Source organism: Paenibacillus sp. FSL H7-0323, from assembly GCF_038002725.1.
Classification (GTDB): Bacteria; Bacillota; Bacilli; order Paenibacillales; family Paenibacillaceae; genus Paenibacillus_AQ; species Paenibacillus_AQ odorifer.
Genome location: NZ_JBBODB010000001.1, coordinates 287,926 through 749,298 on the forward strand (window position 1 = coordinate 287,926; position 461,373 = coordinate 749,298).

Annotated in this window: 422 protein-coding genes, 3 tRNA genes, 1 other RNA gene, 2 pseudogenes and 2 riboswitches (1 of these 430 only partly in view); of the genes and pseudogenes, 307 read left to right on the top strand and 121 right to left on the bottom strand. The window is 44.0% G+C overall.

Going from position 1 to position 461,373, the window contains the following annotated elements; genetic code table 11:
- The first annotated feature begins 37 nt into the window (after positions 1-37).
- From MHH89_RS01385 to MHH89_RS01405, 5 genes are all read left to right on the top strand, one after another.
- On the top strand, positions 38-481 hold the full coding sequence (locus MHH89_RS01385; protein WP_341086122.1) for an AraC family transcriptional regulator: 444 nt from the start codon (positions 38-40) through the stop codon (positions 479-481).
- Positions 478-978 carry an AraC family transcriptional regulator gene (locus MHH89_RS01390; RefSeq protein ID WP_341086124.1) on the top strand — a complete coding sequence of 167 codons (501 nt, stop codon included), beginning with the start codon at positions 478-480 and terminating at the stop codon, positions 976-978. The genes MHH89_RS01385 and MHH89_RS01390 overlap by 4 nt, the downstream gene beginning before the upstream one ends.
- Before the next feature lie 402 nt (positions 979-1,380).
- Complete coding sequence (locus MHH89_RS01395; RefSeq protein ID WP_038569765.1) at positions 1,381-2,334, top strand: radical SAM protein; 954 nt, start codon at positions 1,381-1,383, stop codon at positions 2,332-2,334.
- 121 nt (positions 2,335-2,455) lie between these two features.
- The gene (locus tag MHH89_RS01400; RefSeq protein WP_341086126.1) at positions 2,456-3,502 is read left to right on the top strand and encodes a bile acid:sodium symporter family protein; all 1,047 of its coding nucleotides are present in this window, start codon (positions 2,456-2,458) and stop codon (positions 3,500-3,502) included.
- A gap of 196 nt (positions 3,503-3,698) precedes the next feature.
- Positions 3,699-5,732 (top strand): methyl-accepting chemotaxis protein, encoded by a 2,034-nt coding sequence (locus MHH89_RS01405; RefSeq protein ID WP_076125037.1) that lies wholly within the window; start codon positions 3,699-3,701, stop codon positions 5,730-5,732.
- 165 nt (positions 5,733-5,897) lie between these two features.
- Here MHH89_RS01405 and MHH89_RS01410 read toward each other — a convergent pair whose 3' ends face one another.
- Complete coding sequence (locus MHH89_RS01410) at positions 5,898-7,175, bottom strand: histidine--tRNA ligase (RefSeq protein WP_076125039.1); 1,278 nt, start codon at positions 7,173-7,175, stop codon at positions 5,898-5,900.
- A gap of 354 nt (positions 7,176-7,529) precedes the next feature.
- On the opposite strand from MHH89_RS01410, the gene MHH89_RS01415 reads away from it, so the two are divergent.
- The 3 genes from MHH89_RS01415 (at position 7,530) to MHH89_RS01425 (ending at position 10,321) form a co-directional block, all read left to right on the top strand.
- Positions 7,530-8,183: an HD domain-containing protein gene (locus tag MHH89_RS01415; protein ID WP_076125041.1), complete on the top strand. Its 654-nt coding sequence runs from the start codon at positions 7,530-7,532 to the stop codon at positions 8,181-8,183.
- Positions 8,184-8,269: 86 nt separating this feature from the next.
- Positions 8,270-9,715 carry a DEAD/DEAH box helicase gene (locus tag MHH89_RS01420; protein ID WP_341086129.1) on the top strand — a complete coding sequence of 482 codons (1,446 nt, stop codon included), beginning with the start codon at positions 8,270-8,272 and terminating at the stop codon, positions 9,713-9,715.
- Positions 9,716-9,970: 255 nt separating this feature from the next.
- The gene (locus tag MHH89_RS01425; protein ID WP_341086131.1) at positions 9,971-10,321 is read left to right on the top strand and encodes a hypothetical protein; all 351 of its coding nucleotides are present in this window, start codon (positions 9,971-9,973) and stop codon (positions 10,319-10,321) included.
- On the opposite strand, the gene MHH89_RS01430 is transcribed toward MHH89_RS01425, so the two are convergent.
- Entirely contained in the window at positions 10,307-10,735 is a 429-nt protein-coding gene (locus tag MHH89_RS01430) for a hypothetical protein (protein WP_341086132.1), read from the bottom strand. The two genes, MHH89_RS01425 and MHH89_RS01430, sit on opposite strands and share 15 nt — an antisense overlap.
- 385 nt (positions 10,736-11,120) lie before the next feature.
- Here MHH89_RS01430 and MHH89_RS01435 point away from each other — a divergent pair, with 385 nt between their 5' ends.
- On the top strand, positions 11,121-13,436 hold the full coding sequence (locus MHH89_RS01435) for an endo-1,4-beta-xylanase (RefSeq protein ID WP_341086133.1): 2,316 nt from the start codon (positions 11,121-11,123) through the stop codon (positions 13,434-13,436).
- Positions 13,437-13,774: 338 nt separating this feature from the next.
- On the opposite strand, the gene MHH89_RS01440 is transcribed toward MHH89_RS01435, so the two are convergent.
- Positions 13,775-15,490 (bottom strand): ABC transporter ATP-binding protein, encoded by a 1,716-nt coding sequence (locus MHH89_RS01440; protein WP_076125049.1) that lies wholly within the window; start codon positions 15,488-15,490, stop codon positions 13,775-13,777.
- 286 nt (positions 15,491-15,776) lie between these two features.
- Between MHH89_RS01440 and MHH89_RS01445 the strand changes: the two genes are divergently transcribed.
- The gene (locus MHH89_RS01445) at positions 15,777-16,955 is read left to right on the top strand and encodes a CynX/NimT family MFS transporter (RefSeq protein ID WP_248549329.1); all 1,179 of its coding nucleotides are present in this window, start codon (positions 15,777-15,779) and stop codon (positions 16,953-16,955) included.
- A 91-nt stretch (positions 16,956-17,046) separates the two neighbouring features.
- On the opposite strand, the gene MHH89_RS01450 is transcribed toward MHH89_RS01445, so the two are convergent.
- Positions 17,047-17,808: a methyltransferase domain-containing protein gene (locus MHH89_RS01450; RefSeq protein WP_341086135.1), complete on the bottom strand. Its 762-nt coding sequence runs from the start codon at positions 17,806-17,808 to the stop codon at positions 17,047-17,049.
- A 237-nt stretch (positions 17,809-18,045) separates the two neighbouring features.
- Between MHH89_RS01450 and MHH89_RS01455 the strand changes: the two genes are divergently transcribed.
- From MHH89_RS01455 to MHH89_RS01490, 8 genes are all read left to right on the top strand, one after another.
- A tRNA-Leu gene (locus MHH89_RS01455) sits at positions 18,046-18,129 on the top strand.
- Positions 18,130-18,302: 173 nt separating this feature from the next.
- Positions 18,303-18,743, top strand: coding sequence for an OsmC family protein (locus MHH89_RS01460; protein ID WP_076125055.1), 441 nt, complete (start codon positions 18,303-18,305; stop codon positions 18,741-18,743).
- 57 nt (positions 18,744-18,800) lie between these two features.
- Positions 18,801-20,489: a dihydrolipoyl dehydrogenase gene (gene lpdA, locus MHH89_RS01465; RefSeq protein ID WP_341086138.1), complete on the top strand. Its 1,689-nt coding sequence runs from the start codon at positions 18,801-18,803 to the stop codon at positions 20,487-20,489.
- 167 nt (positions 20,490-20,656) lie between these two features.
- Positions 20,657-21,091, top strand: a complete 435-nt coding sequence (locus MHH89_RS01470) for a MarR family winged helix-turn-helix transcriptional regulator (protein ID WP_076125059.1) — start codon at positions 20,657-20,659, stop codon at positions 21,089-21,091.
- A 531-nt stretch (positions 21,092-21,622) separates the two neighbouring features.
- Positions 21,623-21,952, top strand: coding sequence for a PadR family transcriptional regulator (locus MHH89_RS01475; RefSeq protein WP_076133666.1), 330 nt, complete (start codon positions 21,623-21,625; stop codon positions 21,950-21,952).
- Positions 21,949-22,506 (top strand): DUF2812 domain-containing protein, encoded by a 558-nt coding sequence (locus MHH89_RS01480; protein WP_076309853.1) that lies wholly within the window; start codon positions 21,949-21,951, stop codon positions 22,504-22,506. The genes MHH89_RS01475 and MHH89_RS01480 overlap by 4 nt, the downstream gene beginning before the upstream one ends.
- A 205-nt stretch (positions 22,507-22,711) precedes the next feature.
- A complete protein-coding gene (locus MHH89_RS01485; protein WP_076309854.1) occupies positions 22,712-25,816 on the top strand; it encodes a PAS domain-containing hybrid sensor histidine kinase/response regulator in 3,105 nt (1,034 codons plus the stop codon).
- A gap of 86 nt (positions 25,817-25,902) precedes the next feature.
- Positions 25,903-26,298, top strand: coding sequence for a NusG domain II-containing protein (locus MHH89_RS01490; RefSeq protein WP_076219890.1), 396 nt, complete (start codon positions 25,903-25,905; stop codon positions 26,296-26,298).
- Here the strand turns inward: MHH89_RS01490 and MHH89_RS01495 are convergent.
- Genes MHH89_RS01495 through MHH89_RS01505 form a run of 3 tightly spaced genes read right to left on the bottom strand, consistent with a single transcriptional unit; the run spans position 26,291 to position 29,231 of the window.
- Positions 26,291-27,166 (bottom strand): TIGR03943 family putative permease subunit, encoded by an 876-nt coding sequence (locus tag MHH89_RS01495; protein ID WP_076125067.1) that lies wholly within the window; start codon positions 27,164-27,166, stop codon positions 26,291-26,293. The genes MHH89_RS01490 and MHH89_RS01495 overlap by 8 nt on opposite strands.
- A gap of 50 nt (positions 27,167-27,216) precedes the next feature.
- Positions 27,217-28,206, bottom strand: a complete 990-nt coding sequence (locus MHH89_RS01500) for a permease (RefSeq protein WP_076191311.1) — start codon at positions 28,204-28,206, stop codon at positions 27,217-27,219.
- Positions 28,203-29,231 (bottom strand): CobW family GTP-binding protein, encoded by a 1,029-nt coding sequence (locus MHH89_RS01505; protein WP_036679372.1) that lies wholly within the window; start codon positions 29,229-29,231, stop codon positions 28,203-28,205. Before MHH89_RS01505 ends, MHH89_RS01500 begins: the two co-directional genes overlap by 4 nt.
- Positions 29,232-29,434: 203 nt before the next feature.
- Here MHH89_RS01505 and rpmG point away from each other — a divergent pair, with 203 nt between their 5' ends.
- The 10 genes from rpmG (at position 29,435) to MHH89_RS01555 (ending at position 36,276) form a co-directional block, all read left to right on the top strand.
- On the top strand, positions 29,435-29,584 hold the full coding sequence (gene rpmG / locus MHH89_RS01510; RefSeq protein ID WP_076098468.1) for a 50S ribosomal protein L33: 150 nt from the start codon (positions 29,435-29,437) through the stop codon (positions 29,582-29,584).
- Between the two features lie 48 nt (positions 29,585-29,632).
- Entirely contained in the window at positions 29,633-30,841 is a 1,209-nt protein-coding gene (locus MHH89_RS01515) for a GTP-binding protein (RefSeq protein ID WP_076125069.1), read from the top strand.
- Positions 30,842-31,059: 218 nt separating this feature from the next.
- Entirely contained in the window at positions 31,060-31,767 is a 708-nt protein-coding gene (locus tag MHH89_RS01520; protein ID WP_076125071.1) for a metal ABC transporter ATP-binding protein, read from the top strand.
- Positions 31,713-32,579 (top strand): metal ABC transporter permease, encoded by an 867-nt coding sequence (locus tag MHH89_RS01525; protein WP_076125073.1) that lies wholly within the window; start codon positions 31,713-31,715, stop codon positions 32,577-32,579. Before MHH89_RS01520 ends, MHH89_RS01525 begins: the two co-directional genes overlap by 55 nt.
- A complete protein-coding gene (locus MHH89_RS01530; RefSeq protein ID WP_341086139.1) occupies positions 32,569-33,627 on the top strand; it encodes a metal ABC transporter substrate-binding protein in 1,059 nt (352 codons plus the stop codon). The genes MHH89_RS01525 and MHH89_RS01530 overlap by 11 nt, the downstream gene beginning before the upstream one ends.
- Positions 33,628-33,653: 26 nt before the next feature.
- Positions 33,654-33,923 (top strand): 30S ribosomal protein S14, encoded by a 270-nt coding sequence (gene rpsN / locus MHH89_RS01535; protein WP_038569786.1) that lies wholly within the window; start codon positions 33,654-33,656, stop codon positions 33,921-33,923.
- A gap of 149 nt (positions 33,924-34,072) precedes the next feature.
- Positions 34,073-34,507 carry a DUF6157 family protein gene (locus tag MHH89_RS01540; protein ID WP_081386199.1) on the top strand — a complete coding sequence of 145 codons (435 nt, stop codon included), beginning with the start codon at positions 34,073-34,075 and terminating at the stop codon, positions 34,505-34,507.
- The gene (locus MHH89_RS01545) at positions 34,485-35,255 is read left to right on the top strand and encodes a GNAT family N-acetyltransferase (RefSeq protein WP_081386198.1); all 771 of its coding nucleotides are present in this window, start codon (positions 34,485-34,487) and stop codon (positions 35,253-35,255) included. The genes MHH89_RS01540 and MHH89_RS01545 overlap by 23 nt, the downstream gene beginning before the upstream one ends.
- A 16-nt stretch (positions 35,256-35,271) precedes the next feature.
- Positions 35,272-35,637, top strand: a complete 366-nt coding sequence (locus tag MHH89_RS01550; RefSeq protein WP_076125079.1) for a hypothetical protein — start codon at positions 35,272-35,274, stop codon at positions 35,635-35,637.
- 3 nt (positions 35,638-35,640) lie between these two features.
- Positions 35,641-36,276 carry a class I SAM-dependent methyltransferase gene (locus MHH89_RS01555; protein ID WP_076125081.1) on the top strand — a complete coding sequence of 212 codons (636 nt, stop codon included), beginning with the start codon at positions 35,641-35,643 and terminating at the stop codon, positions 36,274-36,276.
- 112 nt (positions 36,277-36,388) lie between these two features.
- Here MHH89_RS01555 and MHH89_RS01560 read toward each other — a convergent pair whose 3' ends face one another.
- The gene (locus MHH89_RS01560; RefSeq protein WP_076125083.1) at positions 36,389-37,192 is read right to left on the bottom strand and encodes an MBL fold metallo-hydrolase; all 804 of its coding nucleotides are present in this window, start codon (positions 37,190-37,192) and stop codon (positions 36,389-36,391) included.
- Positions 37,193-37,343: 151 nt separating this feature from the next.
- Positions 37,344-37,928 carry a helix-turn-helix domain-containing protein gene (locus MHH89_RS01565; RefSeq protein WP_036679391.1) on the bottom strand — a complete coding sequence of 195 codons (585 nt, stop codon included), beginning with the start codon at positions 37,926-37,928 and terminating at the stop codon, positions 37,344-37,346.
- Positions 37,929-38,092: 164 nt separating this feature from the next.
- On the opposite strand from MHH89_RS01565, the gene MHH89_RS01570 reads away from it, so the two are divergent.
- The 9 genes from MHH89_RS01570 (at position 38,093) to MHH89_RS01610 (ending at position 43,977) form a co-directional block, all read left to right on the top strand.
- The gene (locus tag MHH89_RS01570; protein WP_036689213.1) at positions 38,093-38,380 is read left to right on the top strand and encodes a Dabb family protein; all 288 of its coding nucleotides are present in this window, start codon (positions 38,093-38,095) and stop codon (positions 38,378-38,380) included.
- A 207-nt stretch (positions 38,381-38,587) separates the two neighbouring features.
- Complete coding sequence (locus tag MHH89_RS01575) at positions 38,588-39,028, top strand: DUF86 domain-containing protein (RefSeq protein WP_076125085.1); 441 nt, start codon at positions 38,588-38,590, stop codon at positions 39,026-39,028.
- 58 nt (positions 39,029-39,086) lie between these two features.
- Positions 39,087-39,752: a helix-turn-helix transcriptional regulator gene (locus MHH89_RS01580; RefSeq protein ID WP_076184345.1), complete on the top strand. Its 666-nt coding sequence runs from the start codon at positions 39,087-39,089 to the stop codon at positions 39,750-39,752.
- A 100-nt stretch (positions 39,753-39,852) separates the two neighbouring features.
- Positions 39,853-40,332, top strand: coding sequence for a YtxH domain-containing protein (locus MHH89_RS01585; RefSeq protein ID WP_341086143.1), 480 nt, complete (start codon positions 39,853-39,855; stop codon positions 40,330-40,332).
- A gap of 255 nt (positions 40,333-40,587) precedes the next feature.
- The gene (gene racE / locus MHH89_RS01590; protein ID WP_036689641.1) at positions 40,588-41,394 is read left to right on the top strand and encodes a glutamate racemase; all 807 of its coding nucleotides are present in this window, start codon (positions 40,588-40,590) and stop codon (positions 41,392-41,394) included.
- A gap of 304 nt (positions 41,395-41,698) precedes the next feature.
- Positions 41,699-42,907: a M14 family metallopeptidase gene (locus tag MHH89_RS01595; protein WP_076219389.1), complete on the top strand. Its 1,209-nt coding sequence runs from the start codon at positions 41,699-41,701 to the stop codon at positions 42,905-42,907.
- Between the two features lie 110 nt (positions 42,908-43,017).
- Positions 43,018-43,272: a hypothetical protein gene (locus MHH89_RS01600; protein ID WP_341086146.1), complete on the top strand. Its 255-nt coding sequence runs from the start codon at positions 43,018-43,020 to the stop codon at positions 43,270-43,272.
- Positions 43,273-43,393: 121 nt separating this feature from the next.
- Positions 43,394-43,696 carry a HesB/IscA family protein gene (locus tag MHH89_RS01605; protein ID WP_036689223.1) on the top strand — a complete coding sequence of 101 codons (303 nt, stop codon included), beginning with the start codon at positions 43,394-43,396 and terminating at the stop codon, positions 43,694-43,696.
- 41 nt (positions 43,697-43,737) lie between these two features.
- A complete protein-coding gene (locus MHH89_RS01610; RefSeq protein ID WP_036689224.1) occupies positions 43,738-43,977 on the top strand; it encodes a DUF1450 domain-containing protein in 240 nt (79 codons plus the stop codon).
- Between the two features lie 608 nt (positions 43,978-44,585).
- On the opposite strand, the gene MHH89_RS01615 is transcribed toward MHH89_RS01610, so the two are convergent.
- A complete protein-coding gene (locus MHH89_RS01615; protein WP_341086148.1) occupies positions 44,586-46,625 on the bottom strand; it encodes an LTA synthase family protein in 2,040 nt (679 codons plus the stop codon).
- Positions 46,626-46,830: 205 nt separating this feature from the next.
- Positions 46,831-47,970: a THUMP domain-containing class I SAM-dependent RNA methyltransferase gene (locus MHH89_RS01620; RefSeq protein WP_036689227.1), complete on the bottom strand. Its 1,140-nt coding sequence runs from the start codon at positions 47,968-47,970 to the stop codon at positions 46,831-46,833.
- A gap of 202 nt (positions 47,971-48,172) precedes the next feature.
- Between MHH89_RS01620 and MHH89_RS01625 the strand changes: the two genes are divergently transcribed.
- Positions 48,173-48,802, top strand: coding sequence for an O-methyltransferase (locus MHH89_RS01625; RefSeq protein WP_076191324.1), 630 nt, complete (start codon positions 48,173-48,175; stop codon positions 48,800-48,802).
- Positions 48,803-48,806: 4 nt separating this feature from the next.
- On the opposite strand, the gene MHH89_RS01630 is transcribed toward MHH89_RS01625, so the two are convergent.
- Positions 48,807-50,027, bottom strand: coding sequence for an MFS transporter (locus tag MHH89_RS01630; RefSeq protein WP_038569803.1), 1,221 nt, complete (start codon positions 50,025-50,027; stop codon positions 48,807-48,809).
- A gap of 232 nt (positions 50,028-50,259) precedes the next feature.
- On the opposite strand from MHH89_RS01630, the gene hemE reads away from it, so the two are divergent.
- The 10 genes from hemE to MHH89_RS01680 all read left to right on the top strand — a co-directional run bounded on the left by hemE (position 50,260) and on the right by MHH89_RS01680 (position 60,716).
- Positions 50,260-51,321: a uroporphyrinogen decarboxylase gene (gene hemE / locus MHH89_RS01635; protein ID WP_076125097.1), complete on the top strand. Its 1,062-nt coding sequence runs from the start codon at positions 50,260-50,262 to the stop codon at positions 51,319-51,321.
- A gap of 54 nt (positions 51,322-51,375) precedes the next feature.
- Entirely contained in the window at positions 51,376-52,332 is a 957-nt protein-coding gene (gene hemH, locus MHH89_RS01640) for a ferrochelatase (RefSeq protein WP_076125099.1), read from the top strand.
- The gene (hemG, locus tag MHH89_RS01645) at positions 52,329-53,753 is read left to right on the top strand and encodes a protoporphyrinogen oxidase (protein WP_341086151.1); all 1,425 of its coding nucleotides are present in this window, start codon (positions 52,329-52,331) and stop codon (positions 53,751-53,753) included. The genes hemH and hemG overlap by 4 nt, the downstream gene beginning before the upstream one ends.
- A 162-nt stretch (positions 53,754-53,915) precedes the next feature.
- The gene (locus MHH89_RS01650; RefSeq protein WP_076125103.1) at positions 53,916-55,313 is read left to right on the top strand and encodes a CapA family protein; all 1,398 of its coding nucleotides are present in this window, start codon (positions 53,916-53,918) and stop codon (positions 55,311-55,313) included.
- Between the two features lie 21 nt (positions 55,314-55,334).
- Positions 55,335-56,066 carry a glycerophosphodiester phosphodiesterase gene (locus MHH89_RS01655; protein WP_445739137.1) on the top strand — a complete coding sequence of 244 codons (732 nt, stop codon included), beginning with the start codon at positions 55,335-55,337 and terminating at the stop codon, positions 56,064-56,066.
- A 36-nt stretch (positions 56,067-56,102) separates the two neighbouring features.
- A complete protein-coding gene (locus tag MHH89_RS01660) occupies positions 56,103-56,726 on the top strand; it encodes a fumarylacetoacetate hydrolase family protein (protein WP_036689251.1) in 624 nt (207 codons plus the stop codon).
- 22 nt (positions 56,727-56,748) lie between these two features.
- Entirely contained in the window at positions 56,749-57,552 is an 804-nt protein-coding gene (locus MHH89_RS01665) for a DUF92 domain-containing protein (RefSeq protein WP_076218389.1), read from the top strand.
- A gap of 44 nt (positions 57,553-57,596) precedes the next feature.
- Positions 57,597-58,166, top strand: coding sequence for a TetR/AcrR family transcriptional regulator (locus tag MHH89_RS01670; protein ID WP_076098408.1), 570 nt, complete (start codon positions 57,597-57,599; stop codon positions 58,164-58,166).
- Between the two features lie 87 nt (positions 58,167-58,253).
- Positions 58,254-60,188 (top strand): ABC-F family ATP-binding cassette domain-containing protein, encoded by a 1,935-nt coding sequence (locus MHH89_RS01675; protein ID WP_076125106.1) that lies wholly within the window; start codon positions 58,254-58,256, stop codon positions 60,186-60,188.
- A 42-nt stretch (positions 60,189-60,230) separates the two neighbouring features.
- On the top strand, positions 60,231-60,716 hold the full coding sequence (locus MHH89_RS01680) for a tetratricopeptide repeat protein (protein ID WP_254848719.1): 486 nt from the start codon (positions 60,231-60,233) through the stop codon (positions 60,714-60,716).
- 354 nt (positions 60,717-61,070) lie between these two features.
- Here the strand turns inward: MHH89_RS01680 and MHH89_RS01685 are convergent, their stop codons facing one another.
- From MHH89_RS01685 to MHH89_RS01710, 6 genes are all read right to left on the bottom strand, one after another.
- Positions 61,071-61,901, bottom strand: a complete 831-nt coding sequence (locus MHH89_RS01685) for a hypothetical protein (protein ID WP_076184353.1) — start codon at positions 61,899-61,901, stop codon at positions 61,071-61,073.
- Positions 61,885-62,925 carry a M42 family metallopeptidase gene (locus tag MHH89_RS01690; RefSeq protein ID WP_076184364.1) on the bottom strand — a complete coding sequence of 347 codons (1,041 nt, stop codon included), beginning with the start codon at positions 62,923-62,925 and terminating at the stop codon, positions 61,885-61,887. Before MHH89_RS01690 ends, MHH89_RS01685 begins: the two co-directional genes overlap by 17 nt.
- Before the next feature lie 2 nt (positions 62,926-62,927).
- Complete coding sequence (locus tag MHH89_RS01695) at positions 62,928-63,239, bottom strand: LapA family protein (protein ID WP_042126298.1); 312 nt, start codon at positions 63,237-63,239, stop codon at positions 62,928-62,930.
- Between the two features lie 88 nt (positions 63,240-63,327).
- Positions 63,328-65,118, bottom strand: a complete 1,791-nt coding sequence (gene pepF, locus MHH89_RS01700) for an oligoendopeptidase F (protein ID WP_076125113.1) — start codon at positions 65,116-65,118, stop codon at positions 63,328-63,330.
- A gap of 212 nt (positions 65,119-65,330) precedes the next feature.
- On the bottom strand, positions 65,331-65,501 hold the full coding sequence (locus MHH89_RS01705) for a hypothetical protein (protein WP_036689267.1): 171 nt from the start codon (positions 65,499-65,501) through the stop codon (positions 65,331-65,333).
- Positions 65,502-65,507: 6 nt separating this feature from the next.
- A complete protein-coding gene (locus MHH89_RS01710) occupies positions 65,508-65,741 on the bottom strand; it encodes a hypothetical protein (RefSeq protein WP_036689271.1) in 234 nt (77 codons plus the stop codon).
- A 173-nt stretch (positions 65,742-65,914) separates the two neighbouring features.
- On the opposite strand from MHH89_RS01710, the gene MHH89_RS01715 reads away from it, so the two are divergent.
- Complete coding sequence (locus tag MHH89_RS01715) at positions 65,915-66,112, top strand: cold shock domain-containing protein (protein ID WP_036689272.1); 198 nt, start codon at positions 65,915-65,917, stop codon at positions 66,110-66,112.
- 214 nt (positions 66,113-66,326) lie between these two features.
- On the opposite strand, the gene MHH89_RS01720 is transcribed toward MHH89_RS01715, so the two are convergent.
- The gene (locus MHH89_RS01720) at positions 66,327-67,577 is read right to left on the bottom strand and encodes an MFS transporter (protein WP_076125115.1); all 1,251 of its coding nucleotides are present in this window, start codon (positions 67,575-67,577) and stop codon (positions 66,327-66,329) included.
- A 193-nt stretch (positions 67,578-67,770) separates the two neighbouring features.
- Between MHH89_RS01720 and MHH89_RS01725 the strand changes: the two genes are divergently transcribed.
- Both MHH89_RS01725 and pfkA read left to right on the top strand, forming a co-directional pair.
- On the top strand, positions 67,771-68,853 hold the full coding sequence (locus MHH89_RS01725; RefSeq protein WP_036689648.1) for a tetraprenyl-beta-curcumene synthase family protein: 1,083 nt from the start codon (positions 67,771-67,773) through the stop codon (positions 68,851-68,853).
- Between the two features lie 66 nt (positions 68,854-68,919).
- Complete coding sequence (gene pfkA, locus MHH89_RS01730) at positions 68,920-69,891, top strand: 6-phosphofructokinase (protein ID WP_036689277.1); 972 nt, start codon at positions 68,920-68,922, stop codon at positions 69,889-69,891.
- Positions 69,892-69,962: 71 nt separating this feature from the next.
- Here the strand turns inward: pfkA and MHH89_RS01735 are convergent, their stop codons facing one another.
- From MHH89_RS01735 to MHH89_RS01750, 4 genes are all read right to left on the bottom strand, one after another.
- Positions 69,963-71,336, bottom strand: coding sequence for an MATE family efflux transporter (locus tag MHH89_RS01735; protein ID WP_076125117.1), 1,374 nt, complete (start codon positions 71,334-71,336; stop codon positions 69,963-69,965).
- A 135-nt stretch (positions 71,337-71,471) separates the two neighbouring features.
- The gene (locus MHH89_RS01740) at positions 71,472-72,683 is read right to left on the bottom strand and encodes a putative glycoside hydrolase (protein WP_076309860.1); all 1,212 of its coding nucleotides are present in this window, start codon (positions 72,681-72,683) and stop codon (positions 71,472-71,474) included.
- A gap of 231 nt (positions 72,684-72,914) precedes the next feature.
- Positions 72,915-73,103: a hypothetical protein gene (locus MHH89_RS01745; protein ID WP_036689649.1), complete on the bottom strand. Its 189-nt coding sequence runs from the start codon at positions 73,101-73,103 to the stop codon at positions 72,915-72,917.
- 180 nt (positions 73,104-73,283) lie between these two features.
- Positions 73,284-74,117 (bottom strand): YitT family protein, encoded by an 834-nt coding sequence (locus MHH89_RS01750; protein WP_036689285.1) that lies wholly within the window; start codon positions 74,115-74,117, stop codon positions 73,284-73,286.
- Positions 74,118-74,452: 335 nt separating this feature from the next.
- Between MHH89_RS01750 and MHH89_RS01755 the strand changes: the two genes are divergently transcribed.
- A complete protein-coding gene (locus tag MHH89_RS01755; RefSeq protein WP_076308293.1) occupies positions 74,453-76,105 on the top strand; it encodes a DEAD/DEAH box helicase in 1,653 nt (550 codons plus the stop codon).
- A 127-nt stretch (positions 76,106-76,232) separates the two neighbouring features.
- Here MHH89_RS01755 and MHH89_RS01760 read toward each other — a convergent pair whose 3' ends face one another.
- Positions 76,233-76,331: a hypothetical protein gene (locus MHH89_RS01760; protein WP_036689290.1), complete on the bottom strand. Its 99-nt coding sequence runs from the start codon at positions 76,329-76,331 to the stop codon at positions 76,233-76,235.
- 186 nt (positions 76,332-76,517) lie between these two features.
- Between MHH89_RS01760 and MHH89_RS01765 the strand changes: the two genes are divergently transcribed.
- From MHH89_RS01765 to MHH89_RS01775, 3 genes are all read left to right on the top strand, one after another.
- Positions 76,518-77,354, top strand: coding sequence for a YesL family protein (locus tag MHH89_RS01765; RefSeq protein ID WP_076125120.1), 837 nt, complete (start codon positions 76,518-76,520; stop codon positions 77,352-77,354).
- A gap of 104 nt (positions 77,355-77,458) precedes the next feature.
- A non-coding RNA gene (gene ssrS, locus MHH89_RS01770) (6S RNA) lies at positions 77,459-77,650 on the top strand.
- 159 nt (positions 77,651-77,809) lie between these two features.
- Positions 77,810-78,199, top strand: coding sequence for a DUF1499 domain-containing protein (locus MHH89_RS01775; protein WP_036689295.1), 390 nt, complete (start codon positions 77,810-77,812; stop codon positions 78,197-78,199).
- A 189-nt stretch (positions 78,200-78,388) separates the two neighbouring features.
- Here MHH89_RS01775 and tpx read toward each other — a convergent pair whose 3' ends face one another.
- On the bottom strand, positions 78,389-78,907 hold the full coding sequence (gene tpx / locus MHH89_RS01780) for a thiol peroxidase (protein ID WP_076125122.1): 519 nt from the start codon (positions 78,905-78,907) through the stop codon (positions 78,389-78,391).
- Between the two features lie 117 nt (positions 78,908-79,024).
- On the opposite strand from tpx, the gene MHH89_RS01785 reads away from it, so the two are divergent.
- Positions 79,025-79,660 carry a rhomboid family intramembrane serine protease gene (locus MHH89_RS01785; RefSeq protein WP_341086161.1) on the top strand — a complete coding sequence of 212 codons (636 nt, stop codon included), beginning with the start codon at positions 79,025-79,027 and terminating at the stop codon, positions 79,658-79,660.
- A gap of 4 nt (positions 79,661-79,664) precedes the next feature.
- On the top strand, positions 79,665-80,579 hold the full coding sequence (locus MHH89_RS01790) for a LysR family transcriptional regulator (protein ID WP_076125124.1): 915 nt from the start codon (positions 79,665-79,667) through the stop codon (positions 80,577-80,579).
- A 36-nt stretch (positions 80,580-80,615) separates the two neighbouring features.
- On the opposite strand, the gene MHH89_RS01795 is transcribed toward MHH89_RS01790, so the two are convergent.
- Both MHH89_RS01795 and MHH89_RS01800 read right to left on the bottom strand, forming a co-directional pair.
- Complete coding sequence (locus MHH89_RS01795) at positions 80,616-81,287, bottom strand: zinc metallopeptidase (protein ID WP_076125126.1); 672 nt, start codon at positions 81,285-81,287, stop codon at positions 80,616-80,618.
- 35 nt (positions 81,288-81,322) lie between these two features.
- Entirely contained in the window at positions 81,323-81,754 is a 432-nt protein-coding gene (locus tag MHH89_RS01800; RefSeq protein WP_036689305.1) for a MerR family transcriptional regulator, read from the bottom strand.
- A gap of 548 nt (positions 81,755-82,302) precedes the next feature.
- On the opposite strand from MHH89_RS01800, the gene MHH89_RS01805 reads away from it, so the two are divergent.
- From MHH89_RS01805 to MHH89_RS01815, 3 genes are read left to right on the top strand one after another with little or no spacing between them, the layout of a single operon-like run.
- A complete protein-coding gene (locus tag MHH89_RS01805) occupies positions 82,303-83,697 on the top strand; it encodes an ammonium transporter (protein ID WP_036689307.1) in 1,395 nt (464 codons plus the stop codon).
- A gap of 39 nt (positions 83,698-83,736) precedes the next feature.
- On the top strand, positions 83,737-84,810 hold the full coding sequence (locus tag MHH89_RS01810) for a DUF294 nucleotidyltransferase-like domain-containing protein (RefSeq protein WP_341088780.1): 1,074 nt from the start codon (positions 83,737-83,739) through the stop codon (positions 84,808-84,810).
- A complete protein-coding gene (locus MHH89_RS01815; RefSeq protein ID WP_076133631.1) occupies positions 84,807-85,556 on the top strand; it encodes an exonuclease domain-containing protein in 750 nt (249 codons plus the stop codon). The genes MHH89_RS01810 and MHH89_RS01815 overlap by 4 nt, the downstream gene beginning before the upstream one ends.
- Here MHH89_RS01815 and MHH89_RS01820 read toward each other — a convergent pair.
- Positions 85,538-86,014, bottom strand: a complete 477-nt coding sequence (locus tag MHH89_RS01820; RefSeq protein WP_341086164.1) for a M67 family metallopeptidase — start codon at positions 86,012-86,014, stop codon at positions 85,538-85,540. The genes MHH89_RS01815 and MHH89_RS01820 overlap by 19 nt on opposite strands.
- A 160-nt stretch (positions 86,015-86,174) precedes the next feature.
- Between MHH89_RS01820 and MHH89_RS01825 the strand changes: the two genes are divergently transcribed.
- The gene (locus tag MHH89_RS01825; RefSeq protein ID WP_076191350.1) at positions 86,175-86,738 is read left to right on the top strand and encodes a TlpA family protein disulfide reductase; all 564 of its coding nucleotides are present in this window, start codon (positions 86,175-86,177) and stop codon (positions 86,736-86,738) included.
- Between the two features lie 582 nt (positions 86,739-87,320).
- Here the strand turns inward: MHH89_RS01825 and cimA are convergent.
- A complete protein-coding gene (gene cimA / locus MHH89_RS01830) occupies positions 87,321-88,940 on the bottom strand; it encodes a citramalate synthase (RefSeq protein WP_076191352.1) in 1,620 nt (539 codons plus the stop codon).
- A 117-nt stretch (positions 88,941-89,057) separates the two neighbouring features.
- Here cimA and MHH89_RS01835 point away from each other — a divergent pair, with 117 nt between their 5' ends.
- The 3 genes from MHH89_RS01835 (at position 89,058) to MHH89_RS01845 (ending at position 92,361) form a co-directional block, all read left to right on the top strand.
- Positions 89,058-90,389 carry a DNA polymerase IV gene (locus tag MHH89_RS01835; protein WP_282579938.1) on the top strand — a complete coding sequence of 444 codons (1,332 nt, stop codon included), beginning with the start codon at positions 89,058-89,060 and terminating at the stop codon, positions 90,387-90,389.
- Positions 90,390-90,550: 161 nt separating this feature from the next.
- Positions 90,551-90,793 (top strand): ferredoxin, encoded by a 243-nt coding sequence (locus tag MHH89_RS01840; protein WP_036689316.1) that lies wholly within the window; start codon positions 90,551-90,553, stop codon positions 90,791-90,793.
- Between the two features lie 134 nt (positions 90,794-90,927).
- Positions 90,928-92,361: a L,D-transpeptidase gene (locus MHH89_RS01845; protein WP_076280960.1), complete on the top strand. Its 1,434-nt coding sequence runs from the start codon at positions 90,928-90,930 to the stop codon at positions 92,359-92,361.
- Here MHH89_RS01845 and MHH89_RS01850 read toward each other — a convergent pair.
- Positions 92,358-92,495, bottom strand: coding sequence for a hypothetical protein (locus tag MHH89_RS01850; RefSeq protein WP_167348489.1), 138 nt, complete (start codon positions 92,493-92,495; stop codon positions 92,358-92,360). The two genes, MHH89_RS01845 and MHH89_RS01850, sit on opposite strands and share 4 nt — an antisense overlap.
- 209 nt (positions 92,496-92,704) lie before the next feature.
- On the opposite strand from MHH89_RS01850, the gene MHH89_RS01855 reads away from it, so the two are divergent.
- From MHH89_RS01855 to MHH89_RS01880, 6 genes are all read left to right on the top strand, one after another.
- Positions 92,705-93,799, top strand: coding sequence for a quinone-dependent dihydroorotate dehydrogenase (locus tag MHH89_RS01855; RefSeq protein WP_036689322.1), 1,095 nt, complete (start codon positions 92,705-92,707; stop codon positions 93,797-93,799).
- 34 nt (positions 93,800-93,833) lie between these two features.
- Entirely contained in the window at positions 93,834-94,646 is an 813-nt protein-coding gene (locus MHH89_RS01860) for a GTP pyrophosphokinase (protein ID WP_036689325.1), read from the top strand.
- Complete coding sequence (locus MHH89_RS01865; protein WP_076130116.1) at positions 94,636-95,088, top strand: DUF309 domain-containing protein; 453 nt, start codon at positions 94,636-94,638, stop codon at positions 95,086-95,088. The genes MHH89_RS01860 and MHH89_RS01865 overlap by 11 nt, the downstream gene beginning before the upstream one ends.
- Before the next feature lie 101 nt (positions 95,089-95,189).
- On the top strand, positions 95,190-96,710 hold the full coding sequence (locus tag MHH89_RS01870) for an RsmB/NOP family class I SAM-dependent RNA methyltransferase (RefSeq protein ID WP_076305904.1): 1,521 nt from the start codon (positions 95,190-95,192) through the stop codon (positions 96,708-96,710).
- Between the two features lie 2 nt (positions 96,711-96,712).
- Positions 96,713-97,477, top strand: a complete 765-nt coding sequence (locus MHH89_RS01875; protein ID WP_076186699.1) for a pseudouridine synthase — start codon at positions 96,713-96,715, stop codon at positions 97,475-97,477.
- Positions 97,478-97,738: 261 nt separating this feature from the next.
- Entirely contained in the window at positions 97,739-98,539 is an 801-nt protein-coding gene (locus MHH89_RS01880; RefSeq protein ID WP_036689337.1) for a Cof-type HAD-IIB family hydrolase, read from the top strand.
- A 152-nt stretch (positions 98,540-98,691) separates the two neighbouring features.
- On the opposite strand, the gene MHH89_RS01885 is transcribed toward MHH89_RS01880, so the two are convergent.
- Both MHH89_RS01885 and MHH89_RS01890 read right to left on the bottom strand, forming a co-directional pair.
- Entirely contained in the window at positions 98,692-100,305 is a 1,614-nt protein-coding gene (locus MHH89_RS01885; protein WP_341086169.1) for a DUF4179 domain-containing protein, read from the bottom strand.
- On the bottom strand, positions 100,289-100,807 hold the full coding sequence (locus MHH89_RS01890) for an RNA polymerase sigma factor (protein ID WP_076309862.1): 519 nt from the start codon (positions 100,805-100,807) through the stop codon (positions 100,289-100,291). Before MHH89_RS01890 ends, MHH89_RS01885 begins: the two co-directional genes overlap by 17 nt.
- Positions 100,808-101,010: 203 nt before the next feature.
- Positions 101,011-101,102, top strand: a riboswitch (cyclic di-GMP riboswitch).
- 117 nt (positions 101,103-101,219) lie between these two features.
- On the opposite strand from MHH89_RS01890, the gene MHH89_RS01895 reads away from it, so the two are divergent.
- Together MHH89_RS01895 and MHH89_RS01900 are read left to right on the top strand one after the other, a co-directional pair.
- The gene (locus tag MHH89_RS01895) at positions 101,220-102,068 is read left to right on the top strand and encodes a DUF6612 family protein (protein ID WP_076186691.1); all 849 of its coding nucleotides are present in this window, start codon (positions 101,220-101,222) and stop codon (positions 102,066-102,068) included.
- 172 nt (positions 102,069-102,240) lie between these two features.
- Positions 102,241-103,344 carry an NADH-dependent flavin oxidoreductase gene (locus MHH89_RS01900; protein WP_076301374.1) on the top strand — a complete coding sequence of 368 codons (1,104 nt, stop codon included), beginning with the start codon at positions 102,241-102,243 and terminating at the stop codon, positions 103,342-103,344.
- 78 nt (positions 103,345-103,422) lie between these two features.
- Here MHH89_RS01900 and MHH89_RS01905 read toward each other — a convergent pair whose 3' ends face one another.
- Positions 103,423-104,439, bottom strand: coding sequence for a CapA family protein (locus MHH89_RS01905; RefSeq protein ID WP_076130122.1), 1,017 nt, complete (start codon positions 104,437-104,439; stop codon positions 103,423-103,425).
- Positions 104,440-104,708: 269 nt separating this feature from the next.
- Here MHH89_RS01905 and MHH89_RS01910 point away from each other — a divergent pair, with 269 nt between their 5' ends.
- The 22 genes from MHH89_RS01910 to MHH89_RS02015 all read left to right on the top strand — a co-directional run bounded on the left by MHH89_RS01910 (position 104,709) and on the right by MHH89_RS02015 (position 133,317).
- On the top strand, positions 104,709-105,947 hold the full coding sequence (locus tag MHH89_RS01910; protein ID WP_076309864.1) for an FprA family A-type flavoprotein: 1,239 nt from the start codon (positions 104,709-104,711) through the stop codon (positions 105,945-105,947).
- A 16-nt stretch (positions 105,948-105,963) separates the two neighbouring features.
- Positions 105,964-107,178: an NAD(P)/FAD-dependent oxidoreductase gene (locus MHH89_RS01915; protein WP_076309865.1), complete on the top strand. Its 1,215-nt coding sequence runs from the start codon at positions 105,964-105,966 to the stop codon at positions 107,176-107,178.
- A 28-nt stretch (positions 107,179-107,206) separates the two neighbouring features.
- Positions 107,207-107,389, top strand: a complete 183-nt coding sequence (rd, locus tag MHH89_RS01920; protein WP_076130123.1) for a rubredoxin — start codon at positions 107,207-107,209, stop codon at positions 107,387-107,389.
- A 47-nt stretch (positions 107,390-107,436) separates the two neighbouring features.
- Entirely contained in the window at positions 107,437-108,147 is a 711-nt protein-coding gene (locus MHH89_RS01925) for a Crp/Fnr family transcriptional regulator (RefSeq protein WP_051491610.1), read from the top strand.
- A gap of 167 nt (positions 108,148-108,314) precedes the next feature.
- A complete protein-coding gene (locus MHH89_RS01930) occupies positions 108,315-109,724 on the top strand; it encodes an extracellular solute-binding protein (protein ID WP_076133614.1) in 1,410 nt (469 codons plus the stop codon).
- 222 nt (positions 109,725-109,946) lie between these two features.
- Complete coding sequence (locus MHH89_RS01935) at positions 109,947-111,011, top strand: SGNH/GDSL hydrolase family protein (RefSeq protein ID WP_341086177.1); 1,065 nt, start codon at positions 109,947-109,949, stop codon at positions 111,009-111,011.
- A 16-nt stretch (positions 111,012-111,027) separates the two neighbouring features.
- Positions 111,028-112,581, top strand: a complete 1,554-nt coding sequence (locus MHH89_RS01940; protein ID WP_076309867.1) for an extracellular solute-binding protein — start codon at positions 111,028-111,030, stop codon at positions 112,579-112,581.
- Positions 112,582-112,655: 74 nt separating this feature from the next.
- The gene (locus tag MHH89_RS01945) at positions 112,656-116,909 is read left to right on the top strand and encodes an alpha/beta hydrolase fold domain-containing protein (protein WP_312150991.1); all 4,254 of its coding nucleotides are present in this window, start codon (positions 112,656-112,658) and stop codon (positions 116,907-116,909) included.
- Positions 116,910-117,012: 103 nt separating this feature from the next.
- Positions 117,013-117,219 (top strand): tautomerase family protein, encoded by a 207-nt coding sequence (locus tag MHH89_RS01950; protein ID WP_076218078.1) that lies wholly within the window; start codon positions 117,013-117,015, stop codon positions 117,217-117,219.
- Complete coding sequence (locus MHH89_RS01955; RefSeq protein WP_076309869.1) at positions 117,209-118,165, top strand: ABC transporter permease; 957 nt, start codon at positions 117,209-117,211, stop codon at positions 118,163-118,165. The genes MHH89_RS01950 and MHH89_RS01955 overlap by 11 nt, the downstream gene beginning before the upstream one ends.
- 21 nt (positions 118,166-118,186) lie before the next feature.
- A complete protein-coding gene (locus MHH89_RS01960; RefSeq protein ID WP_139329962.1) occupies positions 118,187-119,071 on the top strand; it encodes a carbohydrate ABC transporter permease in 885 nt (294 codons plus the stop codon).
- Positions 119,072-119,135: 64 nt separating this feature from the next.
- Positions 119,136-120,167: a response regulator transcription factor gene (locus MHH89_RS01965; protein ID WP_341086181.1), complete on the top strand. Its 1,032-nt coding sequence runs from the start codon at positions 119,136-119,138 to the stop codon at positions 120,165-120,167.
- Positions 120,167-121,963: a sensor histidine kinase gene (locus tag MHH89_RS01970; protein WP_076130133.1), complete on the top strand. Its 1,797-nt coding sequence runs from the start codon at positions 120,167-120,169 to the stop codon at positions 121,961-121,963. Before MHH89_RS01965 ends, MHH89_RS01970 begins: the two co-directional genes overlap by 1 nt.
- A gap of 47 nt (positions 121,964-122,010) precedes the next feature.
- Positions 122,011-122,772, top strand: a complete 762-nt coding sequence (locus MHH89_RS01975) for an SDR family NAD(P)-dependent oxidoreductase (protein ID WP_076186672.1) — start codon at positions 122,011-122,013, stop codon at positions 122,770-122,772.
- Positions 122,769-124,847, top strand: a complete 2,079-nt coding sequence (locus MHH89_RS01980; RefSeq protein WP_076309870.1) for a heparinase II/III domain-containing protein — start codon at positions 122,769-122,771, stop codon at positions 124,845-124,847. Before MHH89_RS01975 ends, MHH89_RS01980 begins: the two co-directional genes overlap by 4 nt.
- 2 nt (positions 124,848-124,849) lie before the next feature.
- On the top strand, positions 124,850-127,144 hold the full coding sequence (locus MHH89_RS01985) for a DUF4962 domain-containing protein (protein ID WP_341086183.1): 2,295 nt from the start codon (positions 124,850-124,852) through the stop codon (positions 127,142-127,144).
- Positions 127,145-127,201: 57 nt separating this feature from the next.
- A complete protein-coding gene (locus tag MHH89_RS01990; RefSeq protein WP_076309872.1) occupies positions 127,202-128,758 on the top strand; it encodes an extracellular solute-binding protein in 1,557 nt (518 codons plus the stop codon).
- 161 nt (positions 128,759-128,919) lie between these two features.
- On the top strand, positions 128,920-129,318 hold the full coding sequence (locus MHH89_RS01995) for a hypothetical protein (RefSeq protein WP_076218084.1): 399 nt from the start codon (positions 128,920-128,922) through the stop codon (positions 129,316-129,318).
- A gap of 143 nt (positions 129,319-129,461) precedes the next feature.
- Complete coding sequence (locus MHH89_RS02000) at positions 129,462-130,634, top strand: serine hydrolase domain-containing protein (RefSeq protein ID WP_076280250.1); 1,173 nt, start codon at positions 129,462-129,464, stop codon at positions 130,632-130,634.
- Positions 130,635-130,683: 49 nt separating this feature from the next.
- Positions 130,684-131,505: an ABC transporter permease gene (locus MHH89_RS02005; protein WP_076191374.1), complete on the top strand. Its 822-nt coding sequence runs from the start codon at positions 130,684-130,686 to the stop codon at positions 131,503-131,505.
- Positions 131,502-132,284: an ABC transporter permease gene (locus MHH89_RS02010; protein ID WP_036689373.1), complete on the top strand. Its 783-nt coding sequence runs from the start codon at positions 131,502-131,504 to the stop codon at positions 132,282-132,284. Before MHH89_RS02005 ends, MHH89_RS02010 begins: the two co-directional genes overlap by 4 nt.
- 34 nt (positions 132,285-132,318) lie before the next feature.
- Complete coding sequence (locus MHH89_RS02015; RefSeq protein ID WP_248549246.1) at positions 132,319-133,317, top strand: ABC transporter ATP-binding protein; 999 nt, start codon at positions 132,319-132,321, stop codon at positions 133,315-133,317.
- On the opposite strand, the gene MHH89_RS02020 is transcribed toward MHH89_RS02015, so the two are convergent.
- Positions 133,308-133,877, bottom strand: coding sequence for a TetR/AcrR family transcriptional regulator (locus tag MHH89_RS02020; RefSeq protein ID WP_076309873.1), 570 nt, complete (start codon positions 133,875-133,877; stop codon positions 133,308-133,310). The genes MHH89_RS02015 and MHH89_RS02020 overlap by 10 nt on opposite strands.
- Positions 133,878-134,040: 163 nt before the next feature.
- Here MHH89_RS02020 and MHH89_RS02025 point away from each other — a divergent pair, with 163 nt between their 5' ends.
- Genes MHH89_RS02025 through MHH89_RS31275 form a run of 4 tightly spaced genes read left to right on the top strand, consistent with a single transcriptional unit; the run spans position 134,041 to position 136,030 of the window.
- Positions 134,041-134,979, top strand: coding sequence for a ketopantoate reductase family protein (locus MHH89_RS02025; RefSeq protein ID WP_076309874.1), 939 nt, complete (start codon positions 134,041-134,043; stop codon positions 134,977-134,979).
- Positions 134,980-135,006: 27 nt separating this feature from the next.
- Complete coding sequence (locus MHH89_RS02030; protein ID WP_076191382.1) at positions 135,007-135,648, top strand: histidine phosphatase family protein; 642 nt, start codon at positions 135,007-135,009, stop codon at positions 135,646-135,648.
- A gap of 15 nt (positions 135,649-135,663) precedes the next feature.
- Positions 135,664-135,846 carry a hypothetical protein gene (locus tag MHH89_RS31270; protein ID WP_076191385.1) on the top strand — a complete coding sequence of 61 codons (183 nt, stop codon included), beginning with the start codon at positions 135,664-135,666 and terminating at the stop codon, positions 135,844-135,846.
- Positions 135,800-136,030 (top strand): hypothetical protein, encoded by a 231-nt coding sequence (locus tag MHH89_RS31275; RefSeq protein WP_405132626.1) that lies wholly within the window; start codon positions 135,800-135,802, stop codon positions 136,028-136,030. Before MHH89_RS31270 ends, MHH89_RS31275 begins: the two co-directional genes overlap by 47 nt.
- A gap of 71 nt (positions 136,031-136,101) precedes the next feature.
- Here the strand turns inward: MHH89_RS31275 and MHH89_RS02040 are convergent, their stop codons facing one another.
- A complete protein-coding gene (locus tag MHH89_RS02040; RefSeq protein ID WP_081383126.1) occupies positions 136,102-136,197 on the bottom strand; it encodes a sporulation protein YjcZ in 96 nt (31 codons plus the stop codon).
- A gap of 112 nt (positions 136,198-136,309) precedes the next feature.
- A complete protein-coding gene (locus MHH89_RS02045) occupies positions 136,310-137,710 on the bottom strand; it encodes an RsmB/NOP family class I SAM-dependent RNA methyltransferase (RefSeq protein ID WP_076309875.1) in 1,401 nt (466 codons plus the stop codon).
- A 157-nt stretch (positions 137,711-137,867) separates the two neighbouring features.
- Between MHH89_RS02045 and MHH89_RS02050 the strand changes: the two genes are divergently transcribed.
- Genes MHH89_RS02050 through MHH89_RS02060 form a run of 3 tightly spaced genes read left to right on the top strand, consistent with a single transcriptional unit; the run spans position 137,868 to position 142,131 of the window.
- Positions 137,868-139,004 (top strand): glycosyltransferase family 4 protein, encoded by a 1,137-nt coding sequence (locus MHH89_RS02050; protein WP_076309876.1) that lies wholly within the window; start codon positions 137,868-137,870, stop codon positions 139,002-139,004.
- A gap of 6 nt (positions 139,005-139,010) precedes the next feature.
- The gene (locus MHH89_RS02055) at positions 139,011-140,363 is read left to right on the top strand and encodes a metallophosphoesterase family protein (protein WP_076280941.1); all 1,353 of its coding nucleotides are present in this window, start codon (positions 139,011-139,013) and stop codon (positions 140,361-140,363) included.
- Positions 140,353-142,131: an AAA family ATPase gene (locus tag MHH89_RS02060; RefSeq protein WP_341086193.1), complete on the top strand. Its 1,779-nt coding sequence runs from the start codon at positions 140,353-140,355 to the stop codon at positions 142,129-142,131. The genes MHH89_RS02055 and MHH89_RS02060 overlap by 11 nt, the downstream gene beginning before the upstream one ends.
- Before the next feature lie 1,445 nt (positions 142,132-143,576).
- On the opposite strand, the gene MHH89_RS02065 is transcribed toward MHH89_RS02060, so the two are convergent.
- Positions 143,577-144,698 (bottom strand): YkvI family membrane protein, encoded by a 1,122-nt coding sequence (locus MHH89_RS02065; protein ID WP_076191400.1) that lies wholly within the window; start codon positions 144,696-144,698, stop codon positions 143,577-143,579.
- A gap of 196 nt (positions 144,699-144,894) precedes the next feature.
- Between MHH89_RS02065 and MHH89_RS02070 the strand changes: the two genes are divergently transcribed.
- The 3 genes from MHH89_RS02070 (at position 144,895) to MHH89_RS02080 (ending at position 146,220) form a co-directional block, all read left to right on the top strand.
- Entirely contained in the window at positions 144,895-145,467 is a 573-nt protein-coding gene (locus tag MHH89_RS02070; RefSeq protein ID WP_038569895.1) for a xanthine phosphoribosyltransferase, read from the top strand.
- Between the two features lie 101 nt (positions 145,468-145,568).
- Positions 145,569-145,886, top strand: coding sequence for a hypothetical protein (locus tag MHH89_RS02075; protein ID WP_036689410.1), 318 nt, complete (start codon positions 145,569-145,571; stop codon positions 145,884-145,886).
- Between the two features lie 115 nt (positions 145,887-146,001).
- Entirely contained in the window at positions 146,002-146,220 is a 219-nt protein-coding gene (locus tag MHH89_RS02080; protein ID WP_076186635.1) for a hypothetical protein, read from the top strand.
- 95 nt (positions 146,221-146,315) lie between these two features.
- Here MHH89_RS02080 and MHH89_RS02085 read toward each other — a convergent pair whose 3' ends face one another.
- Positions 146,316-146,762, bottom strand: coding sequence for a hypothetical protein (locus tag MHH89_RS02085; protein ID WP_051491615.1), 447 nt, complete (start codon positions 146,760-146,762; stop codon positions 146,316-146,318).
- Positions 146,763-146,944: 182 nt separating this feature from the next.
- On the opposite strand from MHH89_RS02085, the gene MHH89_RS02090 reads away from it, so the two are divergent.
- Positions 146,945-147,028: transfer RNA gene (locus MHH89_RS02090), tRNA-Leu, on the top strand.
- Between the two features lie 1,699 nt (positions 147,029-148,727).
- Here MHH89_RS02090 and MHH89_RS02095 read toward each other — a convergent pair.
- From MHH89_RS02095 to MHH89_RS02105, 3 genes are read right to left on the bottom strand one after another with little or no spacing between them, the layout of a single operon-like run.
- On the bottom strand, positions 148,728-149,411 hold the full coding sequence (locus MHH89_RS02095) for a hypothetical protein (RefSeq protein ID WP_076219465.1): 684 nt from the start codon (positions 149,409-149,411) through the stop codon (positions 148,728-148,730).
- The gene (locus MHH89_RS02100) at positions 149,411-150,301 is read right to left on the bottom strand and encodes an ABC transporter ATP-binding protein (protein WP_076280938.1); all 891 of its coding nucleotides are present in this window, start codon (positions 150,299-150,301) and stop codon (positions 149,411-149,413) included. The genes MHH89_RS02095 and MHH89_RS02100 overlap by 1 nt, the downstream gene beginning before the upstream one ends.
- Positions 150,298-150,669 carry a GntR family transcriptional regulator gene (locus MHH89_RS02105; RefSeq protein ID WP_076219467.1) on the bottom strand — a complete coding sequence of 124 codons (372 nt, stop codon included), beginning with the start codon at positions 150,667-150,669 and terminating at the stop codon, positions 150,298-150,300. The genes MHH89_RS02100 and MHH89_RS02105 overlap by 4 nt, the downstream gene beginning before the upstream one ends.
- 200 nt (positions 150,670-150,869) lie before the next feature.
- Between MHH89_RS02105 and MHH89_RS02110 the strand changes: the two genes are divergently transcribed.
- The gene (locus MHH89_RS02110; protein ID WP_076129969.1) at positions 150,870-151,679 is read left to right on the top strand and encodes a class I SAM-dependent methyltransferase; all 810 of its coding nucleotides are present in this window, start codon (positions 150,870-150,872) and stop codon (positions 151,677-151,679) included.
- Here MHH89_RS02110 and MHH89_RS02115 read toward each other — a convergent pair.
- Positions 151,671-152,918 (bottom strand): S8 family peptidase, encoded by a 1,248-nt coding sequence (locus MHH89_RS02115; RefSeq protein WP_076309877.1) that lies wholly within the window; start codon positions 152,916-152,918, stop codon positions 151,671-151,673. The two genes, MHH89_RS02110 and MHH89_RS02115, sit on opposite strands and share 9 nt — an antisense overlap.
- 166 nt (positions 152,919-153,084) lie before the next feature.
- Here MHH89_RS02115 and MHH89_RS02120 point away from each other — a divergent pair, with 166 nt between their 5' ends.
- The 11 genes from MHH89_RS02120 to MHH89_RS02170 all read left to right on the top strand — a co-directional run bounded on the left by MHH89_RS02120 (position 153,085) and on the right by MHH89_RS02170 (position 161,628).
- Entirely contained in the window at positions 153,085-153,456 is a 372-nt protein-coding gene (locus MHH89_RS02120) for a hypothetical protein (protein WP_076129971.1), read from the top strand.
- 196 nt (positions 153,457-153,652) lie between these two features.
- Positions 153,653-154,354, top strand: coding sequence for a hypothetical protein (locus tag MHH89_RS02125; RefSeq protein ID WP_076129972.1), 702 nt, complete (start codon positions 153,653-153,655; stop codon positions 154,352-154,354).
- Positions 154,355-154,379: 25 nt separating this feature from the next.
- Positions 154,380-154,931 (top strand): GNAT family N-acetyltransferase, encoded by a 552-nt coding sequence (locus MHH89_RS02130; protein WP_076309878.1) that lies wholly within the window; start codon positions 154,380-154,382, stop codon positions 154,929-154,931.
- A 232-nt stretch (positions 154,932-155,163) separates the two neighbouring features.
- Positions 155,164-156,201, top strand: a complete 1,038-nt coding sequence (locus MHH89_RS02135; RefSeq protein WP_081390516.1) for an ABC transporter substrate-binding protein — start codon at positions 155,164-155,166, stop codon at positions 156,199-156,201.
- Between the two features lie 16 nt (positions 156,202-156,217).
- Positions 156,218-157,207, top strand: a complete 990-nt coding sequence (locus tag MHH89_RS02140) for a FecCD family ABC transporter permease (protein WP_081390517.1) — start codon at positions 156,218-156,220, stop codon at positions 157,205-157,207.
- A gap of 1 nt (position 157,208) precedes the next feature.
- On the top strand, positions 157,209-157,988 hold the full coding sequence (locus MHH89_RS02145) for an ABC transporter ATP-binding protein (protein ID WP_076129974.1): 780 nt from the start codon (positions 157,209-157,211) through the stop codon (positions 157,986-157,988).
- 44 nt (positions 157,989-158,032) lie between these two features.
- A complete protein-coding gene (locus MHH89_RS02150) occupies positions 158,033-158,560 on the top strand; it encodes a HugZ family pyridoxamine 5'-phosphate oxidase (protein ID WP_076309879.1) in 528 nt (175 codons plus the stop codon).
- Positions 158,561-158,563: 3 nt separating this feature from the next.
- Positions 158,564-158,989 (top strand): DinB family protein, encoded by a 426-nt coding sequence (locus MHH89_RS02155; protein WP_076280933.1) that lies wholly within the window; start codon positions 158,564-158,566, stop codon positions 158,987-158,989.
- Positions 158,990-159,177: 188 nt separating this feature from the next.
- Complete coding sequence (locus MHH89_RS02160) at positions 159,178-159,585, top strand: MerR family DNA-binding transcriptional regulator (protein WP_076309880.1); 408 nt, start codon at positions 159,178-159,180, stop codon at positions 159,583-159,585.
- A gap of 68 nt (positions 159,586-159,653) precedes the next feature.
- A complete protein-coding gene (locus tag MHH89_RS02165; protein ID WP_076309881.1) occupies positions 159,654-160,583 on the top strand; it encodes an alpha/beta hydrolase in 930 nt (309 codons plus the stop codon).
- Between the two features lie 454 nt (positions 160,584-161,037).
- Complete coding sequence (locus tag MHH89_RS02170; protein WP_076186459.1) at positions 161,038-161,628, top strand: TetR family transcriptional regulator; 591 nt, start codon at positions 161,038-161,040, stop codon at positions 161,626-161,628.
- A gap of 24 nt (positions 161,629-161,652) precedes the next feature.
- Here the strand turns inward: MHH89_RS02170 and MHH89_RS02175 are convergent, their stop codons facing one another.
- Complete coding sequence (locus MHH89_RS02175; protein ID WP_143759898.1) at positions 161,653-161,922, bottom strand: hypothetical protein; 270 nt, start codon at positions 161,920-161,922, stop codon at positions 161,653-161,655.
- Positions 161,923-162,007: 85 nt separating this feature from the next.
- Here MHH89_RS02175 and MHH89_RS02180 point away from each other — a divergent pair, with 85 nt between their 5' ends.
- The 3 genes from MHH89_RS02180 to MHH89_RS02190 all read left to right on the top strand — a co-directional run bounded on the left by MHH89_RS02180 (position 162,008) and on the right by MHH89_RS02190 (position 164,884).
- Entirely contained in the window at positions 162,008-162,751 is a 744-nt protein-coding gene (locus tag MHH89_RS02180) for an SDR family oxidoreductase (protein ID WP_076301191.1), read from the top strand.
- A gap of 82 nt (positions 162,752-162,833) precedes the next feature.
- Positions 162,834-163,919 carry a glycerol dehydrogenase gene (locus MHH89_RS02185; protein WP_076309882.1) on the top strand — a complete coding sequence of 362 codons (1,086 nt, stop codon included), beginning with the start codon at positions 162,834-162,836 and terminating at the stop codon, positions 163,917-163,919.
- Between the two features lie 104 nt (positions 163,920-164,023).
- Positions 164,024-164,884 (top strand): divergent polysaccharide deacetylase family protein, encoded by an 861-nt coding sequence (locus MHH89_RS02190; protein WP_081390518.1) that lies wholly within the window; start codon positions 164,024-164,026, stop codon positions 164,882-164,884.
- Here MHH89_RS02190 and MHH89_RS02195 read toward each other — a convergent pair.
- On the bottom strand, positions 164,871-165,623 hold the full coding sequence (locus tag MHH89_RS02195; protein WP_254847629.1) for an N-acetylmuramoyl-L-alanine amidase: 753 nt from the start codon (positions 165,621-165,623) through the stop codon (positions 164,871-164,873). The two genes, MHH89_RS02190 and MHH89_RS02195, sit on opposite strands and share 14 nt — an antisense overlap.
- 183 nt (positions 165,624-165,806) lie before the next feature.
- Here MHH89_RS02195 and MHH89_RS02200 point away from each other — a divergent pair, with 183 nt between their 5' ends.
- Entirely contained in the window at positions 165,807-165,995 is a 189-nt protein-coding gene (locus tag MHH89_RS02200) for a YqzE family protein (RefSeq protein ID WP_036689445.1), read from the top strand.
- 75 nt (positions 165,996-166,070) lie between these two features.
- Here MHH89_RS02200 and MHH89_RS02205 read toward each other — a convergent pair whose 3' ends face one another.
- The 3 genes from MHH89_RS02205 to MHH89_RS02215 all read right to left on the bottom strand — a co-directional run bounded on the left by MHH89_RS02205 (position 166,071) and on the right by MHH89_RS02215 (position 170,057).
- Positions 166,071-167,093 carry a hypothetical protein gene (locus MHH89_RS02205; RefSeq protein WP_076220063.1) on the bottom strand — a complete coding sequence of 341 codons (1,023 nt, stop codon included), beginning with the start codon at positions 167,091-167,093 and terminating at the stop codon, positions 166,071-166,073.
- 157 nt (positions 167,094-167,250) lie between these two features.
- On the bottom strand, positions 167,251-168,315 hold the full coding sequence (locus tag MHH89_RS02210) for a YqhG family protein (RefSeq protein WP_076280308.1): 1,065 nt from the start codon (positions 168,313-168,315) through the stop codon (positions 167,251-167,253).
- Positions 168,312-170,057: a DEAD/DEAH box helicase gene (locus MHH89_RS02215; RefSeq protein ID WP_076129985.1), complete on the bottom strand. Its 1,746-nt coding sequence runs from the start codon at positions 170,055-170,057 to the stop codon at positions 168,312-168,314. The genes MHH89_RS02210 and MHH89_RS02215 overlap by 4 nt, the downstream gene beginning before the upstream one ends.
- Positions 170,058-170,443: 386 nt before the next feature.
- Between MHH89_RS02215 and MHH89_RS02220 the strand changes: the two genes are divergently transcribed.
- On the top strand, positions 170,444-173,080 hold the full coding sequence (locus tag MHH89_RS02220; protein WP_341086203.1) for an adenosylcobalamin-dependent ribonucleoside-diphosphate reductase: 2,637 nt from the start codon (positions 170,444-170,446) through the stop codon (positions 173,078-173,080).
- A 422-nt stretch (positions 173,081-173,502) separates the two neighbouring features.
- Here MHH89_RS02220 and MHH89_RS02225 read toward each other — a convergent pair whose 3' ends face one another.
- Entirely contained in the window at positions 173,503-173,901 is a 399-nt protein-coding gene (locus MHH89_RS02225; protein ID WP_076186474.1) for a cytidine deaminase, read from the bottom strand.
- Positions 173,902-174,140: 239 nt separating this feature from the next.
- Here MHH89_RS02225 and MHH89_RS02230 point away from each other — a divergent pair, with 239 nt between their 5' ends.
- A complete protein-coding gene (locus MHH89_RS02230; RefSeq protein WP_340034300.1) occupies positions 174,141-175,118 on the top strand; it encodes a methylenetetrahydrofolate reductase in 978 nt (325 codons plus the stop codon).
- 145 nt (positions 175,119-175,263) lie between these two features.
- On the opposite strand, the gene MHH89_RS02235 is transcribed toward MHH89_RS02230, so the two are convergent.
- Positions 175,264-176,142, bottom strand: a complete 879-nt coding sequence (locus MHH89_RS02235) for a LysR family transcriptional regulator (protein WP_076280926.1) — start codon at positions 176,140-176,142, stop codon at positions 175,264-175,266.
- 153 nt (positions 176,143-176,295) lie between these two features.
- Here MHH89_RS02235 and MHH89_RS02240 point away from each other — a divergent pair, with 153 nt between their 5' ends.
- Positions 176,296-177,660 carry an MATE family efflux transporter gene (locus MHH89_RS02240; RefSeq protein WP_341086204.1) on the top strand — a complete coding sequence of 455 codons (1,365 nt, stop codon included), beginning with the start codon at positions 176,296-176,298 and terminating at the stop codon, positions 177,658-177,660.
- Positions 177,661-177,713: 53 nt separating this feature from the next.
- Here the strand turns inward: MHH89_RS02240 and MHH89_RS02245 are convergent, their stop codons facing one another.
- Positions 177,714-179,456: an SGNH/GDSL hydrolase family protein gene (locus tag MHH89_RS02245; protein WP_341086205.1), complete on the bottom strand. Its 1,743-nt coding sequence runs from the start codon at positions 179,454-179,456 to the stop codon at positions 177,714-177,716.
- Between the two features lie 241 nt (positions 179,457-179,697).
- On the opposite strand from MHH89_RS02245, the gene MHH89_RS02250 reads away from it, so the two are divergent.
- Positions 179,698-182,565, top strand: a complete 2,868-nt coding sequence (locus MHH89_RS02250; RefSeq protein ID WP_341086207.1) for a glycosyl hydrolase 115 family protein — start codon at positions 179,698-179,700, stop codon at positions 182,563-182,565.
- A gap of 47 nt (positions 182,566-182,612) precedes the next feature.
- Here MHH89_RS02250 and MHH89_RS02255 read toward each other — a convergent pair whose 3' ends face one another.
- The gene (locus tag MHH89_RS02255; protein WP_341086208.1) at positions 182,613-183,392 is read right to left on the bottom strand and encodes an AraC family transcriptional regulator; all 780 of its coding nucleotides are present in this window, start codon (positions 183,390-183,392) and stop codon (positions 182,613-182,615) included.
- A gap of 129 nt (positions 183,393-183,521) precedes the next feature.
- On the opposite strand from MHH89_RS02255, the gene MHH89_RS02260 reads away from it, so the two are divergent.
- A complete protein-coding gene (locus MHH89_RS02260) occupies positions 183,522-183,818 on the top strand; it encodes an ArsR/SmtB family transcription factor (RefSeq protein WP_038569940.1) in 297 nt (98 codons plus the stop codon).
- Positions 183,819-183,945: 127 nt separating this feature from the next.
- The gene (locus MHH89_RS02265) at positions 183,946-184,968 is read left to right on the top strand and encodes an NADP-dependent oxidoreductase (RefSeq protein WP_076186483.1); all 1,023 of its coding nucleotides are present in this window, start codon (positions 183,946-183,948) and stop codon (positions 184,966-184,968) included.
- Between the two features lie 71 nt (positions 184,969-185,039).
- Here MHH89_RS02265 and MHH89_RS02270 read toward each other — a convergent pair whose 3' ends face one another.
- The gene (locus MHH89_RS02270; protein WP_076309888.1) at positions 185,040-185,849 is read right to left on the bottom strand and encodes a YheC/YheD family protein; all 810 of its coding nucleotides are present in this window, start codon (positions 185,847-185,849) and stop codon (positions 185,040-185,042) included.
- A 162-nt stretch (positions 185,850-186,011) separates the two neighbouring features.
- On the opposite strand from MHH89_RS02270, the gene sbnA reads away from it, so the two are divergent.
- The 5 genes from sbnA (at position 186,012) to MHH89_RS02295 (ending at position 193,470) form a co-directional block, all read left to right on the top strand.
- Positions 186,012-188,219 (top strand): 2,3-diaminopropionate biosynthesis protein SbnA, encoded by a 2,208-nt coding sequence (sbnA, locus tag MHH89_RS02275; RefSeq protein ID WP_305954084.1) that lies wholly within the window; start codon positions 186,012-186,014, stop codon positions 188,217-188,219.
- A gap of 24 nt (positions 188,220-188,243) precedes the next feature.
- Positions 188,244-189,209, top strand: a complete 966-nt coding sequence (locus MHH89_RS02280) for a 2,3-diaminopropionate biosynthesis protein SbnB (RefSeq protein ID WP_076186487.1) — start codon at positions 188,244-188,246, stop codon at positions 189,207-189,209.
- Between the two features lie 201 nt (positions 189,210-189,410).
- Entirely contained in the window at positions 189,411-191,384 is a 1,974-nt protein-coding gene (locus MHH89_RS02285) for a serine hydrolase domain-containing protein (protein ID WP_256716553.1), read from the top strand.
- Between the two features lie 59 nt (positions 191,385-191,443).
- Positions 191,444-192,121, top strand: a complete 678-nt coding sequence (locus MHH89_RS02290) for a response regulator transcription factor (protein WP_076100805.1) — start codon at positions 191,444-191,446, stop codon at positions 192,119-192,121.
- The gene (locus MHH89_RS02295; RefSeq protein WP_076129993.1) at positions 192,118-193,470 is read left to right on the top strand and encodes a HAMP domain-containing sensor histidine kinase; all 1,353 of its coding nucleotides are present in this window, start codon (positions 192,118-192,120) and stop codon (positions 193,468-193,470) included. Before MHH89_RS02290 ends, MHH89_RS02295 begins: the two co-directional genes overlap by 4 nt.
- Before the next feature lie 2 nt (positions 193,471-193,472).
- Here MHH89_RS02295 and MHH89_RS02300 read toward each other — a convergent pair whose 3' ends face one another.
- From MHH89_RS02300 to MHH89_RS02310, 3 genes are all read right to left on the bottom strand, one after another.
- A complete protein-coding gene (locus MHH89_RS02300) occupies positions 193,473-194,108 on the bottom strand; it encodes a TetR/AcrR family transcriptional regulator (RefSeq protein WP_312149675.1) in 636 nt (211 codons plus the stop codon).
- Positions 194,109-194,154: 46 nt separating this feature from the next.
- Positions 194,155-195,354 carry a pectin acetylesterase-family hydrolase gene (locus tag MHH89_RS02305; protein ID WP_341086209.1) on the bottom strand — a complete coding sequence of 400 codons (1,200 nt, stop codon included), beginning with the start codon at positions 195,352-195,354 and terminating at the stop codon, positions 194,155-194,157.
- A gap of 150 nt (positions 195,355-195,504) precedes the next feature.
- Complete coding sequence (locus MHH89_RS02310) at positions 195,505-198,651, bottom strand: alpha-mannosidase (RefSeq protein WP_341086210.1); 3,147 nt, start codon at positions 198,649-198,651, stop codon at positions 195,505-195,507.
- Between the two features lie 250 nt (positions 198,652-198,901).
- On the opposite strand from MHH89_RS02310, the gene MHH89_RS02315 reads away from it, so the two are divergent.
- From MHH89_RS02315 to MHH89_RS02350, 8 genes are all read left to right on the top strand, one after another.
- Positions 198,902-200,740, top strand: coding sequence for a cache domain-containing sensor histidine kinase (locus MHH89_RS02315; RefSeq protein WP_175617386.1), 1,839 nt, complete (start codon positions 198,902-198,904; stop codon positions 200,738-200,740).
- Positions 200,715-202,289, top strand: a complete 1,575-nt coding sequence (locus MHH89_RS02320) for a response regulator transcription factor (protein WP_076129997.1) — start codon at positions 200,715-200,717, stop codon at positions 202,287-202,289. The genes MHH89_RS02315 and MHH89_RS02320 overlap by 26 nt, the downstream gene beginning before the upstream one ends.
- 281 nt (positions 202,290-202,570) lie before the next feature.
- Positions 202,571-203,500, top strand: coding sequence for an ABC transporter permease (locus MHH89_RS02325; RefSeq protein ID WP_076129998.1), 930 nt, complete (start codon positions 202,571-202,573; stop codon positions 203,498-203,500).
- An 18-nt stretch (positions 203,501-203,518) separates the two neighbouring features.
- The gene (locus MHH89_RS02330) at positions 203,519-204,442 is read left to right on the top strand and encodes a carbohydrate ABC transporter permease (protein WP_036689623.1); all 924 of its coding nucleotides are present in this window, start codon (positions 203,519-203,521) and stop codon (positions 204,440-204,442) included.
- Between the two features lie 85 nt (positions 204,443-204,527).
- Positions 204,528-206,045, top strand: a complete 1,518-nt coding sequence (locus MHH89_RS02335; RefSeq protein WP_076129999.1) for an ABC transporter substrate-binding protein — start codon at positions 204,528-204,530, stop codon at positions 206,043-206,045.
- A gap of 122 nt (positions 206,046-206,167) precedes the next feature.
- Positions 206,168-207,487 carry a glycoside hydrolase family 125 protein gene (locus MHH89_RS02340; RefSeq protein ID WP_076280298.1) on the top strand — a complete coding sequence of 440 codons (1,320 nt, stop codon included), beginning with the start codon at positions 206,168-206,170 and terminating at the stop codon, positions 207,485-207,487.
- Positions 207,484-210,636: a beta-galactosidase gene (locus tag MHH89_RS02345; protein WP_341086213.1), complete on the top strand. Its 3,153-nt coding sequence runs from the start codon at positions 207,484-207,486 to the stop codon at positions 210,634-210,636. Before MHH89_RS02340 ends, MHH89_RS02345 begins: the two co-directional genes overlap by 4 nt.
- A 45-nt stretch (positions 210,637-210,681) precedes the next feature.
- Positions 210,682-213,435, top strand: coding sequence for an alpha-mannosidase (locus tag MHH89_RS02350; protein ID WP_254848843.1), 2,754 nt, complete (start codon positions 210,682-210,684; stop codon positions 213,433-213,435).
- A gap of 69 nt (positions 213,436-213,504) precedes the next feature.
- On the opposite strand, the gene MHH89_RS02355 is transcribed toward MHH89_RS02350, so the two are convergent.
- Entirely contained in the window at positions 213,505-213,942 is a 438-nt protein-coding gene (locus tag MHH89_RS02355; RefSeq protein ID WP_076277474.1) for a MarR family transcriptional regulator, read from the bottom strand.
- Between the two features lie 257 nt (positions 213,943-214,199).
- On the opposite strand from MHH89_RS02355, the gene uvrA reads away from it, so the two are divergent.
- The 3 genes from uvrA (at position 214,200) to MHH89_RS02370 (ending at position 218,194) form a co-directional block, all read left to right on the top strand.
- Positions 214,200-216,704, top strand: coding sequence for an excinuclease ABC subunit UvrA (uvrA, locus tag MHH89_RS02360; protein ID WP_076280296.1), 2,505 nt, complete (start codon positions 214,200-214,202; stop codon positions 216,702-216,704).
- 548 nt (positions 216,705-217,252) lie between these two features.
- Positions 217,253-217,456, top strand: coding sequence for a hypothetical protein (locus MHH89_RS02365; protein ID WP_341086215.1), 204 nt, complete (start codon positions 217,253-217,255; stop codon positions 217,454-217,456).
- Between the two features lie 447 nt (positions 217,457-217,903).
- On the top strand, positions 217,904-218,194 hold the full coding sequence (locus MHH89_RS02370) for a hypothetical protein (protein WP_341086216.1): 291 nt from the start codon (positions 217,904-217,906) through the stop codon (positions 218,192-218,194).
- A 236-nt stretch (positions 218,195-218,430) separates the two neighbouring features.
- Here the strand turns inward: MHH89_RS02370 and MHH89_RS02375 are convergent, their stop codons facing one another.
- The 6 genes from MHH89_RS02375 to MHH89_RS02400 form a co-directional block, all read right to left on the bottom strand.
- Complete coding sequence (locus MHH89_RS02375; RefSeq protein WP_341086219.1) at positions 218,431-219,000, bottom strand: YdeI/OmpD-associated family protein; 570 nt, start codon at positions 218,998-219,000, stop codon at positions 218,431-218,433.
- A 56-nt stretch (positions 219,001-219,056) separates the two neighbouring features.
- Complete coding sequence (locus tag MHH89_RS02380; RefSeq protein WP_341086221.1) at positions 219,057-219,572, bottom strand: DinB family protein; 516 nt, start codon at positions 219,570-219,572, stop codon at positions 219,057-219,059.
- Positions 219,573-219,654: 82 nt separating this feature from the next.
- On the bottom strand, positions 219,655-220,566 hold the full coding sequence (locus MHH89_RS02385) for a helix-turn-helix transcriptional regulator (RefSeq protein WP_076309897.1): 912 nt from the start codon (positions 220,564-220,566) through the stop codon (positions 219,655-219,657).
- A 133-nt stretch (positions 220,567-220,699) separates the two neighbouring features.
- On the bottom strand, positions 220,700-221,875 hold the full coding sequence (locus tag MHH89_RS02390) for a KamA family radical SAM protein (protein ID WP_445739121.1): 1,176 nt from the start codon (positions 221,873-221,875) through the stop codon (positions 220,700-220,702).
- Between the two features lie 131 nt (positions 221,876-222,006).
- Positions 222,007-222,150: riboswitch (cyclic di-AMP (ydaO/yuaA leader) on the bottom strand.
- 48 nt (positions 222,151-222,198) lie between these two features.
- Positions 222,199-223,866 carry an AraC family transcriptional regulator gene (locus tag MHH89_RS02395; protein ID WP_341086225.1) on the bottom strand — a complete coding sequence of 556 codons (1,668 nt, stop codon included), beginning with the start codon at positions 223,864-223,866 and terminating at the stop codon, positions 222,199-222,201.
- A 139-nt stretch (positions 223,867-224,005) separates the two neighbouring features.
- On the bottom strand, positions 224,006-225,031 hold the full coding sequence (locus tag MHH89_RS02400) for an ABC transporter substrate-binding protein (RefSeq protein WP_076280446.1): 1,026 nt from the start codon (positions 225,029-225,031) through the stop codon (positions 224,006-224,008).
- Positions 225,032-225,558: 527 nt separating this feature from the next.
- Here MHH89_RS02400 and MHH89_RS02405 point away from each other — a divergent pair.
- Positions 225,559-226,221: an HAD family hydrolase gene (locus MHH89_RS02405; RefSeq protein WP_076130591.1), complete on the top strand. Its 663-nt coding sequence runs from the start codon at positions 225,559-225,561 to the stop codon at positions 226,219-226,221.
- Between the two features lie 42 nt (positions 226,222-226,263).
- Positions 226,264-227,469: a mannitol-1-phosphate 5-dehydrogenase gene (locus tag MHH89_RS02410; protein WP_076193797.1), complete on the top strand. Its 1,206-nt coding sequence runs from the start codon at positions 226,264-226,266 to the stop codon at positions 227,467-227,469.
- Positions 227,470-227,562: 93 nt separating this feature from the next.
- Here the strand turns inward: MHH89_RS02410 and MHH89_RS02415 are convergent, their stop codons facing one another.
- The gene (locus MHH89_RS02415) at positions 227,563-229,023 is read right to left on the bottom strand and encodes an alpha-L-fucosidase (protein ID WP_341086228.1); all 1,461 of its coding nucleotides are present in this window, start codon (positions 229,021-229,023) and stop codon (positions 227,563-227,565) included.
- Positions 229,024-229,143: 120 nt separating this feature from the next.
- On the opposite strand from MHH89_RS02415, the gene MHH89_RS02420 reads away from it, so the two are divergent.
- Positions 229,144-229,974, top strand: a complete 831-nt coding sequence (locus MHH89_RS02420) for an AraC family transcriptional regulator (RefSeq protein ID WP_076280449.1) — start codon at positions 229,144-229,146, stop codon at positions 229,972-229,974.
- A 66-nt stretch (positions 229,975-230,040) separates the two neighbouring features.
- On the opposite strand, the gene MHH89_RS02425 is transcribed toward MHH89_RS02420, so the two are convergent.
- Complete coding sequence (locus MHH89_RS02425; protein ID WP_341086230.1) at positions 230,041-233,151, bottom strand: glycoside hydrolase family 2 TIM barrel-domain containing protein; 3,111 nt, start codon at positions 233,149-233,151, stop codon at positions 230,041-230,043.
- A 120-nt stretch (positions 233,152-233,271) separates the two neighbouring features.
- Here MHH89_RS02425 and MHH89_RS02430 point away from each other — a divergent pair, with 120 nt between their 5' ends.
- Together MHH89_RS02430 and MHH89_RS02435 are read left to right on the top strand one after the other, a co-directional pair.
- Entirely contained in the window at positions 233,272-234,096 is an 825-nt protein-coding gene (locus tag MHH89_RS02430) for an AraC family transcriptional regulator (protein ID WP_076143215.1), read from the top strand.
- A 167-nt stretch (positions 234,097-234,263) separates the two neighbouring features.
- Positions 234,264-235,169, top strand: coding sequence for a hypothetical protein (locus tag MHH89_RS02435; RefSeq protein ID WP_076130585.1), 906 nt, complete (start codon positions 234,264-234,266; stop codon positions 235,167-235,169).
- A gap of 47 nt (positions 235,170-235,216) precedes the next feature.
- Here MHH89_RS02435 and MHH89_RS02440 read toward each other — a convergent pair whose 3' ends face one another.
- Positions 235,217-236,086, bottom strand: coding sequence for an AraC family transcriptional regulator (locus tag MHH89_RS02440; RefSeq protein ID WP_076130584.1), 870 nt, complete (start codon positions 236,084-236,086; stop codon positions 235,217-235,219).
- Between the two features lie 137 nt (positions 236,087-236,223).
- Between MHH89_RS02440 and MHH89_RS02445 the strand changes: the two genes are divergently transcribed.
- Entirely contained in the window at positions 236,224-238,890 is a 2,667-nt protein-coding gene (locus tag MHH89_RS02445; RefSeq protein ID WP_341086231.1) for a family 78 glycoside hydrolase catalytic domain, read from the top strand.
- Between the two features lie 170 nt (positions 238,891-239,060).
- Positions 239,061-241,442 carry an alpha-L-arabinofuranosidase C-terminal domain-containing protein gene (locus MHH89_RS02450; RefSeq protein WP_341086233.1) on the top strand — a complete coding sequence of 794 codons (2,382 nt, stop codon included), beginning with the start codon at positions 239,061-239,063 and terminating at the stop codon, positions 241,440-241,442.
- 72 nt (positions 241,443-241,514) lie between these two features.
- Here the strand turns inward: MHH89_RS02450 and arfA are convergent, their stop codons facing one another.
- Entirely contained in the window at positions 241,515-243,020 is a 1,506-nt protein-coding gene (gene arfA / locus MHH89_RS02455; RefSeq protein ID WP_076100772.1) for an arabinosylfuranosidase ArfA, read from the bottom strand.
- Positions 243,021-243,170: 150 nt separating this feature from the next.
- On the opposite strand from arfA, the gene MHH89_RS02460 reads away from it, so the two are divergent.
- From MHH89_RS02460 to MHH89_RS02485, 6 genes are all read left to right on the top strand, one after another.
- Positions 243,171-244,073, top strand: coding sequence for an ArsR/SmtB family transcription factor (locus MHH89_RS02460; RefSeq protein WP_341086235.1), 903 nt, complete (start codon positions 243,171-243,173; stop codon positions 244,071-244,073).
- Positions 244,074-244,244: 171 nt separating this feature from the next.
- The gene (locus MHH89_RS02465) at positions 244,245-245,252 is read left to right on the top strand and encodes a LacI family DNA-binding transcriptional regulator (protein WP_036689737.1); all 1,008 of its coding nucleotides are present in this window, start codon (positions 244,245-244,247) and stop codon (positions 245,250-245,252) included.
- A gap of 180 nt (positions 245,253-245,432) precedes the next feature.
- Positions 245,433-246,374, top strand: a complete 942-nt coding sequence (locus MHH89_RS02470; protein WP_036689816.1) for an ABC transporter permease — start codon at positions 245,433-245,435, stop codon at positions 246,372-246,374.
- Positions 246,375-246,388: 14 nt separating this feature from the next.
- Complete coding sequence (locus MHH89_RS02475) at positions 246,389-247,276, top strand: carbohydrate ABC transporter permease (RefSeq protein ID WP_036689738.1); 888 nt, start codon at positions 246,389-246,391, stop codon at positions 247,274-247,276.
- Positions 247,277-247,331: 55 nt separating this feature from the next.
- On the top strand, positions 247,332-248,969 hold the full coding sequence (locus MHH89_RS02480; RefSeq protein ID WP_038569996.1) for a sugar ABC transporter substrate-binding protein: 1,638 nt from the start codon (positions 247,332-247,334) through the stop codon (positions 248,967-248,969).
- A 63-nt stretch (positions 248,970-249,032) separates the two neighbouring features.
- Entirely contained in the window at positions 249,033-250,376 is a 1,344-nt protein-coding gene (locus tag MHH89_RS02485; protein WP_036689741.1) for a glycoside hydrolase family 30 protein, read from the top strand.
- Positions 250,377-250,575: 199 nt separating this feature from the next.
- On the opposite strand, the gene thiD is transcribed toward MHH89_RS02485, so the two are convergent.
- Both thiD and MHH89_RS02495 read right to left on the bottom strand, forming a co-directional pair.
- Positions 250,576-251,388: a bifunctional hydroxymethylpyrimidine kinase/phosphomethylpyrimidine kinase gene (thiD, locus tag MHH89_RS02490; protein WP_038570000.1), complete on the bottom strand. Its 813-nt coding sequence runs from the start codon at positions 251,386-251,388 to the stop codon at positions 250,576-250,578.
- Positions 251,389-251,519: 131 nt separating this feature from the next.
- A complete protein-coding gene (locus tag MHH89_RS02495; protein WP_076280903.1) occupies positions 251,520-252,401 on the bottom strand; it encodes a DUF4850 domain-containing protein in 882 nt (293 codons plus the stop codon).
- Positions 252,402-252,582: 181 nt separating this feature from the next.
- Between MHH89_RS02495 and MHH89_RS02500 the strand changes: the two genes are divergently transcribed.
- Both MHH89_RS02500 and MHH89_RS02505 read left to right on the top strand, forming a co-directional pair.
- Complete coding sequence (locus MHH89_RS02500; RefSeq protein WP_341086238.1) at positions 252,583-253,677, top strand: glycosyltransferase family 2 protein; 1,095 nt, start codon at positions 252,583-252,585, stop codon at positions 253,675-253,677.
- 1,845 nt (positions 253,678-255,522) lie between these two features.
- The gene (locus MHH89_RS02505; protein ID WP_340395444.1) at positions 255,523-255,651 is read left to right on the top strand and encodes a hypothetical protein; all 129 of its coding nucleotides are present in this window, start codon (positions 255,523-255,525) and stop codon (positions 255,649-255,651) included.
- Positions 255,652-255,739: 88 nt separating this feature from the next.
- On the opposite strand, the gene MHH89_RS02510 is transcribed toward MHH89_RS02505, so the two are convergent.
- A complete protein-coding gene (locus tag MHH89_RS02510) occupies positions 255,740-257,350 on the bottom strand; it encodes a response regulator transcription factor (RefSeq protein ID WP_340034331.1) in 1,611 nt (536 codons plus the stop codon).
- 14 nt (positions 257,351-257,364) lie between these two features.
- The gene (locus tag MHH89_RS02515; RefSeq protein ID WP_340034332.1) at positions 257,365-259,089 is read right to left on the bottom strand and encodes a cache domain-containing sensor histidine kinase; all 1,725 of its coding nucleotides are present in this window, start codon (positions 259,087-259,089) and stop codon (positions 257,365-257,367) included.
- Between the two features lie 256 nt (positions 259,090-259,345).
- Between MHH89_RS02515 and MHH89_RS02520 the strand changes: the two genes are divergently transcribed.
- The 5 genes from MHH89_RS02520 to MHH89_RS02540 all read left to right on the top strand — a co-directional run bounded on the left by MHH89_RS02520 (position 259,346) and on the right by MHH89_RS02540 (position 266,990).
- Positions 259,346-260,950 carry an extracellular solute-binding protein gene (locus MHH89_RS02520; protein ID WP_341086242.1) on the top strand — a complete coding sequence of 535 codons (1,605 nt, stop codon included), beginning with the start codon at positions 259,346-259,348 and terminating at the stop codon, positions 260,948-260,950.
- A gap of 82 nt (positions 260,951-261,032) precedes the next feature.
- The gene (locus tag MHH89_RS02525; protein ID WP_341086244.1) at positions 261,033-261,956 is read left to right on the top strand and encodes an ABC transporter permease; all 924 of its coding nucleotides are present in this window, start codon (positions 261,033-261,035) and stop codon (positions 261,954-261,956) included.
- 17 nt (positions 261,957-261,973) lie between these two features.
- Entirely contained in the window at positions 261,974-262,897 is a 924-nt protein-coding gene (locus tag MHH89_RS02530; RefSeq protein WP_076130365.1) for a carbohydrate ABC transporter permease, read from the top strand.
- A gap of 48 nt (positions 262,898-262,945) precedes the next feature.
- Complete coding sequence (locus MHH89_RS02535) at positions 262,946-264,550, top strand: extracellular solute-binding protein (RefSeq protein ID WP_341086246.1); 1,605 nt, start codon at positions 262,946-262,948, stop codon at positions 264,548-264,550.
- 22 nt (positions 264,551-264,572) lie between these two features.
- The gene (locus tag MHH89_RS02540; RefSeq protein WP_341086248.1) at positions 264,573-266,990 is read left to right on the top strand and encodes a glycoside hydrolase family 31 protein; all 2,418 of its coding nucleotides are present in this window, start codon (positions 264,573-264,575) and stop codon (positions 266,988-266,990) included.
- Positions 266,991-267,079: 89 nt separating this feature from the next.
- Here MHH89_RS02540 and MHH89_RS02545 read toward each other — a convergent pair whose 3' ends face one another.
- A complete protein-coding gene (locus tag MHH89_RS02545) occupies positions 267,080-268,423 on the bottom strand; it encodes a glycoside hydrolase family 30 protein (protein WP_076130363.1) in 1,344 nt (447 codons plus the stop codon).
- A 133-nt stretch (positions 268,424-268,556) separates the two neighbouring features.
- On the opposite strand from MHH89_RS02545, the gene MHH89_RS02550 reads away from it, so the two are divergent.
- A complete protein-coding gene (locus MHH89_RS02550) occupies positions 268,557-269,351 on the top strand; it encodes an AraC family transcriptional regulator (RefSeq protein WP_076130362.1) in 795 nt (264 codons plus the stop codon).
- Between the two features lie 73 nt (positions 269,352-269,424).
- On the opposite strand, the gene MHH89_RS02555 is transcribed toward MHH89_RS02550, so the two are convergent.
- Both MHH89_RS02555 and MHH89_RS02560 read right to left on the bottom strand, forming a co-directional pair.
- A complete protein-coding gene (locus MHH89_RS02555; protein ID WP_076130361.1) occupies positions 269,425-270,393 on the bottom strand; it encodes a glycoside hydrolase family 43 protein in 969 nt (322 codons plus the stop codon).
- A 157-nt stretch (positions 270,394-270,550) separates the two neighbouring features.
- Positions 270,551-271,579, bottom strand: a complete 1,029-nt coding sequence (locus tag MHH89_RS02560; protein WP_076280331.1) for a glycosyltransferase family 4 protein — start codon at positions 271,577-271,579, stop codon at positions 270,551-270,553.
- A gap of 141 nt (positions 271,580-271,720) precedes the next feature.
- Here MHH89_RS02560 and MHH89_RS02565 point away from each other — a divergent pair, with 141 nt between their 5' ends.
- Positions 271,721-272,230 (top strand): DinB family protein, encoded by a 510-nt coding sequence (locus MHH89_RS02565; protein WP_076280330.1) that lies wholly within the window; start codon positions 271,721-271,723, stop codon positions 272,228-272,230.
- Positions 272,231-272,293: 63 nt separating this feature from the next.
- Here MHH89_RS02565 and MHH89_RS02570 read toward each other — a convergent pair whose 3' ends face one another.
- On the bottom strand, positions 272,294-273,160 hold the full coding sequence (locus MHH89_RS02570; RefSeq protein WP_341088781.1) for a sugar phosphate isomerase/epimerase family protein: 867 nt from the start codon (positions 273,158-273,160) through the stop codon (positions 272,294-272,296).
- A gap of 29 nt (positions 273,161-273,189) precedes the next feature.
- The gene (locus tag MHH89_RS02575; RefSeq protein WP_341086249.1) at positions 273,190-274,098 is read right to left on the bottom strand and encodes an alpha/beta fold hydrolase; all 909 of its coding nucleotides are present in this window, start codon (positions 274,096-274,098) and stop codon (positions 273,190-273,192) included.
- A gap of 381 nt (positions 274,099-274,479) precedes the next feature.
- Between MHH89_RS02575 and MHH89_RS02580 the strand changes: the two genes are divergently transcribed.
- The 10 genes from MHH89_RS02580 to MHH89_RS02625 all read left to right on the top strand — a co-directional run bounded on the left by MHH89_RS02580 (position 274,480) and on the right by MHH89_RS02625 (position 285,504).
- Positions 274,480-274,980, top strand: a complete 501-nt coding sequence (locus tag MHH89_RS02580) for a GNAT family N-acetyltransferase (RefSeq protein ID WP_076280896.1) — start codon at positions 274,480-274,482, stop codon at positions 274,978-274,980.
- A 215-nt stretch (positions 274,981-275,195) separates the two neighbouring features.
- Positions 275,196-277,265, top strand: a complete 2,070-nt coding sequence (locus MHH89_RS02585) for a bifunctional aldolase/short-chain dehydrogenase (RefSeq protein WP_340034336.1) — start codon at positions 275,196-275,198, stop codon at positions 277,263-277,265.
- A gap of 40 nt (positions 277,266-277,305) precedes the next feature.
- Entirely contained in the window at positions 277,306-278,064 is a 759-nt protein-coding gene (locus tag MHH89_RS02590; RefSeq protein WP_312151219.1) for a DeoR/GlpR family DNA-binding transcription regulator, read from the top strand.
- Positions 278,065-278,090: 26 nt separating this feature from the next.
- Positions 278,091-278,819 carry a (Fe-S)-binding protein gene (locus tag MHH89_RS02595; protein ID WP_036689769.1) on the top strand — a complete coding sequence of 243 codons (729 nt, stop codon included), beginning with the start codon at positions 278,091-278,093 and terminating at the stop codon, positions 278,817-278,819.
- Positions 278,816-280,369: a LutB/LldF family L-lactate oxidation iron-sulfur protein gene (locus MHH89_RS02600; RefSeq protein ID WP_076277958.1), complete on the top strand. Its 1,554-nt coding sequence runs from the start codon at positions 278,816-278,818 to the stop codon at positions 280,367-280,369. The genes MHH89_RS02595 and MHH89_RS02600 overlap by 4 nt, the downstream gene beginning before the upstream one ends.
- A complete protein-coding gene (locus MHH89_RS02605; RefSeq protein WP_076218753.1) occupies positions 280,362-281,090 on the top strand; it encodes a LutC/YkgG family protein in 729 nt (242 codons plus the stop codon). The genes MHH89_RS02600 and MHH89_RS02605 overlap by 8 nt, the downstream gene beginning before the upstream one ends.
- Before the next feature lie 26 nt (positions 281,091-281,116).
- Entirely contained in the window at positions 281,117-282,607 is a 1,491-nt protein-coding gene (rhaB, locus tag MHH89_RS02610; protein ID WP_254847624.1) for a rhamnulokinase, read from the top strand.
- A gap of 341 nt (positions 282,608-282,948) precedes the next feature.
- A complete protein-coding gene (rhaA, locus tag MHH89_RS02615; protein WP_076280893.1) occupies positions 282,949-284,223 on the top strand; it encodes an L-rhamnose isomerase in 1,275 nt (424 codons plus the stop codon).
- A 154-nt stretch (positions 284,224-284,377) separates the two neighbouring features.
- The gene (locus MHH89_RS02620; RefSeq protein WP_076130349.1) at positions 284,378-285,016 is read left to right on the top strand and encodes a Vat family streptogramin A O-acetyltransferase; all 639 of its coding nucleotides are present in this window, start codon (positions 284,378-284,380) and stop codon (positions 285,014-285,016) included.
- A gap of 110 nt (positions 285,017-285,126) precedes the next feature.
- Entirely contained in the window at positions 285,127-285,504 is a 378-nt protein-coding gene (locus tag MHH89_RS02625) for a YkvA family protein (RefSeq protein ID WP_081383451.1), read from the top strand.
- Positions 285,505-285,520: 16 nt separating this feature from the next.
- Here MHH89_RS02625 and MHH89_RS02630 read toward each other — a convergent pair whose 3' ends face one another.
- A complete protein-coding gene (locus MHH89_RS02630; protein WP_076130348.1) occupies positions 285,521-285,913 on the bottom strand; it encodes a winged helix-turn-helix transcriptional regulator in 393 nt (130 codons plus the stop codon).
- Positions 285,914-286,063: 150 nt separating this feature from the next.
- Between MHH89_RS02630 and MHH89_RS02635 the strand changes: the two genes are divergently transcribed.
- The 14 genes from MHH89_RS02635 to MHH89_RS02700 all read left to right on the top strand — a co-directional run bounded on the left by MHH89_RS02635 (position 286,064) and on the right by MHH89_RS02700 (position 293,577).
- Positions 286,064-286,738, top strand: coding sequence for an NAD(P)H-dependent oxidoreductase (locus MHH89_RS02635; protein ID WP_341086251.1), 675 nt, complete (start codon positions 286,064-286,066; stop codon positions 286,736-286,738).
- A 187-nt stretch (positions 286,739-286,925) separates the two neighbouring features.
- On the top strand, positions 286,926-287,336 hold the full coding sequence (locus tag MHH89_RS02640) for a CidA/LrgA family holin-like protein (RefSeq protein ID WP_036689778.1): 411 nt from the start codon (positions 286,926-286,928) through the stop codon (positions 287,334-287,336).
- On the top strand, positions 287,336-288,022 hold the full coding sequence (locus tag MHH89_RS02645; protein WP_076280892.1) for an LrgB family protein: 687 nt from the start codon (positions 287,336-287,338) through the stop codon (positions 288,020-288,022). The genes MHH89_RS02640 and MHH89_RS02645 overlap by 1 nt, the downstream gene beginning before the upstream one ends.
- 94 nt (positions 288,023-288,116) lie before the next feature.
- Positions 288,117-288,296, top strand: coding sequence for a hypothetical protein (locus MHH89_RS02650; protein ID WP_036689781.1), 180 nt, complete (start codon positions 288,117-288,119; stop codon positions 288,294-288,296).
- 166 nt (positions 288,297-288,462) lie between these two features.
- Entirely contained in the window at positions 288,463-288,642 is a 180-nt protein-coding gene (locus MHH89_RS02655; protein ID WP_076280322.1) for a hypothetical protein, read from the top strand.
- A 165-nt stretch (positions 288,643-288,807) separates the two neighbouring features.
- A complete protein-coding gene (locus tag MHH89_RS02660; protein WP_036689784.1) occupies positions 288,808-289,374 on the top strand; it encodes a putative ABC transporter permease in 567 nt (188 codons plus the stop codon).
- A gap of 146 nt (positions 289,375-289,520) precedes the next feature.
- Positions 289,521-289,997 (top strand): DUF523 domain-containing protein, encoded by a 477-nt coding sequence (locus MHH89_RS02665; protein ID WP_076218746.1) that lies wholly within the window; start codon positions 289,521-289,523, stop codon positions 289,995-289,997.
- Positions 289,998-290,046: 49 nt separating this feature from the next.
- The gene (locus MHH89_RS02670; protein ID WP_155288116.1) at positions 290,047-290,193 is read left to right on the top strand and encodes a hypothetical protein; all 147 of its coding nucleotides are present in this window, start codon (positions 290,047-290,049) and stop codon (positions 290,191-290,193) included.
- A 168-nt stretch (positions 290,194-290,361) separates the two neighbouring features.
- On the top strand, positions 290,362-290,811 hold the full coding sequence (locus tag MHH89_RS02675; RefSeq protein ID WP_341086256.1) for a hypothetical protein: 450 nt from the start codon (positions 290,362-290,364) through the stop codon (positions 290,809-290,811).
- Between the two features lie 30 nt (positions 290,812-290,841).
- Complete coding sequence (locus tag MHH89_RS02680) at positions 290,842-291,315, top strand: NUDIX domain-containing protein (RefSeq protein WP_076130372.1); 474 nt, start codon at positions 290,842-290,844, stop codon at positions 291,313-291,315.
- A gap of 16 nt (positions 291,316-291,331) precedes the next feature.
- Positions 291,332-291,919 carry a histidine phosphatase family protein gene (locus MHH89_RS02685; RefSeq protein WP_076130342.1) on the top strand — a complete coding sequence of 196 codons (588 nt, stop codon included), beginning with the start codon at positions 291,332-291,334 and terminating at the stop codon, positions 291,917-291,919.
- Positions 291,916-292,341, top strand: coding sequence for a hypothetical protein (locus MHH89_RS02690; protein ID WP_076309128.1), 426 nt, complete (start codon positions 291,916-291,918; stop codon positions 292,339-292,341). The genes MHH89_RS02685 and MHH89_RS02690 overlap by 4 nt, the downstream gene beginning before the upstream one ends.
- A gap of 9 nt (positions 292,342-292,350) precedes the next feature.
- Positions 292,351-292,761 carry a ribosomal maturation YjgA family protein gene (locus tag MHH89_RS02695; protein WP_341086258.1) on the top strand — a complete coding sequence of 137 codons (411 nt, stop codon included), beginning with the start codon at positions 292,351-292,353 and terminating at the stop codon, positions 292,759-292,761.
- A 24-nt stretch (positions 292,762-292,785) separates the two neighbouring features.
- A complete protein-coding gene (locus tag MHH89_RS02700) occupies positions 292,786-293,577 on the top strand; it encodes a lipid II flippase Amj family protein (protein ID WP_036689792.1) in 792 nt (263 codons plus the stop codon).
- A gap of 24 nt (positions 293,578-293,601) precedes the next feature.
- Here MHH89_RS02700 and MHH89_RS02705 read toward each other — a convergent pair whose 3' ends face one another.
- Positions 293,602-294,411, bottom strand: a complete 810-nt coding sequence (locus MHH89_RS02705; RefSeq protein WP_143765074.1) for a hypothetical protein — start codon at positions 294,409-294,411, stop codon at positions 293,602-293,604.
- 204 nt (positions 294,412-294,615) lie between these two features.
- Between MHH89_RS02705 and MHH89_RS02710 the strand changes: the two genes are divergently transcribed.
- Together MHH89_RS02710 and MHH89_RS02715 are read left to right on the top strand one after the other, a co-directional pair.
- Entirely contained in the window at positions 294,616-295,473 is an 858-nt protein-coding gene (locus tag MHH89_RS02710; RefSeq protein ID WP_076193852.1) for an SDR family oxidoreductase, read from the top strand.
- 369 nt (positions 295,474-295,842) lie between these two features.
- The gene (locus tag MHH89_RS02715) at positions 295,843-296,244 is read left to right on the top strand and encodes a DUF4265 domain-containing protein (protein WP_076130337.1); all 402 of its coding nucleotides are present in this window, start codon (positions 295,843-295,845) and stop codon (positions 296,242-296,244) included.
- A gap of 84 nt (positions 296,245-296,328) precedes the next feature.
- Here the strand turns inward: MHH89_RS02715 and MHH89_RS02720 are convergent, their stop codons facing one another.
- Positions 296,329-297,306 carry an alpha/beta hydrolase gene (locus MHH89_RS02720; RefSeq protein ID WP_076193854.1) on the bottom strand — a complete coding sequence of 326 codons (978 nt, stop codon included), beginning with the start codon at positions 297,304-297,306 and terminating at the stop codon, positions 296,329-296,331.
- Positions 297,307-297,462: 156 nt separating this feature from the next.
- Between MHH89_RS02720 and lepB the strand changes: the two genes are divergently transcribed.
- The 3 genes from lepB to MHH89_RS02735 all read left to right on the top strand — a co-directional run bounded on the left by lepB (position 297,463) and on the right by MHH89_RS02735 (position 300,306).
- Positions 297,463-297,960 (top strand): signal peptidase I, encoded by a 498-nt coding sequence (gene lepB, locus MHH89_RS02725; RefSeq protein WP_341086262.1) that lies wholly within the window; start codon positions 297,463-297,465, stop codon positions 297,958-297,960.
- Positions 297,961-298,144: 184 nt separating this feature from the next.
- Positions 298,145-299,182 (top strand): HD-GYP domain-containing protein, encoded by a 1,038-nt coding sequence (locus tag MHH89_RS02730; RefSeq protein WP_076130334.1) that lies wholly within the window; start codon positions 298,145-298,147, stop codon positions 299,180-299,182.
- A gap of 263 nt (positions 299,183-299,445) precedes the next feature.
- Positions 299,446-300,306 (top strand): alpha/beta fold hydrolase, encoded by an 861-nt coding sequence (locus MHH89_RS02735; RefSeq protein ID WP_341086265.1) that lies wholly within the window; start codon positions 299,446-299,448, stop codon positions 300,304-300,306.
- Positions 300,307-300,389: 83 nt separating this feature from the next.
- Here the strand turns inward: MHH89_RS02735 and MHH89_RS02740 are convergent, their stop codons facing one another.
- The gene (locus MHH89_RS02740) at positions 300,390-300,707 is read right to left on the bottom strand and encodes a MazG nucleotide pyrophosphohydrolase domain-containing protein (RefSeq protein WP_036689803.1); all 318 of its coding nucleotides are present in this window, start codon (positions 300,705-300,707) and stop codon (positions 300,390-300,392) included.
- Between the two features lie 97 nt (positions 300,708-300,804).
- Between MHH89_RS02740 and MHH89_RS02745 the strand changes: the two genes are divergently transcribed.
- The 5 genes from MHH89_RS02745 (at position 300,805) to MHH89_RS02765 (ending at position 306,209) form a co-directional block, all read left to right on the top strand.
- Positions 300,805-301,383 (top strand): LOG family protein, encoded by a 579-nt coding sequence (locus MHH89_RS02745; protein WP_341086268.1) that lies wholly within the window; start codon positions 300,805-300,807, stop codon positions 301,381-301,383.
- A 664-nt stretch (positions 301,384-302,047) separates the two neighbouring features.
- On the top strand, positions 302,048-302,797 hold the full coding sequence (locus MHH89_RS02750; RefSeq protein WP_076130330.1) for a GTP pyrophosphokinase: 750 nt from the start codon (positions 302,048-302,050) through the stop codon (positions 302,795-302,797).
- A 156-nt stretch (positions 302,798-302,953) separates the two neighbouring features.
- The gene (locus MHH89_RS02755; protein WP_076280887.1) at positions 302,954-304,579 is read left to right on the top strand and encodes a glycoside hydrolase family 9 protein; all 1,626 of its coding nucleotides are present in this window, start codon (positions 302,954-302,956) and stop codon (positions 304,577-304,579) included.
- Positions 304,580-304,701: 122 nt separating this feature from the next.
- Positions 304,702-305,451 (top strand): ABC transporter ATP-binding protein, encoded by a 750-nt coding sequence (locus MHH89_RS02760; protein ID WP_254847623.1) that lies wholly within the window; start codon positions 304,702-304,704, stop codon positions 305,449-305,451.
- On the top strand, positions 305,448-306,209 hold the full coding sequence (locus MHH89_RS02765) for an ABC transporter permease (protein ID WP_076193865.1): 762 nt from the start codon (positions 305,448-305,450) through the stop codon (positions 306,207-306,209). The genes MHH89_RS02760 and MHH89_RS02765 overlap by 4 nt, the downstream gene beginning before the upstream one ends.
- Before the next feature lie 2 nt (positions 306,210-306,211).
- Here MHH89_RS02765 and MHH89_RS02770 read toward each other — a convergent pair whose 3' ends face one another.
- A complete protein-coding gene (locus MHH89_RS02770; protein WP_076280886.1) occupies positions 306,212-306,481 on the bottom strand; it encodes an excalibur calcium-binding domain-containing protein in 270 nt (89 codons plus the stop codon).
- Between the two features lie 201 nt (positions 306,482-306,682).
- Between MHH89_RS02770 and MHH89_RS02775 the strand changes: the two genes are divergently transcribed.
- Positions 306,683-307,189, top strand: a complete 507-nt coding sequence (locus MHH89_RS02775) for a hypothetical protein (protein WP_036689814.1) — start codon at positions 306,683-306,685, stop codon at positions 307,187-307,189.
- 641 nt (positions 307,190-307,830) lie between these two features.
- Here MHH89_RS02775 and MHH89_RS02780 read toward each other — a convergent pair.
- The gene (locus tag MHH89_RS02780; protein WP_081392461.1) at positions 307,831-308,688 is read right to left on the bottom strand and encodes an alpha/beta hydrolase; all 858 of its coding nucleotides are present in this window, start codon (positions 308,686-308,688) and stop codon (positions 307,831-307,833) included.
- A 171-nt stretch (positions 308,689-308,859) separates the two neighbouring features.
- On the opposite strand from MHH89_RS02780, the pseudogene MHH89_RS02785 reads away from it, so the two are divergent.
- A pseudogene (locus MHH89_RS02785) lies at positions 308,860-309,447 on the top strand (cupin domain-containing protein); the annotation flags it as partial.
- Positions 309,448-309,746: 299 nt separating this feature from the next.
- Here the strand turns inward: MHH89_RS02785 and MHH89_RS02790 are convergent.
- Entirely contained in the window at positions 309,747-310,742 is a 996-nt protein-coding gene (locus MHH89_RS02790; protein ID WP_341086276.1) for an acrylyl-CoA reductase family protein, read from the bottom strand.
- 139 nt (positions 310,743-310,881) lie between these two features.
- On the opposite strand from MHH89_RS02790, the gene MHH89_RS02795 reads away from it, so the two are divergent.
- The 7 genes from MHH89_RS02795 (at position 310,882) to MHH89_RS02825 (ending at position 317,523) form a co-directional block, all read left to right on the top strand.
- Positions 310,882-311,457: a hypothetical protein gene (locus MHH89_RS02795; RefSeq protein WP_341086277.1), complete on the top strand. Its 576-nt coding sequence runs from the start codon at positions 310,882-310,884 to the stop codon at positions 311,455-311,457.
- A gap of 323 nt (positions 311,458-311,780) precedes the next feature.
- The gene (locus MHH89_RS02800) at positions 311,781-313,199 is read left to right on the top strand and encodes an NAD-dependent malic enzyme (RefSeq protein ID WP_076130640.1); all 1,419 of its coding nucleotides are present in this window, start codon (positions 311,781-311,783) and stop codon (positions 313,197-313,199) included.
- A gap of 116 nt (positions 313,200-313,315) precedes the next feature.
- Positions 313,316-313,861 (top strand): AAA family ATPase, encoded by a 546-nt coding sequence (locus MHH89_RS02805; protein WP_341086278.1) that lies wholly within the window; start codon positions 313,316-313,318, stop codon positions 313,859-313,861.
- Between the two features lie 46 nt (positions 313,862-313,907).
- The gene (locus tag MHH89_RS02810; RefSeq protein ID WP_312150893.1) at positions 313,908-314,453 is read left to right on the top strand and encodes a histidine phosphatase family protein; all 546 of its coding nucleotides are present in this window, start codon (positions 313,908-313,910) and stop codon (positions 314,451-314,453) included.
- 26 nt (positions 314,454-314,479) lie between these two features.
- Positions 314,480-314,923: a GNAT family N-acetyltransferase gene (locus tag MHH89_RS02815; RefSeq protein ID WP_076193873.1), complete on the top strand. Its 444-nt coding sequence runs from the start codon at positions 314,480-314,482 to the stop codon at positions 314,921-314,923.
- Positions 314,924-314,954: 31 nt separating this feature from the next.
- A complete protein-coding gene (locus MHH89_RS02820; RefSeq protein WP_312150926.1) occupies positions 314,955-315,446 on the top strand; it encodes a DinB family protein in 492 nt (163 codons plus the stop codon).
- A gap of 88 nt (positions 315,447-315,534) precedes the next feature.
- On the top strand, positions 315,535-317,523 hold the full coding sequence (locus tag MHH89_RS02825) for a CotH kinase family protein (protein ID WP_076130645.1): 1,989 nt from the start codon (positions 315,535-315,537) through the stop codon (positions 317,521-317,523).
- A gap of 71 nt (positions 317,524-317,594) precedes the next feature.
- Here the strand turns inward: MHH89_RS02825 and MHH89_RS02830 are convergent, their stop codons facing one another.
- Positions 317,595-319,289 carry an ABC transporter substrate-binding protein gene (locus MHH89_RS02830; RefSeq protein ID WP_076306245.1) on the bottom strand — a complete coding sequence of 565 codons (1,695 nt, stop codon included), beginning with the start codon at positions 319,287-319,289 and terminating at the stop codon, positions 317,595-317,597.
- A 112-nt stretch (positions 319,290-319,401) separates the two neighbouring features.
- Between MHH89_RS02830 and MHH89_RS02835 the strand changes: the two genes are divergently transcribed.
- The 10 genes from MHH89_RS02835 (at position 319,402) to MHH89_RS02880 (ending at position 332,659) form a co-directional block, all read left to right on the top strand.
- The gene (locus MHH89_RS02835) at positions 319,402-320,913 is read left to right on the top strand and encodes a DUF4153 domain-containing protein (RefSeq protein WP_076280880.1); all 1,512 of its coding nucleotides are present in this window, start codon (positions 319,402-319,404) and stop codon (positions 320,911-320,913) included.
- Between the two features lie 24 nt (positions 320,914-320,937).
- Positions 320,938-321,462 carry a hypothetical protein gene (locus MHH89_RS02840; RefSeq protein ID WP_341086281.1) on the top strand — a complete coding sequence of 175 codons (525 nt, stop codon included), beginning with the start codon at positions 320,938-320,940 and terminating at the stop codon, positions 321,460-321,462.
- A gap of 94 nt (positions 321,463-321,556) precedes the next feature.
- Positions 321,557-322,255, top strand: coding sequence for a Crp/Fnr family transcriptional regulator (locus MHH89_RS02845; RefSeq protein ID WP_036683474.1), 699 nt, complete (start codon positions 321,557-321,559; stop codon positions 322,253-322,255).
- Between the two features lie 161 nt (positions 322,256-322,416).
- Positions 322,417-324,111, top strand: a complete 1,695-nt coding sequence (locus MHH89_RS02850; protein ID WP_341086285.1) for a methyl-accepting chemotaxis protein — start codon at positions 322,417-322,419, stop codon at positions 324,109-324,111.
- A gap of 267 nt (positions 324,112-324,378) precedes the next feature.
- Positions 324,379-328,257, top strand: coding sequence for a discoidin domain-containing protein (locus tag MHH89_RS02855; protein WP_341086287.1), 3,879 nt, complete (start codon positions 324,379-324,381; stop codon positions 328,255-328,257).
- A gap of 147 nt (positions 328,258-328,404) precedes the next feature.
- Entirely contained in the window at positions 328,405-329,325 is a 921-nt protein-coding gene (gene cysK / locus MHH89_RS02860) for a cysteine synthase A (RefSeq protein WP_036683481.1), read from the top strand.
- A 20-nt stretch (positions 329,326-329,345) separates the two neighbouring features.
- A complete protein-coding gene (locus MHH89_RS02865; protein ID WP_076278103.1) occupies positions 329,346-330,239 on the top strand; it encodes a hypothetical protein in 894 nt (297 codons plus the stop codon).
- 285 nt (positions 330,240-330,524) lie between these two features.
- Positions 330,525-331,298, top strand: a complete 774-nt coding sequence (locus tag MHH89_RS02870) for a sensor histidine kinase (RefSeq protein WP_254857126.1) — start codon at positions 330,525-330,527, stop codon at positions 331,296-331,298.
- On the top strand, positions 331,295-331,954 hold the full coding sequence (locus MHH89_RS02875) for a response regulator (protein ID WP_076130654.1): 660 nt from the start codon (positions 331,295-331,297) through the stop codon (positions 331,952-331,954). The genes MHH89_RS02870 and MHH89_RS02875 overlap by 4 nt, the downstream gene beginning before the upstream one ends.
- A 63-nt stretch (positions 331,955-332,017) precedes the next feature.
- Positions 332,018-332,659 carry a DUF1775 domain-containing protein gene (locus MHH89_RS02880; protein ID WP_076130655.1) on the top strand — a complete coding sequence of 214 codons (642 nt, stop codon included), beginning with the start codon at positions 332,018-332,020 and terminating at the stop codon, positions 332,657-332,659.
- A 112-nt stretch (positions 332,660-332,771) separates the two neighbouring features.
- On the opposite strand, the gene MHH89_RS02885 is transcribed toward MHH89_RS02880, so the two are convergent.
- Genes MHH89_RS02885 through MHH89_RS02895 form a run of 3 tightly spaced genes read right to left on the bottom strand, consistent with a single transcriptional unit; the run spans position 332,772 to position 336,180 of the window.
- On the bottom strand, positions 332,772-334,706 hold the full coding sequence (locus tag MHH89_RS02885) for a CotH kinase family protein (protein WP_341086292.1): 1,935 nt from the start codon (positions 334,704-334,706) through the stop codon (positions 332,772-332,774).
- A gap of 29 nt (positions 334,707-334,735) precedes the next feature.
- Positions 334,736-335,464, bottom strand: a complete 729-nt coding sequence (locus MHH89_RS02890; RefSeq protein WP_036683492.1) for a DUF4956 domain-containing protein — start codon at positions 335,462-335,464, stop codon at positions 334,736-334,738.
- A gap of 2 nt (positions 335,465-335,466) precedes the next feature.
- Complete coding sequence (locus MHH89_RS02895) at positions 335,467-336,180, bottom strand: polyphosphate polymerase domain-containing protein (protein ID WP_076193893.1); 714 nt, start codon at positions 336,178-336,180, stop codon at positions 335,467-335,469.
- A gap of 226 nt (positions 336,181-336,406) precedes the next feature.
- Between MHH89_RS02895 and MHH89_RS02900 the strand changes: the two genes are divergently transcribed.
- The 3 genes from MHH89_RS02900 (at position 336,407) to MHH89_RS02910 (ending at position 342,886) form a co-directional block, all read left to right on the top strand.
- A complete protein-coding gene (locus MHH89_RS02900) occupies positions 336,407-337,648 on the top strand; it encodes a purple acid phosphatase family protein (RefSeq protein ID WP_341002165.1) in 1,242 nt (413 codons plus the stop codon).
- A gap of 220 nt (positions 337,649-337,868) precedes the next feature.
- Positions 337,869-338,627 carry a DUF6612 family protein gene (locus tag MHH89_RS02905; protein WP_340012377.1) on the top strand — a complete coding sequence of 253 codons (759 nt, stop codon included), beginning with the start codon at positions 337,869-337,871 and terminating at the stop codon, positions 338,625-338,627.
- Between the two features lie 350 nt (positions 338,628-338,977).
- Positions 338,978-342,886 (top strand): X2-like carbohydrate binding domain-containing protein, encoded by a 3,909-nt coding sequence (locus MHH89_RS02910; RefSeq protein ID WP_445739138.1) that lies wholly within the window; start codon positions 338,978-338,980, stop codon positions 342,884-342,886.
- A gap of 467 nt (positions 342,887-343,353) precedes the next feature.
- Here the strand turns inward: MHH89_RS02910 and MHH89_RS02920 are convergent, their stop codons facing one another.
- On the bottom strand, positions 343,354-344,094 hold the full coding sequence (locus tag MHH89_RS02920; RefSeq protein WP_076220260.1) for an SDR family NAD(P)-dependent oxidoreductase: 741 nt from the start codon (positions 344,092-344,094) through the stop codon (positions 343,354-343,356).
- 131 nt (positions 344,095-344,225) lie between these two features.
- On the opposite strand from MHH89_RS02920, the gene MHH89_RS02925 reads away from it, so the two are divergent.
- Together MHH89_RS02925 and MHH89_RS02930 are read left to right on the top strand one after the other, a co-directional pair.
- Positions 344,226-345,119 carry a LysR family transcriptional regulator gene (locus MHH89_RS02925; protein WP_312150922.1) on the top strand — a complete coding sequence of 298 codons (894 nt, stop codon included), beginning with the start codon at positions 344,226-344,228 and terminating at the stop codon, positions 345,117-345,119.
- 388 nt (positions 345,120-345,507) lie between these two features.
- Entirely contained in the window at positions 345,508-346,218 is a 711-nt protein-coding gene (locus tag MHH89_RS02930) for an SAM-dependent methyltransferase (protein WP_076279853.1), read from the top strand.
- Positions 346,219-346,295: 77 nt separating this feature from the next.
- Here the strand turns inward: MHH89_RS02930 and MHH89_RS02935 are convergent, their stop codons facing one another.
- Positions 346,296-347,510, bottom strand: coding sequence for an MFS transporter (locus MHH89_RS02935; protein ID WP_076190144.1), 1,215 nt, complete (start codon positions 347,508-347,510; stop codon positions 346,296-346,298).
- Between the two features lie 174 nt (positions 347,511-347,684).
- On the opposite strand from MHH89_RS02935, the gene MHH89_RS02940 reads away from it, so the two are divergent.
- The 7 genes from MHH89_RS02940 (at position 347,685) to MHH89_RS02970 (ending at position 353,844) form a co-directional block, all read left to right on the top strand.
- Positions 347,685-347,846, top strand: coding sequence for a hypothetical protein (locus tag MHH89_RS02940; RefSeq protein WP_175618940.1), 162 nt, complete (start codon positions 347,685-347,687; stop codon positions 347,844-347,846).
- Entirely contained in the window at positions 347,843-348,805 is a 963-nt protein-coding gene (locus tag MHH89_RS02945) for a phosphotransferase enzyme family protein (RefSeq protein ID WP_076309150.1), read from the top strand. The genes MHH89_RS02940 and MHH89_RS02945 overlap by 4 nt, the downstream gene beginning before the upstream one ends.
- A 60-nt stretch (positions 348,806-348,865) precedes the next feature.
- Positions 348,866-349,351: a DUF3888 domain-containing protein gene (locus MHH89_RS02950; protein WP_256715141.1), complete on the top strand. Its 486-nt coding sequence runs from the start codon at positions 348,866-348,868 to the stop codon at positions 349,349-349,351.
- 812 nt (positions 349,352-350,163) lie between these two features.
- The gene (locus tag MHH89_RS02955) at positions 350,164-350,499 is read left to right on the top strand and encodes a hypothetical protein (RefSeq protein ID WP_254847621.1); all 336 of its coding nucleotides are present in this window, start codon (positions 350,164-350,166) and stop codon (positions 350,497-350,499) included.
- A complete protein-coding gene (gene dnaN, locus MHH89_RS02960) occupies positions 350,500-351,642 on the top strand; it encodes a DNA polymerase III subunit beta (RefSeq protein ID WP_340034352.1) in 1,143 nt (380 codons plus the stop codon).
- A gap of 693 nt (positions 351,643-352,335) precedes the next feature.
- Positions 352,336-353,220, top strand: a complete 885-nt coding sequence (locus tag MHH89_RS02965; protein ID WP_076189790.1) for an EFR1 family ferrodoxin — start codon at positions 352,336-352,338, stop codon at positions 353,218-353,220.
- A 3-nt stretch (positions 353,221-353,223) separates the two neighbouring features.
- The gene (locus MHH89_RS02970) at positions 353,224-353,844 is read left to right on the top strand and encodes a hypothetical protein (RefSeq protein WP_341086298.1); all 621 of its coding nucleotides are present in this window, start codon (positions 353,224-353,226) and stop codon (positions 353,842-353,844) included.
- Between the two features lie 110 nt (positions 353,845-353,954).
- Here MHH89_RS02970 and MHH89_RS02975 read toward each other — a convergent pair whose 3' ends face one another.
- Positions 353,955-354,572, bottom strand: coding sequence for a nitroreductase family protein (locus tag MHH89_RS02975; RefSeq protein WP_076129923.1), 618 nt, complete (start codon positions 354,570-354,572; stop codon positions 353,955-353,957).
- A 221-nt stretch (positions 354,573-354,793) separates the two neighbouring features.
- On the opposite strand from MHH89_RS02975, the gene MHH89_RS02980 reads away from it, so the two are divergent.
- The 18 genes from MHH89_RS02980 to MHH89_RS03065 all read left to right on the top strand — a co-directional run bounded on the left by MHH89_RS02980 (position 354,794) and on the right by MHH89_RS03065 (position 369,379).
- A complete protein-coding gene (locus tag MHH89_RS02980) occupies positions 354,794-355,636 on the top strand; it encodes a DUF2785 domain-containing protein (RefSeq protein WP_341086299.1) in 843 nt (280 codons plus the stop codon).
- Positions 355,637-355,836: 200 nt separating this feature from the next.
- Positions 355,837-356,280, top strand: coding sequence for a DUF1641 domain-containing protein (locus tag MHH89_RS02985; protein WP_036685888.1), 444 nt, complete (start codon positions 355,837-355,839; stop codon positions 356,278-356,280).
- 40 nt (positions 356,281-356,320) lie between these two features.
- Complete coding sequence (locus tag MHH89_RS02990) at positions 356,321-357,499, top strand: NAD(P)/FAD-dependent oxidoreductase (RefSeq protein ID WP_036685891.1); 1,179 nt, start codon at positions 356,321-356,323, stop codon at positions 357,497-357,499.
- A gap of 164 nt (positions 357,500-357,663) precedes the next feature.
- Entirely contained in the window at positions 357,664-358,290 is a 627-nt protein-coding gene (locus MHH89_RS02995) for an SGNH/GDSL hydrolase family protein (RefSeq protein ID WP_341086301.1), read from the top strand.
- A 168-nt stretch (positions 358,291-358,458) separates the two neighbouring features.
- Complete coding sequence (locus tag MHH89_RS03000) at positions 358,459-359,445, top strand: hypothetical protein (RefSeq protein ID WP_143761996.1); 987 nt, start codon at positions 358,459-358,461, stop codon at positions 359,443-359,445.
- A 32-nt stretch (positions 359,446-359,477) separates the two neighbouring features.
- Entirely contained in the window at positions 359,478-360,224 is a 747-nt protein-coding gene (gene map, locus MHH89_RS03005) for a type I methionyl aminopeptidase (protein WP_076218952.1), read from the top strand.
- A gap of 101 nt (positions 360,225-360,325) precedes the next feature.
- Positions 360,326-361,144, top strand: a complete 819-nt coding sequence (locus MHH89_RS03010) for a hypothetical protein (protein WP_341086303.1) — start codon at positions 360,326-360,328, stop codon at positions 361,142-361,144.
- Positions 361,145-361,613: 469 nt separating this feature from the next.
- Entirely contained in the window at positions 361,614-362,036 is a 423-nt protein-coding gene (locus MHH89_RS03015) for an Rrf2 family transcriptional regulator (protein ID WP_076100677.1), read from the top strand.
- Between the two features lie 175 nt (positions 362,037-362,211).
- Complete coding sequence (locus MHH89_RS03020; protein ID WP_076129947.1) at positions 362,212-362,736, top strand: hypothetical protein; 525 nt, start codon at positions 362,212-362,214, stop codon at positions 362,734-362,736.
- A gap of 547 nt (positions 362,737-363,283) precedes the next feature.
- Entirely contained in the window at positions 363,284-364,018 is a 735-nt protein-coding gene (locus MHH89_RS03025) for a metallophosphoesterase family protein (RefSeq protein WP_076279843.1), read from the top strand.
- 79 nt (positions 364,019-364,097) lie between these two features.
- Complete coding sequence (locus tag MHH89_RS03030; RefSeq protein ID WP_051491425.1) at positions 364,098-364,700, top strand: GNAT family N-acetyltransferase; 603 nt, start codon at positions 364,098-364,100, stop codon at positions 364,698-364,700.
- 5 nt (positions 364,701-364,705) lie between these two features.
- Positions 364,706-365,464, top strand: a complete 759-nt coding sequence (locus MHH89_RS03035; RefSeq protein WP_143759908.1) for a Type 1 glutamine amidotransferase-like domain-containing protein — start codon at positions 364,706-364,708, stop codon at positions 365,462-365,464.
- Complete coding sequence (locus MHH89_RS03040; RefSeq protein ID WP_076129949.1) at positions 365,461-366,012, top strand: GNAT family N-acetyltransferase; 552 nt, start codon at positions 365,461-365,463, stop codon at positions 366,010-366,012. Before MHH89_RS03035 ends, MHH89_RS03040 begins: the two co-directional genes overlap by 4 nt.
- A gap of 36 nt (positions 366,013-366,048) precedes the next feature.
- Entirely contained in the window at positions 366,049-366,393 is a 345-nt protein-coding gene (locus MHH89_RS03045) for a low molecular weight protein tyrosine phosphatase family protein (protein ID WP_076129950.1), read from the top strand.
- A 68-nt stretch (positions 366,394-366,461) separates the two neighbouring features.
- Positions 366,462-366,743 carry a GNAT family N-acetyltransferase gene (locus tag MHH89_RS03050; protein ID WP_256715847.1) on the top strand — a complete coding sequence of 94 codons (282 nt, stop codon included), beginning with the start codon at positions 366,462-366,464 and terminating at the stop codon, positions 366,741-366,743.
- A 154-nt stretch (positions 366,744-366,897) separates the two neighbouring features.
- Positions 366,898-367,764: a VOC family protein gene (locus MHH89_RS03055; protein WP_341086304.1), complete on the top strand. Its 867-nt coding sequence runs from the start codon at positions 366,898-366,900 to the stop codon at positions 367,762-367,764.
- 67 nt (positions 367,765-367,831) lie between these two features.
- Positions 367,832-368,725, top strand: a complete 894-nt coding sequence (locus MHH89_RS03060) for a beta-1,6-N-acetylglucosaminyltransferase (RefSeq protein ID WP_341086306.1) — start codon at positions 367,832-367,834, stop codon at positions 368,723-368,725.
- Positions 368,726-368,743: 18 nt separating this feature from the next.
- Positions 368,744-369,379, top strand: coding sequence for an NAD(P)-dependent oxidoreductase (locus MHH89_RS03065; protein WP_076129952.1), 636 nt, complete (start codon positions 368,744-368,746; stop codon positions 369,377-369,379).
- 77 nt (positions 369,380-369,456) lie between these two features.
- On the opposite strand, the gene MHH89_RS03070 is transcribed toward MHH89_RS03065, so the two are convergent.
- On the bottom strand, positions 369,457-370,218 hold the full coding sequence (locus MHH89_RS03070) for an MBL fold metallo-hydrolase (protein WP_341086309.1): 762 nt from the start codon (positions 370,216-370,218) through the stop codon (positions 369,457-369,459).
- 250 nt (positions 370,219-370,468) lie between these two features.
- Between MHH89_RS03070 and MHH89_RS03075 the strand changes: the two genes are divergently transcribed.
- From MHH89_RS03075 to MHH89_RS03090, 4 genes are all read left to right on the top strand, one after another.
- Positions 370,469-372,487: a Na+/H+ antiporter gene (locus tag MHH89_RS03075; RefSeq protein WP_341086311.1), complete on the top strand. Its 2,019-nt coding sequence runs from the start codon at positions 370,469-370,471 to the stop codon at positions 372,485-372,487.
- A gap of 2 nt (positions 372,488-372,489) precedes the next feature.
- Positions 372,490-373,014, top strand: a complete 525-nt coding sequence (locus tag MHH89_RS03080) for a GNAT family N-acetyltransferase (RefSeq protein ID WP_254848823.1) — start codon at positions 372,490-372,492, stop codon at positions 373,012-373,014.
- A 2-nt stretch (positions 373,015-373,016) separates the two neighbouring features.
- On the top strand, positions 373,017-373,478 hold the full coding sequence (locus MHH89_RS03085) for a DIP1984 family protein (protein ID WP_076183284.1): 462 nt from the start codon (positions 373,017-373,019) through the stop codon (positions 373,476-373,478).
- A 528-nt stretch (positions 373,479-374,006) separates the two neighbouring features.
- On the top strand, positions 374,007-374,891 hold the full coding sequence (locus MHH89_RS03090; RefSeq protein WP_076129966.1) for a DegV family protein: 885 nt from the start codon (positions 374,007-374,009) through the stop codon (positions 374,889-374,891).
- 110 nt (positions 374,892-375,001) lie between these two features.
- Here the strand turns inward: MHH89_RS03090 and MHH89_RS03095 are convergent, their stop codons facing one another.
- The 5 genes from MHH89_RS03095 to MHH89_RS03115 all read right to left on the bottom strand — a co-directional run bounded on the left by MHH89_RS03095 (position 375,002) and on the right by MHH89_RS03115 (position 382,008).
- Complete coding sequence (locus MHH89_RS03095; protein WP_036685970.1) at positions 375,002-375,430, bottom strand: threonine/serine exporter family protein; 429 nt, start codon at positions 375,428-375,430, stop codon at positions 375,002-375,004.
- Positions 375,431-375,458: 28 nt separating this feature from the next.
- On the bottom strand, positions 375,459-376,223 hold the full coding sequence (locus MHH89_RS03100; RefSeq protein ID WP_076129956.1) for a threonine/serine exporter family protein: 765 nt from the start codon (positions 376,221-376,223) through the stop codon (positions 375,459-375,461).
- 157 nt (positions 376,224-376,380) lie between these two features.
- Entirely contained in the window at positions 376,381-377,643 is a 1,263-nt protein-coding gene (locus MHH89_RS03105) for a DNA polymerase IV (protein WP_076218940.1), read from the bottom strand.
- 81 nt (positions 377,644-377,724) lie between these two features.
- On the bottom strand, positions 377,725-378,327 hold the full coding sequence (locus MHH89_RS03110; protein WP_038570150.1) for a YitT family protein: 603 nt from the start codon (positions 378,325-378,327) through the stop codon (positions 377,725-377,727).
- Positions 378,328-381,141: 2,814 nt separating this feature from the next.
- A complete protein-coding gene (locus tag MHH89_RS03115; RefSeq protein ID WP_076183289.1) occupies positions 381,142-382,008 on the bottom strand; it encodes a helix-turn-helix transcriptional regulator in 867 nt (288 codons plus the stop codon).
- Positions 382,009-382,170: 162 nt separating this feature from the next.
- Here MHH89_RS03115 and MHH89_RS03120 point away from each other — a divergent pair, with 162 nt between their 5' ends.
- The 3 genes from MHH89_RS03120 (at position 382,171) to MHH89_RS03130 (ending at position 385,511) form a co-directional block, all read left to right on the top strand.
- Complete coding sequence (locus tag MHH89_RS03120; protein ID WP_438357074.1) at positions 382,171-384,138, top strand: glycoside hydrolase family 127 protein; 1,968 nt, start codon at positions 382,171-382,173, stop codon at positions 384,136-384,138.
- 324 nt (positions 384,139-384,462) lie between these two features.
- A complete protein-coding gene (locus tag MHH89_RS03125) occupies positions 384,463-385,098 on the top strand; it encodes a pyridoxamine 5'-phosphate oxidase family protein (RefSeq protein ID WP_076212728.1) in 636 nt (211 codons plus the stop codon).
- Positions 385,099-385,202: 104 nt separating this feature from the next.
- The gene (locus MHH89_RS03130) at positions 385,203-385,511 is read left to right on the top strand and encodes a hypothetical protein (protein ID WP_076130570.1); all 309 of its coding nucleotides are present in this window, start codon (positions 385,203-385,205) and stop codon (positions 385,509-385,511) included.
- 99 nt (positions 385,512-385,610) lie between these two features.
- Here the strand turns inward: MHH89_RS03130 and MHH89_RS03135 are convergent, their stop codons facing one another.
- Both MHH89_RS03135 and MHH89_RS03140 read right to left on the bottom strand, forming a co-directional pair.
- Positions 385,611-388,046 carry a GH36-type glycosyl hydrolase domain-containing protein gene (locus MHH89_RS03135; RefSeq protein ID WP_036685988.1) on the bottom strand — a complete coding sequence of 812 codons (2,436 nt, stop codon included), beginning with the start codon at positions 388,044-388,046 and terminating at the stop codon, positions 385,611-385,613.
- Positions 388,047-388,222: 176 nt separating this feature from the next.
- Positions 388,223-389,278, bottom strand: a complete 1,056-nt coding sequence (locus MHH89_RS03140; RefSeq protein ID WP_036685989.1) for a LacI family DNA-binding transcriptional regulator — start codon at positions 389,276-389,278, stop codon at positions 388,223-388,225.
- A gap of 288 nt (positions 389,279-389,566) precedes the next feature.
- On the opposite strand from MHH89_RS03140, the gene MHH89_RS03145 reads away from it, so the two are divergent.
- Together MHH89_RS03145 and MHH89_RS03150 are read left to right on the top strand one after the other, a co-directional pair.
- Complete coding sequence (locus MHH89_RS03145; RefSeq protein ID WP_076279835.1) at positions 389,567-390,589, top strand: ABC transporter substrate-binding protein; 1,023 nt, start codon at positions 389,567-389,569, stop codon at positions 390,587-390,589.
- Between the two features lie 121 nt (positions 390,590-390,710).
- Positions 390,711-392,306, top strand: coding sequence for a helix-turn-helix domain-containing protein (locus tag MHH89_RS03150; RefSeq protein ID WP_076279834.1), 1,596 nt, complete (start codon positions 390,711-390,713; stop codon positions 392,304-392,306).
- Position 392,307: 1 nt separating this feature from the next.
- Here MHH89_RS03150 and MHH89_RS03155 read toward each other — a convergent pair whose 3' ends face one another.
- Entirely contained in the window at positions 392,308-392,499 is a 192-nt protein-coding gene (locus MHH89_RS03155; protein WP_076130567.1) for a DUF6199 family natural product biosynthesis protein, read from the bottom strand.
- A gap of 256 nt (positions 392,500-392,755) precedes the next feature.
- Between MHH89_RS03155 and MHH89_RS03160 the strand changes: the two genes are divergently transcribed.
- Both MHH89_RS03160 and MHH89_RS03165 read left to right on the top strand, forming a co-directional pair.
- Positions 392,756-393,652 (top strand): SDR family oxidoreductase, encoded by an 897-nt coding sequence (locus MHH89_RS03160; RefSeq protein ID WP_076141729.1) that lies wholly within the window; start codon positions 392,756-392,758, stop codon positions 393,650-393,652.
- A 260-nt stretch (positions 393,653-393,912) separates the two neighbouring features.
- The gene (locus tag MHH89_RS03165; protein WP_076279833.1) at positions 393,913-394,230 is read left to right on the top strand and encodes a hypothetical protein; all 318 of its coding nucleotides are present in this window, start codon (positions 393,913-393,915) and stop codon (positions 394,228-394,230) included.
- Here MHH89_RS03165 and MHH89_RS03170 read toward each other — a convergent pair.
- Together MHH89_RS03170 and MHH89_RS03175 are read right to left on the bottom strand one after the other, a co-directional pair.
- Complete coding sequence (locus MHH89_RS03170) at positions 394,220-394,897, bottom strand: DUF1796 family putative cysteine peptidase (RefSeq protein ID WP_076279832.1); 678 nt, start codon at positions 394,895-394,897, stop codon at positions 394,220-394,222. The two genes, MHH89_RS03165 and MHH89_RS03170, sit on opposite strands and share 11 nt — an antisense overlap.
- A gap of 132 nt (positions 394,898-395,029) precedes the next feature.
- Positions 395,030-395,278, bottom strand: a complete 249-nt coding sequence (locus tag MHH89_RS03175; RefSeq protein ID WP_076130563.1) for a hypothetical protein — start codon at positions 395,276-395,278, stop codon at positions 395,030-395,032.
- A 118-nt stretch (positions 395,279-395,396) separates the two neighbouring features.
- Between MHH89_RS03175 and MHH89_RS03180 the strand changes: the two genes are divergently transcribed.
- Together MHH89_RS03180 and MHH89_RS03185 are read left to right on the top strand one after the other, a co-directional pair.
- Positions 395,397-396,038: a uridine kinase family protein gene (locus MHH89_RS03180; RefSeq protein WP_076279831.1), complete on the top strand. Its 642-nt coding sequence runs from the start codon at positions 395,397-395,399 to the stop codon at positions 396,036-396,038.
- Positions 396,039-396,050: 12 nt separating this feature from the next.
- Entirely contained in the window at positions 396,051-396,476 is a 426-nt protein-coding gene (locus MHH89_RS03185) for a GNAT family N-acetyltransferase (protein WP_076219632.1), read from the top strand.
- Positions 396,477-396,593: 117 nt separating this feature from the next.
- Here the strand turns inward: MHH89_RS03185 and MHH89_RS03190 are convergent, their stop codons facing one another.
- On the bottom strand, positions 396,594-399,155 hold the full coding sequence (locus tag MHH89_RS03190; protein WP_341086314.1) for an Ig-like domain-containing protein: 2,562 nt from the start codon (positions 399,153-399,155) through the stop codon (positions 396,594-396,596).
- A gap of 247 nt (positions 399,156-399,402) precedes the next feature.
- On the opposite strand from MHH89_RS03190, the gene MHH89_RS03195 reads away from it, so the two are divergent.
- From MHH89_RS03195 to MHH89_RS03210, 4 genes are all read left to right on the top strand, one after another.
- On the top strand, positions 399,403-400,194 hold the full coding sequence (locus MHH89_RS03195; RefSeq protein ID WP_076141723.1) for an AraC family transcriptional regulator: 792 nt from the start codon (positions 399,403-399,405) through the stop codon (positions 400,192-400,194).
- 5 nt (positions 400,195-400,199) lie between these two features.
- Positions 400,200-400,790: a DJ-1/PfpI family protein gene (locus tag MHH89_RS03200; protein ID WP_341088783.1), complete on the top strand. Its 591-nt coding sequence runs from the start codon at positions 400,200-400,202 to the stop codon at positions 400,788-400,790.
- 79 nt (positions 400,791-400,869) lie between these two features.
- Positions 400,870-401,145: a hypothetical protein gene (locus tag MHH89_RS03205; protein WP_076130559.1), complete on the top strand. Its 276-nt coding sequence runs from the start codon at positions 400,870-400,872 to the stop codon at positions 401,143-401,145.
- A gap of 53 nt (positions 401,146-401,198) precedes the next feature.
- Complete coding sequence (locus MHH89_RS03210; protein ID WP_081388263.1) at positions 401,199-401,633, top strand: hypothetical protein; 435 nt, start codon at positions 401,199-401,201, stop codon at positions 401,631-401,633.
- A gap of 33 nt (positions 401,634-401,666) precedes the next feature.
- Here the strand turns inward: MHH89_RS03210 and MHH89_RS03215 are convergent, their stop codons facing one another.
- Entirely contained in the window at positions 401,667-402,626 is a 960-nt protein-coding gene (locus MHH89_RS03215) for a hypothetical protein (protein ID WP_341086316.1), read from the bottom strand.
- Positions 402,627-402,760: 134 nt separating this feature from the next.
- On the opposite strand from MHH89_RS03215, the gene MHH89_RS03220 reads away from it, so the two are divergent.
- From MHH89_RS03220 to MHH89_RS03230, 3 genes are all read left to right on the top strand, one after another.
- Positions 402,761-403,000 carry a hypothetical protein gene (locus MHH89_RS03220; RefSeq protein WP_341086317.1) on the top strand — a complete coding sequence of 80 codons (240 nt, stop codon included), beginning with the start codon at positions 402,761-402,763 and terminating at the stop codon, positions 402,998-403,000.
- Between the two features lie 419 nt (positions 403,001-403,419).
- Positions 403,420-403,617, top strand: a complete 198-nt coding sequence (locus tag MHH89_RS03225; RefSeq protein WP_282579736.1) for a hypothetical protein — start codon at positions 403,420-403,422, stop codon at positions 403,615-403,617.
- Between the two features lie 313 nt (positions 403,618-403,930).
- On the top strand, positions 403,931-404,257 hold the full coding sequence (locus MHH89_RS03230; RefSeq protein ID WP_076279830.1) for a YolD-like family protein: 327 nt from the start codon (positions 403,931-403,933) through the stop codon (positions 404,255-404,257).
- Between the two features lie 162 nt (positions 404,258-404,419).
- On the opposite strand, the gene MHH89_RS03235 is transcribed toward MHH89_RS03230, so the two are convergent.
- From MHH89_RS03235 to MHH89_RS03250, 4 genes are all read right to left on the bottom strand, one after another.
- Positions 404,420-405,247: a hypothetical protein gene (locus MHH89_RS03235; RefSeq protein ID WP_076189826.1), complete on the bottom strand. Its 828-nt coding sequence runs from the start codon at positions 405,245-405,247 to the stop codon at positions 404,420-404,422.
- A 515-nt stretch (positions 405,248-405,762) separates the two neighbouring features.
- Positions 405,763-406,293, bottom strand: coding sequence for a GNAT family N-acetyltransferase (locus MHH89_RS03240; protein WP_076183325.1), 531 nt, complete (start codon positions 406,291-406,293; stop codon positions 405,763-405,765).
- Positions 406,294-406,865: 572 nt separating this feature from the next.
- Positions 406,866-407,117: a DUF3951 domain-containing protein gene (locus MHH89_RS03245; RefSeq protein WP_036686019.1), complete on the bottom strand. Its 252-nt coding sequence runs from the start codon at positions 407,115-407,117 to the stop codon at positions 406,866-406,868.
- A gap of 596 nt (positions 407,118-407,713) precedes the next feature.
- A complete protein-coding gene (locus MHH89_RS03250) occupies positions 407,714-408,799 on the bottom strand; it encodes a hypothetical protein (RefSeq protein ID WP_081392457.1) in 1,086 nt (361 codons plus the stop codon).
- A 408-nt stretch (positions 408,800-409,207) separates the two neighbouring features.
- On the opposite strand from MHH89_RS03250, the gene MHH89_RS03255 reads away from it, so the two are divergent.
- Positions 409,208-409,513: a hypothetical protein gene (locus tag MHH89_RS03255; protein WP_076219146.1), complete on the top strand. Its 306-nt coding sequence runs from the start codon at positions 409,208-409,210 to the stop codon at positions 409,511-409,513.
- A 356-nt stretch (positions 409,514-409,869) separates the two neighbouring features.
- Here the strand turns inward: MHH89_RS03255 and MHH89_RS03260 are convergent.
- Positions 409,870-410,615: pseudogene (locus MHH89_RS03260) on the bottom strand (dihydrodipicolinate synthase family protein); the annotation flags it as partial.
- A 438-nt stretch (positions 410,616-411,053) separates the two neighbouring features.
- Positions 411,054-411,221: a hypothetical protein gene (locus tag MHH89_RS03265; protein WP_254847617.1), complete on the bottom strand. Its 168-nt coding sequence runs from the start codon at positions 411,219-411,221 to the stop codon at positions 411,054-411,056.
- A gap of 469 nt (positions 411,222-411,690) precedes the next feature.
- Here MHH89_RS03265 and MHH89_RS03270 point away from each other — a divergent pair, with 469 nt between their 5' ends.
- The 4 genes from MHH89_RS03270 (at position 411,691) to MHH89_RS03285 (ending at position 412,450) form a co-directional block, all read left to right on the top strand.
- Positions 411,691-411,825 (top strand): hypothetical protein, encoded by a 135-nt coding sequence (locus MHH89_RS03270; protein WP_256716060.1) that lies wholly within the window; start codon positions 411,691-411,693, stop codon positions 411,823-411,825.
- Positions 411,826-411,944: 119 nt separating this feature from the next.
- A complete protein-coding gene (locus tag MHH89_RS03275; protein ID WP_175618939.1) occupies positions 411,945-412,085 on the top strand; it encodes a hypothetical protein in 141 nt (46 codons plus the stop codon).
- A gap of 55 nt (positions 412,086-412,140) precedes the next feature.
- Positions 412,141-412,266, top strand: coding sequence for a hypothetical protein (locus tag MHH89_RS03280; RefSeq protein ID WP_256716059.1), 126 nt, complete (start codon positions 412,141-412,143; stop codon positions 412,264-412,266).
- Positions 412,259-412,450, top strand: coding sequence for a helix-turn-helix domain-containing protein (locus MHH89_RS03285; protein WP_076280846.1), 192 nt, complete (start codon positions 412,259-412,261; stop codon positions 412,448-412,450). Before MHH89_RS03280 ends, MHH89_RS03285 begins: the two co-directional genes overlap by 8 nt.
- 139 nt (positions 412,451-412,589) lie before the next feature.
- Here the strand turns inward: MHH89_RS03285 and MHH89_RS03290 are convergent.
- The 3 genes from MHH89_RS03290 to MHH89_RS03300 form a co-directional block, all read right to left on the bottom strand.
- Positions 412,590-412,661, bottom strand: a tRNA-Val gene (locus tag MHH89_RS03290).
- Positions 412,662-412,813: 152 nt separating this feature from the next.
- The gene (locus MHH89_RS03295; protein ID WP_036686108.1) at positions 412,814-413,116 is read right to left on the bottom strand and encodes a hypothetical protein; all 303 of its coding nucleotides are present in this window, start codon (positions 413,114-413,116) and stop codon (positions 412,814-412,816) included.
- 162 nt (positions 413,117-413,278) lie between these two features.
- Entirely contained in the window at positions 413,279-414,493 is a 1,215-nt protein-coding gene (locus MHH89_RS03300; RefSeq protein ID WP_341086325.1) for a copper amine oxidase N-terminal domain-containing protein, read from the bottom strand.
- A gap of 202 nt (positions 414,494-414,695) precedes the next feature.
- On the opposite strand from MHH89_RS03300, the gene MHH89_RS03305 reads away from it, so the two are divergent.
- From MHH89_RS03305 to MHH89_RS03320, 4 genes are all read left to right on the top strand, one after another.
- Complete coding sequence (locus tag MHH89_RS03305) at positions 414,696-415,769, top strand: site-2 protease family protein (RefSeq protein WP_076219152.1); 1,074 nt, start codon at positions 414,696-414,698, stop codon at positions 415,767-415,769.
- A gap of 99 nt (positions 415,770-415,868) precedes the next feature.
- Positions 415,869-416,081: a hypothetical protein gene (locus MHH89_RS03310; protein ID WP_076219148.1), complete on the top strand. Its 213-nt coding sequence runs from the start codon at positions 415,869-415,871 to the stop codon at positions 416,079-416,081.
- 107 nt (positions 416,082-416,188) lie between these two features.
- Positions 416,189-416,632: a GNAT family N-acetyltransferase gene (locus MHH89_RS03315; RefSeq protein ID WP_341086327.1), complete on the top strand. Its 444-nt coding sequence runs from the start codon at positions 416,189-416,191 to the stop codon at positions 416,630-416,632.
- A gap of 86 nt (positions 416,633-416,718) precedes the next feature.
- Positions 416,719-416,958 (top strand): DUF3892 domain-containing protein, encoded by a 240-nt coding sequence (locus MHH89_RS03320; protein ID WP_036686113.1) that lies wholly within the window; start codon positions 416,719-416,721, stop codon positions 416,956-416,958.
- A 62-nt stretch (positions 416,959-417,020) separates the two neighbouring features.
- On the opposite strand, the gene MHH89_RS03325 is transcribed toward MHH89_RS03320, so the two are convergent.
- The gene (locus tag MHH89_RS03325; protein ID WP_076129115.1) at positions 417,021-417,758 is read right to left on the bottom strand and encodes an MBL fold metallo-hydrolase; all 738 of its coding nucleotides are present in this window, start codon (positions 417,756-417,758) and stop codon (positions 417,021-417,023) included.
- A gap of 164 nt (positions 417,759-417,922) precedes the next feature.
- Between MHH89_RS03325 and MHH89_RS03330 the strand changes: the two genes are divergently transcribed.
- Positions 417,923-418,477, top strand: a complete 555-nt coding sequence (locus MHH89_RS03330; protein ID WP_036686116.1) for a copper amine oxidase — start codon at positions 417,923-417,925, stop codon at positions 418,475-418,477.
- A gap of 80 nt (positions 418,478-418,557) precedes the next feature.
- Complete coding sequence (locus tag MHH89_RS03335; RefSeq protein ID WP_036686118.1) at positions 418,558-418,869, top strand: DUF1292 domain-containing protein; 312 nt, start codon at positions 418,558-418,560, stop codon at positions 418,867-418,869.
- A gap of 130 nt (positions 418,870-418,999) precedes the next feature.
- Here MHH89_RS03335 and MHH89_RS03340 read toward each other — a convergent pair whose 3' ends face one another.
- The gene (locus tag MHH89_RS03340; protein ID WP_036686120.1) at positions 419,000-420,475 is read right to left on the bottom strand and encodes an aminotransferase class I/II-fold pyridoxal phosphate-dependent enzyme; all 1,476 of its coding nucleotides are present in this window, start codon (positions 420,473-420,475) and stop codon (positions 419,000-419,002) included.
- Between the two features lie 97 nt (positions 420,476-420,572).
- On the opposite strand from MHH89_RS03340, the gene MHH89_RS03345 reads away from it, so the two are divergent.
- The 4 genes from MHH89_RS03345 to MHH89_RS03360 all read left to right on the top strand — a co-directional run bounded on the left by MHH89_RS03345 (position 420,573) and on the right by MHH89_RS03360 (position 425,204).
- The gene (locus tag MHH89_RS03345) at positions 420,573-421,862 is read left to right on the top strand and encodes an MFS transporter (protein WP_076219150.1); all 1,290 of its coding nucleotides are present in this window, start codon (positions 420,573-420,575) and stop codon (positions 421,860-421,862) included.
- Between the two features lie 377 nt (positions 421,863-422,239).
- Entirely contained in the window at positions 422,240-422,836 is a 597-nt protein-coding gene (locus MHH89_RS03350; RefSeq protein ID WP_036686566.1) for a hypothetical protein, read from the top strand.
- Positions 422,837-423,095: 259 nt separating this feature from the next.
- Positions 423,096-424,511: an NADP-dependent phosphogluconate dehydrogenase gene (gndA, locus tag MHH89_RS03355; RefSeq protein WP_038570246.1), complete on the top strand. Its 1,416-nt coding sequence runs from the start codon at positions 423,096-423,098 to the stop codon at positions 424,509-424,511.
- A 144-nt stretch (positions 424,512-424,655) separates the two neighbouring features.
- Positions 424,656-425,204, top strand: coding sequence for a shikimate kinase (locus tag MHH89_RS03360; protein WP_254847616.1), 549 nt, complete (start codon positions 424,656-424,658; stop codon positions 425,202-425,204).
- A 4-nt stretch (positions 425,205-425,208) separates the two neighbouring features.
- Here the strand turns inward: MHH89_RS03360 and MHH89_RS03365 are convergent, their stop codons facing one another.
- Positions 425,209-425,514: a rhodanese-like domain-containing protein gene (locus MHH89_RS03365; RefSeq protein WP_036686126.1), complete on the bottom strand. Its 306-nt coding sequence runs from the start codon at positions 425,512-425,514 to the stop codon at positions 425,209-425,211.
- 110 nt (positions 425,515-425,624) lie between these two features.
- Between MHH89_RS03365 and aroA the strand changes: the two genes are divergently transcribed.
- The 7 genes from aroA (at position 425,625) to MHH89_RS03400 (ending at position 435,847) form a co-directional block, all read left to right on the top strand.
- Positions 425,625-426,917, top strand: coding sequence for a 3-phosphoshikimate 1-carboxyvinyltransferase (aroA, locus tag MHH89_RS03370; protein WP_076279824.1), 1,293 nt, complete (start codon positions 425,625-425,627; stop codon positions 426,915-426,917).
- A gap of 87 nt (positions 426,918-427,004) precedes the next feature.
- Entirely contained in the window at positions 427,005-427,439 is a 435-nt protein-coding gene (locus MHH89_RS03375; protein WP_076104783.1) for a CoA-binding protein, read from the top strand.
- Positions 427,440-428,199: 760 nt separating this feature from the next.
- On the top strand, positions 428,200-428,868 hold the full coding sequence (locus tag MHH89_RS03380; protein ID WP_341086334.1) for a hypothetical protein: 669 nt from the start codon (positions 428,200-428,202) through the stop codon (positions 428,866-428,868).
- Positions 428,869-430,090: 1,222 nt separating this feature from the next.
- Positions 430,091-431,977 carry a glucose PTS transporter subunit IIA gene (locus MHH89_RS03385; protein ID WP_341086335.1) on the top strand — a complete coding sequence of 629 codons (1,887 nt, stop codon included), beginning with the start codon at positions 430,091-430,093 and terminating at the stop codon, positions 431,975-431,977.
- Positions 431,974-433,743, top strand: coding sequence for a phosphoenolpyruvate--protein phosphotransferase (gene ptsP, locus MHH89_RS03390; RefSeq protein ID WP_076279821.1), 1,770 nt, complete (start codon positions 431,974-431,976; stop codon positions 433,741-433,743). Before MHH89_RS03385 ends, ptsP begins: the two co-directional genes overlap by 4 nt.
- Before the next feature lie 180 nt (positions 433,744-433,923).
- Positions 433,924-434,454 carry a sigma-70 family RNA polymerase sigma factor gene (locus tag MHH89_RS03395; protein ID WP_094902125.1) on the top strand — a complete coding sequence of 177 codons (531 nt, stop codon included), beginning with the start codon at positions 433,924-433,926 and terminating at the stop codon, positions 434,452-434,454.
- Positions 434,447-435,847: a DUF4179 domain-containing protein gene (locus MHH89_RS03400; protein ID WP_341086337.1), complete on the top strand. Its 1,401-nt coding sequence runs from the start codon at positions 434,447-434,449 to the stop codon at positions 435,845-435,847. The genes MHH89_RS03395 and MHH89_RS03400 overlap by 8 nt, the downstream gene beginning before the upstream one ends.
- 92 nt (positions 435,848-435,939) lie before the next feature.
- Here the strand turns inward: MHH89_RS03400 and MHH89_RS03405 are convergent, their stop codons facing one another.
- On the bottom strand, positions 435,940-436,464 hold the full coding sequence (locus MHH89_RS03405) for a type 1 glutamine amidotransferase domain-containing protein (RefSeq protein ID WP_341086338.1): 525 nt from the start codon (positions 436,462-436,464) through the stop codon (positions 435,940-435,942).
- Between the two features lie 209 nt (positions 436,465-436,673).
- Here MHH89_RS03405 and MHH89_RS03410 point away from each other — a divergent pair, with 209 nt between their 5' ends.
- The 3 genes from MHH89_RS03410 (at position 436,674) to MHH89_RS03420 (ending at position 439,189) form a co-directional block, all read left to right on the top strand.
- Positions 436,674-437,138, top strand: a complete 465-nt coding sequence (locus MHH89_RS03410; protein WP_076279819.1) for a hypothetical protein — start codon at positions 436,674-436,676, stop codon at positions 437,136-437,138.
- A 252-nt stretch (positions 437,139-437,390) separates the two neighbouring features.
- Positions 437,391-438,401, top strand: a complete 1,011-nt coding sequence (gene ccpA, locus MHH89_RS03415) for a catabolite control protein A (protein ID WP_036686140.1) — start codon at positions 437,391-437,393, stop codon at positions 438,399-438,401.
- 92 nt (positions 438,402-438,493) lie between these two features.
- The gene (locus MHH89_RS03420) at positions 438,494-439,189 is read left to right on the top strand and encodes a 5'-methylthioadenosine/adenosylhomocysteine nucleosidase (RefSeq protein ID WP_341086339.1); all 696 of its coding nucleotides are present in this window, start codon (positions 438,494-438,496) and stop codon (positions 439,187-439,189) included.
- A 3-nt stretch (positions 439,190-439,192) separates the two neighbouring features.
- On the opposite strand, the gene MHH89_RS03425 is transcribed toward MHH89_RS03420, so the two are convergent.
- A complete protein-coding gene (locus tag MHH89_RS03425) occupies positions 439,193-439,825 on the bottom strand; it encodes a GNAT family N-acetyltransferase (protein WP_076305210.1) in 633 nt (210 codons plus the stop codon).
- Positions 439,826-439,984: 159 nt separating this feature from the next.
- Between MHH89_RS03425 and acsA the strand changes: the two genes are divergently transcribed.
- Complete coding sequence (gene acsA / locus MHH89_RS03430) at positions 439,985-441,709, top strand: acetate--CoA ligase (RefSeq protein WP_076129125.1); 1,725 nt, start codon at positions 439,985-439,987, stop codon at positions 441,707-441,709.
- An 83-nt stretch (positions 441,710-441,792) separates the two neighbouring features.
- Here the strand turns inward: acsA and MHH89_RS03435 are convergent, their stop codons facing one another.
- On the bottom strand, positions 441,793-444,708 hold the full coding sequence (locus MHH89_RS03435; protein WP_076189866.1) for a transglycosylase domain-containing protein: 2,916 nt from the start codon (positions 444,706-444,708) through the stop codon (positions 441,793-441,795).
- Positions 444,709-444,952: 244 nt separating this feature from the next.
- The gene (rpsD, locus tag MHH89_RS03440) at positions 444,953-445,552 is read right to left on the bottom strand and encodes a 30S ribosomal protein S4 (RefSeq protein WP_036686147.1); all 600 of its coding nucleotides are present in this window, start codon (positions 445,550-445,552) and stop codon (positions 444,953-444,955) included.
- 400 nt (positions 445,553-445,952) lie between these two features.
- Here rpsD and MHH89_RS03445 point away from each other — a divergent pair, with 400 nt between their 5' ends.
- From MHH89_RS03445 to MHH89_RS03475, 7 genes are all read left to right on the top strand, one after another.
- Positions 445,953-447,956: a sensor domain-containing diguanylate cyclase gene (locus tag MHH89_RS03445; protein WP_076317090.1), complete on the top strand. Its 2,004-nt coding sequence runs from the start codon at positions 445,953-445,955 to the stop codon at positions 447,954-447,956.
- A gap of 278 nt (positions 447,957-448,234) precedes the next feature.
- Positions 448,235-448,552: a hypothetical protein gene (locus MHH89_RS03450; RefSeq protein WP_341086341.1), complete on the top strand. Its 318-nt coding sequence runs from the start codon at positions 448,235-448,237 to the stop codon at positions 448,550-448,552.
- Between the two features lie 334 nt (positions 448,553-448,886).
- Entirely contained in the window at positions 448,887-449,039 is a 153-nt protein-coding gene (locus tag MHH89_RS03455; RefSeq protein WP_179087520.1) for a hypothetical protein, read from the top strand.
- A 104-nt stretch (positions 449,040-449,143) separates the two neighbouring features.
- Positions 449,144-449,971, top strand: coding sequence for a hypothetical protein (locus MHH89_RS03460; RefSeq protein ID WP_341086342.1), 828 nt, complete (start codon positions 449,144-449,146; stop codon positions 449,969-449,971).
- Between the two features lie 94 nt (positions 449,972-450,065).
- Positions 450,066-451,181, top strand: a complete 1,116-nt coding sequence (locus MHH89_RS03465) for an aminopeptidase (protein ID WP_036686152.1) — start codon at positions 450,066-450,068, stop codon at positions 451,179-451,181.
- Positions 451,182-451,287: 106 nt separating this feature from the next.
- Complete coding sequence (locus MHH89_RS03470; RefSeq protein ID WP_036686154.1) at positions 451,288-451,533, top strand: HPr family phosphocarrier protein; 246 nt, start codon at positions 451,288-451,290, stop codon at positions 451,531-451,533.
- 202 nt (positions 451,534-451,735) lie between these two features.
- Positions 451,736-452,032 (top strand): YlaN family protein, encoded by a 297-nt coding sequence (locus MHH89_RS03475; protein WP_036686156.1) that lies wholly within the window; start codon positions 451,736-451,738, stop codon positions 452,030-452,032.
- An 87-nt stretch (positions 452,033-452,119) separates the two neighbouring features.
- Here MHH89_RS03475 and cax read toward each other — a convergent pair whose 3' ends face one another.
- A complete protein-coding gene (cax, locus tag MHH89_RS03480; RefSeq protein WP_036686157.1) occupies positions 452,120-453,190 on the bottom strand; it encodes a calcium/proton exchanger in 1,071 nt (356 codons plus the stop codon).
- A gap of 154 nt (positions 453,191-453,344) precedes the next feature.
- Here cax and MHH89_RS03485 point away from each other — a divergent pair, with 154 nt between their 5' ends.
- Positions 453,345-453,710, top strand: a complete 366-nt coding sequence (locus MHH89_RS03485) for an Asp23/Gls24 family envelope stress response protein (protein ID WP_019911482.1) — start codon at positions 453,345-453,347, stop codon at positions 453,708-453,710.
- Between the two features lie 88 nt (positions 453,711-453,798).
- Here MHH89_RS03485 and ftsW read toward each other — a convergent pair whose 3' ends face one another.
- Complete coding sequence (ftsW, locus tag MHH89_RS03490) at positions 453,799-455,040, bottom strand: putative lipid II flippase FtsW (RefSeq protein ID WP_081392454.1); 1,242 nt, start codon at positions 455,038-455,040, stop codon at positions 453,799-453,801.
- The gene (locus tag MHH89_RS03495) at positions 455,037-455,384 is read right to left on the bottom strand and encodes a YugN family protein (RefSeq protein ID WP_036686159.1); all 348 of its coding nucleotides are present in this window, start codon (positions 455,382-455,384) and stop codon (positions 455,037-455,039) included. Before MHH89_RS03495 ends, ftsW begins: the two co-directional genes overlap by 4 nt.
- 239 nt (positions 455,385-455,623) lie before the next feature.
- Between MHH89_RS03495 and MHH89_RS03500 the strand changes: the two genes are divergently transcribed.
- The 5 genes from MHH89_RS03500 to MHH89_RS03520 form a co-directional block, all read left to right on the top strand.
- Complete coding sequence (locus tag MHH89_RS03500; RefSeq protein WP_076099565.1) at positions 455,624-456,805, top strand: M20 family metallopeptidase; 1,182 nt, start codon at positions 455,624-455,626, stop codon at positions 456,803-456,805.
- A gap of 63 nt (positions 456,806-456,868) precedes the next feature.
- Positions 456,869-457,300: a CBS domain-containing protein gene (locus MHH89_RS03505; protein ID WP_341086345.1), complete on the top strand. Its 432-nt coding sequence runs from the start codon at positions 456,869-456,871 to the stop codon at positions 457,298-457,300.
- A gap of 119 nt (positions 457,301-457,419) precedes the next feature.
- Positions 457,420-459,132 carry a DNA repair helicase XPB gene (locus tag MHH89_RS03510; protein ID WP_076280364.1) on the top strand — a complete coding sequence of 571 codons (1,713 nt, stop codon included), beginning with the start codon at positions 457,420-457,422 and terminating at the stop codon, positions 459,130-459,132.
- A complete protein-coding gene (locus MHH89_RS03515) occupies positions 459,129-461,054 on the top strand; it encodes a helicase-associated domain-containing protein (RefSeq protein WP_076280825.1) in 1,926 nt (641 codons plus the stop codon). Before MHH89_RS03510 ends, MHH89_RS03515 begins: the two co-directional genes overlap by 4 nt.
- 20 nt (positions 461,055-461,074) lie before the next feature.
- Positions 461,075-461,373: the 5' portion of a YlbF family regulator gene (locus MHH89_RS03520; RefSeq protein ID WP_076129134.1), read on the top strand. 139 nt of this gene lie beyond the right edge of the window; the window shows 299 of its 438 coding nt (coding positions 1-299); the start codon lies at positions 461,075-461,077; its stop codon lies off the right edge, out of view.

The window sequence follows — 461,373 nt, forward strand, 5'->3', positions numbered from 1 at the left end:
AAAATCATTTAATCATCACGGGATTGAGGTAGGTCTAGTGAACAATGATTACAGGGTGCGTATTCAGACGGTTCTTCATTTTATTGAGGACAACTTAGATCAAGAAATAAATCTAGAAACGCTAGCTGAAGTTTCTAATTTTTCTAAGTATCATTTTTCTAGAGTTTTTTCTGCAATTACAAATAAAACACCAATGACCTATCTGACGGAAAGACGTCTACATCACGCGATAACCTATCTTGAAACAACCCATAAAACCATGCTAGATATCTCAACTCTATGCGGTTTTAGTTCCATCTCAAGTTTTAATTCATCCTTTAGGAAACTGTTTAAGACAACCCCAAGCGAGATGAGAAGGTCAAGGCAAGAACATAGCAATTATCAGTTAATGTCCAGCAATAATCAGGAAGAATTGTCTCCTTCTAAAAATTATGATATGAGTATCAACATAAATAATTTTTTAAGGAGGTATGGGAAATGAACATTGAGGTAAAAAAACTTCCAAGTTATCAAGTGGCATACGTAAGGCATGTTGGCAGCTATCTTGAAACGTATAAGGCATGGGGAACACTCAGCAAGTGGGTTGAGAAAAATGATTTACCTTCAACAGAATACTTCATTGGTATTTCTTTAGATGATCCCAGCGTGACTGACGAATACTCTTGTAGATATGATGCCTGCATAACCATTCCAGAAGAGTTTGTTAAAGAGGGTGATTCGAGCGTAGAGTTCAAAACTTTATCTGGTGGTCTTTATGCCTTATATTCGTTTTATGATACGATCGACAAATTGGCTATTGCCTATCAAAGTGTGTACGGTCAATGGCTACCTAACAGTGATTATGAACCGGATGATCGGTATGCGCTCGAATTTTGTATGAATGATCCATATACAGACCCTGAAGGTAAAGCAAAAGTTGATCTTTATATCCCTATAAAAAGTGTCGGTGGACATCACCAGTTTGAAGATAACCTGTAATATACAAGCCTGAATGCGTATCGGTTTATCCATCACTCCACGAGGCTTTCGGACTCGGATGACGTTATTTGTATGTTATCAGCTATCAAAACATGATTTCGGACTCCGCTGACGCTATTCATTGGCAAAAGGCTCATATTGGGCGTTTTTCCGGTCAATAGGTGCACTGGAGTCCGTTGGCATTCTTAAAATAGGATAATTTTAGGTTTAGGGTCAGCTGAGTCCGTTACAGGTTACTATGCGTATCTGAAAGTGATTACGCATGCGCTTCCGACTAATTCGTTAATTAAACCGTACACTTGAATGTTATAAAACTCACATTAACCTAAGCCATAAACCTATATAATCTCTAAGGTTGAACTTTTGAACTAAATTCATTATTTTTCAGGAGGACTTTAGAGTATGAGATATAAAGCATTAGAGCTCGACAAACCGCTTACTTATGAGCTGGAAGGGTTAGAAATAGGGGTAACTTCGAACTGTAATTTCCGCTGCGATTATTGCTGTGCATATAATAGAAATGATGGACAAAGCATCAAAGCCAAAGAGGTCATCCGCATTCTGGACGAACTTCCAGGCCTTAAAAGAGTACGCTTATCAGGTGGAGAAGTGACGCTGAAATTCGATGACTGTGTGGAAATTGTAACCTACTGCGCATCCAGAGGGATTCAGACACAGTTAAATTCCAACGGCAGTCTTTTAAATGCTGAACGAATTGGCCAATTGGTCTCCGCAGGATTAACGACTATACATATTTCCTTCAATTTTACTACTGCGGAAGCTTTCTCAAAATATTATAATATTCATCCAAGCATCTATGAAAAAATAAGAGAAAATATTACCCTATTCGCTGCAACAAGTGTGGATACCGTACTGGAGACGCTGCTGTTCAGTGAAACCCAGGATAATATGAAGGAGATCAGCGATCATGTCTACGCAATGGGCGTGCGCACACATGAAATTCAGAACAGTATTATCATGGATCATACGGGTTGGAAGTCTATAGCTGCACGGGAACAATTAAAGAATGCAGTGAGCGAGCTGATCGCACGGAAGAAAGAAGATACGATTCTGTATTTCACCTGTATGGACCGCTTTATGGACGCCCTTGGGTTCGAAGAGCAGCCGGGTGTGTATTTTCCTCACTGTATTGAGGGGAAGAAGCAGCTTCATCTGCATGGAAATGGCGACATTTTGATTTCAGAGCTTTGCCATCCGGTGATTATCGGCAACATTTATCAAGGAACTTCACTAAAAGATTTATACAATAATATGCCGGCGCCATTGGCACAGTTTTTGGATAAGCAACCCTGCCCAGCACTGGATGCATTGTTTCCACAGGGCATAGAAGTTTAACACTCTATATAGATTACTTCGAGGGACCAATTTAAGAATTGGTTCCTATTTTTTTATGGTAGACTTAATAAAAAACAAAGATAAGGGATGTATGAGCTTCATACATAAGGTGTACTGCCAAGTGTTTGCTAATATAAGAAATGGACTCATCAAATCTAATGTTGTTCTAGAAAAGATTATGCCGTTATTAACACCCACGGCCATCGTGGTCGGCGTACTTAACGAAAGCAGACTGCTGCCGTTCACAGGTCTCGTGCCCTGGATTTTTGCTGTAATGACGCTGATCGGTAGCTTGAAGTCCAACCTAAAGGATCTGTTGGGGGTACTTCTGAAACCTCAGAAGCTGATTATTCTTTTGGTAATTTTACATATTGTAATGCCGCTGATCGGCTGGCTTGCAGCCATGGCTTTTTTTCCGGGAGATCCATATACAGTAACTGGTTATGTATTGTTGTTCGCGATTCCTACAGGTGTTGTAAGTGTGGTATGGGTGTCGATGTACGGAGGGAATATTGCGCTGACATTGGCGCTTATTCTGATTGATACGCTCTTGTCGCCAATTGTTGTCCCGGGTACCTTATATTTGCTGATGGGAGCGAGTGTTGAAATTCAGCTAGGCGATATGATGAAAGGGCTGCTATGGATGGTAGTCATTCCTTCTGTAGTTGGGATGCTGCTGAATCAATGGACAAAAGGGAAAGTAAATACGGTATGTGGACCGCCGCTTGCTCCGTTTGTTAAAGTCGGATTGTTTGTAGTTGTTTCTATTAATGGGGCCAGCATTGCCCGTTATCTGAAACATCCGGATGGCAAATTAGCGATCATAATTGGAGTGACCTTCATAACCGTTGTGCTTGGCTATGTAATCGGAGCTTTGGTGTCACGCCGCTTCCGCTTTAGTTATGAAGATTCCGTGGCTGTACAGTTTAATTCGGGTATGCGGAATTTAAGTGCGGGAGCTGTATTAGCGGTGAAATATTTTCCTCCTGCTGTTGCGCTTCCAGTAATTTCGGGGATGTTGTTCCAACAAATACTCGCTGCGATGTCTGGTCTATTTTTACGTAGTAGAACTAAACGACTGTTAAGTGAGGGTGCATTAATGCAAGCGAATACGGTCTCTCAGCTAGAACCACATAGTTCATCTAGGACAGATGACAGGCCTTGTTAAACATCTTGTGAAGGATATATGACCTAAAAGCTGTGATATTTTATTCATTTACATGAAAAATTTCGACATTTTATGATATATTTCTTATTTTTGCGCGATTTATATTCACTATTCAACTTTGCCACCCGATAGTAATTGTATTATTTACAATTTCATTGTTCGCAAATGAACAAGCAGTCGGAAGGATGAAAAGAATATGAAGATTCGTCTAAAGTTATCACTTGTTATGATAGGTGTGACCCTTTTATGTATTTCTGTAATGGGGATATTTACGTATTTGAAATCAACTCAGGCGATTGTGAATCTTACTGAGAATTCTATGAAGCAGGTCAATACGAACAAAGCTCAGACTATATCAGCCATGATAGCAAAAGAGCAGAGAAGTACAGAGCTTATTGCGAGCCGTTCGGAAATTGTTGATCTACTGCTGCAAGCTGGGAATGGTGGAGTTAACAAAGGCGATAAGCTTCAGAATGAGGTGAACGCCAGTCTACAAAGCATTGTGGAGGAAGCGGGAAACCTTGAGCACATTCTAGTCAGTGATATGAAAGGTATTAGTGTGGCTGACAGTGATACTAAGCTTATAGGGACAGATTTTAGTGAAAGAGATTATACGAAAAGAGTAATGGAGACGGCTGAGCCTGTGATCAGTGAAACGCTGAAATCAAAATCTACAGGAGCTTATGTAGTGGCTTTTGTACAGCCCGTAAAGAGTAATGGAAAGATGATTGGATTTATTGCATCAGCTGTTTCCGCAGATAGTATGATTAAGTATTTGGCCGATACCAAAGTGGTAAACACGACGAGCTCCTACGCTTATTTACTGGATGAGAACGGCAATAAATTATATTATCCGGATAAAACACAAATTGGTCAGCCTATTGAGAATACGCAGATCGCAGCTGTTATGGAGCGTGTGAAATCTGGTGAGAAGGTAGCGGATGGCCTGCTCAATAATACATATAATGGTGTGGAAAAAAAATCAACCTATACAGTTTTACCTGAGACGCACTGGTTGCTTGTATTAACCGCAGACCTCGATGAAATCGTGAAACCTGTCACTGATATGAGAAATTTCAACTTATTTCTTGGTGTGGGAAGTTTGATTATTGCCTTGCTGATTGCTCTTTATTTTGCTAAAAAAATCTCTTCTCCGATTGTTAAACTAACGGACATGATTAATAAAACGGCAGAATTGAATTTGACGCATGACTCAGAGTATGAGTATTTGACTAAAAACAAAGATGAGACAGGGACGATCGCCAAAGCGATGTTCAGCACTCGGGCTACACTTCGTGAGATGGCTGGAAGCTTAATTACGATCTCGTCCAAAGTGCTTGAAAATGCAGAAACGCTGGAGAAGCTGTCTATAGATGTGCGGGAAAATGCCCACGATAATTCAGCGACTACGCAGCAGCTATCGGCAGGTATGGAAGAGACCGCAGCCTCTACAGAGGAAATGACAGCAGCAATTACAGAAATTGATAACAATGTATCCGGGATCACCAATAATGTGAAGGAAGGCGCTGCCGTTTCTAGACAAATTAGTGAGCGGGCGCTGACTCTCCAAGATGAGGCAACAGAATCTACGACGAATGCTAAACAAATTTATGAATCCGTGCGAATGGATATGGAAAAAGCGATTGAGCAGTCGAGCGCGATTGCAGAGATTAATGTACTGACGGATACGATTCTATCCATTGCCAGTCAGACCAATCTGCTGGCCCTGAATGCAGCTATAGAAGCGGCAAGAGCGGGTGAGGCAGGTAAAGGTTTTGCGGTTGTAGCTGGTGAGATTCGGAAGTTGGCTGAGAAGTCGTCTAAGATTGCGGCCGGAATTCAAGGTGTGGTAACAGGTGTTTATTCCTCTGTTGAATCCATGAAGGAGAATTCTGAGGCATTACTTTCTTTTATTGATCAGAATGTTCTAGCAGATTATGAACGATTAACTGAGGTAAGTCAGCAATACAACAGTGATGCTGCCACCGTAAATACGCTGTTAAAACAATTCGAGAGCGCAGCTGATCATTTGAGTATGGCTATATCAAGTATTAATATTGCCGTTAATGAGGTAGCTGCTACAGTAAACGAGGGAGCTATAGGGATTCAGGATATCGCGGTAAAAACGGCGGATATCGTGGAAAAAACATTCCTAGAGGTTACTATGGCTGATGAAAATACTCAAAGTGCCAAAGAGCTTCAGGGGTTAGTAGATAAGTTTAAGATCTAAGGGTTTGAAATGAATTAAGGGAATCCTTATCTCTTTTTCATAAAATATTAAGCTTGCAGGGTTATAGTACATGTATAACCTCCCTTATATATAGACTTTACCCCGCCGGTCGCCGGCGGGGTCTTTTTTTATGCAGATCTTTTTAGGAGGATATCAGGCAGCAGTTTAGCCAGTAATAAGGTAGATAGCTTCATCTAATGGAACTATAACCTCTGTTTGTTCCTTCATATCCTTCAGACGCACCTTATCCACACTGGATTCACTCTCGCCGATCAGAATAACGTAACGTATATTTTGGGATGAGGCTGTGGCGAGTTGCTTTTTAAGTTTTCTTTTACCGGATACCAGACTGGTCCGGATAGAACAGGCACGGAGCTCGGCGGCTGCAATTAAAGCCTGTGGGAGCGTCTCGCCAATCGGAATGACCATAACCTCTGCTGTCTTGCGCTCTTGGATAGGACGTTCTGCAAGGAGCGCCATGATAGACTCCATACCAAAAGATAAGCCAACCGTAGGATATTGAATATCCTCTCTGCCCACTAGCTGTCCGATGATAGCGTCATATCTGCCTCCACCACCCAAGCTTGAGGTAAAGGAACCGGATGCATCAAAGATCTCGTAGACGGTTCCAGTGTAGAAAGAAAGCCCGCGGGATAAGAAGGGATCGAAACGGCAAGTCTGCTGCAGCTGAATGTCTTGGAGCAGCTTTTGCAGGACAAGAACCTCCATTGCTCCCGGTTGTCCGGTAAGACTATATTTTTCGCATAACTGCTCAAAGCTTGGATTGTCCATTTCAATAAGCTCTAGAATAGCAGCGATGGTTGCAGATTCGATTTCCTTGCTGATCAATTCATTTTTCACGCCGACGAGGTTGATTTTTTCTAATTTATCCAAGGTTAGCATAACGGACAGTTGGTCCTCGGCAGGTACACCAATCGATTCCAGGATCTCACCGAGAAAACGTCTGTTGTTCCATTTTAGGATGATCGGGATGTCCAGCTTACGAAAAGCCTCTGTGGCCAGCTGCATCAATTCAGCTTCCGCCTCAGATCCTGAAATACCAACAACATCAACATCGCATTGCAGAAATTCACGCAGGCGCCCACGTTTCACGGGACCATCACGGAATACTTTTCCGATCTCATAACGCTTGAAGGGAAACACTATTCCAGGATTTAAGGCGATCACTTTGGCAAAAGGGATGGTCAGATCATATCGTAAGCCCAGCTTGCGGTTGCCTTGATCGGTGAGTTGGTACATCTCCTTGAGAATTTCATCCCCACCTGCATATTTCGAGGTTAATAACTCCAGTTCATTTAATAATGTGGTGTCCATGGATTCAAAATCATAGAGTTCGAACAAATCCTGCAGCGTATTTTGAATGTTCTTTCTGAGCGCCTGCTCTTTTCCGAAGTAATCATAAGTTCCTTTAATGTTTTGCATCGTTAGTAGCTCCTTTGAATTGGCATAGTTTAGAAATAAAAAAACGCGCAGGACCTCATGGTCCTGCGCGTGATCTATGCCGCAGGGAGGCCAACGCGAGTAGCGTTAGCCTCCCTGAGAATTTCAGGGTTGCTAACGCTGTTTGTGATAATAATGAAGTTGATTCAGCATGATTGTTATGGTGTTCATCAGAATCAATTCCCTTCGACATTTTGATTACTGCCGATTATAGCGGATCATTTGGAGTCGTGCAAGTAAGAATTTGTTATAACAAAGATTTTTAGTAGGCGAATGGACAGGCAATCAGCTATAATAGGGCTTCGATATTTCATAGGTGAGGGGAGCTTGTTGACGATGAATCAACCTTTAATAATAGCCCGGGCGGAAGAATTTGTGAAAGAACAACTAGGACAAGATACTACGGGGCATGACTGGTGGCACACCCATCGGGTCCGCAGCACGGCATGTGAAATTGCTGAGATCGAGCGTGCGGATATTTTTATCTGTACGATGGCAGCCTTGCTGCATGATGTTGCAGACGAGAAGCTTAATCCGTCAAAAGAAGCAGGTCTGCTTAAAGTCCACACTTGGCTTACGGCAAACCTTACAGAGGAGGAGCAAATTCGTCATATCATGCTGATCGTTGAAACGATGTCTTTTAGTGGTGGTGGAGGAGAACCTATGCAGACTCTGGAAGGTCAAGTGGTGCAGGATGCAGATCGACTAGATGCACTTGGCGCGATTGGCATTGCCAGAACCTTTATTTTCTCAGGCGCAAAGGGACGTCCGGCTTATGATCCGGAAGTTTCTCCACGCGAGGAGTCGCTGCAGAAGGAATACAGGGATTATAGCAAAGGGACGGCTGTGAATCATTTTTATGAGAAGCTGTTGAAACTAAAATTCTTAATGAATACGGCTTATGGACGCAAGTTAGCGGAAGAACGGCATGATTTCATGTTGAATTTTCTGGACCAGTTCTATAAGGAATGGAATCAAGGACGCCAATAACTGTTATAATGATAAGTATGCACAAGATGGAAGGATCGCGGAGTTTCCGCTTTAACCAGAACAATCGGCATAGAAGAGGTTGAACGATGAGTGAATTGCAATTTAGAGATTATGAGTTAGACGAAGAGATAATTAAAGCACTGGATGTTCTGAAATTTATGACACCTACGGAGGTACAGAGCAAGGTAATTCCTGTAGCTTTGCAGCAAAAGGATCTGATTGTGAAATCGCAAACAGGCAGTGGCAAGACGGGAGCTTATGGTATTCCGCTTTGCGATCTGGTGGATTGGGTGGAGAATAAGCCGCAGGCTTTGATTCTTACGCCAACTCGGGAGCTTGCGATGCAGGTGAAAGAGGATATTACGAACATCGGACGTTTTAAACGGATTAAAGCAGTTGCTCTTTTCGGCAAGCAGCCCTTTGCCCCCCAAAAGATAGAGCTTACGCAAAAAACACATGTTGTCGTAGGTACGCCTGGACGCGTATTTGACCATATTGAAAGAGGCACACTTCCGCTAAATCGAATCAAATATTTGATCATCGATGAAGCTGACGAAATGCTGAGCATGGGCTTTATTGAGCAGATCGAGAAGATCATTAAGCAGCTGCCCAAAGAGCGAGTAACGATGTTATTCTCAGCTACCTTACCCGAAGTCATTAAGAATTTGTGCCTAAAATATATGAGCGATCCAACGGATATCGAGATTCAGGCAAGTGGAATTACGACGGCTACGATTGAACATGCGTTGATTGAAGTGAGACAAGCTGCCAAATTCTCTTTGCTAAGCGATATCATAACGGTGGAGAATCCGGATAGCTGTATTGTTTTTTGCCGTACGCAGGAGCAGGTGAATGCTGTATTCAGAGGACTGGCGGATCTGGAATATCCTTGTGATAAGATCCACGGGGGTATGGAGCAGGATGAGCGCTTTGAGGTCATGAATGCTTTTAAAAGAGGGCAATTCCGCTATTTAATCGCTACCGATGTGGCGGCTAGAGGGATTGATATCGAGAATATCACCCATGTGATTAATTACGATATTCCACTGGAAAAAGAAAGCTACGTGCATCGTACAGGCAGAACCGCGCGTGCAGGCAAGACAGGTAAAGCGATCACTTTTGTCACTCCGAATGAGCAGAAGTGGGTAACTGAAATCGAAAGCTATATTGGCTTCAGCATTCCGCATATGAAAGCTCCTTCGGACGACGCAGTGGCCTACGCAAAGGAAGCGTTCGAGCAGAAGATCAATAAGCAGCCTGTCCGCAAGAAGGACAAAAGCGAAAGCTTAAACAAAGAGATTATGAAGCTATACTTCAACGGCGGCAAGAAAAAGAAGCTAAGAGCCGTCGATTTTGTCGGCACAATAGCAAAGCTTGAAGGTATTTCCGCCGAAGATATCGGGATTATCTCGATTCAGGACAATGTGACCTATGTGGATATTTTGAACGGTAAAGGCGCAATGGTGCTGCAAGCGATGAGAGAGACCACCGTGAAGGGCAAGCAGCTGAAGGTTCATATTGCGAAAAAATAAGTCAAGGATGACAGCTTATTGCTGAGCTCCTTGCAAATATGCCGCTACTGATGCGGTTTATATGAAGAGGGAGTCGTGTTCACAACACGGCTCTCTTTTTATTTGTTGTTGTATCTCAGTATCTCCATTATTTCATTGTAAAATTATAGAAACTAGAATATAACTTGTGAGAGGTGATAGATTGAAAGGTGAATCTAGAAGCACAAGGATGAAAGCACTCCTACAAGTCACCATTTGGGAATGAAAACGGGGAAGTTGGAAGTAGAAGTAGTAAAAAAAATGTTTATAATGTATGCAGCACCAATAATTCTTCTGAATGTGTCTTGCAAGATAGCTTTAAAGACGGAAAAGCTTAGATACAACATTTCTTGGTTAGTTATTAGTATTGTTCCTAGCATGAGAATTCTATTTTATTTAAAAGAATTACAAGGAAAAGAGTCTAGAGGTTCAGGGGTTGTTGATTTAAGTTTTTTTGATATTAAGCCTGACTTTGATCAGATAAGTCTTATCTATTTTTTTCCTATAATATATTTAGGTATTCAACTAGTTTTGATTTTTTTACTACTGATCATGATAGTAACGAAAGAAAAATCAATATCTGACTAGCATAATGTTCTTGTACATACTAGGAATGCCGAAATGAACGGTAAAAATCCCGTACAATGCGCTGATCCTGCTGGAAACGCCGAAATGTACGGTAAAAATCCCGTACAATGCGCTGATCCTGCTGGAAACGCCGAAATGAACGGTAAAAATCCCGTACAATGCGTTGATCCCGCTGGAAACGTCCAAATGAACGGTATAAATCCCGTACAATGCGCTGATCCAGCTGGAAGTGGCGAAATGTACGGTAGAACTCCCGTACAATGTGCTGATCCTGCTGGAAACGTCCAAATGAACGGTATAAATCCCGTACAATGCGCTGATCCAGCTGGAAGTGGCGAAATGAACGGTAGAACTCCCGTACAATGCGCTGATCCTGCTGGAAACGCCGAAATGTACGGTAGAACTCCCGTACAATGCGCTGATCCTGCTGGAAACGCCGAATTGTACGGTAAAATTCCCGTACATTCAGTCAGCATGTTATGTAATCCAAGGAACAACACCATAATGGTGTCGTCTCTTGGGTTTTTTCGGCGCTAAATGGAGCTGATAACGCAGATCCGTTCAGCTTAAGTAAAATAAGATCGAAAATAATTTATTTTCGTTCCATAAATGGAAACAAATGTGATATTATGGCGATATAGAGCCCATACTTCACGGATGACCTGCCTAGCTTGGTTCCTCCTGAGGATAGGCTCTGATTTTTTTTATGAGGAAGGTGGTGTGGCCCGAGCGGTATCGGGGAACAGGAAGAAACGAAGCCATAAGGTTCGAACCTAATTCAGAAGGGAGAATCGAAGCGATGAAAAAAGGAACTTTTTTGAAAGCGCTTAATTTTGTTTTGGTTTTATGTTTGCTTGTACCTGTGTATTGGGCTGCACCCGCACATGCGGAGAACACGCTTATTCAGCAAAGTGATTTTGAAGATGGCACTGTTCAAGGCTGGAGTGGGCGTGGGGAAGTTGAGGTGCTTACAGCTAAAACAGATGCGGCACGCAGCGGCACATATGGCCTGGAGGTAAGCGGCCGAACAAAAACGTGGCATGGACCTTCACTGGATGTGACTAGCCAGCTGGAAGTAGGACAAACTTATGTGTTTATTGGATGGGTGAAGCTGCCTGCCGGATCATCTAACGCGAATATCTATATGTCACTGCAGCGGACATTACCTTCTACCATTCATTATGACAATTTGACCTTTGGTGCAGTGACAGCGAACGGTTGGGTGAAGCTTCAGGCGCAGTACAAGCTATTGGAGCCGGCAGATCAACTTTCTATTTATTTTGAAGTGCCGGCTAGCGCGACAACTTCTTTTTATTTGGATGATTTTCGATTGGAAAAGCTACCCGATCTCGGTCCAATTGTCATCGAGGATGCGATTCCTTCGCTGAAGGATGTGTTTGCAAACAAATTTCTGATCGGCTCGGCGTTTACGAATAGTGAGCTGCTGACAGCTCCGGATCGGCAATTGTTGGCCAAGCATTTTGATAGTGTGACGCCAGGAAATGTTCTGAAATGGGACAGCACGGAGCCGCAGGAAGGTGTGTTTAATTTCGCTGAAGCTGACACGGCAGTAGCTTTTGCCACCGCAAATGGACAGCAGGTACGTGGACATACCCTAGTCTGGCATTCGCAGACACCGGATTGGGTGTTCCGTGACGTCAGCGGTAATTTGGTCTCCAAAACGGTGTTATATGAGCGAATGAAGAGTCATATTAAGACTGTTATGGAACGTTATAAAGGTGAAATCTATGCTTGGGATGTCGTCAACGAAGTGATTGACACTTCACAATCGGATGGCATGCGCCGCAGCCTATGGTACCAGATCGCGGGTGAAGAGTATATTGAGAAGGCGTTCCAGTTCGCTCATGAAGCTGATCCTAATGCAAAACTGTTCATCAATGATTACAATACGCATGAGCCAGCCAAAAGCCAGGCGCTATACAATCTGATTGTACGACTTCAGGCCAAAGGGGTTCCTATTGACGGAGTAGGGCATCAAACGCACATCAGCTTGTATTATCCATCGCTCTCTGAAATCGAGAATTCGATTATCAAATTCAAGGCTTTAGGGCTGGAAACCCATATTACTGAGCTGGATATTAGTGTGTATTCTGATAATTCTCAAGCCTATGAGATCTTCCCTGATAATTTGAAGCAGCGCCAAGCGGCTTTATACAAATCATTATTTGAGATCTTCCTGCGGCACACGGATACGGTCACGAATGTCACTCTCTGGGGGAAGGATGACAGTAATACTTGGTTGCGCACTTATCCGGTAGCCCGTAACAATTGGCCTTTATTATTTGATGAGCGCCTCCAATCTAAGCTAGCCTACTGGTCTGTATTGGAGACAGTGGCAGCTCCCGTAGTTCCAGCAGCTCCTGCTAACTTGAATGCAGCTGCAGGCAATGGGCTCGTGAATCTTAGCTGGAGCAACTCGGCGGGCGCAACTTCCTATACGGTGAAACGGTCACTTACGAGTGGTGGCCCTTATACCACTCTGACTACGGCTACCGGGACGAGCTATAGCGATGCGGCGGTTAGCAACGGAACGACTTATTATTATGTTGTGAATGCTGTCAATAGTGCGGGTACGAGCAGCAATTCTGTACAAGCGATGGCTACACCGCAAGGCTCGGGGCCTGTCGAACCGGTCACCGGGCTTGCAGTGGCGTATCGGACAGCGGATACTAACCCAAATGACAACCAGATGAAGCCCTATTTTAATATTAAAAATAACGGCACAACTGCAGTCGATCTTAGCGAGCTGAGCATCCGTTACTGGTATACGATCGATGGAGACAAGCCGCAATCCTTTTTCTGCGATTATGCCCAGATCGGCAACAGCAAGGTAGCAGGCAGTTTTGTAAAGCTGGACACGCCTCGAACGGGAGCGGATTACTATTTGGAAGTGAAATTCAACGCAGGTGCGGGCATGCTTGCCGCTGGAGGAACTTCCGGGGATATTCAGACCCGGATACACAAGACAGATTGGAGCAATTTTAACGAGGCCAATGATTATTCGTTTAATTCACTTCAGACCGCTTATGCGGATTGGAACAAGGTGACCCTTTATCGGAACGGAGTGCTGGTATGGGGAACAGAGCCGCAATAGCGAAACTAGGGGAACTGAGCTTTAATTGTGCCGTTTTTAATTTTTAGGGAAAACCTCCCTGAAAATAGCTAATTTTTGCTGGTTACTTAGCTTTTCAGGGAAATCCTTCCTAAATATTGCCTGAATTCCACTATTAAGAGCAAATTGGGGTGAATTGCGGGAGGTTTTCCCTGATTGCAAGGGTTAGAGCAATAAACCAAAGAAAATCAGGGAGGAATTCCTTAATCAAGCATCACGTTTGCTGCAAACAGAGGAGTTACGTGAAAAAGTAAGCCTAGTCGCCAAAAACATGGTGACTAGGCTTGCTTCATTTTTGCCCAGCTGTGGCAAATTACTTTTTAAAAGTTATATTGTGCCTGATGCAGACGGCTGTAAATTCCACCAGCATGGACTAATTCCTCATGTCTGCCTTGTTCAGCGATTCCTTCTTCATTCACGACCATAATCCGGTCGGCATTTTTGATCGTCGTCAAACGGTGAGCGATGACGAGTGTGGTTCTGCCTACGGACAGATCAGCCAGGGATTGCTGAATCGCGGCTTCGGTCTCTGTGTCCAGCGCGGAAGTAGCTTCATCCAGAATCAGAATCGGCGGATTCTTGAGGAACATGCGAGCGATAGCCAGGCGCTGCTTTTGTCCACCGGACAATTTCACACCGCGCTCCCCGATGACTGTCTCCATTCCATCTGGCAGATTCTGAATGAGCTCCTCCAGATGAGCACGTCGCGCAGCTTCCCAGATTTCAGGCAGCTTTGCATCCAGTTTCCCATAGGCGATATTCTCGCGAATTGTCCCGGAGAACAGGAAAACATCCTGCTGCACGATCCCGATTTGTTTGCGCAGCGATTCCAGCTTCATGTCACGGATATCGATGCCATCAATCGTGATGGCCCCGGCTGTGACATCATAGAAGCGCGGAAGCAGGCTGCAGATTGTTGTTTTGCCTGCGCCGGACGGCCCAACAAAGGCAATGGTTTCGCCAGCCTTTACGTTAAGGCTTATATTTTGCAGAACCGGACGATTCTCTTCGTATCCAAAAGATACATCCTGGAATGTAATATCACCGCGCAAAGCGTTAATCTCCACGGCATCCGGTTTGTCACTGATGTCAGGTTCCGTGTCAATGATCTCCAGATAACGTCTGAAGCCGGCAATTCCTTTAGGATAACTTTCGATCACGGCATTGATTTTCTCGATAGGACGGAAGAAGATATTCGACAACAAGATAAACGCCACAAATTCACCGATTTGCAGCTCACCATTGATGAAGAACCATGCGCCGCAGATCATCACCAGGATGGTAATGAGGCGGGTCATCATATAGCTGACGGACAAGCTTCTAGCCATGATTTTATAAGCCATAAGTTTTGTTTTGCGGAACATTTGATTGTCTACTGCGAATAGCTCTTGTTCATGCTGCTCATTGGCAAAAGATTGCACGACCCGAATCCCGCCGACATTATCTTCGATACGGGCATTGAAACTGCCTACATTTCCAAATAGCTGGCGATAAGTTGAAGTCATATTGCGGCCGAAGTAGATGATTACCCAAGCCATAATTGGAACGATAATAAAAGTAATAATCGCCAGCTTCAGATTAATATCAGCCATTAGGAGAAAGGCTCCGACAAGGGTCATGATTGCAATAAATACATCCTCAGGACCGTGATGCGCCACTTCGCCGATATCATTTAAGTCATTGGTGATTCTTCCGATTAGATGGCCTGTTTTATTATTATCAAAGAATCGGAACGATAGTTTCTGAATATGGTCAAACATTTTTTTGCGCATATCAGTTTCGATATTTATGCCCAGCATATGACCCCAGTAAGTGACAATATACTGCATCACCGTATTTAAGGCGTAAATCGCCAGCAGCGCAACACAAGCGATAAGAATAAGCGGCCAATCTTGACCAGGAAGCAAATCATCAATAAATTTATTGACGGCTACCGGAAAAGCCAGTTCTAGCAGTCCCGCAAAAACAGCGCAGGAGAAATCCAATATAAATAATTTTCTATACGGACGATAGTAGGAAAAAAACCTTCGAAGCATTCTGTTCACTCTTTTCTGTGGTTTAAATATGAGTTCAAATGAAATTGATTCTCAACTACCCGATGATATGGATACTAAAGATGGTCAGCGGTTTTGTCAATAATTCGGGTATAAAATTACTTAAGGGTTGTAACTTCTAATAGAATAGTAGATGATGGTTCATAGTGTTTAAAATATTTCAAATCCTTGACAAGCTCTGTGCTTGGCGGGGTTATTTGTTTGTAATTTAGGAGGATACACGATGAAAGCTTCACAAAGCGAAGGACACATTCAGAATAATAGCTTAATGGACAGCAAGTATGATCGCTGGTTACTTGTGCTGGGAATTATTTTTATCGCTGCAGCGCTGCGGGCTCCATTTACTTCTGTGGGTCCATTAATACAATTGATTCAGGATGACCTCGGCTTATCCAATACTCTAGCAGGAGCTATTACTACTTTACCATTATTGGCTTTTGCCATCTTGTCCCCGTTTGCTCCAAAGCTGGCCCGCCGTTTTGGTTTAGCTAATGTGTTATTAGTTGCCATGGTCATGCTGGCTATGGGGATTCTAATTCGCTCGGGATCTGGAGCAGGTCTGTTGTTCACAGGTACTGCTATACTTGGATTATCTATTGCCGTGTGTAATGTACTGCTTCCAGGTCTTATTAAGGGGAAGTTTCCTCACAAAATCGGGCTAATGACAGGTATCTACACGGTTTCTATGAATTTATGCGCAGCTATTGCCTCAGGAATTAGTGTACCGCTGGCAACGAATGCTGGATTCGGTTGGAGAGGGACCTTGGCCATCTGGTTTATGATCGCAGCTCTAGCAACAGTGTTCTGGATTCCGCAAATGCGTAAGCTTAATCAAGGAACCGGCTCTAAGAGTGCAGCCTCAAGCAAAAATATGTGGCGTTCATCTCTTGCTTGGAAAGTCACGATCTTTATGGGCTTACAGTCACTGCTTTATTACGTCTTTATTGCCTGGTTTTCGGTTCTTCTCGGTGAACGGGGAATGTCGTCGAGTAATGCGGGTTGGTTTCTCTCGCTCATGCAATTGGCACAGCTACCCTTTACTTTCTTCGTACCGCTGTGGGCAGGCCGGATGAAGAACCAACGTATTCTAGTTATAATCACTGCTGTTCTTTATTTCATCGCATTAGGTGGCATCTGGCAAGGCAGCGGCGCTTTAATGGCTGTCTGGGCGGTATGCTTTGGTATTGCCGGAGGATTTGCCTTCGGTCTTGCGATGATGTTCTTCAGTCTAAGAACAAGAAGCACGCAAGAAGCGGCGGAGCTGTCAGGAATGGCCCAATCTGTGGGTTATGTACTGGCAGCAATGGGACCGGCATTATTCGGCTGGCTGCATGATGTAACGAACAGCTGGACGGTGCCATTGATTTTACTGCTGGGTGCAAGTGTGCTCTTGATGGTTGTGGGACTTGGCGCTGGCAGTGATCGGTACGTTGGAGATAGAAAATAGGATCCCGTGTAAAAAGAGTGTACTAGCGCGTGTTAAGCGCCAGTGCACTCTTTTTTTGGCTATTGAACATGAGAAGTATTTCTTATCTATTCTAGCTTCGTTTGTAAGCAACAATCCGGATTCTGCGATAATCCATTACCCAGCGGCCGTCCTGATATAGCTTGGGTTTCAATTTCTGTTCCATAGAAGAGAGAACTTCTGCGCGTTCGGTGGGTGTGAGCACACTTAAGATTCCATCGGCAAAAGTATTCAGCCACCGCTGAAATCCTTGCTCCAAGCCTTCCAGTGGTGTTGGCCGGTCAAAACAAAGAACGAGGTCCACGGTCAGTCCGTGCTTCTCTAGTAGAGTTGCATACTCGCCAACGCTTGGAAAGTACCAGGGCAAATGCAGCTTATGACTACAGCCAATGGCTGCAAAAGCTTGTGGAAGGCCAGCGACGATGGAAGCAATATTACCCAGTCCACCGAACTCGGCCACGAAACGGCCGCCTACCCGCAGGCTGGCCACGATGGACGCCGCCGCTCCGTTTGCGTCTGTTAGCCAGTGAAGGGCAGCGTTGCTGAACACAGCATCGACTGGCTGTTCCGCGACATAAGTTTGCCCATCAGCTAAGACAAAGCTTAGATGGGGATGTTTGTCACTGGCTGTCTGAATCATTTCGGCAGAGGCATCAATACCTGTCACAGTGGCGCCCCTAGCAGCAATGGCTGCCGCCAAATCCCCGGTTCCACAGCCCCAATCGATAATCTGTTCGCCTGGCTGTGGGTGAAGCAGCTCAATTAATGATTCTCCAAACTGAGACACAAAGGCCATATCAGTATCATAGGTTTGGGTATTCCACTGCTGGTTCATAAGTATTCATCCTTTCTATTGATCGATTATTCCGACATCTCCGTCATAGCGCCTTACTTTATCTATGTTGTACCATAGGAGGCTTTATAATAGAAATATATAAACTGAATAATATTGATTGGTTGTGCCTATGAGTCTATATGAAGCCTATTTCAAAAACACAAAAACCTTGCGTTTTAAGTGCAGAGGGAGTATAGTATTATGTACAGGCGGTTTTGGTCGCCAGTTACATAATATGCGGTCATGGCGGAATTGGCAGACGCGCTGGCTTCAGGTGCCAGTGGTAGCAATATCGTGGAGGTTCGAGTCCTCTTGACCGCATCCTATCAACAAAAACAGGTTTCTGATTTACCTATTCAGGTAGATTGGAAACCTGTTTTTTTTATTGAATCAGGTTCGAGTTCTTCTTCGAAAAAATACTTACTTAGCTAAGTATTGATATTCACCGATTACTATGTTATTATTTTCACAATCTTAAGGAGGAGGTAATACATATGTTAACTACTTTTAAAGCGACAGCTAAAAAACTGCCTAATGGAATGCAAGTTGAAACCAATTCTAGAGGTTTTAAGATTATTATGGACGAACCAGAGGATTTGGGGGGGACCGATGTTGGTTTGAATCCCGTCGAGGCGTTATTGTGTGCCTTTGGTGCATGTCAGTCCATTGTCGCTAGTGCCTTTGCAGACGCTAACGATTTTAGCTTCGAAGAATTTTATGTTGAACTTGAAGGAGACTTAGATCCGGATGGTTTCATGGGTCTTGCAGATGTGAGAAATGGTTTCCAAGAAATTCGTTTTGTTATGCATTTTAAAACCAACGAAAGCCAAGAAAAGGCAGATGCTTTTGCTGACTTTATCGAGAAGACATGTCCTGTTGGAGATTGTCTTGCTAACGGTGTGAAGCTGGTAAAAGCAGGCGTAGTCATTCACTAATACATTCGCTTGAGGGGGCTCTTTATGAGTCCCCTCAAGGATATGAGGAGCATAACGATGGAAATAAAAATGTCTATGATTCCAGGTGGTAAAAAGGGGAAAGCAGGCAAGATAAATGTAAATATCGGAGACAAGATATCTGCAGGAGATACCTTGGTACAGATTGAAACTGGAAAAGGCAACAGATCGATTGAAGCGGCAGAAGAGGGTATTATTATCAATATATTATTTGAAGAGGGGAGCGAGATTGCCTCAAATCAAGTCTTATTTGAAGTAAATCCGATCCAGGTGGAGGCTCCGGTCCAATCATCTGTCCCACAACCTGCAGTCGCCGTGCAACAAACTCATGCTATAAACCCTGACTTGCTTATCATTGGAGCAGGACCAGGAGGTTACGTTGCCGCTATTTATGCAGCAAAAAAAGGACTTCAGGTAGCGATGATTGAGAAAGAAGAATTAGGAGGTACCTGCTTAAATGTTGGCTGTATCCCTACAAAATCTTTAGTCAAATCATCTGAAATCTGTCATGAAATAAAAAACTCCTCTTTGTTTGGTATAACAACAGGATCTGATCTTCAAGTGGATATGAAGCAGGTTATTCGTCGTAAAAATGAAGTCAAAGAGAAATTGGTCTCCGGCGTTGGTTATTTAATGGAAAAAAACGGTGTTCAGGTTGTTCGCGGCCACGCTTCGTTCCTATCGGCGCATGAAGTGAAGGTAACCGGCGAAAATAGTTACCGTATTTCAGCAAAAAATATCATTGTGGCAACAGGCTCGAGGATTTCCAAGGTGAATATCCCAGGAATTGATCTGCCATTTGTAATGACCAGTACTGAAGCGCTCGCCTGCGAAGAGTTACCAAAGGTAATAACTATCATCGGTGGCGGGGTTATCGGCATGGAATTCGCCTTCATTTACCGTAACCTAGGAGTTGAAGTTCATGTTGTAGAATTTATGGACCGTCTGCTAACGATGCTGGACAGTGATATTTCGGTAGAAATTATGTGTTTAGCTCAGCGGGCTGGGATTCATATTCATACCAACTCCAAAGTTTCCAAAATCCAACGTGCGGATGATGGTCAGGCGATTGTAACCTATGAGAATAGTGAGGGTGAGCATCTGCTAGTTAGTGAAAAAGTATTGGTCGCTATTGGACGCGAGCCTAACCTAGAGGGTCTGGATATCGAAAAAGCAGGTATTCAACTAAATGAACGTGGTAAAGGTATTGCCGTTGATAAACAAATGCGTACGAATGTAGAAAATGTGTATGCGATTGGCGATGTAACTAACATTATTCAGCTTGCTCATGTTGCTTCACATCAGGGCATTACGGCTGTAAACACCTTACTCGGTGAATCCCAAGATATGCATTATTCCGCGGTACCGAATGTAATTTTCACCTCTCCAGAGATTGCCAGCGTCGGGCTGTTGGAAGATGAATGTAAGGAGAATGGGCTGGACTATCGTGTGAGTAAGGTATCTTTTGCAAGTAACGGAAAAGCATTGACAATGAATGAACCGGAAGGTTTTATCAAATTAATCAAAGATAATGGCTCCGGACAGATTGTGGGAGGGTCTATCATTGGTCCCGATGCGTCTTCTCTGATTAGTAGTCTTACACTTGCGATTGCCAATGGGCTTACGGAACAACAGATTACACAGACAATCTTTGCCCATCCAACTACTGGGGAAGTAATTCATGAAGCTGCATTCGGTTTAGGAATTGGGGCGTTGCATCAAGGATAAGTTGTTCTATGTATCTCAGGAGACGGATCCCCTACTGCAGCCTAAATAAATGAACTATGTGATCACTTGAAAAGTATGTTCAGCTTCCTTAATATATTTTGCTATAATAAATTAGAAAAGAGTTGATTATTTTAAGATAAAACAGTTGGGATTGGTTGGTGTAAACAGTGTTTAATTTAGATGACTGTATGGCCTTTATTGCAAACCGTAGTGCAAAAATATTCGCGGAAGCCTTGGAAAAGGAATTTCGGCCGTATAATATGACCCGGAGCCAATGGATTGCGATGTATTACATCTATACCAGTGAATCCATTACCCAGAGAGAACTAGCAGATAAAATGTCTATAAAAGAGCCCAGTGTAGTCAGGCTGCTTCAAAAATTAGAATCTGAGGGTTTCTTGCATCGCTCTGGCACCCATGCGGATAAGCGAGTCAAGCAGTTGGAATTGTCAGATAAGGGAGTACAGATCTATCTCGATTTACTGCCGGTTGCCGAAAAGTTTAAAGATGATACGATCACCAATATTTCCGAACAGGATCTTCAAACGTTTAAAAATGTACTAGGTGTCATGGTTAAAAATGCCTCAAAAGAGAGACCATAAAAAACTATGCAGAACAAAATAAAGAATAGGTCAGGTTGGGTATGTTCCTTTTTTTACATATCTTATCTGGCCTATTTTTTTGTATAGACTTTTGTAGTTTTAGAATCTGTACGAACAATGTCTGCTAACGGACCGTATGGCCGTTATTATTGATTTTTGGCACATTTTACAGAGGTTTCGGACTGCATAGCGCTTATTGCTAAGGAATCGTGTGAAAAGCGAGTGTTTGGAGACGAATAGCTGCATCTGAGTCCGAACGTAATCTGAAACACGCTATTTTTCGGAAATAGCGGCATCTCAGTCCGATACTTCATAATGAAGAAGGAATAGGTGCCACGGTGGGAGTATCTAGCTGCTGAGTAGCCCCCCAACAAATCCGTCCTAGCTAAGTGCTAGGCATTTTTTTGTTGCGCTCATAATCGCTGCGATGAAAAAATGGGTGTTTTTGTATTGACAATTATATCGGCTTCCGTAATAATGGTATTACGGAAGCCGATATATCGACAACAGTAATAGAATGGGGATGAAATGATGCCTGAAAGCACAGAAAGAGGCGCATTAACTGAAGCTGTATTTTATATCTTATTGTCTCTATATACAGCAATGCACGGATACGCAATTATGCAGAATGTGAAGGACTTAAGTAACGGTCGGGTTGATCTGGGCGCGGGCACTTTATACGGAGCACTTAACACTTTACTGGAAAAAGGCTGGATAAAAGCAGTGGAAGGGGAGCAAGGTTCTCGTAGAAAAGAATACGAAATTACCGGCTTAGGAAAGTCAGTGATTCAGGGAGAGATCATCCGTCTGGAAGAATTGATAGCCAATGGTAAGAGAATAGCTGGAGGTGAGTCCAAATGAAACATGTGGTTCGCAAGCTGATTTGGGATTATGAGAAGGAAGAACAGTGGCTTAATGAAATGTCTGCGAAGGGGATGGCTCTATCAGAATTATCTTGGTGCAAATATGTGTTTACAGAGACCCCCAATAATGAGTACACGTATAGAATTGAGCTTTTAGATAACTTGCCGGATCATCCGGATAGCATCAAATATCTCAAGTTTTTAGAGGAAAACGGTATAGATTGTGTAAGTACTTACATGCGCTGGGTTTACCTTAGAAAGAAGTCAGTGGAAGGTCCGTTTGATATTTACACAGATCTGGAATCCAGAATAAAACACTATAAGCGAATCAACAGGTTATGGAAATCTGTAATGTGGTTAGAGTTGATTTTAGGCCTATTTAATGTGATGATTGGTGTAATAAATTATTCTTTTTCATCACAGAATCTCAGCATGGTAAACGTAATAATGGGCGGAATGTTGATTTTGTTAGGTCTTGTTTTTTTAATTATTGGTGCACCTATCCGGAAGAAAATTAAGAAGCTTCAACTGGAAAATTTGATAATAGAATAGGACTTTAGAGTTGTAACATGCACACACGGCAAGTTTCCTTATCAGAGGGAGACTTGCTGTTTATTTTTGCGGAGTTTTACTGCGAAAGTTACCAGTCTATCATTTAGGACTCAACTATCAAGCTTATTTACCGAAAAAAAGGTATACTGAAATTATTACAAGTTTGTTAATATAGTCCCCCATTTTCAAAAGAGGAGGCTTACAGGTGTCTGATTTTCTTTTTAAACAGCTATACTTACGGTCTTCTATCGGGATTGCGGTAGTCTCTCCGAAGGACGGGACGTTATTACAATCGAATCCTGCGCTATGCCAAATGTTTGGTTATGCAGAAGAAGATCTTTTGAATATAAATTATCTGGATCTTGTGTATCCGGAAGATAAAACTAATAACGATCATTCCGTTATCCTGAACGATTTGCTAGCTGAGCCTGGGACTGCATTGGAGAAAGAACGGCGGTTCTTGCGTAAGGATGGAGAAATCATCTGGGTAGCCCAACATATATTTTTAATCTATCAGGAGAATTCCAGTGAACCCTATGTCCTGATTTCTGAGTTAACGGATATCACTGACCGAAAACTTGCTGAACAAAAGATTCATGAAGATGAGCAGTTATATAATTTGATTACGAAAAATACACCGGATATGATTTCTTTTGGCGATCCTGACGGGACACTGCACTACGTATCTCCCTCAGTGGAGCTGCTATTAGGTTATTCTGCACAAGAAATGATAGGTACTAAAAGACCCGAGTATTATCACGTAGATGATGCTCTAGAGATGATTGAACAAGGTAAGATATATTCCGATACGGACGTATTTACTCGTAGAGCCCGTCATAAAGATGGACATTATTTGTGGATAGAGAGTTCTTCCCAAGTGGTACGTGATGAGCAGGGGAACGTTAAACAGATATTAACCATTGGTCGCGATATTACTCAGCGCAAGAAATACGAGGATATGCTGGCTAAAGCGCAACACCTTGCGAAGATGGGATCCTGGGAATGGGACATGACAAAATCACGGCTGACGGTTTCCAGAGAGATGCGTAATATTTTTGGCTTTTTGGAAGATGAGAGCAATCATTCTTATTTTGATTACAGACGTGTTTTTGCTTGCATTGATCCTGACGATTTCATCAGGCTTGAACGGTTAGTACATCAATCCATGGAGAATGGGACTAATGGCGAAGTAACGGTCCGTATTCATAGTGCGGATGGAGAGCTGAAATATCTGGATGCGCACTGGGAAGTGATTACGGATGAAGAAGGAAGACTGCTGCAGATCAGCGGGATAGCCCAGGATGTCACCGAACGTCAACGAATGGAAGAACAACTGCGGGAAAGTGAGCAGAACTATCGTCTGATCTCAGAAAATTCTATGGACTTCATTTCACGTAATGCAGCGGACGGGAGCTTTACCTATCTGTATGCCTCACCCATCTGCCAGACTATGTTTGGCTATGCACCAGAAGAAATGTGCGGAACTAGAGGGATTGATTACATACATCCGGAGGACAGAATCAAATTAACTTCATATCTCAGCAATTGTATGGAGGGGAAGAAGCTTGAGCCTGTTATTCTCCGGTTTATTTGCAAAGACGGAACCTGTATTTGGACAGAAACGACACTGCGGTATATTTACTCTGAGACCTGCGGGAATCAGGAGCTTGTCTGTGTAACCCGCGACATTGGGGAACGTACGCGTCATTTTGAAGAAATACAGAAATTAAGTAACGAGTATGCGCTGATCTTGAATTCGGTCTCTGAGGGCATATTTGGGATGAACCTTGAAGGCAACACGATGTTCATTAATCCAGCAGCCATTACTATGTTGGGTTTCGATCCTACTGAGTGGGGAAACAGCAAATTTCATGCGATTCACCAAACCTGGCTGGATAACGAGTCTTTTACAGGAATTCAGAAGACGCTGCTTCCTTCGCGCTCCAATAATCTCACTATTGAAGATAGGGAGGGTGTGTTTTGGAGGCAGGATGGTTCAAGCTTTTTAGTCAGATATCGAATGACCCCACTGTTTGATGGTGATGAACGGATTGGGGCGGTTGTCGTCTTTCGTGATATCACGGAGGAGAAGGAGATTGTGCGGGCGAAGGAGTCTGCCGAGGAAGCCGACCGGGCAAAATCGGAGTTCCTAGCGATCATGAGCCATGAGCTGCGTACGCCTATGAACGGTATTATTGGGATGGCTGATCTTTTATCTGGGACGGAGCTGGATGAAGAGCAAAGCTACTACACACAGATCATTAACAAAAGCGGAGAGGCATTGCTTCATATTCTGAATGAAGTGCTGGATTTCAGCAAAATTGAAGCAGGCATGATGACGCTTGAACTGCAAATGGTGGATTTGCATGAAGTGATACAGAACGTTTGTGAACTGTTTTATCCGAAGGTTAAGGAAAAAGGGCTTTTACTTACTAGCGAGTTATCTCCTGAGCTTCCAGCCGTCATCATGACTGATGGGGCGAGATTGCGTCAAATTCTCGTAAATCTGGTTGGGAACGCAGTGAAATTTACGGAGACAGGTGAAATCAGTATCTCTGTTATGCTAGAAGCCTCAGAGGCATCCGGAAATCTTATCGTGAAATTTGTCGTAAAAGATACTGGGTTGGGGATTCCAGTTTCCAGCCAAGGTCTATTATTTCAATCCTTCTCGCAATTGCATCCGTCGATCAATCGTAAATATGGCGGAACAGGGCTTGGCCTTGCCATTAGTAAAAAGCTGGCCGAGCTTCTTGGCGGATCTATCGGTGTAAATAGCTGTGAGAATGAAGGCTCGGAGTTTTATTTTACAGTGGAGGTTTCTCTACCCAAAGAGGAATGGGATCAGAAATTGACCGTCAACGCCTCAACGGATGTGGTCAGAAATGATAAATCCACTGTTAAAGAGTTAACTACCGGTGAATATGGACCGATGTCCATTCTTATTGCTGAAGATCATCCTGTGAATCAGCAGCTTATGCAGGCGTATCTGAAAAAGAGGGGATATGTTCCTGACATCGCCTTAAATGGTGAGGAAGCAGTTCGGGCTGTGCTTTCCAATCATTATGATCTGGTATTTATGGATATTCAGATGCCTATTATGGATGGAATAGAAGCAACAGGAATCATACGTGAGAAGCTTGGGCTGAATCCAATCATCATTGCGGCTACAGCCTTTGCCAGAGATGAAGATAAGATGATGTGTCTTAGTGCTGGAATGCAGGATTTCATTTCTAAACCCATCTCGATAAAAGAGCTCGACCGGGTATTAAGAGAGTGGTCTGCCCAAATTCGTTTAGGTGAGCATCATTGACAAATAAGGTTATGATTAATATATTGATATTAATCGTAATCATTACGTATATTATTTGTCATGAAAGGATTCTTATCTTGCTAACAATGAAGCGCGGGGATATTTTAATTATTGTGATAGCCTTGTTAGCTGCGGGCTTGATTTATGGCATGAAGTGGTGGGACAGCAGCAATGAGCAGTATCAGCAAGGGGATTTGAAAGCTATAATTACGGTGGACGGTCAAGAGTACAAAACCGTTTCTTTGACTAAAGAAGAACAAATTATAGATATTCAAACGAAATTCGGTCACAATACGCTAAAGGTGTTTGATTATGGAATCCAAATGACCTATTCTGATGCTCCCTTAAGAATTGCTTTGGAAATGGGGTTCATCTCAAGACCCAAACAGCAAATTATCTGTATTCCAGCTCGTATTATGGTAGAAGTATTTAATCCTAATAAGTCTGAGAATGATGAGGATGAGCTAGATGCGATTATTTAGTAATCTTAGTTGAGCCTTCTAGCTCCTTCCATGCGGTGATAGAGTCAGGACTGGTGTAGATGTAAGGTGTTACGGGTTGTTTGATAGGTGTAATAGACTCTGCACTAATTTGCATAATTTCTTGACCTTTATAGGGAACAACTTGAAGCTTGCCCCGGACCTCTATCCAGGTATCGGTAGGCAGGCTTTTTAGCTTGCCGGAATCCACTAATATCCCAAAAGGTGTAGCATCGGCAGTACAGCATTGGACCAGAAATCTACCTATGGCAAAAGAATTCTCTGAATGTTCACCTTGATCACGATATAAAAAGCCGGTAATAGTAATTTCTTTGCCTGCAAATTGTTGTTTGTACAGCTCAAGCGCACCTAAAGTTTCGGAGAAAATCGCCGAATAAACTGGGACCACAGGTTGTGCATAAAGGATCTTGGCCAGCTCGGTAAGCTCTTCATGGTAAGGATCAATGGACTCGAATCTCGCGGAATTTTTAGCTTCAGTGGGCAAGGAGGATAGGGAGATTCCTTTTTTAGCAGCAGCCATACTTCCCAATGCGCGATCAGGAAGAAGAAATCCGAGCAGCAGTGGAAAAAGGAATAATCCATATAGCGCTGTACTTTTGAAAAAAGAATGTGGGAGCCGATGCTCGCAGTCACAGAGAACACTACCTTTGCCAAATAAAGCCTGTATGGTCAGACTGAGCGCCATAAGTGTCAGCGGGATTGGGCATAATTGAACCCAGCGTGCCAGTTTAGGAGCTACATAATAATGCAAAGCGTCCTGCTGTACCAGATGCCCGATATAGAGGGCGAAAGCGAGCAGAATGACCGCCCTTAACAAATAGTGAAACCGGATGCTACGAGAGTCATTCATGCTCTATCCTCCTACCCATGTTGTAAGCAACAGCTTACCACCTCTATGAATTACAGCCACAAGGACATGAATACCGCCCCAACAAACACGCTTGCGAAGATCAGAAAGAACAAATAAAGAGCGAATTTGGTCTTAAACAGTGAGAGCAACATCAATGAATTTTTGAAATCCAGCATGGGTCCGAATACCATAAAAGCGAGCAGAGCCCCAGATGGAAAAGAATGTACGAAGGTGGAAGCTACAAAGGCATCTGAGGTGGAGCAGAGCGAGAGCACAAATGCCAGTCCCATCATGAAGAAATATGACCCCAGCGGCTTAGCTCCGATCGCGGCCAGACTGTCTTGAACCATAAATGTCTGAATACCAGCGGTTAACAAGCAGCCGATCATTAAATATTTCCCCATCTCAAAAAACTCATCTGAGGTATGGACGAAGACAGCGGCTATTTTTCCCCCGCGAGAATTATTCTGATGAGCTTCCCCCGTTTCACGCTGAACATTTAGGCGGATGGGAGATTTTTTGACCGTTGCGTAGATTATCAAGCCTATGAGACAGGCTACAACAAACGCCAGACCCATACGGGCATAGGCCAGCTCCGAGTGGCTGCGAAATGCTGTCATGGTCGCCCCATAGACGACAGGATTTAGGATCGGTCCGGACAAAATAAAGACGATAGCCACGTAAACAGGCATACCTTTATGGATAAGCCGGCGGACGAGCGGGATCATTCCACATTCGCAGACCGGGAAAATAATTCCGAGCAGACATGCGAACAGAATGGCCGGAAGAGGTCGCCGCGGAATCCACCGGGAAATCATTTCATCCGGGATAAAGACGCGAAGCAGTGAAGATAACAATGCTCCTGCTAATACAAACGGCAAGGCTTCCAGCAATATGCCGATAAAAGCGGTTTTGAAGGTGTCGATGTACGCATTATCCAGCAGTTCCAGATGATTCGGCAGCCATACAAAACCAATGATAATCAGGAACGAGATCGGGAGGAGCAACGGCAGTATTTTTAATGGTGAAAAGGTAGTCAAAACTCGAATAAGGCGGACCACCGATCTGCCAGCTGTTCTTCATCTATATTCATCCCGATGAACACTACATAAGGCATACCAGGATAACGAGAGGCTTCCCAGGTAGTACGCATCCCCGCATATTGAACAAGCTGAACCGGCTCCTGTTCGGACAAAAGAATATGCCCCTTGGCACGTAATAGGTTGTCACCCCATTCTTGGAAGAAGGCCTCTAGGCGTTCTTTAGAAGGCATAGTTGTCCTTACCTGCGGAATGGTTAACGTGATGGCTGTTACCTGCGAGAAAGAAGCATGCTGCTCCTCATGCAGCTCTTTTACAGCGGTTCCCCCATGCTCTGAATGCATTTGTTTCAGTGATGCTCCTTTGAAGGTTTGAGGCGCTCGCTGCGGAGCCGGAGCTATGATTTTACGTGGGATAATTCCTGACAATATCGGAGACAGGTTGATTTCACTGTAATGGGTGTACACAATTTCAGCCTCTGTATTTTGTTTACGAACTCCCTTTTCAATTCGCCATAAGGTTTCCGGTTCTACGAGATCACTTTTATTAACGACAATAAGATCAGCTGTGGAAAGCTGCTTACGCAGGGTCCGAACGAGCTGTTTGTCAGAGGAGAGTCTGCTGTTATATTCCAGAGCATTTTCCGCATCTAACAGAGTGATGGTATAGTGCAGCTCCACCAGATCCTGTAGAGGAGTTTCCTGCAACGTTTTGGCGATTTCTTCAGGATCGGCGACGCCGGTCAACTCCATATAAATGGCATCTGGACGTCCTCTCAGCAGCACCATCAGGCTATCTGCCAAATCCTCTTTACGGCTACAACATACGCATCCGTCCAGCAGTTTAGTTACAGCTGTACCGGTATGCTCCTGCAAAATATACCCGTCCACATCTCGTTTGCCCAGTTCATTCATTACTACTCCTGGATTCAGCCCCCTTACCTTGCTCTCTTTCAGCAGGGACAACAGCAGAGTTGTCTTCCCGCTCCCCAGAAACCCGCTCAAAATAATTACTGGTATCTTCATGATCTCCACTCCTGCCTGATTCTCTAGGAATTACAAGAATCATATTTTTTATAATTCCATCTATACGTAATTTGTCCACCAGAAAGACCACAAAATTAAGAGAGTTGAAATTTTTACAAGATCATAGTTGACAGATTGTGAATAAACCGTGTACGATGTGTTAATCGTAATTATTACGATTTAATCAAAAGGAGATGGAAATGATGAGAGTAATCATTACTCTGGCATGTACGGAGACAGGAGATCGCAACTATACCACTACCAAGAATAAACGAAATCATCCAGGGCGTATGGAAATGAAAAAATATTGTCCACGCCTAAAGAGAGTAACCTTACATCGCGAAACCCGTTAAGGGCGGATGTTTTTAATCTTGATTTTATAAACGATAGGAGTGGTATAGTTGAAAAAGCTCCCTGTTACCGTGCTCAGTGGATATTTGGGCTCTGGGAAAACAACATTGTTGAATCATATTCTGCACAACCGTGACGGTCTTAAAGTAGCTGTTATTGTAAATGACATGAGTGAAGTGAATGTGGATGCGAATCTGGTGAAGTCCGGAAATACGCTTTCCAGGACTGAAGAGAAATTGGTTGAGATGTCCAATGGTTGCATCTGTTGTACACTTCGTGATGATTTGATTGTCGAAGTACAAAAACTGGCTGCGGAAGGGCGATTTGATTACATCCTGATTGAATCCTCAGGCATTAGCGAACCTGTACCAGTAGCACAGACCTTTACCTATGCCAATCCCGAGTTGGATATTGATCTGACTTCGCTTGCTCAATTAGACACGATGGTGACTGTTGTGGATGCTGGGCGTTTCTGGCATGACTTCTCCTCAGGTGATAGTCTGATGGACCGCAACCAAACGGCTGGAGAAGGGGATTTCCGCGATATTGTGGATCTGCTTATTGATCAGATCGAAACTTGTGATGTCTTGCTGCTTAATAAGTGCGATCTGTTGAAAGAAGATGAACTCAATAAGCTTGAAGCTGTGCTGCGTAAGCTTCAGCCGTCTGCTAAGCTGATCCGTACAATTAACGGCGTAGTAGATCCAAAGGAAATTCTAAATACCGGATTGTTTGATTTTGAGAAAACAAGCTTATCCTCTGGTTGGATCGCCGAGCTGAATAAAGAGACCCATACCCCTGAGACGGAGGAATACGGGATTTCTTCTTTCGTCTATCGCCGGAGAACACCGTTCCACCCGCAAAGATTAAGTTTTTTCTTTAGCAACTGGCCGGAAGAGGTCGTTCGGGCAAAAGGGGTGGCATGGGTAGCGGCAAAAGGTGATCTTGCAGCTACTGTAAGTCAGGCAGGACCTTCCATTCAGTTCGGACCTGCTGGTTACTGGTTGGCTACAATGCCTAAGGATCAGCAGCTGGAGGTGCTGGAAAGCGAACCTGAGCTGCGGGCAAAATGGGACGAGCAGTGGGGCGATAGAATAAATGAAATCGTATTTATCGGTGTAAATATAGATCAGGCACAACTCGAAGCCAGATTGGACAGATGTCTGCTGACAGCGGAGGAGCTGAAGCAGGATTGGACAAAGTTCAACAATCCACTTCCGTGGCCTGTTGAAGAACTCCTTGCGGCTGCTGAGGAATAGATACTTAGTAAATTAACGGTGGAAATCCGGAATCCAGAAGGTGGGATTCCGGATTTTTGTTGTATTCGAAAAAGGACTAATAGTTATTATTACGATTAATTTTCAGTTTTGGGTTTACAAATCGTAATGATTACGATATTATCAAATTTGTTAAATCGTAAAATTTACGATTTAATCTGGGATGGACATAATATCAGTCAGAAGGGAGGCGAGGCATGATGATCCTATCATCCATGCGGAATGTAGTGTTCGGGTATGGGGATGAACCTGTTCTTGATGATATCTCATTAGATATTCATACCGGACAGTTTATTGGTATAACGGGACCCAATGGTGCTGCTAAAACCACCCTGCTGAAGCTAATGCTCGGCCTGCTTCGTCCATGGAGTGGAACGGTTCAGTTGAATAAAGAGTTATCAGATAACGGAAAGATGGTTATCGGCTACGTTCCACAGCAGGTAGCTTCTTTTAACGCAGGGTTCCCAAGTAAGGTGATCGAACTGGTTCGCTCGGGTTGTTATCCAAGGCTTGGATTATTTAGACGCTTTACACCTGAGCAGGACGAGATCGTTGAGCGAAGTTTAAAGCAGGTGGAGATGTGGCATTTGCGAGACCGGAAGATAGGAGAACTGTCAGGCGGCCAGAAGCAGCGGATTTGCATCGCTCGAGCATTGGCACAACAGCCGCAGATATTGGTTCTCGATGAACCTACTACGGGGATGGATCTGGACAGTCGTATTGGGTTCTATAAGCTGATGCGCCATGATGTCAGTGAACACGGCCGGACCGTAATCATGGTGACGCATGGCCTGGAAGAGACCAGCTCCTATCTGGATACGTTGATCAGCCTGGAACGAAAGGAGAATGAGGGTTGGCAATGTTTAGTTACGAATTCATGCAACGTGCATTTTGGGCCGGTGGATTAATTGGCATTATCGGTCCGCTACTCGGGGTATATCTCATGCTTCGCCGTCAGGTCCTAATGGCGGATACCCTCTCTCATGTTTCGCTTGCAGGAGTAGCACTAGGCTCAATACTACAGCTTAATCCGGCACTAAGTGGCTTCATGGTAGCGATTCTCGGTGGTATTGTCATCGAACAGCTTCGACGTTCTTATCGTACATATAGCGAGCTTCCGGTAGCGATTATTATGACCTCTGGATTAGCATTGGCAGTTGTACTTATGAGCTTAAAGCAGAATTTAAGTAAAAGCTTCAGTTCCTATCTGTTTGGTTCCATCGTTGCGGTCAGCGACACTCAACTAAAGATTATCGCTGTGGTTGCTGTAATCGGTCTGATCTATTTTATTGTGTTACGCAGATCCTTATATAATCTGACCTTTGATGAAGAGACCGCTAGTATCAGTGGAGTTCATGTGGGCTGGTTATCATTTTCGTTTGCTGTACTAACTGGAATGACAGTCGCTGCTGCGATGCCAGTTGTTGGAGTGCTGTTAGTCTCAGCGCTTATTGTTTTGCCAGCTTCGATTGCTTTGCGTATAGCGTCTGGTTTTACGACAGCTATATTGATCTCAATTGGCGTAGGATTACTCGGCGTTTTTAGTGGCCTAAGTGCCTCGTATTACATCAATACACCGCCTGGTGGGACGATTGCTCTTATACTGCTATCGTTCTTATTAATCGCAATTTTGGTACAGAAGCTGATCCGACTAAGAAATCGTCGGCGAATTCATAAAACTATTTCCAGTAAAGGAGTTACACCTCTCAATGAAATTTAGAATCCATCATTTAGCCATTTTGTCCCTGTCCGCGTTACTTATTACCGCCGGTTGCGGTAATAATGCTGTTAATTCTTCTACTACTACGAATGCTTCTGGAGCCGCAGAAGCTACAGCCCTTCCGGAGTCATCTAAATTAAATATTAAAGTCAGTTTCTATCCTATTTACGAGTTTACCAAAAATGTGGCAGGAGATCTGGCGGACGTGGAAGCACTCATACCAGGAGGAATCGAACCCCATGATTGGGAACCGACAGCAAAAGATATGGCAGAAATCTCAGATGCGGATATGCTGATCTATAATGGCGCAGGAATGGAAGGTTGGGTAGATCAGGTGCTGGAAAGTGTATCTGGCACTCCGTTAATTACTGTAGAAGCGAGTAAGGGTCTGGACATCATGGAAGGCACGGAAGAGGAAGAGGCTGACCACCACCATGAAGAAGGGGAGCATGTTCATGAAGAAGGGGAACATGTTCATGAAGAAGGAGAGCATGCTCATGAAGAGCATTCGCATGATCACGGTGGATTAGATCCGCATGTGTGGCTCAATCCTACATTAGCCATTCAAGAAGTGCGTAACATTGAAGCAGCTTTAGCTGCTGCCGCACCTGAACATGCCGAGGATTTTAAGACAAATGCAGATGCTTATGTAGCTAAGCTGGAGCAACTGGATCAAGAATTTAAGGACGGTCTTAAGGATACTAAACGCAAGGATTTTATTACTCAGCATGCGGCTTTTGGATACCTTGCCAAGCAGTATGGATTAACTCAGGTCCCGATTGCCGGACTATCTCCGGAGCAGGAGCCTTCTGCCGCAAATATGAGTAAGATTGTGGAGTTTGCGAAAGAGCATAAAGTGAAAACGATTTTCTTCGAGACACTTGTATCCTCCAGTGTGGCAGACACAATAGCAAAAGAGATTGGTGCCAAAGCAGCCGTTCTAAACCCAATTGAAGGATTAACAGAGGAAGATCGCAGTCAAAACCTGGATTATTTAGGAATCATGCGTCAGAACCTGGAAGCCTTGAAGAGTGCATTGAACGAGTAGATTTAAAGGATGGAAGGAGAACGAACATGGCCAAGAAATCTAAAGTTGTGAAAGAATTGAAGAGACAAGCACTAGTCGCCAAATACGCTGTTAAAAGAAAAGAACTAAAGGAACAGGGGGACTATATGGCTTTGCAAAAGCTGCCACGTGATTCCTCCGCAACTCGTCAAAAAAATAGATGCCAAGTGTCTGGCAGACCTCGAGGCTATTTGCGGAAATTTAATGTTTCCCGAATTGTATTCCGCGAATTGGCGCATAAAGGTCAGATTCCGGGCATTACCAAGTCGAGTTGGTAAATGAGAACGGCTAATCCTCCGTAGTTTAGAGGATTGGCCGTTTTTGCTGTTCATCCATCATGGGCTTTAGAAAATTCGGCTATGCTTAGAATAGGAAAATGATTTATCATAGAAGGAATATATTTCTATTTAAGATGGAGGTGATGCAAATGAGCTATACCAATACTTTTATTCGTGTAGCAGAGGACTGTCCTGAGGAAATAGGAGTTCCTCCGATGTCTTGCCGAACGCTCCCGCCTGCACATGTGATTCAATATGAACTGTTAATCAATGAGCCCTACAAATACAATCATGAAGAACTTCTGTACGAGGTTCATGTGCGCCATAAACAAATTCCACAGGAAGAACGTTTGGCCCGTAAGGAAGAAATATGGAACGAACTATTTTCCAAAAATCATCCTTGTCTAAGGGCTTCACTGTTGCCGAAGCGTTTTGGTTGGGGTGTTCATTATAACGGTGAGGGGAAAATAGCTCTCTATGGCAAAGAGTCTCCCGAATATGACTATTTCACCTCCCAAGGGGAGGGAGCTGTGAAATTACTGCCTGCGATGCGTAACAAACGTGCTTCAAAAGGAGCGGATTAAGCTGTATAAATTCATAGAAGAAATCACACTTAATACTTGGCCGGCGGAGCAAAGCGTTCTCCTGCAGGGCTGGATTCTACGTTCGGCAGCTGGTTATACAAAAAGGGCCAATTCGGTCAATCCATTATACGGGGCTGACAGCTCTCAGGCTGAACTCACAGAACAAATCAAGCTTGCGGAGCGGTATTATGAGCATGCTGGACTACAGTCTGTGTTCAAAATAACCCCCTACATCCTGCCGCCAAAGCTTGATGAGATTCTTGCAGAGCGTGGCTATACAATTGCCGAGCCTTCATCTGTAAGGCTTCTTGATCTGGGGGACTTAGCGAGCCCCGATCTGCGTTATACGGTTCAGATACAGGAGAGCTTGACTGAAGAGTGGCTGCACACCTTCAGTGAGCTTACCGGCTTGTCTGATAAGAACCGGGAAACCTTAACTAGAATGTTGTCTGCATCACATTTGCAGCAGGGTTATGTCCTGTTGTTTAATCATGGTGTTCCTGTCGCCTGCGGTCTTGGTGTGATTCAGAACGGGTACTTGGGTCTGTATGATATTGTCACTTCCCCTGCTCATCGTAGAAAGAGAATGGCGGAACAACTGCTGCTAGCGTTGCTTAATTGGGGGAGAGCAAAGGGAGCAACGACTTCCTTTCTGCAAGTTGTGCAAGCGAATACGGGGGCTTCAGCCTTGTATGACAAGCTGGGTTTTAAGGAGATCTATCAGTATTGGTATAGAGTGAAAAACTAGCTGAGGAGGGGATGCGGTGAGAAAATTAGGATTGAATCTCCTGATCATTATTGTGTACTGTTTTCCATTTGTATATTTCGCGATGGATAAAGATTTCAATAATGGTTCAATGGTTGGTTATTTAATGATGATCGTCATAACATCACTAATAGCTTTTTTGGGAAAATGGTCTAATAATATAATTGCTATAGTCATTGGGAATATTGCTTCTGCATTTGTCTCTTATTATTTTATTAGCAACTTGTCAGGGGAAGGCGGTTGGGACGGGACGTTTTTCAAACCACTTGGACCTACAGGATCGTTTATATTTTTTAGTATGCTAAACCTGATCCCTCAGTTCCTTGCGATGAAATTAGCGAATAAATTTAAAAAGAAGGTCTAATCTATGTCCGAATACTGGAGTCGAAGATTTGCTCAGGAAGGCATGATCTGGGGGAGTGAACCTAGTCCTACAGCTCAGGCAGCAAGGGATATATTCCGGCAACATAACGTGAAATCAGTTTTAGTCCCGGGTGCGGGATACGGAAGAAATACGAAGGTGTTCTCAGATGAGTTTAAGACCTTAGGCATTGAGTTGAGCGAGGACGCGTTAAAGATGGCGGCAGAATGGGATCCCAAGAGCCATTTTATCTCAGGTTCCGTATTAGATCCTATTTCTGAAGTACAGGTTGATGCTGTCTACTGCTATGACGTATTGCATTTATTTCTCGAAGAGGATCGCCGCAGGCTCGTAGCTAATTGTCTGGAACAGCTGCGGCCGGATGGCTTGCTCTATTTTACCAGTTTTTCCGATGAGGATGCGAACAACGGCTGTGGAACACTTTTGGAACCGGGAACCTACGAATACAAAGAGGGAAAATACGCCCATTTTTTTAGTGAAGAAGATTTAAGACAACATTTTGCAGGTACGAAAATAATTACGACCGGCTCATGTGTGGAGACTTTATGTGGGCCGCTTGGAAAAAAACATCAATACATACTGAGATATATCGTCGCACGTAAATCTGCACTAAGCAAGTAATTTAGGGAGGAACTCCCTATAATTTCGTTGAATATCCGTAGAATCGGCTATATCAAATGAATTATAGGGACTTTTTCCCTAGACCTCTGTGCGCTGATCAGGAGTACCTTTTTTACACAAATTTACCTTGACCCGGTAGCGCCATTTCTTTGAAATTTTTGCACAAATGAGCAAGCTGAGTAGACAGCTCCTCACCTTCCATGGGTACTCCATGTCCCGAAAGAACAAGATGTGGATTCAGCAAGGCAAGGGTACGGACCGATTTCTCAGCAGCTTCCCAGTCTGTCGTGAAATAAGAGGGTGGGCCATGCACCACCTGATGCTGCGTAGCCACTGCAAATACAGATTCCTGTTTGACCGTAAGGAACGTATCACCTGCGATCAGAACTCTATCCTCAGGCCTGAACAGGGAGATATGTCCGGGACTATGTCCAGGGGTATGGATCCATTCCCAGCCCTTCGCACCAGGAACAGTCCTGTCTTCCGGCAAGGGATGAACGGCTGAACCAAGGTCAATGCCATGATGTGAAAATAAAGGGGAAATCATGCTCATAAGCCCGCCGCCTACGGCCGGATCGGCTGGAGGGTAGTCTTCTTTACCTGTCAGAAAAGGTAGTTCTAGCGGATGAGCATATACAGGCACATTCCATTCCTCAACAAGCCTTTTTACACCCCCAATATGGTCAAAATGCCCATGCGTCAGGATAATTGCCACCGGAGGTTTATCATAATGCTCCGTAGCAAAATCAATAATATTGCCTGTATATGAGCTAAGACCGGTATCTACAAGAACCCAATCCGAAGAGGGCTGGCCAATTAATGCGACATTTACAAACATAGTGCGAAGTCCAATGACACCAGGGGCCACTTTCCAAGTATCGGTATAGCCCTTTGACAGAATTCCGTTAAGTTTCATCTTGCGCCTCCTGACCCGTTCTTTAGTACTACACAATATATTTACACACAGTAGTATGACCTCTTTTTAAGAAAAAAAGGTATGGCAAATAACCCTTCTCATGATTTCTTGAAGAAGGGCTGTGTTAGACGTGTTTTGTGAGAGGATTGTATTAGAGCGTTCCGCAGTCTGCAAATAGAATATGGCGTGGAATCCGAAAGAAAGCCTCGGCTTTTTCCTGCAGAGCAGGGGTCGGCAGATGGCTGTTGTGGAGCCATTTTCGAAATGTTCCAGGATGGACGCCTATCCAGATACTTACATCCGTTACTGAGAAATCGTAAACCATACAAAGTCCGGTCAGGATAACATTGCTGCGCGGTGAACTGGTAATACTTCTTTTCATAAAACGTGAAGGTGTAGGCTGACATACAATGGGGCTTTGACGAATCAATGCTTCATTGAACAGAATGTGGGGTGGGTACCCCAATAGGCGGCAGGTCTTGTCAATGTTATTGTTGGAAGGGATACGACCTTCGTATACCCAAGCGCTTACACTGCGTGAGGATATACCAAGCTCTTCTGCGAGTCGTGACAGCTTGATATCCTTAGCCATCAATACAGCAAGCAGCACACGGTTTCTAATCTGGCTGCGCTTTGGACGGCGAAATCTTTTGACTCGAACGCCTTGTCCAAGGTATTTGCGATTGATCAGAGACCACGCCTGGATATTATGAGTTTCTTGTTGGTTATTAGGCATAATTCCTCCGATTTTTTAAAAATATACTACAACACTTTCTGGTATATCGGCAATGGTTAATGCTGCTATTTCTGACAACACCGTTTAAGTTTCTTTCAGAACAGCTACGCTTATGATATATTTTTAATATCTAATTACAATATTACATTAGGGAGCGATATAGAATGATCAAACATATTGTGTTTTTCAAATTAAAAGATCGGTCCGAAGAAAGTGTAGCGGCAACGGTAGCGGTACTGCGTAATATGGAAGGTAAGATCCCGCAGCTTCTCTCCATCGAGGTGGGTGCTGACATCATTCATTCCGATCGTTCCTTTGATATTGCTCTAGTCACAGAAGTGGCTTCTCTAGAGGATTTACAGGCGTATCAGGTTCATCCGGCGCATAAAGAAGTTATTGCTCACATTAATGAAGTCAAAGAGCTCTCGATTGCTGTAGATTACGAAATTTAAGCTGCTGCTTGAATATAGTATCATCATTTTATACCGGAAGCGGTGACAGGAATGCGTGAGCTTGAGTATCCAATGGAAGCGTTAACTTATTTAGTCGTTTTTCTCGGAGCATGTTTCGTAATGTTCTTCTGGCTGAAACGCCGTGGCAAACGCGGTAAGTAGAGATTAGGACGATTCTCTAACAATTATCGACATGGGGGTATTGCTGTGTATTATGTCAACCGCAATCAAATCGAAACTATTCTTGCTCAAATCCCTGATATTACCGCTGGTCTTCGGACTGTAGCAGCTTCCTGGGATGGTACAACATTAACTGGACTAATACAGGAACGCTGCCTCCATCTGGCAATAGAGGTTGTAACAGACGTTGGTAGCTGTCTCATTGACGGGTTTATTATGCGTGATGCTGGAAGTTATGAGGATATAATTTCTATTATTCATGAAGAGAAAGTGCTAGGTCAAAGTGTGATTTATGAGAGATTGATAGAATTAGTTGCTCTGCGTAAGCCACTCGTTCAGGATTATTATGCCTGGGAGAGAGGTGATCTGCATCCACTTACCCCCATTCTTTCGGAAGTACTTGAGCAGTTTGCCGTTGAGGTACGGAAATATTTGGACCAGGAGCTTGGAGCCAGTGTACCGCTATAATAGCATAGGATAGAATCACATAGAATAGGCGATAGCCGTGAAAGAGAGGGGTTCCTTTATGATGAAGATGGGGCAGGAAAACGGATCGACAAGACAAATGATTATGACGCTCCTGAAGACGAAAGGAACACTGACCATCGGCGCGCTGGCAGAAGAATTGGGAATTACAGAGATGGGTGTCCGTCGTCATGTGCTTCAGCTGGAGCAAGAAGGGCTTGCAAAGACAAAAGTGGTCCGGCAAGCGATGGGGCGGCCTTTACATATGTACTCATTAACGGAGAGAGCCGAAGAATATTTTCCAAAAAGTTATCACAACTTGGCTTTGGAGCTTCTGCGTGAATTGGATTACGGCAGTGGACTGGATGCTGTTAATACATTATTTGAAGGACGCCGCCGCCGGATGCTCGCTCAGTATGCTCCGATGATGGAACGGCGGAATTTGGAAGAACGCGTCGCCGAATTATCTTCCATCCAAAATGCCGGTGGATATATGGCAGAATGGAACCGCGAAGAGGATGGCTCATATGTCATAAAGGAGTACAATTGCCCGATTCGCCAAGTGGCTACCCAGTATCGTAAGGCTTGCCAATGTGAGCATAGTCTTTTCGAAGAATTGCTGGATGCTAAGGTCACACGTAATGAATGTATGGCAGAGGGCGGCCATTGCTGCCGCTACGCTATCGTACCCAAAAATGTTACAGACAAAACTTCTGAAAAGTTATAATAATTAGTCACAAGACAATCCCCTGCTGCTTATGATATAGCAGATATAGGCATTAGCCCGGTAGAGCGGGGAGCAATGAATTTAAAGGAGAGATGAAACGATGAAAAAGGACACCAAAGGCTTATTATGGGGCGCTTTAGTCGGCAGTGTGGTTGGATCGGTGACAGCATTGCTGTTCGCACCTAAACCAGGTAAAGAGCTGCGCAAGGATATTGCGGAAGGAACTGCCGCTGGTATTGAGAAGGTTCAAGAAATTGCCGTTCAAGCCGGAGACAAGAGCATTGAGATTTATGACAAAGCAAAAGATTCGATTGGGCATGTAGTGCATGAAGTTCGGGAATGGAGCAAATCATGTGCGAATGCTGTTGATGAAGAAGAAAAAATCACAGTAACTGTAAGCGGTATTGCTACAGAAGATGCTGTAGAAGCAGTTGACGCTGTAGAAGCTGTTGAAGAGGCTGCTGCCACTTTGGAAGTGGTAACTGAGTGGGTTGAGGCCACTATAAGTGAAGATGTAAGCGAAGAAGTTAGCCTGGAAGAAGTCGTTCAAGATGACAAGGTTGATAAAGAAATTCTATAATGGGACCGTGGTTTAAATCCTCTGTTTCAGTGGTAAAAGAGTACTCATTCTCTTATAATAGAGCCGCTTCTTCGCATTGGGCGGAGGGTGGCTTTTTTAATTAGTTTGCCCCCGCTTGTTAAATGATGGAAGAAGACTAGTCTTGAACTAAGAGGGCAAAAGGAGTAATATCTGCAATTGGGGCTGAAAGCCAGGTACATTTTGTTTTCACCTTACATAAGCTACACAAAACAAGTAGAAGGAAGCGGTGTGTTCGTGCAGCAAGCTATAGCAATATTAGACTCAGGTGTGGGAGGGTTAACAGTTGTCAAAGAAGTGATGAGGCAACTCCCGCGGGAGAAGATCATTTATTTCGGAGATACTGCCCGAGCTCCGTACGGACCCCGTTCGACCGAGGAAGTACAACTGTTTACTGAACAAATTGTAGATTATTTGATCCAGTTTAATCCTAAAATGATCGTTATCGCTTGTAATACCGCAACAGCTGCGGCACTCGATTATATCTCAGCCAAGGTCTCCATCCCTGTAATTGGGGTGATTCATCCCGGAGCCCGCGCAGCAATTAGCGCAACCAAAAGCGGACATGTCGGCGTGATCGGTACGGTAGGAACCATCAACAGCGGAGCTTATACTAACGCATTAAAGCAGTTGTCCCCTTTTGTTGAGGTTGTAAGTCAAGCCTGTCCAGCGCTTGTCCCACTTGTCGAGCAAGGCAAGTTCCGCTCAGAGAAAAGTTACGATATCGTAGAAGAGGCACTCGAAGGCATTAAAGACACTAACATCGATACTTTAATTTTAGGATGCACTCATTATCCATTTCTTGTAGAACCCATTGGTGAGACTATGGGATCAGGAGTCAAGCTGATCAGTTCTGCAGATGAGACCGCTCGTGAGATCAGCACAATTTTATATGACAAAGGCAAGCTGTCCATCGGCGATGAAAGTCCAATTCATCAGTTCTTCTGCAGCGGTGATGCTGAGATGTTTCAAAGCATCGCGCGAGACTGGCTTGGAGAACAAATTAGACGTACTCCAGTAGTGTGGCAAGTATCCACGTTATAAGCAGGAGCAATGTTGAATTGAATAGGGACAAACTCCATGGGAGTGTAAAAAGAAAAACAGACTGGGAAAGCACATTTCCCAGTCTGTTTTTTTGAAATATAAGCATTTATACGCTGCGGATCTGTAATATCCTTATTTTCATGAGAAATGGTTGCCATCTATAGGGCGATGACGTTGTTTTTTCTTGTGATTCATTTCTCCTTCATGCCGGGTAGTGGCGCTTGCATACAATAGAGTTAAGTGCTGTATGCCGCTGTTTTTGTATTGCTGTATCAGCAATTTAAGGCCGAGAGGATGAGACCTAATGCGACAATATATTGCAAACAGGGGAGATACCGTAAGCCGAATTGCCGCTCTACATGGATTAACTCCTGAGCATGTTATTCAAGGTAATCCATGGGTTGGGAGGCAGTCTTATTTATACCCAGGCCAGGTTTTATTTCTGCCATCTTCGCCGCGTAAAAGGTATGCTGTGCAGGAAGGGGACACTCCAGAACGGATAACCTCATTATTTAATGTGAATTTAGAGGATTTGGAGAAGCTTAATCCTGGTGTGACCTCAGGGCGCTGCTGTACACCTGGAAAAATACTTGTCATTCCACCCCCGATTCCAGACCGCGTGGTGTTTCTGCGCGGGGAGTACGGTCCGGCTGATGTTGAGAGTGACATTGACAGCTTGCTTGTCCAATACCCGTTTATACAAGCAGCCACAATAGGCACGAGCGTACTCGGCAAGCCACTCCATGTACTCAAGATCGGGAACGGCACTCGTCATCTGCATGTTAACGCCGCTTTGCATGCCAATGAATGGCTGACTTCGCCATGCTTGATGTCCTTCATAGAGGAGTATGCAGCAGCTTATGCTGAAGGCTTGGAATGGAATGGACATAACCCTGAGGTTTGGTTCCAAAACTGGACATTATGGGTCGTGCCTATGGCTAATCCAGATGGTGTGGAGCTGGTTCAGGAAGGGGTTTTGCCTGACCATCCGTTTTATGATGACCTCATGAGATGGAATGGTGGACGAAGCAGCTTCCGGCATTGGAAAGCTAACATCCGCGGTGTGGATCTTGGGGATCAATTTCCCGCTCATTGGGAAGAGGAGCGGGAACGTCGGGGAGTAAGGCAGCCCTCACCTCGGGATTACAGCGGCCCTGAGCCGCTGAGTGAGCCTGAAGCAGCTGCTCTGGCAGCCCTGGCTGAGGAAGCGCCTGGCGAAGCTGCAGTGTCTCTGCATAGCCAAGGAGGAGAGATTTATTGGAACTACCGGGGGTATGAGCCTCCCGAGAGCCGCGAATTAGCCGCGCAGCTGGCAGTTGCGAGCAGTTACCGGGCAGTGGAGCTGACGGGAAGTGATGCCGGATATAAGGATTGGTTTATTCAGACCTTCCGCAAACCTGGATTTACTGTGGAGCTTGGGATTGGCAAAAATCCGCTGCCACTAGCAGATTTTGAAGATATGGCCCTGGAAACAGGACTTATATTAGCGACGCTCCTTTCCAATGTGAAATAATTATGAAACATTTGCAGTAAACTTGCGTAAAATAAACCATAGGGTATGGCCGCTGTCGTCACTACACGTTATCCGCGGCTGTATCCTTTTTACTTGGGAGGAGGGTCACCATGAAACTGAAAAAAATACTGTCACTAAAACAATGGTCCCATATCTTCAGTAGCTCCTGGCAATACATCCGCTCCCCTAAAGTAGCAATGGGGGACAAGCTGTTATTTACAATTCCAGTACTGCTCTATTGGGTCTTGCCGGACTTCATGCCATTTATTCCGATCGATGATATTGGAGTGAACATGCTGCTAATGGGCTGGTTCGTGTCACGAATGGGCCGGAAATATCCTACCCTTCAGCAGGGTGAAGGATAGCACCGCACATTTTCGACAAGAACTTCAGAGCTAATTAGCCAATATAGTTGCTTTTAGATGTCATTTACCTTTAAAATAAGTAATTGAGTATTTAATTTTCGGACTAGGAGATGGAATATAGATGAAGGTCAAAATTACCCGTAATGCGGCTAAAGTGATAAAGAAACAAATGGAGCTGGAAGGAAACAGTGAGTTGAAGCTGCGCGTAGCAATTACACATGCACACGGTGATCATGCTCACTACGGACTGGACTTGGACACGCCTAAAGAGAACGATGTTGTAGTATCGACAGATAAGGAAATCGATGTTATTCTTGATCCGAGCCAACCACTCCTTGATGGCGTGGTCGTTGATTATTTGTATCTTCCACAAGAAGGTTTTGTCATTACGAATCCCTCTAAAGGTAATCACGGCGATCACTAAACACTCGCCTGTAAATTTCGAACACAAAGAAGGGTTGCTCCATGGCTAACGAAATACAAGTGTGCGATGAATGTAATTTCATGAAGTTGAAAAGTATTATCCCTAAGCTGCAAAAAATGGCACCTGATGCCGAGATCAAGGTCGGCTGCAAGTCGTACTGCGGTCCATGTGGCAAACGGGCTTTTGTTTATGTGAATGGTCGTTATGTGAGTGCTCCAACGGAGGATGAAGTGTTGAAGAAAGCGGAAGCTTTTATCAAACAGCCCTCCGTTCAGAAATAATACTGAGTTCTTATCAACTAAGATAATAGGGTCGATCCCTCTTCATTCTCAGAATAAGTAAAAGTAAACAGAGCAGCGATTCTCCTGTTATTTGGAGGATCGCTGCTCTGCGTTTTCTGGCCATTGACGGCTTACTTCAATCGTGTCCATCATCCCATCATTTCTCCGTCTCATCATCTCATCGTCCCACCATCTCACCGTCTCATCGAGCCCACCATCCCATCATCCACCATCCACCATCCTATCATTCCACCATCCCATCATCTCCTCATCCCACAGGCGTTACGGACTCAGATGACGTTATTTGCCTGTTTTTAGCCTTTAAAGCAAGATTTCGGACCCCAGTGACGCTATTCCTTAAAAAGAGGCTCATATCGGCGTTTTCTAGGCTAATAGCTGCTCTGGAGTCCGTTAGCATTCCAAATCTCGGATAATGCTGCGTTTAGGGTCAGCTGTGTCCGTTAGTGAGATACTTCGCGGATCCAAGTCGGAAAACTAAACGTGCTTCCAACAACAATCAAGTGGTAAATGTCCAACATAGAGAGGATATCGCAGCAGCCCTTTTCGATAGTTTTTTGGACAGTCTCTTCGTTTACCCGGATGTAAGCTTAAGGTGCAGATTGTGTGTTCTTGAGCTTCTTGATTCCATCATATTTCATGATATCGTCGGAGATCTGTAGCCGGAGCTTACTGGTCTCATACCCGATGCTGCACTCCCCTACGTCAACGGCTTCGCGGCTTTCGAGACTATAACAGGTTCCGCTGGCAAATTGCCCATTTTCGCTGGGGAGATAAGACAGCTTTGCATCGGCATAGGCGCCGGATCGCAGCGTTACAAGACGCTCATGCCCGCTAAACAGATTATTGCCCATGAGATAATAAGGATCACGTGAGATCCCCAGCAAATGGAGCAAGGAAGGTGTAAGATCCAACTGACCAGCTGGAGCTGAATCTAGGACAGAGGCGTTAGAGCCTGGCAGATGAATGAGCAAGGGAACCTGATGCATTATTTGCTGCATATCGAGTGCGCTAAGGCTTTTGCCGAGAAATTGTTCGTAATAAGAGGTCTCCTGGATCGAATTATCATGATCTCCATAGAAAGCAACAATGGTATTATCCCACAGCCCACGCTGCTTCATCTCTTTGACCATTTCCCCTAAAGCTTCATCCGTATAGTGAACAGCCTGCAAATAATCTCCGAAGATCGTGCCCTTGAACTCTCCAGTATCAAGCCCTTGTTTATCTGCAGGGAGAGAATAAGGATGATGGCTGGATAGTGTAGTCAAAAATGAATAAAAAGGCTGCTGTATCGTTTCTGAAGTGTCCATAATATCGAGGGATTGCCGCAAAAAGGATTTGTCACCCAGAGACCAGCCTAGAGGTTCGTCTATTGTATAGTCTTTTTTGTTATAAAAATGGTCATAACCCATCGCGTTATACATAATCTGCCGATTCCAGAAGCTGCCTTCATACGCATGAAAAGCATTGGTACTGTAGCCCTTTGATTTCAAAATAGCAGGTAGCGTGTCAAACTGATGATCCGGGTAACGGACAAATACCGAGCCGGAGACCAGCGGGTACAGGGAAGCGTTGGACGTGAAATCCGCATCGGAAGTTCGTCCTTGTGAGGTCTGATGGTAGTAATTGCTGAAATAGGTGTTTTCTTTGATTAGAGCGTTCAGATTAGGCGTGATCTCCTGGCCGGATATTGAGCGTCCAACTACAAAGTTCATAAAAGCTTCAGCTTGAATAACAACGATGTTGCTTCCGCTGTATTTTCCAAAGCTGTCATTATTGGCATTTTGCTCAGTGTTTTGTTTATTGAACCAGAGCTGCATTGAGGTGGCTTCTTCTTGCGAAAGCTCGGGCTGCGGACCTAGATGATCTTTAGCATATAAGTAAATATCATAACCGTGAAAACCGATTAGTCCGGTTACGTTATACATCGCCAGACTCCACCAGTTGCCAGTGAATAGATCTTTAGCCCAGGTAGTAGCGTAGGTGTGGATAGGGCCAAAGGTCAGCACGCAACCTAGCGCCAGAGCAACGATGCCATTCACGCTTCTTTTTAGCATCCTGCTCAGGCGTGAAGAGCGGCGGGAATAACCGGTTTGAGAATAAGAGTGAGATTGCCCATAACGGCGAGGGGCGGCATTAGACAAGTATGTATGGGTTTTCTGGTGGTAGAACCCTGTTCCGATTCCATAGGCAATAAACAGAAGCCAGTCAGCGAACAAATAAAGATCGGAAGGACGCAGTAGGGCGAAGATACTTCCACCAAGCGCATCCATCTGTCCAGCCTGAAACAATACAGGTACCGTGATAAAATCCTGAAAATAACGATAGTAGACGATATCCGAATAAATAAGCAGTGTCAGAAGCAAGTTTATACTTAACAACGCTATCGTCTGTCCCCGGCGGGGAAGCCACAGAGTCCAAAAAGACAATAACATGACTGAACCTACAGCAATCCATTTGTCCTGCCGGTTCATATCTATATTGGGAGCATGCAGCCCACTATGCAGAAATAATAACTTGGCCAGCATGATGCCAAGAAAAAGGAGATAACCGATATATCGGGAGCGAATCACAGCAACTACTGTACTTGTTACGGTTGTGCTGCTCCGATTTGATGGAAAGTCAGACATTATAAAACCTCCTAACACAGAAAATAATTAAAACCAGAATAAACAATGTTGTTGTCTTTTTCAGATGATAAACGTTTCTCATAGAAATATATGAGCGAAAAGTTATAGGCGCTAAACTAAAACAGTCTTATACTCGGAGAAAAACGGACATCCTCCTCATACGAGGTAGATGTCCGTTCTGCATTCAAAGCAATGGTGATCCTAATTATTTCGGATTTCTAGGTGGAAGTGGACCCAAGTATTGATAATATTGACACTCGATACGTCCGTTATACAGTTTGCGGCGTTTGTCTGCCTTACGACCGTAAAATTGTTCGAATTCCTTGTATGGGCTGATCGCAAAAAATGACCATGTTGGCAGATATATCATCATTTCACCAAACTGGCGGGTCAGCTTTTCCACTTCTTTGTCATTACTGATCCGTTCTCCATAGGGAGGGTTGGTAATGATACAACCATATTCTCCTTCAGGTCTTGCTTTGGCAGCAGCCATCACTTTGAAGGTGATTTCTCCGGACAGTCCAGCACTCTTGGCGGCAGCTTCAGCAATTTCAATCGCTTCTGGATCGATGTCCGTACCTGTTAATTGCAAAGGATAATCATCGCGCACAGCATCGAAAGCTTCTTCGCGAGCCTCTTCCCAAAGATGTTTGGGGATGACTGGCCAATGTTCAGATGGAAATGAGCGGCGTAGTCCTGGAGCAATATTCCAAGCGATCATGGCAGCTTCAATTAACAGTGTTCCCGAACCACAACATGGATCGAACAGCGGCCGATGGCCATTCCAGCGGCTAAGCTGGATTAGTGCAGCAGCCATTGTTTCCTTCAGCGGAGCCTCTGTTGCATGTCTGCGGTAACCCCGTTTGTGAAGCGCGGGTCCTGTGGTATCTAATGTGATCAAAGCGATATCATTTAATAAAATCACCTCGATCACATATCGAGGACCGTTCTCCGGGAACCAGTCTGTATGATACGAAAGCTTCAGCTTCTCGACGATGGCTTTTTTGACAATCCCTTGGCAAGCGGGTACACTCGTTAGTTGTGATTTATGGGACCGTCCTTCAACCGGGAATTCTCCATTCTCTGGAATCCAGTCTTCCCAAGGCAGCGCTTTAACCCCTTCGAATAACTCGTCAAAGGTTTTAGCAGGGAATTGGCCCATTTTAACCAATACGCGGTCAGATGTACGCAGCCACAAGTTACAGCGACAGATATCGATGTAATCACCGCTGAATAATACTCGTCCGTTCTCGACCTTGGTCTCATAACCCAGTTCGTTTAATTCGCGCGCTACCACAGCTTCTAAACCCATAGGGGCAGTAGCGATTAATTGTAATTTGCTCAAATACTCTCAACTCCGTTTAACTTGTAGATAAATACTAAAAGCCAGTACAATAAGAAGAGACGACATTGTCGTCCTTTAAAGCATCCATACAAGTATAGGGGAATGTGGGACACTTCACAATGCCCGGCATTCCATAAATCATAAAATGTTCCCCGTCATCCCTTACTATGAGCAAACGGGGGATCCTCAAAGGAGAATCTTTATGCTTACGCAAGAAGAATACAGTGAACAACTTTATACAGAGGACGAAATTCTGCTTCGAGTAAAAGAAGCAATCGTTCAAGCAGGCATGCCGCCGGTGTCTGTCGAGCCGGGGTACGGAAGACTGCTCACCATGCTAGTTAGACTGTCTCGCTCTAAGCGTATTTTGGAAATTGGCGCACTTGGCGGTTACAGCGGAATTTGCTTATCCCGCGGTTTCTCTGAAAGTGGCACACTGACTTCGCTAGAGCTGAGAGCCGACTATGCCGAGCTTGCCCGCCGTAATTTAGAGCTGGCAGGCTTCGGGGATACTACGGAGTATAGAATAGGACCCGCAATGGACAGCCTGAAGGCACTGGAAGCAGAGGGCGCTAGGTTCGATTTCTTTTTCATTGACGCAGATAAGTTGAACTACACTAACTACTTGGAATATGCCATCAAGCTGGCCAATCCAGGAGCGATCATTGCGGGTGATAATATTTTTCTCCGTGGACGGACCTTAAATACAGATAGAAATGGTCCTGCCATCCTGGCTGTGCGCCACTTCAATGAGATGATCGCTACGGATGAACGTCTTATCAGTACATGTCTGCCTGCCTATGATGGACTGGCACTAGCGATGGTCAAATAGCTGATTAGCGAAATAACCGCGGTGTTGTTACTTTGTACAGCTTCAATCGAACCCAAATCGTATTAACCAGCAGCAAGCAGCCGGATATAATGAAAAGCCCCTCAATTCCGATGTAACCTGATAGAAAGCCGCCCAAGATAGCTCCCAGCATATTGCCTAGCGCCAATGTACTGCTGTTGAAGCCGAATGCGCGGCTTTCTTTTCCGTCAGGGGTATAGGAGCGGATAAGCGCATTAACGCTGGGCAACAGTCCGCCCATGAAGACTCCCATTAGGAAACGGACTATAATCAGCTGCCAGACACTAGTTACGAATGCCTGCGGAATTAGGAAGAGTGAAGCGCCAATTAACGCATAGGTCAGAATACGATGTGCGCCGACTTTGTCACTTAGCTTCCCAAGCAAGGGCGAAGCCAGCATATTGGAGATCCCTGTAACCGCACTGACCATCCCGGCCAAGAAGGCTATATTCTCAGCGGGTCCATTTAATTTTTCTACATAAAGTGGCAACAAGGCCATAGGACTAATCATTGCAAATTGCAGCAGAAAGGTTACACCGAATAGAGCTGGAAGCTGAGGGATTTTGATTAATTCCTTCAAGCCTGCGAGTACAGAAACCTGTGGCTCTTGTGCGGCTTCAGCGCGGTCGAATTTTTCTTTAACAAGAAATAATGCCAGCAGAGAGGCGATAAAGAGCAAGGCTCCAACGACATAAAAAATCGGCCGAAATCCGATTAAATCGGCAAGTAAGCCACCAATCAGTGGCCCTAGAATTGTCCCTGCAACAGATCCTGATTGCATCAATCCCATGGAGAAGCCCATACGTTCTTTGGGGGTAGTACCTGACACCAGTGCGATGGAGGCGGGATTGAAGCCAGAGATTGTACCGTTTAAGAGACGGAGCAGGAGCAGCTGTAAAGGGGATTGTGCGAAGCCCATTAATACCATGACAATAGCCATCCCAAAGCTGGAACGCAGCAACATGATTTTGCGTCCATATTTGTCTGCAAGCTTGCCCCATAATGGCTGGAATATGAAAGAGGTTAAGAAGTTTGCGGCAAAAATAAGTCCCGCCCAGATTCCAATTTCATGTTCACCCTGGACACCAAGATCCTTCGCAAGGTACAAGGTCAGGAAGGGTGTAATCATTGTCATTCCAGCATTCACCAAAAATTGCCCGAACCAAAGCACTAAGAGGTTGACCTTCCAGGTCTCCCATTTCTTCATAGTGCTTTCACATCCTTTCAAAGAATTTCAGAGAATATATGATTCACGGAAAAAATGCCATTTTATCAGTATATCATTTTTTGCAGCTTCATGTGTGCAACACATGTCATAGTAATGTCATAGGATTGTCATTCCAAACTCTTCGTATTAGTTGTTACAAGCTTTTAAAAAGGGCATAATAGTAGATATGCCGATTAAAAAAAATCTAATAAAATATAATGGAGATCTTATCATGACCTACAATGACACTTTTATCCGCGCCTGCAGAAAGCAGGACACGGAGCACGTTCCCGTATGGTACATGCGGCAGGCCGGCCGTTATGATCCCGAGTACCGTAAAATTAAGGAAAAGTATTCGTTGCTTGAAATCTGCAAGCAGCCTGAGCTGGCGGCAGAAGTAACCATGATGCCCGTTCGCAAGCTGGGTGTGGATGCGGCCATTTTGTATTCCGACATTATGAATCCAGTTGCTTCAATCGGAGTGAAATTCGATATCGTTAAGGATATCGGTCCAGTGATTGAGAATCCGATCCGTAGTGCAGCTGATGTGGAGAGACTAAAACCCATTGATGTGGAGGGTGATCTGAGCCACATTTTGGAAACGATTGCTATTCTGGATAAGGAACTGGACGTTCCTTTGATCACTTTTGCAGGCGCGCCGTTTACAATTGCCAGCTATTTGATCGAAGGTAGACCTTCCAAAGGATATATCCGTACGAAAGAGCTAATGTACAGTGAACCCCGTGTCTGGGAAATGCTGATGGACAAGCTAGGCGATATGATTATCACTTACCTCCGAAGTCATGTGCGGAGTGGAGGCAAAGCCTTCCAATTGTTCGACAGTTGGGTTGGTGCGCTTGCTCCACGCGATTTTGAAACGTACGTGCTGCCGACGGTTTCTCGTATTTTTTCCGAATTATCTGATCTTGATGTACCTAAAATATACTTTCCTGGCGTAAGCTCTGGAGAATTGCTGCCAAGCCTTACGAAGCTTCAAGCAGACGTAATCGGGCTGGATTGGCGAGTTAGCTTGACTGAAGGCCGACGCAGAATAGGCAATAAATTTGCGATTCAAGGAAATCTTGATCCATATTTGCTTACAGCTCCGATGGACCTCTTGAAAGAACGCGCGAAAGCACTGATCGATGAAGGGGTGCTTGAGCCAGGTTATATCTTCAATCTGGGCCATGGATTATTCCCGGAGGCCTCATTAGACAAACTTAGAGAATTGACGGAGTATATTCACGCTTATTCTCAGGAAGTATTACAAGAAACGGCTAAGCAACGTTCGTAAAAATATAAGAATTTATTTGTTCCACGCTATTAAATTGTAAAGGGGACGGAATCCGTGACAGTAAAAATAGGTGTTCTCGTCATGTCGTATGGCACTCCTAAGAGCCTAGAAGATGTTAAAGCTTATTACACGCATATTAGACGGGGGAACCCGCCAACAGCAGAGCAGCTTAAAGAGTTAACCGACCGTTATGAAGCAATCGTCGGGGGGGTATTCCCACTGCGGGAGAATACAGACCGGCAAGTAGAAGCTTTACAAGCAGCATTAAATGCGGATAAAGCGGGAGCAGATGTTGAATTTGTCTGCTATCAAGGCTTGAAGCATGCCAGTCCCTTTATTGAGGACGGCGTGGAGGCTATGGCGAAGGATGGCATTACTCAAGCAGTGGGTATTGTTTTGGCGCCACACTATTCCAGTATGAGTGTAGGGAGCTACATCAAGCGTGCGCAGGAAAAGGCTGATGCATGCAAGATTGACATGGGTTTTGTGGAGAGTTACCATATGCATCCTGAATTGATCGATGTGTTAAGCCAAAGAGTGTCGGCGAAGCTGGATCAATATATTGAAGCAGGTGCGACCCGTGATGAGATTCGCGTATTATTCAGCGCTCATAGTCTTCCAGAACGTATTCTGGCTATGGGTGATCCATATCGGGATCAGCTGCTGGAAACTTCGCAGGCAATTGCAGCTCAAGCAGGCGTAACCAACTGGCAGTTTACTTGGCAAAGTGCTGGCCGCACAGCTGAACCGTGGCTTGGTCCAGATATTCTGGACACGCTGCAACAGCTTAGTAAAGAACAGGTGGAATACGTATTGGTGGCCCCTATCGGATTCGTATCCGATCATTTAGAGGTACTGTACGATCTCGATATTGAGGCAACAGCCGTAGCTGCAGAGCTTGATATGCGTCTTATGCGGATTGACTCACTGAATAGTGATCCCGCATATATGTCTGTATTGAGCGATGTAATTCGTAAACGACTGGAGCAGATGAAGGCCGCTCAATCATGATTGGCCCCACAAGAAAAATTGTTATCATAGGCGGAGGGCTGAGCGGACTCAGCGCCGCCTTTTATATTCGTAAATTTTATAAAGAAGCGGGTATTAAGCCTGATATTGTCTTGCTTGAGAAAGAGAAAAACCTCGGTGGAAAGATTGAAACCTTACATCGCGATGGTTTTGTGATTGAAAAGGGACCGGATTCATTTCTGGCGGAAAGGGCGGAGATGTGCGAGCTGGCTAAGGAACTGGAATTGGATCACGAGCTGGTATCCACTAACCCTCTTGCTAAGAAGCGATATATCTTGCAGCGGGACAAGCTTAATCCTTTGCCAAACGGTCTTGTACTCGGTATCCCTACCGAACTGAAACCTTTTTTATCAAGTGGGTTAGTTTCGTTTGGGGGTAAAATACGTGCGATGATGGATTTTATTCTTCCTCCGCGGCGTAATGATGAAGACGAATCGCTTGGTGAGCTTATTGAGCGCCGTCTAGGGTCTGAAGTGCTGGAGAACTTAACCGAGCCGCTCCTCTCTGGCATGTACGCCGGAGATATACAAAAAATTAGCCTGCATGCTACTTTTCCGCAATTTGGACAATTAGAACAACAGTATGGCAGCCTTATTCGTGGAATGCGCACAGGGCGAAAGAATAAAAAGGTACAGGAAGGTACTACACAGAGTACCTTCTTGACGTTCCGCAAAGGGCTGCAAAGCCTCGTGCATAGTCTGATTTATGAGCTACATGATGTAGAACAACGGACGGAATCTAACGTAGTTTCTATTCAGGCTGTTGGGAGTCCTTCTATTTATGAGGTAGAGCTGGAGAATGGCGAACGGTTGCTTGCAGATGATGTATATATCACTACACCTAATTTTTCGGCTGCTGACTTACTTCGTCCCCATATGGAGGTTACGGCGCTGGAAGCGGTGGATTATGTTTCAGTAGCGAATCTAGTCATGGCTTTTAACAAAAAGGATATTGTTAACGAATATGATGGATCAGGTTTTTTTGTGCCTCGTAAAGAAGGGCGAAATATTACTGCCTGCACATGGACATCTACGAAATGGCCGCATACGGCTCCTGATGGTAAGGTGCTTTTGCGCTGTTATGTGGGTCGTTCTGGTGATGAACAGAATGTTCAGCTGCCTGATGAGGCTTTGACGGAGCTTGTGCTTAAAGATTTACGAGAGATCATGGGCATTACTGCGAAACCAATATTTACGGAAATCACCCGCTTAGAGCATTCCATGCCGCAGTATCCTATAGGACATCTTGATAATATTACCGAATTCCGCAAAGATTTAGCGGCTTCGCTTCCTGGTGTGTATGTCATTGGCGCCGGATTTAATGGCATAGCAATGCCAGATTGCATCAAGCAGTCCAAGCTTATTGCGGAAAGCGTTGCTAAACAGCTAATGAATGAAATGTGAGTACGATGACTAAATAAAACAGTGAAGCGAAGCATGAGGCGCTTCACTGTTTTTCTTTAGTTAGTAAAATTTTCTATTTCTATCGACTCTCTTATTTGTAGGGTGCTGTGATAGATATGCTATAATAAAAACAATTTGAGAGTAGAGGAGATCACAGAAACCATGTATCCGCCGCGATCGCGTTCTAGACAAAAGAACAAACATAAGAGCAAACGCAAGCGCAGAACGGCCTGGGCTTGGATCAATGCAGGTCTTCTTTTGATGATTACCGTGTTATTGACTTATAGCTTTACGAATGACCCTGACAAGAAAAGCGCCTCACCGCCTCCGGTAGCAGAAGCGACAGCTACGCCTATACCAGAGAGTAGTGATCAGCCTCAGACAGCACCTCCGGTGGTTGCAGTTGCAACGCCTGAAGCTACAGAGACGCCAAGCCCTTCTCCTACGGCAACTCCAGAGCCAACGCCTACACCGCAGGAGGAGCCCGAAGAGATTATTGAAACACAAGCTCCTGAAGCGACAGCGACCCCTGCGAAGGATGAGGACAGCTCGGAAGCAGCAAATAATGATGCAGTGTCTGGTCTGCCGTCAGATGATAACGCGTCTGGTAAGACGGTAACTTTGAATTTTGGTGGAGATGTTATATTTTCCGGGAAAGCTGGAGAACTGCTGGAGAAGAAAGGTTATGATTATTCGTATGCCGCATTGGAGGGTCTGTTCAAGAAAGATGATCTTACGATCTTGAATCTGGAAACTCCAGTGACCACAGGTGGCGTAAGTGCCACTAATAAGCAATTTGTATTCAAAGGATCACCACTCGCTCTGGATGCGCTTAAGTCAGCGGGTGTGGACGCAGTAAATATGGCGAATAATCACACGCTTGATCAAGGAGAGCAAGGCTTGCGGGATACCCTTAACCACCTTGCTGAAAGAGGAATTCCTTATGTGGGTGCGGGGCTTAACAGCAAAGAAGCATATTCGGCGCAATATTTTGAACGTAAGGGCATTAAGATCGCTTTGCTGGGATTCACCCGGGTGATTCCTGCGTCGGATTGGATGGCAGGAAAAAATAAGCCGGGGCTTGCCTCCGTATACGATAGTGCAGAGGGATTGAAGGCAATTGCTGCAGCCAAAAAGAAAGCCGATTTGGTGGTCGTAGTGGTCCATTGGGGTAAAGAACGGGTAGAACAATATGATAAAACGCAACAGTCGCTGGGCCATAGCTTTATCGATGCAGGAGCCGATCTTGTCATTGGCGGCCATCCACATGTGTTGCAAGGCGTGGAGCCATACAAGGGCAAATGGATTGCCTACAGCACCGGGAATTTTATTTTTACGAGATCTACAGTGCCTGCCACTTGGGAAACTGCGGTTTTTCAGGCGGAATGTAGTGTAAAAGGTCAATGCTCCTTAAAGCTGAAGCCTATGAAAGCCGAGCTAGCACAGCCTGTACCAATGAACGAAGTGGATGGAAAGCTTTTGTTAAAAAGAGTAGAAGCTCTATCCGCAGGACGGGTAAAGATCGGCAGCGACGGTAAAGTCACTCAAGTTACCAAATAGGGTTCCTGGGAGGTCCTTATGATGAACAATTTGTGTGTAGCCCATCGAGGGTTTTCCGGTAAAGCTCCAGAGAATACATTGGCAGCCATTCGGATGGCGATTGCCATGCCCTTTGTGCACTGGATGGAAATTGATGTCCAGCTCTCCAAAGACGGCGTTCCTGTTGTCATTCATGATTATACGTTGGACCGGACGACCAATGGTCATGGCAAGGTAAAGAACATGGACTGGGAATATATCCGGCGTCTGGATGCGGGGAGCTGGAAAGGGCGTGTTTTTCAGGGCGAGCGGGTGCCTTCTTTGGAAGAGGTGTTGTCACTAGCCTCTGGAAGATTGCGTCTGAATATTGAACTGAAAACAGTGGGAGATATGTATCCTGGCATTGAGAAGGCGGTGACGGATCTTATTTCTGCAAAAGGTATGCGGGACGACGTGATCTTGACCTCTTTTGATACTGGAGCATTAAAAAAAGTCAAGGAAATTGATCCCCGTTTTCGTACCGGATTGATCTTTGATTCCAGATTTGGCAATCCTGCACGCAGGCTGCATGAACTGGATTGCTCTTTACTTTCGATTAGCTTCTCGCGTCTGAATCCTAGACTGGCTAAGCTTTTGTCCGAGCGTGGGGTGGAAATTATGGCTTGGACTGTGAACAAAGCGAAAGAGATGCGTCGCTTAGCCGACATGCATTCTGATATAATGATCTGTACAAACCGCCCGGATATATGGGGCGACACCTTTCTGAAGGTATAAATAATCCAAATCGATGGGAAAGAGAGCTGACTGTTTATGTGCGCTGCTGTTAATAATCTATATTGTGTTGGACGCAACTACAAGCTACACGCGGAGGAATTGGGTAACAATGTGCCCGTGGAGCCGCTCATCTTCATGAAGCCCTCACATGCGGCTGTTTCCCTCGATAAAGCAGTAATTAAGCTGCCAAAGGATGCGGGTCAGATTCATTATGAAGGTGAACTTGTACTGCGTATTGCACGTGATTATACACCAGGCATGAGCGTGGAGGATCTGGTAGATGTTATGGCACTGGGACTGGATTTCACGCTGCGTGATGTGCATAATGATCTGCAGAAGAAAGGTTTGCCGTGGACGCCAGCTAAAGGCTTTAAAAATGCCGCACCACTCACCCCTTACATAGCGTTTCCAGATAAGGAAGAGCTGGAGGGAACTGATTTTACAGTGGTGAAAAATGGGGTGGAAGTACAACGCGGCAATGTTAAAAACATGATTTTTTCACTTCAAAAAATTGTTGATTTTATCGCGGAGCGCTACGGGTTAGGGAAAGACGATGTGATATTTACAGGTACTCCGGCAGGCGTGGGTCCTACTGTAGCTGGCGACGCTTTCGAGCTGTACTGGGGCGACAAGCTGATGGGGACTTGCCTGATCGGTTAATAGATCTGTTGGAGATGAATCTATGCAGTGGGTTATTGGCGCTTTAGGCGCTTTGATTGTTGCGGGAGCGGCATATTGGAAGCAGTCTTTAAGTCTCTCTGGCATGATTGCCGCGGTAGTGATGGGCACTATTTATTTTGGTGCCGGAAATGCTTTTTGGTTTGGGATATTGCTGATCTTCTTCATCACTTCAAGCCTGCTGTCCAAACTTCATCATGATAATAAAGCAGAATTAGAGCTGACGTATGCTAAGACGGGCCGCCGCGATGCCGGGCAGGTCTTTGCTAACGGTGGACTTGGCATGGTTCTGGTTTTTCTGAATGCGATCTTCCCGCATGAGCTATGGGGGTTCCTATTTATTGGTGTAATGGCTACAGTAACCTCGGATACATGGGCTACGGAGATCGGAACACTGAGCAAGAAACCGCCTCGTTCTGTCCTTACGGGTAAAGTTCTTCCTGCCGGAGCTTCGGGTGGTGTATCCAGCTTGGGTACGCTGGCGGCGGCGGCAGGAGGCGCACTCATCGGTGCGTCAGCTTGGCTGCTGCGTATGATATCCGGCATGCCGGATCACTCTTTCGTGCTGCTTACCCTAGCAGGACTTGCCGGAGGATTAGTCGGCGCCTTTGCCGACTCTATCCTTGGTGCAACCGTGCAGCAGATGAACCGCTGTACCGTATGCGGCCGCGAAGTGGAAGGTTCACAGCATTGTGGGGCTCCAGCTGTACACGCAAGAGGCTGGAAGTGGATGAGCAATGACGCAGTCAATGCCATCAGCTCTATCCTCGGCGGTGCAGCTGCCTTACTGCTGAGCATGATCATTTAGCATTTGAATTTAAGCTTTGAACGGCACAGTTTAGGGAGGGACCGATGAGTAGCGCATCCAATCAAAAACATACTGCTATTCTGGATGCCGCATACGAGCTCTTCGGTTCAGGTGGATTTTACGAAACGAAGATGTCGGAAGTGGCGGAGCAAGCCGGGATAGCAAAGGGCACCGTTTATTTATACTTCAAGAGCAAGGAAGAATTATTCATGGCAGTGACGCGCCGCGATTGTGAGGGGTTTCTCCTGCAATTACAGGAAAGGCTGAAGGCTAGTGATACTTTGGCCGGTAAACTTTCGATCATTGCTAAACATCACTTGAATTATTATTATGAACGCAAGCGGCATACGAAGCTCTTTTTCCGTGCCCCTAACAATAATCCTGAATTAGTGGCGTATATGACTCAATTTATGGAGCAATACATGCAAGATGTGGTCAAGGTATTATTAGAAGGTGGAGCATCCGAGCCTGAGCTTATGGCACAGTCCTACATAGGGATGCTGGATCGTTTGAAGATGGATATTTTATTTGATCCGTCTTTTACGGAGGAGGACGCGTATAAACGCGCTGATTTCGCTGCTGGTCTTTTTATTAGAGGGGCCATGATCACCTGAATTTTGGATAGGATGATAGACCGGATAAATAGCATTGGTTAGATGCGGGCCGGTTTTATGAAAATATAAGGCAAGCGAGGAAATAGCATGAATATTATGACCGTGGAACATCTTTCCAAGAGTTATGGCGAGAAAGTACTCTTTAGCGACGCTTCATTTGGTATGGACGATCGGGATAAAATTGGCTTGATCGGTGTGAATGGAACGGGTAAATCAACCTTTTTACGGATTATTGCCGGTCTGGATACTCCGGATGGTGGACAAATTGCCATCGGGAATAATGTAAGAGTACAATATTTGGCGCAGAATCCTCCTTATGATCCTATGAATACAGTTTTGCAGCAAGTGTTCGCCGGGGATGATCCAGACCTTGCTACCATGCGTGAGTATATGGAGACTATGTCCCAGCTTGAACAGCAGCCTGGTAATGCTGAACTGGAAGGAAAACTAGTAAAGATTGGGCAGGCGATCGACGCTGCGGGAACATGGCATTTGGAGAGTGAAGCCAAAAGCGTGCTTACCAAGCTAGGCATCTTAAAGTTTGATGCGTTAATGGACACACTTTCTGGTGGACAACGTAAACGTGTGGCTCTGGCAGCTGCACTGATTACCCCCTCTGAACTGCTGATTCTTGATGAGCCTACCAACCATATTGATACGGATTCCGTGGCTTGGTTGGAGCAATATTTGCAGAAACGGCGCGGCGCTCTTTTGATGGTGACGCATGATCGTTACTTCCTGGAGCGTGTGGCTAGTGTCATGCTAGAGCTAGATGGTGGCCAGCTTTATCGTTATGAAGCTAACTATTCACGGTTTCTAGAGCTTAAAGCCGATCGAGAAGAACGAGAAGCCTCTGCCGAACAGAAGCGTAAGAATCTGTTGCGTACAGAGCTGGCTTGGATTCGTCGCGGTGCCAAAGCCCGTTCAACAAAACAGAAGGCAAGAATCGACCGCTTCGAGAAGCTGAAAGAGAGTACGGGAAGCAGCTCGAACGGTTCATTGGATATCTCTGTGGCTTCTACACGTTTAGGTCGCAAGATCATTGAAATTAATGACCTGTCGAAAGCGTTGGATGGTCGTCAGCTAATCAAAGATCTCAGCTATATCGCTGTACCCCAGGATAGAGTGGGCATCGTCGGCCCGAACGGCAGCGGCAAATCCACACTCTTAAATATGATTGCAGGTCAGCTGCAACCCGATAAAGGTGAAGTTCAGCTTGGCGCTACGGTTAAGCTTGGTTACTTTACACAAGAGCATCAGGATATGGATGACAGTATGCGTGCCATTGAATACGTGAAGGAAGAAGCAGAAGTGATACGGACAGCAGACGGCAGTGTGATTACGGCTGGTCAAATGCTGGAACGCTTCTTGTTCCCTCCTGCGATGCAGTGGACACCGATCTCCAAGCTGTCTGGTGGCGAAAAAAGGCGCTTGTATCTGCTTCGTGTATTGATGGGAGCACCTAACGTATTGCTTTTGGATGAACCTACGAACGATTTGGATATCGGCACATTGGCTGTTTTGGAAGATTATCTGGATGAATTTCCGGGTGTCGTCTTTACCGTATCCCATGACCGTTATTTCTTGGACCGTACGATAGATAAGCTGATTGCTTTTGAAAATGGCGATATCCGGATTCATGTTGGCGATTATACGGAATATGAAGAATGGCTGGCCAAAAATGTACCGTCACGCATTGGAGAACCGAACAAAGAAGGAAGCTCAAAGCAAAAAGAGGCCGCGGACACTGCCAGCAACCCTGCAGCTTCAACGACTCCCAAAACAAAACTCAAATTCAGCTTCAAGGAACAGCGTGAATATGAGGGCATTGATGAGCAAATTGAGCTTGCAGAGCAACGTTTGACGGATATTAGTGTACAGATGGAGGCGGCTTTTGCTGACTCTGGAAGGCTGCAGGAGCTAGTAGAGGAGCAACGCCTAGCCGAAGCAGAGCTGGAGCGTCTTATGGAACGCTGGACCTATCTGAACGAGCTTGCGGAGAAAATCGCTGGTAAGGCTTAAACCCGTTGGATGGCTTTGAATGAAAATAGGGGAGGGCTCTGTGTGGAAGATAAACTTAAAGCTGCCGTAGCCCTACGCAACGCTGGTAAAGCGGAAGAAGCCAAAATGATGCTGTTTGAGCTATATGAGCAGAATGCTGGGGACGCTGAACTTCTATATCAATTGGCCTGGACGCATGATGTGCTGGGTTTGGAGCGGGCGGCAGTACCCTTTTATGAGAAAAGCTTGGCGTTAGGATTACCTTCTGAGCAGAGAGTTGGCGCTCTATTGGGACTGGGCAGCACCTACCGGACACTCAGAGAATACGAGAAGTCAAAAGGTCTTCTGATGCAGGCTGTTCAGGAGTACCCGGAGAATAAGGAATTTCCGGCGTTCCTAGCCATGACCTTGCACAATCTTGGAGAGCATAGTCAAGCGATGGAACTGCTGCTTAAGCTGTTGGCAGAAACCTCTGCGGATGAAGGGATAAGAAGTTACAGTAAGGCCATTTCTTATTATTCAGATAAACTGGAGCAAGTCTGGGATTGAGGCTGGCTTTTAAATCACAGTGATTCTTACAAATCACTACCCGGACACAGCTAACCTTAAACGCAGCATTATAACCCATTTGGAATGTTAACGGACACCACAGTCGCTATTGACACTAAAAGCACCCAATACGTTCCTTTTTTGCGTGAATAACGTCGCTTGGGTCCGAAAGAATGCTCCAAAGGCTAATAATTTGCGAATAACGCCTTCTGGGTCCGTAAGCACCAGCCGAAAGTGATGACCACCGGAAATTCCGGCAGTGTCTGTTGAAGAACAAGTGAACCACCAATAAACAAAAAAAGAGTAGGATCCTCCACTAATTGGAGAATTCTACTCTTTTATTTTTCTACTTATTTATTTCGTTCCGTCCACAGCAATCATTTGTACTACAGACCGAGAATCGCCGGGTACAATGATTTCCTTCGCATTCATCTGGGAAGAGCCATCTCCGTCCAAGAAGATGCCCTCCAGACCCTTAGCAGGAACTGTCTGGAGGATCGCTGAGCGGAACTCTGCCGCTGTTGAGAGCGTTGGGGTAACAATCAGCCAGAGCTTTCCTGTGTTGTCATACACCATGCCTGAGCGCAGGCGTTTCTCATCAGCGTAAGGAAGATGCTCTTCAGCTACTGCCGCTTCCCATAAGTCTTCGTGTCCCAGATTCATACTAATGCCACCTTGCGCAAAATAATGCTGGCGATCAGTAATCTTCAATTCTTCTCCAGAAGAGACAACCTGTACGGAGAAGCTACGGCTGGCACCATCCCAGACAAGGGTTCCACGTGCGTATTTAGCATTGAACCAGCCAGACCCATAACCCTTCTGGGCTCCGTTGACTGGAGTATCATTCATGATTGCCATGGATAAAAGCGCATCTTGATAGAAAAAACCACCGTTAATCCCATATGCATTAACTTGCCGTAAAGGGACACCCGCGGCCCTGAGCTTAATATCTTCAGGTGAAAGTGACATCATATAGAGCTGCACGTTATCTGTACTCACTGTTTCCAAAAAGCTATAGGCGTGAGGAAGACCTTTAAAGGGATCTTCCTTGTGATTTCTAAATACCAGAAACAACGATAGCGCTAACCCCACTATCAATAACACCAGAAGTGAGACGATAAGTCCCTGTCTGCGCCTCCAGAGCTGGTTCAGCTTGCCAGAGCTACCCTCAGTTTGTCCCCACATAAGCAGCGAGAAGCTTAGCAGTGTTCACTACAGCTTGCTTATGCGTACGTTCCATGGAGTGGGAGGCATGTACACCTGGGCCAATCAATGCTGCACGGATATTGTTTCCGCCTCTGAGCGCTGCGGAAGCATCGGAGCCGTACATAGGATAAATATCAACGGCATAAGGAATTGCGAGTGCTTCTGCCAGTTCAATCAAACGACCTGTCATAACATAATCGTAAGGGCCGGAAGAGTCTTTTGCACAGATGGATACATCGGTTTCTTTACAGCTGAGATCATCACCCATGGCGCCCATATCGACGGCAATCATTTCATTGATTTCACCAGGAATCCAAGCTGTACCATGTCCCACTTCCTCGTAGTTAGAGATGAGGAAAGAAAGGTTGTGGAGAGGTTTCCAGCCTTCACGTTTAATACTTTCCAGCAATCCGAGAAGGGCAGCCACGCTTGCTTTGTCATCTAAATGACGGGATTTAATGTAGCCGCTAGGCGTAATCACTGCACGTGCATCGAAAGAAATGAAATCTCCGACGGAAATGCCAAGCTTGAGTACGTCTTCTTTAGAAGATACCAGCTCATCAATACGTACTTCCATGTTCTCCTCTGATCGTTTGAAGTCACGAGCGTCTGGATATACGTGAACAGATGGATGGCTGGTTAAGATGGTTCCTGTATAAGTTTTGCCGCTACGGGTATGGATCGTGCAGTATTCATTCTCAATGCTGTGCATGGCGAAGCCACCCACAGAGGTCAGACGCAGTGTACCATTAGCTTTAATCGAGCGGACCATGGCACCAAGTGTATCCACGTGAGCGCTGATGCCAATAGTACGAGAGGGATCTAAGCCAGGGACGTTAAGAATTACGCCGCCTTTTTCATTCCAGCTTAAAGGTACGTTCAGCGCAGCTGCTTCTTCAGCAACTAGTGTCATTACCTGTGCGGTGAAACCGCTTGGGCTGGGGGTGTCGAGTAATTTTTTTAGGATGGAAAGTATGTAGTCTTCATTAGGTTGAATGGTAATCATTAGTTAAGCCCTCCTGTTAAGCCATCATTGTCTGTGTTAAAAGAATCCAGTGAAGTGTCGGCATCACGAAGCTTGGTAAGCTCAGCAGTTAAGCTTTTAATTTGCTTTTGTAGTTTGTATTGACGAAAAATGCCGTAAGAGCCCACGATGATTCCGCCAATTAACGCGCAGCCAAGAATAACGAGTATAAGTGGTATATTAACCACATCAAAACCGAAATTGACTTGAACGGGATCAACGTTGATGACTGCGAATATGGCGGTTAGCAGCGCGAAGATTAGACCCGCAATTAGTGACCATTGAATTCTCATTGAATTCTTCCTCCTCAGGGGGATATAACAATATAAAATCCCCTGCCCAGATAGGGCAAGGGATTAATGTAATACTAAGCTCTCTGCCTTATTTGGTCAACTGTTCCATTTGCTCGATAACACTTTCGAACACACTCATCGCTTCGCGAATCGGCTCAGGAGACGACATATCAACGCCTGCTTTTGACAAAATATTGATGGAGTAATCACTGCCACCGCTCTTCAGGAAGCCGAGGTAACGATCTACCGCCGGTTTACCTTCTTCAAGGATTTGTTTGGCAAAGCTAGTCGCTGCCGAGAAGCCTGTTGCATATTTGTAAACATAGAAGCTGTTATAGAAATGCGGAATTCGTGCCCATTCCATCTCGATATCCTGATCTACAACCATTTCTTTGCCGTAGTATTTGACATTCAGGTCGTAGTAGATACTTGAAAGATCTTGAGGGGTAAGCGAATCGCCCTCTTCAACACGCTGATGAATGATCTTTTCGAATTCTGCGAACATTGTTTGCCGGAAAATCGTTGTCCGGAACTGATCGGCATAGTAGGTGAGCAGATACATTTTTTCCTTAGGATCTGTAGACTTTTTGAGTAGATAATCCATAAGCAAAGCTTCATTGGTAGTCGAAGCAACCTCTGCAAGGAAAATAGTATACTGTGCATCCCGATAGTTCAGAGCGTTGTCTGAAAAATAAGAGTGTAGAGCATGACCCATCTCATGTGCCAGAGTAAACATACTGTTCAGATTATCGTTATGGTTCAGCAGGACGTATGGGTGTGTGCCATAAGGGCCCCAGCTGTAAGCGCCAGAGCGTTTATTCTCGTTCTCATAGACATCAATCCAGCCATTGTCGTAGCCTTTTTGCAGCACATTCAGATAATCTTCACCCAGCGGTTTGAGGCCTTCTTTGGTAATTTTCTTCGCTTCTTCGTACGTGATATCCAGCTTATATTCATCTACTAGTGGTGCAAATAGGTCATACATATGTAACTCATCCACACCAAGCAGCTTTTGACGCAACTTCATGTAACGGTGCATTAAAGGAAGACTTTCATGAATCGTATCAATCAGGTTGGTGTATACCTCTTTTGGAATGTTATCACCGTAAAGAGACATTTCCATTACAGATGGATACTTGCGGACGTGTGAGAAAAAGACGTTTTTGTTCACATTGGCGCTAAGCGTTGCTGCGATGGTGTTTTTTTGCTTACGATAGGTGTCATAGACTGCTTTAAAAGCATTTCGGCGAACCTCGCGATCGGAACTTTCCAAGAACTTGATATAGTTGCCGTGAGTCAGCTCGACCTCTTTGCCATCTTCATCTTTAATCTTAGGGAATTTCAGATCTGCGTTGTTCAGCATACTAAAAATATTCTGAGGCGCTTGTGCTAGGTTTCCAACTTGGGCAAGCAGAGCTTCCTCAGCCTTGGACAATACATGCGCTTTCTCACGTTTCATCTCTTTTAAAGTGAAGGTGTAAGCGGACAGTTCAGGATCAGCAATAAATTGATCCAACTTCTCAATAGGCAGTGCCAAGATTTCTGGGGTTACAAAAGAAAAGGCTTCGCCTGCTTCGATCCCAAGCTTCTTCGCTTTGGAGGACAAAGCTTGATATTCAGGATTAGCAGTGTCTTCATCCTGACGCATATGAGCATAGACAAAAAGTCGCTCAGTGGAGACGGACAGCTTGTCATCCAGCTCAAAACATTGTTTCACAGCTTCTGCGGAATCAAGTTTACCTTGGAAATCAGCAGCTTTTTTGATCAGTGATTTAGCTTCAGCATATTCTGCATCCCAATCCTTCTGAGAGGCAAATATATCTTCAAGCTTCCAACGATTCTCAGCAGGTACTTCACTTCTCTTCAATAATTGTTCCATAGAAACCCTCCTAGAATGATGAGATGTAGTAGGCATAATCTCCCTCGGCAATACTGTGGATGATATTTCACCCGGTAGCAAGCTGAGCACAAGTAGAAGAGGGATGGACTTGAGTGTAATAGGCATGACGTCCTCCTCTTTGAAAAGTAGAGTCAGCTTATTATGTCCTGCTAAGTCCTGATTATTAATATTTAGTCTTCTTTATATGGTAGTTATGCCAACAAGCTATAAATAACAAAGATGAAAGCAAACAGAATCATTACGACCGCAGCCATGGCCATGCCCCGCTTTAGTTTCGGCGGGACACGATCCTTGGTCATAATTAATACTGCGCCTAGACAGAGGACTAGGACAACATAAATCGTGAGATTTTCGTTATTCATTTCCTGTTATACCTGTTTGAAAGCTGCAATGATGTTTTTGTACTCTTCTTCATTGTCTTTATAAGATTCTTTGTTGAAGCGGTTATTCACCCATTGCATCATCGCTGGACGACTAAGGAAGGTATGTGTTTCTTCTCCCCATTGATCGGAAATTTCGCGGAGTACAATGTAGCGGCCTTGAACTTCTACCGTCATCATATTCCATTTGTCTGTTTTGTATATTTCATGTTTTTTGATCATTATCATTACCACCCTGGCGATTTTTGGCTTTTGGCTCAATGATAACGCACTGGAGAAGGGAAAAGCAAATTAAATCATATATTAAGGGTTGGGTTTGATTGATTTGAACAGAAGATTGCAGTATACTATAGTTATACGCCATATATGGCGGTTATTTTTAGGAGGTTGTTCAATTGAAAGGTACAGTAAAATGGTTTAACGCAGAAAAAGGTTATGGTTTTCTTCAAGTAGAAGGCGGCGAAGATGTATTCGTACACTTCTCAGCAATTCAAGGTGAAGGATTCAAGACTTTGGACGAAGGTCAAGAAGTAGAATTCGACATCACTGATGGTAGTCGCGGACCGCAAGCTGAAAACGTAGTAAAATTATAAGAAACAGCAGGACAGTTAAGCTGTCTGCTACAAATATATAATTTACTTGGCAAGCCCTTGCAAGAGTGGTTACCAACTTACAGAACACAGTTCTTTCGGGAACTGTGTTTTTTTACGCTCACTATAGAAGTTATCCAAAATGAAAAAGGTCGTTTCACTCCAGTGAAGGGGAGTGAAACGACCTTTTTGTATTATGGAATAACACTAACCCTAATTATAGGGAGGCTTTTTTGTTCTTTTTTCTGAAATAATTGATCGGCTCCAGGTTGGATTTCAATAAATGCTGTCCCAAAAACCCTGCAAAAGCAAGTAAGCTGAAACCCGTAGCCACTATATAAAAAATATAACGCCCCGCCTCTTGATAAATAATGCCGCCAAAGGTACCGCTAAGCAGCCCAGAGGCACTTGACCAAACGACGGTGAAAATGGCAAGACCTGTTGCCCGAAGGCGATCCGGGATAATCCGGGTGATATAACGGACAGATGTTACATAAAAAACACCAAATGATATACTGTGCATGGCTTGAATGGCAATCATTGAGCCTGGATGATCCGCCAGGGACATCAAAAGAAAACGCAGAGCATACATCAGACTCCCCAAGGCCAGCAAGGGCAATTCTTTGAATTTGTCGCCGTATCTGCTGAGGATAAATAATACAGGGATCTCACTAAGAGCTGACGCGAGCAATGCCCAGCCAATGATTTCCTCACCAGCGCCTAGTTGTTTTAGACTGATCGTCAGAAAGGCTTCGTTCATTCTATGGCCTAACGCGAGTACAAACACACAGCCGAAGAACCACAGCACCTCTTTTTGCAACAATATATCTTTAAGTCCATTTTTGCTATTATCAGCTTCAGCTGTGTCCTTATCTTGATTCGTTGTTTCTATAACAGCAGGTCTCTTAACATCCTTAAGACCTAGGGTAATTAAAAGTGCAGCAATAATGATGATGATACATAGGGTCAAGCTCCAAGTAGAGCCCAATGCTCTTAATGCATAGCCAACGGTTAGAGCAAAGAAAGAATAGCCTAAGGAGCCAAAAACGCGAATGGTAATGAAGTTCCGTCCGTGTCTTTCGGCAACTTTGATAGCCATTGTATCGGCAAGCGGAAAAACTGGGTAATAGAAGAAGTAGAAGAAGGACAAAATAAGCATGACAGATGAAAATTCGGCCGCTCTGGCTAATAGAAGACCAGTTACTAATTGACCCGCAAGTAGTATGAACATGATCTTTCGAACGGTGCCTAACTTATCGCTTATCATACTCCAGAATAGATTGGATAGGATGGAGATAAGGGGGCCGAGGGAATACAAGTAGCCTATCTGAGAACTGCTAAACCCTAAATGTGTGTAGAATAAAGGAAAGTAGGATACTACAAGGACGCTGGTACCATATATGGTAAAGAGAAAGGAACGCAGCCAGTTTTGATCACTGTAAAGGCTGCCGGTCCGTTTTGAAAACATGGATTGCACTCCTCCGAAATTGAAATATGCCTAGTATAGCATAAAGCAATGGGGAGATGTTTTTAAAAACTGCTGTATTTCTGAATCTTTCATGATTTTACGAAAGTGATTTTGTTGTTTGTACAAATACGCCTGATCATATTATAATAAGTGGTGATTTGGATAAGGAGACAACAATGTGGAGGCACTGTCATTGAGTGAATTAGAGCAAGGCCGTTACCTTAGCCCGCGTGGTCCACTGGGACTTATGAACAGGGTCTATAAGTACGTGCTGCCGGAAGTGAGAGAATGTCTCCATTTCTGGCGCCAAGATGCGAACGGGATTCCCGATCCCGAGCTCCGGAAGCAAGCACTTGCCAGCATTGAAACTAAAGAGTTTCATTGCATAGGCGGTGGTATTTATGCCGCCGGCAATTTATCGATGAAACATATACTGATTCCGCTAATTGTTGCTTATCAAACTATCAGTGATTATCTGGACAACTTATGTGATCGCAGTACTTCGCTTGATCCTGCAGATTTCAGGCTGCTGCATCAATCTATGCTGGATGCTATTGATCCAAATGCTGAGCCAGGTAATTATTATGCGCTTCGAAGTGAACAGAATGACGGCGGATATTTGTACAGGCTGGTTCGTAAATGCCAAGAAATGATTTCTTTGTTGCCAGGTTATTCCGCTGCTGCAGCGGAGATTCGAGAACTGGCTGTGCTCTATACAGATTTACAAGTGTATAAGCACATCCGTCCGGAACTCAGGGAAACAGCCCTGAAGGAGTGGTGGGAGGAACAGGGCAGTCGAGCGCCGCATCTGCAATGGAATGAGTTTTCGGCTGCAACGGGATCAACACTAGGTGTATTTATGTTATTTCTTTCCGCATGTGATCCGAAGCTGAACCAAGCTTCTGCGGCTTCGATTCGAGCCGCGTATTTTCCGCATGTATGTGGTCTGCACATTATGCTGGATTATCTGATTGATCAGGAAGAGGACCGAGCAGGCGGTGATCTTAATTTCTGCAATTATTATGATGACACGGATACCATGCTGAGTCGGATCGCTGCAATGGTTGAGTGGGCCCGTAAGGATGTTCGTAATCTTCCAGAGTCTTCGATGCATCGTATGGTGATTGAGGGATTGCTGGCACTTTATTTATCTGATCCCAAAGTTAGCGAACAGCGGGAAGTTCGCTCTGTATCTAAAAGCCTGATGAAAGGCAGTCCGCTTACAAGACTGTTCTTCTTCGCTAACAGCCGTTGGATACGCAAACGCTTTTTGTAACCATGTCGCGAAGTTGTTTTTATAAGATGTATCAGACTTCGCACAATTTTAAGGAGGAACAACAGAATGTCTAAAATTCAAAAAATCGCAGTATTGACTAGTGGTGGAGATTCACAGGGAATGAACGCCGCTGTTCGTGCGGTTGTAAGAAGCGCACTTTATTTCGGTATTGAGGTATTTGGGGTGCAACGTGGTTATCAAGGTCTGCTGAATCGCGATATTTTCCCAATGGATCTTCGCAGTGTAGGGGATATTATTCAACGTGGCGGTACTGTTCTGCAGTCTGCAAGATGTCTGGAGTTCACGAAACCGGAAGGACAACAAAAAGGCGCGGATATCCTTAATGAACTGGGTATCGATGGTCTAGTAGTTATCGGTGGAGATGGTTCTTATAAAGGAGCTAACAAATTAAGTAAACTTGGTATCAAGACTATGGCTTTGCCAGGTACGATTGATAACGATATCTCCTTCACAGACTACACTATCGGGTTTGATACAGCGGTTGGCGTTGTTGTAGACGCTATTAACAAGTTGCGTGACACTATGTCCTCCCATGAACGTTCTTCGATTGTAGAGGTTATGGGACGCCACTGTGGCGATATCGCGCTGCATGCTGGACTGGCCTCCGGAGCAGAAACAATTCTTGTGCCGGAAATGCCGTATGATTTGAATGAAGTTGCTGACCGGATGCGCGATAACTTTATCAGAGGTAAACGTCACAGTATCGTAATTGTTGCCGAAGGCGTTGGCAAAGGTGAAGATGTGGCTCAAGCTCTGAAAGACCGTCATGCTTCTCTGGATGCACGTGTTACTGTACTCGGACATATCCAACGTGGTGGAACACCAACTCCTGGAGACCGGAATCTGGCTAGCCGTCTTGGCGATTTTGCCGTACGTAAGCTAATCGAAGGTGAATCCGACAAGGCTTGTGGTATCATCAAAGGTGAATTAACTCTTACAGATATTGATCTCGTTGTAAATACGAAAAAGGGCTTTGACCTGGAGCTGTACGAGCTGGCTTCCCGTCTTTCCCAATAATTAGCGACGCTATATATAAAAAGGAACAGCTGCGAGATGCGCACTGTTCCTTTTTTGTGTAATATGGATCGTTAACTCTGTGGTTGTTCCTGTGTGTATTGTGCGGCATAACGCCGTTGAACTTTGATAAGCCGAGACAATAGCAGGGTCGCACCGATGGCAAGACCGGTAATAAGACCAATCCAGTAGCCGAATGCTCCTAGATCTGTATAAGTTGCAAGTACATAACCTGTAGGTAAGCCAATTACCCAATAGGCAATAAAACAAATGATAAAGGCTGGGTTAACATCCTTATATCCGCGAAGCGCCCCTTGAGTAGGTGTAGCAATTGCATCTGAGATTTGAAAAAAGATTGCATAGATCAGGAAATGCTGAATCAACGAGATGACATCGGGTTCATCTGAATATAGACCAGCTACATGATTTCCGGCAAACAAGAGTAATAAAGCTGTGGCCAGCGAAAGGATTGCCGCCAGCCCGATACCCATTATGGCATATTGGCGTGCATCCTTTTGTCTGCCAGACCCGGTCTCGAAGCCGACGAGGATGGTAAGGCTGATGCAAATACTGAGCGGAATCATATAAAGTGTTGTTGCAAAATTGATTGCTGCCTGATGCGCGGCAATTGTTACGGTATCAAATCGGCTCATTAACAAGGTTACAGCGGAAAAGACAGCCGTTTCGAAAAAAATCGAGAAACCGATGGGTACTCCGATTTTAAGCAAATCTTTAATGCTGTTTAACGATATGAAGTAGAAATTACGGAATAATCTGAGATTTACAAAGGCCTGAGAACGATATATGAACAGTAGAGCAACGGCAAATATAACCCAATAGGTAATGGCTGAAGCTACCCCTGCACCAACACCCCCGAGACGAGGGAATCCGAAGTTCCCGAAGATGAGCAAATAGTTCAAACCTACATTTACAGGCAAAGCTATTAGTGTAATACACATGGATACGCGTGTTTGCCCTAAAGCGTCTATACAGCTACGAAGTACCGTATATCCAAACAGGGGGATAATTCCGAACGAAATAGCACTGAGGAAGCGGAAAGCAACATCTCTTACACCAGGCTCCAAGTTCATAAAATTAAGAATAGGTGACAAGGCAAAGCTGCCAATCAGCAAGACGATGATCGAAACAATCAGTGACAGCCAAATACCTTGTGTGACTTGAAAGGCAACATCCTTATCTTTTTTGCTCCCGATGAGCTGTGAAACAATAGGTGTGATCCCCATAAGAATACCGCTGAGACCGGTTTGGATTGGAATCCAAAGACTAGTTCCTATCGCAACTCCTGCCAGATCGACGGTTCCGAATTTACCGGACATATTAGTATCAAAGAAGGTGATCGCGGATAAAGCAATTTGTGTAACAAGGATTGGGAATAAAATATGAAAAAATTGTCCTGCCTTTTGTTTTAAAGAGGTGGTCTGTATCATAATTCTGTGCCTCATTCTTTATGATTTTTCATGGAATAGGTTAAATAGTTCAATAAGTTTCCGTTAAAAGACCCGGCAGACGCCGGGTCTTTAGCATACGTATATCAGATCAGCTATAAATAATAAGGGCTGGATTCATTGTTTTTTGTAATCAACATCGGCTGTATAGCGATTATTGGCGTTCCAGAGAAGGAACTCATCCACATTCTCATCTTTTAAAGCGCGGATTTGATCTTCCACCTGTTTTTTACCATATTTCACATAATGACCACTTCCGAGCCAGCTTGCTGTAAAGTCTTGAATCCAAGGCCGAATAACGGGTTTGTAGCTGCCCAGTGGATCAAGCTTCTTATGTGTATCAACCATGGAGCCTTTGATTGTAGCGTAAGGATCTAAGTCGGGCTCTTTCACGCCAAACCATCCCGTTGAATAGTGACTTGGATAAACCATTGGACTGATAACATCCACATTCTTGGATATTTTAACAAAGTCTTGGCCGATACCCTCAGCAGGGGCAGATGCGGCATATCCAAAAATATCTACGGACACACGGACACCAAGTGGAGCTAGCTCTGCTTTGGCATATTTAACAAAATTAGATACAATTTCTACGCGTGAATCACTGGTTTTAGTGTATTTAAGGGTTTCAGCACGTTTTTCGAATCCTTCCGGAAAACGAACATAGTCGAACTGAATTTCTTTGAAGCCGAGCTTGACAGCTTCCTTGGCGATATCCACATTGTATTTCCAAACATCTTCATTATAAGGATTAACAAAGCTGTCGCCGCCTTTATTCTTCCATACAGTGCCATCAGAATTAACAAAAGACATCTGCGGGTTCTTCTTGGCAAGAATGGAATCTTTAAAAACAACAATCCGGGCGATAGGATAAACATCATGTTTCTTCAAACGTTCCATTAACTTGCTGATATCTCCAATAAAAGGCTGAGGGTTACCAAGCTTCTGAAGGTCGGCATTATCGGTCTTATACGTGATATAACCCGCATCGTCCTTAATGTCTATAACCATTGAGTTAAGTTCGGTTTGGTCAAGCAATGTAAGCAGCTTTTCCATTCGTTCCCCACCAGCACTGTAGGCGGTAACATAAATGCCTTTTACTTTGGGTGCGTCTGGCTGTGGATCGGTGTGTAACATACTTTCTGAGTTTGTTGCTTCAGGTGAAGCGCTTGGAGCTGGAGTTGCTACATTCGAATTGTTGTTTTGTTGTGCAATGATGGGGGGATTCATGGCGGACTTCAAAGCGATCGCCACTTCAGCGTCATGTTGGTTCTGTTGTACGCCTACGCTTCCCAAGGCCATCATCAGTAGAGCCCAGGTGATGTTCATTCGTTTTTCTCTCCCTTTATGTACTTTCCCCTAAATTATATAGGAACGGTTGCTCCCAAAAAGAACAGTGTTGTAACAATATTAGCTCAGATTGGGAATAAAAAACCGCCTTTGTTGTTTATAAACGAGATGTATGGATTCGAAACGGTATGAAAAAAGTAAATGCCGCCTTAAATCGGCAACAGGGCCGAACCCAAGGCGGCAACTATCAAGACTTCTCTTGCGGCTTGCTCATTGAAGATACGCAGAATTCTGATGTTCACAGATGCTGTAATGGATAATATCCATGGCATCTGCAGGTTCCAGAATACTTAGCCCGTCTCGCAGAACGATTACTGAATTTAATTCGTCCTGTTTGAGAAACGGCATCATATCAGGATACCACCTCATGACGATTGCTGACAGTTTTACCGTTTCCATTTCCACAAAAATCACCCTTTCCTTTTTCGATAGTTCTGAATAGATTCAGTGTTCATCGGAAAACGAAGTGCTTTGGAAAAAAGAGGGGTAAATCTCAATCTTTATGAAATTGTTAGGGTTCTGCGTGTGTATAATATATCATAATTCTGAGTTTGGTGCATTTTCCAATACTAGGAATTTTTATTTCCTCATTTTGTCTTTCCGGAAGGAGCCCATGACACCCACTGTTTCAACAATATTTACAAAAGCTTGAGGATCTGTCGTGCGGATGATACGTTGCAGCTCTGCAAGTTCGTAGCGGGTTGTTACCGTCATTAGCATGTCCTTTTCAACGTGAGAATAAGCGCCTTCTGTTTTAATCTTTGTGACACCTCGTTGAAGGCCTATTAGATGTTGCAGTAATTCATCTGTACGGTTTGTTACAATATATACGGTTACCTTTAAGTGGCTGATATGAATCATATCCAACACTTTACCTGTTACATATATAGATACCATTGATGAAAGTGCTAAATTCCAGTTCTGGTCAAGATAAGCGGCCGCCAGGATAACTAGTCCATTTAAACTTACCACTACATTACCGACCGGGAAATCACGGTATTTAGTGATGATTGAACCCAAGATGTCAAAACCTCCGGAAGAACCTCCTGCACGGAAAGAGATACCGCAGCCAATCCCAACGAGAACTCCGCCAAATACAGAGGACAGCAGCATATCTGTAGCCACCAGATGCTCAGGAATCACCGTTAAGAACCAGGTTGTAAACACAACGGACAACATGCTCATAATAATAAATCTCCGGCCTAACTGGAACCAGCCAGCAGCCAGCAGAGGAATATTAAAGAGCAAGTATAGGAGGCTTATGTTTAATGGAGTGAAATAACCCACTAACATGGAAAGCCCAGATACGCCACCACTTAGTAAACGGTGTGGAATTAAAAATAGATTAAATCCACTGGCGATCAGTGCTGCCCCTAAAAAAACAACCAAACAATTCAAAATCTGTCTTAACAAGTAAATCCACCCTTATATATATATTTAAAAAAATAAAACATGAAAGCAATGAAAAGAAAGGAACCCACTGGTATTCTCACATGTGTTTGTGATATAATGTATAGGATATTCTTGAGTAGAACGTTACAATGGTATTTTTGCATTGCATCGGATGTAAAGCTACAGTTGCTCAGGTACAACAAGGTACCTGATGATTAGGGAGGCTTTTCGTCCCAAAAGCGCTATATCATGCAGAAAATAGAGCATGATTGGACAGCCTATAAATGTGTTTACCGCTACTTAAGAATACAGACAAGCATGTGGAATGTCCACTGTATAGAAGGAGCATGAATAATTTGAAAACATTCGCAGAATTTGGCTTGGAGCCAAAAGTGCTACAAGCAATCACAGAGTTAGGATTTGAGGAGGCAACACCGATACAGGAACAGTCGATCCCATTAGCATTGACTGGGTCGGATCTGATCGGTCAAGCTCAGACTGGTACAGGTAAGACTGCTGCTTTTGGTATCCCCCTCATTTCGAAGATTAACCGTGAAGACGAAAAAATCTTGGCCCTTATTATGGCACCAACTCGTGAGTTGGCCATCCAAGTGTCAGAAGAAATTGGCAAGCTAAGCCGTTTCAAAGGTCTTCGCTCGTTGGCGATTTATGGCGGACAGGATATTGGACGTCAAATCCGTGGATTGAAAAAGAAACCACAAATCATTATTGGTACACCTGGTCGTTTGCTCGATCACATCAACCGTAAAACGATCCGTTTGGATGATGTTCAAACCGTTGTATTGGATGAAGCAGATGAAATGCTGGATATGGGCTTTATGGAAGATATTCAGACGATCTTGAAGCTCGTTCCTGTAGAACGTCAAACCATGTTGTTCTCTGCTACAATGCCACCAAACATTCAACGCCTAGCTCAACAATTTCTTAACAACCCGCAACATGTCTCCGTTATTCCGAAACAAATCAGTGCCCCACTGATTGATCAAGCTTATGTGGAAGTGCCTGAGCGTCAAAAGTTTGAAGCTCTTAGTCGTTTGATTGATATGGAATCACCTGAATTAGCTATCGTATTCGGACGTACTAAGCGCCGGGTTGATGAGCTTGCTGAAGCTTTGCAAAAACGCGGATATTCTGCTGATGGATTGCATGGTGACTTGTCACAGAACCAACGTGATGCTGTAATGCGTAAATTCCGTGATGGCAGCATTGACGTGCTGGTAGCTACTGACGTAGCGGCACGTGGTCTGGACGTATCCGGCGTAACTCACGTAATTAACTTTGACTTGCCACAAGATCCTGAAAGCTATGTACACCGTATTGGTCGTACAGGACGCGCAGGTAAAGAAGGTACGGCTTGGTCATTCGTTACTCCACGCGAAATCGATCACCTGCATTTGATCGAACGTGTTACTCGTCACCGGATTACTCGTAAACCTTTGCCAACAATGGCTGAAGCTATTGAAGGTAAACAACGCGTTACTGCTGAGCGTTTGCTTGAAGTGGTAGAAAGCGGAGAGTTGAACGAGTACAAAGGAATTTCTATTCAATTGCTTGAGCAATATGATTCCGTACAATTGTTGTCCGCAGCTATGAAGCTTCTCACTGGCGACAAGAAGGATTCTGCAATTGAATTGACTCCTGAAGATCCAATTCGTGCTAAACGTCGTGGTGGCAAAAACGATATCCGCAGTGGCCGTAAACCTAATGGTGGTTATGGCGGAAACCGTGGCACTTCCGGTGGCAGCAGTAGCGGTGGTGGATACCGTGGTAACCGTGATAATAACGGTGGCGGTAGTCGTGGTGGCTATAGCAGCGGTGGCAGTAACTACGGTAGCGGCAGTGGCGGCTATGGCGGTGGCTATAAAGGCAACCGTGATGGTGCACCAGCTCGTGACGGTGGTGCAAACCGCAGCGCAGAGCGTAAACCATACACTCGTCCAAGCAGCACGAGCACTCGTCCTGCAAAACGTGAAGATTTCGATAATTAATACTTCGTCAAGATACCAAAGAAGACGAGATGCCGCATTGCGGTTCTCGTCTTCTTTTTGCTGAAATATAAGGATGTTTGGTGAATTGTTGTGTCCTTAGTAGGGCGCGAATTTGTTTTGTGAGATATTAGTATCCGAATGTACGAGTGATGATAACGAGCAAGATAAACAATACGAGGATCGTGCCTGTAGAAGTCCAACCGCCGAAGCCAACAGGTGTAGACATGAGATAACCTCCTTTAGAATGTGGGGATTTTGGTATTTCTTATGGTTACAATCCTAATATATGGACTATAAAGGCTTTACGTATAGACGATAGTCTATAATTCAGAAAGTTGGGCTATGGAAATGAGGAGGTCAAATGAGGTATAGTTAAGATATGTAGTATGTAAGAGACAGAGGAGGAAGGGAATTGGAGTTTAAAGGAGCAATGGGCGGCTTATACCGCGTGACAGAATGGATTTCACGTATCGCAGGAAGTAATATCTTATGGGCACTATGTTCCGCCCCGTTTTTGTTTTTTGGTGTTTTAAAGATGATTATGTTAGGGACAGGCGCAGGTGGAGCGAACGAGCAAATTACATTGAACTGGGCAATGGGGATTCTAGCGCCCTTTACGGTGTTTCCAGCTTCAGCCGCTTTATTTACTGTAGTACGTAAGTGGGTAATGGGGAATACGGATGTAGGAACTTTTCGTACATTTTTCCAGGGGTATAAAGAGAACTATGTAAAAAGCATGCTCGGAGGAGTTATCTATACATTGATGTTCGTTGTTATGTACGTTGATGTAACAGTTTACATGACACAAATGCCTAACTTCAGAATTGTTGGTATTTTGATGTTGGTGCTGATGATACTTTTGTCGGTATCCATGTTTAACTTCTTTTCCATTGTGGTTCATTACCAAATGGGCTTCAAGCAAGTGATGACCAATTCTATATTGCTGACTATAGCACGCCCAATTCGTGTGTTCTCTACATTGATTGCAGCCGCGGTTCTTGTTTATATCGGTCTTAGATATCCGGCTCTGTATTTCATTTGTATTCCAACGTTGATTGCAATGGCGGCCTTCTTTAACTTCTACGCTACTTATAATAAGCTACAGCTGCAAGTAGAAAAGAAGAAACTAAAAGAGCAGGAAGAAGCAGAAGCAGCAGCATTGAACAATCGGGCGGATGAATACGACGACGATGACGATGACGATGACTACGAGGATGAAATTGATGAAAAGGACACCAAACGCATTTAACAAAATGCTGGATTAAGCGTTGGATATTTCCAGGTAATTAATTCCTGTGTAAAAATAAAGCGCATACAGGTTTACTTTTTCGTTAAAACGCAATATAATAATAACAAATCCTGCGATGTACGTTACGGTTACTCGTTGTTTTGAACCAATGATAATGTCTTGGGAGATCTACACGAAGCGCAGCTGAACCGCCCTGTCTATATGACTTGGGGAATTCAAAAACGTTTTCTGCGATCACCCACCTGCTCTAGCAGGTTCAGAAGACACTGTAGCCGGACGGCATAAGCGGGTTTTCTCTTGTTTAAGCCAAGGCGCCCTGTTTCCCGTGAATAATGGGAGCGGGCGCTTTTTTGTATGTCTGGAATAAAGGGAAAGTGAGTTATACCCTTTTGTTCCTGAGACAAGAGTGTTACACTTATAATAATGAACTTGGGATTTGTAGAGGGGGAAGAATTTTGTCGTTAAAAAGAACCTTGGTTGGCTTATTCCGCAGTCATGATGGAACAAGCGACCGCGCCAAAGATCCGACATTAAAAACGCGTTATTACAATCTAACTAAAGACAAAGCATGGGAAGAAGTTTCATCAACTTTAAAGAAAGTTCCTGGATTTAAGGTGCTTCACGAAGTGGAGTCTGTAGGTGAGATTACTCTTGAGAAAAGAACGGCATTTGGCCGTACGCTGGACATTACGGTATCGGTGCTAAATACGACGCCTGTTCGTTGTGGTGTAGACATGTATTCTGCATCTAGAGGTTCACTTGGTGATCTCGGGGCGAATTACCGTGTGATTCAACGCTTGTATGCATCTTTGGACAAAAAATTAGGAAAATACAAAGCAGACTGATTTTTAGAGGCCCGTCAAACCCTTCTTGCTTAGGGGTAGTATGAATGCGTTTACGTAAACGGTGAGCTGCTCAGTGTGTTATCGATAAATCTTTCTATTACAAAAAAAGCGGGAGAAGGATGGACCTTCTGCCGCTTTTTTAACAGAGATAATTAAGTATTGTTGGAATAACCGCTACTGATTAAAGAATTAGAGCAGCTTCTTCACAGCAGCAATAGCATCTTCATAGTTAGGGTGCTCGGTCATTTCACTCAAATATTCAACATACACGATCTTGTCGTTCTTATCCAGAACAAAGATGGAGCGCATATCTAAGCGGAATTCTTTAATCAGCACACCATAGGCTTGTCCAAATGAGGTTGCTTTGTGGTCGGATAGAGTAATTACTCGATCGATGCCGGCAGCACCGCACCAGCGAGCTTGGGCAAACGGCAGGTCCGTGCTTACCGTGAGAATTACCACATCGTCACCAAGCTCTGCGGCTTCACTGTTGAACCGGCGGGTCTGTGCGTCACATACCCCGGTATCAAGAGAAGGGACAACACTGATTAGCTTGATTTTACCGGCATAATCACTTAGAGACACGTCTTCTAGAAGATTCTTGCTCAGAACAAAATCGGGTGCAGGATCACCAGCTGTTAGCTTAGGTCCTACGAGAGTGATGGGGTTGCCTTTAAAAGTAGCTACGCCTGTTTTTTCTTGCGTCATATCCTTGTTTTCCTCCTCGAATTATAATATTGGATTCTTACTGCCACAATAAATTATAATCTTAATAGCAGGAAGATGTCCAACCGGACAAGATATATATGTAAAGGGATGGGTGTTATGATATTTATTCGATACGAAAATTGGAAAAGTTATGTCCGGTATTATCCGGTAACCTGTCTGCTCATACTGGCCAATGTGATCATGTTTATCCTGACGGTAATTAACGGAGGATCAACTAATATTCAAACGCTTATTGATTTTGGTGCTATAGTTGATGTGAGTCCGTACAAAGAGGCACTGTGGCGCTATCTGGCCGCTATTTTTTTACATAATGGGTTTTCCCATCTGTTCTTTAATTGCTTCGCTCTCCTGGTGTTTGCACCGCCTCTGGAGCGATTGCTGGGCTGGTGGCGTTATGCGCTGCTCTATGTGGCGGGTGGTTTTCTGGCAAATCTGCTTACAATTGCGATTAGTGCCCGCTCAGTTGTGGAGGTTGGTACGGTTTCGGTTGGCGCTTCTGGAGCAATCTACGCCATTTATGGTGCATTTTTATACATTGCCGTTATTCAACGGGCGATGATGGATGAGGGCTCGCGTAAGACTTTATACGGATTGCTAATGATCGGGATCATTATGTCGTTTGCTACACCGAATGTGAATTGGGTTGCACATCTCGGAGGTTTGGTTTCTGGCTTTTTCGTATATGGGCTAATTATTCGTATATTCAAAAAAAGCCTAAGACAGGGGCGATGATGGAGTGGAGCTAAGACAGCTGCAATATTTTTTAAAGGTAGCTCAAAAAGAACACGTAACAAGAGCGGCAGAAGAGCTTCATGTAGCGCAGTCTGCGGTAAGCCGTCAGATTCATCAGCTGGAGCAAGAGCTTGGGGTTGATCTATTCATGCAAAAAGGGCGCAATCTGCAGCTTACCCCTGTTGGGCAGCTCTTTTGCAAGAAGGTTGAGAGTATCCTTAAGGAGTTGGAGCATTCAGTAAATGAGGTGCATGAATTTCTGGATCCCGAGCGTGGTGAGATTCGGATTGGATTCCCGCATAGCCTTGGCACACATCTAATCCCGACTATCGTTGCAGATTTTCGTAAGTATTATCCTCATGTCAAATTTCGTTTTAAACAAGGATCTTACCCTTCTTTGATAAAAGACGTATTGTCTGGAGAAGTGGATTTAACTTTCATTTCGCCTTTTCCGGAGAATGATGAGCATGTTTCGGGGGATATTGTAATGACTGAAGAGTTGTTTGCGATTCTTCCTCAGAATCACCGGCTGGCAGGAGAATCTGAAATTCGGTTGGAACAGCTGCAAAAAGAGAAGTTTGTTCTATTCAGCCAAGGCTATTCGTTGAGACCTATCGTTTGGCAAGCTTGCTTGCAGGCGGGATTCCAACCACAGATTGCTTTTGAAGGCGGAGAGACCGATACCATTCGTGGTTTGGTGGCCGCAGGGATGGGTGTAAGCCTGCTTCCGGAGATGGCGTTCTATCAGACGAATCCTCTCCAACCAGCCCAGGTGAAGGTTGTGGAGCCTGCGGTGACGAGAACGGTTGGCTTGATCTACCGTACAGATAGTAAATTACCGCTGGTGGCACGTTCCTTTCGGACTTTTTTAATCTCCTACTTTAAAGCTAGGCAAAATAATACCCCGGTCGGCTCTTAGCCTTCCGGGGTTTTTGTTGTTTAGAGGTATGCGATATTAGTCGCGGTTGCCTAAAAAGACGGTGATCAAGCGAAGCAATTCAAGCAAGGATACTAGAGCGGCAGCAACATAAGTTAATGCAGCGGCGTTGAGAACCTTTGCTACTCCGCGTTCTTCTTCGTTGCGGATGAAACCTTGTTCTACCATGACCTGACGAGCCCGGTTACTGGCGTTGAATTCTACAGGCAGCGTTACGAGCTGGAATGCAACAGCTGCTGAGAAGAAAATGATACCCAAGCCTATAAGATTAAAGTAACCGAAGATGAAACCTGCCATCAGCATGAAAGGCGCGATGCCTGATGCGAAATTAACTACCGGGAACATCCGGTGACGAAGTGTCAACATAGGATAACTTACTTTATGCTGAATCGCGTGGCCTACTTCGTGACAAGCGACAGAAATTGCAGAGATGGAACTTTCATAATACACAGGCTCTGATAAGCGTACAACTCTGTGGATGGGGTCATAATGGTCTGAGAGTGTGCCTCTTACAGGTTCAATCGGAACATCGTGTAAGCCATTAGCATCGAGCATACGTCTCGCGGCTTCATATCCAGTCAGGCCGTTCGAATTAGCTACCTTTGACCACTTGCTAAAGGTTCCTTTGACTCTAAACTGTGCCCACAATGAGAAAAGAAAAGCAATAATTACTAATAGGTACATAAACATAGATGCATTCCTCCACTGTATTGTAAATATGGTATTTACATTGGCGGTCCTTGCGTAAGCAATAGCCGGATCGCTTCCATGCAGGCTAATCCCTGAGGGAGCAGATTTGAAAGTACGCGACTGGCCTGTCCTGGCTTCAAACCACTAATAAGAGGTTCAAGGGCTTTTACTTCCCGTTCTAGCCGCTGCATTTGCTGCTCTAACTCAACTAATTTATCAGAGACGTCAGTTTCTGGTGTTGCCTCGTTCCATTTGCCTAGCATAGATTTGATTTCTTCCAATGAATACTTGTCATGCTTTAATTGAGTAATACGTTCTAAAGCAGCCAAGGTTTCATGGCTGTATAGCCGATAATTTTTGGTGCTTCTAGATTCCGGGGAGATTAATCCCAGTTTCGTGTAATAATCAATAGTTCGTTCACTAATGTGAGCAGCCTTAGCTAATTCTCCAATTCGATACAAAATCATATCCCCATTTAATCTCGCCTCACTAATTGAATACGACTGCCCATAAGTGGCGGTCATCTCCTAAATTGATGGTTTCTTATGCTATCTGTAATGATAACAAACTGGAAACCATACAGTCAAACGTCATACTTTCATAAAGTATATGCAGTAAAGAAGGGTTAATTCATGAACGGTGATCTGTAGTTTCTATACAATATACTCAAACTCAAAGGGATATCAAATTTGAAGAATGATTGGGGTTGAAAACTATAAGTTACCCCAATACATAACATTAAATGTTATGTATTTTGTGATTTTGATAAAAGATGCGTTCAATTATCAGGTAATATAAATGAGGTTGTGCGCGTAGTTATTTTAATGAAAATGCAGCTAGAATCAGGCCTTTAGGACCTCTAGTCCATTAGTACTGTGAAAATTTCGTGTGCTCAAATAAAATAAAATAAAAACATTCCCAAAATAGTCTTGTCAATTTACCTGACTTCTGATTATAATGACATTAAGAGTTTCACGCTTTGTTAGAAAATATAACATTGGGGAGTGGGGTAAAAATGAAAAAGAAATGGTTGATGATGTTACTGGCCATGATTACACTGATGATTTATCCGGTAAGTGCTTTTGCAGCGGACGGTCCGACGAACGTTGACTTACAAGTCGGATTGGACACAGCGTTTACCTTCCTGGCATTCATTTTAGTATTCTTTATGCAAGCAGGGTTTGCAATGCTCGAAGCGGGTTCGGTTCGGATGAAGAATGCAGGGCACGTAGCAGGTAAGACAGTACTTACCCTGGCTATCGCAAGTCTTTGCTTCTGGGCTATCGGCTTTGGACTTGGTTTCGGTAACGGCAATGGCTTCTTCGGTACTACAGGCTTCTTGTACGGAGGAGATTCAACCGCAGCTTCTTTTGAATCACTTGCATTTTCTGATGTTACTTTAAATGTTAAATTCTTATTCCAAATGGCCTTTGCAGCAGTTTCCTTGGCTATCGTATCTGGTGGTATGGCAGAACGTGCGAAGCTAAGTGTGTATATCATTTTCGGAATTTTGTTCTCCGTCGTAATTTATCCAGTTGTAGCTCACTGGGTATGGGGCGGTGGCTGGTTGGCTGAGCTGGGTATGCAAGATTATGCAGGTTCCACGGTTGTCCATCTTACAGGTGCAACGGCAGCAGTGGTAGCAACCATATTGCTTAAGCCTCGGCTTGGTAAGTTTAATAAAGAAGGTAAACCCGTGATCATTCCAGGTCATAACCAAGTATTTACTGTACTCGGTGTTATTATCCTCTGGTTTGGTTGGTTCGGATTCAATCCAGGTAGTGCTTTGTCCCCAATGGGCGGTTTCTTCGGTCACGTAGCCCTAACAACGAACATCGCAGCAGCAGCAGGTGGTTTGGCAGCATTGATTGCTTCTTGGTTGTACTTTGGTAAATCTGATATTCCAGCAATGCTGAATGGTGTTCTGGCTGCATTGGTTGCAATCACAGGAGCGTGTGCTTTCGTTGATCCATGGGCAGCAATCATTATTGGTTTTGTAGCTGGCGCTTTTACATTCATGACTTCCCAATGGCTGGAACGTGCAGGGCTTGATGATCCAATCTATGCTTTCTCGGTGCATGGTATTGCGGGGATGTGGGGTGCAGTTTCAACGGGTCTGTTCGCTGTACCTGAGCTTATCACTAAAGGCGGCTTGGTAGGTGAAGCTGGGTTGTTCTACGGTGGTGGTTTCCATCAACTAGGCGTTCAAGTGCTTGGTGTGGTTGGAACATTTGTTTTCGTAGCCGTTCTTTCTTTCATCATCTTGTATGTAATGAAGGTAACTATCGGACTTCGTGTTACAGAAGAAGAAGAATTGATGGGCCTGGATATCAGTGAACATGGTACTTACGGATACCCTGAGCAAATGAAATTGATCGCAGATTCGGAATCCAAAACCCTTAAACAATAACATTTCAACTCGGACAGGGAGGCGGACCGTGTGGCATCGATGGAGTTAACAGATGAGTATAATGAAGAAAGCTTTAGGACCATCGTATTGGCCGGTTCGTCAGAGGAGCTTAGGGAGAGGCGTGTTGCCTGTCAAAAAGTACTTCTCGAACGGTTGAATGTTATTCCTATAGAGGAATGGATGTTCCGTGTGAATACTATGCATGATCTTATTGCCCAAACCGCAGTACTCATATGTGAGGCGCAGATGAAAGAGGCGGGCTATGGCCCGCCTCCCTGTGCTTATTCCTTTATTGTGTTTGGCAGCAGTGGGAGGCAGGAGGCAACGCTTTGGAGCGATCAGGATAATGGCCTGATAGTCGAAGGAGAGCCTGATGGGGAAAAAAATCGCTATTTCGAATTTTTCGGAACTTTGTTATCCGATATGCTTGAAGAAGTAGGATATGAGAAATGTGCGGGGAAGGTAATGTGCTCCCAAGTCATGTGGCGTAAGACATTATCTGAATGGATAGTGCAGCTTGATAGCTGGAGAAATCAGTTGGAATGGGAGCCGATCCGGTATCTTATTATCTCTTCGGATATGCGTCATGTGGCAGGAAGCGTGGAGTTATCAGCGAAGTGGCAAGAAGCTTTCTATGAAGGCTTTGCGGAAAATGAGCAGCTGTCTAATGCTGTTCTTCGCAATACAGTACGCCACAAAGCGACGTTGAATTTACTGGGACAGGTGTTAACAGAACGGTTTGGTGATTATGCAGGCGGATTTGATGTTAAGTATGGGGTCTATATTCCGTTAGTGAACATTGTTAGACGGTTGTCATTACTACATGACATTAGAGCTGGCTCGACATTAGAGCGGATTGAAGCGCTTGATAGGCTTGGGAAATATCAACATTTAGAGGATATTCGCAGAGCTTTCTTATTAGCAATGCGGTTGCGAGTGAACACGCCATATAGTGTTCAGGATGGATTGTTAATCAGCAGTGATTATGTAGCTGAGAGTGAATTGAAGAATAAGCAGCTGCTGTCTGAGCTGCGTGAAAGCCTGCTGCTTGTCAGACGCCTTCATCGGGCGCTGCAGCGTCAGCTCCGCTCAGCGGAAAGGTGGCGGTCATGAGGGAGCCGAACAAAAGCGGAGGATTCTGGAGTAATCTAAGACAAGGTGGAATGCCCTCGGCAATTGCTTCGATGAGAGGTGGGGAAACTGCGCAACAGACTGCGCAGCAAATGGCCTTTATTCGATCTTTGATGCGAGAGAAGCGGCGGCCTGAGGTGCTGCATACCCCATTATCTGAATTAGAGACAGTGATCTTTGATCTAGAGACTACAGGCTTTTCCCATCAGCATGGGGATGAGATTATGTCTTTCGGAGCCGTCAAGGTTGTTGGAGAGCAGATCAAAGAAGAGGAATGCTTTTATACACTGGTGAACTGTCAGACGGCTATTCCGGAGGATATTACAAGGCTGACTGGGATTACGGAAGAAATGACACAATCCGCTCCCTCCTTAATCGATGGCCTTCATAATTTTATGTCCTTTGTAGGTCAGAATGTGCTGGTGGCACATGCAAGCTCACATGATAAGGCTTTTCTTAATGCTGCTTTATGGAAAACCTCTAAAGTTCAGCTAACACACCGTGTGCTGGACACGATGATGTTAGCGCGATGGCTTGAGCCACAGCGAAGTAATTATTCGCTGGATGAGCTGCTATATGTACATGAAATTCCGATTCATGGCCGTCATCATGCCTTGGAAGACGCAAAGATGACAGCACAGCTGTGGGTGATCTACCTGCGGGAAATTTCGGAGCGCGGCCAAGTGGATACCTTGGGAGATCTATATGCTTATTTAAGTAGAACGTGAAGCGGGGCTTGGGATAAACCGCGGGACAAATTACCGCGGTTATCAGGCAAACGCTCAATATAAAATCCGTTCAGAATGGGATTGCAGCTGTCTTTGATGTTGGGAGAACCTATAAGATAGAGCGCAAACTCAGGTCCTAGTGCTGTTAGTCCTTTATAATCGGCAACTGAAGGGATAGGTGCTGAATGTGGGTGGGAATGAAATAGGCCGATGATTGTCGGTTCGTTGTAAAGAACATCAATCCACTCTTCAGGGTGAGGAGTAAAGGTGTGCAGCGGGTCTGGCGCTACGTTGCGCAAGGGTACGTAAGTATCTATGAGCATGCCACCCGCTGCGGCAGCACCCAGCAGGACTCCGCATGCTTCATGCGGATAACAGGACAGCAGGTGCTTCCCCAGTGCTTGCTGTACGGAATGTTTCAGTCTAATAGGCTGGACATTTCCCTGGAATGCTGCCATTTGTTCACCCCTCTCTCTTCATTAGGGTTTCGTCGCAGACGAAACCCTCTTTTTTATTATAAAAGTATATATTATTGTGTAAAAAATGGATGGTTTGAAATTTAACCTATTGAGGGTACAATAGTAGAAAACTATTCCAATCGTAAAGGAACAGATGACTATGAAAGCAAGTAATAAATTAAATATAACAGTATTACTCATAGTTGTATGTGTTGCTGTGTTTGCGGTGTGGTATAATCGTGAGCCAAAAGCAGAAGCTGTGCTTGCGCAACAAAATGAGCTGCCGATGAAGAGCGGACCTAAGGCTGGACTGCGTGCACCTTCGTTTTCACTTCAGGGAACAGATGGGACTACCTATGTTGTTGATGGCCCCAGAGATAAAGCGGTAATCCTTAATTTCTGGGCTTCATGGTGTGATCCCTGCCAGCAGGAAGCTCCTGAACTTAATACCATGGCCACTAAGTATAAGGATGTTCTAGATATCTACGGTATTAATGTGAGCAGTCAGGATTATAAACCCAATGCTGAACGTTTTATCAAGAAATACGGTCTTGTGTTTCCGGTTATGTTTGATGTAAAAGATGAGGTGTACAGCAAATATAATGGAGCTGTTTTTCCCACCAATGTGCTCATTGATAAGAATGGAGTGATCTCTGAGATTATTCTAGGTATTCTTAGCCCTGAAGAGTTGGAGGAGAAAATAATCAAGCTTACCGAATCATGAAGCAGGCTGTCCCATGTGGAGACAGATCTGCTTTTTTCTCCAAACAGCAAAAGTCTACAGATCAGCGATTCTTCTTTTTGGAGGATCGCTGATCTGCGTTTTTGGTCAGCCACGATTTGCTTTAGTTGACCCCAAGCATTAATTTCACTATACAGTGGAGCAGAAATAGCTGGAACCCCGAAGGAAGCCTCGTTGTACAATTGGGGAGTTTTTCCCTATTATTTCGAGATCTCGGGTCATTCAACGAATAATTAGGGAAAATATCCCTCTGATCTAGCTGTTTTGGTGGAAAATAATGAAATCACCCTGATTTTTAGGGAGGAATTCCCTGGTTCTGTTCATTTATAGCGAATATCGGCTATTTTCAGGGAGTTTTCCCCTAATTACTCTACCGCACCCGCACTCGCCCCCGCGCATCCCGCACCGCACACTGCCCATTGCTCACCACCCACCACCCAAAGTCTATGGGCTAAAGCAATAGTCCGTTACACAGACTATTTAATAAAAAGAAGCTGCCCTAAAAGTAGAATTCTACTTTTGGGAAGCTTCTTTTTTGTCTTACAAAATTCTATAAGTGATCAATTAATGATTGACCAGGCCTCTAGGTTCACTGCTGGTCGTCTTCTCATTCTCCAAAGAGAGCTCATTGAGAAGCGCGTAGCGCATACTGTCAACAAGTGCCTCCCAGCTGGCTTCAATTACGTTACTGGAGACACCAACCGTACTCCAGGTGTCTGTGAAGTTCTTGGATTCAATCAATACCCTTACCTTCGCTGCAGTCTGATCCTGTTCATCTATTACACGGACTTTATAGTCGGATAGATGCATTTCCTTTAATTGTGGGAAATAGGTCTGTAATGCTTTACGAAGCGCGTTATCGAGTGCGTTGACTGGACCGTTACCTTCAGCAGCGGTATAAAGATTCTCACTGCCAACTTTCAGCTTCACGAACGCTTCAGATACTACTGGATGTTCTGCGGTTTTCTCAACTAACATCTTGAAGGATTCAAAGGTAAAGGTTTCATTCATCTCGCCAGTAGCTTCCCGAAGGAGTAGCTCCAGTGAGGCATCGGCACCTTCAAACTGATAGCCTTGATGTTCCATCGTTTTGATTTTCTCGATCACCCGGCGAGCCTGCTCGCTGCTTGGATCCAGATTTAAACCCATGTCCTGCGCTTTGGAAAGTACATTGCTCTGTCCGGCAAGTTCGGAGACCAGCACACGCTGCTTGTTCCCGACAAGCTCAGGAGCGATATGCTCATAGGTCCGTGAATCACGCATGATGGCGGAGACATGGATTCCACCTTTGTGTGCGAAAGCTGCATTTCCGACATAAGGCTGATTTACGGGCAGATTAACATTGGCAACTTCACTAATGTAGCGGGCAGTGTTGGTAAGCTGTGACAATGAATCGCCTGGAATACAGTGATAACCCATTTTGATCTGTAGTGTAGGAATAATAGAACATAGGTTGGCGTTGCCACACCGTTCACCGTAACCATTAATGGTACCTTGTACTTGCCGTGCTCCAGCTCCGATGGCGCTAAGTGCATTGGCAACCGCTAGCTCACAGTCATTGTGAGTGTGAATTCCGAGATTGGCTCCGGGCAATTGTTGATTTAGAGCGGTAACAATCTCATGAATTTCGTAAGGTAAGGTCCCACCGTTGGTATCGCACATTACAAGCCAATCTGCTCCGGCTTCCCGGGCTTTGGACAGAACAGCTGCTGCATATTCAGGATTATTCTTGTATCCGTCGAAGAAATGCTCGGCATCAAAAATCACTTCAAGGCCTTGGCGTTTCAAGTAGGATATGGAGTCGCCGATCATGGCGAGATTCTCCTCAAGCGTAGTCTGTAATGCAGTGTGTACATGGAAATCCCAAGATTTTCCGACGAGTGTAGCAGCAGGAACCCCTGCGTCAATCATACGTTTTAAATTGTCATCGTTTTCGGCCAAGGAATTCTTCCGCCGAGTGCTGCCGAACGCTGTGATTTTGGCGTTCAGATGAAGCTCCTTGACTCTTTTGAAAAATTCAATGTCTTTATTGTTGCTTCCCGGGATGCCACCTTCAATATAGTGCACACCCAGATCATCGAGTTTCTTGGCAATCTTCAGCTTGTCGTCAGCCGACAGACTGATGCCTTCACCTTGGGTGCCGTCGCGTAATGTAGTATCGAAGATGGAGATGGACTTAGACATGAGAGTCCTCCTTATAGGGAAATGAATTTATATATTATAGCATTTTTACGCGGGAATGTAACAAAGAACTTTACAGCCTCTTAAGTTGACCTAACCGCAGCGGAGAGTTATTCTAAATTGGACAATAGAAAACCTGAGGATAAGAAGGTAGATATTGTGCAGAATGTTGATCAGTATTATCCAACGAGTGGCAGGGTTATCCTGCATGTCGATATGAATGCTTTTTACTGCTCTGTGCATGAGGCAGAGGACCCTGACCAATATAGAGGCAAAGCTACTGCGGTTGCGGGTAGTGTTGAATTGCGGAAAGGGATCATAGTGACTTGTTCCTACGTCGCCCGCAGAATGGGGATTTCGACGGGAATGCAGGTTCAGAAGGCGCTTCGTATTTGTCCATCGCTTATCGTTATTAAACCGGACTTCCATTTATACCGCAAATATTCTAATGCTTTTATGCAGATTGCATATAGCTATACTCCGTTACTGGAAGCAGTGTCCATCGATGAATGTTACCTTGATATAACTGGCTCCAGACAATTCGGTACACCCATGGAAATAGCGGAGACGATTCAGCGCCGTATAATGGAAGAATTGGGCTTGCCATGCTCAGTGGGGATCGCTCCCAATAAGCTGCTTGCGAAGATGGCTTCCGATTTAAAAAAGCCAAACGGCATTTCGGTGCTGCGGCTGCGGGATGTGCCTAAGATTTTATGGGACAAGCCTTGTAACGAAATGTTCGGCATTGGTGGAAAAACAGCAGAAAAGCTCCGCAAACTGGGCATTTACAGTATTGGTCAATTAGCAGCGGCTGATGAAAATATGCTGGTTGAGAATTTCGGAGTTATGGGCTCATGGCTAAAGCGTGCTGGCAACGGTATTGATCATGGGATCGTTAATCCTGAGCGGGAGCAGAGTAAGTCGATTGGACACACCACAACATTGCCGCGGGATGTCATAGGTCTTGCTGAGGTACGACCGATTTTGTTGAATTTAAGTGATCAGGTAGCCCGGCGCTTGCGTAAGCAAGGTCTTGTTGCCTCAGGGGTGCAGCTGACCATTCGGACACCCGATATGAAGACCATAACCCGTTCGCGTCAGCTAGAGGCTCCTTCGGAGAGTGGGGAGGATATCTACAAGTCCGTCTGCGATCTATATGTTCGTCATTGGAATGGGGAGAAGCCTGTGCGGCTGCTGGGTGTGACCCTGCAGGGCTTGATTGCTAAAGAGGATTCTGCCATTCAGCTTGATTTGTTCGATTACGAACGTCAGCCTAAGAAAGAGTCTCTTAACAAGACTATGGACATGCTACGTAATAAATTCGGTGAAAATGCAGTGTTGACCGCCGGGATGTTAAGCGATTCTCACTCTGCAAGGCTCCGCAATCATAAAGAACGTGGCACTTCGTTGCAAAAGGATAATCTTCTATCTGTCGAGTCTGATAAAGAGTAACAAGAACATTCTATGACATGTCAAAATAGATGCCGTAGAATGCGTCAGAAATGCAAACGTATTGAAAATCGATTGAAATTGTATTCTTTTTATATTAATATGAGAAAATATAAGACGCTGGTACAACAGCGCTGTATTGTTCAACGGGAGGCAGAGATAAAATGGCTAAGTACACTTGGGTCGAAAAAGACACTTGTATCGCTTGCGGTGCATGTGGCGCAACGGCTCCTGATATTTTTGATTACGATGACGAAGGTTTGGCAGAAGTTATTTATGAAAATGACGGAAACCACGGCATCACAGCGATTCCGGATGATTTGTTTGATGATCTCCAGGATTCTTGTGATGGATGCCCAACCGACTCTATTAAAATTGCGGATGAGCCTTTTAACAAAGAGGGCTAATTAGCCGGGATTTTGTAACTTCTAGCACAACATAAAGACATCTCTCGCGAACTTTTGTTCAGCTAGGGATGTCTTTTTTGCGATGTCTGACCGATATTAATGTAGGAAGGAATTATAAAATTTCGGAGGTTCCGATGAAAAATTCTCAGCACCTCAAAGCATATGTACAGATGCATCCAGACAATAAGATGGCATGGTACTTGCTGGGTAAGGAATACTATAAGAACGGTCAACAGGGGAAAGCTAACTATTGCTTCAATCAGGCTGGAGAAGTATATGAAGCTTTCGAGCATAGTAAGGTGCCTGCGGAAACGCTACGGGAATATGAGGAAGGGCTGCTTCAGGCAAGCCGCCAGCGGGACCGAAGGCAGCAAAGATTCCGCTACATTATGCTTGGGCTGATGCTTCTATTACTGGTTATGGTGCCATCGGCTGTGGCTCCGGGTCTAGATATTGCGGGAGATCAGGATACGGTCCAAGACACGGTTACTTCTGAAGTTAAAGATCCGCTTGATCAAAAAGATGTTGAGAAGGAACCCGTTCTAGAGGCACGAAAAATGATGTATACAGCGCAAGAGAGTGGAGCTTCGGCTTCGTCAGGGAAGCTGATGGCAACTATGCTAATGCGCGAGGAACCGTTTCAAGCTGCTATTTTGGGCATGGAGCGGGAAGGGAAGTGGCTGCTGTGGAAAGAGAAGCTTCCGCTTAATTCCACACTGCAGAAGAATGGGAACGGACGGTTGGTATACCAATCCTATGATCCAGCGGCATGTGCATGCGAACCGCCAGAGCAAGGGGAACTTGCGGTGGATGCAGCTAAGTGGCAGGGGGATCAAGAGGAGCTAGCTACATTATGGAGTGCAATGAGGTCTTATCAGAATCATAAAGGCAAGCTTCCGGCTTCTCTGGCGGAATTGACCAGACCTTTTCCGGAAAATTGGATTGGCGGGACGACACCAGTTATGAAACGTGAGTTCAAATCTCTTAAGGAAATAGCAACTGCTAAGGCACTGGGTACACCGGAAGTTGCGGGTGAGCCTCCAAGCTCAACTGCTGAGGCGGGAATGGGCATACCGACGGCGTTAAGCGAGAGTGGAAGTAGTGGAAAGGGCGTTCCTTTTTTTGACCAGCCGCTTAGAGTGATTGTGGATAAACAAAAACACCGCTTGGCAGTAGTCAGCGGCTCTGTTATTCTACGAAATTATGAGGTAGGGCTTGGGGGAGACAAGACTCCGGAAGGCAATTTCATCATTACAGATAAAGTGGTCAATCCAAACGGTCATGATAATGGGGAGTTCGGAAGCCGCGGACTACAACTTTCAGATAGTAATTATGCTATTCATGGCACCAATGAGCCAGAAAGTGTCGGCAAGGATGAATCCCTTGGCTGTATTCGGATGAGTCGAGAAGATGTGGAAGAACTATTCGCTATGATTCCAAAAGGAACAAAAGTGGTGATTAGTAAAGGGGTTCTGCCTGACAAGCAGCTGCTGCCGGCGAAACGCTTCAACCCTGCTGCTCCATATGATCAGACCAACCCCCACAAAGTATACCACTGGCTGAATTAGTTCCCGGCAACTATAAACAGAACGATGATGAGAAGAATTAGTAAAGTTAAACTTACGCCGATCCACATTAGCGCTTTACGATTAACTTCTTCTTTCTTTTGCTGCAAAGTTGGTGGTTTACGTTTAGTTGACATCCAGCATACCTTCTTTCTCTCTTAATCGCTGATTACCCCTATATTGTAATGCGTTTACAAGAAAATTACTATACTTTGGGTTAAGCTCTCTGCACACTTACAGGGTAAAATGCTTTTCTTTTGTTCAAGAAAAGGCTAAAATTAAGAAGAAACCTACAGAATCGGGTAGACACGTGGATTAGTGAAGTACCCCTTAAGGAGCGAGAACGGTGTTGTATCGTAATTTTGGTAAACCAATTTTCTTTAAGCTGGACCCTGAGAAGGCTCACCATCTCGTCATAGGTGGATTGGATAAATCATCATCAGTTCCAGGGGGAAGCGCGGCATTGCGTTTAATGTATGGCGTTCCTGAAACGGCAGATTTAGCAGTTGATCTGTTTGGCATACATTTTCCGACTCCAGTTGGACTGGCAGCAGGCTTGGATAAGAATGCCGAGGCCGTTTCTGGATTCTCTTCGATCGGATTCGGATTTATGGAAGTGGGGACGGTTACCCCTAAGGGTCAACCGGGTAATGATAGCCCGCGTTTGTTCCGTCTTCCCTCTGATGAAGCTCTGATCAATCGTATGGGCTTCAATAACGAAGGGGCTGACGCTATGGCAGAGCGTCTAAAAAAATTAAAAAATCGCAGAGTTCCAATAGCAGTAAATATTGGACGGAATAAAATAACTAGTAATGAAGCGGCTCATGAAGATTATCGTCAGTGTATCCGTACGCTTTATCCGTACGGTGATTTTTTTGTGGTCAATATCAGCTCACCAAATACACCGGGGCTGCGCAGTCTCCAGCATGGCAGCGAATTAGCGTTCCTGCTGGCACAAGTAAAGGAAGAAATGGAGATTCAGCGTAAAGCCACAGGCATGAATAAGAGCTTGTTGGTTAAGATTGCTCCAGATGTAAGTGACTCTGAGTTGGAGTATATGGTTCAATCACTGACAGAAGCTGGTATGGATGGTATTATTGCTACGAATACTACATTGAACCGGGATGGACTTAGTCATGAAAAGGCTAATGAGACAGGTGGATTAAGCGGTAAGCCACTTCGTGACCGGTCAACGGAAATCATTCGTAGGATTTATCGCCAGACTGAAGGGAAGATGCCGATCATAGGTTCAGGGGGCATATTCACCAGTCAGGATGCGTATGACAAGATAAGAGCAGGCGCAAGTCTGGTCGAAATTTATACAGCACTCATCTACGAAGGACCTGAGGTTAACCGCAGGCTGCATGCCGGATTACGGCAGCTCTTACGGCGGGACGGATTCAGTCATATCTCTGAAGCAGTGGGTGCTGATCATCACTGATTGAAGGAGTCGAAAGGACAGGAGGACGAAGGCGATGGACGGCAGGGACTGGGGAACTTTTTTGCTTCCATATGAACAGACTGTGGAAGAATTGAAAGTTAAATTCAAAACAATGCGTTCGGAGTTGAAGAAAAGAGAGGAATACACGCCGATTGAATTCGTAACTGGTCGTGTAAAGCGGCTGTCAAGCATTTTGGAGAAGGCTAAGCGCCTGAATGTGAAGATGGAGGATCTGGAGACAGGCATTGAAGATATAGCCGGGATCCGGATTATGTGCCAGTTTGTGGAGGATATCCGCAGAGTGGCCGAATATATCCGGGCTCGTAAGGATCTTGAAGTCCTGTATGAGAAGGATTACATCACCAATTATAAAGAGAGCGGGTATCGCAGCTTTCATATGATTATTAAATATCCTGTGCAGACAGCTCTGGGACAAAAAATAGTGCTCGCAGAGATCCAAATTCGTACACTAGCTATGAATTTCTGGGCAACCATAGAGCACTCTCTGAATTATAAATATCGGGAAAGCTTGCCGGATGAAATGCGAGTGCGCCTGAAAACCGCAGCTGAAGCAGCCTCCATCTTGGACAGCGAAATGTCCAGTATTCGTGATGAAATCCTGGAAGCGCAAAAGACCTTCGAGGAAAACTCGAATATGACGACTCAAATTCTCAAATCTATTCATCAATTGTATTTCTATCATTTGGTGAATGAGGCTATAGATACTCAGGCTCGATTTAACGAAATATGGCAGGCTCAGGACATGGAAGCGATGAAGGAGCTTCTGGATCATGTACGGGGACTTCTCTCCGCAGCTAAAAAGGATAGTTTGCCGGATGGCTTATGATCCGTTGTACTTGGCGTATCTAGTGTACTTTAATCGTGACCGGGATTATTTCGAATGTCACGAGGTGCTCGAAGAGCTATGGCTTGCCAAGCAACGCGACCCATTGTACAAAGCACTTCTCCAAGTAGCTGTTGGGTTGTACCATTGCCGTAATAATAATATGCGTGGTGCAACGATTATGCTAAGCGGGGCTGCTGCCAAGCTGGAAGAATATTCAGCAGTGACACTCGGCATTAATTTGGCTAAGCTAGTGGTGGAAGTGAAGGATTATGTTCGCCGCATGGAGTCGTGTGAGCAGCAGCCATTTTCTTATTATGATCTGACTATAGAAATCATTGATCAAGGTCTAGCGGATGAAGTGAACTCTGCGGCTGAGGTGATCACACCGAATAATCCTCAACGACGAGGTCCTCAAAGACCGACCTCTTCTCATCGTAAATAATGATCCTCTATAAATGAGTATTGCCAAAGGAACACCCGTAAGGGTGTTCCTTGAATCTTTAAACACCTAAATTTTAGCAGTACTATCAGGAGGACGGCATCATGGCGGCACAACTGCCCAGTTCTTTCAGCGAGCGTATGATGGACTTGCTGGGAACGGATTATAATCAATTTGCGGATTCGTACAAGGAGACCCCTAACGGAGGCGTTCGTGTTAATACCTTGAAAATTTCAGTGGAAAAATTGCAAGCTCTTTCCACTTTAGAGCTGGAACCCATTCCGTGGTGTCCAACCGGATTCTATACAGAGGATGGGGCCAGACCAGGTAAACATCCACATTATCACGCGGGATTGTATTACATTCAAGAGCCAAGCGCTATGGCACCTGTGGAACTGCTTGATGTACAGCCAGGAGATCGTGTCCTTGATTTATGCGCTGCACCTGGGGGCAAATCCACACAGATTTCTGCCAAGCTCTCAGGAGAAGGCTTGTTGATTACCAATGATCTTCATCCAGAACGCACGAAAGCCTTAGCCAAAAATCTAGAGCTATATGGGGTGCGCAACGGTATCGTACTAAACGAAAGTCCAGATCATATTGCAGCGGCATTCCCGCTTTATTTTGACAAAATCTTGATTGATGCTCCATGCTCAGGTGAAGGGATGTTCCGTAAAGACGAAGACATGGTGAAGCAGTGGGATTCAGGTACACCTGCCAAATATGCTGCCATGCAGCGGGATATTTTACGTTCTGCTGCAACAGCGTTGGCACCGGGAGGTACACTTGTCTATTCAACCTGTACATTTGCTACAGAAGAAAATGAAGAAATTATAGCGGAGTTTATTTCTGAACATCCACAGTTTTCGGTGATTACAGTTGGAGGCACTGGCTCATTTGCTCCTGGTTTTGGAGAACTATCAGGGACAGCAAGACTATGGCCGCATAAAGTAAAAGGTGAAGGACATTTCATGGCTGTGCTGCAACATGTGGGGCCAAAGGTATCTGCAGAGGAACGTGATCAAGCCGAAGTTAAGTTGAGTGCAGTTACACGGAATACGAATAAAAAAGGCACTGCTCATATTAAATCCGCAAACAAACCAGAAGCCAGACGAGGGAAAGAAGGTAAGTTCTCTAATAAATCTGCTGCTGGCGCTGAACGTGGCCGTCAAGGTTCAGGAGAAGAGCAAGCCTTGGCTGCATATGGAGATTTTATAAAAGACCAGCTTGGCTGGGAGCCAAAAGGGTATCCGATTTTCTTCGGTGATCATCTGTACATCTCCCCACTACCTAAGGAAAGATTAAATGGATTAAAGGCGATTCGTCCAGGATGGTATGTAGGACATGTCCGTAACGGCAGATTTATCCCAGGACATCCAATGGCTACCGCGTTACACCCTGAAGAGAGCTGCCGAAGTGTCTCACTTTCCAGTACGAGTAATGAAGCTATTTCCTATCTTAAAGGAGAGACATTGTTGATTAGTCAAGAACGTCTCTCTATTAAAATAGGAACTACCCAAAAAGGATACGTACTGGTCTGCATAGATGGTTATAGTGCAGGCTGGGGGAAGTGGCAGGACGGTGTGCTCAAGAATGAATATCCCGCAGGCTGGAGGTGGATGTAAGAATGAGCCTATCAGGGAAAACTGCAAAAAAGCAGCGTTTAGATAAAGTATTGTCCCATATGGGGGTAGGATCACGCAGCGATATTCGTAAACAAGCCAAGCAAGGTTTAATTACCGTGAATGGTGCAGTCGTCAAGGATAGTGGATTTCATGTAGACCCTTATCACGATAAAATTGTGGTTGGCGGCGAGCTTGTTACCTATCGTGAATTTATTTATCTTATGATGAATAAGCCACCGGGAGTTCTGTCGGCAACAGAGGACAAGCGGGATCGGACCGTTCTGGATCTTTTAAAGCAGGAATATGTACAGTTTGAACCTTTTCCTGTAGGAAGGTTAGATAAGGACACAGTAGGGCTGCTTCTGCTCACCAATGATGGAAAGCTTGCTCACGAGCTATTATCGCCACGCAAGCATGTCCCTAAGACGTATGAAGCAACAGTTGAGGGAGACGTAGACGCAGACGATGTAGCGGCTTTTGCGGCAGGTGTCGAGCTGGAAGATGGATATGTTACTTTACCTGCACAGCTAACTATATTGGGAAGAGAACGCGGCAGTAAAGTAATCTCACATATTTCGCTGATCATCACAGAAGGAAAGTTTCACCAGGTTAAGCGAATGTTCCAAGCTGTCGGCAAAAAAGTCACTTTTCTGAAACGAGTATCTATGGGAGAATTGAAGCTGGACGAAAGCCTGCCACTGGGAGCTAGTCGTGAACTTACGCTAGAGGAACTGGCACTCTTAAGTACAGAAGCATTAGAACAATAATATAGAGAAAAAATGGTATGTAAATTGAATTTGGAAACTTGGGATAAGGGGATGGAGTGGCGGAGGGGAAGTTTGGAACTGTAAGAGCGATAGCGACCGCCTTTGTTTCCGGATTTCAACCACTAGTAAACGGTATAAATCAAGAAATCTGGAAACAACAGCGGCTGGAAGTCCAAATATTCACCGCAGTTGCGACTGAAACTTAACTCAGATAGCCAGGTTCAATATATATAGAAAAAGAAAGACAAGGATGGTGGGAGTATGAGATACAAACTGATTGCACTAGATGTAGATGGTACACTGTTGAATGATGATCACCACTTGAGCACTGAGAATAAAGAAGCCATTGCTGAGGTTACGCGTCTTGGCGGGCAGATCGTGTTATGTACCGGCCGCAGTCCGCAGAACTCGATTCCTTTTATGGAGGAAATGGGGCTGTCTGGTTATGTGCTGGGTCATAATGGAGCTGCTACGGTTCGTGTGAAAGATCGGGAAGTGCTGCATCAATACGGTATGGATGCTCGTGGTCTTGACCCTTATATTGATTATTGTAGAAAGCATGATATTCATTATGATGTGAATACGGCTTTTGATATGTATGTAGATAATGTAGAAAACCTGACCAAAGAAGCCAATTATATGTATGAACACTTCCGTATCGTGCCGGCTACACTGCCAGCATGGGAAGATTTCCGTGAACCGGTTGTTAAGTTTACTGTATTTACACAACCAGAAATCCTTGACGAAGCTGAACGTGAATGGCGTACTTGGACACATGAGTACAATATTTTGCGCAGTGGTGAATTTTTCGTTGACTTGATGCATCCGGAAGCCTCCAAGGGCAACGCCTTAAAGAATCTGGCTGTGAAGCTGGGAATTCCGCAAGAGGAAGTTCTTTCGATCGGTAATTATTTTAATGATATTTCTATGCTTACATACGCGGGTATGGGCGTTGCGATGGATAATTCTCCGGTTGAGGTCAAAGCGGCAGCGAATGCTGTCACGGGGTCTAACAACGAGCATGGTGTGCGAGATGCGCTGGTTAAATATTGTTTATCTTAATAATGGAAAGCATAAAGCGGACTTGAGTCCGTTCTATGCTTTTTTTGTTGTGAAGGAAATAAAAGAGATACATAAACAGAAATGATTTTATCCATAAATAACCCGCCCTTAGGATTAACTAGAAAGGGCGGGACATAGATTAACTTCCTGCATTAAAGTTTAATTTCCTCGTTCCGGCTAGGATCGCTATATTTATAGATTCCAGGGTTCAGTTCGATTTTTTCGTCGAAAGGGATATCTTTGTAGCTATCAATATTAGTTCCTGTAGATATCATGCCCTTAGGTGTAATTTCAGGCACCACTTCTTTGCCATTAATCCGTAACGTAGTTTGGTTAACGCTTTTGAAGCCAGAAGATTTGGATGTTGATTCGACAATCAAATTTTCGCCCTCAGTATAGTAAGTGAATTCAATTTTTAACCCATCGACATCAAGTGAAGTGAACTGCTTTTCTTCTTTAGGTTTGTTTATAGTGATCCAATTCTTAGTAGTATCACGTTTCTCAATGACAGCATCCTTTAATATAAGTTTCATTGGAACATCGGACCAGTCGTTATACCATTCCGGAGATTCGAATTGAAATAAATGCTGGTAGCTTTCGGAATGATCTCCTTTCAAATTCCAACCCCCAGTGATTGTTTGATCACCTATAACCAACTGAGCGGTATTATAGTGGACAATTCCTTTTTTAAGCGAATCATTTTCATCTATTAGAATTTGGATATCTAAAGGGGTAACCACTAGCTGATCTAAGGTTATGCCGGTCTTTTCTTGAAATTCAGGACTGTTATACAGTTTCTTAGTGTAAATCGCCTCACTTGCTTTTTGTCCATCTGCTTTAAAATCGAACTTCCACGTACCTGAAAATCGTTTCGCTTCTTCAATGTAACTAAAATGAAGACTAGCTTCCTTCCAATCTGATTCAGTTATATTGAAAACCTGTTCAATAAATAAATCCGATCCTTCGTTAGGCATGATGGTTGGAATTGCTTCATTCTCTTGACTACCAGTACTAACTACCAAATGTGGGTTACCCCGTCCTAAGTCAGATGGTGATGCAGCGACTTTGTAACGGATAATGGTTTGATTGGAAACATATCGAACGGATTCGATTTGAATGCTTGGATATTGCTTAACTCCAGTATTGATAGTATCCCCTGCTTGATGATTAGATTGTAAGGGAATATTCCGATCACTGTAAAAAATGAGATTCCGTGCTTCAAACCTGTAGTCCTTTTTATCATCCTTTAATGTATCGGGTGTCTCATATACTCCAATGAGTTTCTGGCTTTCAGGATCGTATTCTAAATAACCGTATACCTTTGCCTTGGCACCGGATTCACTAGTCATGATGTTTTCCTCTGTAGCAAATCCAGTATATTTGGATAGATCAGATTTAGTATCAAGTGATAACAGCATTTTCATTTTTTCTCCATCAGTTACAACACCGTTCAAATTCATTGTTACTCCTGAACTGGAAGTTTGAAGATTATACTGTTGACCGATGCCGTTATTTAATGCATTGCTCACACTTCGACCACCAATTTTATCCCAATTAATCGTCATACTAGCGAATACAGGAATGGCTACAAGTAAGAGGCAAGAGAAGACAATACTGATAGGAATAACCTTTTTATTAGACCTAGGAGTATTCTGGGAGGCATGCAGATTTCTTTGACGTTTATAAGCTTCTTGTTCTATGGCAGTCCACATCAAATCATAATCCGGTCGGGGAATATGTTTATCTTTTTCAATATAGAGACTCATTACTATTCAGCTCCTTTAGTTGGGTTCCACCCATTCTATTTAGTATTTTAAGTCCCTTGTTCAGTCTGGATTTTACAGTTCCTTCGGGTATGCTCATAACTTTAGAGATCTCGGGTACAGTCAATTCGTTTATAAAACGAAGGACTACTACCATTCTGATTTTGTCAGGAAGCTGACTGTATAACCCTTGTAATTCTTTTTTAGTTTCCTGTCGATCCAAACGTTTTTCTACAGGGTTTGATTCCTCAGACCTGGATAATAAATAATTACGTACTTCTTTCATCCACCCCGTCTTACGCCTTTTGATCACACTGTTGCACTCATTCGAAGCAATTCGTAAAATCCAAGCTTTCAAGTTTCTTACCTTCGACTTATCCGCTAAGATAACTTTTACAAATACCTCTTGGGTAATATCCTCCGCATCTGCCTGATTTTTCATTAAGTAGTAACAAAAATAATATACTTGTTCTTTATAGAGCTCGAAAATTTCCCGGTCACTCATTTTGCTGCACCCCCTGTCTTTGCTGTTCTCATTAATAAGACTTATAAGCGTATGTAATCGTTCATTTTTCATTTTGATTGTAGTATTTCTTCTGAGTATCATAGCGAATTCGAATGGAAGATAAGTCGTTTACAGGTAATTATAACCATGATAAAATTAGCGGTGGGACATGCGTCCGTAATCTATTAAAACTAATTGAATGTCCGCGTTAAAGGTAAAATCATCGAAAGATGATGACACAAAGCCATGGGTCTAAAACCTTTCGACAGAAGGAAATGATCGCCAGGCCGCCATAGGGATGTCTTATGAAGCATAAAGGATAGCTCTAAGAATATGTAGTCTATTTTGAGCTCTTTTATTATTTCGACCTATACGGCGTTACATTATCGCAAGGGGCCGAAAGGGGAAGTACATGAACAGTTTTTTCAAAACAATAGGTACTAGTTTGGCAGTAGGTGCTTTATTGCTGTCCGGAACGATCGGATGGATGTCTAATCCAGGAGTAGTGTCTGCAGCTACCTCAACAGTAGTAACCGCGGATCAGATGATCAGCAAAGTAACGGCAGCCTCCAAAGCAATAAAGAATTTCCATCTGGATGTGACCAAAAAACAGGATATTCAAAGCGGCGGGGTGCGTATCAGCAACACCAACACTCTGAAGCTGGATATCAACCGTCTGCCGAATTTTGCCGCAGCAGGCACTGTCGCTAGTAGTCTTTTAGAAACATCGTACAGTCTATATGCCAATGACAAGGAGTTTTACTATCTTGTAGACGGAAGTGAACTGATCGATGAATCTGAAGATGAAGGTTACGACGATGACGGGGAGCCAATCGATCCTGATGCACAATATTGGCTTGGACTGGAGAAAACGGAATGGGATGCCTTTTACTCTAAAGGCCAATACGATCCTGTTTCCATGCTTGATTCGGTCAAAAGTTATAAAAAATCCATGAAAGTCAGCACTGCTGGCGCACAAACAGTCTTACAATTCACGGTAACCGATCCGACAGCAGCTAAGGGGATAATCAAACTCTATGACCAGGAGAACCTTTGGGATGGAGAGACAGTTCAACCCAAAAGCGTAACGTGGAAATTATTCGTCAATACTAAGACCTGGCAAACGGAAAAGCTGACAGTCGATCTGAGTTATGTACTGGTAAGTGATGGAGCCAAAGATACATACACCACGAAAATCGAAGCTAAATATTCCAAAAATAATAAAGGTGCAGCCATTGTAAAACCGGCCGAACTAGAATAATAAGGACCATTCATATCGAGCAAAAAGCGCTGTTCCAATGAACAGCGCTTTTTGTTGTATCCAACAGCAGTTCTTTATTAGTTGACAAGAATAAATCATTGCTGTAATTTATATGTATGCGCATGTATATAATAATTTATCTAAATATAATTTAATGAAAGTTGGGAAAAAGATGATAGCACTAGACACAGCATTAACTTTTCGCAGAGGGCTGACATTAAAAAACCGAGTGGTTATGGCTCCAATGACCACGCGAATGAGCTTTTATGACGGTGTAGTAACACAAGATGAATTGAAATACTATTCGCTAAGAACGGGCGAAGTAGGTGCGGTCATCACTGCGGCAGCAAATGTACAAGAGGGTGGAAAAGGATGGGAAGGTGAACTTAGTGTTTCCTCCGATGAATTTATTCCTAGCCTCAGCCGATTAGCATCTACTATTAAACGAAATGGAACAAAGGCTATTTTACAGCTATTCCATGCAGGAAGAATGACAGATTCAAAAATATTGCGTGGCGTACAACCCGTTTCCTCCAGCGCCATTGCTGCCGAACGCCCGAATGCAGAAATTCCAAGAGCATTAACAGAAGATGAAATTTTCGGTGTAATTGAGGATTTTAAAAAAGCGACTCAACGTGCTATTCAAGCTGGATTTGACGGGGTAGAAATTCATGGAGCAAACACATATTTAATCCAACAATTCTTCTCTCCACACTCCAACCGTCGTGAAGATCAATGGGGCGGAAGCTTAGAGAAAAGATTTAATTTCATTAACCAATTAGTGGATGCAGTTATTGCTGTCGTTGACAATTCAAAGGTTAAGGATTTTATTGTCGGGTATCGTTTTTCTCCAGAAGAATATGAAGAGCCTGGAATTAAAATCACCGATACCTTTTATCTTATTGATAAATTAGCTGATAAAAAGCTGGATTATCTGCATATTTCATTAGGGGATTTTAAGAAAGTATCTGCATCAGAAGATTTTAAAGAAAAATCAATCCTGCAATATGTACATGAGAAAATCAATGGCCGTGTACCTTTAATTGGGGTAGGAGATATCCGTACCAAACAGGACGCAGAGGACACGTTGACAAATGCTGAATTAGTAGCAGTAGGACGATCTCTTATCATTGATCCTCATTGGACAAGTAAAGTGCTGGAGGGTAAAGAAGATCTCATCAGAAGAGTACTTGCTGATCAAGATAGAGAAGAACTTGTAGTAGAGAATGGTATTCTAGAATTCCTTAAATTAATGATGCCTGATCGTTTACGCTAAACCCAAACACAGTTTTGAGGTCTAAATCTATAACGTTCCGCGGTAAATTCCGCGGAACGTTATTTTTCTGTAACGACTCTATTCCCTCTTTAAGATTGTTGTCGTATGTTTCAACATTCGATTCATGAGATTTCGCCGTTCTGTTTTTATGTCGGTGTCGCTTCTCTTTAATGCGTCGCGGATGGGGATGATCTCTGTAATTTTCCTGCCGCTTTTTATTCTTCGATCTACACAAGTCGGGATGTAACCTACGTTAGTTATACTCGTGTGTCCTTTTTCATCCTTCTTTATTTTAAGCGTAAGAATGATACCGCTTTGTGTATAAGGAATATTCATTAGTTTAGTCGAAACAAAATTCCCCAATGAGTAAATAACGAATTGTTTTTTTCCACGAAGCGCTAACGGTTGAAGAACATGTGGGTGAGACCCCAGTATGATGTCGGCGCCATTTTTAAAGAAGAGATTGACCAGCTCTTTTTGCCTCTTGTTTGGAGTGTAACGATATTCGCTTCCGAAATGCAGATAAAGCAAGACTAGATCGACTTTCTTTTTTAAATCTCGAATCTCCCGAATGATCTTGGGCGTAGATATCCGGTTAACCAGCCATGGCTTACTCACTGGTACAGGAATTCGGTTGGTTCCTGCTGTGTAGGAGAGGATGCCAATCGTAATTCCTTTGACGTTTTTAATAAGCGTTCTCTTGGATTCTTCTAATGATTTAGCTGTTCCCGTGTGGTCGATTCCATTACGGTCCAGAACTCGTAACGTCCGAACCAGACCCGGGGCACCATAATCCATGCAATGATTGTTGGCCGTTACTAATACGTCGAATCCGGCTTCCTTAAGTGCAGGGGCCAGTTCGTCTGGACATTTGAATATCGGACCGCCTGATCGGGGACTTTTCCGGCATTCGGGGCCACTTCCAGCAAAGGTGGTTTCGAGATTGCCAATCGTTAAATCAGCCTGTTTCAGATAAGGAGCTACTTTTGCAAACAGGGGGCTGAACGAATAGGTTCCGTCAGGCTGTTTAGCATCCGAAATAATATAACGTTTGACCATTAGATCTCCCACAGCAGCTATTTGTATTTCAGTCATGGATATCCACCTTTTTATTATTTTCATTAGGATATGGCATAAAGTTGTTATGGGTTATTCTTTCTTTAAGGCGAAGTGCAAACATTTGTGTGGCTTTTTATTTAAAATGTGACTCAACGCATAATCACTTTATTTAGATCGTCTAAATTTAAGGTATTCATTTTTTTCAAACTTTTATAATTTGATTCAAATCCTCTTTTTTGTTTGGCAGCCATAATAAAATAAGGTTGTTGATAAACATTATCAATCAAACATTGGAGGTTAAAGAAATGAGTACACAATTCAAAAAAATCGCCGAGGATACTTACTGGATAGGCAAAATCGATAACCGCCCGGTTCCATTTCACCGCCTGATTCTGGCAAAAGGAACTACCTATAATTCTTATTTATTAAAAACAGGTAAGCCAACTGTCATTGATACCGTAGATATGGAATTCGGACGTGAATATGCCGAGTGTCTGGGTGAAATGATTGATCTTCTAGATATCCATTACATTGTAATTAATCATACAGAGCCTGATCACTCTGGTGGACTGGCAGCTCTCGCTGCCAAGGCTGCAAATGCCACGATCGTATGCACCGAGATTGCTGTTCCCGAATTGCAGGAAATGTACAAGCTTCATAGCCGGAACTTCCTGGTGGTTAAAGACGGAGATAAGCTGGATATTGGCGGGAAAACGCTGCTGTTTAAAGAAACACCGTATCTCCATACCGCAGAAACGATGATCACCTATTGTATCGAAGATCAAATCTTATTTCCTTGTGATATTTTCAGCACGCATGTTGCGGTGGAGAATCTATTCAGCGATGAAGCCGGGTTTGATATTACGGAAGATTTCGAGGGCTATTACGCAGCAATTATTCATCCTCACAGAAGATATGTAAGAACCCTGTTAGAGGCTGTTAAGGATCTTGAGATCCGGATGATCGCTCCTTCCCATGGATTTGTGATCCGGAAGGACATACGTAAATATATCGGGATGTACGCCACATTGAGCCGTGAAACGACGCAAGGAAAAAAGGCAACCATCGTATATACCACCATCAAAAACAGTACCAAGAAGATGGCCAAAATCATACAGGATTGCTTGCAGGAAAATAATATAGAGACAGAGGTCTGGGATGCAGATAAAAGTAGTGCCACTGATATTCTGAACAGCATAACGTCAGCGGACGCGGTCTTTATTGGCAGCTCCACTAAATACGCGGACATGATTGGGAACCTGGAGAACATTCTGAAAGAATTGCACAATATGAATCTGGAAGGTAAACTTGCTGCAGCCTTTGGCTCCTACGGCTGGAGTGGTGAAGCCATTGAAGTCATTCAGGATTATCTGAATGGAACAAACATGACGGTGCAAAGCACATCTGAGGTTATTAAAACCACGGGGATGACACATGTAGAGTTCCCTGTACGAATCAGATTTTCCCCGAAAGAGCCTGAGAAAGTTCAAAAAATTAAAAATGCGGCTGAATTTGTTTCGGATTTGCTGCTGAGTTCATTTTAGGGAGGAGGAACATAGGATGACAAAACATTACGTTATTGTTGGCGGAGGAGTAGCCGCCGTCCATGCCGCCAAAGCCATCCGTGATCAAGACGCAGAATCGGAAATTTCGATCCTCGGGGAGGAAAGTCAACTGCCCTATAACCGGATTAAGCTGACCAAAGGGCTGTTTACCGACCTGCACAGTGAGAAGGTGCTGATTAAAAAGGAAAAATGGTACCGCGATAACCGTATCTCCGTAAAAACCTCGACCCGAATCCGTTCTGTCCACCCGGACCGGCAAATAGTTGTGACAGAAGATGGGCAGAGTGTTTCTTATCATAAGCTTTTATTGTGTATGGGAGCGAAGAATCGTGCACTCTCCCTTGAGGGCTTCGCCCTGAACAATGTTCATACCCTCCGGGATATGAACGACGCGGACAGATTGAAAGAAAACCTGCAGGATGGCAGCCATGTAGCCGTAATCGGTGGGGGAGTGCAGGGAATCGAAACCGCTTGGGCGCTGCATGAAGCGGGATATCAGGTAACGGTGATCGAAGCTTTTCACCGGTTGATGGGCAGACAGCTTGATGAGAAATCCTCACAGCTCCTTAAAGAGAACCTTGAACAAGCAGGTGTGAAGGTTATTCTTCGAGCTGATGTAGCGTCTATAACAGGAACTGAGTATGTTACCGGAATTACGCTGCACGACCAATCTCATTTTTCCTGTGACCATGTAGTCTACTCTATTGGTATTGTACCGAATACGAAACTGGTAAGTGGCTCGAATATTCAAGTCCGGCAGGGCATTATCGTAAATGAACAAATGCAAACAAATGATCCGCATGTGTATGCAGCCGGAGATGTGGCTGAAATTAACGGGCATGTGGAAGGACTGTGGGGCGGAGCGATTGAGCAGGGCAGGATTGCCGGCAGTAATATGGTCGCCAATCTGACGGCGTATCGTAGAGCTGTTCCGGTTACCTTGTTTACCGCCTTTGGTATCTCTTTATTTTCGATAGGCAACGTGGATGAACAGTGTTGCGATACGGCGGTAAGCGGAGATGACAATGGGGCGTTTACGCGTATCTATGTGAAAGATAACACAATGATCGGTGCGATATCCTGGCAAGGTGCAGCTGCTTCTCTTGGGTATAAAACCGCTGTAGAGTATGGCATCTCCCTTGAGGGGATCGATGTTAACAGGAGTAGCATCGAGGAGATTATGGCTGAAGTACAAACCAGGTTGAACTAAACTATTAACTTTTTAGGAGATGATAAAGATGAAAAAATACATTTGTCTACCCTGTGGTTATATCTATGATCCGGCATTAGGCGATCCCGATGAGGATGTTGTTGCAGGCACTGCATTTGAAGATTTGCCTGAAGATTGGGTCTGTCCGGTATGCGGTGAAGATACCAGTCATTTTGCGCCGGTTGAAGATAAAAAAACTTCTGTATCCTAAAGGAAAGTAGGAGTTGTACAAAAAAATGAACAACAGGGGGGACAGTTATGAAGGAGTATTCTTGCCAATACGCTGCTGAACCTTGTACCCGCAAGGTGCCTATTTTTGCTGCGTTAAGCGATGACGATCTCTCCCGGATCAGCGCTATGATCAAGCATCGTAAGTTTACTAAAGGTCAACCTTTAATTCTGGAAGGGGCGCCGTCAGATACGCTGTACATTATTCAGCGAGGGCATGTTAAATTATCCAAAACAACTCCTGAGGGCAAGGAACAAATTTTGCACATCTTGACGAATGGAGACTTTTTCGGGGAACTGAGCATTTTTAACAGCGATGAGCTGAGTAACTTCAGTGCTTATGCTCTGAAAGACACTAACATTTGCATGCTGACCCGAACGGATATGGAGCAGCTGATGAGGGATAATCCGGATATTTCGCTCAGACTACTGAAGAGTGTGACCAAAAGACTAGCCCATACGGAAAATCTGGCGCAAAGCCTGGCGACCAAAGATCCCGAAATACGAATTGCTTATATGATCATGGAACTCAGCGACAAATATGGTAAGCAGCGTGGCACTCATATTCATATTGACCTTCCGTTGTCTCGTGAAGAGCTGGCCAGTTATGTTGGGGTCACCCGCGAAACTATTAGCAGAAAATTCTCAAGGTTTGAAGATTCAGGTCTTATTGAGCTAATCGGAAACAAGCAAATGCTCATTATAGATCCAGCCGGTTTGGAGAGTTATATGGGGTATTAAGAGGATTACGGTGTATTGACCGCTCTGTATGACACCGTGGGTGCAGAACATACGCTATATGGGGCCAGACTCCGATACTTGTCGTTCCCAAAGGATTTCAGTATGATGAATACTATATAAACTTGTCCCTATGGGCTCGATTAATCGGAAGATGGCGAGGAAACCCAATGCAGAAAAGGAATAGCAGAAAATTTTTCCGTATCAGGCTAGAGGAAATGATTCAAACCTTGCGACATGAAATTCATTCGGGAAGTATAGCGATCGGCAGTTATCTTCCTTCAGAAAGCGACTTAGAGGTGCGCTTCGGACTTAGCAACGCTTCTGTGCGCAACGGGCTCAAGGTGCTGGTGGATGAAGGCTTAATTGAGAAAATTCCGCGTGTTGGCAATCGGGTAATTCCCCCCGTAGAGGAAGGCAGAACGACGATCAAGTTCGGATATGTGAACACCATCCCCAAGCTTGTAGAGATGCAAGAGCTACTGAATGAGTTCGGCAAACGCTATCCGCATATCGACGTTCAGCCGCTCGAGTTGTCTTCAGGAAACTACTCGACATCTTTGAAGGAATATTTGCAGTCGGAAATCATGGATGTCGTACTGATGAATAATAACAATTATCAGGATTTTTTGGAGCAAGGCTGTACGGAGCTGCTGGAGCCGATGGAGGAACAGCCGGACACGTATCGTTTTCTTTCCGACCCGTTCCGGTATGGTGACCGTAATCGCGTTCGCCCCTTCATTTATTCTCCAGTCGTGCTTTGTTATAATAAACAGCACTTTAAGGAAGCCGGCGTATCACCACCAGACAGTAGCTGGACCTGGGACGATTTGTTCGCTAATGGTCGAAAGGTAGCTGAAGGTCATGACTGGTATGGTTTTTATTTTTATTTGCCTTCTCGTAACCGGTGGCCGTTGTTCCTGCTTCAGAGCGGTACGACGTTTGCGGCAGAACAGGATGACGAAGGCAAATTCCGGTTCAGTGGCTCAAAGCTACTCGACAGTTTAGGAACCATTCGTAAGCTGATAGGCATGAAGGATGTATTTCCAGCCGTATTGTCCGAGAGCGATGCGGATGCGGAAGCCTTGTTCTTGCAAGGCAAAGTGTCCATGATTATGACGACCTATTACTTCTTGAATCAATTGCGTCAATCCGATTTGGCATTCGATATTGCTCCATTGCCGCGGCTGCAAAATGCTGATACGCTGCTGATTATAAATGGACTGGCGGTTAACAGCAAATCACAGAACAAGGATGCATCCATGCTGCTCGTTGATTTTCTCACCTCACACGAGGCGCAACTGATCATTAGGCGCAAAACGCTGAATATTGCAGCCAACCGTTTGGTGATGGATTGGGAAGGTGAGGAAGTGGGGTATCGTCCGGCCCGTTTTCAGCTTTACCGTGAGATCTTCCCTACCTATCGTCTGGTTACAGAGCTGGGTTTGAGCAACCTCCAGTTGAAAGAGATTCAACGTGATATCATGATGTTTGTTTCAGGTCTACTGGACAACGACGAGTTATGCCGCAGGCTTGAGGAAATATTGAATGCGGTAAATCAGGAGACTCAGCACTCTTGAGGACTGAAAGTTTATGTGAAAATCCCGGCACAGGTTCAATTCTGAATCTGTGCTTTTTGGTATGTTGAAGTATTTGTTTGTTGCACAAGAATTGACTCATATATGACTCATAATAAACATAAAAACTTGTTGACTATGCTTTTGTTGTTATTATATGATGCAATAGAAGTCAGATATGAGTTAACGCGAACTCGATTTTATTAAGGTGGTGTAGCTGCAAAGATGGAAAAGGAAGGCGTTTATTTTCACAATGTTTCGGAGCTGGTTCATAAACCCTATCAATCTGGATTGCATCTCCAGCGTTTTCCACAGCATGTGCGCAATGGCTTGTCAGAGAAAGGAAGAACCAAAGCTATACAATCGAACGGCTGCGAATTGCGGTTTGTCACCGAATCCAAGCATGTTAGGGTCACTGTCGGATCGAATGATAGTAACGGCCGCGTTGTGGTATGCAGAGGGGATTTTTTTCATTCTCAGCATTTTCTGCAGGCGGGTACGGTAACCACTCTGCACTTGGAGGAGCCGGAACGTTTTACAGAGGTATCAAGTAAGCGGCTGAATCAGTCTGGATTTTCCTCTAACGTATGGCGTTTGCATTTTGATCGTTTCGGAGCTGTTTTCTACGATGTGGATGCTTTTGGTTGTGAAGTACGTGCGCCTAGACCGGAAGAGGTACCGAAGCTTACGATGCTCGCCTATGGATCTTCCATCAGCCAGAGCGCGGGATCCACGCATCATTTCAATGGTTACTTACAGCAGACAGCGCGCAGACTTGGTGTGGATGTGCTAAATCTTGCGCTTAGCGGATCTTGTTATTGCGAGGACGTAGTTGCCGATCATCTGGCTGAACGTGAGGATTGGGATTTTCTGTTTCTGGAACTTGGTGTCAATATGCGTGCTGTAGTGTCTCCAGAGGAATTCAAGCGTAGAGTGTCTTACATGCTGGACCGGGTTATCAAAAATCATCCTGACAAACCTGTGTTCGTTACTACGATTTATCCGAATCGTGCAACGTATTTTCTTGATACAGGCCATCTTCTTCATGTCCAAGAGGCGGTTTTTAACGAAGTGCTGCTTCGTTACTATGAGAGCAATAAACATCCACAACTACATCTGCTGGATGGCGCATCAGTCATGCGCGATCTAACCTCGCTGACCTCCGATCTTATTCATCCTTCCGATTATGGACACACGCTAATGAGCGAGCATTTAGCAAAGCTGTTGCGGCCCATGACCGAACCCCTCCGAACTTCTAGTCATTCTACCGAAGTGTCCCCAATTTTATAATAGGGAGTTGATGGAAATGAAGCGTTGGATGCTTACCATGGTGGGAGTTTCATTATTAGCCGCCTCTATGAATGGATGTTCCTCTTCTAATAAGGGAGGAGAAGAACAAGCAGGGGAGAGTCCGGAAAAAACCACTGCTTTCTCCATATCGTTCCGGAGCGGAAACATTTCGTATGCAGACAATCATCCGAATATCAATGATGACAAATGGGTCAAAAAGCTGGAGGAACTTACAAATACAGATCTTAACATCCGTTTGATGCAGCAGAAAAATTTTGATTCGCAAATGATTCAAATGTTCGCGATCAACGACATTCCGGATGTCGTGCAAGCAAGCTCTGGGCTGACGAACCCTCAGTTGGCAGGTTCCGTGGAGGCCGGAGTATTCATGCCCCTAAATGAATTGCTTGAGCAGTATGGGCAGGATCTTCTCAAGAAAGTCCCGAAGGAGGCATGGGAGAAGGAGACCGATGCGAAAGGTAATATCTATGCGATTCCGGAATGGCTGTCCAATCCGTCACGCCGGGCAACTTGGATTCGTGCGGATCTTTTGGAACAAACAGGGCTGCCAGAGCCTAAAACAGTAGATGACTTCCTGAATGTCATGCGTGCTTTTAAGAAGCTGGGTGTGGAGAATCCTTATATGGGCCGGGAGGACTTTGTATATTCGGATATGTTCTTCGGATCTTACGATACCTTTGCTAATTTCTTTATGAAACAAGGGGATCAAATTGTCCCGAAATTTATGAATATCGAAAATATGCAAAAGACGATCCAAACGTACAAGACAATGTTCGACGAAGGACTGATCAACAAGGAATTCGTCACAATTAATCCCACGAAATTTAAGAACGATATTCTTGCAGGCAAGGCGGGCATCTGGAACATGAATGCGAACCTGTTGATCCAATGGGATCAGCAGCTAAGAGAACAGGTGCCTACTGGTAAAATGAAGCTGATCGCCTCGCCCACAGGGCCAGACGGTAAGGGGGGACTTCGTCTTGTCGGTACGGTGCCGCGAGCGTATTTAATTAACAAGAATGCGAAAGACCCTGCCGGGATCGTCAAGTTTTTCAACTGGATGGTTAGTGACGAAGCGGAGAAGTTTTTTACCTTCGGAATTGAAGGGGAAAACTACACTGTAGAGAACGGAAATATTAACTATAACAGACCGAAAACAGCTGATGAAGTTGATGAAGAAACGTTCCGTCAAATCCTGCTGTGGTTCGTACAGGATACTACCTACAATAAAGGTGCGCTTAGTCTCACACCCGAAGGAAAAGATTTGATGAAGCTCTACGACACAGTACTTGCGAATGAGGGACGCGACGGGATTCAATTTGAACCGCAAGTAAAAGGCTATCAGAAAAACCCGGACATCACCCCAGGTGGAGATAAATTGCCACCAGTTATATTGACGCATGTGATCAATATGGTATACGGAAAAAAGCCGATTTCCGACTATCCGAAGGTGGTGGAGGAATGGCTGCAGAAAGGGGGAAGTGACGTCGTCAAGGAAGCAACAGAACGTTATAACAATAACGACGGTGTGATTTTGTCCCGACATTAATAAGCTGCATCTCACAAGAGGTTTGAACTCCATAATGCTTGTGATTACCTATACCATGTCAGGGAGGAATTCATTTGAGAAACGGACTATATAGGAAAGCTTTTCGAGTGGGCATTAGAGTACTGTTGGCTTTGGCTTTGTTATATTCGCCTTTGGAAATGCAAGCGCTTACTGTAGTTTATGCAGACGGAATAACCGATGACTATGTTACGCTCTACGAGGAAAACTTCGATGACCCTGACAATTTTGGATCTACCGGTGGTATTGCCATTCCGGGGCCTTGGCTGCAGGAAGGCGAAGGAAACAGTATGGCGAAAACTTCGGTTTCGTCCACGGCCCCGTCCGTACCGAATCTGGTGAAAATCGATGGCAAGGATGCATTGGCGCTGCCAGTGAATTCGACGGGGTACCGCAATCTTCAATTGAGTTATTATACACGGGCATCCTCCTACATCGGAGGAAGCGTCATTCTAGAATGGTCAAGTGACGGAGGGATAAATTGGACAACGCTGGAGGAATTTAAGCTGCCCCCAGGAACGCTGGAACAAAAGAACAGTGAGCCGAACCAACTCAAAGTCCAAAACTTGGGCAGCGGAGCTGACAACAACCCGAACGTCAAAATCCGGGTTCGTGTGGGGGAGCTTATGAGCGCGAATATGTACATCGATAGTGTCGCCCTCAAAGCTCAAGCGATTCCCGGAATACCACCCGCAGAGACACCGGTGCCAATCCCTACACCGGCTGAACCTAAGCCGTTTGTGGTTCCTGAAGGCGTTAAGCTGTATGAAGATGTGCGGATTGGGAATGCTGGAACGCGGCCGATTTATACTTCGATTGCCGTACCCAAGATCCTGCCTCAAGCACCCGTGCCAGTGATGGTATACATTCATGGCGGAGGTTGGAATCACGGAGACCGGAAGCAAGCCCTTGCCAGTATCTGCAACTATGTAACCAAGCGAGGATATATCGGAGTATCGCTGGATTACCGCTTAACCCCGGAAGCGCCATTCCCGGCGCAAATTCAGGATGTGAAGCTTGCTATTCGTTACTTGCGCGCGCATGCGGCAGAATACCATCTGGACCCGAGTCGGATCGGTGTATGGGGTTCGTCGTCAGGGGGGCATCTGGCCTCACTGCTCGGTACGACTGGGAAAATTAAGTCAGGCGAGACAATCACATTGGATACAGGACATACCGTAAATGTTCCGGATTTGGCAGGGAATGGCGGTTGGCAGCAATATTCTGATCAAGTGCAAGCCGTTGTCGATCTCTACGGTCCAGCGGATTTTACAACAAACTTCGCTAATAGCTATAAATCAGTGAAAGCGCTTTTAGGCGGGAACGACGCGTTCTCTGTGCCAGACCAGGCAAGGTTGGCCATGCCTGGCACTTATGCGTCACCGGACGATCCGCCTTTTTTCATCCGCCATGGGGATGTGGATGCAACGATCCCATACACGGACAGCATTACGTTCTCCAATCAATTGAAGGATGCAGGCGTGAAAGTGGTCGATGTAAAAATTGTACCTAAACAAGGTCACGGTTTTATAGGCGAAGCGGCTGAGCAAGCAAGCGCCGAGGCTTGGGCTTTTATGGATCAATATGTAAAGAATCGAATGGCAACAACACCTGATGATGAGGTTGTATATCGCGATCTAGCCAGTCTGGCACCGAGCGACGATGCAGTCATCGACAGCAGCAAGCCCACTGTAAACTTCAATAGCGCGACGGGCAGCAGCAATGGATTGTTCAGTATTTCTTCTGGCGCCGAGAACAAGAAATATGTGTATTTTAAATTTGATGTCTCTTCATATAGCAATCCTGTAAACAGGTACATTTTTAATGTTGCTGCCAAAAAGGGTTCATCCAATGCGGACCTCGAACTTTCGTTATTCGGCCTAAAGGATATAAATTGGACTGAATCGGAGCTGACTTGGAGCAATGCGCCTGTCACAGATCTGACCATTGCTTCGTTAAGTGGGAAATTTACCGTAACGGCAGACAAATCAGGAGCTCCACAGGTTTACAGCATCGATGTGTCCGAGTTTGTCAGAGAAAGATTGTCCGCATCGGGCGGTAATATCGCTTTTCTGCTTGGTGATGCGGCAAGCACTGGAATTTCCCTCAATGTCTATTCGAAAGAAGCTAATGGCAACAGCAACCCCCGTCCACAGCTTGTTGTTCAAGAAGCGGTTGCACCTTCAAGCGACCATGAGAAACCTTCCTGGCCGGATGGAAGTTCTCTGAAAGCTGTCAATATAGGTACAGAGTTCATTCAACTTTCATGGCCGGCCGCCAGCGATAATCAAGGTATCGGCTCCTATCGCGTATACCGGGATAACACCCTGTTATCCAATGTTACCGGTGCAATGTATACAGCCGTTGGGCTTAGCCCTAGCACGGCGTACAGCTTTAAGGTTGAAGCGGTGGATCAGTCGGGCAATACATCCGTACCGCTTTCTTTTACGTGGTCAACGCTTACAGAACCCATCATTCCTTACGCGATTGCAAACGTGACAGCCAGCGACAGCGATGGCAATATCGCAACGAATACCATCGATAATAACTTGTTCACCCGTTGGTCCGCCGCAGGTAACAGCCCGTGGGTCCAATACGATTTAGGCGAACGGAAGCAGATCAGTTATTTAGGTATTGCCGTTTATAAAGGTGACACGCGTACGGCTCAATTGAGTATCGAAACTTCAAATGACGGTTTGGCTTGGACTACCATATGGACTGGTGCAAGCATGTACAGAACCATAGAGATGCAACCTTTTGATCTTCCTGACACAGAAGCCAGATATGTGCGGATCGTGGGTCTTGGAAATTCTGATGGCAGCGCGTTTACAAGTTTATCGGAGGTAAACATCTATGCGCCGTTCGCAAATGGCGATACACCTGTAGCCAGCATCCCGAACTACACACCTAATCCCCCCCGGGAACCGATCCCATTCACAGCTCCCGGATTAACCGAACCTGAGGGTACGGTGCATCCGGTTCATTCCTCACCTACTACCACTGGGCGCATCTTGAACGTGCTGGACTATAATGCTGATCTCGCCGATAACGACACAGATGACGGTATTGCTATTCAAGCTGCCATAAACAGTGCTGAGCCCGGCGATGAGGTCTATTTGCCGTCTGGGGTTTATAATTTGAACTCAACATTGGATACTCTTGTCAATTTGAAGCTCAAGTCAGGAGTAAACCTTCGCGGTGAGGATCAATCAACAACCATCCTCAAGACATCTCTCAATAAGGTAAAAAACAGCGCCCTGATGAAAGTATCCGGACAGCATGATCTGTCCATAACTAATCTCACATTGACTTCTACATGGAACGGTGTCTACACGACGGATCACAAAGTGAACAACCCGGACGCCGGTGGTCCCGACAGCATGATTACCATCGCAAATTTTGGTGAGGTTCCGTCATACAACGTCACGGTTGATGGAGTTACTGTAGAGAAGTATTCACGTATGGGTGTGCGTATCGACAACAGCCGTGATATCGTCGTACGCCGCAGCACGTTCCGAAATGCGACAGATGTAGGTCCGGGCGGTGCTGGCTATGGTGTGTCGATTCAGGGCATGGCCAAGCAGGATCGCAACGGGTATGAGAACGACACGGTTTGGAATGTTGTGGAGGACTCCCATTTCGAAGGCCCTTATTTGCGGCATGGGGCGCTGATCCAATTTGTTGCCCATAACAATGTCCTGCGAAACAATCAGTTTATGAATACAAAGCTGGATGCCATCGATCTGCACGGAGAACTCGAATATTTGAACGAGATATACGGCAATGTGATTAGCGATATTCCCTACGGCGCGGCGATCGGACTGGGAAACACCGGGGGTACAGCACCCAGCAATCACAGTAAGTCAGGACCGCGTAACTATATCCATGACAATACGATTCGTAATACAAGAGAAGGAATCAATGTAACTATGGGCACCCCGGATACAGTCATTGAGCGAAATGTGATTGAGAATACAACGCATATAGAGAACGCCAAGGGCATTCAGATTTTGAACGGGCCAGGTACTATCATTAAGGAGAATATCATTCGCAACAACACCGCGTCGAATTATTGGGCTGTATCCCTTGAGCATGATCCCGGCGACAGCAAAGCAAATGATATCGGAGCGGGCGACCCGCAGGACGTTCAATTGATCGCAAATTCGCTGATTGGCAATACGAACGGTATTCGACTTCTTGCTGGAAAAGGGATCATCCTGCAGGGGAATCTTATTGACAGTATAAGTTGCAATTATTTCAAAAATGATCATGTAGTAGTAGAGGGTTGGCCGTTACCGATTATACCCTAAAGAAAACACAAGCTCACTCATAGAAACTCCATATTGCAAGCGCTTTATTGTAGGTAGAATGAGGTTAGATTCATTCACTATTTAAGGAAATGGAGGAAAGCCGATGCCACATATTGAGATTAGGATGTACGAAGGCCGAACGAGTGAGCAGAAGGAGGAGATAGTCACCGTATTCACGCGGGAGTTATCCCGAATTATTGAACGGGAGGAACGATTTATTACCGTCGAATTTCTAGAAATTCCCCTGGATGAGAATGCTCCGGCGAACCTGCTGAAAACAGGACCTATAGGAAACGGTTATGAAAGCTAAGTTAACTGGGGTTGACCTTATTAACTACAAAGCCGACACGAAAAGGTCCTTGCTTTTAAACATGTGGAAATTCAGAGCACTCTATGTGATTGCGATTCCCGGGATCTTGTATTTTATTATTTTCAAGTACTTGCCGTTGGCTGGTTCAGTTATTGCGTTTCAGAACTACAATATTTTTAAAGGCTTTACAGGCAGTGAATGGGTGGGACTCGAGCACTTTAGGACGATGTTCCAATACCAGGATTTCGGAAGAATCTTGAGCAATACAATTCTGCTAGGCTTGTATGATCTTATATTCGCCTTTCCGGCTCCAATATTGCTTGCGCTTCTGCTGAATGAAATTCGGCTTGTGTTTTACAAACGGTTTTTGCAAACGGTGGTTTATATGCCCCATTTCCTATCTTGGGTAATTGTCAGCGGTATCGCCTTGGGTATCCTCTCCCCAGGAACAGGGATTGTGAATCAGGCTTTACAAGCTTTCGGCTTTGAATCGATTTATTTTCTTGGTGAAAATTCATACATTCGCACGATTTTGATCAGTTCCGGTATCTGGAGGGATTCCGGGTACGGTACGATCATTTATCTGGCCGCGTTGGCAGGAATAAACCCAGATCTTTATGAGGCTGCTGAAGTAGACGGAGCCGGGCGCTGGAAACAAACCTTAGCCATTACACTGCCGTCTCTTATACCGACGATTATGATTTTGTTCCTTCTCCATATCGGGAGATTTCTTGATCTTGGCTTCGAGCGGGTATGGGTATTCCTGAACGCGCTTAATACCGGGAACGGGGAGATTCTGGACACTTATATCTATAAGGCGGGGCTGCTGTCTCAGCAATACAGCTATACAACAGCAGTGGGGCTATTCAAGTCGGTAGTTGGACTCATTCTGGTGCTCATCGGCAACATTTTGAGCAAAAAAACAACCGGTGAATCGCTGTATTAATCGCTCTTTATGGAGGTAGGGATGATGAGAGTACGCTATACTCGCGGCCAGAATCTATTTAATGTGTTCAATCTTTTGTTTCTGACCGCTCTCGCTTTGGCTATGTTTCTGCCGTTTCTGAATGTGATTGCCCAGTCCTTTAGCAGCTCTGAAGCAATTATTAATGGCAGGGTAGGCTTGCTGCCAAAGGAATTTACCGCGATCAATTATCAGTACGTTTTCAGCGATCATTCCATTTGGCGGGCGTTCGGTGTTTCCGTCTATATTACGGTACTGGGCACCGCCATTAATCTGATTGCGACAGCTTCTCTCGCTTATCCGGTGTCGCGGCCGGAATTCGTAGGACGTAAATACATCGTCATGATGGTATTGTTCACTATGGTATTCAGTGCCCCTCTTATTCCAAACTTTATCCTGATCAAAAATTTGGGGCTTATGAACTCCTTATGGGCACTTATGATTCCGGGGGCCATCAGCGCATTTAACTTTTTCGTGATGAGAAGCTTCTTTATGCAGCTGCCTCAGGAGCTGATAGATTCCTCCAGAATCGATGGGTGTGGCGAGCTGCGGATCATAGTCAATATGGTACTGCCGTTGTCCAAACCGGTAATGGCCTCATTGGGGATTTTTTACGCCGTCGGGCACTGGAATACGTACATGAGCGCTCTGTATTATATCAACAAGCCGTCATTATGGCCTCTGCAAGTGATGTTGAAGAAGCTCTTCGAGACGGACGATATCAGCATTGATCCGGCTTCCTCAGTTTATAGCTCTTTGGCCCACACCTCACCTGAGGGCATCAAAATGGCTGTTATCATTGTCGCTACTATTCCGATTATCATGATTTATCCGTTTCTTCAACGCCATTTCGTTAAAGGAATGATGGTCGGATCCGTCAAATCCTGATCTATCATAGTGTGGTAGAATAGGAACGCGTTAAGCGAGACGAATCGGAAGGTGGTATCCATGGATGAGATGTGTATTAATCGTAGACGACGAGCCCATGATTCGAAAGGGACTTTCTATCATGATCCAGCAATGCGGCGAGCATCTGTATAACATTAAGCTGGCCCAGAATGGCGAGGAGGCCATCCAGCTCATTATGGAGGAGCAGCCGGATTTTCTTTTTACAGATATCCGTATGCCCAAGGTAGACGGACTGGAGCTGTGCCGGCGGCTGTCGGAGATGGAGACGGATATTCAGACTGTTGTCATCTCGGGTTATGGGGATTTTGAATACGCCCGCCAATGCGTGTCCTATGGAGTGAAAGAATATCTCCTGAAACCCGTGAGCAAAGGGAACCTTCAAAATGTGATCGCCAAACTGGAAGCGCATAGAGAGAAGTTAGAGAGTTTTGTCTCTGTCGCTAAGCTCGATGAATGGGTCGTGCGTATGGATGATGCCATCTGGACCTTGGATAAAGAAAGGCTGTACCTTGTACTGAAGGAATGGGAAACTGACTTCCTCCAGCGTAAGATGAGCCGGATTCAGCAAAAAGAGCTTCTGGAAGAGGGCTATGCTTTACTCGTGAAGAAGCTGCTTGTCAATTCAGTTACACCCGGTAAAAGCCTGTTAGACTTGTCCGCAGCAGCTGGACCTGAGCAGTTATTTCACTGCTTCGCAGAAGCGTCAGCAGCTATATTGGAAGAGCTTCGTAGAAAGCGCAAGGGTAAAGCGAAGGATCCGATAGAGGAAGCTAAAGCATTTATTGAAAAGCATCTCGCCCAGGAAGTATCGCTGGAAGAAGTGGCGGAAGTGCTTGGGCTAAATGCCTCTTATTTCAGCCAGATGTTTAAGCACTCAACAGGAGAGACCTTTGTACATTACCGCATAAAACGCAGGATGGAGAAGGCCAAAAGATTACTTGCCGATGCAAGCTATCGGATCACCGATATTTCCTATGAAGTCGGGTATGCAGACCATCCTCATTTTACGAAGACGTTCAAAAAGTTCACCGGGCTGGCTCCTTCTGAGTACCGCAACCAGCTGGGGATCGATTGATGAGAAAGAGTCTGTCGAACAAGCTGTTTGCCTCCTTTCTGACCGTCATTCTTCTATCCTTGTCCATGGTTGGATTTATCTCTTATTTTCAGGCTTCGGCTGAGCTGGATAAGTCTTCTGAGAAGTCCATTGCTCAAGTCATCAGAAGTGCGTCTTATCAAACGGATCTGTATTTGCAAAATTATGAAAAGGCTAGCGATTCCATCCTGTCCTACAATCAAGTCAAGGAGTTCTTGGATATGGACCCGGAGGATAGCTTCTCCTACTATCAATATACGAATGACATTCAGAAGTATTTGTTTCGTTCTTTGTTTATTCTGTATCCCCAGATTAATCTGATGTACGTCATCGGTGAACACGGCAAGGCCATTAGCGATGATAACTCCTATCAGGCACATAGCCTGCAGTTTCATCCTCAGGAACGCTACCGTTTCTTAAGCGAACATACGCCGGAGAGCGGCCGCATCACCATTCTCAACACGAATGTGATGAATGAAGGGGATAAGAACATTATTACGATGGTCCGCCGAATCAGAGGGGTCTCTTCCTATCGTCCCAAAGGTATAGTCGCCATTGAATTCAAGGCTGAGGATCTGGCCCGTATATGGGAACCTCTTGATCTGGGACAGGGCGGGTCCTATTTTATCATGGACGAATTCGGCAAGCTCCTTTACCGGGCGGAAGGGAATAATAACCACCCTGGGTTATCTGCTGAGCACATTCAGAACGTATTTCAACACCCAAATGACTCTGTGGTGGAAAAAGTAGACGGGAAAGAGTATTTGTTCGTGTCGAGAAAATCCGAATATTCCAAATGGCAGCTTGTAGTATCCATACCCGTTGGTGAGCTGCGCAAGCCTATTTCTACCATTCGTACGACCACGCTGGTGGTGGGAGTTCTCACGCTTGTCGGCACACTGCTCCTTGCAGCCTGGTTCGGACGATCCATCACGAAGCCCATCCTGATTCTTAAGGAGGGCATGAGGGAGACGGAAAAAGGCAAGTGGCGCAGGCTTGAGATGAACGGCCGTCAGGATGAACTGGGGGGATTGATGCGCAGCTACAATCTCATGGTGACCCGGCTGTCCGAAATGATTGAGCGGGTATACGAAGCGGAGCTTACCACCCAGAAGGAGGCTCTGGAACGTCATCAAGCTGAATTCCAGGCACTCCAGCTGCAGATTAATCCGCACTATCTATATAACACATTAGAGACTATCAAATGTTATGCGGTCGTTCAGGATTCGGATGAAATCACAGAAATAGTGGAGGCCATGGCATTCATGCTTCGCTACTCCATCCAAACTAATCTGGAGGAAATTACGATTGCCAATGAGCTTAATCATGTACTGAGCTACATGACGATTCTCAAGCACCGGATCGGCAGGGAGTTCGAAATTGACGTAGTGATTCCGCCGACGCTGCTACTGGCTAAGATGGTCAGGCTTACACTTCAGCCCTTGATCGAAAATATTTTTCAGCATGCGTTTCCCGAGGGAATTGAAGACAAGCACTATATTAGAATCGACGCCAGAAAAGAGGGAGATCGTTTTCTAGTTCTTGTAGAGGATAACGGCGCAGGGATGTCCCGCGAACGGCTTGATAAGCTTCGTGAGAAGCTGAATCTGAATCAGCTGGCGGATACGGAAGGAGACTCCCTCTATCATAGAGGTGGAATCGGGCTCATGAACGTGCACCGGAGAATTCAAATGGTGTTCGGTGAACAATACGGATTAAGTGTCGAAAGCGTGGAGAATGAGGGAACCCGGTTGATCTTATCCATGCCTGCGGAGTGAGGAAAAAGATGTTTTCAGAAAAAATTACTATTAGGAGGAAATAGGCAATGAAAATTGATTTGACTGGTAAAATTGCGCTTGTTACAGGGTCCAATGCAGGGATAGGCCGACAAATCTTGGAGACTTTGGCTGCTTCCGGCGCCAAAGTGGCGGTAAACTATTTGTTCGGTTCTGCGGAGGAGACGGTGGAAGCGATCCGTCAGGCCGGAGGAGAAGCTTATGCTTTTCAGGCAGACGCAACAAGTCCTGCCCAATTGGAAAATATGGTAAAGGAAATAGAGGAGCATTTCGGCGGAACCATCGATATTCTCGTCAACAATGCAGGCGGCATGATCAATCGGGTTCCCAATACTGAAATGAACGAAGAGCATTACAACAAGGTGATGGACGTCAATTTTAAATCATGCGTGTTTGCCTGCAAAGCCGTATCCGCAGGGATGATTGCCAAGAAAAGCGGTAAAATCATCAATGTATCTTCCCTTGCGGCCCATGACGGCGGCGGACCGGGGGCTTCCATTTATGCAGCGGGCAAAGCTGCGGTATGGTCTTATACCAAGGGACTTGCCAAGGAGCTGAGTCCTCACGGGATTAATGTAAACGCTATCTCTCCTGGATTTATCGGTCAGACCGCTTTCCATGCTACCTTTACTGCGGATGCGGCAAGACAGGCAACGATTGCGAAGATTCCGCTGGGCCGGGAAGGTGCTCCACAGGATGTGAGCAATGTGGCACTCTTCCTCGCTTCAGAGCTGTCGGATTATCTGACAGGCGAAATTATTGAAATTAACGGAGGCTTGTTCATGCGATGATGAACCTTAAGGAGAAAGCAGATACTTTTTCCTGGGTTGGTCTTGAGGTGGATAAATTGAAAATGGAGCTGGATCCCTTCCGGAGAGAAGAGATTCTGCTCCCGACAGAACCTGGTGGCTGGTGGCACCAATATGTATGTCCCCAGCATCATACTGAGCTAATCTTCGATGTTATGGAGCAAGATGCGGTTGTCTTTTCTTGCCCGAAGGGCTGCAAGCTGGAAGGTGAACCCTACCGGGGAGCATGGCTGGTATACCGGCATCAGGCAATGGCGCGATACGCCCTGCAATCTGCCGTGGTATTCGCCGCAGACGGAGAAGAATTCTACAGCAGCTTAGCCCGGAAGATTCTTGTAGGTTATGCGGAGCAGTTTCCTTTGTATCCGGTTCATCCCGATGCTCAACCCTGGATGCTTAGTGGCCGTGCCTTTCATCAGGCGCTGACAGAGGCTATCTGGTCCACTACGCTTATTCGGGCCTATCTGCTGCTTGTGGATCATGGAGTAACGTTCACTGGGGAGGAAGAGGTAAAGCTGCAAGTGTTCTTCACGATGCTGGAGGAGAGTATGGAGCAATACCGCCACATCCTCATTTACGAGAAGAAGAATGCAGAGAACAATTATACCGCATGGCTGAATGCTAGCCTGGCTTGTGTATATGCCGCCAAAGGTACCAGAGAAAAGCTTGCTTCTTTGCTGGAGGGAGAAGGCGGATTCTATCATCATCTGTCCATTGGCGTGAAGCCAGATGGTTTTGAATTTGAAGGCAGCACGTACTACCATATTTTTGTATTGCGGGCTTATCTCATAGCAGCCGAGATGTACGGGCGCTTCGGGATTGACCTCTATGCTGCCAAAGGAGAACAGGGACAATCCATCCGTGGCATGTTTCAGTTGCTGGCAGAGCTTAGCGGCGATAACGGGGAGCTTCCAGCCGTGCATGATGGTCCTTATGCGCGCGTTCCTTTCGCCCGAGAAATTGCTGAAGTATTTGAAATAGGTATTGCGGTTTACCAAGACCCGAGTCTCCAGCCAATACTGGCGAATGCTTATAGATATCTATACGGGCAGGAATTAAGGACTGGTCTGGAGGCAGTGCTGTATGGAGCAGGTGAGAGTAAGGAGCTTCAGACCAGTTACAGGGTGAGAGACTCTGTCCTACTGCCGGATTCCGGATTCGCCGTGCTCCGCCACCCGGGCAATCCGCTGTCCGTGCTGGCGGATTTCGGAGAGCATGGCGGATCACATGGACATTTCGACAAGCTTCATATCACGATTATGCACCGATGGGGCGAGGTTGCTCCCGAACTGGGTATGGTTCCTTATGGATCTGTTTTGCGCAAGGAATGGTATTCCGAAACTGCGAGCCATAACACGGTCACCATCGGAGGTCGTTCCCAAGCTCCACATACCGGAAGCTGCTGTCAATTTCGCCAGGAAGGCAACGCTACGTACTTATGGATTCGTTCAGACGGCGCCTATGAAGGAGCTGTTCTAGAGCGGCATCTTGTATTGGCCGACGGTTGGCTGCTGGATTGGTTTCATGTTGAGCAAGTAACGGAGCGGAGTCAGGAAGTAGACTTATGGTTTCATCCGACGGGACATTTGCTGTTACCGTTCGACCCTCACCGTGTCCAGACGGACTCTCCGACAGTCCTTGGTCTGGAAGCTGGTTATGGCTCAGTAGAAGTACTGTCCGCAATGAAAAATGAGACGGATTGTCCGTTAAATACGGAGTGGAATATCCGTTATGATGGAGTGAGCACCTGCCGGGAGTATGAAGTATCCACGAGTACTCTACTGGCGCCCGGCTCCACTATGTATGAAATCCGCACACCGGGTAATGCCGAAGACCCGAGTAGATTGCTACGAGGTATTATGCTTCGGCACAAAGGCCCGTCGGTTGATTTTATTACGGTTTATCGGGACGGTCACGAACCTGCTGTACTGAAGCTAGTGAGTCAGGTGGGCGAACCGCCCCAAATCCAAATAGCAACAACTGGGCAAGCAGTGGTGTATTGCCTTGACCCTAAAGCGGGACTGATTCAGGAAAAGTCCCGGAATACGGAGGAGTAGAGATGTTAGAACCTTTATTTCAACCTACCAGCGGCGTACTCGACCTGTCGTATGGGCCAGATGAACATATAGATGTTGGAGAGAATCCTCCGCGGTTTACTTGGATGCCTGCTTGTCTGGAAGAGAGCATGTATGAGCTGCAGATCTCCTCAAAAACTGAATTTGAGTCTGAAGATACGTTGACCTACAGTAGAATTCCCTATAATTTGTTTACCCCGGATAAGCCGTTGGCGCCCGGCTCGTATTATTGGCGATACAGTCTTATCGGGGAGAATGATATCCGTTCCGAGTGGAGTAAAGTAAGAGCTTTTGTGGTGGAGGATGAATTGCCGCTAACGCCACTGCCTTCCCGTACAGAACGATATTCAGCTGTTTCCGCCAACCATCCGCGGCTTTGGCTTCAATCGGAGCAACTTCCGTCTTACCGGGAAGTTGTCCGCCAAGACCCGATTTCAACTGGCTGGGAAGACTTCCTGAAGCATTCCGTTCTACCCTGGACAAAGCGCGAGCTTATTCCCGAGCCTGCACCGTATCCAGATAATAAGCGTGTCGCCACACTATGGCGGCAGATGTATATGGACTGCCAGGAAGTCTTCTATGCTATCCGGCATCTTGCTATAGCTGGAGTTGTGTTAGAGGACGAGGCGCTTATCGCCAAAGCTAAAGAGTGGCTGCTTCATGCTGCAAGCTGGAACACAGATGGTACCACCAGCCGGGATTACAACGATGAATGCTCCTTTCGCATAGCCGGAGCGTTGGCATGGGGCTATGATTGGCTTCACGGCTCTCTGACGGAAGAAGAACGCCTTAAGGTAAGGCAGGCGCTACTGCGAAGAACCGGGCAGATCGCATTCCATGTCATCGAACGTTCCCGCATCCATCAAGTTCCTTATGACAGCCATGCGATCCGCTCTTTATCCTCTGTACTCGTACCCTGTTGTATTTCCATGTTGGGTGAGGAGGAGAAGGCGCAGGAATGGCTTGATTATACGCTGGAGTACTTCTCCGCCATGTATACCCCATGGGGTGGCAAAGATGGCGGGTGGGCAGAAGGTCCGATGTATTGGACCACTCAGATGGCATTCGTTACGGAGGCGCTCAATCTAATTCGCAAATACATGGCAATCAATTTCTATGACCGTCCTTTCTTTCGCAAAACAGGTGACTTTCCGCTCTATTGCTTCAGTCCGGATACCATGAGGGCCAGCTTCGGCGATCAATCGTCACTGGGAGATCCGGTCAATCTCAAAACGGGCTTCAATATCCGCCAATTCGCCGGTTTAACCGGGAATGGCCAGTACCAATGGTATTTTGAGCAAACTAAGGAACTGAACCCTGACACCCAGATGATCTTCTATAACTACGGCTGGTGGGATTTCCGGTTCGATGAGATGGTTTATCGCACAGATTATCCGCAGATTTCTTCAGAGCCACCGGTGGCTGCAGAACCTTTGAAGTGGTTTCAGGATGTGGGATGGGTGGCCATGCATCATCGGATGGAGGATCCGCAGGAACATATCATGCTGTTGACCAAGAGCAGCCGTTACGGCTCTGTGAGCCATAGCCATGGGGATCAAAACGCCTTCCTGCTGCATGCCTTCGGCGAGCCCTTGGCTATTGAAAGCGGCTATTACGTTGCATTCAACAGTACGATGCATATGCAGTGGCGCAGGCAGACCCGCTCCAAGAACGCAATTCTTATTGACGGCAAAGGCCAATATGCTGGCACGGACAAGTCGAAGAACATGGCAGCCTACGGCAAGGTGTTGAAGGCGTATAGTACGCCCGGAATCAACTACACGCAAATGGATGCCACCGAAGCCTACCGCGAGAATGTGCCCTATATCAAGCGGTATATGCGGGAAATATTTTTCTTTAATAGCGCTTACTTTGTTGTCGCAGACAGTGTCGAGCTGGAACGTCCGGGAAAATTGGATTGGCTGTTTCATACGCTGTATCCCATGAAGCTGAAGGATCAATCTTTTAAAGTACATGGTAAAAAAGCTCAGTTGGAGGGCAGATTTGTCTATAGTTCCTCGGGAGAAATGACACTCAGCCAAAGCAATCAATTTACAGATGTAGATCCGAAAGAATGGGAAGGGCTGCCCGAGCATTGGCATTTGACTGCCTCTACTCAAGAGGCCGTAAGCCATCGGATCGTTACTCTTCTGATTCCCCAAAAAGCAGGAAGCCGGGATTACGTATCGTACTTTATGGACGATCAGGACCATGGGGTTCATGTCTACTTTACGAATCAGGGAATTACCCACCGGGTTGAGATCCCAAAAGCTTATTAGTCTTAAGATATCTTCATTTTACGTATACACCCCATTGTACAAGGAGAGGGTTATATTATGAAAAAATGGATTGGCATCTGTCTGGCTATCGTAATGGGTGCTACCGTTATTGCAGGTTGCTCGAACAAGGACAAAGAAGAGACTGCCGGAGGCGCGTCAAATACGCCGCAGAAAACTGAATTCTCGATCTCGATGCGGACGCTGGCTTTTAACTATGTTGAGAAATCACCCGACTTGAATAAGGACAAATGGGTGAAAAAGCTGGAGGAGATGACAAACACAGACTTGGATATAGTGTTGGTTCCTCATAAAGAGTTCGAGCAGAAAATGGTGCAGATGTTCGCCACTAATGATATTCCGGATGTCGTTCAAGGTTCGGGCGGCGTAAATGGCAAGGAGATGGCTGGTTCTGTTGAAGCTGGTGTGTTCATGCCCTTGGATGATCTGCTGCAGCAAAACGGCCAGAACCTTTTGAAAGTAATCCCAAAGGAAGCTTGGGAGAACGTCACCTATCAAGGAAAAATTTATGCAATACCAGAGTTTCTGTCCAATCCCTCCCGCCGGGCGACTTGGATTCGCAAGGACCTGCTGGAACAAACCGGCTTGCAGGTTCCAAAAACGGTCGATGAGTACTTGACTGTGTTGCGTGCCTTCAAAAAGCTGGGGATAGAGAACCCGTACATGGGCCGCCAAGACTTCAAATATGCGGATGCTTTCTTTGGCGCTTATGATGTTTTTCCGTATCTGACTATGTTCGAGGAAGTAAACGGCCAGGTTCAGCCGAAGTTTATGGATAGCGAAAATATGATGAAGGCGTTGCAAACCTACAACACCATGTATACAGAGGGGTTGATCAACAAGGAATTTGCCACCATTAACCCGACCAACTACAAAAATGCGATTCTCTCAGGCAAAGCGGGCATGTGGACGATGAATGCCAACGAGCTTCTGCAGTGGGAGCAGCAACTGAAGGCTACGACGCCATCCGCCAAGCTGGAGATTATTCCTTCGCCAGTGGGACCTGATGGAAAAGGAGGCTCCTACTTGTACGGCTCCGCCACGCGCACTTATTTTATTAAGGAAGGTACGAAGAATGCTGCGGATATTGTGAAATTTTTTGACTGGATGCTGAGCGAAGAGGCAGAAACCTTCTTTACCTTTGGGATTAAGGACGAAACCTATAAGGAAGAGAACGGCAAAATCGTATACACTCCTCCTGCGGATTCCGCCGCTATAGATGAGGAGCGCTACCGCCAGTCATTCCTCTGGATGGTGCAGGATACTACTTATAATAAGGGTGTCCTTAACATGACAGAAGAAGGTAGAGGCTTGATCAATGTATACGATACTATTCTGGCTAACGAAGGCCGTGACGGAATTCAGTTCGATCCGCGGCTAGATGCCTTGGTGAAGAATCCAGACATTGCACCTAACTCGGACACGGCTCCTCCGGTACTGCTGACGCACATGGTAAAGATGGTATATGGCAAGGAACCTATCAGCGACTGGCCGAAGGTTGTGGAAGAGTGGCTTTCTAAGGGCGGCAACGATGTCATCAAGGAAGCTACGGAAAAATATAATAACAAAGCTGGCGTCACCATGCCTCGCAGATAAACTTATCCTCCAGGGGAGTTGGAATTCAATTAAGGGCTGCCGAGAGGTAGCCTTTTTAGTTAGGGCCAGTTTACTTTAATGTAATATCCAAAGTATGGATTATATGGTAAGTTAAATGGAGACATTCTAATGAACTATATAAAAAGAAATGGAGTGATTTCATGAAGATGCGGAATTCAAAAATTTTATATTATCTTGTCTGGATCATAGTGGGGGCGCTCTTATTACATTATGGAAACTCGCTAATTAGTCATTACACTGAAGAGGCACAAAAGAACTATCAATTAGAAAATACTGTATGGATCACGGCTATTGTTCCGTTTGTCTATGGGATCTATCTGGCGTTATTAGAAGGATTACCTAAAGCTTTTGTTGTTAATTGGCTTCTGTTGTTTATTGTGTTTCTTCCAAGTTTTCTTCTGCTTATGTATCCAACTTTAGTAATGTATTTTAACATTTCGAATATGGAGATATTCAAATTCGCAACCATACATGATGGAATAGTATTTGGTCTAGTTAGTGGAATGGCACTAGTTAAATCTCTAACGACAAACCGTTAACGAGATTACAGCATTGCTGTTACAGAATTATTGGAGCAGTATAAAATAGTTATATGTAAAATCACCCTTTCAATTATTTGGGTTTTATTGCAAGATATTTATGCATCATGTATTTTATTGAATAATAAGGGGGAGTGCGAATAATGTTATCATCCACAGAGCTTAGCAAGCTGAACGAAGTGAATTACAGGGAGGACCGTTTAGAGGTAGTTAATCATTTTTATGAGGATCTCTGTGATAAAAAAGTAGTCGATGGTTATATTTATTCTCTTAGTCGTTACGGGAAAATCTTTGCTAGTGCTGCCGGAGGTCGTTTCAGTTACGAAGAAGAAAGCACCCAGGAAATGAAAACGGATACAATTTTTCGTGTTGCTTCAATTACGAAGCTATTTACGGCGACAGCGATTTGGCAGCTTGCGGATGATGGTAAGATTTTTATGGGGCAGCCTGTGAGTTCTATTCTTCCAGAGTTTGATGCCGACCCTTTTAAGCCGATTACCATTGCACATTTACTGACTCATACCTCTGGCATCGCTCCCGATCCTGGCACTATAAGTGATACTTACTATAAAAGTGCATGGTGGTATATTTTTGAATCAGAGCTTGGAAAAGAAAACTGGATTAAAGCCGGTCTATCTAAAGGGATTCATTTTCCGGTAGGGACTCAATGGATGTATTCATCGTTTGGATACGCGATCTTGGGTGCAATTATCGAGAAAATAACGGGTGTTTTTGCAGAAAAATACATAATGGACCACATTGTAAAACCGTTAGGCATGAAAGATACCTTCTTTGATATACCAGCAGAAAAAGCTGGTAGGATCGCCATTCGTTCGGAAAGGGCTAAGGAATATCTTCAGAAGCTGCAAAACGGGGAAATTACGGACGCGGGACATAGGTCTGAGGAAGAAATCAACGTTCCCGAAACTGGTGGTGGTTTATATTCCACAGTTGCTGATCTGCAAAAGTTCGGAATTATGCTGCTTAATCAAGGGGAATACGAAGGGGGTCATATCTTAAGCCGTATGGCGGTACAAAGAATGACCAAGCGGTTTAATTCTGAGAAAATCCCAAACTATGCATGGGGAGATGCAGGAGCGGATCGACCATACGGACTTGGACCAGACCTTCGCTATAATGTGAGTACTTCTTACTCTGAAGGCACTTTTTTTCACGAAGGGGCTGGGGCCTGTGCCTTATTCGTTGACCCGGTTGAAAAGCTGATTGCCGTTTGGTATCTTCCTTTTCACAAAGGGGTATGGGACGGTAGAGCGGTATTTGGCACCCACAATGTGATCTGGTCCGGACTCGAATAAGAAAAAGACTTTTTTTATGTGATATCTATAGATAGGCAGGATGTGACTTATGTTTGAGATGATAAAGCACCGCTTTCGCATTATGAGGGCGGTTGCTTTTGTTACTTATAAGGAATGGAGTGCGTACAGGACGCATTCGATGGTTTCTATTTTTGTAGGCCCAGTGTACTTTTTAGTGCAGTATTATATATGGAGTGCTGTTTATAGCGGGGAATCTTACATCAACGGGATGTCTCTCTCCCAAATGCTTTCCTATTTTTGTGCTACGATGTTGATCAACTATTTGACGATGGATTTTGCCGATTGGAATTTACAAATGCTTATTCGTACCGGGAAATTCATTACGTTTTCGTTAAGACCGCTAAATCATATGTTCTTTGCTTTGTCTCAGAAGGCAGGGCATAGGGTACTTGGGCTTTTATTTGAATTTTTACCCTGCTTTATGATCTTTTTCTTTATTTTTCATATTGATGTCTTACCCGCAAATTTACTATACGCGATTCTTTCGATAGCTATGGCGTTTATGATGAATTTTTTCATTCATTATAGTATTGGAATGGTCGCCTTTTGGATGGTGCAATCCTCTAGTATTCGTAATTTTTTTAATCTTTGCGAAGGGATATTTTCAGGATCGCTGATTCCATTAGTATTTTTCCCAAAATCCTTACAAATGGCGTCCTTTTTCTTACCCTTTCAATACACGGCCTTTCTTCCTGCAATGGTCTATACAGGTAGCTATACTTTAGCGGATATAACCTTACCTATTCCTCAAGTGTTATTGCTGCAGCTCATAGCGGTAATTATTGCCGGAGTTGTCTGCCGGGTGCTGTATGCGGTGTCGCTTAAGCATTTTACGGGGGTGGGCGCATGAAACGTATGTATCAAATATATAAAACCTGCATGAAGGCGAATATTGCTTCTGCTATCACTTATCGTGTTAATTTTATTCTTAATAGTCTTATCATGCTCATAGGGAATGTGCTGTTTCCTCTAGTAACGGTATTCATTTATAATTCGAATGCTTCATTTGCAGGTTGGACCTTTAAAGAGGCGCTGTTGATTCAATCCGTTTTTATTCTGTCTACGGCTTGTGCCGGGATTTTTTTTAACGGAATTATGTGGAATACGATGTCTCATGTTGTAGAAGGGACTTTGGAAGTGGTATTAATTAAACCGACCTCGAGCCTTTTTCTGCTGTTGGCCAGATCTTTTGAGTTCGAAAGTATCGGGCTTTTAGGCGGAGGAGTAATCATGTTCGTATACGCACTTAGCGGAATCGATGGGATGACCATCGGCTCTTGGTTATTGTTCCTGTTGTTGTTTGGCGCAGGGCTGCTTGTTATGTTCGGCGTGGCGCTTATTGTGGCAGCGATTTCCTTCAAATGGGTAGCGAATTCCCGCTTGCCGGAGATGTTTGAGAGCATTAAGTCTTTTGGACGTTATCCAGGGACGATTTTTCCTAAAGCAGTCGTAGCCGTGAGTTCTTTTCTGTTTCCGGTTTCCATGATTGCTTACTTTCCAGCATCTACACTGATTGGCCGATGGGAACCCTATTTTTTTATAGCGATTATCCCTTGTGTGTTATTTGCTGCCTTCGGAATTTGGCTCTATACATACATGCTTCGCAGTTACAAAAGCGCTGGAGGATAAAAGATTAGTTTAGCTCTAAGAAGGAGAATTTCACTTGGACATTATTACCGTCAAGAACTTAACCAAGCAATATGAAACCTATCACCGTGGACAAGATGCAAAAAGCGTATTTAAAAGTCTGTTTCACCGTGAAAAATCGATCATTACCTCTGTAGAAGATCTTTCGTTCAGTGTTGGAAAAGGAGAAATCATTGGCATTCTGGGTCCAAACGGTGCGGGGAAATCTACGACTATTAAAATGCTGACAGGCGTTCTCTATCCTACCTCGGGCGAAATAAATGTTCTAGGGTACAACCCTCATAAGCAGAAAAATCAATATGTAAAACAAATCGGGGTATTGTTCGGACAGAAATCGCAGTTAATATGGGACATACCCCCTTTGGATAGCTTTTATATGAACAAGGAAATCTATGATATTCCTACGAACGACTTTCGTACAAGACTAGACCGATTTGTAAACATGTTTGAGATTGGCGATATTATCACTAAACCCACACGAACCCTTTCCCTGGGAGAACGAATGAAATGCGAGTTTATTATGGCGATGCTTCATTCACCACCTGTGGTTTTTTTGGATGAGCCGACGATCGGGCTGGATGTGATAGCTAAACAAAGAATCAGAGAATTCATTAAGCAAATGAATCAGGAAGGCACCACATTTATTCTGACAACACATGACTTGGAAGATGTAGAGCGTTTGGTTCAAAGAGTACTTATAATTCATCAAGGGAAAAAAGTATATGACGACAAGTTTTCTGAACTTCGACTGCATCTGGGCGCCAAAAAAGTAGTTAGGCTTTCAGCCGCCACAACTATTGGAGATATTGATCTGCCTGGGACTCTGATATCGGAAAGAATATCGGATTACGAAGTGGAGCTGCTGATCGATACCGAGCAATGTAAAATGGGCGAGTTTCTGCATATTCTTAGCGAAAAGGTAGAGATCCTTGATATATCTATTAAGGAGATTCCCATTGAAAAAATCATCAGCTCCATTTATGAGATGGATACGGGAGAGCATATTCAAGCTTGAGAACGGATCATCTGCAGATTTAGATCGACCATGGACCATAACTTTTCAGTGATCTCTTTTGCAGAGCAAGGATTACTATGAGTAAACCACCATTCAATCACTCCGACAGTCGCCGAACTCAAAAATTGCACAGATATATCTTTACTCAGCTCATCCAGGTTAAAATTGTTTTCTAAAAATTGTACCTTAATCTGCTCATTTATCATTTCTTGTAATTGGTTTCTAAAGGAGAGTAAAGCTTTGTTTCTTAATAAAGTCTTATAAAAGAGAGCATTCTCCTCCAATTGTTCCAGCGTGCGGAGCAATGACGCCTTCGAGGGATTAGGTTCGGTTTCATCCTCCACTGCGGAGCAGCTTTCGATTAGTTGCCGGAGCTGAGCCTCCAGACATTTATCCATCAGATCGTATTTATCCGCATAATGGGAATAAATCGTTCCGCGGTTTACATCAGCGCGCTCTGCGATTTCGTTGATCGTTATTTTTTCAAAATCTTTTTCAGCCATCAGTTGAATTAATGCATTCATGATGGCTGTTTGGTTTTTTTTAATTCTTCTGTCCATGGTAAGACTCCCTTTTTATTAAACAATGTATTGTATTCTGTTGAAAAATCAACAAACCCGATCAAACTAACGATTGAACCCTACCCGAGATGTGATAATCTGATTTTATCGAACAGTTGATCAAAATTCAACAAATGTCTAAAAAGGGATAGAGGAGTTAAATATGAGAGTTTTAGTTTTTGGAGCGGGAGTATTAGGCAGCTATCTTGCACATGTTCTAGTGCGTGGGGGAAATGATGTCACCATGCTTGCCAGAGGAAAGCGAGCAGAGCAATTGACGAAAGACGGACTTGTGCTTCGCCATTATTTTCAAATTAAAAACACTGTGGATACAGTAAAGGTCATCTCTACGCTTCGATCCGATGATCTCTATGATCTTATTTTTGTTGTTATGAAATATAATGATTTTCCATCTGTGCTACCTATTCTAGCTGAGAATCAGAGTCAGAATATAATTCTTGTGGGGAACAATGGCGATGCTCTTGGCATGCAAAAGGCTCTCCAGGAAATGAGCAATGTGAGGAAAAATATACTCTTCGGATTTCAGCTTAGTGCAGGAATTCGGGAAACGAGCGGTCGTGTTATCAAAATACACGCAGGAGGGCAAATGGTACTTGGCAGTTTAGACGGTGAGATCTCAATAAAACACTTACTGGAAAAAGCGTTTGAGAACGCTAAGTATAAGCTAACTTATCATGAGGATATGGATGCTTGGCTCAAAAGTCATATCGTGCCTATAGTGGCTTTGAACTCCCTTAGTTATCTGCATGACGGGGATTTGAAAAAGGTATCCAAAGATAAGAAGCTATTAAAACAAGCCATTTCAGTAATGGACGAGGGGTTTCAAATCATGGAGCAATTAGGTTATACTGTCACTCCAGCAGGGCAAGTTAACTTTGTTCGAAAGCACAAGCAGGCTGTATATTATGGTCTGACAATAATTCATAAATTACCGTTTATGAAATTAGTGGACGGTTCTTTCAGCGAAATAGCAGCTTTGTTTGATTCATTTGATATTTTGAAGCAACAAGCAAACATCGCAACGCCCAATTGGGATCAACTTAAAAAACAAGCGTTTTCGAAGTTTAATGCAAATGTATAACAATCTTGTTCAGGAGGTATACAATCGATGGCTATATATTTTATAAGGCATGGAATAGATGAAGAAGGCTTTCGTGGGGGTTGGAGTCAACGTGGACTTGTAGTAGAGGGATATAGACAAGCCGAACGTCTTGGATATTATCTTAAGGAAAATCAATCTAGCTTTAACATAACCCGTATTCTTTGTAGTGATTTGCAACGTGCGTTAGATACAGCAAATGAGATCGCCAGAGAGCTTAATTTGCCTGTTGAAAGCAGCCAGTATTGGAGAGAAACGAACAATGGTGTAATCGCTGGAATGCCCCATGAAATCGCAAATGAACGATACCCGGGTCTTTATTTCTCGGCTTTAAGAATGGATGAGAGATTTCCAGGAGGAGAAAGTCCCCAGGAATTTTTTACGCGAATAAGTTCAAGTTTCTCAAAACTATGTAATGAACTGGAGAGTACTGATCCAAATGAAAATGTAATTATGGTCACTCATGGTGGCGTAATTAATGTTATATACCATATTTTAAAAGGGCTAACGTGGACGAATAAGAATGCTCATTTCCCGACTTCATATACTAGTATTCATAAAATAGAGTATCAAGCAGATAAGTGGGCAGTTACAGCAGAAAATCTTACGGAACATATATCAAGGGATCAGGCTGCTGGTATGGCCAATTGATTGGGAGGTACAAATATGGGTTTATTGAATGCGCTGATTGAGCAAGCCAAGAATCCTAGAGGGTTCGTAGGAAATATCATGATCAAAATCATGAATCAGGCACATACCAGCATCACCGTTCAACGATGGATTTTTTGGGACGATCACAGCGATTCAGACGCATTATTTCTGGCCGGACCTCGAACAAGATATAAGTGAAGCATTTAGGGTGCTGATAGCAGGCGGTACATTTGTTATTATTTCTGAGATCTATAAAATCAATTATCATATGAAGCAATTCACTAAGAACGAAGAGATGGAGCAGTTATTACGGAAATCGGGCTTTCAGACGGTAAATATTCACGAGAATAACAAATGGAGATGTTATGTCGGAAAGAAATAAAGCGGCCGCACCGCCCCAAAAAAGGACGACACAGCCGCTTCGTTTCACCAGCTAATTAAGCCGGGAAGGTTTTAAACAAACAACGAACGGGAAATGATGACCAGCAAGATGAAAAGTACCAAAATCGCTCCGGTCGAAGTGAAAGCTCCTCCTTGAAATTCACCCATGATTTATTCCTCCTCAACTTATGTCTTCTTCTCAATTGCTGTGACTGGTGTCGCAGCTTTCTGAGATAATGACATCATATGCCGAAGAGGGCCTGTTGCACTGGTCTATGGCCTATTGCTCGTCAATATGGGCTTTTAGGATACGTAATCCTTTAGGGAGATGATTTTTAAGCTGGCCTAAACTCGCCTTGCCCCAACTAATTGGCAAACCATCTAAAGTTACAAGCGTCCATCCATGTAATTCGCTGGGGACAGGCAGGCTTTCACCGCGGAGCCAAGCATGTATTTCCGGGCCCTCACTGCTGAGATCAAAGCTTCGTGATGCTTGGATGGGCTGAAGTGCCATAGCTAATGCATGAGCAGGTTCAATCCGATTTTTCTTCAAATGGGCAATATGTAGTCCAGCTCGTGGAATACGCAGTCCGTCCAGCAGCCCGGTATGGAGGTTGCCATTAAAGGATTCTGGCAGCAAATAAAGAGATTCGCCGAAGAGCAGGGGTACACCTTGGCATGAAAGACCAGGCAGTTCTACCGCAGCCCAGTCTTGAAAAAGCTGGTAGGCATCACGCACAGAAGAATTAGTTTTTGGGTTGTTTTTGCTTCGGCGTTTTTTGGCGTTGCGGTTGGCATCGTCATTCACGGATACAGTGTCAATTTGCTTACGCAGGAGTGCAACAAAGTGACCTTCGCCCTTTTCTAAATGCGGCCAAAGGCGTTTGCAGGTGAGAAGTTCCATATCGGGGTAACTAGCCGTCAATCGAGCAATGGTTTCTTCATTCTCTTGACGGTTAAAGGTGCAGGTAGAGTAAGCTAAAGTACCCCCTGGTTTAAGCATAATGTAGGCGTCTTGCAGGATATCCCATTGTCTCGCTGCGCACATAACTACATGAGCAGGAGACCATTCTTGAATGGCTTTTGGATCTTTTCGGAACATGCCTTCTCCAGAACAAGGAGCATCCAGCATAATTCGGTCAAAAGCTTGCGGGAAACGCGCAGATAGCTGTTCTGGTGTTGCACAGGTTACGAGGGTATTCTTAATGCCCAGACGTTCAACGTTCTCTGCTAGAATTTTTGCGCGTTCCGGATGGATTTCATTAGAGATTAAGAGGCCTTGTCCCTGCATTAAACCAGCGATATGCGTAGTTTTACCTCCAGGGGCTGCTGCAAGATCGAGGACGGTTTCACCGGGTTCAGGTGCCAGCAGTTCAGCTGCGGACATTGCGGAAGGCTCCTGAATATAATATAGTCCAGCGGCATGGTAAGGATGTCTGCCTGGTCGAGCGGGCTCATCATAATAAAACCCGCCCTGGCACCATGGGATAGGCTTCAAATTAAATTGTGAGACTGTACGGTCCACCGCAACTTGGCCTATGGCTGAGGTGCTTTTTAGCGGATTAAAGCGCAGTCCTTGAGTTCGTGGCGCTGAATAACTTTCTAGAAAAGCATCTGCCTCTTGCCCCAGCATTTCTTTAATAGATGCGGTGTAAGAGGCAGGCAGCTGTTCTTCCTTCATAGATCATTCTCCTTTTTCTTAGTTGCTGTTTCATGTTTATACCGATAAAATCAAAGTATGGGGAACGTAATCGTACCTGAAATTCTACATATATTCAACTATATCATAATTGCCAAGTCTTACAGTACACAGGGCAATTGTAAAGGGGATGTACCATATGAATTTGCTGCAAGCGCTCTTCTTCCCGCCGGAGCAACCCGGTGGTGTATCATCTATGATCCCTTATCTTCAGGAAAGATTCCGTTCAAGCCGTTGGGAGATGGATTTGTTTTGGCTGCCTAAGCGGATTCGCAATAAGGGGCATGAGGAAGTAATATTCGAGACGTTTGATTGGACGCAGTATGGAGAAAGTCCGATCGTTCAAAAATATATTCAGACCTATCGTGATTATTTATGGTGGACAAAACTGCGGATGAGTAAGCCTTATGATCTTATTCATTCTCATCATCCGATTGCTGGCTTAGCGATGAAAAAAGTGTTCCCCGATACTCCGTTAATTCATACCCTGCATTCCAGTTACGAGCGGGAATTGATTCTAAATGGAGCGATTTCCGAGGATGGCTTGGAGCATCGTTTTCTAGTCTCACTTTATCGTGAACTTGAGCATGTTAGTGATCGATTAATGACGGTGTCGCGATCTTTTGCAGAGTATGTGGCCCCTTATATTATTGATCCTTCTAATATAGGTGTTATACCGAATGGTTTTGATGAAAAAAGATTTAAGCCTGTTCCGCATGATAACGCTATTCCGCAGCTAGTGACCGTGACACGTCTGGTTCCGGCTAAAGGAATAGATATATTACTCAAAGCTTGCGCGGAGCTTAAAAATCGCGGCTATGAGTATGTACTGCATATTATTGGCGATGGTCCTTCACGTGCGGATCTGGAAAAGATGGCCCAGCATTTAGGGATCTATAATGAAACGATCTTTTACGGATATACGCTGCACCCTGAAGAATTCATGCCATTCTTTGATATTTTCGTATTGCCCTCTCGGGCGGAGGCGTTCGGTTCAGTGTTTGCGGAAGCGGCACTTAGCTGCCTGGCTCTAGTGGGGACAAATGTGGGCGGAATACCGGAGCAGATTGAAGATGGTGTGAATGGTTTATTGGTCAGTCCTGACGATGAGATTGCTCTTGCTGATGCATTAGAGAAGGTGATATCTGATCCGGCTTATCGTTATGAGCTTTCGCGCTCCGCATGGGATAAAGCCAAAAGCCTATATTCGTTGACACGAGTTGCTAATGAACTTAAAAAAACCTATTTACAGTATCCTTCAGGAACGAAAGGGTGAGCACCTATGATTCCATTTCGCTTTCTGCATACTGCTGATTTACATCTGGATAGCCGTTTTGCCGGGCTGGCGCATATTTCGCCAGCCATTCGTGCTTATTTACGTGAGTCTACCTTTGCCGCCCTCGGGCGGCTTGTCCGCGTTGCGATCCAAGAGAATGTTGATTTTATTGTCATTAGTGGAGATGTGTATGATGTTTCAGATGCATCATTACAGGGACAGCTGCGATTTCAGGAAGCGCTCAAAGAACTCGGTGAGCACGGGATTCACGTGTTCCTGATTCATGGCAACCACGATCCGCTTGACGGACTGCGTCTGACAACGGAAATGCCAAAGCATGTTACCGTATTTGGCGGAGAGAAGCCAGATCACGCTACAGCTTGCCGCCGTATAGATGGCCAAGAAGTTGCCATCGTTAGTGGAATCTCTTACCCAACGGCGAAAGTGACGAACAACACAGCAGTAACCTTTTCTCGTAAACCTGGCAGCCGCCTGTTTCATATTGCGATGCTGCATGGCAATGTAGACGGTGATTTGCTGCATGAGACCTATTCTCCTTGCAGTCGCAGGGACCTTATCGAACGGGGGTTTGATTATTGGGCGCTTGGACATATTCATAAACGTAGTGTACTGCATGAGAAGCCTGTGATTGTATATCCAGGCAATATACAAGGGCGCAGCATTAAGGAAACCGGAGCTAAAGGTTGTTATATTGTGGATGTAGATGAGGCTGGAAGATCCACTCTGCAATTTCATGAACTGGATTTCGTCCGCTGGCAGGTTAGAGACTTATCTATAGAAGGATTAAGCAATGAAGCAGAATGGATACAGAAAGTGGAGCAGGTTATTGAAGACATCCGCGCGGAGCTCCCGGAGCTCATGTCGGTGGTCAGATTTCGTCTGATTGGGCGAGGGGACGTACATAAAGTATTGGCTGAAAAAGGGGCAGCAGAGGATTTGCTGTCTGAACTCCAGCGCCGTGAGGCGATTAGGGCTGAGCGTAAAGATTACAAAGGGCTTGTCTGGACGGAAGGGTTCGCTATAGAGTCCGGTTTAGCTATTGATCGCCAACGCTTATTGGAAGAGGATAGTTTTCTTGGAGAAATGCTGCGCATTGCAGAGCATACGGAACATTCCCCGGAAGCGCTCGAAGAACTATTAAATAGTGCGCTTAAACCGCTATTGGAGAATCAGGAGCTGCGAAAGCTGTTGTCTATGACTAGTCAAGAAGAGAAATTGAGCTGGCTACGTGGTGCAGCAGAGCAGGGAATCACGATGCTTGGCGGGATGGATGATACTGTTGAAGCGGCGGAAAGTCTTTCGTATCAACAAGCCGGAGGGCAAAACGATGAGAATTGAACATTTGCATATCAATGGCTTTGGGCGTCTTCACAATCGAGAGATTCATTTAACGCAGGGAGTGACCGTACTTTATGGGCGTAATGAAGCAGGAAAAAGTACGACACTGCAATTCATACGCTCTATGCTGTTTGGAATTCCAAGCCGTGGAAATCCCTTGGAAAGGTATGAACCTTTGCAAGGCGGATTGCATGGGGGAACCTTGAAGATACGTGACAGTAATGATGGTTTGTGGACCATTCGCCGTTTTGCTTCAGGTGCTGAGGGATCAGGAAGAAATGAAAAGCTTAACATTACAGTAAATCATCCAAATGAAATGACTCAAGAGCTGGGACAAGCTGAAATGGAACGACATTTACTTGGGGGGATCTCTAGGAGTATGTTCCAGCAATTGTTCGCAGTTTCACTGGACGAGCTGCAGGAGCTTGCTGCCCTTCAATCTGAGGAGATGAGCAGCTTTCTTTTTCATGCAGGTATGGGCGGTGGCGGTGCAATCATGCGCGCGGAACGCCGTTTGGTGCAGGAAGCTGAGAAGCTGTACAAACCTCGTGGCAAGCTGCAAGAAGCAGCAAAAGTTGTGCAAGCCATTGAAAAGCTTGAGCGACAAATGGTTGAGAGCCGTTCTTATCTTCCCCGATATAATGATAATATAGTGGCATTGAGGGTAACGGAGTCGGAGCTAGATAAATTGGAGCAACAGCGCAAGCTGACTGGAGAGCAGCTAGTGATGTTTCGAAAAGCACAGGAAGTCCGTGAGCTGTGGTTAAAGTGGAGCGAGGCTCAGCTAGAGCTGCAAGGATTGCCATTGATTTCAGCCTTTCCTGAAGAAGGGGCAACTCGCTTTCAGGCGGTTGAAGGAGAAATTCGGAATGCACAGGGATCAGTAGTACGTTATGAACGTCTTCTAAGCGAGCTTACTATTGAACTGGCAAAGAACCCTCCAGATGAAGTATTAGCAGCGCAGGGGCCTGTTTTAGAGCGGCTGGACCGGCATCGGAGCAGTTACGAGAACCGTAGAACGGAAAGACAGCGGCTTGAGGGAGAATTAACGGCGCTGAATGAGCATTTGCGGCGAATTCTGCGCGGCATTGATGTGAGCTGGGGCCCTGCAGAGCTGACTTCGTTCTCTGGGACAGCGGCGGATCGTGAAGCTGCACGGAAGTTTGCGGCGGCGTTCGCTAGTTATGACCGCCGCATGGAGGCGGAGGGTGCAACGCGGCAGTCGTTGCGCTCCCGTTTGGCCGCTGCCTCAGCGTCGCTCCAAGCAGCAGAACGGGCGCTGGCGCGTGAGCACGCTACCGGCGCGGAAGCTTTTGCGCAGCTGGCTCCGCGCAGCGCCCGTGAAGTGCTGCAGCTGTGGGACGAGCTGCAGCAGGCGGCCGAACGCTGGCGCGAAGCGCAGCTCAGCGAAGGGCCAGCGCGCGGCGCCGGAAGTGACGGCCTTGGCGCGAAGCGCATGGCCGCGCGCTCGGCGCCTGCTGTGGGCCGGGGCAGCACTAACCGTGCTGCTGCCCGCAGCGCTGTGGCTGACCGGTGCTCCTCCGCTCTACCAGCGCCGTGCTTGCGATCGGCCTGCTGGGCGCGGCCGATCTGGCCCTTTGGGGCTTGCGCGGAGCGCGCCGGCTGGAAGCGTCCCCGCCAGAGCATGGCGGGGACGTCAGCGCAGCCGCAGCCGAGATGCTGCGGCTGCGGGGCAGCTGCTCTCCGGGGCGGAGCCGGAGAGCGTTGTGCCGGGGCGGCGGACGGCCGCCCCGGGGTCCAGCCCTGACGCAGGCGGGCTGGAGGCCTCCATGAGGGAGCTTCGCAGGCTCATGGAGGCTTGGTCAGCTTGGCGGCAGCGCATCGAACGCTATGCCGCCGAGCGTGATGCCTGCCACACGGAGCTGGAGACGCTGGCAGGCCAAGAGAAGCTGCTCGCTGAAGAAATGCACCGGGCGGAGGCGGCATTCACGGAAACTGCTGAGCAATATGAAGAATGGCTTCGCCAACGCAGGTTGCCTGAAGGATTATCTCCTGAAGGGCTGCCGGATATTTTTGCTATGGTTGAACAAGGGAATGAGCTGCTGCGCCAAGAGAATAAACTCTCCTTACGATTGAAGGAGCTGGAAGCAGAATGTAACGTGTTTGAGGAGGAGCTGCTCGCTCTTATTTATGAGTCGGGTGCTGATCTTGGCGACGAGTCTGGTGTAGCGGCAGCTGGCTTTGAAATAGATCCGCAAGAGGGGAAACGAGTATCTGCATTAACCTTACTAAGCTGGCTGGAACTGCGAAAAAGAGCATGGGATGATCTGAAAAAGGACTTGATTCGCCGGGAAACTATGCAGTCAAGATTGCAGGATGTGGATGAAGAACTCAAGGAGAGCCACAGGATATTAGGTGAGCTGAGAGAACAGCGTGAGCTTCTGATACAGGAAGGCGGGGCGACTGGTGGAGAGGATTTCTTACGCAGGTCAGCAGCTGTGCAGCGGCGCAGTGATCTGAATAAATTGATTCGCCAGTGGGAGCTTGCTATGTTCGGTGGTTGGGAGGAGGAGCGGGTTGCTGCTCTGCTGGAATTATTAAATCATCATGATGTGGAAGCATTGCAGCTGAAGCGGTCATTGGCTGAAGAATTGATGGAACGGCAGGAAGAGGGTTGGAACACCCTGCTGGAGCAACGAGGCAAGCTGCTTCAGGAAAGGGAGTATTTGAAGGAGCGCTGCGTGGAGGATTCCGTTATTCAGCAACTGGAAGAGCAGAGAGCAGCCTTGCGGATCGTGGCTGATAAATATGCAGTGGCAGCGATAACTGCCGAACTAATCGGGCGAACTCGCCGTGTGTATGAGCAGGAGAAGCAGCCACAGGTATTACTGCTTGCCTCAGATTATTTCTCCAAGCTGACGGAAGGGGAATACAAAAGGGTTGTTATGACACTAGGGCATAAAGAGCTGAAAGCTGAACACAAGGACGGGGGACTGCTGGACAGTGGACTGCTCAGCCGAGGGACGGCAGAACAGCTGTATCTTGCCATCCGGCTGGCATTGGCAGAGACCATGTCACGGCAAGTATCGCTGCCGCTGTTATTCGATGATCTCTTCGTTAACTTTGATGAGTCTCGTCTTCATGCTGCACTTGGACTTCTTGGAGAACTGTCGATCTCCCGCCAGATTGTGATGATGACCTGTCACAAGCATGTGGCGGAAGCGGCAGCACGTATGATTCCTACAGCAGCGGTTATTTCCGTGTAGTTCGGGTGATTGGTTTTACGGATACGATACTGTTCCCCTTCTCCTTTGAGTTCGATGAAGTATTACTACCTGGTGGAGAGGACCATGGTGTTCGTAGCAGTTTGACAGCCCAGACCAGTGATAAACCTCCGAAGATTGGGTAGAACACGGAGAGCAGTGAACTAAAGCCGAACTGGCTCAGTAAATAGCAGACCAACATCAGAAGTGGTGTAATCAATGCGGTTGATAGGGGAAGCCGTTGCTTAAGCTGTACAGCTACTCCATAAATATCGGCGACAAAAGTGCTGAAGATCTCCAAAAAGATCAGCAGCAGATATATAGTTTGCACTACAGTACCCAACCGGACGGCGATGCTGCCCATCGGAATTTCAAACTTGAGAATCCCTGGCATCTGTGAGCTCATTGCGAAATGTGCGGCAATCAACATAAAACCAATCCCGGTACCCCCAATAATACCGCCCCATACAAGGGATTTTTCTTCCTCTGTGTGACGAGCCATAGGGACTAAAACAGCTTGTGCCATCCCTAAATTAAAGGCGGTGTAGAGCAGCGGTGACATCCATGCCCCAAAGAGAGAGCGATCGTTATCAAGGAACAGGAACCGTCCAGCTCCCGGAATTTGAAAAGTATTAAAAATAATGATAAGTGACAGAGTAAGCATTAAAGGAACTACAATACTGTTCATTTGCAGAATACCGGAAATTCCTCGTTTTAGCAGAAAGTATGAACCAAGCAATGTGATAATTAGTCCAGTCTGATAATGAAGTCCGAGATGCTCCTGAAAAATAGCGCCGGCCCCTGCAAGCATAATACTGTTTACTCCGATCAGGACGACCATCGTGAACAAACTGATGGTGCTTCCGACCTGTTCCCCGAAGAGGTGACGGTTAAAGTCCTCATAGGATTCCGCTTCTATTCGCCGAGCAATGACCATCATTTTTGTACCCAGCCATATGAACAATATAGTTGAGAGCAGGATGGTCAGGACTGCCCAGTGCCCGTAACGTGTGAAGAATTTTAATATTTCCTGCCCGGTGGCGAATCCGGCTCCTACAATGGTGCCAATATAAGTGAAAGCGATCTGTAATGTTCGGACATGTGATTTCATGGCTCCCCTCCTAATAGTTTTACGAAGCTAAAGAAAAATCATAATGAGTGCTATGCAGGATAACCTTGTGTACTCTGTATAGTACAGGTTATGATGAGGATCAGTAGGACATGACTTCCGTCGTAATTGCTTTATGATCAGTGATTAATTTGTACGGAATGTCTGCGATTATAAAGGGTATTGGAGGTTCAAAGTCATGGAAGTGTTGAAACAGCGGATTTTGGAAGAAGGTGTCGTCGTTTCGGATGAGGTGCTGAAGCTGGATGCACTGCTAAATCATCAGGTTGATCCACAGCTTACGATGGAAATGGGACGGGAGTTTGCCGGGAGGTTTGCGGACTCAGGAATTACACGTATTGTGACCGTAGAATCCTCGGGCATTGCCGTGGCATTTGCCACCGCGTATGAATTAAAGGTGCCGCTAGTTTTTGCACGCCGCAAAAAAACACTGTTAGCTGATCCGGATGCGCTTTGCGAAAGAGTTCCGTCTTTTACAAAAGGTATCGTTACAGATATTATGCTGTCTCGCCAGTTCATCTCTCCAGAGGATAAAATCCTCTTTATTGATGATATTATTGCCAATGGTGATGCAGCGCGTGGCTTGATTAAGATCATTCAACGTTCTGGCGCTGAGCTAGTTGGTCTTGGTGTTGTAGTAGAAAAAAGCTTTCAGGCAGGGGCTCGGACGATCAGAGAGCAAGGCATTCGTCTGGAGTCACTCGTAAGAATCACCTCTCTAAATGGAGGCACCATCGAATTTGGGGAATAACCTAATTGGCAATAAGAACAGGCCTATTTTTTAAACAACTGCTTTTCACCCTATGGATTTTCCTTTATAATAAAAATTAGACATAGGGAGGAGGCGTCACAATGGGGAAAGAACCGGTGACTGAACAATTTTTTATTGATAAATTAACCGAGGCCAAGGATCATTTCGAGCGTGCGCTGGATTGCAAACACACGGAATTCGACGATCTGTATCCCTATATGATTGAACATCCTCAGTTTTTTTGGTACAAACGCTATGTAGCCTGGTCAGAGCTTCTGACAATCAAAGGTTTGTGCGAAGAGTTATCCTTCCCGTGGAGGGAGAAATTCACAACTAACCAAGTGGAGTATCTGGAGCAACGTGTGATGTCCGCTAAAGTTCTTGACTTCTGGTTTGAGAAGAATGAAGCGCTGATATAAGAATGCTTTAGTAGACATGCAAGTCGTTAATTGCCTACATGAGACCCAGATGATTTATCATTTGGGTCTTTTTTCTGAGACTAAATAGGACAAGCTATGACAGGAGGGATTAATGATGATTAGCGATGAGCAATTGGATGCCTACCGGATTTCCGGTGAGAAAATTCGTGTAGTGCGTGATGGCTTGGAAAGTAACGATGTAAAAGGGATAGTTCTTGCTTGGGATGATTCTCAGGTGATGATACGTCGTCAGAATAGACGAGTAGTGAAGCTGGATCGCAATTATATATTCCAGCCATTTAGTGAACCAAGACAAGATCCGGATAATATATAATCTTCACAGTAATAATTTCCGCAGTAATAATCTTCATAATACAAAACAGCTCTCGCCCTACTGGGCGGGAGCTGTTTCTGTAATATCATTTGGGATTATATAGTTAGAGCTAGTTCAGACGCATTCTCTTCTCTGGAGAGTATGGAGAGTTCTGTGGACAGTCCAAGATACGCGCGCATGCGCAGCATCATTTCTCTACGGAAGCCTGGCCATAATATATTCATCTCTCCTTGAAATCCTCTGCAGGAATATAAGGCTTCGACTCCTCGCTGATCTTGGCGAACGGTAGTAATCTTCAAATCATGGGAGCTCAGCTCGCGCGTAACCTCTTGAAGCATTAGTGACGTCTTCTTTGTGGCACCAGATACGAGCTCCATATATAGCTGAGGGGTCTTAAACAGGCCGCTTCTACTGATTACACGGCAGTCACGTTCGAACACTTTATGAATAAACGTTAGCAGCAAATAGCTTCTGACCAGGGACAGTTCTTCTTTAGTTACTTCTTCATCAATAATGGATGTGTTTAGCTTTGTAGTCGCCATTATAAATCACCTCATTTATATTATGCGAACTTTTGTTCTCATTATACCTTATATTCGGCAACAAAAGCAATAATTATCCATAAATTAATGAATGATAAGAAAACGGCGAAAATATATTGACGTTGGATTCTCAGCGTGGTATGATCTATCTTGTGACCGCAATAAGCGAGTCATTATAATACGCGGTCATGGCGGAATTGGCAGACGCGCTGGCTTCAGGTGCCAGTGGTAGCAATATCGTGGAGGTTCGAGTCCTCTTGACCGCATAGCTAAAAGGATTATAGAACTGCTCTAGTAGCAGGTTTATAATCCTTTTTTTATGTTTTTCAGCAGACGGTAGTGCGAAAGAGGAAGGTATCCTTAAGAACCATCACCTGAGGCTAACGGACCCAGATGAAGCTATTTGCTCATTTATCGCCTTTTGAGCGTAGTATCGGACCCCAGTGCAGCTATTGCATGGAAAAAGGATCACAATTGGCGTTTTTTATGCCAATAGCGACTGTGGGGTCTGATAGGAATCCAAATCTGCTTTAAAGCTGCGAATAAGGTCAATGGGGTCCGACAAGAATTCAAAGTGCTCTAATGCTACAAATAAGGTCAGTTGGCCCGATAGAATCCAAATGTACTCTAAAGCTGCGAACAAGGTCAGTTAGTCCGATAGAAATCCAAGTTTGCTCTAAAGCCACGAATAAGATTAGCTGGGTCCGATAGAAAACCAAATGTGCTCTAAGCTGTGAATAAGGTCCGCGGAGTCCGATAGCGTCTCTCCACGCGCAGATTGGATAAAAACTAATTTGTATTTTTGCTTCTAAGCTACTCGCCCTGCGGAGTCGTCATCATCACCTGAGGCTAACGGACCCAGATGAAGCTATTTGCTCATTTATCGCCTTTTGAGCGTAGTATCGGACCCCAGCGCAGCTATTACATGGAAAAAGGAACGAATAAGGCATTTTTTATGCCAATAGCGACTGTGTGGTCCGAAAGGAATCTAAATGTGCTCTAAAGCTGCAAATAAGGTCAGTTGGGTCCGATAGAATCCAAATGTGCTCTAAGCTACGTATAAGGTCAGCGGAGTCCGATAGCGTCTCTCCACGCGCAGATGGATAAAAACTAATTTGTATTTTGCTTCTATGCTACTCGTACCACCGAGTCATCATCACCTGAGGCTAACGGACCCGGATGAAGCTATTTGCTCATTTATCACCTTTTGAGCATAGTATCGGACCCCAGTGCAGCTATTGCATGGAAAAAGGATCACAATTGGCGTTTTTTATACCAATAGCGACTGTAGGGTCCGATAGGAATCTAAAAGTGCTCTAAAGCTGCAAATAAGGTCAGCTGGGTCCAATAGAAAACCACATGTGCTCTAAGTTACGAATAAGGTCAGCGGAGTCCGATAGCGTCTTTACACGCGCAGATTGGAGAAATACTAATTTGTGTTTTGCTTCTACGCTACTCGCCCCGCGGAGTCGTCATCATCACCAGAGGCTAACGGACCCGGATGAAGCTATTTGCTCATTTATCACCTTTTGAGCGTAGTATCGGACCCCAGTGCAGCTATTGCATGGAAAAAGGATCACAATTGGCGTTTTTTATGCCAATAGCGACTGTGGGGTCCGATAGGAATCCAAATGTGCTCTAAAGCCACGAATAAGGTCAGCTGGGTCCGTTAGGAATCCAAATGTGCTCTAAAGCCACGAATAAGATTAGCTGGGTCCGATAGAGCCTTCGCACGCGCTGATTAGCGAAATACTAATCTGTGTTTCGACCCGTCGTTACCTGCAATAGCGAACTGCGTTTGCTTTTAAGCTACTCACCCCGCTGGGTCCGATAGCACCATCGCACGCGCAACTATGCTCGAATCCAATAAAGTTTGTTGTCTAGATCAAAGTCTAAGACACGAAAGAAAACAGGTGCACCCGGCATGGCTTTTGGGACACACCTGTTTTTTTACAGGATAATGAATTACACTGTTGCTCTACGCAGCATCAAAAACGATAAAAGAGCGTACACAACTGTCAAAGGCATGGACCACAAAGCAAGTTCAAATGCGGTATATCCAGCAAACCAGTTGAAGAGGTCTACCCACCACTGATTATAGGTCATTAATAATACACCGAGACTGCACAGGATAAACATAGCCCCTGAGAAAATGAACAAACCGCTTCGGCCAAATCTCCGGAAGATACTGGATATCATTAGCCCCAGAAAAAACATATTAAGAAAGAGCACAAAATACATCCACAGCTGTTCTATGGCATTACCATCATTTAAATAGGGCAAATGAAAATAATGTAGTTCCAAACCCCAGCCACCCGTGAGCTTGCTTTCAATGATTGCGAGCAGGTAGAGGAGAATTGAGTAGGTGGCGCTAGTTATAATAGCCATTAAGGAAGTGCCTATGAAATAATCCGTTCTGCGTTGGCTTAGGCCCAGAGCAAAAGGGAAGGTCTGCACCAAAATGAGTATACCGGTGATTAACATATAAATGAAGATGGAGACGAGACCGCCGGTATAGATTGGTTCTTGGATGAAAGAAGCGACGATGACATTTACCAAGAAGCTGGATAACAAGATTACCCAAGGCATATACAACCATAACCACTTATCTCTGAAATGCATTTTTATCATGCCTGCCGTAGGATTCATTACACGGTCACTTCCTTTCCTAGAGATTTTTTATTTGTGAGATGAACGATTAATTGCTGTAAAGATACAGGTGAGATCTCTAAGCCTAACTTTTCAGCATGTGCGTGATCTTTCGCGTTGAAACCGATAATGGTGGCCGTAAGCAATCCGCCAAAAGACTCGCGGGAAATGACTTGTTTGCCGGCGATAAAATCTTCGATCTTCGCTGTCGCGCCGATTACCGTAACAGCTTGCCCGCGAAGGGCTTCAGCATCTTCGTTAATAATTAGCTTGCCGTTGTCGATGACGATAACATGCTCTAAAAGCTGACTTACCTCATCGATCAAATGGGTGGACAAAACAACTGTGCGTGGATATTCAGCATAATCTTCAATTAGGCGATCGTAAAACAGGCTTCTAGCTACAGCATCAAGTCCTAAATAGGGTTCGTCAAAAATGGTAAGCGGAGCACGGCTGGCTAGACCTACTACAATTCCTACAGCCGAGAGCATACCTCGGGATAGCTTTTTTATTCTTCTTTTTAATGGCAGATTGAAATCCTTGATTAAAGAGTGGGCATATTCCCGATCAAAGTTTGGAAAAAATAATTCGGATACCTCCAGTACATCGATAATTCGGTACGTGTCCGGATACCTTTGGCTTTCCTTAATGAAGCAAATCTGCCTGAGAACCCGATTATTCTCGTATGGATGTTCACCAAATACGTTCAGGACACCACTTGTGGGGAAAAGCTGAGCTGTGATCATATGCATTATTGTGGTTTTTCCTGCACCGTTTCTGCCGAGAAGCCCGTATATCTTGTTTTTCTCCAAAGAAAAACTGAGTTCATGAATGGCAGTGACATTTCCGTATGACTTAGTCAATCCTTTGATTTCAACAACTTCATTCATGACTTGTTGTCTCCCCTCTGAATCATAATTGTTAATTGATCCAACGTAATTCCTAATTTTTCAGCTTCACGGACCATGGTTACTACATACTGTTCATAAAATTGTTCTTTTCTCTTCTCCATCAATACTGCACGCGCTCCAGATGCCACAAACATACCGATTCCTCGTTTTTTGTACAATATCCCTTGATCCACAAGCAAATTCACACCTTTCGCAGCCGTAGCCGGATTGATCTGGTAGAAAACAGCAAACTGATTTGTCGAAGGAACTTGTGACTCCTCCAGCAGTGTTTCTTCGATGATGTCATTTTCTATTCGTTCGGCGATCTGCATAAATATCGGTCGTGTATCATCCATTAAGTTTCCCATGTATTCACCGCCAACTTCATTGGTTAGTTAGTTATGTAATTAACCATATATGCAACGAAGTTAATTGTCAATATTTTTAATTATTTTGGGCTATATCCCCATAAATAAAAGGCTGCCCGGAATGCTCTGGATAGCCTTTTATTTGCACAACATATCTGCTATGATTTTGTCCTTGGTAAAAAAGAAGGGGGAGTTCAGCTATGAATGATTATGGTCCGGATCTGTTCAAAGATACTGCAAGCTATTACACCAGATATCGCCCGCTATATCCGTCCTCACTGATTCGATATCTAGTGGACAAATTCTCACTTCACGGAGAGGGCCGGTTGCTGGACTTAGGTTGTGGTACTGGGCAGTTAGCGCTAAGGTTTACGGATTGGTTCGAAGAAATCATTGGCGTAGATACTGAACTAGAGATGCTAGATGAAGCAAAGCTGTTATCACAGTACAACAGGGTTGAGAATGTTAGCTGGCAACAGGGGAGAGCGGAAGAACTATTCAATGACTGGGGTTCCTTTCGTCTCATCATGATGGCTAAGGCGTTTCACTGGATGGACCGAGAATCCATACTTGAAGTTCTCTATCATAGTTTAGATGATAACGGTGGTATTGCTGTAATTGATACTTTTAATGAACAACAAGAACCGTTACCTTGGCAACAAAAGGTAGAGGAAGTAGTGAAACGCTGGTTGGGTGACGAAAGAATAGCCGGAAAAAGTACATATAAACATCCCCAAGAAAGACATGAGGATGTTGTAAAGCGATCCAGTTTTAAAGACGTTAAAAGACAGGTATTACCGAGTTATTCCATCACTTGGACTGTTGATTCGATACTAGGAAATTTGTATTCTACGTCTTATGCTTCTAAGCGATTATTTAGAGATAACTTAGAACGTTTTGAAGATGATATGAAATCAGCTTTATTAGAAATAGAACCTACAGGTGTATTTACAGAGGACTTGTCGGTTTCCGTCATTACTGCCTTTAAAAAAGAAGCGGATTTACGATAAAAACCGCGCATTGATCTCACCGCATCCTGCTGTGTTAGGACTTAGTTTAAGGCGATACGTGTTCTTTTTTAGTATGGATTTTACTTGCTTAGGCGTAAGAGAAGGGTTCTTCTGGAGTAATTGCGCGATCACACCCGAGACGATAGGTGTTGAGACACTGGTACCGGACAGCACAAAGTAATCTTTAGCTATCCGCAAATAAGGAAGCTCGCGATCCAGCTTGGATCGTGGAGCACGAAGGGAGATGATCGTCTCGCCTGGAGCAACGAGATCTGGTTTCTTCCTTCCTCCCGGTGCGGGTCCGCGACTGGAGAACCAAGTGATTCGGTCGTCCGCTTGTGTGAGCGTGCGACGGTCATCCACTGCACCGACAGTAATTGCTGAAGGACTAATCCCTGGAGATTCGATCGTACTGCGTCCCGGGCCGCTGTTTCCAGCAGCTATTACAACGTTAAGTCCGGCTTTAATTGCTTTTTCTACAGCTTGGCAGAGTGGATCATCTGAACAAGGAAGATTCACCTTATCCCCGAATGACATCGAAAGAATACGAAGATTAAGTCTTCTCCGATTCGCAATACACCATTCAATTCCTTTAATGATTGTGGAGTCATATCCATCGCCATTTTTATCTAGTACTTTGACACCTACTATCCCTGCCTCTGGAGCAGGGCTTTTGTATTTTCCTTTACTCATCCATCCGTTGCCTGCTGCATCCCCTGCGATATGAGTTCCATGGCCGTTATCGTCATAGGGCTGTTTTCTATGATTGATAAAATCTTTAAAAGCAACTATACGGTTAACAGGGCGAAACAGGTCAGGGTGCCGATACACCCCTGTATCAAGAATAGCAATATTGATGCCTTTTCCGGTAAGCCCCTTTTTCTTTTGGGCGGTTGTAGAACCAATGGATGGTGTCGCTATATTAAGGGATGTTTTTTTGACTTGATCCAAATAAATTTTTTCGATTCCATCCCAGCGGCACATCCGGTTCAGGCAGTTCTTTGAAACTTTGGATGATATCGAATTGAGCAGGTGAAGATGATGTCTGATCGGAAGGTCGTGGGATTTTAAATGCTTTTGTAAAGACTGTAGCTGGGCTGTAGTTATTTTTTGTTTGAATTTAATGATAACTGGAATGGTATTCGCTTTATGCCCTGGAAGATAGGAACGTTGAACTCTTTTTCTCAAGGAATGGTGCATTTTCGAATGATATTGCTCTAGCCATTTTTGACCGTTCATTAGTAATGAATCACCTCTTGAAGGCATTATATGCACTGCAGAGCTAGTGGACACGAAACTATGAAACTAGGGTTTAACATATTTTCAGATTTGTAGGTGAAAGAGAGGTCAAACCTTACGATTCTTGCATTTACTAACGTATCCTAAAAAGAAAGTGGTGAAGTAAATGGCAATTATTAAAAAACCAGTTAACAAGAAAGCAGTTATGGCTAGCAAAGTTCTCGCGGCTAAAAAAGCGAAAGCAGCTCCTACAAGAAAGAAACGTAGAATTAGACAGACTCTGGATAGATTTATTGTTGTTGCTATTGGTACAAATGCAACGGGTACACCTAAAGATACTACGGGGTGGACAGCTTCATTGAGAGCTGGAACTACAACGGTTACTGCAGATTTTGACGAATTTGGTGTAGTTAGATTTCCAACAATTAGCACCTTAACATCGGTACCTTATCTTCTCACTTTAAGAGATGAGAGTGGAGCTACTATAAGAAGTTTTAACGTTCCCGCAGACCGCGAATTTTTTGTGGCTAGATTCTAGTTTGGACAAGTCCTGATAGTAAACAGCATGTGTCGATTTTATATCGATGCGTGCTGTTTTTTTTATTTTTCTAACTTTGATTCAAGTGAGTGATTTGTTACAGACAAACAGATTGAGGGGATGCCATACTTTCAGCATCATAATTTTGGGAATATAGTACAAAAATGGACAATATATAAGGCGGGTGAGAGGTTTCGTGAAAGAAAAAGGGAATATATCAGGTATTCAATATTTTTTATTAGGACTGCTTATATTTTTAATGTTAGGAATGGATATGTTCATCATGGGATTAGATCAATGGTTATGGGGGGATTTGTTTAATATAGACGACTTTTTTGTCAGCCCTTGGTACGTACTAGTTGTTCATTGGAGCATAGTTACCCTATTGTGGGCAGTAGGAGCTATGATGTTTCTACTTTGGTTCAGGAAGAGGAAGTTGATTGGACCGGTTATATCTTTGTGTTGGAGCTCTAAGGTCATTCCTTTGTTAATTGTAGCTTTTATATCAAGCTTTTTGTTCGCTGTGTTGGAATTTTGGATTAATGGGGAGAGCATTCCACAGATTTATAGGGAATATGAAAACTTCAAGTTAGAACATGGTTTTATGGGCATATGGGTTGCCTTGGTTCAAAACATATATTACATTGTGGAAGCTGTACTAGTTGTACTATTGGTTGCGCTAATGCAGCGTGCAGGAGAAGTATGGTTTAAGAATCCTTCTCTTCCTTATGGGGGAATAGGTTTAATGCTGACTTGGGGATTAGGTCATTTGACGCATGGTCTGCAAAGCGGCTTGTATATTACTGCTTTTTCTTTGGTATTTGGCTGGCTGTTTGTGAAAGCGGGCAAGCAGTGGTGGCCAAGTTTTCTGTTTATCTGGCTTGTATTTGTATTATAATATTTAGTTTAACGGGGGGACACCATTGTACAATTCAGAGAAGAGAACAATTACTACGGAAAGATTGATTTTAAGACCTTTTGCATTGTCTGATGCACAGCGTGTCAGTGAGCTCTGCAATAATTATAATGTTTACAAAAGTACATTAACTCTACCTTATCCATACCCTATTGATTGTGCATTATCATGGATTGAAACACATGAAGTTGAGTTCAATAATGATAATTCATATGAATTCGCTATTACTGATAAAAATACAAACGAACTGTATGGTGCTATAGGTTTGAGAAATAACCGGACACACAGAAATGGCGAGCTTGGATATTGGATAGGCGAGGAACAATGGGGTAATGGATATGCTACAGAAGCAACAAAAGCGGTCATTAATTTTGCTTTTACAGAAAAACATTATCACAAAGTGTACGCCAGATTCTTTGCTTCAAATCCTGGTTCGGGACGAGTTATGCAAAAATCTGGCATGCTGAAAGAAGGCGTTTTGTTACAGCATATTTATAAAGAGAATGAGTTTGTAGACCTTATTCATTATGGGATATTAAATACGGGAGCTACTAACTAACGCTTGGATTTCATACACCACTATTTGAAGTCACGCCTATAGGGCGTGGCTTTTTTATTAGAAATGCTAGTTGGCTTCAACGGACAATAATGAAATTCCTTCTTATTTAAAATTAAAATAAAATTCTTGACACTTCTCATTGATAACGATTATCATAGGAATCGATGAGTGAAAATGAAAATCATTATCACTACATGAAACGTATAAATATACATATTTGGAGGGATAGATTTTGAAAAAAATATTAGTACTACTGGTTATTGCAGCGCTTATGGCAATGACTGCATGTTCGTCTACAAATACAGCGGACAATCCAAAAAATGAAGCGGTAACGAATACAACTGCTAATGAATCGAAAGAAGCAAATGCAGCAAAAACAACAGAAGTAGCAAATACAGCGGAAGCTGCCGGCAAGGTGTACAGTCTGGAGAATGATGGTGTGGATGAAGCGTTGTTCAACGAAGCGTTAAGCCAATTCCCAGCCAAAGTACCGGAGCGTATTGTAACAACTTCTGTACCGTTAACAGAAATGCTTTATTTGCTCGGCATAACACCGGTAGGTGTACCAACTTCAACGAATCCAATCCCTGCTGATTTCGAAACAATTGATCGTATTGGATCACCTATGGCGCCGGATCTGGAGGTAGTAACCAAACTCGAACCGGACTTGCTGCTGGGAGCGGAATCTCTTCGCAGCACGTTGGACAAATCGCTAGAAGGAATCGACCTACAAAAAGCATATTTGAGAACAGAATCATTTGAGGATCTAAAGCTTAGTCTCAAAGTATTAGGCACTTATTTTAATAAAAAAGATGAAATGAATGCTGCTTTAACTAAGATTTTGAACAAAGAAAATGAGCTGAGTCAATTAGCCGAAGGCAAAGAACTGCCAAGCGTGCTGCTAGTAATCGGAACCGCAGATTCCTTTATGGTCATGAGTGAGAAATCTTATTTAGGTAGCTTGGTTAAAAAGCTTGGTGCTGATAACATCGCAACTTCTGTATTGCAAGTTACTGACACTTACTCACCTATCAATATGGAGAACATTGTAGCTGCTGATCCAGACATCATTCTCGTACTCGCTTCAGGCGATCACGGAGCGACTGAGGATAAGTTCAAAAAAGAAATAGAGAAAAATGAAACTTGGACAAAGCTTTCGGCTTATGCAAATAACAAAATCAACATTCTAGATTACAGCGTATTCGGTGTCACTTCGATTATTAACGCGGAGACAGCCTTAACCGAAATTGCAAAATACTTCTATGAATAATTAAAGGAGACAGCAAGTGATAAATACATCTCGTAGCAGAATTATTGTTATTGTAACGTTAGCACTTGCGCTCGTTGCCGCTATAATTGCGATTGGACTAGGCTCAGTATACATTCCTATACCAGACATCCTAAGCACGATCTTTGGTTCAGCGGCAAAAGCGGTGAATGCGACCATCATATGGGATATTCGTTTGCCGCGTGTATTACTGGCGATGATCATTGGGGCAAATATCGCGGTTTCGGGTGCTCTTCTGCAAGCCGTGATGGGCAACCCACTTGCTGATCCAGGATTGACCGGTGTAACGAGTGGAGCGGCTGCATGTGTGCTTGTCATTATGCTTGCAGCTCCACAATATACGGAGTTCATTCCAATTGCGGCTTTTGTGGGTGGACTAATTGCTGCAGGGATTGTATATGCATTAGCGTGGAGAAGAACCGGTATTTCGCCCATCACTATTATTTTATCAGGAGTTGCTGTGAATGCTCTTTGCGGGGGATTAATAGGACTCCTGACCATCATGTACAGCGACAGACTTCCGGCAGCGGTCCAATGGTTAAACGGCAGTCTGGCTGCTAAAGGGAACAATGCCTTGATGATGGTTTTCCCGTATGCCATAGCAGGCTGGATATTATCCTTTTTCGCGATCCGCAAGGCGAATATTATACGTTTAGGGGATCAGATAGCTTCGAATTTAGGTGAAAATGTGGACCGAATTCGTATTCTACTTTCCTTGCTGGCAGTATTTCTAGCGGCTATCTCTGTAGCGGCTATTGGGATGATTGGCTTTGTAGGGCTTGTTGTGCCACATATGGCTCGATTGTTGGTGGGTTCAGACTATAAATTTCTTTTGCCGATGAGTATGGGACTTGGTGCATTGGTATTGTTGATAGCAGATACAGGTGGACGTACCCTATTTGCACCTTTAGATATTCCTGCGGGTATCCTTATGGCGGTGATCGGTGGACCTTATTTTCTATACCTGATGAGAAAGAAGGCGTTCTAACATGTTTACTGTCGATTCTATTTCGATCCGGTATGAGCAGAAAAACATTATTAACAACTTCTCTTTTTCCGTAAAAAAGGGTGAAATCGTCTCGATTATAGGACCAAACGGCTCAGGTAAATCTACATTGCTTAAGGCGGTATCACGGCTAATTCCATATCATACGGGTGCGGTCACACTCGAGGGTACGGATCTAAAGTCTATGACTGCCAAACAAGTCGCTCGAAAAATGTGTATGCTGAGCCAGAAGAACCAAGCACCTAATGATATGACTGTGATCGATCTCGTCTCCTATGGAAGGTATCCACATAAAAAATGGTTCGAAAAATTAAATCATGAGGATATGGACATTGTCGACTGGGCACTGGAGAAGACACATTTAAAGGATTATAAGGATCGAGCCGTTTCCTCGTTATCCGGTGGTGAATCACAGCGTGCTTGGATTGCTATGGCCTTGGCGCAGCGTCCTTTGGTTATGTTGCTTGACGAACCGACCACTTACTTGGATATTTCGCATCAGCATGAAGTTCTTGAGTTAGTACGTGAGCTAAATCAAGACATGGGAATGACTGTCGTGATGGTGTTGCATGACCTCAATCAAGCCTCTACCTATAGTGATAGTATTGTTGTGGTGCAGGCGGGTGAAAAAGCGATGTATGGGACACCAAATGAAGTTATGACCACCGATATGATCCGGGATATATACCGAATGGATGCCGAAGTTCAATATGTTCCTACAGAGACGAAACCTCGTATTCATTTGCTAAGTACCGTTCGCTAGATTCGTGGCTAGATTACATAACCTATTAATGGAGGGATTTTATAATGAAGAAGCCTGTAGATGTTGAAAAAAATAAAGAAAACTATTTGCAATTTATTGCGAATCGTAAAAATCTGATTTTGAGCTTGATTGATGACGAAGGAAAACCTTTTATCAGCTATGCTCCTTTTGTTAAGCATGAAGGCAAGCTGTATATCTACATTAGTAAGATCGCCGAGCATTACAGATATATGGAAAATAACGATTTTGTAGATGCGCTTCTAATTGCAGATGAGTCTGCGACGAATAATAAATTTGCAACGGAACGTGTGCGGTGGAATTGCACATCAAGCAATATCGGGAATTACGGGCATGAGGAGATCTTTGAATTGTTTAATGCTGATCATGGGGTTGCAATGGTGAATTTGCTGCGTGGATTGGATTTTTCATTGTTTGAATTGACCCCTCTCCAAGGGCGTTATGTTGTTGGTTTTGGCTTGGCCTTTGACATCGACGTAGATGCGAACCTGTTCAACCATGTGGTGATCGACAAGAAAAAAGACGAAGAAGCCACTGTACAAGGGAGCAAATAATCTATGACTTTCACTTCAGTGTTGCCAATCTGGCAAGCGGTGCAAACGCGATTTCATAAAATCGTGAAGGCTTTGCCGGAAGAAGATCTTAACCTTAAGCTAGGGAACTCTACAATTGGGGGATTAATTCAGCATAATGCAGAAGTTGAGTTTATGTTCGCAGAGTGGTTTTTTGGAAAACCTAATCCTCAAGGCGACAAGGCGGCATATTCTACATTGAATGAACTCGTTGATCTGCTGACTGTTTCCAATGAGAATCTAACTGCTGCGATGCAGGAGCTTCCGGAAGAAGCATGGCATGTGAGTGTGGAGTCGGCTTTTGGCACATCTACACCGCTTGAAGCGATAGGCAGACTTATGTATCATACAGGTATTCATGCCGGACAGATTTCGCTTATACAGAAAAATGCAGTTCGAAGTGAAGTATAGTGAATTGGGAAAAGATTGATGAGAAAACGGCAGAAATGTCGTTTTTTTTTTGTGCGTGAATAAGGAGTTTTTAAAAGGGAGTTTGGGTAGTTTTTGACGTTCTTTTGATGTCCCTTTGATGTCCTTTTGATGTCCTCTGCAGCCTCTGGATTTGGTATAATGTAGGGGATTCTAAGGGGGCGCTGATTATGACAGAGTACTTGCGAGGCCAAATTGCCAAAATGGCGAATGTGAATATGGAGACGTTAAGGTATTATGAAGAGCTCGGATTAATTAGCACTCCCTTACGTTCGGAAGCTGGTTATCGTCTTTATTCGGATGAGGTGTTTAGCCGCCTTGTTTTTATACATAATGCTAAACTGTGTGGTTTCACTTTAAAGGAAATTAAGAAGGCACTCACTAAATCTGAAAGCAGCGGCATTAGCATAGATGATTTTGTAAATGTTGTGGATAAGAAAATGGATCGAGTTCGTGGCGAAATTGCAAAACAGGAAATAAAACTAACAGCCCTCGCAGATTTGAGAAAAAATTTGTTAGCCACAGATAAACATCCAGGCGTACAGTCCACGCTCGAAATCCTAAAAATGGATTCTTAACTTGACCTTGTAGTCTCCTACAGCCTTTACAATCTGAGTTGAAAAGAATTGTAGGAGGGATTTACGAGATGGAAAAGACAAGTACAGAGCAGCTTGCAGCGATCAAAGTTTATTTGCGACAAAGCAACCGATGGGATAGCAAGTCTATCGGGCAAATACGGCAGGAGATGGATGGGACGGCTGCGAACATGCCCAGTCCTACGGATGTTATCATCGAGCGGGTCATGATTGGACCCTTAAGCGGAGAGTGGATTATTCCTGTGAAATCTGCTTCACTCGCTGATGAAGTGATCCTTTATTTCCACGGTGGGGGTTTTATTTCGGGGACTTGTGAATTTTATCGGGATCTGGTTACACGAATTGCAAAATCTAGTGGCACGAAGATCCTAATCATTGAATATCGCTTGGCACCAGAGTTTACTTATCCGGCTGCTAATGAAGATTGTATAGACGCTTATCTGTGGCTGCTCGCGAATGGATATTCTGCCGGGAATGTCGTGCTTGGAGGGGATTCTGTTGGAGCCAGCCTTGCGCTGATGACGTTGATTACTTTACGGGATGCGGGTGGAGAATTGCCGGTGGGTGCTTTTTTAATCTCGCCGCATACAGATCTCGTCCATTTGGATGGTGAATCGTATCTGAGCCGAGCGGAGTTTGATCCAACAGGCAGCATAGACGGAAATAAACGAATAATTGATGTTTATTTAGGTGCTCGAACAGAACTGGCTCCTATATTATCTCCTTTAAGGTTGGATTTGCAGGGATTACCTGATTTACTTGTTCAAGTAGGCGACCACGAGGTATTGTTAAGCGATGCAACGAGGTTGGCTGAACGAGCACAGGCTGCGGATGTTCATGTAGAACTGGAAATATGGGAGAACATGTGGAGTGTCTTTCACTTTTTAGCTTATATGCTGCCAGAGGCGCAGCAAGCGATTGCGAATGTCGGTAAGTTTGTTAGGACGAGGTTAGATCGGATTGAGCAAAAAAGCAGCTGATATTCCCCGCCTTCTTGAGAGATCAAGGAGGTTTTTTGGTGAAATCGTAGGTTAGCAGAAGGTGGATTGCTAGATACTAGGCTTCTTCATCGTAACGGACCGTATTGCAGCTATTTGCTCAATTTAGCGTGTTTGGCTAACTTTTCGGACTGCATAGCTCTTATTAGCACATTAGAATGCCGAAAAGGTGGGGAATTGGGTGAATAGCTGCATTGGAGTCCGATAGCATGGCGAATTACGGTGATTTCTGAAAATAAGGGCTCCTCAGTCCGAATTCATGTAGTACGGGGGCTACAGAGAATAAGATACTAAACTGGGACTTAAGTTTAATAATTGGGTGCGAGTATATACTGATAATGATTTAACGAATGACAAAGTGGTAATATTGTCAGTTCGTTTTTGAACATAATATGCTATGATAATTACCACCAGAGATAGAGCGAGGGGAATACATATGTCGAATGATCTTCCATTATCAAAAGAAAACATTTTGGACGCGGCTGAACAAGTGCTCCGGCGTTTTGGCCCGGACAAGACTTCTGTTGTAGATGTAGCGAAGGTGCTTAAAGTAAGTCATGGTACGTTGTATAGACATTTTTCCAGTAAATCTGCTTTGCGAGAAGCCGTAACCGAAAGATGGTTGCAGTATAATATTTCAGAGCCTTTAAAGAATATTTCAGAGCATTTTGATGGGAATGCCAAAGAGCAGCTCCGATTATGGATGGATACGCTGATTCGTAGTAAACGCACCTATGCTGTGGATGATGCCGAAATGTTTGCTATGTACGCAGCTGTAACTTTAGAAGCGGTGGATATGATTACCCTACACGTAGATCAATTAATTGGGCAAATCGCAGGCATTATTGAAAAAGGCATACAATCCAAAGAGTATAGAGTGGTTGAACCAGTGGTAACGGCTAGAGCAATTTTTAATGCTACTTCGCGGTATCATCATCCAGCACATGCTATAGAGTGGCAGTCGGCTACGATTGATCAGGATTTCGCCTCCGTTTGGGATTTGATTATTTCCGGGATTTCTTTGTAACATCTACTTAAAACCTTCTGAGACTCAGGAGGTTTTTTTGTGTCTTAAAGAGGTATAAATCCCGTAGATTAGGCTGAATCGTGCGAGTTGCTGCGAATGAACGGTATAAATCCCGTAGATTAGGCTGAATTGAGCGACTAGCGGCAGATGAACGGTATAAATCCCGTAGATTTGATTAATTAAGCGATTTGCTAGCAGATGAACGGTATAAATCCCGTAGATCAGGCTGAGTGGAGCGACTAGCAGCAGATGAACGGTATAAATCCCGTGTGCAAAACCAATTTTAAATGACAAATATTAAAAAATGTCAATTGTAATTTGTAATTGATCGATTTATAATCAGACCAACAAGAAGGACAAAGTGATAGGAGGAGTAATTATGAATCAGAATTTAGCTGGAAAAGTAGCATTAGTAACAGGTGCATCGAGAGGCATGGGCCGGGAGATTGCGGAGAACTTGGCACAACAGGGTGCGAAGGTGGTCGTTAACTATTCGAGTAACCCCGGCAAAGCCGAGGAAGTCGTAACCGGTATTAAACAAAAGGGTGGAGAGGCCGTCGCTATTCGCGCAGACATCAGCCAGGTGGCAGAACTTGAACAATTATTCCAAACCACATTAGAAGCCTATGGACAACTCGACATTCTCGTCAACAACGCCGGGATTATGATTACGAAGCCGATACTAAATATGACGGAAGAAGATTTCGACAAGCAGTTTGCGATAAATGTAAAAGGCACCTTTTTTGCTTGCCAGCAAGCAGCTAAATATATGAATGATAACGGACGGATTATCAATTTTTCTACTTCCGTTACGGGTCAAATGTTCCCGACCTACAGCGTCTATGCAGGAACTAAGGGAGCAGTGGAACAAATCACTCGTCAGCTGGCCAAAGAATTTGGACGAAAAGGAATCACTATCAATGCTGTTTCACCTGGACCTGTGAATACGGAGTTATTTACCGTAGGGAAATCAGCGGAAGAGATTGCGACCGTGGGGAATATGAATTCCTTTGGACGTTTAGGCGAGCCTGAGGATATCTCAAGCATTGTGTTGTTCTTAGCCAGTAAAGAATCACAGTGGGTTACAGGGCAAACGATCCGTGTGAATGGTGGATTCATTTAAGCTGGTGGTTAAAGGGATCTTTTTAATAGCTGAATGTGGTTAATCCTTCTAATATGAATGTAAATAAAAGGAGGAGTGAACCATGACGCAGATCATCTGCTCACCGACTAAATATATACAAGGACATGGTGAAATTCGTAAGCTGGGAGATTATTGTTTGCAGCTTGGAGCGACAAGAGCTTATGCCATTATTGATCCTTATATTTTCTCTGTGTACAAAAATGAGATCACATACAGTTTTGAAATGAACGAAATGCCGCTAGTGATGTGTGAATTCAAGGGCGAGTGTAGTCGTAATCAGGTTAATGAGATAGTTGCAGCACTTGGCTTGAAGGATGCGGAAGTCATTATAGGGATTGGTGGTGGCAAAACTTTAGATACGGCAAAAGCAGTAAGCCACATGAGTAACCTCCCGGTAGTTATTGTACCCACAGTGGCTTCAACGGATGCACCTTGCAGTGCTTTATCAGTGTTGTATACGGATGAGGGAGACTTTGACTGTTATCTTCCACTAAAAAGAAATCCCGATCTGGTTATCGTAGACGTCGATATCATTGCTAAAGCTCCTGCAAGATTGCTTGTTGCTGGAATGGGTGATGCTTTGTCCACTTTTTACGAAGCAAGAGCTTGTCGAGAATCTGGGGCTATTACACATGCAGGTGGGACTAGCACAATTGCAGCCCTTTCACTAGCTCGTGCCTGTCTGGATACGCTTCTTGCAGAGGGTGAAACGGCATTAAAAGATGTTAAGCAAGGCATCACCTCTCCTGCGGTGGAACATATCATTGAAGCCAATATTTACTTGAGTGGCATTGGGTTTGAAAGTGGAGGACTTGCTGCGGCGCATGCGATTCATAATGGATTGACGCTGCATGAGGAATGCAGGAATACTCTTCATGGTGAAAAGGTTGCTTTTGCTACGATCATTCAGCTTGTACTGGAGAAAGCACCATATGAAGAGATTGATCAGGTGATTGGTTTCTGCAAAAAAATCGGTCTTCCCGTTACTCTCAACGATCTTGGAATTACCAGTAAGGATATTGATCCATTGATGATGGTGGCGGAAGCTAGCTGTTCTGAGGATAGCCCCATCTGGAATATGCCCTTTGAAGTTCAAGCTGTGGATGTGCTGGAAGCAATTCTTGCCGCAGACGCGCGGGGACAATAGAAAAGCCCGATTGTAAATTATTGCGAACCCTCCCCGTACATATTTAACCTTCGTGAACCAAACAATGAGAATAATTGTTTAAGACGAAGGAGGCGTTCCTCTTGATGAAGGACAGTCGAAAGTTTAATCGTTATTTACTAATTTGGATTGCTGTTGCTGCTCTAATGGTTACTTTAATCGCTCCCATGGCACCGTCTGTTTCAGCTGCCGAGTCCAGAGACAACCCTACAAACACACCAAGTGAAGAGAAGACATCTCAACGTAATAAGGTCGTAATTATTATTGACGATTTCGGCAATGGCATGAAGGGGACGGATGAAATGTTTTCGCTGCCAATAAAGCTTACTGTGGCGGTTATGCCCTTTTTGCCTACATCTGTGAAGGACGCCACACGTGCGCATGAACGCGGAGATGATGTTCTGGTCCATTTGCCGATGGAGCCCCGCCAAGGGAATCCTAAATGGCTTGGACCCGGAGCTATTCTGGCTAAGATGTCTGATGAGGAAGTGCGTCTAAAGGTGGAGGCAGCGCTCGATAATGTGCCCTATGCTATCGGTATAAACAACCACATGGGCTCTAAAATTACTGGGGACGAACGGATTATGGGTGTGATCTTATCCGTGTGCAAAGAGCGGGGATTGTTTTTTGTGGACAGTAAAACCAACTACCGTTCTGTTGCTGGCAATATGGCTTATCGAATGGGACTGCCGCGCGTAGAGAACCATATCTTTTTGGATGATACACATACAGCTAATCATGTGCTGAAACAAATGGGTCTCGTAAATAATCTGGCGAAGGATCAACGATTCTGCGTAACCATTGGTCATGTTGGTGTATATGGAAAAGAAACCGCCGCAGGCATCCGCAGCGGTGTGGAGCAAATAAAAGATGATGTTGAATTTATAGGCATATCTGATCTCGTTAAAAACGAAATGAAATGGAACTCGAATCCTACACTTCCATAAGATAAGCTACTATGCCGCCAGCAATTGCTTCAGCAATTTCTTGTTGCCCTTTAGGGGTGCATAGCTTTTCGCGATCTGTCGGACTGCTTACAAAACCCGCCTCAACAATTACGGTTGTGGCGGTTATTTTGTTGAGTAAATAAAAAGGTTTACCTGGTCTTGTCTCAGCCTGGATATTATAGAGACTGTTTAATTGTTGCTGAATGGTCTGGGCAAGAATAAAGCTGCGGCCTTCTTGGCGATATAATACAAGTGGTCCATGCTTGGATGGTGAAGGTGCCCAGTTAACATGGATGCTGACCACTACAGTAGCTGGTAATGTCTCAGCCAGCTCTTTACGCTGAGCAAGGTCGCGCAGATGCCGGGATTTACTGCGCAGCCAGCGGTTCTCATCGCTTGGGGCGTAATCTCCATTACGATTTAAGGCAACGTCAAATCCATCGCTGCGCAGCAGCAGAAATAATCGGCGTGAGATATCTAATGTAATATCCTTCTCAAGAATGTTGCCGTAGGAAGTTCCTCCGTCGATCCCCCCATGTCCTGCATCAATTAAGATCATCCGGTGGCCGTGGCTTAAGAGATGCTGACGTTCATCATTCACTACGGGTTTGGATGGAGTTGCAGTAGCATATGCACTCCCCATAAACAGCATTAGAAGTCCAACTGTGGTTAAAGTAATACGCAAGCCGCATATTGCAGCTGCTGTCTTGGAATAAGCTTTATTTCTCCCAATGTTCAAATGAACTCCTCCTTGCATGTGAATAACCTCGTGCCCTAGATTCTTTGTTATATTGTGCTTTAATAGGTAAACCTATTCGAACAATTCGAGACAAGAGTTTAGATATATGCTCGGTGGTGCACACTAAGAGCATGGAACGACGCTGGCTATCTTAAATCACTTACAATGTAGGAGGTGTTACAAATGGCTTCCGGCGGCGATGAGCTTGTAAAGTATATCACTGAGAAGGTAGTTGTTTATATCGAGGATCCGCGTGCCATTCATGCTCGTAGAGCGGCTACAAAGCAGCCGTGGTCACAGAAATGGTTCGGTATGCTTCCGCTTGGTTGGTCGATCTGGCGAAGCAAATGGAGCCACAGTGACAAGGATTGAATTTCACAAATAACAAATAACAAATAACCTTCCAGTGCCTTGTTGAGGGTGGCAGCGGAAGGTTATTTGTTATGTTTAGTTATAGATATTTCTGTCGGGCAGCTTGTGCAGTGTTCCTATAGCCTGCAAGGCAGTGAGTGGCAAATACCGTCTTCCTTCTGGCCCTGATGCTGCGTAAACGGTAGGCATGTTGTTTATTGCTTTTGTTTTATTCGAAGCAGGCAACCAGTTTTGATAACCTGTAATCATAAAAGGTGCCCCTACGATATCATTTCGGCCAGCGGCTTGATAAGCAATACTTTCCTTGGGACGAATCAGTGTGGCGATATTGTCACCGCCTACAGCAAGCAGTTTTGGGGAGGTCAACCACATGATATCTTTATAAGGATCATCTGTTCCCCCGCTTTGATAGGCCGAAAGCGGAGACAAATCAGTAGTTAGGTTAGTGATTACATCCGTTTCTGTCTGCTGTCCTTTAAGCACTTCTTCCGCTTTACTTAGCGTCCACGGTAAAACTTGCGGCACGGAAGCATTGATAAATATTGTCTTATTGTCAATGACGATTTTCCATACGGGTAGAAGTGGTGCATATAAGGCTGTGAGTTTTATTTTTCCTGTATAAGATGAAGGTATAAGTCCTTCCTGCACCAAAAATTGGCGCAGTTCTAATAAACTATAGGGGAGTCCGTAAGTGCCAGCTCCATATTCGCTAAGCATATAACCACCTTGATCCGTAGCGGAAATGATCATGTAGCCGATCCGCTGTTCACCTTTCATAACGTTGACAAGCCAGCTATGAGTACCTGGACCCAGAGGATAATATTCTATTCCTGCGTCCTTCCAGGCTGTAAATGGAGCTTCTGCTGCGAGCTTGTTCAGTGTACTCTTGGCAAATTCTTGGACCGTACCGGGTGAAGGTAAGATATCCATCTGCAGTACAGGTATCAAATCCTGTGTGACTGAATCAACTACACTTACTCTGGAAGCGGCAAGCGCAGAAGAGGAACCGGAGCTCGTTGCGATGAGTCCGATGCATAGAAGCAGGAGGAAGCAGCTTTGACCTGCAAGAAGCAGCCTCCGCCGTACACTTATTTTCATGGCGTCGTTCACCTTTCTTTGTTATGAAATATCAGAAAGTAAAAAGCTTCCTTTTTATTGTAGAGGACAAGCTATAAAAAGGCTGTTGCTTGCTGTCGCGCCGGAAGGCGGAAGTTCTCTTGTTTTTTTGCCTGCTTTTAGCGAGTAGGGTCGCATTCTATAGGCTCCGCAGATGAAACAGTCCATAGGTTACCGCAGAAACTGCGATTTGCGGCTCATATTGCCAAATGGTCTCTTGTCGACGCCGATTATACTGCTCTTGAGTCACTAGGCGTTTTTCTTCGTCAGGCTCCTTCAGCAGCTCTCCATAATAGACATCAATGATGTCCAGTTCAACCCTTAGCCGCTCACGTGCCTGTTCTGCCCAAGTGTAGTCCAGTTCGGCTAACTGAGCGGTAAGATGAGTTTCCAATAAGTCGGTAGCGGCTGCTACTGTCATTTCATAAGGCTGGATATGCACATTTTCCGGCAAGCGTGGCATCATCTCTTTTGTGGAAACTTTTGCATTAAAGTCATCAATGATGGTTCCCTTTGTTAGGGAGATGCCAAGATAATGGAGTTCTTCACGTTTCAAATCGCAGCTCATCTCCACTTTATAGCAGACACTAAGCCATGGCTCGTAAGCGGCAGAGAACAGCGTGTTTCGCTGCCTGCTGCCCGGGTCCTCAAATAAGTAAAGGCATTTCCCTTCGTCCCGAGCGGCGTTCCAAATCTGTTGCAATCGCTTGCTTCCGTAAATAATATCCTCTCTGCGGATCATTCCTGGCCCAATTCGTGGGAGTGCCGGCACAATGCCGAAGTAGCGGGCTAGGATACTTTCCTCCGGGTCAGTAGATGGAGCATTCACTGCTTCTGAGCCCGGGGAGGCGGATTCGAGTAAGTCAGTGCTGGCCTCTGCATCGTTTGTTACACCTGTATTTAGGCTTCCGGTGACAACTTGATTCAAAATGCCAGCACTACGATTTGCAATGGGGGTAACCTCTACTGCAGCTTGACTGTCGTATTTTTCCGGATCAAAAACAAAGGTGAAAGAAAGGGTCTCAGGATCTACACCTGTGCGCTCCACGAATCCCCAATAATACGGTCGGTCGGTGAGCATTTTGTCAGCTCTAGGTGATAATTTCACAGTTACGTGAAGGGGCGAAGCCTCAATGATGGAGCATTCAGTGGCTTCAAGATAGTCCATCACATGCTTGCGTACTTCCTGTGCGGTGAGGGTCATGTCGCAGTCCCACTTTCTTTTTTAATACCCTGTGTCAATTCACTGAGGGATTCACCAATATGGTCCAGCTCATGCCGCAATTCTTCGTCGGAGCGGGATTCGAGCATGATTTTGTATAAACTTTTCTCCAGCGATTCCTTCTTTTCAAAACGTTCCAGGATTACATCCAGCCCGCCAATCACCATTTCAAACATATTGATTTTTTCATGCAGCAGATGCAGGATATGTTCTTCAATCGTGCCTTGCGTAGACAAGTTGTAGATCACTACGTCATTTTCTTGCCCTAACCGATGGACACGTCCGATACGTTGCTCCACGCGCATGGGATTCCAGGGCAGATCAAAGTTGATCATATGGTGGCAAAATTGCAGGTTAATTCCTTCACCACCGGCTTCCGTTGCAATCATAACTTGAGCGCGGCCGCGGAAAAGATCCATCATCCAATCTTTTTTCCCACGGTTCATTCCGCCGGAATAAGAGACACACATCAGCCCATGTTCACGGAAATATTGTAGTAAATACTCTTGAGTTGCGCGATATTCCGTGAAAACGATGACCTTTTCATTCATTTCTTGAATGAGGGCTAAGGTTGTTTCAGCTTTAGTGTTTGTTTTAACGGTACGGAGGGTCTGTAGCAGCTCCATCATCCGGTCTCTTTTTGGGGAATCCGCAGGCAGCTTTTTGATCAAATTAACTAAAGTGATAAAGACGGCATCCCGGCTGCTGCACACCTCACGTTGAAGGGTTACCAGAGAAAGCATACTGCTAAGATTGCCGCCGGATTCCTGATACTGGTCTTTGACAAAGGAAGTAACACTGTTATACAAATCTTTCTCTTCTTGGGAGAGAACTAAGGGAATATTACGGACTTTTCGTTTCGTGAAATTAACAGGACCTTCACCACGGCGATTGCGGATCATGACCTTCGAAAGCTCGTCCCGCAGTTGACCTTCATTCTTGGGCTGGCGTTTATCAACCACGAAATTCGAGGCAAAATCGCCCTGATTTCCAAGTTGCCCCGGCTTCAGTATAGTGATCAGATTAAAGAGTTCGCCCAGATCATTCTGAACGGGAGTTGCGGTGAGCAGCAGGCAATATTTTTTGCGTAATTGCTGTACAAATAGATAATTGGTCGATTTTTTATTCTTCAGCTTGTGAGCTTCATCAATGATCAACATATCGTATTCATTTTCCAGCAAGATTTCCTTATGCGGATCTCGTTTGGCGGTATCCATCGATGCGACGACTATGGCGTTGCCCCACGAATAGGCTTTTTTCTGAGCGACAGCAGTGATGCCAAATTTCGCATTCAGCTCACGAACCCATTGCAATACTAGAGAAGCAGGTACGAGAATAAGCACTTTGGAGACAAGACCGCGTACGAGATATTCTTTGAGCACCAGTCCTGCTTCAATGGTCTTGCCCAGTCCAACCTCATCTGCAAGAATCGCGCGGCCTGACATTTCGAACAGAACCTTATGCGCTGTATCCAGCTGATGGGGAAGAGGGGACAAGCCGGATAAATGCTTCATACATTGCAGCTCATCGAAGCTCGTTACTAGACCTGTTTCCTCTCCTTGTACGGCAAGCTTAGATAAACGGTAGTCTCCCCATGGGCCGCCCTTTTCCAATTTGAGCTCCAGATCTTGCAACCAATTCCGGTCAAAAGAAAGAGGAACAGGCAGTATCGGCGCGGGTGTTCCCCCTTGCTGGGGTAGAGAATTACGGAATAATTGCGTCATAATGCAGCCTCCTCAAGCTCGGATTTATATCACCATTCGTAAGAGTAGTATGCTCGTAAACGAGAGAATTCATAACCTCCTATTTTTCACGATAGCCTTTAAAAAAGAGAGCAAGAGCGAGAAAAAGCAGCAACGTTTGCGATAATTCGGCAACTTGACTCTATTTTCGAATAAGACCTTCGATACAATATGTGGTATAGTTTAAAAGCTGACGCACACAATATATTGTGACAAAAGCTTGAAAATGTATTTTTTATAGAGTGCTTAGCTGGTATTTGTTATTGACAAGATGAGCTTCCTACATACACCTGTTAAGCAGTGGAGGATGGTAAGGGAGTTTTTGTTGTGGGCCCATACCTTGGACCGGAAACTAATATCTACTACACATGCGGGAGGTTTTTTTATTGAGTAAAGTGGAACGTAAGCAACGCCTTGAAGGGCTAAGTGAAAAAATATTTTTGGATCGTTATGCTTGGAAGGATGCAGACAGCAACAATGCTAAAGTAGGCGACGTTGTATTGGTGCTGACCAAAGATGATCCGAAGTTTCCAACTAAGGAAGTCGGAGAAATTGTGGAGCGCAGTGGTCGAATCGTAACTGTAAAGACACGCAGCGGTGAGTTTGTGAAATCGGATGTTGAAAAGTTGACCCTTAATATAGAAAAAACTCCTGAGGAAATGTGGGACCGTCTATCCACAGCGATGGCTTCTGTAGAGAAGACACCTGAGCTTCAAGCAGAATGGGCGGGCAAATTCCGTTCAATTCTAGATGATTGGAAGCTTGTGCCGGGTGGACGTATTGCGGCTGGTGCAGGTGCTAGTGAAGAATTAACATTGTTCAACTGTTATGTAATCCCTTCTCCAAAAGACAGCCGTGGCGGCATCATGCAGACATTGTCTGAAATGACGGAGATTATGGCCCGTGGTGGCGGTGTGGGCATTAACCTGTCTTCATTGCGTCCTCGTCGTGCGATTGTTAGAGGGGTTAATGGTTCATCCAGTGGTTCCGTATCTTGGGGCGGTTTGTTTAGTTATACTACGGGGCTTATTGAGCAAGGCGGCAGCCGTCGTGGCGCGCTCATGCTGATGATTAATGACTGGCATCCCGATGTTGAGGACTTCATTACCGTGAAGCAAACGATGGGCCAAGTCACTAATGCTAACCTTTCGGTATGTGTGAGCAATGGTTTTATGAAGGCTGTAAAAGAAGATCTGGACTGGGATCTCGTATTCCCGGATACAACCGATCCTGAATATAACGAAATATGGGATGGCGATCTCGACAAGTGGAAAGCTGCCGGCAAAAACGTTATCCATTATCGCACCGTAAAAGCGCGTGACGTGTGGCGTACGATCATTGAATCGGCATGGAAATCTGCTGAGCCAGGCGTCGTGTTCATGGAATACTATAACCAGATGTCTAACAGCTGGTATTTCAACCCGATTATTTGTACGAATCCTTGTGGAGAGCAAGGCCTGCCAGGCTGGGGAGTCTGCAATCTGTCTGCGGTGAACCTGTCCAAGTTCTACGATGAGAAAAATCATGATGTAGATTGGGAAGATCTTGCGACTACAACCCGTTATTCGGTCCGTTTTCTGGACAATGTAATTGATAAAACACCTTATCATTTCCCGGAAAATGAAGCGAATCAGAAAAAGGAACGCCGCGTGGGTCTCGGAACCATGGGATTGGCGGAGCTGATGATTAAATTGAACATCCGTTACGGCAGCCCGGAATCGTTGGAGTTTCTGGACAAGCTATACGGCTTTATGGCTCGTGAAGCCTACCTTGCTTCGGCAGAAATTGCTGGAGAGAAGGGTTCCTTCCTAGCTTTTGATACTGAGAAATATCTAATGAGCGGCTTTATGAAAAATATAGTCGAAGCGTATCCAGAGGTTGGCGAAGCGATTCGTGAACATGGTATGCGTAACGTTACAGTGATTACACAAGCACCTACAGGTAGTACAGGTACAATGGTAGGTACTTCTACGGGAATTGAGCCTTATTTTGCCTTTAAATATTTCCGTCAAAGTCGTCTTGGCTATGATGAACAGTTTGTTCCAATCGCTCAAGAGTGGCTGGAAGCTCATCCGGGTGAAGAGCTACCGGACTACTTTGTAACTTCGATGGATCTGTCAGCTAAAGATCATATTCGTGCGCAAGCAGCGATCCAACGCTGGGTAGATAGCTCTATTTCCAAAACAGCGAACTGCCCGTCTGACTTTACGGTTGAGGAGACGGCTGAGCTATATGAAATGGCCTTTGATCTAGGATGTAAGGGTGTTACGATCTACCGCGATGGAAGTCGTGACGTTCAAGTTCTGGAAACCACGAAGAAGGAAGACAAAAAAGAAGCCGCTCCGGTTGCGGCAGAGGAAGCTACAACTACTGTAGCAGCAAGTCCAGCGCCTCAAGTGACTACAAAAGAGGCGGATAAACAATACAAAAAACGTCCGCAGGTTCTGCGCGGCGCTACCTATAAAATCAACACACCATTTGGGATGGCATATATTACGATCAATGACCTTGATGGAATACCGGCTGAAATCTTCCTGAATGTAGGTAAAGCGGGTTCTGACGTCTTTGCTATGGCTGAAGCATTAGGCCGTGTCTGCTCCTTGTTCCTCCGTTACGGAGATCATGGTGAGAAAGTGGAGCTGTTGATCAAACATCTGAAAGGCATTGGCGGATCAGGAGCTATCGGCTTCGGCGCAAACCGGGTTGAATCCATTGCTGATGCTGTAGCTAAGGCACTGGAATCACATGTGCTGAACAATGCTCATGATGATCATGTACCCGCTCCGATTGCAGCAACTTTGGAGCTGGAGGATTTCAATGAAGCATTAAATGCGGAGTTGAAATCGAGCGTTCCGTCAGCTACGGAAGATGGACATGGTGGTCATCATGGACATAACCATGCTACGGCTTCCCGTGACCTTTGCCCATCCTGCGGCAGCGCCTCGCTGATTAATATTGAGGGCTGTAAGACTTGTGGCAATTGCGGGTATAGTCGTTGCGGGTAAACGGTAGAGCCAATAGGTGTTTTATGGGAAAACTAGAAATGTGACTATGCATAGCTACTAAAAGCAAGCGATCCTCGAGAGGAAGTGTTTATCCTTTTATCTCAATGGATCGCTTGTTTTTTATTATTGATGATGTTCATTGAGAGGTTTTAACTATATGAGTTTTAGATACTATAGAACTACATACAGACTATGATAAAGAATTTATTGAATTTAGGGTAAGAAATGCTTTGGAAATGATAAAGGTAGTATTTAAAGAAAAAGATAAGGTTGGAATTGCGATTTGGTAAGTAACAACGTATTTACGCGGTGTGTCTGGTCTGTGAACTCTGGTTCTGCTAAGCTTTTTAACACAAAAACACGCGTACTTGTCTAACACAGGTACGCGTGTTTTTGTTATTCCACTACGAGAGGAATTATTTTTACATATCTAAATTTTTGAATGCATAAGGCAATAAATCCTTTAAACTCAATTCTAAGATCTCTTTTTTCTCATTGGTTAAATAGACAGGCATGTCGGGCAAACAGAATTCCGATAATACTTGTCTGCAGATACTGCATGGCGGCAGAAAATCCATTGTGTCACCTGCTACAGCTATAGCCTGAAAATCACCTTTAGTATAGCCCTTTGTAATAGCCGTGAAGATTGCTGTTCTCTCTGCACAATTAGTAGCGCCAAAAGATACATTTTCTACGTTTACTCCATTAATAACATTTCCATCTTTAAGCAATAAGGCTGCTCCAACTGGAAATTTAGAATAAGGGGCATAAGCAGCTTTCTTTGTGTTACGTGCGCTTTCCATTAATTCTTCTTTATTCATAATACTCACCCTTTTTAAATAAGAATGAACCTTTCGGTCCCCTTATCGCCAACTTTAAGGTTGGCAGGACTTCTAATATTATAGTCACATCAAATGGTTGTCAACATGTACTACTCGATAAGTATCATTAAGGAATCATAGCTTTAAAATATAACTAGATATAGTAAATAGAAGTTACACATATTAAGCCCGCCATGGTAACCTTATCTTAAAAGCGACGAGTAGAGGGGTTTTGTAATGTGGGAGCGGCAGAGAATACATTTAAACAAAAAATATTGAGCAAAAAACCGGGTATTATAACATATGGGATGACACCACCGAAGGCAAGCCACGCACCAGAAAAGGTCTCGGAAATCGCCCAGAAACAGGTTGAGAGACTTAAAAACCTTGATTTAGATGCGTTAATTCTGTACGACGTTCAGGAAGAAGTAGACAGAGTGGATCATGAAAGACCTTATCCCTATTTACCAACGATTGATCCGGCTGTCTATGGTGATAAATATCTAAGACAGGTGGAGGTCCCGAAAATAATTTACCGGTGCGTCGGTAATGATACTAGAGCTCAGTTCGAGGATTGGGTTAAAACTGACGAAAATGAAGATAGATTTTCCGTGTATGTGGGCGCTTCGTCAAGTAAACAAGAGGTGAAATTGAATTTACCAGAGGCTTATAAGCTAAGTAAACAGCTAAATAACAATTTAACTTTTGGCGGAGTTGTCATTCCGGAAAGACATATAAAAAAGAATGATGAGCATATACGGGTTGTCGAAAAGACCAACAATGGGTGCAACTTTTTTATTACACAGGCAACTTATAATGTAGAGGCATCTAAGAATTTATTGTCTGATTTATATTATTACTATACAAATAACGGTTTTGAGATGGTTCCTATTTTATTTAATCTTGCACCATGCGGCACGGCGAAAACATTACAATTTATGAAGTGGTTAGGGATCAGTATCCCGGGATGGTTAGAAAACGAGTTGAAATACTCGAATGATATTTTGGATAAATCAATCCAGCTATCGCAAAAAATCTTTGAAGAATTACTAGATTTCGGGCTGGAGAAGGGAATTCCTATTGGTTGCAGTATTGAAAGTGTTTCAACAAGTAAGTTGGAGATTGAAGCGTCCGTACAGCTTGTTAAAGATGTGAAGGCTATTTTGGATAAGAAGCTGCCGAGTCATGAATCCAACATAAAGCAATCAATCATGTAACATATTGCAAAGAACTAGGAAGTAGCGGATGGATTTTGCTAAGCCACCCTACTGCTCAGGATTACCTATTATGTTGGGCTATAAGCTGCTTCCGGTACACGATCGGAGGCAGCTTTTTTAGCTATATGCTTACAGATTCGCGAGTTTAATGATAGGTATCTTTTATAAATTGAATAAAACGTGCTGTTGCGGAACTAAATAGATTGTTCTTTTTCCAAGCTAATACATGACCTGTCGTACGTTCAGGTTCAAATGGAACAAAACAAGTTTGCTCGCTTTCTCGGATGGTATATGAACCACTCACACAAATGGCATACCCAAGCTTTTGTTCTACCAGCAGCATGGCATTTGTCAGCAGATTGTGTGAGGCAAAGATACATAAGCTGCCATTTTCAACTCCAAGCCAGCTCGTAATTTCATTTTGTACAAGAGTACGGCGGGGGAGGATTAGAGGTAAAGAAAGAATATCCTCAATTCCAATAGAGATTTTCTGGGCTAGAGGGTCATCCCGTCGCATCAGAATTCCCCACTTTTCCTGATAAGGCAGACGAATGTAGTCATATTTGGCGGCTTCAATGGGTTCCAATAATATACCTATATCAATATATCCCCGGTCTAGCTTTTCTCGAATATCATCACCATCCGCACTATATATTTCATATTGTACTTTCGGATGCCGATTGGAGAACTCTTCTAGTAACTTTGGTAATGCCTTGGATACAGAGGATTCAACACAACCTATCGAAACTACTCCGCCAACTAGCTCTTTTTGCTCTGCCAGATCCCGTTCTGTTTTATCCAAAAGCGCAACAATTTCTTTTGCCCGCTGCTGAAAGAGAAGTCCACTATCTGTTAATGTAATCTGTCTTTTTCCCCGAATAAACAAGCCGGTTCCCAATTCTTTTTCTAGATCCATAAGCTGTCTACTTAATGTTGGCTGGGTAATGTGGAGAATTTCTGCTGCTTTTGTTATATTACCAACCTTAGCCACGGTTAAAAAATATCTGAGAACACGCACATCCATTATTTTTAACATCCTTTCAAATTACAGCTGATATATTAGCATTGTCATATATATGCATTTTAGGCATGGTACGTAATCCAACATAGGTATTAGATATTTATCGCTTTTGAATTTACCATAGATTTAATACCAATACAAAACGGAGCTAATCCTATGAGTAAACTGGAAAGTGCGATTACGAAACCAAGATTATTTTCAGACAAAGAACTAATGAAATTATTCCTGCCATTAATTATTGAACAATTATTAGAAGCATTGGTAGGGTTGGTGAATTCTATCATGGTAGCTTCTGTTGGAGAATCAGCAGTATCGGGTGTATCTTTAGTTGAAATGGTCATGTTACTGTTGATTAGCTTATTTGCAGCATTAGCTACTGGAGGAACGGTAATTGTCGGTCAATATCTTGGAAAAAAGCAAGCGCATCAGGCTAGAGAAGCAGCGAATCAATTAGTTTGGTTTACGGGTGCAGCTGGGTTAGTGATTATGATATTGATTTATTTGCTGAAGGGTTTTATTTTAAATGGGCTTTTTGGAACGATTACAGAAGAGGTATATGGGCATGCCAATACTTATTTATTAATTGTTGGGGCTTCCGTTCCTTTCTTGGCTCTATATAATGCAGGTGCAGCCGTATTCAGAACGATGGGAAACTCCAAGCTGCCTATGCAAATTATGTTGGTTGTGAATCTTGTGAATATAGCAGGGAATGCGCTATTGGTTTATGGTTTTGACATGGGGACAGCCGGCATCGCGATTCCAACTTTAATTTCCAGAACGGGCGTTGCTATTTGTATTCTTGTGTTAATCTCTAACCCTAAGAATCTCCTCTATCTGAAAAAGACCTTGCGGCATAAATTTGATACTAAGATGATCAAACAGATTATGAGAATTGGTGTCCCTTATGGGCTGGAAAATGGCATGTTTTATATTGGAAGGTTATTGATATTGAGTTTGGTGTCCACATTTGGAACGGCGGCAATAGCAGCAAATTCAGTAGGAAGTACTATTGCTTCCTTGCAGGCATTACCTGGGATGGCGATTGGTTTAGGGTTGTCTGTTGTTATTTCTCGATGTGTGGGGGCTGGGGATTATGCTCAAGCTAGATATTATACGAGAAGGATTATTGGTTTTATTTATATGGCACAGGTAGTCAGTTCTATTGTGAGTTTAGCTTTATTTCCAAGCATATTGAGCATCTATCATTTTTCAGCAGAAGCGGAACTCTGGGCAACAAAGATTGTGTGGAGTCATGCGATCGTTATGATGTTGATCTGGCCTTTTGGAAATACGCTGCCCACGGTTTTTCGAGCTGCTGGAGACGCCAAATTTCCTATGGTCATCAGTATGATTACTATGATTTGTTGTAGAATTATGTTTGCTTATATATTGGTATATTGGCTGCATATGGATATGTTTGCAACGTGGATCGCAGTTTATTGCGACTGGCTGATCAAAGGGGTTCTGTTTATTTGGCGGTACGTTAGAGGGAAATGGACAAAATTCCATGCGATACAATAAGGATAACCCCGATGTAGTTTACATCGGGGTTATCATCTCTCTAGGTCAACTCACTAAGCATTATAGCCGAAGCCCAGTATAGTAAAAGACTTGTCCTGATCTTCCGGCACCATTCTGATTTCTACCTGATGCTCCCCACTAACCTCATTTTGATAAAGAATTACCGGATTGCAATGTGTCCAGTTATTCTCATGTGGATCAGCGGTGACTACAAGACAACCATCGACGTAAATGTTCGCCTTGCCGAATTCGCTGCTGCCAGAATCCTTGTATACGAGGATGAGATTTTTGCTTGTTATCGTCAGCTTGAAGCTGTGTTCCCCAGAAGACGCTGAATGCATCCAATTATGAGGGAATTCCGGAGTTCCGAAAGGATTGGCATCCATTTCTACCCGCTGCAAATCGGTATCGATCCCCGAAAATCCGCCCACCTCGATCCTGCCTGCGTCAATATGGCTTTTGCGGTCCAGCAGAAGGGTTCCCGCAAAATCATTCCCGATGACCGGATGTTGATCCAATAGGAGATCATCTTCGTCCATTAGCGTTTTGTGGGTTTCGGAGAATAAATAAGCAAGACAATCAGCCATCACCCGGTGACCATCATTAGTAGGATGATAGATATCATAGAAAAATTGCCGTTTCGAGAGGATGTTCCCCTCATTTTTGCTTAGGCGGAACTGCCCGGATACGGCATCCTTTACACTAACCATAGGAAGATTATAACGCCGGCCAATGGGGGAGAGCCGTTCCTGCAGGTTCCAGTCATTCATAAACACGCTGAACAGGAGAACTACAGCCGGTCTATTATCGGCGGAAAGTATTTTTAGGCATAAGCTTTCAAAACAGTTGCCTTTTGTTTCATCCCCTTCGTCGTTTACCGCAAATTCTACCACCACGATATCAGGTGTTACAGAACCTTCCCGGAGAATATCCCTTTCATAACGGATGACCCCAAGCTCGGATGGTGTTCCACCTACCCCAGCCTTCACAAAATGGATGTTCTCGCCACCATTCGTACCGAATAATTCCTTAAATCTCAGATACGATTGGTAGGCATAACATTCTGTATGGATCGGTTTAGCGCCTGCTCCCTGAGTAATGGAACCCCCAATATAAGCAATCGTGATATCCTCACCTTTTATAGCCTTATGGATGGCCGTTTTTAATCTTTTATTATTGCCCGGATGAAGCAAGGATTGGGTAATGATCTCCCGGTATTCGTTAGAATCAAACGCTACAGGCGGTTCAATGATTAGCTCTGGTACAGAATAACCGTCATGCAAATAAAAAATTATACTCGCGATGGCCAGTTCGCCTTCATGTTTAAATTCAAAAGCGAATTTGCCGAGCACTGCATCCTCTTCAGACCATTCCAAATCCTCTAACTTTAAGAGGACTTCTGAACCGTCGGAGGGACAGGGCACACGTATGCTGCTGCCTGTTTCGTATTTGCTGGTTTTGCCCCAGTTCTGCAATAGAAAAGAGATAGGCTCGTTCTGCTCATGATCCCTTCTCACAGACACTCCGATACTATGGACTAATTTGCGAAATCCAACACAGTTTCCTAGCAGCTCCAGTATTGTCTCATCAGTGACGCCGCCAATATATCTGGCCTTGTCGATTAGATAGTTACCTTCCAGATAAACTTCCTGTGAAGATGGACCTTCGGCCCGGGCTGTCGCCTCAATCGCTGTTTCGTAGAGCACAAAAAAACCGTTCCTGCGTTCAGCCGGGTCCTTGGGCGCCTTTGGACCTTCAATCTTGCCACCTGTAATGACCCCGTTATTGTTTTTCATATTGATCATCCTCGCTTTTTGTATAAGCTTTTCTTGTTATGGATGCGTTTGCAAAAAACATGCTTCTGTTAGAAGGAATACCTGTTAACAGTAACACCAAATATCCAGATTGTTCAACCGATAAACAAAGTTTCATTTAATAATTACAAAAAGTTGCTAGTTTACACATGGATGTTGAAATCGCTTACTTATATAATGTGCCTAGTCATACGAAAATAGGATGCTTAAGGGGAGAATTATCATGCCTACGAAGGAATTGCACCTTGTGAAGCAGGGCAGTGCTGCCAAGATTTACGTAGACCCCAAGGGGAAAGATTATGAGGGATTACGCCGGGTGGCACAGTCTTTTGCAGTAGATGTTAAACAGGTAACAGAGGTTGAGCCTGAGATATATACACAATTGAACGAATTGGATGGAACAGTCATAATCACTGGATCGATAGGGAGTAATGATTTTATCGATAATTTAATCGCGGAGGGAACCGTTGATGTATCGGTCATCCAAGGTAAAAGAGAATGTTATAAAATTCAGGTGGTTGAACAACCCACAGCGGGAGTGGACAAGGCGCTCGTCATTGTAGGAAGTGATAAACGGGGGACGATTTACGGGTTGTATTCGATCTCCGAAAAGATTGGAGTTAGTCCTTGGGTGTACTGGGCGGATATTGTGCCGGAGAAGAAGCCGGCATTGTCCATTCCTGATAACAAGCTTCATGTGATCTCCAAGGAGCCTTCGGTTAAATATAGAGGTATTTTTTTGAATGACGACTGGCCGTCTTTAGGTTCTTGGGTAACTCAAAGATTTGGTGACTTTAATGAAGATTTCTATGACAAGGTATTTGAACTCATTCTTCGCTTGAAGGGGAATTATTTATGGCCGGCGATGTGGAGCGCCGAATTCAGCCTGAATGGTAAAAGCAGCCCGATTGCCAACGCCAAGCATGCACAAGAATACGGAATTATTATGGGGACCTCCCATCATGAACCCTTATTCCGGGCAGGCAGTGAATGGCAGAAGGTATACAGCCAATACGGAACAAGTAACCTATGGGATTTCGCCCGTAATAAACAGGCGATTACAGATTTCTGGGAAGACGGAATCAAGCGCAATCAGGACTTTGATAACTTGATTACTCTAGGCATGCGGGGGGAAAGTGACTCTGCGCTGGAGGGCTCCGACCAGGAGAATATTGATCTGCTGAAGGACATTATACTTACGCAAAAAGAACTATTGAAGAAATACAATCTTGAACATGCGCCGCAAATTTTGGCCGTTTATAAGGAAGTTGAGAAGTACTGGTATGGCACTGCCGGGGTGGAAGGGTTGAAGGACTGGGATGTTCTGAATGACGTTACGATCCTGCTTGCTGACGATAACTTTGGCAATCTCCGCAAAATCCCGACGAAAAACGAACGTAACCGCAGCGCAGGATGGGGGATGTATTATCATTTTGACTACCATGGTGGTCCGCATTCCTATGAATGGTTAAATACGACCCCGCTTGAAAAAGTCTGGGAGCAAATGTGTATGGCATTTGACTATGGCATCCGTGATGTATGGATTGTGAACGTCGGGGATTTGAAGCCTATGGAATTGCCCATTTCCTACTTTCTGGATTTGGCCTACGATTTTGAGGCTTGGGGGACAGGTGCAATCAATCGGACTGTGGAATACACCAACCGTTGGGTAGAGCAGCAATTCGGATATGTGCTGGAACAAGAGACATGTCTGGGAATCGCACAATTGTTAGGGGATTATATCCGGATGAACGGTCGGCGCAAGCCTGAAATTATTTATCCGTCCACCTTCAGTCCTATCCATTACAATGAGGCGCACAGAGTTCTGGAGCAAGCGGTGATGATCGAGAAGGCTGCCGGCAAATACGATGAGCTAATCCCGGAACAACTAAAGGATGCTTACTTCCAGCTCGTATATTTCCCTGCTGTTGCCTCGGCCAATGTGGTCAAAATGCAAATTTATGCTGGACTGAACCATCTATACGCTGAACGAAATAGTATGTTGGCAAATACTTACGCTGCTCTGACCCGCGAAACCATCGAACGGGATAAGTATCTGGAGCTGGTTTATAATAGCGGAATTTCGGATGGGAAATGGCAGGGAATGATGAGTTCCCCTCATGTAGGGTATATACATTGGAATGCAGAAGGGTGGAAATATCCGGATGTAAACACCTTGACGCCCGCCAGAGGTTCTTTAATGATTGTCGATGTGGAAGGAACGGAACAAGCGTATGTTTCCGGCACAGCTAATCTTCCGGTATTTACAAATCTCCAAAAAGAAAACTATCGCATCACAATCAGTAACGGTGGAGAAGCGGGTTTTGAATATCAGGTGCGGAGCAGCGTAGATTGGATCAAGCTTGAGAAAATACGCGGCTGGATTGAGGCAGGGGAGACGCTTCAGGTTTCCGTAGATTGGGAGAAGGTCAAAGAAACATCGACGGGCGAAATTACGATCTCCGGTGCCGGGAATATAATTAAGGTGAAGGCAGCCGTGGATTGGATAGACATTCCGGATATGCCACCGATGACATTCATCGAGACCCATAATATCGTGTCCATTGAAGCGGAGCATACCATAACTCGTGTTTCGAAATCAGGGGTGGTATGGAAGACCATTGACAGCTATGGACGTTCTTTATCCTCGGTTAAAATGTTTCCGGATGCTGTATCTTTTGAACAACCGGAGGATGCACCTTGTCTGGAATATCGGATTCTAGTGCAGCAGGACACAGATTATAGCTTAACCGCGTATATTGCGCCGACAAACAATCTGTCACAAACTAGCCGGTTAAAATATGCGATAGGTTTCGATGATCAGGCACCCGTGATTAAGGATGCTTTACCAACGAACTTTGAAGGCGGCAATCATGATAATGAACCGTGGTGCCGTGCGGTTATGGACAATATTCATGCTGTAACCACCAGCCATGCTTTAACGAAGGGTCTTCATACCCTCCGCTTTTACGGATTGGATGCGGGTCTGGTTCTACAAAAGCTTGTATTGTCCGCTGCCCAGCTTCCTTATTCCTATTTAGGGCCGGAGGAGAGCTTTTATACTAGCGGGACGGCGTCCATTCTTAGTTAGGCTGAATTAAAAGGGCGAACAACTAGGTTGTTGCTTCGAATCCTCCGTTATTTCAGGGCAGATGACGGAGGATAACCCTTTATATTTTTGAAAACGTTGCTGAAGTAGGCGACATCTTGATAACCACAGTGCGCTGCCACTTCGGACACATTAAAACCACCTGCCGATAGAATCATCTCAGCATTGTTCACCCGCACCTTGTTTATAAATTCTTTACAGGTGGAGCCAGTGTTCTGCTTAAACAGCTTACCAAGATATACGGGATTTAGGGCAACCCAATCTGCCAGCTCCTTGATCGTAACTTCCTCCGAATAATGATCCATGATATAGGCCATCACTTTTTGGATTCTTAGATCTATCAGAGGTGTTTCTTGATGGTGGGCGATACTTAATAAGCGGTACACAATCAGTTGAAAGATGGCCCGGGCCTTCATTTTGTAGAAAGGTTGTTTGCCCATCCAGATATGTGAGAATTCTTTAATATCCTCTAGAATCTCTTTAGTTCTCCAATTCCTAGTTACAGTCTCAAAAGGGAGCTGCACATGATTGTCCTCACCCTCCCAGAAGAAATTGAAGGCAAAAGAACGCATGGGTGCCTCCTTGAAAGTCTGAGCTTCCCGAATGCTGCCAGAAGGGGCATAGAGCATATCCCCGGCTTCAACCGTGAATTTCTCTCCATTAATAAAATAGTCAGACTTTCCTTCTACGATGAAGGTAAGATCATGGAAATCAATTTTACTCCTCGTAATCTCCCAATCCGGGAAGGATCGGCGATCAACGAACAAAAAAACACGGGGAACAAGATTTTCGTATTTGGTAATGTCCATTTCTACCACCCCTCTTTCCTTATAAATAGATCCGCGCTAATGCCGATTGGTATATTATACAAAAATGAATCCAATTAAGAAATGGGATTGTAAATTGACTTTGCGCAATCAGAAGAATACAATAGTTTTATGACTATCGAACAATATTCCTTAAAAGATGATGAAAAGCGAGTGAAGATTTTTAAAGCATTAGCAGAAGTGAAACGAATTGAAATGATTCGTTATCTTCATCTCCATAAGGAGAACAATACATGTGGGTCCATTGGTGAATCTATGGGAATGGATAAATCCAATGTGTCGTACCATCTGAAGATTTTGTATGAAGCTGATTTAGTAAGTGTCACACGTATGGGGCAGAATAAGATTAGCCAGCTTCGAGAGGATACGTTTAGCGAATTATTACCGGGTTTCTTGGACAGTTTATAATATGTCCGGAAACCTATAATTTTTTCTTGATAGTTTGATAGTTTTATAACTATTTGATAATCACGTACAGGGTTTGGTTAATAGTTATAGGTAGCAGCAAAAATAAATATTAATGGAGTAGTGATCTATGAATCAGTTGAAAAATAAACAGGTCCTGTTAATTTCACGTCCTGTAGGCATGCCAACCCAGCAAAATTTCGAGTTCAAAGATATTCCTGTAGTTGAAGCAAAAGAAGGACAAGTTGTTGTACGTACGTTGTATTTGTCAGTGGATCCTTATATGCGCGGAAGAATGAATGATTCTAAATCGTATATTCCTCCGTATCAGCTTAATGAAGTCATCGCTGGAGGACTTGTGGGAGAGATCGTAGAATCCAAATCGGAGCGATTCAAAGCTGGAGATAAAGTCATCGGTATGCTGGGCTGGCAGTTATATAATACTGTAGATGCTAAAGCAGTAACCAAAATCGATGATTCGATTGCACCTGTATCGGCTTACTTAAGTGTTCTAGGTTTAACAGGGCTCACTGCATATTTCGGTTTACTTGATATCGGGCAGCCGAAAGAAGGAGAGACTGTCGTAGTGTCTGGAGCAGCGGGTTCAGTGGGGATGTTTGTTGGACAGATTGCCAAAATCAAAGGCGCTCGTGTCGTTGGGATCGCAGGTAGCGATGATAAATGCGACTATTTGAAAAAAGAACTTGGCTTTGATGCAACCATTAATTATAAAACAACGGAAAATTTAGGCCAGGCTTTGGAAGAAGCATGTCCAAAGGGTGTGGATGTTTATTTTGACAACGTGGGTGGATCGATTTCAGATGCTGTGATGAGCTTGCTTAATGATTATGCACGTATTCCCCTATGTGGCGCTATTTCTTCCTATAATAGTACAGATGGAGATATGGGTCCACGTATTCAGAGCAGATTGATCAAAACCCGCTCCCTTATCAAAGGATTCGTTCTTAGTGATTACGCAGCTCGCCAGTCAGAAGGACTTCAAGAGCTTGGAAAATGGCTAACAGAAGGTAAATTAAAATATGAAGAAACAGTTGTTGAAGGATTCGACAATGTGGTTGAAGCATTCCTGCAATTGTTCCAAGGTGCGAACCTCGGGAAGATGCTTGTTAAGGTGAGCGACTCCGAATTCTAAAACAACACAAACAGCTCTGGTAGAGATTTTTATATATCAGGGCTGTTTGTATTATTACCAATCAAATCCGTTCAGACCATACCCTGTTTGGACTTCATGCATTTAAGATTGTATGTGCGGCCATAGGCTTTTGCATATTTGACGATTCGCTCAATCATGCTGGTGTCATTCAGTTTGGTAAACGGGCACGGATCGGGGGCAGTATTTACTTCCAAGATCCATGGTTTAAGGCGTCGATCCAAAGCAATATCCACACCGATTTCCTGCAGGCCGGGATAGGCTGTGCTCAGCTGTCTGGCGGAGTTCACTCCGATTTGTTGCATGGACCGGATCAACGCGCTACTATTCTCTACGTTTGTGTAGGATTCTAATAATGCCTCTACCGGATAAATCGTTCCCCCTTGGCTCCCATTCGTAACCACTTTGCGAGGATGAGCTACGCGACCCGCAATGCCTGTAGCTTCCCACCCACCCTTAAGATTTCTTTGCACCATAACCCGGATATCAAATGGCCTTCCCTCATAAACCAAAAGCCAAATCCCTTTTTGCGCCAAATAGGACTTTCCTTGGGTCTCGCTAGAGATTGCCCGATAAGCCATCTCGTAATCAGAAAATGTATGTTTATGCGTACCGGACTGATAGCTGTAGGCTGGTCGTTTTTTGGAGGAATGATCTTGCGATCTTTCAATCCGGATTACACCCTGTCCCAAAGATCCACAGCAGGGCTTAATGTACACCATTTTATGTTTTTGCAACATCTCATAGAGTACGTTTTTATTCATTTTTTTCGTTATCGGGATATACTTCCTTAGCTCTTGTTTTCTAAGCAGTACCCTTGTTTTCGTCAGCTTATTGGATATCCGCTGTATTGGCTCCTTCATTTTGTTCCTCCGTTCTATATATCTATAGGCTATATTACGGGAATACGCAGTTTTTGCTTGGGCAAACACAGAATAATAGAACACATGCAAAGAATTCTACATATGAATATTGGAGGCATTTATTAAACTTGGGCTGCAGCATGCGGTCAACGGGAGGCGGCTATGATGCTGCTCGGGAAATTGCAGAATAAGGTGCAAGAAGTAATGGACGAATACCCTTGGTACAAGGGGCTGATCGATGGGGAGAAAACGAATTATAACCTGCAGAACTTACCTCTTATGTCTTCGAAAATACTTGAAACCTTCTATTATAACCAACCCATCGATCCTTCTTGGACTGTTTATAGGACGTCTGGTACAAGCTCAGGCCGTAGAAAAGCAATCCTCTACTCTGAGGAAGATGACAAACACTATGTGGATATTAAAACGAAGCTATTCGGCGAGCTTATTGCGGGAAGCGGATGTAACAGAGCGTTGGCGGATATGGGCACTGGACATGCAGCAAATACTGCGCTGACCATTTTTGAAAGGTTAGGATTGGAGAAAAGTTCAATGCCCTTTGAACTGCCAATCGAACAGCATATTGAACAGCTTAAAGCTTTTAAACCTGACTTGCTCTATACGATGCCGTCCATCCTTGACCATATCGTATATGCTGCCGGAAACCCGCGTGAATTCGGAATTCGCAAGATTATTTTGGTAGGGGAAATTGCTCCGCCTGAGTGGCAGCGGAATATGGCTGGCTTGTTTGGTATTGATCCTAGAGATATCATCGATACTTACGGCTCCATTGAAATCGGTACGATCGCTTATTACTCCCATGATCATGGCAGGTACATTTTTGCCGACGGAATTTTTGCGGAAGGAATCGGGGTTCAGGAGTTAGACGAAGAAGTAAGGCCGCTTCGGAACAATGAAAGTATTCTGGTGCTTACCTCAACTGTCCGCAAGATGCTGCCAGCTCTTCGTTTTGTTACTTATGACGTTGTAAGGGATTTTAGGCCTGTGATGATAGACGGGGTTGAACAACAAAGCTTTGAGTCCATTGTAAAAAGAGTGGGTCAAGAACTGAAGCACGGTGAGAAGATCAGCCTGTACGATATCGAGCAGGTCGTATACCGTCATATTGAAGATGCGATCATTCGGGTCAAGGTAAAAAACAATGCGCTCTCTATTTATATCAAGAGTAAATCTGTGAAGCCCTCTATTATTCCGGTAATCAAAGAGGAAATCAGGGAGTGTATTCCGGAAATCGGGATGATGATTCGCAACCATCTGCTTGATGATATTGAGATCATTATAGTAGCTAAAGGGGAGTCGCTGGCCAGCGGGCAGGTCAAGAACAAGAAGTTATATTATCAGAAGGACAAAGCTAAGGTGGACATAAATATCCAAGGCGGTATCTTGTCGACTATCGGAAAAACGCCATTAATCAAGCTGAATAATTTGTTCCAGAACAATGAGTTCGAAGTCTACGCAAAAATGGAACTGCTAAATCCGGGAGGAAGTGCGAAAGACCGTCCAGCTCTGCGGATGATCCATGAGGCATGGAAGGAAGGGAAAATCGGGCCGGGAACTACTATTATTGAGTCAAGTTCGGGAAATATGGCGATTAGCTTGGCGATGATTTGCCAATATTTAGGGCTGCGGTTTATTAGCGTGGTTGATCCAAGAACTACCACAACAAATCTGCAGATTCTGAAAACATTAACTGCAAAAATTGACTTTGTTAGCGATCCCGACCCCGAGACCGGTGAATATCTGCCTGCTAGACTGAATCGAGTGCAGCGACTCTTGGAGGAAATACCGGGCAGCTACTGGCCGAATCAATATGCAAACGCAAATAACTATTTGTCCCACTACCATACGACCATGAAAGAAATCGTGACTGAGCTTGGGGAAGTAGATTATTTGTTTTGCAGCGTAAGTACATGCGGCACGATTCGAGGTCTCGCGGAATATGTAAGGGATCATGGTCTGAAGACTAAGATTGTTGCCGTCGATGCGGAGGGAAGTACTATTTTTGGTGGCAACAAAGAGAAACGGCGGTTCCCGGGACTCGGTGCTGGCATCGTACCCCCTTTCTGCAGAACGGATTTAATCGACCGTATCGTGCATGTCTCAGACTTGGATATCGTAAAAGGATGCCGAGCACTCGCTCAGAATGAATCGATTCTGGCCGGTGCATCCTCAGGGGCTAACCTTGCCGCTGTTAGGCGTATGGAGCAAGAATTGGCTCCAGGATCTGTCTGTGCGGTGATCCTGCATGACAAAGGGGAGCGTTACCTCGATACGGTATACTCTGACCCATGGATTCAGAATGAATTTGGGCAGGAGTTCTCGGCTGACGGTGGAGATGTCCTTGCTTAACGAGCGGCAAAAGGAGGTTGTGGAATGCTGTATTTAAACGATCGGGACATCCGGGAGGTGGGGCTTGATTGGCCTTCTCTCGTGGAATCGATAGAAACTACGGTGCGCATACTTGATTCTGGAGATTACGCGCAGCCCGTAAAACCTTATCTAAGGTATAAAAATCCTCAAAATCGTATTATTGCAATGCCCGCATACGTAGGGGGGAACGTGAACGCAGCAGGGATCAAATGGATTTCCAGCTTCCCGGATAATATCCAGGTTGGTCTTCCCCGCGCGCATAGCATCATTGTCTTGAATGATCCCATTACGGGCGAGCCTATATCCGTCCTAAGCTCTCCGCTCCCCAGCATCGTAAGGACAGCTTCCATCAGTGGACTGATGATTGGCTACTTTTTGCAGGCACGTTCACTTGAACGGATTTATCTTGGCATTATCGGCTGGGGACCAATCGGGCAATATCATTTTCAAATGGTTATGGCATTGTACGGAGATCGAGTTGAACGTGTCCGCATCTTTGATATAAGGGAAGTAGATTTGTCAGACATCTCATCTATATATAAGGATAGGATAGAAGTGGAGGAGACGTGGGCGGACGTTTATCGAAAGTCCAATATCTTTATCACCTGTACCGTATCCAATCATAGATATATCGATATGCTTCCGGCGGAAGGTAGTCTTCTACTGAATATTTCACTGCGTGATTATAAACCTGAGGCATTAGCTTCGGTGAAGTCCATAATCGTCGACGACTGGGATGAGGTGTGCCGCGAAAACACTGACATACAGCAGCTCCATCTGAAACATGGGTTAACTCGTGCCGATACCCGAATGATTACCGATGTCGTCTCGCGCCATTGCCTGAATGAACTCAGAGCCGATGAGCCGATTTTCTTTTGTCCGATGGGGATGGCGGTTTTTGATATCGCAACAGCGGTATACTTCGTGAAGAAGGCTAGAGAAAAAGGGATCGGGACTGAGCTACAGTAAGGTTGTAGGCATACGTTCGCTATGGGATTTTTTATAGATTTTTCTGATGTAACTAGACTATGATCCGTCACTTTTAAGGGTGGATTGCTGTCTAGTTTTTTTATTGTCTTGTTAACGTTCCATTCATAATACTCTGATAATCTCTATAAGTGTTAGGCGGATGATCATCCACCCCAATAAATGATGACTCGGAGGATAATAATGTTGACACCTATGAAAAAAAGGCTGATCGCTGGTCTGACCCTATTGGCTGTGATTAGTGCCGGCTTTGGCGCAAGCTTGGTATTTCCCGGGAAACAGGCCTCGGCTGAGAACCAAACGGGTCAAACCGCGCTGCCGGCAGCGCAAATTGAAGCATTTGCCAATCTCGATGATACCGCGGGACTGACTAGCTTCGTTGATGGAATTATGGAAAAAGATATGAACCGGCTGCAAATTCCGGGAGCGGTTATCTCCATTGTAAAAGACGGCAAGATTATTTTGACCAAAGGTTATGGCAGTTCCAATCTGGAAGAAGCGGCACCGGTTAATCCGACAACCAGCATGTTTCGAATCGCTTCAACAACAAAGCTGTTCACCTGGACAGCGGTGATGCAAATGGTCGAACAAGGTAAGATAGATCTGGACACTGATATTAACACCTACCTGAAATCAGTGGAGATCCCTGCTACATATCCTGAGCCGATCACGATGCGCCATTTGATGACACATACAGCGGGGTTTGAAGAGGGTGGAGTGGGTTATCAAATCACTACCGACCCTGCCAAATTGCCGGGATCAATCTCGGAAACACTCAATAAGCATATGCTGGCACGGGTAAGACCCCCCGGAGAGATGAGTTCTTATTCGAACTTCGGGGCTACTCTCGCGGGTCTGATTGTGGAGGAAGTCAGCGGTGTTCCTTACAATGACTATATACAAAAGTATATTTTCGATCCGCTCGACATGAAATATTCGACGGTGGTAGAGCCTTTGCCGGAGTCATTCATACCCAATCAAGTTGTAGGGTACACGAGTGAGAACGGCAGCTTTATTCCTGGCACACCTACCTTCGAGGGCGGCTTTCGTCCTGCCGGCTCGGGTACAGTATCAGCAGTAGACATGGCGCACTTTATGATTGCCCATCTGCAGAACGGGAAATATGGTGACCAGCAGATTCTTAGAACGGAGACTGCAGAACTAATGCATTCAACGGCGTACCAATTCGATAAACGTATGCCGGGAGTAGATCTGGGGTTCTCTGAGAAACGCATCAATGGTCTTAGACTAATCACTCATGGTGGTTCCGACCCCATGTTTAATACAGAGTTTTATCTTGTGCCTGCCAAGCATGTAGGTATCTTTGTTTCCTATAACGGCGGTCAGGGCGGTGATTCCGCGGCAGGCCTAGTCCATGCCTTTTTTGAGCGCTATTATCCCGATCCTGAAGCGAAGCAGCCTGAATTCTCCACTTCTGCAGAATCTGTTCAGAAATATGCGGGAACCTATCAATTCACACGCCGTAACCACAGTGATATTGATAAATTTTTCAATTTTTTTGCCCAGCTAAATGTTAAGGTAAAGGATAATAAGCTATCTTTGGGAAGTGGTAGTGAACAACAGTTGTATAGAGAAATCGCTCCGAATCTGTTCCAGCTCGAGGGAGGCACCGAACAAATCGGCTTCCGCACAAATGATACCGGTAAGGTTACACATATGCTCTTAGGTATGGCACCGGAAATGCCACTGGAGCGTACGCCACTCTTGAATCAGAATAAGTTTTGGCTTATCGTACTTGGCGGCTCGGGGTTGATTTTCATCACTGCATTGCTTGGACTAATCTTCTCCAGACGCAAGATCAAGGCGATGACGCCTCCGGAAAAGTGGGCCATCCGCTTATCTGCGGGAACTGCTGGGTGGGCGCTGCTATCTTTCGTTACGATATTTATGGTGGTTATGTCCATGGATACGATGCAGAAGTTCAGCGGTATCAGTCTTTCGCTTTCTCTCAGTTTAGTTATGCCAATCCTTTTGGTTGGACTGACTTTAGCTTTGCTAATCTCGGCTATACTGGTTTGGAAGAATAAATACTGGACAGCTTTCAAGCGTGTGCATTATACACTAGTGGCACTTTCGGCTGTAGTGATGACTCTGTTTTTCTACTATTGGAACCTGTTGGGTTGGCAGTTCGGATAACTTCGTTTCTTGTCAAGAATATATCATATATAATGTAAGCTTAAGAGAGGAGGACAATCGTGGCTACTATACTTATTGCTGATGATGATGATAACATCCGAAAGCTAATGTCTTTGTTTTTGCGAAAAGAAGGTTTTGACCTCAAAGAAGCCAGGGATGGCACCAAAGCGCTGTCCATTATAGAGAACTCGCGAGTCGATCTCGTCATCCTAGATATTATGATGCCAGGATTGGATGGTTGGGATCTGTGCAGAGAAATCAGGCGCTCTGATGCCAACATTCCCCTCCTCATGGTGACGGCTAAAGGAGAATCTGCACATAAAGTGAAAGGTTTTCAACTCGGCACGGATGACTATTTGACCAAACCGTTTGATCCGCTTGAACTGGTGATGCGAGTAAAAGCTTTGCTTAAACGCTCGCTGGTTGTTTCTTCCCAGTCTGTGCAGTTGGGCAATGTGGTGCTTAACCGCCGCACTTTCCAGGTTACGCGTGATGAAGAACCGGTAACGATTCCTTTGAAGGAATTTGAGCTACTGTTTCTGCTGGCTAGTCACCCTAGGCAAATCTTCACAAGAGAACAGTTGATTTCTCAAATCTGGGGATTGAACTATGAAGGAGACGGCCGGACTGTAGATGTGCATATAAGCCGGTTGAGGGAGAAATTCTGCGGTAACGACGAGCAATTTCAAATCGAAACGGCCCGCGGCCTAGGATACCGGCTGATCCCTGCGCTATGATCAAGACATTGTATGTACGCGTCGTTCTCACGTTTCTAGGCATCATTATCTTTAGTCTGATCTGTTCCTTTTTCATTGGTTTGTATGTCTTTCAGAAACAAATAAGTTACGAGGGACAGAATGAAATGATCACAGTGGGGAAGGAGATCATTCACCGTTATGATGACGCCAAGCCTGAGGATACAGACGAGTTCTTGAATAGTATGGTTAAGGTATCTGCATACCCTATCCACTTGTATAATCATTCCGGGGAATATACCTTTTATGGGCTCAAGGATAGTCCGGCCGTCACTATCACCCCCGAGGCTGTGAAACAAGTGCTGCAAGGAAAACTCTATCGTTCCTCCGCAAAAGATAAGGATACCTTTATCGGGATGCCCTTTATGTTTAACGGGGAGTGGCAAGCAATGTTCTTGCAGTATTCTGCCGAGAACGAAAATATCGTCAATCGGATGCTGCTCTTTGTGCTTTTACTCGTGCTTTTACTGGGTAGTCTATGCATTCTTATTGCCGCCAGATATTTGGTGGAGCCGATCAAAGCTTTGACGAATGCGACAAGAAGGCTGGCCAAGGGTGATTTCGAGGTAGAGCTTAAAGTAAACCGAGTAGACGAAATAGGGGAACTGACACAAAGCTATGTAGAGATGGCCGGGGAGCTGAAGCAGCTGGAACAGATGAGGCAGGATTTCGTATCCAACGTTTCTCATGAAATTCAGACACCGCTTACGTCTATTTCCGGCTTTGCCAAGGCATTGCAGAACAATGATCTAATCGTGGAAGAGGAACGTTCTGAATATCTTGATATCATCATTGCAGAGAGTGAACGTCTGTCGAGGTTAAGTGATAATTTGCTGAAGCTCGCTTCCCTGGATTCTGAACATCATCCCTTTAATGCAGGTTCCTTCAATCTTGACGAGCAGATTAGAACCATCGTTGTGACCTGTGAGCCACAATGGTCAGCCAAAGGCATCGTTATCGATCTTGAGCTGCCGGAAGCTGTCAAAATTAAGGGTGATGAAGATCAGCTGAAGCAAGTATGGATGAATTTGCTGAGCAACAGCATCAAGTTCACACCTGAAGGCGGGAACATCCGCATTAGTATAGATGACAGTGCAGCAGATGTATCGGTCACCATCAGTGATAACGGGATCGGGATTTCCCCGGAAGAGTTCAACGCCGTATTCCAAAGATTTTATAAAATAGACAAGTCACGGAATGGAAACAACAATGGCAATGGCTTGGGACTTGCAATCGTTAAAAAAATTGTCTCCCTGCATCAGGGAAACATAGAAGTGGACGGTGCGGTTGGAGCGGGAACGACGATTATCGTCAGGTTGCCCCATAAGTGAAATTAAGGGTTTGTCTGATTCTTGGATTGCCGTACGCCAAACATAATGAAATCCTTGAATTGCCGGTCCATAACCCGATCTTCCTCCGTAACCACACCCCCCCGCTGATGAGTAATAATGACGGCTTTTTGTAAATACATGAAATACAGGTGGGTGGACTTGTGCAGAATGTCCAGCCACTTATTTTTTTCCTCCGGAGCTACTGATATGGACTCAAGGAGAATTAACCGTGAATACCAGCCTTCCATAGCCTGCTTAAAGTCAGGAAGTTCCGCGGGATTTTTGGAAAGCGTGCTGTAGTAAACTCCAAAAATGGCATCATAGTAGATCAGGGCTTCCTGCTGATCTCTTAATGCCAGATATTTATCGAGAATGTTCTCCAATGACTGTATAGGGTGTTCAAAATCAAAATCAAACAGCAGCTGTCCAAACATCCGCTCCAGATTAAGGACATAGATTTGAGCGGCTAACTCTTCCTTGTCTTTATAATGATGATACAAAGTACGCCGGGAGATGCCGGCTTGTTCCGCAATCTGTGCCATATCCGTGCGCTCAATACCTTGAGCACAGAATAAGCTAAGCGCTGTATCCTTAATGATCTCCCTTGTCATTTGCATTTGCTTTTCCCGCAAATTCATTGATTTTCTCTCCTGTCTTGTTGCAACTCTTCCGCTGCTTCTAGCACTATTTCTGAGCTGGCTTCGAATTCATGAGGAATTTGCTGCCCACTGAATAGGGGTTCTGCCGGTTGATCGCATCACCTAACCAATTCAGAAGCTTCGCACCATCCTGTTCAGCCTGAAAGAAGGTCTCTCTGGTGGCAAAAGTGTGCGGAGTTGTACCCGTCTTAGCGTTCAGTCCATAGTCGGTGAGATAGTAATAATAATTAGGTAAAGTGGCTGCCAAAGAAGAAACAGATTGCCGCATTTCCTGTGACCACTCATTAATGATGCTTTGATCTCTTGGCCCCTTGTAATCGTTGATGTTGTTCTGAAAGTGGATTAGAATCTCGTCAAATACCGAGTAGGATTGCAATATTATCGCATTCGCAGGAAGTAGATGGCCGTTCGCTTTAAAAGCTGCCCCGATGATATCCGCTTCAGGGGCATATCCGAAGTTCTTCACGAAGTCTGCCTGCCATTCCTGCTTCACAACATTTGGCCACTTGTCTGATTTCAAGAAGGAACTGTCTGAATATTGGAAAATCTCGGAGTTCTTGTAATGAGAGGCGATCTCGGGAGCCCAAAAAGCGGACCCGAAGCCACCAGCACTTTCGCCAGCAATCAGTAGTTTGCCGGGTTTATCCACGTTGGCATATATCCAATCGAGGCTGCTTCGCACATTATTGCTGCCGTTATAACGCATAGTAAAGGGGCTGCCGTCATCTTTTTTATATTCAACTGTGCGGTTGCCGATATGGAAGTCACCGGTTGAATAGGGAAGGTAGACCACATTCCAGCCATGAAAAGGATTGGCAGGGTTATCCGTATCCATCATGCCTCTCAGCAATGTCAACATATAGAAGGGGATGTTCTGGAAATAGTTGCCTGTATCTCCACCTTTAATAAAGTTCATAAGCTTGATGGGGTGTGCGGCACTTTGGGCATCCCAGCTGGCTCCGCCACCGGAAAAAAAGATGATCCAGTTATTATTTTCACCCTTTTTATTCCACAAAAAATACTCTGATCCATCACTTGATATGACATTTCCGTCTAGCGTGACTTTATTCCACTTGTAAGGCTTCACTTCCGCGATTAAAGGGGTGGTAGTCGCCGGTCTTTTGATTACAAAAGCGCTGATTGCAAACATGGCAATCAAAACAAGGCTGAATAATCCAATACCTGTGAATATTGTGATTTTCCTCATTTTCCTCATTTTTCTCATATCCATCTCTCCCTTACTCGGAGTATACGTCAAGATCACTCATTACACAAGGTGTATACCTAAAATCATAAAACAATCGTGAGAAAATATATAAAGAGGTGTCCTCGTAGCCTTTGATCCATGGCTACAGGGACACCTCGATTGTGTATGTTACTTTATTAATTTTGCTGCTTTGATTTCAAATGTTTTTAGTTCGTAAGGTTCAAGTATAAAAGTAATGACAGGTTCAGTGTGGACTTCCCCTTCAGGACGCTCCATTAGATTACACTCTTGCCACGAAATAATATTCAAGTCGCTAGTCATATCAATTTGCTGGCGGCTTCCGGAATAGTCGTGCACACGTACGATTAATTTTTGACCATCCTCAGACTTCTTGATCGCAGAAACCATAACCTTTTGAGTAGAAAGGCGAATAAGCGACTTGGATGCTCCTTCTGCTTGACCCATGGTGCTCCGTAGAGGGTTGTTGACGGACCAAGCTTGACGGACGGTGTCACCCTGTAGCCAATCCCCAGTATGAGGCAGGATAGAGTAGGTGAAAGTATGTTCACCTTGATCCGCTTCAGGGTCAGGGTGCGTTGCCGATTTGATTAAGGATAGACGCATCACATTATCCTTGATGTCATAACCGTATTTGCAGTCGTTCAGCAAGCTAACGCCATAACCACGATCTGATAAATCTGCCCACTGATGCCCCACAGTCTCGAATCTAGCATAATCCCAGCTAGTGTTCCAATGTGTTGGACGCGTAACATTACCGAACTGGATATCATAAGTGGCTTCGGTAGCTCGTATTGCAACAGGGAAAGCTACTTTCATTAGCTGTTGTCGCTCATGCCAGTCTACCTTTGTCACGAAATCGATACGACGATGGTGTGCATGTAAGATCATTTGCTGCTTAATCGTGGAATCCATATAACTCCATGTGAATTGTACAACACATCGCAATGAACCCTTTTCTATGACTTCAATGCTGCGGCAGTCGGTGACTTCACGTTTCTTTTGCTGATAGTAGATGTCAATGTCCCAAGCTTCATGGGCTAGGGGTTTATCTTCAAACACTTGGAACACGTTACCGTGACTTCCGTTTGCTAATACTTGTCTTTGTTCATTTATATCATAGATGGATACTAATTGACCTTGTTCGTTCCATTCAATTTCGAAGTGAGGCGTTGAGATTCCTGATTCATTTAGCTTGAATGGAGCGCTTAGTGACTTAGAATTCACATCTTCTACAAAGGAGATCGTTGTGTATCCAAGCGAAGGAATGTTAGATACTTCAACGATCCAGCGCTCACCTTCACGCTGAGCTTGTAGTTGTTTTCCTTCTGAGCTTATCCAATGTCCTGTTTCCATCCCGGCTTCAACAGTAATTTCTACGAGTTCTGTCAGCTCCCAAGCAGCATTGTTCCAGATCGTATATTTACCGGCTTCATTTCCGCTCACAAGTGCCTTACTGGATTGCTCCCAGACAGACTGACCTATTGCTTCTGCTTGTGCATATTCAATCGTACTGTCTTCATATACTTCACGAATCGAAGAGCCCGGAATAATATCATGGAATTGGTTGCGCAAAATAATTCTCCAGCCCTCGTCTAAATCGGTCTGACGATAGTTCGACCAGTCACCTGTCATTACACTTTGCAGTGTATTTAGCCATTCCGCCTCACGGTATAGCAGTTCAAGCTTACGGTTCATCCGCTTATTGTAGGCTTGGCTTGTGTAGGTGCCGCGGTGATATTCTAAGTAAAGCTCGCCATCCCATACATGGACATAACGATCCGTATTTGCAACAGTTTCTTGCAGGGTACGGAAGTAGTCTCCCGCTGTTCCTGTTTCAATCTTCGGCAGACCGGGAAGATCGTTTAGCCTGCGGCGCATCTCTAGCATTTCACGGTTCACACCCCCGCCACCATCGCCATATCCGTAAGAAAGTAACAGATTGCGATTCACTTCTTTATCCCGGTAAGTATCCCAAATTCCTTTCACAGTCTTAGGAATAATCCGGCCATTATAAGTGTAGAACCAAGAATCTTCTTCGGACCAAGGCTCAGGCGTTGTAATAAAGTGTGTTAACACCTCTGTGCCATCAATCCCACGCCATTGAAAGGTATCATGGGGCATCCGGTTATATTGATTCCAGCTAATTTTTGTGGTCATGAAGGTATTAATTCCTGATTTTTTTAGAATTTGTGGCAAGGACCAGCTGTAGCCAAATACGTCCGGCAGCCATAAATAGTCACATTCAACCCCAAATTCATTACGTAAGAAGCGAGTTCCATAGAGTAATTGACGGACTAGAGACTCCCCTGAGGTCAAGTTGCAATCTGCCTCAAGCCACATACCTCCGCCAGCTTCCCAGCGTCCTTCAGCCACACGTTCACGAATATTTTCATAGATTTCTGGATAGTCATTTTTGATATATTCATAGAGTTGCGGCTGAGTCTGTAAAAAGGTATAGTCCGGGAACATTTCCATCAGACGTAGTACGGTTGAGAAGGAACGCGCACATTTCTCACGGGTGTGTTTCAATTGCCACAACCAAGCTACATCAATATGGGTATGGCCAATACAGGTAACTGTGACGGGTGAGGACTTCTCCATTTTGTTAATTTCATCACGCAAATAATTGCGGGCTTCCCCGATCGAAGCGTAGAAGTTGTCTGAACCTGGACGAGACCAGTCGATCAGAAGAAAGGAGCGGTCTACTGCACTCATAAGTTGTGTATATTCTGGTGTTTTGGCATCGAGTACGTTCAGCGTCTCAACTACAGCAAGCGCGGTAAAATAGAAATCATCCGTTGGTTCATCCAGCCAACAAATTTCAGCCATGCGAATCCCATGTGTCTGATCCTTTTTTGGGCCGCCACCTTCGAGTCCCGACCATAACCGGAAGGTCAGTGGAAGCTGAGTGCCTGCCGTTTCATTTGGCAAGAACACTTCGGTATGATTGGAATCCACACCTTGATAGGGTTTGCCGTTGAAAAAGAATAAGGATTCAAATCCGGAGTTATTTCCAGCACCCGTCTCGCCAAAATCAAATCGACCCAGTACTCTACGGCCTGCCCAAGTAGCGGGTACTTCTATATTTGTTGTTAGCCATAAATACAAATCGCGGCCTTTCCAAGTATCTCCAACTCGTAGCTTAGACCATTCTCCATCCACGGGCGGTTCGGCTGCAATTTCACCTTGTTCGTCAATCATAGAGTTGAAAAAAGGAATGTGTATACGATCCCTGTAACGATATTCGGAAATTTCGTTTAGTTGGGAGTTGAGTTTGCGTTTGGTTAGAAACATGAGTAATAGCCCCTCCAATATGTTGATGGGGGACGAGGAAATTAAGATCTATTTGGGTTATTATAGGTTTGTTTGGGGGGTAGAAATCAACTATAGACGATTTTGTGTGAGTTGTAAACTCTCGGTGGAGAGAAAAGTTGGAGCGCTAGAATATATAATTAAAAAAATGCATGCGCTTCCATTGCAGAAAAAGAAGTGTGATGTTAAGCTTCTAATCCTAAAGGTGATATTCAGAAAGAAGGTGGCTTTGTTGAATGTAAAGAAATTTTATCAAAACCATTTGCAGAAAAAACTGTTCAATAAAATTTTAGCTATATACTCTTCGATCATCATAATTACGTTAATTGCCTCTTCCATTACCGTATATAAATACTATGAGCAGACGATCACTCGCCAACATGTAGATGCCAATCGGGAGGTGCTGGATTATGTAAGTTTGTATATGAATCAGCAGTACGAAAGCATCCAGGTAGCCATCCAGCAAATTTATAGCGATGCCTCTGTTAGTGAGGATTTGTCCTACTTTTTGCAAAATGATTATGGGGATTATCTTAAATACCGTTTAGATCAATATGCAGACATAGGGAGCTCCGTTCCTCATACGTTCGATACTTATTTCAAAACCTATTTGAATCAGAAAAACGGGATTTATGACGTTATTTTATACAGTACAGAGAAAGAATTTTATTATTTATATAAAAATAATACCCGACAATTCTACTTGAGCGACATGGACGGTTCTAAGCAAAAGTTATCCTTACCGAAGAATGGCTGGGTCTCGCATGAAACCAAATTAGTGCTTAAGGAAATAAGAGAAGACAATAACAATTTGTATACAATGACTAGGGAAATTAAAGATCCGATTACACTGAAAACGATCGGTATGCTCATAGTAGATTTTGACGCAGAACTTATTTCAAAATGGCTTGGCACAAAAGTTGCAGAAAATAATGGTCAATTGTTGGTCTTAACCCCAAGCGGTGACGTTATATATGATTCATTGGGAAGGTATATGGGACAGCGATATCCACATCTCGATGCGCTTCATGCGGATGGTTGGACAACACTGGATGGGATCTCCAAGGTTAACTTAAATACAACGAATAGCTCAGGTCTTATTATGGCAGGGATCATTCAGAAGTCACAGGTCAACAACGAAATGAAAACGGTTCGAACTTGGATTATCGGGATTACCACAGCGCTTATTATTACTGCAATGTCTTTTACATACGGAATTATTTTACGTTTTTCTAAAAAAGTGAAGATCATTATCAAATCTATGAAGCGCTTACAGGAAGGTGATTTAAGCACACGTATTCACCTAAATCGAGAAGATGAATTGCAGCTAATTGCCAACAACTTTAACTATATGTGTGAAAGGTTAGAACTCTATATTAATAAAGTGTACATTTCGGAGCTTACGCAGAAAAATGCAGAGCTAGTTGCACTTCAATCGCAGATTAATCCACACTTTTTATATAACACACTTGAGGCGATTAGGATGCGGGCAATTACGCAAGGAGCGAAGGATGTAGGTCAGATGATTTACATTTTATCGACATTATTTCGAACGATGATTAAGAAAAGCATGGTCGTTACAATATCTGATGAGATTGAATACTGCAATTTGTATCTGGAGTTGTTTCAGATTAGACATAAAGATAGGCTCCAAATCATATCACAAATAAGTCCAGTTGCCATGAATTGTTCTATCGTTAAATTGCTCATCCAACCGGTCATTGAAAATTATATTGTTCACGGATTTAGACCTGACCGTTTTGGCAATCTCATCCGTATTGAAGTTACTGAATCTGGCGGGGAAATTCAAATTGCTATAAGTGATAACGGGAATGGAATTACTGCCAGCAAGCTGACAGAGCTACAGCAAATGCTTCAAGTCAGTATGAGAATGGATGAACCTCCTTCTTCGGTAGGCCTATGTAATGTGAATGAACGAATTAAACTTTATTATGGGACTGAATATGGATTAACGATCGCTAGTGAAGTAAATAAAGGAACAATAGTCATCATGAATATACCAGTAGTAAGGGAGAGTACTAATAATGCACAATATACTTATCGTGGATGATGAACCTCTTATTCTTGAAGGATTACGTTCAGTGATTGAATGGGAAAAATATGGATTGAGAATCGCGGGACAAGCGTCTAATGGGGAAGAAGCTTTAGAATTTCTACGCAATCATAATGAAGGGATCGACATATTAATTACTGACATTACGATGCCAAAACTTACGGGACTTGAACTGATTCAGCAAATAAAGGTTTTTGATTCAAAAATGAGGTTTATAATCTTGAGCGGGTATGAGCAATTTGAGTATTTAAAAGCTGGAATGAGTCTAGGCATTGAAAATTATATTCTCAAACCCATTAATATACATGAGTTGGAATCAACCATTGAACAAATTGTTGAAGTGCTGAATCAAGAGGATGTTGAACAATTTCATGCTAAAGAGGATTGGCAAGTTCTACGCAATAATATTCTAAACCGCTGGGTAACTGGCAATATAGGCCGGCAGGAGCTACAGCACCGTTCAAAAGTCTTAAATATCTCACTGGACTGTTCATTTTTTACGGTGGCTGCGATTCGGCTTATCACCGAACAGGATGACGATGAGGGCCAGGATAAACTCCATAGGAATCAGCTTATGGATGAATGTTATCGTATCGCTGTGAAATCATTAGAGCAACTTGGAACCGTTATTGTATTTATAGATATGGAAGGTGATCTTGTTCTTATTATTGCTGAGCGGGCTGAAGCTGAGAACAAAGAAGAGCTTTATTGTGTACTGGAGCAAGTGCAATGTGAGATTATGCATGAGTTAGAAAAGTCTGTCTGGATAACGATAGGAAGTAAGGAGCATGCTTTTCAGGAAGTCCCAAATAGTTATAAAAAGGCGAAGAGTTTATATGTTGATCATCTTATGCTACCGGGTTACCCGATTATAGATGTGGAACAACTATCAAAGATGGTTCTGCATGAGGAGAAGCTCGAAATTGATTATGAGGAATTCACCAAATTATTATTATCTGGAGACCGGGAGGCTACGAACCAATTTATCGCAGAAACGTTCGAAAAGCTGTTTGGCTGTGGCATGATTACCCGCATTGATAATTACAACGTAGCGATTGAGTTAATGTTGATTGCTAAGAAAATGGAGAAAAACTCTAATTTTAGTGCCGTGTTTAATCCATTGCTGCGCATACATACTATTGAGCAATTGGTGCACCATGTGCAGGAAAGTGTGAAAGAAACACTAGACCAATTATCATTAGTAAATGATGAGCTCAGTCCGAATATGAGATATATGGTTGATCAAGTAAGCAAACACTATAGAGAAGAGCTATCCCTGAAAACGCTCAGTCAGCGTATGGAAATGCATCCTAATTATTTGGGCCAGCTATTTCAGAAGGAAATGGGCCGTAGTTTCTCTGATTATGTTAATCAATTTCGAATTGAAAAGGCAAGACAATTGCTGCTTCAAACTACGTTACTAACCAACGAAATTGCAGCTGAAGTAGGATATCCGGATCCAGCATATTTCTATCGCCAGTTTAAAAAATCAGTAGGTGTATCGCCGACAGAGCTTCGGAATATGTACAAAAAAGCAAGATCCTAAAATAAAGGAAATGTTCCTGAGTATCACGTTCAAGTACGGGCTTCATGGACGTTGATAACGAGAATGTTTCCTTTTTTTTTGCTCAAATTTAAGGGGAAATAGACTTTTTAAATGTCCTTTCTGCTGTGGATCTTTAATTTTTACATCTGATTCTGGAGTTTTTCAACTTTATGAAACCGCTTTTATAGCGCAGAATTAAGGGTAGTTAAAGGGGCGAGGGAAAAAGATCGAAGGGATATATAGGGGTTGTTTGGGGATAGAGAGAAGGGGGATGTGGAATAATGCCTGCATTTTTCAAAAGTTTAATTAAGGATAAAGTACTCTGGTTTATGGTATTACCAGGGACATTATGGTTCCTGATCTTTTGCTACTTACCGATGTTTGGAACAGTAATTGCATTCAAGGATTTCAAGATTCATCGGGATGGATTCTTTGCAAGCGTTTTAAATAGTAAGTGGGTTGGCCTTGAAAATTTTAACTTTTTGTTCTCGACGGAGGACGCCTATATCATTACAAGAAATACGATTCTTTATAACTTGGCGTTGATCTCTCTCGGTTTAGTTCTTGCGGTGGGCATTGCGATCACCTTAAATGAACTTGTGAACAAACGGATGGCTAAAGTTTATCAAACGGCGATGTTTATGCCTTACTTCCTTTCTTGGGTCATTATTAGTTTCTTTACCTTCAGCTTTCTGAGTGTAGATAAAGGAATATTGAATCAAGTGGTTGTTTACTTCGGAGGCGATCCTATTTCCTGGTATGGGGATACTCGCTTTTGGCCATATATCCTAATTTTCATGGGGATTTGGAAATCAATTGGTTATTCAAGTGTTGTTTACTTAGCGGCTATAGCGGGTATCGACAAGTCCTACTATGAAGCAGCTATGATTGATGGGGCCAGCAAATGGCAGCAGATTAAGTTTATTACACTTCCTTTGCTTAAACCTTTAATGGTAACGCTAACGATTTTAGCGATTGGTGGTATTTTTAGATCGGACTTCGGTTTATTCTATCAAATCCCTCGGGATTCAGGTGTTCTATACTCCGTAACGAATGTTATCGATACTTATATTTATCGCAGCATGAGTACGACAGGTAATCTAGGGATGAGTACAGCAGCGGGTCTATATCAATCGATTGTTGGATTTATCATGGTGCTTGTAACGAATTCTATTGTGAAAAAGATCAGCAAAGAGAATGCGATATTCTAGAAAGGAGTTAGTGACGTTATGGCAGTATTCAAACGTAAGCCAAAAGAAATCGACAACAACGCCATTACTCCTTTATGGAATGTGGTACTCAATATTATAATTGGCATCTTCGCTTTTACTTGTGTGTTTCCGTTCTTGTTTGTCATAGCCATTTCTTTTACAGATGAGAAAGTACTTGCTCTAAATGGATTTAGCTTGTTACCCGAAAAATATAGTTTAGCAGCTTATCAGTTTGTTTTTAACACAGGTGATCAATTGCTTCGTTCCTTTGGAGTTACTTTGATGGTTACTGTACTAGGTACGCTCATTAGTTTATTTTTAATAACAACTTATGCGTATGTTCTCTCTCGAAGATCATTTCGCTATCGTAATTATTTCAGCTTCTTCGCCTTCTTCACGATGTTATTCTCAGGCGGAATGGTTCCCAACTATATCGTGGCTACGCAGTTTTTACATTTGTACAATACGATATGGGCTTTGATATTGCCCATCGCGATGAATGCATTCTTTATTCTAGTAATGCGGACCTTCTTCCAGACTAGTGTACCTGATGCACTCGTTGAGGCTGCCAAAATTGATGGGTCTGGTGAGTTTCGGACCTTCCTGCAAATTGTACTTCCAATCTCTTTACCGGGGATTGCAACGATTGGATTGTTCTGTACGCTGGGCTATTGGAATGATTGGTTTAATGCCCTGCTGTATATAGATGATGCGAGTCTTGTTCCACTCCAAGCGATGCTGATGCGAATTCAGAATAATATGGAGTTTGTCATTCAGAACAGTATGCAGATGGGATCAAGCTTTGAGATTGCTGCAACCTTGCCAACAGAAACCGTTCGTATGGCGATGGTTGTACTGGCGACCTTGCCTATAGCACTAGCGTATCCGTTCTTCCAAAAGTATTTTGTACAAGGCTTAACTGTGGGCTCTTTAAAGGAGTAACACTACTAAGATGTATTTATTCGAATCGCTAGGACAGGAATCGATATAAATAAAGCGTTCATTAATCTAAAGGGGGAAAATAGAAATGAAAATGAAAAAAGGCTTAACACTCGCTCTTGCAGGGACAATGCTTTTTTCTGGCCTTCTAGCTGGATGTGGTTCGAATAATAATACAAATGCTGCTAAAGAAACAAACAATTCAGCGGCAGCAGGGAATTCAGCAGGGAACACATCAGAATTAAAGCCATATGAGTTGAAGATGTATTTAATTGGTGGGCCTCAAAAGGATTTAGATCTTGTCTTAAAAGAAGTTAACAAATATACCCAAGAAAAAATTAACGCGACGTTGAACATTACGATGTTCGATTGGGGCGATTACGATAAGAAGATGCAAGTCATCACCGCTTCTGGTGAGCCTTATGATATTGCCTTTACCTCTTCTTGGACAAATGACTTCCGCCGTAACGCAGCTAATGGTACGTTCTTGGGTCTGAATGATCTGCTAGATAAGTATGGTAAGGAAACGAAAGAAGTTTTGGACCCTCGTTTCTTAGAAGGAACTAAGATTAAAGGTGAGATCTATGGTGTTCCTGTAAATAAGGAGCTTGGACAGCAATGGGTATGGCGCTTCAATAAGAAATATGTTGATAAATACAACATGGACATTTCCAATATCCGTACATTGGATGATCTAGAGCCACTTCTTAAAACGATTAAAGAGAACGAGCCGGCTGATATTACACCGCTAGCTGTTCCTAAAGGCTTTAAACCATTTATGCCATTTGACTATGTACTAGGTGATGAGCTACCTATCGGGGTCTATATGGATTCCACAGATGGCAAGGTTGTTAATATTCTGGAGACACCTGAACTTGCAACATCGTTAGATACGATGCGTAGACTTTACACAGCAGGTTACTTACGCCCAGACGTTGCAACACTTGAAGGTATTGATAACATTAAGACCGGTAAATGGTTTGCCGATCGCGAAATTACACAGCCTTATGCAGAAAAAGGTTGGTCTCGTTCAGCAGGTTATGAAATTGTAACTTCGCCTATGCATGAGCCTTATGTATATACACAGTCCGCCGCTGGTTCGATGCACGCGATTTCCGTAACCTCAGGTGATCCTGAGCGCGCGATGATGTTCTTGAATCTTTTGAATACAGATAAGTACTTACGCAATTTGCTCAACTATGGTATTGAAGGAACACATTATAAGAAAATCTCTGACAATGTCATTGAAGATCTGCCAGCTATGCAAGATAGCTATGCAATGCCAGGCTTCACACTTGGAAACATGTTACTGACTTATCTGCATGCTGATGACCCTGCTGATAAATGGGATGCTTTCAAGAAGTTTAATGATTCTTCAAAAGAAGCCCCTACCTTCGGTTTTGCATTTGATCCTACACCTGTAAAAACAGAAGTAGCGGCTATCAACAACGTAACTAAAGAATTTATGCCAGCGCTATACACAGGTTCTGTTGATCCTAAAACATATCTGCCAAAAGCAGCGAAGAAATTTAAAGAAGCTGGACTTGATAAAGTCATTGCAGAAGTTCAAAAGCAACTTGATGAGTGGAACCAGACAAAGAAATAAGCTAATGAACGTAACACGCCTAAGATTAATCACTAAAGGTAACACAAATAGGATTAGTGGAGACGGGCAGCTATGCTGCCCGTCTCTCTATCTATCCCCATTTATTATGAAGGAGTGAGAATATGGAACAATTCCGACTTCCCGCCATCTCTATGCCGAAGCTGCCGCTTCCTCAAGCGGTTCAAGAAGTATTGAACGAAGCAGAGGAGAAGTTAGCTCATCGGCCGAAGCTGTTGCAGCTTTTTAAGAACTGTTTTCCCAATACGCTTGAGACAACGACTAAGCTTATGGATGATGGGACAACGTTTGTAATTACAGGAGATATCCCAGCTTCTTGGTTGCGAGACTCTGTGGAGCAGGTTATGCACTACGTGCCCTTTGCTAAAAAAGATCCCGATCTTCAGCGGATTATTGGCGGGTTAATTAAACGTCATATCGAGTATATTCATATCGATCCGTACGCCAATGCGTTTAATGAGACAGCGAATGATTGGCATTGGAGCACTAGCGATATTACGGAAATGTCCCCCTGGGTGTGGGAGCGTAAATTCGAGATCGATTCTCTTTGTTTTTCCATGCGTCTGGCTTATGCCTATTGGAAAGAAACCGGAAAGGCTGATATATTCGACGCCGGATTTAAGGCAGCAATGTTCAAAATATTCAACCTGTTCAAAACTGAACAACGCCATAGTGAATTATCTCCATACCGCTTTACGCGTAACAATGGGATTCCTGAAGATACACTGCGTAATAACGGTCTAGGTATGCCTGTTAATTACACGGGTATGGTTTGGTCCGGATTCCGCTCGAGTGATGATGCATGCGACTTTCATTACAACATCCCGGGGAATATGTTCGCTGTTGTTGCATTACGTCATATGCAGGAATTTGCTGAATGGGTATTCCGTGATCTTGAATTTCTGGAACAGCTTAAAGCATTAGAAGCTGAGATTGATCACGGAATTCAATTGTATGGTATTTATCGTCATCCGAAATTCGGCCCAATCTACGCCTACGAGACCGATGGTTATGGCAACTACTGCTTGATGGATGATGCGGGAACACCAGGACTCCTGTCGATTCCTTATCTCGGCTATGTTACCGCAGAGGATGAAATTTATCAGAATACGAGACGATTTGCTCTGAGCAAGGAGAATCCTTTTTATTTTGAAGGAACCGCAGCGAAGGGAATCGGCAGTCCGCATACTCCCAAAGACTACATCTGGCATATGGCATTATCCATGCAAGGTTTGACGGCATCAACTAAGGAAGAAAAGCTGGAGATGCTTGCGATGTTAGAAGCTACAGATGCGGATACTGGCTTTATGCATGAGGGATTCCATGTTGATGATCCGAATACGTTCACTAGAAAATGGTTCGCCTGGTCCAATAGCCTGTTCTCCCAACTTGTCTATAAAACGATGAAGGAAGGACTACTATGACCAGCCCGAGCAGAACTGTCATCATATTTTATGATTCTGATTTTCCAATTTCCAGTCCCATTCCTAGCGATGCGATTACATCCATGAGTGAGTTCGGATCTATTGTAAATGAGAATCAGCTTGCACAAACGCTATGCGAAACGGAAGGCGGCTGTTTCATCAATCTGCATGCCCCTTATTTCCCGAAAGCGGCCTGGATAGCCATTCTTGAATACCTGCAAAGAGGAGGCGGGCTGATTAGCATTGGAGGCGCACCCTTCAAACAACCTGTTCGTTGGGAAAATGGCCGATGGCATGTGGAAGCGGAACAGACTTCCTATCATCAGGAACTGAATATTCATGAGGCACTTCGTGTTGAATGCTCACGCAACCATTCATTGCTTGCCTTGGATGTCATTCCTCTGCTTAAGGGTCAAGAATCTCTTTTTCTAACGAGTGCAGACACATGGAACCTCGTGCCACATACGACAAAGTCGAGTGATTTACCACATCAAATGGGCTCGGCAGGTCCGATGAGCACACGGATTTATCCGCTACTAAAAGGAGTTACGCCCGAAGGTCGGGAAATTTCTGCCCCAGTAGTTCTTTGGGAGAATACGAGCGGTTTGTATGCAGGTTCACGCTGGCTGTTCGTAAATACACCTGCAACAGCTTCTTTTTGGAAGCAAAAAGGTCCTTCCGCGATATCCAATTGGGCGCGTTTCTGCAGCAAGGGTGTTACGGAAATGTGGGTTAAGCCCAATTACGCGTCTTATGAATCAGGAGAACGAGCTTCCCTAACCCTTCAGATTCAGCAGCTTGAACGAGTGAGACCTTCTATGCGAAATGAAGATACATGGAATTTCACAATTTATGTAGAGCATGAATCAGATACCTCTTTGAAGTGGTCTCAGAGTTTGGAAATGAAGGCGAATGCTGAACTAAACATGGTGCGTCTGCCCATTCCTCTGGAGATAAGTAGGGGCCTCTACCATATTGTCTGTGAAGCAGAAGCCAGTGATGGTGAGGTTCGTATTCTGCGCCAAGGGTTCTGGGGTCATGCTCCTGAGCTGCTGGCAGCAGGCCATCCGGTAACGAGCGGCAGAGATTATTTTATAAAAGATGGGCGTCCGCTACCAGTGGTCGGCATGACTTATATGGCGAGTGATGTGGCGCGAAAATTTCTTTTTCTGCCGAACGTCGGAGTTTGGGATCGTGATATGGGCCAGATGCGGAAGGCCGGGATTAACTGGATCCGTACAGGGATCTGGACAGCTTATCGCAATGTGATGCAAGACGATGGACATGTCTCGGAAGAAGTATTGCGGGCGATCGACGCCTTCATCATGACGGCGAAAAAGCATGATCTTCAGGTGACGTTCACGTTTTTCTCCTTCACCCCGGAAACGTGGGGTGGGGTAAATCCTTATCTGGACCCACAAAGTGTGGAGGCTCAGAAGCGGTTCATTCGGTCTATTGTATCTCGTCATAAAGATTCTTCGAATGTAGACTGGGATCTTATTAATGAACCGTCGATGTTTGATCCGGACCGTATTTTCTCGGACGGCCCGAGTTCATGCCATGATCGCTTTGAGCGACAAGCTTTCATAGAATGGCTTCGACATAGACATGTGGAAATTGAAGTACTACAGGAACGTTGGAATATGACACCCGCACAGCTTCCGGACTTTGCATCGGCAGGGCTGCCTGAAGCAAGAGAGATGAACTTCGACGTACAAGATATGCACAGTGCCAAGAGGGGAACACGCTGGTTGGATTATTGTCTGTTTTCTATGGAGATGCATAACCGTTGGGTGAAGCAATTATACGACACCATTAAGGAGCAATGTCCAGCTCAGATGGTTACGGTTGGCCAGGATGAGGGACTTGGAGCGCAGCGTCCTTCGCCATTTTTCTATGAGGAGGCGGTAGATTACACTACTGTGCATTCCTGGTGGTTTAACGACTATTTGATATGGGATGGCATTTTTGCCAAAACCCCCAATAAGCCAAACCTAATTCAGGAGACAGGCGTCATGTATGTAGAAACTCCAGATGGCCGAGCCAAACGTTCAGAACAAGAGCTGAGGAATTTGCTGGAACGCAAGTATGCTTACGCTTTTGGAACGGCAGGTGCGGGAGCTATTCACTGGATCTGGAATACAAATTTCTATATGGATAATGCGAATGAGTCCCATATCGGAGCACTGAGAGCAGATGGAACCGAGAAGCCTGAGGCAGACGTATCTTATGATTTCGGGAAGTTTATAGAAGGTATCCGTGATATATTTGGTGATCGGAAATTGGAAGAGATTGCGGTGGTGTTCCCTTATTCGAATGATTTCTCTAATCGAAAGTTGGCTTTTGCGTCTACAACAGAGCTTACCCGCATTCTGTCTTATGAGCTCAAGATGTCTTTTCGGGGGGCATCCGAATACCATCTAGATGATTTGGAAAAGAACCCTGCGAAGCTGATTATACTGCCAAGCGCGCATAACTTCGCTGATGCAGCGATGGAACGGTTGTTACACATTGTTGAAGAGACAGGAGCGGTGTTGCTTGCCACTGGCCCGCTCGGAATTGATGCTTATTGGCGTTCATCAGACCGCTTGAATGATATTCTTGGCAAACGTGAATTACGTAATGTTCGCCGCGAAGAAGTGCTTAGCCTTCAAGGCCAAGAACTCCCCGTCTCCTTCGGTCACCGACGGATTGCTGAGGTGACGAAGGAAACGATCATTCAAAAAAATGGTGGAAGTTCTACTATAGACACTGTCGTGAACCTTCCGCTGGGCAAGGGTCGACTCCTATGGAGTCCACTGCCAGTTGAATTGAGTGAGCGTAGGGATACTACGGCTGCACTTTACCGCTACGCGGTTAATGCTGCTTTTGTGGAACGTGATTTTGAATGGATTAGTGGTGGGGACTTAGCGGGTATCTACGGACGGAAACTGAGCTTTGCTACGGGTGCACTTTTTACCTTCGTGTCGGAATATGCCCAGGATGCAAAGATCGAGGTGAAGGATTCGGCCACTGGCCGAACTTATTCGTTCGTGTTGGAACAGGAACGTTCTGTTCTTTTTGCCACGGATAGTAAAGGAGATTTGCTTGGTGTTTATCGCCCGCAGGAAGTCGAGATTCATGTCAATTATCCACATCTTCTACATTAAGCAACTTGGTAGATAGAACGCATTGCATATAAGGAGGTCTTCACTTTGGAAAGCTCAAAACAATCAATTAGCCCTCAGACAGCCCATATCATTTCCCATACACACTGGGACCGGGAATGGTATCTTCCCTATGAGAAGCATCATGTACGCTTAGTGAAACTGGTTGATGAATTACTGAACCGGTTGGATGAGGATAACGAATTTAAGAGTTTCTATCTGGATGGACAGACGATTATTCTGGAAGATTATCTTCAGGTACGTCCCGAAAATCAAGAGCGGCTACAGAAATATATTGCGGAAGGTCGCCTTCTAATAGGACCTTGGTATATTTTGCAGGATGCGTTCCTTACCAGTGGGGAGGCCAATGTTCGTAATATGCAGATTGGCCATCAGGATTCGAAGCGTTACGGGGAACCCTCCAAAATCGGTTATTTTCCGGACACCTTTGGTCTAGTCGGCCAGACTCCACAATTAATGCTGCAATCCGGCATCAATAATACCTTTTTTGGAAGAGGTGTGAAGCCCACTGGATTCAATAATACGGTGTCGGATGGAGGTTACGAATCCTCATTCTCGGAGCTGATTTGGGAAGGTCCTGATGGATCAAAAGTGCTCGGCATCCTATTTGCCAATTGGTATTCTAACGGAAACGAAGTGCCTGTAAATGAAGCAGAAGCCAAAGTGTTCTGGGAGAAAAAGCTGGCAGATGCGCGGAAGTTTGCCTCTACTGGTGAGCTGCTGTTCATGAATGGTTGTGATCATCAGCCGGCTCAACTGGATTTGCCAGAGGCTATCGAAACTGCGAAGCGGTTGTATCCAGATATGGAGTTCATTCATTCGAACTTTCCTGATTACCTTAAGGCCGTAGAGGGTGTAATGGATCGCAGCAATCTGTCGACTGTAAAGGGCGAACTGCGGAGCCAGCACACCGATGGATGGGGTACGTTAGTGAATACCGCGTCTGCTCGTGTCTATTTGAAACAGAGGAATCAGGAAGGGCAAATCTTGCTTGAAAAGTTGGCCGAGCCACTTGCTTCGTTCGCACATTTACTGGGGAAAGAGTACCCCCATCATCTGTTCACCTATGCATGGAAGACATTAATGCAGAATCATCCGCATGATAGTATTTGTGGATGCAGCGTGGATGAGGTACACCGTGAGATGGTCACCCGTTTTGACAAAAGCCGTCATGTGGCAGAGACCATTGTTGAGGATAGCAAACGAGTGATTGCAGAAGCTGTGGATACGTCCGGGTTTACAGCATATGGTGAAGACGTGCTTCCACTAGTAGCGATGAATATGACGGGTTGGAGTCGCACGGGTACTGTGAGCGTAGAACTTGATGTGGCGCGTCTATATTTGCGAGAAGGGTTCTCTCTGGAAGAAACGGCTAGGCGTATGACTGGAATTGACTTGCACGGTCGTGTGTTAGTAGACGATCAAGGGAATAACATTGCCTGCCAGCTGGAGGACTTGGGGCTTCAGTTTGGTTATGATTTGCCAGATGATAAGTTCCGTCAGCCGTATATGTGCCGCCGGGTAAGACTTACCTTTGAAGCCGTAGAAGTTCCTGCGTTAGGTCTTCGATCATATGCTTGGGTTCGCCGAGCAGATGCAAAACTGCCAATAGCCGCTGAATCTTTGCTATATGGAGATCGGGTACTGGAAAATGACGTTATCAAGGTAGTCATTAATGATGATGGTTCGTTTATGCTAAGTGACAAAACTAGTGGAGTGACCTATCAAGATCTTGGTGTATATGAAAACACCGGGGATATCGGCAATGAATATATGTACAAACAGCCAGAGGCTGAACAAGCTTTGACGACTAAGGGACTGAAGGCTAACATTTGTGTACTGGAAAATACATCGTTTCGCGCCGCTATAGAAATTAACCATAACTGGGAGATTCCAGCCTCGGCAGATGATAAGCTGGATGAGGAGCAGCGTGCACTGGTTTATTATCCGGAGCGCAAAGCTCAGCGCAGTAGTGACACAGTCATTCTGAAACTTCGTACTGTAATCTCCTTGGAGCGGGGCGGAAAGGGATTGCATATCGAAACGACAATAGATAACCAGGCCAAAGATCACCGGATTCGTATACTGTTTCCAACAGATTTGAACGCTGCCACGCATCGTGTAGATTCGATGTTCGAGGTTGCTGAGCGGAATATTGAACCAGCCACAGAATGGAAGAATCCGAGTAACACGCAACATCAGCAAGCCTTTGTTGATGTTAGTGATGGGAAAGCGGGTCTAACCGTCGCTAATTTTGGATTAAATGAATATGAAGTGCTGCGAGATGGGCGTAACACTATTGCGATTACGCTGCTACGTTCTGTTGGCGAACTTGGTGACTGGGGGCTATTCCCAACTCCAGAAGCGCAGTGTCTGGGAGAGCATGTTGTTCGTATGGAGCTAATCCCGCACACAGGTGAGGGTATAACTTCCGGTGCTTATGCTGAAGCTTACCAATTCCAGGTTCCGTGGATTGTATGTCAGACAGATGTACATGCAGGTGTGGTTGCGCCGGTGTATACTCCATTCGATTGGGAGAGTAAGGAACTCGCATTTTCTTCACTAAAAATGAACGAGCAGACTGGAGATATACTGATGCGTTGGTACAACATGAGTCAGCAGAACACCAACCTGGCCTTCCATTCGTCTATTCCACAGCAGTATTTCTATAAAACGACGATTCTAGAAGAGGAGAGCCACCCAGTCTCTAGGGATGAGAAAGGTAGCTTGGACTTACTGATCGGTCCATGCGAAATTGTAACGATTGGTATTAGAAAATAAATGAAAAGGGACGGTATCCAGAGAGTCGTATGACTTTGGGATATCGTCCTTTTTGTATAAATACGTATCTTAGGAAGAAGATTTGCCGCGCGCAGTGGATCCAAGATGATCAATCTGCTCTTCCAGAACCGCACTTGCTTGGCCTAAAAACTGCGAAATAAGGGCGAGCTCTTCATCCGTATAAGAAGCTGCGAGCTTAACCATGGCGGTATGGAGCGGTTGGTACGTATTAATGACATCATCTTTATTCTCATATAATGGCACGATAATCACTTTACGGCGGTCATTCGGGTCATTTTGTCTGCGGACATAGCCATTTTTTTCGAGCCGGTCTATTAATGCCGTAACACTGCCTGTGGTCAGACCCGTTAATTTGGACAGTTCTCCGGCAGTGATCGGACCTTTCTCCCGTAGAATATCTATAGATAAGAAATCATTATTGTATAACCCAAGTGAGGCGGCTACATTTTGTTGGTACAATACCGTTCGGTTTCCCAAACTGCGCATAAGCAAGGTGAATTGTTCCTGCTCTGTTGTAGGTTGTTCGTGGCTTGACAAAAGATAACGCTCCTTTTAAAATAATTATATCTTGATAGTCAAGATATTAGATTATAAAGTTATTCGAAAATTTTGTGATTCATCAAATACATTCTATAGAAATTAGAAATGTTTTGCAAAATAATTGCAATCCAACAACTTTGGGCAACCATGTGGATAGAAGATATAACTACGAACCAGTGGGTTGAATTGAGAGGGGAATAGATGTGAAAGAGACTATTGTTATTAAAGGTGCAAGAGAGAATAATCTGAAAAATGTCTCGCTCACGATTCCTAAGTATAAGCTAGTTGTCCTGACAGGACCTTCGGGATCAGGGAAATCGACCTTAGCTATGGATACACTTCAGCGGGAATGCCAAAGACAGTATTTGGATTCCATGGGCATGACGTCAGATACGATCAGCAAACCAAAGGTGGAATCTATTATTGGACTGTCTCCGTCCATTAGTGTTGGACAACATGTCACCAATCGTAATCCCCGTTCGACAGTTGGGACAGTTACCGACATCTATACGTTTGTCCGGTTTATCTTTTCCAGATTAGGCGAGCGGGTTTGTCCTTCCTGTAGTGGCAGCATCCCACCTTCTTTTGAAGCGAGGGGAATGCTGATCGAGGAAGACGAGGAAATGGATGGTCAAACGATGGGTTGTCCGCATTGCGGAGCTGAGCTTGAGAGGCTGGGCATGTCCCACTTTTCTTTTAATAAACCGGAGGGAGCTTGTGAAGCCTGCGGTGGTGTTGGATCTGTGGCAACTATAAATGAAGCGGCGGTGTTTAATCCAGAACTTAGTATGCGTGAGGGTGGGGTGGCCTCGCTGAATGGTGTTCATCGTGATATACAGATGCGTATATTAGTGGCCGCTGGCAAGCATTTTGGCTTTGAGTTTGACCCGGATCAGCCCTTAAAAGATTACGGTGAAATTCAGCGCGACTTGTTGTATTACGGAGTGGAAAGTGAGGCGTTTAAGCGCCATTTTCCCAATGTTAAGCCGATTCAAGGCACCAAATTTGAAGGCGTCATTCCTGGTTTGTGGCGGCGTTACAAGGAGAAGGAAGGAGAAGCTGGTACACAGGAAAAAGACGGCGGATATTTTCATGAGCAGCAATGCCCGGAATGCCTTGGCGCTCGCCTAAAAAAAGAAGTTCGTCTCGTTCGGGTAGCTGGCGCATCGATTACGGAGGTATCGGATTGGCCATTAAGCGATGTTTACGAGTGGACGAAAGGCTTGGAGGCGGCTTTGCCAACCGAGGGACTTCATCTGCTTGAACCCATCCTTCACGATATGCCTACCCGACTAAAACGGATTATCGATGTTGGTCTTGGTTATCTTTCCATGAACCGTCAGACGGTCTCCCTCTCTGGTGGAGAGGCACAGCGGCTGCGCCTTGCCTCATTGCTGGGGTCAGGTCTGACTGGAGTGTTATACATTCTAGATGAACCGACGACCGGGCTTCATCCGCGGGATACTGTTGGCCTCATTCGTGTGCTTCAGGAGCTGCGCGATTTGGGTAATACGGTGCTCGTTATCGAGCATGATATTGAGATGATGCGCGCTGCCGATCATATTATTGATATGGGTCCGGGTGCTGGTCTGGACGGAGGGCAAGTTGTTGGCGAGGGCAGCATTGAGGATTTGATGGCAAGCGAGGCTTCTGTTACGGGAGCCTATCTTAGAGAAGAGCGTCATAAGACTGCTGCATATGTTCGCCGGAAAGGTGACGGAAAACAAATCACCATCCGACAGGCACAGTACCGGAATATTGATATCCCGGAAGTTTCTTTACCTCTAGGTTGTCTGGTCTCTGTAACTGGAGTTTCGGGTTCAGGCAAGTCGACCCTAGTCTTTGATATTCTTGCGCAAGGCAGTACGAAAGGACATGAGCAAATAGGCTGTGCGGAGATTGCGGGCTTAGATCAGGTTGGAAATATAGTGATCTTTGACCAATCGCCCATGGGTAGAATGCTGCGTTCTAATGTAGCGACGTATACAGATGTATTCACACATCTGCGCCAGCTGTTTGCTGCTTTGCCGGAGGCGAAAAAAAGAAAACTGACCTCCAAGCATTTTTCCTTCAACACACCGGGTGGACGCTGCGAAACCTGTCAGGGTCTTGGGGTGCTGACTGTAGACATGAATTTCTTACCCGATCTGGAGGTTAAATGCCACGCATGCAAGGGGAGAAGATTTACGGATGAGGTTCTCCAGGTGAAATATGATGGATATTCCATCTCGGATCTGCTGGACATGTCCGTACAGGAAAGCTTGCCGATTCTTAAGTCGGAAGCCAAAATGGCGGGGATTATCGAGACATTGTGTGAGGTGGGTCTCGGTTACCTTAAATGGGGACAATCTGTCAAAACCTTATCCGGTGGTGAAGGGCAACGGATTAGACTGGCTAAAGAGCTGAGCAAACCTTCCAAAAACCATACGCTCTATCTGCTTGACGAACCAACAACAGGCCTTCATCCGTCAGACATCAAGCAGCTCCATACCTTGTTGAGCAAATTGGTTGATACGGGAAATACCGTCGTGGTTGTGGAGCACAGCTTAGAGTTGATTCGGGAGTCCGACTGGGTGATTGACATCGGCCCTGAAGGTGGCGTTGTGGGCGGTAAGCTTGTAGCTGAAGGTACACCGGAGCAGGTTGCTGAAGTACGGGAATCCTACACGGGGATGTTCCTGAAACGGATTCTGGCTGAAGGGCTGTAATCCAATAAAAAGAGGTGCCCAAAAGCCATGAAAATGGCTGGGGCACCTCTCTTTTTTTGAACTTAAACCAAACCTCTGCTCTCAACTCTAAACTTTGCCTGAACGTCTGAACCAATCCCATTCGCGCGTACATAGCACTTTGGGATTAACTGATGAATTATACTTACGTAGAACTGTAGGATTAACAGATGATCATGAGTCAATGGTGTTTGATCCGCAGATGATTAGGATACGGTAGCAACAGACAGCGAAAGACTATGCTTCGGCGGTATCGGACTCAGCAGACCAGCGAATGATTATTCTTCGGCGTGTCGGACTCAGGAGTCCAGCGAATGATCATTCTTCGGCGTATCGGACTCAGCAGACTTTATAAGCAGGAAAATCCGCCAATTGGAGTATTATCGGACCGCATAGCTCCTAATGGCGGAAAAATCACCGTATAAGAGCCTGATTCTAAGAAATAGCTGCGCTGGAGTCCGATGAGTTGCTGAAAAGGCGATAAATTAGTAAATAGCGTCATTGGAGTCCGAAAGCCTCAGCAGGAGATCATGGTAGCTGTAGCAGTAGCAGTAGCAGTAGCAGTAGCAGTAGCAGTAGCAGTAGCAGTAGCAGTAGCAGTAGTAGCAGTAGGAGTAGTAGTAGTAGTAGTAGTAGCGGTAGACCCAGCGAAAGACTATGCTTCGGCGGTATCGGACTCAGGAGTCCAGCGAATGACTATGCTTCAGCGGTATCGGACTCAGCAGACCTTATAAGCAGGAAAATCCGCCATTTGGAGTATTATCGGACCGCATAGCTCCTATTGGCGGAAAAATCACCGTATAAGAGCCCATTTCTAAGGAATAGCTGCATTGGAGTCCGATGAGTTGCTGAAAAGGCGATTAATTAGTAAATAGCATCATTGGAGTCCGGAATCCTCAGCAGGAGATCATGGTGTCAGTAGCAGCAGTATCAATATCAGTAGCAGTAGCAGTAGAGCCAGCGAATGATCATACTTCGGCGGTATCGGACTCAGCACACCTTAAATGCAGGAAAATCCGCCATTTGGAGTATTATCGGACCGCATAGCTCCTAATGGCGGAAAAATCACCGTATAAGAGCCTGTTTCTAAGGAATAGCTGCACTGGAGTCCGATGAGTTGCTGAAAAGGTGATAAATTAGTAAATAGCGTCATTGGAGTCCGAAAGCCTCAGCAGGAGATCATGGTAGCAGTAGCAGTAGCAGTATCAGTAGCAGTAGCAGTAGCAGTAGCAGTATCAGTAGCAGTATCAGTAGCAGTAGCAGTAGCAGTAGCAGTAGCAGTAACAGTAGCAGTAACAGTAGCAGTAACAGTAACAGTAACAGTAGCAGTAACAGTAACAGTAACAGTAACAGTAACAGTAACAGTAGCAGTAACAGTAACAGTAACAGTAACAGTAACAGTAACAGTAACAGTAACAGTAACAGTAGAGCCAGCGAATGATCATTCTTCGGCGTATTGGACTCAGAAGTAGAGCGAATGATCATACTTGGCGGTATCGGACTCAGCGGACCTTAATGCAGGAAAATCCGCCATTTGGAGTATTATCGGACCGCATAGCTCCTAATGGCGGAAAAATCACCGTATAAGAGCCCATTTCTAAGGAATAGCTGCGCTGGAGTCCGATGAGTTGCTGAAAAGGCGATAAATTAGTAAATAGCGTCATTGGAGTCCGAAAGCCTCAGCAGGAGATCATGCATCTAGCGCAGCTTAATAATCTAGCAGACGTCCATTATCATGCCATTGCCCGTACATTTTATTTTCTTTAGTGTTTGCTATGAATTTGTCTAATTTACTCTTAAATAAATCTGGCTGATGTTTATTGCTTTGGATCGTGTCGATCCGAACTCTCTTATAAAGGGCTGGAAAGGCCGTGAAATTCTCATATACTTGCCTGTCCTCTTTTAGCCGTTGCTCTATAATCTTATCTACTATAAAAGAATCAGGGTTCATATCAGGAAGTACCCGTTTTCCTTCAGCACTCATTAACCCCAGCTTTTCGAGGCGGCGGCCCCGTTCTTTATTCAATTCAGTCCAAGAGCTTTTGTTGCTTCGGGGAGAGAGTCTTTGCGCCAGCTCCGTTTCCGAAATTTTCTTTTTCACTCCATCGATCCATCCAAAACACAAACATTCCTCAACTACGTCCAAATATAGCAACGTTTCTGAGTTTGGCGTCATACTAACGAGTACCCAACAAGATTGTTCAGTCTTACAATTCTCCTGCAGCCAAACTCTTAAATCTTCTCTCGTTTTCACTGTAATTAGATTTTCAATCTCCATAATTAAAATACAATTTCCTTTCTAGGTATGGAGTGGAGCGTCTTGCCCATCCGAGATTAAATAGCTTCCGCAGGTACCTGATACCAAAAAAGAGCATAGTCATTCATGGTGGAAGCATGGCCTAACTGCCGTAACATAGTAGATACATTGCCTCTATGATAAGTCCCGTGATTGGCGACTTGCAACACAATTTCTGATAGGCGTGTTTGGCGGATTCCGGCGAATGGATTGTCAAGCAGAATGGTTTGCTCCAAATCGGATTGGTTGTGTAACCATGCTTTGTATTGTTCTGATAGCTGGGCAAAGATATTTACGTATTCATCCACAGAATCTAGAATGCTCAAATTTAGCGGGATACTTTGTTGAAAAGCCTCTGGCATGGCAGTGCCTGTTAATACAAGATTCCACATCGTATCAACCGCATAGATATGGCTAAGGGCATGAGCGATGGTGGGAAATGAGCTGTTCACTTCTTGACTTAGCACAGAAGGCGGGAGTTCCTTGATTCTCCCCAGGATAGTTTGGTTTGCCCATGTGTGGTATTTAAACATTTCTACTGGATAATTTGTCATTCGTACATTCTCCTTTTGAATGGTCATGGATTTGTTTTTGTTACTGTAGTTAATATAAAAGAAGAAGTATGACATCAGACTGTCATACTTCTTCATAAAGTTTGAGTGTGTTTTGAAGCTGCTCTTTTAAAATACCTCGCAATGCAGGGGGTTCGAGGACTTCGGCGCCGCTGCCAAAACTCAGCAGAATGGACCAAAGCCAACGTGCTTCCAATGGCTTATACACAGGAATTCGCATCGTCATGCTTTTATCGGAATGAAATTCCTTGTCGACTTGATGAAACTGATCCAAAGCTTCTGCCAAAGCCTCAGGGCCTACCCGGATCACTATTTCCTCCACCTGATCTGCCCTGTTTGAACAGCCGGCCTCTTTGGGTACCTCATGTTGCGAATGAAAGGTATCCTGCGTCAGGAACAAATTCAGCATCCGGGAAAGTCGGAACTCCCGATAGTCCTGCCGTGTCCGGCAATAACCATAGATGTACCAGTTGCTATATTTAAAATGAAGCTTTACTGGTTCCATTTCACGGGTTGTACGTTCATTTTTTACACTGATGTAATCAAAACGGACAACATTTCGTTCCGATATAGCCGCACGTAAAAGAGGAAGTGCGTCAGGATCCGTACGCCGGGTTTCAAGATCCACCGCGAGACTAGAGGTCTGTGGCTCCGTTCCAATCGTTTGCAGCCGTTCAATGGTTCCTTGCGTATGCTCATCTTCAAACACGGAAGAAAGACTGTTAAGTACAGTAATCAGAGAAGTGACATCATACGAACGGAGCAGGCTTTTATCCATTTTATATCCGTCCATGATGCCATATCCACCTTTAGTACCCTGATACGATACGACCGGGATGCCAGCGGCACAAATCACATCGATATCCCTATAGATTGTTCGCTGGGAAACCTGAAACTCTTCAGCCAGCTTGGAGGCAGATAAAACTTCGTGGTTCAATAGCTTGTAGATCATAGAAATCAATCGTTCCAATTTCATGTGTGCATTCCCACCCATTAGTCCATTTCGTGTTACAGCGTGATTATATCATAGATTTTTTCGGGCTAATTTTGGGCGGGAGGAGTTTTGTTGTTGGCGATGAAGAAATATCCTATGACAGAGTCGATTAAATCTATTTACAGATTAAATCCGCAGGCTCGCCTGATAAATCATTAACAGAAATAATAGCATCGTTTTTTTTCACAGGTGGGGTCCAATATTGCTCATTCCCAGGCAGGTCATCGAACCATTCGGCGTCCTTTGGACAATCTAGAATCATAAATTTTCCGTATTCCTGATCTCTGGATTGATGGTATTTGAGATAGGCTTTTCCGTTATCAATGGCGAGAATTTCTATTTTTCCTGAGGTGTGGCTCATGGATAAGCGTACTCTTTTGCCAAGTCCTGAGGTTCTGGCTTTGGCTTCTTCTACAATTTGATAGACTTGCTCGAGCGGTAATACGAAATCTCGGTTTCCGGCTACGGGCCGGTTCACAAAGAAGTAGTAGGGTGTAACGCCAGCCCATGAAAGCCGGTCCAGTAGTTCCCCTAAAATAACGGGATCATCGTTGATGCCTTTGAGGATGGGGGTCTGATTTACGACAATTGCCCCTGCGTTGTGGAGAGCTTTAAATGCTTTTTTGGCTTCAGGTGTGATTTCACGAGGATGATTGATGTGCGCCATAACATAGATTCGTTTGTCTTCGGTAGAGTAAGTACGAATCAGCTCCAGCAGTTCTTCGTCTTCAGAGATCCGCATCGGATTAAATACGGGAATTTTGGAACCCAGTCTAATGATCTTAACATGCTCAATGCTTCTTAGATTTTCAATAATGGATCTTAGCTTCGGTGTGGAGAGAATTAAACTGTCCCCGCCCGTAAGAAGTACGTTGTTAATCTCCGGATTATTTGCGATATACTCCAAGCCCGGAGAGACATCAGCCATCGCCTCTTTCACGTCATTTCGGAACAGACGCTTACGGAAACAGTAGCGGCAATAAGCCCCGCAGACCTCGGATACAATCAGTAGTGCAGTTGTTCTATACTTGTGCTGACAACCAGGTACCACATAATTCGTGTCCTCATCGGAGGCGTCCCAGCACCCATACTCCAGCAGTTCACCTTCGTTAGGAATAACCAGCTTACGGATGGGATCATCTGGATCATCCCAGTTAATCAAAGACAGATAGTAGTCATTTACACGAAAAACAAACTTGTCCGTAATTTCTTTCAGATTCTCTTTTTCCAGCTCAGACAACATAGCTATTTTGTTAATATCCGTGAAGTACTTTACCTTTTGCACGTACATCTCTCCTTTGTCTCGTAGTGTGAGAAATGAGGGAGCCTTAGTGTCAAAGGCCAATCTACTGCCAGCAGGGTCCAAAAAAGCACAAAAAGAGACCCTTAGCAAGGGTCTCTGGTTATGTAAATAACATGAAAAGCAGACCCATCCACTGCTGACGAGGTTAGCTGACGGACTCGGGTAAGATGGTACCCTACATTCTAATGCTCAATGATTCGCCCCAATTAACTGGTTCCCCCGCTTTTCAACTGTAAAAGTTGGAAATTAAGCGTAGATAAAGTATACCCTATCAAGTTTTGAAAAGTCAAAAGAGAATCCTAGATTCACTTTCAATTGCTAGCGCTACTTCCGCCGAGTAGTTTAGGCAACAGCGTTAGCAGCTTCTCCCGGGTTAACGCATCACTAGAGTTCCATTTGCTTCCGTCGAGCAGATAAACATGTCCCTGACGTACTGCCGGGAGATTGTTCCAAAGTGAACTGTCTAGTAATCGTTCCATCGCAGCTCGCGAGTCTTTGCGTTCCGGAATGAGCATGAAGATATGATCTCCGGCGTAGGCAGGCAGTCGCGTTGGATCAACTTCGGCGAACCCTAACTCTTCGTCCAAAATGGCCTGGATCTCTTCGGTCGGTTGTAAACCACATGGGGCATAAAGCGCAGTGGAGAATCCGGACATTCCCATAGCATACAGATGATCTCCATGATCATAGACCAAAGCAGAGGCGGTTTCTCCAACTTGGAGGGTTGTCGTGTAAAGATGCTGCCACATGGCAGCGTTTTTGATTGTGAATGACTCCAGCCATGCTTCGGCTTCGCGCTGTTTACCTAGCCAACTGCCTAATGTCCGCATTCGGTTGTCGAGAGATGCAAATGAATCAAAGGTGAGTGTCGGAGCGATACCAGAAACTGCTCTGTAGGCTCTTTCATCACTATTAGCCAAAATGATCAAATCTGGGTTTAGGGAAGCGGTCAACTGCGGGTCCAGTGGAAACCCGACGTTGGCGAGCTTCTTAAGCCGATGTTTATAGACGCTGTTCCGGGCGAATGCTTCATCTCCACCGATAGGCTTTACGCCTAACGCGAGAAGGTCGCCAAGTGTTTCGCCATGATAGACAATCCGTTTCGCTCGCTCTGGAATCTCCACCTCATGACCCGTCCAATCCTTGACGGTAAGCTTACGACCTTTCTGATGTGCATATTGTCCGGGTGTAACTCCGGTTTTTTGCCGAAAGCGGCGGCTGAAATAGTATTCGTCCGAGAAGCCGACCAGTCTGGCGATTTCCCGCAGTGGTTCAGTCGATTCCTGCAGGAATCGTTTGGAATGATTAATGCGCAGATCCGTCAGGTATTCAAGCGGCTTTTTACCCGTAAGCTGCTGAAAGATCGGTGTATATTGCCAGATTGATATTCCCGCCAGTTCAGCTAACTGCTTCACGGTGATACTCTCTGTATAATGCTCCTGAATGAATGTTATGGTCTTTTCTACGGATTCCGTAGGACTTGGCAGGTGTTTGGAAGGGTAATTATGCTCAAAAAGTAGCAGCAGCAATTCTTGGAATTTTAATTGTCGCTTGAATTGTTGTACATCATCGGTGTTATTCCTGTTCATGAGCAGGTCTTCGACTAGTCGGATTACCTTGGTGAACGGGTGCACAATTAACTCCCGTCTGCCGGAAAGCAGCTCTCCAGAATATCGTTTAGGATGCTCGGTTGTATAAATTGCTGTAAAGGTGATGAGGTAATAATACAACGTCAGCTCCTGGTTGTCCGTACTATAGGAGATTCCAGGAGATAGTAGATAACATTTATCCGTACTTAGTATCACGCTTTGATCATCGAGGTTCAATTGTCCGTTCCCTCCAGTAAATATGAGAAGGGTATAGTCCTGGGTTGTACGCGTTATAGAGCTTGAATCGGCAGCTTGAATCATCAGTTCGGCCTCGTTTAGCTGAAATAGCAGAGAGTGGAGTGGGGGGCAGGACGATGATGTATGCAGCATGGGTTCAGCCTCCGTTCATTTGGTGAGAATGATTATCAATGAATTCATTGTATATAAAAAAAAGAAGCATATCAACAGCTGTTGACATGCTTCTTGCAGTTTTTTATCAGCCTTGTGTTAAACTCTTCATCACAGAAGGTTATTTCATATTCAATAGCTGTGGAATTTCGCCAAGCAGCCATTCTCTTGTTGTCGCATCACTTGAAGTCTTCATGATGTCTTGTGTATAGACATATCCGTTCTTGACGGCAGGAAGGCTCTTCCAGATAGGGCTCTTTAATAGATTCTCTGTGGATTGTTTTGCTTCTTCTGCCACTGGAGTCAAGAGGAATATCCGGTCCCCGGCATATTCTTTCAGGACTTCCATGGATACTTCCTGGAACCCTTTACCTTCATCAAGGATCTTCTGAATAGCTGGAGTTGCCTTGAAGCCATTCTCCCCATAGAGTACCTGGGAAAGTCCGGTTGCTGCCATTATAAACAGTCTGTCTCCTGGATAATAAGTGAAGACCGCAGCCGTTTCGCCTTCTTTCATGCCTGCGGATTTCAATTGCTTCCACATGTTCTCTTCAGCGGTTTTATACTGCGCAAGCCATGCTTCTGCTTCAGTCGTTTTCCCAACAATTCCACCAATGTCCAGCATACGTTCCTGGAGTGGGGCAAAGGTATCAAATATTATAGTGGGTGCAATTTTGGAGAGCTGTTCGAAATCAGCTTCATCTGTGCCCGCATAGATGATGAGGTCAGGCTGAAGCTCCAATGTTTTTTCCAGATTGATAGGGAAGCCTACATCCTCCACACCTTGTAATTGATCTTCAAAAACCTGGCCTTCACCCATAGAAAGAGGATAACCTACCGCCTGCACACCAAGTGCGAGCAAATCGCCATAAGTTTCTCCAGAATAGATAATTCGCTGTGGATTCACCGGAATCTCTACAGTATGCCCTATGTAATCTGTATAGGAGCGGGTAGTCGCTGCTGCTTCATCTGTACTGCTATCTGAGGGTTCTGCTGAAGGTACCGCGGTTGCAGCGGAAGAGTTCCCGGTTGCGTTCACCGTACTATTGGCAGAGGATTGTTCCTTTGAGTTTCCGCACGCCAGTAGCAATGTACTCAGCAAAAATAGTACACATACCACAGCGAAGGACTGTCGTACCTTGTTCATATCTTATTGCCTCCCTATTATATGTAACGACCACCAATAATGATAATCATTCTCGATTAAAATATATCATAAATTAAAGCCTCTTTTTACTCAATGGACAAAAAATAACCCCGTAATTTGATTTGTACAATCAAGTAAAAAGGATGTGTTTAAAATTATTTTGAATTATTTTTAGCTGCTTGGAAAAATACTCTAAATAACAGCAATCGAGAGAAAGAGAGGGAGCTTGTCTTGATAACAAACTTGGCAGAAGGAATCCCTTGAAGCACATAGGATTGTGGTGTTTTTTTGAATCTGATTACTGTTATGTATTTAGATGTTCAGGTGATGCAAAAATCCAGGTTTGTCCACATTGATTGTAATCGTTATCATTACGTGGCATGTTATCTACCGTGCTTGACGTCAGTAGAAGGGCTTTGTTATGGTTTTTATAGTCAAACGCAAGCCGAAATAGCTTTTTGTAGAATATGCAGAAGGTTTTGCGTAAGATATTCTAACCAAACATAATACGAGGGAGATGGTTGATTGTGATCAAAGGAATTATTTTTGATTTTGACGGAACGATTATCGACACGGAGACTGCTTGGTACACCGCATTTAACGAGGCTTATGCAGAATATGGAGTGGATCTGACGCTTGAACAATATTCCACCTGCATCGGCACGAGCTTGAACAGTTTTAATCCTTATGAATATTTAATGACTGATCTTAAGCTAGCGATTGACAAAGAAGAGTTCAGTAAGGCTGTTAAACAGAGACACAGTAAACTTATGGAGCTTGAAACAATACGACCAGGCATTCAGCATTATCTTGATTCCGCCAAAGCAGCTGGACTGCGCGTAGGGCTGGCCTCAAGTTCTTCACTGGAATGGGTGGAAAAATATCTGAATCAATTGGGTATTCGCGAGTATTTCGAATGTGTTCGGACTGCCGACCATGTGGCAAAAGTGAAACCAGATCCCGAGCTATATAACCAAACGTTAGCTTGTCTTGGAATCACAGCTGATGAGGCGGTTGCTATCGAGGATTCACCGAATGGATCTAAGGCAGCGGCAGCAGCTGGCATCCGTTGCATTGTGACGCCTAACGAAATTACTAATTTTCTTGAATTCGATAAGCAGCACCATAAAATTGATAATCTAAGTCTTCTTGAATTTGATCATGTAGTTACTCAACGTTGCTTCGTATAGAGAAACCGAGAAACTAAGTTCAAATTAAAGGGGGATACCAAATTGAGAGCCGTACATTTTGGAGCAGGTAATATTGGCAGAGGTTTTATTGGGCCTATGTTGTCGGACTCCGGTTACAATGTTTGTTTCGTCGGAAGAAATAAGAGTAAAATTGCCCAATTGCAAAAACGTGGGCAATATCCTGTCACCCTAGCTAACAAGAACCGGGACAGCTTTATTGTTGATAATGTTACTGCAATCAATCTGAATGATACTGAGGACGTTACTAGAGCTATAGCAGAAGCTGAAATTGTGACAACTGCCGTCGGAATATCCGCTTTAAAAGATATTGCTGAGACCATTGCGCAGGGCATCGAACGAAGGCTTGAAAATAGCAGAAATCTCAACCCTCTTCATATCATTGCCTGTGAGAATGGGATTGGAAGCAGTCAGAAGTTGAAAAAATCAGTTTATCGGCATATGAAGCAATCCTTCAAGGAACTTGCCGACCGCAATGTCGCTTTTCCCAATGCGATGGTGGACCGGATTGTACCTATGCAGAAAAATACAGATTCACTTGAAATCCTCGTTGAACCCTTCAGTGAGTGGGTTATTCCCCGCAGTGGAATGATTGGTAATTACAATGAAATTAAAGGCGTCCATTATGTGGATTCGCTGGCGCCATACCTCGAACGGAAGCTATATACTGTGAATACAGGTCATTGCAGTGCAGCCTATTTTGGATACCTGGAAGGTTATACTAGCATTCAAGAAGCGATGTCTGATCCCGAAATCAGAGTTCGTGTTCACGGGGTGCTTAAGGAAACAGGGGCCTTATTGGTGCATTTATATGGCTTCAAGCCCATAGAACATGACCGGTATATAGAAAAGATGATGGAGAGATTCACTAACCCCAACTTTAACGATAAAATTACACGTGTCGCCCGCTCGCCGCTTCGCAAGCTTTCACCTAATGATCGGCTCGTAAAACCGGCAATGCTTGCTCATGAACTTGGTTTTGAGACCTCACATTTAGTCTCAGCTATTGCTTCTGCACTTTATTTTGATCATGAAAAAGATCCAGAAGCCTTACAGCTTCAAGCGGACATCCGAAACCACGGGCTAAGTGAAGTCATTGCTGCACAACTAAAAATCCCCACGGAGCATCCGCTTCATGGTCGCATTATTTTGGAGTCCAACAAATTACGCGCGAGATATCCTCATAGGACTAGAATGAAGACAGTAAACGTCAGGGTACCCTACTTTTAATATAAAACGATGGTTATAAAACTATAAAAGAGTGTTCTCTGCTGGATGGGCAAGAGCACTCTTTTTATAGGTTACGAAGTTCTGTAAGTGTCCCTAATCCAATTCAATCCGCAGAACAACCGGAGTATCACTGCGAACCGAGGTCGTTTTTATAACCAAGGCTTCATCGGTTTTTTCCCATGCAGGTTGTTCCTCAAAACCTAAGATTTTGATCTGTTTAATCATCCCATGGAAGTGCGCAGCGTTTTCTTTAAGGGATTTGATTTGCACTATACCGTTGTTTGGATAGACAAGAACAGTAGCGTAAAGATAACTGCCTTTTACCGTAAAGCGGATATCTTCATTAGTGAAAATTTTCGTGATCCCATCTGTAAACTGACCTTCAACGATCTCTGTAGGGCCTTCCCCGAAGGTGCGCCAGTAGGTCGTATCATAGATTGCTTCACCATTCACCTTTAGCCATTCTCCGATGCCAAGCAGAATTTCCTGATCCTGAGCTGGTATGCTGCCGTCCGCTTTAGGACCTATATTCAGCAGCAAGTTGCCGTTTTTGCTTACGATATCTATTAGATCTCTGATAATTTCTACGGCAGATTTATAATCATTTTCCGGAGTATAACACCATGAATTTTTAGCAACTGCTGTATCCGTTTGCCAGAAATAAGGTTTAAGCCCGGAGAAATGACCTCTCTCAATATCTGGGATTGCTGAGCCAAACATGAAGGCATCATGCTTATAATTGATTGCAACCGGAGTTCCCCATTCCTCTCCCTTATTGTAATAGTAAGCGGCGAACTTTTTGAGATAGGGTTTGAAGGCAGCTGTATGAATCCACCAGTCAAAGTAAAAGATTTTCGGCTGATAATTGTCTACCAGCTCGCAGCAGCGAATCAACCAATCCTCCAGAAATTCTTGATTAGGTGGGGAGCCGAATAAATCGTGATGATCGGGTTCGGGCATAGATGGCCAATAGAAATCTCCACATACAAGCGGTTCATGGATATCGGAATCAAATTCCTTGCCATGAGACAGGAAGAACCAGTGCTCAGCTCTATGGGAAGATACACAAAACTCTAATCCCTGCTGCTCAAAAGCGTCTTTCATTTCCCCGACTAAATCCCGCTTAGGACCCATCTCATATGTGTTATAGTGAGAGTAAGCGCTCTTATACATTTGAAAGCCGTCATGGTGCTCTGCAACAGGCATCACGTATTTGGCACCAGATAATTTGAAGAGACTGGCCCATTCCTCAGCATTGAAATGCTCAGCCTTGAACAAGGGGATGAAGTCTTTATAACCAAAGGTTTTATGCTCACCATAAGTAGCAAGATGATGTTCATATTCCTGCGAACCCTGGATATACATATTTCGGGGATACCACTCATTGGCGAAAGCCGGAATAGAATAAAGGCCCCAATGAATGAAAATACCAAACTTAGCGTTCTCATACCACGTAGGCACTTGAAATTGACTTAGTGAATCCCAATTGGCTTTGAATCTTCCAGTTGCGATCGTATCTTCGATTACTTTTAAATATTTGCTTTTATCCACCATTTTGCAATCATCCTTTCAAACGTTTATTTCTACTTCATTGTAGTGATTGGAGGTGGAAATCAAAATGTAGGACATTAACTTTTAGATGTACAAAACTAACCTGATAAGGCGGAGTAAGGGATGGATAACCATGTTTTGCTTACAAATTATTTATCCAATTTAAAGGTTGATTTATTTATGGCTGATTACAATCTTTGTGGCCGTGACTGGAGAGATCTTGACTACACACCTGACTATAGTAAATTTTATTTTATTTGCGATGGGGAGGGTTGGTTAAAGATTGGCGATCGAGAATATTATCCGAAGCCTGGTCAGCTTTTTTTGATGCCTGAGGGAGTTAAGCAATCTTATTCTTGCATAAGTGATCAACCCTTTGAGAAGTATTGGTGCCATTTCAGCGCAAAAGTCGGAGACATTAATCTATTCAAAATGTTAGAGCTAAGTCATGTATGCAGAGAAGTAGATCCTCATGTAATCCAAGAGATATTCAGCAGCCTAACGAGTCATATGAAATCTGATGCGGTGTATGCTCATTTATTAGCCAAAAGTAAGTTAATGGAGTTATTTTCTTATTTTATTATGAACATAGATGTAGACGAAATCACTTTTAAGAATCTAAGCTCGATCGAAAAATTAACGAAAATATTAACGTACATAGACACCCATATCGAGCGTAATATCACCATACACGAGCTTGCCGAGATTGCGTACATGCATCCCAACTATTTTATCCGGCTATTTAAACAGCAAATCGGAGTTCCACCCATACAGTATATCACCAGAAAAAAGATAACTAAGGCCAAGGAGCTATTGAGGGGGACGCAAAGTTCTGTCGGTGAGATTGCCCATGATCTTGGTTTTAGTGATCTTTATTATTTCTCCAAACAGTTCAAGAAAAATGTGGGTTTAAGCCCTTCGGAATTCAGACAAGGAACAGTAGCAGTGAAATAAATAAAAGAAGACCGTCCTGTGTGGTAGAAACCAACCAGAGACGGCCTTTTTTATAAGTGGAAGAGATTAGAGCAGTGAGACAGTGAAACGGAAGATGTACGGGCGATTAGCCGGCAGAGTGAACTCTTCGTGGGTTGGTGCGCCCCAGCTGTCGTCCCCGCCAACACCCATTTGCTTGTAGTTAACTCTTAGTACGCTTTTGTTCGAGACTGGCAATTTATAGACGTGGTCATGGGCTTCCAGTTCCTCAGGCTTCCAAGGCAGGGCATTAATTTCGATAGGCGTTGCACTTTCAAAATAGAATCCTGTTCCATCGTTGCCCTCTGTAATCGAAGCGAATCTGACATCAGTCTTGTTGCCGCACTCTTGAGGTTTGAGATAAGGTGTGAATTGATCACTGACCTTACCAGTGTAACGTCCAAGTGGGGCTCCGGTTTGTCTATCCCAATAATTCTCATGAGGTCCGCGGCCGTACCATGACAGGGTATCAAGACTTCCATCTAGAACGAACATCATTCCGAACTCAGGGATTTCTGGCAGAACGCTGCTGCCCGGACTCAATTCTTGCGTGATCTCTAAAGTCCCGTCAGCACGAATCATGTACTGGACCCGAAGCGTGGAATCCGGACTTGTAGCCAGAAGGTAGCTGGCAGAGACGAAACAGAGAGAGCCTTCGGTTCTAAATGTAAAGCTGATTAAGTGTTGTTTATGCGATGCCTGCTTCCATACTGCACACCGCTGTGGCAATTTATTACCACAATCATTATCAGTGACTGCTCTCCAGAAGTTAGTTCTTACAGGTTCAAGCAGACGTTCTTTGCCTGAGGAACGATAAGAGTTCAGAGCACCCGTAGTGGTACTAAAGCTCAGTTCGAAATTATCACCTTGTACATTCAAAACATTCTCAAGCTCGCTGACACGCAGTGGTTCTGCGATTGTCTTTGAGGTATTGGTTACAAAACGGGGTGACAGAATGAACTGTTCCCAAGCGATTTCGTGATTAGCTTCTGCCCATATAGTTGCTGAAGGCTGAATAAAGGAAAGATTCAGAACTGCTTCATGATTGCCACGCAGTGAATCCAGCTCGTAAGGAACTTTGCATGAAATGTTCTCACCTGGTGCACATGAGATCTTCAGCAAGCCTTCTTGTGCAGTTACTCCGTCTAAACGAACTTCCCATTTGAGATCGTATTCCTTTAAGTTGGTAAATAAGAAGGAATTGCGAATCTGGAAGAGTCCTTCTAGGATATTTTCAGCCGTTACTTTAATATTTTGATAACATTTTTTGACCTCAAAGAGCTTAGGAGTAACCGTACGATCAGCAAAAAGCAATCCGTTGCCACTAAAGTTGCCATCATGAGGCGATTCACCAAAGTCCCCGCCATAAGCGAGATATTCAATTCCCTCGGAGGTGTGGGTCCGAATGGCTTGATCTACCCAATCCCAAATGAATGCACCTTGAACAATATCATATTTGTCGAACAAGTCACAGTATAAGTGCAGCCCACCGCATGAATTGCCCATGGCATGACTGTATTCGCAGAGGATATAAGGCTTTTTCGGATTATTAAGCGCATATTTTTCAACATCCTGCGGTTTAATGTACATAGTAGATTCTATGTCACTTGCTGCTTCCGATTCTCTACAGTGGAAGATTCCCTCATAATGAACCGGCCGCGAAGGATCGATTTCTCTCAGGTAGTCGTGCATAGCGATAAAATTGTCGCCTCCGAAAGATTCATTGCCGAGAGACCAAATGATGACTGAAGGGTGGTTTTTATCCCTTTGCATCATGGAGTTGCAGCGGTCAATGACATTGGCCCGCCATTCCGGTTTGCTTCCAGGGACATTCCCGTCATTCAACCCTTCTTGGCTGTATGCCCAGGTGCCGTGAGTTTCCAGATTAGTTTCGTCAATCACATATAATCCGTATTCATCACATAACTCGTACCAGACAGACTGATTCGGGTAATGGGAGGTTCGAACAGCATTAATATTATGTGTTTTCATTAATTGGATGTCGCGCAGCATATCTTCTTTGGCTAAAGCACGACCTGTGTCGCAAGAGAATTCGTGGCGATTGACACCTTTGAGTACGATTCTTTTGCCATTGATCTTCATAAGTCCGTCTTTAATCTCGAACTTGCGGAATCCAACCTTACAGCTGACCGTTTCTTGTGTATGCCCGTTGCTGTCATTTATAGACAGAACTAAGGTATAAAGATAAGGGGTTTCAGCACTCCATTTAAAAGGCTGCTCAACCGGGGCAGAAAGCTTGAGTTGTTGAACGCCTTCTTGCTCAAAGGAACCAGTAGCGGAGATAGGAGTCTCCCAAACAGGCTGGCCCTCTTTATTGTAAAGCTGCATTTGCAGTGTATATGGGCTTTGCTCGTTAAAGTAATTTTCCACCTTGATATCTACATTTAAATCCGCATGTACGAAGTTTTCATCCAGATCTGTGTGGACGAAATAATCAGTAATATGAACGGAAGGAGCCGAATAAAGATAGACTTCCCGAAAAATACCGCTCAGGCGCCAGAAATCCTGATCCTCTAGCCAGCTGGCATCACACCAACGATAAACCTCGACAGCTAGTTTGTTGTCCCCTGCCACTAAATATGGGGTGATATCGAATTCTGATGGAGTAAATGTATCTTCACAGTACCCGACAAGTTCACCGTTTACCCAGACGTAGAAAGCGGATTCAACACCCTGAAAGCTTAGGTACACCGGTTGACCGTTCCAAGACTCAGGTACAGTAAAGGTTCGTAGATAAGAGCCTACTGGATTATATTTTGTTGGGGCAAAGGGGGCTTTAAGCTCTGGCTCGGATTCCGCCCAAGGATACCGGAGATTTGTATATTGTGGGTAGTCGTAACCTTGGAACTGCCAGTGGGACGGTACAGGAATTGTATCCCAAGTACTGCAATCAAAATCGGTTTTATAGAAATCCACAATTCGTTGATCCGGTGTTTCGGAAAAAGCGAATTTCCAAAGCCCATTGAGGGTTTGGTAGAAAGGTGAGGTTTCTTTATCGTTAGTTAGCGCTTGGGATAAGCTACGGTAAGGGATCATGGAGGCATGTGCATCCAATCGATTTAATTCAAAAGTCTCTGGGTTGTTATTCCATTCCGGATAACCGTTAGCAGGTGGCTGGTAGACAAACTTTGCTCGCATGAGTTGATCTCCTTTATAATCATTGTAATGTTATTATATTCATATTATAAGTTGAAGTAATGTTAGGATAAATAAAAGAATTTTAGTCCCAGATAACAAAATATGAAACGAGGTCTTTTTATGGAGAGCAAAATTATTTTTTGCCAAACAGAAGATGTAATCATGCTGCCGCTTTATGCTACAACCCTTGGATTTTGGGAGCATCAGCCAGAAACTATACGTCCTGCAGGCTTTCCAGACTATCAAATACATCAGATTCACGAAGGCAAGGGTGAGCTTATCATTCATGAGAACCGATATCTCGTGGGTCCAGGGGATGTGTTCTTTTTGTTCCCGGATATTCCTCATTCGTATGCCCCTATCAGTGGGAAGGAATGGAAGGTATCATGGGTCTCGTTCAATGGCAGAGAGGTTGGTCAAATGCTGCTCTATGCGGGCATCCGCGAGTCTGGTCCTGCTAGATTAAAAGAAGATCAATGGCTCAATCCTCTAAAGCAAATCCTTATGCTGCCAGATAGCAATGAGCTGGAGACTAATTTGGCACGATCTAAACATCTTTATGCATTGCTTCTGGATTTAAAAAGAAAGCTAGTATCGCCTCTGAATGAGGCACATGAATTGGAGCGAATTAAGCCGGTGCTGCGTTATATTGAGAGCAATCTGCATAGGACGCTTCCTTTAAAGGAGCTGGCGGAGATTATTTCTGTATCGCCACAGTATTTATGCAGGCTTTTTCAAAAAACAATTCATGATCGACCTGTAACCTATATCAATAAGCAACGTATCAATTTGAGTAAACAGCTTATGTTTAATGGACGCGATAAAAAAATGTATGAAATTGCCCAGTTAGTGGGTTTTGATAATGCTAGTTACTTTTGTTTGGTGTTTAAAAGATTGACAGGGATGAGTCCTGAGCAATTTAAGCAGCTGCATGGTTTGGATTAGATAAACGCTTACTTGTTACCGTCTAGCACAACATGATATAGTTTACTTGAGTTCCTGCGATGTTTTTTTTGCGGCTTAGCCCATACTTTTACTGCCACAAGAATTCAATACATAGAACCAAATTAACAATCTGAAATGACGAAAAGCATCAGGAAGGAGACATCATTTTGAATGAGAAGCTAAAGCAAGCCTATGAGCGTTTGAACTTGCCTGAAGACGTTACCCGGGAGGAATTGAACAAAAGGTTAGATATGCATTTGAAACGCCGTCGATCGAATTCGACTGAAGATGAGGTTGCAGCTTATGAAGAGGAATTCCGCGCTTACAAAACCATCCTAGATGGCTTGGATCAGAAGGAGATTCAGGAAGCAGAGGACAAGCGGCTGGAGAAGTGGGGAGCCATGTCCGGCGTAGCACGTAAATCGGAGAATTTCTTTCGACTCTACAAAACGCACACTATTATTTCTATTATCGTGCTGCTGGTAGTTATCTTTGGAGGGAAAGCGCTCTATGATCAATGGCAGGAAAGAAAATATGAAGCTACGCTCCCACCGGTAGATGTTCGAATCATGTTCCTAGGCAACTATGAATCTCAGGACTCGTCAGGTAAGAATGAAGAGCTAAAACAAGAAATTATCAAACGTTACCCGGCTTGGAAGAGAGTGGAGGCAGAAATCGTTTATCTACCCTCAACAGGTGGGACGGACGGTGGAGCCTTGGATATGAGCTATATGCAGCGGGCTATGGCGATGCTGGCAGCCGATCATCCGGATATCCTGATTATGGATGATGCTACTTTTGAATGGATTGGCCAGCAGTCGGGACTGCAAAATCTGGAGTCGTTTATTAAATCCGCAGGACTTCCTCTTGATGATAACCGTTTGAAACGTATGACTAACCCGGAGAGTGGTCAAGAGCTGATTACTGGCATAGATATCACAGATACGGATTTTGCTACAGAACTCCCTATCCATTCAAACCAGATGATCGTCGGAACGTTAGGACAAGATGACAGTAAGACTAAATCAACTGATTTTGTTGAGTTTTTACTTAAACAGATCACTAATCAATAAATTAATAGGGCCGATGTTGTATGGATGTTCATACGACATCGGCTTTTTTATGATCTGTAGAGCTTGCGGTACGCGATGGGTGTCTGGCCGACTATTTTTTTGAATACAGCGTTAAAGGAGTCGATGTCACGGTAACCAACTAGCTCGGCAATCATATTAATTTTATGTCCAGAAGTACGCAGCAATTCACAGCTTTTATGCATTCGCAGATTCTTCAAGTAGGTCCCAAAGGACTGGCCAGTATGCTTGTGGAACATGCGCTGAAGATGCCTGCTGCTCCACTGTGAAATACGGGCTAATTCGGCAAGTGTAATCTTTTCCGACAGATTATGCTCTAGGTATTGAATGACTTGCGTGAAGTCTGCCATATCCATCGTAGATTTGTCATCTTCTCCGTATTTTTGCCTGTACACTGCTATGATTAATTGACTTAAGAGGGTGTAAAGCATTGTTTTGGAGCCCATACCGGATACCGACATTTCATGATATAAATTCAGCATTAAGCGCTCAATAGAGCCATCTCGATCTGAGACGGAAAAGTAAGATGAGCTGCTACTCCCAAGAGTGGCTAGGTGCTCCCGGATAGATGGCTCTTGAAGGACGATATTTAATTGCTCCACCATTTGCATATCAAAAAGGCAGTTATAGACGATCAGGCGATTCCCTAAAGTATCAGAAGATGCTGGACGGAACACATGGGGGGCACCTACAGGAATCACGAACAGCATTCCTTTTCTAACGGGAAAGATCTCATTTTCAAGGTGATGAAAACCTCTTCCTTCAGCTACATAGCAATACTCAATAAATTCATGAGCATGAAAAGGGGCGTGGAAGTTCTCTGAATAGCGGTTAACGAGCAGATGCAGATCGTTTTGAAAAAAAATTTCATTTTTGAACAACTCGGTGGTTCGTTGCATATTGAATTGCCCCTTCCAAATTCATGGCATGATTGCAGGGATATGATGTCCTTTTTACCGGGTGATGAAAGCGGTAACCCAGCTATAATTATAGGGCAAAGACTAATTTGTCGCTATAGAAGGAGGTTTTTATCTATATGTTCGCAATCACTAAGCTTCGTTGTGAGTACAAAGAAAATCCGCTAGGAATTGATGTGATCAGACCCAGAATCAGTTGGCAGTTAGTTTCAGATGACAGGGACTGCATGCAGTCTGCTTATCAAATTCAAGTGGCGGAGAATATGCTTTTTCAAGGCAAGCTATGGGATACAGAGGAAGTAAAGTCTTCTCAATCGATCCATGTTGAGCTTGAAGGTCTGCTGCTGGAAGCTCGCACGCGTTATTATTATCGGGTTCGGGCATGGAATCAGAATGCAATAGACTCGGGTTGGTCTGAGGTTGCATTTTTTGAAACCGGACTATTAGATGCAGGGAATTGGCAGGCGGAGTGGATCAGCGCTCCTACAGCCTCTTTTTCACAAGATTCTGAGATTTGCCCACAGCTTCGTACATTCGTGGATGTAAAAGGTCCAGTGGAAAGTGCAAGGATTTATGCTACTGCTTTGGGCTTGTATGAACTGCAGCTGAACGGAAGTCGGGTGGGAGATCATTATTTTACTCCAGGCTGGACCAGTTACAGTAAGCGGCTGCAATATCAAACTTATGATGTCACAAAGCTTCTGCATGAAGGTGCGAATGCGTTAGGCGCACTGTTGGGCAATGGCTGGTACAGAGGGTATTTGGGCTGGGATAATCAAAAGGAGATTTATGGATCAAAGACTTCACTTCTGCTGGAGCTTCATATCCGGTACGCAGACGGTTCAAATGAGCTTATTAGCTCAGATCAGAATTGGCAGGCTGCAAAAAGCGCAATTATGATGTCTGAAATTTATAATGGTGAAACCTATGATGCTCGGCTGGAGCTGGATATCACCGATCCTTCATCAGAAGGTTGGCATCCAGTGGAGATTATTAATTATTCCAAAGCGATCATCGTTGCCCAGGAAAATGTGCCAGTGACACAAGTTGAAACCTTGAAGCCGATTGCACTGCTGACTACCCCGCAGGGAGATAGAGTGCTGGACATGGGCCAGAACATGGTAGGGTGGTTAAAATTTAATGTAAAAGGTCAATCTGGTCAGGCGGTAGAACTTCAGCATGCTGAAATATTAGACCGGGACGGAAATTTCTACACGGAGAATATGCGTAAAGCGAAACAGTGCATCCGCTATATTCTGAAAGGTGGGGAGCAAGAGACGTATGAACCGCATTTCACCTTCCAAGGCTTTCGGTATGTGAAGCTTAGTGGGTTCTCAGCAGATCTTCAACTAGAGGATTTCACAGGAATAGTGATGCACTCTAATATGGAACGTACGGGTGATTTTCAGTGCTCAGATCCACTTGTGAATCAACTGCATCACAATATCCTGTGGGGGCAAAAAGGGAATTTCCTCGATGTGCCCACTGATTGTCCACAGCGTGATGAGCGGCTCGGCTGGACGGGGGATGCTCAGATGTTTGTCCGAACAGCCTCTTATTTGATGAATACGGCACCATTCTTTACGAAATGGCTGCGGGATTTGAAGGCAGACCAAACCCCTGAGGGCGGCATTCCGTTTTTTATTCCAGAGCTGAGAGCAGCGCCTCCTGGCGACGGAGATACTAACCATTCTTCTGCAGCCTGGGGGGATGCAGCTACGATCTGTCCATGGACAATCTATGAAATGTACGGCGACAAAAGGCTGCTTGCAGAGCAATACGAGAGCATGAAGCAATGGATTTCATATATCTATGCACAGGGAAGTAACCCTTATCTGTGGAATACTGGCTTTCATTTCGGCGATTGGCTAGCGCTTGATTCCAAGCCAGACAGCTATGTGGGAGCTACAGATCGGGATTATGTCGCCACCGCTTTTTATGCCTATTCTGTTTCTCTGACTTTGAAAGCGGCAATAGCCTTAGATAAATCGGAGGACGTGGACTATTATAGTGAGCTGCACGCCAAAATTATAAAAGCATTCAGTGATGAGTTCATAACATCTGCGGGAAGGTTATCCGTCTCTACACAGACTGCACAGATATTAGCCTTACGTTTCGATCTTGTAGAAGGGGGCGCCAAAGAACGTGCAATTCAGAAGCTCACTGAGCTGCTTGCTGAAGCTAAGGATCATCTGACTACTGGATTCGTGGGCACACCATATCTGAATCCTGTGCTCAGCGAGATTGGAAATAATGAACTCGCGTATAAGCTTCTTTTTCAAAAGGATTATCCATCCTGGCTGTATCAGGTGACGAAAGGTGCGACTACGATTTGGGAGCATTGGGATGGGATAAAGGATGACGGCAGCTTCTGGAGTGCAGATATGAATTCCTTCAATCATTATGCCTATGGCGCAATAGGTGAATGGTTGTATCGTTACGTTGCAGGAATCGGAACAGATGAGTTGGAGCCTGGTTTCAAAATCGTTCATATCAAGCCACAGCCAGGCCCCGGTCTGGATTACGCAGAAGCTAGTTTTGAAACCATGTACGGAAAAGTAGAGTCAGCGTGGCGGCGATCAGAGGATAATGGAATGATGATTCACGTTACGATTCCTGCCAATACCAACGGTATTGTCGTTCTGCCTGGAGCCAATCAACTAGGGTTATTAGAAAATGAAGTTCCTGTAGAGCAGTCCAGAGGCGTGCACAGTATCAGCTTGGTCGATAACGGAGTGAGACTTCAATTAGGTTCGGGCAGCTATCAATTTACGTTTTCTTTATAACCTTTACTAGGGCTTCCTAGTGTGAACTGACATCGAGGGATATTCGGTGTCAGTTTTTCGTTTTTGAATTGACGAATATAGAGAGGAGTTATTATAATGATTTATATTGATATGAACTAAGTAATATAAATATAAATCAAATTGGAATTCACAAGGAGGAAGACAAAAGAATGAAGACAGAAGGAAAATTGACGATACATACGCAGCAGCGGGGGGCGGAGTTAGGCGATCTATTCGGTATTTTCTTCGAGGATTTGAATCATGCGGCCGATGGTGGGCTTTACGCTGAGCTAGTTCAGAACCGATCTTTTGAATTCGACCCGATTGACCGGGCAGATTATCATGCGCTGATGGCTTGGGAGCCTGTAGAACGTGGAGATGGAAAGGTAAATATCTCTGTAGAAGACAGCAAGCCCTTAAATGATCGTAACCAACATTATGTTGCCATCGATATTGTGGCTGAAGGTGACGGCGTTGGCCTGATGAATCTAGGCTTTAACAGTGGTATTCCGGTAAAAGAAGGCGAGAATTATAACTTCTCAGTGTATGCCCGCCGGGAGACAAGCTTTGATGTGCCGCTTACCGTAAACATCGAAAGCACAGACGGCATCATTCTTGGTGAAGTGGAGATCGCCGTAAGCAGCTCTGAATGGACCCGATATGAAGCCGTTATTACAGCTAATAGCACGGACACAAGCAGTCGTCTTGTAATCGTTACCAAAGGTAACGGGAAGGTATATCTGGATATGGTTTCCCTGTTTCCTGAGAAGACCTTTAAGAATAGACCCGGAGGCATGCGTGAAGATATTTCGCTGCTGCTCGCTGATTTAAAACCTAAGTTTATGCGGTTCCCAGGAGGATGTCTGGTGCATGACGGTTCCTTGGATCCAGATGACAGAGACTCCATGTACAGATGGAAGAATACGATTGGGGATGTTGCGCAGAGACCCGCAAGACGCAATAACTGGTCATATAATCAAACGCTTGGGTTAGGTTATTATGAATATTTTCAGTTCTGTGAGGATATTGGAGCTAAGCCGATCCCCGTACTTCCGGGCGGCTACGACCCGCATCATAAACGGATGGTACCGCTGGATGAATTAACGCCTTGGATTGAGGATGCTTTGGATTTAATTGAATTCGCCAAGGGGGATTCTTCCACGAAGTGGGGAGGCATTCGTGCAGAACTGGGTCACCCCGAGCCTTTTGGGCTGGAGTATGTCGGCATTGGGAATGAAGAGGTAGGTGCACCCTTTTTCGAGAGATATCCTTACTTTCATCAAGCCATCAAAGCAAAATATCCGGAAATCAAGGTCATTAATTCTAGTGGCCCGTTCTCTGCCGGTCAGGAATATGAACGGGGCTGGACGTCGGCAAAAGAGAACAAGTCTGACCTCGTAGACGAGCATTATTACTGTACACCTGAATGGTTCCTGGCTAATCATCATCGTTATGATGACTTCAAAGCGGATGAACCAAAGGTATTCCTCGGTGAATATGCTTCATGGGGCAATACCTATTACAATGCATTGGTGGAAGCAGCATTTATGACAGGTCTGCAAAATAATGCCCATGCCGTTGGCTTAGCTTGTTATGCTCCAATGCTCTGTAATGTGGATTATATTAACTGGAAGCCGGATATGATCTGGTTCAATAATCATGAAGTGTACGGAACGGCAAACTATTATGTGCAAAAGCTATTCATGAACCATCAGGGAGATCATTTGCTGAAGATGGAAGCAGATAGCTTCACGGCACCGAAGGAAAGCAGAAAGGAAGCGATCACTGGAGCCGTCAGTTTCGGTGTGGATGCCTCTGCTGCTCGTTTCTCCGAGATCACCTTAGTCAACAATCTTACGGGAGAAGTGAAGACGTATTCTGACTTATCAGAGGAAGTTTCAAATCTGCCTGACCCTGCTCAGAACAAAACGGCTAATCGGACACTAGAGCTTGGTGAGACAGAGTGGGAAAACTATACTTTGCATTTTAAGGCTAGACGAACCGCAGGAAATAAAGGGTTTATCTTCTATTTTGGTAAAGCGGATGATCAGAATCATTTGTACTGGGAGCTGGGTGGCTGGCAGAATCAAGATTCGATTGTGGCCTCAATTATCAACGGAAGAAATTCTGTTCTGACGCATGCTATGTTTACGGTTGAAACAGATGTAGAATACGATCTTAAGTTAGAAGTAGTGGGCAGACAGATCCGTACTTTTATTAACGGAGAACTGGTGAATGAGACAGAAGATAAACTTCCGGTGATCGAACCGCTGTATTACACGGCAAGTGTGGAAGACTTAACGGGGGATATTATCCTCAAGACAGTAAACGTACAAGAGAATAGTGTTTCTGCTGAGGTTGCACTGGAATCTTTGGCAAAAGAAGCACTGACCATCGAAGTCTATGAAATGTCGGGATACCAGCTTGAGGACGAAAATAACTTCGAGAATAAGCAGCAGGTCTCTCCGAAACAAACTAGCTTTAAGACAGAAGGAAGCAGCTTTAGTTATGAGTTTCCGAAGCAATCCGTGACAATTTTCAGAATAAAATAACGAAGAAGCCCCCATGAATCTATGGCTTATTAAAGATTCATGGGGGCATTTCTATGACTATTACAAGTTAACTTAGCCGTTCACCCGCAGACGAATCACATTCCAGGAAGCTTTTGCGAGAAGGGCCTTTACATGTCCACCCTCAACAACGGCTTTGCCTTGGCTAGGCATCACGTTATGTGGATTGGATTTGGTGTTTACAGCTTTAATATCTTCATGTTCCAGTACAATATGCTCAATGATGTTTACGGAACTGAAGCTGCGCAGATCCACGTCGAGCTCTAGTCCTTCGGATAAATGGCGGTTTACAGCGAAGACGGTTACTTCATTCAGCTCCTCGTTGTATACACTAATGGCTTCCAAATAAGGCACATCAGTGAAATCTTTGGAATCGTATTTAGGGCTGGAAATCAGCGGGTGAAGTACGGTTCCACGACCATAAAGGGAAGCGTGCAGGTACGGATAATAAGTAGTCTGCAGCCAAAGCGGTCCGCCATTTTCAGTCATAATTGGGGCGATTACATTGATCAGCTGCGCTAAGCAGGCCATTTTCACACGATCAGCATGCTTCAACAATGAAATAAGACAGCAGCCCACAACAAGTGCATCTTCAAGTGTGTACACATCTTCGAATTCTGGCGGTGCGATCTGCCAATGTTGTTCGGCACGGCTGCTGCCTTGTGATTTCCATACATTCCATTCATCGAGCGACAGATTAATTTTCTTTTTGCTCTTTTTCTTCGCTTGAACATAATCACAGGTGGCAGCCACACTGCTGATGAAATGATCCAAATCCATAGAGCGGGCTAGGAAGTTAGGCGTGTCGTCATTGTTGTTATTGTAGTACGTATGCAGTGATAAATAGTCCACATTATCATAAGAAAGATCAAGCACGGTAGCTTCCCACTCGGCAAAAGTGTCCATGCCGCTGCCGGAGCTGCCACAAGCCACAAGCTCAAGCGTTGGATCGACCCAGCGCATAGCTTTTGCAGTTTCGTTCGCTAACCGTCCATATTCGACCGCGGTTTTAGCTCCAATCTGCCACGGACCATCCATTTCATTTCCGAGGCACCAGGTCTTAAAAGCGTGAGGCTCTTTATACCCATGAGAGATCCGCAGGTCACTGTAGTAGGAGCCGGAAGGATGATTGCAGTACTCTACTAGATTTCTAGCTGCATCGATGCCGCGTGTTCCAAGGTTAACTGCCATCATGACTTCGCTGCCTACGAGTTTAGCCCAATCTGCAAATTCGTTGGTACCCACTTGATTGGTTTCAGTGGTCCACCAAGCTAGTTCAAGAGATTGCTTGCGTTCATGCTTGGGTCCAACCCCATCTTCCCAATTGTAACCGGATACAAAGTTTCCTCCAGGATAACGGATGATAGGAACGTTTAAGGCACGAATAGCTTCGATGGCATCGTTCCGAAAACCATTCTGATCCGCAGTAGGGTGACCCGGGTCATAAATGCCACCGTAAACTGCTCTTCCTAAATGTTCGATAAATGAGCCGTAGATCCGCGGGTCTACTTCAGCTAGTCTGAAATCTTTGTCAATAATCATTGTCGATTTAATCGGCATGAGTGTACAGCTCCCTCTAGTTGAATTAATGATTTCACTAATTAAGTAATTGTTTTATGATTACATGATACTGATTTTAGCTTATAATAAGCAATGAATTAATTTAGGATTCGTTAAAATACTAATTCAATAAGCATAGGAGACGTTGAAATGTACTTAACCACAGATTCTGAATCCTTGCAGGTGTATGAAGCGCTGGCAAGTGAAGTTAGGCTGCTAATTATTGAACTTCTGGACCGCAGAGAGATGCACATCAAAGAGCTGGCAGCGGAGCTCTATCTTAGTAGTGCAATTGTCAGTACTCATGTAGCAAAGCTGCAAAAAGCAGGCCTGATCAGTTCTAAAATGAGACGAGTAAATGGAGGGACCTATAAATATTGTTCTTTGTCTGCGAATTATCTGCAGATTAAATTATCGGGCTCCCGTGGAGTTGCCAGAAAGGTGGTTGAAGTGTCTATCCCTGTAGGGCAATATACCGATATTCAGGCTTTACCTACCTGCGGGATTGCTACTACTGAGAAGCTGATCGGCTATTATGATGATCCACGTTATTTTCTGGACCCGGAACGGGTGAATGCCGGCATTGTATGGTTTGCGAAAGGTTCTATCGAGTACAAGATTCCAAATTATCTATTTCAAGATCAAGTGGTGCAGGAAATTGAGATTTCGCTGGAAATAGGTTCCGAAGCTCCACATGTAAATGAGAAGTGGCCGTCGGATATTGGCTTTATGATGAATGGTCAGGATTTAGGAAAATGGACCAGTCCGGGCGACTTTGGCCTCACTAGAGGACGATTAAATCCCATTTGGTGGCGTTCGGATGTTAACCAATATGGTTTGCTGAAGGTTCTGCGGATTAATACAGGTGGAACCTTTGTGGATGGCCAGCAAATCTCAGATATTACCTTGGAGGATGTACGAGTAGAGCAGGATCAGTGGACCTTTCGTTTAACGGCAGAGAATAGCGGACGGAGAAGAGGCGGACTAACCATATATGGCCGTGGGTTTGGGAATTACGAGCAAGACATTATGTTTAGAGTGTATTATGAATGATTTCGAGTTTGCAGAAGAGGTGTTTTATAAGATTCTGTAGAAAATTTAAGCTTGTGTACCAATTATTACCTCTGATAAAATAAAAATAAAAAATATATTGTAATGAAAACGTTTTTATGTTAATTTAAATCTATAAAAACGTTTTTATTCGTAAAGGAAGATTGAATCATTATGGAAAAGGTAACGATCAAAGATGTTGCCAGAGAGGCTGGAGTCTCCATTTCTACGGTTTCCAACGCGCTAAATGACGTAGATGTATTGAACCCGGAGACGAAATCACATGTTCTTAAGGTTGCGAAGCGATTAAATTATGTTCCTAACCTGAACGGTAAGCTCCTTAGGAATGGGAAAACCAAAATGCTGGGTTTTTTCACAACAAGTGTGTCGGGTCCATACTTCTATAAGCTTGTTGAGTCCATGTCGCGTGAATGTGATCGGCTAGGTTACGGGCTGAATGTATTTGTTACCAAGGACAAACAAGTGATTATGAGCAATATTCTAGGCCGGCGAGTGGATGGTGTCATTATCTACGAGGAGCTGAGAATAGACGAAGAAGAAATTGCCGCAATGGTGAAAGACAAGATCAAGGCTGTATTTTTGGATCGGCCGCTTAAGAACGACACGATGGGAAGCGTGATATTTGATTCTTTTGAAGCGGGGTTTGAAGCGACCAAATATTTAATCAGTCTAGGGCATAAAAAGATTGCTTACATATCTGGTGTGGATGAGATGTACGACAGTGTTCAGCGGAGAGAAGGATACTTAGCTGCTTTGCGTCAGTATCAGCTACCCACGCATGAAGAGTATATTATACAAGGGTATTTTGAAGAAGAAAGCACTTACAACGCTATAAAATCTTTTCTTCACTATAGTCCTGATAAAATACCTGATGCCTTCTTAGCAGGGAACGACTTGAGTGCGATTGGATGTATTCAAGCTTTGAAATCGCATGGATACGAAGTTCCGCTAGATGTTAGTGTTATGGGGTTTGATGATATTGATATTGCGCAATATTTCTCACCGCCTTTAACTACTGTAAGAAATCAAATTGCTAGACAAGGTATTTTGGCTATTAATCACCTCGTTCGTATGATTCAGAAGAAGGAACAGGGCGAGATGATGAAATTGGCGGGTGAATTAGTTGTAAGAGGTTCTAGTCAAGTGAAGATTGGTCGGTAAGAACACATATATGTAATGGGTTCAAGATTTCACCCGATCATTTTTTATAATTTTGTTGTTTTGGGAGGGTTTTTTTTTTCAAAAAAATAAAAACGTTTTTATTGTTTGGGGATCATGATTTGGAGGGGAGAAGAAAAAGTGGATAAATTAGCCGTAGTGCCAACAAACGGAAAGAATCCAATGAGCGGGAAAAAGCCTATGGGGCAGAGGGTCAAAGAATTTGTAATTGATTACAAGAGACAATGGGAAATTCAATCCATGGTCATCCCGGGAATTATTTTTATGATTATCTTTTGTTTTATTCCGATTTACGGATTGACGATTGCTTTTAAAAGCTACACCGTAATTGATACGCTCGATTCTGCACCTTGGGTAGGGCTCGATAATTTCAGAATTATTTTATCTGATAAATATTTTTGGGACGCTGTAGTTAATACATTAGGGATCAGCTTTCTGAAATTAGCCATAGGGTTTGTTATTCCTATTATTTTATCCGTTATGATTTACGAATTAAGTGGTGGACGTTTTAAAAAGATAGTGCAAACCATCTCTTATTTACCACACTTTTTGTCCTGGATCGTTCTCGGCGGGATGCTGATTGCCTGGTTTTCCTCATCCGGTATGTTTAATGAGATTATGCTCAGTTTGGGACTGATTTCGAAACCGGTAAATATTTTGCTTGATGCGAATAAATACTGGTGGATTGCAACGTTATCCGATATTTGGAAAGAGGCTGGTTGGGGAACGATTCTCTACTTAGCCATTATGTCGAAAATTGATCCTACTTATTATGAGGCTGCCAAAATAGATGGCGCAAGCCGTATGAGACAAATTTGGAATATCACACTTCCTAACATGAAACCGATTATCAGTTTAAATCTGATTCTCACTGTAAGCGGTTTATTAGGATCAAATCTGGACCAAACCCTGGTATTGATGAATTCTCAGAACCGCGTTAAGGCGGAGGTCATTAATTCTTATGTGTATCGTATGGGTATGACGCAAGGTGACTTCTCTTATGCTACTGCTGTTGGTTTAGGTGTCTCCATCGTTTCAGTCATCCTACTGATTAGCGCCAACAAAGTATCCAGTAAATTAAATGATAATCAATCAGTTCTGTAGAAGGAGGCATTTCTGTGAATCGTACGGTGGCTAAAGAAGATCTCGATAGTCGAATCTTTAATACCTTAAATATTATCCTGCTCTGTATTTGTACAATCATTATTGTCGTTCCTTTATGGAATGTAGTCATATCCTCTTTAAGTTCGGGCAAGGCGCTTGCGGAAGGCGGATTCATATTTTGGTCTCCAGAGTTCTCCTTGGAAAATTATCGTGCTGTATTTCAAGATGAGACCATTGGTTTAGCATTCGTAGTATCGCTTGCCAAAACATTCATTGGTGTCATTACCCACGTATTCTTTTGTGCCATGATCGGTTATGGCTTGAGTAAGAAATACATACGTGGACGTAAGCTGTATGTTGCCATGGGTGTAATCACTATGTTTTTCTCTGGTGGAATGATCCCTACGTATTTATTGATTAAATCATTAGGCCTCTTAAACAGCTTCTGGGTTTATATTATCCCGGCCTTGTTCAGTTATTATGATGTAGTTATTCTAATGAACTTCTTCAGAAATGTACCGGATTCACTTGAAGAGTCAGCCAAAATTGATGGTGCAGGTGACTGGCGCATTTTCCTAAAAATCTTTATCCCTCTTTCCATGCCGGCTATGGCCACCATTGCGTTATTTAACGGGGTTGGGCAGTGGAACGACTTTATGACTACCAAGTTATATATTACCGATCAATCGCTCTACCCGCTGCAGATGAAGCTCTATGAAATCATTGTTCAGTCGCAAACACAATCCATGCAAAATGTTGGTGGATCTGCGATTATCGAAACTACGACTAAAGGGGTTCAACTAGCAACAATTGTCATTACAACTTTGCCGATTGTTGTGATGTATCCAATATTACAGAGGTACTTTATCTCAGGCATGATGATGGGGGCGGTGAAGGAATAGTAAGTAAATCTCCAAGTAGTGAATGCTTACAAAACATTTTAGGGGGAAACAAAAGATGAACAAAGCATTTGGGAAAAAAGGACTCAAACTTTGTACGGCACTTATGGCTGTTGTATTAGTATTTACAGGTTGTGGATCGAAAGGTAATTCTGACAGCTCCAGTAAAGAGTTAAGCTCCATTGAAGGCCGTTATACTATAGATCCGGAAACACCGGCATGGAAGCTGGATACAAAAAAAGAAACAACAGATCTGACTTGGTACGTGAATGCAGACTGGTGGAATACTGATTTCGGAAAAGACCTTGTCACCAAGAAAATTAAAGAGGATTTAAACATCAACATTAAATTCATTACAGGCGATGACACTAAGCTGAATACGATTTTTGCCGGCGGTGAAATGCCAGATCTGTTGACTATTTTTGATTCCAACTCTCCAGTCGTACAAAAAGCTGCTACCTGGGCATTGCCTTTAAATGATCTGGCAGATAAATATGATCCGTATTTCAATAAAGTTGCAGAAAAAGATACGATGAACTGGTTCCAGTTAGCAGATGGCAAGACCTATGGATACCCTAACTATTCCAATACGCAAAACGATTATGATAGCGGTAACATCCCTGCTAAAACAGCCTTTGTCATCCGCAAGGATGTTTACGAAGCCATTGGAAAACCAAGCTTTGGAACTCCTGAGGAATTCAAGAGCGTTATGCAACAAATCAAAAAACAATTCCCGGACATGATTCCTTTTGGTTTTAACTCCATTGGTTCAGGCACTGGTTCTTTGGGAGATGTATTGGAGGATTTCATCGGAGTGCCGATGGAAACTGAAAATGGCGAATTCTACAACCGTAACCTGGATGAGGATTACTTGACTTGGTTGAAAACGTTAAATGAAGTCTACAGAAATGGTGACATCAGTGATGACAGTTTTGCTGATGACGGTACTGCCTTTGAAGAAAAAGTGAAATCCGGTAAATATGCAACAATACTTTTGGATGGAACCCCTCAACAAAGTGGTAACCTGCAAATCTTCATGACAGAAAATCCAGGCAAGGAATATATCGCTATTGATGGCCCACAAAGTACTGTTGGACATGAACCAACGTTGAATCAATCCGGAATTACAGGTTGGATGATTAGCTATGTTACTAAAAAGGCTAAGGATCCTGCAAAAGCGATTCAAATTTACACTTATTTGCTCAGCGACGAAGGACAAAAGCTCATGAACTACGGTATTGAAGGAGAGACCTATAAAGTTAACGACAGCGGTAAAATTGAATTCTTGCCTGAAATCAAAGACCTGCAATTAAATAATGCCGATAAATTCAAAAAAGATTACCGGATGGGCGAATTTATGTTCTTTGGACATGACCGTGATAAAGCGCTGAGTAATGACGCATTCGCAGATTCCATTAAACAAATGCAAGAGTGGGGCAAAGGAAAGCTAAAACCACACTTTATTCTTGAAAACATTAACCCGGCTCAAGGAACGCCTGAAGCTCGCAGTCTTACTGCAATTGATACTACTTGGAACACTACGCTTGTAAGTATGATCCGCGCTAAAGACGATGCTACATTCGACAGCACCTTAGCTGCTTACAAAACATTTTTAAATGATAACAACTGGGATAAGATTGTAGAAGTTCGTTCTGAAAAAATGAAAAATAACAAAGAAAAATTAGGTCTTAAATAAGTTAGATAATAGAATGTGGCCCCTTCACTGGGGCCTCTTCATAGAAAAATGGAGGGAAACAACATGCCAGAGCTTAAAATATATCAATCCACCGGGGAGAATACATTGTTTGTAGAGCAAAGTCTGCAACAATTAACTCCAATTGCTGACGCAGAGGCGACCACTACTGTAACTATTGACGAGAATCAAACCTTTCAGGAAATGGATGGCTTTGGAGCATCCTTTACGGATTCATCCGCTTATTTGATTAATCAAGTCCTGGACAACGAACAGAAAAAGGAAGTCATGAGCAAGCTTTTTGACGCACAAGATGGAATTGGTTTGTCCGTATTAAGAAATCCAATGGGGGCATCGGATTATGCTAGAGATATTTATAGCTATGACGATAGACCTGCACAGGAAACGGATACGGAATTAACCCACTTCTCTATTGCACATGATGAAGCAGACATTATCCCTTTGTTGCAACAAGCTCTGGAAATTAACCCTGAGATCAAACTGATGGCTTCTCCATGGAGTGCACCAGGTTGGATGAAGACTAGCGGATCGATGATTGCTGGAGAACTTAAACAAGAATATTATCAGGCTTATGCCGATTATTTTGTTCGATATATTCAAGCTTTTGAAGGGCACGGATTGCCAACTTATGCTGTAACACCACAGAACGAGCCTTTATTTGAACCCAAACACTACCCTAGTATGTTAATGTTGCCTGAGGCGCAAAAAGATTTCATTAAAAACTACCTGAAGCCGAGCTTTGTTAAGCATAACATCGCTACAAAAATTCTCTGCTACGACCACAACTGGGATCGTCCAGATTATCCGTTAACCGTGCTCGATTATGCAAAAGATGAAGTAGATGGTGTAGCTTGGCACTGGTATGGTGGCAATGCGTCAGCGCAATCAGAGGTTCTGAAAGCTTTTGCTGATAAAGAAGTGCATTTTACAGAAGGTTCTGGTGGAGAATGGATTCCTCCGTTTGAACAAGCCTTCTCCAATGTAATGAGAACAGGGATTGATATTCTTAGAAATCATAGTAAATCCTTTGTGTTATGGAATATGGCCTTAGATGAAAAGAACGGCCCAACCGTACCGGGTTTTGGCAAAAGTACTTGTCGTGGTGTTGTGACAGTCAACCAAGAGACCAAGGAGCTTACGTATACGCTCGACTATTATGCGCTGGCCCATTTCAGTAAATTTATTCGTCCGAAGGCTGTGCGCATTGACGCCTCCACCAATCAAGAAGTGATTCGTTCCGTAGCTTTTAAGAATACAGATAACTCTATTGCAGTTGTTCTGTTCAACGATAGTGAAAAGGCTGAGAATGTGGCTTTGAACTTGCCGGGAGCGGATGAATTATCTTTCCGTTTGGCGTCAAAAAGTGCTTTATCCATTTTGATAAAATAATTAGAGGACGTAGCTCAGAAGCACTCGAATCTTGATTCGGGTGCTTTTTTTATGAAAATAATCGTATAAAAAATCAATGTTCGGTAAGCAAAGTTTTGAATTTACGGATTTTCAATAATAGTAAATAAAAATGGCAGTCCAGAGCTGAAGTTCAGCGTCTGGACTGCCATTTATTTTTTGTGTAATTGGATTGCGAGTTCTAACGTTCTAAACGGTAACCACCGTGAAATACAGGACCCACATATTCATTAAACGCAAATCCATTACGAATGGCTGCGGAGACAAAATCTTTAGCTTTTGCAACAGCTTCATGAACCGTTAAGCCATTAGCTAGACCGCCTGTAATTGCTGCGGCAAAAGTACATCCAGCTCCATGATTGTGAGCGGGTTCGATTTTGGCTGTTTGGAATACAGTGTACTCAGAACCGTCGAAGAAGATATCAATCGCTTGATCGCCGCCGAGTGCTTTGCCGCCTTTAACCACGACATTACGTGCACCGAGCTTATGAATCAGACGGGCAGCTTCTTTCATTTCCTCAAGGGTAGTAAGTTTGCCAAGACCTGAAAGAACACCTGCTTCAAACAAGTTTGGGGTGACCACAGTTGCTAGTGGTAGCAATAAGTCACGAATAGCCTCAGCGCTGTCAGGGTTCAAGACTTCATCTTCACCCTTGCACACCATAACTGGATCAATAACTACATTAGTCTGAAGATTTTCTTTGATCGCTTGCTCTGCAACGCGCACAATTTCAACACTTCCAAGCATACCTGTCTTCATGGCATTAACCGGGCCACCAGCGAAAATAGTTTTTAACTGCTCAGCAACAATGGAGGCATCAATTGGATAAACATTATGGTGCCAGCCGTTGTCCGGGTCCATAGTAACGATAGTGGTCAAGGCACTAAAGCCGTAGGTACCATACTCTTCAAATGTTTTTAGATCCGCTTGGATGCCTGCGCCACCACTGGAGTCGCTGCCTGCAATAGTTAGAGTTTTAATAATTTGAGTCATGGTTACGTCCCCTTTATATATGTCTGAATTCATAAACAACGCATTGCATTGATTATAACAAAAAATAGCACCTACGTCTTTCTAAAAGCAAGAGCAAGGTTGAAAATACCTTCCTCTAAAAATTCCCACCCTTAGTCCAGCTTCTCTGCGTTTGGGTCAGCAATGAAGAGCGGTCCATGATTATCTGTAAAGAACTTCATGAGGGTCTCCACTACTTCCTGCTGTGGGGATGTTTGAGCTTGATGTATTCCGATACTGCGGAATAAATAACCCCATTCTCCCTTATCGTAATAGGCAGCACCCTCATCCTGAAAGCCATTCGCGTCTGCTTGAAGCGTATATCTGACCGTTCTTGCTTCAGCTCCGGCAGTACCTAAAATATGCTGCTCGCTAAACTTAAGTGGATTATTAATGGTAAATCCCAGCGCGTCAGCCCATTCGGCTTTTTCCGGGAAATAAGCTCCGATTGCAGTGATGGCACAGCCTATACAAGTCCAAGCCGTATCTGAATAGTGCATGTTTTGTTCCGGATGGTTCGGATCCTGAAAGGTAACTCCATAAGAACCGTTAGCGCCGACAACCGCAGTAGCCTGCCATCCGGCAGGAGCGAGTAGAAGATAACCTCCACCGATATCAGGGCGGTAGACCAGCGTTGCTTCTACTTGGTTTTTCATGTCTTGAGATAAAGCAAAGGTCATTTCAGGTATGGGGGGGATTTCTGTATTTACATATTCGTCACCACTATCAATATTTAGCTGCGCGAGCGTAGTGTGCAGTGGAATGATGACCTGCCCATTATCGGGATCACTGCTAGGAAATTCGAGCATTTCTTGAGTGGAGCTATGTTTGTTATCTGCTTCATTATTAGTTTGTGCGTTGGTGGATGTAGGTGGTGTGGTAGGTGTACCCCAGTCGAGCCCTTTATATCCAACCAGCAGCACTAGTACAATTACGACGCATAATATTGAAGTTAAGATCCAGCCGTTTCTAACACCTCTTCGTTTGGATTTCATATATGTTGTACCTCCTTTGATCTTACTTATATAGACCTAAGAATGGAGTGGAAAGTTTCTTACATAACCTTTATATTTCTGAAGTTCTTCATGATCGGGCGGGATAGAGAGGGAGTCCGTTTCTTAAACCCTGCATATCAATATAGAAAGAATTTCAAACAAAGCGTGTAGGAGGGCGAGTATGGTTACGATTAGTTTATGTATGATAGTACGAAATGAAGAAAAAAGCTTACACAGATGTTTGTCTACCATTACAAGTCTCGTAGATGAAATTGTTATCGTGGATACAGGCTCGACGGATAAAACGAAAGAGATTGCGTTGTCCTTCGGAGCTGTAATTTATGATTTTGAATGGATTGATAATTTTAGTGCCGCACGTAATTTTGCCTTTAGCAAAGCTACTCAGGAGTACATTTTGTGGCTTGATGCGGATGATTATATAAAGGAAGAGGATCAGATTCTTTTTAAAAAACTAAAAGAAATCCTGCCCGGACATATTCACAGTGTGAACATGCAATATAATCTGGCTTTTGACAAAGCGGGAAATGTCACAGCTAGTTTACGCCGCAACAGGCTGGTTCGGCGCAGCTGCAACTTTCAATGGATTGGGCCTGTTCATGAGTATTTAGAGGTAAGTGGTCCTTCTTTTAGTAGTGATGTCTGCATCACACATGAGAAAGATAAGGAATACACAGATCGTAATTTGCGGATTTATCAAAAACGAGTTGCACAGGGTGAAGTATTTTCGCCGAGAGACCAGTATTATTATGCGAATGAATTAAGGGATCATGCTATAAATGAAGAGGCTTGCAAATACTATGAGATTTTCTTAGCGGGTGGGCAGGGCTGGATTGAAGATAATTTCCAGGCTTGCCTAAAGCTTGCCGAATGCCGGGAACGGTTGGGGGATAAAGACGGTGCATTTGAAGCGTTATGTAAAACCTTGCAGTATGATAAACCACGGTCAGAGTTCTGTTGCCGACTGGGGGCACTTCTGCTGGAAAAAGGCCAGTTGCATCCAGCCGCATACTGGTATGAGCTAGCGATTCAGCTACCGCGGGATAACGATTCGATGGGGATGAAGAATGGGATCTTTTATACCTGGCTGCCGCATCTTCAATTGGCACTTTGTTATGATCGTCTCGGCCAACACGAGAAGGCGAATCATCACAATGAAACGGCGTTGAGTTTTTATCCATCCCATCCTAGTATGTTATACAATCGCACCTATTTTAAAAATCTGCTTGGCGATAAATATGTAGCGCTTCAGGCTTAATTTAGTAAAAGAGATGCCCCAGCCGTTCTGATTATGACTGCTGGGGCATTTATGTTTTTTTTGGAGCTTGCAAGATTACTGGCAGTGGGGAACCTTCCCGTGATCCCCGGCAAGCTTCGCGGATTTGCTCCAGATTTCCGCGTAGGAAGCAGCTATCGGACCCAGCTGACCTTAAACGTTGCTTTATGCCACATTTGGAATTCTAACGGGCCGCATAGTCGCTATTGACCATAAACACACTCGATTTGGAGCAATATCTCAGGAATAGCTGCACTGGAGTCCGAAACTGTGCTCAAAAGGCGATAAATGGGCAAATAGCGTCATCTGAGTCCGGAAGCACCTGAGGCGAGAGTGGGGCGGGTGGTTACTGGCGGAGTTGCGCTGTCCCCTTGATCTCCGGCAATCTTCGCTGATTGGCTCCAGATTTCCGCGTACGAAGTAGCTATCGGACTCAGCCGACCTTAAACGCTGCTATATGGCACATTTGGAATTCTAACGGACCGCATAGTCGCTATTGGCATGAAACACACTCGATTTGGAGCAATATCTCAGGAATAGTTGCACTGGAGTCCGAAACTGTGCTCAAAAGGCGATAAATGAGCAAATAGCGTCATCTGGGTCCGGAAGCACCTGAGGCGAGAGTGGGGCGGGTGGTTACTGGTTGTAAGAGTAAGCTCGGCGTAAATGACTCCGGTAGTGTAGGAGAAAAGGCGTGGCGGATGATTACCGGGTGTAAGAGTGAAGCGCATAGTTACTGGTGGGGTCTTGGTCTTTTCCCTTGATCCCCGGCAAGCTTCGCTGATTGGGTCCAGATTTCCGCGTAGGAAGTAGCTATCGGACCCAGCTGACCTTAAACGCTGCTATATGGCACATTTGGAATTCTAACGGACCGCATAGTCGCTATTGGCATGAAACACACTCGATTTGGAGCAATATCTCAGGAATAGATGCACTGGAGTCCGAAACTGTGCTCAAAAGGCGATAAATGGGCAAATAGCGTCATCTGGGTCCGGAAGCACCTGAGGCGAGAGTGGGCCGGGTGGTTACTGGTTGTAAGAGTAAGCTCGGCGTAAATGACTCCGGTAGTGTAGGAGAAAAGGCGTGGCGGATGATTACTGGGTGTAAGAGTAAGGTATGAGGTGTAAGATTCCCGGTAGCGTAGGAGTAAAGGTGCGGTGGATGATTACTGTTTGCAAGAGTGAGGCGGATAGTTACTGGTGGGGTCTTGGTCTTTTCCCTTGATCCCCGGCAAGCTTCGCTAATTAGCTCCAGATTTCCGCGTAGGAAGTAGCTATCGGACTCAGCGGACCTTAAACGCTGCTATATGGCACATTTGGAATTCTAACGGACCGCATAGTCGCTATTGACCTGAAACACACTCGATTTGGAGCAATATCTCATGAATAGCTGCACTGGAGTCCGAAACTGTGCTCAAAAGGCGATAAATGGGCAAATAGCGTCATCTGGGTCCGAAAGCATCAGAGGGGAGAGAGTGAAGCGGATAGTTACTGGCGGAGTTGCGCTGTCCCCTTGATCCCCGGCAAGCTACGCTAATTAGCTCCAGATTTCCGCGTAGGAAGTAGCTATCGGACCCAGCTGACCTTAAACGTTGCTTTATGGCACATTTGGAATTCTAACGGACCGCATAGTCGCTATTGACCAGAAACACACTCGGTTTGGAGCAATATCTCAGGAATAGCTGCACTGGAGTCCGAAACTGTGCTCAAAAGGCAATAAATGGGCAAATAGCGTCATCTGAGTCCGGAAGCACCTGGGGCGAATGGTTACTGGATGTAAGAGTAAGGTCAGGGGTGTAAGATTCCCGGTAGCGAAGGAGTAAAGGCATTGCGGATGATTACTGTGTGTAAGAGTAATCTCGGCGTAAATGACTCCGGCAGTGTAGGAGTACAGGCGTGGCGTATGATTACTGGGCGCAAGAGTAAGCTCGTAGGTGGATCATTATCAGCAGCGTAGGAGTAAAGGTAGACAGTAATTAATATTCAGAAGATATCCCAAAGAGGGTAACCCAGCATCCATGAAATAGATGCTGGGTTACCCTCTTTTAGTAAGCTGGATTGTATTGTTGTTCCTTTTTATAATCGTTTGGAGGGAGACCTACTTCTTGTTTGAAAAGCTTGGAGAAATAGGAGTAGTTGCTATAGCCGACTTTGTTCGCGACGGTATATACAGACATATTTGTGGTTTCTAATAGATGTTTCGCAGCAGCGATTCGGACGTGGATGACGTAACTGCCTAATGAAACCCCAGTTTCTCGTTTGAATATCCTCGCCAGGTAATCAGGATTGAGATAAACAATTTCAGCCAAATCATTTCGGGTCAGATCATCGCCGTAATGTGAATGAATGTATTGTTTGATTTCTTCTGCGACGGACTTAGGCTGGGCAGCAAAGTCACGATATTTCATGGCTGTAGTGACAAGGTATTTAAGATATTCTTCCATATCCTCGATTGAATCCAAAGAGTGCATAGATAACTTATCATTAGTTTTGCCAGAGTATAATTTGTGCGATCGTATCCCTTTCAGGTTGAGAAATGAATAGACTAGCTGAACTACATCTAAACGGAACAAGCTAAGGACAGAGGTCTCAAGTGTTCTATTGTTAAGCATGACCTTTAAATATTGTGTAACTTCTTCAAGAAAAGCAGTGAATTTATTCTGGTTCAGCAGCTCTTCCAAATAGGCAAGATCCGGTGGTGTATAGCCCGGTTTATTTTGCTGCAGATAAGCCTCCACCAAAAAGGTCTGATTTCTGCATCTCGTAATTTCTTCATCCATAGTCAGGGATTGTTTTAGAACATTCCCTACATTACTCAGTTTATCGTATAAGCCAATATTGCAGCAGACATCACATTTTAAATAAGGATTCGCCTTTTGAATAAAAGAAGAACATAATGCTTCAAGCCGTTGCGTGTCTGGTGCCTGGTTCCATTTTAAAATGGCGATCCAGTTATAATCTTTATATTCCAGAATGCTTTCGATGGTAAAACAAGGGTGCTGAAACAATTCGTACAATACATTTAGCAGGGCAAAATCAAACAGATCCTTTTCTTCTTTTCCCATGCTGCCATTGTAAGGGAATAAGTTAAATATCAAAGGCTGTAGAGTATCGCTCATTTGATAGGAGAGGTTTTGTTCTTCAATGGCATGTGTGATGTCTGCCAACTTAATCGGAAATGATGTACTGCCACTGACTAGCTTCCGCCAAAAATGCTCAAGAATCTTCGCCTGATTTTTTTGCCAAAAGTAACCGCCCTGAATGGCTTTTTCGTTTTTTTGCTGCTCTTTTGCTTGGGTGACCGCCTTTTGGATGATCAACATCAGCTTGTCAAATTCAATGGGTTTGAGGAAATATTCAAAGCTCTGCAATTCGATTGCTTTCTGCGCATAGTTGAAATCTGCATAATTGGTAAGAAGAATAGTCTGAATACTATAATTTCCCTCGCGAATCCATGCCAGTAATTCCAGTCCGCTGCCCTGCGGCATTTCAATATCTGAAATCAGAATTTGAACAGAATGCTTTTCTATTATTTCACGTGCTTGAGCGACATTATTAGCCGTATAAACGGTATCAATGTGGAGTGATTCCCAATCTATTTTCTTTTGCAATGCGGCAATAACATAAAAGTCATCATCAACAAGCAGTACATTCATAGTTTGCTCTCCATTCATTTAGATTTATCAGGAAGTTTCGGAAGATATAAGATTACACTAGCGCCGCCGCCCTCCAAATTGGAGAAGGTGACGGTTGCTCTTTTTAAATATAGGTACTCTAGTCTTTTAAGCGTATTCATAATGCCGATTTGCGTACCTTTACTTTGATCCAAGGGCTCTCCAAGATTAAGTTTCTCTAACACCTGAGGTGGAAAACCGGGACCGGTATCGGTGAGCTGGATAACGAGCATTTCTTCTTCCTGCTCCATCTGTAATCGTTGTACTGTAAGTCTGATCTCGGCTTCATGTTCGCGTGAAATCGCATATTTAATTGAATTTTCGATAAAGGTTTGCAGCACTAACGGTGGAATTTCCACACTGCCTGCCTGATCCTCTTGTTCGATGTAATAAATAAATGCGTCCTGATAACGTTGCTTTTGAATCTCCAAGTAGGTTCGGACATGCTCGATTTCATCCTCCAACCGGACAAAATTCTCGCCATTCTGAAAAATGTAACGGAAATACTTAGAGGTAGACAACGTCATATTTTCAATTTCTTTATACATATGAATTTGCGCCATGCTATAGATGCTAGTCAGACAGTTTAAGAAAAAGTGTGGTTTAATCTGTAGCTTCATATAGTCCAGCTGTATTCTTTGTTTCTCCAGTTCCTGCTCGTACATAGCGATTTTAAAGGTTTTGATTTGTTCAACCAAGCCTTTAAACTGAGTGTTTGCCTGTTCCAGCTCTATAATCTCACTGCTTTTGAAATCTGCGGGTTGCCCAGACTCATTAATGAAAGCAAGGTTATCGGAGAAGCTTTGAATCGGACCTAACACTCTTTTTTTGAAAAAGAGCAGAACAATGCATAACGTGGAGGTCACAATGAAGAACAATAACATAATAAGCAGCTGGGCAATCATGATTTTTTCGAATATGCCATATTTAATGACCATTTTGGTGCTGAAGGTGGTGTCTGAGAATGCGCTGTTGATGGTTGTACGCGATTGCAAAAGATTAGCGAATCCCCCATTTTCCGTTATTAACGTTCCGCTATTGGAGATCGGACTGGTTAAAGGCTGTTCATTCTCATCTACTAGAGAAACATAACCATTGGCGCCAAGATTAATTTGGCGTAGCGGCCGGATCAGATTATCTGCGGAGATCAGTCCAATTAAATAGCGATTGTAATAGGGCACGATATTAATTACATAATAATGGTTGTTCACAAGAATAGGCGTCCATTTGGAATAAAACTTCTCATACATCTCCTTATCATCAATATAAGAAATAATCTTCTTTTTCAGCTCCCTGTAATCCGTATAGGTTACGCTGATCGGTGCACAATTCAAAAAATAGGTCTCATTTTTCAAGTAGTAGAAGAAGTTATACTCATGCCCGTAGTTTTTTTGCAGCTCGGTAAAGCGTTTGAACAGATTATCATTTGCTTTTAAGAACTCGATACTGTTGACCCCGTAAGTATTCATCGTTAGTAAGCTCTCATCGTTCCCAAGCGTCCAGCCCATATAGTGATTAATGTAGGCAAAATCATGATTAATACGATTGATGTAAAGCGCCGCAGTATCCTGCAAGTTTCGAGTGGACTGCTGCTTAACGATGGAAATGGAAGCGATGCTGATTCCTAAATCCAGAATAAGGACTGTGAATGAAACCAACATCATGACTTTTATATAATGGCGAATGGGGTAGGTTTTATGTTTCGCTGTTTTTTTGATCATAAAGTCATTATAAAACCTCTGCGTGAAAAAAACATAAGAACTCGCTAGTGATTTCCCTCAAAGTCCGGATAGCACATACAGAAGTCGGGATACTGTTATTAAATCTCCCCAAGTAGAGCATTTAGCTTTTGTATTTTTTGTAAGCGAATTCAAAGGTCTGGATAACCGTCTTAATGTGTCCGGAATACGAAAAAATAAGAAGTTATTATAAAGCTATTCAGATGCATTTTGATAAATTGAAATGGGGGATTAAGAGATGAGTCAACACAGTAAGAAAAAAACTGCAAAGAAATGGACTGTGGGTCTGCTGGCGGCTGCGATGGTATTTGGAATTGCTGGCTGCGGCGGTAACAACGGGAATAATGCAGCGACAAATGAAACGAGCAGCTATAACAAAGAAGGTCTGCCGATTGTGAATGAGCCTGTGACACTTAAAGTGCTGACTGTCCGTTGGGGGAGTATGGGGGACACCTTTACGCAAAACCAATGGCTGAAGGATCTGGAGAAAAATACGAATGTCAAAATCGATTGGCAAGTAATGTCCTCCAATGACTGGGGTGAGCAGAAGTCGATTATGCTGGCAAGTGGCACGCTTCCGGATATCGTTTTGGGAGATCAAACCTTTGGGGATGCCGATATCGTAAATAATCTGAGCTTTTTCCGGCCGCTTGATGATTATATCGAGCAAAATATGCCTAATCTCAAAGCAGCTATGGAAGAAACCCCAGAAATGAAAAAAATCAGCACATTTCCTGACGGGAAAATCTACTCCCTGCCAACAAGACTTCCTGCACGTCCAAAAAGCTCACGTCAGCCTGTGATTAACAAGACCTGGCTGGACAAATTGGGCTTGAAGGTGCCTGAAACGATTGATGAGCTTTATAACGTGCTCAAAGCTTTTAAAGAACAAGATCCGAATGGGAATGGAAAACAAGATGAGATTCCTTTTATTGAAATTGGTAATGACTTGATCAGTCCTTTCGGAATTGCCGATTTAAATAACAATAATATGATTATCAAGGACGGAAAAGCGATATATTTCCCTATTTCGGAGGAGTTCAAAGAAGGTCTCAAATGGGAAAATAAATTGTATGCGGAAGGCTTGCTAGATAAAGAGGTATTCACTCAGGACGATACGATGAGATCGGCTAAGTTCCAGAATCCGGATGCTCCAATCGTAGGCTTTACGTACCAATGGACTCCAGACGCCGTGTTTGGGAAATGGAGCGAGCAATATGTGACGATTCCACCGATTGCCGGACCAGATGGTAAACGTTATACGATCGGGAATCCGATTGGGATGAATCTTAACCGTAATGAGCTGCTGATCACCACATCCTGCAAATATCCTGAGGTTGCTGCACGTTGGGCAGATCAGTTCTATACTGACGAAGCGAGCATTCAGAATTTCTGGGGTGCGATTGGAACGGTTATTAAGAAAAACGATGATAGCACTTATACATTGATGGATCCACCAGCTGGAACCAGCGCAGATGCTTGGTATTGGGATCAATCGCTACGTGATTTTGGACCGAAATATGTGAGCCCATCCTTTGAATCGAAAATCGTCCTGAACCCTGAAAGTGGAGATGGACTGAAGCTGCAACTGGATAAGCTGGGCAGTGAATATGTAACCACACCTTTCCCTAACGTAATGTACACTTCTGAGGAGTTCGAGGAGCTGCCAACCTTGACTACGGATATCGACAGCTATGTGAATACTATGCGGGCGCAATTTATTAGCAAAGGCGGAATTGACGAGGGCTGGGATGATTATGTGAGCAAGCTTAATAAAATGGGACTTGAAAAGTTAGTTAAGATTCGCACGGATGCTTACAGCCGTTATATGAACGTGAAATAACCTATTCGTCTTTCGAAAAAGGTGCTGCCCTGCAGGATAGCTGTGGGGTAGCATTCTCTATTTTAAATAAGGAGGGGATGTCATGAAATCTAGTCCACTTCATTTCGGGCGGAAATTCGGACAAATCAAACAAAATTGGGGTCTCTATCTATTGCTTTTCCCTGCTGTAGTTCTGACGCTATTATTCGCGTACAAGCCAATGTACGGGGTGCTGATTGCTTTCAAGGATTATAGCCCGGCGTTGGGAATTGGAGGCAGCCCTTGGGCTGGATTCAAGTACTTCGAGAAATTTTTTCATTCCTATAAATTTTCATCAACGATTAAAAATACATTGATCATCAGTGTATACAGTCTGATTACCTTTCCGATTCCAATTATACTGGCGCTGATGGTTAACCAGATGAGACCTAACCGGTTCAGACGTTTTTTCCAGACGGTGTCCTATATGCCGCACTTTATCTCCACAGTAGTAATGGTGGGTTTAATGATGATTTTGTTCTCACCTAGCACCGGACTGCTGGGCAATATATATAGTCTTTTTGGAAAAGAGGCTCCTGATCTGATTGGCTCCGCTGGATTATTCAGCAGTGTGTATGTTTGGTCAGATGTGTGGCAGCATGTCGGCTGGGACAGCATTATCTTTATCGCTGCGCTCTCCGCAGTTGATCCTAGCTTGTACGAGGCGGCAACCGTAGACGGAGCAAGCCGGATGCATAAAATTCGTTATATCGATATTCCGATGCTGATGCCAACAGCGATAACCTTGCTTATTTTGCGGGTCGGTGGATTGCTTGGGGTTGGGTTTGAAAAAGTGTACTTAATGCAAAATGACTTGAACATCACTTCAAGCGAAATTCTTTCTACTTATGTCTACAAAATTGGCTTGCTCAGCAGTCAATACAGCTTTTCCTCGGCGATCAACCTGTTTAACACCGTTATTAATTTTATTTTATTGATCATGGTCAATCAGATTTCTAAAAAACTAAGCGAAAATAGCTTGTGGTAGAAGGGAGGAACATTGAAATGGGAGGTTTAGAGACAGTTACTAAAGGGAATGTGGGGAAAATAAAGAAGAATCGTTCTTCGGATACTATAATGGAAATAGTGATGTATGTTATATCAGCAATTTTTCTAGTTATCTTAATTTATCCGCTATATTTTATCGTCATTGCTTCGTTCAGTGATCCTTCCGCGGTGGCGGGGGGGCAGGTTTGGTTATTTCCTAAAGGGTTCACCTTCGATGGTTACAAAGAGCTGCTGCGTCATGAAAATATTTGGATCGGTTACTGGAATACCATCATGTATACGGTGGTAGGGACGGCAATCGGTTTAATTGTAAATATTTCTGCGGCCTATGCGTTGTCCAGAAAGGATCTTGTGGGGCGAAAATATCTTTCCCTGTTTTTCATCTTTACGATGTTTTTTAATGGGGGGTTAATTCCGACTTTTCTAACGATCCGTGATTTCCATCTGTACGACACATTTCTGGTGATGGTACTGCCTTTCTCCGTTGGGGTGTTTAACATTATCGTTGCCCGCACCTTTTTTCAGTCGAGTATTCCGGGAGATTTATGGGAAGCTGCACAGATCGATGGTTGTGGAAATCTTCGATATTTTGTACAGATCGTTTTGCCACTATCGAAGGCGATTATTGCCGTGCTGGGTCTATGGATCGCCGTTGGTTACTGGAATTCATATTTTAATGCCTTGATCTATTTGAAAAATCCTAATATGTATCCTTTGCAGCTGATTCTGCGAAATATTCTGATCACCAATCAGATGCAATCGGGGATGGGAACCGGGGAAGCTGCGCAAATCGCACTACGACTCGCCAATATGATGCGGTATTCTGTTATTATCGTGGCAACGGTTCCGATCATGTGTGTGTACCCCTTTGTACAAAAATACTTTAACCAAGGGGTAATGATCGGCGCAGTGAAGGAATAGTACATTCGGCTATTCTACTAACATTCATTCGTAAGGAGCAAGAACGTTATGAAAAAGCAACAAAAAAACAGGATATATAGAACAATCACCGTCATTCTTTTAGTGACAACGTTGCTTGCTAGCCTTACTGCCTGTAAAGGGAGCAATGGGGTTAATTCTGTTGAACCTGAGCCGGGCGGATTTAACAAAGAAGGATTGCCGATAGTGGATAAGCCTGTGACGCTGAAAGTACTCACTGTCCGGTGGGTAAGCATGGGAGATTCTTTTACCGAGAATCAATGGCTCAAGGATTTGGAGAAGAACACGAATGTCAAAATCGAGTGGCAGGTGATGTCCTCCAATGATTGGAGTGAACGGAAGTCTATTATGCTGGCCAGCGGCACACTTCCAGATATCATTTTAGGGAGTCAGACCTTTGGAGATGCGGATATCGTCAATAATTTAAGCTTATTTCGGCCGCTAGATGATTATATTGAGCAAAACATGCCTAATCTCAAAGCAGCTATGGAAGAAACACCGGAAATGAAAAAAATCAGCACCTTTCCTGACGGGAAAATCTACTCGCTGCCTGCAAGATTACCCTCACGTCCTAAAAGCTCACGTCAGCCTGTGATTAATAAATCCTGGCTGGACAAATTGGGTTTGAAGGTACCGGATACGATAGACGATCTTTATAACGTGCTAAAAGCATTCAAAGAACAAGATCCGAATGGAAACGGAAAACAGGATGAGATTCCTTTTATCGAATTAAGTAATGATCTAATCAGTCCCTTCGGAATTGCAGATTTGAATAATAACTTCATGGTGGTCAAGGACGGAAATGCGGTTTATTACCCGATTTCAGAGGAATACAAAGAAGGGCTCAAATGGGAGAGCAAATTGTTTAAAGACGGATTACTTGATAAAGAAGTATTCACTCAAGACGAAACGATGAGATCGGCAAAGTTTCTAAATCCGGATGCCCCAATCGTAGGCTTCTCTTATCAGTGGACGCCAGACGCTATGTTTGGCAAATGGAGTGATCAATATGTGACCATTCCGCCAATTGCTGGACCAGACGGGAAGCGCTACACCGTTGGGAACCCGTATGGGATGAATCTGGAACGCAACGAGCTGTTGATCACCACATCCTGCAAGTATCCAGAAATTGCAGCACGCTGGGCGGATCAGTTCTATACCAATGAAGCCAGCATTCAGAATTTCTGGGGTGCCATTGGAACGGTGATTAAGAAAAATGACAACGGTACGTATACATTGATGGACCCTCCAACCGGCACCAGTGCGGATGCTTGGTATTGGGAACAGTCACTCCGGGATTTTGGGCCGAAATATGTAAGCCCAGCTTTTGAAAAGACCATCTTTCTAAATCCTAAAACCGGAGATGGACTGAAGCTACAACTCGATAAGCTGGGAAGTGACTACACAACACCACCTTTCCCCAACGTAATGTACACTGCAGAAGAGTTTCAGGAGCTGCCGACCTTGACCACCGATATTGATAGTTACGTCAATACAATGCGTGCTCAATTTATAATCTCAGGTGTTATTGACGAGCAGTGGGATGACTATGTGAAGCAGCTACGGGGGATGGGCCTCGAAAAGATGGTGAAAATTCGGACAGATGCTTTCAGCCGTTATATGGGCGTTGAATAACAAGAAATGAGGTTTTTACTTGATGGGAAATATAATGAAAGAGCCAACCCCTTTGGCGGCCCAATTAAAGCTGCATTCTGAACCAGGCAGTAATGCTGACGCGATTATTCAGGGGGAGTGCTATCGGTTTACTGTCTTAACTCCGGAGCTTATCCGGATGGAATATAGTGAGGAAGGTTTTTTCGAAGATCGGGCGTCGCAGACCGTTGTGAATCGCAATTTCCCGGTTCCAGAGTTCCGCGTAATGGATCTGGGGAATAAACTTGAGTTGATTACGGAGCGCCTGCATTTAACTTATGACAAGCAGCCTTTCTCCCGGCATGGTCTCAGTGTTCGGGTGAGAAACGAAGCGGGTCACCTAATGAGTGTCTGGAATTATGGAGATACAGTCCAAGATTTGGGAGGAACAGCACGTACCCTGGATAATGCAGATGGTGCCATTCCGCTGGAGTACGGACTACTTTCACGTGCGGGGTATACGTTAGTTGATGATAGCACCTCCCTAGTACTGGAAGAGGATGGACGGGTCGAGCTACGGGCGTTGGCTGGCCTCGATGTTTATTTTTTTGGATACGGTCATGATTATTTGCACTGCTTGAAGGATTTCTATCACCTTTGCGGTCGTACGCCCCTATTGCCACGTTATGCCCTTGGCAACTGGTGGAGCCGTTATTACCGATATTCAGAAGAAGAATACAAAGCGTTAATGGAGCGGTTTGAGCTCGAGCGAATTCCGTTCTCCGTCGCTGTTATAGATATGGATTGGCATCTCGTCGATATTGATCCGCAGTACGGCAGTGGCTGGACGGGTTATACCTGGAACCGGGAACTGTTTCCGGAGCCTCAAAGATTTTTGGCATGGCTGCATGAAAAAGGCCTTCGAGTAACGCTCAACGTACATCCAGCAGACGGTGTACGGGCCTTTGAAGATCCTTATCTGGCCATTGCTGCAGAGATGGGGATGGACCCGGAAAAAGGGGATGCTGTGGAATTTGATATCACGGATCCGAAATTTTTGCGGGCATACTTTAAGTTTCTGCATCATCCGCTAGAGGATGAAGGTGTGGACTTCTGGTGGATTGATTGGCAGCAGGGTGGAGTGACTAAAGTACCGGGACTAGATCCGCTTTGGATGCTGAACCATTATCACTATCTGGATAGCGGCCGGCGAGGCAACCGGCAGATTACTTTTTCCCGTTATGCAGGTCTTGGCAGCCATCGTTATCCTGTGGGCTTCTCTGGAGATACCATTGTCACTTGGGAGTCGCTGGATTTCCAGCCATACTTCACAGCCAACGCCGCCAACGTGGGATATGGTTGGTGGAGCCATGATATCGGGGGCCATATGAATGGTTATTTAGACGATGAGTTGGCAATGCGCTGGGTGCAATTCGGTGTGTTTTCACCTATTCTGCGGTTACATAGTTCTGCTAGTGCCTTTAACAGCAAGGAGCCATGGCGATTCAATAAGATTGCGGAAGATGTGATGAAGGATTGCCTGCGCTTGCGGCATAGTTTACTTCCCTATCTGTACACTATGAATCGCTACGCCAGCCGCGATAGTCTTCCGTTAATCCGACCGATGTATTATCATCATGCGTTGTCGAATGAAGCCTATGAAGTGCCCAATGAATATTATTTCGGAACGGAACTTATTGCCTGTCCGATTACACAGCCGGTCAACCCAAAGGTAGGCGTTGCCGAATTTAAGGCTTGGTTACCTGAAGGGATTTGGATAGATTTTTTTAACGGAAGAGTGTACGACGGTGGCAGAAAGCTTTCTCTTTATCGTAATCTTGAGAATATCCCTGTATTAGCTAAAGCGGGTGCTATTGTGCCCATGGCAGATCTGACGCAATTTACCTCTTCAGTGGATAATCCGAGGCATATGGAGGTCCGTGTATTTGCGGGAGGAAGGGGTCATTTTCATCTCTGGGAGGATGAGGGCGATACTGCGGAGGATCAGGACGATCAATGGTGTGATACAGAAATGATCCTGGAAATGGGGGATAGAGCGAGCTTCAAGATCCTCTCTGCTAAGGGAAATACAAAGGTTGTGCCTGAGCGGAGATCGTGGAAGCTGTCCTTTGTTGGTTTTGCTGATACGAAGGTACAGGTATTCGCTGGCGGCACAGAAATCGAAGCAAACATGGACTATGATGAGGCTACACATACGCTTACGATCATGATTTCGGATCAAGCGGTAGAGCATTCATTGGAGGTAACGTTCACAGATGCCCGGATTGCGGTGAATTCGGTAGATGATGAGGTGTTCAGCCTTCTGAACCGTGCGCAAATTCTTTTCCAATTGAAAGAACAAATTTACCATGTAGTCAAAGCAGCAGTAACGCCGATGGCAGCCCTGGCTTCTCTTGCCTCGTTGGATCTTGAACATACACTGTATGGAGCGTTATGCGAAATACTGTCGGCAAGACTTTAAGCACTATTTCATTGAATTTAATAAAAAAGGAGGTTCTCTCTGTGCGCTGGCATAAAGAGAACCTTTTTTTTATTAGGAATGAACCGCTGCTACTTAATTAGCAGGGTTTGAATGGCATGAGCCGGAATCATGTTCTCAGCCAGTTCGTCATGGAAGCGCAGGGTGAATGGAAGCTCTTGCTCTGTGCGATTCATAACGATAACAGCAATAGTGCCATCAGGGTTGCGGAAAGCTGTTGTTTCAAGCTTATCTGTATATTTGGAGAAACCAATGCGTTTAGCACCCGGACGAATATATTTACTGAAGTGCCCGATGTAATAGAAAGAGCTCTCAAAAGTAATTTCATCGTTTTTGGTATCTCCGATAATTGGAGCGTCACAGTAATTTCCTACATGATTAGGTCCACCTTGCTCATCCAAGACAATGTTCCAGTCTGTCCAGCTCGACATCCAGTTGTTCAGATTGCCAATGATATCATGTCCGTAACGTTCACCGGTGTTCCATGAGCCGAGATGAACGCCACCTTCTTGGCAGCCTTCGCTGAAGAACAGCTTTTTATCTGGGAAACGATCATGTACAGCAGAGAGGGCTTCGAAGTGATCACCGGAATACCAATGGAAGCAGATTCCCCATATGTATTTGGACGCTGCTTGATCTTCAAAAGCAACCTTAGCACGGTCATATACCCGTTCTTTGTTATGATCCCAGATCATAACTTTTACATGGCCCAAGCCCGCTTGTTCCAGAGCAGGTCCCAAGTAGTCACGCACAAAATCCTTTTCTTCTTCAGCGGTATACAGGCAGGAATCCCATCTTTGTACAGCTTTGGCTTCATTCTGAACACTGACAGCCCAGATATCAATCCCTTCTGCAGCGTACGCCTCAATATATTTAACGAACATGTTAGCCCAAGCCTCACGATATTCAGGCTTAAGAGCTCCGCCTCCGTTCATTTGCCCGTTTGTCTTCATGAACGCTGGAGGACTCCATGGGGAAGAGAACAGACGAAAATCTTCACCTACTGCTGCGGCAGCATTTTTTATGAGGGGGATAATTGATTCGTGATCTCTGGAAATATCGAATGAACGTAGCTCCGCATCGCCTTCCTCTACATAAGCATAGTTGCCCAGTGAGAAGTCGCAGCTTTGGATGTGTGAGCGGCAAAGGGTGTATCCGATGCCGTGCTCAGGATGAAAATAAGCGTCAATGATTTCTTTTTGTTTAGCTTCACTAAGTTTAGCGATAGTAACGGCAGAGGACTCCGTAAGGGCTCCACCAAAGCCTTCAATTTCTTGATACTCCAGATCATCATAGATATTGATTAGCTCTGATTCGACTCCTGACGTATCGGGAAGGAAAATCAGAGGGTCCTTTTCTGTTAAACGATCCGTGGTTTCTTTAGCGGTTTGAATGACGCGAATAGTTTTACTCATAATGGTTGATAACCTCCTACATATGAATTCTGTCTTTATTATAGAAGGAGATTCACTGCACTTTGAAGAAACTATATGGCTAAGAACCTCAACAATCTGGTCATTGATTACTATAGAAAGAGGAGCAAATGCGATGGAAACAAACAGCGTTCAAATTAGTTTGTGTGGATTTATCCGCCATACTCAGCCTTTTCGGCAACTATATCGCAGTGGGTTGGATACCTATATCATCAGGCTGCAAGCCGAAGGGGAATGTGAAGTCCTCATTGATGGAGAAATGACTACCGTAGTACCTGGGGATCTACTATTATTTAAGCCCTATGATATATATGATCTGAGAATCGGTGAAAAGAAAAGTCCTCTGGGACATAGTGTGGACTATTTTGTAATGTGTACAGGGGAATGGGTGGACCACTGGTGGAACCTGCGTGAGCGACCCAAAAAGGTTAGAATTGCGGATGATGGTAAGCTGCAAAGTATATGGCAACAGCTTGATCTGGAGAATAGAAGACTAGACGGGGGTAGCCCTGAAATACTAGAAGCGCTATTTAAAGCTTTATGTTTGCTGTTAGATCGGGCTATGGAAGAGGCACCTGCATCATCTTCGGCTTCACTTCTACACGGACTTAAGATGAAGAGTTATGTGGAGGAGCATGCTACTTCAGAGATCAGACTAAAGGACGTAGCCGCTCATGCTGGAATTAGTGTGACAAGGGCCGTGCATGTATTCAAAATCCAATTCGGTTATTCTATTATGCAATATGCGGGGCAAATCCGGCTTGCGATGGCACTGAGATTAATGGACAATACCAATTACACCTTAGAGCGTATAGCAGAGGAGACGGGGTTTGGAAGTTATACCTATTTTCACAGGGTGTTTCGGGAGCGTTATGGTGTCTCGCCAGGTATTTATCGAAAGAGAGAGTAGAAGGTTTAGCAGTAAAAAGAAGCTGCCCCATAAATCACAGAATAGGGCTTAGGGGCAACTCCTCGATTAGACGTTAATTATAGTAAGGCCAGCCAGCTGAATCCCATTCGAGATCACTGATTAACAATTTGGGTGCACCATTCTCGGCGACACTGTAAGCATGGCGGACGATAACGTTGGTTCCGTATATATCCTGTCCACCAGGACCCGCCCAAAAACTGTTGCCGCTATCGATGACCGTAGCCCCGCCATTTTTCATATCAGTACCGTCCTTTGCATAGAAAGGACCCAGTACGCTGGTTGAGCGTCCCACTGCAATTTTATAGGTGCTGTTTACGCCTGAGCAGCATTGGCCAATGGATACGAATAGATAATAATATCCGGTATTTGGATTGTAAACCATGCTGGAGCCTTCAATCCCCCCGGATTTAGTGGCAATGCGATAGGAGTTGCCCGTTGGCTTCATGGTTGTTTTGTTGATGGAGGTAATGTAAATCCCGTTGCTCCAGGAACCGAAGGTCATCCATAGGTTTCCGTTAGCATCTGCCGTAATGTTAGGATCAATGGCGTTATAATTGGAGGCGTCATTTGACGAGATAACGACACCTTGGTCCGTCCATTTTCCCCCGGAGATCGATTTAGTAGTTACTAAACCAATAGCAGACACTCTTGAGCCGAATGTGGAGATAGAATAATAGAGGTAATAGGTACCGTTATAGTAGAAAATTTCTGGAGCCCATACATCTAGCCCTTCTTGATTGGGAACGTAAGAGCTCCACCAGGAGGGTTTCGAGTTATAAATCGGGAGGGAGCGAATATAGTTCGTTCCATCGTTTGAAAACATCACTTGGAGACCTGATCCCGTGCTGAATACCCAATGTGTGTTTCCCTCTTTGATATATGAAGGGTCGTGTACATTGGTATCTCCAGTCAGATTCCAGGTTGCTGCATAAGCTTGCGATCCTGCTGAAAAAACAGTTGTAAAAAGCATTAAAAAAGACAACAATAACAACCGATAACCTTGCCTACCTTTTTTCGCCATATTCCTTCTCCTTTTAGTTTAGATTTCCCTAAAGTGTTTCATTATTTTGTAATTGATAACGCTTACATAATATCTTGTATTATTTCTCTAGTCAATGATTCTTTTGGATCAATAAAAAAGCAAATCTCGGTCACCGGAGACTTGCTTTTTTATATTTTTATAATAAATCTGTGATCGCTTGTTCAAATAATCTGACACTATTTTCCCAAGTCCATTTGCGCGAATATCTTTCCCCCTGCTCCGCTAATTTAGTTCTTAAGTTGGGATCACGTATTAAGCGGATGACATCTTCACCGAGCCGGTTCTCATATCGATAAGAGAGCAAACAGTTTTTCTTGTGATGGGCGTATTCCATATTCCCACCCGAATATACACAGACTAACGCTGCTCCACAACGCATGGCCTCAAGTCCCGGTAAAGAGCCTGTATCAAAAATACTTGAGCTAACAAAAATATCCGCACCGTTATAGTGATAGCAGAGCTCCTCATCATTTGCTGGCGTAAAGAACCGATATTTGCCAGTAGCTTTCATTCTTTGGAGAATTTCTGAGGTGTTGAACTCGTCAGGCGGACTGATGAAGTTAATATTTACATCGGGATATTGGCTTTTTACGTAATCCAGCTGTTCTATAAGATAATCTTGCTCACGGTGCCAGGAGAAACCTCGTTCTGTTTTTCTTAATATAGCTGTTATGTTTAAAGGCTCTTGAAGACTGTGACGGATATTCATATTTTTAAAAGAGGAGCTAATGCCAATGGGCACGATACTGCCGGTGATACCATGATTTAAACGGATCAGCTCCTGCTGCCAACGTGATAAAACGATTAGATGCTCAGTGATGTGATAGGAGGGGAAGGAGCGTCCGTTATCCGGTAAAAAAGGTGGCTCATAACATAAAGATAAACGTACATGAACCCCTTTTCCTTGTTGGCTTGCTGCTTGGGCGATGGGGACAGTTGTATAATAATTAGAAACAATGACGTCTCCGGGAGGAAAGTCATGCTCGTGAATATTCATATGTGAGGAGCGGATTACGTTTGCGCGCACATCATAAGAAATAGCGCCATCCACAGGCAAAAGGAGATTGACCTGATGACCCAAGTCTGTCAGCCCATTGGTGAGCTCTACTAGCATACGTTGTGCTCCGCCATGAGATAAGGTCAGAATAGGGAATGTGAATCGCATTGATAATCCCGTCCCTTCCAAGTTAGAGCTATAATATGAAAAAATATGATTCAATCGTTCCTTTTTTTATTTTATTCAGCTCCTATAGAAAAGTACCATTTATCAAGTTTATAAAGAAAAGTAGAAGGAAGAGGGGTTAGTATGAGTGAAATCATTATCGAATGTATGAGAAGGCTCGATCAATCCTTGGGGTATGTGGAGCAAGCTGTAAATAAGCTAACGACCGAAGAGATCTGGTTTCGTCCAAAGTCAAAAATGAATGCCATTGGTAACCTATGCCTGCATATTGCGGGCAGCGAATATCAGCATCTGGTCAGCGGAATCGGCAATAAGCCAATAGAAAGAGATAGACCTAATGAATTTTTGACCAGAGGCGGTTATTCATCACAGGAATTATTACAGTATATGCTAAAGGTCAGGGAAGAAAGCCGTTCGGTGGTGGGCAATTTGACGAAGGCTGATCTAGAACGGGAGGTCACCATTAGTTTCCCTGAGGGGGCTGGAATGGAGAATTATACTTGGAGTATTCAAAAGATTATGATCGGAGCGGCAGAGCATTATTCCTATCATACAGGTCAAATCGTATATGCCTCTAAATTGCTGCAGAAAGAGGATGATCATCTGCTCAATAACTGGAAGCATTATTTTTGAGCATAGATAAAGCTGGGGATAGATGCGCAGCTGCTGCTAACACCTATCCTCAGAAATGGATTTTTATTGTGTTATAGGTGCAAGCTTCTTCAGTAAAGCAACGGTTTCATTAACCTCCAGATCCTTGATATCTTCTAATGACACATCGATCATTGGCTTATATTCTTGGAGTTTGCGCAGGAAAGCCTCGGTATGGAATACTCCGCTGCCTGCTTTTCCGTGGTATGCTTTTTCACCATCTTGATAGATATCTTTTAAATGCGCAAGAATGATACGGTCGCCGAATAATCTAAAGGAATCATCGACAATTTGATCCTGCAAATGCGCAGCCGTGCCAATAAAATTACAAGGGTCCAATACAACACCTATACAGCTTGATGGGACTTCATCTAAGATGCGGCGCATCTTGTCTGGTGTAGAAAGTGTATGTGTGCAGACCCCTTCTAGTCCTAGAAAAACGCCCCATTTTTCAGCTTCCTCTGCAAGTTCTTCTACAGTTGCCCTTAACGTATCCCAGCCGATAGCTTCGTAATGGATCGGATCTTGTGCTTGAAAAGTAGTCAGCGCACCTGTTTCTGTTGCCACCATAGGTGCGCCGAATTGGCGGGCATAACGAAGATGCTCTTTAAAACGATTGATCTCAGCTCTCCGGATGACAGGATCCGGATGAACAGGGTTGATGTAACAGCCCAAAACACCGATACGTATTCCTGCTTTGTCAAATTGTTCGCCAATATAGCTGGCAAGACCTGGATTTAGTTTACCGGTAGAAGTGTCGATGTCCTGAATGGCTTTGGATAATGCAAGCTGAACAAAATCGATATCATAATTCTGAAGGGTTGCAGTTAACGACTTGAGCGGCAGGCAGCCAAATGTGTGGGCCAGAGTTCCGTATCTGATGAGTAACCTCTCCTTTAATAGAGTAAGTATGAGTAATAACCTTCATAATAGTAACGCTTTCATAAGGATGCAAGTGATTTATCATTATCGCGGGTCAGGAAATTGATGATTTCAGTGTTGACTCTATCTGGTTGCTCATGATTAATGCCGTGTCCCGCACGGGGGATCACTTGGTAATGAAACTTTCCATCCTCTAAAATATCTATGAAGTCCTTTGATTGTTTTAACGCGTGTTCTCCTACTAAAAAATAAAGCTTATCTCTGACGGCAACTGCGGCGTTTTTATCATATTTTTGAAGCTTATGAACAAACATAGCTTGCTGATTATGAGCTCGCATTAAAAGAATTAGATGAGCAGCTACTTCTGGGTGATTGTCAAATAAAGGGGAGTCAGGCGCACTTAACTTCTTCAGCACTTTCAGTAAATTGCGATCCGTGGGAATCAGAATCTCTGGGAACATCATCATTAGCGTTTGCAGCATGGCTTTGATGGGTGTGGTGACCATTCCGCCTTCCAAACAAATCACACGGTTCACTTTGTCCGGTTGCTTGGTTGCATAATTAAAAGCAATATAGGCGCCATTTGACACCCCTGCAATATTAAAGATGTCTATGCTCAGATGTTTGGCTATTTCATGAATCCATTCCACCTGCTCAAACTTTTGTTTATTAAAGTGCGCATTAGGAATACTTTTTCCGGGTCCGCCCAGAGTATCAATAGCAACGCAGTAAAAATGCTGCGACAATTCCTCGATGTTAAGGAGCCACATGACCGCCGAGTTATCACCAACGCCATGAAACAGAAATAAAGGGGGATTACTCTTTTGCCCGGTAAGGATACAATGCGTCAGCCCATATGTGGTTGGGAGATCGAGCTCTTCAAGAGGAATAGGCCACTGATCAACTAGCTGTTGGTAGGATTGCCACACTCGTTCTTGCACCTTGGCATTCTTAAAGCTATTTACCATCACAAACCTCCTTAGTGAAAATACAACATCTGTATCTTATTCCAATAAGTATACTACGAGAGTGGGGAAGGAGGAGCGCGCAATAGGAACATTCCTGTGAAAAGAGGGGTGCAGACCAGATAAGTGTATTTCATACAACTAAATTGCTACTTTACTCTCACTACGGTGAAATAGATGTACTTCGTACAACTATTTCTCTCGTATTTAGCTGATTCAGCTAAATTGGGCGAATTTAATTGCACAAAGTACACTTAACACATTAGGCGTGAGCATTGAAGTTCATTTTAGTTGTAGAATGTGCAATTAAATAATGCATGCCGGTCTCTTTTGCGGTAAATTTTGATAGGGAAGTTATTAATAACGTTCTAGGTGGGGATGATTATGCTCGTTGAGCTAAAGGAAGCTAGTGTTTCAGATGAACGCGATATTTTTGAGCTGATTGTGGAGATAGGTCCGGGGGAAAATGGATTCGTCAATAACGGATTTGATCTGGCTTACAGTCAATTTCCTGATTTCATCCGGGATCGGATAGCACTTTCACAAGGTGATAATCTTCCGCCACAGTATGTAGCACAAACCAACTACTGGCTACTGATTGACGCTTATCCTGTTGGTGTCGGAAAACTAAGACATTCCTTAAATGATCAATTGAGGAAGTCCGGTGGACACATCGGTTATAGTATCAGACCCAGTGAAAGAGGAAAGGGTTATGGTACGATTTTTTTGGCAGAGCTGTTAAAAAAAGCTGCGGACATGGGGATTGATAAGGTCATGCTGACTTGTGAGCCGGATAATATATCTTCGAGAAAGGTTATTGAAGCGAACAAAGGAATACTACATGGCATTGAGAATGAAAAATGTAACTACTGGATCACCCTTTAAGCTGGTGTGAAAAATAGGGGAGGAGTTGCCAAGAGGCAGCTCTTTTTTGTTATTCGCGATGTTATTGTAGTTCATCCAATGGAGATTCGTCTAAAATGTGAAAAAATTTAAAATTTTGTTGAAAGCGCTCTATTCAAACACAAACAAATAGTTTAAAATCAAAACAAACAAAAATAAACAAAAAAACAAACATTCAAAAACGGAGGTATTCACAAATGGTACAAAACTTATGGGATTCATCTCGGGAAACGAAATTAAACGGGGGATTGGATGCATTAGTGTTCCGCTCTAATCTGCTGGGCGAAGATCGCAGAGTCTGTAACTTTGGCGGAGGGAATACCTCCAGCAAAACGATAGAATTGGATTTTCGCGGGCGTGAGGTAGAAGTAATGTGGGTAAAGGGCAGCGGCTCTGACCTTGCTACGATGAAAGCAGGCAACTTTACCGGACTAAGGCTTCAGGATATTGCCCCGTTATTTGAACGTGATGAAATGCCAGATGAAGAGATGGTAGCTTATCTCGCAAATTGTATGATTGATCCTAAACATCCGCGTGCTTCTATCGAAACGTTACTGCATGCATTTTTACCTTTCAAGCATGTGGATCATACGCATCCAGATGCCATTATCAGTTTATGCTGCGCTCATAACGGTAAGGAAATTGCCCGTGAGATTTATGGGGATCGTTTCGTATGGGTGCCATACATCCGTCCAGGCTTCACTTTATCCAAAATGATTGCCGAAGGTGTGCTCGCAAACCCGAAAGCTGAATTAGTGCTGATGGAGAAACACGGTCTCGTGACTTGGGGGGATACACCTGAATCTTGTTATGCCAAAACAATCTCCATAATTAACGAAGCGGAAAGTTATATTGAAGAAAGAATTGAAGATCAGAACCTATTTGGCGGCCGTAAATCGGAAGCACTTCCGGAAGCAGAGCGGCGGGCTGTAGCGGCGGCAGTGATGCCACTGATCAGAGGCGCGGTCAGCGATGAGCGTAAAATGATTTTGACCTTCGACGATGCGGAGGATGTGCTGCGTTTTGTAGGAGGGGCTGACTCGGAGAAGTTATCCGGTGTAGGCGCAGCTTGTCCAGATCATTTGGTACATACCAAAATGAAGCCGCTTTTTGTTGCGTGGGAGCCAAATACCAATGATATCGATGGCTTGAAGGTGAAGCTGAGCGAGGCGATTAGCGATTATAAGGAGCAGTACAAAGCGTACTTCGACCGTAATAAACATGAAGGCGATGTAATGTTCGAGGCTGCGCCACGTGTGATCCTAATCCCTGGCGTGGGCATGATCAACACAGGTAAAAGCTGGAGCAATTCTAAGATCAGCGGAGCCTTGTATCACCGGGCGATTGCTGTTATGCGCGGAGCTACTGCGCTGGGAGATTTCGTCTCTCTTAGTGAGAATGAATCGTACAATGTGGAATATTGGCCCCTGGAATTATATAAATTATCCTTGGCTCCGGCAGAAGCGGAGTTCTCCCGTAAAGTTGCCTTTATTACAGGTGGTGCCGGGGGAATTGGGAGTGAGACGGCTCGTCGTTTAGTATCAGAAGGAGCGCATGTTGTATTGGCAGATCTCAATCTGGAGGGTGCACAAAAAGTAGCGGAAGAGATTAACGCTAAGTATGGTGAAAATCGTGCATTCGCCGTTAAAATGGACGTAACTCAGGAAGAGCAGGTAACCGCAGCTTATGCGGAGACAGCCCTTTTTTATGGCGGGGTCGATATTATTGTTAATAATGCTGGGCTTGCAACCTCCAGTCCGTTTGATGAGACTTCATTGAAAGAGTGGAATTTGAATATTTCTGTGCTGGGCACAGGATATTTTCTCGTTGCACGCGAAGCTTTTAAAGTGATGAAGGAGCAAAAAATCGGAGGCAGCATGGTATTCATCGGCTCCAAAAATTCTATTTTTGCAGGTAAAAGCGTCTCGGCTTACAGTTCTGCCAAGGCGCTCGAAGCCCATCTGGCCCGCTGCATAGCAGCTGAAGGTGGAGAGTTTGGCATCCGTGCCAATACGATTCTGCCCGATGCAATTCTACAAGGATCAGCCATCTGGAATTCGAACTGGCGTAATGAACGGGCGGCTGCTTACGGGATTGAACCGGATCAATTAGAGGAGCATTACCGTAAACGCACGACGCTGCTAGTTAATATTTATCCACGTGATATTGCCGAAGGCGTTGCTTTTTTTGCTTCTTCCAAGTCAGAGAAAACAACGGGTTGTATGCTGACAATCGACGGTGGAGTGCCAGCAGCTTTTACTAGATAAGAAGTAGCATGAATATAGATAGGGATAACGGAGGGAAATCATGCTGATTGCAGACAGATATGAACGAATCGTAGAACTAGTGAATGAACGCGGCAGCATCCGTGTCTCAGAATTGAGTACATTATGCCAAGTGACGGAAGAAACCATTCGCCGCGATCTGGATCGATTGGAAAAAGCGGGGCGGCTGCTGCGTTCGCATGGCGGAGCAGTTAGCCTGCGTGACCGGCAACCGGAGACTCCTTATGTCGAACGAGAAATCATGAATGCAGCGGAGAAACAGCGGATTGCCCGTGAGGCGGTAATGATGATTAAGCCGGGCGATCGGATTTTACTGGATGCCAGTACAACGGCTTGGTATATGGCTTCGCATTTGCCGGATATGCCGCTCACTGTGTTGACCAATTCTACTAGAGTGGCAGCAGAGTTAAGCGGGAAGGAGCGGATCGAGGTCTTTTCTACAGGCGGGCAACTTAGCCGCAGATCAATGTCCTATGTGGGTCATTTAGCAGAACGTTCGCTTGAATTGTATCACGTGGATAAAATGTTTTTTTCCTGCAAAGGATTTCATCTCGAACGTGGCGCTAGTGAATCAAATGAGCTGCAAGCTATGGTGAAACGAAAGATGATTTCTATAGCGGAGCAAGTGATCTTATTATGCGATTCCAGTAAATTCGGAATTCAAGCGTTCACACATTTTGCGGCTCCTAGTGATGTGGATGTTCTAATAACGGATTACAGCCCTGTTGAAGAACAAATGAAGCAGTTGCAGAAGCTGAACATCGCAATAACGACGGTGTAGTAAATAGTTTTGCAGGAGGTGAAGGCATGAAGGTATCGATGTTTATAACTTGCGTCAGCGATGCCGTGTTCCCGAAGGTCGGGGAAGCCATGGCTCGTCTGCTGGCCAGATATGGCGTACAGCTGGAGTTCCCGGAGGTGCAGACCTGCTGCGGACAGCCTGCGTACAACAGTGGATATTGGAATGAAGCGCGGCAAGCTGCACTTACGATTCTGCAGGCCTTCGATGACAGTGATTTTGTCATTGCACCTTCCGGATCCTGTACGGGGATGCTTCATCATTACCCTAAGCTGTTTCAGGATGATCCGGTTAATCTGGTCAAGGCGCAGAATTTGCAACGTAAATCCTATGAATTCAGCCAGTTTATGGTGCAGGTGCTTGGCGTAACTGATCTAGGAGCAGTGTTTCCGCATAAGGTTACCTATCATCCTTCCTGTCATGGCACAAGGATTCTAGGGATTCGCGACGAACCTATGCAGCTTATGCAAAATGTGAAGGCGATGGAGCTGGTACCACTGCCTTTTGCTGAGGACTGCTGTGGGTTTGGTGGAACCTTTGCCGTGAAAATGTCTGATATCTCCGGGGCGATGGTCACTGAGAAATCAGATCATGTGCTGGAGACGGAAGCAGAAATCCTAACGGGTCTGGATATGGGTTGTCTGATGAATATTGCCGGAAATCTGCGTTACCGCCGCGAACCCGTTCGAGTTATGCATTTAGCAGAACTGCTGTATGAGGGGGTGACTGATAAATGAGCCAAGCCACCACCAATTCCACGGCGAGTTCAGAGAATGGAAAGCCAGCAACAGTAAAAGAGCGTGCAGACTTGGCACTGAATAATGACTTTTTACGCAAGGCTGTTCGTTTTACCACGGAGAGACTGCGTGATGGAAAACAAAAAGCGGCTAACGATCATGGCCACTGGGAAGAGTGGCGTGAACGTGGGCGGCAAATCCGTCTACACACGATCGCCCATCTTGATTACTATTTGAACCTTTTTGCAGACAAGGCAAGAGCAAACGGCACACATATTCATTTTGCAGCAACGGGTGAAGAGGCTGTGAAGATTGCCCTTGAAATCGCGCAGCGAAAACAGGCAGCTTCTGTGGTCAAATCCAAATCAATGGTTACTGAGGAGCTGCATTTAAATAAGGCGCTGGAATCCATTGGTGTGGAGACCATAGAGACGGATCTGGGGGAGTATATTATCCAGCTTGCCGGGGAAACCCCGTCACATATCATTATTCCGGCGATTCATAAGAACCGCTACCAGATTGCCGAGCTGTTGTCCAAAGAGGCAGGGGAGGAGCTTTTGCCTGAAACTACTATTCTTGCTGGATTTGTACGGCGAAAGCTGAGAGAGAAGTTCCTTGATGCGGATATCGGAATGACTGGCTGTAACTTTGCTATTGCAGAGACGGGTTCGATGGTGCTGTTCGAGAATGAAGGCAACGCTCGTATGGTCACCACTTTACCGAAAACACAAATTACCCTGATGGGGATGGAGCGGATTATTCCTTCGTGGAGTGATCTTGAAGTGATGGCTACATTATTGCCTCGTTCGGCAACAGGGCAGAAGTTAACGGTATATATGTCGGGTATTTCGGGTCCCCGCAGAACCAACGATGGCGATGGGCCGGAAGAGCAGCATATTATTATTCTTGATAATGGCCGATCTGAGCAGCTAGGCGATCCTGAGTTTCAGGAGCTGCTGAACTGCATCCGCTGTGGGGCTTGTCTGAATGCTTGTCCTGTCTACCGTCATATTGGCGGTCATGCATATGGGGGAACGTATAGCGGACCTATAGGAGCGGTGTTGACCCCGGCGCTGAATAAAAATGTAGATCAATGGGATGACATCGCCTCAGCCTCTAGCCTATGCGGAGCATGTTATGAAGCCTGTCCGGTCAAAATTCCTCTGCATGATATGCTCATCTATTTACGGCGGCGGAAGGTTGAACGTGGTTATGGGGATAAGGCAGAAGGTCTCGGCATGAAGGGTTTTGGGGCGATTATGGCGAAGTCACAGCGATTTAGTAATGTGATGAAGGTAGGTAGAATCGGGCAAAAGCTGCTCGTGCGAGACGGAGGAATTCCGTCGAAACTGGGGCCGCTGAAAGGCTGGAACAATTATCGGATCGCCCCGAAGCTGGCAGATCAATCCTTCCGTGAGAGCTGGAAGGGGCTGCAACAGGAGCTAGACAAGAACAGTCGCGAAATGGACCCGGCGATACAGAAGCGAATGGAAGATTTACTAGCGAAGCGGAAGCGGGAAGAGCTGGAAGGAGAGGCCGGGCATGACTGAAGAGACGCACAGTAACTGGTTGGAACGTATGGAGCAGGATTCACGTGAAAAGCAGCAGGGATTCATGAATGATATCGCTCGCCGCCTGAAGCGGCCGAGAATTACTGAAGCTCCCGCACACCCTTTTCGCGGCGCACCGCAGTACTGGCAGCAATTCAAGTGGAGTCCGGAGGAAAGGATTGAACAATTTACGGCGAATTTTCAAAGTGCCGGTGGCCATGTATTTCGTGTGCAGGATATGGATGAAGCCAAGGCTTTTATCGTCAGCAAAGCGGATGAGATGCTCGCACGGTATATTCTCCGGCAAAATGTCACCGAGCTAGCAGCACTTCGACTAGAGGAGGAACTCACAGATACACGGGTGTCTGTCTGGAATACGGATGATCAGGAGGCATGGAAAGCTAGGGCGGCCGAGGCTGATATTGGAATTGTGATTGCGGATTATGCAGTTGCCTATACAGGCTCCATTACTGTGCTGTCCTCTGAGAATAAAGGCCGTTCAGTCAGCTTATTACCTACCGCATTAATTGCCATCGTGCCATTGGAGCGGCTGAAGACTCGTCTCGGTGAGGTGCTTATTGATTTTGATGAAGCTGGGCCATCGGGGCTGCCGGCGGGCATCCATTTTATCTCCGGACCTAGCCGTTCAGCGGATATTGAGAATGATCTGACGATAGGCGTGCATGGTCCAGGAATCGTATTCGCTTTGCTAGTAGGCTGATAGGAGATAAGGAGTGTTGTATAGGGATGAATACACAAGCTCATAATCAAATGCAGTATCACATTGCTGTTGATATCGGAGCCTCTAGTGGGAGAGTGGTCTGTGGAACCTTGCAGCAGCCGGGAGGAACCCTGTCTATAGAAGAAATTCATCGCTTCAGTAATGGATTCGCTGAACAAAATGGTAATCTTTATTGGGATATAGATTATTTAGTTGCTGAAATCGTCAAAGGCTTACAGCAGGCCAAGGCTAGAGGGATCGAGCGCTGCACCGTGGGCATCGATACTTGGGGTGTCGATTATGTACTTCTCGATCAGGAGGGAGCGCGGATCCATGAGGTTTTTTCTTATCGTGACTCCCGAACGGATGGAGCGATAGAGAGGCTGCATCGTAACATCTCAACTGAAAGCGTTTACGGAAAAGTGGGGATACAATATCTCCCGATAAATACGTTGTATCAACTGTTTGTGCATGATCAGGCGGAGCTGGAAGCAGCACATTCCATCCTCCTGGTCCCTGATTATCTTTATTATCGGCTTACGGGTCGCAAGATTAGTGAGGTGACGATAGGTTCCACCTCTGGGATGCTGAATCTTCACACTCGTGATTACGATGAGGATCTTCTGTCGGTGCTTGGTCTTTCAAAAGAGCAATTCCCTCCCTTAACAGAACCTGGGGAACCCGTTGGGAGGTTGACGGAGGACTTGGCGGCTCGCGGCGATCTTCCAGATTGCGAGTTCATAGCAGTAGCCTCTCATGATACAGCATCAGCTGTACTAGGGGTTCCGGCAAACAGCGAGAAATGGGGATTTCTCAGTAGTGGTACTTGGTCACTCATCGGGGTGGAACGGAGTTCAGCCATCACAAGTCCAGAGGCAATGTTACGCAACTATACGAATGAATGGGGAGCCTACGGATCATTCCGGTTTCTTAAAAACATTATGGGCATGTGGTTGATTCAAAAGGTTCGTGAGGAGTACGGCGGACAATACAGCTTCGGCGAGCTGGTAGAGCTGGCAGCACAAGAAATCCCTTTTAGATCGATCATTTATTGCAATGATGAACGCTTCATGAATCCACAGAGCATGATTGACGAGATCCGCAGCTATTGTGTGGAAGCAGGACAGTTGGTCCCTCAAACACCTGGGGAAATGGCTCGATGTGTATTTGATAGTCTTGCTTTATCTTATTATTTCTACATTCAGGATCTCCAGCAATTGACGGGTGACAACTTAGAGAGGTTGCATATCGTTGGCGGAGGTGCGAATAACGGCCTGTTGTGCCAGATTACGGCAGATCTGTTGGAGATGGAAATTCACGCCGGACCAACGGAATCTACGGCTTTAGGCAATCTGGTGGTGCAGATGATCAGCACGGGTGCTGTAACTGATCTTCAAGAGGCGAGAGAAATTATAAGTCGTTCATTCCAAGTAACATCTTATATACCGAAGGGGATGGACCCCACGACCAAAAAAGCGGCTTTGGCACAGTTCGCCCGGCTGCAGGTCGTTAATTAGTAGCTAAGTTTAGTGGAAAACGAGCCAAAGAGAGGCAAAAGTGCCTCTCATCGTGCGGCGTATGCGGAAAGTGAGCTAAAGAGAGGCAAAAGTGCCTCTCATCGTGCGGCGTATGCGGAAAGTGAGCTAAAGAGAGGCAAAAGTGCCTCTCATCGTGCGGCGTATGCGGAAAGTGAGCTAAAGAGAGGCAAAAGTGCCTCTCATCGAGCGCGATACGCGGAACACGAGCTAAAGAGAGGCAAAAGTGCCTCTCATCGAGCGCGATACGCGGAACACGAGCGAAAGAGAGGCAGAAATGCCTCATCTAAAACACACTAAGTTAAAAATCAGGAGGCTCAAACATGGAGCAGAGTAAAGAGAGCTTACAGAGCATTCAGAACAGCTACAATGAAGCGAAAAAGCTTTACGCACAGCATGGGATCGAAGTAGATAAGGTGTTGGAGCAGCTAGCGGAAATTAAGATTTCTTTGCATTGTTGGCAAGGGGATGATGTGAAGGGTTTTTTGAATAAGGAAAAAGAACTGAGCGGCGGGATCGCAGTCACCGGAAGTTACCCGGGGCGGGCCGGGAATCCGGAGGAGCTGCGCCGGGATTTGGAACAGGCTCTAGCACTCATCCCAGGGCAACATAAAATAAATTTACATGCTATTTATGCGGATACAGAAGAGACTGTAGATCTCGACGCGTTAGAGCCTAAGCATTTTGAGCGCTGGGTGAGCTGGGCAAAAGAGCAGGGACTCGGATTGGATTTCAATCCTACCTGTTTTTCTCATGAAAAAGCAAATGATGGCTTCACACTGAGTCACCCAGATCCTGAGATCCGCAACTTCTGGATCGCTCATTGCAAGGCCTCACGTCGAATCGCCGAGTCCTTTGGTCAAGCATTAGGTCAGCCTTGTGTCACTAATTTTTGGGTTCCAGATGGTTATAAAGATACGCCGATCGACCGCTTGTCACCAAGGGTACGGCTTCAGCAGTCACTCGATGAAATCTTCAGCGAGGAAATCGATCAGCAATATAACATTGATGCTGTAGAAAGTAAGCTGTTTGGTATTGGTTCGGAAAGTTACGTGGTTGGCTCACATGAATTCTATATGGGTTATGCGCTAAGCCGGGGTAAGGCGGTGTGCTTCGATGCTGGGCATTTCCATCCAACCGAGACGATTTCGAATAAGCTGTCTTCCTGGCTGCTGTTTGGGGATCAATTGCTGCTGCATGTTAGCCGTCCAGTACGCTGGGATAGTGATCATGTGGTTACTATGGACGATGAGCTGCTCGAGATTGCCCGTGAACTGGTTCGTGGTCAGTTTCTGGGCAGAACGCATATTGGATTAGATTTTTTTGACGGAAGCATTAATCATGTTGCTGCTTGGGTGATCGGAACACGAAATACATTAAAAGCTTTGCTTCGTGCTATGCTGGAGCCAATCGAGCAATTGAAGCAAATTGAGCTGGATGGAGATTACACTTCAAGACTTGCCTTGGTCGAGGAATTTAAATCGTATCCGTTTGGAGCCATTTGGGATTATTATTGTGCGAAGAATGGCGTACCGGTCCGGGAAAGCTGGCTAAATGAAGTAAAACAGTATGAGGCTGAGGTTTTATCGAAAAGATAGAGGTAGAAGTAGAACGAGCTTTAACAATATAAGTAGATAAAAGATAGGCGGTTACCGGCAGGTAGCCGCTTTTTTATGTTTATGAATCGTACATGATTTGAATTCAGCTCTGATCTCTGCTATGTTTTATCCAAAAGAGAGCGAGGCGCAAACTATGAAACAATATGGACCGAACCCGAATACGCTCTATCCCAATGAACAAATTAAAAGTATCTGCTATATAAAAAATGCGATTACAAGAGACAATATCATTGTTGGCGATTATACCTATTATGATGATATAAACGGTGCAGAGAAGTTTGAGGAACGTGTGACTCATCATTATGATTTTATTGGCGATAAGCTTATTATTGGAAAATTCTGCGCGATTGCCAAAGGCATTGAATTTGTCATGAATGGTGCCAACCACCGGATGAATTCGGTTTCGACCTATCCGTTTAATATCATGGCCCATGGCTGGGAACAGGCGGTCCCGGATTTAAAAGATCTGCCGCTAAAAGGTGATACAGTCATCGGAAACGATGTTTGGATTGGACAAAATGTTACGGTTATGCCAGGTGTGCATATTGGAAACGGAGCAGTTATCGCAGCCAATTCTACAGTTGTAAAGGATATCCCGGCGTATAGTGTAGCTGGAGGAAATCCCTGCAAAGTGATTAGACAACGTTTTGATGATGAAATGATCGAATATCTTGAAGCGCTGAAGTGGTGGGATTGGGATGCTGAGCGAATCTTTAAGAATCTTGAAGTGTTATGCAGTAGCGATTTAACGAAAATCAAAGCGATCAATTAATCGTAAGTAGGTTCAGGATACGGACTTTAGTTTATCTTAAAGATATAAACCTCAATTGAGGGAATACTTTAGGTATGTACGTCATATGAACCTTTCGGAGGGAACCGGCAATGAAGAAAGATAAGGTCAAGAATAGCATGGAGCTCACTGCAGAGGAATTTCCATATAGCAAAGAAAATGAGGAAATGGTAACGCAAAATTTTTGGACGAAAACTAAAAAGTTCGCAGGCAAAATTCCATTTACTAAAGATGCTATCGCGATGTATTATTGTGCCGTCGACGCTAAAACACCTTTATGGGCGAAAGGAATTGCTTTCGGTGCATTGGCTTATTTTATTTCTCCTATAGATGCTATACCCGATGCGATTCTAGGCCTTGGATTTACAGATGATGCAGCGATTATCGCAGCAGGCATTAAAGCGATATCCGGTCAGGTAACCAACGAACATAAGGAAAAAGCTGCAGCTTTTTTTAATGGGGAAAAATAAAAGGTGCAGCATTGAGCTACACCGTAATATCTGTACCTTCAGGACAGCTTTCTGCGGAAAGCTGTTTTGTTTTGTACACCTCGCCCCAATCTTTCATGAGTTTAATAATAGGAATCAGTGTCTTGCCGAATTCAGTTAAAGAGTATTCGACTTTTGGGGGAACCTGATGGTAGACCTCACGGTGTACAACCCCATCCTCTTCCAACTCTCTTAGTTGCAGGGTCAGCATACGTTGGGTAATGCCCGGGCAGATCCGGCGGAATTCGTTAAAACGTTTCGTGCCATCAATCAAGTGATAGATGAGAATTCCTTTCCATTTGCCTCCTATAACGTCCAGTGTAAATTCTACAGGGCAAGCTTCTTTGTTGCTTTCCGGGAAATTTCCAAAGCCACCTTTTCGGTCACGCATAGCTGTTCAACTCCCATGGTATCATTTTGTATACTACATAACATTATTGTGCGTACTTTTAAAGAAGTGATATATACACTAATATTAAGCATGTGATCGGCAAACAGTCAAATGCTCGTCGATGCTAACCAAGTAAAGGGAGTGTTACTCATGGATACTTTATCGTTAAACAAGAATGAAATCCTGTCTGCATATCAGTTCAGACATGCAACTAAAGAATTCGATAGCCGTAAAAAAATTAGTGAATCGGACTTTCAATTTATTCTGGAAACTGGACGATTGTCACCAAGTTCATTCGGATTCGAGCCTTGGCGTTTTGTGGTAGTACAAAGTCTGGAAGTACGTGAGAAATTACGTCCTTATGCCTGGGGCGCACAAAAGCAATTGGCAACCGCAAGCCATTTTGTGCTTATTCTCTCACGTCTTCCTAAAGATATGGCTGCTGACTCCGATTATATTAAAGGGATCATGGAGAATGTGCAGGAGTTGCCTCCGCAAGGAATGGAAGGAAAACGTAAAGTTTTTGATAAGTTTTTGAAGGTTGATTTCGGACTGATGGAGAATGAGCGGGCAATGTTCGAATGGAGCTGCCGGCAGACTTATCTGGCGCTTGGGAATATGCTGACTTCAGCTGCGTTAATCGGGATCGACTCCTGCCCAATGGAAGGTTTTGATAAAGCTAAGGTTGAGCAGATTCTGGAAGAAGAAGGGATTTTGGACGCTGAGCATTTTGGAATCTCCTGTATGGCAGCTTTCGGATATCGCCTGAACGAACCACGTGGTAAGACGCGTCAAGGTGCAGAGCAAGTAATTCAGTGGGTTTAACGAAATTGAATCTTAATCTTTGAGCCTGTAAAGTCTCTGTATTCTGGGGATTTTGCAGGTTTTTTTGCGATATTTCTTATAAGATTCAAAAAGTAATTGAAAGTTTCATGAAAACTCTGATACCCTTATGAAGGTGACTCCATATTAGCGCTATCGCTTTAACTTAATAATGAAGGGATCCTGCATCATGAAAATCATTCGCATTATTATCCAAGTGTTCCTGCTATATTTGTTCTACTTGGCTGGGGACTATCTGCAAAAGCAACTGCATCTCCCCGTTTCCGGGAGTATCGTAGGATTACTGTTACTTTTTGTTCTATTGCTATTCAGGGTCGTGCCTGTGAAGTGGATTGAAGAGGGTGCTACAACGATATTAGCTTATCTTCCGTTATTTTTTATTCCAGCGACAGCTGGGATCGTGAATCATATGGATATCTTTAGTGGTAGAGGTTTACTATTAATCCTAATCCTTATCGTTAGCAGTGTTCTCACGATTGCCGCAGCTGCACATTCTAGCCAATGGCTTACTAGCGTAAACAACAAGCTGAAAGCGGGATGGAGCGGCAAGAGACTAAGCGAAAAGGGGAAGGAAATATAATGTTTTTTATCGCAACAGGTATTGTACTGCTTAACGTAGCTATTTATTTGATGATGTCAGTAGTATATAGACGATTTCGTATTCCTGTACTTATTCCCGCGCTTACAGCAACAGTGATTGTTGTAACTTTACTACTATATTTTCATATTCCGTATGATACATATATGATAGGCGGCAAATGGATTAATCAGCTGCTCGGTCCTGCTGTAGTATCGTTAGCCTACCCATTATATAAACAACGTAATGTGTTGATTGAGAATCTCCCGGCAATTCTGGGCGGAGCCATTGTAGGTCTGCTTATAGGGATGTTTAGTGGACTGCTTTTGGCGGCAGGTCTAGGCTTCTCTAAATTATATGTTTTATCTTTATTACCTAAATCGATCACTACACCTGTAGCGATACAGATCTCGAACAGCTTAGGTGGGGACTCTTCTTTAACCTCTGTATTTGTTATGATTGCTGGATTTACAGGTGCGATTGGCGGACCTTTTATCATCAAACTGTTTAGAATTCGTAGTGAGGTTGGAATCGGAATTGGTCTAGGAACCGCTTCTCATGCTCTAGGAACAGCAAAGGCCTTGGAATATGGTGAACAATCCGTTTCGATGAGCTCGGTTGCGATGACTGTTTGCGCCATAGTTGGCTCTTGTATCGGCCCACTTGTAGCGTGGATGATGTACCCTTAAATTATTCTTTTAATTGGACTATGTTTGCAAAACACTCCATCGGGTAACTATAACTAAGGAACAAAAAAAGCAAAGCACCTGAGGAGGATTTCACATGTCCGATCACACACAAGATGAAGCGGAAATCCGCAACAAGGAAAATAAAGAAGGCGATTCATTAGCTGAAATTAAGAAGATGGAGAACGGTGTAGACATCGAGCCAGAGGCAGATGAGTGGGTAGCCAAACCTGCTGAATCCTCACACCCAGATCCGCTTCCCGATAATTTGGAGTAAATGATTCGGAAGACAGGCTGTCCTTTAGGGGACAGTCTGTTTTTGTTGATGAATATAGTAAGTATTGTATAATAAATAAAAGTACAACCTCATCAGAGTGTTTTCTCCAAGTTCGTCTTAGCTTTTCGCAAATTTCACAGATCTTTGCCAACAGGGAGGAAATGGAATGCGTAGTCGGAATGAGAACAGCCGTTACCGGCAAAAACGTGGTGAGGCTCTAGCAGGAAACTTTGAGAAAAAGTACGGTTCAAACTTTGGCGTACGCAGTGAGCTTAAGATGGATGCACTGAAGAAACCAAACGACGATCAGTTGCTGACGACACCTCATGAAGAAGAGCCTAAATAATTAGAAGGTAACAAGTGGGAGACTTTTACTCCTGGAATTCTGGAATGGAGGCATAACCTTTTGGGTTATGTCTTTTTTTGTGCGCATATTTCCAGAACGATCAAGACATAATAGGGCCGGATGGACAACTAAGAAAATAATGACAACGGGAGGCGAGATTAGGTCATGATTATTCCTATATTTTCGTTAAGTGGAGATATAGCAGTTACTGTGGTGGGCCAATACTTTTTTTATTTTATGGTCTATTCCTTTTTAGGTTGGGTATTGGAAGGGACCTATAATTTATACAGTAATGGAAGCTTTCGCAAAGAAGGATTTCTAAAAGGTCCATTTAAGCCGATGTATGGCTTTGCTCCACTATTGCTATTGATTGCTAGAGATTTGACGCTGCCACTTCCGCTTTTCCTATTTCTTGCGCTAATCATTCCTTCTGCTGTTGAATTTATAAGCGGTTGGCTGTTAAAAACGGTATTCCATAAGCAATGGTGGGATTACTCAGGAATGTCTTATCAACTGCAAGGGCATATTTGCCTGCGTTTTTCTCTATATTGGTGGGGGCTTTCAGTAGCTAGTGTGTATGTAATTCAGCCGCTTATGGAGCTTTTATATTCGGGTGTTCAGCCTATTTGGAAATTCGTGCTTCCGATCGTGGGGTTCTACTTTATGGCGGATTTATTATGGACCTGCTGGAGCCGGTATCGGATGGAGAAAACCCCTCAATATCAGAAATAATGGTTTTCTATATGTGTACTACGAGTCTTCTTTTGTGTATCAAGCACAAACATTTCGTGGACAGGCATTTCGATATTGCATATCCGTTTCTAGTCATAAATAATATAGCAATATATTAAATACTAGACGGACTGGTGGCGATAACGATGACAGGGAAGATTCTAGTGAGCGCATGTCTGTTAGGGCATAAAGTACGTTATGATAATGGCGATGTTCCGTGTCTCGATGCCCGATTCCTAAAGTGGTATGAGGAAGGGCGTTTTGTCCATATTTGTCCAGAGGTAGTGGGAGGTTTGCCAACCCCTCGTCCTGACGCACAGCGGCAAGGAGATCGGGTAGTGACGGGGGCAGGCGTCGATGTTACGGAGCCATTTATGAAGGGGGCTCAAGCCACACTAAAGCTGGCTAGGGAGCATCAGGTTGCATTAGCTATTTTAAAACAAGACAGTCCTTCATGCGGAAGCCTGTATATTTATGATGGAACCTTTAAGGATACGAAAGCACCGGGAGAGGGCACCACTACGGAGCTGTTGAGGAAAAATGGGTTTAAAGTATTTGGCGAAGATCAGCTGGATGAAGTCGAGCAGGAACTCGCACGTACGGACGGGCAGGGCATTCTTTAAGTAATAAATAGGCTGTAGGATACATAGTGTGTATAAGGGGAACGAAGCAGTGTCCTTGGGAGAGGAAATGCCGTCCGATGAGCCATCCTTCATTTGGGATAGGAGGCGGACGCAGATGAGTATTGATCAGCTCATTGCTTTGCTCGTTCTTGTCATTATGATCGTACAGCTTGCTGGCACAAAAGGTAAACACTAAGTCTCACCTCATTGTAACTGCTTCCGGAGCTCAGCATTTTTTGAGTTCGGAAGCTTTTTTTGTCCACGGCTATGCATATTGTGAAATCTAAAGGATTCCTTCATAGTGATGTCTAATATACATATAGTGGGTTTTTGGGAAGTCCAAGGAAAGAAATTAGGGGGAACTATGAAATTTAGAACATGGATAATCATTGTGCAGTTATTTATGATTGCTGTGCTTGTAGGCGTGTTGGCGGCCGATCTAGGTGAGACAGGCTCAGATGAGTCTAAACATGATGATATTTTAATACATTTTGATCAAAAAGATTTAAACAGGATGAAAGAAACCGTTCAAAGGTTTAGTGAAGGTAAAGGAGATAACCTGATGTTGATTGAGCCAACCACGGATAGTGGACGGTTAATTCATGATTTCTATTCTAATGGTAAAGAGCTTCATTGGGTAAAGGATGATACAAGAGATGCATGGAGTAGTAGTCCTAAGAAGATCGAATATGTATGCCAAGCGATTGAACTAATAGAGACAGGTGAGCGGTTTAATGTCGAGTTATCTCAATGTAATGTTCAGCCAGACGGTGAGAAAATAAACGTGATCAGCTTTTTAAAAGAAAGATTATAAACCCATTTACGGAGAGGATGGATGATCAATATGCCGATGTCTGAGTACTATCAAGGGATTCGTGGGAAAGTGGGCTCAGAATTATTAATGATGCCTTCCGTAGCTGCAGTAGTAAGAAATAAAGAGGATGAGATTCTGTTCATCCGCAAGCCAGGAGAATCTTTGTGGGGATTGCCTGCGGGAGCGATTGAGCCAGGGGAGCGTCCCGGAAGAACCTTACGCAGAGAGGTATATGAAGAGACAGGGTTGATGGTTCATCCTACGTCGATTTTAGGTGTTTTTGGTGGAGCGAAATATAGATACGAATATAGTAATGGCGATCAGGTAGAATATACGGTTATTGTATTTGAGTGCTCTATTATCAGAGGAACGCTTAGAGCTATAGATGGGGAGATCGAAGAATTTAAATTTTTCAAAGAGAACGAGCTGCCAGAGATTGCAATTCTTTATCCTAGAGAGATTTTTATAAAAGACCGAGAGAAGACTGCAACGATATTTGAGTGACTGAGAGGAGTGCCTCATGAAGACATACATTTATATGGTTAGACATGCAGTGTCACCTTTTGTATTAGGGAACGAGCGGGAACGGGGTTTATCCGAAAAAGGACACGCAGACGCTTATAGAATCAAAGAGCTTTTGGCGGAGGAGAAAATTACATATTTTGTATCCAGCCCATATAGACGAGCCGTAGAGACAATTAAATATTTGGCAGAAGCTTCGAACCAAGAGATTGAACTGTATGAAGAACTCAGAGAACGAGCAATCGGAAGTGTCGAGATTGAAATCAGTGAAGATGATTTTCTGCAGGGCATTCGGACATCGTTCAACGACAAGCAATATAAAATGCCGGATGGAGAGAGTACCCAGGAAGCACAAGAGCGTGCAATTCCTGTCATCAAGCAATTAATTCAACAGCATAAAGGCGGAAAAATCGCATTAGGTACGCATGGGAATATCATGACCATTATCCTGAATTACTTCGATAAGAAGTATGGATATGAGTTCTTTGAACAGACGTCCAAGCCGGATATTTATAAGCTGGAATTTGAAGAATTGGAGCTTACCCATGTGGAGCGGCTGTGGGACTCCGAAGTGCTGAACAGATGAAATATTTTATAAAGCTGAATGCACTAAGCGTACTTTATGCCTTTATGTTGTTTGTTGTAATAGAGCTGCCATTGAATATTTATCGAATCAGCAGAATTTCCGGCTTGGAGCTGGGAAAAGTAGATACCTTGCTGTTTATCTTCAAGCTTGTTTTATTTTTATTATCTTCTATAGTATTTATTTGGCTTACAAAAAAATATTTGAGCGGAAAAAAATCCATGTATTTCACTACGATCCTATGGTTTCCCTATTTGATTCTATTCATTAGTTTATTCGCAACCTGGTTCCCAATCACAGAACCTGCAGATAAACCTGCACCGGTAACAGGACTGATCATAATAGGAGCCCTGATTATTTATCCGTTTTATATCGCAATGATTAGTATTATCGCAAGCATCAATTTTAAGTCAGAAGCTGGATAGAGGTTGGAAATGAGGATCAATGATCTGAAAGAAAGACTTTTTTATAGTTGTATCTGCCTCGTTGTTATTGTATTGGGGTTAAGCACTAGAGTATTCACGGATCAGCTGCCTTTGTTTGTATCTAGACATTTCGGAGATGCGCTTTGGGGCAGTATGGTTTATTTTATGTTTCGGGTTCTACTGGTAAATCAAAAGCTAAGGCTCGCCTTTGTATGGAGTTTGGTGTTTAACTTCGGCATAGAATTTAGCCAGCTGTATCAAGCGGAGTGGATCAACAGCATCCGTTCTACAGTATTGGGTGGTCTAATTCTCGGAAAAGGATTCCTGTGGATCGACCTTGTTAGATATTTAGTGGGCATTGCCCTTTGTTATGGATTGGATCAATACTTTCACCAAAAGGTGCACCGAAATAATAAATAGTGTTTATTGGAGAGGAACCTTTAAATGGTAAATAGTTTGATTGTGGTATGCTTGCTTACGATGATTATTCACACGGCAGAAACCTTATCGTATTCGGTACGATACGCCGGAGTGAAGCTGAACAAGATAGCCATTGCGTTATCTCTCACAGGCATTATTGTTCTCGTCTCAAGAACTGCAAATATGATCCAAGCTCCACTGACGGCTAAATTCGTAGATTATGCCAAAATACATTCCGATTTTCCACTTCTTAATTACTTGAGAATTATATTATTGGCTTCTTCATTAGGGACTTTAATTGCCATTGCTGTGTTCCCTACCTTTGTAGGCTTGTTTGGGAGAATCATCTCTAAGCTTGAAATCGAAGGTTCTATCCCAAAACTGCTTACCAGTGTGACGATCGGGCAACTAAAGAACACCAGAAAATACATAAGAAAACCAAAAGTGAATCTATATAACTTCAGATACCTGGGGATTCCTAAACGTTTTATTGTGATGAATGTTTTTGTGACAGCCTTTTACACCGTAGGTGTCATATCATCTTTGTACGCTGCTCATCTAATGCCTCAATATAGCACGACTGCTTCTCAAGCTTCCGGACTGATTAACGGTATGGCGACTATTCTGCTGACCATATTTATCGACCCACAGCTTGGTCTTATTACCCATAAGGCTACTGAAAATGTAGAATACCGTGATCAGCTAGGAAAAATATATGTGGTATTGATGGGTTCACGATTTGTAGGCACTATATTTGCTCAGCTCCTAATTGTGCCTGCAGCCCAATTAATTAGTATGTTAGTGAAGCTGATTTGAGCCGGTGGGGGCGAATCATAATCATTAGGGAAGTTTAGATTCTGCTGCTCGTAGTGCTAGCGAAGTCTTCTGTTCCCAGCTGTAAATATTCTGCTGCATGGAATGAATTCGTTTCATTTGCTCATAGGATGATTTCAATTCTGTGGCGGCTCTAACTGCATCTCCTTGCTTAACAGCTGCTTTATATTGTTTGTCAGCTTCCGCGCGTACTTTTTGCGTGGCAGCGAGATTCTTACTCTCGGCAGTTATTTGTTTCTTTAAAGCAGTGATGGGTGCCAACGCATCTTTGACGGGTTTAAGCTTAGCAGCGGTTTGCTTGCGAGCGGCTGCCAAAGCGGTTGTCTTTGTCTTAATTTCGGCTCGGGCGAGGGTTACAGCAGCCTTTAGTTTATTACGCTTCAGGTCCAGCAATGTGACTGTTTTCAAGTCTTTAGCTTTCTTGGCTGCGGTAGACTGTTTACTGAGTGTGCTGTATTGTTCCAGAAGGGGAGCATGTTTCTTCTGAACTGAGCTAGCTTCTGAAGATAAGCGGCTTAACAGTGCTTGATCTGTTGACTGTATGACGGTACGAATAGATTTCAGAGCGTCATTATTCTGTTTGCGTAACTTCTGAATTTTTGAGTTATCTGTCTTAAGGGTGGCTTGAAGCGCGGTATAATTACCATGAAGACTGTTAATGTCATCCAGCGCGGAATCCCAGCCAGTAGCAGCAGACACAAGTGTGAGGTTACAGGTTAAGAAAGCTGCTACCAGCACTAATTGAGCCACCCATTTTAAATCCCTAATTCTGAAAATGTTCGTTCTACATCTGACGGTGTTTTTTGGCTTAAACATTCCTCTCAGCTCCTTAATGAATTAGTTAATATACGCAAAAAAGCACCTCCAAGATAGGCATTGACGCCTGTCTTGCGAGGTGCTTCTCCCGCACAGAAATATAAAAGATGCTCTTACTATAACTTGAAATTAATGGATAGTCAATGAACAATAGAACATTTGTTTGCTTGTTTTAATAATTGTGAAATACAAAGGGGAGTAAATATGAGTTCACATCTAGAGTATGGGCACGATCGAGTGGCTCTGATTACCGGAACCTCCAGTGGATTTGGACTGCTGACAGCGCTCAAATTAGCTGGACAGGGGTTTAAGGTGATAGCAACCATGCGTGATTTAAGCCGTAAAGGCGAGCTGGTGCTGCAGGCAGAGCAGGCAGGAATTTTAAAGCAGCTTCATTTAATGACCATGGATGTAACTGACAGCGATTCTATAGAGACAGCAATATCTTCAGTACACGAAACATTTGGAAGAATTGATGTTCTAGTCAATAATGCAGGTTTTGCCATTGGCGGTTTCATAGAAGAAATATCTATGGAGGAATGGCGGCGGCAAATGGAGACGAACTTTTTTGGATTAGTGGCTGTGACAACAGCTGTGCTGCCCATTATGCGAGAACAGCAGAGCGGCACGATTATTAATGTGGGAAGTGTAAGTGGATTATCCGGATTTCCAGGTTATGCGCCTTATGCAGCTTCTAAATTTGCTGTTGAAGGCTTCAGCGAAAGCCTGCGTCATGAAATGTCCCCTTATGGAATAAGGGTGGTATTAATTGAACCGGGCTCCTTCCGTACACCGATATGGGGAAAAGGCATGGAGCAAATTCGACGTAAGGAGGATTCTCCGTATAAAGCGCGTCTTGACGCTGTGCTACGATATTCCAAACATACTGCTGAGACAGCGCCTGACCCTAGTCAAGTGGCTAATCTTATCGGTCGTATTACCGAAATGAAAGCACCACGGCTACGTTATCCTATCGGCAAAGGTACGCGAATCTTAATTTTAGGCAAAACGCTGCTTCCATGGAAGTGGCTGGAGAGAATTATTGCGAAAGAATTGAGGTGATAGGATGGAGTCATCCATAAATTTAACAATCATTAAACTAATAGGTTATGTGTCCAGTTTGATGACCGTTTTTTTATGGCTAATTTTTATATTCATCAATCCTTATGCTGAGATTACGAATCGCTCCACTCTTGTGATTAGTATAATCATGTTGTTATTACCGGCGGGGTTATTAGCAATAGGTGTCTTTTTAAACAGAAGTCGGCTAATGCTGCTTGCATTTATCTGGAGTTTTCCCTACAGTTTATATATGTTATTAACACCCGGAATCTTTAGGTTGTTCGGGATTACGAGCCTAATGTATTTACTTTGTTTTGTGTTATTTAGAATGAACAAGATTAGATATTGAACAAGGATAGAGGTGTGCCGATGCTAGAATCGTCCGGAATCCATATCTGCTTCAACGCAGATGGCCGTGAAATAGAAATCCTCGATGTTACTCCATTTGGCAAAGATAAATTTCGAATTGAAGAGACACCGATTTTTAATCCGGCTGTTACAATGGGAGATATTATACAGGTGAAGGAAGAAAATGGAGTCTATTATTACCAAGAGACTGTTCAGAAATCTCCTTTCAAAAGATACGCTTGGCTGCTTAGTAAAGAAGCTGTTGATTCAACGGCCATTGCAGCTTTTAAACATAGAATTATAGAGAATGAAGGCAAATGTGAGTTGATCTTTGGCGGTTTGTTCGTCATTCATATTCCTAAGAATACTTCAATTGATGTTGATGGGGAAATGAATCGAATTATTGAGCGGTTCGAGATTTAAATACTAAGGAAAAAATGCTGCGTCATGAAATGCAAGGAAACTTGCACATGATGACCGCAGCATGGAGAATAGAAGAAACGCTTTTTATTTTAATTCTTCCATAAATGTCTTAAAATTTTCGGCGATTTCTTTTGATTTGGTATGGTGCAGATAATGTCCTGCATCAAGTTTTACCAATTTTCCTTGTACGGAATTTTTGACTTGCTCTTCATGCAATGATATCCAATCTTTTAAGAGAGTATCATCCCCTTGAACAAAGAGCAAAAGGGGGAGATCCTTTGGAAAAGTTGAATTTAGAGCCCCTTTATAATTAGAAGACATATGTTCCACTTCATTTAAGTTAGTGTAATTATAAGTGTTTCTAAGCGTAAGCAATCTCAATTGTTCTTTAGTTTCATCATCAAACGGCAATTCAGCATAGGGATTTCCACTTGATTTAAATAACAATCTGCCCAAGCCTGATTCTCTAAGTAGTTTTAATTTTCCTGTTGGTATTTTAACACCTATTCTGTCTTCCGTTGCAATACTATTATCAATCCCGACAAATGCACTCACTTCGTTTGGATATTTGTTCACATAATTCAAACTGTACATACCGGAAATAGAGTGTGCCATTAGAATATAACGGTCAATATTAAGCTGCTTTACAGCTTCATGAATTTCACTCACAATGTTTTCTGTGGTTCGTTCTTTTTCAGTTCTATCACTTAATCCATAACCGAAAGGCTCAATCACAACAACTTTGTAAAATGGTGATAGTTCATCTATTAGCAGCTTAAAATCAAGTCCCGGTGCCACCGTTCCATAACCAGGTAAGAGCACAACAGTCTCTTCACCTTTTCCTTGAATCAAAACATTCATATTTTTACCATCGACGCTTACAGACTGACCATAGGGTTTTATTTTAGCTTGGTCCGATTTATTGAGGAAAATATTAGCGACAAAAACAGTCACTAGAAAAAGTACTATTGCAGTAGCTAAAGCCCCTAAGGAAATAAGTATAATTTTCAGCGGTTTATTCATCCTTTTTTTAATAACCTCTTCTTCTGGTTTCAATCGCATCTTCTCCTGTTCTAATCGCTTTATTCTAGCTATCTTAATGAGTTGCTAAAGAAAGCTTACCCGATGAAGATGAACTATACATGACGACAATATGAACTGAATATGAACCAGCTAAAAAAAGTTTGACTCTATAAAATGAATGTGAGGTGAGCAATAATGTTGAAATTTATGAAGCAATGGTTGCCGAGTATTGTGATCGCAGTGGTTATTTCTTTGTTTGTTAGAACCTATGTTGCTGAAGCCATGAGAGTTCCAACGGGCTCTATGATCCCAACGATTCAAATCAATGATCGCTTAATTGTTGAGAAAATGTTATGGATGACCACACTGGAGCATGGAGATATTGTTGTATTTACGCCACCTGTAGCTGGTGATGAGAATAAAAGATATGTAAAAAGGCTAATGGGGCTGCCTGGAGATACCTTGGAAATTAAAGATGGCGCACTTTACCGAAACGGAACGAAGGTTAACGAACCTTACCTCAATGAACAGATGGATTACACTTTTGGACCGGTTACGGTACCCGCCGATCATTATTTTTTTCTCGGAGATAACCGGAATATAAGCTATGATGCTCATCTGTGGGATACTCCATTTGTGTCGAAGGATAAGTTGATTGGGAAAGTAATCGCTGAATTTAGCAATCCCTTTTAGGTAGTGTGTAAGACGGATAAATGTAAGGCTTAATCTCTAAAAATAGATTTAGGGGTGCTGAAGTCGCGGGGGTCTTTTGAACTAACCGAGTGCTTTAATGAGTCTTTAACCATATTGTTACTTTGGAAGAATTTAGCTATCCTTAAGGTAAAATATACCTACATATAGTAAGGGGTGCTGAATTTTGAAAGCTCATGTCACAGATCTCAAACATGGCGATTGTCTAATCACAGATACATTCAATAGTGTTGGCCTACACGTGCTTCCGAAGGGGACAGTGGTCTACGGAGAAGAAATCACCATCCTGATGAGGCATCAGATTGATTATGTCGATATTGAACCACGCATGATGGTGCTGGATAATGAAGAAATGAATGTGGCACAAGGGATAGATGGTAATTTTGATCAAGCCATCCAAAACTATGAATCTATATTTCTGGAAGCACTCAGCAAGGGTAGCTTTACGCAGTCGGATGTTGATAATACGCTGCAGCCATTGCTGGAGAAATTGGATGAACAAAAGGATGTCGTTTCTTTATTATTGCTGCTGGAACGTGATGATATCAGTACATACAATCATTCATTGCAGGTCGGACTGTTATCGTTTTACATAGCGACTTGGTTAGGTCATACAAAAGCCGAAAGATTTGAGATTAGTAGAGCCGGTTATTTGCACGATATCGGAAAAAGCCAGATTGCTCCACATATCTTAAATAAGACGGATAACTTAACTCCCGAAGAATCAGAAGAACTAAAACGTCATACTACGTATGGATACGACATTATCCTTAAATCGATGAATGACGAAAAGACCGCACTAGTGGCGCTTCAGCATCATGAATTCGAGGATGGTACAGGTTATCCTAACAATCTCCGTAAACAGGACTTGCATCCGTATACGCAGATTGTTGCTGTTGCAAATACTTATGTAGGCATGACCTTAGGAAGAGCGAATCAACCAAAACAAGGCCTGATTAACGTTCTGCGCAAGGTACATGAGCTTGGATTTGGCAAGCTGAATGGAAATGCGGTACAAGCTCTGATCGGACATTTATTGCCGAATTTTGTGGGTAAGAGCGTTCAGCTTAGCAATGGTGAGCAAGGTACGATTATTATGAATAATCCGTTGGATATTTTCAAACCTCTGGTAAAAATAAATGAGACTACGTTCAGAGACTTATCTAAAGAGCGTAATTTGACTGTTGAAGAAGTATTTATTTAACGAATATTTTTGTGGCGATAAATAGGAGGCTATCTCCCTGATCCGTAAAATCAGGGGATAGCTTTTTTGTGTTATAATCGAAATTGGGTTAAAAACCCTTCAATATGGAATAGGAGAGTGCTTATCGTGATTATCAAATTCATTCGTTTACGTTAATTTGAGGTGCAATTCAATGATGACATCATCCATTTTTTTGAAAATGTATTGAGTCTTATTTAACTGTGCATTCATTGATAAAATTCGAATGAAATGAGGAATGAACAATGAGCGAAAAAATAGTAAAAGTAAACGGAATTGATATATGTTCGGAAAGTTTTGGAAATCCTAGCAATCCTGCGATATTGCTGATTATGGGTGCCACCTGTTCTATGGTTTATTGGGATGAAGAGTTCTGTCAGCGATTAGCAGATACCGGACGTTACGTTATTCGTTATGATAACCGGGATGTCGGACGTTCCGTTGTTTATGAGCCTGGGAGTTCCAATTATACCGTGATGGACATGGCAAATGATGCTGCTGGGTTACTAGACGCCTATAATATAGAACAGGCAAATATCGTTGGAATGTCCTTAGGCGGAATGATTGCGCAAGTCCTTGCTACACGTCATCCGCAAAAAGTTTTAACCTTAACCTTGATCGCATCAAGTTTTTTCGAATCTGATGATAATGATCGGAACTTGCCTCCTATGGATGAGCGGATCCTCGCATTCCATGCAGATGGAGCAACACTGGATTGGTCTAATGAGGAAGAGGTAGCCAATTATTTGGTTTCAGGTTCCGGCATACTCTGTGGTTCAAAACATAAATTCGATGAGAAAAGAGCGTATAAACAAGTAAGGATGGAAATAAAACGTGCCAACAACTTGCTTAGCATGTTTAATCATTCTCTTCTTACAGGGGATGACGGCTACGAGGGCAAGGCAAAAAATATCATGGTTCCTACCTTGGTTATCCACGGCACAGAAGACACGGTGCTTCCTATAGAGCATGGCTTGGCGCTTGCTGCGGAAATTCCTGATGCGTCGCTTCTAACCCTGGAAGGAACGGGCCACGAAGTCCACCCGGATGATTGGGAAACAATAATCAAAGCCATTTCGAATCATACTTTAGGCGGTAAAGCTTAACAGGGCTTAAAGAGTAAAATAAAGAAGGGCTACAATTCGGTGTTGCCGATTGTAGTCCTATTTTTTCTAGGATTACTTCGTCCCTAGGAATTAAATCGCTTCACTAATTTGTCTTTATGTGCAGTAAAAGCCTCTTCTAAAGTGATGCCATATAAGTCCGCTAACAATGCGATATTTCCGAGAACATCCCCGATTTCCTCAATCAAGTCGTTTTTCAGTTGCTCTGGAGTACGAGTCGATTCATCCGGTCGATCTCTGCCGATTTCATAGGAGCGAACAGCTCGCGCGACTTCACCTGTCTCTTCCATTAAGAATCCGACTCTTATAAAAGGACCATAAGTAGTCCAGCCTCGTTCTCCATAAAAATGATTAATCCATTTCTGCACATCATTAATTTCCATATTATGTAGCACTCCTTAATCTTTCACATGATTTATACTCCAACATATAGTATATTAGATAGCGGACATTATCAATATATAGTTTGGAGATGAGATTTTGAAATCAATATGTGTTTTCGCAGGATCGAATTTAGGGTTGCATGAGGATTATAAAGCTAAAGCTGTTGAACTTGGTAATTACATGGCTATGCATAATTATCGTTTAATTTACGGTGGCTCAAAAATCGGATTAATGGGTGAAGTCGCTAATGCTGTTTTGAATGGTGGAGGCGAGGTAATCGGGGTAATGCCTAGAGGATTATTTAATGGGGAAATGGTACATAGAGAGTTAACGCAGTTGATAGAAGTAGAGGATATGCATGGCCGTAAAGCAAAAATGGGAGAGCTGGCAGATGGCTTTATTGCTTTACCTGGAGGGTTTGGAACGTATGAGGAGCTCTTTGAGGTTTTGTGCTGGTCACAAATTGGCATACACAAGAAGCCGGTAGGGGTTTTAAATATCAGGAATTATTTTGATCCTCTGATGAATCTGATACATAACAGTATTCAAGAAGGCTTCTCTAATTCTTCGCATCTCAGTCTGCTAAACGTATCCAACGAGCCGTTGGAACTCTTAACTCTATTGAAGGAGTATGTTCCGCAAACGCTTGAGCAAAAGTGGAAACAGCTCAACTGAATAATGAAACTTTCAGTTTAATGATCGGGTACTCGGGTACACTGTGTTCCTGGACGTAAACCAACCGACATCAGGCATTAGTTTCTCCATGACCTTTACCGCTCGGACTCAGCTGACCTTATTTCTCCATTTCGAACGTTTTAGGCGAGCTATCGGACTATATTGCAGCTATATACTCATAACCACACCGATTCAGCACTGTTACATGGTGATAAGAGCTATACGGTCCGATACTTCTGTAAAAATGACCAAAAAGCGCAAATAGCTGCAATACGGTCCGTAACATATTGAGGGTCTTTGGCTAGTTTCGTTATTTAGGTTACTTTAGTTTCTTGGGCATCATGGGTTTGGTTCTTAGGTTTATCTCCGTTTGAGCAGGGTTTCGGACTCCAGTGACGTTATTTCTTATGAAGAGGTTCATATTTTGTGTTTTTTTGCCAATAGCGATTATGGAGTCCGATAGCATCCCGATTATGGGATTATACTGTGTATAAGGTCAACTGGGTCCTATAGCGACTTCGCAAGTGGATTCGCGGCGCAAAAGGTACGTAATCAAACGAAGTGTGAGGTTTGGATTATGGCTACATTACCGCTGAATTTGAAATTCACTAGTGGATTGGCTATGATAAATATAGAGAAACGCTACAAGAGGAGAAATGAGATAATGACCCCCGAGAATCAAATCGAACAATTTAAGAAGCTTAAGCACGATATCACTCGTTTCATGTTAATTTATAAATTTGCATTGGATGAGATGGAAACGAAGATTGAGATCCTAAAACAGGAGTTTCAGTCTCTGCATGATTACAGCCCAATTGAACATACCAAATCGCGTATTAAGTCTCCAGAAAGTATCATGAACAAGATGCTGCGCAAAAATGGTGAATTATCGCTGGATTCAGTGAAAAATTGTATTAAAGACATCGCTGGTCTGCGGATCACCTGTTCTTTTATCTCTGATATCTATCATGTTAGTGAGATGCTTCAGAAGCAGGATGATCTAACGGTCCTTGAGGTAAAGGATTATATTAAGAACCCTAAACCTAACGGATATCAGAGTCTTCACTTGCTGATTCAAGTCCCTGTTTTTATGTCCGATCGCCAGGAGCTTGTCTGTGTAGAAGTTCAAATTCGTACCATTGCTATGGATTTCTGGGCAAGCCTCGAACATAAAATCTTTTATAAATATAATAAATCAGTACCTGAGAGTATGACTCGTGAACTGAAAAATGCGGCGGATGCCGCTCATGCCCTTGATCTGCAAATGGAGCGTCTGCACCGGGATATAAAGGAAATCAAAGACGATGATGAAGATGATCTTAGCTCCTTCGAGGAAGAGCTTCGCCGTATAGTGGTTCATAATAAGCAGTTCACACTTCCAGCTAACTTTATTAAACTGCTTGACGACAAATAAACTGTTTTGTCCACCTAGAGTTATCCGTTTCCTTTCGGGTGACTCTAGGTTTTTTCTTGTATACATCATTGCCATAGATAACTAGAATAGAGTATTCTCAACTAGAAGAGAATGGTTACTTCAGCTTCATCATTTTTACATAAAAGGAGAATGAAGATGAGCGAGCGTACACTTCGCACCATTACTGTGAATCAAATCGGATATCCGCTGGATGGACAAAAGATCGCAGTATTTACAGGTACTGAGCATGATTTTCAGGTAGTTGATGTTGATAGTGGGACTATTGTGTTCAAAGGTAGTTCAGATGCTGGAAGATTTGATAAAGCCAGTGGAGTAACTTTGCACACAGGTGATTTCTCGGAGGTCAATACTGAGGGAAGATATCGGATTGAGCAGAGCGAGGGTGTAGCTTCGGCATCCTTTACAATCTCAGATCAGCCTTATCATGAGCTTCAACAGGGCTTGCTGAAAGCTTTCTATTATTATCGCTGTGGCGTTGAGTTGACTGAAGAATATGCTGGAGATTGGAAGCACAAGGCGTGCCATACCGCAAAAGGGATTGTATATGGGCAACCGGATCTTCAACTAGACTGTTCGGGTGGCTGGCATGATGCAGGTGATTATGGAAAATATAGCGGTCCCGGAGCGAAAGCTATCGCGGATATGCTGCTTGCCTATGAATTATATCCCTCGGCTTTTGTAAGCGCTATCCCATTGCCTGAAAGTGATGGATCTACGCCAGATGTGCTGCTGGAATGCAAGGTGGAGCTCGATTGGTTGTTTAAAATGCAAGACTCCGCAACAGGTGGTGTATACCATAAATTGACTACGTTAAGCTTTCCTGGTCTGGATGTTATGCCTGAGGACGATACAGCAGATCTGTACTTCTCACCAATATCTGCTACTGCAACTGGGGATTTTGCTGGTGTTATGGCTATGGCTGCAAGAGTGTACAAGCCTTTTGATGCTGCTTATGCGCGGAAATGTCTGGATGCTGCGGGGGCAGCATGGGAATGGCTTGTACAGCATCCAGATGTACCCGGTTTTACGAATCCGCCTGAGATTAGCACTGGAGAATACGGGGATGGAGTCGATAAGGACGAGCGGTATTGGGCAGCGGCGGAGCTGTATCGTACGACAGGGAAAGAGGAATATCATCAAGCTGTTCTGCAGCTAGTGCAGCTGGCTTTTCCAAAATACAGTTTAGGCTGGGGTGATATGGGGGGCTATGGCACTATTGCTTATCTGTTAAATGGTGAGGAGCAGGCAGACCGTGCTTTATATGCCTCGTTAAAAGAAGGGCTTGTTGCTGAGGCACAACGATTAGCGGAACAGAGTCGTGAGGAGGGCTATAGGATCTCCTTAAAAGAGGAGGACTATATCTGGGGCAGCAATATGCTAGTAATGAACAATGCAATGCTGCTGCTGGCGGCTGAATATTTTAGTGGAGACTCCGGTTTTGCGGACTGTGCCTTAGATCATCTACATTATCTGATAGGGCGTAACGTTCTGGATATCAGCTATGTTACCGGGTTTGGGGATCATGCCGTGATGAATCCGCATCATCGCCCTTCTGTAGGTGACCATGTGGCTGATCCGGTGCCGGGATTGGTGTCAGGGGGGCCAGATCGTGGGCTGCATGATGAATATGTAGTTGAGCATTTACAAGGAAAACCAGCTGCGCAGTGCTTTGTCGATCATGAGCTTAGCTATTCTACGAATGAAGTGACGATCTATTGGAATTCACCTGCGGTGTTTGTTGTGGCCCGTTTTAATCAATAAAATGCAATAGTTCGAATAGGGAAAGACGTCCTGAAACTGGATGTCTTTCTCTTTTTTATAGCTGAAATGCTATAATACTAGACGGTATGCTATTTTAGCGGATGGTATTAGGAGGTAGGGGATTGAGTAGTATTTTTGAGATTCAGAGACTTGCAAAACTTAACTGGAAAAGTAACGAGCAAACTTCGAAATATCTTTTCTCGGAGATCTCCGCAGACATAGCTGAATCGGACCGCATCGCATTGATTGGTGCCTCTGGCCAAGGGAAAAGTACACTCCTTAGAATCCTGGCTCTCTTGGATGCTCCGGATGAGGGAGATATGTTGGTAAAGGGGACTTCATATAAAAGTATGGATGCGAGATTATGGAGGATGAAAATAGGGTTTGTAGCACAACAAGCGGTCATGCTGTCTGGCAGTGTGGAGGATAATTTAAGAACTGTCAGCAGACTGCATGACAAACCTTATGATCTTAAACTAGTGCAGCGACTAATTGGGCAATTGGGGCTGGAGCATTTGGATTTAAGCAAAAAAGCGGCAGATTGTTCGGGTGGTGAAAAGCAGCGGATTTCTTTGATTCGCTCCTTGCTGCTCCGACCTACGGTATTATTGCTCGATGAAATCACCGCTTCGCTCGATGTCAACAGCACTCAAATGGTTGAAAAGCTACTAGAGGATTGGCATAAGGAAGAAGGCACTTCGATGATTTGGGTCACTCATGATCTTAAGCAGGCGAGCAGAATAAGCACAACTACATGGTTTATGGGAAAAGGCAGGTTGGAACAGCATGTGAGCGAGTCTTTTTTTGCTGAATCTGCGGAAGAATTGGCTAAAAGGTTCGTTCGGCCTTCGGAAGGAGCGTCGTTGTTATGAGTTATACAGCACTAAGTTTCACGCTTCTGTTTGTATTAGGGACAATGTTGGTCTCCGTGTGGCAAAAGCTCGGACTGGAAAAAGATATCATTGTAGGCACAGTGCGGTCGGCCATTCAATTGCTTGCGGTGGGGTATGTGCTGCAATTTATTTTTAAATCGGATCAGGTCATTTATGTAATTGTGATAATACTCTTTATGATCAGTGTAGCCGCATGGAATGCAGCCAAAAGAGGCAAAGGCTTGCGCGGATTAGTCTGGAGAATTGGACTGGCGATTGCTACTATGGAACTGCTCATGATGGGCATTCTGCTCAGCTTACATATCATTGAGGCTACGCCACAATATATCATTCCGATTAGCGGCATGACCATTGGCAGTGCTATGGTGGTTTCAGGGTTGTTCATTAACCATATCAAGCATGAAATTCAGCAGAGCAAAGGGGAGATTGAAACGTTGTTGTCTCTTGGCGCAACGATCCCACAGGCGATCCAGGAAGTTAGAAAAAGATCTGTAAAATTCAGCATGATTCCTACCATCGACGGTATGAAGACGGTTGGGCTTGTTCAACTCCCTGGAATGATGACCGGAATGATCATCGCGGGCGCTGATCCTGTAGTAGCTGTTCGTTATCAGATATTAATTGTGTTCTCGTTCACTGCCTCTGCTGCCATAACGAGTATGCTGCTCAGTGTACTGAGCTACCGACTCTTTTTCACGCCGGATCTAAGGCTCAAGCAAATAGTGGAGCAAGGCTAAGCCTATTTCTCACAAGCGATTCCGTCTTTGTCACGGTCGCTTTTTTTATTGGCATTATAGAGTTCTTTCGATACGTAGGGTTTGTATTTCGTTTTGCTGCCTTTGTTCTTGGTTGAGCTGGAAATGGCAACTCCACCTTTGTAATCTTTGTTTAGCTCCGTGCAGTTTTTGTAGGTTTTGACCTTGGATTCTGCGCTTGCTGTATTCAAGGTAGCGACGGATAGAGTGAGTAGCAGACCTGCTGCTAGACAAATGTTTAAGATTTTTTTCATGGGAACACTCCTATAAAAATTTAATGGAATTAATGATTATGTAGTATCGTTGTATTTTATATTACCAGTTTAATTCATTGAGGTATACATTATTGGTGGATTTGGAAACAGTGTACATATTTATGAGTGAAGTGGGGGAATAATTAGATTCAATTCACATGTAGTGAACAGGCTACGAATGAGGTGATTCTAATTAGCAAAATGAAAATGGCGACTGCCCTAATTGCGGGATTGTTGCTTCTGCCGGGAATGGCTATGGGTGCATCAGCCCCCGTTACTATGACTCACGTTAATGGAGAACTGCTATCGGCTATGCCCAAGCCAGCTCCGGAGTCTAGGCGCATTATATTACCTTCTGCAATTCAAGCGTCAGAGCTATACGGGTTCGGATTACAGCATCGGAATGCCTCGATTCAATATTCGATCTTCTCTAAAGATTTCAAAAAGATTATGTATCCGCGGTTTGTTGAACTAAACTGGGTGACGGGTGTCTCCAGCCCTTGGATCACGAACTACGAGGTCACTAAAGAAACGATAATTAACAAGAACTCAGAGGTCATAGAAATGCGTCTGGATACTGCGACTTCAAGTGGACCAGCACCTTCTATACTTTTGACAATCTCACTTGTGCAAGAGAAGAATAGCTGGGTGATTACCGGAGTGACATCGGACCCCGAGCTGCCGCGTGGCGGATTGCCTAGGAAGTAGGTTGGTTATGGATAGGAAAAAGAGCAAGCGTAGTAGGGGGGGCCCATACGCTTGCTCTTTTTTTGATTCGAAAGCACATCGTTCAGTCCACGTGGTCTGTTTTTCTACAAATGATCAGTGACAATGTTCAGCCCAGAGTGGCAATGCCAACTCAGCGTCACAAATGATCAGCCTACGTTGGTGATTACTTAAGAGACAGCGCTTCAGACATCGTTACGGACCGTATTGCAGCTATTTTGGCATTATGGTCGTTCTGGCGAGAGTTTCGGACTGTATGGCTCTTATTCCCCTGAAATCACGCATTATAGGAGTACATTTGGGTGAATAGCTGCATCTGAGTCCGATAGCAAGGCTAAATCGCCGAAATTATGAAAATAAGAGCTCCTCGGTCCGATCACCGCCAAACTCTAGTGTATTTAAAGTCGCAATGTTCAGCTCAGAGTGACAATGCCAGCTCAAAGTAGCAAGGCTATCTCAGAATGACATAGCCCAGCTCAGCGTCAGTAGTCTAGCTTGCTCACAAAGCGCAGCTCGAGCCGCCAGCTCAACTCACATCACACAGCTCAGCTCAATCACCAGCTCAGCGCCAAAAACCCCAACCAAGCCACAACAGCTACCTAGACTATCCAGCTGTTAAACGACTAATCTCTTCCCGCCTTCACCATTAATTCCGCCAGCATTTTGGGTTCGGTTCGAACGGTGGTCATGTGATCTCCTTTGCCCTCGATGAAGCGGAAGATGCCTAAATGACTGGATTGTGTAGGGTGGAATCCGTATGGACCTTGCGGTATCGCGGTGTCCTCCGTTAGATAAAGGTAACTTTTAGGGATCTGGAGACTGTAAAATTTCTTGAGATCAAGCTTTTCGAAAAGTGGACTTGCTGGCTCAGGAGGAGCTTGTTTATAAAAAGCTTGCGCTTCCGCAAGACTGGCGGTGTTGACGAATGTATCCCGGAAAAGAGGGAAGGGGAGCGTTATGGTGTTATTGCCGGAAGTATCTCTCAGCTGTTCAAAGTACTTCAGCGAATCAGCTGGAAATTGGTCCGCCACACTTTGCCCATCTAGCGGTGCGAAGGCGTCGAAGAATACCAGACGTTTGATTCGATCTGGTACTTCCTGAGAGACGGTTTGGATCACCGAACCACCAAAGCTATGTCCGAGCAGAATGATATCCTTTAAGTCTTTTTGCTTGATATAGTCGACAACAGACTGTGTGATTTGCGCATGCGTTACATTATTGTTTTTGTCCCCGCCATGTCCGGCATATTCCGGAGTATAGACGGTGTGTCCTAAGCTGCGAAGTGCGGCGGCCGTTTGATCCCAAAAACCAGCAGTAGCCCAAGACCCATGAACTAGAACGAATGTAAGAGGCGCCTGTTTCGCTGCTGTTTTGTTATTGGCGGCCTCAACTGTGGAGCTAAGATTCATAGGCTGGAAACCCATAATTGTAAAGACAGTGATACATAAAGCTAACACTATTTTTGTGCGAATCGATTTCATACTGTGCCTCCTATGTGGGGTGAGAGTGTAATACTTAGAGGATGCCCCGTTTAGAAAAGAAAGATGAATTTTTATCAGGAGTAGTGAATCTCCGCACCTAGGCATAGGCAAACGCATATCTTGTGTTTAGTGAAAGCAAAAATTTATAGCAACAGAAAGGTAGGAAAAAAAGTGACTTCATACATGGACTATACGTCCCCCAATACAGAGTTTACTTTTGATGTGAACACTAATACACTTTTTAAAAAAGATGCCAACAACTTCATTAACTTGCTGTCGGTTAAACAATTGAATACGCTCGAGAACATATCATTGCTGGATATTTTTCTTAGCAAATCAAATGTGGTTGAACCTCATTATCATCAAAATGCTGCAGAGCTTGTATATTGTATCTGCGGTTCAGCGGTAGTGTCTTTAATCAATCCGTTCACAAATGAACTTCTGCATTTTCCGATTTGTCCGGGTCAAGTGGCAAATGTGCCGCAAGGCTGGTGGCATTATGAGATAGCTACTGTCGATAATACACATCTGCTCGCGATTTTTGACGCACCTATTCCTGAGGTTATCTTAGGTTCGGATATTCTTAGCAAAACCCCGGCAAATGTATTAGCCCATACTTACTGCTTAAATGAAGCTAAGGTAAAAGAAGCTTTAGCTCCAATCAAGCCTGGAACCTTCATCGGCCCTCCTGCTGACTGCTGCGAAGAAGATAAAGTAATGGGCAGCAGCAATATGCCTCCTAATATGGCCCCTAACATGGCTCCAAATATGCAAGCCAATGTTAAACCAAATATGCATCCTAATATGCAGCCAAATATGAATCCTTACGCTCATATGCAGGCGCAACCCATCCCGATATCTTCACAAATGCCTCCAGCTACACAAGCCTTTAATTATCAGCCTTACCCGATGCAAGGGTACTATACGCAGGGTTATGATCAGCATTATCGCCAACAACCCTATGTACAGCAGCAGCCGCATTACCAATATCCGAATAACCAAGAGTAAACTAAAAAACCTCCCGGAACTCTAGATTCCGGGAGGTTTCGTAATTAAACCTAGGATAAACGGACAAGAACTCTTCCTCTAAGGTTTCCTTGTAGAATATCTTCCAATGCTTGCGGTAGCTCGTTTAACATGACTTCACGATCCACGAGGTTCTCCAGCAGACTTGGCTTCAGATCGCTCGCCATCCGTTTCCAAGCCTGCTGGCGAAGGTCTGCAGGACATTCCACAGAATCTATACCGAGAAGGTTAACACCCCGAAGAATAAACGGAAGTACTGTAGTTGGAACTGAAGTGCCTCCGGTTAAGCCACTTGCAGCTACAGAACCTCTGTAGGTGATTTTACTCAGAACTGCGGCAAGGGTGTCACCACCCACCGAATCTACTGCGCCTTGCCATAATTGTTTGTCCAAGGGTTTGCTGGCGCCGCCAATGACCTCTTCACGTGAGATCACGTCTTCGGCTCCTATACCTCTAAGGTAATCGGCAGCTTCGGCGTTACCTGTGCTTGCCACTACGCTATACCCTTTTGCGCCAAGCATGGCAATAGCAGATCCACCTACACCGCCGGTAGCGCCTGTTACAAGTACTTTGCCTTTGTCCGGGGAAACGTCATGATCTTCCAGGGCTAGTATGGACAAGGCTGCTGTCAGTCCTGCAGTACCGTAGATCATAGCTTCTTTAAGCGTCAGGCCTTCTGGAAGGGGAGTGATCCAACCTGCGGGAATACGAGCGTATTCGCTAAAGCCACCAAAGTGTGATACGCCAACACCATATCCTGTCGCAATGACTTGCTGCCCTTTATGAAACCGCTCGTCTGTGGAAGATACCACAATACCGGATAAATCTATCCCTGGAATAAAGGGATATGTTCTTAGAATTTTACCGTTTGGAATACTGGCTAAACCGTCTTTATAGTTTACACTGGAGTATGCAACCTTAATTACAACCTCTCCAGCTGGCAGATCCTCTAGGGTAACCGGTTTAACAGCTACGGAGAAGGATGATTCTGTTTTGTCGACAACTAACGCTTGAAATGATTCTGTCATAAGTGTGAGCTCCTTCAACTACGTTATAGGTAAGACATGTATATAATATTTATTCTGCCCGGTCAACTTGTGATTGTCTATGATATAGCGCAATTGTTTATTAAGGTTCCGTTAAATCGCGTGATAGAGGGTGAAACTTATGAAATGGAAAAATTTAAGGGTTACAGTCTTAGTGGGTATCACATTAGTCTCACTTGGTTTTAATGGATATTCTTTTTACAACAAGCCACCAAAAGAGACTAACCCAACTACCAAGGAGCTAGTTCAAACTATGGGTGTGATTTCAATCCAATCTAACTCTGAGAGCGGAGTGCAGGGTGAGAGTGTGGAGGAACTGAAAAAAATTATTTATAAGTTACCGCAAGTGGAGAAAAAATTAGCTTTTATAAAGGGCGTTATCACAGAAGGGAATACGGTTTATCTGGATCTGGATGAGGTGGAATGGTTCGGTGGAGCGGCGGCAGAAATTGCAGCTAAAGAAGATGGTGTACTAGAACCCGAATCATTGCCTAATGGATTCTATATCCGAAATGCAAGCGAAGAAATCAAGCGGGTTAAGCTGGAGCCTGATGTAACTATAGCTGAACTAAACGGGGCGAGACATCAGCAAGTGGACTATACGAGTATTATTAGCGAAGAGCTAATGGATAGATTATTCCATATGACATTTGTAGAAGGTAAGGTTGTTTTGCTAGAAGAGCAGTACAGACCTTAGTGAAGGAGAACAACTAGAAAGGGCTAGTGGAGAAAAGGAATCGGCAGGATGCTCTACAGCATGCAGAAAAGGTAATGAAGAGTAGAAGAGCTTACGGTTTGTTTATGCTTACATACACTTAAGATTATGATGAATTTTATTTTTATGGGAAAAATGGGTCTGTGCCCGTAGCTGTCATACCTGATGTATTTGGGTCGGGTGCGGATGGGAATACTGTAACAAGAAAAATTTTTCGTTGATCTAGTTAATAGGCGGAAGATATGTTTAAATGGGAAAGTATAGTATTTTTTAAATAATAGGATTGAAGAAAGAGAGGCTAATTCATGTCGATTGCGACTACAATGATTATCAGGCTCGAAATTCGGAAATCGGTTGCATCTTTTGGCGATGTTGCTTCAGGAATTGCCGCAGCTGGCGGAGATATTGTTGCTATTGACGTGATACGTGCAGGGAAGGATGTCACTACCCGAGATATAACAGTGAATGTGCAAGACGCAGCTAATGGAGATATTATCTCAATATTATCGAAGATGCCGGGAATTAAAATAATCAACGTGTCGGATCGGACCTTTCTGGCTCATCTTGGCGGAAAAATTGAAATCACACCTAAAATGCCGATTAAAAATCGGGAGGATTTATCCTTAGTGTATACGCCGGGGGTAGCCCGGGTATGTACGGCGATTGCCGAAGATCCCAGAAAAGCTTATTCTCTGACGATGAAAAGAAATACAGTTGCAGTCGTTTCGGACGGCACTGCTGTGCTTGGACTAGGGGATATCGGGCCGGAAGCCGCTATGCCTGTCATGGAAGGTAAGGCGATGCTGTTTAAGCAATTGGCGAACATTGATGCTTTTCCGCTGTGCTTAAATACCAAAGATCCGGATGAAATTATCAATATCGTAAAAGCAGTTTCTCCTGGCTTTGGAGGGATAAACTTAGAGGATATAAGTTCGCCACGCTGCTTTGAAATCGAACGCCGGCTTGCGGAAGAGCTGGACATTCCGGTATTTCATGATGATCAGCATGGAACATCCGTGGTGGCTTTTGCAGGACTTTTGAATGCGCTTAAAGTTGTAAATAAATCTATTGAAAATGCACGGATTGTTGTTGTGGGTATTGGGGCGGCTGGGGTGTCCATATGTAATCTGCTGCTGGCAGCGGGCGCGCGTTATATTTATGCGGTTGATCGTGAAGGCGTTCTCAGAAAAGATCTCCAATATGATAATCCGGAATGGCAGAAGCTTGCTGCCGCAACCAATCCTGAGGGAATTGAGGGGGGAATAACGGAGGTTATACGAGGGGCAGATGTCTTTATTGGGGTGTCCCGTGGGGGAATTCTAACCGTGGATCATCTCAAAAGTATGGCCAGTGATAACATCGTTTTTGCGATGGCTAATCCTACACCGGAGATTGAACCGGATTTGGCAGAACCTTTTGTTCGCGTCCTAGCGACAGGCAGAAGTGATTATCCGAACCAGATCAACAATGTGTTATGTTTTCCGGGTATTTTCCGTGGCGCACTTGATTGCCGGGCTAGAACTGTGAATCTGGAAATGAAGCTGGCTGCGGCAAAAGCCATTGCATCGGTCGTTCATCCGGATGAACTCAATGAGCAATATATCATCCCAAGTATTTTTAACGAAAAAGTAGTTGAACAGGTGCGCCTGGCAGTAATCCAAGCAGCTATATCCACGGATGCAGCACGCCGGATTCCTAAAGACGTAGCAGCTATAACGGAATAAGATCTATACGATAAATGGACTGCTTTGCTTACTTAGAGAGCAGTCTATTTGTTTTTATACTTGGAGGAAAATTGCCCGAATTGCAACTTTAAATCCACTTAAAGGTGAGGGAGTGTATGAGAAGAATTCATATTATGGGAGCCTCAGGCGTAGGAACGAGTACTTTAGGTTACGAATTAGCTAAAGTGTTGCCACATGTACAGTTAGACAGTGACGACTATTTTTGGGAGCATAAATTCACTAAGCAGCGTGAGGTCAATGCGCGATTAGCGAAACTTACAAGCGATTTGACCCATAAGAAGCCTTGGATTTTAAGCGGTGCGGTATGTGGCTGGGGAGATGGCCTTCGACCATTATTCGATTTGGTTATTTTTCTAGGACTTCCACCGGAAATTCGTTTAGATAGATTAAGAGCCAGAGAGTACGAGAGATATGGTGATCATATTTTGCCTGGAGGAAGTAAATACGAAGCATATCAGACCTTTATGGAGTGGGCGGCATTATATGATGTTGCTGGAGTTGAAGTCAGGAGCAAAGTGCTGCATGAGGAATGGATGTCCGCACTGGAATGTCCTATTTTACGAATAGAGGAAGATTTATCGGTTGGAGAGCGCGTTGAGATCGTGCAGAGATATTTACAAATGGATATAAGCGATACATAGATTTAAAAGGGGCTCTGAATGTCTAAGCAAATAGGAGTGTAGTTCAATGAAGATAGGTTTAGTGAGGCACTTTAAAGTGGACAATCAACCGAGGCGCGGACGAATATCTGGGGAGAATTTTAACGCTTGGGTCGAAGCATATGATCAATCTGATATAAAGTTCGGGCAGTTTAGAAGCTCTGAGCAAGCTTGGGATGTGTGTCTCAGTAGTGATCTGCCTAGAGCCATACATACCGCGAATCTGATCTACTCTGGTAATATTATATATATGGAGCAGTTAAGAGAAATCGAGATTGCTGCAACTTGGCTGAAGGGAATTAAACTGCATCATTTTATGTGGTTAGTGCTGGGGCGGATGGCTTGGTATTATGGGCATTCCTCACAGTCAGAGAGTAGAACCGCAACATTACTCCGCACACAAGCAGTTATCGAGCGCTTAGAACGCGATTTTGGATCAGCAAATGTGTTAGTAGTTACCCATGGAGCTTTTATGAAGGTGTTGGCGCAGCAGCTGGTCCAAAGAGGTTATAATGGAAAGCGAATATCTCATCCACGGAATGGCGGACTGTATGTGTATGAGCAGGGCTGTTAATTTAAAAGAAAGCAGGATGAACAATCATGGTTGTTATTAAAGAAATAGAAATGGAATCTCTTCCTGAACTGGGGAATTTATATCAAGAGCTGATGAATAAACCGTCTGACCTTAATAAGCTTGAAAAAGTATTTAAAGGGGTCAAGGCGGATAACCGCTACATCCTGTTGGGTGCTTTTGTAGAAGGAGAGTTACTAGGGTCTTTGATGGGGATCGTGTGTCAGGATTTAGTGGGGGACTGCAAACCGTTTATGGTGATTGAGAATGTGGTGGTTTCAGCGCGGGCACGCCGTCAAGGCGTTGGCAAAAAACTTATGAACGCCATTGAACAAGCGGCCCGGGAAAGAGACTGCTATTATATCATTTTAGTCTCCGGTGAGCAGCGGAAGGAAGCGCATGTGTTCTATGAATCGTTAGGTTATAGAGATGAAAAGGTGGAGGGATACCGAAAACATTTAAGCTCCCATTAAAAAGCACACAACTTTCTAGGAGGTTTTTAACCTGCAAACATTTTTTCAATATAACTGGATGGTCCGTGAACAATGGTATGAGTGGTGTGGAGATATTTCTGAGGAGGAGTTGCTCACAACACGTATAGGTGGTGTAGGCAGTATTCTTAAGACGCTTTTTCACATTGTTGATGTGGAGTGGAGCTGGATTCAAGTATTGCAAGGAAAGCCGGATTTCCAAGAGGATTTTGAGCGGTACAAGACTTTGCAGCAAGTACGAGAATTGGATGCAAAATTCCACACAGAGGTGGAACCTTTTGTAACGGCTTGGCATGAGGGGCTGGAGCAGAGGATTTTTGAGGATCATCTTCCGGATGGCAGGATCGTGACCGATGCCTGGGGTGAGGTAATGCGCCATGTGATTGCTCATGAGATTCATCATGTCGGGCAATTATCGGTCTGGGCTAGAGAGATCGGAAAACCGCCAGTTTCAGCTAATCTGATTGGCAAAGGGCTGATAAACAGCCTACCTGGCAAAGTGTAGACAAGCTATTCAGCGTATACTCAGATTCATATTTTACAATCTCCTTGAACTGCGAAAACATAAATCTGTACTTCAAGGAGGATTACACATGGTGAAGAAGAAAAATTTGCTGAGAAAGTTCATGGCAGCTACACTAAGTCTTGCTATCGTCTCAACGGCGTTTGGTGTTGCTGGAAACACGCCCGTAGTTAGTGCGGCGGATGCAGGTGTAACGAAAGCGTATGAATCCCTGTTCGCTGGTGACAGAATCATTGATGTTAAAGTAACGATTGATGATGCGGATTGGAAAAGTATATTAGCAAGTCCCCTCGAAAAAGAATACAAAAAAGTTAAGGTTGAAGTTGACGGGAATGTTGTTGAAAATGTTGGATTTTCTACTAAAGGGAATCTGACGTTAAAATCGGTAGCCAGTATGACAGACTCGGATAGATACAGCTTCCGGCTGAAATTTGATAAATATGATAAGAAGCAAACGTTACTTGGTCTTGATAAAATGGTACTGAACAACAATTACTCAGACCCTTCGTATATTCGTGAATATTTACATTACGAAGCGCTTCGTTCTGTAGGTGTGGATGCACCTTTGACTGTGTTCACCAACCTGTATATCAACGGAGAATTATATGGTTTTTATGTAGGTGTGGAAGCGATAGATGATAGCTATCTAGAACGTACCTATGGAGAAAATTATGACGATGGTGTTCTGTATGATACAGAAGAAAAAAGTTATCTGCAGTACAAAGAAGGCAGTGACTACGAAACGATAACTTATGATACAGGTAAGGAAGATGATAAAGCTTCGTTGAAGAACTTCATCAAGGTGCTGAATGAGATGCCTGCCGGTGAGAAGGGTTCTATTGAAAGTGTGCTAGATGTGGATTCGGCACTGAAGTATATTGCCGCTAATGCTGTATTGGGTAATTATGACAGCTATAACGGGGATAAAGGTCATAATTATATGTTGTACGGGGATGCATCCGGTAAATTTAGTGTACTTCCATGGGATATGAACATGTCCTTTAACGGGTATTCTGGTGGCGGAGGCGGCAGAACAGGTACAACAGACACAACAGCTGCTGCGGGCACAACTTCTACATCGGCAACAACCCTTGCAGCCAATACCAGCGCAGTAACTGCATCAATTGATAATCCAACGCTTGGGATAAGTTTAGATCAGGTCCCAATGATTGCTAATCTGTTGGAAGTGCCTGAATATAAGACTAAATACCTGAAATATGTATCTGAGCTGGTTGATTATTTGGAAGGAATTCAGAGCAGAATTACTGAATTGGCTACCTTGATCAAACCTTACGTTCAAGCAGACCCAACCAAATTTTATACCATGGAACAATTTGAAAGTAATGTTACTTATTCAGCAACAGGTGAAATGGGTGGTAGTGGAGGAATGACTCCGCCAGCTGGGATGGAAGGCATGACTCCTCCTGAAGGGATGGAGGGCATGACACCTCCGGATGGAACGACACCGCCAGCACGTCCTGATAATACAGCGACTGCGACTGATGGCAATCCTACACCTCCAACAGGTAACGCTGGAGGCGGGGGACAAGGTATGGGGACAATGGCAGCAGGTTCGATTATGACCTTTGCGCTGAACAGACTTGCTAATCTGCAAGGCCAGCTAGGACTTAACGTCACACCTCTACCCTCTGTAACTACAACGCCATCAACAACGAATCCGAACACGACGGGCACTAAGGGAATATCCGTACTTTTAAACGGAACAGCGGTCAGCTTTGCAGATCAGCTTCCTGTGAATAAGGATGGCCGTGTGCTGGTGCCAGTGAATGCAATCTTTAATGCTCTGGGTGCTACAGTAACCATGGATCAAACGACTAAGAAAATTACCGCAATAAAAGACAATACAACGATCGTAATGGCCATTGGCAGCAAGACTGCTTACATCAATGGCAAAGTACTCACACTCGACGTTCCTCCGCAAATTATCGGAAATCGGACACTGGTTCCGGTAAGATTTATTTCCGAGGGATTGAATATGGATGTGAAGTGGGATGCAGGGACTTCTACAGTTACAGCTACGACTAAAACAGCAGCTTAATAATTAGCTTTATCGCGTATGCGGAAATCCGGGGCAAGCTCTGGATTTCCGCATTTTTTAATTCAAGCAGATCAACTCGTGCTGCTGCTAGAGAGCAGTGGCGGAAACCAGACATGACGAAGATCGACCCAACCCTGGCTATTGAAGCTAACCCCGCGGACAGAGGGGAGATAAGCTGTCTGAGTCGGCTTTTCATACAAAATATGTAGGTGGTGCTCTTTAATCAGACGGTTCTCGATGATACTGAAACTTTCCGCTCGGGCCACCGGATTAGGTTCGCGCGCGATGGTATACAGCCAGCCTTCTATATCCGCCCGGGTATGCGGTTCAATATGCTGGGAGAGCGTGAGGTATAGATCAAATAAACGAAGTTGTTCATCCTCGTCACGGAATAATGAGAAAACAATCAGGTCAGATTCCAGCCGAATCGGACCTTTAAATTCCTCTGGAGACACGGAAATGACATTGCATTTATAACCTTGTTGCTCTAGTCTAGTGGCAATAAAATCAGCATCGCCAGCATATTGTGGAATAGTAGAGATTTGCAACGTGATTTCTTGATCTATTATCGCTTCTTGCTCGATGGACGCTGAATCGTCTTTTAAACAGGAGACTATTTTTGCCCGAAGCAGGGGATCGCTTAGCGGTCCCTTTTTTTGCGTATTGCAGGTGACGAATTTCCGAATGGAAGACTCCGAATGAATTCGGCTCCAGGTCGAAGAACTGGCGGATGAGGGATTCTGAATCACGTGAAAAGCAGAACCCGTATCAGAGGATGACGTTTCGGTATCCCACGGGACATAAAGGATTTCAACCCGATCTAAATGAGCCCGTCCTTGAAAATAATAAGGAAAAACCTCCAGCACACAAGTGTCCTCGGTCATATCCACAACCTTAAAGGGGCCAGTCCCCACGGGTCTACGGCCAAAGCTCTGCTCATCCATTCCTTCTAAATCACGCGGTACAATTGCGGCTCTGCTCGTACACAAAAATGGCAGAAATAGTTCATTAGGCTGCTTAAGCGTAATTTGAACGGTAGATGGATTTAATGCGGTGACCCGCTGGATTTCTTTGAAAATATAGCTATAGAGTGTCCGTTTAGAGGTTTGCATCAACCGTCCCAGGGAATAGACTACATCCTTGGCTGTCAGCACTTTTCCATGATGGAATAACACCTCTTTGCGCAGAAAAAAAGTCCAGAGCGTCCGGCTCTCATCGACTTCCCAGGCGTGAGCCAGACAGGGAACGATTTTGTCCTGTTCACCACTTCGTTTCACTAACCCGTCGAAAACATGGCTGGAAACAAATGACTCTGCCAGCAAATTCATATAGAGCGGATCGAAGGTATGGAGTTGCTGGGTAATAGGCAGCCGGAGAGTATCAATTTGCTTGTCACTACGAATTTCAGAATGATGCCCAAAATAGGTCAGCAGCCAACCCTGCAGTGTATCCTGCAGTGAGGTGGAGCTGGCATGGGTTTTGATACCTTCTATAGCGTTGTGGACATCTTTGCGGCTAATCGCCTGCATCATGGATTGAAGGGCAATTTCTTCGGAGGGAACAAGAAATTGCAGCAAAGAGCGGCTTCCCCGCCCACGCTTAGGCGTCCATTTGATCCATTCCTGCAACATCATTTTATTCACAATATGCATGGCATTGCGGTGTGTACAGCCGAAAATCAATGCCAACTCATCCATCGTCACTGAGATTTCTGTGGCTCCCCCAAAATGAGATTGCAGCTTTAAAAATTGGCTATGCAGCTTCATTGTTTTGGTTCCTTTCGGAAAATAGGAAATTATAAATAAATTCTTTCTCTTTTTTTTCTTATTTTATCACGTAAAATAAGGATGAGAAAGTAAGAAAATGGGGGTAATTACCATGACCGAGGAAATGGAAACGGGAACGGGACTTAGGCTTAATCGATCGCTTGCTGCTTTGCTTGCCGCGTTCTTACTGGCAATAGTTCATCAGTATTTATTTTATGGGAAGCTGGCGGGCCTATCGTATCCAATCTTTGTATGTCTGTTCTATGCGTTCATGCTTTATTATGCCAAGGCTAAAATCCGCAAGCTTAACAAATTCAGTTACTTCTGGTTTGGAGCGATTTTTCTACTTTCATTAACCTATTTATTCTTTCATAATTTTTTCTTCTTTGGGCTGAACCTGCTGGTGATCCCGGTGTTGATTTTATTACATATGACTTATTTGCTTAGTGATAAACGGCCGGCTTGGAGCCGGCTTGGATTAGTGGGGAACACGCTGGAGCATGTGCTTCCACAGAATTTCCGCCATTGGAGCACTGTGTTTACGATCATTAAAAGGTCTGGCGGCAGTAAAATGAAGGACGAGCGTAAGCAGGTCATGGGGAAAGTGCTGATAGGACTTGCGATCTCTTTTCCAATATTGCTGGTTGTGGTGACTCTGCTGTCCTCAGCGGACGGAGTGTTTCATCATGTACTGCTGGCGCTGCCGAATGTGCTGGATCGGATTTCATTTGGGGAAGGTTTTGTGCGGGTGCTGTGGATTATCCTACTGGGCATGGGCTTGTTCGGCTTAGTGTGGGGGTATGTGGATTCGAAAATCTATGACTGGAATATGCAGCCTAAGGAATATGGTCCAGTGCTGGCGCCTGTAAGCTTTAAAATGGATCCGATAATTATGACGACGATTCTTATAGCCATTAACACGGTATATGTATTGTTTGTTTTCGTACAGTTTTCTTACTTGTTTGGAGCATGGGAAGGGATTTTACCAGAGGGCAGCTCATATGCTGATTACGCACGTAGTGGATTTTTTGAGCTGATTATGGTGGCTGCGATTAATTTCGTGATTTTGCTGCTGGCTTTGGTATCGGAAGGAAAAAGAAGTGGGGGGCTGCAAAAATTCATTAATGTCCTGCTCTACATTCTGGTTGGTTGCTCGACAGTGATGCTATATTCCGCCTATACCCGTCTGACTCTCTATGAAGAGGTGTATGGCTATACCACGACTCGATTTTTAGTGCATGCATTTATGATATTTATGGGCTTATTGTTGGTGGTTGCAGCCTTACGGATAGCTGTTCAGCGTGTGCCATTGGCGAAATGTTATATTGTGCTGGGCTTGATCTCCTACGTCGTCATGAACTATATCGGGATGGATGTTATTATCGCTAATAAAAATATGGATCGCTATGCAGCGAGTGGTAAATTGGACGCCAATTATTTGGTCCGTTTATCTCCGGAGGTCATCCCTTCTCTGATAAAGTTTAGTGAACAGGAAGATGGGATGCTGGATGATTTTTTAAAGAATGAATGGAGAGAACTCAATAAGCGTGAGCAGGCATGGCAGTCGTTTAATTTCCCGCAATATCTGGCGCAGCGTGAGCTGGCTGAATATTTTGCACAGTAAAGGTAAGAAGAAGGTGTGAGGTCAGTGAGGAAAAAGCCATTTAAAAGAGGCTGGTCATTTATCATTATTTTTATTACGGTAGGTTTAAGTTACGGGATCTATCATATCTATTTATACAATGCGCCCAAACAAAATCATTACTCGCGTGTTTCCAGCACCCATCTTGAACAGGAAAGTCTGGGCGGCATTCAGCTGCTTCAAAGCCTTGATTCAATCGCTAGGGAACCTAAGCCAAATAATGATATAGAGCGGTATCAGTATTACGATCTGGGTCACGAGACAACAATAGCCACAGCACGTGGTGATGATAAGATCATTCTAATCAGCGTCTATTCCGATCATACGATGAGTACGGCAAGAGATATTCATATTGGAGCTTCAGCGGACGAAGTGATCAAGGCTTATGGCACTTCTTATTATAAAAGAGGGGAGCAAGGGGCTGAGATTATCGGATACGTGGATAAAATCAACCATCGGAGTATTGAATTATGGCTGCAGGATCAGAAGGTAGATATGATTCGTTATTGTGTGGATTCTGTTGTAATGTAAAGTGTCATAGGAAAACCTCATTAAAAAGGACATATGTCCTTTTTTTGTGGGGTATTCTAAATTACACTGGAGCAAACAATAGAGGGGGCACTACATGCAGACGATAAATGACCGTGAGGCTGTCCGTGCCTTGGCAGTGAAGAACGGTCTGGACGGAATATTTAGCCCGCTGGTAACGCATAAAATGGAGTTGAGACGTTACGCGGATGAAGAAAAGCTGTGTCTGGTTGGCGATCAATTGGATGGGATGTTCATATTGGTTGAGGGTAAGCTCAAAATCCAGACCTTGCTGCCAAATGGCAAATCTATGCTGGTGCGGTTTACAAATCCGATATCTGTGATTGGGGATGTAGAGCTGCTTCACCGGTTCCCTGTTAAGAATCAAGTGGAGTCTGTGGGTGAGAGCTTGATTCTTTTTGCAGGGAGAAGACTACTCCTGAGAGAGCTTGAGGAAAATACAGCGTTGTTACGTTTTCTCGTCGGAGAACTTAGTCACAAATTGCATACGCTCGGTCAAGCCTCTGCACTTAACCTGTTGTATCCTGTGGAGAATCGATTTGCCAGTTATTTAATGTCTTTGTTCGCGGATAAAAATGGTGACCGGCGGGTGGAGGAGATTCGGACCTCAAGTCTTATTGAGACAGCAGAATTGCTTGGCACAAGCTATCGGCATCTTAATCGAATCGTACGGCGTTTTATTGATGAAGGAATCATTACACGAAATCGTGGACGCTTAAGTGTACTGGATGAATCGAAGCTGGCAGAGCTGGCTAACGGAAATTTATACGAATAAAAAGATCTCAAAAGACCATTAGTTCCTGCCTCGGCCGGAAATAGGGGTCTTTTTGTTTTTTTTAAGCAAACATTCAGTTCAAATTCAGAGAGGCTTAAGGGAGAGCTAGTAGGATAAAAGTACCAAATAGATCTACATACATATAGAGATGAGGAAAACCGATGGTGAAAAGTATCCGTGGGAAAATAGTCTTAGGATTTACTGCTGTGATTATAGTCTTTCTAGTGGCGATAGCCGGAAACACATTGTTTCAGGGGAAGGTTACCCAATTGACAGATCAGGTTAATCGTAACTGGGACAAGCTGTCACTTGTTCAAGGCTTAACAGATAAGATTCGTACCGCAGATGAGCTGGGTGCTCGTTATGTGATGAGTAACACAGATGATGAGCGGAATTCATATCTGGCAGAGTATGAAGAAATGCTCCCATTGATTGAAAATGCTATTACAGAGCTGGAGAATGCCCGATTAAGTGAAGCTGAGTTAAAGGGTGTAGCTGAGCTGAAGAGCAAATGGAATGATTATTTAATCGTTCTGAAGGAAGCTTTTGCCTTAGCTAAGGAAGGCAACTTCCCGGAAGCGCAGAAGAAATTCACGAACCTGTCATTAGACGCTATGATTGAATCTCAGATTGTGTTTCAGAACATGCTCATAGAGGAAATAGAGAATGGACAAAGCCTGGCAAATTCGCATCGTAACAACGCTTTGATTACTAGCTTTGGTGTGACCGGATTGTCGGTAGTGCTCGCGGTGATCCTTGCGCTGCTAATTTCTGGACGGATTATTAAACCGCTTCGTGATGTGAACACTCAGTTGAAGGAAATTGCAGATGGGGATGCCGATCTTACGCGCAAATTAAGTGTTCGTTCTAAAGATGAGATTGGTGAACTGGCGTTTAACTTTAATAAAATGACAGATAATCTGGGCACGATGATTGAACAGGTGAAGTTATCGGCGAATAGTCTCGCGAATTCCTCTACAAAGCTTAGGTCAGATAGTGGAGTGACAGCAGGCGCCACAGAACGAATATCGCATATTATGGGTGAAGTCGCTTCCGGAACAGCCAGACAGATGAATGATTTGCAGACCAATACAATTACAATCTCAGAAATATCTCTAGGAATCGGTCAAATTGCTGCCAGTGTCCAGGACATCTCGGAAGCCTCCCATCGCTCTGCGGCATTTGCCATTACAGGAGATGAATCCCTTCAGGCCGCAGGACAGCAAATGGAATCGATTAATCGCTCCATACAATCTTTATCACAGCAAGTCCAAGGTTTTGTGAATCGATCCCAGGAGATTGGCAGTATTGTAGGAGTCATAAAAGGAATCGCTTCGCAGACGAATATGCTGGCCCTAAATGCGACGATTGAGGCAGCTCGTGCTGGTGAACAAGGTAGAGGTTTCGCTGTGGTTGCCGATCAGGTCCGTAAGCTGGCAGAGCAGTCCGCGGAATCCGCCAATCAAATTGCAGAAATGGCGACTGGGATCCAAAGTGAAGCAGATGATGCCATGAAGGTGATGATGAGCAGCATGCGTGAAGTAAAGGGAGGTACGGAGATTATCGAGGAAGCGGGACGTTCCTTCGGTGAGATTCGATTATCTATAGATTCACTCGCCGAACAGGTTCAGGAAGTATCTGGAGCCGTGGAGGAGATTACGGCGGCTGCGGATGAGATTGTAGAGTCAATTCGTAACGTTACGCAAATCTCGGAAACAACCGCTGCGAGTACTCAGCATGTGTCAGCAGCCTCACAAGAGCAAATGGCTTCAGTCGAACAAATTGCATCCTCTGCAAGTGAATTAAGTACAATGGCGCATGGACTGCAAGGGTTGGTAGCTAGATTTAATGTATAACACGAAGCTTCGGAGAGTTAAGGGGCAATATAGTCCCCTTGACCTCTCTGTGGCTTTTTTTGGTTGAACGTAATATTCCACATACAAAGCATAGAAATCGCCATCGACGGCCATCTACCTATAACTTATATTATTAGCGTTATTAGTTAGCTTGTATCCGTAATCCATCATTTCAAATGTAGGAGGCGAATGTCTATAAAACTACTGTTTTGAAAGCGCATCCTTTCTGCTGCATAGCTCCACAAAATTTTGGAAGGTGGTTATTCAATGATAGCAGCTTCTAAAAGATTTACCGGGAAGACGGCAGTACTTTATTGTTTGATTGTTATATTATTTGTAGGTCAGTTAGGATTATATCCCTCGGTGAGTTTAGCCGCGGGGAATTTAGCCCAAGGGAAGACTATTACTTCAAGCTCCTTCGGTGATGTATACGTAGCAGCCAATGCTAATGACGGCAGCCAAGGAACGTATTGGGAGAGCGCAAGCGGTGTTTTTCCGCAATGGATTAAAGTGGATTTAGGGGCAGCAAGCAGCGTGAATCAGGTTGTACTAAAGCTGTCAACGAATTGGGAAACAAGAACTCAAACGTTAGCGGTACAAGGAAGTACAGATGATGCAACTTACAATAACTTAGTAGATTCCGCCAATTATACATTTAATCCAACGATTGATTCCAATACAGTGACCATCAGCTTTACAACTGCGAATATCAGATATGTTAAACTGAATTTCACATCCAATACGGTCTGGCCAGCAGCACAGTTAGCGGAATTTGAGGTTCATGGTAATACAACTACAACTCCATCCTCAGGATATGAAGCGGAGAATGCCGCATTATCCGGTGGTGCCAAGGTTAACACGGATCATACAGATTATACAGGTACAGGATTTGTTGATGGTTACCTAAATCAAGGTGCTGCAACTGCATTTAGCGTTAATGTGGCTTCTGCTGGTAACTATGATGCTACATTAAGATTTTCAAATGCATCAGGCAGTACAAAAACCATTAGTGTTTATGTGAATGGAACTAAAATTAAGCAAACCTCACTTGCGAATCTGGCCAATTGGAATACTTGGTCAACAAAGATTGAGACGCTGGCTCTGAATGCTGGTGCTAACACGATTACTTATAAGTACGATGCAGGAGACACTGGAAATGTGAATCTAGATAATTTGAACGTCACTCCAGCTTCTGCGACAACACCTACGCCAACGCCGACGGCAACTCCGACACCAACGGCAACACCTACCCCAACTCCGACGGTAACTCCGACCCCGACAGTAACACCTACACCAACTCCAACGGTAACACCGACCCCGACACCAACAGTTACACCAACGCCTGGGGCGGGTTCCAATCTGGCTTTGAACAAAAGCATCAACGCTTCCTCTTCCGTCTTTACCTTTGTTCCTACAAATGCGAATGACGGTGATGTAACTACTTACTGGGAAGGAGCAGGAGGAGGTTATCCCAATACATTATCTGTAAACCTGGGTAGTAATGCCGATATTACATCCATTGTCCTCAAACTGAATCCATCATCGGCCTGGTCCACACGTACTCAGACTATTCAAGTGCTTGGGCATAATCAGAATACAACAGCCTTTACTAGTCTTGTGCCAGCAACCGTGTATACTTTTAATCCGGCAGCTGGCAATACGGTCACTATTCCGGTAACGGCTACGGCTAGTGAAGTACAGTTGAAGATTACCACCAATACTGGTTCAACCGCTGGACAAATCGCTGAATTCCAAGTGATGGGTGCACCAGCTGCTAATCCGGATTTGGCGATAACCGGTCTTACATGGTCACCTTCAGCTCCAGTAGAGACCAATGCCATTACTTTAAATGCAACGGTAAAAAACCTTGGAACGTTAGCTTCCATAGCGACTAATGTGAATTTCTACTTGGGCAGCACACTTGTAGGCACTAGCCCAGTGGGGGCATTAGCGGCTGGCGCATCTACGAACGTCACTTTAAATATGGGCGCAAAGGATGCTGCTACCTATACTTTAACTGCAAAGGTTGATGAGAATAATACGGTTATTGAATTGAACGAAGGCAATAACAGCTTCACTAGCCCAAATTCTCTTATTATTGCTCCCGTATCCAGTTCTGATCTAGTAGCTTCCCCTGTTAGCTGGACACCAAGCAATCCAGCAGGCGGCAATGTGGTCAGCTTCTCGGTGGCAATCAAGAATCAAGGGACAGCAGCATCCGCAGGGGGTGCGCATAACATAACCTTGAAGGTTCTGGATGCTACTACGAATGCTGTACTCCAAACCTTAACTGGAACCTATAACGGCGTGATTGGCAGTGGAGTAACAGCGCCTCCTGTTAGTCTTGGCACTTGGACAGCAGCTAATGGCAAATATACTGTGAAGACGGAAATTGCCGTAGACACTAATGAGCTGCCAGTTAAACAGGCCAATAATATTCAAACACAGTCTCTTTTTGTAGGTCGTGGAGCCAATATGCCTTACGACATGTATGAGGCTGAGGAGGGTGTGATTGGTGGCGGGGCTGTGAAGCTTACTGCTAATCGGACCATTGGAGATCTTGCGGGTGAGGCTTCAGGCAGAAGAGCAGTCACACTGAATACTACAGGCAGTTATGTAGAATTCACTACTAAGGCTGACACTAATACACTGGTCACCCGCTTCTCCATTCCAGATTCGGCGAGTGGAGACGGTGCGAATGCTACACTGAACATCTATGTGAACGGAGTTTATACCAAGGCGATTAATCTGACCTCTAAATATGCATGGCTGTACGGTTCAGAGATAAGTCCCGGCAATTCACCAAGCGCGGGTTCTCCGAGGCATATTTATGATGAAGCTAACATTATGTTCGACAGCACGATTCCGAAAGGTAGTACGATTCGACTGCAAAAGGATGTGGCAAATACCTCGCAGTATGCCATTGATTTCATCAGTTTGGAGAAGGTATCACCGATTACCAATCCAGATCCGGCCAAATATACGGTCCCAGCCGGCTTTACACATCAGGATGTGCAAAATGCGCTAGATAAAGTACGCATGGATACGACCGGAAATCTCGTAGGTGTGTATTTACCAGCCGGTAACTATCAGACCTCCAGTAAATTTCAGGTCTATGGAAAAGCAGTGAAGATCATTGGTGCGGGCCCATGGTATACGAGATTTTACGCTCCAACGAATCAGGAGAATACGGATATCGGTTTCCGGGCAAGCGATACCGCTAACGGCTCTACTTTTGCGAATTTTGCTTACTTCGGGAACTACACATCACGTATTGATGGCCCGGGTAAAGTATTTGATTTCTCCAATGTGGCAAATATTACGATCGATAACATCTGGACCGAACATCAGGTGTGTATGTATTGGGGAGCTAATACGGATTACATGGTGATCAAAAACTCCCGTATCCGCAACACCTTCGCTGACGGCATCAATATGACGAATGGCAGCACGAATAATCTCGTGTCCAATATTGAGGCACGGGCAACAGGGGATGATAGCTTTGCATTGTTTTCGGCTATTGATTCCGGTGGTTCAGATATGAAGGATAATATTTATGAGAATCTCACTTCAATCTTGACCTGGCGGGCAGCAGGTGTAGCCGTCTATGGCGGATATGCCAATACCTTCCGCAACATTTATATTGCTGACACGCTTTGCTATTCTGGAATTACGATCAGCTCGCTTGACTTCGGGTATCCAATGAACGGCTTTGGCGCTTCACCGACAACGAATTTTGAGAATATTTCCATTGTTCGTGCAGGTGGACATTTCTGGGGGGCACAGACCTTCCCGGCAATCTGGGTATTCTCAGCCTCTAAGGTATTCCAAGGCATTCGTGTCAGTGATGTGGATATCATTGATCCAACCTATCATGGCATCATGTTCCAGACCAACTATGTCGGCTCCACGCCGCAATTCCCAGTGACAGATACCCTCTTCACGAATGTCACAATTTCCGGTGCGCAAAAGAGTGGAGATGCTTTTGACAGCAAATCCGGAGTGGGCATCTGGGTAAATGAAGCGGCTGAGGCTGGGCAAGGTCCTGCCAGAGGGTCAGCCACCTTTAACAATCTGAAGATTACCAACACGGTAACGAATATTAAAAATAATACGTCTACTTTTACGATTAACGTTAATCCTTAAAAATAAATGCTGCCAGTACTGAACAGCCGTCTCCCGCTTTCGTGGGGGGCGGTTGTTTTCAGGTTGCAGAAAGTAAGGTTCTGAATCGACAGGAGGTGCTGCTCACGTTACAATAATGGAAGGTACAGAAATGAAGGAGGCTCTAAAATGACATCCTTAGTGGTTAACAATATAACAGAGCTGATTGGGAATACACCGGTTGTAAGATTAAATCGGCTGACTAGCCCCCAAGATGCAGAACTATACGTGAAGCTGGAGCTTTTTAATCCAAGTGGCAGTGTAAAAGACCGGGCAGCTTATAATCTAATCCTGCAAGCCGAGCTAGCAGGTTTGCTGAAGCCGGGCGGGACGATCATTGAGCCGACTAGTGGAAATACAGGGATAGGCTTAGCGATGAATGCCGCGGCAAAAGGGTATAAAGCGATTCTTGTCATGCCTGATAATATGACCAAGGAACGAATCAATATTCTAAAGGCTTATGGTGCGGATGTTGTGCTGACGCCCGCAGCAGAACGGATGCCGGGAGCTATAGCAAAAGCGATTGAACTGGGAAAAGAAGTGGAGAACAGTTTTATTCCGCAGCAATTCGAGAACAAAGCCAACCCGGATATTCACCGGACAACGACCGCTCTGGAAATCCTGGAGCAAATGGAAGGTAAGCTGGATGTGTTTGTTGCTTCATCAGGAACTGGGGGCACGATAACTGGAACCGGTGAGGTTTTGCGTGAGCATCTACCTGATATCCGGGTTCTTGTGGTTGAGCCGCAAGGCTCGCCCGTATTATCTGGAGGAAAGCCAGGACCACATAAGCTGGTAGGAACGAGTCCGGGCTTCGTACCTGCCATTTTGAATACACAGGTCTACGATGACATCGTTCAAGTTGCGGATGAAGCTGCCTTGGAGACGGTAAGAACGCTGGCTGCAAAAGAAGGAATTCTGCTGGGTCCATCCGGGGGTGCCACTGTATGGGCGGCGTTGCAGGAAGCACGTCGTCTTGGGGCTGGCAAACGCGTGCTTTGCATTGCACCTGACACAGGGGAACGGTATCTTAGTATGGGAATATTTTAGTTTCGTCTGGAGGAATGGGAATGAATAAGCTCAGTGTGAGTTTCCTTATTGTTCTACTGCTGGCGGGCTGCTCAGGCTCTAACAATCCAAACCCTTCTCCAAGTGCAGAGCCAACACCAACGGCAAGTATGCAGCAGCCAGCAGCTTATCTGGAAGCTGGAAAGCTGAAGGCGAATTTTGGTTTTGCAGATGAGTCTGGCAAGAGCATCTTAGTCACCGGGCAGGAAAAAGGGCTGGATGCGCAAATGCAACAATTGAATGAGGCGATCGGCGATCATGGGCAAGTGCTAAAAGTGAAATTGAATAAATGGCAGGAGGGTACGGAGAACAGTAATGGCCGGGAGATGGCTCACAATTTTGTGAATCTGCCAGGGTATCTTTATACGGTTGAAGCGGGGAATGCGACCCCTGATGAGACCTATTACCTGACGGATCAGGCAGAGTTTAATGCGAATGCGCTAATCTCTGTTAAGCCTACGGAGGTTAAGCAAGCCTCGCTAAATGTTGCAGAAAGTGTGCGGCAGAATATTGTTTCTGCGAAAAATCGTGAAGTAGAGCACATTTGGAAACTTGCTGACCTGTCTGGTGATCGGCAGCTGTATCTCGTTCAATTCATTAGGCAGGATCAGGAGATGTTATTTAGTCTCGTGCTGGAAGATAAGGCCGGGCTTACCTTTATGGATTATCCGGCTGTCATTCAAGGCGATGAATTTTCCGTCTGGAGAGTGGATGATGGAGGGGAAGTGATACCTGAGATGTTCTCTATTCTTTTTGCGGCGGAAACTGCTGAAGGTCCATTACTCGGTATGGAGTGGTGGGGAGCGGAAGGCGTAAACACATTTTTCCTGAAAAAAGAGGGAAATGTTTTTAAAGAAATGGACATTCAATACGGACGCTACACATCACCACTATAACTGGGATGCAGATACATCGAAGGATGTATCTTTTTTTTGCTACAATATAAGAAAGTATAAATTTTCACTATATACTGCTTATAATATTATGAAGGATAGCATTATTTTTTTAAATACTTAAATTTGTAACAATAAGAACTTTAAATAGCCCGATCGAGTCATGTAGCAGAATTGTGACGGTGATATTGTTAATCATAAGATGTACGGGAGGGGACAGCAACGTATAACCGAATCAAGTATATGATCCTGTTACTGCCAACGCTAATGGTAGGGATCTGGGAGGTCGTGCGCCATCAGTTTCTAATGCCTTATATCTCGATGGATCTGGGGAATTATTTGACACCTGTCCTCGTATTTTTGTTCACTCTTGTATTGCTCGTCCCTTTGTTTTCGCTGATGGAGCGGAATCAACGGGAGCTGGAGCAGGAACGTGCGCTCAAAGAGGCAATGAAAGCCCGGGAAGGGCTAGCTAAGGAACTGCATGATGGGATGGCGCAATCTTTATTTCTTTTATCTGTCAAAATAGATCGTCTGGAAGCAAGCCGCAGGAATGGGGAAGTCAGCGAAGAAAATGTGGATCAGATCAAAAAGACCGTCCACGAGGTGAACCGTTATGTTCGACAGGCGATCGCCAATCTGAAGGTACCAGTGTCTGAGCAGCACTCTTTTTCATTGGAACAGTCGGTTAAAGATCAGCTTGCTCAAATGGCTAACGAGATTATGATTGAGGTTTCCTTGGATTGGAGTCTACAGGATGAAGCCCTCTCTCCTTCGGAAAAAGCAGAGCTGCTATCTTGTATCCGAGAGGCTATTATTAATGTGCGTAAGCATACAAGAGCGGCGAAGGTTTCTATCACAGGTGCAGGCACTGAGAAAAACTGGAGCGTGGCGATTGTCGACAATGGCGAAGGATTTCAGCATGATCCCTTTGAGGTGAACGGAAGTTACGGCCTTCAGATCATGAAGGAACGTGTCGAAGGAATGGGATGGAAGCTTCAGGTGAGCTCCGGCAATACGGGGACAAATGTGGAAATTACGAAAGGAGGGGGAAGTTTATGAGCCGGTACCGGGTTTTGGTTGTGGATGATCATGCGCATGCGCGTGAGGCGATGTGTGAGATTTTGTCCATGGATGATAGTTTTGAGGTCATTGGAGTAGTGGAGAGTGGTCCTGAGGCGATCGCGTTCACGGCCCAGTGGATGCCTGATCTCATTCTTATCGACATTCAGATGCCGGAGATGGACGGGCTGGAGACTACTCGCCGGATCAAGCAGGAATATCCCTATGTCAAAATCGTTATCGTTACGGTATCGGACGAAATTTCCCACCTCCTCGAAGCATTGAAGCAAGGCGCACAAGGGTACTTATTGAAGAATCTGGCACCTTCCACCTGGATTGAATATTTGCAAGCGATTGTGAATGAAGAAGCACCGCTAAGCCGGGAGCTGGCTTTTCAAATCTTGAAAGAATTTACCGTTCCTTCATTAACGGACGAAGGGGAGTCTTTGACGGCGAGGGAGAAGGAGATTTTAAGCTGTGTGTCTTCCGGATCGACGAATAAAGAGATTGCCATAAGCCTGTCGATTTCGGAGCATACCGTAAAAAACCATCTGAAAAACATCCTTCAGAAGCTTCAACTCCAAAATCGTACGCAGCTGACGCGTTATGCTCTGGAGCAGGGGCTTGCTTCACGTAAACGTGATTTTCCGCGGTAAATATGAGGATAGAGATGAAAGTGAAAAATGATAAAATTACTTAAAGAAAGAGGCACTCTAACTATGAACAGATTATCTCGCAAAATAATGACACTCTTCGCACCAGCCGCTGCAACACTTCTGTTGTTCGCAGCCGTGGCTAGCGCGCACGTAACCGTAGCACCAGCACAATCCAGTACCGGAGCATGGGAGACTTACACACTTAAAGTTCCTTCAGAAAAAGATGTGGCGACTGTACAAGTCGATCTACGAATCCCGGCGGGTGCCGAGTTCAAGCAATATGAGGCTACACCGGGCTGGGATGTTACCATTGAGGGGAACAAAGTTAGCTGGATAGCTAATGGAGAAGGAATTAAAGCAGGGCAATTCCAACGTTTCTATTTCACAGCAAAGAATCCTGATACTGCAGGCGACATTGCTTGGGATGCTTATCAGCATTATGCCGATGGCAGCTTGGTGCAGTGGTCTGGTGAGGCAGGAACAGAAAGTCCGCATTCTATTACTTCGATTGTGCAAGCCTCCGGTGGGGATGAACATTCTCATGGTTCCAGTGACAATGGCATGAGCATGGAAGAACATAATGCCATCATGGAAAGCGAGAACAACTCCACCAGTGTCAACCCAATGGTCTATATCGCATTAGGGATCTCTTTACTAGCCTTTTTAATAGCAACCATAAGTATATTGCGCGGGCGAAAAGAGTAAGCGGGAACTAGTTGTGATACAAGAATATAGTGTTCATGCAAGAAGCCTCCGTCAATAAACGACGGAGGCTTCTTGCATGAATTAATTGGTGATGAGGATACTTTTTACTTATCTACAGCCGTTTGCGTTTGTAAAAGGTTACGAAAGCAGCGGTTAGTATTAGGAGAAGGATGGCGACGCCAGTTGTGATGGCTTCACTCGTGCTGCCTTTTTGCTGCATAGTACCAGCACCACCAAAGTCGCCACCGCCCATACCACCAGGCATACCGCCACCAAAGCCACCGCCGCCCATGCCGCCACCACCAGGACCATTTCCGCCGCCTTCAGGGAAAGCGGGTCCGCCCATAGCACCAGGCTCACCACCCGCGCCGCCGTCAAATCCACCTTGAGCAGCTTGCCCGTTAGTGTTGGTTTGTCCACCTTGAGCAGCTTGGCTGTTAGTGTTGGCCTGTCCACCCTGAGCAGTTTGCCCTGTTTGTGTAGTCTGCCCACCCGCAGCTGCTTGTGAGTTACTGCCAGGCCCCTCGCCGCCATTAGGGATAGCCGGTCCGCCCATGGCACCAGGTTCACCACCTGCACCGCCTTGGGCAGTCTGTCCACCCGTAGCCGCTTGCCCTTCGGTATTTGGTGCAGCTGCATTTGCGCCAGTATTACCAGTAGCGCCATCCGCACCTGTGGCCTGCCCAGCACCCGCAGCGCCTTGAGCTGCGCCATTTTTAGCACCGCCACCAAAGCCACCGCCGCCCATGCCACCACCACTTCCTGATCCGTCACCGGAGGAAGGAATGGTACCGTCGAGTTGCTGCTGGATACTTGTGGCCATGTTCGACATGAAGGTCTCAACAGCCTTTATCCCATTTTCATACTGTTCGAAAGTGTAGAAGGCGGATGGATCCGCTTTGACATAGCTGGAAATCATCGTGTTCAGCTCATCCATCCGAGCCTGGAACGTATCGTCCGCTAGATAGCCAGTAATCATCTCACTAACAATCTCATGATATTTCGTTTTGTATTCATCATTAGCGAGCAGTTTCGCAATCAGTGGTCGTTCTGCCAACGCACCTTGGGTAGGCTCGTCAATTAACACATCTGCGCTTCCCATGCCGCCAAAAGCCATATTGTAATCCCACGGCAGAATCGAGAAGACCCCATCGTCTTCATATAAGTAATAATTCTGCTTATTTCCACCTAAATAACTGTCCATATTACCCGTGACCGCATTTAGAGCGATATACTTCAGCGATTCCTCTACGTCGATGTATTTTTCATAATCGGTGCCGTTGTTTAGCTCATTCAGCATGTCGACAAGAATATCATCGTTAGACTTATCGGATTTCATTTCTAGTCCAGTATAGAGGGATGGATCATCGCCCAGCCAAGTCAAATCACTGCCCTGACCGGTCATTACACCTTTATAAAGTGCACCATAAGTGTTGCCGAAATTGCGTTCCAGATAAGCATCACTGATCTGTTCTACTGCAAGATAGAAACCCTTCAGTTCATCATTTACATACACATTGACGAAGGAATATTTCGGCGTCGGGAGACCGACACTTTCAGCGAGCTCATAGGTCAGAAATTCACGCATATAAGAAGCATCGCTGTAATTATTATTCAGGTTGATCTTAGTAATGCCGAATAAATTCTGGTTAACATACTCATCAAAAGAAATTTTGAAGCTGTAGCGGTCAGAGTCTGTCATCTGTACTACGCTTCTGAGACTGAGATTTCCTTTGGTCCGTACAGCTACATTATCGTATTTCATACCGTTGTACTCGACGGAAGCCATTTTATATTCTTCAGCACTGGCATTATCCAGCATATCCTGAAAATCGTCCGGGTCCAAGGTGATTTTGACATCCACGACCTTATCTTTTGGAAAGACCTGCTCGTCTAGCTTTTTCTCATCGCTCGAAATGACCTTGTCCTGAGCATCAGACGTTGGATTATTTATTGCAGACGGACTTGCATTCTGACACCCGGCTACGGCGATGACCAGCAGCAGGCAGCAAAAACTCAGCAGGATTGACTTACCTCTGGTTTTCATCTGGGGCACCGCCTTTCATCTCGTTGTAATTAAGATACATAGTCACCGCTATAGCTGATCAAGAGTGCATTTTTGACACCTTTTAGGTCAGAGACTGTGTTGACAAAGCCGCCTACTTTATCATCCAGACGAAGCTCCAGCGTCAATTCAATATTGTTTGCGGAGACTGTTTTTTGCTTCACATTGTAGCGTTTTACGGATTTGGTGATATGGCTGTGTACTTCACGTTCGCTTTCATCACTGTCGCAGTTAATGACCAGTAAGTATGGCGTTTCGATAGAAGAGTGTTTAATGAACAGGAACAAAATAAGGCCGATAATGATCGAACCGATAATAGCCAAGGTGAAAAATCCTGCTCCAGTTACAATCCCTGCTACAGCTGCCCAGAACAAGAAGATCAGATCAGTTGGATCTTTGATCGGTGTTCTGAAACGAACGATGGACAATGCGCCGACCATACCGAGGGACAGCACAAGGTTAGAGTTAATCGCGATAATGACAGTAGCTGTAATCATGGTCATGCCCATGAGTGAGACGTTAAAGCTTTTGGAATATAAAACGCCGCTAAAGACACGTTTGTAGAGCAGGTAAATGAAGTATCCGATCAGAAAAGCTACGCCCAAGGTAATCAGCATCTTGGAGATACTAATATCAGATACAAAATTGTCGATCACCGAGTTTTTAATAATGTCTGAAAAATTATTTGTAGTATCTGTAGTCGTTGTTGTAGCTGCTAGCGGTGCTAGTGATGCATTCATAATCAATAATCCTCCCAAGTGTTAGTTTTTAAGAATTTGCGGCAGATCACGTATTTCGAAGCGGACTGCCTATTCAGTCCCTCCAGCTGCAACGCGATTTTAATGTACTCCGGAATATACTCATCGAATTTCACTTCGAAAATTATGAAGTTCTCATCAATCGCCCGAATCGGATGCAAATCCTTATCGAAAATATCCGTAGAGTGCAGGCCCGTACGTAGTTCTTTATCGAACGTTATTCGCACATTTCCGTTGTGGCAAACATAAGGCTCGCGAACATAATCCACGATGACCTTGGGTCGCAGCAGGTTATGGCGCATCTGATCGTATAACTCCAAGAACAGCGGACTGTCCGGGACGTTCAGCACTTCGTAGTTGCCCGCCATAATCTCGTCGTACATTTGCCGGGTTAGTGGTTCTTTGATTTTGGCGATATAATCGTCCATTTTAATTTTTTTCTCAAAGTGAATGATGTTGTCTTGAATGTTGTAAATGCGAATCCGGTATTTGGCCCGCTCTCTGAGACCGCCGAGCTTGTCTGCAAGTGCCGTGTTGTTGATATCGTCAAAATACAAACTCCGAATGTGGTATTCTCCACTCTCATTAGCGTGTTGATCTTTATCAATCAAGCTTTGCAATCGCTGGCGCAATATAAGGTATTGATGATAGTTAATGAAAAATTTAAGTTCATGCCGGAATTGAAGCTTCTTATTCATTTTCACACCTCGTTTCTCTCTCTATCTCTGGCTAACCTTCCTGCTTGACTAATTCTAGGAGACAGACCTTATGCTTAACTTAAAATAGACTGAATGTTTGCTGAATGTTTTACACTGCGTTAACAAAAGTCTGTATAAAGATTCGTGTGCAAATTTGACTTCTGACTTTGCAGGGGGCTATCTTATTTAGAAGGCTAGAGAGAAATTTTCATAAGGAGGTACCGTGATGAGAGACTATAAATTTGCCATAATCATAGGAGTGCTTGTGATTGTGGTTATTTTAGTGGCTTATGGGTTGGAACGATCGAAAAGCGGAAGTAATGCAAATTCACCAGCACCGTATGATCTCGTGACTACCTTTAAGGGAGATGCGAGCACAAGCCGCGCGTTTACTTGGTATACAAGTGATTCGAGTGCAGCAGGCATTCTGGAGATTGTAAAGGGACAAGTGTCCTCTTTTGCAAATACGGATGTACAAAGGGTAGATGCGAAAAGTAGTTCCATCAAAACAGACAATGGCACCAAAGGTGTTCATAAAGTGGAAGCTACGGGTCTTGAACCCGGGACGTTATATACTTATAGAGTGGGTAGTGGCGTTGAAGGAGAATGGAGTCCGGCAGCGGAATTTACAACGGAAGAAGATGGACTGGCAAGTGTGTCTTTTATCAACGTAACGGATTCTCAAGGGGAAACGGCAGAGGATTTTAAGCTGTGGGGAAATACGCTGAACAAGGCTTTTCAGACATTTCCTGAAGCTGAATTTATTGTGCATAACGGCGATTTGACGGAGAATCCGGAGGATTCGGCAGGCTGGGATGATTTTTTTGGCAATGTGCAGGGCTGGATTTCGGGGATTCCGTTAATGCCGGTAACAGGCAATCATGATGAGGTGGATGAGGATGCAACGCATTATACTTCACACTTCAACCTGCCGGATAATGGGGCAAAGGGTTCAATTGCAGGCACCTCGTATTCCTTCGATTATGGACCAGTGCATGTAACGGTACTGAATACAGAGAGCAATCTAAAAAAGCAAACGGAGTGGCTAAAGGAAGATCTGAAGAACACAGACAAGAAGTGGAAAATCGTTGCGATGCACCGACCGGCTTACGGGGGGAACTCCTATAAGAAAGTTGAAAATTGGACGGATATTTTTGATACGTATGAGGTTGATTTAGTGCTGCAGGGTCATAATCATGAATACTCCAGATCCTACCCGTTACGTGGCGGAAAAATAGTTCCAGAAGGTGAGATTTCCAAAGATGCTAAACGAGGGACAGTCTATGTGGTGACCAACGCTTCTGGAGGGAAATTTAACGAGAAAAAAGAAGATCAGTTCTATCATGCGGTGCATTTTCAGAACTATAAGCAAATGTTTGCGGGCATTAACGTTACCGGGGATACATTAACCTATCAGGCCTATGATGTGGATGGAAAGCTGCTGGATGAGTTTGTGTTGACACATTGAGCTAAGAGAATTGGATAATATTATTTAAATACCTTCTCTGCTGTAAAGTCGGGGAGGTATTTTTTGATTTGCATTAAAACACTAAATTCAGCGCAACAACTGTGTATCTTAAGCCGTTTTTTCACATGTCTACCTTTTCCGTCATATAAGCTGTTAACTTTATAATGATAAAATAGATTTAGTTATATTTGGATTTCATTTGAAGTGAAGGGGAAGTAATATGTTTATCAGAAAAATGGTTTTTATCGGTATCATTTGTATGTTAGGTTTGACAGGTTGTGCAACGAACACTAAATCAGGTGCTGAAGGAGAGGGAGATAAGCGTGCAGAGGAGCTGCTCAGCATGTCTCGGAGTGAACTGGCTAAGCAGGAGAACTATACTATAGAAATGGAGAAACAAGAAGAAACATCCAGCAAATCGGAAAAAAGTGAAGATAAACATTGGTCGAGCGCTGTTTCATTTCATGTCGACTATGTTAGAAATCCTTATACCGTATATCTAAAATCGGAGACTGCGGAAGGAAAGGAACGAGAAGAATACATATCGGATACTGAATATCATACAAAGGTAATGGATGATTTATTTATTAAGCAGGACGATTATATTCCAGCGAAAGAAAAACAAATCGCACAAAGATTTATTGACCCGTATGATTATATAGACATGTACCGGATAGATTCTCAGGGGATCGTTGTTTCTGAGGAGGAACAAGAATACATACTTTCGATAGAGATATCGTCTCATGATGCGAGTAAGGAAACGATGAAATTGATGAAGCAGAATTTGACAGACAAGATTAAACTAAGATATACGCTGGATAAAACTACACTTTTGCCGCATAAAGTGGAGGCAGAAATATTCACTTCATTGAAATCAGAAAACTTAAATTCAGAGTCAGTGCTCACGTTGCAAACAACTATCAGCAATTTTAATGGTATAAAAGAGATTGTTATGCCTGTAGATACTAGTGAAGAATAGTTATATCAGAAGCCTCTGGGATTTATTCCGGAGGTTTTCTTTATCAGCAGAATTATTTTCAATCAAAATTTAGTGAAATTGTATCCAGAAGTGTGAAAATGGTACGATTTTTAGAGACAATCTTCTGCAAAATATAACCATTTTCTCTCGATAATGAAAAACCTTACCATTATAATGAAAGCGTTATCAGAAAATGGAGTCTAAGTTCTGAAGGTATGGATTAAGGGGGAGGGAGGAGCAGGGATATAGAGTAAGAAGAAGGCATAAACAAACCAATTATATCGTAGGAGGCGTAAAACGTGATTCGTAACCGTATCCGGAAAACAGGACTTTTGGTCCTGCTTGGCGCGATGGTAGGCTCTTTATTCTCTGCATTCCCAGCTACTACCCATGCAGCCTCAAGTGAACCTTACACCTGGAAAAGCGTTGTAACGGGAGCTGGCGGGGGCTTTGTACCCGGAATTATTTTTAATCAAACTGAACCGAATCTGATTTATGCCAGAACAGATATTGGCGGGGCCTATCGCTGGAATCAAGCTACATCTAGCTGGACATCAATTAGTGACTCGGTAGGCTGGGTGGATTGGAACAAGAATGGTGTTGATGCTCTGGCTACAGACCCAATTGATCCTAATAAAGTCTACATGGCAACGGGTACGTATACTAATCATTGGGATAATAATGGCCAGATTATGCGCTCTAATGACCGGGGGAACACCTGGCAAACTACTCCACTGCCTTTTAAAGTAGGTGGCAATATGCCTGGCCGTTCCGCTGGTGAACGTCTAGTCATCGACCCCAATAAGAACAACATTCTCTATTTTGGAGCTAGAAGTGGTAATGGTCTCTGGAAGAGTATTGATTCGGGTGTAACTTGGTCAAAGGTAACCTCTTTTCCAAACGTAGGAACGTATATTCAGAATCCGACACTTGATTATGGGAATGATCTTGTCGGATTGTCTTGGATCACTTTCGATAAGAGCACAGGTACACTTGGCAACGCTACTCAAACGATATATGTCGGTGTGGCCGATACGGCTAGCAGCGTATATCGGAGTACAGATGGTGGAGTAACCTGGACAGCTCTGGCTGGACAACCTACGGGGTTCTTGCCACATCACGGCGAGCTGTCATCCACAGGTGATCTCTATATTACTTATAGTAATGGTGTAGGTCCCTATGATGGCAGTAAGGGTGAAGTTTGGAAATACAACAAAACTAGTGGGGCTTGGACCAATATCAGTCCTACGACCGGTGAAGATAACTGGTATGGCTTTGGTGGATTGGCGCTGGATGCTCAGCACCCTAACACATTGATGGTATCCAGCTTAAACGCTTGGTGGCCTGATGAAGTTATTTTCCGCAGTACCAATGGTGGGGCTACTTGGAGTCGCATTTGGGATTGGGGCAATTATCCAGAACGGACTTATAAGTTCAGCATGGACATCACCGCTGCTCCATGGCTCGATCATGGAACCACTTCAACATCCCTGGATCCTTCACCGAAGCTAGGCTGGATGATGGGTGATTTGGAAATTGATCCATTTAACTCGAATCGAATGATGTACGGAACTGGAGCAACAATTTATGGCTCGAACAATTTGACCTCATGGGATACCGGAGGCAAGGTAAATATCTCTGTCATGGCAAAAGGTGTGGAGGAAACTGCAGTGCTGGGGCTAATTAGCCCGCCAACCGGAACCTCCCATTTGATCACTGCACTTGGTGACGTTTCCGGTTTCCGTCATGAGGATTTGTCGGTAGCGCCGACTAAATTCCAGACCAGTCCTTCATGGGCAACGACGATGAGTATTGACTATGCTGAACTGAGTCCGTCCTATATGGTGCGGGTAGGCAGTGCAGATAAAGAAAAAACGCCAAGTATGAAGTCCATTGGTATCTCTAACGATGGTGGAGTGAATTGGTACATGCCAAACTCCGAGCCTTCCAATGGAACCAAAACAACGGTTGGCCATGGACAAGTAGCTGTCTCTGCAAGTGGTAATTCCATTCTGTGGAGCACCTCAGATATCGGGGTGTATTATTCCAAAACCTCAGGCAATTCTTGGACAGCAAGTGCAGGATTACCGGCTGGAGCGAAGATAGCGTCTGATCGCGTGAATCCTAACAAATACTATGGATTTTATGCCGGAACCTTCTATGTAAGTGTGGATGGTGGAGCTACATTTACTGCCACCGCAGCTTCGGGCTTCCCGACCAATAATGTGGCTGGATTACAGCCGAATGAAGCCCAAATCAGTATGAAGGCAGTTCCAGGTATTGAAGGTGACATTTGGTTTGCCGGAGGAAATACGGTTGAGAATAAATATGGTCTATGGCACTCCACTAATTCAGGTGCGAGCTTCACGAAGTTAACGAATGTAGAAGAAGCTGACCTTATTGGTTATGGTAAGGCTGCTCCGGGCCAAACTTATATGGCATTGTACACCGTAGCTAAGATTGATGGTGTACGGGGCGTATTCCGTTCCGATGATGTTGGCGCAACTTGGGTTCGTATTAATGACAATGCTCATCAATACGCTAAGATCAATATGGCGATTACTGGGGATCCAAGAATCTATGGACGTGTATATCTCGGTACGAATGGCCGAGGCACCTTGTATGCTGATCCTGTAAATCCACCAGCTACAGGCTCGACCATTACGCCAATAACTGCAAGCTTTGATAAGAAAACAGCGAATCAGGCAGACGTTGCAGTAACTATGACGTTGAACGGAAACACGCTGAGTGCGATCAAGAACGGAACGGCAACCCTCGTAGCAGGAACGGATTATACGGTAAGTGGATCAATAGTGACGATTAAAAAAGCGTATTTAGCGACGCAAGCGGTAGGAACGACAACGCTGACGTTCAGCTTTAGCGCTGGAGCTACACAATCTTTGGCGGTAGCGGTAACGGATACTACAACACCAGTATCCAACTCCACGATAACGCCAACAAGCGCGGGATTTGATAAGAAAACAGCGAATCAGGCAGACGTTGCAGTAACTATGACGTTGAACGGAAATACGCTGAGTGCGATCAAGAACGGAACGGCAACCCTCGTAGCCGGAACGGATTATACGGTAAGTGGATCAACAGTCACTCTCAAGAAGGAGTATTTGGCAACTCAAGCGGTAGGAACGACAACGCTGACGTTCAGCTTTAGCGCTGGAGCTACACAATCTTTGGCGGTAGCGGTAACGGATACTACAACACCAGTATCCAACTCCACGATAACGCCAACAAGCGCGGGATTTGATAAGAAAACAGCAAATCAGGCAGACGTTGCAGTAACTATGACGTTGAACGGAAATACGCTGAGTGCGATCAAGAACGGAACGGCAACCCTCGTAGCCGGAACGGATTATACGGTAAGTGGATCAATAGTGACGATTAAAAAAGCGTATTTAGCGACGCAAGCGGTAGGAACGACAACGCTGACGTTCAGCTTTAGCGCTGGAGCTACACAATCTTTGGCGGTAGCGGTAACGGATACTACAACACCAGTATCCAACTCCACGATAACGCCAACAAGCGCGGGATTTGATAAGAAAACAGCGAATCAGGCAGACGTTGCAGTAACTATGACGTTGAACGGAAATACGCTGAGTGCGATCAAGAACGGAACGACAACCCTCGTAGCCGGAACGGATTATACGGTAAGTGGATCAACAGTCACTCTCAAGAAGGAGTATTTGGCAACTCAAGCGGTAGGAACGACAACGCTGACCTTTGAGTTTAGTGCCGGAGCGGCACAATCCTTGGTTGTCACTCTCTCAGATACGTCAGTAGCTCCTACAGCAGCACTGAAAGTGCAGATGTATAACGGTACAGTGACTGCTTCCGGAAATACGCTAAATCCAAAGTTTAAGCTGGTGAACACAAGTACAAGTGCCGTTGCACTTTCTGATGTGAAATTAAGATATTATTACACAATTGACGGAGAGAAGGCACAAAGCTTCTTCTGCGATTGGTCACAGGCTGGAAGCGCGAATGTAACGGGCACGTTTGTGAAGCTGCCAACGGCTAAAGCGGATGCGGATTATTATCTGGAGCTTGGATTCTCGAGTGCAGCAGGTTCACTAGCTGCGGGTGCGAGCATCGATATCCAAGTGCGAGTAGCTAAAGAGGATTGGTCAAATTACACTCAAACCGGAGATTACTCCTTTAATGCGGTTGATACCAATTTTGTAGACTGGACAAAAGCGCCCGCCTACATCTCAGGTAACCTGATCTGGGGTAATGAACCTAACTAAGAATCTTCACCAATAGTTATGCTGAAGAGGCTGTCCTAAAAAGTAGAAAATTCTACTTTTGGGGCAGCTTCTTACTTTAACCCTCAGGCTATAGGTGGTATGTACGCTATGTGCTACGTTCTATGAATCATGTGGTATGTGGTATGTCGGATGCATTTATGGTTCCTATAGTGTTGGCTATATAGTAATTAGGGAAAACCTCCCTGAAAATAGCCGATATTTGCTTTAAATCAACGAAATCAGGGGATTCTTCCCTGAAAATCAGGCGAATTCGTTAGTTTCCAGCAAATTAACCAATAATTAGGGAGGTTTTCCCTAATTATTGGCTGGATGACCAAAAAACTTAGAATTTTAGGGAGAAATTCCCCAATTATGCTATCAACGCTTCACTTCCTCCTGTACGGTACGCAAAAACCAGCTAATGATATTTAAAAGTAGTTCTGACATACCATTTGCTGTTTTGGCTGTTACAATGTTTGTCCGCTATCTATGGTAATGATCTGTCCAGTCATTGCTTCCTGTTCTAGCGCAGCGCAGACGAACTGGGCGATATTCTCGGCGGTTGAAATATGCTGAAGCAGCAGATTAGGGGCTAGTTTATGCATTTGTTCTTCTCGTCCAGACCACCATCTAGTAGCAACGGCTCCCGGTGCTACACAGTTAACTCTAATATGGGGAGCCAGCGCGTGTGCCAGAGATTTGGTAAGACCGTGGACAGCCGCTTTGGAGACGGCATAAGGAAGGGATGAGCCTAAGCCTGTCTGTCCAGCGATGCTGCCGAGATTGAGGATGGCTCCTGAATTTTTTTGGTTCATATACGGTGCAACCGCTCTAGCGCAGAAAAACATTCCTTTCACATTTACATCATATAACTCATCCCATACTTCCTCTGTTGCCTTTTCCAGATCTCCGAGAGCAATATGTTTAGTTATACTGGCGTTATTCACTAGCAGATCTATTGTCCCGAAATGCTGAATAATCGAATCGACCATACTTCGCACTTCCTGATCTTTAGACACATTCGCTTGTATTGCTATAGCCAACCCTCCTTGATTCAGAATCGTCTTTACGGTTTCATTGGCTTCATCCTCAGATCTAGAATAGTTCACTACGACGTGGGCTCCGCGTTTGGATAACTCCAAGCTTACAGCTTTGCCAATTCCAGTCCCTCCACCGGTTACTAATGCGACTTTATTGTTGAGATCCACCCTCAATCACTCCTTATGTTGGCGTATGTTGTTGTTATAAAGTATTCTATAGAGAAAAGTGGATTTCGTATAATTGAATATAATGAAGGTTTGGTTCAATTAATTTGAATTGAATAGGGGAGGGCACTAGGATGGATCTAAAAACAATAAAAACCTTTCAAACGATCGTAACTTCCGGAAGCTTTAATCGCGCAGCAGAAGAATTGAACTATGCCCAATCTACAGTTACGATGCAGATGCAAAGGCTTGAATCTGATCTGGGATGTCAATTGCTTGAGCGGGGGAAGCAAATCAGCTTAACAGAAGCAGGCAGATTGTTTTATGAAGAGAGCCTACATATTGTTAAAGATATGGAACGACTAGAGAGCCGTTTGGCTGATTTAAAAATAGGGGCAGCTGGCAACGTGCGATTAGGGGTAACGGACCCTACGGCGAGCTATCGTTTGCCGCAGCTTTTAAGTAGGTTTATGGTGCAATTCCCTAAAGTGAAGATCTCCGTGGATATTGCGGGAACCGCCGCACTTAGTGAACTACTCCTGCGTGGTGAAATTGATTTGGCAGTGTGTTCGGCACCAGAGCTCGGTAAGGAGCTGTATTTTGAACCCTTATTTGCGGAGGAATTCTTGTTACTTTTGCCAGAAGAGCATCCGCTAGCATCCAAGGAACGTATCACCCCAGAGGATCTACAGAGTCATCGCTTACTGATTACGGCAGCGAATTGTCCTTATCGTAAAAAATTAGAAAGTGTGCTGCAGGAATCAGGCGGGCCGCCACTAGATACAATGGAGATTGGGAGCATGACAGCGCTGAAATATTTTGTGGGAAGTGGTTTAGGTGTGGCACTTGTTCCTGAGATTGTGCTGAATCCAGCCCCAGCAGGAACTATAGTACGGAAGCTGGAGGGGAAGGTTATTGATATGACCTGTGGGATCCTATGTAAACTTTCAGATTATCCGCTTAAGCAAGCGAGCTCCAGATTGTATCATTTTTTAAAACAGGAACTAACCGTGACAAGGATATTTTGAATTTTAAACGAATTGTTAAGAAATAGAAAAAATAGAAAGGGCGGTGTTTGATGTTTTTTAGGAGGAAATTCAGTTTCTGGCTTTCAATTATAAGTATCATCATCTGTCTGAGTGACTATCTGGGGGTGGGGATCGCGAATATTATTCTTGTACGTTTGAACCCTATTATAGATACACTGATCTTTACAGAACCTTTTGAAAGCTTCATGGTTGATGTAAATAATTCGAGATGGGGAACCAGTAGTGCGTTAATCAGCGTCAGATTCCCAACGTATATTATTCATTTTGGAACGTTTTTGGTTTTGGGTATTCTAATGGATTACCTTATTCGTATATTAAAACAGAAGTAGAAGTGTAGATGAGCCTAGAAGAGGAAAGGTGAGCTGAGATGAGCGGAGCAAAGGGAAAACTTGATTTGGAGAGAATTGTTTTTATTGGCAGAACCTATGAGGAATATATACGTATGTTTGATTTGCTGGAATCAGATCTTATCGGCCAGAGCATTCTGGATTGTCCTGCGGGTGCTTGCTCTTTTACAGCAATAGCGAATCGGTTGGGTGGTGAAGTAACGGCTGCTGATATTGCTTACTATTACTCTGAAGATGAGCTGGCAGACAAAGGGGCTCAAGATATTGCACATGCGATGTCCGGAATGGAAAAAGTACAGGATAATTTCGTTTGGAACTACTTTAAATCAATCGAGGGACTGACCGAAGCGAGGAACGCAGCGTTAACCGCCAGCACTAAGGATCGAAGACAAACCCCGCAGCGATATGTTCCTGTGATACTTCCGGATCTGCCATTTGCGGATGAAGCATTTGATCTGACATTATCTGCTCACTTTCTATTTATGTACAGCGATCGGCTGGACTATGAATTTCATTTAGAGACTGTTAAGGAACTCATGCGGGTGACGAGAGGCGAGCTTCGAATCTTTCCACTAGTCGACCTCTCTTGTAAAAGGTATAAGTATTTAGACCGCCTTATTGATGATTTGGTGAGGCAAGGATTTACTGCAGAGGAACTAGAGGTTCCTTATGAATTTCAAAAAGGTGCAAAGCAGATGTTGAAGATTAGAAGAGCAGAATTGTTCCTCTGAAATATAAAAAACGAGGGTGCCTCAAGCCATGATGACTTTGGGAGCACCCTCGTTTTTTGTATAAATATCTATAAAGCTTACGCTACAGTTTCTTTCCGTTCTGCTACAAAACAAGCTATGCCTAATACCAGACCAAGGCCCACTAGAACCGCACCGACCCAAGGAAGCGAAGTGATCGCTAGATGAGAAATAACCCAACCGCCAATAAAGGCACCCGCTGCGTTACCGAGATTCCCGGCGGAGTGGCTGGTCGTTGAAGCAAGTGCAGGGGCTGCCTGAGCCAGACTCATAATTCGTATTTGCAGACCTGGCATGACCGCAAAGGACACCATACCCCAGAAAAATATTGTGATTACCGCAGCTATTGGGCTATGCATCGTGAAGGAAAAGATCGTTAGAATCATACTGACTGCAAAATAAAGTCCCACGATAGAAGGCATCAGCTTCCAATCCGCAAGCTTTCCGCCAACGATGTTCCCGATGGTCACCCCACAGCCGAATAAGACTAGAATCCAAGTCACACTATGTTCAGCAAAACCGGTCACTTCTTCAAGCAGTGGAGTAATATATGTGAACACGGTGAACAAGCTGGCGTTCCCTAACGCCCCGATCAATAAGAATAGCAGCAGCTTTGGATTAGCCAGCGCAGCAATCTGCTGGATAACACTCGCTGGTTTCTCTTGTTTAAGCTTTGGAATAAAAATGAGGATGCCGATCAGCGCGGCGACTCCCATGACAGCAATCGCTGCAAATGAGGCCCGCCAGCCCATACTTTGTCCAATAAATGTTCCTAGAGGAACTCCGACAATATTGGCTATCGTTAAACCTGCCATCATAATAGATACGGCTCCGGCCCGCTTATTGGGTTGTACAAGATTGGATGCAATGACTGCGCCAACCCCAAAAAAAGTACCATGAGTTAAAGCTGTAATTATACGAGCTACCATGAGAACGGTATAGTTTGGTGCAAACACAGAGATTCCGTTGCCCAGTATAAAAAGAATCATGAGAAGACATAACAGTTTCTTTTGCGGAATGCGCTGCGTGAGAATGGTCAGGATGGGTGCGCCAACGGCCACTCCAAGTGCGTACATTGTAATGAGTTGGCCAGCAGTCGAAATACTAACCTGTAAATCGTTGGCCACATTTGGTAAAATACCCATAATAACAAACTCAGTCATACCAATTGCAAAAGCGCCTACCGTAAGAGAGAGTATAGAGATGGGAAAGGGCTCTTTCCCTGCTCGCTCTTTGCGTGTTTGTGCCTTGTTGAGGTTTGGAATTGCATTCATGATGCCGATGTTCAACCTTTCTTCTGCCTGTAATGAAGCTCCACCTTGGTTAAGATGATAGATCCGACATGTAAGTATTGCTTTTCTATTATTTAGTTTTCTGAAAATATTTTCAAGATAAATATTTTTTCAGATAGTTTTCATTTTTATAGATCATTGAAGGGATGGTTATTTATGAATGATGAAGGCCAAGTCCAAGTGCTTGAATTGCCGGAAATGAAGCGAGAATTTAATAGCAGTTTGCAGAGTAATGATCGTGGATTGGTTATAGAAATCTATCAATTTGCGAACCCTTCCTGGCCCGATGAGACTGAATTGTTCCTTCCTTTGCGATGAGAAAAAATTATAAGCAGGCAGCTTTAATAGCGCTTCAGAACTTTGACCTGGATTGGACGCAGATTCGTTTTAACCAGCTATCGGATACCTGTACCTTTGTTATCGAAACTAATAAAGAGGGAACTTTTTTACTGCGCCTTCATTCGGGGAGATCTAAAGAGGAAATTAACTCCGAAATCGCGTGGCTGGAGCTTTTGAAGAGCAAAATTGATGTCCCCCTGCCAAAAGGTGTTCATGATCGCACGGGTGCTGTAACGTTCAGAGTGGAACAGGGAAATGGAGAAGGTGTTTATGCCTCTTTAATGCGCTGGGTTGAAGGGGAACATGCGAATGAAAATCTTACCGAAGAACAAATTTACAAAGAAGGCGTTCTATTAGCCAAGCTACATAAGGCGGCACAGGAGCTGGAGTTACCCCCTGGCTTTAATCGTCCTGTTTGGGATGAACATAGCTTTCGAAAAGCAATGCTTCGTTTAAAGCTGCATTATCATTGTTTTCTTACGGATGATGAGTTTGTGCTGTATCAGTCGGCAGCTGAGAAATTATTCAACTGGTTAAGCAAGCAGCATAAAAATAAGAACAGAAGGTCTTATGGCGTTATTCATGGAGATTTACATCAAGGCAACATCATATTTAAAGAGGGTGAGCCTCGGCCGATTGATTTTGGGAGATGTGGTTGGGGGTATTATCTTTATGACGTGGCACATACCCTTCTTGGACTGTATCCATTGCAAAGAGAAGGGGTCATTAAGGGGTACGAAAGTATCGCCAAGCTTGACGGGGAGTGGGTTCAGACTTTAGAGAATTTTACGGTCATGGTTATGATCGAAAATTATTGCCATCACGCATCCGATCCTAGGGAAACCGAGGGTCTAAAAGCAGAACAGACGTATGCGTTAGCGATCCTGAAAAATTATCTTAAGGGAGAACCCTTTCTTTTTAACAGGATTGAGATTTAACGTATAGAAATAGGGTCTCTTTGGGGAATTTATATAAAGTTCCCTAAGGAGGCTATTGTGATGAAAAAAAGCTGGATTGCTCCCCTTCTTGTCGCAGTGATGCTCGTTCTGACGCCACAACCTTGCTCCGCAAATAGGTTAATTCAACCTCAATCTGTAACACCTTCCAGGTCTGATTCGGGACTTCAACTGCCAGATCAAGATTCTCGCGAACTTAAGTTTCAAGACATGCTGATGTTATTTCTTTTACCCCATATTGAGAAAAAGATTGCAGATATTTATTCGCCGCTTTTGCGAGAATCGCCAATGGTTTATCCTTACTTTGTGGATGTGACTGAGGTGAAGCGGCTCAATGGTTTCCGTGGGTTTGATTTCTTGATTACACTTAACGTATATCCTACAGTTGGTCCACATATTTCAGTTGGAGAAGATACCATGACTTTTAGGATCTCTCCTGGTCCTAAGGTGAAGCTTGAATCGTTCAAGCATCTAAAAGACCCCAAAAAGTCAGACTTCCCACCAAATTATCAGAACATCCTGAGATAGTGTAGTTTCAGTAAGGCGCGTGGGTGGAAGAGTAGATATTAATATGTGCCACACGTTGAGTTATGAGGCGAGCTATTTTTACATGAGTAGGGAGTTCTGAGGTAATGATGATGGGAGTTGTAGGGAAAGGAGTCTTTGGGAGAGGGGATATGAGAGGGGATGAAGGTTGGGTTAGTGGCGTGATGAGGGTGTGTGAGGGGATAAAGATTGGGTTAGTGGGATGATGAGGGTGTGTGAGGGGATGAAGGTTGGGTTAGTGGTATGATGAGGTGAGGGAGAGGGGAGGAAGGTTGGGTTAGTGGCATGATGAGGGTGTGCGTGAGGGGATAAAGATTGGGTTAGTGGGATGATGAGGGTGTGCGTGCGTGTGTCCGCGAGCGGGCAAACGGGATAGTTGCAGTTTATACACTTATTTGCAGGAGATAAGAAGCTTAGTCACTTTTAGTTGCATTTGGTGCAGTTAAAAGAAGTCTTTTCACACTAATTTGTTAATATCGTTGAATTTAGTTGCAGAGAATACACTTATTTCGCTCGGGCAGCACAATGTATTGTTTATAGTTGTATAAAGTGCAATTAACTCATACATTCCCAAACGATTTTAAGCAAAATAAAAAAATCCATGGGTTATCGTTGCAATACCCAACTCATACCCAACTCATACCCAACTCATGCCCAGCTCACCGCACACACTCCGATCTTTGGGGTGTTTTTTTGTGGTTAGAATTGTGGTGGATTAATGGCGATTATGGTATTATGAAATTAGTGGATATATTGATTTAAGTTACTAAATTCAAATATGGAGGTGTGAGGGATTGGGTGATCATAAATTCGAGGGCGAACAAAAGGGGAGCAGTATTAGCGAAATTAAAAATAAGGTCACTAGCGATAGCGCAAGTAACAACGAGGATAAAGTCAAAGTAGGTGTAGCTACTAAAGACGGGCAGTTGGGGTTTCTTTTTACAAGGGGAGGGCTTCGGGAAGGTGCAGGTAGAAAAAGCACTGGTGTAACTAAAAAGGTATCACTGACGTTATCTGAGGACGTTTGGCAGGAGATAGAGCAGGCTTGCGCGGATCAGAACGCATCTCGCTCCCAAGTATTTCGGAACATCATTGAGGCGCATTTTGTAAAGGAATCTAAGGAGAGTTAGGTGAAGTCTTTGCTAATCCATGTATCAAAAGATTCTCTTAGTACCGCTTTACAGGCAGCATTAAAAGCCATATCCGCGAATAGTTCCTCACGTGTTCTATCAGGAATACTTATTCAAGCGCAAACTCAGGGTCTGATATTAACAGCCAGCAATATAAGAATGACCATTGAATATAAGCTCCCTGTGAAGATGGATTCGATGGTTGTGCACAACACAGGTGAGATCGTCGTTCCCGCGCGTTATTTTTATGAGATCATTCGTAAGCTTGATCCTGGACTAATTAGGCTGGAAATCGTAGAGTCATTGATATTAAATATTCAATCAGGGAGCACTCAATTTCGTTTATGTGGAATGGATGTGGCAGAGTTTCCAAGAATCCAATACATAGATCATCCAAACATTCAAAGGATAAGCATGAAGAACACTCTCCTGAAGCAAATATTTAAAAGAGTGGTTTTTGCGGTCTCTTCATCGGAAACCAGACCTGTGCTTACAGGAGTTTTGCTGCAAATAGAGAAGCATAATATTCGTGTAGTCGCCACTGATGGCATCCGCTTCGCCCAGCATGTTGTTGAAAGCGTAGAAGATTACGGGACAGTTCCTTTAGATGTTGTAATCCCGGGCAGCACCCTGGAGGATCTTTTAAAAATATTAAACGATGATCCAGACAGCAGCACCGATTTAGAAATAGGCCCCAAGCAGATCAGATTTATTTCTAGTGGATTGAGGGTTCAGTCTGCTCTTCTAGAAGGAACTTATCCCTCTGTCAATAATTTAATCCCAAAAGCGTACCTCTCCGAAGTGATTGTTAAGAAGGATCGTTTGTTACATGTGGTTGAACGTATTTCTATATTGGCTAGTGAGAGTGTTATGCTCAGCGTACTTCCTTCTAACATGCTAAGTTTAGTGTCCAAGACTGCAGAAATTGGGGATGTAAAAGAAGAGATTCCTTTGGAGCATCTGGAAGGTGATCATTTTCGAGTAGCCTTTAACGGAAAATATTTCAGGGACATCCTTCGGGCGATCGATAGCGAGACGCTTAGAATCAGGTTCGCGGGAAAAGAAAGGCCGCTGGTGATCCTACCTGTAGACGCATCTTCGTCCACACTTTTTTTAATTACTCCTGTGAGGACGCATGATTGAGGATTTGTTAAGTACAATATTTGAGCAGGTTTGGGTGAATAGCTGCAACTGAGTCCGATAGTGTGATAAAACGAGCGAAATTATGGAAATAAGAGCAACTGAGTCCGGACAGTTGTTAAAAAGAACACCGCCTGCCAAATTTGATCCTAGACGTGCTGCCCATTGCTTAAACTAGCTGTCTTGGGCTCAACTTAACTACTTCGTGCGGAATTAGCTACCTATGGCTCAACCTATCTACACCGTGCGGAATTAGCTACCTATAGCTCAACCTATCTACACCGTGCGGAATAAGTTCCCTATAGCTCAACCTATCTACACCGTGCGGAATTAGCTACCTATAGCTCAACCTATCTACACCGTGCGTGGAATTAGTTCCCTATAGCTCAACCTAGCCGCCTACATCTCGAAACCAGCTACCTTTTGCTCGATTGAGATCGTATCGGACCGTATTGCAGCTATTTCAGCATATGGGTTCATTTTGCGAAGGTTTCGGACTGTATAGCTCTTATTGCCCCTGATTTGCGCAGAAAAGGAGCACATTTGAGCGAATAGCTGCAACTGAGTCCGATAGTGTGGCAAAATGAGCGGAATTATGGAAATAAGAGCAACTGAGTCCGAATTAGCCAAAACCCATCTCAACTTCACAGCTTTCCCAGACGGGAATGAGGTATATTTGATCTGGGAGGGGATGGAATGCATAATGCAAAGACGGCCATATTTTATTTCTCAGGTACGGGCAATACGGAGATTATTGCTAAGCAATTTGCTGAAAGGCTAAGAAGTAAAGGGCAAGATGTAGATTTGTTTAGAGTGGAAGATGTTTTTAAAGGCACTCGTTCTGTAGAATATGAAGCCTATGATCTTATAGGTATTGGTCATCCGGTTCTAGGCTTTGGCGCTTCCGGTTTTGTTGAACGTTTTGCAGAAGGGCTACCTGATTGTAATGGAACCCCGGCATTTGTATTCAAAACGGCATCCTCTCCACACTATATCAATAACGGTGCTTCGAATACGGTGCTTCGTTCTTTGCGTGGGAAGGGATATAATCCCTTTCACAATTCGATTTTGGCGATGCCATGTAATTTTTATATTAAATATGATGACAGGTTGAATAAGCAGTTGTATCAAGCCGCACAGCGTAAGGTGGAATTGTTTGCAGAGGAAATCGTAAAGCGGACACCACGAAATCTGCCGATTCACCCTGTGTTGGAGCGGGTTCTGAGAACAGTGTATTATTGTGAGGAGCACCAAGGGGGAAAATACTTCGCCAAAGGATTGCGTACAACGGACGCTTGCACACTATGCTTAAAATGTGTCAGAAACTGTCCAACATCCAATATTAGTAGCGGCGTAGAAAGAATTGTTTTCAGTCAAAATTGTTTATTATGTATGCGTTGTGTTTATTCTTGTCCTCAGAAGGCAATCCAAGCGACACGACTTAAGGCTAGCGTAGTAGATCCCTATACTGGAGGTCCGAAGCTTCATAAACTAATGAAGGATTCTGCGAATGATGGACGGTTTGTTACTCCCAAATCCAAGGGCTACTACAAGCATTTTATTAAGTATTTGGAGGAATGACATATGAATCTGTTTCGGATGGGATCGAAGCCACTGGGGATTGAGCGGATCACCACATTTTTGGAGGATAATTATGTGAGTATCGGCTACCCCGGAATAGGGGATCTGGAGAATCTAAGCACAGAGGAACTTCGTGATCGATTGATTGGCACATACCAATATAGTGAGTTGGAGCTTACGCAACATCTGCAAGCCCTTCAGCTATTTGTACATACGATGCAAGATGGAGATTATGTGCTGGTGGCCGATGGAGATTGGGTACATCTCGGGGACCTCGGAGATTATTTTTACAACGAGTTTACTGATAATGTTGACGAGGGTACATGCCATCGGCGTGGTGTGACGTGGTTGAAAAGTGTGCCGATTTCTGAACTAAACACAGGCGTGCGGGAGTTATTTAACCAAAGTGCAACGGTTGTACAATATAAGGGTCCCAAACCAAGTGCTCGCTTGGATCTGTGGATTACAGGTGTTTCTGCTAATGAACAAGAAGTGAATAGTCCGCTGGAATTGGATGAGGAGACACTCTCTAAGGCGCTTAATATTTTGAAAGATGCTTTGATTTGTGATGACTCCGAACGACGGGAACGAGCAGCGATAGCCATTTTACAATATGCGAAGTAGAGCCCCTCTTGTATATCGGGCGTACGGTTCATTATCTTCATGATGAGTTCCAATTAAAAAACGTTCCACCCGCTACTTGCCTCGGATGGAACGTTTTGCTGTATCTATAATCAGATGAATTCAACGAATTCGTTAACTGGCTTACGGTAGCCGCGGGGTCTGATTTTATGTTTTTTGTCTTTGCCGATCGTGATCAGCATAACAGGTACCATATGATCCGGCAGATTCAAGGTGGATTGGATAGCATCAGCATCGAAGCCGATCATCGGGCAGGTATCCCAGCCTTTATCTTTGGCGATCAGCATAAAGTGCATGGCAGAGAGAGAGGCATTACGTATTGCTTCATCTCTTTGAAAAGCATCCTTATCAATGTAAGCATTGTTAATCATCTCTATTTGCTCATCATATTCCTCTTGTGACATCGCTCCTAAAGCTTTAAGCCCGCCATAGATTTCTGGAGCCTGCTGATAAGCATGCTTATCTCCTAGCACTACAATAACTGCTGAAGCAGTATGGATTTTATATTGGCCGTAAGCTGCTTCGCGAATTTCTTCTTTTAAGCTCTCGTTAGATATCACTTTGTAATTTGTATGCTGTAGATTATAGGCCGAGGGTGCCAATCTGGCATAAGAGAACATTTCCTCTAATTCATTCTGAGGGATGATAACCCCTTCCACAAAATTCATAGCGGATCTGCGTGACTGAATCAAGTCTGTAAAAGCGCTCATAAGTATTCCTCCGTTGTGTATGTATTCGGTTGTAAAATATCAACACCTGATATTTGTAAATGAACTAACTAAATGTTACTAACTCAAAATAACACAGCTTATAAAATTCGTCAATGATAAAATTTATTGAAGTTAATCTTGAACACTCTGTTGTCAAAAAATAGGACATAAATTAGGATATTAGGATATGTAGAAACACAGTGAATGAAAGGGTGGATAAATTGATTAATAGTAGAGAACAATTGATGATAGATTTGCAAAGAATCGAAGAGAATGACTACGAGCTTAAAAGTGGAGAGGACATAAAGGATTATGTGAAGTTGATGCTTGAGCATATAGGAGATCCCGAGCCTGTACTGCGTGATGAATTGATTTATTCCACATTCTACAAATGGATTAATGAGAAACATTGGTTTAATGATGCGGAGCTTCGTGAACTGCTGTGGATACTTCTTGACGAGCAGCATCTTTTTTATCACATTGGGAATAAAGAAGATCTGACGGTGTATACAAGAACATTTTCTGTATTGGTTGTTGCTCTTATTCTCCAGAGGCATAGGGAAATGGCTATATTGGATAGCTCTGAATTTATAAAGGTGAAGCAGGGTTTGATTCGTTATTATGAGGAAGAACGGGACTTAAAAGGTTATATGGAAAAAGAAGGCTGGGCACACGCAGCAGCCCATGGCGCAGACGCCTTGGATGAGCTGGTTTTATGCTCGGAGAGTGATGCCGAGGTGCGGGAAGAGGTTCTGACAGTTATTCAAAAGATGCTTTATAACGATCAATACATATTCAGGGAGGAAGAAGATGAACGGATTGCTACTATTATAGTTACAATCATCGATCATCATTTACTTCCACAGCAGTCTATAACCGATTGGATTCTCAACTTGGCGCAATGTGGCAGTTGGCCTAGAAGCCACAGCCAGTACGTTAATCGAATAAATACAAAGAACTTCCTGCGTTCTCTTTATTTCAGGTTACTTCTAACAGAGAAGAATATGGACATTGTGGAGGTTTTATTGAAAACTGAGAAGAATTTGAATGAATTTGTACATTAATTCACTCAAACGGTTTTAATTAACACTAGTAATTTAAATAATTTATTATAATGTAATAAAAATCACAAATTTTTATGGAAATTCAAAAACTTTGTGACATTTATAACTTGATAAGTGCTATAATAGAAATATGGCGTTAAAAGTTCTTATGTTTTTCATTACTATTAAGCAGCAAAGCTTATTGCAGAGGAGATTTGGATATGTCAGAATCAATCACTCAAACACAACCTGAACAAGAATCACCAAAAGTAGCTGTTAGCAAGGAACAAATGGATGTTCTAGAACAGCTCTTGAAACCAGAAGTCCAGGAATCATTAACAGTCTTGGTGGAACAGCTGCCAAAATTAACTGAGCTTGTTGGCGTGCTTACAAAGTCCTATGACTTTGTGCAAACTGTCGCAGCGGATGATGTTTTGAAAAGTGATACGGTAAGTGCAATTAAAGAACTTGCTGAACCTGTAGTGCATTCCGCGAAGAATATGGCAGCTACAGTGATCGAAGCAAAAGATCGTGCGAATGAAAGTAACGAAGTTATTGGTCTTTTTGGTCTTATGAAGTTGTTGAAAGATCCGCAAGCGCAAAAGCTTTTCCGTTTCGTAAATGCATACCTTCAAGTTGCTGGAGAACGCAGTAAGCAGAAATAATCATTTTCATATCTTATACGTAAGGGACGGAGGAAACATCATGTCTAAACATATTGTCATTCTAGGAGCAGGTTATGGTGGTCTACTAAGCGCCTTAACCGTACGCAAATATCTCAAAAAAGATGAAGCTAAAATTACTGTAGTTAATCAGTATCCTACCCACCAAATCATTACAGAATTGCATCGTCTTGCAGCAGGTAGTGTTGCAGAGGGTGCTGTAGCTATGCCTCTAACTAAGCTTTTCGCAGGGAAAGATATTGACCTGAAAATCGCGAAGGTTAATTCATTTTCTGTGGAGAACAAACAAATTGTTCTTTCTGATGGTGTGACACTTACTTATGATGCGCTTGTTGTAGGTCTTGGCAGCACTACAGCTTATTTTGGCATTCCAGGGCTTGAACAATACAGTATGGTATTGAAATCAGCTGCAGATGCTAACAAAATTCATCAACATATTGAAGATCGTATTCGTGAATATGCGAAATCGAAAAATGAAGCAGATGCAAACATCCTGATCGGTGGCGGCGGCTTAACAGGTGTTGAGCTTGTTGGTGAAATCGCGGATGTATTGCCTACACTTACTAAAAAATATGGCGTTGATCCTAAAGAAATTAAGCTTATGCTCGTTGAAGCAGGTCCTAAAATCCTTCCAGTATTGCCAGATGCATTAATCGAACGTGCTGTAGCAAGCTTGGAGAAACGTGGTGTTCAATTCCTGACAGGTCTTCCTGTTACGAATGTAGAAGGCAATGCGATTGACTTGAAAGACGGTCAAAAAATTATTGCTAACACATTTGTATGGACTGGTGGCGTACAAGGAAATCCACTCATCGGCGAATCGGGTCTTGAAGTTAACCGAGGTCGTGCAACGGTGAATGAATTCTTGCAATCCACTTCCCACAAAGATGTATTCGTTGCTGGTGACAGCGCGGTGGTCTTTGCAGAAGACGGACGTCCTTACCCTCCAACTGCGCAAATTGCTTGGCAAATGGGTGAATTGATCGGATACAATCTGTATGCCTTCTTGAAAAATAAATCGTTTGAAAGCTTTAGCCCAATCAACTCTGGTACACTTGCTAGCTTAGGCCGTAAAGACGGTGTTGCCATCGTTGGTGCAAGTTCTACTCCGTTAAAAGGCTTGCCTGCAACTCTAATGAAGGAAGCAAGTAATATCCGTTACTTGTCCCACATTAAAGGATTGTTCAGCCTAGCTTACTAATATAGTTTAACCCTAAACCCTGCTCAAATCTGAGCGGGGTTTTTGTTATTGTTTTTTTAGTGAAATGTTTGCATTATTGATGTTTCACAGTAGGCTGTATTCATTGTATTTGATATAATAGATTGGGTTATATTAACAGAGGTAGTTAGAGGAGGATTTCATTTATGATATTCCAACAAAACGATGTCATTCTGTTTCAAGGGGACAGCATAACAGACTGGGGGCGTAATCATGAAGACGCTTCATCACTTGGAGTAGGTTATGCAATGATGGTCGCCGCTCGACTGGGGCATTTATATCCAGAGAAGAATCTTACTTTTTTTAACCGTGGTATTGGTGGCAACCGTATTGTTGATTTACAGGGACGGTGGGATAAGGATTGCCTGGATTTGAAGCCGACGTGGGTGTCCATTTATATTGGAATTAATGACACTTGGCGGCGTTTTGATTCTGGTGAAGAAACCACTCCCGAGCAGTTTGAAGCTTCATATCGGGACCTGATCGAACGCACTCGGAAATCTTTGGATGTTAAATTAGTGCTTATAGAGCCTTTTGTTTTGCCTGTACCGGAAGATCGTAGAACTTGGCGTCAGGATCTTGATCCTAAGATTCATATTGTCCGAGAGCTGGCACGTGAATATGGGGCGCCGCTGGTTCCGCTAGATGGACTTTTTGCAGCGGCTTCCGTAAAAGCAGAACCGGCTTACTGGGCATATGATGGAGTACATCCTACTCCTGCAGGTCATGCACTTATTGCGGATGCTTGGCTCAAAACGATGGGAGCAATCTAATCAATTGCCATTTTAAGACTAGAACCACGCTTTAATAAGCAGGTTGTAGTCTTTTTTTAATCGCGTGTTCATAAAGTCGTTTTTATATATTTATAGACACTGTTATAATTGGAATATGCTTATGTATTGGAGGCGATTCGCATTAGGCGGTTAATATGGATAGCACCTTTGTTATTGGTCGTAGTGTTAAGCGGATGTAAAAGTGATTTGGGCTTCATCAATGCCAGATGGATCGAAGGCGTGTCGTTGACACCCGTGGCAACGAGTGATCAGAAACAAGCGGATCGTCCTTTGCACTCAGAGAGCTTAACGCTAAAGGATTCTGTTTTGATCAAGACGCTTGCGGAGGCTATGAACAAGAGTAAGAAATTTTCTGATGATCTGGATTGGGGTCCGGAGTTTGAAATGAAGCTTGTTTATGGGGACGGCTATTCGGAAGATTATTACATAGCGCTTGGAGATCAACTTGGACATGAAGGGATGTTTACTACAGCAGAGAACAGCAGTCAGGGCTACACAATTCCTGTAAAAAACTCTGACCAGTTAAGAAAGCTCATTTATGGAACAATCGATACGGAGAACATTGAACAGGCAGACCCTGTGGAGACTTCTGTCGAGGTAACAGGTCCAGTAACCCTATCACATAATGAACTGTCTCCGGTCACAGGGAGAGCGGGATTTTTAAATCTGCAACTGCTAGAGGGGACATATAGCGAAGATTGGACTACACCGAGTCCGTTAGCGGGAAGAAACTGGAGTGGCCGATTTAGGCTAGTAGTGACTGACGAGCATGGAAAAACACTGAGTAGCTATCCGTTAAATGATCAATTTGCCCAGACCTTTAATGATTTTTTCCAGCTTCAGTTTGAGGATTATAATGGAGATGGTGATCCCGATTTTACGATCGGACAATATGGAACGAGTAACGGTTATTTCTACAAGCTTTTTACACTCAGAAGAAATAACGTGATAGAAGAACTGCCTATTAAACCTGAAAATCAGCTGTTTATCAGCAGTCCTGAGCGGTATTCCATAAAGCTGGATAAAGTTGATGAGCATAGCTTCAAGAGAAGTTACTACGATAACGCAGCAGGCAAACAAGTGGAAGATACTTTTCAGTGGGTAGGGAGTGCATTTCAGAGGCTCGACAAATGATTAATTCATGAAGTGAGAGGAATGTGTGTTGGATGACAAGTGATACGGTACAAGATTTAGAAGGGTTAAAAGCTATTGGAAAAGTGGTGGGCCACACCATCGCCGAGATGAAAAAGAAAGTAACCCCTGGGATGACGACTGCGGAGTTAGATCTTATTGGAGCTGAGATTCTGGAAAGCTTCGGAGCATCCTCAGCCCCGAAGATAACTTATAATTTCCCGGGCAGCACCTGCATCAGTGTGAACGAAGAGGTTGCTCATGGTATTCCGGGTCCGAGAGTGATTAATGCTGGCGATTTGATCAACATTGATGTCTCTGCTGAGCTGAATGGGTATTATGGGGATGCTGGCGTTTCTTTTCAACTGCCGCCCTATAACGATGATATTCTGCGTTTATGCCGGAGTACAGAGGAAACCATGATGAGTGTGATCAATCATCTGCGGGCAGGAATGAAGGTTAACGAGATCGGCAGAATGATGGAACTTGAAGCTCGCAAACGCGGTTATAGAGTGGTGCGTAATCTGTGCAGCCATGGAATTGGCAAATCACTGCATGAGAAGCCTTTTGAAATTCTACCCTTCTATAATCCAAGAGTGACCACGGTGCTAAAGGAAGGACAAGTAATTACAATAGAGCCCTTCCTCTCGACTGGAGCGGACTATGTGGAGCAGCAATCGGATGGCTGGACGCTAAGTGTTGTAGATAACGGTCGGGTAGCGCAGTTTGAACATACGATTATCGTGACTAAAGGTGAGCCTGTTATTCTGACTAAGGCATAAAGAGTAGTGTGCGAACAGACCTTATTATTTATAGGTTGTGCCCCGCATACGCGATGCAAGGAATTGTTCAAATCTGAAGATAACTATCGGAGGGACCAGAGATGGCTGAGCAAAAGATGATTGAAGTGCCGTTTCAGCAATGGGTAAACGATAAGGAGCTGTGGGTACAGCTTAATGATTTGATGATGCAGGAGAGTAAACTCCCAGGACCACGAGTGAATTTGGAGCTCTCAGACCATTTTGCCAAACAATTCGCTCATCCTAATCTAACAGATACAGGCTGGGAGCTGCTCGTCTCTTGGACTGACATTACTGAAGCTGAAGCTGGGGTGAATGATCCCCGTGAGTTTCTGCCGTTTTGTGCAGTTAGGGCGTTGGGTGCTTATTACAGTTACGCTGGAGAAGAACAGCAAGTAGTGATTCAAAACAGCATCAAGACAGCTATGAATGATTCGCGATGGAGGGTGCGTGAAGCGTCTGCTATGGCGCTGCAAAGTATAGGGGAGGATGATTTCACCCTGCTCAGGCAGCTGATTGACATGTGGGAGAAGGGTGCGAACAGGCTTGAACAACGGGCTTTTGTAGCGGCATTAGCGCATCCTCCTCTTTTAAAAAAGAAAGAAAATACGCTATATTGTCTTCAGTTGGCTGCCCGAATCATGGAGAGTATAGATGGTGGGGGAGCGCAACATGAGGACGCTGAGCATTTTCGTGTATTATCTAAGGGACTTGAATACAGCTTGAGTGTATTTGTGGCGAATGAGCCTGAAGAAGGCTTTGTTATGCTGGAGAGATTTGCAAAGAGCCGAGATGCCCGAATCCTTAAGATTGTGAAGAGTAATCTTGGCAAATCGCGTCTGAGTAAAAAATATGCTGCCCAGGTGGCTGAGATCCTAAAGGAATTCGATAAGATAAGATAGGAAAAGACACTTAGGATACGAGTGCCATTTGGCAGTTGTATTTAATCATTTTTTTTGTTTTTACTTATAATAGAATTAACAATTAAAGAAACAAAGAGAATTAATATAATCAAAGAAAACCACTCTATGGATTGTTCGAATATTAAACTGTACATTATATTAATAAATTCAAAGACAGCTATTATTATTATAAATATGTCCCAACGATCTTTTTTCATTAAAATGCACCAACCTATCTATATTTAATCATTTCAAAATTATTACTCTATTTACTGTAAAAGTAAATGCAGTTCTTGAATTCTTGATGTAGGATTCAATAATATGTGTCATATTGAGGAATAATCTATATGGAGGATATTGATAGATTATAAGTTGTTCATATCCTCAAAAGTTTGACAAATGCATGAAATGTAACTATTATAGTTGCATCTGAAGGATGTTTTGCAGCAAGGCAGAAGGAGAGATTTCCATGAATATTAGCACCCGATTTGCGGTAGCCATTCATATATTAACGTTGATTGACAGCAATAAAGAAGGCAAAAGCACGTCGGAGTGGATAGCTGGTAGCGTAAACACAAACCCTGTAGTTATCCGTCGGCTTACGAGTATGCTGCAAAAAGCAGGACTAGTAAATGCACGCCCCGGAGTCGCAGGCGCTTCGCTTACACGTAGCGCATCCGAGATTACGCTGCTGCAGATTTATAAGGCAGTTAATGCGGTGGAAGAGGACTCGTTGTTTTCTGTACATGAGCATCCTAATCCCGATTGTCCTGTTGGCAAGAATATAGCCAGTGCAATTGTACCTGTGTTCTCACTCGCCCAAAAAGCAATGGAGAATGTTCTCCAGGAGGTTACATTGGAACAGATTGTGAATGAAATGCCAGAACTATGATTCCTCCATATCACAGCTTAGAAGTAAGGCCAGAACATGTGAAAACGTGATTCTGGTCTTTTTTGGCTTAATTAGGTTTAGGGTCAAAGAAGGGAAGTAAGAGAGAATATAGAATCTGTATTTAGAAGCCGGATTAAAGATAATATACATACATACATTGAGGGAGAGCTAAAGAATGTTAAAGAAATTACTGCCTATACTACTAATTATAGTAATGATTACCGGATGTAATGAATCAAAGGATACCACTAAATACGAGGATACTAATTTTGGAATCACCTTTAACTATCCGGATGATTGGGTTGTAACTGAGAAGTATGGAGCGCCATTATGGTTGATAGTCTCTACGACTGATTATAAACCTGCTGAGGGACTTAAAGGTCCGGGAGTAATGCTCTTTGGATTTAAGCCTAAGGACATGGAGCTTGTCAACAAATGGCTCGAGGATGCCCAAACGAATTACAACAACGGGGCGGAGCTGACAAAAAGTAAAGCTAGTTTAGGCGGGTTAGAGTCCATAAAGTACGAAACTGAAGTATTCGAAGAGGAAGGGAGTAAAGGAAAAGCTATCTATTACGTTATTGAGGAACCGGAAATGTCATTTATGGTGCAGTTCCCTTATAGTGTGGATGAAGTACATAAAGAAGATATGAAGAGGATAGAGGATATTTTACAATCCATAAAGTTTACAAAAGATTAAGTGTGACTAGAACGAGGTAGCTGGAATGGTGGAATGTACGGTATAAATGCCGCTGAAATGGGCTGAAGTAACAGGAATGGTGAAATGTACGGTATAAATGCCTTTGAAATGTGCTGAAGTGGCTGGAATGATGAAATGTACGGTATAAATGCCGTTGAAATGTGCTGAAGTGGCTGAAATGATAAAATGTACGGTATAAATGCCGTTGAAATGGACTGAAGTAGCTGGAATGGTAAAATGTACGGTATAAACGCCTCGGATTTGGCTGAAATCATCCAAAGTAGCAAAAAGAGAAGCAAAAATGTCCTATAAATGAGCAACAGCCGCTGAAAGTGTGAAAAGAAAGGCAAAAATGCCCTATAAACGAGCAACAGTCGATGGATGAACTAAAAGAAAGGCAAAAATGCCCTATAAACGAGCAACAGTCGATGGATGAACTAAAAGAAAGGCAAAAATGCCCTATAAACGAGCAACAGCTGATGATGCAGTACAATTAGTTTTAGGATAAGTAATTTTTTTAAAGATCAATATATACGGAGGTTCTACAGTGGAGCAAATTGCAATAATCTCAGACATTCATGGAAATATACCAGCCCTTACGGCCGTTTTAGATGACATCCAGCAGCGGGGAATCAGCAGAGTCTTTTGTTTAGGCGATATTGTTGGAAAAGGACCGAACTCAGATCTAGCCGTTGATATCATAAAAAAGAATTGTGAAATCAGTGTTATGGGGAACTGGGATGATTTAATGAATCAGGATGTTGATTTTGAGATGGCTCGGTGGTGCCGCGGGTTGTTAGGTCAAGAGCGCCTAGCTTATTTAAGCACGTTGCCGTTTTCGATTGAGTTTATGATGAGTGGTAAATTTGTACGGTTATTTCATGCTTCGCCACGAAGCCTGTATGAACGTGTTCAACCTTGGGATGATTATGAAAAGCGATTATCTTTGTTTGATTATTCTGATCTCTGCCAGGAAAAACGACAAGCGGATATCGTAGGTTACGGGGATATTCATAATGCTTTTATTCAACATCTAGAAGGTAAGACCTTATTTAACGTAGGCAGTGTGGGGAATCCGCTTGATCTAACCCAGGCATCTTATGTGATTATGGAGGGAGAATACATGGGAGTGTCAGCAGCTCCTTTGAATATGCAATTTGTAAGAGTGCCTTATGACATCGAGTTAGCTGTTCAACAGGCCGTTGAGGCAGATATGCCAGCTGCAGAGCCTTATATTCGTGAGCTTAGAACCGCGCAGTACAGGGGAAGTGTCCGGGGATAATAAAGGAAAGGATAATAAAGGAAAAAAAGTCAAACTGCAACCCTGATCCAAGCCATCAAAAAGTAATGGAGGGAACAAATTGAAGCTTAGTCACGTATTTGAGCAATTCCCTACTTTGGAATCCGAGCAATTATTACTGAAAAAGATTGAAGTCAGCAACCTTAATGAGGTATTTGGGATATATAGCAATGATCAAGTATTTGAGTACTGTGGAATTATTCCGAAACATAATAAAGATACAGTCAAGAATATGATCGGTCATTTCGAACGTGATTTTACCAAAGGGGTAAGAGTGAAATGGGGGATTTTCCTCAAAAATAACCCTTACATATTGCTAGGTATCATCGAAGTTATGGATTTTAATCAAAAGGTGGATATGGTGACGATCGGTTACTTTTTGGCGGAACCTTATTGGGGAAAAGGGATTGCAGCTCAGGCCATTCAGTTAGTGGTGAAATATTTATTTGAGACTGCAGAAGTCAATCGAATTCAAGCTGAGGTTATGCCCTTTAATGAACGATCGAAGCGGGTGCTTTTGAAAAATGGCTTTACGAAAGAAGGCACGTTAAGGCAGGCGCATGTATGGTCAGGTAAAGGTCTGGTGGATCTGGAGATCTACAGCATTTTGGCAGAGGAATATTTTGCAAGCATCGGTAAGCCAAGAGTGAGCAATAGGATGTAATCCTAGTGAAAGAAGGGGAAATCATGGGCACTATCGTAGTGATTGGCGGGGGAGAGTTAATCGAGCTTGAAACGCTGGAAATTGATCGTAAAGTTGTGCAGCTAACTCAAAAGGCTAAGCCGAAGGCGTTATTTATTCCAACAGCCAGTAGTGATGCGCCAGGGTATTGTGATACTTTTAGCAAAGTATATGGCGATATTCTTGGATGTGAAACAAGTCACTTATTGCTTGTGAGCCAAACCTACACTCATGATGAGATTACAGATTTAATTACAGCTGCTGATTTGATTTATGTTGGTGGAGGCAATACCCGAAAGATGCTGGAGATTTGGAAAAATACAGGGGTAGATACGCTTTTGAAAGAAGCTTATTCCTCTGGAACCGTATTGGCCGGGCTTAGCGCAGGTTCCATCTGTTGGTTTGAATATGGGCATAGTGACTCTGAGGCGTTCGACGATCAGGGGGAATGGCAGTATATCAAGCTTGAAGCCATGGGGATTCTGCCGGGCATTCATTGTCCGCATTATAATGAGGATATTCGGGTTGAAGATTTTACACGCATGGTTAAAGGTGGAGGTTTGCCTGGAATCGCGGTGGATAACAATTGTGCAATCATCTATAAAGATAAGGAATATAAAGTGATGTCGACCAGAGAAGAAGCTAAAGCCTACCGTGTGATTGACTCCGAGCAAGGTGTTGTCGTAACGGAAATAGAAGAACATCCAAGCTACAGACCTCTTTATGAACTGTATAGTGCGTTATGATTATTTTTGAAAAGCAAGAGATCAGACTGAGAACACTTGAGCTAAACGATGCCGCATTACTTGTAAAATGGCTCTCAGACCCCGTTGTACTGGAGTTCTATGAAGGTCGTGATCGCCCGCATGATTTGGAGCTGGTGAAGGAGCATTTTTACGACGAGCAAGCTGAAGTTACACGGTGTATTGTGCAATACAAGGAGCGGGATATAGGTTATCTCCAGTTCTATCTTATAGATGATGAAGAATTAGAGGTGTACGGCTACGTGGGATTCGAAGGTCAAATCTTTGGGATGGACCAGTTTATTGGCGAGCCTGATTTATGGAATCAAGGAATGGGTTCGCGACTCATTAAAGAAACGGTTAATTATCTTATCGAAGCAAAACAGGCTGAAAAAATTGTCATGGACCCGCAAGCCTGGAATAAAAGAGCCCTTAGAGTATACGAAAAGATTGGCTTTGTGAAAAAGAAATACCTTGAACAGCACGAACAACATGAAGGAGAGCTAAGAGATTGTTGGTTGATTGAATACACGAAGCAGGCGAGACAATAAATATCTTTTTAACAATCGGATAAGGAAGGTGCACTTATTAAACTCCTGTTTGTCTGCAGCCAGAATCGCTGGCGGAGTCTAACTGCGGAGAAGATCTTTCAAGGAATTGATGGTCATGAAGCGAGATCAGCAGGGACTGAAGATCATGCCAGAATTAAAATTTCTGAAGGGCATTTGGGTTGGGCGGATGTGATTTTTGTGATGGAGAAGAAACATGTTCGAAGAATTCAAGATAAATTTAGAGACTGTGTAAGGGGCAAAAAAATAATTTGCCTGAACATAGCTGATGACTATAAGTATATGGATGAAGACTTGATCGGCCTTTTGGAATCCAGTGTATCCGAGTATTTACTGGAATGGAGCAACAAAAATGAGAATTAGAGCAGAAACTGTGGCAGACTATAATGAAGTATTTCAAGTGAATGTTAAGGCTTTTGGTGATCGGGAAGATGAAGCGCAGTTGGTCGAAAACATTCGTTCAGAAGCAAGGAATCGGCAAGGCGCTGATCCAAGAAGGGTTAGAAAGATGTAGAACGCTCGGATATGAGCTTGTCTTTTTGATCGGGCATCCCGAATATTATCCAAGATTCGGATTTCAACCCGCAGGGCTACATGGGCTGGAGTTGAAACAATTCGCGGTACCGGAGAATGTCTTTATGGTCTGTGAGCTGAAGGAAGGCGTACTGCAGAGGATTAAGGGAGAGTTGAAATACCCGGAAACCTTTTTTTGAATTACTTATTATATGTTCCTGTGAATCATGTTTGGCTGTGAACCAGTCGACATGATTTTTTTATAGGTAATTGACAAACATATAGAAGGTAACTATACTAAAGATAGTTAATTTGTAACTAAAACAGTTACAGCATGACTGGGAGGAATTTATAATGACGACTAAAACAATACTTCAACCAGACACTCAGATCGGTCTGGTGCAGATTAGAGTAAGCAATTTGGAGCGTTCGCTCACCTTTTATCAGAATGTTGTGGGGTTAAGCGTTTTGCGGCAGACTGGCCGCGAAGTTGAAATGACCGCTGACGGTCAGAATGTGTTATTGATTTTGCGGGAGATTGAAAATGCGCGGGTGATCCGCCCTAATTCTGTGGCTGGGTTGTATCATTTCGCTATCCTTGTTCCAGATCGTCCTAGCCTTGGATTGGTTGTGCGCAATTTGATCTCTTCGGGGATTGAAGTGGGGCAGGGGGATCATCTGGTCAGTGAAGCGTTGTATATTCAGGATCCAGATAATAATGGGATTGAAATCTATCGAGATCGTCCTAAGAGTGAATGGAAATATGATGCGGAAGGGCATGTAATGATGTCCACTGATCCAGTGGATGTAGATGGACTATTGGCAGCTTCTGAAGGTTTATCGTGGAACGGGCTGCCAGCGGGAACAGTGATTGGGCATGTACACTTTCATGTGGGGAATTTAAATAAGGCGAAAGCCTTCTACGTCGATTTGCTTGGTTTTGAACTAACAGCTAATTATGGAAGTGCTGCTATGTTTATCTCTGCTGGTGGCTATCATCACCATATCGGGCTGAATGTTTGGGCTGGACAGGGCGCACCTGCGGCTCCAGCTGATACTGTGGGGATTGATTATTTTACCTTAATTCTTACGAATGAAGAGGAACGCAACGCTGTGGTGGAGCGAGTTCGGCAGGCTGGTTACGCAGTTACAGAAGTGAATGGAGATCCTACATTCCAAGATCCTTGGAACATTGGAATCAGACTTGTTTTAGAGAGATAATTATATATCCATTTTCGTCCATTTATTTTATAATATTGGAAATAGGTGGGCGGAAGGGTGAAGTTTGTTGGAAGCATTCAAAATGGCGTATATCATTCTTTGTCATAAGAATCCGGAGCAGATCAATTTGCTAATTGATAGTTTAACTAACGAGTCCGTAGAGTTTTTCCTGCATGTCGATCAGAAAAGTAATATTGAAGCTGACATTATTCATCGTAACGATATTCATTTTGTGGAAAAGCCTATTGATGTGCAGTGGGGGCATTACAGCCAGATTGAATGCATTTTGAAGTGCTTTTCGCTGATCAAAGAACATGGGGATTTCAATTATATTCACATTCTAAGCGGTCAGGATCTGCCTCTGGCTTCAAATGAAGTGATTCTAGATTTCTTTAAGGGGAATGAAGGTAAGGAATTTGTGAAGTATTTGCAGCTGCCTAATGCTGCGGAAACTTGGGGATGTTACGAGCGGGTCTCAGTTTATTATCCTAGATTCCTCATCTCAAGGACCCGGCGTATGACAGCGATCCGAATGAGGTACATTAAACTAATTATGAGCATTCCGTTTCTGCAAAGAAGATTAAGCGCTCTGCCGAACGGTTTATATAAAGGCTCAAACTGGATGTCTATTACAGGTGGATGTATGGAGTACATCTTGGATTTTACAAAAAGCTCTCCGGAATACGTCAGATTTTTTAGGAACACTTTATGTGGAGATGAAATCTTTTTCCATACGATAATTTTGAATAGTGTTTATAAGATGCATGTGCTGAATGAAATTAAGCGGTATACAGATTGGGAAACAGGACCGGATTATCCTAGAACGCTAACGATTGAAGACTATGATCGGATCACTCAACGGGGCACGGAATGCTTTTGGGGGAGAAAATTTGATCTCGATATCGATAGAACCATCGTTCAGGAGCTCCTTGATATAAATATTAAAGCGAAAACATCGTAAACTCAGGAGGACAATCATATGAAAATCGCAGTTGTTGGAGCAAGTGGAAAAGCTGGAAGCCGAATTACGCAGGAAGCGTTGGATAGAGGTCATGAAGTTACAGCGATTGTGCGGGATGCATCTAAAGTAACAAATAGTAAAGCGAATGTCGTTGAAAAGGATGTATTTGCACTTACCGCTGAAGATTTGCAGGGGTTCGATGTGGTTGTAAATGCTTTTGGTGCGCCGTTTGGACAAGAACATCTGCATGTGGATGCCGGGAATGTGCTTATTGAAGCGTTGAAGGCTTCGCCCGATACAAGATTGATTGTAGTTGGGGGTGCAGGAAGTCTTTATGTAGATGAAGCCAAAACGCTTAAAGTAGTGGATACGAATGACTTTCCTGACTTTATTAAGCCAACAGCGACGAATCAAGCCAAGAATCTGGAGATTCTGCAAGGGACAGATGCACTCTCTTGGACCTTTGTTAGCCCATCTGCTAATTTTGCCATCGGCACAAGAACGGGTTCTTATGTAAAAGGTAAGGATAATCTTCTGGTGAACTCCAAAGGCGAGAGTTATGTCAGCTACGAAGATTATGCCGTTGCTATTGTCGATGAAATCGAACAGCCGCAGCATATTCGTGAACGGTTTACGGTGGGTTCAGAGTCTTAAGTGATAATGAAGAATAACGATTATATATAACAAGAGAAGACAGAGCCGGATTCCAGGCTCTGTCTTCTTTTATATCATTACAGCTTTCCTTTTCCTTCTGCTAGTTCAGCAATGCGTCTGTTTGCATCTCCGCGGTAGAGTCCGCCATGATAACAAATGACCGTATCGATCTCATACTCAGAGAATTTGTTCAGAGAGGACAAAGCCAGCTCCATGTCAGGTGTGGCGGAAGGAGTGGGACCCTGTAGCTCGCCATCCTGAACGGTCAAGGCATCGGCGGCAATAAGTGTACGGCTATCATGATGGTAAAGACTGAGATGCCCTGGGCTATGGCCAGGGGTATGGATCACCGTAATTCCACCGGCAAAAGGTAACTTTTCTCCATCCACAAGCGTTTGATCCACTTTTCCTTTAGGAGGATGGGCTAATACAGAGAGGAAGGCACGCCGCCACTCCTCAGGTACATGAGCTGGGATCATAGCCGCTGCCGCCGCTAAAGCTTCAGGAGTGTGCTTAAGGAGCATTCGCTCTCCTTGAATATAGGGCTGCTCAATTTCATGAGCCAGAACAGTAAGCTCTAGATCTTCATCAGCCAATAGGGCAGGGAGGCAACCGATATGGTCTAAATCCTGATGCGTGATAATAAGGGTACGGAGCTTCTCCCAAGGCACATGCGCTTCTTTTAGAGCCTCTTTGAAAGTAGAGAGTAGACCCGGGAATCCGGTATCGACGAGTACGGCGGCATGTTCATCCCAGAGTAGCGTGGGGTAAATCGTGTCTTTTCCACCCATAACCTGCGTTGTAATCTCGAGCATTTCTATTCCTTGAGCAATGTACATTATATCCCTCCGTGATTGATAATAAGAGCGACGCCGTGAGGCTAATGCATATATTACTCAAAACTGAAAATAAACACAATAGGTAAAAATTTAATTATAACACAAATAAATATTTATGTCAATATGTATCTGATGGAATTTTTGTGGAATTTGTAGGGGATTTTAATGTTAAGAATCTTTTGCTAGATTTTGCCCTTGCCTAAAGCTTTGCGATATAATAATCAAATATAAAAAAGGGAGTTGATGTGGTTTGGAGACATTTCTAGTTGTACTCGTCCTACTTGGGCTTATCGCAATATCCAACATCATAAACCGATTCATTCCCTTCGTGCCGATACCCTTAATACAAATTGGCTTGGGTGTAGTGGTCGTACTATTGCCTTTGGGAATACATATGTCACTGGAGCCAGAGTTGTTTTTCGTGTTATTTATTGCGCCGCTTTTGTTTAATGACGGAAAGCGAACACCGAGAAATGAGTTATGGAACCTGCGGGCTCCAATCTTAATGCTGGCACTAGGCTTGGTATTTGCTACAGTGCTTATCGCTGGATATTCCATTAACTGGATGATCCCCACCATTCCACTCGCAGCTGCTTTTGCGCTGGCAGCGATTTTATCGCCGACAGATGCTGTGGCGGTAAGCGCAATCGCTGGGAGAGTACATCTTCCCAAGAGTATTCATCGTATTCTAGAGGGCGAATCATTGATGAATGATGCCTCTGGCCTTGTTGCGTTTAACTTCGCTATTGCAGCAGCTGTTACAGGCATATTTTCTTTGCCGAAAGCCTCCATTAGCTTTGTGATTATCGCTTTAGGTGGGCTAATTGTCGGAGCAATACTCGCGTTCCTCCTGATTCGGTTCAGTGTATTTATCCGCAGACTGGGGATGGAGGACATCACAGTACATGTGCTGCTGCAAATCCTGACTCCTTTCATTGTGTATCTGATTAGTGAAGAAATAGGGGTATCCGGCATTTTAGCTGTGGTTGCAGCAGGGATAATTCATGCGGTCGAGAAGGATCGTGCAGTTTCGCCACAGTATAAGCTACAGCTGGTATCCGCCAGCACATGGTCTGTGCTGCTCTACATCTTGAATGGCTTGGTCTTCCTTATTCTCGGATTGTCGATTCCAGATGTTATAGAAGTGATCTACCGGGATACAGCAGTGGACAATCTTATGGTGATTGGTTATGTATTAGCGATAACGTTACTGCTTTTTGTGCTGCGTTTTATATGGGTATATGTATTTTCCCTGGCTGGCGCCGGCCTGCAAAAAATGGAAAAATCGTCTATTAAGTCCATGCTAATCCTGACCATTTCAGGGGTGCGAGGCGCGGTTACTTTAGCCGGTGCCTTTTCGATTCCTTTTGTGTTAGGAGATGGCTCACCTTTTCCTGAACGTGATCTAATTATCTTTATCGCTGCGGGTGTGATTCTGATGTCACTGCTGATCGCTAGTATCTTTTTACCAATTCTCGCAGGTAAAGAAGAGCCGGTTGCCGAACCAGGGGACACTGAGGTTGAACAGGCGGCCAAATCTAAGGTCGTTGCTGCCGGGATAACGCTGCTTCAAAGTATGATGACGGAGGAGAGCAAGGATTCCGCACAGCCAGCTTTGAGTGAATTCAGAGAAAAGGTTTATAGTCTGAACCGCGAGGATCAAGCGAACGATCCGGCATTTGAGGAACTCCGTCGGCTTGGGGTTGAAGCAAGGATAGTGGGCTTGCATGCTGAACGCAAAGAGCTGACCCGATTGCTTACTAACAATGAGATTCCTGCCTCAGTGGCTCAGAAAATGGAAGAATTCTTGGATCATAGTGAAGTTTTCTTAGCCAGAAGTCTCAACTCTCAAATTAGATTATCCCTTACAGAGATTAGAAGGCTATTTGCGGGGATGTTCTCAGGACAAAACGAACGGGAAGCTAGCCAACAAATGCTGCAACAGGCTGAATGTGCAAGAAAAGCTAAGATTTCTATGTCCCGCGCAGCAATAGCTGCTGTTAATGCAAGTATGAATGAGAACAACCGAAAAGCAGTAGAGAAGGTTGCATGCAGTTATGAGCAACTAATCGCACGCTTCGAGCAGGGTCAAGGCTGGACAAAGGATGGTCTCGTTGATGATCAAAAGCTTGAATTGAAACTGAAAGCTATTCAGGAGCAACGGGATAAGGTGCAGCAAATGTACCAGGATGGAACTATTAACCGCAAGCTAGCCGGTAAATTACGCAAGTTCGTCGATCATTTGGAAACATCCATTTGGGAGGATTAGCTGTGTTGAACAAAGTAATGGGAGAAAGCTTGTTATTCACTGAAATTCGCGAAGAGCATCTGTCGGATGTACTCGATATTTATAACTATTACGTGCTGAACACTACGGTTTCTTTTCATACCGAGCCTTTAAGTGTGGACGAAATGCGGCAATCAGTGATGAATGATGATCCGCGGTTCAAATCATACGTTATTTTATCCTGGGATAATGTTATTCAGGGCTATGTTCTGATTGCTAGACATAAGAGTAAGCCGGCTTATGATAGCTCTGGGGAGATCAGTGTGTATTTGAAACCTGCTTGTGTGGGTAAAAGAATAGGACAGCATGCCTTATGCTTTATTGAAAAGAGAGCTGCCGAACTGGATTTCCATGTGTTAGTAGCTACCGTTTGCGCAGAGAATGAACGCAGTCGCCAGCTTTTCTCAAAGAATGGATATGAACAATGTGCCTACTTCAAGGAGATTGGCTGTAAATTTGGTCGAAGACTGGATATCGCCAGCTATCAGAAAATCTTAGGGGGAACTTAAAGATGAAACTTGCGGAAGCATTAGTGAACCGAAGTGATCTTACCCGTAAAATCGCGCAGCTAAAGCAGCGGCTCGATCGGGTCGTTAAGGTGCAGGAGGGGGAAGATCCGGCAGAGCAGCCGGAGGCTCTTTTGCATGAGCTAGAAATAGCTGTTAACGAGCAGACGATTTTGATTCGAGCGATTAATCGAACGAATTCATCTGTTGCCTTCAATGAGAATTGGAGTATTGCCGATGCCCTAGCCGAACGGGATAAAATGCTTCAGCTGCGGAAGCTGTTTAGCGATTTGCTTGAGCAAGCTTCGATCACTCAGGATCGGTATAGCCGCTCTGAGGTTCGTTTCCAGAGAACGATAGATGTCGCTGAGATTCAGAAGCGGATTGATGAACTGTCTAAGTCTTATCGCGAGTTGGATTTTAAAATTCAGGAGAAAAACTGGACGGTAGCCTTAATCACACCGTAAAAAGCTTTATCACAGCAGAAGGTAACTGATCTTTATAAAGGCGAGCGCAACCCGCCAACAGGGAAAGTTGGACAAATTGACAGATGCCGGGCCATATCTGACCAATCATAACTTAGCCCCGTACTGTAACAACTGTAAAGAGTACCTATTAATGTAACTACCAAGCGCTGATTTATGTAAGAACGGTGAGGGTGGGGACGGGGATATTTTTGCTGTGGTTAGGCTTTTACATAACATGAACTGGCTCTATTAGGATAGGTATATTCGTCATAGATAATGTGAAATAATGTCGAATAAAGTTGAAAAAAGATGAATGAAATTTGCATTATCGGCCTGTTTTGCCTATCTTATCGCTCGTTATCTTGTATAATTTACGAATACGCACGAGGACTTCCTAAACCGCTGATCTATTCGTATGTTGATTGTACAGGATGAGAGAGTGATTCATTGGCCGAGAAGGTTTAGTGGCCCTTGTCTCTTCAAACATTCTACTATTCCTTTCATGAAAGAGAGAAGTGACAAGTGACCATGAAATCAATTGCCTGGGTAACCGACAGTACATGTACAATCGATCCTGAATTCGCCAAGAACAACCATGTGTATATTGTTCCTTTACGTCTGATTATTAACAACGAGTGTTATAAAGAAAATATAGATATTACGATCGATGAGTTCTATGAGAAAATGCGTCAGCATGATCAAGTAGGCAGCTCACAGCCGCCAATCGGTGAGTTTATCGAGTTATACGAACGGTTGAAGGAAGAATATGATGAGATTATCGCGGTGCATCTTTCGACAGGGCTTAGCGGAACATACAATGCTTCCATGCAAGGTGCTGAAATAGCGGAAGCTAATGTTATTGGAATTGATTCCAAGGTTGGCGCTTATCCGATTCGGGAAATGATTACGCGAGGTATTCATTGGCACAAGATGGGCTTTACTGGCCTAGAGATTAAAGAAAAGATAGAGAATATCATTCAAAATATGTCCTTCTACTTAATTCCTGCAAGCTTGTCCCAGCTTCACCGTAGTGGGCGTGTTTCTGGTACACAGGTAATTCTTAGTCAATTACTACGGATAAATTTGCTGCTGCGTTTTGACGAGGGCAAGGTCATTGTTGTAGAAAAAATCCGCACGATGAAGAAGACGAAGCAGGCGCTGTTAGATATCTTTAAACAGGATGCTGGACTTGTTAGCGATGTGTGCATCATGCATTCCAATAATTTAGAAATGGCGCTGAAGCTAGAAGAAGACATCAAAGAGATGGCGCCTGATTTACGTACGGAGATTATGACTTACATTCCTGCCGTGGCTGTTCATGCGGGTGAAGGTACCGTGGGACTTTCTTGGATTAAAAATAACCGGATCAATAGTATTTATTCGGAGGTTGAACCTGTAGCAGTACTTGTGTAGATAGGATAGTAAACAAAGAAATCGCTTCTTGGAAGAGGGACGGATGATCCTCATTATACCAAGAGACGATTTCTTTTTTTTTGAATCTATGAGATGACGTTGTAAGAAGGTTATGCTTTGCTTGCACGACGGCGGAACATTTGTCCGATAACTTCACTCAGTACCAGTCCAGCCGCAATTGCGCCAGAGAGCATTAATGCCCGAACAGCGATTTCTACAGCCAGATTATAGTTTTCTTCTACAAATCTACGCATAGCATCGTAAGCAAGGCCACCCGGAACAAGTGGGATAATACCGCCTACACTAAAAATAATAACCGGCATTTTGAAGGATCGGGCAAACAGCTGGCTGACGATGCCCACCACTACAGTAGCCGCAAACGTAGCAACAACAGGCCCACACTCTACATCAAGGATTACATACACCATCCAGCCTACCATTCCAGCAAAACCACACTGCAGTAGAGCGCGCTTAGGCGCATTAAATAAAATACAGAAGGTTGCCGCGGCGATAAAACTGGTTATAAGTTGCAAAATCATGAAGGGCTAACCTCTTTCACATGGAAAATTAAAATAGTGATAGTACAAGCCCAATGCCTGTACCGATCGCAAAAGCAGTTAGAAAGGCATCTGCTCCTTTGGATATGCCTGAGACCAGATGACCAGCCATCAGATCACGAACGGCATTAGTAATGAGTAGACCGGGTACTAGAGGCATCACGGAGCCGATGATGATTTTGTCCATTTCTTGACCTATGCCCAGCTTTACAGAATAGAAGGCCAGAAGTCCGATCAGGAAGGAAGCAGAGAACTCTGCAAAAAATCTAGTCTGCACAAGACGATGCAGGTAGATAACCGCAGCAAAACCTAACCCGGAAATCGGTAATGCGGGGAGAGCATCCCACAAGCTGCCCTTAAACATAACGGTGAAGCAAGCGCCGGTAAGCGCCGCTGCTATGATTTGCAGCCATACCGGATACGCATGTGCGGCATCATCGACCTCACCTAATCGTGTCCGAGCTTCCTCGGCTGTAATCTGACGCTCGTTCAGACGCCGCGAGATATCATTAACCTCTGAGACTTTCTGCAGATCTGTGGTTCGCTCGGCAATCCGATATAACTTAACGGGCTCCGTTCTATTGGTGGTGAACATAATAACGGTTGGTGTCACATAACTATGTGCCCCTGGAAAACCGAGAGAAGCAGCCATACGTGTCATTGTATCTTCTACTCTGTAGGTTTCTGCACCGTTTTGCAGCATGATCTTGCCAGCAAGAAGACAGAGATCAACGATTTCATAATAGGTAGTGTTAGTGTTGCTCGTGCTTTCCAACTTCTCCGGTCCTCCCCTGGAATGTTACATATCTATGTGTATATACTTATGATTGTCGCTTCATTGTGTGAAAATAACAACCTCAATATAGCATTATAAACGATATGGGATATATTTTAATATAGTTTCAGAAATAAAATGTATAAAGATGCACTGTTTATTTATAGTGTCCGCCAATCTTTCCGGATCTGTCCTTAAGTTGTCCGGCATCTGTGAACGATGCAGCGCGTCCGATGATCGATTCCCCGTATTTATTCTTCAGCGCATCAGTGGCCCGTTCGAGCTCACGGTAGCGGGGGCGCGACTCAAATAAGGTTAGCTGATATTGGCTTTCGTCAGACAGATTGGACAGGCTTAGATGAATTCGGCGCACAGGCTGACCTTCCCAATGCTGTTTGAAAAGAGCGAGGGCGGCCTCGTATACCAGCTGGGTCGCATTCGTAGGATCACTCATCGTAGTCTGTCTGGAGAAGCCGCTGGGGTCATCAAAGCTGGCGCCTTGGCAGCCAACAGACACGACTGCACCATGCACCTTCAGCTTGCGGCTGCGCCTGCACACCAGCTCTGAGAGCTCCAAAATGATGGTCTTGATCTCTTGCAGTGTATAGTAATCCCGTGGCAGCGTCATTTGGTGCCCGACGCTCTTGGGGGCAACTTCATAGGTAGCCGGACTTACAGGGCTATCGTCGATGCCGTTGGCAATTCGCCAATATAGCTCGGCATCGATATCGCATTTTTTATGGAATTTCTCCCGCATGCGCCATTTCAGCTCGCTTAGCGGCATCTGTGCCAAATGGCCAATCGTTGTGAGGCCCATGCTCTGGAAGTGCGCGGACATGCGGCGGCCTACCATAAACAACTCACTAATGGGCAGCGGCCAAAGTACATCTGGAAGCTCTTCCTGAGTGAGGGTAAATAGACCCTCCGGGTTCTTCTTGGCCCACAGGTCGCAAGCCATTTTGGCGGTAACCTTGGAATAACCTATACCGATACGTGCGCGCACACCTGTATTTCTGCGGATTAAGTCCTGAATGATCGTAGCGATCTGTCTTGGGCTTCCGAATAAGCTGAGGCTGCCGGTGATATCAATAAACTGCTCATCGATGGAATAAGGTTCTACGAGGTCACTGAATTTGCGTAGAATGTCCGTGATTTGGGAGGAAACATCGATATATTGCTGCATATGTGGTCTGACGACGATTACTTCGGGGCACTTCGCGAGTGCTTCCTTCAAGGTCTCGGCGGTAGTAATGCCAAAAGATTTGGCTAACGGACAAGCGGCAAGCACAATCCCGCTTCGTCTAGCCGGATCTCCGGCGACAATAAGCGGTTTGTTGCTGTATTGCGGATTAGAGGCCTTCTCCACGGAGGCGTAAAAGCTCTGACAATCGGATAACAAAATAACACGTTCTTTATTCATAGATTCACACTCTCCAGGTGAGGTAGAGATACGGTAGATGATTTTCTTATTATTATAATACGAACATATGATCGTGTATATTCATATTTTTTTCCATTTCTCTTCAGTCTCCAAGGTGCAGAGACCTGTGGCCACACCCCCAGCGATAATCGTGAGGATGGAGTGGAAGAAGGTTTCTTTGGAAATCAGGAGTCCCCCCGCGCCGATAATTATAAAATCTGTCAAAAAAATGATGAGTCCAAGGTTAAGCGGGAGATACCTTTTGATATATTGAGCAAGCAGATCCGTTCCGCCTGTACTGGCTTTGAACCGCAGCATAAGCCCAAGACCCGTTCCCATTAAAAAACCGCCAATAATGGCGCTGGAAATGGAGCCGAACTCAAAATAATACAGAAAGTGGTACTGCAAAGGACCGAGAAGCTCAATCAGAAACGATGAGGTCAATAAACCTAATACACTATTGAAAAAGATATCGCGTTCCTTCAGCCAGGCTAACAGGAAAATCGGAAAGCTGCAGAGAAGGACAGCTATACCGATTTTGGCATCGGATAAATAATTGATGATGAGGGCTATTCCTATTATTCCCCCATCTAGGATTTTATATGGGACTAGAAAAAAATTAGTTGCTGCTGCAATGAGCAAGCTTCCGATCAGGATGATCGCGTATCTTAATAATGACTGCATATTTAACATCTCCACATTAAAGGCATGTCTTATAAATATGCTTGTCACTTCCAAAAAATTGCATTGAAGCAAAAAAACTGATTTCGGGCCTAATCATGCGGACCCAGAAGACCCTATTAGGCAGATACAAGGTATTTTTTCGAGCTAACGGACCCAGTTGCAGCTATTCCCACAAATGTGGTCCGATTGCGGGCAAATTATGAGCAATAAGAGCTATACAGTCCGAAATTTCCGAAAAATGGACCGAAAATCGCAAATAGGTGCAATAGGGTCCGCAACGTTCAATAGATTTAAGTAACTCCTACCCATAAATCACAAGCGAGATCCCGCCCCCAAACAGGTGCAATCCGGTTCGTTGCGCTCAACAGACGTTAAGTTACTCTCACCAATACATTATGCGAGATCCCACCCACAAATAGGTGCAGTGCGGTCCGTTAGCTCAACAGACATTAGAGTAACTCACCGCCCAGCCTCCATGCGGACCCAGGAGCCCCTATTAGGCAGATACAAAGTATTTTTTCGAGCTAACGGACCCAGTTGCAGCTATTCCCACAAATGTGGTCCGATTGCGAGCAAATTATGAGCAATAAGAGCTATACAGTCCGAAACTGCCGCAAAATGGGCCCAAAATCACAAATAGGTGCAATAGGGTCCGATAGGATCAAGATCGAGCAAAAGGTAGATGATTTCGAGACGTAGACAGCTAGGTTATGCAACAGGTAACAAATTCTGCGCACGGAGTAGCTAGATTAAGCCATAGGTAACTAATTCCGCACGGTGTAGATAGGTTAAGCTATAGGTAGCTAATTACGCACGGTGTAGATAGGTTGAGTAACAGGTAACTAATTTCGCACGGTGTAGATAGGTTGAGCTATAGGCAGCTAATTCCGCACGGAGTAGCTAGGTTAAGCCATAGGTAGCTAATTCCGCACACGGTATAGATAGGTCGAGTTATAGGTAGCTATTCCGCACAGTGTAGCTAGGTTGAGCCCCAGACAGCTAGTTTAAACAATGGCTAGCACGTTTAGGATCAAATTCGGCAGGCGGCGTTCTTTTCAGCAACTGTTCGGACTCAGTTGCTCTTATTTCCATGATTTCGCTCGTTTTATCACACTATCGGACGCAGTTGCAGCTATTCGTTCAAATGCGCTCCTTTTCTGCGCAAATCAAGGGTAATAAGAGCTATACAGTCCGAAATTTCCGAAAAATGGGCCGAAAATCACAAATAGGTGCAATAGGGTCCGATACGATCAAGATCGAGCAAAAGGTAGCTGATTTCGAGAATTAGACAGCTAGGTTGAGCCCCAGACAGCTAGTTTAAACAATGGCTAGCACGTTTAGTATCAAATTCGGCAGGCGGCGTTCTTTTCAGCAACTGATCGGACTCAGTTGCTCTTATTTCTATGATTTCGCTCGTTTTGTCACACTATCGGACTCAGTTGCAGCTATTCCCACAAATGTAGTCCGATTCCGAGCAAATTATGAGCAATAAGAGCTATGCAGTCCGAAACCTTCGCAAAATGAACCCATATGCTGAAATAGCTGCAATACGGTCCGATACGATCAAGTTCTAGCAAAAGGTAGCAGGTATCGAGACGTAGGCGGCTAGTTTGAACAACAGGTAACTAATTTTTCGCACGGAGTAGATAGGTTGAGCTATAGGTAGCTAATTCCGCACAGTGTAGATAGGTTGAGCCCTAGACAGCTAGTTTAAGCACTGGGCAGCACGTTTAGGAGCAAATTTGGCAGGCGGTGTTCTTTTTAGCAACTGTTCGGACTCAGTTGCTCTTATTTCCATGATTTCGCTCGTTTTATCACACTATCGGACTCAGTTGCAGCTATTCCCACAAATGTAGTCCGATTCCGAGCAAATTATGAGCAATAAGAGCTATGCAGTTCGAAACCTTCGCAAAATGAACCCATATGCTGAAATAGCTGCAATACGGTCCGATACGATACGATCAAGATCGAGCAAAAGGTAGCAGATTTCGAGAAGTAGGCGGCTAGTTTGAACAACAGGTAACTAATTTCTCGCAGAGTAGATAGGTTGAGCCCCGGACAGCTAGTTTAAACAATGGTTAGCACGTTTAGGATCAAATTCGGCAGGCGGTGTTCTTTTTAGCAACTGTTCGGACTCAGTTGCCCTTATTTCCATGATTCCGCTCGTTTTGTCACACTATCGGACTCAGTTGCAGCTATTCCCACAAATGTAGCCTGATTCCGAGCAAATTATGAGCAATAAGCGCTATGCAGTCCGAAAATGCCGCAAAATGGATCGAAAATCAAAAATAGCTGCAATCCGGTCCGCAACGGGGAATGCTATGAATGGATGATTAAGTAGACGCGTCTCCGGGGGATACAGAGAGTAGTGTGATGGCTATACAGTGAGTTACTTGCTGATAAGCTTTGGAGGGTCGAGCCGCATGATCGCCGTTGATCTATGATAAGTATGAGTGCGCCACGCCTAGGAAGGTAAACTGGTAAAATTATTGCAAGGAGCAAGGAGCAAGGAGCAAGGAGCAAGGAGCAAGGAGCAAGAAGCAAGGAGCAAGGAGCAAGGAGCAGCAGAAGGATTTAGGCGGATCACGGGTACACAAGAAATGTGCCAAGCGGAGTACTGCTCCATCATAATAGTTACCTAAGTTTCTCCGATCTAGAGGAGCATCTCGCATCTCGCGTCCAATTAATCCATAGCTGATCACGTAAGCCAGCAGCGCAGAAGAAAGCCAGCAGCACACAAGAAAGCTACAGCAGTGCACCGCATTAACAACGAGAACAGCACGCCTCCAATTATGAGACATGCTGTTTTTGCCGTTATCGGGAATACCGCTTGCGGAAGCGAAGCGGAGAGATTCCGATCTGCTGAGTAAAGCGACGCGAGAAGTAGGCGGTGCTCTCGAAACCGATACGTTCTGCGATCGCAGCTATAGGCATCTCTGTCTTAAGCAGAAGCAGCTTGGCCTGTTCTAAACGGTAATCCGTTAAATACTCCATCGGAGTCAGTCCATATACGCGTTTCATGCAGCGGGCAAGGTAGTTATAATGAAAATGCAGCGCATCCGCCAAAGAGGCATTGGAGAGAGGCTCCGCATAATGATTGCGGATATAAGTCTCTGTCCTCTCGGCGATCTCTACCGCATGACTTTCTGAAGTATCATGCTGCGCTAGATCCATCATCCGCAGCATTTCTTCAAAAATCCTTTGCTGCTCCCAAACTGCACTGGAACGTCTTCCAGTGGACAGCTGTAAAAGCTTCTCAGCTTGTCCACTCCGTTTAAAGGGATCAGGAAGGGGACCAAACTGCGGGATGCGAATGGTATATGGATGAGTAAGAAACTGCCGGAAATGTGTCTCTCGGTTGATATACACGGGCTCGCCATCAGAACTTGACCAATCTGCGAGGGTATGAAAATGAATCCAGATAAACGAAGTCAGCTCCTCGCAAGACTTAACGGAATAATGATAGCGGTCAGGCAGCAGAAGCAGCGTATGCCCAGCCGCAACCTCCCATTGATTATGCTCTTCACCGATAAATAGGCAACCTTGCTCTACAATAATCAGATCAAATAAGCCGATATGGCTTCTATTTGGATGCTGCTCTCCGGGTTGATAAACAGTGTGATTGCATTCCAGAAAATATGGAAAAGGCGGCGCTGCGAAATGTACATAGGAAGGACTCACTGTGTTCTACCTCTCTTTTTATCGTAGTCCGAGCTCAAATAGTCCTTGAAAATAGGAGTGTGAAATAGTACAAAAAAGGGGTTGATTCTGATTATATTTTTTATCTATTGTACGCTCTATAATTGTAATTAGCGAGTATAAAATAAGGCTAAGGGGAAGATGATGATGAATAAAACGATCCAGGATCAGCAAGTTGTAAAAGATCAATCCGTTAGCATTAAAGATGATTTCTGGGGAAGTTATATAAAGCTGGTTCAGGATGTTGTAATCCCGTATCAATACGAGGCATTGCACGATAAAGCAGCGGGAGCTGAGCCCAGTCATGCCATTGCTAACTTTGAGATTGCTGCGGGCCGGAAGACCGGTGAATTTTACGGCTGGGTATTTCAAGACAGTGATGTAGCCAAGTGGCTGGAGGCCGTAGGTTATTCCTTAAGCATCAAACGTGACCCTGAGCTGGAGCGTCAAGCGGATGAAGTGATTGACCTCGTTGGAGAAGCGCAGCAGGAAGACGGGTACTTAAATACTTATTTTACGATAAAAGAACCCGGCAAACGCTGGACTAATCTGAACGATTGCCACGAGCTGTACTGTGCTGGGCATTTCATTGAGGCAGCCGTTTCTTATTACGAGGCTACAGGCAAAAGAAAACTGCTCGACATCATGTGCCGAATGGTTGATCATATCGATTCTGTGTTTGGTCCGGAAGAAGGCAAAATGCGGGGATATGATGGCCATCAGGAGATTGAGCTTGCGCTCGTGAAGCTGTATCGGCTCACAGGTGAGGAGCGGTATTTGAAGCTCAGCAGCTTTTTTATTAATGAGCGAGGTCAACAGCCAAATTTCCTAAAGCAACAATGGGATAATCTGGGGAGTATCAATTTTTTTACAGGTCAGAAGGAGAATTTAGATTTAAAATATTACCAAAGTCATCTTCCGGTAAGAGAACAGGAAGTGGCTGTAGGACACGCTGTGCGTGCGGTTTATATGTATACTGCTATGGCTGATCTAGCCGCACTTACGGGAGATGACACCCTTCGCGAAGCATGCGAGAGACTGTGGAATAACATCACTACTAAGCAAATGTACATTACTGGCGGGATCGGATCTACGCATCGGGGTGAGGCTTTCACCTTCGATTATGATCTGCCTAACGATTCGGTGTACGCAGAGACTTGTGCATCTATTGGGTTGATCTTTTTTGCACAGCGGATGCTGAGAATATCGCCGGATGCACGTTATGCCGACGTGATGGAGCGGGCGCTTTATAACAATGTGTTGGGTTCAATGGCACAGGATGGTAAGCACTATTTTTATGTGAATCCACTAGAAGTATGGCCTAAGGCATGCAGCTGCAATCCAGATAAACATCATGTGAAGTCCGAGCGCCAAGGTTGGTTTGGCTGCGCTTGCTGTCCTCCGAATGTGGCGCGTCTGCTGACTTCGCTTAATCAATATATCTATACGATCCATGGTGATACGCTCTATACGAATTTGTATATTGGCAGTGAGCTGACAACAAAGCTGGGTGGAACAGATGTTGCGATTCAGCAAGAGAGTAACTATCCATGGGAAGGTAAAGTCTCGTTGAAGATTAATCCCGCAGCGGAAGCAGAGTTTGGGATTGCCTTACGGATTCCATCTTGGAGCCAAGGAATGGAGATCAGAGTCAACGGTGAAGCAATGAATACTGCTGAGAACATCGAGCAGGGATACCTCGTTATCCGGAGACTGTGGAGAGCAGGAGATGTAATCGAAGTGCATGACCCCATGGAGGCACATCGTATCTACGCACATCCAAGTTTGCGTGCTGATGCTCAAAAAGTAACGATTCAGCGTGGACCTCTTGTGTATTGTCTTGAAAGTATCGATAATGGTGAGCCGTTAAGCTCGATTTCTTTAAAAGAAGGCAGTGAACTTACTGCGGCTTTTGATGAGACATTGCTCGGCGGCGCTGTTGTTGTCGAGGCAGAGGGGCTACGTGTAGATAAAGAGGGCTGGAGTGGTGAGCTTTACAGCAGAGTCAAAGCACCAGTTCAAACCGTAAAGGTTAAGGCGGTTCCGTATTACTTATGGGGAAATCGTGGCAGTGGTGAAATGAAGGTATGGATTCCGGAAGCCAGCGTTTAAGTTATAGGTAGACATAGATCTCGGGAATGGCTGTAGTTTATCAACATTTACCGATGAGGACAGCTGTAATTTACAGTCTGTCCTTTTCTTTTTGCAAAAAGGAGAACACATGCGAAATGGCGAAATTAGAAGAAACATAGAAATATTCTTAAATCCTATAACAGTGGAGGCGGGCTATATTTATAATCATGCTCCAGAGGGTTATACTTGTCCCTTTTGTTTGTTGGTTTCGGGCATTGAAAATGAAGATGTGCATTCTAAGCAAGCGGATATTTGAGCAAAAATAAGAACATTGGGGCTTATTAAGTTGAGAGAGGGAGAAGTATGAAGTCAAACTTTTTCGAAAAAGTTATAGAGTCAGAAGAAGAGCTAAGGTCTTTATTTGGGTACCCAAGCGAATTGGTTAACAACAAAACCATAACTGTTATAGATCATCATTGCCGTGATTATATCTCAAAATCTCCAATGCTTTTTATGGCTACAAGCGGTTCGTCCGGTGCTTGTGATGTCTCTCCGCGCGGGGACGCAGAAGGTTTTGTTCACGTGTTGGATGATAAACATTTAGTGATCCCTGAACGCCCTGGGAATAGACGGTTTGATTCTTTGCGGAATATACTTGAGAACCCAAAAGTCGGTTTGATATTCATCATCCCCGGACTTGAAGAAACATTAAGAATAAATGGGCACGCGAGTATAGTTAAGGATGAAGATATATTGAAACCTATGGAAGCGCATGGTAAAGTCCCGATCATTGGAATTGGCGTGGAAGTTGAAGAATGTTATATGCATTGTGCAAAAGCCTTTAAGCGGTCACATTTGTGGGATGACGATCATTGGCTTGCGAAAGAAGTCTTGCCTAATCCATCAAAAATACTGGCGCAGCATGCCCGTAAACTTGGAGTTACTCCAGAGGATATCTCAAAATCACTAAAAGAAAGCTATGAAAAACGGCTATATTAACATTTTCGACTTAGAAATGGAATGGGATTTGCCCTTCATTGTATGCTATATTTGATCTGGATAAGGCAACTGATCATTTTACAGATAATAATGGAGGCATCACAATGAGTAAACGTTATCGGATGACAAGAGCAATGCAGAATGCTGGAGATTCAGCAACAACCCTATCTTTAGAAGAGTGTAAGCAATATTTCGCATCCAAACCTGATTTCACCTATACATCAGTTTTTACAGTAACAGGTGCCACTACCATGTCCATTGAGGGAGATTTCTTTATGTGGAGCTATGGTGATACAACAATCCCATTTAGACATTATCAGGGCGATATTTATGTTTCTGGCGCCAATGAAGCCGTGATTCCTAGAATGCTTGAGGTTGCGAGTGATTTAAGAGCAGATATTGTGGAAGGGTAAAAAAAAGATGCCCCTGAATCCTTCAGGGGGCATCTACTGTTAATTTTAGATCCGATCCGCTCAATCGTTCAAACGAACGGTGAGCGGATTTTTTTTGTATTAACCCAGTTCTACAACTACTTGGTGTACAGCACCGTCTCCAACTGGAGTGATGATGTTACCTTCTACAGCTGCGCCATCCAAGGTAAGACTAGCTACACCTTTGGATACATGGTTCGGGTTCTTGATTTGAATCACATAAGTATCTCCACGGAAGACACGGGTGATTTCAAAGCTGTCCCACTCTGTAGGAATACAAGGATCGATCTTCAGACCATTGAAGTCCGCTTGAATACCAAGGATAGATTGTGTAATCGCTACATAGTTCCAAGCCGCAGTACCAGTTAACCAGGAGTTTTTAGCTTCCCCGTGGCGAACGGCATCTTTACCTGCGATCATTTGCGAGTATACATAAGGTTCAGTACGGTGAATTTCGCTGATGTCCTCCAAGTAAGCAGGAGCAATTTTAGCGTAAATTTCAAACGCTCTGTCACCATGTCCAAGTACAGTTTCAGCGATCATGATCCAAGGGTTATTGTGGCAGAAAATACCAGCATTTTCTTTGTAGCCCGGAGGGTACGTAGAAATTTCACCCAGGTTCAGATAGTACTTGGAATATGGTGGCTGTTGCAATACGATACCGTATTTAGTATCCAAATGCTCTTGCACGGAAGTCAGAGCTTTTTCAGCTTGACCATCTTCCACACCGATACCGGCCATAACACAGATACCTTGTGGTTCGATGAAGATTTTACCTTCTTCGTTTTCTTTGGAACCGATCTTGTCGCCATAGTGGTCATAAGCGCGCAGGAACCAGTCACCATCGAAACCGTGAGTCAGTGTGATTTCACGCATATTGTCAATCTTAGCTTCTGCATCCGTAGCTACATCATTAAGTCCGCGCATCCGGCAGATTTCTGCATAGTCCGGTCCAACGAAGACGAACAGACCCGCGATAAATACGGATTCCGCTACGCGGCCTTCGATGTTGGCAGTAGTTTGGAAAGATTCGCCCGGCTCTGTAGAGAAGCAGTTCAGGTTCAAGCAGTCATTCCAGTCTGCACGGCCGATCAGCGGCAACCCGTGAGGTCCGAGATTGTTAGTTACATGCTCGAAGGAGCGTTTCAAGTGCTCAAACAGAGTAGCTGTGTTATCCGGATTGCTGTCAAAAGGAACCTGCTCATCAAGAATCGATGTGTCTCCAGTTTCTTTGATGTAAGCAGCTGTGCCAAGGATCAACCAAAGCGGGTCATCATTAAAGCCGGTACCGACTTCATTGTTACCTTTTTTGGTGAGCGGCTGGTATTGGTGATAGGCACTGCCGTCTTCAAATTGTGTAGCGGCGATATCGAGAATACGTTCTTTAGCACGTTCTGGAATTTGGTGCACAAATCCGAGCAAGTCTTGGTTAGAATCGCGGAAGCCCATACCACGGCCAATACCGGATTCAAAGTAAGAAGCGGAACGGGACATGTTGAAGGTAACCATACATTGATATGGATTCCAGATGTTAACCATACGGTTCAACTTGTCGTCGCCACTTTGGATTTGATATTTGGACAACAGGTTATCCCAGTGTGCAGCCAGTGCAGCCAAAGCGGCGTCCACTTGAGCGTCTGTAGCAAATTGCTCGATCATAGCCTCTGCTGGTTTTTTGTTGATTACGTTCAGAGATTCCCATTTGTCTTCTTCTGGGTTTTCAATGTAACCAAGGACAAAGATGAAGCTTTGCTCTTCGCCCGGCTCCAGAGTAATGTTCAGGGCGTGCGATCCGATAGGGGACCAGCCGCTGGCAACGGAGTTAGTTGGTTCACCTGCAGCAACAGCTTGCGGGCTTTCCAGACCATTGTACATCCCTACGAAAGCTTCGCGGTCAGTATCAAAGCCGGCGATTTCTTTGTTAACAGAGTAGAAAGCGTAGTGGTTTCTGCGCTCACGGTATTCTGTTTTGTGATAGATAACAGAACCCTTCACTTCAACCTCACCAGTGCTGAGATTGCGTTGGAAGTTAGTCATATCATCTTGTGCATTCCAAAGACAGAACTCTGCAAAAGAGAACAGTTTAACGGATTTCTTCGCGGAACCCGTGTTTTTCACTACAAGACGATGTACTTCAGCGTTATGACCCATAGGTACAAAAGCAAGCTGGTTTACAGAGATACCGTTGCGTTCACCAGTAATGGAGGTGTAGCCAAGACCGTGACGGCATTCGTAGAAGTCCAGATCACGTTTTACTGGCATCCAGCCTGGAGTCCAGAAATCACCATCATCATAAAGATAGTAGTAACGGCCGCCAGCATCCATTGGGATATTGTTGTAACGGTAACGGGTCAATCTTCTGAGACGAGCGTCTCTATAGAAGGTATAGCCACCAGCAGTATTAGAAATAAGTCCGAAAAATTGTTCATTACCCAGGTAGTTAATCCAAGGGTAAGGTGTTTTTGGTGTGTTAATTACATACTCTTTACGAGTGTCGTCAAAGGTACCGAATTTCATATGAGAAAGTCTCCTTTCGATTGTGAACGCGCGTTTATAAGTTTCAGGAAAAATTCCCTCGAGGGAAGGGATTCTTTCCGTTGTTTCTAAAAGATAGTATTAGGCAGTGATTTCGAGAACCGATGATAGCAGCTTCACAGAAAAATATGTATTCTTCAGTGAAGGATGAATCTGTGCTACTTCTTCGGCGGTTGACAGGAATCTCTCTCCACTAAACGAGCTGGAAAGCTGATCGTGCTGAAAGTCGGCTGCTGCGAATCACACAGCTCGATTACTTTTTCCACTGCAGCCTTGGACATTTCATAAATCGGCAAGCGTACAGAGGTCAGCTTAGGCTGAATACGGGATGCCAGCTGAATGTCATCGAAACCCGCAATGGAGATATCCTCAGGGACAATGATTCCATGTTCGGAGAACGCTTCCATCGCTGAAATAGCCATGTCATCGTTGGAAGAGAAAAAGGCAGTCGGCAAAGGTTCACCAGAAGCAAGCAGCTTCTTGACCTCTTCATAAGCCGTCTCTTTCAGAAAATCACCCTTAAGAATAAACTTTTCATTCATAGGCAGACCATGTTTTTTCAGCGTGTCCTCATAGGCCGTGTAGCGTTCTCGACCAGAGTACGTATTCATTTGCCCACAGATAATGCCGATCTCTTGATGGCCTAAGGAGATTAAATGTTCAATCACTTCTGTGGTGCCCTCGTAATCTTTGGAATTCACAATGGCCAAATGATTGCGGTCAAGATGCTCCGACATAATCTCTGAGATATCATAATCAATCAGTACTAGCGGAGAATCGAGTCCCACCATTTCGCGGACGATATTAATATCCTTCTGAGTGCCGACAATTATACCACCGTCAATCCGTTTTTGCAGAAAAGCTTGTTTTACCTTCAGAAAATCGTCCGGAGAGTATACCGTATGAATCAGAACGTAACATCCGCGGGCATTCGACGTGTCGACTACGGCATCGACGAATGGTGCAAAGTAATTGTTCTGATAAATTCGGGTAGTGTTCTCTTTCTCGTTCATACTGATGGCGAACAATCCGATGGTATCGGTTTTCTTACCGGCCAGAGCCCGTGCAAAGCTGTTCGGTTCGTACTGATGTTGCTCAATCACCCGCAGCACTTTGGCCCGGGTTTCTTCAGGAACATTGGAATAGTTGTTGATCACGCGGGATACCGTACTACGGGAAACCCCGGCCAACTTAGCAATATCTTCGCTGCGCATGTTTCCCCTCTTTTCATAAACGCGCGTTTATGAGTTTATTGTAAGCGAAAGCATCGTATAAATCAATCGTAAAAAAAGAAATTTTGCGATCAAGTTAATAAAGGATGACATATTTTTAATAGAAGAAGAATCCTACCGAATAATGATAGAGCAGAGCAACTAGAAATAGTTTGTATAAGTTTTTTGCGGAGAAAGTGCATTGAAAGCTATGAAAGTCATGCTACTATTGTGATAAAGGTTATTGAGAATGATAATCAATGACAATAAAGCATAGGAGTGAAGGGATCAATGGCAAGATGGGGTCAGAAGTTTTTATGGGCAGCGGTACTTATAATGGCAATAACTGCGCTGGCAGCATGCGGAACGAATAACAATACTGCGAAAGAAAACGTTGCTAAGACACAGAATGCAGAGGAATCTACCTCAGCGAGCACTAGCGCACCAACTGAAGGAAATGGAAATGCCGCAGAAGAGGGTGCAACTCGGACGATTGCCGGGGAATTCGGGGATGTTGAAATTCCAATTAAACCGCAACGGGTAGCCGGGATCTATGTTGAAGATTATTTGAAGGCATTGGGCATTACCCCGGTGGTGCAGTGGTATCATCCAAGCTGGGGCAAACAGGATTATTTAAATCTTGATGTACCAGAATTTGATATTACCGGTAGTATGGAAGTGTTGCTGGAAAAAGACCCTGACTTGATTATTGTGGATGGAGGTGCGGATGCGGCGAAATATGAACAATATTCCAAGATAGCACCAACCTATCGTCTACCTGAGGCGGTGTTGCAAGACTCAAGACAAGTGCTTACGGCTATTGCAGATGCCCTCGGTATTCCGGAGAAGGCGGAATCTGTCCTTGCAGCGTACGATCAGAAAGTGGCAGAGGGGAAAGCTAAGCTGCAACAGGCCCTAGGTCAGGAAAAAGTAGCAGTGATCCGGCTCAACGTAGCGGATAAAACCTTTGCTCTATTCGGTGTTAAAAACCGTTTCACCGGTGTAATTTATTCTCAATTTGGCCTGACACCTGTGCCTATGGCGGCAGAAATGACCGAATATCAATCTATTATCTCCGAAGAGCTTATCCCTCAGCTCGAAGCGGATCATATCATTGTGTTCCCTGACAACGGGGGCTGGGATACTGAAGGGAATCAGGAAGCGACTCAAATCCTTGATGGCCCGTTGTGGAAGAGCCTGCCGGCGGTGAAGAACGGGAATGTTTATAGAATGGAACGTTCCCACTGGCAGACTGGTGCCATCACAGCCAATTCGATGAAGCTTGATGACTTGCTGAAAGCTATGGTGAAATAAAACGGCAGCCGTCGTAAGGAATAGCATAAAGAAGGTCTATCAGCATAGTTGATAGACCTTCTTTTTTATTCTAAACTATAGTAAAGTGAATGAAAATGGTTCTCAATTGGAGGGCGCTAGAATGGCAGAAGATTTACAAGACAGCAATAAAAAGAGGCTATTCTATAGCTTGATTAACATAGAAGCCCAATCCTTATCGGTGAACGGACAGACCTTAGTGTTTCAAAATCATACCCTGATCATTGTATCGGAAGGACAGGGATGGTTAGAAGCCGAGGAGAAGCGTTTTCCTCTGGAAAAAGGTGTCGGGTTCTTGTTCGAACCTGGGCTAATAAGCAAAATCAATGCCGAGGAGCGAGGACTTAGCTTTTATAGGCTTACGTTTGAAGTCATCGAAACGGGGGGAAGCAGGCAGAGTGGAATGGAAAAGGGGACTAAAGAAGGAATTCTCCAGTCCGGCCCGCTAAGCTGCAGACCTTTTTCACAATGTGCATTACTGCTGGAGGCTATCTATCATAGTCGCAGAAGTACGGAAGAGATTGAATGGTTCGCAGGCCATACCCGCTTTCAAGAGTTACTGCTGCTGATCATGCGGGCAAATTCCTCTGTCATCCAGATGAAAGGAGCCCATGAGGCGGTACAGCGTTCCATCCGCTATATGCAGGAATACTACAATCACGCCATAACCGTCGATCAATTAGCTGAAGTGGCAGGCATTACACGTGCACGCTACACACAGATTTTTAAAGAAGTGACAGGGCGGATTCCCTTAGAGCATTTGAACGGACTTCGTATTGAAAGGGCGCAGCAGCAGTTGCTGCTTACGAATGACCGTATGCATGACATCGCGTTATCTGTAGGGTATAGCAATGAGTATTATTTTAACCGGCGTTTCAAAAGATCGGTGGGCGTTACGCCCGGCCAATACAGAAGCTTCCATCAGGAAGGGCTGCGGGTGTTCGCTCCTTTTCTGGAAGACTATCTGCTGGCTCTGGATATTACACCGGTGGCGCAATATTCTCACGCTCAGTGGGGGAAGCAAGAGTATCTGTCCCTCCTCGATGTGCCTGCAGTGGATATTTCGACTGGCAATTGGCAGGAGCTCTCCCAGTACATGCCCGAACTGATCCTGCTGGATGATGGCTTTCAGCGTTGGCACCTGGATGAGTGCAGCCAAATTGCTCCGTTGTTCAAGCTGCCTTTTCATCAAGAGGATTGGCGGGCCACGTTATTTTCCGCAGCAGCCGTCTTTGGCAGAACGGATCGTGTCCAGGAAGTGATCGGCAATTATGAGCATCGGGCGCAGCAAGCTAGACGAGTGCTAAACCGTTCTGTCCAAGGGCAGACTGTAGCATGCCTAAGAATATCTTCCTACGGAATCAATCTCTATGGATGCGGGCAATTGGGGTATACAGGTAGCGTACTCCATGATGATTTAGGTTTGCAGCCCCATGCCTTGGTTCCGAAGTTGACTCGTGGACAGAAGCGGGTGAGCCTAACAAGAGAAGAGCTTGCGAGCCTCACTGCAGATCATTTGTTCATTACCTTTGATCGACAGGAAGGAGAAGGACGGGAGCTGTTGGATACACCGCTTTGGCGCAATCTGCCCGCTGTTCGTAATCGTTGTGTATATGAGGTGGATTTTATGGCCTGGATGAATTATGGGGTATTGTCGCATCAGCGCAAGATTGAAGATGTGTTAAGAGCGTTAGGGTAAGTCAGAAACTAGTCCAGATAAAAAAGAGGATAATAAGTGCCACTATACTGCTGATGCGAGTCATTAATAAATAGGCATCACTGGGTTCTACATCACCTTTCATCATCCAGCCATAGCGCATGTACCATCCCAAATGAGGAAAGAAGATATTAAGCAATGCTAATAGTACAAAGAGGAATATAAAAAAGCCCATGATTTATCACTCCTTTATCTAATGTATACGCCAGACTATACGGAGCGTTCCCTAACTAACAAGTGAGCTTCCATATATTTATTTTTAGGCGGGGGATACCCTAGCCACCTTGACAGGTGGTTGGGGTATTTTTGCGGCACTATTCAAGGCTATGTTATTGAAGGTGAATGTTTAGAGGCGTGCTGGTTGTGTTTACATAACAAAGAGTTCGGAAAATATAAAAATGTATTTCTAAAAATAAAGGAGGAATTGATCGATGTCTAACCAATATACGATGCAAGATCCTACCACTCAGTACACTAAGGCTGGACCGGAATTTCAGCAGCAACAAGAGGAGCCGGGTCTGCAGAAGAAAATGAATCCAGTACCTGATACAGGAGAAGATACCTATAAAGGAACTGGGCGTCTGACCGGACGTAAAGCGTTAGTTACGGGAGCCGACAGCGGTATAGGCCGTGCTGTTGCTATTGCTTTTGCTCGTGAGGGGGCAGACATTGTTCTATCTTATATGCCCGAGGAAGAGGAAGATGCAAAGCAGGTGGTCAAGCTAGTGCAGGAAGCGGGTCGTACTGCAATCGCCATTCCAGGCGATCTGAAGGATGAGACATACTGCGAACAACTCGTCGATACTGCGGTTAAAGAGCTAGGTGGAATTGATATTTTAGCCAATATCGCGGGCAAACAGCAATTCGTTCCAGACATCGCTGATCTCACTACGAAGCATTTTGACGACACATTTAAGACGAACGTGTATGCTATGTTCTGGCTGTGCAAAGCTGCGGTGAAGCATATGCAACCGGGCAGCACCATTATTAACACTTCTTCTATTCAAGCTTATAATCCCTCACCGATCCTTTTGGACTACGCGACCACCAAGGCTGCTATTAATACATTCAGTAAGTCTCTCGCTCAGCAAGTAGCTGATAAGGGGATTCGCGTCAATGTAGTAGCACCTGGTCCCGTATGGACACCTCTTCAAGTTGTGGGTGGGCAACCGGAGGAAGTGCTGAAGGAGTTCGGGTCGAGCACACCACTAGGTCGTCCGGGACAGCCTGCGGAGATGGCTCCGGCATATGTATTCCTGGCTAGCCAGGAATCTAGCTATATCAGTGGCGAAACCCTGAATGCGAACGGCGGAACTCCAACTCCATAAACCGCTCAGCGGAATGTTGATATTGTAAATACGGCGAAGCATCCAAAAGTACCCTGCTAATTTTAGCTGTGGGGTGCTTTTGTTTTTATATATAGAAAGGAGTATTATAGAATTCGAGACTTTTTCTCCCATTATTTTCATGGAATATGATCTATACTGATCAAGATTGTCGAATACATAGTTTTCCTGCGATTACCCAAGAAATAATTTGAACGGCTCTAAGTTATAGGGGAGACCCAGAAAGAATTAGGAGATGTATGATGCGAAAAAAGAAACTAGCGATCCTCACCATTTGCTGTGTCTTATTCATGGCGTGTTTTCAATCGGGATCTGTCCTTGCGGATAAAGGAAACGGAACAGTAGTAGATAGTGGAACCAAGGAAAGGCTGATGGAGAAGTATGATCTTGTAGAGCCTGAACCCGCAAATCCAGCAGCGCATGGGAGTCAATACGATTTTGGAATTAGTAACCCTATTGCTTTATTGGTCAGCATCAGTAGGCTGTATTTGTATCCATATGTTTTTGCAGCAGAGGAAATAATTAATCATATGATCGATCAAAGCGAAATTAGTTATTAGTTACGTGTATGTCTTTCAAAATATAATCCCAGCTATCATAATCGTTCATATCCTCAGGAACTTCTAACACACAAATATCATTAATGTTCCAATTTAATTCTTGTACCGAGGTTGATTCACGAACGGGAATAAGAATAAGAATAAGAAATTCGTTCGGTTTTAATAAATCAGACAAAATTGACTGTAGCTCTACAGCCTGTTCATATGAGGCGGACCATCTAATGAATAAAGTTTTTTTACTGTGGATTAACTTGTCCCAAAATCTATTAATTCGTAATTCCAGCTTCGCTTTATACGAAGGATAGGTTATAGACCAGTGTTTACCTTGCTGGATTGGAAAATCATGAACTGAGATAATGTTATATAAAGTATCCTGAATAAAATAGGATTTCACTAGTGCATTTTTATTTCCATTAGGATAGACTGGTAATCCATCCTCCAGAAAAAAATGTGTTTCATCAAGAATTTGCAGATTTATTAATTCCATGAAATTTTGAAATCTATTCTTATAAAGTCTATTTACATCAGCCAATGAATAAGAAACCATCCAGTCGAGCGGCATGGAGAATTTCCTCAAGCTATTTCTTTGCAGATTTATAGCAGGAGCACAAGACATCCCTAAGCTTACTATTAAATCATAGCTTTTTTTCACAGCTTGTAATTTCATGGACTCACCCAATTTCAATCAGATTCAGTTTCTAATAAATTATATACACCATTTTCTAGGGTTGATTGGACTTTAAGTGCAATGAGATACACAGGAAAAAGAGAACAGCAATGTCACTGCCCCCTAAATCTATTAGTTACGTTGTAACAAAATATATCCACTAATGCTTGAAGTTTTTTTACGAAAGACCACTTTAAAACCAACATCGTTGTCTAATAAGCAAGCCAAAGCGGTGTTAAGCAATCCGTGGGGTCTCAAGCTAGGTCTGCACGGCACGGCATTTCCAATAACACGGGCGGCAATAATCCTACGTGCTGATCCAGCAACCAAAGGATTTCTGCTCCAACTGATCAATACTAAATCTGGCTGACGAGTAGCCATGGAAGATCTACCCCTTTCTATTAAGTTTCTTTATATAAAATGCACCATTGATTTTAATGTGCTAAACCATAGCGGAGTAAGGAATACATAGGATCGAGTAGGGAGAGGGGCGAATAATATGGACAAGGTGTTACATAAGATAGCTAATTTGATTAGCGGTGAGGCTAATAGAATCATCATTGGGATTTCGGGTCATGGTGCATCTGGAAAAACAACGTTTGCTAATAATCTTTTAAAGCTTTTGCAGCAGGATGATGTGAATTATATTAATACAGACCCCTATATTGTTGAATCTAGTCTTAGAAAATACACTTCTATCGACTATGAATATAAGAATGTACATTACCACGATAAAGTGACAGCTTGTCATCCTGCTGCTCATCATATATTTGCTTTAGAGAGAGACATTCATATGTTGAGGGATGGGTTGGATTTTTACACAATTGGCACGGACTATACAAAAAGTATGTTCATATCTTCACAAAAGAAGGTGAATATTGTAGAAGGCATGAGTGTTGCCTTTACTGATCCGAATTTGTATGATCTGAAAATCTACTTATACACGGATGGAGAAACTGAGTTGATGAGAAGGAGTATACGTGATGTTTCTGAAAGAGGAACAGATATTAATTATTTAAGAAAATCCCATGAACAGCGCAGGATGCAATATGAGTTGTTTATGCATTCTTATCATCATAAATTTGATATCGTTTTAAAAAATTCCAATGAAGAGTATGTTCTTGAAAAGGGAACGTTGTAGAGGGGGAAGAGAATGCTTCCAAATGTTAGGCTAGCAACGATATGTGACGCGGATGTTTTGTCTAGATTAAATCATGAGTTCAATGGTGGAGTAAAACGTCCTGTGCCAGAGATCATCAAGTGTTTGAACAGCAATAATGAAGTGGTGGCCGTGGCTACTTTAAGGGATGAAGTAGTTGGTTTTGGCTGTGCTCAAAGTCTGAAATCATTTTGTTATAATGAAGCATATGGTGAAATTACTGAAATGTATGTAAAAGAGTCAGCTCGTAGAAATGGTGTCGCTACTGCTCTAATTTCTTTTCTGGAAAGTCAGCTTTATTCTCGTGGAGTCAAAACAGTTAAGATTTTAACAGGAGAAGATAATCGTGTAGCCATTAAAGCGTATGAATTGAGCGGGTATGTTAAGGATGATGAAGTAATGTTAAAGAAAAAACTTTAAAGCATAATGAACAGTGAATCAGGCAATTTATTGTGCTGGTCCAATTGGATAGCAATAAAAGGACGGAAGCCGCTTTACTGGCTTCCGTCTTTTTGGAACTGTGGAGATGAACAGACGCTATTTATTTATCGCTGAGTCACCTATTGGAGTGAATGTATTCTCCACAGTAAGGTTAGAGAACTTAGCATAGTTTAGTTGCTCAATCTTATTGGCGACATCATTGCTGTCAACGGCGAATCCGACATATACCGAACCCTCCATAACAATAGTTCGCTCGCCAATTAGCTTCCAGTCTTTTCCGTCCGTTGATCCGTAAGCATAGAAAACATCTCCCTTACGGCCAAGCTTGAGCCAATACCCTTGCTCCACACCATTAATTTTAAATGGAATATCTGAAACAAGTTGAATGCCAGCTTTTTCAGCAGCAGATACGCTGTCTAAAGTTTCAGTTAATTCATCAAATCCTCCGCCCTTAATATTTCTGCCCGTCAGATAAGATGACCAGCTGGTCTCTTTGGACAACTTCACATAGGAGATACCAAGGGCCGCCGCGGCACTGTCTTTATTCAAGTCATCGCGGATCATTAGCCCGGTGAAGGCATGGTTGTCAACGGCCCCGATTTCTTCGAGCTTCGCGGTAAATTCCATATCTCCGTTCATTTCTTTATACACGAAGTGGAAGTCATCTTTGGCTGCATTGTTTGCTTCGGATCGTTCTGTGCCACCTTCACTTTTTCCAAGCTTTCCGTTGCCTTTAACGGTAAGCACATCATTTGTCATACTTCCGGAACCCTTAATGTTCGGATCACCGATATCTGCTGTAGTCCAACCCTTTCCAGCCAGGGAAGAGGTAGCAGCATTGATGTGGATGTTAGTGGCTGTGGTCTGCGTCTCATTTCCTTGGGTATCGGTCACTCTTGCAGAAATATAGTAGGAAGCATCCGTTAAATTCTTGAGGGTATATGTGTATGTGTTGCCTTTTTTGGCTGCTTCTCCAAGATATTTAGAACCATTATATACAGCAACTTTTTTTATTTTGTTTCCGGATTTAGGGGAAGCATTAATTTTAACTTCGACCTCTTTCCCGGTAACAAATTGTGCATTGTTTTCTGGCGCTAAAAGCTTAGCATCAGGGTTTTCGGCGACGTGTTTCATATCAACTAGGCCGTTAATATAAAGCTCAAGCCAGGTGTAACCATTTTTAGTAACCGTTTTGTATGCATCCTTGATGCCCCAGATTTTATTTTTCTTTTCCCACTTGTCGTCTATTCCGTTTTTATTAGTGTCAAATTGCTTATCATATTGAGCCTCAATGACGCCAAAGTCTGAAATGTAACCCCCGACTTCATGTTCAGTGTTGATATATCTTCCCGAGTTCTGCTCGACTTCTGCCACAATTCTTGCATCGATAGCATCGCGACGTGGATAGGTAGCTCCCGCTTGTTGCAGAATGCTTTTTAATAGTGATTCATTCGCTAGCTTTACGCCGGACTTAACATAATTATCAAATGCTTTATTGGTAATACCATGGTTAACTCCAGTACTGTCCGCGGAAAGATATGGTGTGGCTGCAAGGGTCGTCTTTTGTTCACCACTCTGTACGCCAGAAAATTTCACATAATCTGAAGAATCATTCAGTAAGCCTGTGAGCTTACCGTTAATTCTGTTTCCAGTAATATAGAAACCGCCCAGCTTGGTAGCTTCACCGGCATCAATCACTCGGTTAGTTACATTATCTCTTGTACCTGGGCCGGCAATTTCGATATTGTTCATAAAGTTAGTAAAAGTAAAACCTCCGCCATAAGTGCCGTTAAAGCCCCAATTGTAAATTACATTGTTCGAGAACTGAACAACCGCCACATGATCAGCATCTGCAGCACCTGCGTAACCGCCGCCTAGTCTTGGATTTCGCGAGGTATGGTTCGCATACAGATTGTGATGGAATGTTGTTTTGTCTCCGCCTGAAATACCGCCGTAGCCATGTCTTCCTTTGGAATGCCCGGATAGAGTCAGACTTTCGGAAATAATGGACCACTGGATCGTGCCATTTTCGCCTCTATATAAAGATAGAGTTTCATCTGTGTTCCAACTGAAGGAACAATGGTCAATGAGGAAGTAGTTGTTGTCTCTCCCCCAAAGCGCATCCATTGAATCACTGCCATTATACACATTAGTGGCACCCGGACGGAAAGCGGTGTACCGAATAATGATATTCTCTGAATTGCTGATATTGGTATCCCAACCTGCAATGGTAATTCCGTTGCCTGGAGCGGTTTGCCCAGCGATGGTCAGGTTTTTAATATTATTGAGACTTAACGTGCTCTTCAGTTCAATCGTTCCGGAAACATGAAAAACAATGGTACGACCCTCTTTAGGCGTAGATAAAATCCCGTAGCGAAGGGACCCTGCAATCGGTTTGTCTTTTACAGCGTAATCTTCAAGGGTAGTTACGATGTATACATCGCCCCCTCGACCACCGCTTGTATAGGCGCCGCCACCTTCCGCGCCAGGAAAAGCAAGAATAGAGGCACCCGCAAAACTTTTGTCTCCGTCTGCCTGCCCTGAAGCTGCAAGTGTGTGACCTCCTAAAAATGAAAACGCTACCAAAAAACTCAATAAGACACCTATAACCTTACCTGATTTTTTACTCTTCCATTTCATCTTTTTGACGTATAACATGGATACAGTCTTATCGCTGAATGCTGTTCCTGTTATACTTCCTCCTCTCAGTGAAATGATACTGGTCTACGACAAGCAGCTTACTGGTAATACTTTAAAACTTTTAGGGCGTATTTACCTGCCAAAAAAATCTTTTTTTGTGCCAACTATTGCTCTTTGGTTCTTGCGTAAACGAACAAATTCATATTATGTTCTTAGTATTACATAGCTATAGTGCTTGGCATTTCATGACGATAGGGAGAAAAACATGAATATTAAATATCAGCATCGTGACCAGGCGTTTCACTCCTTTATTTCTACCAATAACACTTATCCTCTTCATCTACACAAAAATGTAGAGATAACAATGGTTTTGTCCGGCAAAATCAATATCAACATCAATGGAAAAGAGTATGATTTGTCTGAAGGAGACATAGCGATTATTTTTTCCAATCAACCTCACAGCTACAAAACTCTAGAGAAAAGCCAGATCCTGCTGTTCTTTTTTGACGCCACTTTTCCGGGGGATTTTGCAGGGGATTTGCTTAATCATGTTCCGGATAACCCTATAGTTTCGAAACAAAAGGTGCTTCAAGATCTGTTGGCAACCTTGTATAAACTATATAAAGAACAATGTGATGTTCGTCTGCTCAAGGCTTATACCTCTGTAGTATTAGGGCACGCGCTGCCGTTACTGCTAATGAAAAAAGTAGACTACAAAAAAGAAATGGATCTCGTCCCCAAAATCCTAGCTTACATCGACATGCATTTTTTAGATCACATAAATCTGAATACGCTTTCAAGAGAGCTTGGCATTAGTAAATTTATCATTTCCCGAATCTTTTCTGAGCAGTTTCACATTTCATTTCGTGATTACATCAATGGCCAACGGGTAGCCTTTGCTCATATGCTGCTGTTATCCACTACCCATCCGGTCACGGATATCGCGTTTGATTCCGGATTCAACAGTTTGCGTTCTTTCTATCGTGTTTTTAAAAATGAATACGGGATCACCCCCAATGAATTTCGCCGAAAAGTATCGAAGGAGTGTGTAGAATGAAAATGATGAGGATGGCTTATATTCTATTTGATGGGATGACCACGTTAGATTTTGTTGGTTTTTACGATGCGGTTACCCGGATGGGAGTTCTAAAGGCGATAGAAAATGTATCGTGGGATTTTTGTTCCAACAAGGAAGAAGTCACGGATGATCGAGGATTGACGTTGAAAATAAACCAGGTTTCCCCTGATCTGTCAGCCTATGATTTGATATTTATCCCTGGAGGGTTTTCGACTCGACAACTTAGATTCGATACTAATTTTATAACATGGATTCAGACTGCCCGAGAGGTTGAATACAAGGTGTCAGTGTGTACAGGAGCTTTGATTTTGGGAGCTGCCGGTTTCTTAAATCAGAAGAAGGCGACTACCAATCCTTCTGCATATGAACTATTAGCACCTTATTGTTCCGAAGTAGTTAAGGAACGGTTCGTAAGGGATGGAAATGTTTTTACTGGGGGAGGAGTAGCAGCTTCGATTGATCTGGGTTTATATTTCATAGAATCGCTTACTAATAAAAATGTAGTTCGAGAAGTTCAAGAGAAGATGGATTACCCATATTACAAGACAATTAACCCTTCCAAAGGGAAATCATAACTATAATATATGGGAATTAATGATATAATATCCAAAGTGAAATAATTAAGGCGATGAATAGAGGTGTAAGGTAATAGATATGAACTATCGTAAAGTATTCTCACTACTTCCCATGATCATTTTTTTGTTTATTATATGGTACTTTTTGATGGCAGGGACTTCAGCTGTTGTTAATGTAGTGTCAGTAAATAAAAGAGAAATAGTAATACAAAATATGAGCGGTGATCAAAATACAGTCACAATCCCAAAAGGAATATATAAGTTAATAGATGTAAATGAGGAGTACTTTATTTCATATAATAGTAGAATAGGGCAAAAGCCATTCTTAACCTCAATAAAACCAAGTGCGAAATGATGATTTGAAAAATCGGCTGTAAGTATAAAAAGCATAAAGATGGTGGGATTGTTTTGCGTGCAGTTAATCCTATAATGTTATGGTTTATTTCGACGATTTTATTCACCCTGGCAGCCTTTGGATTGGAGCTTTGGGAAGGAACTAAAATAAGTACAACAGAATATTACGGTTTTCAAAACATTGGGTTTGCTTTTATTTTTCTGGTGTTCCTCTTTTCAGTTCTTCTTTACCCGGTTATACTGCTTCCTTTATCATGGGTTATTCGAAAGATAGTTAATCCTTTAGTAAACCGCATAATGATATTCTTATTGAGTGGTATTGCGGGATATGGTTTCTTTTACGAGGTGTACGATGAACGCTTTATACGGGAATACCATTTGAATAGTAGTACAGCTATTATTTTTTTCGGTATTGCTGGTTTCATCTATGCTCTGGTGGATTACTATTTTGAGCGGCAAGCCATTAAAGCCGAACAAAATCCCTGCTAACCGTGGCGGCCGGCAGGGACGTTATTTTTTAATCTAAGTATTAGGTAATTTGTTAACCTCGTCAGTAAAGGCTTCCAAGTACTGGGTGAATAATCCTGTATCTATTTTGGTGGTTGCATCATTTGCAATAGGAGGCGTATCTTGGATTTGTTTGTACATACGATCCATCTCACCCGTGAGCTTAGCCCAGATGCTTTTAATTGAATCATATTTTGCATCAAGCTTGCTGATATAACTATCGTATTCCATTTTTTGAATCATAGCTTTTCCTAATTGCTCGATTGTAAAATCTATATCTATTGTTTCACCCGTAGAGCCAGTTCCTGAACCTGCATACCAGCTGATATCAACAAATCCATCATTCCAAATATCTGAAACGACAAAATTACTGATTTCTTTAAGCATCGCTTCAGGAGACTGTTCAGTTGTACCTGCATTACCTGAATCTGAAGTATTAATTACAGGTTCCTTGAAAAGTTTCCTCACTTCGTTAAATGCATCCTTATCTTTGTCATTAGACGAATACCCCCAACCAACTTTGTCATCTTTAATAAAAATGATAAGTTCGCTATTGGAGGAAGACTTCTCACCTTGGATAAGCACGAGTTTATCTTTTCCGCCATCTTTGTCCGTATAATCAGCTGTTTCAATTACTGTAGGGTTCTTAAGTTTATTATTCTCGGGTGTCTCAGTAGATTCAGCCATTTGGAAAATGGGTTGTACATCTGGAAGTATATTTTCGGATACGAATTTCTTTTTCGCTTCGATATCTGAACCATTGAGGAAAATCTCCACATAGTTGAGAGCCAGTTTCTCGGAAGCTGTAAGTTTCTTTTTTGGCTCAGGAGTGGGCTCTGAAGGGCTGGCTGTTGCTTCGGACGGTATAACTCCTGGAGACGTTGTATTTTTTTTCTCTGAATTTGTTGTGGAACTACCACATCCTGAAAGGATTACAATAGTTGCCACGATACATAAAAAAGCTTTTTTGTTCAATTTTATATCCCCCTAAATCTGCTAATAATTGCTAATTAATTCTACCAGATATAGGAATAGTAATCTATGAATTATAATTTATGGCGGAACCAATATATTAGATTAGCGTGTTTTATTTTACGGAGGTGAGCATTTTGCTGAAAGTACTAAGAGTGTGCGGTATTTTATTCAGTGCAGCAACAATCATTCTGGGAATCACATTTTTCTGCGGCCAGGATCAAGTGATAGTGTCTTGGACTATGCTGGGGATGTGCGGAGCTTTAATATTTAATGGAGCGGCATTGTATTTGAAAACGAAAGATAAAATGGCTGTGCTATCCTCGATTGTTGGGATTGTACTGTTAATAGCCTCGCTTACTCAGTTTCCTTTTTAAAAATTAAAAACAGCCTCGTCAACCTTATTAGGTCGGCGGGGTGTTTTTACGTTTTTTCCCTTTATATTTATTTCTTTTTTTTCTTAGTGGGTCCGATCTGGCGTCTTACCTTATCGTTCTCATCTACCTCAATAATATAAATCTCCTTCACTGTACCGGAGAGAGTAAACCATTCACGCATAGCTTCAGCCTCAGTCATCGGTCCTAATATTCGTTTCCCCCTATAACATATAAAAAACACTCATACTCCTTAGTTTGTTTGCGGAAATGCAATAAATGCTTATAGAACAAATTATAAACCTGAGCGATGACTTTGTATGTAATAATTCATGCCTGGCGGGATATTTTTACATTGATTAACGAACGTACGTTTGGTTATAATACAAACAAATGTTCTTATCTTTGGAAGGTGAATAATTATGCAAATAAGCATCGGTCAAACCATTGAAATAGTGTACCAAGATAAATCAGGTAAGATATCTCAACGTAAAATTGATGTGAAAGGGATTCGTGGAGGATATATTCGCGCAACTTGCTTATCAACCGGAGCTCCGCGCGTATTTCTGGAGGCTAATATTCTTGCTTGGCAGCCTGTGCAAAAAAAGCGCTATGCTTAGTGACACCGCACGAAAGCTACTAATGATCATGCGCCACTCTGCCGTGCATCATGCTCATATGCCAACTCTACAGGAGTTAGAGATCAAGAGTGGACGGACACCAGATAAGATCATTAGTGGGCTTAGGGAATTAGTTAACGAAAAATATATAGAATGGACCCCACACACTCCACCCGAGAGCGCCCGAATTATTGAAGGCTGGGAAAGGATTGACCCTAGGTTTAAAAAGAGAAAGTCAGAGCCACAAGAACTCCAATGGGGGATAGATGGTAGTAAAACGAACTACTGGACGGATTATTAGGAGGGCAGCTTCATGATGAAAAAATTAGAGAACGTATGGGAGTGTAGCAGAATGATATTGCCCGAACATAAAAACCGGATTATAGATGACAATAATGAGCAGGAACGTCGTGAAAAACCCACTCTAGATCTACAGGAGATAGAGCGCTTTGAAATATTGTTATATCGTTCGATGGAAGAGCACAGCCCGATTACACTCACTCTGTTTGATCCCATGGAGAATATATTAAAACGAGGTATTGTGATGAAGCTGGATAAACAACAGGGAATTAAACTCCGCTGGTCGGAGGAGGAGTGGGATTGGTTCAAGATGGAGGATGTTATTGCAATAACTACATAATGCACTTCATAAAAAACAGGTTAGGAGCAATCTCCTAACCCGCGCTGTACTTCTGATGTTAATGTTCTGCTCCGTGGAATAAGACCACTGGTGAGGTACTTGGCAGTGCTGGCGCAATGCTGACGATAGTGAGGACCAACAATAAAGAGACGGCAAATTTTTTCACAGAGACTCAACCCTTTCTTTGAAATTTATTATTTTCTCTTCAAAATCTTTAATCTGAGTAGCATCAGCACATGAACGTAATGATTCGAAGTATACTACTGCTTGTTTAAAGATTTTATCAGAGTTTGTGACCTCTGCAGAATCTAATAATTTCATGCTATATTTGATAGCTGTATTATAATCTTGAATTTTTGTTTTATATCTGATCATATTAATAAAAAAAGTTTCTTGGTAGGAATTTATTATAATTTCATCAGCAGCGGTATCCTCAAATTTTGAAATACTATTAGAGAAAAGTTCTAAATGAGATTCAATGTTTAAATTGAAATTAGTAGCTGTCTTTAACAAAGTTATCAGTCCCGGTAGAACTTCTTTAGTGTTGGATAAAAGGAAAGAAACATAACGATCTATGAATTGAATATTTCCGGAAAGCACTTCTACTTCTAAGAGATTTGGCTCTGATATGTACTTATAATAGGCTACCTCATTTAATCCTTCAGCATCTAATCCCTTGAACCAACTCAAATCACTGTAAGCTTTAATGTAAGTTCGAGCTTTATCATAATTTTCGATTTCTTTGTGGGCTAGTCCCAACATAAGCAAGCTGTATCCATAATAATAAATTAAAGGTCGTTGGTGTTTTAGTTCCAGTTCATTATTGTGTGTGTAATTATTATAAATTTGAGTTATTCGGTTGAAAAAGGTATCTGCTAGTTTTAGAAGATTGGGCCAGCTTTCAAAAGAATATATCATTTTAAGAACTTTTACGGCTGGATCAAGATCTAGAAGATTTATATCTAAATCTAAATCGATATTTCCATCCAACGGCCTCACCTGCCTTTATTTTACATAATATACCTGTATTATACAATGTAATCAATAGATGGTCAATTAAGTGCTCCATATAAAAAATAGATGATTAATAGGGACCAATAGAGTAAATCTATCCATTATTGCGCCATGATGTGTGCCTGGGAAAGCTTTGGTAGTAGTAGATTACCGCTCTAGATGGCCACATAAAAAGTCATATAGATTATGTAATGCCTCAAGAATAGCAGCAGCTACGACATAAACTAAAAGGTTGCTATTGATTAAATCATTTACCGTATTATGTTTTGTGAGTACAAACTGGAAGAATGTGTACATCGTTTGGAGGATGTGACAACAGTTGCTCTACTTAATACACAGTACGAAGATACAGTTCATTAGACGAGTAGGAGTATCCCTCTTCTCCCAAAGGCTATGACGAAGTAGCCGCAAACTATTCATTTAGTTGAGTTGAGCAACGTGAAGTAAATAAAAAGCCTACACCATAAAAATGTAGGCCCACCCATTAAAAGTTACTCTGTTACTAATTTTGAGAAAATGCTTAAATCAATAAACTTTCCTTTGGACTTTTCGCACTTTCTCATTGTTCCTTCGAATGTATAGTTTAATTTTTGCAAAACTCTGATGGAATTATTGTTTTCGGGTTCGACTTTTGCTTCTATCCTGTTGAAATTTAAAGTGTTGAACGCATAATCCATCAGAGATTGAATGGCCTCAGGAGCATATCCCTTGCCCCAATAATCTTTACTAATATCGTATCCGATCTCTGCTTTAGCGTTTGAAGAATCTATAGAATTATAACCGCAGGAACCAATTATGCGATTTGATTCTAACTCAATTATGGAATAACGAATAGCTTTGCTTTCCAAAGACAGGTTATTAAGAATTTTAATCATTTCTACTGCTTGGCTTTCCTCAGTGAAACTATTGATATTCATAAACTTTGTAACCTCAGGATCAGACCAAATGTTAAACAAACTAGCAGAGTCAGATAATTTCATTTTTCTTAATATTAGTCTTTTGGTTTGTATTTCTGTAATCAATATATTACCTCCATTATCTATTTGTTTTGGGGTTAAGATATCGATATCTGCGCATAGTTCAGTCCCTTCAATATTTAATTCAACATTATTATAACGTAAGAGTTTTTTTATGTCACAGTACGATGATACAGAACATTAAAGGAGTAGGAGTGTCCCTCCAAAGGTCATGACGAAGTAGACGCATATTGCGAAGTATAGAGGCTATCTAGCGGTAATGCAGCCTATTTCTCTTTTGGCAGAAGTAATGTTCTTATAAAAGCGCCAATACAGCCAGAAAGAATAATAATCATTACAACATTTAGTGATCTAATAAGTACCGAAGATGAAAAAATTAATTGAAGGCTTTTTTGTACGATGATAATTCCAAATACCAAAGACATGGTGATTAAGAATGTTTGGATAGATATTTTCAAATCATTAATTCCTCTCTAAACAAATTAACAAAATCTAAATTTAGTTTAACAAAAAATGATTGAGTGAAACGTAGTACGAAGATACATGACATTAAGGGATAGAGGAGGTTACAGCAATCCTCTCCCAAAGGCTATGAAGAAGTAGCAGCCTATTGCGCATCAGGGAAGAGAAGGTCGTCGTTTTGATAATGAAATGATGTTTTTGTCCTTATCATCACCATGGTCTGCATTTTCTTCTATCTCTTTTTTCTCATCGTGAAACTCAACAGGAGATTGGGCCGTGATGTAGTCAAATGGAGTGTAATTATTATTTGGTAATTTTCTTGTAAGGATTACCTTTACAATGATGATTCCTAATGAGAGATAGAAAATCGCGCCTACTCCAGCCAACATGAACAGTACTAATCTCATTGTTAACACCGCCTTTGTTTGATTTTATAATCAAATGTTAATATTTACAAGATTTAGGCTGCTGAGTACTATTCATTCGACTGAGATTTGATGCACAGTAGGAAATGCTTGGGCCACTAGATTTTACAAATGGTGGAACCTTCGAACATAGTCATACCTACACATGAAATGATTTGACAGTTATAAATATTAATTACTTTAAAGCATCACAGAAAGGTTGTTTTACAGACACCATACTCATATGGATATCCGATCTCATCTTTAAATGTAACCTCTGCACCATATCGACAGATACCGCTCTTAGAGACAGCACCTTTAATGTTGTGTATTTCATCTACTGTGCTTCTTGGGAATAAGATAGGTTTTTAGATATATCTGTTTCTAACGGTAAGACCAATTTTTATGTAGTTACTACATTGAATAATAATGGAAAGTTAAGTTTCAAACGAAGCATCAACTACCCCTCAGAAGGCAGATCAACCTGAATCAGAACCATCTGGTGATCGCGTAATACTCACAATTACATTAATAACTGGTCTTGAAAAAGTCAGTGTGGCGGCGGTGCCCCGACTGCTTTGTTTCTGTAACGTTTCCGCTTAATTGGCTTTGTCAGAAGCTTCATAGATTAGGCAGCGAAGAGTCTGATCGGGATAGCGGAACTCCGCGGTATAGCTACTTCCATCTTCCAGCAACAGTTTAACATCCACCATCCCGCGTTTGTTGTTAAACTCGGTATCGGTTAGATAAGCTTTGACAATGGTTCTTGTTTCTCCCTGCTTGTCCGTGATGACCTGCACGGCTTTATGAATCCAACTGGCATCCTTCTGGATGGTGCCGGCTGCGTCGTCGTCGATGGGAGTTCTCTTCAGTGCCAAATTAATGGCTGTCGTATCCTCTACGGCACCGGTTGTTGCATTAATCAACACATCATATTCCCAGAATACCTCGCCTGATCCGAGCAGGGTAAGATTCTTGTAAGGAGCAAAATGAACTGTCCAGGTTGGACGTTTGGTTAGTCCCAGCTCAATTAGCATTCCCGATGTTTTTAGCTTGGACACGTCGGCATCGAACAGCTTGCGCACACTGTCAGAGGCCAGTGCCTCAGCTTCAACCTGGCTGATTTTCTGAGGCTGAAGCTGAGGCACAGTCGGATTTCGTTTGGACACGAAGTAATTCAGCCGGTAGTACCAGTCAATCAGCTGTAACAGTTCCTCATCAGTCATACTCCTCTCCGGGTAGGTGTACGTATTGGTTTCTAAATCTAGATACAAATCTGCTTGTCCAGCCTTTAACGGCAGCTGCTGCTTGGGGCGGAGGCCGTCATACACATACTTATCGTCCAACACTTGTCTGCGGTTGATTTCGGATTGGGTTTCTTCCCGACCTGAAGTATGGGGATCTTCTGCTTTGTCTATAAAGTCATAGATTTGCTGGATTTGCGCTGCTGTCATCTGTTGATACAGGTCTTGTTGTATGGTGGATACTGGCGCCGGCGCCTCCACCTTCAGCACGGGTATCGTGCTTTCACTCAAAGCCAGCCGGTTACTGCCCTGAATTGACGAACTGTTCTTGGCGAAAACTACGGAATTCATCAGGCTGGGGACGAGCAGCGCACTGGCTGCAAGCACACCAGCTGAAAACAGGATAACAACTAATGTAGCGGACCGCTTTTTCTTGTTCAATCGGATTACCTCCATTGGGATCTAAGATGATGAATCTTTATACATCTTAACACCAAGTTATTATAGAATTAGGAGGATAGTTGTTATGGAGTTGTAAAAAGATCGGATACTTCCCCTTCACCAAGGACAGTCAGGAGTTAATCTCAATTTTGTCCACGTTTTTCTTCAAGAGCCACAGCTACAATGCAAGAAGTGTCTTTACAATAAAGATGTGCCAGAAGCGGGAAGTGTTTACTTAGTGTCGTATTTACATCGATGTGATTAGTCATAACTTTTCACCTAATTGGAAGTATGATTCGTGGGATAATTACATGAACAACAATAAAGTTATTAAGATGGACTTTAAAGCAGAAAAACGATTGGTTGCGAAGAAATAGATAGTTCGGAGAACAAGGAGTTTTTGTACTGATGAACAATAAAGATTTTCAATACAGAGAGACATACTTTATTGTGGGGAATCCAGCAATTCTATGGATACTCATACTTGGATTGGTTTCGTTTGGAACCAGATCCAATAGGTCATCTTATAGATTATGGTGGGATTGTAGAGGGGATGCACCGGATCTATTAAACTTGCTGGATCTCATTTTGTTTGGAAGTGATTTGAATTTAGAGCATGCATTCAATAACCTACGATATCACACTTCTTTAATCCGTTTGATCGCCCAAGAAGGAAAAGAAAATAAACCACTCTTAGTTCTTATTGTGAAGTAACCTGAAGAGTCGCTCTCCTGACAAAAACCAACATATGTCTCTCCACTGACTAAATGTATTTGTAGTTGTAATTCTGTTTCAATTGCGTGAAAAATCAGTGTGAGATTCATATTATAGCTCCCTTGCATAAGATGATTATATTCATAAAATACCCACTTCATTGTTAATGAACGCAAAATAGTTGACAATTGACAATGTTGTAATATTTTAAGCGTGATTTTGGCATAAGCATGTCTATAACAAATCCCCCATCAACCTTAAGTGGTAGGAGGGGGATTTGTTGTATTGATGAAAACTAACGATCCTTACCAGTGTTATAGAGCAGCATATATACTTCCAAATGAATTATATTAAGTTTATACAGTAAACTTTAATTCCTTTAGAATGATATTCAGGTGATTCCTAACGGATTTGTTTAATGGTTGTAAAGGCAAGGAAGACTAGGACTTTTAATTAAGCCGATTATTTCAGCAGCTGCTGAAATCACTCGAAGGCTACCATAGCTATTGAATAACTTCCAGATCGGTTCTAGTAATGTTGAAAGGTGTTGTGCTTCTTCTAAATGGCCACTTTGAGTCGTTCTTGTGATATCTAGACATAACCTCGGAAATAAACCACCTAGCACTGAGACCATAAGTCACAACCTGCACTCAAGCCTGGATATGCGGATGGATTCCCGCTTATTCCAAACGTAACATGGAGTGGAATAACAGCTCTGAGTTTTTCTACAGCAATTTTGCTGTGCAGCTCATCACTGAAATGGAAATGTGAAGTGCCGGGATTATCATAAACACAAAGTGGAATGGAGAGTGAACTTGTCACCTGTTCGTATAGAAAAAACACTTCTTCATCTGTTAGCGCCTGAAGGAGATAGGAGCCAAGAGTACTGCACTTGCCCCAGCTTGTTGTGCATCTTCCGCTAATCGAAGTCCTTCTGAAGTTCGAATCGCACTTATGCTTGTCATCACGGGAATCCCTTCAGCAGAACTAACAGCAAGCTCAAGGACACGCAAACGCTCCCCTCTACTAAGAGATACGCATAGTTACCAGTTGATCCCAGTACACCAATTGAGTCTACTCCTGCCTTTACCAATTCTTTAATAAAAAAAGGGACCAATTTTAGAGGCTAGGTGTTGTTAGAAATTATGAGTTGCCACGTTTGTCCCGTAGCGATTTAGATTCAGAACAAACATAAAATAACCTGTCAAGCTAATGCCTGAGTCTATTAGGTGCTTATACGATAAACTCTGTAAATACTGGGCTTCGAAGCATGCCAGATTTGGTCCGGGACTCCAGATGTACAAACTCCGTATCCTTACCTTTGTATATCAAGATATCAAAGATGGCGTAATACGCTGGGAGTGTCCCAGTGAGTTGAGTTATTTTATCAGTTCCTCTCGCTTGAAATCGGCTCATAACAGATTCAAAATCGGATACTCTCAGTACGAAGATACATGGACAGAGAGGGTTAATAACCCTCCTCTCACAAAGGTTATGACGTAGTAGATACATATTGCGACATGAAAAAAGATAAAAATGCTTATGCATCCTTATCTTTTTCAAGTAATTCTATTATTCTGTCTAATTTTTTTTCTATGTTAGTAGTTTTATCTGAAACTTTGTTTTTGGTTCCATAATCACCTTTTAACAGTAAAACCAAGGGAATCGCCAAAACAAATACCAACGGTATTAAAAAAAAATATTGCAAGATAGCACCTCATTAAAAGTTTTTATTTAAGTATAACAAATTTCAAAAAAAAGACTCTCTCCCACAAGGAGGATATAAGAGATAGTTTGGCTGTACTGAACTTATAAAGGGGTTGGATAATCTTCATTTCTTACCCATTAAAGATATACCATAGTAATCCATAAGCTATTCCGAAGTAAGCAATCACACCTAGTAAAGAGATGGATAAAAGAATAGTGATAACTTTCTTGCCGTTCATAAAATTCACCTCTTAATTAATATAGCACGGATTTAGGGAGGAACTGACGTCAATATGGTTAAGATCATCTTTGCTTTTATTCTCTTAGTTTCATTCATAGGGTAAATCGCCGAAATGGACAGAAATAAATTCGGTAGCATGACATGGCAGCAATATGTGTTGCTTCAATAATCGCATTAGCTGCGGTGGTTATTTTTTCATAAAACCCAAATTTGAGAGGAGCAATTATAAATGAAAGCCAACGTAACTACAAAGATCAAGGATATCAAATTTGGTAATAAAGAGGACGTAATCACGTTAACGATCGAGGGCAATATCACAGACCAGCAGGTATCCATCCTGCGAAACATTAAAAATACTGGCTAGCATTCGTAAGCTTCAGCAGCTCGCAAGCTGATCTGGATGATTATACTCCAACACATACGCATCAAGGTATTCGCGGAACGATTGATAATGATGGATCGGTTAATGTTGACTCCGGTCAGATGACGATAGAAGAGGTGACTGAAGAGGAAGACGAGAACGAAGAAAGAGAAGACGATCAGGAAGAACAGGAAGAACAACAGGAACTAAAAGATACAGATGGTCAAATAATTCCTGTGAATAAAGACGATCTGCCGTTCTAAGATGGTACACTCCCCGACTTCGGTCGGGGGATTCTTAACAAAGGGGGATTGCCCAGTGCAACAGATTTTATTGCCTGAGATAGATAGAGAACGGACGCAAGCTGCCGTTGAAGCGGCTCTTGAAAAATATAGGATATTTGAGTTTTTGTCTTTCGAGAAGGAGGAAGAGAAGGGTGATTGAACAAATATATAAGACTACTTCTGATTATCCCTCTGTACTCACAGCGAAGGAAATCCAACAAATACTTGGTATCGGTGAACGTCAAACATATGAACTATTAAACTCGGGTCAATTTCATATCGTGCGGGTCGGAAAGATGATAAAAGTCTCAAAAGATGTATTTCTTAAATGGTTACAGGGATAAAAAAAGTGGTGCCGATTATGGCACCACTTTTGCTTTAGTCTACTACAGGGCACCATAATGGCACCAATTCGTAATTCACTCAAAACATAAACATCCCTAAACAAAAGAAAAAGCCTTATACAATAAGGCTTTTTCAGTATAGGACGGATGGGGTTCGAACCCATGACCCCTACCCTGTCAAGATAGTGCTCTCCCGCTGAGCTACCGTCCTGCGACGAAATTTATAATACCATACGATAGAGTAGGATGGCAATTCTTTTTTATAATCAATATAGATGTAGAGTTGTATTTACTTCTTAATTTTCTCCGATTAAGTAGTTAAATAGCTAGAAAGGGGATGACCCTTCATCCCCCTGCACCGAGTCAGATAAAAAACGGGAGTAGAAATAGACTGCTTATTCCGAAAAAAGGGATACGGCGTGGATAGAAGCGGCGTCTTGGGTAAAAGCCGGGCTGGAACCCGAATTGTCTATAGTTCGACTGCTCGGCAGGCATTCCGTTCATACGATCGACCATTTCATTGCTGGGAACCGCTAGGGTGATATAGTTCTGATCCACGTGAGCGATGAAGCCGTCAAAGGATTGACCATCAGTCGTTACTATACCTACATATTTATTCATGCAATTCCAAGCGACCTGTTGATGAAAATTTGTATTTGATTCCATGGATATCCTCCTCGAATGTTTCAATCCTGATAACAGTCTATGGTCCTTTGCCTACAACGTTCACGGCGTTTGCCTATATGTAGGAAGGTTAATTTTCAGGGATAATCACTGAGGAGGATTCGATTAGTTCTTTAATCTATACACATGCTTGTGCTGTACTTTCTAATCAGTATTATTCTTGGAGTTATTGGAATGAGCTTCAATGGAGTAGATAACTTCTTTTTTGCCAGTAAGCGGAGAGTCATTTATAAAATACAATTTGTCACCGCTCCGTTTTACGAATTTCAAAGTATCTCCTTTAAAAGGAACATCGTTATTTTCCGCATATTCCTGATCCTTTGCTGTGAGTAGCTCCTTATACAAAAGGGTTCGCTCGCCTGTTTGGCGGTCGATTAAGGTTAGCAATCCATTCTGATTTCCACGAAGCAGTATGATTTCTTTATCAATGCTTTCTACATAGTAAGCATCTTCCTCGCCACCCAGCTTTACAAGATCAAGAGTATCTATTACATTGCCTGTGCCGTCTTGGATGAAACGTAAGGTATTACCATCATGCAAGATGAGGTTGCCATCATAAGGTTTGAAATCTGCATCTCCTCTGAACTGGTAAGCGAATGTGGCCTTGCGTAGTAATGCACCATTTTTGAATATGAGTGTGATTTCGCGTGTATTAATATGAGGCTCTCCATAGGAATCAATAATCTTAATGACTAGCAGACCCCCCGCCGTTTTCTCGATCTTCATTCCTGCCCAGTCAAAGTTTGTTTGGAGTGAAGTGAGTTTTATCACCGTATCCTTGCCTTGTGAGACATATAAATCACCATTAGCTTTGACCAGCGTATAGGTACGCCCTCCAAAGGATTCTGTGAAAACATTGTAGGTCTTCAGATCATCTGCTAAAAGTGTGTTCGTTGTGGAGTCCAGACGGAGATGGCTGCCTTCGAAAGCCTTAACGATAAAACGGGCCGGCACATATATCCCATCTTCTTTGGATTTAAAAGGTATTCCTCCTAGATCTACCGCTTTCCCGTCAAGCACGCCAGTTTGACTCCCGATTCGAACAGCAAAACTTTTAGTCCAGCCTTTGAACAGAGCACGTTTGCCGGATTTATCCCATTCCATTTTTAAGCCAGCTTGTTCAGCGATCCCCCGAACATCTACGTAGATTACACCATTTTTGAGCAGCGCAGGTCCGCCTATGTTTCCACCAGGAATGCCAAATTGGTAGTATACTTGCGAAGTACTAGCAGAGGAAGCTTGGGCAAGCGCAGAGGACTCCGATACAGTTAATGAAGAGCTTGCTGACATGGTGGTAGGGAGTAAAAGTGTTGAGAGCATTAAGACGGATAACCAAGCTTTGGAGTGAAAAGAGAGCATATGAACCAACCCTTTCTTTATCTGGCAGTAAAATTTATCCAAGATAGTTGGTTTGACGCTGAAACGTTTCTAAAAGTTGCGTCGTATACTTTCCGAAGGGCTCACTGTAGAAATATATTTAATGCTACTATGATAAGATAGATGGAACTGTACAGTAGTTTCTTAAAATTGAAAGATAAAGGAGCTTGTGATCTTGCCGCAAATGCAAAATGAGCAGAAAAAGAATACTTCTACTCCGCTGAAATGGTTGGGGGGCGGAGCCGCCATGCTCCTGTTAAAAGGAAAGGCGATTTTGTCTCTGCTGAAAATAGGTAAAATTGCCGGGCCGTTAATTTCCATGATGGTTTCGATAGGGGCATATGCTTTGATTTATCCGTGGGGGTTTGCTATAGGTATCGTCCTGCTTTTGCTTGTTCATGAATTGGGACATGTCATAGCCGCTAAGCGGATCGGGTTACCCGTCAGCGCTCCGTTATTTATTCCTTTTTTAGGCGCGTTAATTACTATGAAAAAACATCCGCTGGATGCGAAGACAGAAGCGTATGTTGCTTTTGGCGGACCGATTCTGGGTACTATTGGGGCTACTGCTGTGTTTGGAGCGGCATATTATATGGATAGTCCACTTCTTTATTCCCTGGCTTATATAGGCTTATTGCTTAATTTGATTAACCTGCTGCCAATCCATCCGCTAGACGGTGGACGTATTGCTACCGCAGTTACGCGCTGGCTGTGGCTTGTGGGTCTGGTGGGTGGCTTAGCTATAATCGTTTACTTGCGTTCGATTTTGTTCTTTATCATCTGGGCAATGTTTGCTTACGATCTGTATAATAAATATGTGAAAAGACGTAACAACAACCGGCCGCAGTCTGTCACTAAGGGGTTCTTAATTCCCGTGGAGCCCTTGCGAGAGGCGGGTTACATGATTCCAGGAGCTGAGCATCGCCGGGATTTACCTTTTACTACCTACAGTGATCTAGAGAGACAGCAGTATGTTGTGGTCAGATGGGACCAGCTGAATTATTATGGCAAAGCTACACTGCCACAGCAATGTATTATTGAAAAGGTAAGAATTTCGCAGCTGGAGCAAGTAACGTTAGAGAATGGTCTTCATTTAAAAATGCAATGTGACATCAGCTGTACCGTGCACGATAATGATAAGTATTACGATGTGCCAGCCAGTACACGCTGGAAATATGGAACAGCTTATTTTGTTTTAGCAGGCTTTTTGGTTGGGATGATGTATCTAGTCCATTTGGTTGGAAACGTCAATCTCTAAGAGGGCAACTGGAATGAATAGCTCCTATTGTTTATAAAGCTCCTGAATCGTCAAAGCTGTAGTGAGTATAACTGCAGCTGCGATGAAAGGAGCTTTTTTATGTCTAAAATTGTGAAATGGGAAGTCGGCGTTTGCCTAGTGTTACTGCTGGGTGTAGTGGGGTGCTCTACGGTGAAACCCGCAAAAGTTATCGAAATCAATGAGATGACCAATCTGGATGGCAAATCTAAAAGTCAGTATCCTCCGTTGTCACCTGTGATGCAAGACGTATATAACCGTTCAATCCCTGAAGAAGTATATTCTGTGGATTAGTCTACTGAGAGGTTACGGATTCCATGTGTAGGCTTTTCTTTCTTGTCATTATTTTATATAATAGACAACTATCGTTGGCTACATAGAGAGAGGAGTTTGCAACTAACATGGCGGCAGAAATCTTACGGGTAACTACAGAGGAACAGCTTCAGATGGGGCTGGATATCCGTACTAAAGTATTTGTTAAGGAACAAAAGGTACCGGCCGAGGAAGAAATTGACGAATATGATGCCATCAGTCCGAATGCGCACCATATTCTGATTATAGATGAAGGGATACCTGTAGCAACGGGTAGATTGATCTATTACAAAGCAGGTACGGCTAAAATGCAGCGCATCGCCGTATTGAAAGACTATCGGGTCAAAGGATACGGACGTGTCTTGTTACTGGCGATGGAAGAGCTTGCTCGGGAGCTTGGACTGGAAACTTCAATTCTAGATGCTCAGTGTCAGGCAGAGAATTTCTATAAGAAACTCGGCTATGAAGTTATTTCTACAGAACCATTTTATGATGCAGGTATATTACATGTACGTATGCAAAAAATGCTTTAAAGATTGGCGCACATAATTATTGGACGCTCTACGCAAGCTAGGATGTGCCGAATGATGGCAAATCCAAGTGCAAGGGGCGAACTTAAGTGCCAAATAACGAACGTGAATCTTTCGTAGCTGTTCAAAAAAATGGGGATGGCGATTTAACAAGCTTCCAGACCTCTACAGGACGTGTGCTGGCGTATGACCAAGCCCTGCAAGAAGTACAGGCCGGAAATATTGCCGGAGTGAACGCTTTTAAAGGTAAGGATGGAGAAACTTATATTCGCGGAGATGCGGATGGAGATCCAACTAACAATCTGGATAATTTGCCGACATTTTCATAGTTCAACACGAAAAGCCGTACATACGTCTACAGACGTTTATGTACGGCTTTTTTTTGTAAAGATCAGAGTTTATAGTTCACATGCTGCTCTAAAAATTCCATCTCTCCTGTAAGTCCGACGAAATCTGGTTGTTCATCGCTATAATGCATGAGCTTGATCCGCTCGCGAACATCTTTAGGCAGAGACATCAGCTCTTCCAGCGTGGTGTGAACAACGCCTGTTCCACCTAGTTGGCAGTCATGCAGGATGATCCGGATCCCGCGCTCCCGCACAAGGCTAATCAGTAGATCCGGCTGAAAGGTCATGTCCGCACTATAAAAAATCTCGTTGTTTATTAGAAGGGAATAACTGTTTTTGCCGGGAATATGCGGTGTTTGTATGATCTCTAATGAAAGAGTAGGAGAGAGCTTGTAGGTATTTTCAGGCTGCATGGGCTTAACATCGAAGATATCAGATAAGGAAGACACAGCATCTTCTTGGTATAGACCTCCCTTTAACGTATTGTTCCACAAGGGCTCTATAAGTGTCTCCGGAAGAAGTAAGGTCATTTTTTTACCGTGCACATGCTTTAAGGTTAGCGCAAGCTCTTCCAGCCCTCCAACATGATCTGCATGAATATGTGTAATGAGCGTAGCATTTACGTCACTGAAGGATTTTTCAAGTCTATGCATGGCAAGCGGGGCTGTTATCCCGCAATCAATCAGCAGGGTGTAATTTTCATCTAGCAGCAAGCCATTGTTGTTAAAATATTTTTTCGCAAAAGCATTGCCTGTTCCTAGCATTTGTAGGCTTAGACTCATAAGAAAGAACCCTCCTGAAATCGGTTATAGCTAATGTTTCTACTTCGAATAAGACCATAATATCATTTTTCGCAAGATCAATGAAATATTTACCTGAAATCAGCGCAACTTGCTGAAACAAAGTAAGTATATATTAACAGCATGAATTATCTGGAGGGTCTCAAATGAATAGATGGAAAAAAATCACTTTGTGCGTGTTTGCTTTTTCCTTAATGGGTGGCTCATTATTATTCGCCGATTCCGTTAATCAGAAAATTAGAGTATGGAGCAACGGAAAAGAAATTGTAGACGGCGGTTATCTAATTGATGGAAAAACGTACATTCCTGCTAGAGAAACAGGCGGGGTTGTTACTTGGGACGGTTCTGGGAAAGTTACGATCCTTAAACCTAATGTCCATATTGTACTTTTTAAAGGGGATACGGTTTTTGGCAATGTCAATGTAGGCAAGCTGAAAATAAAGATATTAACTCAGGTAGATAGTCTGACCGAAGAGATTTCAGCTGTGAAAGTGGCTATGACAGATCCGTCTGGAAACGTTAAGGATATTCAGTCACAGGTGCTTGAAGGCTCGCAGAAGGATAATTTCTGGTTTCCAACCTCGGAGTTTACTTATGATTTTAAAGAAGCGGGCAAATATCGGGTAGGCTTCTATATTAAGCCCTCTAAAAATGCCGATTACGTACTTGTGTCGGAGAAGGTAATAACAGCGTTAAATTAGGTGTTCTAAATTGACCTGAACTAATCTAACGTGGTACGATACCAGATGTAGGATAATACAATTCAAAGTGAGGTATTACAATGAGCGATCACAAACATGAGCATGGTGAAGCATGCGGTTGCGGGCATGATCACGACCATGAGCACGAGGAGTTTGTGCTGACCTTGACGAACGAGCAGGGCGAAGATGTGGAAATGGTGCTTGTAGAAACGTTCGACATAGGCGAGAAATTATATGCTCTGTTGTTAGAGCGCGAGAATCCAGAAGCAGACGGCATTATTCTGCGTATGGAAGAAGAAGACGAAGAAATGGTATTGTATAATATCGAAGATGAAGAAGAATGGAAAGCTGTTGAAGAAGCTTACAACAATCTGCTTGCTCAGCAAGAATAGATTCTAGCGACTAAACTTAAGCTGTTCTATGTGAATGGAACAGTTGATGCTTATATACAGAAACCCGATACTCATTATGGTATCGGGTTTTTGTATAAATGATTTAAGTTTTTAAGGAAAAAGATAGATCTTAGGATATAGGATCGGCTTCAACAATCACCTTAACATTAGTGATGCTGCGGTCCTCAGGCCCTTTAACCGGCAGGCCGATTTCGACGTGGTCGATAATGTAGTCGATATTATCCTGAGTAATGACTTCGCCAGGGAGGAGAATCGGTATCCCCGGTGGATATACATAGATAAACTCTGCAATGATGTATCCAGCAGATTCGCGGAACGGAACTAACTGAGTGTCAGCATAAAAAGCATCTCTTGGAATTAAAGCAAGCTGCGGGATTTCTGGAACCTGAACCTTCAGTTCATAGATTTCACCCTTGCTATAATGGATAGCGGATAGCACCCGTAAAGCAGCTAATAATTTATCTACTGATTCTTGAGTATCACCTGGGGTAATAAGGCAAAGAATATTATACATGTCACTCAGTTCAACTTCGATGTTGTATTTCTCACGCAGCCAGTTTTCGGTTTCGTAACCAGTGATCCCTAAATGGCGAACGTGAATGTTAAGTTTGGTTGGATCTAGATCGAAAGTTGCTTCTGTTCCAAGTATTTCTTTACCAAAGCTGTACAAGCCTTCGATAGTGTTAATAGTCTCGCGTGCGTAGTTGGACAATTGGATGGTTCTTTCCGCCATTTCATGTCCGTTCAGCGCGAGATTGCGTCTAGATGTATCGAGAGACGCTAATAAAATATATGAGGTTGATGTTGTAGTCAGCATGCTCATAATGGTCTGCACCCGTTGTGGGTTAATCAGCCCAGTCTTCGCATTTAGATTCAGTACCGAGCTTTGCGTCATGGAACCACCAAGCTTATGCACACTAGTGGCAGCTATGTCCGCACCGGCCTGCATGGCCGACACCGGCAGATCCTCATGAAAATGAATCAGTACTCCATGTGCCTCGTCCACCAGAACGGGTACCCCGTAACGGTGAGCCAGGTCGACAATCGAACGCAGGTCGGCACATACGCCGAAGTACGTTGGATTGATAACTAGAACTCCTTTAGCGTCTGGATGACGCTTTAACGCTCGTTCCAGCGCACTGGTGGTTATGCCGTGATCTATCCCGAGATTCTCATCCTGTACAGGCGAGACGAACACAGGCTTGGCTCCGGAGAAGATAATGGCCGACATTACGGATTTATGAATGTTACGCGGCACAATTATTTTTTCACCCGGTGAGCAGACAGAGAGGATCATCGTCATGATGGCATTGCTCGTGCCCTGTACGCTAAAATACGTATAGTCGGCGCCGAAAGCCTTCGCAGCCAGCTTTTGAGCCTCCTGGATTACGCCAGTTGGCTGATGTAGATCATCAAGCGGTGCGATGTTGATTAGATCTATGGATAGAGCGTTATCGCCGATAAACTCACGGAATTCGGCATCGGTTCCTAGCCCCTTCTTATGCCCGGGAATATGAAATTGAACTGGATTGCCGGCGGCATGCTTTTTTAGAGCTGTGAAGAGGGGAGTACGGTGTTGATTCATTTAATGCTGTCACAACCTTTCGCGAATAGTTAATTTTTAAGGCAAGCATCAGTATAACAAAACAATCTTCAGAATACTAGGATTTGGATGTGATAGAATGTCCACGAAAGCTGAACAACGGATGAATATTAGTTTAGCATCACCATTTATTGTTGAGATGTGGGTAATTATTTTTTTAGTTGAATTTGTTAAAGGTTCGCTGCTTGTTGCCTTATTGCCAGTGTATATGGAGAATATACTGGGGCTGTCGGTGACAGTAGTGGGATTCGCTTTTGCCCTACAGTATTTGGGGGACAACGTCTTCCGCAGTCCTTCAGGCTGGGTTATGGAGCGCATAGGGTTCCGCTGGACGATGACAAGTGCATTGCTGCTGATTCTAGTAGCCATTGGTTTGATCATCTATGCCAAAACGGCCGTTGCGTTATCCATCGCCTGTCTCATTCTTGGGATCGGGACCTCACCGCTTTGGCCATGTGTGATGACCGGGATTACCGAGCTGGCCGGATCAACCAAAAGCGGCAGCAGTGGTGCGGCCATGGGCGCTGTTGAGATGGCTTCTCTCGCAGGAACAGGAATCGGTCCAATTGTTGTGAATTTTTTAATGGATCAGGGTGGACAAAGCTATCACGTAGCTTTTCTAGTCTTGTTAGGTTGTGCTGCCGCTGTAGTTGTAGTAGCCCTTTTCTTACCTAAACGAATCTCTTCTAGCGGGTCTCATGCTGTCGTGAGGGACATGCATGGACTTGGCGGAGCAATGGAGCGTAAAAAGCTTAGTCCGTTAGAAAGTATAAAAAGAACGCTGCATCAGGTGAGAACTACCCTGAAAGTCAGCAGATGGCTGTACCCGGCGTTGTTCCTACAGGCCTTCGCCATTGGCTTGATGACACCTGTAGTTACCTTATTTGCACGTACAGAGCTGCATGTTAGTCCCAATCAATTCAGTTTGCTCCTCATTGCAGGGGGAGGGATTACAGTTCTTGCACTTATTCCCGCAGGTAAGCTGGTGGACCGTATAGGGACAACGGTGTTTCTGAATATAGGTTTTTTGTTAGCTGCCTTTTCGCTGGCCTTTTTCTCTCAGGTTCGCTGGCTGCCACTTGCCTTTATCGCGGTGGCACTGGTCGGTATAAGCTACGCGCTTATCCTCCCGGCATGGAATGCCTTTCTGGCTAAGCAAGTACCTAAGGGAGAACGAGGGACGGTCTGGGGGCTGTTCCTGACACTCCAAGGCTCAGGAATGGTAGCGGGGCCAGTATTGTCAGGTAGATTATGGGATCATGTAGGACATGGTGTCCCATTCCTGGCAAGTGCTATTGTAATGCTGATGCTCTTCGGGCTGCATCTGCTTATCGTGCATAGAACGAAACAGAAATTTAAGACTAGCTGAGGAAAAAAAGCCGCTGATAACCGGAGAATGATCCGGTAAATCAGCGGCTTTTTAGAAAATTAGAAGGATATACGATATAACGGAAGTAAGTTTCGAAGGTCTTCTGTATGACACTGTGCAGCTGAAGGACTAGAACGTTTATGCTCCAAAAGGACTAAAAGGCATTAAAATTCTCGATCAGCGTTTGGAGAAAGGCTGTTGCGGGTAAAAATAGTCAATAAACCAAGTTACCGCTACATAAACTGAAGTATAAAATAAGATTAAGACGAACGCAAAAAGGAAGTTAACTCAAGAAGAGGTCCGGCAGCCATGATTACTCTGGAATTGAACTAATGAAGGTTGGCTTTACAGATGTGAAGCTGTTAGGGGGGAGTGCCGTGAACAAAAACGACGAGGTGGAGTATTGTAACCTGGAACTGCGGTTCGACAGACAGCATATCCAGGACCTGATCAAGGATTTGATTCAAGAAGGTTATTCCCTATATTGGAGCGAGAATGAACAGGTCTTTGTGATTTCGGTCCGTACGGGTCGTAAGTTAGTGAAATTGCGGTTTCAAAGGATTAAAGACGGCTATAAGCTTGTGGGCGATTATATGATCCGTGATGCTCGCTTGTCAGAGTGGATGGAGAAATTAATTGGGGATATGCGCGGGCATGCAATCGTTAAACGTTTCCGGGATCGGCAGATTATTATTGAAAATATTTTGTTTGGCGAAGTGATTCGCCTAGTTGAAATTTCTGGTTATCAGCAGCGTGTGTTATATCAGAAGGGACCTATGCTCACAGATGAGGAGCTGACAAGACTCTTTTATTCTATTGAAGGGGAAGAACGGGTTCGCCAGCGGAGAATTGAAGTGGATGAACAGTTGGATCGGTTAAATGATGCACTAAAAGCTGGAGATACGGTTCGCGCGGACAAATGTCGAGCTGAGCTTGCCTTTTTGACCAAGGAATTGTTTATGTTAGAATGGTAAGCAAGTGCCGCAAATGTTCTTTCAAGGCACCCCGTTCATCGGGGTGTCTTATATTTGTATTGGAACTTGCAGACAGGGGTTCACTTCTGACGTTAAAAACGTTAAAATAGTCATTGTGATCATTTCTTAGACTGAATTTGTCAATGAAATTGATCTCTATTCGCAGGGCAGGCTTTGCTGTCTCTGATAAAGGGTGGTATTCTTATACTGCGAGAAATGGATTTCACAAAAATATAGGGTGCAAAGGGTGGAGGACCAGATGGCAAAACAACAAATCGGCGTTATTGGCTTGGCGGTAATGGGCAAGAATTTGGCTCTAAATATCGAAAGCAAAGGTTTTTCCGTATCCGTATTCAACCGCTCCCCGGAGAAGACACATGATCTTCTTGCTGAAGCGGAAGGTAAAAACCTCGTAGGCACATTTTCCGTTGAGGAATTTGTAGCTTCGCTGGAAACACCGCGCAAAATTCTGATCATGGTTCAAGCTGGTAAAGCTACTGATGCTACCATCGAGCAACTGCTGCCGCATCTTGATCAAGGCGACATCATTATCGACGGAGGGAATGCTTACTTCCCTGATACAGTTCGTCGTAGTAAAGAACTGGAAGAAAAAGGTTTCCGCTTTATCGGTACTGGAGTTTCCGGTGGTGAAGAAGGTGCTCTTAAAGGTCCTTCGATTATGCCAGGTGGTCAAGAAAGTGCGTATAAACTTGTAGAGCCTATCCTAACGGCAATCTCAGCCAAAGTGGACGGAGAGCCTTGCTGTACATATATCGGACCTGACGGTGCAGGACACTATGTTAAAATGGTGCACAACGGTATCGAATATGGTGATATGCAATTGATCTGTGAAGCTTATCAGTTGTTGAAAGATGTTCTAGGTCTGGATGCAAAAGAACTTCACAATATTTTCAAAGAGTGGAACAGCGGCGAGCTCGACAGCTACCTGATCGAGATCACTACTGATATCTTTGCTCAATATGACGAAGAAACCGGCAAACCTATGGTTGACGTTATCCTTGATTCTGCTGGCCAAAAGGGTACTGGTAAATGGACAAGCCAAAGCTCACTAGATCTTGGTGTACCTCTGTCCATGATTACCGAATCCGTATTCTCCCGCTTCCTGTCTGCTATGAAGGATGAGCGCGTAGAAGCAAGCAAAGTGCTTAACGGACCAGAAGCAACAACATTTGAAGGCGACAAAGCCGAATTCATCGAGAACGTGCGTAAAGCATTGTTCGCGAGCAAAATCGTATCCTACGCGCAAGGTTTCGCTCAACTTCGCGTAGCTTCCGACGAATATGGTTGGGATCTGAAATATGGCGAGCTGGCTAAAATCTGGCGCGGCGGCTGCATTATCCGTTCCCGTTTCCTACAAAATATCACAGATGCTTATGAGAACAATGCAGAGCTTAAGAATCTGCTTCTTGATCCTTTCTTTAAGAATGTTATGGACAATTACCAATCTGCATGGCGTAAAGTCATTGCTTCTGCGGTAACTTTGGGTGTTCCAGTTCCTGGATTCTCCAGCGCATTGGCTTACTATGACAGCTACCGCACAGAACGTTTGCCTGCTAACTTGCTTCAGGCTCAACGTGATTACTTTGGCGCTCACACCTTCAAACGTGTGGACAAAGAAGGCGTCTTCCACCACAACTGGATGGCAGCGGAATAATCTAATTGACTGTATGACAAGCGGCCCGGACGGCTTCACCAGAAATGGGGAGCCTTTCGGGTCTTTTTTTACTGGAAGAAGCGGATTGTCTAATGTTTTGACCCTGTGTTATGATATGACAAATATCGCGGTTGGAGGATAGTCATGGCTGGGGATACAGAAGAACTAAAAACGATGAGTCAGGAAGATAAGAACAAAAACATTATTTTAGTAGGGATGATGGCGACTGGTAAGTCAACTGTTGGTGCTATTTTGGCCGAGGAGCTGGGCTATGAGCTGGTTGATTTGGATCATGTCATTATTGAGACTGAAGGCAGAAGCATTGCAGAAATCTTCGCAGAAGATGGTGAGGAATACTTTCGAGGCGTAGAAACTGCGGTTCTAAAGCAAATGCTAGAGTCTGAGAATAAATTAATATCCACTGGTGGAGGCGCGGTATTGGCGCCGGGGAATACAGCCTTAATGCTGAGTAAAGGGCATGTAGTTGCGCTAACGGCAACTGAGGAAGAGATTATTGCACGTGTTAGCGGGGATGAGAATCGTCCGCTGCTCGCCGGCAATGCAGAAGAACGGGTCAGACGAATCATGGAAGATCGCCAGGATGCATACCTATTCGCGCATTACACGGTCGATACAACGGGACTGACTGCGGCAGAAGTGTCGCAACATATTTTAATGCATTACCGCGGTTGAGCTTTTAAGAGAGTGTCTCATTCCATTCAATCATACCGCCGCTGAGGTTCGCAGCGTTATAACCAAATTGCTGTAGATATTCGCAGACACGTTGGCTGCGGGCACCGGAACGGCAAATGAAGATCACTTTGGCATCGCTTGGAATATCTTCAGTACGGTGCGGAATTTCTCCCATAGGGATATGTTGTGCACCGGGAATCATCCCAAAGGCCACCTCTTCGTCTTCGCGAACATCGATGAGTACAAGGTCTTCGCCTGTCTCTATACACTGCCGTAATTCTTGCGGTGTGATTTGTGGTACATTATGCATGGGTTTGACCTCTTTTCATCAGAAGAATGGTTTAATGATAACACAAGAACAGAATACCCTGTCAAACGAGCATTACATACCCACTACATCTACTAAGGAGAGTTTATATTATGGACGTTATTGTTAGGCCAACGCCATCTCTGCAAGGAGAATTTGGAGCCCTCTCTTCCAAAAACTATACGACACGTTATCTGCTGGTTGCGGCATTGTCTGAAGGAGTAAGTACGATTTATCATCCTGCACATAGCGAGGATAGCGACGCGATCCGCCGCTGCATAGCAGATTTGGGTGCTGTGCTTACAGAAGATGAGGAAAAGATTGTGATTCAAGGCTTCGGACGTCACCCAAAAGACGTTAAAGAACTTAATGTAGGAAATGCCGGAGCAGTACTGCGTTTTCTTATGGCTGTGGCCGCGTTAAGTCCTGAGGTTACTTTTGTAAATACGTATCCAGACTCATTGGGCAAACGTCCGCATGACGACTTGATTGTGTCGTTGGAACAGCTAGGTGTTCAGGTGGAGCATAATGAAGGGAAACTGCCGATCACGATCCGTGGGGGTAAACCGGTTGGAGGCAGAATTACTGTCTCTGGTGCAGTAAGCTCCCAGTTCTTAAGTGCTCTACTGTTTCTGACACCATTGCTTGAAGAAGATAGTGAAATTATTGTCCTCGATGATTTGAAATCGAAGGTTGTCGTGGGACAGACCTTGGAAGTGTTGGAGCAGGCAGGTATTGTGGTGCACGCCGCGGATGATTACATGTCCTTTAAAGTTCCAGGTCGTCAAGCTTATGCAGCTAAATCATATACTGTTCAAGGTGACTATCCAGGCTCTGCGGCAATCCTTGCGGCGGCTGCCGTTACAAAGTCGGATGTGAAAATTCACCGTCTTGCAGAACAAAGTAAACAAGGTGAAAGAGCTATTGTTGATGTGCTGCGGATGATGGAAGTTCCTCTTACACATGAAGAGGGTACAGTACATGTCCAAGGGAACGGTATCCTAAAAGCTGTTGAATTCGATGGAGATGCTGCAACAGATGCGGTACTGGCCATGGTGGCTGCTGCAGTATTTGCAGAAGGTACCTCCCGATTCTACAATGTTGAGAATTTGCGCTATAAGGAATGTGATCGCATTACCGATTACTTGGCAGAGTTAACCCGTGCCGGAGCCAAGGTAGAAGAACGCCGCGATGAGATTATTGTTCACGGCATGCCCGAAGGTGTCGAAGGCGGAGTCACCATTAATGCGCATTATGATCACCGCGTAATTATGGCACTATCCGTAGTAGGCTTGCGTGCGCGTAAACCTCTTTTGATTAAGGATGCACATCATGTGGCAAAATCTTATCCGCAATATTTTGATCACTTGCGTGCGCTTGGTGCGAATGTGGAGTGGGTACAATAGGAATAAGGGAGCTAGCTTATCTAGCTTCAGTTCTAGCTTCAGTTAAACAAGGATCATTAAGTGTAACTATGGAAAGGGGCACTACTTATGAGCTTTGAGAATCCAAGTCGGGAGCAGATCGGAGATATTCTTGCTTCCGCAGGTAACATTGCTGTTGTTGGCTTATCAGACAAAACAGATCGTACCTCTTATATGGTCGCGGGCGCCATGCAAAGCCGGGGATATCGGATCATTCCCGTTAACCCAACGGTGGACGGAGAAATCCTGGGAGAAAAGTGTTATCACACTTTAGCAGAAATTCCAGAGCCAGTGGACATCGTCAATGTATTCCGTCGAAGCGAACACTGCGCAAAGGTCGCGCAGGAGGCAGCTGACATTGGCGCACGTGTGCTGTGGCTCCAGCAGGGTATAGTTAGCGCGGAAGCCGCTGAAATCGCCGCTGAGCACGGTATGATCGCCATTATGGACCGCTGCATCAAGGTCGAAGAAGCGATCACAATGCATGGGCGTAGCCGGCAGTAGGTTCGGTTATATAACTGTTAAACTAAACACTGAGTTAAATGTGTAGTGATTATAGTTAGCGTTGACCAACGGACGTCACAAAGAACTGACGAAGAACGAGCAAACTGGCGAAGAATGAACTAGCTGGTGAAGAATGAGCAAACTGGTGAAGAATGAGCTAACTGGTGAAGAACGAACTAGCTGGCGAAGAACGAACTAACTGGTGAAGAACGAACTAGCTGGCGAAGAATGAACGGGCTGGTGATGAACGAACTAACTGGTGAAGAATGAGCAAACTGGCGAGAACGAACTAGCTGGTGAAGAACGAACTAGCTGGCGAAGAATGAACGGGCTGGTGATGAACGAACTAACTGGTGAAGAATGAACGGGCTGGTGATGAACGAACTAACTGGTGAAGAATGAACGGGCTGGTGAAGAACGATCTAGCTGGCGAAGAATGAACGGGCTGGTGATGAACGAACTAACTGGTGAAGAATGAACGGGCTGGTGAAGAACGAACTAACTGGTGAAGAATGAGCAAACTGGCGAGAACGAGCAAAAGTGGAATAAACTAACTAGGTTTAAATTTATGATGCTGTGGCTAATGCAAACTTAGATGATGAAGTTTAGCCAAAATAAGTGGTATTGTGTAACGCAAGGTGCGATTTCTAATGTAAAACGCCTGTTGAGCTAGTTATAATAAGATTAGACGAAGAACGTCCTTTAAACCGCTTTTTGCGGTGAAGGGCGTTTTTTTATTTTGTAGGGGAGGCTATAGGTTATGGAGTTTGAAGAAGCGCATGGTTTGTTTATCGACCAGCATATGAAATCAAGAACAGGTGAAAGAAGAGGGAGGCTGGTTAGAGGACATAATTTTGCGGAAAAGCTATTTTTGCAGAATGTATGGTGGCCTATGTTTGAGTCCCTAGGCGATTTGCATCCAGAATACGAAGTATATGACTGGAATCGTAAATCACAATTTCTGGACTTTGCTTATCTTCCACAGACGGGCAGCAGCTTTGGGATCGAGTGTGATGGATATCAAAGCCATGTGAAAGATATGGACCGCGAGAAATTCAACTATTCAGTAAATCGGGACACTTTTTTGACTGGGATGGGCTGGAGGATGATTCATTTTTCTTTTGATGATATCCAGCAACGTCCCGAGGTCTGCCGGATGCTGTTACAACTGGTGCTGGCGCCTTACTTGGCGCGTAAATCTGCTAGCGTAGCTATTTTATCTGAGGAAAAAGAGGTTCTGCGTTTCGCTTGGCGTCTCGGTAGACCGGTTCGTCCAAAGGATGTGGCCATGCATTTCTGCATTAATTTCCGTACGGCGCGTCGATTGCTGCAATCATTAAGTGAGAAGGGGTTGTTGAAGCCGTTTAATCAGGGAGAAAGAATTCGGTATTATGAGGTGAAGGCTCTCAGACCAGATCAAATGTGGTAAGAGGATCTTTAGAGGCTGCGCAAGGGAATAATTGCACTATATACAACTAAATCGCCGAAATAGCTATCTAAATGGGAAATAGTTGTACTTTGTACACTTAGAACGCATCAAAGATTAGGTTAAGTGGGAAATCACTAAAAATAGTTGTATTAAGTGCAGTTAAAAAGGTGCTCAGAGTAACGTCGATATAAATAGTTGTACAAAGTACACTTAAACTCAGGTGGAATTCCTAACTGTGAGTTTAGGGTGTTAGAGCTAGTTAGTGTGGGAGAAAAGTTCGATGTTATGAAGCGAATGCTCTGAGATCAGTTCAGACCAGACCAAATCAAATCAAATCAGATTAAATCAGACCAAATCATACCTGATCTGATCAGACCAGGTATGCTAGGGACATCTATAGGACAGCTGCGCAAGGGAATAATTGCACTTTATACAACTAAATCGCCGAAATAGCTACCTAAATGCGAAATAGTTGCACTTTGTACACTTAAAACGCCTCAAAGATTAGATGAAGTGGAAAATCACTAAAAATAGTTGTATGAAGTGCAGTTAAAAAAGTGCTCAGAGTAACGTCGATATGAATAGATGCACAAAGTACACTTAAACTCAGGTGGAATTCCTAACTGTGAGTTTAGGGTGTTGGAGCTAGTTAGTGTGGGAGAAAAGTTCGATGTTATGAAGCGAATGCTCTGAGATCAGATCAGTTCAGACCAGACCAGACCAGACCAGACCAGACCAGACCAGACCAGGCCAGACCAAATCAAATCAAATCAGACCAAATCATACCTGATCTGATCGGACCAGGTATGCGAGGGATATCTATACGATAGCTGCGAAAGGGAATAATTGCACTTTATACAACTAAATCGCCGAAATAGCCATCTAAATGCGAAATAGTTGCACTTTGTACACTTAGAACGCATCAAAGATTAGATGAAGTGGAAAATCACTAAAAATAGTTGTGTGAAGTGCAGTTAAAAGGTGCTCAGAGTAACGTCGATAGGAATAGTTGCACAAAGTACACTTAAACTCGATACTAACTCTGTAGTATTCATCAGCTTCACGTAAATACCAGCCGTTCTATGGATACTAATGAATAAATGTTTAGTGGAATGTGAGAATATTTGTTTTAAAAATGTAACGTGAAGATCTCATGAGTTTCTTTTGACAAAAATCCCCGCAGCGCTTACCATTCAATATAGAAAGAAAGGAGAGGGTAGCCTTGAATTGGCTCGGATCATTGCAGCAATTGGGCAGAGCCATAATGCTTCCTACCATGGTACTGCCGGCGGCAGCCATTTTGCTGAGTTTGGGCAGCTTACCTTGGTCTGCATGGGGACTTTCTTCGGTGTCTGAAGTGGCTACTTACGCGGGGCAGGCAATATTTTATTATATGCCTTATTTGTTCGCTGTAGGTGTAGCATGGGGGTTATCCAATCAAGCTGGAACAGCGGGGCTTGCAGCGCTGGCTGGGATGTTCACTTACGACCGAATTGTCACCCAAATGGGAGACGGGCTTGTACAACCTGCAACACTAATCGGAATTTTGCTGGGGATCGTTGCCGGTGTCGCGCAAAACCGGTTTAAAAATATTAAGCTTCCAGAGGCGATCCAGTTTTTTGGAGGGTCGCGTTTTGTTTTGCTGTTCATGGGCTTGTTTTCTGCCGGGTTCGCATGGGTAATGTTAGGAATATCTCCGCTGCTGCAGATAGGGCTGGATAATCTTTTTCAGGGAATATTGCAGACGGGCGGGTTTGGCGTTTTTATCTATGGCGTCCTATATAGGGTTCTGACCGCTTTTGGACTACATCATATTCTTAATAATGTGTTTTGGTTTCAATTTGGGAATTTTACGACTCCTGATGGCAGTGCTGTGGTTCAGGGGGATTTGCCGCGTTTTTTTGCAGGCGATCCAACGGCGGGGATTTTTATGGCGGGGTTGTTTCCGATTATGATGTTTGCGCTGCCTGCCATTGCTTTTGCAATTATTCAGGAAGCGCGCGAGGATTTGAAGCCCAAGATTAAAAAGACTTTTGTGCGGGCGGCGTTGGTTTGTTTTCTGACCGGGGTTTCGGAGCAGATCGAATTTGCATTTTTATTTGCTTCTCCGTATTTGTTCGCGGTACATACTGTAATGTCCGGTCTCGCTATGCTGTTGACCTACATGCTGGGAATCCATCACGGGTTCTCCTATTCGGCTGGAGCCATCGATTTCTTCTTGAACATGCATTTGTCACAGAGGGCTTGGCTGCTGATTCCGATTGGTATCGGCTACGGGATTGTATACTATAATTTATTTCGCTGGGCGATTCGCCGTTTTCAGATCCCGACACCGGGGCGTGAAGAAGGTTCAGAGCTTGGGGATTGGGCCGGCAATATCCCTTATCAGGCACCGCTGATCTTAGAGGCGCTTGGAGGCAAGGAGAATATTGTACAAGTGCAGTCCTGTATCACCCGTCTGCGGCTTACCGTTCATAATGACCGATATATAGATACTGGAGCGCTTAAAGGTTTAGGTTCTGCTGGGATTATCAAGCTAGGCGGCGGAAATGTCCAGGTAGTATTTGGCACGTATTCAGAACTGATCCGCGAGGAGATTAATAAGCTTATGCTTCGTGATTTACCGCAGGTGCTGTTCAGTTCGCCAATGCAGGGTAGAATGATGCCCATTGAGGAAGTGCCTGATCACATTTTTGCAGCTAAGCTAGTGGGGGATGGTGTTGCATTTTTGCCGGAAAAAGGGGAACTTACTTCACCCGTATTCGGGAAAGTTATGCACGTCTATCCTACAATGCATGCCGTGGGTATTTCGACGCCGGAAGGGTTGGAAGTACTCATGCATATAGGGATCGACACTTCACAGCTCAAGGGACCCTTTGAGGCGGTTGTAAAAGAAGGCGACAGCGTGGAGCCGGGTCAATTGCTTGTTAAATTCGACCTCGCTTATTTGCGTGAACATGCGGCCTCATTGGCTACACCGATGGTGATCACGAATCCTGATCGAGTCAAATCATGGAGCTATGCTCCATTTAAAAATGTTAAAAAGGGGCAATCATCAGTAATGTCCGTAGTCTTACACGAAAGTAACGTTGGAGGGATTGAAGGATGATACAAGGCATAGGCGCAGCAGCAGGTGTAGCTATCGGGAAGGCCTTTGTCTTGCCGAACTGGGAATGGAGCTTACCGGATACACAAGTGAACCCAGTGGATCTAGCTAAGGAGTTTGAGCGTTTATACGAAGGTATCCGTACCTCTAAGGACGAGATTGAATTCATCAAAAAAGAGTTCAGAGAAGTGGTAGGTCCGGAGGAATCGAGTATTTTTGATGCTCATCTGGCGATCTTAGATGATCCTGTGTTCATGAGTGAAATCCGCGGGATCATTGAGCGCCAGTACAAGGCGGCAGAAGTAGCTGTGAAAGAAGCGATTGATCATTTTGTAGCGATGTTTGATCTGCTAGACGATGAGTACATGAAGGAGCGGGCGGTGGATATCAAGGATGTCGGAAACCGTCTTTTAAAACATCTTTTAGGCGCTCCAGAGGTTACGTTACCATCGGATACTCAGCCATATATTCTTGTTGCGAAGGAGTTGTCTCCTTCCCAGCTAGCTCACTTGAATCCAACTTATGTTCTAGGTATTGTCACTATGATGGGCGGTAAAACCTCACATTCCTCCATTATGGCTCGTGCGCTAGGCATTCCTCTTGTAGCAGGCTTGGAGAATAATCTGTCTAATCCTATTCAGACCGGGGATATGCTTGTGATCGACGGCGATACCGGATCTGTACAAATCCATCCAGATGAACTTACGATAAATGAATACGTAGCGATTCGGGATAAACAGCATAAAAAGAAAGAGCAACTGGAACTGCTCGCCACCGTGGAGGCTGTTACCAAGGATGGTGTGAACCTGCGACTTGCCGGCAATATCAGTTCAGTTAAAGAACTCAACATAGCGCTTAAGTATGGAGCTGAAGGCGTAGGCCTGTTCCGCACGGAGTTTCTTTATATGGACCGCAGATCTTTTCCAACTGAGGATGAACAATTTGAAGTGTATAAACAGGTTGTCGAGAAGGTGGGCAATAACACTGTAGTGATTCGTACGCTGGATATTGGCGGGGACAAGCAGTTGGATTATATCCAGCTGCCTGAAGAACAGAATCCTTTCCTTGGTTATCGGGCGATTCGCATCAGCTTGGACCGATTAGATATGTTCAAAACCCAGCTAAGTGCCATTCTACGGGCAAGTGCATACGGGAATGTAAAGTTAATGTTTCCAATGATTTCTTCCGTAGAGGAAGTGCAGGCGGCAAAAGTTGTTTTAGAAGAAGTGAAAGCTGAGCTGGAGCAACGAGATATCCCTTTTAACCGGAATCTTCCTGTGGGTATTATGATTGAAGTTCCGGCGGCGGTTATGATTGCTGATTTACTGGCTGAGGAAGTTGACTTTTTCAGTATCGGCACTAATGATTTGGTTCAATATGTGTTAGCGGTAGACCGTATGAATGAACAAATTGCTCATATGTATCATCCGTACCATCCAGCGGTTCTGCGAATGATCCGTATGACGGTAGAAGCGGCACGTAATGCCAAGATTGATATCAGTGTATGTGGTGAAATGGCGGCGGATGAGCGTTCTTTGCCTCTTTGGCTGGAGCTGGGAATTAGAGATCTCAGCATGTCGCCGCAGGCGCTGCTGAAGGTTAAACACCGCACACTGAACACATTGGCCAAGGATGCCAAAAGAATCGCCAAAGCGTGTTTCCACCATCGTACAAGCTCAGAGACGGAAGAAATGTTAACTGCGTTTGCCCAAAAAAGTGGTCTTACACTTGGATCAAGCGGGGAACTACAGGAGAAAGCCTCATCCTAAAGTTACTGTAACTTTTATTCATTTCATATCAAGGTTCGGCATTCTTGCCGAGCCTTTTTCTTTATTTAAGCCATACTTTTAAAAAAAACAAAACCGTTTGCCCTGCGGCGCAGTCAATACATAGAGAGAGTTACACAGAACCGATTTAAGAATAAAGGCAAGGGGGGAGGCAGGCCGAAAATGGATCACATTATAAATGACGAAATGGAAATGGCTGCTACGGATGAAGAGCTGTTTTATGAGCAAGTGGCTGGACAGAAAAGAAAACTTTATAGCATTGCCTACAGCTATTTGCGAAATGAAGCGGATTCGCTGGAGGTTTTGCAGGAGGCCACCTGCCGTGCATGGATTAAACGAAAAAGCTTAAAAGATGCGGAGCGTTTCGCTCCATGGTTAACACGTATTTTGATTAATTGCTGTAATGATGAGCTGAAGCGCCGAAAGAGGAATACAGTCGCAGAAGCTGCTCGAAGTGATGAGGGGATCATGGAGATGAAAAGTGACCGCAGACTGGACATGGAACAAGCGCTGGATGGAGTGAAACCCAAATATCGCCAAGTGCTGGTGCTCAAATATTACAAGGATATGACCCTTGCCGAGATTGCAGAGGTGCTGGATAAACCAGAGGGCACAGTGAAGACATGGCTGAATAAAGGATTAAAACAACTGCGTGACAAAATGAAGCGGAAGGGGGAGCTATTTTATGGCTGAGTCTGAAGAGAAGCTGCTTAAAGATTATTTTCAGAAAATCGATGCGGAGGCAGAAGAAATTCTGGATGTAAAACTGGACACCGCGATCCGCAAGGGGATGCAGCAAGGGAACCGTTCACGTTTGTCTTTTAGAAAAAAGTACGCTGTTGTTGTATTGGTAGTCTTGGCATTCGCCTTACTTATAATTGTGCCTTGGGCAAATCAGATGATAAATCCCGTACGTGCGCAATTACCTCCAAAAAGCTGGGGTCAGCTTGAAGTGTTTAGACCCGTTATTGCTAATAATCTGACGATTAAATCAGCACTTGATGCGGGGATGATGAAGGAGGTAAATATCTCTTCTCCTGAGGTGGATGGGATAACATGGACTGTTAATGGAATCATTGCAGACCGAAGAGGCATTGCGGTGCTTTATACAATCCAGAACAATACGGATCAGAAGATGCGGCTTTTTGGCTTGTCTTTGAAAAAGACTCCAGAGGATAAATACCACCTTAGTGGATACAGCGGGTTTAGCACTTCTAATGCACAAGAGGTTGGGTCCCCTGGGACGACTCGTATGTATGAGCAAATCGTCTGGGATAAATATCAGGATGAGATACCAGAGGAGTTGAATATCACACTATCGCTTTTTCCAGATGCTCTTGGTCAAGTTTTTAATAACAAGGATATAAAAGAAATGGATGTCAAAATTCCACTGGAAGCTGATAACAATTATTTTGAAGGAGAACTCGTTGATCTGAAGGATAGTCTGTCTATCGGCGGACAGAAAATTATAATGGACCAGGTTTATATTGGGCCTACGGGTATTTATATGCGACAAACCTTTGGCAGAGAGAATACGATGAGGATTTTCAGTTTGCTTTCACCTAAGCTTGTCCTCGGAAAAGGGGATCATCAAGAGGAACTAATGTGGGCAAGTGGTTCGAATATTTACCACAATGACAATATGAGACCTGATGATCCAATCAAACTTGAAGTTGAGGGAATCTCTGCTCTAGATCAGTCAGAGGTCGAGCTAGTGATTAACACGGAAACACAGCAGATTTTAAAGGCACCGGATAGCTACCTCACAATTTCTAAACGGACCGCGGATGAGAAGAAGGGGATTATATTATTGGATTTATTGATTCCCAAAAAAGTTGAGGAGTTGCATGAAGCAACCGGTTTTGGGATAGACGATAATTTTGTGGATAGCGCTGGAAGCGGACATTGGCTTGTACATGATTCTGAGGGTTATTCTAGATATAGAGAATACCGTGAGGACGCTAAGGGAACTACAATAACTTATTTTCTCAACGTAGGCAAAGAAAAGCTGCCTCAACCTTTGACTTTTAGGTTTACAAATTATCCAAATATGATCATGGAGACGGATTCTGTGCGGATTAGATAACCATCTGGATTTTAAAGCCTCAAATCAAAAGCCCTGTTCCTCAAATTGTGAGAAACAGGGCTTTTTTGATTTTAAACTATATACCTACTGTTTTATTCCCCAGCGAGTGCATCGCAAAAGGCTTTCCCGTATGGCGGAAGATCTGGCGGGCGGCGAGCAGAAATGATATGTCCATCCGTAACCACAGCTTCATCCTTCCAGATGGCTCCGGCATTCTCCATGTCATCACGGATGCCTGGCGTGGAGGTGACGGTTACACCTTCCAGAATTTTAGCGGAAATTAATACCCAGCCTGCATGGCAGATCTGCCCAATCGGTTTTTTAGCCGCATTAAAATCCTGTACGAGCTTTAGAACGGCACTGTATCTACGGATTTTATCAGGAGCCCAGCCGCCTGGAACCAAAATCCCATCATAATCTGCGGCATTAAGCTCGTCCCAGGAGTATTCTGCTTTAGCAGGTACGCCATATTTACCGATGTACGTCTTATTTTTTTCCAGACCTGCCAAATGAACCACAGCACCTTCTTCTCTCACCCGATACACGGGATACCAGAGCTCCAAATCTTCAAATTCATCGTCTACGAGTGCTATGACCTTTTTACCGGTTAGTCTCATTTAGTTAAGCTCCTTTCGATTCCCATGATTCTTTCATTATTCTATCAAATTTAAAATATGAAGTCATCTTTAGGGATGTAAATTATAGACAAATTGCCAATTTAATCATTATATGCAATAAAGGAGGGTTTTAATCGAGTGGAGTCGAATATAGAAGTTGAAAAAGTCAAACTTTGTGCTTTATTAATTTTGTGCAAGAGGTGTAGAAGATGTATAAAGATAATTTGATGGAGAAGTTGTGCAGTTGTGGTGGCCTCATGAACTTACATATGCATTCTTTGATTTTTAATACGAAGATGAAGATTACCCATGTTCCTGTCTATACCTGCCCAGAATGCGCTAGTTATGAACCTTTGCAGTTTATTAAAGCAGATCTAGGCAAATTAGTAAAAGAACTCAGTGGAGAGGATCCGGGAAAAGATTTTTTGTTTACGGAGAGAAATGAATTGGCCAGTGTATTAAAAGAATCCTTGTCAGAAACTATAATAGGGGGAATATCAGAACTAGAGACGATAATCCGAGAGAGGATTCAGAGCCGAGTCGATATGCTTCTCGATATCTATCGTTTAGCTGAGAAGCTGTCAGACCAGCATTGGATGGAAGAAACTAGTCGAAGATTGTCTCAATTAACCTTCCAAATGGCTGAAAATGAAGATTATAAAAAAATTGTGTGAAAATAATGAAAATTTTTCACGGAATGTTGGATTTTTCACTCACTTTTTGTTACGATAGATAGAAGTTACATTATTGATGCTCTTGGACAGGTTAACCAGCACTGGTCACAATTTTAATCCAGGGTGACGTTTTCAGCCTTGAAAGAAATTTTGAAAGGAAAATGAAGCGTTATCATTGCACAAATGTACAAAGTGTCGTATCATATTTTTAATTAGTCGAACGATAAAATTTATCGCAATGGAGAGAGTAATTTGACGGTAACCATTTACGATGTAGCTCGAGAAGCAGGCGTATCTATGGCTACGGTATCACGGGTTGTGAATAATAACCCTAACGTGAAACCGCAGACCCGGAAGAAAGTTTTTGAAGCGATTGAACGTTTGGGATATCGTCCCAATGCCGTGGCAAGAGGTCTTGCCAGTAAGAAAACGACAACCGTTGGGGTTGTCATCCCTGATATTTCAAACTCGATTTTTGCAGAAATTGCACGCGGGATTGAAGATATCGCGAACATGTATCATTACAATATCATATTGTGTAACGCGGATAAGCGTAAAGAGAAAGAAATTCGTGTCATTAATACCCTTTTGGAGAAACAGGTCGATGGTCTGCTCTTCATGGGGGGTACAGTAACTGACGAACATATTCAAGCTTTCCAGACTTCTGCAGTTCCGATTGTTCTATGTGCTACACGGGATGAGAAGGGAACTTATCCTTCCGTTGACATCGATCATGAAACCGCTGCTTTTGATGCTGTGAACACATTGATTCGTCACGGTCATCGTGAGATCGCTATGATCAGTGGCACACTGCAGGATCCTGCAAATGGATATGCACGTTTCCATGGTTACAAGAAAGCATTGGAACAGGCAGGAATCGAGTACCAAGAGGATTTGGTACGCATCGGTAACTACCGCTATGAATCTGGTGTAGAAGCAATGAAGTATTTCCTTGGACTCAAGAAGAAACCAACCGCTATTTTTGCGGCAACGGATGAAATGGCTATTGGTGCCATTCACAGTATTCAAGATGAAGGTCTGAAGGTACCGGATGATTTCTCCATCATTAGTGTGGATAATATTCGTATGGCTTCGATGGTTCGTCCTTTGCTGACAACCGTAGCTCAGCCTATGTACGATTTGGGCGCAGTTGCGATGAGACTTTTGACCAAGCTTATGAAGAAAGAAACCGTTGAGAATCCGCGGGTTATCCTGCCTCATGAAACGATTCTCCGCTTGTCGGTTAATCATCTAAATAAGTAATTTAAGAACTGAACAGTTATTCCGTAAAAAGCTCCTTATGGAGCTTTTTATGTTTTTATTTGCTAAATAAATCTTCAAAGGAGGTATTTACTGTGAGTGAAGTCATCGGATTAATCGGAGCGATGGATGAAGAAATCAAGCTGCTTCTAGAGGGTATGGAGGACAAGCGGACAAAAGTTAAAGCAGGTATACAATATTACTTAGGAAACATATTAGGCAAATCCGTAGTGCTCTGTAAATCTGGCGTGGGTAAAGTAAATGCAGCAGTTACGACTCAGATTCTAATTGATAATTTTGGCGTATCCCGTGTGTTGTTTACGGGGGTTGCTGGAGCAGTACATCCTGAATTGAATATTGGAGATATTGTTATATCGTCTACATGTGTACAACATGACATGGATGCTACGGGGCTTGGATTCGCAAGAGGCGAAATTCCTTATCAGGAGACTTCCGTCTTTCAGGCAGACCCTGCGCTAGTACAGCTTGCTGAGAAGGCATGCAATGAGCTAGGTCAAAAGTACTTGATAGGCAAGGTGTTATCTGGTGATCAATTCATTTCTAATGCGGAGATTGTAGCTGAATTAAGAGAGCAAATGGATGGAGCTTGTGTGGAAATGGAAGGGGCGGCGGTTGCCCAAGTCTGTCATATGAACGCCACACCCTTTGTCATCATTCGCTCCATGTCAGATAAGTCTGATGGATCAGCTGAGGTGGATTTCAGGGAATTTACAGAACAATCTTCGCAACGCTCGCATTCCATATTAGAATTTATGCTGCAGCATATTTAATGATCAATACATAAAGCGTTGTCTAAAACGTACTCTGTCAAAGGTCTCCTGGGAGGACATGGGCACCTCTTGTCCAATGCGAACCATTAGGCAGTTAGCGGGATGTGAACAAATTTCCGGATCATCCGTAGCATACCAAACCATATTAACCGTCTTCATCAGCCGTTCCATCATCTGGCGATAGGCCCATACGTCCAGCCCACTGCCTTTTAAATCCCAGTGCCAGTAATACTCTGTTGTAAAAACAATACAATTCTCCAATTGCTCCCGCTCAAAAGCAGTAGAAACCAGCAGCCGGCCTAGTCCGGCCCCTCTATAATCATTACTCACCTCTATCGCTCCAAGCTCAATAAGATCCTCCATACCACCCTGTGACCATAACTCCATTTCATCTGGATAATGGAAGGTCACATAGCCTACTATAACGTCATTCTCTACTGCGGTAATTACACGGCCCTCTGGCAAGCTGGCGATCTCTACGAGCGCCTCTTGCTGCTCTAAGGGCCTGCGGAAAGCATCAAGGTCCTGATGCATATGCAGGACTTCAAGGTCCTCGGGAGATCGGGGTCCGCTCACAGTTATCGTTCTACCCATATAGCAGAGAGTATGGGAAATAGGGATTTTGCGATGCTCCATGACAGTGCTCCTTTCAGATCAAAAAAATGGTATGTAAACGCTTGCTATGGTATACTGATTCAGACATAAAAAATTCACATTCATTGCATTGACATCATTATTTAAAACATGAGTCTTACCCTTAAAGCTTAAATCAAACGAGTGAGGGAGGCAAGAGTGATGGGTCAAGTCCATAGCGAAATTTTGCCGGGTCGTGTGCAGAGCTCCAATATGTCTGATTATGCGGAGGCAGTAGCCAATTTTGAGTGGGAGGATGTTGAACGTAATTTCTCATGGTATGAAACCGGCAAGGTTAATATGGCCTATGAAGCCGTTGATCGCCATGTGGATGAAGGGCGGGGAGCGGCAACGGCCCTACTCTACAGTGACACTGTACGGGAAGAATCCTATACATTTGCCGATCTGCAGGAGCGGTCGAACCGGTTCGGAAATGTATTGCGTAAATATGGCATCGGTAAAGGAGATAGGGTATTTATTTTTATGCCTCGCCAACCGGAACTGTATTTCAGTCTGCTAGGTATTCTCAAAATCGGAGCCATAGCAGGACCCTTATTTGAAGCCTTTATGGAAACAGCAGTTAAGGATCGTTTGGAGGATAGTGGGGCTGTTGCGCTGGTAACTACGCCTGAATTGCTGCATCGGGTCAAGCGAGAAGAGCTTCCTGAGCTGCGTCATATTTTTCTAGTAGGTGGAGCAACTGATATTGAGCAAGGAAACTTAGGATTCGCAGAAGAGATGGCTAACGTTTCTGCTGATCTTAATTTAGAATGGCTTGATTTGGACGATGGCCTTATTATGCATTATACTTCTGGTTCTACAGGTAAGCCAAAAGGCGTTTATCATGTGCATAGAGCAATGATTCAACATTATTATACAGGTAGAGTAGTGCTAGATCTACGTCAAGACGATATATACTGGTGTACGGCAGATCCTGGCTGGGTGACCGGAACTTCATACGGCATATTTGCCCCTTGGTTAAACGGGGTGACCAATGTAGTCAGAGGCGGCCGCTTTAGTCCTCAGGATTGGTATAAGACAATCGAACGGAATAAGGTATCTGTATGGTACAGCGCACCTACAGCTTTTCGTATGTTGATGGGTGCAGGGGAGCACTCTTTACAGGGGATTGATTTAAGCAGTTTGCGCCATGTTCTATCGGTTGGTGAACCGTTAAATCCGGAAGTAGTACGTTGGGGAGATAAATTTTACAATCAGCGTATTCATGATACTTGGTGGATGACTGAAACAGGGGCACAATTGATTTGTAATTATCCGTCAATGGATATCAAACCAGGCTCGATGGGCCGTCCGTTACCGGGGATTGAAGCAGCGATTCTGGATGACCGGGGAAATGTTCTCCCGCCTTTTTCTATGGGGAATCTTGCTATAAAAACTCCATGGCCATCCATGATGAAAACGATATGGAACAATCAGACGAAGTATGAGGAATATTTCCGGATTCCTGGCTGGTACATTTCTGGCGATTCAGCTTATATGGATGACGAAGGATACTTCTGGTTTCAGGGACGAATTGATGATGTCATCAACTCTTCTGGTGAGCGTATTGGTCCATTTGAAGTGGAGAGCAAATTAGTGGAGCATCCGGCAGTGGCAGAAGCGGGTGTAATCGGCAAACCGGATCTTGTGCGGGGGGAGATTATTAAGGCTTTTATCTCGCTTAGAGAAGGTTATACTCCAACTGCTGCCTTGAAAGAGGAGATCGCCGCTTTTGTCAAAGCGGGTCTGTCTGCACATGCTGCCCCGCGGGAAATCGAGTTTAAGGATAAACTTCCGAAGACACGATCAGGTAAAATCATGCGGCGTGTACTGAAGGCATGGGAGCTGCATCTACCGACAGGAGATCTATCCACGATTGAGGATTAGAATGAATTGTAAAAAAACACCGTTCCCGGATGAATTCATGGGAACGGTGTTTTGCTGTGTGAAATTATTTAATGATCTTTGGGTTAACGTGTCCCTGCATTATTACCTGCTGTGGTATTATTACTGCCTCCAGTACTGTTACCTCCGCCGGCTGGTGTTTCCGTCGGTAGTAGCGGGAGAATGTTACCTGGATCCTCAATAACGTCTCCTGGTGTCGTCTCAGGCTCTGTAGGCGCCTCTGTACCAGGTTGTTGATCAGGTGTAGGAGTTGCTTCGGGCGTTGGTGTAATCCCTCCAGCAACGCTGCCAGAAGCCGTCTCATTACCTGCAACATCCACGGCTGTTACATAAAAGGTTGCATTAGCACTTGCAGGTGTACCCGGTGTGAATACCTTGTTCTCATCTGCCATGAGTATAGATTGCTTCTGGAAAGAACCTCCGTTTAATGAACGATATAAGCGGTATCCCACAACATCTGCCGAGCTGCTAGCGGAGAAGCTGATGACCGCTTTACCAGTGCTATAAGAGACGTTAACATTTCCGGGAGCAGCAGGGGAAGCCCCATCGTCCACACGTGGATCAACTTCTGTTGGAAAATCCGTCTTGGCATCGGCTGGCATATAATACTCCAGTGATTTATGATCCTTCATCTTAGGGAAGGCAGCCAGGAGTTCTTTGACTAGTTCCTGTATCGGCTTCTCGCGTTTAACGACGATTTTTTCCTTTAGGAACTCCTCTGGAGTGCCTTCCAACGGGATATAATTGACGCCTTTGTAAGTAATATACTTGGCTTTGGAAATCCCGTCGTCGCTCTCTTTTGGCACATATTTTGTATTAAATATATCCGTTGTGAATTTATCAGTCAGGGATGTTGGCAGTTTGCCGCTATATGCGGAAACTGTCTTTTTGATAATTCCCTCAGGTTGTGCAAATTTGTCTGTGACGAATAGTTCCGGCTGCTTATCAATGACAGCATTCAACACTTTTGCCCATAATGTTTGGGCTTGACGTTTTTGTGTATCTCCCGTAAGGGTGTTGATTTGCTCTTTGTAGCCGACCCACATTCCCAGTGTGACATCAGGAGTGTAGCCCATAAACCATACGTCTCCATAATTCTGGGTAGATCCAGTCTTACCGACAATCGGAATTTCTTTAGAGTGTTTGTATTCTCTTTTTACGGTGCTGGCTGTACCCTCTGTAATTACAGTTCGCAGCATATCTGTCATTAGGTAAGCTGTTTGCTTAGAGAATACTTGCTCAGGATTAACCTTGTGCTGATAGATAATTTTGCCCTCTGAATTGACGATTTTCTCAATCATGTAGGCATCATTAAAAGCTCCTTGGTTACCGATAGCGGAATAGGCATTGGTTAACTCTTCTACGGATACACCGTATTTGAGACCACCTATAACTCCAGTCTGCGCGCTGTAATCATCATCTGTGAGGGTGGTGATCCCCAGCTTTTTAGTAAAGGCCCAAGATTTCTCTATTCCGACCTTTTCATTAAACAGCTTAAGCGCAGGCAAGTTGAGCGATTTGTTAAGTGCGTAACGGGCAGTGACCAGACCTTGATAGCGATTATTGGCATTCTTAGGAATGTGGAATCCTTTTCCGCCGTCTTTTAGAATAATTGGCGCGTCATCCACAATCCCGGCAGGCTGAATCAGCCCTGCATCTAAGGCTGGTAAATAAGCTGAAATTGGCTTCATGGTCGATCCGGGCTGACGGATCATTTGAGTAGCATAATTCATCTGCTCAATATTGAAGTCGCGACCCTCAATCATGCCGAGAATGGCTCCGCTTTTGTTGTCGATTAACATGCCAGCCGTTTGTTCCATACCTTTGGTTTTGCTGTCTTTAGTAAAATTATTGCTGTCTTCTGAGACACTATGCATTGCATTGTAAACTTTTTTATCAATGGTTGTGTAGACTCGATAACCGCCGGTCATGAGCTGCTGTCTTGCTTCCTCAAGTAACACGGCATTGTCAGTAGTGCTATTGGCATCCGTTGTGCCATTTTTCTCTTCATTCAATGATAGAAGGATCTCGGATGCTTTACGCTCAGTCTCCATCATCAGGTATGGATAGGTAGCATAGGCTTTTTTGGTGTGCGGCGCCAGAGAACTCTTGATATCAAATTGAAGGGCTTCATCATATTGAGAGGTAGTGATCTTATTCTCCTCAAGCATACGACGAAGTACAAGATGTTGACGGTCCATAGCTCTGTTGAAAGCTTTTTCGTTGAATTCACCTATCCCATTAAATGCAGAATAAGTGGAAGGGAGCTGCGGAAGACCAGCCAAATAAGCTGCTTGAGCCACGTTCAATTTGTCCAGATCGTCTAGACCGAATATCCCTTTGGCTGCTGCTTTAATTCCGAATACATTGTAGCCATTCGAGCCATTGCCGAAAGGAACCTTATTCAGATAAGCCGTTAATATTTCTTGCTTGGTCAAGAAGCGTTCCAATCTAAGAGAAAGTAGAATTTCTTTTACTTTGCGATCTTCTGTCCGATCCAGATTCAGGAATACACGTCTTGCGAGCTGCTGGGTGAGTGTACTGCCTCCGGTCTGAACGGATTCATTGAGAAGCTTTTGTTTGACGGCACGCAAGGTGCCTTTGAAATCCACGCCATTATGCTCATTAAAATTATTGTCCTCTATAGCGAGAACTGCATCGATAATAAGCTGGGGGATATCGTTGAATTCAATGAGCCTTCGGTCTTCTTCTGTCCGAAGCTGGCCGATCGGTGCGCCGTCTCGGAAATAAGCGAATCCGGTGATCGCATTTTGACTGACCTGCTGCTGAATCATTTCTTCGGAGCGAACAGGTTCATCCTTCACAATGGAAGCGACATAGCCTGCTACAGCACCACCGGCAAATAGAACGCCTATTATTCCAAGAATAAACATCCACTTAACTACAGAACCGAACCTGCTTAGGGCGGATCTGCGGGGTGAAGGCTTCTTAGCGTTTTTTTTCTTGTTCTCTTGAGCCATCGACGATAATTCCTCCTTTTAACGGAATTATTATAGCATAAATTGGCGTTTTTGAATGCGCTTCTACCTGATTCTCATGGTCTTAAGATTCGACTTTTGTGCAAAAATTATAAATAAAGTAATTTAGGGTATGATTTGCGGAAGCATAACCTTTTACAAACGGCATGGAATTTAGGATATTGACATAACAAAAAGCCCCCGGATTAATCCGGAGGCTTTGGTCATACCCGCTAAAAGCGAGATATTAACGGTTGTAGAACTCGACGATTTGTTTCTCATCGATATCCTGGGAAAGCTCGGAACGTTCTGGCAAACGAATATATTTACCTTCGAAAGATCCTTCAGCATATTCCAGGTAAGCTGGAAGGTGGTTACGGTTAGCAAGAGCTTCTTTAATGGAAGCCATGCCTTGGCTCTTCTCGCGAAGACCGATAACGTCGCCCAAGCTTACACGGTAAGAAGCGATGTCGACTTTTTTGCCGTTTACAGTTACGTGTCCGTGGGATACCAACTGACGTGCTCCAGCACGGGAGTTAGCAAATCCAAGACGGTAAACTAGGTTGTCCAAGCGGCTTTCAAGCAAGAACATGAAGTTTTCGCCCGCAAGACCTGGAAGTTTTTGTGCTTTAGCGAAGAGAGTACGGAATTGTTTCTCTCCCAAGCCGTACATGTGACGCAGTTTTTGTTTTTCCAAAAGCTGCATTCCGTAGTTACTTACTTTTCTGCGTTGGTTAGCGCCGTGTTGTCCTGGTGGGAAAGGGCGTTTCAGGTCTTTGCCTGTACCGCTAAGGGAAATGCCCAGACGGCGGCTGAGTTTGAATTTAGGTCCGGTGTAACGTGCCATGTTATAGTAGACTCCTTTATATTTGAAATTTCAGGTTAGGGCTCTATTTGCGCCGCATTTCGTATCCGTGATTAGCATTATTGGCTTTCACACTACCAGGGAAGTTCAGCCGCTGCCCTGGCAGTAACGAAATGCGTGAGGGTGACACAACGTTACGCCCAAGTAAGACTTGTTACAGTCTTGTTCAACAATAAATATTATATGAAAGTAGCATATAAAGTCAAGCGCATATTAAAAGAGTTTTTGTCATTCTTTGTCGTTAGTTCTTTGGTCCTAAAAAAAATCCCGGAAATAAGGAAAATATAATGCAATACACAAAGAAAGGGAGTAAAATATAGTTAATTAGATGTTAATTGGGAAGGTTTTTTTTCTTAAATGAGAAGCAAAGGGGATCTTCGTTATGTCAGAACAGAAAGCATACGCTTCTCAAGACAGTCGTATGCTGATACAGGACAAATTGCACACTAGTAGAGATTCCGAAGATCCCACCGCCTGGCTTAGGGAAACGGAAATAGTGTCCCATGACTTCCCATATTTGGCCAATCTGATTGCAGACAGCTTCGAGGAATGGATCGATGGGCTAGAGGCTCTACCATTCGCTAAATCATGGGATTGGTGTGTGCTGAATTTTGAAGGCAGATATTTTGCTAATATTGCCGATCAGCAAGAACGATGGAGGCACCAATGGGAGCAAGCGGCTGCAGCTAGTTTACTTTCTGGCGCAACCTCCTCTGTTCAACTTACGGTGCAGGGTCAGGCTATGAGCTTTTTTACTATACCGCTCATCACTCGCGTTGACAAAGAAATTTTTGCCTTCCTAGGCTGTGCTATGCCGACACAACAATATTTAATGGGTGGACGAGATACTGCTGAGGCTATATCTTTGCAGTACCGGACCATATTCTATCATAAGTTTGAACATATTTTTGTAACTGATCTTGCGAGTGTTCATCAACATGCTGAACGTGAGAGCAATCGCCGCTCCTTGTTATTTCAGATCGTTCAGCGGATGCATGACAATATTGATGTGAACGCTGTGCTTACGGAGGTTATAGATAGCATTTCTGCAATGTACCCTGGTGCCAGGCTTGAGCTGTTTATGTCGCAAGATCACCGCAGCACTCATCCGCAGGTCAAACCTTTACCGTTTCAGATGTCCAGTGATGATGTCTGTGCTAGAGCATTTAAAGACGGCCGTGTTGCTCTGAACACCAACACCGAAGATCAACACATTGTAGAGATTGGTCTTCCGCTAGGCGGGAAGCAAGGGGTTTATGGCGTATTCCACATGGTGATGGATAACTCGATCTTTATGGATGTAGATTTACGGTTTCTCTCGATGGTGGCGGATACCGCAGGTACTGCTTTTGAGAATGCCAAGCTGTATGAACGCTCCAATCAGCTCATTCGTGAGCTGCGTATGAGTAACGAACTTACACAACGGCTGAATCAAAGCTTGCGTTTAGGGGATATTTTTCAATTTGCGTTTGAAGAGCTGTTGGAGATGTTTGGTGCAGACTACTGCTGTATTTTACATATGAACGAAGAAAAGGGCGGGCTAGAGGTTATTGCTTGCAATCATTCCTCCTTGCAAAATGAAATTTTAGAAGTAGGACAAGGTTTAGGCGGGAAGGTCTATACTACTGGGGAATCATTAATCATGTCTAACTACATAGATAATCCTAATACTACTTCTCGTTTAATGAATGCTACCGGGTCGCAGTCGCTGATTGCCACACCTTTAAGTGTAGGTGGTGAAGTGCGTGGTGCCATCATGTTGGCCCATCGCGATGCCCATTATTTTTCTTATGACAATTACAGATTGCTTCAAGCGATGGCGGGGCATATTGGACTAGCTGTAGGGAACGCAAGGCTGCATGCCGAAGTTAGACGATTAGCGAACAGAGATAGCCTAACTGGACTTTATGCTCGTCATTATCTGGACGAAGAAATAAAGGAACGGCAGTCTACAGATTTTTGCGGTTGCTTAATCGTTGTGGATATCGATCAGTTCAAGATGGTGAATGATACCTATGGTCATCAAAAGGGCGACAAGATCTTAAAAGAGGTCAGTGAAATTGTGAAGTCCTCCATCCGTCAAGGGGATATTGCTGCGAGGTGGGGTGGAGAAGAACTGTCGGTCTATTTACCATTAATGGGAGTAGAACAGGCAGTAAATGTGGCTGAACGTATTCGTAAGCGAGTGATGAATGAAACCGAACCTAATGTAACAGTGTCCTGCGGTATAGCAGAATGGAGCTGGATGGACGAACGTGTAAGCGTCGAATCCCTGTTCTATCAAGCGGATATGGCACTGTATAAAGCTAAGAACAATGGGCGTAACCAGGTGATCGTTGACACTAAAGAGAATGGCAGCGGTGTGAAGGAATTGCCTCATAAGTAAAAGAGATAGCAGAGCAGCGGTTCTCCCGTATTTGGAGAGTCGCTGCTTTTTGTTTTGGCAGATGGCTGGCGCTTCGACTGTGTATCAAATATGCCGCTGCGATGCATTCGGACCCAGATGACGCTATTGGCATGTATTTTGCCTTTGGGGCATGTTTTCGGACACCAGAGACACTATTGCTTAGTAATGGGGGCATATCGGGCGCATTTCGGGTAAATAGCTGCGCTGGAGTCCGTTGGTATGGGAAATATCGGGAAATGCTGCGTTAAGGGTCAGCTGTGTCCGTTAGAGACAACGGTGCGGCAACTGGCATCGGTAATATTCGCACATCGGCATTTGACCAGCAGTTCTCCCGTAATAAGGAGTTGCTGGTCATTGTTTTTAATAGTTGGCTGGCGCTTCGACTGTGTATCAAATATGCCGCTGCGAGGCATTCGGACCCAGATGACGCTATTGGCATGTATTTTGCCTTTGGGGCATGTTTTCGGACACCAGAGACACTATTGCTTAGAAAAAGACTCATTTTGTGCGTTTTTAAGGTCAATAACTGCGCTGGAGTCCGTTGGTATGGGAAATATCGGGAAATGCTGCGTTAAGAGTCAGCTGTGTCCGATAGAGATAACGGCGTGGCGACTGCAACGGTCATATTCGCGAATCGGCATTTGACCAGCGTTTCTGACGTAATAGGGAGTTGCTGGTCATTGTTTTGATAGTTGGCTGGCGCTTCGATCGTGTATCAAATATGCCGCTGCGTTGCATTCGGACTCAGATGACGCTATTGGCATGATTTTAGCTTTTTAAGTGAGGTTTCGGACACCAGAGACGCTATTGCTTAGTAAGAGGGGCATATCGGGCGCATTTCGGGTCAATAGCTGCAATGGAGTCCGTTGGCATACGAAATACCGCAAAATACTGTAATTAAGGTCAGCTGTGTCCGAAAGCTTCAACGGTGTGGCGACTGGCAGCGGTAACTTCGTGAGTCTGAAGGTGGTATGTACTGACATTCAGAAGCAAGCGACAAACGCGCATAAGTTAGAGCAATGTATGGAAACCGATTACAGCAACGTATTTGCATCTGTATAAGGCGCGCAGGAAGGGAGAACCCTATAGTGGGCTGTAAAGTAAAATACTCCAAGAAAGGCCTGATGACCGTGAGAAAGTCATTATTACTGAAGGGGTTAGTTCTTATGATTTTTACCTTGTCCTGCGTGTTCAACAGCGGTTGCAGTGTTATTAGAGACAAACCAGCCAAGGAAGATCTAAGTTTGGTGTTAGCGGGTATAACGGGCAGCGATGGGGTTACTTTTAAAGGGTCAACCATGCTTACAAAGGGTGGAAAGACCGTTCCGGAATCCATGATATTTTACGAAGGCACAGTACAGGACCATAAGAAGGTCAATCTGTATACACTGCTTCCTGATAAATCCTCATCCACAAAAAAATCAGCAAATAGCGCTAAAGATTTAAAAAGCAGCATCACTTCTATGAAAGCTTTCCATAGTCAGCTAGAGAAAAAAGAGGGGGAATGGGTAGCGTTGACCACTGAAGGTTCCTCTGAGGACGGAAATCCGCTTGCTTTGCTTAATCCGTTGAAACAGCTGGAGGAGCTGCAATCCATGGAGGCTAATGTGACTGAAGATGCGGGTGCAGGCAGAGGGACAAATGTGCTGCGGATCGAGCTGACGCCTGCTGAGGCCAGAAAGCAGCTGACTGCTGAATTGGAAAAAGAGATGCAAGACCTTCGACCTGAAACACCAGATTCTGCAGGAAAAATAACAAAGAACGATCAGGCGGTTACGCAAGCTTTGATGGAGCTATGGGAGAAGAAAAATAATGAATTACAGCAAAAGCTGAAACAAGCTAATGTTGAAACTGTCTACCATTTAACCGTTGATACAAAACATAATCTGCCGAGAAAGCTCACCTTAAATCGTAAGGTTACCTATTCGGAAGCGGGGAATGAATCTGATAATGAAACTTATGTATCACAGGTGAATTTTTCAGGCTTTCGTTGATTTTCACATTATCCCACAGGCTTGCGCTCCATACAGGGCGTGCTACAATAGAAAAGCTTGCTTATTTTTTAGACAGAGGAAGGAAGAATACACAATGAAAGATCCCAGAATTCAAAAGCTGGCAGCTAACCTAGTCGGTTATTCCGTAAATGTCCAGCCAGGCGAGAACGTGCTCGTCGAAATGATTGGCAATGAAAGAGATTTAATCAAAGCTGTTGTAGAGGAAATCGGCAAGGCCGGCGGTCATGCTTTTGTACAATTAACAGATCGTACAGTCCTGCGCAGCATGCTTAAATACGCAACTCGTGAGAGTCTTCAGACATGGGCTGAAATTGACTTGAACCGGATGAAGCAAATGGATTGTTATATCGGGATTCGTGCAGGTGAGAATGTGAACGATCTGTCCGATGTTCCTGAAGAAAATATGAAATTGTATAACTCGTTGTACTCTCATCCAGTGCATAGCGAACAACGTGTGAAGCATACGAAGTGGGTAGTACTGCGTTATCCGAATGCGAGCATGGCTCAGCTTGCGAATATTAGCACTGAAGCGTTTGAGGACTTTTATTTCGAAGTGTGTAATTTGGATTACGCCAAGATGGACAAGGCTCAGGATGCTTTAGCTGATCTCATGCGCAGAACGGATAAGGTACATATTTTGAGTGCTGGAACAGATCTTAAGTTCTCGATTAAAGGAATCGGTGCAGAGAAATGCTCCGGGCAAAAAAATATTCCGGATGGCGAGGTTTACAGCGCCCCCGTTCGCGATTCTGTAAATGGAACGATCAGCTATAATGCACCGTCAGTATATAATGGAGTGACCTTTGAAAATATCAAATTCAAATTCGAGAACGGAAAAATTGTTGAAGCCACCAGCAATGACTCCGCTCGTTTGAACGAAATTTTGAATTCAGATGACGGCGCGCGTCATATTGGCGAATTCGCTATTGGTTTTAACCCTTACATTCTTCATCCGATGAATGATATTCTTTTTGACGAAAAAATCGCAGGCAGCCTGCACTTTACGCCAGGACAAGCATATGATGTTACAGATAACGGTAACCGCTCCTCCATTCACTGGGATCTTGTGTTGATCCAACGTCCCGATTATGGCGGCGGTGAAATTTATTTTGACGATGTATTGATCCGTAAGGATGGAATTTTTGTGTTGCCGGAACTCGAAGGTCTGAATCCTGAAAACTTGAAATAAAATGTAATAACAAGAAAACTCCTTGCACAAGTAAGCGGATTCAATGTATCATAAGAAATGATAACAAAAGACTAAAGTTTTATAATCAAGTTGCGGAGGGATTTCTATGTCCAGTAACAATGCGGCAATTGTCGATATTGCCCAAACGGCAGGCCAGTTCAACTCTTCAATCGTTCTTCAAGCGGACAACAAGTACATTGATGTTAAAAGTATCCTTGGTTTGTTCACTACTTTGGTATCCAGCCAAAGCTATGAGCTTCATGTTCATGGGGCAGATGCTGAAGAAGCTAAGAAGGCAATGACTGAAGTGTTTGCAAAACACGGTTTGAAATTCACAGTTGTTGCTGAGTAATAGTCGTGCTAAAAACGTCCTACCGGTTTTCGGTGGGGCGTTTTTTCTAGAAGTAGATACGAAACTTGATAGGATAACGCAGCAGGTTCTTTTAAATATATGGTTAGTATAAACTGAATTGTTGTATTGATACCGGATTTCGTCTAATATTAAGTAAAATAGTAAAAGCAGCTTAACTTTTGGACATGGGGGGGATAGAGGCATGACTTCATCGGAATTACAGGAACAGTATAATCTTAAAGCAATCAATCTTCTACAAGAAGATGCCGATAAAATTCAGCAACTTATAGAAGTGCAGATGGAGAATCTGGCAACACGCTACTGCCCTCTCTATGAGGAAGTGCTGGATACCCAGATGTACGGTTTCTCCAGAGAAGTGGATTTTGCGGTTAGAGCAGGTTTGGTCCCAGAGATTACTGGTAAGATGGTACTAAGTAAGCTGGAGCGTAACTTAGCAGTACTCTACGAGGCTTTGAACAACAAAGCGAAGGAAGAATAAATATCGGTTTCTTAAGTATTTATAGAAGCGCACATGAGGACGAATCGCTCATGTGCGCTTTTTGTTGTGTACAATGGTTAATAATGATTATACGAGATAGAAGGAGACTCCTAAAATCAGGTAGACCGTTAATAACAAGAGACCCTCATACCAGTTAGTTGAGCCGTCCTGAGTAATTGATTTGGCAATAAAGACGGCTACACCGATGGCGACGATTTCGATGGTCGTAAAAACTATGTCCATTGTATCACCCATGAAATAACTGGCGAAGATTAGGACAGGTGCTACGAACAGGGCGATTTGCAGACTGCTTCCAACCGCAATTTCTACTGCCGCACCGATTTTGTTCTTCATGGCCAGCATAATGGCTGCACTATGCTCTGCGGCATTACCGATGATGGCTACGAGGAACGCACCTACAAACAGCTCGCTGAATCCGAAACGCTCTGTCAAAGTCTCTAACGTTCCTACCAGCCACTCACTCACGAAGGCTACCATTACAGTGGCAAGCACGAGATAAAGGATGGATTTGTTTTTGGACCAAGCAGGGGCATGTTCATGAGCTAATTCTTCTTTACCCTCTTCTGTAACGTCCTCTAGATGTTTCTTATGCGTGATCATGGAGAAGATTAGCCAAGCTATGTACGAAGCGATGAGCAGCCCGGCAACGATTAAACTGAGCACATCGGTATCCTTCTCCGTAATAGAGTGGGTGGTAAAGAACATAGCGGGAACAAATAAGGCAATGACGGCAACGATCATCAGGGAGCCATTCATTCCGGCAAGGGTTACGTTGAAGTTCTGAACTTTGAACTTCATCCCGCCGGCGAAAATACTCAATCCTAGAACAAGCAACAGGTTGCCGATAATAGAACCGGTAAGACTGGCTTTGACCATGTCGAACAATCCTTCCTTAACCAGGAAGAAGGCAATGATTAGCTCAGCAGCATTGCCGAAGGTGGCGTTTAGGAAGCCGCCCAGTCGTTGTCCGGCATAATGAGCTACACTTTCAGTGGCCCGGCCGAGAAAACCAGCCACAAACACCACAGCGATTGCTGAGAGAATGAACTGCAGGGTATGATCCCAATCGGCATAATGGCCGATCGCACTAAGGATAAAGGCGATACCCATCAGTGATGGTGAAATCCATTTTTTCAATGTGAAGGACACTCCTATCTATGTATTTAGATTGAATTCATAATCAATATACCCAAATTGTTCCTAGGTGTAAACGAGAAAGCGATAAAGTGATTTGCTTTTTAGCCTGTTTTGGAATTACAATAATTGATAATGAGTGTAGGGGGGATATGGCATGGCAGAACAACTTCAACTGGAAATGGGAAATATACGAATTTCAAATGACGTCGTCTCAAAAATTGCCGGTTTGGCTGCCTTGGAGACTCCGGGAATTGCAGCCATGTCTGGTGGCCTGTCAGAAGGCTGGGCGAAACGTCTAAGCGGTAAGAACGTTCAGAAGGGCGTTACCGTTGAAGTAGGACAGCTGGAAGCAGCAGTAGATCTACGAATTATCGTTCTCTATGAAACACCGATCCACGAAGTGTGCCGGATGCTTCAGCAGAACGTACGTGAAGCTGTGGAGAGCATGACTGGACTTCATATTGTTGAGGTAAATGTCAAAGTTGAAGGCGTAGCTTTCAAGAATGATGAAATCTCTTAAAAAACTTGTACACAAAAAAGCAGTCCAAGGTTAATTCCCTGGGCTGCTTTTTTATGTGTAAATTCCCTAACCTCCGGCTTTATAAAGCTTACCGGGAACGAACCTGTCTAACCGTTGTTACAGATTTCGTTACTTCCTCTTTGGCAGGAAGGTTGGTTTCTCTTGAGATGCTTAGCATAATTCCCATGCACAGCATGCTGACAAGGAGTGAAGAGCCCCCGTAGCTGATAAACGGCAAGGTAACGCCGGTAAGAGGGATTGTATTGGTTACACCGCCGATATTGACAAAGGCCTGAATGGCTATGAGGCCCATAATCCCAATTCCGACGAGCGTACCAAAGGGATCCTTACACCTTAAAGCGATTAGAATACCTCGCCAGATAAAATACAGATATAACATCAAAAATATGGAGGTCCCCAGAAAGCCGAACTCTTCACCAATTACGGGGAAGATAAAGTCCGTATAAGGGTATTTTAGATAGTCCAGCTTTTGAATGCTTTTGCCGAAGCCGGAACCACTTACTCCACCTTGGCCAAGAGCGGTTAAGGATTGAATAATGTTATAACCATCACCCTCAGCAACCTGATAAGGATCTAAAAAGGCAACGATACGACCTTTTCTATAATCCTGAGTGTCAGTGGCTTTATCGGATGGAGATAAGGAATCAATCGCTGCTTTGGCGCCTACAACTAGTCCTACACCCAGCACTAGCAGTGCTATAGAGCCCAGAATATGCTTCATGCTGGCACCGCCGGCATAAATAACAAGTCCGCTGGTAGCTACGAGAATGAGGCAAGAACCTAAATCCGGCTGCATCATTATAAGTCCGGCAACAATACCCACGATGACCATTACAGGGATATATCCTGTACGGAAATCTCTAAACCGTTCACCTTTTTTGGTGATGAGTGCTGAGATATACAGGATAATCGATATTTTGGCTAATTCGGTGGGTTGAATTCCAAGTTTCCCGATACTAAGCCAGCTCTTGGCACCATTAATTTTTTCAGAGAAGGCAACCACCAGTAGAAGAATAACGGTGATGATAAAAATAGGTACATACCACTTCTTAAACTTACTGTAGTGAATGTTCATAGCTATAAACATAACAATGGTTCCGAGTACGATCCAGATCACTTGGCGTTTAATGAAATATAGAGGGTCATTACCGAACTTCGAGCTTGCTAAGGTTAAGCTTGAGCTAGCACTGAAGACCATGACTAGACCGAAACCCACAAGTAGTAGTGTTAAGATAAGTAGTTGGAAATCGGGTGTTCCTCTTTTGGGCAGGCTGACATTTTGTTTCGTCGTTCCCTTTCTGTTACTCAAGCCTCTAACAGCTGCTTTAATTCAAGAATCCGCTTAGCAGCAGTGTCCAATACTGGTTTTGGCACCGGAGATTCATATTCCAGGCCATGAGGGAAGGTTGCTTTTCCTAAGTATACGGCTTCAATTGCAAGTACGGCATCAGACTTCTCTAGCTTTCCCTCGACAGCGCGAGTGTTAATGCGTAGGAAGTATTCGCCACCATCCTGTGGGTCTTCAATTTTGCAGTCGTAAGTGGCACGATAGTATTCCCATTGCCAGCGGATGAAGCCAGCTTTTGTGGCACTCTCGTCCAGATAGAGAAGATCACTCTTCAATCCTACGAGGCCCGTGTTCTCAAAAATCATAGCACGCATATCCCCCTTATGAAGTATAATGATGAATTTCTGATCCGATTGCTGATGTTCTACCTCATGATAGTATGTTTCTAAAGGTTGTGCAAGAGTAGGCAGTGCCTAACAATACCCAGTTTTTTGCGTTTCTGCTACAATAAAAGAATTATAGTCGTTCGCGGCTGGAACAAAGTGAACAGGACTGCTATCGCTTGCTATGGATGCGGGTTTATCGAGAAGGGGATGGAGAACTTATGAAGAGCTTAGCGGTTGATTCGCTCATGCCGGAGATCGTGGAATGGAGACGCCATTTGCATCGTCATCCGGAGTTGTCTTTTCATGAAAAGGAAACGTCAGCATTTATAGCAGATAAGTTAGCCAAATTCGGAATTGAAGTCAGAAAAAGCGGGACAGGGTATGGTGTGCTTGGCATACTACGGGGAAAGCGGCCCGGGAAAACTGTTGTTCTTCGTGCGGACATGGATGCCCTGCCTATTAAAGAGGAGAACAAGAAGGATTACGTTTCGCAAAATGAAGGGGTAATGCATGCCTGTGGACATGATGGCCACACTTCCATACTGCTCGGTGTAGCCTCTTACTACAGCAGCCGGCTTGAGGAGCTGGAAGGGGAGCTGCGTTTTCTTTTTCAGCCTGCAGAGGAAGTATGCCCAGGAGGGGCGCAGGGGATGATTGCCGAAGGCATGTTAGAAGGAGCGGATGCGGTGTATGGTCTGCATCTGTGGACTCCATTGCCTATGGGAACTGTAGGGAGTGCTCCGGGACCGTTGATGGCGTCTGCAGACGAGTTTTTTATAGATATCATTGGCAAAGGCGGACACGGCGGCATGCCGAACCGTACCATTGATAGCATCGTGGCGGGAGCGGCGCTGGTGACCCAGCTGCAGAGCATTGTAAGCCGCTCTGTGAACCCGCTGGAGCCCGCTGTACTCAGTGTAGGAACCATTCAAGGGGGGTTCGCCCAGAATGTCATTGCCGAGCAATGCCGGATCACAGGGACAGTGCGGGCATTCGACGAGGAGACACGGCATTTGATACGCCAGCGAATCGAAGAAATGACCGTTTCTATTGCCAGCGCTTACGGGGCAGAAGCTAAGATAGATTACGTTATGGGATATCCTCCCCTCGTAAATCACGATGGTGAAGTGCAGCGGTTTTTCGAGGTGGCCCCAGCGGCTTTAGGAGAATCTGTTGAAGTGATTCGGATGGAAAAGCTGATGCCAGCTGAGGATTTTGCCTATTATGTTAAGGAGATTCCAGGCTGCTTTATGTTTGTGGGTGCCGGAAATCCGGATAAAGAGGCTGACTATCCACATCATCATAGCAAATTTGATTTTGACGAAGATGCCATGCTGCACGGAATGAAGCTGCTCATTGCTATGGCGAATTCCTGTATGCGTGAGAACACAATCGTATAATTTCGTTTCATAGAGGAGAACCTATTCCCATAACATGGGGACCATGATTAGGAGGGTTCATTCTTGAAGACAGTGAAAGAGGTTATGACGAAGGAGCCTGCAACGGTTACGCTGCAAGATAATGTGTATGAAGTTGCCGTGAAAATGCGAGATTATGACACTGGATTTATACCTGTTGTTGATAATGAAGAACATAAGACACTGCTCGGCGTAATTACTGACCGCGATCTCGTGATTAGAGGTTATGCGGCTAAACATCCTGGTTCAACCTCAGTGGAAACTGTAATGAGTAAAGAGATTCAGACCGTCTCGGAGAATACTTCAGTAGATGAGGCTGCAGAGGTAATGGCTGGCTGGCAAATTCGCAGGCTGGCGGTGACACGTGACCAGAAGCTGGTGGGCGTAGTGTCGATTGGAGATCTGGCTGTGCGCGACATTTTTGCGGATGAAGCTGGTGATGCCCTCCATGATATTTCGCAGCAGCACTTACATTAAATAGTCAGATAGGGAAGCTCATGACCGTTATGCGGGGATGGGCTTTTTCCTGTTATATGAAAATAAACAAAATTACATAGCGCAAGCTTAAATCACTTGAACACTAGGGAGGAAAAGCTATGAATGGATCAGGAGCTTGCATCGTACGCAGGGACCGGACAATTTTACTGGAATGTGCTCATCCGGATTTTGAGGTGGCAAGGAAAAAGCTAGGGACCTTCGCGGAGCTGATAAAAAGTCCTCCTGCTTACCATACCTACCGAATTACCCCTTTATCTCTTTGGAATGCAGCTGCGCTTAATTATACTGCTGAGGAGATTATCACTAGCCTGCATCACCTTGCACGCTGGGGTGTTCCCACAGGATTGGAGGAGGAAATTGAAACTCTTTTGTCCAGATATGGAAAGCTGACTCTTCATGGCCAAGAGACTCAGAATGAGGTCGTTATGTTAAGAGCGGATGCTCCTGAGCTTTTGAATGAATTGAGTGATGTACAAGGTCTAAAAGCGTTGGGTCTACTGAGAATAAATCCTCTGGAATGCTCGTGCCCCGCGGAGAATAGAGGGCTTTTGAAACAAGAGCTGATGAGATTGGGGTATCCAGTTCTCGACTACGCCGGATATCATGAAGGGCAAGCGCTTAGCTTGACCTGGAAGGAGAATCTCGATACCTGCAAGGCTGATTCGGCAAACGATTCATTTGGCTTACGTGAATATCAGCAGGAGGCCGTTCAGCTGTTTCAAGGGACAGAAGGACAAGGGGGAAGCGGTGTGGTGGTGCTGCCTTGTGGCGCTGGGAAGACAATTGTAGGAGTAGCAGTACTTGAAAGTCTCCAATGTGAAACCCTGATTTTAACTTCAAATACAACGTCCGTAAGGCAATGGATGGATGAATTGCTGGAGCGAACAGATTTGGCTGGGGAGGCAGTAGGTGAATATTCGGGTGAAAAAAGAGAAGTGCGGCCAGTTACCATTGCCACCTATCAAATATTAACGCATCGTTCGTCCAAAGACGGTCCGTTTCTTCATATGAAGCTGTTTAACGAACGCAATTGGGGCTTGATTATATATGATGAGGTTCACCTGCTTCCAGCGCCTGTATTTCGGGCTACAGCAGACATTCAGGCTACACGTCGACTGGGGCTTACAGCCACTTTGGTTAGAGAAGACGGGAAGGAAGGGGATGTGTTCTCTTTAATCGGACCGAAACGCTACGATTTGCCTTGGAAGGAGCTGGAGCAGCAGGGCTGGATCGCTGAAGTGGAATGTGTAGAGATCATTGTGCCGATGAATCCGGAGCTTAAACAAGAATATATGTATGCGGCGGCAAAAGAAAAATTTCGTATGGCTTCCTGCAATCCTGCCAAAGCTGAAATTGTAGCTAAGCTTCTAAAGGTCCATACAGGTTCTTCGGTGCTGGTTATTGGACAATATCTCGACCAGTTAAGTGAACTGGCTGACAGGATCGGGGCGCCTTTAATTACCGGCAAAACGAAGCAGCGTGAAAGAGACGAGCTATATGCGGCTTTTAACGAGGGAGATATACAGGTACTGGTGGTGTCAAAAGTAGCGAATTTCGCGGTGAATTTACCTGACGCGTCGATTGCAATTGAAGTCTCGGGAGCTTATGGATCACGGCAGGAGGAAGCCCAGCGACTAGGTCGAATCCTCCGTCCCAAAGCGGGGGAGAATAAAGCCTACTTCTATACACTGGTATCTGAAGATAGCCGGGAACAGGATTTCGCTTTGCGCCGCCGGATGTTTTTGACTGAGCAGGGCTATGAATATGTCGTTAAAAAGATGCCGAGTGGAGAGGAGAGAACCATCCATTGAACCAGCTGTCTACAGAAGCATTAGAGGTCTTAAAGCGATTATGTGCAGCTTATGCTGCCCAGCCGTTTGAGGAAGGGAAGGAAGAACGATTGCGCCCTGTGGCGCTTTGTCGTGCTGAGCAAAAGCTTGCAATGAACGAATTGCGCCGCGAGGGGCTGTTAACTGCAAGGCATAAAATATTAGGCGAAAAGCTGTACCAGATTCCTGTTGATCAGCTGCCGGCAATTGAACAAGAATTTTTCCCGTATCAGCCGCAATTCATTGCCGGGCATTTAGTGAGTCTTACCATGGAAGCAGGAGCCGGACTGGCGATAGATTTGTTTCGGGCTTTGCTGTTCACCGCTTGGGAAGGGTTGCCGCTGACAGCCAAGGGGATTATTCATAAAAAGCATCTAAACCGCTTAGCGGCGCAGCTTTCTTTTGGGGAGGAGCATTTGCAAGGGCTCTCCGTAGGTTCTCTTTTAGAGGAACAGAAAACACTTTCTGTCATAGCGACGGTGGATATTCTGCTGTGTCTTGGACTTATTCGCAGGCAGAGTGCCGGATACACGCTTGATCTGGAGCTGTTGGATCGTTGGCTGCAGCTTCCTGAAGCGACGATGAGTGACATTCTTTATGGGATTGTAATTAATCGCTCTGGAAGCGTGGGCCCAGCCGATCAACATTTTCGTTATATAATTTCTAATGCAGATTTTATCCCCGGGAAATGGATAATGCTGCCCGCACTATTAGACTGGATGATGGCTTCTAATCTCACAGGTAACGTTGCCCGTAATGAGCTTGAGAAGTCAAGCTTGAACTGGTTACGTTGTTTAACAGGCTTTGGCTGGTGTGAACTGGGAGAAACCGCTGAGGGCATGTTGTGTTTTCGCTGGACCGCTGCTAAGCCAATGCTATCTGCTGAGAGGGGATCATTCGCTGCTGTTGGGTCTGGAGATACACAGGAACAGTTTATTGTGCAGCCGGATTTCGAGGTACTGGTTCCACCGGAGGTCCCCTTTTCTGTACGATGGACACTGGCTGGCTGCGCTGAGCTCCAGCAAAGTGATACGATATGGAGCTTCCGGCTGACGAAAGAGAGGTTGGAACTTGCAGCTGAGCGTGGAATGTCACCGAATGACATCATCTCCTGGATAAGCGAGCATGCACTGGGCGGGCTTCCTTCGGTGGTTCAAATGTCCCTTGAGCAATGGGCAAAAAGTATTGGCCGTACCTCATTATCGCGAGTAATTCTCTTGACCTGTCAGACGGAAGCCGATGGAGCTGCTATCGCAGCTCACCCGCGTTTACAGGAGAATCTTGAACGTATCGGTCCTTTACATTTCATAGTGGACCCGGAATATATGGAACAGATACGAAAAGAACTGTACTCCGCGGGGCTAGCGCCTTCCAGAATCATTGGAGGACAAGGGGAGGATCCAAACGTAGGGTGGAGTTGGTTTCCTCATGAAACAGGAAACCCCGAGGCAACGTATGTTCTTCCAGAGCTGAATGTAGAACTAGGATTGCTGTCCAAAGGGAATCCTTTTCTTAACCTGCCGGTTATTGCTCCTGAACAAGAGGAGGAGATTCTCTTCGGTGGAGAAAATGTACCGCAGATCTGGAGCAAAGAATGGCGGCATTATCATAGCTCGACTGCACAAAAGGTGATGGAGCAAGGGTTAAGATGGGGAGTCAAGGTGCGTTTTGCACTAAATGATCAGATGTTAGATTTTATCCCTTCCCGCATAAGCGGAAATCCATGGAGAGTTTCCGGACAGCTGCTCTATCACGATGGTGAAACGGTTGAAGATATAGAGCTCACTCCGGAAGACTGGAAGGAAATGAAGTTAGTTATTCCCAAAGGACGAAGAAATTCCTCTTCTGCTCAAGCGAGTGATTATGGTATGATAGAAAAGTCTACTGAATCGGTAGATCATTAACGAAGAAAAGAGCTGAGTTCATGAGCGTAGCTGAAATAAATACGGTCGATATGGCTGAAGTGCTGACATACGCCTATGAATTAGGCGATATGATTAATCAATCCGCCGAGGTGTCGGATTACTTATACTGGAAAGGACGGGTTGATACGAACCCCGAAATTCAGGCCATGGTCAAACGACTTCAGACTAAGAAGGAGTTGTTTGAAGAAACACAGCGATTCGGACATTTCCACCCGAATTATCATTCAGCAAAGGATGAGGTTTCGGCAGTAGAAGCGGAACTGGAGCGGTTCGAAGAAGTTGTTCGTTTCAAGCTGGC

Bases quoted from the DNA above. Each gene is read 5' to 3' on its own strand.
- MHH89_RS01390 (WP_341086124.1), top strand. From the start codon at position 478: ATGAACATTGAGGTAAAAAAACTTCCAAGTTATCAAGTGGCATACGTA.
- MHH89_RS01395 (WP_038569765.1), top strand. From the start codon at position 1,381: ATGAGATATAAAGCATTAGAGCTCGACAAACCGCTTACTTATGAGCTG.
- MHH89_RS01405 (WP_076125037.1), top strand. From the start codon at position 3,699: ATGAAGATTCGTCTAAAGTTATCACTTGTTATGATAGGTGTGACCCTT.
- MHH89_RS01410 (WP_076125039.1), bottom strand. From the start codon at position 7,175: ATGCAAAACATTAAAGGAACTTATGATTACTTCGGAAAAGAGCAGGCG.
- MHH89_RS01415 (WP_076125041.1), top strand. From the start codon at position 7,530: ATGAATCAACCTTTAATAATAGCCCGGGCGGAAGAATTTGTGAAAGAA.
- MHH89_RS01420 (WP_341086129.1), top strand. From the start codon at position 8,270: ATGAGTGAATTGCAATTTAGAGATTATGAGTTAGACGAAGAGATAATT.
- MHH89_RS01435 (WP_341086133.1), top strand. From the start codon at position 11,121: ATGAAAAAAGGAACTTTTTTGAAAGCGCTTAATTTTGTTTTGGTTTTA.
- MHH89_RS01440 (WP_076125049.1), bottom strand. From the start codon at position 15,490: ATGCTTCGAAGGTTTTTTTCCTACTATCGTCCGTATAGAAAATTATTT.
- MHH89_RS01445 (WP_248549329.1), top strand. From the start codon at position 15,777: ATGGACAGCAAGTATGATCGCTGGTTACTTGTGCTGGGAATTATTTTT.
- MHH89_RS01450 (WP_341086135.1), bottom strand. From the start codon at position 17,808: ATGAACCAGCAGTGGAATACCCAAACCTATGATACTGATATGGCCTTT.
- MHH89_RS01460 (WP_076125055.1), top strand. From the start codon at position 18,303: ATGTTAACTACTTTTAAAGCGACAGCTAAAAAACTGCCTAATGGAATG.
- lpdA (WP_341086138.1), top strand. From the start codon at position 18,801: ATGGAAATAAAAATGTCTATGATTCCAGGTGGTAAAAAGGGGAAAGCA.
- MHH89_RS01475 (WP_076133666.1), top strand. From the start codon at position 21,623: ATGCCTGAAAGCACAGAAAGAGGCGCATTAACTGAAGCTGTATTTTAT.
- MHH89_RS01480 (WP_076309853.1), top strand. From the start codon at position 21,949: ATGAAACATGTGGTTCGCAAGCTGATTTGGGATTATGAGAAGGAAGAA.
- MHH89_RS01490 (WP_076219890.1), top strand. From the start codon at position 25,903: ATGAAGCGCGGGGATATTTTAATTATTGTGATAGCCTTGTTAGCTGCG.
- MHH89_RS01495 (WP_076125067.1), bottom strand. From the start codon at position 27,166: ATGAATGACTCTCGTAGCATCCGGTTTCACTATTTGTTAAGGGCGGTC.
- MHH89_RS01505 (WP_036679372.1), bottom strand. From the start codon at position 29,231: ATGAAGATACCAGTAATTATTTTGAGCGGGTTTCTGGGGAGCGGGAAG.
- rpmG (WP_076098468.1), top strand. From the start codon at position 29,435: ATGAGAGTAATCATTACTCTGGCATGTACGGAGACAGGAGATCGCAAC.
- MHH89_RS01520 (WP_076125071.1), top strand. From the start codon at position 31,060: ATGATCCTATCATCCATGCGGAATGTAGTGTTCGGGTATGGGGATGAA.
- MHH89_RS01530 (WP_341086139.1), top strand. From the start codon at position 32,569: ATGAAATTTAGAATCCATCATTTAGCCATTTTGTCCCTGTCCGCGTTA.
- rpsN (WP_038569786.1), top strand. From the start codon at position 33,654: ATGGCCAAGAAATCTAAAGTTGTGAAAGAATTGAAGAGACAAGCACTA.
- MHH89_RS01540 (WP_081386199.1), top strand. From the start codon at position 34,073: ATGAGCTATACCAATACTTTTATTCGTGTAGCAGAGGACTGTCCTGAG.
- MHH89_RS01555 (WP_076125081.1), top strand. From the start codon at position 35,641: ATGTCCGAATACTGGAGTCGAAGATTTGCTCAGGAAGGCATGATCTGG.
- MHH89_RS01560 (WP_076125083.1), bottom strand. From the start codon at position 37,192: ATGAAACTTAACGGAATTCTGTCAAAGGGCTATACCGATACTTGGAAA.
- MHH89_RS01565 (WP_036679391.1), bottom strand. From the start codon at position 37,928: ATGCCTAATAACCAACAAGAAACTCATAATATCCAGGCGTGGTCTCTG.
- MHH89_RS01570 (WP_036689213.1), top strand. From the start codon at position 38,093: ATGATCAAACATATTGTGTTTTTCAAATTAAAAGATCGGTCCGAAGAA.
- MHH89_RS01580 (WP_076184345.1), top strand. From the start codon at position 39,087: ATGATGAAGATGGGGCAGGAAAACGGATCGACAAGACAAATGATTATG.
- MHH89_RS01585 (WP_341086143.1), top strand. From the start codon at position 39,853: ATGAAAAAGGACACCAAAGGCTTATTATGGGGCGCTTTAGTCGGCAGT.
- MHH89_RS01595 (WP_076219389.1), top strand. From the start codon at position 41,699: ATGCGACAATATATTGCAAACAGGGGAGATACCGTAAGCCGAATTGCC.
- MHH89_RS01600 (WP_341086146.1), top strand. From the start codon at position 43,018: ATGAAACTGAAAAAAATACTGTCACTAAAACAATGGTCCCATATCTTC.
- MHH89_RS01605 (WP_036689223.1), top strand. From the start codon at position 43,394: ATGAAGGTCAAAATTACCCGTAATGCGGCTAAAGTGATAAAGAAACAA.
- MHH89_RS01610 (WP_036689224.1), top strand. From the start codon at position 43,738: ATGGCTAACGAAATACAAGTGTGCGATGAATGTAATTTCATGAAGTTG.
- MHH89_RS01615 (WP_341086148.1), bottom strand. From the start codon at position 46,625: ATGTCTGACTTTCCATCAAATCGGAGCAGCACAACCGTAACAAGTACA.
- MHH89_RS01625 (WP_076191324.1), top strand. From the start codon at position 48,173: ATGCTTACGCAAGAAGAATACAGTGAACAACTTTATACAGAGGACGAA.
- MHH89_RS01630 (WP_038569803.1), bottom strand. From the start codon at position 50,027: ATGAAGAAATGGGAGACCTGGAAGGTCAACCTCTTAGTGCTTTGGTTC.
- hemE (WP_076125097.1), top strand. From the start codon at position 50,260: ATGACCTACAATGACACTTTTATCCGCGCCTGCAGAAAGCAGGACACG.
- hemG (WP_341086151.1), top strand. From the start codon at position 52,329: ATGATTGGCCCCACAAGAAAAATTGTTATCATAGGCGGAGGGCTGAGC.
- MHH89_RS01650 (WP_076125103.1), top strand. From the start codon at position 53,916: ATGTATCCGCCGCGATCGCGTTCTAGACAAAAGAACAAACATAAGAGC.
- MHH89_RS01655 (WP_445739137.1), top strand. From the start codon at position 55,335: ATGAACAATTTGTGTGTAGCCCATCGAGGGTTTTCCGGTAAAGCTCCA.
- MHH89_RS01660 (WP_036689251.1), top strand. From the start codon at position 56,103: ATGTGCGCTGCTGTTAATAATCTATATTGTGTTGGACGCAACTACAAG.
- MHH89_RS01665 (WP_076218389.1), top strand. From the start codon at position 56,749: ATGCAGTGGGTTATTGGCGCTTTAGGCGCTTTGATTGTTGCGGGAGCG.
- MHH89_RS01670 (WP_076098408.1), top strand. From the start codon at position 57,597: ATGAGTAGCGCATCCAATCAAAAACATACTGCTATTCTGGATGCCGCA.
- MHH89_RS01675 (WP_076125106.1), top strand. From the start codon at position 58,254: ATGAATATTATGACCGTGGAACATCTTTCCAAGAGTTATGGCGAGAAA.
- MHH89_RS01685 (WP_076184353.1), bottom strand. From the start codon at position 61,901: ATGTGGGGACAAACTGAGGGTAGCTCTGGCAAGCTGAACCAGCTCTGG.
- MHH89_RS01695 (WP_042126298.1), bottom strand. From the start codon at position 63,239: ATGAGAATTCAATGGTCACTAATTGCGGGTCTAATCTTCGCGCTGCTA.
- pepF (WP_076125113.1), bottom strand. From the start codon at position 65,118: ATGGAACAATTATTGAAGAGAAGTGAAGTACCTGCTGAGAATCGTTGG.
- MHH89_RS01705 (WP_036689267.1), bottom strand. From the start codon at position 65,501: ATGAATAACGAAAATCTCACGATTTATGTTGTCCTAGTCCTCTGTCTA.
- MHH89_RS01710 (WP_036689271.1), bottom strand. From the start codon at position 65,741: ATGATCAAAAAACATGAAATATACAAAACAGACAAATGGAATATGATG.
- MHH89_RS01720 (WP_076125115.1), bottom strand. From the start codon at position 67,577: ATGTTTTCAAAACGGACCGGCAGCCTTTACAGTGATCAAAACTGGCTG.
- pfkA (WP_036689277.1), top strand. From the start codon at position 68,920: ATGTCTAAAATTCAAAAAATCGCAGTATTGACTAGTGGTGGAGATTCA.
- MHH89_RS01735 (WP_076125117.1), bottom strand. From the start codon at position 71,336: ATGATACAGACCACCTCTTTAAAACAAAAGGCAGGACAATTTTTTCAT.
- MHH89_RS01740 (WP_076309860.1), bottom strand. From the start codon at position 72,683: ATGAACATCACCTGGGCTCTACTGATGATGGCCTTGGGAAGCGTAGGC.
- MHH89_RS01745 (WP_036689649.1), bottom strand. From the start codon at position 73,103: ATGGAAACGGTAAAACTGTCAGCAATCGTCATGAGGTGGTATCCTGAT.
- MHH89_RS01760 (WP_036689290.1), bottom strand. From the start codon at position 76,331: ATGTCTACACCTGTTGGCTTCGGCGGTTGGACTTCTACAGGCACGATC.
- tpx (WP_076125122.1), bottom strand. From the start codon at position 78,907: ATGACGCAAGAAAAAACAGGCGTAGCTACTTTTAAAGGCAACCCCATC.
- MHH89_RS01785 (WP_341086161.1), top strand. From the start codon at position 79,025: ATGATATTTATTCGATACGAAAATTGGAAAAGTTATGTCCGGTATTAT.
- MHH89_RS01795 (WP_076125126.1), bottom strand. From the start codon at position 81,287: ATGTTTATGTACCTATTAGTAATTATTGCTTTTCTTTTCTCATTGTGG.
- MHH89_RS01800 (WP_036689305.1), bottom strand. From the start codon at position 81,754: ATGATTTTGTATCGAATTGGAGAATTAGCTAAGGCTGCTCACATTAGT.
- MHH89_RS01805 (WP_036689307.1), top strand. From the start codon at position 82,303: ATGAAAAAGAAATGGTTGATGATGTTACTGGCCATGATTACACTGATG.
- MHH89_RS01810 (WP_341088780.1), top strand. From the start codon at position 83,737: ATGGAGTTAACAGATGAGTATAATGAAGAAAGCTTTAGGACCATCGTA.
- MHH89_RS01815 (WP_076133631.1), top strand. From the start codon at position 84,807: ATGAGGGAGCCGAACAAAAGCGGAGGATTCTGGAGTAATCTAAGACAA.
- MHH89_RS01820 (WP_341086164.1), bottom strand. From the start codon at position 86,014: ATGGCAGCATTCCAGGGAAATGTCCAGCCTATTAGACTGAAACATTCC.
- MHH89_RS01825 (WP_076191350.1), top strand. From the start codon at position 86,175: ATGAAAGCAAGTAATAAATTAAATATAACAGTATTACTCATAGTTGTA.
- cimA (WP_076191352.1), bottom strand. From the start codon at position 88,940: ATGTCTAAGTCCATCTCCATCTTCGATACTACATTACGCGACGGCACC.
- MHH89_RS01840 (WP_036689316.1), top strand. From the start codon at position 90,551: ATGGCTAAGTACACTTGGGTCGAAAAAGACACTTGTATCGCTTGCGGT.
- MHH89_RS01845 (WP_076280960.1), top strand. From the start codon at position 90,928: ATGAAAAATTCTCAGCACCTCAAAGCATATGTACAGATGCATCCAGAC.
- MHH89_RS01850 (WP_167348489.1), bottom strand. From the start codon at position 92,495: ATGTCAACTAAACGTAAACCACCAACTTTGCAGCAAAAGAAAGAAGAA.
- MHH89_RS01860 (WP_036689325.1), top strand. From the start codon at position 93,834: ATGGACGGCAGGGACTGGGGAACTTTTTTGCTTCCATATGAACAGACT.
- MHH89_RS01865 (WP_076130116.1), top strand. From the start codon at position 94,636: ATGGCTTATGATCCGTTGTACTTGGCGTATCTAGTGTACTTTAATCGT.
- MHH89_RS01870 (WP_076305904.1), top strand. From the start codon at position 95,190: ATGGCGGCACAACTGCCCAGTTCTTTCAGCGAGCGTATGATGGACTTG.
- MHH89_RS01875 (WP_076186699.1), top strand. From the start codon at position 96,713: ATGAGCCTATCAGGGAAAACTGCAAAAAAGCAGCGTTTAGATAAAGTA.
- MHH89_RS01880 (WP_036689337.1), top strand. From the start codon at position 97,739: ATGAGATACAAACTGATTGCACTAGATGTAGATGGTACACTGTTGAAT.
- MHH89_RS01885 (WP_341086169.1), bottom strand. From the start codon at position 100,305: ATGAGTCTCTATATTGAAAAAGATAAACATATTCCCCGACCGGATTAT.
- MHH89_RS01890 (WP_076309862.1), bottom strand. From the start codon at position 100,807: ATGAGTGACCGGGAAATTTTCGAGCTCTATAAAGAACAAGTATATTAT.
- MHH89_RS01895 (WP_076186691.1), top strand. From the start codon at position 101,220: ATGAACAGTTTTTTCAAAACAATAGGTACTAGTTTGGCAGTAGGTGCT.
- MHH89_RS01900 (WP_076301374.1), top strand. From the start codon at position 102,241: ATGATAGCACTAGACACAGCATTAACTTTTCGCAGAGGGCTGACATTA.
- MHH89_RS01905 (WP_076130122.1), bottom strand. From the start codon at position 104,439: ATGACTGAAATACAAATAGCTGCTGTGGGAGATCTAATGGTCAAACGT.
- MHH89_RS01910 (WP_076309864.1), top strand. From the start codon at position 104,709: ATGAGTACACAATTCAAAAAAATCGCCGAGGATACTTACTGGATAGGC.
- MHH89_RS01915 (WP_076309865.1), top strand. From the start codon at position 105,964: ATGACAAAACATTACGTTATTGTTGGCGGAGGAGTAGCCGCCGTCCAT.
- rd (WP_076130123.1), top strand. From the start codon at position 107,207: ATGAAAAAATACATTTGTCTACCCTGTGGTTATATCTATGATCCGGCA.
- MHH89_RS01925 (WP_051491610.1), top strand. From the start codon at position 107,437: ATGAAGGAGTATTCTTGCCAATACGCTGCTGAACCTTGTACCCGCAAG.
- MHH89_RS01930 (WP_076133614.1), top strand. From the start codon at position 108,315: ATGCAGAAAAGGAATAGCAGAAAATTTTTCCGTATCAGGCTAGAGGAA.
- MHH89_RS01935 (WP_341086177.1), top strand. From the start codon at position 109,947: ATGGAAAAGGAAGGCGTTTATTTTCACAATGTTTCGGAGCTGGTTCAT.
- MHH89_RS01940 (WP_076309867.1), top strand. From the start codon at position 111,028: ATGAAGCGTTGGATGCTTACCATGGTGGGAGTTTCATTATTAGCCGCC.
- MHH89_RS01950 (WP_076218078.1), top strand. From the start codon at position 117,013: ATGCCACATATTGAGATTAGGATGTACGAAGGCCGAACGAGTGAGCAG.
- MHH89_RS01955 (WP_076309869.1), top strand. From the start codon at position 117,209: ATGAAAGCTAAGTTAACTGGGGTTGACCTTATTAACTACAAAGCCGAC.
- MHH89_RS01960 (WP_139329962.1), top strand. From the start codon at position 118,187: ATGATGAGAGTACGCTATACTCGCGGCCAGAATCTATTTAATGTGTTC.
- MHH89_RS01965 (WP_341086181.1), top strand. From the start codon at position 119,136: ATGAGATGTGTATTAATCGTAGACGACGAGCCCATGATTCGAAAGGGA.
- MHH89_RS01970 (WP_076130133.1), top strand. From the start codon at position 120,167: ATGAGAAAGAGTCTGTCGAACAAGCTGTTTGCCTCCTTTCTGACCGTC.
- MHH89_RS01975 (WP_076186672.1), top strand. From the start codon at position 122,011: ATGAAAATTGATTTGACTGGTAAAATTGCGCTTGTTACAGGGTCCAAT.
- MHH89_RS01980 (WP_076309870.1), top strand. From the start codon at position 122,769: ATGATGAACCTTAAGGAGAAAGCAGATACTTTTTCCTGGGTTGGTCTT.
- MHH89_RS01985 (WP_341086183.1), top strand. From the start codon at position 124,850: ATGTTAGAACCTTTATTTCAACCTACCAGCGGCGTACTCGACCTGTCG.
- MHH89_RS01990 (WP_076309872.1), top strand. From the start codon at position 127,202: ATGAAAAAATGGATTGGCATCTGTCTGGCTATCGTAATGGGTGCTACC.
- MHH89_RS01995 (WP_076218084.1), top strand. From the start codon at position 128,920: ATGAAGATGCGGAATTCAAAAATTTTATATTATCTTGTCTGGATCATA.
- MHH89_RS02000 (WP_076280250.1), top strand. From the start codon at position 129,462: ATGTTATCATCCACAGAGCTTAGCAAGCTGAACGAAGTGAATTACAGG.
- MHH89_RS02005 (WP_076191374.1), top strand. From the start codon at position 130,684: ATGTTTGAGATGATAAAGCACCGCTTTCGCATTATGAGGGCGGTTGCT.
- MHH89_RS02010 (WP_036689373.1), top strand. From the start codon at position 131,502: ATGAAACGTATGTATCAAATATATAAAACCTGCATGAAGGCGAATATT.
- MHH89_RS02020 (WP_076309873.1), bottom strand. From the start codon at position 133,877: ATGGACAGAAGAATTAAAAAAAACCAAACAGCCATCATGAATGCATTA.
- MHH89_RS02025 (WP_076309874.1), top strand. From the start codon at position 134,041: ATGAGAGTTTTAGTTTTTGGAGCGGGAGTATTAGGCAGCTATCTTGCA.
- MHH89_RS02030 (WP_076191382.1), top strand. From the start codon at position 135,007: ATGGCTATATATTTTATAAGGCATGGAATAGATGAAGAAGGCTTTCGT.
- MHH89_RS31270 (WP_076191385.1), top strand. From the start codon at position 135,664: ATGGGTTTATTGAATGCGCTGATTGAGCAAGCCAAGAATCCTAGAGGG.
- MHH89_RS02040 (WP_081383126.1), bottom strand. From the start codon at position 136,197: ATGGGTGAATTTCAAGGAGGAGCTTTCACTTCGACCGGAGCGATTTTG.
- MHH89_RS02045 (WP_076309875.1), bottom strand. From the start codon at position 137,710: ATGAAGGAAGAACAGCTGCCTGCCTCTTACACCGCATCTATTAAAGAA.
- MHH89_RS02050 (WP_076309876.1), top strand. From the start codon at position 137,868: ATGAATTTGCTGCAAGCGCTCTTCTTCCCGCCGGAGCAACCCGGTGGT.
- MHH89_RS02055 (WP_076280941.1), top strand. From the start codon at position 139,011: ATGATTCCATTTCGCTTTCTGCATACTGCTGATTTACATCTGGATAGC.
- MHH89_RS02060 (WP_341086193.1), top strand. From the start codon at position 140,353: ATGAGAATTGAACATTTGCATATCAATGGCTTTGGGCGTCTTCACAAT.
- MHH89_RS02065 (WP_076191400.1), bottom strand. From the start codon at position 144,698: ATGAAATCACATGTCCGAACATTACAGATCGCTTTCACTTATATTGGC.
- MHH89_RS02070 (WP_038569895.1), top strand. From the start codon at position 144,895: ATGGAAGTGTTGAAACAGCGGATTTTGGAAGAAGGTGTCGTCGTTTCG.
- MHH89_RS02075 (WP_036689410.1), top strand. From the start codon at position 145,569: ATGGGGAAAGAACCGGTGACTGAACAATTTTTTATTGATAAATTAACC.
- MHH89_RS02080 (WP_076186635.1), top strand. From the start codon at position 146,002: ATGATTAGCGATGAGCAATTGGATGCCTACCGGATTTCCGGTGAGAAA.
- MHH89_RS02085 (WP_051491615.1), bottom strand. From the start codon at position 146,762: ATGGCGACTACAAAGCTAAACACATCCATTATTGATGAAGAAGTAACT.
- MHH89_RS02095 (WP_076219465.1), bottom strand. From the start codon at position 149,411: ATGAATCCTACGGCAGGCATGATAAAAATGCATTTCAGAGATAAGTGG.
- MHH89_RS02100 (WP_076280938.1), bottom strand. From the start codon at position 150,301: ATGAATGAAGTTGTTGAAATCAAAGGATTGACTAAGTCATACGGAAAT.
- MHH89_RS02105 (WP_076219467.1), bottom strand. From the start codon at position 150,669: ATGGGAAACTTAATGGATGATACACGACCGATATTTATGCAGATCGCC.
- MHH89_RS02110 (WP_076129969.1), top strand. From the start codon at position 150,870: ATGAATGATTATGGTCCGGATCTGTTCAAAGATACTGCAAGCTATTAC.
- MHH89_RS02115 (WP_076309877.1), bottom strand. From the start codon at position 152,918: ATGAACGGTCAAAAATGGCTAGAGCAATATCATTCGAAAATGCACCAT.
- MHH89_RS02120 (WP_076129971.1), top strand. From the start codon at position 153,085: ATGGCAATTATTAAAAAACCAGTTAACAAGAAAGCAGTTATGGCTAGC.
- MHH89_RS02145 (WP_076129974.1), top strand. From the start codon at position 157,209: ATGTTTACTGTCGATTCTATTTCGATCCGGTATGAGCAGAAAAACATT.
- MHH89_RS02150 (WP_076309879.1), top strand. From the start codon at position 158,033: ATGAAGAAGCCTGTAGATGTTGAAAAAAATAAAGAAAACTATTTGCAA.
- MHH89_RS02155 (WP_076280933.1), top strand. From the start codon at position 158,564: ATGACTTTCACTTCAGTGTTGCCAATCTGGCAAGCGGTGCAAACGCGA.
- MHH89_RS02160 (WP_076309880.1), top strand. From the start codon at position 159,178: ATGACAGAGTACTTGCGAGGCCAAATTGCCAAAATGGCGAATGTGAAT.
- MHH89_RS02165 (WP_076309881.1), top strand. From the start codon at position 159,654: ATGGAAAAGACAAGTACAGAGCAGCTTGCAGCGATCAAAGTTTATTTG.
- MHH89_RS02170 (WP_076186459.1), top strand. From the start codon at position 161,038: ATGTCGAATGATCTTCCATTATCAAAAGAAAACATTTTGGACGCGGCT.
- MHH89_RS02180 (WP_076301191.1), top strand. From the start codon at position 162,008: ATGAATCAGAATTTAGCTGGAAAAGTAGCATTAGTAACAGGTGCATCG.
- MHH89_RS02185 (WP_076309882.1), top strand. From the start codon at position 162,834: ATGACGCAGATCATCTGCTCACCGACTAAATATATACAAGGACATGGT.
- MHH89_RS02190 (WP_081390518.1), top strand. From the start codon at position 164,024: ATGAAGGACAGTCGAAAGTTTAATCGTTATTTACTAATTTGGATTGCT.
- MHH89_RS02200 (WP_036689445.1), top strand. From the start codon at position 165,807: ATGGCTTCCGGCGGCGATGAGCTTGTAAAGTATATCACTGAGAAGGTA.
- MHH89_RS02205 (WP_076220063.1), bottom strand. From the start codon at position 167,093: ATGAAAATAAGTGTACGGCGGAGGCTGCTTCTTGCAGGTCAAAGCTGC.
- MHH89_RS02210 (WP_076280308.1), bottom strand. From the start codon at position 168,315: ATGACCCTCACCGCACAGGAAGTACGCAAGCATGTGATGGACTATCTT.
- MHH89_RS02215 (WP_076129985.1), bottom strand. From the start codon at position 170,057: ATGACGCAATTATTCCGTAATTCTCTACCCCAGCAAGGGGGAACACCC.
- MHH89_RS02220 (WP_341086203.1), top strand. From the start codon at position 170,444: ATGCGGGAGGTTTTTTTATTGAGTAAAGTGGAACGTAAGCAACGCCTT.
- MHH89_RS02225 (WP_076186474.1), bottom strand. From the start codon at position 173,901: ATGAATAAAGAAGAATTAATGGAAAGCGCACGTAACACAAAGAAAGCT.
- MHH89_RS02235 (WP_076280926.1), bottom strand. From the start codon at position 176,142: ATGGATGTGCGTGTTCTCAGATATTTTTTAACCGTGGCTAAGGTTGGT.
- MHH89_RS02240 (WP_341086204.1), top strand. From the start codon at position 176,296: ATGAGTAAACTGGAAAGTGCGATTACGAAACCAAGATTATTTTCAGAC.
- MHH89_RS02245 (WP_341086205.1), bottom strand. From the start codon at position 179,456: ATGAAAAACAATAACGGGGTCATTACAGGTGGCAAGATTGAAGGTCCA.
- MHH89_RS02250 (WP_341086207.1), top strand. From the start codon at position 179,698: ATGCCTACGAAGGAATTGCACCTTGTGAAGCAGGGCAGTGCTGCCAAG.
- MHH89_RS02255 (WP_341086208.1), bottom strand. From the start codon at position 183,392: ATGGACATTACCAAATACGAAAATCTTGTTCCCCGTGTTTTTTTGTTC.
- MHH89_RS02260 (WP_038569940.1), top strand. From the start codon at position 183,522: ATGACTATCGAACAATATTCCTTAAAAGATGATGAAAAGCGAGTGAAG.
- MHH89_RS02265 (WP_076186483.1), top strand. From the start codon at position 183,946: ATGAATCAGTTGAAAAATAAACAGGTCCTGTTAATTTCACGTCCTGTA.
- MHH89_RS02270 (WP_076309888.1), bottom strand. From the start codon at position 185,849: ATGAAGGAGCCAATACAGCGGATATCCAATAAGCTGACGAAAACAAGG.
- sbnA (WP_305954084.1), top strand. From the start codon at position 186,012: ATGATGCTGCTCGGGAAATTGCAGAATAAGGTGCAAGAAGTAATGGAC.
- MHH89_RS02280 (WP_076186487.1), top strand. From the start codon at position 188,244: ATGCTGTATTTAAACGATCGGGACATCCGGGAGGTGGGGCTTGATTGG.
- MHH89_RS02285 (WP_256716553.1), top strand. From the start codon at position 189,411: ATGTTGACACCTATGAAAAAAAGGCTGATCGCTGGTCTGACCCTATTG.
- MHH89_RS02295 (WP_076129993.1), top strand. From the start codon at position 192,118: ATGATCAAGACATTGTATGTACGCGTCGTTCTCACGTTTCTAGGCATC.
- MHH89_RS02300 (WP_312149675.1), bottom strand. From the start codon at position 194,108: ATGAATTTGCGGGAAAAGCAAATGCAAATGACAAGGGAGATCATTAAG.
- MHH89_RS02305 (WP_341086209.1), bottom strand. From the start codon at position 195,354: ATGAGAAAAATGAGGAAAATGAGGAAAATCACAATATTCACAGGTATT.
- MHH89_RS02310 (WP_341086210.1), bottom strand. From the start codon at position 198,651: ATGTTTCTAACCAAACGCAAACTCAACTCCCAACTAAACGAAATTTCC.
- MHH89_RS02320 (WP_076129997.1), top strand. From the start codon at position 200,715: ATGCACAATATACTTATCGTGGATGATGAACCTCTTATTCTTGAAGGA.
- MHH89_RS02325 (WP_076129998.1), top strand. From the start codon at position 202,571: ATGCCTGCATTTTTCAAAAGTTTAATTAAGGATAAAGTACTCTGGTTT.
- MHH89_RS02330 (WP_036689623.1), top strand. From the start codon at position 203,519: ATGGCAGTATTCAAACGTAAGCCAAAAGAAATCGACAACAACGCCATT.
- MHH89_RS02335 (WP_076129999.1), top strand. From the start codon at position 204,528: ATGAAAATGAAAAAAGGCTTAACACTCGCTCTTGCAGGGACAATGCTT.
- MHH89_RS02340 (WP_076280298.1), top strand. From the start codon at position 206,168: ATGGAACAATTCCGACTTCCCGCCATCTCTATGCCGAAGCTGCCGCTT.
- MHH89_RS02345 (WP_341086213.1), top strand. From the start codon at position 207,484: ATGACCAGCCCGAGCAGAACTGTCATCATATTTTATGATTCTGATTTT.
- MHH89_RS02355 (WP_076277474.1), bottom strand. From the start codon at position 213,942: ATGCGCAGTTTGGGAAACCGAACGGTATTGTACCAACAAAATGTAGCC.
- MHH89_RS02365 (WP_341086215.1), top strand. From the start codon at position 217,253: ATGGTAGCTGTAGCAGTAGCAGTAGCAGTAGCAGTAGCAGTAGCAGTA.
- MHH89_RS02370 (WP_341086216.1), top strand. From the start codon at position 217,904: ATGGTAGCAGTAGCAGTAGCAGTATCAGTAGCAGTAGCAGTAGCAGTA.
- MHH89_RS02375 (WP_341086219.1), bottom strand. From the start codon at position 219,000: ATGGAGATTGAAAATCTAATTACAGTGAAAACGAGAGAAGATTTAAGA.
- MHH89_RS02380 (WP_341086221.1), bottom strand. From the start codon at position 219,572: ATGACAAATTATCCAGTAGAAATGTTTAAATACCACACATGGGCAAAC.
- MHH89_RS02385 (WP_076309897.1), bottom strand. From the start codon at position 220,566: ATGAAATTGGAACGATTGATTTCTATGATCTACAAGCTATTGAACCAC.
- MHH89_RS02390 (WP_445739121.1), bottom strand. From the start codon at position 221,875: ATGTACGTGCAAAAGGTAAAGTACTTCACGGATATTAACAAAATAGCT.
- MHH89_RS02395 (WP_341086225.1), bottom strand. From the start codon at position 223,866: ATGCTGCATACATCATCGTCCTGCCCCCCACTCCACTCTCTGCTATTT.
- MHH89_RS02400 (WP_076280446.1), bottom strand. From the start codon at position 225,031: ATGAACAAGGTACGACAGTCCTTCGCTGTGGTATGTGTACTATTTTTG.
- MHH89_RS02415 (WP_341086228.1), bottom strand. From the start codon at position 229,023: ATGGTGGATAAAAGCAAATATTTAAAAGTAATCGAAGATACGATCGCA.
- MHH89_RS02420 (WP_076280449.1), top strand. From the start codon at position 229,144: ATGGATAACCATGTTTTGCTTACAAATTATTTATCCAATTTAAAGGTT.
- MHH89_RS02425 (WP_341086230.1), bottom strand. From the start codon at position 233,151: ATGCGAGCAAAGTTTGTCTACCAGCCACCTGCTAACGGTTATCCGGAA.
- MHH89_RS02430 (WP_076143215.1), top strand. From the start codon at position 233,272: ATGGAGAGCAAAATTATTTTTTGCCAAACAGAAGATGTAATCATGCTG.
- MHH89_RS02440 (WP_076130584.1), bottom strand. From the start codon at position 236,086: ATGCAACGAACCACCGAGTTGTTCAAAAATGAAATTTTTTTTCAAAAC.
- MHH89_RS02445 (WP_341086231.1), top strand. From the start codon at position 236,224: ATGTTCGCAATCACTAAGCTTCGTTGTGAGTACAAAGAAAATCCGCTA.
- MHH89_RS02450 (WP_341086233.1), top strand. From the start codon at position 239,061: ATGAAGACAGAAGGAAAATTGACGATACATACGCAGCAGCGGGGGGCG.
- arfA (WP_076100772.1), bottom strand. From the start codon at position 243,020: ATGCCGATTAAATCGACAATGATTATTGACAAAGATTTCAGACTAGCT.
- MHH89_RS02460 (WP_341086235.1), top strand. From the start codon at position 243,171: ATGTACTTAACCACAGATTCTGAATCCTTGCAGGTGTATGAAGCGCTG.
- MHH89_RS02465 (WP_036689737.1), top strand. From the start codon at position 244,245: ATGGAAAAGGTAACGATCAAAGATGTTGCCAGAGAGGCTGGAGTCTCC.
- MHH89_RS02470 (WP_036689816.1), top strand. From the start codon at position 245,433: ATGAGCGGGAAAAAGCCTATGGGGCAGAGGGTCAAAGAATTTGTAATT.
- MHH89_RS02480 (WP_038569996.1), top strand. From the start codon at position 247,332: ATGAACAAAGCATTTGGGAAAAAAGGACTCAAACTTTGTACGGCACTT.
- MHH89_RS02485 (WP_036689741.1), top strand. From the start codon at position 249,033: ATGCCAGAGCTTAAAATATATCAATCCACCGGGGAGAATACATTGTTT.
- thiD (WP_038570000.1), bottom strand. From the start codon at position 251,388: ATGACTCAAATTATTAAAACTCTAACTATTGCAGGCAGCGACTCCAGT.
- MHH89_RS02495 (WP_076280903.1), bottom strand. From the start codon at position 252,401: ATGAAATCCAAACGAAGAGGTGTTAGAAACGGCTGGATCTTAACTTCA.
- MHH89_RS02500 (WP_341086238.1), top strand. From the start codon at position 252,583: ATGGTTACGATTAGTTTATGTATGATAGTACGAAATGAAGAAAAAAGC.
- MHH89_RS02510 (WP_340034331.1), bottom strand. From the start codon at position 257,350: ATGAATGTACTGCTTGTTGATGATGACTTTTATGTTATTGCCGCATTG.
- MHH89_RS02515 (WP_340034332.1), bottom strand. From the start codon at position 259,089: ATGATCAAAAAAACAGCGAAACATAAAACCTACCCCATTCGCCATTAT.
- MHH89_RS02520 (WP_341086242.1), top strand. From the start codon at position 259,346: ATGAGTCAACACAGTAAGAAAAAAACTGCAAAGAAATGGACTGTGGGT.
- MHH89_RS02525 (WP_341086244.1), top strand. From the start codon at position 261,033: ATGAAATCTAGTCCACTTCATTTCGGGCGGAAATTCGGACAAATCAAA.
- MHH89_RS02530 (WP_076130365.1), top strand. From the start codon at position 261,974: ATGGGAGGTTTAGAGACAGTTACTAAAGGGAATGTGGGGAAAATAAAG.
- MHH89_RS02535 (WP_341086246.1), top strand. From the start codon at position 262,946: ATGAAAAAGCAACAAAAAAACAGGATATATAGAACAATCACCGTCATT.
- MHH89_RS02540 (WP_341086248.1), top strand. From the start codon at position 264,573: ATGGGAAATATAATGAAAGAGCCAACCCCTTTGGCGGCCCAATTAAAG.
- MHH89_RS02545 (WP_076130363.1), bottom strand. From the start codon at position 268,423: ATGAGTAAAACTATTCGCGTCATTCAAACCGCTAAAGAAACCACGGAT.
- MHH89_RS02550 (WP_076130362.1), top strand. From the start codon at position 268,557: ATGGAAACAAACAGCGTTCAAATTAGTTTGTGTGGATTTATCCGCCAT.
- MHH89_RS02555 (WP_076130361.1), bottom strand. From the start codon at position 270,393: ATGGCGAAAAAAGGTAGGCAAGGTTATCGGTTGTTATTGTTGTCTTTT.
- MHH89_RS02560 (WP_076280331.1), bottom strand. From the start codon at position 271,579: ATGCGATTCACATTCCCTATTCTGACCTTATCTCATGGCGGAGCACAA.
- MHH89_RS02565 (WP_076280330.1), top strand. From the start codon at position 271,721: ATGAGTGAAATCATTATCGAATGTATGAGAAGGCTCGATCAATCCTTG.
- MHH89_RS02575 (WP_341086249.1), bottom strand. From the start codon at position 274,098: ATGGTAAATAGCTTTAAGAATGCCAAGGTGCAAGAACGAGTGTGGCAA.
- MHH89_RS02580 (WP_076280896.1), top strand. From the start codon at position 274,480: ATGCTCGTTGAGCTAAAGGAAGCTAGTGTTTCAGATGAACGCGATATT.
- MHH89_RS02585 (WP_340034336.1), top strand. From the start codon at position 275,196: ATGGTACAAAACTTATGGGATTCATCTCGGGAAACGAAATTAAACGGG.
- MHH89_RS02590 (WP_312151219.1), top strand. From the start codon at position 277,306: ATGCTGATTGCAGACAGATATGAACGAATCGTAGAACTAGTGAATGAA.
- MHH89_RS02595 (WP_036689769.1), top strand. From the start codon at position 278,091: ATGAAGGTATCGATGTTTATAACTTGCGTCAGCGATGCCGTGTTCCCG.
- MHH89_RS02600 (WP_076277958.1), top strand. From the start codon at position 278,816: ATGAGCCAAGCCACCACCAATTCCACGGCGAGTTCAGAGAATGGAAAG.
- MHH89_RS02605 (WP_076218753.1), top strand. From the start codon at position 280,362: ATGACTGAAGAGACGCACAGTAACTGGTTGGAACGTATGGAGCAGGAT.
- rhaB (WP_254847624.1), top strand. From the start codon at position 281,117: ATGAATACACAAGCTCATAATCAAATGCAGTATCACATTGCTGTTGAT.
- rhaA (WP_076280893.1), top strand. From the start codon at position 282,949: ATGGAGCAGAGTAAAGAGAGCTTACAGAGCATTCAGAACAGCTACAAT.
- MHH89_RS02620 (WP_076130349.1), top strand. From the start codon at position 284,378: ATGAAACAATATGGACCGAACCCGAATACGCTCTATCCCAATGAACAA.
- MHH89_RS02625 (WP_081383451.1), top strand. From the start codon at position 285,127: ATGAAGAAAGATAAGGTCAAGAATAGCATGGAGCTCACTGCAGAGGAA.
- MHH89_RS02630 (WP_076130348.1), bottom strand. From the start codon at position 285,913: ATGCGTGACCGAAAAGGTGGCTTTGGAAATTTCCCGGAAAGCAACAAA.
- MHH89_RS02635 (WP_341086251.1), top strand. From the start codon at position 286,064: ATGGATACTTTATCGTTAAACAAGAATGAAATCCTGTCTGCATATCAG.
- MHH89_RS02640 (WP_036689778.1), top strand. From the start codon at position 286,926: ATGAAAATCATTCGCATTATTATCCAAGTGTTCCTGCTATATTTGTTC.
- MHH89_RS02645 (WP_076280892.1), top strand. From the start codon at position 287,336: ATGTTTTTTATCGCAACAGGTATTGTACTGCTTAACGTAGCTATTTAT.
- MHH89_RS02650 (WP_036689781.1), top strand. From the start codon at position 288,117: ATGTCCGATCACACACAAGATGAAGCGGAAATCCGCAACAAGGAAAAT.
- MHH89_RS02655 (WP_076280322.1), top strand. From the start codon at position 288,463: ATGCGTAGTCGGAATGAGAACAGCCGTTACCGGCAAAAACGTGGTGAG.
- MHH89_RS02660 (WP_036689784.1), top strand. From the start codon at position 288,808: ATGATTATTCCTATATTTTCGTTAAGTGGAGATATAGCAGTTACTGTG.
- MHH89_RS02665 (WP_076218746.1), top strand. From the start codon at position 289,521: ATGACAGGGAAGATTCTAGTGAGCGCATGTCTGTTAGGGCATAAAGTA.
- MHH89_RS02675 (WP_341086256.1), top strand. From the start codon at position 290,362: ATGAAATTTAGAACATGGATAATCATTGTGCAGTTATTTATGATTGCT.
- MHH89_RS02680 (WP_076130372.1), top strand. From the start codon at position 290,842: ATGCCGATGTCTGAGTACTATCAAGGGATTCGTGGGAAAGTGGGCTCA.
- MHH89_RS02685 (WP_076130342.1), top strand. From the start codon at position 291,332: ATGAAGACATACATTTATATGGTTAGACATGCAGTGTCACCTTTTGTA.
- MHH89_RS02690 (WP_076309128.1), top strand. From the start codon at position 291,916: ATGAAATATTTTATAAAGCTGAATGCACTAAGCGTACTTTATGCCTTT.
- MHH89_RS02695 (WP_341086258.1), top strand. From the start codon at position 292,351: ATGAGGATCAATGATCTGAAAGAAAGACTTTTTTATAGTTGTATCTGC.
- MHH89_RS02700 (WP_036689792.1), top strand. From the start codon at position 292,786: ATGGTAAATAGTTTGATTGTGGTATGCTTGCTTACGATGATTATTCAC.
- MHH89_RS02705 (WP_143765074.1), bottom strand. From the start codon at position 294,411: ATGTTTAAGCCAAAAAACACCGTCAGATGTAGAACGAACATTTTCAGA.
- MHH89_RS02710 (WP_076193852.1), top strand. From the start codon at position 294,616: ATGAGTTCACATCTAGAGTATGGGCACGATCGAGTGGCTCTGATTACC.
- MHH89_RS02715 (WP_076130337.1), top strand. From the start codon at position 295,843: ATGCTAGAATCGTCCGGAATCCATATCTGCTTCAACGCAGATGGCCGT.
- MHH89_RS02720 (WP_076193854.1), bottom strand. From the start codon at position 297,306: ATGCGATTGAAACCAGAAGAAGAGGTTATTAAAAAAAGGATGAATAAA.
- lepB (WP_341086262.1), top strand. From the start codon at position 297,463: ATGTTGAAATTTATGAAGCAATGGTTGCCGAGTATTGTGATCGCAGTG.
- MHH89_RS02735 (WP_341086265.1), top strand. From the start codon at position 299,446: ATGAGCGAAAAAATAGTAAAAGTAAACGGAATTGATATATGTTCGGAA.
- MHH89_RS02740 (WP_036689803.1), bottom strand. From the start codon at position 300,707: ATGGAAATTAATGATGTGCAGAAATGGATTAATCATTTTTATGGAGAA.
- MHH89_RS02750 (WP_076130330.1), top strand. From the start codon at position 302,048: ATGACCCCCGAGAATCAAATCGAACAATTTAAGAAGCTTAAGCACGAT.
- MHH89_RS02755 (WP_076280887.1), top strand. From the start codon at position 302,954: ATGAGCGAGCGTACACTTCGCACCATTACTGTGAATCAAATCGGATAT.
- MHH89_RS02765 (WP_076193865.1), top strand. From the start codon at position 305,448: ATGAGTTATACAGCACTAAGTTTCACGCTTCTGTTTGTATTAGGGACA.
- MHH89_RS02770 (WP_076280886.1), bottom strand. From the start codon at position 306,481: ATGAAAAAAATCTTAAACATTTGTCTAGCAGCAGGTCTGCTACTCACT.
- MHH89_RS02775 (WP_036689814.1), top strand. From the start codon at position 306,683: ATGAAAATGGCGACTGCCCTAATTGCGGGATTGTTGCTTCTGCCGGGA.
- MHH89_RS02780 (WP_081392461.1), bottom strand. From the start codon at position 308,688: ATGAAATCGATTCGCACAAAAATAGTGTTAGCTTTATGTATCACTGTC.
- MHH89_RS02790 (WP_341086276.1), bottom strand. From the start codon at position 310,742: ATGACAGAATCATTTCAAGCGTTAGTTGTCGACAAAACAGAATCATCC.
- MHH89_RS02795 (WP_341086277.1), top strand. From the start codon at position 310,882: ATGAAATGGAAAAATTTAAGGGTTACAGTCTTAGTGGGTATCACATTA.
- MHH89_RS02800 (WP_076130640.1), top strand. From the start codon at position 311,781: ATGTCGATTGCGACTACAATGATTATCAGGCTCGAAATTCGGAAATCG.
- MHH89_RS02805 (WP_341086278.1), top strand. From the start codon at position 313,316: ATGAGAAGAATTCATATTATGGGAGCCTCAGGCGTAGGAACGAGTACT.
- MHH89_RS02810 (WP_312150893.1), top strand. From the start codon at position 313,908: ATGAAGATAGGTTTAGTGAGGCACTTTAAAGTGGACAATCAACCGAGG.
- MHH89_RS02815 (WP_076193873.1), top strand. From the start codon at position 314,480: ATGGTTGTTATTAAAGAAATAGAAATGGAATCTCTTCCTGAACTGGGG.
- MHH89_RS02825 (WP_076130645.1), top strand. From the start codon at position 315,535: ATGGTGAAGAAGAAAAATTTGCTGAGAAAGTTCATGGCAGCTACACTA.
- MHH89_RS02830 (WP_076306245.1), bottom strand. From the start codon at position 319,289: ATGAAGCTGCATAGCCAATTTTTAAAGCTGCAATCTCATTTTGGGGGA.
- MHH89_RS02835 (WP_076280880.1), top strand. From the start codon at position 319,402: ATGACCGAGGAAATGGAAACGGGAACGGGACTTAGGCTTAATCGATCG.
- MHH89_RS02845 (WP_036683474.1), top strand. From the start codon at position 321,557: ATGCAGACGATAAATGACCGTGAGGCTGTCCGTGCCTTGGCAGTGAAG.
- MHH89_RS02850 (WP_341086285.1), top strand. From the start codon at position 322,417: ATGGTGAAAAGTATCCGTGGGAAAATAGTCTTAGGATTTACTGCTGTG.
- MHH89_RS02855 (WP_341086287.1), top strand. From the start codon at position 324,379: ATGATAGCAGCTTCTAAAAGATTTACCGGGAAGACGGCAGTACTTTAT.
- cysK (WP_036683481.1), top strand. From the start codon at position 328,405: ATGACATCCTTAGTGGTTAACAATATAACAGAGCTGATTGGGAATACA.
- MHH89_RS02865 (WP_076278103.1), top strand. From the start codon at position 329,346: ATGAATAAGCTCAGTGTGAGTTTCCTTATTGTTCTACTGCTGGCGGGC.
- MHH89_RS02875 (WP_076130654.1), top strand. From the start codon at position 331,295: ATGAGCCGGTACCGGGTTTTGGTTGTGGATGATCATGCGCATGCGCGT.
- MHH89_RS02880 (WP_076130655.1), top strand. From the start codon at position 332,018: ATGAACAGATTATCTCGCAAAATAATGACACTCTTCGCACCAGCCGCT.
- MHH89_RS02885 (WP_341086292.1), bottom strand. From the start codon at position 334,706: ATGAAAACCAGAGGTAAGTCAATCCTGCTGAGTTTTTGCTGCCTGCTG.
- MHH89_RS02890 (WP_036683492.1), bottom strand. From the start codon at position 335,464: ATGAATGCATCACTAGCACCGCTAGCAGCTACAACAACGACTACAGAT.
- MHH89_RS02895 (WP_076193893.1), bottom strand. From the start codon at position 336,180: ATGAATAAGAAGCTTCAATTCCGGCATGAACTTAAATTTTTCATTAAC.
- MHH89_RS02900 (WP_341002165.1), top strand. From the start codon at position 336,407: ATGAGAGACTATAAATTTGCCATAATCATAGGAGTGCTTGTGATTGTG.
- MHH89_RS02905 (WP_340012377.1), top strand. From the start codon at position 337,869: ATGTTTATCAGAAAAATGGTTTTTATCGGTATCATTTGTATGTTAGGT.
- MHH89_RS02910 (WP_445739138.1), top strand. From the start codon at position 338,978: ATGGTAGGCTCTTTATTCTCTGCATTCCCAGCTACTACCCATGCAGCC.
- MHH89_RS02925 (WP_312150922.1), top strand. From the start codon at position 344,226: ATGGATCTAAAAACAATAAAAACCTTTCAAACGATCGTAACTTCCGGA.
- MHH89_RS02930 (WP_076279853.1), top strand. From the start codon at position 345,508: ATGAGCGGAGCAAAGGGAAAACTTGATTTGGAGAGAATTGTTTTTATT.
- MHH89_RS02935 (WP_076190144.1), bottom strand. From the start codon at position 347,510: ATGAATGCAATTCCAAACCTCAACAAGGCACAAACACGCAAAGAGCGA.
- MHH89_RS02940 (WP_175618940.1), top strand. From the start codon at position 347,685: ATGAATGATGAAGGCCAAGTCCAAGTGCTTGAATTGCCGGAAATGAAG.
- MHH89_RS02945 (WP_076309150.1), top strand. From the start codon at position 347,843: ATGAGAAAAAATTATAAGCAGGCAGCTTTAATAGCGCTTCAGAACTTT.
- MHH89_RS02950 (WP_256715141.1), top strand. From the start codon at position 348,866: ATGAAAAAAAGCTGGATTGCTCCCCTTCTTGTCGCAGTGATGCTCGTT.
- MHH89_RS02965 (WP_076189790.1), top strand. From the start codon at position 352,336: ATGCATAATGCAAAGACGGCCATATTTTATTTCTCAGGTACGGGCAAT.
- MHH89_RS02970 (WP_341086298.1), top strand. From the start codon at position 353,224: ATGAATCTGTTTCGGATGGGATCGAAGCCACTGGGGATTGAGCGGATC.
- MHH89_RS02975 (WP_076129923.1), bottom strand. From the start codon at position 354,572: ATGAGCGCTTTTACAGACTTGATTCAGTCACGCAGATCCGCTATGAAT.
- MHH89_RS02985 (WP_036685888.1), top strand. From the start codon at position 355,837: ATGTCAGAATCAATCACTCAAACACAACCTGAACAAGAATCACCAAAA.
- MHH89_RS02990 (WP_036685891.1), top strand. From the start codon at position 356,321: ATGTCTAAACATATTGTCATTCTAGGAGCAGGTTATGGTGGTCTACTA.
- MHH89_RS02995 (WP_341086301.1), top strand. From the start codon at position 357,664: ATGATATTCCAACAAAACGATGTCATTCTGTTTCAAGGGGACAGCATA.
- map (WP_076218952.1), top strand. From the start codon at position 359,478: ATGACAAGTGATACGGTACAAGATTTAGAAGGGTTAAAAGCTATTGGA.
- MHH89_RS03010 (WP_341086303.1), top strand. From the start codon at position 360,326: ATGGCTGAGCAAAAGATGATTGAAGTGCCGTTTCAGCAATGGGTAAAC.
- MHH89_RS03015 (WP_076100677.1), top strand. From the start codon at position 361,614: ATGAATATTAGCACCCGATTTGCGGTAGCCATTCATATATTAACGTTG.
- MHH89_RS03020 (WP_076129947.1), top strand. From the start codon at position 362,212: ATGTTAAAGAAATTACTGCCTATACTACTAATTATAGTAATGATTACC.
- MHH89_RS03040 (WP_076129949.1), top strand. From the start codon at position 365,461: ATGATTATTTTTGAAAAGCAAGAGATCAGACTGAGAACACTTGAGCTA.
- MHH89_RS03050 (WP_256715847.1), top strand. From the start codon at position 366,462: ATGAAGCGCAGTTGGTCGAAAACATTCGTTCAGAAGCAAGGAATCGGC.
- MHH89_RS03055 (WP_341086304.1), top strand. From the start codon at position 366,898: ATGACGACTAAAACAATACTTCAACCAGACACTCAGATCGGTCTGGTG.
- MHH89_RS03065 (WP_076129952.1), top strand. From the start codon at position 368,744: ATGAAAATCGCAGTTGTTGGAGCAAGTGGAAAAGCTGGAAGCCGAATT.
- MHH89_RS03070 (WP_341086309.1), bottom strand. From the start codon at position 370,218: ATGTACATTGCTCAAGGAATAGAAATGCTCGAGATTACAACGCAGGTT.
- MHH89_RS03085 (WP_076183284.1), top strand. From the start codon at position 373,017: ATGAAACTTGCGGAAGCATTAGTGAACCGAAGTGATCTTACCCGTAAA.
- MHH89_RS03090 (WP_076129966.1), top strand. From the start codon at position 374,007: ATGAAATCAATTGCCTGGGTAACCGACAGTACATGTACAATCGATCCT.
- MHH89_RS03095 (WP_036685970.1), bottom strand. From the start codon at position 375,430: ATGATTTTGCAACTTATAACCAGTTTTATCGCCGCGGCAACCTTCTGT.
- MHH89_RS03105 (WP_076218940.1), bottom strand. From the start codon at position 377,643: ATGAATAAAGAACGTGTTATTTTGTTATCCGATTGTCAGAGCTTTTAC.
- MHH89_RS03110 (WP_038570150.1), bottom strand. From the start codon at position 378,327: ATGCAGTCATTATTAAGATACGCGATCATCCTGATCGGAAGCTTGCTC.
- MHH89_RS03120 (WP_438357074.1), top strand. From the start codon at position 382,171: ATGATGAATAAAACGATCCAGGATCAGCAAGTTGTAAAAGATCAATCC.
- MHH89_RS03125 (WP_076212728.1), top strand. From the start codon at position 384,463: ATGAAGTCAAACTTTTTCGAAAAAGTTATAGAGTCAGAAGAAGAGCTA.
- MHH89_RS03130 (WP_076130570.1), top strand. From the start codon at position 385,203: ATGAGTAAACGTTATCGGATGACAAGAGCAATGCAGAATGCTGGAGAT.
- MHH89_RS03135 (WP_036685988.1), bottom strand. From the start codon at position 388,046: ATGAAATTCGGTACCTTTGACGACACTCGTAAAGAGTATGTAATTAAC.
- MHH89_RS03140 (WP_036685989.1), bottom strand. From the start codon at position 389,278: ATGCGCAGCGAAGATATTGCTAAGTTGGCCGGGGTTTCCCGTAGTACG.
- MHH89_RS03145 (WP_076279835.1), top strand. From the start codon at position 389,567: ATGGCAAGATGGGGTCAGAAGTTTTTATGGGCAGCGGTACTTATAATG.
- MHH89_RS03150 (WP_076279834.1), top strand. From the start codon at position 390,711: ATGGCAGAAGATTTACAAGACAGCAATAAAAAGAGGCTATTCTATAGC.
- MHH89_RS03155 (WP_076130567.1), bottom strand. From the start codon at position 392,499: ATGGGCTTTTTTATATTCCTCTTTGTACTATTAGCATTGCTTAATATC.
- MHH89_RS03160 (WP_076141729.1), top strand. From the start codon at position 392,756: ATGTCTAACCAATATACGATGCAAGATCCTACCACTCAGTACACTAAG.
- MHH89_RS03165 (WP_076279833.1), top strand. From the start codon at position 393,913: ATGCGAAAAAAGAAACTAGCGATCCTCACCATTTGCTGTGTCTTATTC.
- MHH89_RS03170 (WP_076279832.1), bottom strand. From the start codon at position 394,897: ATGAAATTACAAGCTGTGAAAAAAAGCTATGATTTAATAGTAAGCTTA.
- MHH89_RS03175 (WP_076130563.1), bottom strand. From the start codon at position 395,278: ATGGCTACTCGTCAGCCAGATTTAGTATTGATCAGTTGGAGCAGAAAT.
- MHH89_RS03180 (WP_076279831.1), top strand. From the start codon at position 395,397: ATGGACAAGGTGTTACATAAGATAGCTAATTTGATTAGCGGTGAGGCT.
- MHH89_RS03185 (WP_076219632.1), top strand. From the start codon at position 396,051: ATGCTTCCAAATGTTAGGCTAGCAACGATATGTGACGCGGATGTTTTG.
- MHH89_RS03190 (WP_341086314.1), bottom strand. From the start codon at position 399,155: ATGTTATACGTCAAAAAGATGAAATGGAAGAGTAAAAAATCAGGTAAG.
- MHH89_RS03195 (WP_076141723.1), top strand. From the start codon at position 399,403: ATGAATATTAAATATCAGCATCGTGACCAGGCGTTTCACTCCTTTATT.
- MHH89_RS03200 (WP_341088783.1), top strand. From the start codon at position 400,200: ATGAGGATGGCTTATATTCTATTTGATGGGATGACCACGTTAGATTTT.
- MHH89_RS03205 (WP_076130559.1), top strand. From the start codon at position 400,870: ATGAACTATCGTAAAGTATTCTCACTACTTCCCATGATCATTTTTTTG.
- MHH89_RS03225 (WP_282579736.1), top strand. From the start codon at position 403,420: ATGCAAATAAGCATCGGTCAAACCATTGAAATAGTGTACCAAGATAAA.
- MHH89_RS03230 (WP_076279830.1), top strand. From the start codon at position 403,931: ATGATGAAAAAATTAGAGAACGTATGGGAGTGTAGCAGAATGATATTG.
- MHH89_RS03245 (WP_036686019.1), bottom strand. From the start codon at position 407,117: ATGAGATTAGTACTGTTCATGTTGGCTGGAGTAGGCGCGATTTTCTAT.
- MHH89_RS03255 (WP_076219146.1), top strand. From the start codon at position 409,208: ATGAACAATAAAGATTTTCAATACAGAGAGACATACTTTATTGTGGGG.
- MHH89_RS03270 (WP_256716060.1), top strand. From the start codon at position 411,691: ATGAAAGCCAACGTAACTACAAAGATCAAGGATATCAAATTTGGTAAT.
- MHH89_RS03275 (WP_175618939.1), top strand. From the start codon at position 411,945: ATGACGATAGAAGAGGTGACTGAAGAGGAAGACGAGAACGAAGAAAGA.
- MHH89_RS03295 (WP_036686108.1), bottom strand. From the start codon at position 413,116: ATGGAATCAAATACAAATTTTCATCAACAGGTCGCTTGGAATTGCATG.
- MHH89_RS03300 (WP_341086325.1), bottom strand. From the start codon at position 414,493: ATGCTCTCTTTTCACTCCAAAGCTTGGTTATCCGTCTTAATGCTCTCA.
- MHH89_RS03305 (WP_076219152.1), top strand. From the start codon at position 414,696: ATGCAAAATGAGCAGAAAAAGAATACTTCTACTCCGCTGAAATGGTTG.
- MHH89_RS03310 (WP_076219148.1), top strand. From the start codon at position 415,869: ATGTCTAAAATTGTGAAATGGGAAGTCGGCGTTTGCCTAGTGTTACTG.
- MHH89_RS03315 (WP_341086327.1), top strand. From the start codon at position 416,189: ATGGCGGCAGAAATCTTACGGGTAACTACAGAGGAACAGCTTCAGATG.
- MHH89_RS03325 (WP_076129115.1), bottom strand. From the start codon at position 417,758: ATGAGTCTAAGCCTACAAATGCTAGGAACAGGCAATGCTTTTGCGAAA.
- MHH89_RS03330 (WP_036686116.1), top strand. From the start codon at position 417,923: ATGAATAGATGGAAAAAAATCACTTTGTGCGTGTTTGCTTTTTCCTTA.
- MHH89_RS03335 (WP_036686118.1), top strand. From the start codon at position 418,558: ATGAGCGATCACAAACATGAGCATGGTGAAGCATGCGGTTGCGGGCAT.
- MHH89_RS03340 (WP_036686120.1), bottom strand. From the start codon at position 420,475: ATGAATCAACACCGTACTCCCCTCTTCACAGCTCTAAAAAAGCATGCC.
- MHH89_RS03345 (WP_076219150.1), top strand. From the start codon at position 420,573: ATGTCCACGAAAGCTGAACAACGGATGAATATTAGTTTAGCATCACCA.
- gndA (WP_038570246.1), top strand. From the start codon at position 423,096: ATGGCAAAACAACAAATCGGCGTTATTGGCTTGGCGGTAATGGGCAAG.
- MHH89_RS03360 (WP_254847616.1), top strand. From the start codon at position 424,656: ATGGCTGGGGATACAGAAGAACTAAAAACGATGAGTCAGGAAGATAAG.
- MHH89_RS03365 (WP_036686126.1), bottom strand. From the start codon at position 425,514: ATGCATAATGTACCACAAATCACACCGCAAGAATTACGGCAGTGTATA.
- aroA (WP_076279824.1), top strand. From the start codon at position 425,625: ATGGACGTTATTGTTAGGCCAACGCCATCTCTGCAAGGAGAATTTGGA.
- MHH89_RS03375 (WP_076104783.1), top strand. From the start codon at position 427,005: ATGAGCTTTGAGAATCCAAGTCGGGAGCAGATCGGAGATATTCTTGCT.
- MHH89_RS03380 (WP_341086334.1), top strand. From the start codon at position 428,200: ATGGAGTTTGAAGAAGCGCATGGTTTGTTTATCGACCAGCATATGAAA.
- ptsP (WP_076279821.1), top strand. From the start codon at position 431,974: ATGATACAAGGCATAGGCGCAGCAGCAGGTGTAGCTATCGGGAAGGCC.
- MHH89_RS03395 (WP_094902125.1), top strand. From the start codon at position 433,924: ATGGATCACATTATAAATGACGAAATGGAAATGGCTGCTACGGATGAA.
- MHH89_RS03400 (WP_341086337.1), top strand. From the start codon at position 434,447: ATGGCTGAGTCTGAAGAGAAGCTGCTTAAAGATTATTTTCAGAAAATC.
- MHH89_RS03405 (WP_341086338.1), bottom strand. From the start codon at position 436,464: ATGAGACTAACCGGTAAAAAGGTCATAGCACTCGTAGACGATGAATTT.
- MHH89_RS03410 (WP_076279819.1), top strand. From the start codon at position 436,674: ATGTATAAAGATAATTTGATGGAGAAGTTGTGCAGTTGTGGTGGCCTC.
- MHH89_RS03425 (WP_076305210.1), bottom strand. From the start codon at position 439,825: ATGGAGCATCGCAAAATCCCTATTTCCCATACTCTCTGCTATATGGGT.
- acsA (WP_076129125.1), top strand. From the start codon at position 439,985: ATGGGTCAAGTCCATAGCGAAATTTTGCCGGGTCGTGTGCAGAGCTCC.
- MHH89_RS03435 (WP_076189866.1), bottom strand. From the start codon at position 444,708: ATGGCTCAAGAGAACAAGAAAAAAAACGCTAAGAAGCCTTCACCCCGC.
- rpsD (WP_036686147.1), bottom strand. From the start codon at position 445,552: ATGGCACGTTACACCGGACCTAAATTCAAACTCAGCCGCCGTCTGGGC.
- MHH89_RS03445 (WP_076317090.1), top strand. From the start codon at position 445,953: ATGTCAGAACAGAAAGCATACGCTTCTCAAGACAGTCGTATGCTGATA.
- MHH89_RS03460 (WP_341086342.1), top strand. From the start codon at position 449,144: ATGATTTTTACCTTGTCCTGCGTGTTCAACAGCGGTTGCAGTGTTATT.
- MHH89_RS03465 (WP_036686152.1), top strand. From the start codon at position 450,066: ATGAAAGATCCCAGAATTCAAAAGCTGGCAGCTAACCTAGTCGGTTAT.
- MHH89_RS03470 (WP_036686154.1), top strand. From the start codon at position 451,288: ATGTCCAGTAACAATGCGGCAATTGTCGATATTGCCCAAACGGCAGGC.
- MHH89_RS03475 (WP_036686156.1), top strand. From the start codon at position 451,736: ATGACTTCATCGGAATTACAGGAACAGTATAATCTTAAAGCAATCAAT.
- MHH89_RS03485 (WP_019911482.1), top strand. From the start codon at position 453,345: ATGGCAGAACAACTTCAACTGGAAATGGGAAATATACGAATTTCAAAT.
- MHH89_RS03495 (WP_036686159.1), bottom strand. From the start codon at position 455,384: ATGATTTTTGAGAACACGGGCCTCGTAGGATTGAAGAGTGATCTTCTC.
- MHH89_RS03500 (WP_076099565.1), top strand. From the start codon at position 455,624: ATGAAGAGCTTAGCGGTTGATTCGCTCATGCCGGAGATCGTGGAATGG.
- MHH89_RS03510 (WP_076280364.1), top strand. From the start codon at position 457,420: ATGAATGGATCAGGAGCTTGCATCGTACGCAGGGACCGGACAATTTTA.